The sequence below is a fragment of the Corynebacterium jamesii genome (assembly GCF_046097395.1).
GTDB lineage: Bacteria > Actinomycetota > Actinomycetes > Mycobacteriales > Mycobacteriaceae > Corynebacterium.
Window position 1 is genome coordinate 1,725,070 of record NZ_CP175789.1, and the last position, 461,373, is coordinate 2,186,442.

General features: G+C 62.0%; 380 protein-coding genes, 11 tRNA genes, 3 rRNA genes, 1 other RNA gene and 10 pseudogenes (2 of these 405 cut by a window edge). 220 read left to right on the plus strand and 185 right to left on the minus strand.

Annotated elements, in window-relative coordinates; translation table 11 throughout:
- Together budA and ACKFRT_RS07720 are read right to left on the minus strand one after the other, a co-directional pair.
- A protein-coding gene (budA, locus tag ACKFRT_RS07715; RefSeq protein WP_408924892.1) for an acetolactate decarboxylase crosses the window boundary here: on the minus strand, window positions 1-553 show its 5' portion. It extends 179 nt beyond the left edge of the window; 553 of the gene's 732 nt are visible here — the first part of the coding sequence; it begins with the start codon at window positions 551-553; its stop codon lies beyond the left edge, outside the window.
- Between the two features lie 112 nt (window positions 554-665).
- Window positions 666-2,171 carry a YeeE/YedE thiosulfate transporter family protein gene (locus ACKFRT_RS07720; RefSeq protein WP_408924893.1) on the minus strand — a complete coding sequence of 502 codons (1,506 nt, stop codon included), beginning with the start codon at window positions 2,169-2,171 and terminating at the stop codon, window positions 666-668.
- Window positions 2,172-2,557: 386 nt separating this feature from the next.
- On the opposite strand from ACKFRT_RS07720, the gene ahpC reads away from it, so the two are divergent.
- Together ahpC and ahpF are read left to right on the plus strand one after the other, a co-directional pair.
- Complete coding sequence (gene ahpC / locus ACKFRT_RS07725) at window positions 2,558-3,121, plus strand: alkyl hydroperoxide reductase subunit C (RefSeq protein WP_408924894.1); 564 nt, start codon at window positions 2,558-2,560, stop codon at window positions 3,119-3,121.
- A 185-nt stretch (window positions 3,122-3,306) separates the two neighbouring features.
- A complete protein-coding gene (gene ahpF, locus ACKFRT_RS07730; RefSeq protein ID WP_408924895.1) occupies window positions 3,307-4,887 on the plus strand; it encodes an alkyl hydroperoxide reductase subunit F in 1,581 nt (526 codons plus the stop codon).
- 270 nt (window positions 4,888-5,157) lie between these two features.
- On the opposite strand, the gene ACKFRT_RS07735 is transcribed toward ahpF, so the two are convergent.
- Entirely contained in the window at window positions 5,158-5,643 is a 486-nt protein-coding gene (locus ACKFRT_RS07735) for a hypothetical protein (protein WP_408924896.1), read from the minus strand.
- A gap of 372 nt (window positions 5,644-6,015) precedes the next feature.
- On the opposite strand from ACKFRT_RS07735, the gene ACKFRT_RS07740 reads away from it, so the two are divergent.
- Window positions 6,016-7,365: a hypothetical protein gene (locus ACKFRT_RS07740; RefSeq protein WP_408924897.1), complete on the plus strand. Its 1,350-nt coding sequence runs from the start codon at window positions 6,016-6,018 to the stop codon at window positions 7,363-7,365.
- Between the two features lie 663 nt (window positions 7,366-8,028).
- On the opposite strand, the gene ACKFRT_RS07745 is transcribed toward ACKFRT_RS07740, so the two are convergent.
- The 3 genes from ACKFRT_RS07745 to ACKFRT_RS07755 all read right to left on the minus strand — a co-directional run bounded on the left by ACKFRT_RS07745 (window position 8,029) and on the right by ACKFRT_RS07755 (window position 11,633).
- Window positions 8,029-9,849 carry a phosphoenolpyruvate carboxykinase (GTP) gene (locus ACKFRT_RS07745; RefSeq protein WP_408924898.1) on the minus strand — a complete coding sequence of 607 codons (1,821 nt, stop codon included), beginning with the start codon at window positions 9,847-9,849 and terminating at the stop codon, window positions 8,029-8,031.
- A 267-nt stretch (window positions 9,850-10,116) separates the two neighbouring features.
- Window positions 10,117-10,674 carry a DUF6802 family protein gene (locus ACKFRT_RS07750; RefSeq protein WP_408924899.1) on the minus strand — a complete coding sequence of 186 codons (558 nt, stop codon included), beginning with the start codon at window positions 10,672-10,674 and terminating at the stop codon, window positions 10,117-10,119.
- Between the two features lie 5 nt (window positions 10,675-10,679).
- Complete coding sequence (locus tag ACKFRT_RS07755) at window positions 10,680-11,633, minus strand: hypothetical protein (protein ID WP_408924900.1); 954 nt, start codon at window positions 11,631-11,633, stop codon at window positions 10,680-10,682.
- Window positions 11,634-11,695: 62 nt separating this feature from the next.
- Here ACKFRT_RS07755 and trmB point away from each other — a divergent pair, with 62 nt between their 5' ends.
- The 5 genes from trmB (at window position 11,696) to ACKFRT_RS07780 (ending at window position 18,691) form a co-directional block, all read left to right on the plus strand.
- Window positions 11,696-12,451 carry a tRNA (guanosine(46)-N7)-methyltransferase TrmB gene (gene trmB, locus ACKFRT_RS07760; RefSeq protein WP_296214858.1) on the plus strand — a complete coding sequence of 252 codons (756 nt, stop codon included), beginning with the start codon at window positions 11,696-11,698 and terminating at the stop codon, window positions 12,449-12,451.
- A 98-nt stretch (window positions 12,452-12,549) separates the two neighbouring features.
- On the plus strand, window positions 12,550-14,892 hold the full coding sequence (locus ACKFRT_RS07765) for an MMPL family transporter (protein WP_408924901.1): 2,343 nt from the start codon (window positions 12,550-12,552) through the stop codon (window positions 14,890-14,892).
- A complete protein-coding gene (locus ACKFRT_RS07770) occupies window positions 14,892-15,959 on the plus strand; it encodes a YbhN family protein (RefSeq protein ID WP_408924902.1) in 1,068 nt (355 codons plus the stop codon). Before ACKFRT_RS07765 ends, ACKFRT_RS07770 begins: the two co-directional genes overlap by 1 nt.
- A gap of 21 nt (window positions 15,960-15,980) precedes the next feature.
- Entirely contained in the window at window positions 15,981-16,463 is a 483-nt protein-coding gene (locus ACKFRT_RS07775) for a DUF3054 domain-containing protein (protein WP_408924903.1), read from the plus strand.
- A gap of 122 nt (window positions 16,464-16,585) precedes the next feature.
- On the plus strand, window positions 16,586-18,691 hold the full coding sequence (locus tag ACKFRT_RS07780) for a PhoX family protein (RefSeq protein WP_408924904.1): 2,106 nt from the start codon (window positions 16,586-16,588) through the stop codon (window positions 18,689-18,691).
- Window positions 18,692-18,700: 9 nt separating this feature from the next.
- Here the strand turns inward: ACKFRT_RS07780 and ACKFRT_RS07785 are convergent, their stop codons facing one another.
- Entirely contained in the window at window positions 18,701-19,609 is a 909-nt protein-coding gene (locus ACKFRT_RS07785) for a LysR family transcriptional regulator (RefSeq protein ID WP_296214868.1), read from the minus strand.
- 195 nt (window positions 19,610-19,804) lie between these two features.
- On the opposite strand from ACKFRT_RS07785, the gene ACKFRT_RS07790 reads away from it, so the two are divergent.
- The 4 genes from ACKFRT_RS07790 (at window position 19,805) to ACKFRT_RS07805 (ending at window position 23,088) form a co-directional block, all read left to right on the plus strand.
- Window positions 19,805-21,037: an MFS transporter gene (locus ACKFRT_RS07790; protein WP_408924905.1), complete on the plus strand. Its 1,233-nt coding sequence runs from the start codon at window positions 19,805-19,807 to the stop codon at window positions 21,035-21,037.
- 171 nt (window positions 21,038-21,208) lie between these two features.
- Entirely contained in the window at window positions 21,209-21,778 is a 570-nt protein-coding gene (locus ACKFRT_RS07795) for a DUF6230 family protein (protein WP_296214872.1), read from the plus strand.
- Window positions 21,765-22,361: a DUF6114 domain-containing protein gene (locus tag ACKFRT_RS07800; protein WP_408924906.1), complete on the plus strand. Its 597-nt coding sequence runs from the start codon at window positions 21,765-21,767 to the stop codon at window positions 22,359-22,361. The genes ACKFRT_RS07795 and ACKFRT_RS07800 overlap by 14 nt, the downstream gene beginning before the upstream one ends.
- Window positions 22,345-23,088 (plus strand): hypothetical protein, encoded by a 744-nt coding sequence (locus ACKFRT_RS07805; RefSeq protein ID WP_296214874.1) that lies wholly within the window; start codon window positions 22,345-22,347, stop codon window positions 23,086-23,088. The genes ACKFRT_RS07800 and ACKFRT_RS07805 overlap by 17 nt, the downstream gene beginning before the upstream one ends.
- A gap of 39 nt (window positions 23,089-23,127) precedes the next feature.
- On the opposite strand, the gene ACKFRT_RS07810 is transcribed toward ACKFRT_RS07805, so the two are convergent.
- The 11 genes from ACKFRT_RS07810 to ACKFRT_RS07860 all read right to left on the minus strand — a co-directional run bounded on the left by ACKFRT_RS07810 (window position 23,128) and on the right by ACKFRT_RS07860 (window position 42,485).
- A complete protein-coding gene (locus tag ACKFRT_RS07810) occupies window positions 23,128-24,651 on the minus strand; it encodes an acyl-CoA carboxylase subunit beta (protein WP_408926078.1) in 1,524 nt (507 codons plus the stop codon).
- 176 nt (window positions 24,652-24,827) lie between these two features.
- Window positions 24,828-29,903: a polyketide synthase Pks13 gene (gene pks13 / locus ACKFRT_RS07815; protein WP_408924907.1), complete on the minus strand. Its 5,076-nt coding sequence runs from the start codon at window positions 29,901-29,903 to the stop codon at window positions 24,828-24,830.
- Between the two features lie 102 nt (window positions 29,904-30,005).
- Entirely contained in the window at window positions 30,006-31,895 is a 1,890-nt protein-coding gene (locus tag ACKFRT_RS07820) for a FadD32-like long-chain-fatty-acid--AMP ligase (RefSeq protein ID WP_408924908.1), read from the minus strand.
- A gap of 214 nt (window positions 31,896-32,109) precedes the next feature.
- Window positions 32,110-33,045, minus strand: coding sequence for a cutinase family protein (locus ACKFRT_RS07825; protein ID WP_296214877.1), 936 nt, complete (start codon window positions 33,043-33,045; stop codon window positions 32,110-32,112).
- A gap of 107 nt (window positions 33,046-33,152) precedes the next feature.
- Window positions 33,153-33,755, minus strand: a complete 603-nt coding sequence (locus ACKFRT_RS07830; RefSeq protein WP_408924909.1) for a hypothetical protein — start codon at window positions 33,753-33,755, stop codon at window positions 33,153-33,155.
- A 2-nt stretch (window positions 33,756-33,757) separates the two neighbouring features.
- Window positions 33,758-35,752: an alpha/beta hydrolase-fold protein gene (locus tag ACKFRT_RS07835; protein WP_408924910.1), complete on the minus strand. Its 1,995-nt coding sequence runs from the start codon at window positions 35,750-35,752 to the stop codon at window positions 33,758-33,760.
- Window positions 35,753-36,451: 699 nt separating this feature from the next.
- The gene (locus ACKFRT_RS07840) at window positions 36,452-37,465 is read right to left on the minus strand and encodes an alpha/beta hydrolase family protein (RefSeq protein ID WP_296214883.1); all 1,014 of its coding nucleotides are present in this window, start codon (window positions 37,463-37,465) and stop codon (window positions 36,452-36,454) included.
- Window positions 37,466-37,773: 308 nt separating this feature from the next.
- Window positions 37,774-38,802, minus strand: coding sequence for a decaprenyl-phosphate phosphoribosyltransferase (locus tag ACKFRT_RS07845; RefSeq protein WP_296214885.1), 1,029 nt, complete (start codon window positions 38,800-38,802; stop codon window positions 37,774-37,776).
- Complete coding sequence (locus ACKFRT_RS07850) at window positions 38,799-39,401, minus strand: phosphatase PAP2 family protein (RefSeq protein WP_408924911.1); 603 nt, start codon at window positions 39,399-39,401, stop codon at window positions 38,799-38,801. The genes ACKFRT_RS07845 and ACKFRT_RS07850 overlap by 4 nt, the downstream gene beginning before the upstream one ends.
- Window positions 39,402-39,417: 16 nt before the next feature.
- Window positions 39,418-41,505, minus strand: coding sequence for a glycosyltransferase (locus ACKFRT_RS07855; RefSeq protein ID WP_408924912.1), 2,088 nt, complete (start codon window positions 41,503-41,505; stop codon window positions 39,418-39,420).
- Between the two features lie 398 nt (window positions 41,506-41,903).
- Window positions 41,904-42,485, minus strand: a complete 582-nt coding sequence (locus ACKFRT_RS07860) for an EamA family transporter (RefSeq protein WP_408924913.1) — start codon at window positions 42,483-42,485, stop codon at window positions 41,904-41,906.
- 166 nt (window positions 42,486-42,651) lie between these two features.
- On the opposite strand from ACKFRT_RS07860, the gene ACKFRT_RS07865 reads away from it, so the two are divergent.
- The gene (locus ACKFRT_RS07865) at window positions 42,652-43,833 is read left to right on the plus strand and encodes an AAA family ATPase (RefSeq protein WP_296214891.1); all 1,182 of its coding nucleotides are present in this window, start codon (window positions 42,652-42,654) and stop codon (window positions 43,831-43,833) included.
- Window positions 43,834-43,848: 15 nt separating this feature from the next.
- Here the strand turns inward: ACKFRT_RS07865 and glf are convergent, their stop codons facing one another.
- The 5 genes from glf to serS all read right to left on the minus strand — a co-directional run bounded on the left by glf (window position 43,849) and on the right by serS (window position 48,763).
- The gene (glf, locus tag ACKFRT_RS07870) at window positions 43,849-45,066 is read right to left on the minus strand and encodes a UDP-galactopyranose mutase (protein ID WP_408924914.1); all 1,218 of its coding nucleotides are present in this window, start codon (window positions 45,064-45,066) and stop codon (window positions 43,849-43,851) included.
- 80 nt (window positions 45,067-45,146) lie between these two features.
- Window positions 45,147-45,602 carry a TIGR02611 family protein gene (locus ACKFRT_RS07875; protein WP_408924915.1) on the minus strand — a complete coding sequence of 152 codons (456 nt, stop codon included), beginning with the start codon at window positions 45,600-45,602 and terminating at the stop codon, window positions 45,147-45,149.
- Window positions 45,603-45,606: 4 nt separating this feature from the next.
- Window positions 45,607-46,425: an HAD family hydrolase gene (locus ACKFRT_RS07880; protein WP_408924916.1), complete on the minus strand. Its 819-nt coding sequence runs from the start codon at window positions 46,423-46,425 to the stop codon at window positions 45,607-45,609.
- Window positions 46,426-46,434: 9 nt separating this feature from the next.
- Window positions 46,435-47,385, minus strand: a complete 951-nt coding sequence (locus tag ACKFRT_RS07885; protein WP_408924917.1) for a lysophospholipid acyltransferase family protein — start codon at window positions 47,383-47,385, stop codon at window positions 46,435-46,437.
- A gap of 103 nt (window positions 47,386-47,488) precedes the next feature.
- The gene (gene serS, locus ACKFRT_RS07890; RefSeq protein WP_408924918.1) at window positions 47,489-48,763 is read right to left on the minus strand and encodes a serine--tRNA ligase; all 1,275 of its coding nucleotides are present in this window, start codon (window positions 48,761-48,763) and stop codon (window positions 47,489-47,491) included.
- 147 nt (window positions 48,764-48,910) lie between these two features.
- Between serS and ACKFRT_RS07895 the strand changes: the two genes are divergently transcribed.
- Window positions 48,911-49,984 (plus strand): septum formation family protein, encoded by a 1,074-nt coding sequence (locus ACKFRT_RS07895; protein WP_408924919.1) that lies wholly within the window; start codon window positions 48,911-48,913, stop codon window positions 49,982-49,984.
- A 24-nt stretch (window positions 49,985-50,008) separates the two neighbouring features.
- Window positions 50,009-50,359 carry a metallopeptidase family protein gene (locus ACKFRT_RS07900; protein WP_296214916.1) on the plus strand — a complete coding sequence of 117 codons (351 nt, stop codon included), beginning with the start codon at window positions 50,009-50,011 and terminating at the stop codon, window positions 50,357-50,359.
- A 68-nt stretch (window positions 50,360-50,427) separates the two neighbouring features.
- Here the strand turns inward: ACKFRT_RS07900 and ACKFRT_RS07905 are convergent, their stop codons facing one another.
- A complete protein-coding gene (locus ACKFRT_RS07905) occupies window positions 50,428-51,231 on the minus strand; it encodes a histidine phosphatase family protein (RefSeq protein ID WP_408924920.1) in 804 nt (267 codons plus the stop codon).
- A 3-nt stretch (window positions 51,232-51,234) separates the two neighbouring features.
- Window positions 51,235-52,242, minus strand: a complete 1,008-nt coding sequence (gene pheA, locus ACKFRT_RS07910) for a prephenate dehydratase (protein WP_408924921.1) — start codon at window positions 52,240-52,242, stop codon at window positions 51,235-51,237.
- 99 nt (window positions 52,243-52,341) lie between these two features.
- On the opposite strand from pheA, the gene ACKFRT_RS07915 reads away from it, so the two are divergent.
- From ACKFRT_RS07915 to ACKFRT_RS07925, 3 genes are read left to right on the plus strand one after another with little or no spacing between them, the layout of a single operon-like run.
- Entirely contained in the window at window positions 52,342-53,748 is a 1,407-nt protein-coding gene (locus ACKFRT_RS07915; RefSeq protein ID WP_408924922.1) for an amidase family protein, read from the plus strand.
- The gene (locus ACKFRT_RS07920; RefSeq protein WP_408926079.1) at window positions 53,738-54,511 is read left to right on the plus strand and encodes a CPBP family intramembrane glutamic endopeptidase; all 774 of its coding nucleotides are present in this window, start codon (window positions 53,738-53,740) and stop codon (window positions 54,509-54,511) included. Before ACKFRT_RS07915 ends, ACKFRT_RS07920 begins: the two co-directional genes overlap by 11 nt.
- Window positions 54,512-54,549: 38 nt before the next feature.
- The gene (locus ACKFRT_RS07925) at window positions 54,550-56,028 is read left to right on the plus strand and encodes an LCP family protein (protein WP_408924923.1); all 1,479 of its coding nucleotides are present in this window, start codon (window positions 54,550-54,552) and stop codon (window positions 56,026-56,028) included.
- Here ACKFRT_RS07925 and ACKFRT_RS07930 read toward each other — a convergent pair whose 3' ends face one another.
- From ACKFRT_RS07930 to ACKFRT_RS07940, 3 genes are all read right to left on the minus strand, one after another.
- On the minus strand, window positions 56,029-56,901 hold the full coding sequence (locus ACKFRT_RS07930) for a DUF5926 family protein (protein ID WP_408926080.1): 873 nt from the start codon (window positions 56,899-56,901) through the stop codon (window positions 56,029-56,031).
- A 34-nt stretch (window positions 56,902-56,935) separates the two neighbouring features.
- Entirely contained in the window at window positions 56,936-57,832 is an 897-nt protein-coding gene (locus tag ACKFRT_RS07935) for a glycerophosphodiester phosphodiesterase (protein ID WP_408924924.1), read from the minus strand.
- Between the two features lie 94 nt (window positions 57,833-57,926).
- Window positions 57,927-58,856 (minus strand): L-lactate dehydrogenase, encoded by a 930-nt coding sequence (locus tag ACKFRT_RS07940; protein ID WP_408926081.1) that lies wholly within the window; start codon window positions 58,854-58,856, stop codon window positions 57,927-57,929.
- Window positions 58,857-59,169: 313 nt separating this feature from the next.
- Between ACKFRT_RS07940 and ACKFRT_RS07945 the strand changes: the two genes are divergently transcribed.
- On the plus strand, window positions 59,170-59,772 hold the full coding sequence (locus tag ACKFRT_RS07945; protein ID WP_408924925.1) for a superoxide dismutase: 603 nt from the start codon (window positions 59,170-59,172) through the stop codon (window positions 59,770-59,772).
- Between the two features lie 251 nt (window positions 59,773-60,023).
- Window positions 60,024-60,770: an LppP/LprE family lipoprotein gene (locus ACKFRT_RS07950; RefSeq protein WP_408924926.1), complete on the plus strand. Its 747-nt coding sequence runs from the start codon at window positions 60,024-60,026 to the stop codon at window positions 60,768-60,770.
- 19 nt (window positions 60,771-60,789) lie between these two features.
- On the opposite strand, the gene msrA is transcribed toward ACKFRT_RS07950, so the two are convergent.
- Together msrA and ACKFRT_RS07960 are read right to left on the minus strand one after the other, a co-directional pair.
- A complete protein-coding gene (gene msrA, locus ACKFRT_RS07955) occupies window positions 60,790-61,518 on the minus strand; it encodes a peptide-methionine (S)-S-oxide reductase MsrA (RefSeq protein WP_408924927.1) in 729 nt (242 codons plus the stop codon).
- Between the two features lie 89 nt (window positions 61,519-61,607).
- Window positions 61,608-63,077, minus strand: a complete 1,470-nt coding sequence (locus ACKFRT_RS07960; RefSeq protein ID WP_408926082.1) for a TM0106 family RecB-like putative nuclease — start codon at window positions 63,075-63,077, stop codon at window positions 61,608-61,610.
- Between the two features lie 401 nt (window positions 63,078-63,478).
- Here ACKFRT_RS07960 and ACKFRT_RS07965 point away from each other — a divergent pair, with 401 nt between their 5' ends.
- The 4 genes from ACKFRT_RS07965 (at window position 63,479) to ACKFRT_RS07980 (ending at window position 67,260) form a co-directional block, all read left to right on the plus strand.
- The gene (locus ACKFRT_RS07965; RefSeq protein WP_408924928.1) at window positions 63,479-64,105 is read left to right on the plus strand and encodes a DUF6474 family protein; all 627 of its coding nucleotides are present in this window, start codon (window positions 63,479-63,481) and stop codon (window positions 64,103-64,105) included.
- 87 nt (window positions 64,106-64,192) lie between these two features.
- Window positions 64,193-65,965, plus strand: a complete 1,773-nt coding sequence (locus tag ACKFRT_RS07970; protein WP_408924929.1) for an alkaline phosphatase D family protein — start codon at window positions 64,193-64,195, stop codon at window positions 65,963-65,965.
- Window positions 65,966-66,260: 295 nt separating this feature from the next.
- Window positions 66,261-66,608: an Lsr2 family protein gene (locus tag ACKFRT_RS07975; protein WP_296214945.1), complete on the plus strand. Its 348-nt coding sequence runs from the start codon at window positions 66,261-66,263 to the stop codon at window positions 66,606-66,608.
- Between the two features lie 40 nt (window positions 66,609-66,648).
- Entirely contained in the window at window positions 66,649-67,260 is a 612-nt protein-coding gene (locus ACKFRT_RS07980; RefSeq protein ID WP_296214947.1) for a DUF2020 domain-containing protein, read from the plus strand.
- Here ACKFRT_RS07980 and ACKFRT_RS07985 read toward each other — a convergent pair.
- Window positions 67,241-67,435 (minus strand): hypothetical protein, encoded by a 195-nt coding sequence (locus ACKFRT_RS07985; RefSeq protein WP_296214949.1) that lies wholly within the window; start codon window positions 67,433-67,435, stop codon window positions 67,241-67,243. The genes ACKFRT_RS07980 and ACKFRT_RS07985 overlap by 20 nt on opposite strands.
- Window positions 67,436-68,233, minus strand: coding sequence for a class E sortase (locus ACKFRT_RS07990; protein ID WP_296214950.1), 798 nt, complete (start codon window positions 68,231-68,233; stop codon window positions 67,436-67,438).
- Window positions 68,234-68,367: 134 nt separating this feature from the next.
- On the opposite strand from ACKFRT_RS07990, the gene yidC (ACKFRT_RS07995) reads away from it, so the two are divergent.
- Window positions 68,368-69,339 carry a membrane protein insertase YidC gene (gene yidC, locus ACKFRT_RS07995; protein ID WP_408924930.1) on the plus strand — a complete coding sequence of 324 codons (972 nt, stop codon included), beginning with the start codon at window positions 68,368-68,370 and terminating at the stop codon, window positions 69,337-69,339.
- On the opposite strand, the gene ACKFRT_RS08000 is transcribed toward yidC (ACKFRT_RS07995), so the two are convergent.
- From ACKFRT_RS08000 to ACKFRT_RS08010, 3 genes are all read right to left on the minus strand, one after another.
- Window positions 69,336-70,094 carry a TetR/AcrR family transcriptional regulator gene (locus ACKFRT_RS08000; RefSeq protein ID WP_408924931.1) on the minus strand — a complete coding sequence of 253 codons (759 nt, stop codon included), beginning with the start codon at window positions 70,092-70,094 and terminating at the stop codon, window positions 69,336-69,338. The two genes, yidC (ACKFRT_RS07995) and ACKFRT_RS08000, sit on opposite strands and share 4 nt — an antisense overlap.
- A gap of 168 nt (window positions 70,095-70,262) precedes the next feature.
- Complete coding sequence (locus ACKFRT_RS08005; protein ID WP_296214957.1) at window positions 70,263-71,174, minus strand: universal stress protein; 912 nt, start codon at window positions 71,172-71,174, stop codon at window positions 70,263-70,265.
- Window positions 71,175-71,401: 227 nt separating this feature from the next.
- A complete protein-coding gene (locus ACKFRT_RS08010; RefSeq protein WP_296214959.1) occupies window positions 71,402-71,557 on the minus strand; it encodes a hypothetical protein in 156 nt (51 codons plus the stop codon).
- Between the two features lie 96 nt (window positions 71,558-71,653).
- Between ACKFRT_RS08010 and ACKFRT_RS08015 the strand changes: the two genes are divergently transcribed.
- Window positions 71,654-72,595, plus strand: a complete 942-nt coding sequence (locus ACKFRT_RS08015) for a pseudouridine synthase (protein ID WP_408924932.1) — start codon at window positions 71,654-71,656, stop codon at window positions 72,593-72,595.
- Window positions 72,596-72,609: 14 nt separating this feature from the next.
- Here ACKFRT_RS08015 and ACKFRT_RS08020 read toward each other — a convergent pair whose 3' ends face one another.
- From ACKFRT_RS08020 to ACKFRT_RS08050, 7 genes are all read right to left on the minus strand, one after another.
- Window positions 72,610-74,121, minus strand: a complete 1,512-nt coding sequence (locus ACKFRT_RS08020; RefSeq protein ID WP_408924933.1) for an MFS transporter — start codon at window positions 74,119-74,121, stop codon at window positions 72,610-72,612.
- Window positions 74,122-74,217: 96 nt separating this feature from the next.
- Window positions 74,218-74,335 (minus strand): 5S ribosomal RNA (gene rrf / locus ACKFRT_RS08025).
- 144 nt (window positions 74,336-74,479) lie between these two features.
- Window positions 74,480-77,548: ribosomal RNA gene (locus ACKFRT_RS08030) — 23S ribosomal RNA — on the minus strand.
- Between the two features lie 402 nt (window positions 77,549-77,950).
- Window positions 77,951-79,474: ribosomal RNA gene (locus tag ACKFRT_RS08035) — 16S ribosomal RNA — on the minus strand.
- Together the 16S, 23S and 5S rRNA genes form the textbook arrangement of a ribosomal RNA operon.
- Before the next feature lie 769 nt (window positions 79,475-80,243).
- The gene (locus tag ACKFRT_RS08040) at window positions 80,244-81,320 is read right to left on the minus strand and encodes an ABC transporter permease (RefSeq protein WP_408924934.1); all 1,077 of its coding nucleotides are present in this window, start codon (window positions 81,318-81,320) and stop codon (window positions 80,244-80,246) included.
- 290 nt (window positions 81,321-81,610) lie between these two features.
- A complete protein-coding gene (locus tag ACKFRT_RS08045; RefSeq protein ID WP_408924935.1) occupies window positions 81,611-82,555 on the minus strand; it encodes an ATP-binding cassette domain-containing protein in 945 nt (314 codons plus the stop codon).
- The gene (locus ACKFRT_RS08050) at window positions 82,552-82,926 is read right to left on the minus strand and encodes a GntR family transcriptional regulator (RefSeq protein ID WP_408924936.1); all 375 of its coding nucleotides are present in this window, start codon (window positions 82,924-82,926) and stop codon (window positions 82,552-82,554) included. Before ACKFRT_RS08050 ends, ACKFRT_RS08045 begins: the two co-directional genes overlap by 4 nt.
- A gap of 209 nt (window positions 82,927-83,135) precedes the next feature.
- On the opposite strand from ACKFRT_RS08050, the gene ACKFRT_RS08055 reads away from it, so the two are divergent.
- The 3 genes from ACKFRT_RS08055 to ACKFRT_RS08065 all read left to right on the plus strand — a co-directional run bounded on the left by ACKFRT_RS08055 (window position 83,136) and on the right by ACKFRT_RS08065 (window position 90,469).
- Entirely contained in the window at window positions 83,136-84,545 is a 1,410-nt protein-coding gene (locus ACKFRT_RS08055) for an NYN domain-containing protein (protein WP_408924937.1), read from the plus strand.
- 83 nt (window positions 84,546-84,628) lie between these two features.
- The gene (locus ACKFRT_RS08060) at window positions 84,629-86,872 is read left to right on the plus strand and encodes a galactan 5-O-arabinofuranosyltransferase (RefSeq protein ID WP_408924938.1); all 2,244 of its coding nucleotides are present in this window, start codon (window positions 84,629-84,631) and stop codon (window positions 86,870-86,872) included.
- Between the two features lie 132 nt (window positions 86,873-87,004).
- Window positions 87,005-90,469 (plus strand): arabinosyltransferase domain-containing protein, encoded by a 3,465-nt coding sequence (locus ACKFRT_RS08065; RefSeq protein ID WP_408924939.1) that lies wholly within the window; start codon window positions 87,005-87,007, stop codon window positions 90,467-90,469.
- A 726-nt stretch (window positions 90,470-91,195) separates the two neighbouring features.
- On the opposite strand, the gene ACKFRT_RS08070 is transcribed toward ACKFRT_RS08065, so the two are convergent.
- The 3 genes from ACKFRT_RS08070 to ACKFRT_RS08080 form a co-directional block, all read right to left on the minus strand.
- Window positions 91,196-92,656 (minus strand): glycoside hydrolase family 25 protein, encoded by a 1,461-nt coding sequence (locus ACKFRT_RS08070; protein WP_296216103.1) that lies wholly within the window; start codon window positions 92,654-92,656, stop codon window positions 91,196-91,198.
- Between the two features lie 123 nt (window positions 92,657-92,779).
- A complete protein-coding gene (locus ACKFRT_RS08075; protein WP_408924940.1) occupies window positions 92,780-93,748 on the minus strand; it encodes a PrsW family intramembrane metalloprotease in 969 nt (322 codons plus the stop codon).
- Window positions 93,741-94,442 (minus strand): hypothetical protein, encoded by a 702-nt coding sequence (locus ACKFRT_RS08080; protein ID WP_408924941.1) that lies wholly within the window; start codon window positions 94,440-94,442, stop codon window positions 93,741-93,743. Before ACKFRT_RS08080 ends, ACKFRT_RS08075 begins: the two co-directional genes overlap by 8 nt.
- Window positions 94,443-94,522: 80 nt before the next feature.
- Here ACKFRT_RS08080 and ACKFRT_RS08085 point away from each other — a divergent pair, with 80 nt between their 5' ends.
- Together ACKFRT_RS08085 and ACKFRT_RS08090 are read left to right on the plus strand one after the other, a co-directional pair.
- Window positions 94,523-94,690 carry a hypothetical protein gene (locus ACKFRT_RS08085; protein ID WP_408924942.1) on the plus strand — a complete coding sequence of 56 codons (168 nt, stop codon included), beginning with the start codon at window positions 94,523-94,525 and terminating at the stop codon, window positions 94,688-94,690.
- A gap of 47 nt (window positions 94,691-94,737) precedes the next feature.
- The gene (locus ACKFRT_RS08090) at window positions 94,738-96,858 is read left to right on the plus strand and encodes a M13 family metallopeptidase (RefSeq protein ID WP_408924943.1); all 2,121 of its coding nucleotides are present in this window, start codon (window positions 94,738-94,740) and stop codon (window positions 96,856-96,858) included.
- 78 nt (window positions 96,859-96,936) lie between these two features.
- Here ACKFRT_RS08090 and ACKFRT_RS08095 read toward each other — a convergent pair whose 3' ends face one another.
- The 5 genes from ACKFRT_RS08095 to gltB all read right to left on the minus strand — a co-directional run bounded on the left by ACKFRT_RS08095 (window position 96,937) and on the right by gltB (window position 105,103).
- Window positions 96,937-97,752, minus strand: coding sequence for a VOC family protein (locus ACKFRT_RS08095; RefSeq protein ID WP_296216095.1), 816 nt, complete (start codon window positions 97,750-97,752; stop codon window positions 96,937-96,939).
- A 111-nt stretch (window positions 97,753-97,863) separates the two neighbouring features.
- Window positions 97,864-98,244, minus strand: a complete 381-nt coding sequence (locus ACKFRT_RS08100; RefSeq protein ID WP_408924944.1) for an RNA-binding S4 domain-containing protein — start codon at window positions 98,242-98,244, stop codon at window positions 97,864-97,866.
- A gap of 20 nt (window positions 98,245-98,264) precedes the next feature.
- Window positions 98,265-98,960, minus strand: a complete 696-nt coding sequence (locus ACKFRT_RS08105; protein WP_408924945.1) for a LysE family translocator — start codon at window positions 98,958-98,960, stop codon at window positions 98,265-98,267.
- Complete coding sequence (locus tag ACKFRT_RS08110; protein ID WP_296216089.1) at window positions 98,957-100,495, minus strand: glutamate synthase subunit beta; 1,539 nt, start codon at window positions 100,493-100,495, stop codon at window positions 98,957-98,959. The genes ACKFRT_RS08105 and ACKFRT_RS08110 overlap by 4 nt, the downstream gene beginning before the upstream one ends.
- A complete protein-coding gene (gene gltB, locus ACKFRT_RS08115) occupies window positions 100,496-105,103 on the minus strand; it encodes a glutamate synthase large subunit (protein WP_408924946.1) in 4,608 nt (1,535 codons plus the stop codon). It lies immediately after the preceding gene.
- A gap of 352 nt (window positions 105,104-105,455) precedes the next feature.
- Between gltB and ACKFRT_RS08120 the strand changes: the two genes are divergently transcribed.
- A complete protein-coding gene (locus ACKFRT_RS08120; RefSeq protein ID WP_408924947.1) occupies window positions 105,456-107,768 on the plus strand; it encodes an FAD-dependent oxidoreductase in 2,313 nt (770 codons plus the stop codon).
- 6 nt (window positions 107,769-107,774) lie between these two features.
- Here the strand turns inward: ACKFRT_RS08120 and ACKFRT_RS08125 are convergent, their stop codons facing one another.
- Window positions 107,775-108,443, minus strand: a complete 669-nt coding sequence (locus tag ACKFRT_RS08125) for a DNA-3-methyladenine glycosylase I (RefSeq protein WP_408924948.1) — start codon at window positions 108,441-108,443, stop codon at window positions 107,775-107,777.
- Between the two features lie 452 nt (window positions 108,444-108,895).
- Here ACKFRT_RS08125 and ACKFRT_RS08130 point away from each other — a divergent pair, with 452 nt between their 5' ends.
- Window positions 108,896-109,237 (plus strand): hypothetical protein, encoded by a 342-nt coding sequence (locus tag ACKFRT_RS08130; protein WP_296216082.1) that lies wholly within the window; start codon window positions 108,896-108,898, stop codon window positions 109,235-109,237.
- 33 nt (window positions 109,238-109,270) lie between these two features.
- Here ACKFRT_RS08130 and ACKFRT_RS08135 read toward each other — a convergent pair whose 3' ends face one another.
- Window positions 109,271-109,588 (minus strand): GlsB/YeaQ/YmgE family stress response membrane protein, encoded by a 318-nt coding sequence (locus ACKFRT_RS08135; protein ID WP_296216081.1) that lies wholly within the window; start codon window positions 109,586-109,588, stop codon window positions 109,271-109,273.
- 208 nt (window positions 109,589-109,796) lie between these two features.
- On the opposite strand from ACKFRT_RS08135, the gene ACKFRT_RS08140 reads away from it, so the two are divergent.
- Window positions 109,797-110,867, plus strand: coding sequence for an alpha/beta hydrolase family esterase (locus ACKFRT_RS08140; RefSeq protein WP_408924949.1), 1,071 nt, complete (start codon window positions 109,797-109,799; stop codon window positions 110,865-110,867).
- Window positions 110,868-110,886: 19 nt separating this feature from the next.
- Here ACKFRT_RS08140 and ACKFRT_RS08145 read toward each other — a convergent pair whose 3' ends face one another.
- Both ACKFRT_RS08145 and ACKFRT_RS08150 read right to left on the minus strand, forming a co-directional pair.
- The gene (locus ACKFRT_RS08145) at window positions 110,887-111,270 is read right to left on the minus strand and encodes a DUF488 domain-containing protein (protein WP_296216079.1); all 384 of its coding nucleotides are present in this window, start codon (window positions 111,268-111,270) and stop codon (window positions 110,887-110,889) included.
- A gap of 49 nt (window positions 111,271-111,319) precedes the next feature.
- The gene (locus tag ACKFRT_RS08150; protein WP_296216078.1) at window positions 111,320-112,291 is read right to left on the minus strand and encodes a nitronate monooxygenase family protein; all 972 of its coding nucleotides are present in this window, start codon (window positions 112,289-112,291) and stop codon (window positions 111,320-111,322) included.
- Between the two features lie 109 nt (window positions 112,292-112,400).
- Here ACKFRT_RS08150 and ACKFRT_RS08155 point away from each other — a divergent pair, with 109 nt between their 5' ends.
- Window positions 112,401-112,754, plus strand: coding sequence for a hypothetical protein (locus ACKFRT_RS08155; RefSeq protein ID WP_408924950.1), 354 nt, complete (start codon window positions 112,401-112,403; stop codon window positions 112,752-112,754).
- Window positions 112,755-112,760: 6 nt separating this feature from the next.
- On the opposite strand, the gene ACKFRT_RS08160 is transcribed toward ACKFRT_RS08155, so the two are convergent.
- The gene (locus tag ACKFRT_RS08160) at window positions 112,761-113,270 is read right to left on the minus strand and encodes a flavodoxin family protein (RefSeq protein WP_408924951.1); all 510 of its coding nucleotides are present in this window, start codon (window positions 113,268-113,270) and stop codon (window positions 112,761-112,763) included.
- A gap of 113 nt (window positions 113,271-113,383) precedes the next feature.
- On the opposite strand from ACKFRT_RS08160, the gene ACKFRT_RS08165 reads away from it, so the two are divergent.
- Window positions 113,384-115,780 (plus strand): acyltransferase family protein, encoded by a 2,397-nt coding sequence (locus ACKFRT_RS08165; RefSeq protein WP_408924952.1) that lies wholly within the window; start codon window positions 113,384-113,386, stop codon window positions 115,778-115,780.
- Between the two features lie 18 nt (window positions 115,781-115,798).
- Here the strand turns inward: ACKFRT_RS08165 and ACKFRT_RS08170 are convergent, their stop codons facing one another.
- On the minus strand, window positions 115,799-116,620 hold the full coding sequence (locus ACKFRT_RS08170; protein WP_408924953.1) for an NAD-dependent deacylase: 822 nt from the start codon (window positions 116,618-116,620) through the stop codon (window positions 115,799-115,801).
- A gap of 150 nt (window positions 116,621-116,770) precedes the next feature.
- Here ACKFRT_RS08170 and ACKFRT_RS08175 point away from each other — a divergent pair, with 150 nt between their 5' ends.
- Entirely contained in the window at window positions 116,771-117,088 is a 318-nt protein-coding gene (locus tag ACKFRT_RS08175) for a YbjQ family protein (RefSeq protein ID WP_296216073.1), read from the plus strand.
- A gap of 27 nt (window positions 117,089-117,115) precedes the next feature.
- On the opposite strand, the gene ACKFRT_RS08180 is transcribed toward ACKFRT_RS08175, so the two are convergent.
- Window positions 117,116-117,898 (minus strand): SDR family oxidoreductase, encoded by a 783-nt coding sequence (locus ACKFRT_RS08180; RefSeq protein ID WP_296216071.1) that lies wholly within the window; start codon window positions 117,896-117,898, stop codon window positions 117,116-117,118.
- Between the two features lie 181 nt (window positions 117,899-118,079).
- Here ACKFRT_RS08180 and ACKFRT_RS08185 point away from each other — a divergent pair, with 181 nt between their 5' ends.
- The 3 genes from ACKFRT_RS08185 to ACKFRT_RS08195 all read left to right on the plus strand — a co-directional run bounded on the left by ACKFRT_RS08185 (window position 118,080) and on the right by ACKFRT_RS08195 (window position 121,452).
- Window positions 118,080-119,123, plus strand: coding sequence for a hypothetical protein (locus tag ACKFRT_RS08185; protein WP_408924954.1), 1,044 nt, complete (start codon window positions 118,080-118,082; stop codon window positions 119,121-119,123).
- A gap of 197 nt (window positions 119,124-119,320) precedes the next feature.
- Window positions 119,321-120,367 carry a hypothetical protein gene (locus ACKFRT_RS08190; protein ID WP_408924955.1) on the plus strand — a complete coding sequence of 349 codons (1,047 nt, stop codon included), beginning with the start codon at window positions 119,321-119,323 and terminating at the stop codon, window positions 120,365-120,367.
- 410 nt (window positions 120,368-120,777) lie between these two features.
- A complete protein-coding gene (locus ACKFRT_RS08195) occupies window positions 120,778-121,452 on the plus strand; it encodes a hypothetical protein (protein WP_408924956.1) in 675 nt (224 codons plus the stop codon).
- 34 nt (window positions 121,453-121,486) lie between these two features.
- On the opposite strand, the gene ACKFRT_RS08200 is transcribed toward ACKFRT_RS08195, so the two are convergent.
- Entirely contained in the window at window positions 121,487-121,918 is a 432-nt protein-coding gene (locus ACKFRT_RS08200; protein ID WP_408924957.1) for a hypothetical protein, read from the minus strand.
- Window positions 121,919-121,930: 12 nt separating this feature from the next.
- Entirely contained in the window at window positions 121,931-123,094 is a 1,164-nt protein-coding gene (locus ACKFRT_RS08205) for a cystathionine gamma-synthase (protein WP_408924958.1), read from the minus strand.
- A gap of 184 nt (window positions 123,095-123,278) precedes the next feature.
- On the opposite strand from ACKFRT_RS08205, the gene ACKFRT_RS08210 reads away from it, so the two are divergent.
- On the plus strand, window positions 123,279-123,914 hold the full coding sequence (locus tag ACKFRT_RS08210; protein ID WP_408924959.1) for a DNA-3-methyladenine glycosylase: 636 nt from the start codon (window positions 123,279-123,281) through the stop codon (window positions 123,912-123,914).
- A 10-nt stretch (window positions 123,915-123,924) separates the two neighbouring features.
- Here the strand turns inward: ACKFRT_RS08210 and ACKFRT_RS08215 are convergent, their stop codons facing one another.
- The gene (locus tag ACKFRT_RS08215; RefSeq protein WP_408924960.1) at window positions 123,925-124,725 is read right to left on the minus strand and encodes an HNH endonuclease family protein; all 801 of its coding nucleotides are present in this window, start codon (window positions 124,723-124,725) and stop codon (window positions 123,925-123,927) included.
- A gap of 159 nt (window positions 124,726-124,884) precedes the next feature.
- Here ACKFRT_RS08215 and ACKFRT_RS08220 point away from each other — a divergent pair, with 159 nt between their 5' ends.
- Window positions 124,885-125,652, plus strand: coding sequence for a PaaI family thioesterase (locus tag ACKFRT_RS08220; RefSeq protein ID WP_408924961.1), 768 nt, complete (start codon window positions 124,885-124,887; stop codon window positions 125,650-125,652).
- A gap of 26 nt (window positions 125,653-125,678) precedes the next feature.
- Here the strand turns inward: ACKFRT_RS08220 and ACKFRT_RS08225 are convergent, their stop codons facing one another.
- Window positions 125,679-126,029 carry a transglycosylase family protein gene (locus ACKFRT_RS08225; protein ID WP_296110685.1) on the minus strand — a complete coding sequence of 117 codons (351 nt, stop codon included), beginning with the start codon at window positions 126,027-126,029 and terminating at the stop codon, window positions 125,679-125,681.
- Window positions 126,030-126,389: 360 nt separating this feature from the next.
- Between ACKFRT_RS08225 and ACKFRT_RS08230 the strand changes: the two genes are divergently transcribed.
- Both ACKFRT_RS08230 and ACKFRT_RS08235 read left to right on the plus strand, forming a co-directional pair.
- Complete coding sequence (locus ACKFRT_RS08230; protein ID WP_408924962.1) at window positions 126,390-126,629, plus strand: hypothetical protein; 240 nt, start codon at window positions 126,390-126,392, stop codon at window positions 126,627-126,629.
- Window positions 126,616-127,050: a TA system VapC family ribonuclease toxin gene (locus tag ACKFRT_RS08235; RefSeq protein WP_408924963.1), complete on the plus strand. Its 435-nt coding sequence runs from the start codon at window positions 126,616-126,618 to the stop codon at window positions 127,048-127,050. Before ACKFRT_RS08230 ends, ACKFRT_RS08235 begins: the two co-directional genes overlap by 14 nt.
- A gap of 53 nt (window positions 127,051-127,103) precedes the next feature.
- On the opposite strand, the gene ACKFRT_RS08240 is transcribed toward ACKFRT_RS08235, so the two are convergent.
- The 3 genes from ACKFRT_RS08240 to ACKFRT_RS08250 form a co-directional block, all read right to left on the minus strand.
- On the minus strand, window positions 127,104-127,685 hold the full coding sequence (locus ACKFRT_RS08240) for a hypothetical protein (RefSeq protein WP_408924964.1): 582 nt from the start codon (window positions 127,683-127,685) through the stop codon (window positions 127,104-127,106).
- Window positions 127,686-127,763: 78 nt separating this feature from the next.
- On the minus strand, window positions 127,764-128,054 hold the full coding sequence (locus tag ACKFRT_RS08245) for a hypothetical protein (protein WP_408924965.1): 291 nt from the start codon (window positions 128,052-128,054) through the stop codon (window positions 127,764-127,766).
- Between the two features lie 161 nt (window positions 128,055-128,215).
- Entirely contained in the window at window positions 128,216-128,719 is a 504-nt protein-coding gene (locus ACKFRT_RS08250) for an FBP domain-containing protein (protein ID WP_408924966.1), read from the minus strand.
- Window positions 128,720-128,815: 96 nt separating this feature from the next.
- Between ACKFRT_RS08250 and ACKFRT_RS08255 the strand changes: the two genes are divergently transcribed.
- From ACKFRT_RS08255 to ACKFRT_RS08280, 6 genes and pseudogenes are all read left to right on the plus strand, one after another.
- Window positions 128,816-129,772, plus strand: coding sequence for an NAD(P)/FAD-dependent oxidoreductase (locus ACKFRT_RS08255; protein ID WP_408924967.1), 957 nt, complete (start codon window positions 128,816-128,818; stop codon window positions 129,770-129,772).
- A complete protein-coding gene (locus ACKFRT_RS08260) occupies window positions 129,765-130,034 on the plus strand; it encodes a DJ-1/PfpI family protein (RefSeq protein WP_408924968.1) in 270 nt (89 codons plus the stop codon). The genes ACKFRT_RS08255 and ACKFRT_RS08260 overlap by 8 nt, the downstream gene beginning before the upstream one ends.
- Window positions 129,959-130,150, plus strand: a complete 192-nt coding sequence (locus ACKFRT_RS08265; RefSeq protein ID WP_408926128.1) for a hypothetical protein — start codon at window positions 129,959-129,961, stop codon at window positions 130,148-130,150. Before ACKFRT_RS08260 ends, ACKFRT_RS08265 begins: the two co-directional genes overlap by 76 nt.
- A gap of 27 nt (window positions 130,151-130,177) precedes the next feature.
- Window positions 130,178-130,376, plus strand: a pseudogene (locus tag ACKFRT_RS08270) (hypothetical protein).
- A 162-nt stretch (window positions 130,377-130,538) separates the two neighbouring features.
- Entirely contained in the window at window positions 130,539-131,027 is a 489-nt protein-coding gene (locus ACKFRT_RS08275; protein WP_408924969.1) for an IS3 family transposase, read from the plus strand.
- 2 nt (window positions 131,028-131,029) lie between these two features.
- Window positions 131,030-131,317: an integrase core domain-containing protein gene (locus ACKFRT_RS08280; protein ID WP_408926083.1), complete on the plus strand. Its 288-nt coding sequence runs from the start codon at window positions 131,030-131,032 to the stop codon at window positions 131,315-131,317.
- Here the strand turns inward: ACKFRT_RS08280 and ACKFRT_RS08285 are convergent.
- Both ACKFRT_RS08285 and ACKFRT_RS08290 read right to left on the minus strand, forming a co-directional pair.
- Window positions 131,295-132,775 (minus strand): annotated as a pseudogene (locus ACKFRT_RS08285) (multicopper oxidase domain-containing protein). The gene ACKFRT_RS08280 and the pseudogene ACKFRT_RS08285 sit on opposite strands and share 23 nt — an antisense overlap.
- Before the next feature lie 71 nt (window positions 132,776-132,846).
- Window positions 132,847-133,422, minus strand: coding sequence for a CueP family metal-binding protein (locus ACKFRT_RS08290; protein WP_408924970.1), 576 nt, complete (start codon window positions 133,420-133,422; stop codon window positions 132,847-132,849).
- A 404-nt stretch (window positions 133,423-133,826) separates the two neighbouring features.
- Here ACKFRT_RS08290 and ACKFRT_RS08295 point away from each other — a divergent pair, with 404 nt between their 5' ends.
- The 6 genes and pseudogenes from ACKFRT_RS08295 (at window position 133,827) to ACKFRT_RS08320 (ending at window position 140,068) form a co-directional block, all read left to right on the plus strand.
- A complete protein-coding gene (locus tag ACKFRT_RS08295) occupies window positions 133,827-134,549 on the plus strand; it encodes a response regulator transcription factor (RefSeq protein WP_408924971.1) in 723 nt (240 codons plus the stop codon).
- A pseudogene (locus ACKFRT_RS08300) lies at window positions 134,546-135,672 on the plus strand (sensor histidine kinase). The gene ACKFRT_RS08295 and the pseudogene ACKFRT_RS08300 overlap by 4 nt, the downstream one beginning before the upstream one ends.
- A gap of 140 nt (window positions 135,673-135,812) precedes the next feature.
- The gene (locus tag ACKFRT_RS08305; RefSeq protein ID WP_408924972.1) at window positions 135,813-136,139 is read left to right on the plus strand and encodes a heavy-metal-associated domain-containing protein; all 327 of its coding nucleotides are present in this window, start codon (window positions 135,813-135,815) and stop codon (window positions 136,137-136,139) included.
- Window positions 136,140-136,191: 52 nt separating this feature from the next.
- Window positions 136,192-138,426 carry a copper-translocating P-type ATPase gene (locus tag ACKFRT_RS08310; protein ID WP_408924973.1) on the plus strand — a complete coding sequence of 745 codons (2,235 nt, stop codon included), beginning with the start codon at window positions 136,192-136,194 and terminating at the stop codon, window positions 138,424-138,426.
- Between the two features lie 47 nt (window positions 138,427-138,473).
- Complete coding sequence (locus tag ACKFRT_RS08315; protein WP_408924974.1) at window positions 138,474-139,088, plus strand: YdhK family protein; 615 nt, start codon at window positions 138,474-138,476, stop codon at window positions 139,086-139,088.
- A gap of 267 nt (window positions 139,089-139,355) precedes the next feature.
- A pseudogene (locus ACKFRT_RS08320) lies at window positions 139,356-140,068 on the plus strand (IS6 family transposase).
- Between the two features lie 171 nt (window positions 140,069-140,239).
- On the opposite strand, the gene ACKFRT_RS08325 reads toward ACKFRT_RS08320, so the two are convergent.
- Together ACKFRT_RS08325 and ACKFRT_RS08330 are read right to left on the minus strand one after the other, a co-directional pair.
- Window positions 140,240-141,604, minus strand: a complete 1,365-nt coding sequence (locus ACKFRT_RS08325) for an MFS transporter (protein WP_408926084.1) — start codon at window positions 141,602-141,604, stop codon at window positions 140,240-140,242.
- Window positions 141,601-141,903 (minus strand): hypothetical protein, encoded by a 303-nt coding sequence (locus ACKFRT_RS08330; protein WP_408926129.1) that lies wholly within the window; start codon window positions 141,901-141,903, stop codon window positions 141,601-141,603. Before ACKFRT_RS08330 ends, ACKFRT_RS08325 begins: the two co-directional genes overlap by 4 nt.
- A 200-nt stretch (window positions 141,904-142,103) precedes the next feature.
- On the opposite strand from ACKFRT_RS08330, the pseudogene ACKFRT_RS08335 reads away from it, so the two are divergent.
- The 3 genes and pseudogenes from ACKFRT_RS08335 to ACKFRT_RS08345 all read left to right on the plus strand — a co-directional run.
- Window positions 142,104-142,163 (plus strand): annotated as a pseudogene (locus tag ACKFRT_RS08335) (hypothetical protein); the annotation flags it as partial.
- A gap of 363 nt (window positions 142,164-142,526) precedes the next feature.
- Window positions 142,527-142,742, plus strand: coding sequence for a hypothetical protein (locus ACKFRT_RS08340; RefSeq protein ID WP_408926130.1), 216 nt, complete (start codon window positions 142,527-142,529; stop codon window positions 142,740-142,742).
- A gap of 93 nt (window positions 142,743-142,835) precedes the next feature.
- Window positions 142,836-143,271 (plus strand): annotated as a pseudogene (locus ACKFRT_RS08345) (IS6 family transposase); the annotation flags it as partial.
- Window positions 143,272-143,343: 72 nt separating this feature from the next.
- Here ACKFRT_RS08345 and ACKFRT_RS08350 read toward each other — a convergent pair.
- On the minus strand, window positions 143,344-144,723 hold the full coding sequence (locus ACKFRT_RS08350) for an IS3 family transposase (RefSeq protein ID WP_408924681.1): 1,380 nt from the start codon (window positions 144,721-144,723) through the stop codon (window positions 143,344-143,346).
- 149 nt (window positions 144,724-144,872) lie between these two features.
- Window positions 144,873-144,955, minus strand: a tRNA-Leu gene (locus tag ACKFRT_RS08355).
- A gap of 403 nt (window positions 144,956-145,358) precedes the next feature.
- Between ACKFRT_RS08355 and ACKFRT_RS08360 the strand changes: the two genes are divergently transcribed.
- The 7 genes from ACKFRT_RS08360 to pknB all read left to right on the plus strand — a co-directional run bounded on the left by ACKFRT_RS08360 (window position 145,359) and on the right by pknB (window position 155,953).
- Entirely contained in the window at window positions 145,359-146,786 is a 1,428-nt protein-coding gene (locus ACKFRT_RS08360) for an FhaA domain-containing protein (protein WP_408924975.1), read from the plus strand.
- Between the two features lie 147 nt (window positions 146,787-146,933).
- Window positions 146,934-147,431 (plus strand): FHA domain-containing protein, encoded by a 498-nt coding sequence (locus tag ACKFRT_RS08365; RefSeq protein ID WP_296216157.1) that lies wholly within the window; start codon window positions 146,934-146,936, stop codon window positions 147,429-147,431.
- Window positions 147,428-149,032, plus strand: coding sequence for a PP2C family protein-serine/threonine phosphatase (locus ACKFRT_RS08370; protein WP_408924976.1), 1,605 nt, complete (start codon window positions 147,428-147,430; stop codon window positions 149,030-149,032). The genes ACKFRT_RS08365 and ACKFRT_RS08370 overlap by 4 nt, the downstream gene beginning before the upstream one ends.
- A 3-nt stretch (window positions 149,033-149,035) precedes the next feature.
- The gene (locus ACKFRT_RS08375; RefSeq protein ID WP_296216153.1) at window positions 149,036-150,343 is read left to right on the plus strand and encodes an FtsW/RodA/SpoVE family cell cycle protein; all 1,308 of its coding nucleotides are present in this window, start codon (window positions 149,036-149,038) and stop codon (window positions 150,341-150,343) included.
- Entirely contained in the window at window positions 150,340-151,788 is a 1,449-nt protein-coding gene (locus tag ACKFRT_RS08380) for a penicillin-binding transpeptidase domain-containing protein (RefSeq protein ID WP_408924977.1), read from the plus strand. The genes ACKFRT_RS08375 and ACKFRT_RS08380 overlap by 4 nt, the downstream gene beginning before the upstream one ends.
- A gap of 2 nt (window positions 151,789-151,790) precedes the next feature.
- Entirely contained in the window at window positions 151,791-153,488 is a 1,698-nt protein-coding gene (locus tag ACKFRT_RS08385; RefSeq protein ID WP_408924978.1) for a protein kinase domain-containing protein, read from the plus strand.
- Window positions 153,489-153,775: 287 nt separating this feature from the next.
- Complete coding sequence (gene pknB, locus ACKFRT_RS08390; RefSeq protein ID WP_408924979.1) at window positions 153,776-155,953, plus strand: Stk1 family PASTA domain-containing Ser/Thr kinase; 2,178 nt, start codon at window positions 153,776-153,778, stop codon at window positions 155,951-155,953.
- A 62-nt stretch (window positions 155,954-156,015) separates the two neighbouring features.
- On the opposite strand, the gene ACKFRT_RS08395 is transcribed toward pknB, so the two are convergent.
- Entirely contained in the window at window positions 156,016-156,747 is a 732-nt protein-coding gene (locus ACKFRT_RS08395; protein WP_296216145.1) for an aminodeoxychorismate/anthranilate synthase component II, read from the minus strand.
- A 139-nt stretch (window positions 156,748-156,886) separates the two neighbouring features.
- Here ACKFRT_RS08395 and crgA point away from each other — a divergent pair, with 139 nt between their 5' ends.
- Window positions 156,887-157,162: a cell division protein CrgA gene (gene crgA, locus ACKFRT_RS08400; protein WP_296216143.1), complete on the plus strand. Its 276-nt coding sequence runs from the start codon at window positions 156,887-156,889 to the stop codon at window positions 157,160-157,162.
- Window positions 157,163-157,190: 28 nt separating this feature from the next.
- Here the strand turns inward: crgA and ACKFRT_RS08405 are convergent, their stop codons facing one another.
- Both ACKFRT_RS08405 and ACKFRT_RS08410 read right to left on the minus strand, forming a co-directional pair.
- On the minus strand, window positions 157,191-157,826 hold the full coding sequence (locus ACKFRT_RS08405) for a rhomboid family intramembrane serine protease (protein ID WP_408924980.1): 636 nt from the start codon (window positions 157,824-157,826) through the stop codon (window positions 157,191-157,193).
- Window positions 157,827-157,923: 97 nt separating this feature from the next.
- Window positions 157,924-158,448, minus strand: a complete 525-nt coding sequence (locus ACKFRT_RS08410; protein WP_296216140.1) for a peptidylprolyl isomerase — start codon at window positions 158,446-158,448, stop codon at window positions 157,924-157,926.
- Between the two features lie 157 nt (window positions 158,449-158,605).
- Between ACKFRT_RS08410 and ACKFRT_RS08415 the strand changes: the two genes are divergently transcribed.
- Together ACKFRT_RS08415 and ACKFRT_RS08420 are read left to right on the plus strand one after the other, a co-directional pair.
- On the plus strand, window positions 158,606-160,048 hold the full coding sequence (locus tag ACKFRT_RS08415) for a hypothetical protein (protein WP_408924981.1): 1,443 nt from the start codon (window positions 158,606-158,608) through the stop codon (window positions 160,046-160,048).
- Between the two features lie 49 nt (window positions 160,049-160,097).
- Window positions 160,098-161,684, plus strand: a complete 1,587-nt coding sequence (locus tag ACKFRT_RS08420; RefSeq protein WP_408924982.1) for an anthranilate synthase component I family protein — start codon at window positions 160,098-160,100, stop codon at window positions 161,682-161,684.
- Window positions 161,685-161,785: 101 nt separating this feature from the next.
- On the opposite strand, the gene ACKFRT_RS08425 is transcribed toward ACKFRT_RS08420, so the two are convergent.
- Complete coding sequence (locus ACKFRT_RS08425) at window positions 161,786-163,177, minus strand: RNA-binding domain-containing protein (RefSeq protein WP_408924983.1); 1,392 nt, start codon at window positions 163,175-163,177, stop codon at window positions 161,786-161,788.
- A gap of 220 nt (window positions 163,178-163,397) precedes the next feature.
- On the opposite strand from ACKFRT_RS08425, the gene ACKFRT_RS08430 reads away from it, so the two are divergent.
- Window positions 163,398-164,081 (plus strand): TetR/AcrR family transcriptional regulator, encoded by a 684-nt coding sequence (locus tag ACKFRT_RS08430; RefSeq protein WP_296216132.1) that lies wholly within the window; start codon window positions 163,398-163,400, stop codon window positions 164,079-164,081.
- 22 nt (window positions 164,082-164,103) lie between these two features.
- On the opposite strand, the gene ACKFRT_RS08435 is transcribed toward ACKFRT_RS08430, so the two are convergent.
- The 5 genes from ACKFRT_RS08435 to ACKFRT_RS08455 all read right to left on the minus strand — a co-directional run bounded on the left by ACKFRT_RS08435 (window position 164,104) and on the right by ACKFRT_RS08455 (window position 168,385).
- Entirely contained in the window at window positions 164,104-166,023 is a 1,920-nt protein-coding gene (locus ACKFRT_RS08435) for an alpha/beta-hydrolase family protein (protein WP_408924984.1), read from the minus strand.
- Between the two features lie 39 nt (window positions 166,024-166,062).
- The gene (locus ACKFRT_RS08440) at window positions 166,063-166,323 is read right to left on the minus strand and encodes a hypothetical protein (protein ID WP_296216129.1); all 261 of its coding nucleotides are present in this window, start codon (window positions 166,321-166,323) and stop codon (window positions 166,063-166,065) included.
- A 244-nt stretch (window positions 166,324-166,567) separates the two neighbouring features.
- A complete protein-coding gene (locus tag ACKFRT_RS08445) occupies window positions 166,568-167,350 on the minus strand; it encodes an anti-sigma factor (RefSeq protein WP_296216126.1) in 783 nt (260 codons plus the stop codon).
- Entirely contained in the window at window positions 167,347-167,943 is a 597-nt protein-coding gene (locus tag ACKFRT_RS08450; protein ID WP_408924985.1) for a sigma-70 family RNA polymerase sigma factor, read from the minus strand. The genes ACKFRT_RS08445 and ACKFRT_RS08450 overlap by 4 nt, the downstream gene beginning before the upstream one ends.
- A gap of 34 nt (window positions 167,944-167,977) precedes the next feature.
- Entirely contained in the window at window positions 167,978-168,385 is a 408-nt protein-coding gene (locus ACKFRT_RS08455) for a hypothetical protein (RefSeq protein ID WP_296216122.1), read from the minus strand.
- Window positions 168,386-168,613: 228 nt separating this feature from the next.
- Here ACKFRT_RS08455 and ACKFRT_RS08460 point away from each other — a divergent pair, with 228 nt between their 5' ends.
- The 3 genes from ACKFRT_RS08460 to ACKFRT_RS08470 all read left to right on the plus strand — a co-directional run bounded on the left by ACKFRT_RS08460 (window position 168,614) and on the right by ACKFRT_RS08470 (window position 171,367).
- Window positions 168,614-170,338 (plus strand): cytochrome c biogenesis protein CcdA, encoded by a 1,725-nt coding sequence (locus tag ACKFRT_RS08460; RefSeq protein WP_408924986.1) that lies wholly within the window; start codon window positions 168,614-168,616, stop codon window positions 170,336-170,338.
- 191 nt (window positions 170,339-170,529) lie between these two features.
- Complete coding sequence (locus ACKFRT_RS08465) at window positions 170,530-170,763, plus strand: antitoxin VbhA family protein (RefSeq protein WP_408924987.1); 234 nt, start codon at window positions 170,530-170,532, stop codon at window positions 170,761-170,763.
- A 334-nt stretch (window positions 170,764-171,097) separates the two neighbouring features.
- Window positions 171,098-171,367, plus strand: coding sequence for an antitoxin VbhA family protein (locus ACKFRT_RS08470; protein ID WP_408924988.1), 270 nt, complete (start codon window positions 171,098-171,100; stop codon window positions 171,365-171,367).
- A 166-nt stretch (window positions 171,368-171,533) separates the two neighbouring features.
- On the opposite strand, the pseudogene ACKFRT_RS08475 reads toward ACKFRT_RS08470, so the two are convergent.
- The 6 genes and pseudogenes from ACKFRT_RS08475 to gyrA all read right to left on the minus strand — a co-directional run bounded on the left by ACKFRT_RS08475 (window position 171,534) and on the right by gyrA (window position 177,009).
- Window positions 171,534-172,753, minus strand: a pseudogene (locus ACKFRT_RS08475) (IS30-like element IS1513 family transposase).
- Between the two features lie 19 nt (window positions 172,754-172,772).
- Window positions 172,773-173,222, minus strand: a pseudogene (locus ACKFRT_RS08480) (helix-turn-helix domain-containing protein); the annotation flags it as partial.
- Window positions 173,223-173,491: 269 nt separating this feature from the next.
- A tRNA-Ala gene (locus tag ACKFRT_RS08485) sits at window positions 173,492-173,564 on the minus strand.
- A 67-nt stretch (window positions 173,565-173,631) separates the two neighbouring features.
- Window positions 173,632-173,708, minus strand: a tRNA-Ile gene (locus ACKFRT_RS08490).
- A 104-nt stretch (window positions 173,709-173,812) separates the two neighbouring features.
- The gene (locus tag ACKFRT_RS08495; RefSeq protein WP_408924989.1) at window positions 173,813-174,325 is read right to left on the minus strand and encodes a DUF3566 domain-containing protein; all 513 of its coding nucleotides are present in this window, start codon (window positions 174,323-174,325) and stop codon (window positions 173,813-173,815) included.
- 152 nt (window positions 174,326-174,477) lie between these two features.
- Window positions 174,478-177,009, minus strand: a complete 2,532-nt coding sequence (gene gyrA, locus ACKFRT_RS08500) for a DNA gyrase subunit A (RefSeq protein ID WP_408924990.1) — start codon at window positions 177,007-177,009, stop codon at window positions 174,478-174,480.
- 282 nt (window positions 177,010-177,291) lie between these two features.
- On the opposite strand from gyrA, the gene ACKFRT_RS08505 reads away from it, so the two are divergent.
- From ACKFRT_RS08505 to ACKFRT_RS08520, 4 genes are all read left to right on the plus strand, one after another.
- Entirely contained in the window at window positions 177,292-179,238 is a 1,947-nt protein-coding gene (locus tag ACKFRT_RS08505; RefSeq protein ID WP_408924991.1) for an alkaline phosphatase family protein, read from the plus strand.
- 40 nt (window positions 179,239-179,278) lie between these two features.
- On the plus strand, window positions 179,279-180,538 hold the full coding sequence (locus ACKFRT_RS08510) for an EfeM/EfeO family lipoprotein (protein WP_408924992.1): 1,260 nt from the start codon (window positions 179,279-179,281) through the stop codon (window positions 180,536-180,538).
- Window positions 180,538-181,836 carry an iron uptake transporter deferrochelatase/peroxidase subunit gene (gene efeB / locus ACKFRT_RS08515; protein ID WP_408924993.1) on the plus strand — a complete coding sequence of 433 codons (1,299 nt, stop codon included), beginning with the start codon at window positions 180,538-180,540 and terminating at the stop codon, window positions 181,834-181,836. The genes ACKFRT_RS08510 and efeB overlap by 1 nt, the downstream gene beginning before the upstream one ends.
- A 202-nt stretch (window positions 181,837-182,038) precedes the next feature.
- Entirely contained in the window at window positions 182,039-182,602 is a 564-nt protein-coding gene (locus ACKFRT_RS08520; RefSeq protein WP_408924994.1) for a cell surface protein, read from the plus strand.
- 140 nt (window positions 182,603-182,742) lie between these two features.
- On the opposite strand, the gene ACKFRT_RS08525 is transcribed toward ACKFRT_RS08520, so the two are convergent.
- From ACKFRT_RS08525 to dnaA, 6 genes are all read right to left on the minus strand, one after another.
- Entirely contained in the window at window positions 182,743-183,744 is a 1,002-nt protein-coding gene (locus tag ACKFRT_RS08525) for an alpha/beta fold hydrolase (protein WP_408924995.1), read from the minus strand.
- A 9-nt stretch (window positions 183,745-183,753) separates the two neighbouring features.
- Window positions 183,754-185,778, minus strand: coding sequence for a DNA topoisomerase (ATP-hydrolyzing) subunit B (gyrB, locus tag ACKFRT_RS08530; RefSeq protein WP_408924996.1), 2,025 nt, complete (start codon window positions 185,776-185,778; stop codon window positions 183,754-183,756).
- Between the two features lie 112 nt (window positions 185,779-185,890).
- Window positions 185,891-186,418 carry a DUF721 domain-containing protein gene (locus tag ACKFRT_RS08535; protein ID WP_296215915.1) on the minus strand — a complete coding sequence of 176 codons (528 nt, stop codon included), beginning with the start codon at window positions 186,416-186,418 and terminating at the stop codon, window positions 185,891-185,893.
- Window positions 186,408-187,649, minus strand: a complete 1,242-nt coding sequence (gene recF / locus ACKFRT_RS08540; protein ID WP_296215913.1) for a DNA replication/repair protein RecF — start codon at window positions 187,647-187,649, stop codon at window positions 186,408-186,410. Before recF ends, ACKFRT_RS08535 begins: the two co-directional genes overlap by 11 nt.
- A 24-nt stretch (window positions 187,650-187,673) precedes the next feature.
- The gene (gene dnaN, locus ACKFRT_RS08545) at window positions 187,674-188,858 is read right to left on the minus strand and encodes a DNA polymerase III subunit beta (RefSeq protein WP_296215911.1); all 1,185 of its coding nucleotides are present in this window, start codon (window positions 188,856-188,858) and stop codon (window positions 187,674-187,676) included.
- 593 nt (window positions 188,859-189,451) lie between these two features.
- Window positions 189,452-191,215 carry a chromosomal replication initiator protein DnaA gene (gene dnaA, locus ACKFRT_RS08550; protein ID WP_408924997.1) on the minus strand — a complete coding sequence of 588 codons (1,764 nt, stop codon included), beginning with the start codon at window positions 191,213-191,215 and terminating at the stop codon, window positions 189,452-189,454.
- 797 nt (window positions 191,216-192,012) lie between these two features.
- Here dnaA and rpmH point away from each other — a divergent pair.
- From rpmH to ACKFRT_RS08595, 9 genes are all read left to right on the plus strand, one after another.
- Entirely contained in the window at window positions 192,013-192,156 is a 144-nt protein-coding gene (gene rpmH / locus ACKFRT_RS08555; protein ID WP_005292556.1) for a 50S ribosomal protein L34, read from the plus strand.
- 85 nt (window positions 192,157-192,241) lie between these two features.
- Window positions 192,242-192,631, plus strand: coding sequence for a ribonuclease P protein component (gene rnpA, locus ACKFRT_RS08560; protein WP_408924998.1), 390 nt, complete (start codon window positions 192,242-192,244; stop codon window positions 192,629-192,631).
- Between the two features lie 43 nt (window positions 192,632-192,674).
- Window positions 192,675-192,917 (plus strand): membrane protein insertion efficiency factor YidD, encoded by a 243-nt coding sequence (gene yidD, locus ACKFRT_RS08565; RefSeq protein ID WP_296215906.1) that lies wholly within the window; start codon window positions 192,675-192,677, stop codon window positions 192,915-192,917.
- Window positions 192,918-193,002: 85 nt separating this feature from the next.
- Complete coding sequence (yidC, locus tag ACKFRT_RS08570) at window positions 193,003-193,977, plus strand: membrane protein insertase YidC (protein WP_296215904.1); 975 nt, start codon at window positions 193,003-193,005, stop codon at window positions 193,975-193,977.
- A 245-nt stretch (window positions 193,978-194,222) separates the two neighbouring features.
- Window positions 194,223-194,891: a 16S rRNA (guanine(527)-N(7))-methyltransferase RsmG gene (gene rsmG, locus ACKFRT_RS08575; protein WP_296215903.1), complete on the plus strand. Its 669-nt coding sequence runs from the start codon at window positions 194,223-194,225 to the stop codon at window positions 194,889-194,891.
- A 266-nt stretch (window positions 194,892-195,157) separates the two neighbouring features.
- Entirely contained in the window at window positions 195,158-196,099 is a 942-nt protein-coding gene (locus ACKFRT_RS08580; protein ID WP_408924999.1) for a ParA family protein, read from the plus strand.
- 227 nt (window positions 196,100-196,326) lie between these two features.
- Window positions 196,327-197,604, plus strand: a complete 1,278-nt coding sequence (locus ACKFRT_RS08585) for a ParB/RepB/Spo0J family partition protein (protein ID WP_296215931.1) — start codon at window positions 196,327-196,329, stop codon at window positions 197,602-197,604.
- Window positions 197,605-197,657: 53 nt separating this feature from the next.
- The gene (locus ACKFRT_RS08590) at window positions 197,658-198,239 is read left to right on the plus strand and encodes a nitroreductase family protein (RefSeq protein ID WP_408925000.1); all 582 of its coding nucleotides are present in this window, start codon (window positions 197,658-197,660) and stop codon (window positions 198,237-198,239) included.
- Window positions 198,240-198,441: 202 nt separating this feature from the next.
- Window positions 198,442-199,260, plus strand: a complete 819-nt coding sequence (locus ACKFRT_RS08595; protein ID WP_296215897.1) for a hypothetical protein — start codon at window positions 198,442-198,444, stop codon at window positions 199,258-199,260.
- On the opposite strand, the pseudogene ACKFRT_RS08600 reads toward ACKFRT_RS08595, so the two are convergent.
- The 7 genes and pseudogenes from ACKFRT_RS08600 to ACKFRT_RS08630 all read right to left on the minus strand — a co-directional run bounded on the left by ACKFRT_RS08600 (window position 199,234) and on the right by ACKFRT_RS08630 (window position 210,695).
- Window positions 199,234-200,422, minus strand: a pseudogene (locus tag ACKFRT_RS08600) (N-acetylmuramoyl-L-alanine amidase). The gene ACKFRT_RS08595 and the pseudogene ACKFRT_RS08600 overlap by 27 nt on opposite strands.
- Before the next feature lie 161 nt (window positions 200,423-200,583).
- Window positions 200,584-200,907, minus strand: a complete 324-nt coding sequence (gene trxA / locus ACKFRT_RS08605) for a thioredoxin (RefSeq protein ID WP_296215895.1) — start codon at window positions 200,905-200,907, stop codon at window positions 200,584-200,586.
- 121 nt (window positions 200,908-201,028) lie between these two features.
- Window positions 201,029-202,075, minus strand: a complete 1,047-nt coding sequence (gene trxB, locus ACKFRT_RS08610; RefSeq protein ID WP_408925001.1) for a thioredoxin-disulfide reductase — start codon at window positions 202,073-202,075, stop codon at window positions 201,029-201,031.
- A gap of 38 nt (window positions 202,076-202,113) precedes the next feature.
- Window positions 202,114-202,776 carry an RNA polymerase sigma factor gene (locus ACKFRT_RS08615; protein ID WP_408925002.1) on the minus strand — a complete coding sequence of 221 codons (663 nt, stop codon included), beginning with the start codon at window positions 202,774-202,776 and terminating at the stop codon, window positions 202,114-202,116.
- A 129-nt stretch (window positions 202,777-202,905) separates the two neighbouring features.
- Window positions 202,906-206,847 carry a murein biosynthesis integral membrane protein MurJ gene (locus ACKFRT_RS08620; RefSeq protein ID WP_408925003.1) on the minus strand — a complete coding sequence of 1,314 codons (3,942 nt, stop codon included), beginning with the start codon at window positions 206,845-206,847 and terminating at the stop codon, window positions 202,906-202,908.
- A gap of 84 nt (window positions 206,848-206,931) precedes the next feature.
- Complete coding sequence (locus tag ACKFRT_RS08625; protein ID WP_408925004.1) at window positions 206,932-209,766, minus strand: hypothetical protein; 2,835 nt, start codon at window positions 209,764-209,766, stop codon at window positions 206,932-206,934.
- 92 nt (window positions 209,767-209,858) lie between these two features.
- Window positions 209,859-210,695 (minus strand): NUDIX hydrolase, encoded by an 837-nt coding sequence (locus ACKFRT_RS08630; protein ID WP_408925005.1) that lies wholly within the window; start codon window positions 210,693-210,695, stop codon window positions 209,859-209,861.
- 303 nt (window positions 210,696-210,998) lie between these two features.
- Between ACKFRT_RS08630 and ACKFRT_RS08635 the strand changes: the two genes are divergently transcribed.
- From ACKFRT_RS08635 to ACKFRT_RS08655, 5 genes are read left to right on the plus strand one after another with little or no spacing between them, the layout of a single operon-like run.
- On the plus strand, window positions 210,999-212,495 hold the full coding sequence (locus tag ACKFRT_RS08635; protein WP_408926085.1) for a CCA tRNA nucleotidyltransferase: 1,497 nt from the start codon (window positions 210,999-211,001) through the stop codon (window positions 212,493-212,495).
- On the plus strand, window positions 212,492-213,304 hold the full coding sequence (locus tag ACKFRT_RS08640) for a hypothetical protein (RefSeq protein ID WP_408925006.1): 813 nt from the start codon (window positions 212,492-212,494) through the stop codon (window positions 213,302-213,304). The genes ACKFRT_RS08635 and ACKFRT_RS08640 overlap by 4 nt, the downstream gene beginning before the upstream one ends.
- Entirely contained in the window at window positions 213,305-214,060 is a 756-nt protein-coding gene (locus ACKFRT_RS08645; RefSeq protein ID WP_408925007.1) for an AzlC family ABC transporter permease, read from the plus strand. It abuts the gene before it with no gap.
- Between the two features lie 6 nt (window positions 214,061-214,066).
- The gene (locus tag ACKFRT_RS08650; protein ID WP_408926086.1) at window positions 214,067-214,429 is read left to right on the plus strand and encodes a branched-chain amino acid transporter permease; all 363 of its coding nucleotides are present in this window, start codon (window positions 214,067-214,069) and stop codon (window positions 214,427-214,429) included.
- A gap of 45 nt (window positions 214,430-214,474) precedes the next feature.
- Window positions 214,475-215,035: an NUDIX domain-containing protein gene (locus ACKFRT_RS08655; protein ID WP_296215880.1), complete on the plus strand. Its 561-nt coding sequence runs from the start codon at window positions 214,475-214,477 to the stop codon at window positions 215,033-215,035.
- A 16-nt stretch (window positions 215,036-215,051) separates the two neighbouring features.
- Here ACKFRT_RS08655 and ACKFRT_RS08660 read toward each other — a convergent pair whose 3' ends face one another.
- The gene (locus ACKFRT_RS08660) at window positions 215,052-216,077 is read right to left on the minus strand and encodes a bile acid:sodium symporter family protein (protein ID WP_408925008.1); all 1,026 of its coding nucleotides are present in this window, start codon (window positions 216,075-216,077) and stop codon (window positions 215,052-215,054) included.
- 104 nt (window positions 216,078-216,181) lie between these two features.
- On the minus strand, window positions 216,182-217,555 hold the full coding sequence (locus tag ACKFRT_RS08665) for an MFS transporter (protein ID WP_408926087.1): 1,374 nt from the start codon (window positions 217,553-217,555) through the stop codon (window positions 216,182-216,184).
- A 578-nt stretch (window positions 217,556-218,133) separates the two neighbouring features.
- Between ACKFRT_RS08665 and ACKFRT_RS08670 the strand changes: the two genes are divergently transcribed.
- The 3 genes from ACKFRT_RS08670 (at window position 218,134) to ACKFRT_RS08680 (ending at window position 220,343) form a co-directional block, all read left to right on the plus strand.
- On the plus strand, window positions 218,134-219,477 hold the full coding sequence (locus tag ACKFRT_RS08670; protein WP_296215876.1) for an inorganic phosphate transporter: 1,344 nt from the start codon (window positions 218,134-218,136) through the stop codon (window positions 219,475-219,477).
- 76 nt (window positions 219,478-219,553) lie between these two features.
- Entirely contained in the window at window positions 219,554-219,856 is a 303-nt protein-coding gene (locus ACKFRT_RS08675) for a hypothetical protein (RefSeq protein ID WP_293792064.1), read from the plus strand.
- A gap of 235 nt (window positions 219,857-220,091) precedes the next feature.
- Window positions 220,092-220,343, plus strand: a complete 252-nt coding sequence (locus tag ACKFRT_RS08680; RefSeq protein WP_296215873.1) for a hypothetical protein — start codon at window positions 220,092-220,094, stop codon at window positions 220,341-220,343.
- A gap of 113 nt (window positions 220,344-220,456) precedes the next feature.
- Here the strand turns inward: ACKFRT_RS08680 and ACKFRT_RS08685 are convergent, their stop codons facing one another.
- Genes ACKFRT_RS08685 through ACKFRT_RS08695 form a run of 3 tightly spaced genes read right to left on the minus strand, consistent with a single transcriptional unit; the run spans window position 220,457 to window position 223,187 of the window.
- Complete coding sequence (locus ACKFRT_RS08685; RefSeq protein WP_408925009.1) at window positions 220,457-221,533, minus strand: nucleoside hydrolase; 1,077 nt, start codon at window positions 221,531-221,533, stop codon at window positions 220,457-220,459.
- Entirely contained in the window at window positions 221,534-222,463 is a 930-nt protein-coding gene (locus ACKFRT_RS08690; RefSeq protein ID WP_408925010.1) for a ribokinase, read from the minus strand. It lies immediately after the preceding gene.
- 55 nt (window positions 222,464-222,518) lie between these two features.
- On the minus strand, window positions 222,519-223,187 hold the full coding sequence (locus tag ACKFRT_RS08695; protein ID WP_408925011.1) for an SdpI family protein: 669 nt from the start codon (window positions 223,185-223,187) through the stop codon (window positions 222,519-222,521).
- 84 nt (window positions 223,188-223,271) lie between these two features.
- On the opposite strand from ACKFRT_RS08695, the gene ACKFRT_RS08700 reads away from it, so the two are divergent.
- A complete protein-coding gene (locus tag ACKFRT_RS08700; RefSeq protein ID WP_408925012.1) occupies window positions 223,272-226,241 on the plus strand; it encodes a leucine--tRNA ligase in 2,970 nt (989 codons plus the stop codon).
- Window positions 226,242-226,989: 748 nt separating this feature from the next.
- Here ACKFRT_RS08700 and ACKFRT_RS08705 read toward each other — a convergent pair.
- From ACKFRT_RS08705 to ACKFRT_RS08720, 4 genes are all read right to left on the minus strand, one after another.
- Complete coding sequence (locus ACKFRT_RS08705; protein WP_408925013.1) at window positions 226,990-227,601, minus strand: hypothetical protein; 612 nt, start codon at window positions 227,599-227,601, stop codon at window positions 226,990-226,992.
- A gap of 227 nt (window positions 227,602-227,828) precedes the next feature.
- The gene (locus ACKFRT_RS08710) at window positions 227,829-228,776 is read right to left on the minus strand and encodes a universal stress protein (RefSeq protein ID WP_408925014.1); all 948 of its coding nucleotides are present in this window, start codon (window positions 228,774-228,776) and stop codon (window positions 227,829-227,831) included.
- 25 nt (window positions 228,777-228,801) lie between these two features.
- A complete protein-coding gene (locus tag ACKFRT_RS08715) occupies window positions 228,802-229,269 on the minus strand; it encodes a MarR family winged helix-turn-helix transcriptional regulator (RefSeq protein WP_296215859.1) in 468 nt (155 codons plus the stop codon).
- A 156-nt stretch (window positions 229,270-229,425) separates the two neighbouring features.
- A complete protein-coding gene (locus ACKFRT_RS08720) occupies window positions 229,426-230,517 on the minus strand; it encodes an inositol-3-phosphate synthase (RefSeq protein ID WP_296215857.1) in 1,092 nt (363 codons plus the stop codon).
- Window positions 230,518-230,707: 190 nt separating this feature from the next.
- Here ACKFRT_RS08720 and ACKFRT_RS08725 point away from each other — a divergent pair, with 190 nt between their 5' ends.
- From ACKFRT_RS08725 to rplI, 7 genes are all read left to right on the plus strand, one after another.
- Window positions 230,708-231,049 carry a DUF5318 family protein gene (locus ACKFRT_RS08725; protein ID WP_408926088.1) on the plus strand — a complete coding sequence of 114 codons (342 nt, stop codon included), beginning with the start codon at window positions 230,708-230,710 and terminating at the stop codon, window positions 231,047-231,049.
- Window positions 231,042-233,774 (plus strand): transglycosylase domain-containing protein, encoded by a 2,733-nt coding sequence (locus ACKFRT_RS08730; protein ID WP_408925015.1) that lies wholly within the window; start codon window positions 231,042-231,044, stop codon window positions 233,772-233,774. The genes ACKFRT_RS08725 and ACKFRT_RS08730 overlap by 8 nt, the downstream gene beginning before the upstream one ends.
- A complete protein-coding gene (locus ACKFRT_RS08735; RefSeq protein ID WP_408925016.1) occupies window positions 233,755-235,395 on the plus strand; it encodes a glycosyltransferase family 87 protein in 1,641 nt (546 codons plus the stop codon). Before ACKFRT_RS08730 ends, ACKFRT_RS08735 begins: the two co-directional genes overlap by 20 nt.
- Window positions 235,388-235,570, plus strand: a complete 183-nt coding sequence (locus tag ACKFRT_RS08740; RefSeq protein ID WP_296215849.1) for a hypothetical protein — start codon at window positions 235,388-235,390, stop codon at window positions 235,568-235,570. Before ACKFRT_RS08735 ends, ACKFRT_RS08740 begins: the two co-directional genes overlap by 8 nt.
- Before the next feature lie 134 nt (window positions 235,571-235,704).
- Window positions 235,705-235,992, plus strand: a complete 288-nt coding sequence (gene rpsF, locus ACKFRT_RS08745) for a 30S ribosomal protein S6 (RefSeq protein WP_011274321.1) — start codon at window positions 235,705-235,707, stop codon at window positions 235,990-235,992.
- Between the two features lie 152 nt (window positions 235,993-236,144).
- Complete coding sequence (locus tag ACKFRT_RS08750) at window positions 236,145-236,777, plus strand: single-stranded DNA-binding protein (RefSeq protein WP_408925017.1); 633 nt, start codon at window positions 236,145-236,147, stop codon at window positions 236,775-236,777.
- A gap of 82 nt (window positions 236,778-236,859) precedes the next feature.
- Window positions 236,860-237,312, plus strand: coding sequence for a 50S ribosomal protein L9 (gene rplI, locus ACKFRT_RS08755; protein ID WP_296215845.1), 453 nt, complete (start codon window positions 236,860-236,862; stop codon window positions 237,310-237,312).
- 938 nt (window positions 237,313-238,250) lie between these two features.
- Here the strand turns inward: rplI and ACKFRT_RS08760 are convergent.
- On the minus strand, window positions 238,251-239,852 hold the full coding sequence (locus ACKFRT_RS08760; protein ID WP_408925018.1) for a flavin-containing monooxygenase: 1,602 nt from the start codon (window positions 239,850-239,852) through the stop codon (window positions 238,251-238,253).
- A gap of 493 nt (window positions 239,853-240,345) precedes the next feature.
- Here ACKFRT_RS08760 and dnaB point away from each other — a divergent pair, with 493 nt between their 5' ends.
- Genes dnaB through ACKFRT_RS08775 form a run of 3 tightly spaced genes read left to right on the plus strand, consistent with a single transcriptional unit; the run spans window position 240,346 to window position 242,934 of the window.
- Complete coding sequence (gene dnaB / locus ACKFRT_RS08765) at window positions 240,346-241,923, plus strand: replicative DNA helicase (protein ID WP_408925019.1); 1,578 nt, start codon at window positions 240,346-240,348, stop codon at window positions 241,921-241,923.
- Window positions 241,924-241,975: 52 nt separating this feature from the next.
- The gene (locus ACKFRT_RS08770; protein ID WP_408925020.1) at window positions 241,976-242,503 is read left to right on the plus strand and encodes a fluoride efflux transporter FluC; all 528 of its coding nucleotides are present in this window, start codon (window positions 241,976-241,978) and stop codon (window positions 242,501-242,503) included.
- Entirely contained in the window at window positions 242,500-242,934 is a 435-nt protein-coding gene (locus tag ACKFRT_RS08775) for a CrcB family protein (RefSeq protein WP_296215839.1), read from the plus strand. The genes ACKFRT_RS08770 and ACKFRT_RS08775 overlap by 4 nt, the downstream gene beginning before the upstream one ends.
- 88 nt (window positions 242,935-243,022) lie before the next feature.
- Here ACKFRT_RS08775 and ACKFRT_RS08780 read toward each other — a convergent pair whose 3' ends face one another.
- Entirely contained in the window at window positions 243,023-243,526 is a 504-nt protein-coding gene (locus ACKFRT_RS08780) for a hotdog fold domain-containing protein (protein ID WP_296215838.1), read from the minus strand.
- Window positions 243,527-243,649: 123 nt separating this feature from the next.
- Here ACKFRT_RS08780 and trxA (ACKFRT_RS08785) point away from each other — a divergent pair, with 123 nt between their 5' ends.
- Complete coding sequence (gene trxA / locus ACKFRT_RS08785) at window positions 243,650-244,021, plus strand: thioredoxin (protein ID WP_296215836.1); 372 nt, start codon at window positions 243,650-243,652, stop codon at window positions 244,019-244,021.
- A gap of 81 nt (window positions 244,022-244,102) precedes the next feature.
- Here the strand turns inward: trxA (ACKFRT_RS08785) and ACKFRT_RS08790 are convergent, their stop codons facing one another.
- Entirely contained in the window at window positions 244,103-244,759 is a 657-nt protein-coding gene (locus tag ACKFRT_RS08790) for an NAD(P)-dependent alcohol dehydrogenase (protein ID WP_408925021.1), read from the minus strand.
- A 319-nt stretch (window positions 244,760-245,078) separates the two neighbouring features.
- Here ACKFRT_RS08790 and ACKFRT_RS08795 point away from each other — a divergent pair, with 319 nt between their 5' ends.
- From ACKFRT_RS08795 to ACKFRT_RS08810, 4 genes are all read left to right on the plus strand, one after another.
- Window positions 245,079-245,654, plus strand: coding sequence for a DUF6230 family protein (locus ACKFRT_RS08795; RefSeq protein WP_296215832.1), 576 nt, complete (start codon window positions 245,079-245,081; stop codon window positions 245,652-245,654).
- On the plus strand, window positions 245,644-246,798 hold the full coding sequence (locus ACKFRT_RS08800; RefSeq protein ID WP_408925022.1) for a DUF6114 domain-containing protein: 1,155 nt from the start codon (window positions 245,644-245,646) through the stop codon (window positions 246,796-246,798). Before ACKFRT_RS08795 ends, ACKFRT_RS08800 begins: the two co-directional genes overlap by 11 nt.
- 127 nt (window positions 246,799-246,925) lie before the next feature.
- Window positions 246,926-247,702 (plus strand): PspA/IM30 family protein, encoded by a 777-nt coding sequence (locus ACKFRT_RS08805; RefSeq protein WP_408925023.1) that lies wholly within the window; start codon window positions 246,926-246,928, stop codon window positions 247,700-247,702.
- A gap of 105 nt (window positions 247,703-247,807) precedes the next feature.
- Window positions 247,808-249,451 carry an MDR family MFS transporter gene (locus ACKFRT_RS08810; protein ID WP_408925024.1) on the plus strand — a complete coding sequence of 548 codons (1,644 nt, stop codon included), beginning with the start codon at window positions 247,808-247,810 and terminating at the stop codon, window positions 249,449-249,451.
- Window positions 249,452-249,747: 296 nt separating this feature from the next.
- Here the strand turns inward: ACKFRT_RS08810 and ACKFRT_RS08815 are convergent, their stop codons facing one another.
- The 3 genes from ACKFRT_RS08815 to ACKFRT_RS08825 all read right to left on the minus strand — a co-directional run bounded on the left by ACKFRT_RS08815 (window position 249,748) and on the right by ACKFRT_RS08825 (window position 252,429).
- Window positions 249,748-250,506 carry a decaprenylphospho-beta-D-erythro-pentofuranosid-2-ulose 2-reductase gene (locus ACKFRT_RS08815; RefSeq protein WP_296215828.1) on the minus strand — a complete coding sequence of 253 codons (759 nt, stop codon included), beginning with the start codon at window positions 250,504-250,506 and terminating at the stop codon, window positions 249,748-249,750.
- A 75-nt stretch (window positions 250,507-250,581) separates the two neighbouring features.
- Complete coding sequence (locus tag ACKFRT_RS08820) at window positions 250,582-251,994, minus strand: FAD-binding protein (RefSeq protein WP_408925025.1); 1,413 nt, start codon at window positions 251,992-251,994, stop codon at window positions 250,582-250,584.
- Window positions 251,995-252,114: 120 nt separating this feature from the next.
- Window positions 252,115-252,429 carry a hypothetical protein gene (locus ACKFRT_RS08825; RefSeq protein WP_408925026.1) on the minus strand — a complete coding sequence of 105 codons (315 nt, stop codon included), beginning with the start codon at window positions 252,427-252,429 and terminating at the stop codon, window positions 252,115-252,117.
- 36 nt (window positions 252,430-252,465) lie between these two features.
- On the opposite strand from ACKFRT_RS08825, the gene ACKFRT_RS08830 reads away from it, so the two are divergent.
- Together ACKFRT_RS08830 and ACKFRT_RS08835 are read left to right on the plus strand one after the other, a co-directional pair.
- Complete coding sequence (locus ACKFRT_RS08830) at window positions 252,466-253,308, plus strand: hypothetical protein (protein ID WP_408925027.1); 843 nt, start codon at window positions 252,466-252,468, stop codon at window positions 253,306-253,308.
- A 24-nt stretch (window positions 253,309-253,332) separates the two neighbouring features.
- A complete protein-coding gene (locus ACKFRT_RS08835; RefSeq protein ID WP_408925028.1) occupies window positions 253,333-254,820 on the plus strand; it encodes a hypothetical protein in 1,488 nt (495 codons plus the stop codon).
- 850 nt (window positions 254,821-255,670) lie between these two features.
- Here ACKFRT_RS08835 and ACKFRT_RS08840 read toward each other — a convergent pair.
- From ACKFRT_RS08840 to ACKFRT_RS08875, 8 genes are all read right to left on the minus strand, one after another.
- Complete coding sequence (locus ACKFRT_RS08840; protein ID WP_408925029.1) at window positions 255,671-256,285, minus strand: GtrA family protein; 615 nt, start codon at window positions 256,283-256,285, stop codon at window positions 255,671-255,673.
- Window positions 256,278-257,015: a GtrA family protein gene (locus tag ACKFRT_RS08845; RefSeq protein ID WP_408926089.1), complete on the minus strand. Its 738-nt coding sequence runs from the start codon at window positions 257,013-257,015 to the stop codon at window positions 256,278-256,280. Before ACKFRT_RS08845 ends, ACKFRT_RS08840 begins: the two co-directional genes overlap by 8 nt.
- Before the next feature lie 166 nt (window positions 257,016-257,181).
- A complete protein-coding gene (locus tag ACKFRT_RS08850) occupies window positions 257,182-258,090 on the minus strand; it encodes a glycosyltransferase (protein WP_408925030.1) in 909 nt (302 codons plus the stop codon).
- A gap of 4 nt (window positions 258,091-258,094) precedes the next feature.
- Window positions 258,095-259,960, minus strand: a complete 1,866-nt coding sequence (locus tag ACKFRT_RS08855) for a long-chain-fatty-acid--CoA ligase (protein WP_408925031.1) — start codon at window positions 259,958-259,960, stop codon at window positions 258,095-258,097.
- Between the two features lie 337 nt (window positions 259,961-260,297).
- Window positions 260,298-261,470, minus strand: coding sequence for a hypothetical protein (locus tag ACKFRT_RS08860; protein ID WP_408925032.1), 1,173 nt, complete (start codon window positions 261,468-261,470; stop codon window positions 260,298-260,300).
- Window positions 261,471-262,103: 633 nt separating this feature from the next.
- A protein-coding gene (locus ACKFRT_RS08865; protein ID WP_408925033.1) for an IS3 family transposase occupies window positions 262,104-263,332 on the minus strand; the annotation gives its coding sequence in 2 pieces (ribosomal slippage) (window positions 262,104-263,056 and window positions 263,056-263,332; 1,230 coding nt in all).
- 435 nt (window positions 263,333-263,767) lie between these two features.
- Window positions 263,768-264,556 (minus strand): ABC transporter ATP-binding protein, encoded by a 789-nt coding sequence (locus tag ACKFRT_RS08870; RefSeq protein WP_408925034.1) that lies wholly within the window; start codon window positions 264,554-264,556, stop codon window positions 263,768-263,770.
- A 104-nt stretch (window positions 264,557-264,660) separates the two neighbouring features.
- Window positions 264,661-265,548, minus strand: a complete 888-nt coding sequence (locus ACKFRT_RS08875) for an ABC transporter permease (RefSeq protein ID WP_408925035.1) — start codon at window positions 265,546-265,548, stop codon at window positions 264,661-264,663.
- A 341-nt stretch (window positions 265,549-265,889) separates the two neighbouring features.
- On the opposite strand from ACKFRT_RS08875, the gene ACKFRT_RS08880 reads away from it, so the two are divergent.
- Both ACKFRT_RS08880 and ACKFRT_RS08885 read left to right on the plus strand, forming a co-directional pair.
- Window positions 265,890-267,167 carry an aminotransferase class V-fold PLP-dependent enzyme gene (locus ACKFRT_RS08880; RefSeq protein ID WP_408925036.1) on the plus strand — a complete coding sequence of 426 codons (1,278 nt, stop codon included), beginning with the start codon at window positions 265,890-265,892 and terminating at the stop codon, window positions 267,165-267,167.
- Between the two features lie 83 nt (window positions 267,168-267,250).
- Window positions 267,251-268,126, plus strand: a complete 876-nt coding sequence (locus tag ACKFRT_RS08885; RefSeq protein ID WP_408925037.1) for an EamA family transporter — start codon at window positions 267,251-267,253, stop codon at window positions 268,124-268,126.
- A gap of 174 nt (window positions 268,127-268,300) precedes the next feature.
- Here ACKFRT_RS08885 and ACKFRT_RS08890 read toward each other — a convergent pair whose 3' ends face one another.
- Complete coding sequence (locus tag ACKFRT_RS08890; protein ID WP_408925038.1) at window positions 268,301-269,302, minus strand: NAD(P)H-quinone oxidoreductase; 1,002 nt, start codon at window positions 269,300-269,302, stop codon at window positions 268,301-268,303.
- Window positions 269,303-269,392: 90 nt separating this feature from the next.
- Between ACKFRT_RS08890 and ACKFRT_RS08895 the strand changes: the two genes are divergently transcribed.
- Window positions 269,393-269,477: transfer RNA gene (locus tag ACKFRT_RS08895), tRNA-Ser, on the plus strand.
- A gap of 540 nt (window positions 269,478-270,017) precedes the next feature.
- The gene (locus tag ACKFRT_RS08900) at window positions 270,018-274,259 is read left to right on the plus strand and encodes a hypothetical protein (RefSeq protein WP_408925039.1); all 4,242 of its coding nucleotides are present in this window, start codon (window positions 270,018-270,020) and stop codon (window positions 274,257-274,259) included.
- A 52-nt stretch (window positions 274,260-274,311) separates the two neighbouring features.
- On the opposite strand, the gene ACKFRT_RS08905 is transcribed toward ACKFRT_RS08900, so the two are convergent.
- Both ACKFRT_RS08905 and ACKFRT_RS08910 read right to left on the minus strand, forming a co-directional pair.
- The gene (locus ACKFRT_RS08905; protein WP_408925040.1) at window positions 274,312-275,136 is read right to left on the minus strand and encodes a hypothetical protein; all 825 of its coding nucleotides are present in this window, start codon (window positions 275,134-275,136) and stop codon (window positions 274,312-274,314) included.
- Complete coding sequence (locus ACKFRT_RS08910; RefSeq protein WP_408925041.1) at window positions 275,084-276,361, minus strand: pyridoxal phosphate-dependent aminotransferase; 1,278 nt, start codon at window positions 276,359-276,361, stop codon at window positions 275,084-275,086. The genes ACKFRT_RS08905 and ACKFRT_RS08910 overlap by 53 nt, the downstream gene beginning before the upstream one ends.
- Window positions 276,362-276,653: 292 nt before the next feature.
- On the opposite strand from ACKFRT_RS08910, the gene ACKFRT_RS08915 reads away from it, so the two are divergent.
- The 6 genes from ACKFRT_RS08915 to ACKFRT_RS08940 all read left to right on the plus strand — a co-directional run bounded on the left by ACKFRT_RS08915 (window position 276,654) and on the right by ACKFRT_RS08940 (window position 282,748).
- Window positions 276,654-276,738, plus strand: a tRNA-Ser gene (locus tag ACKFRT_RS08915).
- Between the two features lie 168 nt (window positions 276,739-276,906).
- Window positions 276,907-276,979, plus strand: a tRNA-Arg gene (locus tag ACKFRT_RS08920).
- Window positions 276,980-277,612: 633 nt separating this feature from the next.
- Window positions 277,613-277,685, plus strand: a tRNA-Arg gene (locus ACKFRT_RS08925).
- Between the two features lie 857 nt (window positions 277,686-278,542).
- On the plus strand, window positions 278,543-279,649 hold the full coding sequence (locus ACKFRT_RS08930; RefSeq protein WP_408926090.1) for a hypothetical protein: 1,107 nt from the start codon (window positions 278,543-278,545) through the stop codon (window positions 279,647-279,649).
- 56 nt (window positions 279,650-279,705) lie between these two features.
- The gene (locus tag ACKFRT_RS08935; RefSeq protein ID WP_408925042.1) at window positions 279,706-280,827 is read left to right on the plus strand and encodes a trypsin-like serine protease; all 1,122 of its coding nucleotides are present in this window, start codon (window positions 279,706-279,708) and stop codon (window positions 280,825-280,827) included.
- A gap of 790 nt (window positions 280,828-281,617) precedes the next feature.
- On the plus strand, window positions 281,618-282,748 hold the full coding sequence (locus ACKFRT_RS08940; RefSeq protein ID WP_408925043.1) for a hypothetical protein: 1,131 nt from the start codon (window positions 281,618-281,620) through the stop codon (window positions 282,746-282,748).
- Window positions 282,749-282,845: 97 nt separating this feature from the next.
- Here ACKFRT_RS08940 and ACKFRT_RS08945 read toward each other — a convergent pair whose 3' ends face one another.
- Window positions 282,846-283,970, minus strand: coding sequence for a prephenate dehydrogenase (locus ACKFRT_RS08945; RefSeq protein ID WP_408925044.1), 1,125 nt, complete (start codon window positions 283,968-283,970; stop codon window positions 282,846-282,848).
- 40 nt (window positions 283,971-284,010) lie between these two features.
- Here ACKFRT_RS08945 and ACKFRT_RS08950 point away from each other — a divergent pair, with 40 nt between their 5' ends.
- From ACKFRT_RS08950 to ACKFRT_RS08970, 5 genes are all read left to right on the plus strand, one after another.
- Window positions 284,011-284,523, plus strand: a complete 513-nt coding sequence (locus tag ACKFRT_RS08950; protein WP_408925045.1) for a tRNA adenosine deaminase-associated protein — start codon at window positions 284,011-284,013, stop codon at window positions 284,521-284,523.
- Between the two features lie 84 nt (window positions 284,524-284,607).
- Window positions 284,608-285,036 carry a nucleoside deaminase gene (locus ACKFRT_RS08955; protein WP_408926091.1) on the plus strand — a complete coding sequence of 143 codons (429 nt, stop codon included), beginning with the start codon at window positions 284,608-284,610 and terminating at the stop codon, window positions 285,034-285,036.
- A 358-nt stretch (window positions 285,037-285,394) separates the two neighbouring features.
- Complete coding sequence (locus ACKFRT_RS08960; protein ID WP_296216360.1) at window positions 285,395-285,559, plus strand: hypothetical protein; 165 nt, start codon at window positions 285,395-285,397, stop codon at window positions 285,557-285,559.
- 347 nt (window positions 285,560-285,906) lie between these two features.
- Window positions 285,907-285,995 (plus strand) — tRNA-Ser (locus ACKFRT_RS08965).
- Between the two features lie 1,102 nt (window positions 285,996-287,097).
- Window positions 287,098-289,836: an MMPL family transporter gene (locus ACKFRT_RS08970; RefSeq protein WP_408925046.1), complete on the plus strand. Its 2,739-nt coding sequence runs from the start codon at window positions 287,098-287,100 to the stop codon at window positions 289,834-289,836.
- 46 nt (window positions 289,837-289,882) lie between these two features.
- Here ACKFRT_RS08970 and tgt read toward each other — a convergent pair whose 3' ends face one another.
- Entirely contained in the window at window positions 289,883-291,421 is a 1,539-nt protein-coding gene (gene tgt, locus ACKFRT_RS08975) for a tRNA guanosine(34) transglycosylase Tgt (RefSeq protein WP_408925047.1), read from the minus strand.
- Between the two features lie 574 nt (window positions 291,422-291,995).
- Entirely contained in the window at window positions 291,996-293,072 is a 1,077-nt protein-coding gene (locus ACKFRT_RS08980; protein WP_408925048.1) for a hypothetical protein, read from the minus strand.
- 92 nt (window positions 293,073-293,164) lie between these two features.
- On the opposite strand from ACKFRT_RS08980, the gene ACKFRT_RS08985 reads away from it, so the two are divergent.
- Window positions 293,165-294,475, plus strand: coding sequence for a glutamate--tRNA ligase family protein (locus ACKFRT_RS08985; RefSeq protein WP_408925049.1), 1,311 nt, complete (start codon window positions 293,165-293,167; stop codon window positions 294,473-294,475).
- 267 nt (window positions 294,476-294,742) lie between these two features.
- Here the strand turns inward: ACKFRT_RS08985 and ACKFRT_RS08990 are convergent, their stop codons facing one another.
- The 3 genes from ACKFRT_RS08990 to ACKFRT_RS09000 all read right to left on the minus strand — a co-directional run bounded on the left by ACKFRT_RS08990 (window position 294,743) and on the right by ACKFRT_RS09000 (window position 296,831).
- Window positions 294,743-295,576, minus strand: coding sequence for a crotonase/enoyl-CoA hydratase family protein (locus tag ACKFRT_RS08990; RefSeq protein WP_408925050.1), 834 nt, complete (start codon window positions 295,574-295,576; stop codon window positions 294,743-294,745).
- Between the two features lie 92 nt (window positions 295,577-295,668).
- Window positions 295,669-296,262, minus strand: coding sequence for a GNAT family N-acetyltransferase (locus ACKFRT_RS08995; RefSeq protein WP_408925051.1), 594 nt, complete (start codon window positions 296,260-296,262; stop codon window positions 295,669-295,671).
- A 480-nt stretch (window positions 296,263-296,742) separates the two neighbouring features.
- Window positions 296,743-296,831 (minus strand) — tRNA-Ser (locus ACKFRT_RS09000).
- A 170-nt stretch (window positions 296,832-297,001) separates the two neighbouring features.
- On the opposite strand from ACKFRT_RS09000, the gene ffs reads away from it, so the two are divergent.
- Window positions 297,002-297,096: signal recognition particle sRNA small type (gene ffs / locus ACKFRT_RS09005), an RNA gene on the plus strand.
- A gap of 9 nt (window positions 297,097-297,105) precedes the next feature.
- Here the strand turns inward: ffs and ACKFRT_RS09010 are convergent.
- Complete coding sequence (locus ACKFRT_RS09010) at window positions 297,106-298,149, minus strand: magnesium and cobalt transport protein CorA (RefSeq protein ID WP_408925052.1); 1,044 nt, start codon at window positions 298,147-298,149, stop codon at window positions 297,106-297,108.
- A gap of 239 nt (window positions 298,150-298,388) precedes the next feature.
- Between ACKFRT_RS09010 and ACKFRT_RS09015 the strand changes: the two genes are divergently transcribed.
- From ACKFRT_RS09015 to ACKFRT_RS09040, 6 genes are all read left to right on the plus strand, one after another.
- On the plus strand, window positions 298,389-299,672 hold the full coding sequence (locus ACKFRT_RS09015) for an aminotransferase class I/II-fold pyridoxal phosphate-dependent enzyme (protein WP_408925053.1): 1,284 nt from the start codon (window positions 298,389-298,391) through the stop codon (window positions 299,670-299,672).
- A gap of 219 nt (window positions 299,673-299,891) precedes the next feature.
- The gene (locus tag ACKFRT_RS09020; protein ID WP_296215596.1) at window positions 299,892-300,533 is read left to right on the plus strand and encodes a suppressor of fused domain protein; all 642 of its coding nucleotides are present in this window, start codon (window positions 299,892-299,894) and stop codon (window positions 300,531-300,533) included.
- Between the two features lie 44 nt (window positions 300,534-300,577).
- Complete coding sequence (locus ACKFRT_RS09025; RefSeq protein WP_408925054.1) at window positions 300,578-303,508, plus strand: DNA polymerase III subunit gamma and tau; 2,931 nt, start codon at window positions 300,578-300,580, stop codon at window positions 303,506-303,508.
- Between the two features lie 117 nt (window positions 303,509-303,625).
- On the plus strand, window positions 303,626-303,940 hold the full coding sequence (locus ACKFRT_RS09030; protein WP_005292353.1) for a YbaB/EbfC family nucleoid-associated protein: 315 nt from the start codon (window positions 303,626-303,628) through the stop codon (window positions 303,938-303,940).
- 31 nt (window positions 303,941-303,971) lie between these two features.
- Window positions 303,972-304,736 (plus strand): recombination mediator RecR, encoded by a 765-nt coding sequence (gene recR, locus ACKFRT_RS09035; protein ID WP_296215600.1) that lies wholly within the window; start codon window positions 303,972-303,974, stop codon window positions 304,734-304,736.
- A 112-nt stretch (window positions 304,737-304,848) separates the two neighbouring features.
- Entirely contained in the window at window positions 304,849-305,280 is a 432-nt protein-coding gene (locus ACKFRT_RS09040) for a hypothetical protein (RefSeq protein WP_296215602.1), read from the plus strand.
- Here the strand turns inward: ACKFRT_RS09040 and ACKFRT_RS09045 are convergent.
- From ACKFRT_RS09045 to ACKFRT_RS09055, 3 genes and pseudogenes are all read right to left on the minus strand, one after another.
- The gene (locus ACKFRT_RS09045) at window positions 305,277-306,212 is read right to left on the minus strand and encodes a type 1 glutamine amidotransferase (RefSeq protein ID WP_408925055.1); all 936 of its coding nucleotides are present in this window, start codon (window positions 306,210-306,212) and stop codon (window positions 305,277-305,279) included. The two genes, ACKFRT_RS09040 and ACKFRT_RS09045, sit on opposite strands and share 4 nt — an antisense overlap.
- A pseudogene (locus ACKFRT_RS09050) lies at window positions 306,213-307,477 on the minus strand (MurT ligase domain-containing protein). It abuts the gene before it with no gap.
- A 237-nt stretch (window positions 307,478-307,714) separates the two neighbouring features.
- On the minus strand, window positions 307,715-308,062 hold the full coding sequence (locus tag ACKFRT_RS09055; RefSeq protein ID WP_035008787.1) for a helix-turn-helix transcriptional regulator: 348 nt from the start codon (window positions 308,060-308,062) through the stop codon (window positions 307,715-307,717).
- A gap of 106 nt (window positions 308,063-308,168) precedes the next feature.
- Here ACKFRT_RS09055 and arsB point away from each other — a divergent pair, with 106 nt between their 5' ends.
- Window positions 308,169-309,275 carry an ACR3 family arsenite efflux transporter gene (arsB, locus tag ACKFRT_RS09060; RefSeq protein WP_408925056.1) on the plus strand — a complete coding sequence of 369 codons (1,107 nt, stop codon included), beginning with the start codon at window positions 308,169-308,171 and terminating at the stop codon, window positions 309,273-309,275.
- 3 nt (window positions 309,276-309,278) lie between these two features.
- Window positions 309,279-309,698, plus strand: coding sequence for a low molecular weight phosphatase family protein (locus ACKFRT_RS09065; protein ID WP_408925057.1), 420 nt, complete (start codon window positions 309,279-309,281; stop codon window positions 309,696-309,698).
- Between the two features lie 722 nt (window positions 309,699-310,420).
- Here ACKFRT_RS09065 and ACKFRT_RS09070 read toward each other — a convergent pair.
- The 3 genes from ACKFRT_RS09070 to ACKFRT_RS09080 form a co-directional block, all read right to left on the minus strand.
- Window positions 310,421-312,628 (minus strand): DNA polymerase III subunit epsilon, encoded by a 2,208-nt coding sequence (locus tag ACKFRT_RS09070; RefSeq protein WP_408925058.1) that lies wholly within the window; start codon window positions 312,626-312,628, stop codon window positions 310,421-310,423.
- Between the two features lie 155 nt (window positions 312,629-312,783).
- Complete coding sequence (gene leuA / locus ACKFRT_RS09075; protein WP_408925059.1) at window positions 312,784-314,625, minus strand: 2-isopropylmalate synthase; 1,842 nt, start codon at window positions 314,623-314,625, stop codon at window positions 312,784-312,786.
- A 284-nt stretch (window positions 314,626-314,909) separates the two neighbouring features.
- The gene (locus ACKFRT_RS09080) at window positions 314,910-315,896 is read right to left on the minus strand and encodes a class C sortase (protein ID WP_408925060.1); all 987 of its coding nucleotides are present in this window, start codon (window positions 315,894-315,896) and stop codon (window positions 314,910-314,912) included.
- Between the two features lie 539 nt (window positions 315,897-316,435).
- On the opposite strand from ACKFRT_RS09080, the gene ACKFRT_RS09085 reads away from it, so the two are divergent.
- The 4 genes from ACKFRT_RS09085 to ACKFRT_RS09100 all read left to right on the plus strand — a co-directional run bounded on the left by ACKFRT_RS09085 (window position 316,436) and on the right by ACKFRT_RS09100 (window position 323,046).
- On the plus strand, window positions 316,436-318,061 hold the full coding sequence (locus ACKFRT_RS09085; protein WP_408925061.1) for a SpaH/EbpB family LPXTG-anchored major pilin: 1,626 nt from the start codon (window positions 316,436-316,438) through the stop codon (window positions 318,059-318,061).
- A 95-nt stretch (window positions 318,062-318,156) separates the two neighbouring features.
- Entirely contained in the window at window positions 318,157-319,095 is a 939-nt protein-coding gene (locus tag ACKFRT_RS09090) for a class C sortase (RefSeq protein ID WP_408925062.1), read from the plus strand.
- Window positions 319,088-319,942 carry an LPXTG cell wall anchor domain-containing protein gene (locus ACKFRT_RS09095; protein ID WP_408925063.1) on the plus strand — a complete coding sequence of 285 codons (855 nt, stop codon included), beginning with the start codon at window positions 319,088-319,090 and terminating at the stop codon, window positions 319,940-319,942. Before ACKFRT_RS09090 ends, ACKFRT_RS09095 begins: the two co-directional genes overlap by 8 nt.
- Before the next feature lie 5 nt (window positions 319,943-319,947).
- Window positions 319,948-323,046 carry a fimbrial assembly protein gene (locus ACKFRT_RS09100; RefSeq protein WP_408925064.1) on the plus strand — a complete coding sequence of 1,033 codons (3,099 nt, stop codon included), beginning with the start codon at window positions 319,948-319,950 and terminating at the stop codon, window positions 323,044-323,046.
- A gap of 176 nt (window positions 323,047-323,222) precedes the next feature.
- Here the strand turns inward: ACKFRT_RS09100 and ACKFRT_RS09105 are convergent, their stop codons facing one another.
- A complete protein-coding gene (locus ACKFRT_RS09105) occupies window positions 323,223-324,089 on the minus strand; it encodes a DMT family transporter (protein WP_408925065.1) in 867 nt (288 codons plus the stop codon).
- Window positions 324,090-324,383: 294 nt separating this feature from the next.
- Here ACKFRT_RS09105 and ACKFRT_RS09110 point away from each other — a divergent pair, with 294 nt between their 5' ends.
- Window positions 324,384-325,649, plus strand: coding sequence for an aspartate kinase (locus ACKFRT_RS09110; protein WP_296215631.1), 1,266 nt, complete (start codon window positions 324,384-324,386; stop codon window positions 325,647-325,649).
- A 67-nt stretch (window positions 325,650-325,716) separates the two neighbouring features.
- Entirely contained in the window at window positions 325,717-326,796 is a 1,080-nt protein-coding gene (locus ACKFRT_RS09115; RefSeq protein ID WP_408925066.1) for an aspartate-semialdehyde dehydrogenase, read from the plus strand.
- 50 nt (window positions 326,797-326,846) lie between these two features.
- Here the strand turns inward: ACKFRT_RS09115 and ACKFRT_RS09120 are convergent, their stop codons facing one another.
- Window positions 326,847-328,121 (minus strand): ferrochelatase, encoded by a 1,275-nt coding sequence (locus tag ACKFRT_RS09120; protein ID WP_408925067.1) that lies wholly within the window; start codon window positions 328,119-328,121, stop codon window positions 326,847-326,849.
- Window positions 328,122-328,188: 67 nt separating this feature from the next.
- Window positions 328,189-328,809: an RNA polymerase sigma factor gene (locus tag ACKFRT_RS09125; RefSeq protein WP_408925068.1), complete on the minus strand. Its 621-nt coding sequence runs from the start codon at window positions 328,807-328,809 to the stop codon at window positions 328,189-328,191.
- A gap of 92 nt (window positions 328,810-328,901) precedes the next feature.
- On the opposite strand from ACKFRT_RS09125, the gene ACKFRT_RS09130 reads away from it, so the two are divergent.
- Both ACKFRT_RS09130 and ACKFRT_RS09135 read left to right on the plus strand, forming a co-directional pair.
- Entirely contained in the window at window positions 328,902-330,533 is a 1,632-nt protein-coding gene (locus tag ACKFRT_RS09130) for a catalase (RefSeq protein ID WP_408925069.1), read from the plus strand.
- Window positions 330,534-330,693: 160 nt separating this feature from the next.
- Entirely contained in the window at window positions 330,694-331,119 is a 426-nt protein-coding gene (locus ACKFRT_RS09135; protein WP_408925070.1) for an organic hydroperoxide resistance protein, read from the plus strand.
- A 127-nt stretch (window positions 331,120-331,246) separates the two neighbouring features.
- Here the strand turns inward: ACKFRT_RS09135 and ACKFRT_RS09140 are convergent, their stop codons facing one another.
- The 16 genes from ACKFRT_RS09140 to ACKFRT_RS09215 form a co-directional block, all read right to left on the minus strand.
- The gene (locus ACKFRT_RS09140; protein WP_296215643.1) at window positions 331,247-331,648 is read right to left on the minus strand and encodes a Na+/H+ antiporter subunit G; all 402 of its coding nucleotides are present in this window, start codon (window positions 331,646-331,648) and stop codon (window positions 331,247-331,249) included.
- On the minus strand, window positions 331,649-331,927 hold the full coding sequence (locus tag ACKFRT_RS09145; protein ID WP_296215647.1) for a monovalent cation/H+ antiporter complex subunit F: 279 nt from the start codon (window positions 331,925-331,927) through the stop codon (window positions 331,649-331,651). It abuts the gene before it with no gap.
- Window positions 331,928-332,857 (minus strand): Na+/H+ antiporter subunit E, encoded by a 930-nt coding sequence (locus ACKFRT_RS09150; protein ID WP_408925071.1) that lies wholly within the window; start codon window positions 332,855-332,857, stop codon window positions 331,928-331,930.
- Window positions 332,858-332,860: 3 nt separating this feature from the next.
- Window positions 332,861-334,543 (minus strand): monovalent cation/H+ antiporter subunit D family protein, encoded by a 1,683-nt coding sequence (locus ACKFRT_RS09155; protein ID WP_408925072.1) that lies wholly within the window; start codon window positions 334,541-334,543, stop codon window positions 332,861-332,863.
- Window positions 334,543-335,034: a cation:proton antiporter subunit C gene (locus tag ACKFRT_RS09160; RefSeq protein ID WP_408925073.1), complete on the minus strand. Its 492-nt coding sequence runs from the start codon at window positions 335,032-335,034 to the stop codon at window positions 334,543-334,545. The genes ACKFRT_RS09155 and ACKFRT_RS09160 overlap by 1 nt, the downstream gene beginning before the upstream one ends.
- Entirely contained in the window at window positions 335,031-338,288 is a 3,258-nt protein-coding gene (locus tag ACKFRT_RS09165) for a DUF4040 family protein (RefSeq protein WP_408926092.1), read from the minus strand. The genes ACKFRT_RS09160 and ACKFRT_RS09165 overlap by 4 nt, the downstream gene beginning before the upstream one ends.
- A 223-nt stretch (window positions 338,289-338,511) precedes the next feature.
- Window positions 338,512-339,282: an ABC transporter ATP-binding protein gene (locus ACKFRT_RS09170; protein WP_297666774.1), complete on the minus strand. Its 771-nt coding sequence runs from the start codon at window positions 339,280-339,282 to the stop codon at window positions 338,512-338,514.
- A 65-nt stretch (window positions 339,283-339,347) separates the two neighbouring features.
- Window positions 339,348-340,472 carry a FecCD family ABC transporter permease gene (locus ACKFRT_RS09175; protein WP_408925074.1) on the minus strand — a complete coding sequence of 375 codons (1,125 nt, stop codon included), beginning with the start codon at window positions 340,470-340,472 and terminating at the stop codon, window positions 339,348-339,350.
- Entirely contained in the window at window positions 340,469-341,626 is a 1,158-nt protein-coding gene (locus tag ACKFRT_RS09180) for an ABC transporter substrate-binding protein (protein ID WP_408925075.1), read from the minus strand. The genes ACKFRT_RS09175 and ACKFRT_RS09180 overlap by 4 nt, the downstream gene beginning before the upstream one ends.
- Before the next feature lie 162 nt (window positions 341,627-341,788).
- Entirely contained in the window at window positions 341,789-343,150 is a 1,362-nt protein-coding gene (locus ACKFRT_RS09185) for an MATE family efflux transporter (protein WP_296215666.1), read from the minus strand.
- 14 nt (window positions 343,151-343,164) lie between these two features.
- Window positions 343,165-344,310, minus strand: coding sequence for a PLP-dependent cysteine synthase family protein (locus ACKFRT_RS09190; RefSeq protein WP_296215669.1), 1,146 nt, complete (start codon window positions 344,308-344,310; stop codon window positions 343,165-343,167).
- Between the two features lie 19 nt (window positions 344,311-344,329).
- Window positions 344,330-345,748: a Y4yA family PLP-dependent enzyme gene (locus ACKFRT_RS09195; protein WP_408925076.1), complete on the minus strand. Its 1,419-nt coding sequence runs from the start codon at window positions 345,746-345,748 to the stop codon at window positions 344,330-344,332.
- Window positions 345,739-346,818, minus strand: coding sequence for an ornithine cyclodeaminase (locus ACKFRT_RS09200; protein WP_408925077.1), 1,080 nt, complete (start codon window positions 346,816-346,818; stop codon window positions 345,739-345,741). The genes ACKFRT_RS09195 and ACKFRT_RS09200 overlap by 10 nt, the downstream gene beginning before the upstream one ends.
- A gap of 244 nt (window positions 346,819-347,062) precedes the next feature.
- A tRNA-Pro gene (locus ACKFRT_RS09205) sits at window positions 347,063-347,139 on the minus strand.
- Window positions 347,140-347,288: 149 nt separating this feature from the next.
- Window positions 347,289-348,218: a metallophosphoesterase gene (locus ACKFRT_RS09210; RefSeq protein WP_408926093.1), complete on the minus strand. Its 930-nt coding sequence runs from the start codon at window positions 348,216-348,218 to the stop codon at window positions 347,289-347,291.
- A gap of 182 nt (window positions 348,219-348,400) precedes the next feature.
- Entirely contained in the window at window positions 348,401-350,659 is a 2,259-nt protein-coding gene (locus tag ACKFRT_RS09215) for a transglycosylase domain-containing protein (RefSeq protein WP_408925078.1), read from the minus strand.
- Window positions 350,660-351,098: 439 nt separating this feature from the next.
- On the opposite strand from ACKFRT_RS09215, the gene ACKFRT_RS09220 reads away from it, so the two are divergent.
- The 4 genes from ACKFRT_RS09220 to ACKFRT_RS09235 are packed head-to-tail and all read left to right on the plus strand — an operon-like array spanning window position 351,099 to window position 353,001.
- A complete protein-coding gene (locus ACKFRT_RS09220) occupies window positions 351,099-351,473 on the plus strand; it encodes a WhiB family transcriptional regulator (RefSeq protein ID WP_296215682.1) in 375 nt (124 codons plus the stop codon).
- A 17-nt stretch (window positions 351,474-351,490) separates the two neighbouring features.
- Complete coding sequence (locus tag ACKFRT_RS09225; protein WP_011274258.1) at window positions 351,491-351,649, plus strand: DUF4177 domain-containing protein; 159 nt, start codon at window positions 351,491-351,493, stop codon at window positions 351,647-351,649.
- A gap of 25 nt (window positions 351,650-351,674) precedes the next feature.
- Window positions 351,675-352,142 carry a RidA family protein gene (locus ACKFRT_RS09230; protein ID WP_408925079.1) on the plus strand — a complete coding sequence of 156 codons (468 nt, stop codon included), beginning with the start codon at window positions 351,675-351,677 and terminating at the stop codon, window positions 352,140-352,142.
- Between the two features lie 28 nt (window positions 352,143-352,170).
- Window positions 352,171-353,001, plus strand: coding sequence for an MBL fold metallo-hydrolase (locus tag ACKFRT_RS09235; protein WP_296215687.1), 831 nt, complete (start codon window positions 352,171-352,173; stop codon window positions 352,999-353,001).
- 53 nt (window positions 353,002-353,054) lie between these two features.
- Here the strand turns inward: ACKFRT_RS09235 and glxR are convergent, their stop codons facing one another.
- Window positions 353,055-353,738, minus strand: a complete 684-nt coding sequence (gene glxR / locus ACKFRT_RS09240; protein WP_296215688.1) for a CRP-like cAMP-activated global transcriptional regulator GlxR — start codon at window positions 353,736-353,738, stop codon at window positions 353,055-353,057.
- Window positions 353,739-354,062: 324 nt separating this feature from the next.
- On the opposite strand from glxR, the gene nth reads away from it, so the two are divergent.
- From nth to ACKFRT_RS09260, 4 genes are read left to right on the plus strand one after another with little or no spacing between them, the layout of a single operon-like run.
- On the plus strand, window positions 354,063-354,893 hold the full coding sequence (nth, locus tag ACKFRT_RS09245) for an endonuclease III (RefSeq protein WP_408925080.1): 831 nt from the start codon (window positions 354,063-354,065) through the stop codon (window positions 354,891-354,893).
- Between the two features lie 9 nt (window positions 354,894-354,902).
- A complete protein-coding gene (locus ACKFRT_RS09250) occupies window positions 354,903-355,613 on the plus strand; it encodes a TlpA family protein disulfide reductase (protein WP_408925081.1) in 711 nt (236 codons plus the stop codon).
- Window positions 355,610-356,500 carry an NUDIX hydrolase gene (locus ACKFRT_RS09255; protein WP_408925082.1) on the plus strand — a complete coding sequence of 297 codons (891 nt, stop codon included), beginning with the start codon at window positions 355,610-355,612 and terminating at the stop codon, window positions 356,498-356,500. Before ACKFRT_RS09250 ends, ACKFRT_RS09255 begins: the two co-directional genes overlap by 4 nt.
- A complete protein-coding gene (locus ACKFRT_RS09260; protein ID WP_408925083.1) occupies window positions 356,497-357,714 on the plus strand; it encodes a MarP family serine protease in 1,218 nt (405 codons plus the stop codon). The genes ACKFRT_RS09255 and ACKFRT_RS09260 overlap by 4 nt, the downstream gene beginning before the upstream one ends.
- Before the next feature lie 58 nt (window positions 357,715-357,772).
- Here ACKFRT_RS09260 and ACKFRT_RS09265 read toward each other — a convergent pair whose 3' ends face one another.
- Window positions 357,773-358,702: an alpha/beta fold hydrolase gene (locus ACKFRT_RS09265; RefSeq protein ID WP_408925084.1), complete on the minus strand. Its 930-nt coding sequence runs from the start codon at window positions 358,700-358,702 to the stop codon at window positions 357,773-357,775.
- Window positions 358,703-358,720: 18 nt separating this feature from the next.
- Window positions 358,721-359,206 (minus strand): phage holin family protein, encoded by a 486-nt coding sequence (locus ACKFRT_RS09270; RefSeq protein ID WP_408926094.1) that lies wholly within the window; start codon window positions 359,204-359,206, stop codon window positions 358,721-358,723.
- 116 nt (window positions 359,207-359,322) lie between these two features.
- Between ACKFRT_RS09270 and ACKFRT_RS09275 the strand changes: the two genes are divergently transcribed.
- On the plus strand, window positions 359,323-360,120 hold the full coding sequence (locus ACKFRT_RS09275) for an oxidoreductase (RefSeq protein ID WP_408925085.1): 798 nt from the start codon (window positions 359,323-359,325) through the stop codon (window positions 360,118-360,120).
- Between the two features lies 1 nt (window position 360,121).
- On the opposite strand, the gene ACKFRT_RS09280 is transcribed toward ACKFRT_RS09275, so the two are convergent.
- Window positions 360,122-360,961 carry an HAD family hydrolase gene (locus ACKFRT_RS09280; RefSeq protein ID WP_408925086.1) on the minus strand — a complete coding sequence of 280 codons (840 nt, stop codon included), beginning with the start codon at window positions 360,959-360,961 and terminating at the stop codon, window positions 360,122-360,124.
- 154 nt (window positions 360,962-361,115) lie between these two features.
- On the opposite strand from ACKFRT_RS09280, the gene ACKFRT_RS09285 reads away from it, so the two are divergent.
- From ACKFRT_RS09285 to ACKFRT_RS09310, 6 genes are all read left to right on the plus strand, one after another.
- Window positions 361,116-362,351 carry a hypothetical protein gene (locus ACKFRT_RS09285; protein WP_408925087.1) on the plus strand — a complete coding sequence of 412 codons (1,236 nt, stop codon included), beginning with the start codon at window positions 361,116-361,118 and terminating at the stop codon, window positions 362,349-362,351.
- Window positions 362,352-362,376: 25 nt separating this feature from the next.
- Window positions 362,377-363,546: a TadA family conjugal transfer-associated ATPase gene (locus ACKFRT_RS09290; RefSeq protein WP_408925088.1), complete on the plus strand. Its 1,170-nt coding sequence runs from the start codon at window positions 362,377-362,379 to the stop codon at window positions 363,544-363,546.
- A gap of 15 nt (window positions 363,547-363,561) precedes the next feature.
- Window positions 363,562-364,674: a type II secretion system F family protein gene (locus ACKFRT_RS09295; protein WP_408925089.1), complete on the plus strand. Its 1,113-nt coding sequence runs from the start codon at window positions 363,562-363,564 to the stop codon at window positions 364,672-364,674.
- An 82-nt stretch (window positions 364,675-364,756) separates the two neighbouring features.
- A complete protein-coding gene (locus tag ACKFRT_RS09300) occupies window positions 364,757-365,092 on the plus strand; it encodes a DUF4244 domain-containing protein (RefSeq protein ID WP_408925090.1) in 336 nt (111 codons plus the stop codon).
- A gap of 137 nt (window positions 365,093-365,229) precedes the next feature.
- On the plus strand, window positions 365,230-365,538 hold the full coding sequence (locus ACKFRT_RS09305; RefSeq protein ID WP_408925091.1) for a hypothetical protein: 309 nt from the start codon (window positions 365,230-365,232) through the stop codon (window positions 365,536-365,538).
- A 3-nt stretch (window positions 365,539-365,541) separates the two neighbouring features.
- A complete protein-coding gene (locus ACKFRT_RS09310) occupies window positions 365,542-365,865 on the plus strand; it encodes an Rv3654c family TadE-like protein (protein WP_408925092.1) in 324 nt (107 codons plus the stop codon).
- An 8-nt stretch (window positions 365,866-365,873) separates the two neighbouring features.
- On the opposite strand, the gene ACKFRT_RS09315 is transcribed toward ACKFRT_RS09310, so the two are convergent.
- Window positions 365,874-367,106, minus strand: a complete 1,233-nt coding sequence (locus ACKFRT_RS09315; RefSeq protein WP_408925093.1) for a lipase family protein — start codon at window positions 367,104-367,106, stop codon at window positions 365,874-365,876.
- Window positions 367,107-367,272: 166 nt separating this feature from the next.
- Entirely contained in the window at window positions 367,273-369,672 is a 2,400-nt protein-coding gene (locus ACKFRT_RS09320; RefSeq protein ID WP_408925094.1) for a DEAD/DEAH box helicase, read from the minus strand.
- Window positions 369,673-369,938: 266 nt separating this feature from the next.
- Between ACKFRT_RS09320 and ACKFRT_RS09325 the strand changes: the two genes are divergently transcribed.
- The 3 genes from ACKFRT_RS09325 (at window position 369,939) to ACKFRT_RS09335 (ending at window position 374,328) form a co-directional block, all read left to right on the plus strand.
- Window positions 369,939-370,142, plus strand: coding sequence for a cold-shock protein (locus tag ACKFRT_RS09325; protein WP_005292238.1), 204 nt, complete (start codon window positions 369,939-369,941; stop codon window positions 370,140-370,142).
- Window positions 370,143-370,367: 225 nt separating this feature from the next.
- Window positions 370,368-373,385, plus strand: coding sequence for a type I DNA topoisomerase (topA, locus tag ACKFRT_RS09330; protein ID WP_408925095.1), 3,018 nt, complete (start codon window positions 370,368-370,370; stop codon window positions 373,383-373,385).
- 40 nt (window positions 373,386-373,425) lie between these two features.
- Complete coding sequence (locus ACKFRT_RS09335) at window positions 373,426-374,328, plus strand: CoA transferase (RefSeq protein WP_408925096.1); 903 nt, start codon at window positions 373,426-373,428, stop codon at window positions 374,326-374,328.
- Here ACKFRT_RS09335 and ACKFRT_RS09340 read toward each other — a convergent pair.
- Window positions 374,325-375,857 (minus strand): adenylate/guanylate cyclase domain-containing protein, encoded by a 1,533-nt coding sequence (locus ACKFRT_RS09340; RefSeq protein WP_408925097.1) that lies wholly within the window; start codon window positions 375,855-375,857, stop codon window positions 374,325-374,327. The genes ACKFRT_RS09335 and ACKFRT_RS09340 overlap by 4 nt on opposite strands.
- A gap of 70 nt (window positions 375,858-375,927) precedes the next feature.
- Here ACKFRT_RS09340 and ACKFRT_RS09345 point away from each other — a divergent pair, with 70 nt between their 5' ends.
- Window positions 375,928-377,154 (plus strand): DNA polymerase III subunit delta', encoded by a 1,227-nt coding sequence (locus ACKFRT_RS09345; RefSeq protein WP_408925098.1) that lies wholly within the window; start codon window positions 375,928-375,930, stop codon window positions 377,152-377,154.
- Window positions 377,155-377,237: 83 nt separating this feature from the next.
- Window positions 377,238-377,313, plus strand: a tRNA-Thr gene (locus ACKFRT_RS09350).
- 240 nt (window positions 377,314-377,553) lie between these two features.
- On the opposite strand, the gene ACKFRT_RS09355 is transcribed toward ACKFRT_RS09350, so the two are convergent.
- Complete coding sequence (locus ACKFRT_RS09355) at window positions 377,554-377,793, minus strand: hypothetical protein (RefSeq protein ID WP_408925099.1); 240 nt, start codon at window positions 377,791-377,793, stop codon at window positions 377,554-377,556.
- 142 nt (window positions 377,794-377,935) lie between these two features.
- The gene (locus ACKFRT_RS09360) at window positions 377,936-378,385 is read right to left on the minus strand and encodes a helix-turn-helix domain-containing protein (protein WP_408925100.1); all 450 of its coding nucleotides are present in this window, start codon (window positions 378,383-378,385) and stop codon (window positions 377,936-377,938) included.
- A gap of 288 nt (window positions 378,386-378,673) precedes the next feature.
- On the opposite strand from ACKFRT_RS09360, the gene ACKFRT_RS09365 reads away from it, so the two are divergent.
- Window positions 378,674-378,958 carry a hypothetical protein gene (locus ACKFRT_RS09365; protein ID WP_408925101.1) on the plus strand — a complete coding sequence of 95 codons (285 nt, stop codon included), beginning with the start codon at window positions 378,674-378,676 and terminating at the stop codon, window positions 378,956-378,958.
- Between the two features lie 56 nt (window positions 378,959-379,014).
- Here ACKFRT_RS09365 and ACKFRT_RS09370 read toward each other — a convergent pair whose 3' ends face one another.
- A complete protein-coding gene (locus ACKFRT_RS09370) occupies window positions 379,015-380,373 on the minus strand; it encodes an amino acid permease (protein ID WP_408926095.1) in 1,359 nt (452 codons plus the stop codon).
- 159 nt (window positions 380,374-380,532) lie between these two features.
- Window positions 380,533-382,110, minus strand: a complete 1,578-nt coding sequence (locus ACKFRT_RS09375) for an FAD-dependent oxidoreductase (RefSeq protein WP_408925102.1) — start codon at window positions 382,108-382,110, stop codon at window positions 380,533-380,535.
- A gap of 131 nt (window positions 382,111-382,241) precedes the next feature.
- On the opposite strand from ACKFRT_RS09375, the gene ACKFRT_RS09380 reads away from it, so the two are divergent.
- Complete coding sequence (locus tag ACKFRT_RS09380; RefSeq protein ID WP_408926096.1) at window positions 382,242-383,870, plus strand: FAD-binding oxidoreductase; 1,629 nt, start codon at window positions 382,242-382,244, stop codon at window positions 383,868-383,870.
- Window positions 383,870-384,862: a diacylglycerol kinase gene (locus tag ACKFRT_RS09385; RefSeq protein ID WP_408925103.1), complete on the plus strand. Its 993-nt coding sequence runs from the start codon at window positions 383,870-383,872 to the stop codon at window positions 384,860-384,862. Before ACKFRT_RS09380 ends, ACKFRT_RS09385 begins: the two co-directional genes overlap by 1 nt.
- Window positions 384,863-384,902: 40 nt before the next feature.
- Here the strand turns inward: ACKFRT_RS09385 and ACKFRT_RS09390 are convergent, their stop codons facing one another.
- Window positions 384,903-385,208, minus strand: a complete 306-nt coding sequence (locus tag ACKFRT_RS09390; protein WP_408925104.1) for a hypothetical protein — start codon at window positions 385,206-385,208, stop codon at window positions 384,903-384,905.
- A gap of 54 nt (window positions 385,209-385,262) precedes the next feature.
- Window positions 385,263-387,479 (minus strand): acyl-CoA dehydrogenase family protein, encoded by a 2,217-nt coding sequence (locus ACKFRT_RS09395; protein WP_408925105.1) that lies wholly within the window; start codon window positions 387,477-387,479, stop codon window positions 385,263-385,265.
- A gap of 280 nt (window positions 387,480-387,759) precedes the next feature.
- Here ACKFRT_RS09395 and ACKFRT_RS09400 point away from each other — a divergent pair, with 280 nt between their 5' ends.
- Window positions 387,760-388,953, plus strand: a complete 1,194-nt coding sequence (locus tag ACKFRT_RS09400; protein ID WP_408926097.1) for an MFS transporter — start codon at window positions 387,760-387,762, stop codon at window positions 388,951-388,953.
- Here the strand turns inward: ACKFRT_RS09400 and ACKFRT_RS09405 are convergent.
- The 3 genes from ACKFRT_RS09405 to ACKFRT_RS09415 all read right to left on the minus strand — a co-directional run bounded on the left by ACKFRT_RS09405 (window position 388,950) and on the right by ACKFRT_RS09415 (window position 393,213).
- Window positions 388,950-390,227 carry a hypothetical protein gene (locus tag ACKFRT_RS09405; RefSeq protein ID WP_408925106.1) on the minus strand — a complete coding sequence of 426 codons (1,278 nt, stop codon included), beginning with the start codon at window positions 390,225-390,227 and terminating at the stop codon, window positions 388,950-388,952. The genes ACKFRT_RS09400 and ACKFRT_RS09405 overlap by 4 nt on opposite strands.
- 21 nt (window positions 390,228-390,248) lie before the next feature.
- Entirely contained in the window at window positions 390,249-391,829 is a 1,581-nt protein-coding gene (locus ACKFRT_RS09410) for a M1 family metallopeptidase (RefSeq protein ID WP_408925107.1), read from the minus strand.
- A 151-nt stretch (window positions 391,830-391,980) separates the two neighbouring features.
- A complete protein-coding gene (locus tag ACKFRT_RS09415; RefSeq protein WP_408925108.1) occupies window positions 391,981-393,213 on the minus strand; it encodes an alpha/beta hydrolase in 1,233 nt (410 codons plus the stop codon).
- Between the two features lie 397 nt (window positions 393,214-393,610).
- On the opposite strand from ACKFRT_RS09415, the gene lpdA reads away from it, so the two are divergent.
- Both lpdA and ACKFRT_RS09425 read left to right on the plus strand, forming a co-directional pair.
- A complete protein-coding gene (gene lpdA, locus ACKFRT_RS09420) occupies window positions 393,611-395,041 on the plus strand; it encodes a dihydrolipoyl dehydrogenase (protein WP_408925109.1) in 1,431 nt (476 codons plus the stop codon).
- 91 nt (window positions 395,042-395,132) lie between these two features.
- The gene (locus ACKFRT_RS09425; protein WP_408925110.1) at window positions 395,133-396,236 is read left to right on the plus strand and encodes a hypothetical protein; all 1,104 of its coding nucleotides are present in this window, start codon (window positions 395,133-395,135) and stop codon (window positions 396,234-396,236) included.
- Between the two features lie 54 nt (window positions 396,237-396,290).
- Here the strand turns inward: ACKFRT_RS09425 and ramB are convergent, their stop codons facing one another.
- Together ramB and aceA are read right to left on the minus strand one after the other, a co-directional pair.
- Window positions 396,291-397,832: an acetate metabolism transcriptional regulator RamB gene (ramB, locus tag ACKFRT_RS09430; protein WP_408925111.1), complete on the minus strand. Its 1,542-nt coding sequence runs from the start codon at window positions 397,830-397,832 to the stop codon at window positions 396,291-396,293.
- 183 nt (window positions 397,833-398,015) lie between these two features.
- The gene (gene aceA / locus ACKFRT_RS09435; RefSeq protein WP_296215423.1) at window positions 398,016-399,311 is read right to left on the minus strand and encodes an isocitrate lyase; all 1,296 of its coding nucleotides are present in this window, start codon (window positions 399,309-399,311) and stop codon (window positions 398,016-398,018) included.
- A 498-nt stretch (window positions 399,312-399,809) separates the two neighbouring features.
- On the opposite strand from aceA, the gene ACKFRT_RS09440 reads away from it, so the two are divergent.
- The 10 genes from ACKFRT_RS09440 (at window position 399,810) to deoC (ending at window position 413,032) form a co-directional block, all read left to right on the plus strand.
- On the plus strand, window positions 399,810-402,005 hold the full coding sequence (locus ACKFRT_RS09440; RefSeq protein ID WP_408925112.1) for a malate synthase G: 2,196 nt from the start codon (window positions 399,810-399,812) through the stop codon (window positions 402,003-402,005).
- A 202-nt stretch (window positions 402,006-402,207) separates the two neighbouring features.
- Window positions 402,208-402,966, plus strand: coding sequence for an HAD family hydrolase (locus ACKFRT_RS09445; protein WP_408925113.1), 759 nt, complete (start codon window positions 402,208-402,210; stop codon window positions 402,964-402,966).
- Window positions 402,967-403,053: 87 nt separating this feature from the next.
- Window positions 403,054-405,696 (plus strand): glycoside hydrolase family 65 protein, encoded by a 2,643-nt coding sequence (locus ACKFRT_RS09450; RefSeq protein WP_408925114.1) that lies wholly within the window; start codon window positions 403,054-403,056, stop codon window positions 405,694-405,696.
- A 333-nt stretch (window positions 405,697-406,029) separates the two neighbouring features.
- A complete protein-coding gene (locus tag ACKFRT_RS09455) occupies window positions 406,030-406,815 on the plus strand; it encodes a succinate dehydrogenase cytochrome b subunit (protein ID WP_296215415.1) in 786 nt (261 codons plus the stop codon).
- Between the two features lie 33 nt (window positions 406,816-406,848).
- Window positions 406,849-408,882 (plus strand): fumarate reductase/succinate dehydrogenase flavoprotein subunit, encoded by a 2,034-nt coding sequence (locus tag ACKFRT_RS09460; protein ID WP_408925115.1) that lies wholly within the window; start codon window positions 406,849-406,851, stop codon window positions 408,880-408,882.
- On the plus strand, window positions 408,882-409,631 hold the full coding sequence (locus ACKFRT_RS09465) for a succinate dehydrogenase/fumarate reductase iron-sulfur subunit (RefSeq protein ID WP_296215411.1): 750 nt from the start codon (window positions 408,882-408,884) through the stop codon (window positions 409,629-409,631). The genes ACKFRT_RS09460 and ACKFRT_RS09465 overlap by 1 nt, the downstream gene beginning before the upstream one ends.
- 41 nt (window positions 409,632-409,672) lie before the next feature.
- A complete protein-coding gene (locus tag ACKFRT_RS09470) occupies window positions 409,673-409,993 on the plus strand; it encodes a hypothetical protein (RefSeq protein WP_296215409.1) in 321 nt (106 codons plus the stop codon).
- Between the two features lie 545 nt (window positions 409,994-410,538).
- Entirely contained in the window at window positions 410,539-411,966 is a 1,428-nt protein-coding gene (locus ACKFRT_RS09475; protein WP_408925116.1) for a DUF445 family protein, read from the plus strand.
- A gap of 5 nt (window positions 411,967-411,971) precedes the next feature.
- Window positions 411,972-412,286, plus strand: coding sequence for a DUF2516 family protein (locus ACKFRT_RS09480; RefSeq protein WP_296215406.1), 315 nt, complete (start codon window positions 411,972-411,974; stop codon window positions 412,284-412,286).
- A complete protein-coding gene (gene deoC / locus ACKFRT_RS09485; protein ID WP_408925117.1) occupies window positions 412,283-413,032 on the plus strand; it encodes a deoxyribose-phosphate aldolase in 750 nt (249 codons plus the stop codon). The genes ACKFRT_RS09480 and deoC overlap by 4 nt, the downstream gene beginning before the upstream one ends.
- Before the next feature lie 78 nt (window positions 413,033-413,110).
- Here the strand turns inward: deoC and ACKFRT_RS09490 are convergent, their stop codons facing one another.
- The 3 genes from ACKFRT_RS09490 to ACKFRT_RS09500 all read right to left on the minus strand — a co-directional run bounded on the left by ACKFRT_RS09490 (window position 413,111) and on the right by ACKFRT_RS09500 (window position 415,935).
- Window positions 413,111-414,367 carry an LmeA family phospholipid-binding protein gene (locus ACKFRT_RS09490; protein ID WP_408925118.1) on the minus strand — a complete coding sequence of 419 codons (1,257 nt, stop codon included), beginning with the start codon at window positions 414,365-414,367 and terminating at the stop codon, window positions 413,111-413,113.
- Window positions 414,368-414,449: 82 nt separating this feature from the next.
- Complete coding sequence (locus ACKFRT_RS09495; RefSeq protein ID WP_296215400.1) at window positions 414,450-415,298, minus strand: class I SAM-dependent methyltransferase; 849 nt, start codon at window positions 415,296-415,298, stop codon at window positions 414,450-414,452.
- A 139-nt stretch (window positions 415,299-415,437) separates the two neighbouring features.
- Window positions 415,438-415,935 carry a DUF2505 domain-containing protein gene (locus tag ACKFRT_RS09500; protein WP_296215398.1) on the minus strand — a complete coding sequence of 166 codons (498 nt, stop codon included), beginning with the start codon at window positions 415,933-415,935 and terminating at the stop codon, window positions 415,438-415,440.
- 23 nt (window positions 415,936-415,958) lie between these two features.
- Between ACKFRT_RS09500 and ACKFRT_RS09505 the strand changes: the two genes are divergently transcribed.
- The gene (locus ACKFRT_RS09505) at window positions 415,959-417,305 is read left to right on the plus strand and encodes a UDP-N-acetylmuramate dehydrogenase (RefSeq protein WP_408925119.1); all 1,347 of its coding nucleotides are present in this window, start codon (window positions 415,959-415,961) and stop codon (window positions 417,303-417,305) included.
- Between the two features lie 24 nt (window positions 417,306-417,329).
- Here ACKFRT_RS09505 and ACKFRT_RS09510 read toward each other — a convergent pair whose 3' ends face one another.
- The 3 genes from ACKFRT_RS09510 to ACKFRT_RS09520 are packed head-to-tail and all read right to left on the minus strand — an operon-like array spanning window position 417,330 to window position 419,093.
- Complete coding sequence (locus ACKFRT_RS09510) at window positions 417,330-417,494, minus strand: rubredoxin (RefSeq protein ID WP_296215395.1); 165 nt, start codon at window positions 417,492-417,494, stop codon at window positions 417,330-417,332.
- Window positions 417,495-417,549: 55 nt separating this feature from the next.
- Window positions 417,550-417,855 carry a hypothetical protein gene (locus tag ACKFRT_RS09515; protein ID WP_408925120.1) on the minus strand — a complete coding sequence of 102 codons (306 nt, stop codon included), beginning with the start codon at window positions 417,853-417,855 and terminating at the stop codon, window positions 417,550-417,552.
- Complete coding sequence (locus ACKFRT_RS09520; RefSeq protein ID WP_408925121.1) at window positions 417,852-419,093, minus strand: alkane 1-monooxygenase; 1,242 nt, start codon at window positions 419,091-419,093, stop codon at window positions 417,852-417,854. The genes ACKFRT_RS09515 and ACKFRT_RS09520 overlap by 4 nt, the downstream gene beginning before the upstream one ends.
- A gap of 488 nt (window positions 419,094-419,581) precedes the next feature.
- On the opposite strand from ACKFRT_RS09520, the gene ACKFRT_RS09525 reads away from it, so the two are divergent.
- Window positions 419,582-419,869 (plus strand): YdeI/OmpD-associated family protein, encoded by a 288-nt coding sequence (locus ACKFRT_RS09525; RefSeq protein ID WP_408925122.1) that lies wholly within the window; start codon window positions 419,582-419,584, stop codon window positions 419,867-419,869.
- Between the two features lie 31 nt (window positions 419,870-419,900).
- On the opposite strand, the gene ACKFRT_RS09530 is transcribed toward ACKFRT_RS09525, so the two are convergent.
- Window positions 419,901-421,634, minus strand: a complete 1,734-nt coding sequence (locus ACKFRT_RS09530) for a long-chain-fatty-acid--CoA ligase (RefSeq protein WP_408925123.1) — start codon at window positions 421,632-421,634, stop codon at window positions 419,901-419,903.
- A 160-nt stretch (window positions 421,635-421,794) separates the two neighbouring features.
- On the opposite strand from ACKFRT_RS09530, the gene mshA reads away from it, so the two are divergent.
- From mshA to ACKFRT_RS09565, 7 genes are all read left to right on the plus strand, one after another.
- Window positions 421,795-423,054 (plus strand): D-inositol-3-phosphate glycosyltransferase, encoded by a 1,260-nt coding sequence (mshA, locus tag ACKFRT_RS09535; protein ID WP_408925124.1) that lies wholly within the window; start codon window positions 421,795-421,797, stop codon window positions 423,052-423,054.
- A gap of 111 nt (window positions 423,055-423,165) precedes the next feature.
- The gene (locus ACKFRT_RS09540; RefSeq protein WP_408925125.1) at window positions 423,166-423,630 is read left to right on the plus strand and encodes a hypothetical protein; all 465 of its coding nucleotides are present in this window, start codon (window positions 423,166-423,168) and stop codon (window positions 423,628-423,630) included.
- A gap of 73 nt (window positions 423,631-423,703) precedes the next feature.
- Entirely contained in the window at window positions 423,704-423,883 is a 180-nt protein-coding gene (locus tag ACKFRT_RS09545; RefSeq protein ID WP_293790822.1) for a hypothetical protein, read from the plus strand.
- Window positions 423,884-423,945: 62 nt separating this feature from the next.
- Window positions 423,946-424,602 (plus strand): YbjN domain-containing protein, encoded by a 657-nt coding sequence (locus ACKFRT_RS09550; RefSeq protein WP_408925126.1) that lies wholly within the window; start codon window positions 423,946-423,948, stop codon window positions 424,600-424,602.
- 64 nt (window positions 424,603-424,666) lie between these two features.
- On the plus strand, window positions 424,667-425,431 hold the full coding sequence (locus tag ACKFRT_RS09555) for a phosphoglyceromutase (RefSeq protein ID WP_296215376.1): 765 nt from the start codon (window positions 424,667-424,669) through the stop codon (window positions 425,429-425,431).
- 18 nt (window positions 425,432-425,449) lie between these two features.
- On the plus strand, window positions 425,450-426,790 hold the full coding sequence (locus ACKFRT_RS09560; protein WP_408925127.1) for a sensor histidine kinase: 1,341 nt from the start codon (window positions 425,450-425,452) through the stop codon (window positions 426,788-426,790).
- 136 nt (window positions 426,791-426,926) lie between these two features.
- Window positions 426,927-427,619: a response regulator transcription factor gene (locus tag ACKFRT_RS09565; protein ID WP_296215371.1), complete on the plus strand. Its 693-nt coding sequence runs from the start codon at window positions 426,927-426,929 to the stop codon at window positions 427,617-427,619.
- On the opposite strand, the gene ACKFRT_RS09570 is transcribed toward ACKFRT_RS09565, so the two are convergent.
- Complete coding sequence (locus ACKFRT_RS09570; RefSeq protein WP_408926098.1) at window positions 427,616-428,488, minus strand: hypothetical protein; 873 nt, start codon at window positions 428,486-428,488, stop codon at window positions 427,616-427,618. The two genes, ACKFRT_RS09565 and ACKFRT_RS09570, sit on opposite strands and share 4 nt — an antisense overlap.
- A 141-nt stretch (window positions 428,489-428,629) precedes the next feature.
- Here ACKFRT_RS09570 and ACKFRT_RS09575 point away from each other — a divergent pair, with 141 nt between their 5' ends.
- From ACKFRT_RS09575 to ACKFRT_RS09595, 5 genes are all read left to right on the plus strand, one after another.
- Complete coding sequence (locus ACKFRT_RS09575; RefSeq protein WP_408925128.1) at window positions 428,630-429,565, plus strand: Ppx/GppA family phosphatase; 936 nt, start codon at window positions 428,630-428,632, stop codon at window positions 429,563-429,565.
- 176 nt (window positions 429,566-429,741) lie between these two features.
- Entirely contained in the window at window positions 429,742-430,656 is a 915-nt protein-coding gene (locus ACKFRT_RS09580) for a hypothetical protein (RefSeq protein ID WP_408925129.1), read from the plus strand.
- Between the two features lie 121 nt (window positions 430,657-430,777).
- Window positions 430,778-431,644, plus strand: a complete 867-nt coding sequence (gene proC / locus ACKFRT_RS09585; RefSeq protein WP_408925130.1) for a pyrroline-5-carboxylate reductase — start codon at window positions 430,778-430,780, stop codon at window positions 431,642-431,644.
- Between the two features lie 325 nt (window positions 431,645-431,969).
- Window positions 431,970-432,170 carry a helix-turn-helix domain-containing protein gene (locus ACKFRT_RS09590; RefSeq protein ID WP_005292138.1) on the plus strand — a complete coding sequence of 67 codons (201 nt, stop codon included), beginning with the start codon at window positions 431,970-431,972 and terminating at the stop codon, window positions 432,168-432,170.
- Between the two features lie 332 nt (window positions 432,171-432,502).
- Window positions 432,503-432,604, plus strand: coding sequence for a 30S ribosomal protein bS22 (locus ACKFRT_RS09595; RefSeq protein ID WP_003855542.1), 102 nt, complete (start codon window positions 432,503-432,505; stop codon window positions 432,602-432,604).
- A 113-nt stretch (window positions 432,605-432,717) separates the two neighbouring features.
- On the opposite strand, the gene ACKFRT_RS09600 is transcribed toward ACKFRT_RS09595, so the two are convergent.
- Window positions 432,718-433,995, minus strand: coding sequence for an HAD family hydrolase (locus ACKFRT_RS09600; RefSeq protein WP_408925131.1), 1,278 nt, complete (start codon window positions 433,993-433,995; stop codon window positions 432,718-432,720).
- A gap of 107 nt (window positions 433,996-434,102) precedes the next feature.
- Between ACKFRT_RS09600 and ACKFRT_RS09605 the strand changes: the two genes are divergently transcribed.
- The 23 genes from ACKFRT_RS09605 to ACKFRT_RS09715 all read left to right on the plus strand — a co-directional run bounded on the left by ACKFRT_RS09605 (window position 434,103) and on the right by ACKFRT_RS09715 (window position 459,208).
- On the plus strand, window positions 434,103-434,414 hold the full coding sequence (locus tag ACKFRT_RS09605) for a glutaredoxin family protein (RefSeq protein WP_408925132.1): 312 nt from the start codon (window positions 434,103-434,105) through the stop codon (window positions 434,412-434,414).
- A gap of 180 nt (window positions 434,415-434,594) precedes the next feature.
- Window positions 434,595-436,091 (plus strand): glutamyl-tRNA reductase, encoded by a 1,497-nt coding sequence (locus tag ACKFRT_RS09610; protein WP_408925133.1) that lies wholly within the window; start codon window positions 434,595-434,597, stop codon window positions 436,089-436,091.
- A gap of 8 nt (window positions 436,092-436,099) precedes the next feature.
- On the plus strand, window positions 436,100-437,191 hold the full coding sequence (hemC, locus tag ACKFRT_RS09615; protein WP_408925134.1) for a hydroxymethylbilane synthase: 1,092 nt from the start codon (window positions 436,100-436,102) through the stop codon (window positions 437,189-437,191).
- 148 nt (window positions 437,192-437,339) lie between these two features.
- A complete protein-coding gene (locus ACKFRT_RS09620) occupies window positions 437,340-439,184 on the plus strand; it encodes a uroporphyrinogen-III synthase (RefSeq protein WP_408925135.1) in 1,845 nt (614 codons plus the stop codon).
- 35 nt (window positions 439,185-439,219) lie between these two features.
- The gene (gene hemB / locus ACKFRT_RS09625) at window positions 439,220-440,224 is read left to right on the plus strand and encodes a porphobilinogen synthase (RefSeq protein ID WP_408925136.1); all 1,005 of its coding nucleotides are present in this window, start codon (window positions 439,220-439,222) and stop codon (window positions 440,222-440,224) included.
- A gap of 65 nt (window positions 440,225-440,289) precedes the next feature.
- Window positions 440,290-441,159 carry a hypothetical protein gene (locus tag ACKFRT_RS09630; protein ID WP_408925137.1) on the plus strand — a complete coding sequence of 290 codons (870 nt, stop codon included), beginning with the start codon at window positions 440,290-440,292 and terminating at the stop codon, window positions 441,157-441,159.
- A 2-nt stretch (window positions 441,160-441,161) separates the two neighbouring features.
- Entirely contained in the window at window positions 441,162-441,707 is a 546-nt protein-coding gene (locus tag ACKFRT_RS09635; RefSeq protein ID WP_408925138.1) for a hypothetical protein, read from the plus strand.
- A gap of 5 nt (window positions 441,708-441,712) precedes the next feature.
- On the plus strand, window positions 441,713-444,484 hold the full coding sequence (locus tag ACKFRT_RS09640; protein ID WP_408925139.1) for a heavy metal translocating P-type ATPase: 2,772 nt from the start codon (window positions 441,713-441,715) through the stop codon (window positions 444,482-444,484).
- A 63-nt stretch (window positions 444,485-444,547) separates the two neighbouring features.
- Window positions 444,548-445,879 carry a glutamate-1-semialdehyde 2,1-aminomutase gene (gene hemL, locus ACKFRT_RS09645; RefSeq protein ID WP_408925140.1) on the plus strand — a complete coding sequence of 444 codons (1,332 nt, stop codon included), beginning with the start codon at window positions 444,548-444,550 and terminating at the stop codon, window positions 445,877-445,879.
- A gap of 96 nt (window positions 445,880-445,975) precedes the next feature.
- Window positions 445,976-446,581 (plus strand): histidine phosphatase family protein, encoded by a 606-nt coding sequence (locus ACKFRT_RS09650; RefSeq protein ID WP_296215339.1) that lies wholly within the window; start codon window positions 445,976-445,978, stop codon window positions 446,579-446,581.
- A 1-nt stretch (window position 446,582) separates the two neighbouring features.
- The gene (locus ACKFRT_RS09655; RefSeq protein WP_296215337.1) at window positions 446,583-447,191 is read left to right on the plus strand and encodes a TlpA disulfide reductase family protein; all 609 of its coding nucleotides are present in this window, start codon (window positions 446,583-446,585) and stop codon (window positions 447,189-447,191) included.
- Window positions 447,192-447,989: a cytochrome c biogenesis CcdA family protein gene (locus ACKFRT_RS09660; RefSeq protein WP_408925141.1), complete on the plus strand. Its 798-nt coding sequence runs from the start codon at window positions 447,192-447,194 to the stop codon at window positions 447,987-447,989.
- Window positions 447,990-448,082: 93 nt separating this feature from the next.
- Window positions 448,083-449,741, plus strand: a complete 1,659-nt coding sequence (locus ACKFRT_RS09665; protein ID WP_408925142.1) for a cytochrome c biogenesis protein ResB — start codon at window positions 448,083-448,085, stop codon at window positions 449,739-449,741.
- Between the two features lie 91 nt (window positions 449,742-449,832).
- On the plus strand, window positions 449,833-450,945 hold the full coding sequence (ccsB, locus tag ACKFRT_RS09670; protein ID WP_296215331.1) for a c-type cytochrome biogenesis protein CcsB: 1,113 nt from the start codon (window positions 449,833-449,835) through the stop codon (window positions 450,943-450,945).
- 48 nt (window positions 450,946-450,993) lie between these two features.
- Complete coding sequence (locus tag ACKFRT_RS09675) at window positions 450,994-451,365, plus strand: hypothetical protein (protein ID WP_296215329.1); 372 nt, start codon at window positions 450,994-450,996, stop codon at window positions 451,363-451,365.
- Window position 451,366: 1 nt separating this feature from the next.
- On the plus strand, window positions 451,367-452,518 hold the full coding sequence (locus tag ACKFRT_RS09680) for a dTDP-glucose 4,6-dehydratase (protein ID WP_408925143.1): 1,152 nt from the start codon (window positions 451,367-451,369) through the stop codon (window positions 452,516-452,518).
- A 114-nt stretch (window positions 452,519-452,632) separates the two neighbouring features.
- Window positions 452,633-453,625: a siderophore ABC transporter substrate-binding protein gene (locus ACKFRT_RS09685; protein ID WP_296215326.1), complete on the plus strand. Its 993-nt coding sequence runs from the start codon at window positions 452,633-452,635 to the stop codon at window positions 453,623-453,625.
- Between the two features lie 67 nt (window positions 453,626-453,692).
- Window positions 453,693-454,694 (plus strand): ABC transporter permease, encoded by a 1,002-nt coding sequence (locus tag ACKFRT_RS09690; RefSeq protein ID WP_408925144.1) that lies wholly within the window; start codon window positions 453,693-453,695, stop codon window positions 454,692-454,694.
- Window positions 454,694-455,752, plus strand: coding sequence for an iron chelate uptake ABC transporter family permease subunit (locus tag ACKFRT_RS09695; protein ID WP_408925145.1), 1,059 nt, complete (start codon window positions 454,694-454,696; stop codon window positions 455,750-455,752). Before ACKFRT_RS09690 ends, ACKFRT_RS09695 begins: the two co-directional genes overlap by 1 nt.
- The gene (locus ACKFRT_RS09700; RefSeq protein ID WP_296215321.1) at window positions 455,749-456,516 is read left to right on the plus strand and encodes an ABC transporter ATP-binding protein; all 768 of its coding nucleotides are present in this window, start codon (window positions 455,749-455,751) and stop codon (window positions 456,514-456,516) included. The genes ACKFRT_RS09695 and ACKFRT_RS09700 overlap by 4 nt, the downstream gene beginning before the upstream one ends.
- A gap of 55 nt (window positions 456,517-456,571) precedes the next feature.
- A complete protein-coding gene (gene rfbC / locus ACKFRT_RS09705) occupies window positions 456,572-457,267 on the plus strand; it encodes a dTDP-4-dehydrorhamnose 3,5-epimerase (protein WP_408925146.1) in 696 nt (231 codons plus the stop codon).
- A complete protein-coding gene (rfbA, locus tag ACKFRT_RS09710; RefSeq protein WP_296215317.1) occupies window positions 457,267-458,142 on the plus strand; it encodes a glucose-1-phosphate thymidylyltransferase RfbA in 876 nt (291 codons plus the stop codon). Before rfbC ends, rfbA begins: the two co-directional genes overlap by 1 nt.
- 4 nt (window positions 458,143-458,146) lie before the next feature.
- Window positions 458,147-459,208 carry a phosphotransferase family protein gene (locus ACKFRT_RS09715; protein ID WP_408925147.1) on the plus strand — a complete coding sequence of 354 codons (1,062 nt, stop codon included), beginning with the start codon at window positions 458,147-458,149 and terminating at the stop codon, window positions 459,206-459,208.
- On the opposite strand, the gene ACKFRT_RS09720 is transcribed toward ACKFRT_RS09715, so the two are convergent.
- Entirely contained in the window at window positions 459,209-459,553 is a 345-nt protein-coding gene (locus tag ACKFRT_RS09720) for a hypothetical protein (RefSeq protein WP_408925148.1), read from the minus strand. It lies immediately after the preceding gene.
- A 201-nt stretch (window positions 459,554-459,754) separates the two neighbouring features.
- Between ACKFRT_RS09720 and ACKFRT_RS09725 the strand changes: the two genes are divergently transcribed.
- Window positions 459,755-460,048 (plus strand): DUF4229 domain-containing protein, encoded by a 294-nt coding sequence (locus ACKFRT_RS09725; RefSeq protein WP_408926099.1) that lies wholly within the window; start codon window positions 459,755-459,757, stop codon window positions 460,046-460,048.
- A gap of 19 nt (window positions 460,049-460,067) precedes the next feature.
- The gene (locus tag ACKFRT_RS09730) at window positions 460,068-460,778 is read left to right on the plus strand and encodes a hypothetical protein (protein WP_408925149.1); all 711 of its coding nucleotides are present in this window, start codon (window positions 460,068-460,070) and stop codon (window positions 460,776-460,778) included.
- 17 nt (window positions 460,779-460,795) lie between these two features.
- On the opposite strand, the gene ACKFRT_RS09735 is transcribed toward ACKFRT_RS09730, so the two are convergent.
- Window positions 460,796-461,373, minus strand: the 3' portion of a protein-coding gene (locus ACKFRT_RS09735) for a 1,4-dihydroxy-2-naphthoate polyprenyltransferase (protein ID WP_408925150.1). It continues 319 nt past the right edge of the window; 578 of the gene's 897 nt are visible here — the last part of the coding sequence; the start codon falls outside the window, past its right edge; its stop codon occupies window positions 460,796-460,798.

Genomic DNA, 461,373 nt, shown 5'->3' on the forward strand with positions numbered 1-461,373 from the left:
CGATGAAGTGCACGTGGCAGCCGGGTACGGAAATCCCCTTCTCGTAAATCGGCGTGCGGAAGCCCGCGATAATTCCCGTGACGTCGGTGAAGTGCTGCTCGGCGTCATCGTCCGTCGCCTCCACCATCGGCCGATACGGCGGCTTCTGCTTCACAACTGTGCGGGTCACCACGCTGCTGAAGTGCCCGGTAATGCGGACGGCGTACATGTAGTTCGAGGAGGGCGTCATGCCGTCGATGAACTTCGACAGATCCGCACGGCGAATGTTTTCTGGTGCGCGACGGCGGATGCGTGGCACGAAGTTGGTGGCCACGGCGTAGGGGCTGCGGGTTTCCAGATCGGCGCGGGTGGCGCTGCCGTCGTGGCGCAGCTGGTAGCAAACGCCGTCGATGATGACCATCTCGCCATCCAGCGCGTCGAATGTCCCCAGCCCGAAGTTGCCCTTGCCCAGCAGCTCGCCGACGGTCATCTCGCCGTCGTAGATGCCGTCCAGCAGGGCGGTCATCAGGGAGTTCTGGAAGATTGTGTGCCTAGTTACCGGTGAGTCGCTCATGTGCCCCATTGTTGCCGTGACCGCCGGTCGTTCGCTTTTTTGGTGACGCCCCTTACGCCCCAGCCACCCCCAAAGTGGGGACAGTATAGGCTAGTTCCCCCCGACTGGCAGCCTAGCTGCCCTTCTTCACAGTGATGGTCCAACCAGCGTCGGCGGTCTGCTCGAAGTTCGTGACTTCGTGGCCATCGGTGGCAGCCCACCGAGGGATGGCATCCGTAGCCTGGGTGCAGTCAAAGTCAATCTGCAGCGAATCTCCGACGGAGAGGTCGGCCATCGCCGCCTTGGCGTCGATCAGAGGGAACGGGCATACCGCACCGAGGGTGTCGAGCTTGTACGTCCGATCGCCGACCAGCTCGAGGTCACTGTCCCTGCCGATGTCACTCGATTCGGCACTTTCCGCAGCCGTGGCCTTGCGATCCAGCAGCAGGGTGCCCGTGGTTTGAAAGCCCAGCTGCGCCGCCATGGCCTTCTGCTCTGCAGCGGACTGTACGGACTGTGCAGGCTGTGCGGACTGTGCAGTGCGCGGGGAGGCCTGCGTCTGGCTTGGCTGGTTGGCCGTCGGGTTGGATGCCTGGGGGTTGGATGCCTGGCCCGGCACCGCATCGGTGGGCTTGAGCCACAACTTGGCGGCAACGCCAATTCCGATGGCGATGAACAGCAGCGCCACCCAGCCCTGGTAGCTGAACAGGGAGGTCTGCACCATACCGTTGCCCACGGTGCAGCCGCCGGCAGCGGAGGCGCCCACGCCCATCAGAACGCCGCCGATGACGGAGCGAACAGCCTGCTCAGCGGAGGGAACGCGCAAACGGAATTCGCCGGACGCCTTGGCAGCGAAGAATGCACCCACCAGCAGGCCGAGCACCAACATGACTCCCCAATCAATGCTGTCTTCACCACTGATGAGGAACTTAGAGAGGTTGGACGATGGGCTGGTGATACCTAGTCCGTCGTTGCGACCTGTCGCTGCCGACAGTGGCCATGCGAGCACACCTAGCGCACCGATGATGGCTGCGGTGGGATAGAAGTGCCAGGGCTTTTCCGCCAGCAGGTGCGCGAGGCCTGTCTTCTTCGGCTTCAGGGTCGCCATCTTCGGCGCCTTAGCTTCCTGAGCGAGGAAGTGGCGGGTCAGGAAGGTAACCCCTAGCGCAAATGGAATAACGAGCCACCAGACGGAGATCCCCAGAGACCCGTGGATGGTGGTGATGGGTAGCGTCCAGCTGCGCATCCCCTCGTTGAGAGCGTTAAGCGAGCCGCCCTTCATAGCTGCAGCACTGCCGGCATAAAAGATCAGCGCCAGCCACGAGCCGATAAGGCCTTCGGCGGAGCGGTACCAGGTGCCGGATGCGCAGCCGCCCGCCAGCACGATGCCCATGCCGAAAAGCAGACCACCCAGCACGACGGCGAGCGGTGCGAACTGCTTGTACTCGGGCGTAATCACCCCCGCAGTTGTAAGGGCGGCAAGGCCGACCGCGTGTACTGCGATGACGATGAGCAGGGCGGTGAAGCCTCGCCAACTTTTGTTCAAGAAAATGTCGCGGATCATGCCGGTGACGCAGAACCTGCCGCGTTGCATGACCCAGCCAAGGACAGCACCTAATGCCAATCCGGTGACAATCATGGGTTCCCCAACTCCAAACTAAAAATGAACCGATCTGTCTGTCTGTTTGAATGTGCAATATTAACCCCCCGACCAACTCTCCTTCAAGCCCTAAGAGAGGCTCATCACACGCAGAGCTACGTAGGGCAGAACCCCACAAATCGGCATTGATAGCGACCTCCGATTTAAACCCATAACCCGCTACCAATGTAAACCTATCAATCCTTGACTTTTACAAAGCCATCACTATAATGGGTGGTGGATCGCAATCAAGCAGCCCACATCGCCGCCCCCGATGATCCACTTCAGCCCCAAAACAAGACTGAAGAAAATCGGTAGGCTTTGTAGCGACAGTTGCGAATACTGCCAACTAACACCCGAAACCAAGCCCCCCAAGGAGGCACAGCATGTCCCTCATCAACACCGAGATTCTGGATTTCAAGAACCCCGCTTTCTTCAACGGCGAGTTCACCGAGGTTTCCAAGGACGACGTCCTGGGCAAGTGGTCCATCTTCTTCTTCTACCCGGGCGACTTCACCTTCGTCTGCCCCACCGAGCTGGGCGACCTGGCTGAGCACTACGAAGAGCTGAAGGGCATGGACGTAGAGGTTTACGCCGTCTCCACCGACTCCCACTTCGTGCACAAGGCATGGCACGCAGAGTCCGAGCAGGTCGGCAAGGTGAACTACTACATGCTGGGCGACTCCACCGGCCAGCTGACCAACAACTTCCAGAACATGCGCCCGGGTGCCGGCCAGGCCGACCGCGCAACCTTCCTGGTTGACCCGGAGGGCAAGATCCAGTACATCGAGCAGACCGCCGAGGGCATCGGCCGCGACGCTTCCGAGCTGGTCCGCAAGGTCAAGGCCGCTCAGTACGTTGCCGCCCACCCGGGCGAGGTTTGCCCCGCCAAGTGGGAAGAGGGCGAAGAGACCCTGACCCCGGGCATTGACCTGGTTGGCAAGATCTAACTTCCCTTTATCCTTTCCCCGCCGCATCCAGGCGGGAAACCCACGGCGGGCCGGGCTTTCCACTTGCGAATCCCGCCCGCCATTTTTAGCGCCTTTAACCCACCGATAAACCCCATCCCCCGAAGAACCCACGTGTGGCGCACCCCCGCAGGGTGGCGTCCAAAAACGAAGAAAGAGAGCACCCCATGGCTAAGCAACTTCTAGACGAAAACCTGCGCAAGCAGCTAGGCCAGCTCGTCCCCCGCATTACCGAAGACATCGAGCTGATCTACAGCCTGGACGAGCGTTCGGCCTCCGAGGATCTAGAGAAGCTGCTGCAGGACATCGCCGAGCTGTCCGACAAGATCACTGCCCGCCGCGACGACGACGCGCACGAGCGTAAGCCTTCCTTCAGCATCGCGCGCACCGGCTCCGACATCTCCGTGGCCTTCGCGGGCATCCCGATGGGCCACGAATTTAGCTCCCTGGTGCTGGCGCTTCTGCAGGTAGGCGGCAACCCGATCAAGGAAGACAAGGATCTGATCGAGCAGGTAGAAAACCTGGACGGCGACTACGAATTCGTCACCTACATGTCCCTGACCTGCCAGAACTGCCCGACCGTCGTGCAGGCACTGAACACCATGGCGGTGCTGAACCCGCGCATCAAGCACACCGCGGTGGAGGGCTCGCTGTTCCAGGACGAGGTGAAGGAAAACAACGTCCTGGCCGTGCCGACCATTTACCTAAACGGCGAGGAGTTCGGCCAGGGCCGCACCACCATCGAGGACTTCGTACGCAAGCTGGACAGCGGCTCTTCCGCGCGTGAGGCGAAGAAGCTGAACGAGAAGGAGCCCTACGAGGTGCTGGTCGTCGGCCAGGGCCCGGCGGGCGCAGCAGCCTCCATCTACGTGGCCCGCAAGGGGTTGAACGTAGGCCTGATCGGCGAGCGCTTCGGCGGCCAAGTGCTGGACACGAACGCGATCGAGAACTTCATCTCCGTCCCCCGCACTGAAGGCCCGCAGCTGGCCGCAGAATTCGAGGAGCACGTCGGCCAGTACGACATCGACGTTGTGAAGGCCCAGTCCGCCACCGGCCTGACCCCCGCTACCGAAGAAGGTGGCCTGCACACGGTGCACTTTGGTGACGACGCCACCCTGCGCGCCCGTGCCCTGATTATCGCTACGGGCGCCCAGTGGCGAACCCTGGGCGTTCCCGGCGAGGAAGAGTACCGCAACAAGGGCGTGACCTTCTGCCCACACTGCGACGGCCCGCTGTTCAAGGGGAAGTCCGTGGCCGTAATCGGCGGCGGAAACTCGGGCATCGAGGCTGCACTGGACCTGGCGGGTGTGGTTAAGCACGTGACGGTTCTGGAGTTCGGCGAGGCCTGCCGCGCGGATGACATTCTGATGCACCGCGTGGAGGAGACCGCGAACATCGACGTGATTACGTCGGCAGCTACTACGGAGATCGTGGGCGACGACAAGAACGTCACCGGCCTGACGTACACGGACCGGACCAACGACGAAGAAAAGTCGCTGGAGGTCGCGGGCGTGTTCATCCAGATCGGCCTGGTGCCGAATACTCAGTGGCTGGGCGAGTCTGGCCTGGAGCTGAACAAGATGGGCGAAATTGTGGTGGACGAGCACAACGCCACCAGCATCCCCGGCGTGTACGCCGCCGGCGACTGCACCGCCGTACCTTTCAAGCAGATTGTGATCGCCCAGGGCGCCGGTGCCAACGCTGCACTGGGCGCGTGGCAGTACACGGTGACTGCGCCGAAGGCGTAGGGATTGGGTGCGCCGCAGGCCTAGGGACTGGGTGCGCCGCAGGCCTAGCTGGTCTGGGTGCGTCGAAGGCCTAGCTGGTCTGACGGCGCGGCCTGGCTGCGCAGCCTGGCGGTAGCTACTGCGCGCCACATCAGTCCCATCAGCCCCACTGAGCTATCTGCGCCCTTCGAGCGCCCCCATAAGGTTCAGCTCTGGGCTTAAATGTCGGAAAAGTTGCAAAACGTTATTGGGCACGTTTTTCACCTACGTAAAGTGCCTGGTCAGAGAGCTTTACGCAACCAGGGGTATGCGCCGAGATTTACGTTTTGCAACTTTTCCGACATTTCTGCACCTAGAACCCTTCCACGGAGCGAGTTTTGCGCCACAGCGCCCCGCCCAGTAGCTACTTTTCCTTTCGTTTAGTCCTTCCAGACCTGCACAGCACCTTCGTGACCAGTCATTACAACTGTCACAATCACTGCAATCACTGCAATCACTGCAATCGCAGCAATGACGCGCAGCAATCACAGCAATCACAGCAATGACGCGCAGCACATTGGCCAGCCAAGTAGGCAGAGAAACGAAGCGGTCGACAAGGAAGAAACCGACAACTGCAACAAACAACACGACCACACTGGCCGTCAGGTAGTTCGCATACTCTGCATGCTTTGCGAGGCGGCCGGGATCCGCTTCGGAAAGACCCTGCATCTTCAACAGAGCTTCACCCGATGAACGCGCAAGCCAAGTGAACACTAGAGACAGAAGGTTGACGATCACGGCAGCCCGAGCAAGCACCCTGCGTTGCGGCCGAACAGCCCACCAAATAGTGGCAAACGCAGCGAGCGGAGCAAATACCACTGCCGCGTGATAAACAAAGGGTGGCCGGGAACTCCGGCAATCATTGAAAGCATGTCGCAAGCATCTAGCACCAGTTTTGTTTGCCACAAGCAATCACATGCTGTCCTAAGCAACCGAATACTGCCCTAACCAACCGAATGCTGCCCTAACTGAATTAATCCTCGCTTTAGCGAAGCAAAAGTCCACTGGGGGATCTGGCACGATCCCAGCGAAAATAGAATGAAAATATCTCGATTATGAGTAGAATCTAAGAAGCTAAAGGCAATTATCACCACAAACAAAGGACTTTCCATGCGTTTGCGTTCCATCCTCACCCGCCCCTCGTCGAAAACCGAAGGCCACTTAGGCGCCCGCGCGAAGCGGGGTCGGTGGCAGGTTGGGGCGGTGGGCGTCATGACCATAGCAGCTTTAGCAATGACCAGCTGTTCGAGCGACGAACCGCAGGACAACACGGCGGCAAGCAATACAAATAGGGGCGACACGAAGGGTGGCGAGAAGGCGGAAGCAAAGGCCGACCCGACGCAGCAGGCGATCGATGCGTACAAGGATGTTTTGGATAATCCGGAAAAATACGAACGCGATTATTCCGACCGCGACGATTATTATCCGACAGGCACCTATTCTTATGCGTTGATTGAGGCGAATAATGATGAAGTTCCGGAGCTTCTGCTGAAAAACGATTGCAAGGAATTTTCTCCGGTGACTTTTATTGCAATCGGCAAGGACGGAAAGCCTTTCGTGTCAGACACTGCACTGGTGACGGGCGCTGGATCTACCGGCTCTAGGGCTAACGTTGTTGCCTCTAGCGAGGGTGATGGCATTTTCGAGTGGGCTTATTCGTCAGGGCGCCCGGAAGTTCCTACGACTCATTATAATTTCGACGGCAAGCAGCTGACCCAGGGCGAGAGAAGCGAATGGAGCCAGGTCACGGGCACTCCGGCCGAACAGGTTGAGCTGGAATGGTACGCCGCCGACGACGCGAGCGGGCTAAACAAAAACCAGTCTGGCCCCAACTTCGGGTCCGGCGAATCTTCTGCGAAATCCGATAGCTCCAATAGCAAGGATAAAAGCAAGAAAAAGAAGGGTAAAAAGCCTAATCCCGACCTTCCTGCCGGTTATGTGAAGAAGGGTGACCGAAAGGAAGGCAACAAGCCCAATCCTGACGGCGACGCCTCAGCCTCCGCAAATAGGAACCTCCCCGAAGGGGCTTACGCGAAGGCCGGTGGGCCGATTCCTTCGGATGCCCGCCCGGTGCGGACGATTAAGCACAACAGCCTAGGGAATATCGCGGTCTTCAAAACCCCTAGCGAAAATATCGGGTGTGACATCCAAAAAGATTCGTTGAACTGCGGTGTCAGATCCTATCTGGAAAGCGAACCACACGGGAAAACTGGACAATACACCGACTGGTGGGTGAACGTCGACGCTCAGACTGTTGGGGCTAAGAGCGACCCTCCCGCCTATTTTCCCCAAGGTGCTAGTACCGATGACCACGCACCAACCGAAACCGTCCCCTACGGCACCACTGTCTACTATGGCCGCTACGTGTGCCACTCCGCCTATGAGGGGCTGACCTGCTGGAACTCCAATAATGGCAAGGGTGCATTCATCACCCGCGAGCGGACCAATTTCTTCGGCTAACTACACCGCCCTGGCGGTGTTTGTTGTGGCCTAGGTGCGGCAATCCGCGCCGCCGCATAGGTCAGCCGCCGTGCCGTCGGCCTGGTCGTAGGCCGAGGTGGCTGGGTCTTCGGCTTAAATGTCGGAAAAGTTGCAAAACGTTATTGGGAATATTTTTCACCTGTACAAACTGCCTGGTCAGAGCATTTTGCACGGTTAGGGGTGTGCGCCGAAATTTACGTTTTGCAACTTTTCCGACATTTCCCTTCCCCTCCCCCGAGACTCTCCCAAGAAGCCAATTCTCCGCCACAGCGAACCAGTTACTTTGCAGCTACTTCTTTGCGGAAGTCCGCGCCGACACTCCGCGCCCACCCCTGGCGGGAGGGCGGATAGGCGGCGGGCGGGGCTACGGTGCCGTCATCGGCTTAACAAACCTGGACTCTAAGAACCCGGCCCCCCAAGAACCCGGACCCCCAAGAAACTGGACTCCAAGAAACCTAGAGCTATAGACCTGGGTACAAAGAAAGCGCCGGGAGGGTTTTCCTCCCGGCGCTTCGCCTAGTTCAGCGCCTTGCGCCAGCACGCTCGCGGACGCGAGCTACCAGCGCTACACGCGAGCTACCAGCGCTGCACGCGCGAGCTACCCGCGCTACGCAGCGCAGCGCCATCAGGCGCAACTAACGGCTACTTCGCAGCCTGCACGCGATCCTTCAGACCCTTAAACTCGTCCCACACCTCGGACGGAACCTTCGGGCCGAGGAACTTCAGCCATTCCTCGTTGTCGGCCAGGTCGCGCTCCCAGTCGGCCGGGTTCACGGACAGTGCCTCGCGGATGTCCTCCTCGGTCTCCTTCAGACCCTCGGTGTCGATGTCCTCGTAGCGGGCGGTGTAGCCAACGACGGTTTCGTCGGCCTCCACGCGGCCTTCGATGCGGTCGATGATCCACTTCAGCACGCGGGAGTTCTCGCCGAAGCCCGGCCACAGGAAGCGGCCGTCCTCGCCACGGCGGAACCAGTTGACCAGGAAGACCTCCGGCATCTTGTCGCCACCCTTGTTGCCCATATCGATCCAGTGCTGCAGGTAGTCACCGGCGTTGTAGCCGATGAACGGCAGCATGGCCATCGGGTCGTGGCGCAGGGAGCCAACCGCAGCCTCGGCGGCAGCGGCAGTCTGGCCGGAAGCCAGGGTGGCGCCGATGAAGGTGGCGTGGTTCCAGTCGCGAGCCTGGGTAACCAGCGGCACGGTGTCTGCACGGCGGCCGCCGAACAGGATGGCGGAAACCGGCACGCCCTTCGGGTCGTTGAACTCCGGTGCGGCGACCGGGCACTGCTCGATCGGCACGCAGTAACGGGAGTTCGGGTGTGCAGCCTTGTTGCCAGACTCCGGGGTCCAGTCGTTGCCCAGCCAGTCGATGAGGTGCTCCGGCTCGCCCTCCTTAGACTCCCACCAGACGTTGTTGTCGTCAGTCAGACCCACGTTGGTGTACAGGGTGTTGCCCGGCTCCATGGACTTCATGGCCATCGGGTTGGACTTGTAGTTGGTGCCCGGTGCCACACCGAAGAAGCCGTTCTCCGGGTTCACGGCGTACAGGCGGCCATCCTCGCCGAAGTGCAGCCATGCGATGTCGTCACCGACGACCTCTGCACGCCAGCCCGGGATGGTCGGCTGAATCATGGCCAGGTTGGTCTTGCCACATGCGGACGGGAAGGCTGCACAGATGTAGTAAGCCTTGTCCTCCGGGCTGATCAGCTTCAGGATCAGCATGTGCTCTGCCATCCAGCCCTCATCGCGAGCCATGGCGGAGGCGATGCGCAGTGCGTAGCACTTCTTAGCCAGGATGGCGTTGCCGCCGTAGCCGGAGCCGAAGGACCAGATCTCGCGGTCCTCGGGGAACTGGGTGATGTACTTCGTGTCGTTGCACGGCCAGGTGGAGTCTTCCTCGCCCGGCTCCAGCGGAGCACCCACGGAGTGCAGACCCTTCACGAACTCGCCGTTGTCGCCGATCTTGTCCAGCGCTTCCTTACCCATGCGGGTCATGATGCGCATGGACATCACCACGTACGGGGAGTCAGTGATTTCAATGCCCAGCTTCGGGGAGGGGTCGGTGATCGGGCCCATGCAGAAGGGCACGATGTACATGCGGCGGCCCTTCATGGAGCCGGAGAAGTGCTCGCGCATCTCGGCGCGCATCTGCTCTGGGTCCATCCAGTTGTTGGTGGGGCCGGCGCCCTCCTCCGTCTTGGAGCAGATAAAGGTGCGGGATTCCACACGTGCAACGTCAGCCGGGTTAGAACGCGCCAGGAAGGAGTTCGGCTGAGCCTCTTCGTCCAGCTTGATCAAGGTGCCGTGGTCGACCAGCTGCTCTGCCAGCTGGTTCCACTCCTCTTCGGAGCCGTCGCAGAACACGACGGATTCCGGCTGGAAAAGCTCCACGGCCTCCTCGATCCAGTTCAGCATTTCCTGGTTCTTGGTGGGTGCCTCGCCGACAAGCCCTCGAATGGTCATCGATATTCTCCCTACGTTTCGTGTCCCGCAACCCGACCTGGCCAGACATTCACTAGCCAGCCGCATGTTTAAACGTCCAGTTCAAACCCGGTTGCATTCACCTTTTACTCTACTAAATCCTGCGCTATTTGGGCGTTCGGTATAACTGCGATCTGTAATTATCCGGGCCTGTGCCGAGACACAGATATCCCTTCCCACCCCAGACTATCGCGAAGCACTGGGCCGATGTTTTGGTTCGCTGGCCAGTGGTTGCAGGTCACACCCGCGCTAGCCCCATTCCCCCCGATCAACGCATTTCCAGGCATCTGTTTGCCAGCGACCGTGCCCCGTATCGGGGGTGTTACTGCTTTTTCTTATGTGCGCCCCCTCGGCCTCCCCCGCCTCTATCCACCGCCAGGCCGACCATTGCCCGTCATAAGAGACTGAGGAGACGTAATCCACCTTGCCGTCGCCGTCCGTATCGCTGAGGATGCTCATCCCCTGGTCGTCGGCAATGGTGACGGACTCTTCCACTCCCCCGCCGCCGAGCCAGGACGTGGCTCCACTACCAGTGCCGCTACCTGCTCCGCCGCCATAACCATTTCCCGGCGCGCGGTTCGGATCGTGCGCATTAGGGTCCGAAGAATTCAGCTCGTCCACGTAGTATTCGCGTCCGCCGTACTCAACGGTCAGGCCTGCGCCCTCGAAGGTCGGGTCGCCGCCGGGCGACGTACCGTGCAGTTCGTGCCCTCCGACGAGGTCTGCCAAGGGGTTCTGTGGCACAGCATCTGCCCCTCCCTCTGCGCCACCAGCACCGTTGAGGCCATCTCCTAGGAAATCAAACATGTCCATTAGTGCCCCTCCATTGCCAGGCTGCGGATACGGGGAGCCACCGGCGGTATGTCCAGCCGGGCAATCACTTCCGCGACCACCGCCGACCAGTGCTGTCGCAGCACCGCCCCCTCCTGGGCCGCGCGGGCTTTCCTAGCCTCAGAGCGCAGCATCGCCAACCGCGCCCCCAACACCGCTAAGGCCACCAGCACTCCGATGACCACCCCGGCGATCACCCCGAATAGCCTGCCACCCATGGTGCCCAGCCCCAGCCCGGCAGCCGCGCCCGCCGCAGCGGCCAGCACCAGGTTGGCCGGGGAGCCCATCGCTGTAGTCGGACGGCCCGGAGCTTCCACCTGCGCATCTGGGAGGGCGGGGAAGATCACGCCTTGTTCCAGCACCGCCAACCGTAGCTGTGCCATAAAGAGCGCATGCAGGCGCTCGAAATCATCCGCGTTGTTTGCACCACCACTGCCAGCACCGCCCCTCTCGCCTCTGTTTCCTTCGGCTCCCTCCAGCACGTCCTGGGCAATCCGGGTCGCGCTCAGCCGCGTGGCAATGCGCACCCGGTCGAGGCGCTCGGCATCCGCCCGGCGCGCCTGCATTTCCCATTCGTTGATATCCACTCCCAGCGCGCGGATCCACCCGCACACCTCGTCCACGTCCTCGCACCAGACCCAACCTGGAGTGCTGGCCCAGTCGGACGAGGGGGCGTCGCTACCACAGGGCCAGAGCAGCACCACACCCATGGCTTGCGCGACGGCCCGAGCGACCTCCCGATCTTCCTCGGTACCACGGCCGACCGCCGCAACAACAATGTCGGGGCGTTGCTCCGGCCCCGCCCCTTCTACGACCTCGAATCGCTCCCCCGCACTGCTCGAACTTGCCGTACGTTCCATCCGCACCCGCAGCTGCGCAGCACTCTCGGCCACCGCGCGCGCGTTCGGGCCAATGACCGAAATGGTCTTCAACATCTTTGTTAAGTCCCCCCACTTGGCTTAAGACATTCTGCAGACCATCTGCAAGAATGGTCTAGATGAATAATTCTGATAACACGCCAGGCAGCCTTCCCCAAGGCCGCCCACTACAGACAGAGTTTAACGACGGTCGCGACTATCCGCGACTGGGCAACTTCAGCTTCCGCCGCGGCACCCTGACCGATAACCAGGAGGCCCTGTGGAACGAACACTGGCCTCACCTGGGCAAAGTCCTTGCCGACGAAGTCATTGACCTACCGGAATGGTTCGGTCGCGATGCCGAAACGATTGTGGAAATTGGCTCCGGAACCGGCACCTCCACTGCCGCTATGGCGCCGCTGGAGGCCGAAAAGAACATCGTCGCGGTGGAGCTTTACCGCCCCGGACTGGCCAAGCTACTGGGCTCCGTGGTGCGTGGCGACATCCACAATGTGCGCATGATTCGCGGCGACGGCGTGGAGGTCATGCAGCGCATGTTCGCGCCACAGTCGTTATCCGGCGTGCGCATCTACTTCCCGGATCCGTGGCCGAAGGCCCGCCACCACAAGCGGCGCATCGTGCAGTCCGGCACTCTGCACCTGATCGCCTCCCGCCTCAAACCGGGCGGAATTTTGCACGTCGCCACCGACCACGCGGACTACGCGGAGTGGATCGACGAGCTAGTGGAAGTTGAGGAACAGCTGGAGTACTTGGGCTGGCCTGCAGACCAGTCGGATATTCCGCAGCTTACGGATCGCCAGGTAATTACGAAGTTCGAAGGCAAGGGGCTAGATAAGGAACACGTCATCCGCGAGTACCTGTGGCGGAAGAAATAGCTAACACGCCCCGAACGATTTGTTGTTCGCCCTGGTCGGGTTCGTAGACTAAAGAAAAATTCTGGCGCTAAAGGTTTATAGGGAAAGGACCACTCACGTTGTTTAGCTCTTGGGGCGATGTCGCCTACCGGTTCCGCCGACTGATCCCGCTGGTGATCATCGCGGCGATCCTGGTGCTGTATGTCGTCGCCGGGCTGAAACTGGCCGACCGCATGAGCCAGGAAGGGTGGGACGACCCGCACTCGCAGTCCACGAAGGCTGCCCAGATCGAGCAAGAGGTTTTTGGTAGGGACGCCAACGGGGACGTCATCCTGATGGTCACCGGCGACAAGCCAGGATCTGCGACCTCGGACGAGGTCAAGCAGAGCATCACCCAGCAGATCGAGAAGTTGCGCGCGGATCACCCCGATGAGATCGGAGGCGTGACCAGCTACTTCAACCGAGGTCCGGCCGCCATGGCCAACCCGGACGGCACCGCCGCCTTCGCCGCCATTGGGCTGCAGGGCGTGGAAGACGACGTGCTGATTAACTTCCGCAAGATCGAAGACGACCTGCGGGCCATTAGCGCCCCCGGCGTGGACGTGAAGATCGCCGGCGCCACGGCGGTCTCCGACTCGCTGGACGAGGGCATGGCTGGCGATATCCACCGTGCCGAGATCTACGCACTGCCCGCTGTGGGTCTGTTGCTACTGCTCGTCTTCGGCGGCATTATCGCCGCGTTTATGCCGCTGTTGGTGGGCGGCCTGTCGATCCTGGGTTCCATGGGTGTGCTGGCGATTTTGGCCAGCTTCACGCAGATCAACGTGTTCGCCCAGTCGGTCGTCACCCTGCTGGGCCTGGGTCTGGCCATCGACTACGGCCTATTCATGGTCTCCCGCTTCCGCGAGGAGATGGCGGAGGGGAACGACACTCGCACCGCCGTGCGCAACACGACCGCCACGGCGGGCAAGACGGTGGTCTTCTCCGCCGCCATGGTGGCTGTGGCTCTGTCAGGACTATTCATTTTCCCGCAGGCGTTCTTGAAGTCCGTGGCTTTCGGCGCGATCTCGGCGGTGAGCCTGGCCGCACTGCTGTCCGTGGCGGTGCTGCCGAGCATCTTCGCGATGCTGGGGCCGAACATCGACAAATGGTCTTTTAAAAAGAAGCGCGACCGCCGCCGCTCCGAACAGGTCAATGGCATCTGGGGGCGCATCCCCGCTTTCGCTATGCGCCACTCCAAACTGTTCACGGTGGTCATCGTCGGCGGCCTACTACTTGTGGCCGTGCCGATCGCGGGCATCAAGCTGGGTGGCATGAACGAGACCTACCTGCCGCCGTCGAATCAGACGCGCGTGAACCAGGAGGAGTTCACCGAGAAGTTCCCGCAGTTCCGCACCGACCCGATCAAGCTGGTCATCGAGGGCGATTCCAAGTCCGTAGCAGCGGTCTACCAGCAGGCCAACGCCGTGCCCGGCCTGACTGCCCCGTTCCAGGTTTCCCGCCCTACGAAGGACGACGTGACGGTGCTTTCCAGCGGCATTACGGATCGCAAGGATAACGACCGCATCGTCAACGCCCTGGAGGACATCGAGGTCGACGGCGCCAACGTGTACGTTGCCGGCACTCCGGCCCTGGAGGTCGAATCCATCGACGCGCTGTTCGAGAAACTGCCGTGGATGCTGTTGTATATCGTGCTGGTCAGCTTCGTATTAATGGCCATGATCTTCGGCTCGCTGATCATCCCCGCGAAGGCCGTGATCATGAACATCTTGGGCACCGGCGCGACCCTTGGCCTGCTGACGTTGATCTTCGTCGACGGCCACGGCGCGGACATGTTCAACTTCACCGCCGGACCGCTTACTTCACCGGTGCTGGTGCTGATTATCGCCATCGTCTTCGGCCTATCGACCGATTATGAGGTCTTCCTGGTCTCCCGCATGGTGGAGGCTCGCGCCCGCGGCGCATCGACCGACCAGGCGATTCGTTTCGGCACCGCCACCACCGGCAGCATCATCACCGCGGCCGCACTGATCATGATCGTGGTCTGCGGCGCGTTCGGGTTTTCCTCGATTGTGATGATGAAGTACATCGCTTTCGGCATGGTGATCGCGCTGATACTCGACGCAACGATTATCCGCATGCTCCTCGTACCGTCCGTCATGCATCTGCTAGGTTCCGACAACTGGTGGGCTCCGCGGTGGGTCAAGCGTCTATCGGAGAAGGTTGGGCACAACGAGCAGCTGGCTCCCTCACCGCACGAGGCGGAACCTGCTGCGCGTTCGTCGCGGGTGACGGTGGCGGAGCTTTCTGGTGTGGACGCCATTACCCCCGTGCCCGCCCAGCGCCCCGGCGAGGCGCCCGCGCGCCAGCGGGATCTGCCTTTCGCAGAACTGATGCAGCGCATGGAAAACAAGCGCAACAACTCCGAGCGCGGCGCCCCCGACGTCGAGGGCGAGAGCTAATGCGCGACCTGTTGCGCCGCGCAGATGTCAGAGCCGTACTCTCCCTGGCGCTGATTGGCCTCATCGCCTTCCTCGCCCGGGAGCACCTGCACTTCATCGGCGACGGCTGGCGAGAGCTAGAGCACGCCGATAAGCGCTGGATCGGCGTAGCCGTCCTGGCGCTGGCAGTCTCGATGATTGCGCAGGCCGAGGTGATGGTGGTGCTGCTGCGCAGCGCCGGGGTAAAGGTAAAGCGCACCAGCGTGAACTGGTTGGGGCTGGCGGCCAACGCATGGTCGTCGACGTTCCCCGGCGGCCCGGCGTTGTCGGCAGCCATGATCTTCCGCGAGCAAATGAAGTGGGGCGCCACGCCCGTGATCGCCAGCTGGTACATGCTGCTGTCCGGCGCGCTGGCCGGCGGCGGCATGGCGATCCTGGCCATCGGCGCAGTGTTCTTCCTCGGCCTCCCTGTTAAGCCGATGACCCTGGCGATGTCCCTCATAGCCCTGGTTGCGCTATCAATGCTGACCAACTGGGTGGCGAAGAATCCAGATAAGGTGGAGCGCTGGCTGGTCAACCGCTTGCGGACGTACAACACTCGCCGGGGTAAGCCCGCCGATCGCTTCACCGACAACGTACACGGATTCTCCCAGCAGTTGTCCGCCGTAGAACTGCCCCTGTCGAAGCTGGCCGCAGCGATCGTTGCCAGCCTCAGCAACTGGATTTTCGAAATCCTTTGCCTGCTGGCCTGCATCTACGCCGTGGGCGCCACCCCGCCCATCGCGGGTGCGGTTCTGGCCTTTCTCACGGCGAAGCTGGTGGGTCAGGCGCAGGTAACCCCCGGTGGCCTGGGGACTGTAGACGTAGCGCTGACCAGTGCCCTGGTCGGCTTCGGCACCCTGACCTCCGTCCAGGCATTCGGCGCGGTAATTGTCTTCCGCATGCTGAGCTTCGTCGGCCTCACCGTGGTTGGCTGGATCGTCTTCTTCGCTACCAAGATGGTGAACCCCAAGAGTGCGGCTGAGGCTGCGGCGGCGGAGAAGGGGCGTCCAGAAGAGCAGAAAGAAACAGTCGGCCCGGCACAGTAGAGCGCGGTAACATGTAGAGCCATGAGCATCGACAACACCTCTACCGGCGACGCACCGGGCACCGCCCAGCGCTCGCCGGGCATGGCGCTAGGCTTCGACGTGATCGCCATCCTGTTGTTCGCACTACTAGCTCGCATAGCGCACAACACCCCGGAAATGCCGCTGAGCTTCGGAGGCTGGGTGGATACCTCGTGGCCATTCCTGACTGGTTTGGCCATTGCGTGGGCGCTGCTGTGGATCGGGCTGGCGCGGCCGCGTGGGGCGAAGGGGGAAAGCTTCAGTGGCATTGAATTCTCTACCGGCGCGCTAGTGTGGATCGTGACCGTGATCGTTGGCTTGGGCATTTGGGGGGCGCGCCACGCGGAGGTTCCGCACTGGTCCTTCATGATCGTTGCCACCGTAATGAGCGGCCTGCTGTTATTCGGCTGGCGTGGGATGTTCCGTCTGGGTCGGCTGCGGAGGTTGTCGCGTATGAAGCGTATGGGCCGCATGTTCGGCAAGTGAAGCACCTTTCAGTTTATTTAACCTGACGTACATCTTCGCGCCACGTGGGGTTTGTCCATGGTGCTTAAAGTCTTGTAGGAAAACTGCACAAAGCTGCTGACAAACACTGAGGAGAGATCCCCATGGGCCTTAAGGGTCGCAACCTGCTGAAGAAGATGGACTTCACGTCCAGCCGTTCCCACCGCACCTGCGTGTACAAGTGTGGCGACGCTTGCTCCAAGCCGGTGAACAACAAGTCCGACAACAACTACTTCATGGACCTGATCCAGGGCACCTTCTCGCGCCGTACCGCACTGCGCACCGGTGGTGCCGCCATGGTCACCGTCGGTGGCGCTTCCTTCCTGGCAGCCTGCAGCGATGACAACGGTGAGGTCAACGACGCCAAGGGCGGCAACGGCGAGAACAAGGGCGGCGGCTCCAACGGTGACGTTGAAGCTCCGGAGGGCCTGAAGTTCGAAATGGTCGAGCCGAACACCAAGGACGAGGTCGTTGTTCCGGCCGGCTACAAGTCCGAGGTTGTTATCCGCTGGGGCGACCCGGTCGAGGAAGGCGCCGAGGAATTCGACGTAGACAACCAGACCGCGGAGCAGGCCGCTAAGCAGTACGGTTTCAACTGCGACTTCGCGGCACTGCTGCCGATCGAGGGCGAGGACAACCGCTTCCTGCTGGTCTCTAACCACGAGTACACCACCCCGCAGCAGATGATCCCGGACTACGACCTGGAGAACCCCTCCAAGGAGCACGTCGACATCGAGCTAGCTAACCACGGCATGTCCATCGTCGAGGTTGAGGGCAACGACAAGGACGGCAAGCTGAAGCCCGTCATGGGCAAGTACAACCGTCGCCTGACCGGCAACACCGAGTTCGAGCTGCGTGGCCCGATCGTTGGCCACAAGCTGGTGAAGACCTCTGACGACAAGGAAGGCAAGATCGTCAAGGGCACCTTCAACAACTGCTCCGGTGGCGTGACCCCGTGGGGCACCATCCTGTCCGGCGAGGAGAACGTTGACCAGTACTTCGCCGGTGGCGAGAACGTTAAGGACGAGAAGGTTCGCGAGCAGCTGAGCCGCTACGGCATCGAGGATGCCAAGACCGCTCGCCAGTGGGAGAAGCACTACGATCGCTTCGACGTAACCAAGGAGCCGAACGAGCCGCACCGCTTCAACTACGTGGTTGAGGTGAACCCGTGGGATCCGAAGTCCACCCCGGTCAAGCACACCGCTCTGGGTCGTTTCAAGCACGAGGGCTCCAACATCCACGTCACCAACGACGGCACCGTGGTTGCCTACTCCGGTGACGACTCCCGCTTCGAGTACATCTACAAGTTCGTCTCCTCCCGCAAGATCCGCAGCGGTAACTCCGAGAAGGACCGCGAGGAGAACATGAAGATCCTGGACGAGGGCACCCTGTACGTTGCCACCTTCGAGGGCAACGACAAGGACTTCGACCCGGAGAACCCGCCGAAGGGCGAGGAGTGCGACGGCACCGGCAAGTGGATCAAGCTGGTCACCGTCAAGGAGGACGGCTCCGCTGAGTCTCACGTTGACGGCATGTCCGCTGAAGAGGTCATCATCTTCACCCGTCAGGCTGGCGACAAGGTCGGCGCTACCAAGATGGACCGCCCGGAGGATGTCGAGCCGCACCCGACCACCGGCAAGATCTACGCTGCGCTGACCAACAACAAGTACCGCGGCGTGCAGGAAGAGGGCAAGGACTACGAAGAGGTCAAGGAGTACGCCCCGATCAAGGAGAACAAGAACGGTATGGTTCTCGAGATCGAGGACGACTTCACCGGCGAGGAACTCAAGTGGAACCTGCTGCTGGTCTGCGGTGACCCGGATGAGGCCGAGACCTACTTCGGTGGTTTCGACAAGTCCAAGGTCTCCCCGATCTCCTGCCCGGACAACGTCACCTTCGACTCCTTCGGCAACCTGTGGGTTTCCACCGACGGCAATGCCCTGGAGTCCAACGACGGCCTGTTCGCTGTAGCCCTGGAGGGCGAGACCCGCGGCCTGACCAAGCAGTTCCTGACCGTCCCGGCTGGTGCCGAGACCTGTGGCCCGCTGGTCTTCGACAAGCGCGTTATCGTCAACGTTCAGCACCCGGGTGAGGACGAGGAAGCTACCGTCAAGTCCTCTACCTCCCACTGGCCGGATGGCGGCGACTCCATCGCTCGCCCGGCTACCGTGGTCGCTTGGAAGGACGACTTCGGCACCATCGGCGCCTAGGTTGCTGCGCTAACCGAAGCGGAGCCTCCCGCCGCGCTGCACTGCCTGGTCCACGACGAACGCGCGGAACGCCTCGGCGGCGGGGGCTGACCTCGCCCGCCCACTCCAGACCATCCCCAGCTCCCTCTCGCGGTCTTCCTCAAGAGGGAGCATTTTTATGCCCGCAACCACCAGGTTCGGATCCCCCATCGGCAGTATTGCCACGCCCAAACCGGCGCTAACCAGCCCCGCCATGGTGGTCAGCTCCATCGACTCAAACACCAAGCGTGGCCGAAAGCCCGCAGCGGCCGCCAGGTCGTCCAGCAGCATTCGCGTTCCGTAGCCCGGCAGCATTGCCACGAAGGGTTCGTCTGCGGCCTCTGCGATGCTGATGCTTCTGCGCCTGGCCCAGCGGTGGTTCGTCGGAACCGCCATCGCCAGAGGCTGGGTGGCTAGCTGCTGCCAGCGCACTTCGCCGGCCTCCACCAGCGCATGGGGCTTCGGTCCTACCATCGCTACGTCGGATTCCCCGGCGATCACGCGATCCGTTAGCGGTTGCGCAGCCCCCTGCACCAGCTCGAACCTCACCTGCGGGTGCGCGTTCCTGAACTCCCGCAGCAGTTGCGGCACCATCCACGTTCCCAGTGAGTGCATGAAATCTACGCGCACGGTTCCTCGCTCCGGATCCATCAGCCGGTGCACCTCGTCGACTCCTCGCTGCCACGCTTCATCGGCTTCGCGGGCATGCTTAGCCAGCGCGGCTCCGCATTCGTTGAGGGCAAGGTGCCTGCCGTTGCGGTCGAATAGCTCCGCACCGAGCTCTCTTTCCAACGCTGATAGTCGCCGGGAGAGCGCTGACTGGCTGATCCCCAGGCGCAGCGACGTATCCACCATGTTCTGCGTTTCGGCCAGGTCCAGGAACCACGCTAGGTCTTTCACGCTCTGTTACTTCCTTCGCAGCATTCTTTGCGCTCTTCTTTTGGACGCTTATACCTCAGCATATGCACATTTCGGGACAATTAAAGCTATTTATTGCATTTAATGAATTGATACTGGTTGCGTCACACTGGATACATCGATTGCGGATATGAATCGCAAGACAACCACCCGGCCCCGCAGGAAGGAGCTTGATCGGTGACGGACACCCTCGCAGACACTGCAGACACCGCGGACACCGCAGACGTTCGCCCCCTCACCCCGGAGGATAAGGGCTACAAGATGGCCCTCATTGCCTCCTTGTGTTCGGGTCTAGCTTCGTACAATGCCCTGTACGCCACACAGGCTGTCCTCCCCGCTTTGTCGGAGGATTTCGGCATTTCCCCCTCCCTGGCTGCCCTGACCGTCTCCGCCACCACGGGCGGGCTAGCTCTCATGGTCATCCCTCTCAGCATTGTTTCGGAACGCTTCGGACGGCGCCGCGTGATCCAGGCTTCCGTTCTGGCGGCCACCCTCCTGTCCCTCGCGTTGGTTACGCTGCCGTCGATCCAGTCGATTATCGCGGTGCGCCTCCTCCAGGGCATCGCGGTCGCCGGAGTGCCCGCCGTGACCATGGCCTTCCTCTCCGAGGAGATTGATAGCCGCTACCTCCCTCGCATCATGGGCTTTTACATCGCGGGCAATTCGCTCGGCGGGCTGATAGGCAGGCTCATCCCGGGCATCGCTCTGGAGTTCACGGATTGGCGCATAGCTACACTCTTCAGCGCTATCTTCGCCTTCGCGATGGCGCTGATGACCACCTGGGTACTGCCGGAGCAGAGATTCTTTACCCCCAAGAAGATCACGCTCGCCCACGAGCTGCAGGCCTTTGCCAACCACCTGCGCAACCCGATTCTTTGGAAGCTGTTTTTACTGCCCTTTCTGCTGATGGGCAGCTTCGTCTCTCTGTACAACTACATGACCTTCCGGCTGATCAACACCTTCGGCCTACCGGAATCTCTGGCCGCCCTGGTGTTCGTGATCTACCTGTCTGGCACGTGGACCTCCACCCGCACGGGCACGATGGTGAATCGCTACGGGCAGGCCAAGGTTGTGGTCGCCTGTATCGCCCTTGCCTTGGTCGGCCTGTTCCTGGCCTTCATCCCGACCATCCCCACCACGCTAGTAGCCGTCTTACTGTTTACTGCCACGTTCTTCCCCGCCCACTCCATCGCTAGTGCGTGGGTCGGCGAGGTTGCCCACCAAGACCGTGCCGAGGCCTCCAGCGTGTACATCCTGAGCTACTACCTCGGCTCGTCAATCATCGGCTGGGTTTCGGGCTACTTCTTCGCCCACGGTTGGGCACTCTTTGTTGGGTGGTTGATCCTGCTAACTGGCATCGCTCTGGTCACCGCCGTCGCAGCCATGCGGCGCGATAAGGCCATTTCTTAAGTGACGTCCAGTCCCACCACTCCCTCCTGCTCAGTACGGCCCTAGAGCTTGAGCGGGCAGGAAGGATGGGTGCGTGAGGGGTCGGATTTGCTAGAGAAATTATTAGAACTATCAGATTTTTTTAGATGAAAAACCGTCCCCCCAGCCAAAATTGTGCTTAAGATCACTTGCATGGGACATACTCGCAAACTCCGATTCACATCGATTCTCGGCGTAGGACTACTCGCCACTGCTGGCATGGGCGTCGCAGTCGCTCAGGGCGGCGTGTCGGCTCACCTGGCACTTTCCGGCACCATCTTCAACATGCACGTCGCCGAACTGGACGGTAAGGGCTTCGACCTCTTCACCGACGTCGACAAGATGCACAACGGTGACCAGGCCATCTCCCGCCTGCGCATCAAGGATGCGAAGGTGACGGACGTCTGCATGACGGCACCAATCAAGATTCCCGGCATCGGGGATAGGAAGTTCCAAATGACCGTTCCCGGCCAGAACTTCTCCGCCGAGAACATGCTGATCGGCGCGCGCAAACTGTCAGGCGATCTGACCCTGACGAATCCGCAGATCGGCGTGGATGCAGGCAAGATCGACAAGGACGCACCGGCTGGCGGATGGGGCATCGCGGCCGATTCTCTCTCCGCGAAGGGGCAGGGCATCGAAGCGACATCTCTGTCGGCGGACAAGATGACCGCCGGCGGCAGCAAGATCGCGATTGTGGAAAACGACAATGCCGAGTGCTAACCCCGGCACGGATCCCAACACGAACCCAGAGCTCAACCAAACCACCGAGCTAGATCCGAACTACGACCCTGATCTGGATGACGACCTGCAGTCAGACCGGGAGACAGACCTGGAGGCAGATCTGGAGGCAGATCAGGGCGCCGAGGAACAGGGCGTTCCTGCAATGAAGAACACCCGTGGCTTCGGCAACTGGCGTCGCCGTCGTCCATTCGCAGCCGGCCTGTTCATGCTGCTATCGGGCATCATCATGATCGTCCCGGCATACCTGTCCTTCGAGGTATCGAACATTGTCATCCAGGTGTCCACGATCTCCGGTGTGTCCACGCTGCTGATCGGCGCCTTGTTGATCACCTCAGCGCTGATGACGTGGTTCAAACCAGATACTCGCCTGCTCACGGGCGTGGCCTCCCTGATCCTCGGCATCGTGGCCCTGCCCATGTCGAATATCGGCGGCTTCGTTCTGGGCACTTTGTGCGCCGTTATCGGCGGATCCCTGGCGCTGTCGTGGACAGATGAAGAAAGGGCGCCTAAGGGCGTCAAGAAAAAGGGCAAGAAAAGGAAGGTAGATGAGCAAGCAGCGTAAACGCGGCAGCATCGCTAAGGCCGTCGTCGCAGCGGCGTCGATGTGCGGGCTGGTGGTGGCGCTGGCAGTAGAGACATCGCCGAATGCCGAGGCTCAACTTCAGCTACCGCCACCGCCACAGCTGCCGCCACCGCCACAGCTGCCGCCACCGCCGCAGCTACCGCCTCTGCCGCCGCCTCCGGCTCCTCCCGAGGTTCCGGAGAACTTGCGGGTGGATCTCACCCCGCCGGAGCCGATCAAGGGCGAAAAGCCGGTTCAGCAGGGCACCTACATCATCAAGAGCGACAACACGCGCCTGCTTGGACACGTGAAAATGTCGCTTGTACAGCAGGCCACACCCCAGGGGCCAAAGCCAGCGCTGCGGATCGACGCCGACAAGGCGATCCTGACGAACCTTTCGGTGCAGTTCCCGACTCCGGGAGCAGGCCCTGAAGGTGGCATCTGGCAACGCACCGGGCCAGGGCAGATAACCACCCTAACTGGCCACTTCCACATCGTGGTGAGCTCGCTGAACGTCACGCCTCGCGTGGCCGGATTACCGCTGATCCCGCTGCCCATCGACGCAAACATGGCGCCGAAGGAGCTGCAGGAAGCCGCGAAGAAGATCGGATTGGGCACGCCAGACGTGCTCTCCGAGCGCCTGGAGATGACGAACGGCACCATGCACACGTACTTCGTGAAGGCCGACGAGCTGAAACTGCCCGCCGGCACCAGCATCGGAATATAACGCGGGCTTTGCTTACCGCAGGGCAACCGCGTGCCGTAGCTACATCGGCATAATGGTGTGTTTCTTCGGTGGCTCCTGCACCTGCTTGTTGCGCAGCTGGCGCATGGCCTGGCGCAGGCGGATGCGGGTCTGGTCCGGGGTGATGACGGAGTCCACGTAGCCGCGTTCCGCAGCCACGTAAGGGCTGGTCATGTTCGCGTTGTAGAAGTCCATGAACATCTTCTTTGCCGCGGGGCGCTGCTCCTCCGGCATGGCGGCCAGAGCCTTACCCTGCATCATCACCACAGCGGCCTCCGCACCCATCACGGCGATCTGCGCCGTCGGCCAGACAAGGTTAATATCCGCGCCGAGGTTCTTGGAACCCATCACGGCATAGCCACCACCGAAGGCCTTCCGTACCACCACTGTGACCTTCGGCACCGTCGCCTCCACCGTGGCGAAGCCCAGCTTCGCGCCGCGGTGAATCAGGCCAGCCTTTTCCTGCTCCACGCCCGGCATGTATCCGGGGGTGTCCACGACCCAGACGAGGGGGACATTGTAGGCGTCACAAATACGGATAAAGCGTGCGGCCTTATCCGCAGCGTCGGCGTCCAAGCAACCTGCCAGCTCCATCGGCTGGTTGGCCACCACGCCCACCGCATGGCCGTCGATGCGGGCGAAGGCGGTGACGACATTGGAGCCGTAGTCGCCCTGGACCTCCAGCACGTTGTCGTCATCGAAGATGCGGGTGAGCACGTCCATGATGTCGTAGCCCGCGTTCGGGTCGTCCGGGATAATGTCGTTGAGCTCGAAGTCGCGCTCCGTGAGCTCGTCGTTGGGGGCCCAGAATTCCGGGGTTTCGTCAAAGGTGCTGGCAGGCAGGAAGTCCAGCAGGTCCTTGACGTAGTTAAAGGCATCTTCCTCGCTGGTTGCGACGTAGGAAACGTTGCCGTTGCGGGCTTGCTGACGCGCGCCGCCGAGCTCTTCCATAGAGATCTTCTCGCCCGTCACCGATTCAATGACAGCCGGGCCCGTGACAAACATCTGCGTGCGGCCTTCGACGGCCACGACGAAGTCGGTGGTCACCGGGGCGTACACGGCACCGCCGGCAGACGGGCCGAGCAGGATGGAGATCTGTGGGGACTGGCCACTCAGTGGCAGCTGGCGGCGGGAAATCTCGGAGTACATCGCCAGGGACATCACGGCATCCTGAATGCGGGCACCGCCGGAATCGTTGATGCCGATGACCGGGCAGCCGATACGGATGGCCATGTCCATGACCTCGCAGACCTTCTTGCCGAAGGTTTCGCCCACCGAGCCGCCATACACCGTCTTATCGTGGGCGTACACCGCCACGGTGCGACCGCCAACCTGGCCGTATCCAGTGACCACGCCGTCGCCGTAAGGAGCGTCTTCTTCGCCCGGGGTACGCCCCAGGGCGCCGATCTCTACGAACGTTCCCTCATCCAGTAGGGCGGCGATGCGCTGGCGGGGCGTGGTCAACCCAGCCTCGTCACGCTTGGCCTTAGCTTTCTCGGAGCCCGGGTCCTGTGCCTGTTCCAGCCGGCGGTGCAGCTCCGCCAGCTTCTCGGCGGTCGCGCCAGTAGCTTCGGCGCCCTGGGCGCCGGTGGCCTCGGTGCCGTTAGCGGCGGTTGCTCCCTCGTCGGCAGCAGTCACAGTGAAAGTCCCTTCGTTTTTCGACTAGCCCCCTCGCGGGGGTTATCTAGTTACTCGCTAATTACTCGCCATACGTTCGTCGGCTAGTCGCCGTCCGCGATGTGCTTAGCGATTACACGTCCCACTTTAGAGATCTCTGGCTCGTCCACAATAGCCAGGTGGTCGCCGCGCAGCTGAACTATCTCCAGGTCCTCGACGATCTCGCCCCAGCCCCCGTCCGGGGCTACCTCGGCGTAGGCAGGCTCCAGCTCAATCGCGCCATCGTGCATCCGCTCCGCGCGGAATAGCGTGACCGGTGCTTTCACCTTCGCCCAGGCGCTGAAATCCAGGGATTCCAGGATGCGGTTATCCACGAAGCTGGCCCGCTGGTGCTCCAGCACACCGGCCGGCAGCCCCATTCCTTTAGCCTCCGGGGAGGCCAGGAACTGTTGGAACATCTGCATCATCACGCCCTCGCCCTGCTGATCCAGTAGCTCGTGCGGCACCTCGAGCGGCAGACCGTAGGTCTTCTGGGCGAACGCGGCGTAGCGATCCCAGCGCGCGTGCATCTCTTCCTTCGTGTCCGGCGCCGGGTTCTTCGGCTGCACGGTATCCAAAAGCACGATGCGCTCGACCTCCGCGCTCGGCTCGCTCGCGGCACTGCGCTTGCCCAGCTGGTGGGCAACCTCGTAGGCCAGGGCGCCGCCGAAGCTCCAACCGCCCAGCACGATCGGGCGGCCGTCGGCCAGCTCCACGATCTCCGCCAGGTAGGCTTCGGCGCGGTCTGCCAGCTCGCCTTCCAGGCGCTCCACGCCGTATACCGGCACGTCGTCCGGCAGGCGACGCATCAGCGGCGCGTACACCACCGACGAGCCACCGGCCGGGTGGAATAGGAATACCGCAGGCCGGGTGCTGCCCTCGGGGCGCGCCCGCAGCACCCGGATGTTGCCCTCAACCTCGCTTTCCAGGCTGCCGCGAACCTTCTCGCTCAGCGGCTCCAATGTCTCAGCGGCCAGCACATCCTCGGCGCTGACCTCAGCGCCAGAGCGCTCGGATAGACGCTCCGCAATGCCGCGCGCCTGCTCCTCGTCAATGCTCGGCAGCTCGCTGGTCACTCCCGGCGCGGCCTTGCCTGTGACCTTCGCCCAGGTTGCGAACACCAGGCGTTCGCTCGCATCGCGCGGAGCCACGCCGCCGCCGGTTGCCGTGTAATCGGTCGCTGCGTCGCCGTTGTCGCTATCGCTTTCTTGCTGGGCGACGCCACCTTCTCCCCCGGCAGCAGTGCCAGCGCCCTCGTCCGCGTGGCGCTCTGCAATCATCTGCTCCACGAGCGCAATCACGTCGTCCACCGAACCATCGCTCAGTGCCTGGACCTGCAGCGGTGGCAGGTCGAAGTCGTACTCCACGCGGTTCTTGATGCGCATGCCCATCAGGGAGTCCAGTCCCAAGTCGATCAGCGGCAACTCGCCCGGCAGATCCTCGATGTCGTAACCCATCGATTCAGACACAATCGCGCGCAAACGGTCGCCGGCGGACTCGCCAGATTTGGGATCCCAGCGGTCGGCGGTCTCATCAACCTCGGGCAGGGTGTTGCCCGCGCTCTCCTTTGCGGAGGCGTTGGTGGCGGAAACGTTCGGCACCTCGCTGGGGTTGGGGGTGGTTGGAGCCGAGGTGGCGTCTATACCAACAGCCTCCGCGGCACCGCCGAGAGTGGCGATGAAAGCCTCCGCAACCAACGGCATTGCCTGCGCACCCGGCGCGTCGGCGGCGTAGATGGATAGCGACCAACCGCCGAGGGAACCAGTGGCAATGGTCGTCAGCTGGCCTGCCGTCGGCAACGGGGCATGTTCGCGCGTGGCGGCGACAGTGGCGTTGCAGGTGGCACTACCAGTGGAGTTATCGGCCAGTACCTCCGCGGCAGACTCAGCCAACAGCGCGATGCTCGGTACATCTTCAGCCGGAATGCTAAAGACAACGCGGCCGTCCGGAAGGTTCACGCGGGTGCCCGGAAGATCCACGGCGGGACCGGAGGACGGGCGGGCGCTAGTCCAGTGGCGCTGTAGATTCCACGTGGTGCCCGGCACCTTCGGCAGCGGGGTACGGGAACCAGCCGTGGCAGTCGCAATATCCTGCGGGGTGCGGGAGCCGGCGGCCAGGGCCTTCAGATCCAGGTCCGCGCCCTGCACATACAGCTCCGCGAGGGTGGACAGCAGAGTCTGGGATACCGGCTCCTTGCGCTTGAGCAGGAACATCAGCTTCGAATCGCTGGCGTTGTGGGCGAAGGAGTTGTTCATCAGTGGCATCAGCGCCACCGGGTTCGGGGAGAACTCGATAAAAGTGCGGTAGCCGTCGTCGAACTGCTTGCCCGTAGCCTCTGAGAACCAGACTGGCTGGCGGGTGCAGCGCAGGAAATACTCTGCATCGTGGACAACCTCGCCCGGGATGTACACGCGGCCACGATCCACGGTCGAGTACAGCGGGGTGTGGATGGGCTGCGGGTTCAAGTCGCTGATCTCGTAGTGCAGCTCGCCCAGAATCGGGTCCAGCATCGAGGTGTGGCCAGCGCCCTTCACCTTCAGCAGTCGGGCAAACTTGCCCTCGCCCTCCAGATACTCCACCAGCTTCTGCACCGGCTCGGCGGGGCCGCCGACGGTGGTCATGCCCGGCGCGGCGTACACAGCGGGCTCTACCTTGGCATACTCCGGGTGTTCCGAGGTGAAGGTGGCCAGCTCCTCCACGCCGAACTCCACGACGGCCATGGCGCCCTGCTTATCCTCGGGCAGCAAACGTTCGCCCTCGCCCATCAGGCGCGCGCGGTGGCAGGCGGTGCGCACGGCCTCTTCGGCGGTGATGCCACCTACGGCATAAGCCGCCGCGATCTCGCCCATCGACTGGCCGACGACGGCCGCAGGTTTCGCCCCCAGGGTGCGCATGAGGTCGTTCAGTGCGATCTGCACGCAGGTGATGCCCACCTGGGCGCGCTCTGTGTCGTAGTTCTGCTCGTCGTCCAGCACCATCTCGGTAAAGGACCAGCCAGACTCTGCCAACACCACCTTGTCCAGCTCGTCCAGGCGGGCAGCGAAGAACTCGGAGAGTTCGTAGAGGTCCTTGGCCATCTTGCGGAATTGGGAACCGAAGCCGGAGAACACCCACACCGGGCCGTTGGCCGCGGGCGAGTCGGCAGACTTCACCGTTGCCCCCTGCTTGCCGGCGGCGATGCGCTGCAGGCCAGCAATTGCCTCGTCGATCGTGGCGGCGGAGACCACACCGCGGGAGCGGCCGTGGTTGTGGCCTGCTAGTGCCAGGGCCACGCCGCGCAACTGGTCGGCCTCGGTAGCGCCGGAGAGAGCCTGCTTGTTTTCCTCCAGGTACGTAGCCAGCGCCTCGGCAGCCTGGCGGCGGCGCGAGGGCAGCAGCCCGCTGACGGGCAGCAGCACGCGCGGGGCTTCGCCGGCGGAATCCTCACGATCCAAACCGATCGGGGTAGCGGAGTTTGCGCCGGCCGCCCCAACGCCCGCCGCCGCTTCCTCTTCCAGGTCCGGCGCGGCAATCACCACGTGCGCGTTCGTGCCACCGAAGCCGAAGCCGGACACACCTGCGATCGCGCGCCCGGAGTACTCCGGCCACTCGCGTGGATCCTCCACGACCTCTAGGTGTTCGCGGTCAAAGTCAATGTAGGGGTTCGGGCCGGTGTAATTCAGGCTCGGTGGCAGCACGCCCTCGCGCATGGCCAGCACAACCTTCATCACTCCCGCGACACCTGCGGCGGCCTCCGTGTGGCCGAAGTTCGTCTTCGCGCTTCCCAGCAGCAGCGGCTCGGCCACGTCGCGCTGGCGGCCCAGCACAGTGCCCAGCGCGGTGGCCTCAATTGGGTCTCCCAGGATGGTGCCGGTGCCGTGAGCCTCCACATAGTCCACCGACCGCGGATCAATCCACGCGTCGGCGTAAGCACTGTGCAGCACGTCCACCTGTGCGTCCGGGTTCGGGGCGGTCAGGCCATTGGAGCGGCCGTCGGAGTTCACCGCCGAGCCCTTGATCACGGCCAGCACATCGTCGCCGTCGCGGCGCGCATCCTCCAGACGCTTAAGCACGACCACACCCGCGCCGTCGGAACGCACAATTCCATCCGCGTCGTCGCTGAAGGCGCGGATGCCGCCGGTTGGGCTTAACACGCCAAGTTCGGAAAACGCCACGGTTGCAAAGGGGCTGCAAAGGAGGTTCACGCCACCCGCCACAGCGACCTCAGACTCCCCATCGCGCAGCGAACGCACTGCCTGATGAATTGCCACCAGCGACGACGAGCAGGCCGTATCCATCGCCACGGACGGGCCGCGGAAGTCGAAGGCATAAGAGACGCGGTTGGCGATGATGGAGCTGGAGTTACCCGTCAGGGCGTAAGGGTGCGCCTCCGCCGGATCAGCGGAGATCAACATGCCGTAGTCGTTATTGGTGTTACCCATGAACACGCCGACGGGCTTGCCGCGCAGCTGATTGGCGGGAATGTGCGCATCCTCCAGGGCCTCCCACGTCAGCTGCAGGATAATGCGCTGCTGAGGGTCCATGTTTGACGCTTCCAGCGGGGACAGGCCAAAAAACTCCGCGTCGAAGGAGGCGATGTCCTCGATGTAACCACCCGTCAGCTGAGCCTGCTCCATACGGCGAGTCATCTCCGCATCGCGGGAATATTCAGCCCAGCGGCCTGCGGGCAGCTCGCCCACGCCGGAGCGGTAGTTGGAGAACAGCTCCCACATCTCATCCGCACTGTCCGCCCCGGGGTAGCGCCCCGCCATGCCGACCACGGCAATATCCCGCTGGCCCAGCGGCAGCGGGCCACCTGCGCTGGCAGCCCCGTCGGCAGAAGTGGTGGCGTCACTACCAAAAACAACGCCGGAACCACGGCCCTGCATCAGGTGCTCGGCCAGGGCGGCAATGGTGTTGAACTCGTAGGCGATCGTGGCGTCGAGGGTCGTGCCAAGCAGGCGCTCCAGGTCGCCGGACAGTACAACAACGTCGCGGGAAGACAGGCCGAAGTCCTGCATCGAGCGTTCGTCGGAAATCTCCGCGGCATCCAAACCGGTGGTGTTCGCCACCCAAGTGCGTAACCACTCCCGCATCTGCTGAATCGTGGCGGGGCGAGATTGCTGGTCAGCTGTGGGGGCGCCCTGCTGGTTGTCTGCCATGGGAAAGTCGCGTTTCCTTTCAAGCCGGAAGGCCTTGAGCCAGTCGTGAGTGAGTGTCCTAACGTAGCGCTATATTCTAACGCGCCAGGAGTGCTTTATGGATTAAGCGCCCAGCGTGCCCTCCAGATACGCCTTCGCGGCCACGCGGCGGGCGATCTTGTTGGCGGAGGAACGCGGCAGGGTGCCCGGTGCAATGATGCGCACATCAGAAGGCTGCACGCCGTGGGTAGCGGTAACGGCCGCGCGCATGGCCTCGATCGCCTCCGCGTCCCCGGCCTCGCTGGCGTCCGGATCACGCTCGGCGACGATGATGAGCCCCTCGACGGACTCGCCGTCGGCGGCACCGCTTGCGGAACCACCGGCCTCCACTGCGAAGGCGGCGATGACGGCCGGGGCGGTCTGCTCGGTGACCTCGTCGGCGGTGGCCTCGATGTCCTGCGGGTAGTGGTTGCGACCTGCGACGATAATCAGGTCCTTCAGGCGACCGGTGATGAACAGGTGACCATCCACGATGACGGCCAGGTCGCCGGTGCGCATCCAGTTGTCCTCCGGAGCGTCGCCCGTGCGGCTATCGGAATCCAGGCGGTTGGCGGTCGGCAGGAAATTGCGGAACGTCTCCTGGGTCTCCTCTGGACGGTTCAGGTACCCCGCAGCCATGTTGTCGCCGTGGACCCAGATCTCGCCGACGTTGCCGTCGGTCAGCTCCTTACCAGTCTCCGGATCGACGATCGCGATGGCCTGCGGGGCGCAGACCTGGCCGAGGGAAACCAGGGAGAGGCTATCTGCGTCGTCCGCACTGCCCTCCACGGCAGTGCCGGCAGACAACTCTTCGCGCTTGAACCACTTGGTCAGCGGACGCTCGTCGGTCTGCGGAGTGGTGACGATCAGCGTGGCCTCTGCCAGGCCGTAGGACGGGCGCATGGCTCCCTTCTGGAAGCCATAGGGGCCGAATGTATCCAAGAACTTCTGTACGGAGCTGTGGTGCACCGGCTCGGAACCGTTGATCACGCCGTCGATGGCGGATAGATCAACCTCACCCAGCTCTGCGACCTGCGCCGGGTCGGCGTAGCGCACGGCCAACTCCAAGGCGAAGTTCGGTACCACGGTATAAACGTTCTCGTCCTCGCTCTGCCGATTCAACTGGCGGATCCAGCGGCCCGGATCCTGAATAAAGTCGCGCGGGTTCATCAGGTCGAATGGCAGGCCCAGGATGATTACGAATGCAGACAGGATCACGCCCATGTCGTGGTGCAGCGGCAGCCAGGTGCTCAGGCGCAGCGGAGCCTTGAGGTTCACAGCCTTGAAGATCTGCAGCACGTTGGTAACGATCGACTTGTGAGTGAGCACCACGCCCGCCGGGGTACGAGTGGAACCGGAAGTGTACTGCAGGAACGCTTCATCGCTGGCGTTCGGCGCCAACGACGGATCCGCCATGATGGCGGCCATGGGGTTCTGCCAGTCGTCGGCCAGCGCGTCCGGCAGCGCGTCCACCGTCAACACGCGCGGGCGCTCGGTGGTGGGAGTAGCGGCGAAGTGCTTGCGTACTGCCGTAGCGGAGCGCTTGTTCGTCAGCACCACGGTCGGTTCCGAGGACCCCAGCACGGCAGTCAGGTGGCCCGTGTGACCCGGCTCGTTCGGGTCGTACAGAGGCACCGGCACCATGCGGGCATACATCGCGCCGAGGAAGGCATACATGTACTCCGGGGAGTTGTTGGCCAAAATGGCCACGCGGTCGCCGGGCTGCGCGATCTGCTGCAGCCGCACGCACACGGCCTTGATACGAGTGTTCACCTGGGCGCGCGTAACTTCGTGCACCGTGCCCTCGCGGGACTCGCTGAAGTCCCAATGGCGGATCAGCACGTTATCCACCGTGCCCTCCATCTGAGCCATGGTGTACAGCATCTCGCACATGCCGGAAAGGGTCAGCTGGTCGGGCACATTGATGTTGCCCTGCTCGTCGTAAAACTGGCCCATTGCTGCAGTGATGTCCACGTGGGGTCTCCTCTACTGGTTCTACTTGTTCGCTCTGAATTACCGATCTCGGTTTAGCTGTCTAGCTCTAACGCCACAAACATTTAGTTTTACTTGTGAAACACATCGTACCGGGCAGCGCCACCGTTACCCGGGACATACCCGCTCCCGTGTCACACATGCCCCCGGCGGCTTCGTCGCGACCGCCCAACCGTGTCTCGTACACGTACTCCTGCTACTTCCCTACGCGCTCGTTAATCAGACCCCGTGCCCATCCCACGACGTGCTGCGGTACGGTCTGGCCTTCCACGACCTCCCCATTCGTTGCGTACTGCGCATGCACGGCGTTGGCGGCCACCAGATCCTTGGCTCGCATCAGCGCGTTGCCCAGATCCGCTGGGGCGTCACAAATAAGATCCGCAGGAGCACAGTAGTTATTCACCCGATCATTAAGCTCCCCGAACCCATCAGGGCGCGGCCCGCGCATCGTCGCGCCGGGCACGATCGTCTGAATCAGCCCGCTCACCGGGTTCAACGCAATCTCCGCACCAGTGCCGCGGATGCCCTTCGCGCCGACGAGTGTGCCCTTGTCCAGCTCCTGGCGCCCATCGGCAATCAGCGACACTCCCAGGACAAGGTTGGCTGGCACGGGGCCGCGACCGTTGCCGATCTCCCCAGCCATATCGCCTGCGATCACCGCACCCTGGCTAAATCCGGTCAGCACGAAGGACGTTGCCGGGCACTCCTCGTGGGTCTTGCGTAGCTCTTCCTTCATCCGCTCGAAGCCCTGGTTACGCGAGTCGTCGTAGCTCATCTCGTGCTGCGCGTTCATGTTGCGGAACTGCGCGGTATACGGCAGAGTCCACACCTTTACCTGCTCCGGGGAGAACTCGTCAGCCAGCGGGCGGGTGACGTTCAACATGAGCGACCGCGGGTTGGCATGCGGCGCCAACGGATCGTCGTCGGCGGCGGACTCCCACGTGCCCGGCGCAGCCAGCACCTCTACATCCACACACCCGGGTGGATTCTGCGCTTCCGGCGCGGGCGGAGGGGTGGGCTTGCCCGGCTCTGGGGCTTTGCCCCCGTCGTTGGTGAGCAGCCAATTCCCCACGCCCACCACGATGAGCGCAAGCAGAACCAGAACGGCCAGTACGGTCAAGACCTTCTTCATAGCTTCCTTCTTTAGAACAAAACCAGGCTGTCCTCACCACCTGCGGCGGACAGCCTGGTTACTGGGCAGCCTGATTAACGGGAAAGGTACGGTTCGACGATTAGCACCTAACAATACGCCGACTTCGCGGCCTCGCGAATAGCATCTTCGGCCTTCTTCGGATCGCCGTCGATCACACCATTGGTCTCCAGCTGACCTGCAGCCAGCGGAGTGTACACGTCGGCCTGTCCGCCACCCTCGGCAGTGCAGTGCGCGTGACCAGCCGCGATCAGCTGATCCTCTAGGCCGCCAATCTCTTCAGCGTCGTTGGCCTTCGACAGGTCGATGCCACCGTCCTTGAGGCGGTTCAGGAAGTCCTTGTCCTCGTCACTACGCTGCGTGCCGGACGGAATCTCATCCACCTCGTCCACGGTGCCGTCTTGTGCGGGTGCACCATCCCGGCCGCCGGCGGGGGCTGAAGCCTCGCTATCTTCCGCAGAACCAGACTCGCCGTCCTCGCCGTTCTTGTCCTTGCCGTCCTTGTCCTCGCCGTCCTTGTCCTTGCCGTCCTTAGACTCCTCAGACTCAGTCACCGAAGGTACCGTCGTGGACTCAGCCGAATTATCGACCGTCTCGTCGCCACCGCAGGCCGTCAGCGTGCCCAGCGACAGCAGCGCCGCACATGTGGCACCGACGATGGCGGTTACCCGTTTATTCTTTGCGACGCCCACAGTTAGCGAACCTCAACGCGTCCGTTGACCTCGCGGATCTCGCCGTGCTGGAACTTGATCTGGGTTCCGCCCGCCGGGATGTCCTCGTGGTCGCTGATCGGGTAGCCGAGCTTGCCCTGCTCCCAGCCACGCTTACCCCATTCGTCAAACACGTTTCCGTAGTAAATCACGTGCGCGCCGGTGAACGGGGACCAGTAGATGTTGCCGTGCTCGAACTCGCTGAATCGGCCGCCCTTGATGGCCAGCTCGCCGCTGGTCGGCTTACCCAGCTTAGACTTCAAACCGCCCAGCTCCTGGTACTTCTCCGCGATCTTGCCCTGGACGTAGTTCGTCTTGTTGTCCTTATCGCGGACGATCAGGCCGTTCTGGAACTTCTGGATGTAGCTGTCGCCTACCTTCTCCACTTCGGAGATCGGGAAGCCCAGCGGGCCGTTCTCCCAGTTGGTCTTGCCCCACTCGTCAACGAAGTCCTTCGGCACAGCGAAGGCGCCGGTCTCGTGGGTCCAGTAAATCGCACCGTTCTCGAAGGTGGTGAAGCGACCGCGACCACCGGCGATGACGTGCTCCTCGGAGGTTGGGTAGCCCAGCCAGGACTCCGGCCCGTTCATGGAGGCGTAGCGGGCACCGATGCGACCCCACACGAAGTGGGCGCCGGTCTTCGGGGACCAGTAGGCACGACCGCCGCGGAAGTCCTGTACCTTGCCACCATTCTTAGCGTCGTACTCGTTAGAGATGCAGGCGCCCATGTTCGGGGCGTTCTTGATGTTCTCCGCGATGGCGCCGCCTACCTTGCACTTCGCGCCGCGATCAGCTTCCGGCACGCCCAGAGCATCGGCGATGTACGGCCATGCCTGGATCATCTCGTACTGCCAGTACGGCCAGTCGTGGGTGCCGGACGGGCGGAAGGCGGTGATCGGCTGGATGCCAGCCTTCTTGGCACGCTTGACGAAGGTCTCGGTGGTCATGCGGGACATGGCCTCCAGGCCGAAGCCAGCCATGTTGGCGGGCAGGCCTGGGATGGTGCCCGGCTTGTCGTATTTGCCGGCGTTGCCGTTACCGGAGGACACGTAGACGGTCATGTCCTTCAGCGCCTCTACACCCAGCTTCGGGTCGTGGTCGATCCAGTCCTGGGAGCCGAAGTCGCCCCACATCTTCTTTGCGTCGTAGCCGTTGCCGTCGTTGGTGGCGTATGCGATGGCCTCAGGCATACCGTAAGAGGTCGTGTCCAGGTAGCCGGAGAACGAGGCAACGAACTTCCACATCTCTGGGAAGCGCTCTGCCAGGTTCATTGCGGCGGTGCCGCCCATGGAAAGGCCGGTGATGGCGCGATCTTCGTTGGCACGCCAGCCTTCGCGCAGCACGGCGGGCAGCTCCTTGGTCAGGAAGGTCTCCCACTTATAGTGCTTGCCGTTTTCCGGCTGCTGCCAGTCGGTGTAGAAGGAGGACTCGCCGCCGACGGGCAGAACCACGTTGACGTTGCGGTCTGCGTACTGGGAGGCGATGTTAGTGGACAGGGTCCAGCCGGACTCATCCTCGCGGGCGCGCAGGCCGTCGAGGGCCCACACGGTCGGGAACTTGCGGTCCGGCTGGGAGTACCAGTCGCGAGCCAGCAGGATCTGCACCTTAATCGGCTTGCCCGGCATGGCGGCGGAGTTGATGAAGACGTTTGCCCAGCGCTCGGTAATCCACTCGACACGATCAACGCTCACGCCCTCCGGCAGGCCCTGCAGGGGCTGCTCGGTGACCTCGCGCGGGGTGCGCTTCGGAATGCTGTCCGGGTCCAGGTAGCTGGTGCCGGAGCCCGGGCCCATGGAGCCACCGAGGGGGCTCTGGGAGGTAGCGGCCGGCATCAGCGGCATGGCCAGTGCAACGGAAAGCGGCAGAGCCAGGATCGCCGCGCTCTTACGGCGGAGGTTGCTGCTGTTCTTGCTACCGGTCTTGCTGCTGACGGAGCGAGTGCGACGGGAAAGGTTCGCTGCAAGGCGCATAGTCTTCATTCTTTCTGTTGCTCTGTGATTGTTTTTATTTTGTGTTTGGTCTGGTTCAGCCTTTTTAGCCGCGTGCAGGTCGTAGTGTTGCTGCCTAAGCTACGGCCGAAGCAGGTTCCCCTCCTGCTTCGGCCTCCACCAAGCGTTTCTTTAGGCCATTCTCTATTCACGTTGACGTCTATCGCGCTCTGCGGTTTTTACCGGCTTTCCTGGACTTTTCCTCTTGCAGGTGGCCACCCAGGCAACGGTCATCCGCAGGTGCGCTGCTAGCACGTGAGCAATTATGGCAAGCAAAAACGCTTTCACATGGACAACACGCGGAATATTTAAAGTTTTACTTGAGGGTTAGCCTATCATGTTGCCACTGTTACTCATGAGACTCTTGTGGCTTTTGCTTTTGACGCCACCACGCACCCACCGCACCCCAATGTCGTTAAAACGGGAATCTGTTACCGCAAAATATTTTCATTAGCACGAAACCGCAAGTCAGAGCGCTGCTCCGATCGCATGCAAGCTGTGCGGGCGTGGCACTTTCCCGTTCTAGCGACATTCCCCGTTTTACCCCGCTTAGCACCCCACCCAGACATACAAACCCAGACATACAAAAGCCACCGCCAAGGCACCTGACCTAATGGTCAGCACCTCAGACGGTGGTTTTAAGCGGTGGCTTTAGACTGCGCTTAAGTGCGCTCCAGCTAGCCGTTCAGACTACGCGCCCAGCGCACGCAGGATGTGCGGGCGAGCCTTGCTTAGCTCGGCATCCCAGTACGGCCATGCGTGCAGACCGTTAATCGGGTAGCTCACAACCGGCCTTGCCCCAGCCAGGCGAGCGGCCATCTCGAACTTCGCGGTAGATGTGCGCGCCATCCACTCCAGGCCAATGCCAGCAGCAACACCTCGTGGGTTTTCCAGGAACTTCTCGCCACGGGACGGCACGCCACCGGAGGCGGCCAGATACAGCGGCATGCCACGGAAACGGCCGGCCTGAACGGTCGGATCATTGCGGAAGCGGCGCGGGTCAACCGGGCTGCCCCACATGTCCCAGATGTTCGCACCCTGGTCAGCGTCGGACATCGCGTACTGGATTCCGGCGTACATGCCTGGCCAGGTCGGGTTCAGGTAACCAGACAGGGAGGTTGCCTGCTTGAACTGGTTGCGGTGCCATGCAGCCAAGTTCATTGCGGCAGTACCGCCCATGGAAAGACCAACAATGGAGTTGCGGGTAGGGCTCACGCCGAAGTTACGCTGCAGGTAACCCGGCAGTTCGCGAGTCAAGAAGGTCTCCCAACGCGGCTTCTTCGGGCCACCCTTACCGCCGTACGGGCCAATCCAGTCCGCATAGAACTGAGCCTGGCCACCGACCGGCATAACCAGAGTCACGTCGTCGTTGACAAACTTCTTTACGGCATTACCCGACCAAACCCACGCGTTCCAGTCCTGGCGCGCCCGCAGGCCATCCAGCATGTAGACGCCAGCGTTACCACCACGGGAAGCGGGCTTGATCTGCACCTGGATCTTCTGCCCCATTGCCGGGGAGTACACCCAGCAGTTCTGCAGGTAGTACTTGTGCTTGCTCCAGTGGCAGCCCGGGCGCAGGTGGCCACGGTTGTCAGCAGCAGCGGTGGGTGCGGTGACAACAGCCATACCCAGTGCAGTGGCGACTGCAACCAGGAACGCGGTGAGCTTGGAGCCCAGCCCCTTGGTCTTCATAGTCGTGTTCATATAGTCCTAATTTGTCTTGAAACGAAATGACGATGAGGAGAACCCTAGGGGCCACCTCAAAACACAGGATGCGTGTACGTTACCAAATCTTTACGATCCCACTCAACGTAATAATCGAATCCTTTGCCAGAAACGCTACATCCCTAATAGCTCCACATATCGTCCTGAGAATTGCCCAATCACATAGGCACCACGCACCACTCCAGGCACGCAACCGGCAGACTACCACACGATTTTACCCCCAAAAGTGAAAAGCGCCGACTGCCCCACAAAGGACAAGTCGGCGTCAAAAAAGAAGAAACAGATAGCTAGAACAGCGGCACGATGTACACCGCCATCGCCACGCAGAACAGCCATGCCAGCGCCAGCAGCTGCAAAGTGCGATCCTCCAGAGCGATCTCATCCGGCGCGCCACCCTCACCGCGGTCAACATCAGCCGCGTAGCGCAGAATCGCGATCGTAAACGGCACCATCGAAACCTGGTACCACACGGCAGCCACACCAGACTCCACCGTCTGCGCCAGGCCAAAGCCCCACAGAGCGTAGCTCAGCACCACAGCGGTCGCAGCCAAAGTCCAGACAAAGCGCAGGTAGGTCGGGGTGTAGCTCTCCAGCGACTTGCGGATCTTCGCGCCCGAGCGCAGCGACAGCTTCAGCTCCGCATAGCGCTTACCCGCAGCCATAAACAGGGAACCAAACGCCGCGACCAGCAGGAACCACTGCGACAGCAGAATCGCCGCCGCCACACCACCGGCCATCGCGCGCAGCATAAATCCGGAGCTCACCAGCGCAATATCAATCACCGGCTGGTGCTTCCAGCCAAAGCAGTAGCCCAGCTGCAGCGCGATGTACACCGCCACGACGATGGCCAGGTTCGTGCCCGACGAAGCCAGCAGCGAGCCACCAATCGCCGCGATGATCAGCACCACCGACATCGCATACGCCAACCCCACCGGCAGCACGCCCGCCGCAATCGGGCGGAAGCGCTTGGTCGGGTGCGCGCGGTCGGCCTCCACGTCGCGGGCATCGTTAATCAGGTAGATCGAGCTGGCCGCCAGGCAGAAGGCCACAAATGCGATCAGCACATCCAGCAGAACGCGGCTGTGGAAGAGCATGTCGCCACCGGCAGCCGCAGGAGCCGCGATCACCAGGACGTTCTTCACCCACTGCTTCGGGCGCAGAGCCTTAATCATCGCCTCCGGCAGGTTGCGCGGCGGGCGCAACTTCTTCGTGTCGGTGGCGGTACTGGTCGCCTGGTTCGGATCTTCCAGCCCGGACGTGTGCGGCTCCGCGCCGATCAGCGGCTCTGGTCGGCCTTCGCTACGCTGTTCGCTCACTGGCTTTTCTCCTCACTGTTCTTCTTTGTGACGCCCCCACGTCCCCCATCGACAACCCTGCGCACAGCAATGGCCGTGGCAGCGCCGATGCAACTTCCGAGAGCTACGTCAGAGGGATAGTGTACGCCCAACACCATGCGGGACAGCGCCATCGCCGGGATACCAGCCAGGGGTAGCGCCCCTGTGCGGTTGTTCACCGACAGGGTGAAGGCCACTAGGGCGGCGGTGGAGCTGGTCGCGTGCGACGAGGGGAAGCTCAACTTCGAGGGGGTTCCCACGCCGATATTAATCCGCGGGTCGTGCGGGCGCGGGCGGCGGACGATGCGCTTGAGCACCACGCTGGCGGCGTGGGCGAAGAAAGCACTAGTGCCCATGGCCAGCCAGCCGCGGCGTTCCGGACCGTCGGCGGGCTTTTTCTGGATGGTGGCCAGGCCGTAGCCCAGGGCTGCGGTGCTCATCCAACCGAGGGCATGCTCACCGAAGTGGCTCATGCCACGGGCAGTAGCCAACACTCCCGGCTTGTCGGCGAGCTGCTTTTGCAGCGCGACCAACAGGTCGGATTCGCCCAGCGGATCGCCGCTTACGCGTGTGGAGCTCATTGTCTTTGCGTTGTCCTTACTTGTTAGCGGACTGGTCGGCGGCGAACTCGGCAGCGCGCTCGGGCTCGAAGATCTGCGCCCAGCCTTCCTGGCTCGTCAGGTACGGGTGGGCCGCACGGTAAGCGGAACGCATCTCGTCGAATTGCTCGAAGATCTTCTTCTCGAGGCGGGCGTATTCCTTTGCCAGGGCCAGCATCTGGCCACGGTCGCGCTTGCGGAAGAACACACCCTTGCCATCGGCGGTGGTCACTGTGGCGCCATCCAAGCGGGAAAGGCTGAACCAACGAGCCTCGACGGGCGGGAGGTTCACCTGCGGGGCGTGGTGGTGCCGGGCGTCGGCAGGCTTGGCGTTGTTCAGCAGGCCCTTGGCGAGCGTGACGATCTTGGCCTTCTTGCTCAGCGGAATGCGTGTAAGGTCCGCCGGCCCGCCCGTCGCTGCGGGCAGGTCGGTGGCCGACGGGACTACGACTGCGTCGGAGTAGTTCTTGCGCAGCTTCGCGATGCGTGGCAGAGAGGCATCCAGGACGTCGAACAGCTGGTCCGGGCCAGCCAGGAAGTCCTTCATCGCCTCGATGTGCAGGGCGACGGTGGAGTACTCCAGGCACAGCAGGTGCTTGGCGGCAGCCTTGCCCAGCGACAGCAGCAGGCCACGCGGGGAGCCCTCCAGCTGCATAGCTGCCACGATCAGGCGGTTGCGGATGTGGAAGTAGGCCTGCCAGTCGATGGCATCGTCCTTGTTTGCCCAGGCCATGTGCCAGATGGCAATGCCCGGCCAGGAGGCCGTGGGGAAGCCAGCGTCCTTTGCACGCAGACCATATTCGGCGTCATCCCACTTGATAAACAGCGGCAGGGGCTGACCGATGCGATCGGCAACAAAGCGCGGGATCAGGCACATCCACCAGCCGTTGTAATCGACGTCGATGCGGCGGTGCAGATCCTTGGAGTTCTCCGCGTTGTTCGGGGTGCCGTAGCCCTTGTGGATCACATCCGGGGCTACCGGGGCGATGGGTTGGCCTGCCGCATTGTGGGCAGCGCCGTCGCCCAGGTCGCGTAGCGGGTGGCGATAGAAATCGTGGGTGTAGTGGGTGTGCGGTGCCCCGCCCCACATAAACACGTCGCGGTGGACGACCTCGCCCATGCTGTGCAGGTAGCTGCGCTCTTGAAGGTCCAGCATCTGGCCGCCGATCAGCATCGGGGACTTCGCGTAGCGGGCAGCCGCCAGGGCGCGCAGCACACTGTCGGGCTCGATGGCGATGTCGTCGTCCATGTACAGGATGTACGGGCTGGAAGTGCCACGTTCCGGGTGGCGAGCCTCGTACATGATGCGGGAGTAGCCGCCGGAGCCGCCGAGGTTGCCCTGGCTGACGATGCGCAGTCGGTCACCGAAGTGTTCTGCGACCTCCTCGAAGTTCGGCTCGTCGGCCGGGTGCTTGTCACCCTGGTCGGGCATGATGATGGCCTCGATGCGGCCGTCCACCTCTGCGTCAGAGGCCAGCGCGTGCAGCGCGGCCACCGCGTCGGTTGGGCGGTTAAAAGTCGGGATGCCGATGGTGACGCTCGGTTCAGCGGCAGGGAGGGTCTCTCCTTCGAAAGTCTGCTCGCCAGCCTCAATGGTGGCGTACCAGCCCGCGGAGTGAAGACGGGTTTCCTTCTCGCAGGTCAGATCGAACCAGATCCAGCCACCGTCCTCGAACGGAGCCAGGGAGATGGTGAACTCGGCGATACCGTGGCCATTCTCGTCGGTCTCGATCTTGGAGCTTTCAATACCGATGCGGGATCCGTCGTACTTGGAGCGGTACAACTCTACGTGGGCTTCGCCGGTGATCTCGATACGCAGCTTCACTTCGTCCAGCTGGGACCAGCGGCGCCAGTAGGAGGCGGGAAAGGCGTTGAAGTATGTCTCGAAGGAGATCTCGCTACCCGCGGGCAGGATCGCCTCGGTGCGGGACACGGCGTTGACACGGCCGGGGGTGGTGGCCTCGTTCTCCACGATGTACAGCGAGCGCACGTTGCGGGGCTCGCCGCGCTTGGGCAGCAGGATACGCGCCAAGCGGGTGGCGTCGAACCCATCGTTGGTATTGGCTTTCACTGGCTGAGCGTTCATATGCTGAACACAAACCTCCGCATAGGCATTAAAGACATTGGAATATATCCGATTATCCATGAAAGCCGGACGCAACGGCATGCGCGACACAGCCCCAGTTGGGCTCTTAGCCGCGGAGCGCACGCTAAGCAGCTGATAACTTCACACCTAACATAACACTGTGGGATGTTAGGTGGGAAGCTAGGTGTTATGCTCCGCTTCCCATTCAGTGCAAGAATGACAGACCCCCCGGCAGAAGCCTGCGCTGTTTCACATTGGTGAAGCTGTGAACAGATCCTGCGGAGGCAGAATGACTTTGTTTCAGTTCTGTACATAAAGGGGCGGCGTCAGACCCCGAGATTCCTGGGCTCCACGCCAGGTAATAACCGCGCCGGCTGTCGCGATCAGGACGATACCCGTCACCATGAACCGGGTGAGCTGGTCTCCAGAAAAAGCCCATCCCAGGATCGCGCCAGGTCGGGCATGCCACCGCCCTCGGTACTGCCTATCCGGGTTGAAAAGAGCGTGTAGGTACCGAAGAAAGCCGCGCCGATAGCAACGTATCCAACACCGACAACGTCCAGGTCATTGGAGGGTTGCGCGATCAGGGCAACACCGACGAATGCGGCGATGGCCCATAGGCGGGAGCGCCACATTTGTAGCCCCAGGAAGGCCACAATGCAGAGGCCAAGGAAGTCGATGGTCACGGCAACCCCCTGGGGCAAGCGGGCGATTGCTGCGTACACCATCATGTTCATCATGCCCATGGCCACGCCATAAATGACGATGTTGAGGGCGCGGGTGCGCGTCATGCCAGACAGCTTCGGGCGGAAGATGACCACCATGATGATGGCCGCGGCCGTCATACGCAGCCCCGATACGCCTGGCGCGCCGACCGTAGAGAGCACGTCTGTGACCAGTACCGCCGCGGTTTGGGTGCCAATCGACCCAATGAGAACCAGGAGGACCGGCGCCACTGGCAGGGCGAGGAATTTGCTCACTCGCCGCGGCGATAGCTCTTGCTGAGCTGTCCCGGATTGGTTCTTCTAGTGCGACACTCGTGAACTATTAGTGCAGCTTCCTTTGAATGAAGGAACCGCGATCTAGCGACGAAATAGTAAAAATAGTAAAAATAGTAAAGATAGTAAGAGATAGTAAGGAGGCACGATGCTGTCCACTTCATCCCGACCCAAGAACCCCTTCACCGCAACAGTTGGGAAGACACCACTGGTTCTCGCAGGACGCGATGAATACCTCCACGATTTCGATGCCGCTATCCAGGATGGCCCCGGAAGCCATGAACGTATCTCCATCATTACCGGCCCTAGGGGTATCGGCAAGACTGTTTTGTTAAATGAATTCGAAGCGGTCGCGAAGACGCACTCATGGCACGTCATCTCCGAAACCACGACTCGTGGTTTCAACGACCGCATTCGTGACCGTGCCTTCAACCTCCTTCAAGATCTTTCCAACGAGCCCAAGCGTCGCCTGTCCGGCATCAATCTCTCTTACCTCGGCTTCGAGACCGAAGCTATTCCCTCCTATTCACCCACACCGACGTTGAGATCGGTACTCGAAGAGCTTTTCGACCGACAGGCTGAGCTCGACACCCGACTCAACCAAGAACCAGTCGGCCTACTTATCACCCTGGACGAGCTGCACTACGCCCACATGGACGAAATCGTTGAGTTCGGGACAACCATTCAACATCTCGTCCGCGAAGACCGGGAGATTGCGATTGCGATGGCTGGCATTCCTGGTGCTGTGAAACCACTTCTTGCCGCTGACGAAGGTCGTAACCCTGTGACCTTCTTGCGTCGCGCAAACAAAATTGAAACCGGAATGGTGCCGATTGAAGAAGTACGCACAGCGCTTAAAAAGACCACCGAACAAGTCGGGGTCTCGTGGACCCTTCAAGCACTCGACAACGCAACCAAGGCGACCGGTGGCTACCCCTTCATGATTCAGCTAGTTGGGCAACACGCTTTCCGTAACTACACCGGCAACGCGATCGACGAAGAAGCAGTATCTCGCGGAGTTGGTGCCGCCCGGAGAAAGCTCGGACAGCTCGTGCACGAGCCTTCGATTGCGGATCTCTCTGAGGTCGACCGGACTTTTCTCATCGCAATGTCGACCGACGATGGCCCCTCTCGCATGTCGGACATCGCGACTCGAATGGGCGTAGATGCGCAGTACGCAGGAAACTACCGCAAACGCCTCATTGATGCAGAGATGATCCGTCCAACAGCCCACGGGTTCGTCGATTACGAGCTGCCATATATGCGCGAGTATTTGCGCTCCCACCACGCAACCGATGCAATGGAGCAGTTCTCCATCTGGCCGGAGTAACCCCCAAACCGGCCCCTAGTGCCCGCGCTCCTGCTCGATCGCCTGACCATCGTTGAAGTACGGTGCCAGCTTGTTGTCGTACATCGACAGTGCCGCGCCGATGGCCATGTGCATGTCCAGGTACTGGTAGGTGCCCAGGCGCCCACCGAACAGCACCTTGTTCTGTGCTGCTTCCTCCGCGGCCAGCTTGCGGTAGGCCTCCAGCTTTTCGCGGTCCTCCGGGGTGTTGATCGGATAGTACGGCTCATCATTGTCCTCCGCGAAGCGGGAGAACTCCTTCATGATGACCGTCTTGTCCTTCGGGTACTTGTCGCCCCGCTCCGGGTGGAAGTGACGGAACTCGTGGATGCGGGTGTACGGGAACTCGGCATCGTTGTAGTTCATCACCGGGGTGCCCTGGAAGTCGCCGGTATTTAGCACCTCGGTCTCGAAGTCGAGGGTGCGCCAGCCCAGGTGGCCTTCGGCGTAGTCGAAGTAGCGATCCAGCGGGCCGGTGTAGACAACCGGCGCATCTGGGTTGGCCGCACGAACCTCGTCGTGGATCTCGAACCAGTCAGTATCCAGGCGCACCTCGATCTTCTCATCGGCCGCCATGTTCTCCAGCCACGCGGTGTAGCCCTCCACCGGCAGTCCTTCGTAGGTGTCGTTGAAGTAGCGGTTGTTGAAGGTGTAGCGCACCGGCAGGCGGGAGATGTTAGAGGCCGGCAGCTCCTTCGGGTCGGTCTGCCACTGCTTGGCGGTGTAATCGCGCACAAAGGCTTCGTACAGCGGGCGGCCGATCAGGGAGATTCCCTTTTCCTCCAGGTTCTTCGCCTCCGCTGGATCCAGCCCGTCGGTCTGGTCCTTAATCAGCTGCCGTGCCTCGTCCGGGCTGTAGTACTTGCCGAAGAACTGGTTAATCAGACCCAGCCCCATTGGGAACTGGTAGGCCGTGCCCTTGTGCATGGCAAACACGCGGTGCTGGTAGTCGGTGAAATCGGTGAATTGATTGACGTAATCCCACACGCGCTTGTTGGAGGTGTGGAACAGGTGCGCACCGTACTTGTGGATCTCAATGCCCGTCTCCGGCTCTGCTTCGGAGTACGCGTTGCCGCCGATGTGGGCGCGCTTCTCCACCACCAGCACGTTCTTGCCGGCCTGGGTTGCCGCGCGCTCGGCCACGGTCAGGCCGAAGAAGCCGCTGCCGACAACGATGAGGTCGTAGTTTTGTCCACTGTGTGTCTGCTCTGTCATGCCTGCCAGGTTACCGCGCGGGCTCACTGTTTTTTGGGCATGACGCCACCTCGGTGTGCCGCTGAGTGAAGCGCCTCAGGCTAGCGGTCTTCAAATCCGGCCCAGTCCGGGAGCTTATCCACCCAGTCCGCCAGCCAGGCTTCCGCGAAGCCGAGCATTCCGGTGTTCCACATGACCCAAAAAATGCCGCTGAACACCACGGCGCAGCCGAGCAGAAAAAGCACGCCGATAAGGGTCTTCATTCCAGCCCCTTGGCGCTTCCAATACTCCTCGGCGCTGTCGTAGGTCCGCAGTCCATAGTCCAGCAGCCGGTTGGGCCAGGTCAGTTCGAAGGAGAGCACGCCGATGCCGAAGAAGAGCATAAACCAACCCGGCCCGGGCGTGGGGATGATAAGGATGCCGACGACGACAAACAGCCAGCCGACGAACAGGGTGAGGGGGGCTACGAGGAAGCCATAGCTTTTCTTCTTCAGCCCCTCGTGATGTACCTGCAGTTCGGAAACTTTCCGACGAACATTTTCGCTCAGCTTCGACATGGAGCTAGAACCACCGCTCAAGTACGGCGGCCACACCGTCCTCATCGTTAGTCAGGGTGACTTCGTCGGCGATGTCCTTCAAGGACTCCTCGGCATTGCCCATGGCCACCCCGTGGCCGGCCCATGAGAGCATTTCTGTGTCGTTCGGCATGTCCCCGAAAGCAATGGTCTGTGCGGCATCCACACCGACCTGCTCGGCGATCCATTCCAACGCGGAGCGCTTGGAGATCCCCGCCGCCGCGACCTCTACCAAGCCCCCTTCATAGCTGTAGGTGGCTTTCGCCTGGGTGGCGTCAATAAAAGGCCGCACCGCGGCATAGAGCTCGGCCGAGGTTCGGTTGGGGTCCCGCACCAGCAGCTTCACCACGGGCGTGGCGGCAAGCTCGTCGAGGGATTGCACGGCGTGTTCGGTGGAGTCCCAGGCGTGGTCATAGCCGGGAGAGACGGAAAAGAGCTCGTCGGCGCGATCGAAGGCGCTGGTCCCGGCGCGCTCCACGGCGAATCCCACACCGGGGACGGCCTCGGCGAGCTGATCGATAAGTGCCCTCACCAGGGCGGGCGCGAGGGTTGCGGCGTGCAAGATCCGGTCCCGGTCGGCGTCATAAATAACAGCACCGTTGGCGCAGGCGCAGACGGGGCGCACGGGCAGCTGCTCGAAGACGGGCATGAGCCAGCGCGGCGGGCGGCCGGTCGCGAGGGTAAACACAGTGCCCTGGTGCAGCATCGAGTTCACCGCGCGACGCATGCGTTGCGAAACTCGCTCCCTGCTGTTGAGCAGGGTGCCGTCGACGTCGCTGACAACCAGCAACGGGGAATCCTGCATCGCTCGGGCCTACTTTTTGCGCAAGTGGTTAAAGCGCTGGCGCAGCGGCACCAGCAGCTTGTTGATGCCGGTGGCTTCTTCGCGCTCGCGAGCCTCGGTGGCAACGCGCAGCTCGGCTTCCGCCTTGTCCTTGTCGCGCTTCTCCTTGCGCGCCGCAGCATCTGCGCGATCCTGGACGGTTGCTTCCTCCAGCGTCGGGGCAGTGCCACCTAGAGCCGCCGGCACCCAGTACTCACCCTTCGGCATAGGGCCGAAGCGCTCCTCCCAGCGCTGGCGGGTAAGATCCAGCTGCTCGACCATGGCCTGGTGCAGGCGTTCGGTGGTGGCCTCCGCATCATCGGTGACTTCGATCGGCTTGCCGACGGTAATCACCAGCTCAGTCTTCTTGGGCTTCCAGATCGGCTTGCGCCCCTTAGTCCACACGCGCTGTGAGCCCCAGATCGTCAAGGGGATCAGGGGCACGTCAGCTGCGTGGGCAATGCGGGCTGCACCCTGGCGGAACTCCTTGATCTCGAAGGAACGAGAAATTGTGGCCTCCGGGAAGATACCCACCAAATCGCCGGCGCGCAGCTGCTTAATGGCCTGGTCGACTGAGCCTTGGCCATCGGCCCGGTCTACTGGAATGTGGTGATAAGAGCTCATCAGTGCGCCCACGCCCTTGACGTCGAAGATCTCCTTCTTCGCCATGAAGCGCACCAGGCGGCCACCGCGCACGTGCGCCGGAATACCGCCGTAGGTGAAGTCCCAGTAGCCCGTGTGGTTGACGGCGATCATGGCCGGGCCGTCGGCGGGAATATTTTCCGCACCGTAGACCGCGCAGTCCAGGTTCTGCATAATGCGGAACCACAGCTTGGCAATGCCGATGGTCGGAAAGCCATAGGGGAATTCCTTGGCCTCTTTGTGGCCGGTGGTTACTGGCTGGTAGCCATCGGGAAAGCTGAAGCTATCGAGCAACGACATGGGTGGCGGTTACCTCTCCTGGGTTCTTGGAAACTGTGGCTCAACCAGCGTGCGGGGTCGCACACTGGGCCGAGTCGGCGCTTTAGGCGCCGGATTCGCTGAGCTATTTGCTGGGTTTCAGAATATCTTTACCAACGAAAGGACGCAGAGCCTTCGGCACCACCACAGAACCATCGGCCTGCTGGTGGTTCTCCAAAATAGCCACCAACCAGCGGGTTGTTGCCAGCGTGCCGTTCAGGGTGGCCGCAGTCTGCGCCTTGCCGTCGGCATCGCGGTAGCGGGTCTTTAGACGGCGAGCCTGGAAAGTAGTGCAGTTGGAGGTACTGGTCAGCTCGCGGTAGGTCTCCTGGGTGGGCACCCACGCCTCCGTGTCGTACTTGCGAGCAGCCGAGGAGCCGAGATCGCCACCGGCGACATCGATCACGCGGTACGGAACCTCGATAGCGGCCAGCATCTCACGCTCCATGGCCAGCAGCTGCTGGTGAATCTCCGTAGCCTCCTCCGGCTTGCAGTAAACGAACATTTCGACCTTGTCGAACTGGTGCACGCGGATAATGCCACGCGTGTCCTTGCCGTAGGAGCCAGCCTCACGACGGAAGCAGGAAGACCAACCGGCGTAACGCAGCGGGCCATCGGACAAGTCGATGATCTCCTCGGAGTGGTAGCCGGCCAGGGCGACCTCGGAGGTGCCGACCAGGTACATATCGTCTTCTTCCAGGCGGTAAATCTCGTCGGCGTGGGCACCCAGGAAGCCGGTGCCGGACATCACCTCGGGGCGCACCAGCACCGGCGGGATCATCAACTTAAAGCCGTGCTCCACGGCCTTCTGGGCTGCCAGCTGCAACATGCCCAGCTGCAGTAAGGCACCGTCGCCCGTGAGGAAGTAGAAGCGGGCGCCAGAGACCTTGGTGCCGCGCTTCATGTCGATCAACCCGAGGGATTCGCCCAGCTCCAGGTGGTCCTTCGGCTCGAAGTCGAACTGTGGTGGCTCACCCACCACGTCGAGGGTAACGAAGTCTTCCTCGCCGCCAGCCGGGGCGCCTTCTTCCACGATGTTAGAAATCTGCATCTGCAGGTCGTTAACGGCCTGCTCCGCGTTGGCCTGTGCCTCTTCCAGCTTCTTGACGGATTCCGCCTTCTGCTTGCCCTGCTCGCGCAGCTCCTGCTTCTCCTCGTCGGAGGCAGAGCGCATCTTCTGCCCCATCTCCTTGGAGAAAGCCTTCTGCTCCGCACGAGCCGCGTCGGCCGCACTAATGGCCTCGCGGCGCTTCGAGTCGGCTTCCAGCAGCTGGTCGATCAGCGCTGGATCCTCCCCACGAGTGCGCTGGGATTCACGGGCTACGTCGGGGTTATCGCGCAGAAGCTTCAGATCAATCATGGTGCTTAGCTTAGCCGGTTCGCCCGCGCTGTTGTCTGCCCAGTTCCCCCTATGGCGCAACCCCTACTAGACTGGCCTCACGGTTAATAGCCTCAACGTGCAGTCGAACCTCAAGCATCCCCTCAAGCAGATCTTTAAGCGAGTCCCATGACCACCAGCGAAGCGAAGACCCACCGCAGAGCGCGCAGCATCACCGTCGCGCTGTTCTCCGCCCTCTGTGGCGGTGTCAGCGCCGCCGCGTTCGCTTTCGTCGCCCCCGAGGGCAGCTCCCCGCTGGTTCCCACCACCGACGAAAAGCAGGGGCAACACGTCGAGAACACTACTTTTACCCAGGCCAATTACGGCGACTGCGTGAACTGGAAGCCTGGCGCAGACGGTGTGAACTCCAACTTCGCCACCGTGGACTGCGAGCAGCCGCACCGCTTCGAGGTCAGCTCCCGAGAAGATCTCGGCCAGTACCCCACCAGCGAGTTTGGCCCCACCGCGAAGCAGCCGGACCTGAAGCGTCAAGAAGAACTAACCAACGAGCTGTGCAACGGTCCGACGATGCAGTACCTCAAGGGCCGGCTCGACCCGGAGGGGCGCTACTCGATCTCCCCGATCCTGCCGCCGCAGTCGGCCTGGAACGACGGTGACCGCACAATGCTATGCGGCGTGATGGTGCCGGATGCAACTGGTCGCACTACCGAAACCACTGGCTTTGCGGCGAAACAGGATCAGTCGCGATTCTTCGAGAAGGATCGCTGCGTGCGTGTCGATGGCAACCTGACCAATGAGGTTCCGTGCGAGGAAAAGCACGCCTGGCAGGTGACCTCCGTGGTGAACCTCGGCGAGCAGTTCCCCGGGGAATGGCCAAACCCGGAGAAACAGAACGAGTTCCTGAACAAGGTCTGCACAAAGGCAGCACAGGACTACCTGGGAGGCGACGATGCCTTGTACAACTCCACGCTCACTCCGTTCTGGAACACCCTGAAGCGCCAATCTTGGGACGCGGGTTCGCGCATCGTGAACTGTGCGCTGACGTTCGGCCGCCCCGGTGGTGGCTTCGCCACGCTCAACGGCGACGTCCGGCATGACTTCACAATCGACGGCAATCCCCCGAAGACCCCGCCAAAGCGCAACCCGTTGCGCAGGGAGGCACGCTCGAGCGAGAACGCCAGCCCCGCCCCGGAGGCCGCCCCCGACGCAACAACAGCACCGGCCCCAGCAGCGGCACCATAAAGACCAGCAGTAGGCGATAGTTCCATGGCCATCGATGTTTCCCCCGAGCGCTTCGAAGAGCTCGTTGATCTGGGTCTTCGGCGCATCCCCCGCGAGCTGCTGGATAACGTCAGCAACGTCGCCATCGTCACCGAGGACTACAACCCGGTTAGCCCGCACATCCTGGGGCTGTACGAGGGCATCGCGCTCACCGAACGCACCTCCGAGTACACCTCGGCTCTGCCTGACAAGATCACTATCTACCGCCACGCCCTGGAGGATGTGTGCGATTCCGAGGACGAGCTCATCGAGCAGGTAGCCATCACGGTCATCCACGAGCTTGGCCACCACTTCGGCATCGACGATGACCGCCTGCACGAGCTTGGCTGGGGTTAGCACAACCCGCGGTTTCGGCCGGGGCTAAAGCGTTGCCGCTCCCCACCCGAGGATCTCGAAGGATCCCTCTAGACTGTCGAGCACACCGGACTGTGTCGCGGGATTGTCTGTTGCTGTCTTATCTTGGTGCGCCCCGGCAGGCCCGCCGCAACGTTAGCTAACTCGGCAATGTTGTCTGGCACACGGAGGGTGATGACGTTGCCATTGGCCAGGTAGTGCATGAAGGCCCACTCGGGATCCACGCCGCCCAAGAAGCGGGCGACCAGGCGAATTACGGCGCCGTGGCTGACCAGTGCAACATCGGTGGGCGCAGCCCCGCCGTCGGCTGCCGCTTGATTGGTGGCCTCGTTGTCCGCCAAGGCCACCAACAATGTAGCCAGGTATTCGCGCAGCACCTCCGCGCCGGATAAGCCGCCCGGCACCACCTTGTCCACGCGGCCGAGCATCCAGGCACCCAGGATGGAGTGGTACGCCTCGTGCGCATCCTCGTCGTTCTTCATCTCATACTGCCCGGCCGGAATCTCGGAAACCCGTGGTAGGCGCTGCAGTGCTGCGTGGATGTGGTCGGTGGCGCGGTCAGACGCAGTGGCGTCGTCCAAAGACTCCCCGCGAGAAAATCCCGCAGAAACGATCTCTCCCCCGAAGGCGCCGGCCACGCCCACGGCGGTCTGCTGCGCGCGGGCGGCGAAGGAGGAGGCGATCTTCAACCGCTGAGTGCGCTCGCTAAGCCACTGGCCGGCCTCGGCGGCCTGCTGCCAGCCCAGGTCGGTGAGGTTGGCGCCAGGCAGGGCAGTATCCAGGGCGTGGATAGCGTTGGAGGTCGTCTGGCCATGCCTGACTAGGAAAAGCCTTGTCGATTGTGCCTGCACCATTGGCTAAACGCCCTTTCCGCCACGTTTAAGTTCCTCGATCCACCTACTGGATTCAGCGTAGTTGGGCGGGGCACTGCCCGCATGGCGATGCAGCTGATGGACGGCGGAGGCCTCGGTAGCCTGCAGGGGCTCCGCAGATGGCCAGCTGCCCAAGAAGCGCACCGACTCGGCACGGCGGTAGAGTCCGGCCAGGGCTTCGGCCACGGCGGCATCTTCGATATGGCCAACGATGCCGATGTGGAAGACGTAATTGCCGTTCGCCGCACCCTCGCCCTTGTCGCCGGTGCGGCGGGGGCGGGAGCCAATGCGTGCCATGTCCACCTGGCGGGTGGACAGCTCGGCGATGGCATCCAGCAAGCTGGAGGGCACGTTCGGCAGCCAGAGGATCATGCCACTGCGGTCGTGTCCGGTGCGGTCAGTGGGTTTGCCGGGGTTTCCGACCAGGATGAACCGGGTCTGGGCGCCTGCTACATCGGCCACGCCTTCGGCCACGGCATCCAGCTCGTGGATCTCGCCCGCGCGCGCCGGGGCTGCGGCAGCATCCGCCTGCCCCGCCTTTACCGCCGCCGCAGCCGCGCCGTTGCTGGAGGCCGGCACAAAGGAAACCTCCGGCAAGTTCTCCGCCACCCAATTGCGCACCTGTGCCTCGGCGACGGGGTGGGTGGTCAGCGTCTTGATGTCCTTCAGCTGGGTGCCGGGGCGCACCAGGATGGAAAACACCACCGGCACCAGTACCTCCTGGAAGATCTGCAGTGGCTTGCCGTAAGTCAGCGCATCCTCAGTCTGCGAAACCGGGCCGTCGACAGAGCTTTCCAGTGCCACACACGCAAAATCGGCTTCTCCGTCACGCACCATGTCCAGCGCTACTCGAGGGGAGGCCACGGGGATCTCAGCGGCCTCCTCCGGTAGGGCGCCAAGCTGCTTAAACTGCTTCAGCGCCTGTTCGGTGAAGGTGCCCTCGGGCCCCAGGAAAGCTACGCGCACGGAAGAATCACTCATGTCACCACTCATGCCACGCAGTCTAATGGAGAACTCAGACAACCCCCGCCGACAGCACCTCCCCACTCCACACCAGGGATCATTTACTGCGGGGTATATCCTTGGGAGGTTATGAACCCCACGCCCACCCAGCGCAGTAACTTCGCCGCCCGCCTCTCCCGCGCCCGGCGCGATACGGGTTTAAGCGACGCGCAGCTGGGCGTGGCTCGCGTTTACGACAACCCCCACAGTTACGACTTTCTGCGCGGCCACCCAGATCTTCCCTTAAGCGGCGAGGAAGTGCTGATAAAGGACCTGCAGCAGGTAGCCGGGGAAGTCACCACCATGGGGTCGGTACACCACAGCTTCGTCGCGGACTATCACGATACGACCGCCCACCGGCTTCTAGCTGCCGGCGCCACACTGGTCGGCGCGTCTGCCTCCGCAGAGTACGGCACCACCGCTTACACCGAGCCGGTCGGCATGCCCCACCCCGTGAACCCGCTCAACTCCGCGATGATGGTAGGCGGTTCCTCCGGTGGTGCGGCCACCGCTGTCGCACGCGGTCTGGTGAACATTGCCCACGCCACGGACGGCGGCGGCTCTATACGCATCCCCGCGGCCTGCTGCGGGGTGGCCGCTCTTAAACCTGCGCACAATCACAAGTTCGGCACGTTCACGCCAGTCGCGCAGGGTTTCATCGCCGCGGATCTGCCCACGACTGCCCGCGCCTATGGCCTGCCCGCGCCGGATACGGGCACGCTGCACCTCGGCGCCGGCCGCACCTGTGGCTCCGCGTCTCACCCGTCGGCGAGCCAGCCACTGCGCATTGGCTACACGAACCAGCCTTTCCATACCCGCAGCCGCGTTTCCCCCGACATCGCTGCCGCCACCGCCGCCGCGACCGCGCTGGCCACCACGCACCCGCTTGTCGAGTCCGTCACCCAGGCACCTGCCCCCTATCCCCCAGCCACGTTCCAGCTCTTCCGCGACCTCATCGCCGCCCGCTGTGCAGATCTGCCGGGCACGCTGTCGCCCATCACCGCGTGGCTGCGCGACGAAGGCCGTCAGGTGCCGAAATGGCGGCGTCAACAATTAGAAAAACAGATAGTCGGGTTAGACCCACAACGGGCGTGGCCACATTTCGACATAATCGCAACCCCCACCCTCGCATGCGCTCCGCCGCCTCCCGGCGCATTTTCGCAGCTCAACCCCGTAGATAATTTTTGGGCGCAGACCGCCTGGACCCCGTGGGGCACGCTGTGGAACCTCACGGGCTGGGCCAGCGTCACACTGCCACTCATCGCCCCAGAGCGCGTGCCGGGCCGCTGGCCGATCGCCCTCATGCTCGGCGCGGTAGGCGATCGGGTGAGCGCGGCAACGTTACTCTCCCTTGCTGCCTTTATTATGGACGCCACCTCGCGCCTGCCCGCCGATAGCCTCAGCGTTGCGGTGCCGGGCGATATCGAGGCGCTGGATTTTCGTGCGAAGCCCGACAACAGTCACAGTCACAGTCACGAGCATGGCCATGAGCTTTAGTACCGACACAACTACGGACGGCAGAGCAAACCCCACACCGGCGCGCAACCGCGCGGCACTGTGGTGGGAGATCCTGCTTGTTTTGGCCATCACCTTCGGCACCGCTGGACTACGTGCGATCGTCCGGTTGGTCGAGGCCGCCGCCAGCCCAGAGGCTCTGAACCAGCAGACCGCTACGCTCAACCGCGCCCAGTCGCCACTGCCGTGGCTGGATCCGGTGCTGCAGCTGGTGTCTAGTGGAGTGCTGTTTGCCTGGGGTGGGCTGGCGATGTTCCTGCTGTTGCGGCATCTCCCCACCCCGGCGCTGGTACGCAGCTGGCGACTACGGAGGATCGACTGGCTACACGGTGCGGGGTTGGCCGCGATCATCGGGCTGCCTGGCCTGGCCTTCTATTTCGGGGCGGTGCACCTGGGGCTCTCGAAGCAGGTCGTGCCGACCGGGTTGGATGAAACGTGGTGGCGCGTCCCGCTGCTCATCGTGAACTCCTGGGCCAACGGATTCGCCGAGGAACTGGTGGTCGTGGCCTGGCTGAGCACCCGCCTGCGACAGCTGCGCGTCAGCTGGGCGTGGGTGTTTGCCGGCACCGCGTTGCTTCGGGGTAGTTACCACCTCTACCAGGGCTATTCCGCCGGCCTGGGCAACATCATCATGGGGCTGGTCTATCTGTGGTATTTCAAGCGAACCGGGCGTATATGGCCCCTGGTGATCGGCCACGGGCTGATCGATACGGTCGCATTTGTCGGCTACGCCGCGCTGTTTTAGCGCAAACCTACTCCCGGTAACCCGTTACTATTGTCCCCATGAATTCTCGCGATAATTTCGGTTCCGGTCGCCCCGCCGACAAATACGGCAGTGCGGACAGCTCCGGTGGCTCCGGTGGCCCTGGTGGCCCGGGTAGTGCGTCCGCCAACGGCGGGATGGAGATCGCTCGGGACCGCCACGGCAAGCCCCTGCTGGATCGCTATGGACGGCCAGTGCGCAGGGGCACGATTCCCCCAAGCACCAACCAGCCGTCGCGCCGCGAAATCCCGAACGAGCCGCCTCGCCGCGAGATCCCGAACCAGCCGGAAGGCCCGCGGTATCGCCGGGCCGAGCCACTTCCGCCACGCGATGCGGGTCAGGGTTCCCAGGGCTACCAGGGGCGCCAGAGCTACACGGGTCACACGGGCTACGAACCGACCTCGGGCCAGGCACCGCACACCAGTCAGGTGCCCCGACAGCCACAGCAACCGGTACAGAGCCAACCCTTCGGCGACCCACAATTCGGCAGCTACTCCGGTCGCTCCAGCCGCTCTGGGCAGGGAGAGCCTCCGCGCGGTACGCGGCGCCCCCGCGGCCGCACCGCCCCGCGCCCCAAGAAGCGCAAGCGTTTCGGATTCTTCAAGGCGGTAGGACTGCTGCTGGCCATCGTGCTGGCCTTCAGCATCGGCGCTGCCGTGTGGATCGATACGAAGCTGCAGCGCACCGACGCTCTGCAGGACTACGACGGCCGCCTGGGCAGCACCTCCGGTACGAACTGGCTGCTGGTGGGCTCGGATTCTCGCGCGGGTCTAAGTAAGGAAGATGCCGACCGTCTGATGGCTGGCGAGCTAGACGATTCGGTGGGGCGCACCGATACGATCATGGTCGTGCACATCCCGCGCTTCGGCGGGGATGCAACCATGCTCTCGCTGCCACGCGATAGCTGGGTGGATATCCCCGGCAACGGTATGAACAAGCTCAACCAGGCGTTTTCCATCGGTGGCCCGGCTCTGCTGCAGCAGACGGTGGAGCAGGCGACGGGCATCCACCTGGACCACTACGCAGAGATCGGCTTCGGCGGTTTCTCCAATGTCGTCGATGCCGTCGGTGGGGTGGAGATGTGCTTGGACGAGCCGCTGGACGACCCGATGGCGGGCATTAAGCTGCAGGCTGGCTGCCAGGAGCTCGACGGGCCGACCGCGTTGGGTTATGTGCGCTCCCGCTACACCTCGGCGCGCGGCGATCTGGACCGAGTGGAGCGCCAGCGCAAGTTCCTGGCAGGGCTGTCGAAGAAGATCAAGTCCCCCGGCACCCTCCTGAACCCCATTAAGGGTCTGAAGGTCGCCGATTCTTTGAGCGCAAACATGCATGTAAACGAGGGCGACCATGTGTGGCACCTCGCCTCGCTGGGGCTGGCTATGGCCGGTGGCGCAAAGCAAGAGACCGTGCCGATCGCGGGTTACGAAAACACATACGCCGGCAACGTCGCACTGTGGGACGATGCCGGCGCGGAAGAGATGTTCGCCAAGCTGCGTTAGCTAGCGGATGGTGACCTCGCGGGACTGAATGGTCTGCTTGGCCTTCTGCTCGTCGGCAGACAGCGGGGCATCCTTCGCCAGGGCTTCCTCGATCTTCGGATCCAAGGCCTCCAGGCCTTCCTTCCAGGAAGCGGACTCGCGGTTACGGTCCAGGTCCCACACCGGAACCAGAATGCCGTGGGTACGGAACACACCGGCGAACTTGGACCCCTCGCCCAGGTGCAGCTCACCAGCTGCGTGCAGGCGCGCCAGGGCGTTTAGCAGCTGCTCCTCGCCCTCCTGGCGCACCCAGCGGATGTGTGCCTTATCGGACGGGTCGATCCACCATGCAGCGCCCTTGATGTCTGCCGCCACGCGCTCGGAGGGCAGCACGGACTCGTTGGCGCGCTGTAGGGTGGCGGCGATCTGCGGGTTATTGCGGTTCTCCTCGGTCAGCCACCAGCCGAAGTCCTGCGCGACGGTGATCTCCGCCTCTGCGTCCTTGTTCAGGATGTCCGCCAGGGCGGGCTCGGTACCGTCGGATACGCCAACCTCAAGGGACTGGCCCGGCTCAGCCTGCTTAACCCAGTTCAGGGCGTACGCCAGGTCGCGGTTCGGGTTGTCACCGCGGCGCTGGGTCTGTAGGGCAACGAAGGCCTCGCCGCCGTCTTCCTCCGAGCGGCGCAGCGCTGCGACTGCACCCGGCAGGACGGTCACGATGGAGATCTTGTGCCCCGCGTCCTTCACGTCGGCAACGAAGTGCGCCGAGGGGACGAATTCCTGCAGGGCGATCAGGTCGGCCTCCATGGCGAAACCATCGAAGGGGCGCGGGTCCTTCTGCAGCTTCGCGCGTTCCGCGGCGCGGGCAGCGAGCTTCGCCTGGCGGCGGCTCATGCCCTCGGGCAGGTTCTCTTGATTCTTTTTCTTCTTAGCCACGGTTGTTAATTGTACCTGGCTGCACCAAGGAAAATGCAGCAGCACTGGGTTCGCTGGCTGTCCCCAGCTTGTCCAGTCCCAGTTCACTGTCACGCCACATCCGTGCCCGCCCGGGGTAGTTCGTCGCCAGCCAGGTCACTCCCTGGCGCGCAGCCCACCGCACCTCATCTTCCTTGTCGGCGGTCCACACGTAGGTTCCATCGCCAAAGCGGCCGATGATGTCGGGGCGAATCCGACCACGTGCGACCGACAGGCCGTGGGCGTCCACAACATGCAGTGCCTCAAGCCCCGGGTTGAGCATGCGCTGGTACTCGCGCCGCAGCAGGATGCGGTGGACTGCCGGGTTGATCATCTTGAAGCGCACCAGCGATTGCGGGCTGAAGCTGATCAGGTGCACGTGCGCGCTCTCCGCAAGGTGCGCCCGCTGCAGTTCGTAGTGCAGGGCGTGCTCGACCTTGGGGCCGTAGCGGTTCGGGTGCTTGGTCTCGATAAAGATGTCTTTCTTTAGTGACGCCCCCTCTCCAGCCGCCGCATTGTCCGGCCTCTGGCTGTGCTCCTGCCTGGCATCGATCCGCGAGGAGTTCACGTCGTTAAAGAAGGTCAGAAGCTCGCGCAGAGTAAGCACCTGCGCGGGCTCTTCAGGAGTGCCGACATTGAGCTCCCGCAGTTCGGCCAACGTCATCTCACTGACTACGCCACTGGACTTCGCCGGCTTGTTCACCGCCACGCGATCGATGGTGCGATCGTGCAGGCACACCAGCTCCCCGTCGCGAGTCAGGCGGATGTCGCATTCGAAGCCGTCCGCTCCCCTTTGCGCGGCCAGTTCATAGGCTGCCAGGGTGTGTTCTGGGCGTTCCTTGGAGGCTCCGCGGTGGGCGACAATTTTCATACCCTCTATTTTTAGTGTGCCGGCGTGCAACCGGCATCCGCTCACGCCGGGCACCCTCCAAGTTTCACTTATTGTTTACTTAAATCAGCCCCGGTTAGATCAGCCCCGCTTCGCCCATCACCTTACGCAGCACGTTCGCGGAGTGGTCGAACCTCTCCTTTTCTTCGGCATCCAGCTGCAGCTCCACGGCATGGCGCACGCCCTGGCGGTTAATCACCGCGGGAGTGCCGATGTAGATGTCCTCGAATCCGTACTCGCCCTGCAAAAGCGTAGAGATCGGAAGCACGACATCCTGGTTGCTGAACACCGCCTGGGTAATGCGCGCCAGCCCCATGCCGATGCCGAAGCTGGTGGAACCCTTGGCCTGGATAATCTCGTAGGCCGCGTCGCGGGTCTTCACGAAGATTTCGTCGACGTCCTCGTCGGCGGTTTCGCCGATCAACTCCAGTCGGTGGTGGATGGAAGTGCCTGCCACCGAACCGGCGGATAGCACCGGCAGCTCGGTATCCCCGTGCTCGCCGATCACGTAGGCGTGCACGGAAGTCGGCGCGAGGTCGAAGTAGCGGCCCAGCGCGTAGCGGAAGCGCGCGGTATCCAGGATCGTGCCGGAGCCGATCACGCGGCTGGAGTCCAAACCGGAGAACTTCCACGTCGCGTAGCTCAGGATGTCCACCGGGTTGCTGGCGACCAGGAAGATGCCGTTGAAGCCGTGCTCCATCACGTCGCCAACGATCGTCTTGAAGATTGCGGTGTTCTTGGCAACGAGGTCCAGGCGGGTTTCCCCGGGCTTCTGCGCCGCGCCTGCGCAGATGCAGACCATTGCGGCATCGCGGCAGTCCTCGTAGGTGCCGACCGTCACGCGGGTGTTGTGGTGCGACCACGGCACTGCGTGGTTGAGGTCCTGTACGTGGCCCCAGGTCTTGCGCTCGTCCAGGTCGATGATGGCCAGGTGGTCGGTCAAACCCTGATTGACCAGGGTGTATGCGTAGGCGATGCCGACGTCGCCCGCGCCGATGAGCACGATCTTGGAGCCGGGGGTCGGTGGCGTGGTGGTGCCGTTGGTGTCGCCGTTGGTGTCATTGTGCGGTTGTGGAGCAGTCACTGTGGCCTTCTTCCTTCTGGTTGCCCTGTAGGTGCCTTCGTTCTTTATTGACGCCCACGGCCAGCATAGCGCTCGGCCCAGACACGCTCACCACAAGATTTTCTGCCCGTTGAACTTTTGATACGTGGCGTCAATAACTAATAAGTTCCTAATAGAAAACCTTGCAGGAACCATATTTTCGCGCCACACTTGTTGTCATAAGCACTCCCGACGTGTGAAAGGAATTTTAGAAACTATGACTAAGTACGAACTTCCCGAGCTGGATTACGCATACGACGCTCTGGAGCCCCACATCTCCGGCGAGATCATGGAGCTGCACCACACCAAGCACCACCAGAATTACGTTAACGGCGCTAACGCTGCCCTCGAGAAGCTGGAGACTGCCCGCAAGGATGGCTCCATCGCTGGCGTAGTTACCGCACTGTCCAAGGATCTGGCTTTCAACCTGGGTGGCCACACCAACCACTCCCTGTTCTGGAAGAACCTCTCCCCGAACGGTGGCGGCGAGCCGACCGGCGAGCTGGCTGAGGCTATCAACCGCGACTTCGGTTCCTTCGAGGCTTTCAAGGATCACTTCTCCGGCGCAGCTCTGGGCCTGCAGGGCTCCGGCTGGGCGGTTCTGGGCTACGACCACATCGCTGGCAACCTGGTTGTCGAGCAGATGACCGACCAGCAGGGCAACCTGTCCATCAACCTGACCCCGCTGCTACTGCTGGACATGTGGGAGCACGCCTTCTACCTGCAGTACAAGAACGTTAAGGCAGACTACGTCAAGGCTGTCTGGAACGTCTTCAACTGGGAAGAGGTTGCCAACCGCTACGAGGCTGCCAAGAAGTAACCCAGCAGTAAAGCCGCCTCAAAGAGGCGCCTTCAAAAGCGCCTTCTAGCGCTGAAAACTAAATAGAGTTAGCCCTGTATCCGCCGGAGATTTTCCGGCTATTTGATACAGGGCTTTTTGCATACCTAGAAACGTTCCGGGCTAGGCGCACGATCCCTTAAATGAGTACTCACTCAGCTCACGCGCTCGACTGGGTTTACACGGCTGGCCCGCAAGTCATCTACACACCCACCTGAGATTGGAGAAGAACAATGAAGGCTCACGCACGAACCATCCGTTCCAACCACTCCCCCAACCCCCAGAGCACGCGCGGCACACGCCGCAGCCGCCATCTTGGCGCCGTAGTCGCCATGGCCGGCCTATTGCTGGGCACCGCCGCCTGCGGTGACGACAACAATGAGGGCGCCCCCTCGGCACCCGCAACCTCCAGCGCCCAGGCCGCGGACAGCGAGACCGCCGACAAGGGCGAAGCACCAGAGGAAGGCGGCGACCCAGCAGCGGAGGCAGACACCGAAAACGCCGCTACGCCGAAGCCCGCCGAAGGCGAGAGCGAGAATGCTGAGAGTGGCTCCGACGAAGGCGAGAAGGACTGCTCTGAGCAGCCGAATTCCCCGGAGATCACGAACAACCTCAGCAAGCTGCCGCCAAACCAGTTCGGCTGGAAGCCCACGGGCCAGTCGAACTACAACCCTTGCAACGACCTCAGCTACGCGCTGATCACCCAGGCACGGCAGGGTAACAGCCAATTCGCCACCCAGCTGATGCTCTTCCACAAGGGCAAGTACATCGGCATTGGCTCCGACACGGTTCAGCAGACGGAGATCCTCTCCGACACGGATTCCTCCGTCACCGTGCGCATGCGCGATTGGGAGGCACTGCAAGAGTCCGGCGGGGCCAACGTGGAGGCCCCCAACTACTACTCGGACGTTACTTTCCGTTGGAACGGCAGCAAGGTAGTGCCCGAAGGCCGCATTCCGAACCAAAACCTCTCCAAGTAGACCTGCAGTCGCTGGCCCGCTAGTCCCCCAGCACCCCGACGGGGCAACTCACGCCATTTGCGCCGTGGTTGCAGTACCCGTCGGGGTTCTTGTGTAGATACTGCTGGTGCTCGTCCTCGGCCAGGTAATACTGCCCGTCGCCGATGTTCGCCAGCTCGGCGGTTTCCGTGGTGATGTCCCCGAAGCCCGCGTCCGTAAAACGCTGTTGCCAGCCGGCGATGGCTCGCCGCACTCGCTCCAGCTGCTCGGCATCCTGCGTGTAGACACACGAGCGATATTGCGTGCCCACGTCGTTGCCCTGCCGATCCCCCTGCGTGGGGTCGTGGTTCTCAAAGGCGATCTGCAGCAGCTGCTCTACGCTCACCGCGGCGGCGTCAAAAACAATCCGCACGACTTCTGCGTGGCCGGTCCGCCCGGTGCAGACCTCACGGTAGGTGGGGTTTGGGGTGTAGCCGCCCGCGTATCCCACCGAGGTGCCCCACACCCCGTCCACGCCCCAGAACATGCGCTCCACACCCCAGAAGCAGCCCAGGCCCAGAACGATCTGCGCGGGTTGCTCTAGCCCGTCCGTCTCCGCCCAGTAGCTATCCTCCACACCGGTCAGCGGCGTGCCCAGCACCACGTTTGGCTGCGGATTCTCCAGCACGGGCGTCCGCCCGCCCTGCAGCGCGTCTTCGGGGCCGACGCGCTCGGCCCGGTACGGCCCCTGACTGTTGAGCGCCATGATCCGTTCGAAAAAGTTCGTCATGCTGGTACCTCTCTGTGCTCCGTAGTGCTGTGCAGTGCTGTGCAGCGCTGTGCCGTGCTGTGCCGCGCTGTGGCTCGGTGGTCTCTTAGTCAGTGTCGCAGCTCCCGCAGCCCCGGCGCGCCCCTGCGCAACCACGCGCGAACCGCCGAGGTCGCCACGCAGTCATCAGCGTTGTAGCGCTCCAGCTTACGCCGGGCGGCCTGCGCCGTACTACGGGAACCGCCAATGGCCTGTTCGAATAGTTCCACCGCGGCCTTGCCATTGATTCCCGCCTGGCTAAATTCGAACCCCGCCAGCGGCGCCACCGTCTTAAGCCCCAGCGAGTCTGTCGGCGCCAGCGCCTTTTTCACCAGCCCGAAGCAATCACACCAGTGCTCAGAGGCAATAAAAGCGTTTACTTCCTCCAGCGTGGGCATTGTCACCCGCGTAGCGCTGCCCGCAACCTCGTAGCGGCGCCCACCGTAGCGCTCGGCGGCTTGGCGCAGCCAGTAGTTCTCGCCCTGCGCCGCGTATACCCAGACCTGGAAGTTCTTCCCGGCCTCCAGTGCGTGGCGCTTCCGCGCCTGCAGCCAGTGCCAGAACTCCGCAACGTGCTGGCCCTCGTCGCCATCCCGGCTGAAGTCTCCAAAGCCGATATAGCGCAAACCGTCGAAAGTTCCCCACAGGAATGTGCCACGGTTCGGGTGGGCCTCCATGTCCACGTCGATCTCCACCCAGTCGCGCAGCTCCCCGGATTCACCCCGCGCGCTGCCACCCCAAAGTTCCGGCTGTTCAAACCACCGTTCCTGCGGCCTGCGCAACGCCGCCTGTCCGTCCATCCACGCTTGGGCCAGCTGGGGCTGCTCCCCGTTGCCGGAGGCCGCCAGCTGCGGCAGGGTCTCGATACCCTCCTCGCGCCAATTGCGGGCTTTATCGCCCGGTAGCAGCAGACTGATCTCTTGCGACTCCAGCAACTGAGCTCGGCAATGGTTATGGAATTCGCAGGTCTGGCACTCCTTTACCCGCCGTGGCCCGGTCGGAATCGGTTCTTCCAACGCGGCCTGGAGGCCGGGGAGGACGGAGGGGGCGTCGAAAAAGAAACAGCGCGGCTTACCCGGCCCAGCGCGCCCAATTAGCGCCACGCTGCTGGCGGCAAAACCCCAGTTCCGAAGTATGACGTGAGCGATGGCGACCTTCTGCGCATCCCCGGCGGCGGCGCGGTGACGAAAGTCGATGGGGGCCGGAACCGCCAACCCCAACGCGCCGATGTCCGCCACGCGGCAGTCCGCCAACTGCGTAGCCTTCGCCCGGCGCGCCACGGAATGTGAGGAAATCGCGACAGGCGTGTACTGCATAAACTCGTCCACTCCCTTGCCGAAATCCGTGCGAACCAGCAGATCCAGCTCTACCCGGAAGGGGCCTTCGGCCAGCACCGGGCGGGTGATCAGGCGCGCGCCCGAGGCCAGGGCCTCCAACGTCTGCTCGACGGTCGTCTCGCGCTCCGCCGGGTCGATATCCACCCGGCTGGGAAATACCTTGTCCCCGATCCGTGGTTTCGTCGGCAGGTGCCGTAGCACCATTTCGCGCCGGATCGACGCATTGGCCCTGTGGTGGATCGCTTCGATGTAAGTCTCGAGGTCCTGCGGAATGTGGATGCGTGCGGCAGTTGCCTGTTCCTGCCTTTTCTTATGACGCCGCAGCGCCGCACGGTGACGGCAGCCCACGAGGTCGCTAGGGCCGAGCGGCGGGAAATCTTCGAGCAAGCTCACAATAGTTTCTAAGCCTAGCGCGTCGGCCGGACGAGCAGTGCGCCTGCCTGGCGGGGCGGGGCGCGCCCTGAGCGAGCCGGGGGACGCAGACACTCATAAGGCGGTGCCCGGGGTGTCGAAGTACGGCGAAGCAAGTACAGTGAAGATGTTTGTTAAGTAATCTGGTTGAACAGTAAGACAGATCAAGACAGATCGATTCGCATCGGAGTGACATGGGACTGCTCAGCGGTATGCGCAAGCGCCGTCAGGAAAAGAAGGCCATCGAGAAGGCTGCGAAGGTTCGCGCCAAGGCACAGGTAAAGGCCGACTCTAAGCTGGAGAAGCGCAAGGAGGCCTACCTGCGCAAGACGGCCAAGCAGGTGCGCAAGATGGACGCCAAGGAGCTGAAGGCTCAGCGCAAGCACAACGAAAAGATGGCAAAGGCCTCGCTGGAGCAGATCAAGGCCGGTCGCTTCAACTCCAAGAATGTGCTGAAGGTGGCCGGCGCCGCCCGTGTGGCCGCCCCGTTTGCCCTGCCGCTGTTCTACCGGGGCGTGACCGCGCTGCAGGAGGCCTCCAACGACTCCGCAGCCCGCCGCAACGGCCTGGCCCTCAAGGCCACCGCCGAGTTCCCGGCCGATGGCAGCCTGCAGCAGGCGCGCATCAAGAAGATCCGTAAGTCCCTGGATAAGGGCGTACCAGCAGGCTTCGCCAAGGATATTTCCGAGCGTCTGGACGACCTGGATACGGCCATCGAGAACTCGCGTTCCATGAACAACGGCCAGACCAAGCGCGTACTGCGCTCCGTGTCTAACGAACTGGACTTGGTGGAGTCGCAGATCAAGGCTAAGCGTAAGTAGGCCTAGCGCAGGCAACTCAAGCGCGCGTAGCTCTAAGCGGGTGCACTTGTTCAGCGAAACCTACTTCAACGTGGTTTTATTAGGGCTATGACGAACAAGCCTCAGAATAATTCCACCCCGTCTCAGCGCGGCCAGATCACCCGTCGCCAGGTTCTACAGACCAGCGCGGCCGGTGCAGCTGCCGCCGGCATCGGCGCCGTTGCCGCCAACTCCACCGCCTCCGCAGCCCCGCTGGGATCTTCGAAGCCCGCCGACAAGCCGATCAACATGAAGATGGGCAAGGAGGCCTTCCAGCACGGTATCGCCTCTGGCGACCCGTACCCAGACAGTGTGCTGCTGTGGACCCGCGTGACCTCTAACCAGAACGACTACCCGGGTCTGGGAAAGGGCGAGACCACCACCGTGAAGTGGGAAGTCGCCGCCGACAGCAAGTTCACCCAGATCGTTACCTCCGGCACCGCGAAGGCAGAGCCCTCCCGCGACATGACCGTGAAGGTAGAGGCCCGTGGCCTGAAGCCCTACACCGGCTACTTCTACCGCTTCACCACCACCGACGGCTCCCGCAAGGGCCAGACCTCCCCTGTCGGCAAGACGCGCACCGCTCCCGCCAAGGGCGCAGACGTTTCCGAGCTGCGCTTCGCACTGTTTAGCTGCTCCAACTGGGAGGCTGGCTACTTCAGCGCCTACCGCGATATGGCCAAGCGCGGCGACATCGACTACGCCCTGCACGTCGGCGACTACATCTACGAGTACCCACGCGGTGAGTACACGGGTAAGACCGGCTCTGTCCGCCTGCACGAGCCCGCTAACGAGATCAAGTCCCTGGCCGACTACCGCCAGCGCTACGCTCTGCACCACACCGACCCCGACCTGCAGGCCGCTCACGCCGTCTGCCCGTGGATCGTCACCTGGGATGACCACGAGGTTGCCAACGATAACTGGGCTCACGGCGCCGAGAACCACCAGCCGGATAAAGAAGGCAACTTCCACGAGCGCCGCGACAACGCTTGGCAGGCTTACCTGGAGTGGCTGCCGATCCGCGCCACCCCGCTGTCCGAGAAGGGCCACATCTACCGCAATTTGTCCTTCGGCAACCTGGTCGAGCTGAACATGTTGGACCTGCGCACCTACCGTAATGAGAAGCCGGGCTTTACCTCTGCCCGCAAGACCGACGACAAGTCCCGCACCATGCTGGGCTCCGAGCAGTTTGGCTGGCTAACTAAGAAGCTGTCCACCTCCTCGGCCCGTTGGAACCTCATCGGTAACTCTGTGATGTTCAGCCCCGTTCTGATCCCGCCGTTGGATCCGGAAGCCACCAAGGCCGTCACCCAGCTGCTGGGACTGCCGGAAGAGGGCATGCCGTACAACTTTGACCAGTGGGACGGCTACGCTGCCGAGCGTCGCCGCGTGATCAAGTACCTGATGGATAACAAGATCCGCAACACCGTGTGGCTGACCGGCGACATCCACTCCTCCTGGGCCAACGACATTCCGGCCGTTCCGGGCACCTACCCGAACGGCGGCACCGCTGGTGTGGAGATCGTCTGCACCTCCGTGACCTCCTCCAACATCGACGACATCCTGAAGCTGCCGGAGGATAACGCACTGTCCCACACCGTCGAGTACGCGTTCACCAACATGAACCGCCACGTAAAGTACCTGGACTTTGATTCCCACGGCTACACCGTCGTGCGGGTGACGAAGGATGCTGTAGACGCCAACTGGATGGCTCTAGCTCCGGACGGCAAGCTGAAGCCAAACCAGCCGCTGCACTTCGCCAAGGCCGCCCGCGCTAAGTGGGGCGAGGGCATTCACACCTCCACCGTGCGCATCGATCCGGCGAAGCACTCCGCCCGCTAAATAACCTCACAGCACTTTCTCCCATACCCCCAGGCACTCCCCTGGGGGTATTTTTATATACATTTTTCTTAGCCACGCTCCCCTTTCCCGGCCTATTTGCACTCCCTTTAACATTTATCAAAAGTGCTTCATTGAAATATGTCATTAATGCGCTACACTAGGTACCGAAAAGTGTTTAACTAAGCAACGAATCTTATGTAATATTAAAGATTCATATGTAGCCATTTTGATGCCATATGGCACCAAACGGAACCATGCGCGACCATAAGCGACCATGAATGAAAGGAATATGCAGATGGCACGCCGCGAAATTACCCAGTTCTTCGACGATCTGGACAATACCCCGCTTAACGAAGACGAAGTTAATGTCGTAGATTTCAGCGTCAACGGCATCGATTACACCCTGGATTTATCCGCCAAGAACAGCAAGGCTTTTGATGAAGCCCTGGCTCCCTTTATTAAGGTTGCTCGCCGCAAGACCCGTAGTGGCTCCGCCGGTCGTCGCTCCGCACAACGTAATTCCAACCCGGAGCGTAACCGTATAATCCGCGAATGGGCTCGCGAGAACAACCTGACGGTCTCCGAGCGTGGTCGCATTTCTGCGGATGTTATTGAGAAGTTCGAGAAGGCCCAGGGCAAGTAAAGCCTAAAGCCAAATAAATGGCAGCGGAGTGATTCCGCTTATGGGAGATTCGAGGTTGTCGAAGTTGGGGCGTCATAAAGCAAAAAGGGCTTCCCTTGCACTCGTGGCAGGCGCGGCATTGATTTTTAGCGTGAGCGCCTGTGGGGGCGACCAGGAGAGCGACGAGGCAACCACGGAAACATCGACTGAGCGCACCGTGGAGCCGGTGAAGGGTACCGAACTGCCTATCGACGTGGCTCCGGAGCCGGTAGGCCAAGGCGGGCAGGAAGTTTGCCCATACCTGGACGGCGAATGGCTGCAGAACACGAACGGCCAGCGGCTGACGGGCACCGGCACGGACGAGCGCTTCGACCCGCCGGCCTGCGTTTTCTGGTCCTACGAGGACTACCCGCAGGCGACGGTGATGGTGCGCCACATGCGCACGAACTCGGACGCGATCGCGGTGGTGGATCATGCCGCGCCGGTCGATTCCACGCTGAAGGCCCTGGATCCGGAAGGGTGGAGTGGCGGGCGCCGCGGCGGCGACGGTGAATCCGGTGCCGTCTACGCAGTGTGGAAGGACGAGACGGCTGTGGTCGTTACCACGGCACAAGAACAATCCGTGAAGGCGCAGAAAATCGCCGAGGAGACGATCAAGAACCTCCAGCTCTAGCGGCGACCCGCAGCAGCCCTTCGGTGACCTCCACGTCGGTCCAGGGCATCATCGGACCGATCCAGGGGAACACGACCTCCATCAATAGGAAGAAGATGCCCACCAGCAGCACGAGGACGATCAGCAGCTTGACCCACCACGGACCCGGCAAAATTCGCCATAGCAGCGCGTACATTTAAGATCCCTCCGTCAGTTCTTGGGGCAGCTGCCCGCCCTGCTTCGGCTCAGAGCGGACGAGTACCGCGTGGACGATCATGCGCTCCTTGTTGGAAAACTGCGGGTGGCAGGTCGTCATTGTCAGCAGCGCCGCATCCTCCGGTTTCGCCTCGATGCGCTGCTGACCCGGGATCGGGTTGATCACGCTGATGTCATTCGGGGTAGTGATGTACCGGCCGTTAACACCCGCGTATTCGCCCTCCGCCATCTTCTGCGCCAGCTCCGGGGGCATGCACTTCTCGGCCTCCGCCTTGCGGCTCCCCGGGTCCACGTCGATCGGCATTACACGGTAGATGTTCCAGTTGCCGGCGGTCTCCACGACGACGGAATCGCAGGTTTTCAACAGACCCAGGTCGTTGAAGGGGGAACCACGCCCCACTCGGTGGCCCGCCATGGCAAAGTTGCCGGGTTTTCCGGGATCCTGGCTGTCCTGGTAGTGCCCAGGCCCCTTGGTCAGATCCTCGTCGGCCACGCCCTTGACCACGGAGAAATTGAAGTCCGAGCCGAAGGAGGGGATGTACAGTCGGGCGAATGCCGTGCCCTCTGCCGGCTCGGTCAGCGGGCGGGGGTTCTTTTCGTCCCACTGCTCGTCCAGCTCGTGGGCGACGGCGGCCTGCTGACGACCGGATTGGATATCGGTCCAAAAGACGTCCCAGAATCCGAACAACAGGGCAAGAACACCGAAGGTAATGAGGATCTCGCCGAGAACGCTAATCGGGTCGAGTCGCGTTGTCTCCGGCCGTCGGTGTCGTCCCATGCGTCACATCGTACTACGTTTCAAAGTTATACCCCGCCTATACACCGAGTTTGTCAGGAGGTTATTTCACGTTAAGCCCCCGCGCCACCAGCTATATCCCACAGCCGGTTTAAGCGACGGGTAAGCTCACCTGCATGAAGATCGTCGAGTACCCCGTCGCGCTATTCCTCAAGGCTTGGCATTACCTTTTCGCCGATATTTTTGGCTGGGATGGTGCGCAAACGTGGCTGCTGGCCCTTGTTCTTCTGATCGTTACCGTGCGCGGTCTGCTTTTGCCCTTCGTATATCGGCAGTCCTATTCCAGCCGCATTCTGATAAACCTCCGGCCTAAGGTTTATCGCCTGGAGCAGGAATATCGCGACAAGGAGCCAGAAAGTCGCAAGGAGCTGGCCAAGAAGCGGCGCGAACTACAGAAGGAACACGAATACCGTTTTTCCGACGGTTGCGTTCCCATGCTTATTCAGATTCCGGTTCTGCTGGGCCTGTACCGCATGCTCATTCACGTCACCAGCCCCGACCCGGAGGTTAACGCTTCAGACAATGGCTTCGGCCCGCTGAATGCCGAAGATGTTCAGTCCCTTCTTTCTGCGAAACTTTTCGACGTGCCTTTGGCGGCCTATGTGCAAATGTCGGGTTCGCAGTTTGCGGAGATTAACACCACCAAGGAGCAGGTGTTCTGGGTGGTATTTCCCATGGCGATCCTGGCTGCGATCTTCACTACGTCTAACTGGGCGTATTCCATGTACCGCAACTACCGCACGCTGGACCATAACTCCGGCATGGCTCGCGGCTTGCTGAAGCTCATGTGGCTCATCGGCCCCATCGTGTTGATCGCACCGTTCACCATTGCCTTGGGTGCAGTCGGCCCGGTGGCGCTGATGGTCTACTGGGTGGGCAACAACCTCTGGACTGCGGCCCAGACCATCTCCATCCAGCGGATCTTGGACCGCAAGATCCCCTACTCCGATGAGTTCCTAGCGCACCACAAATCCATGAAGGACCAGCACATCGAGCGGAAGAAAGAAAAGAAGCTGGCCCGCAAGGCTAAGAGAAACGGCCAGCCCACCGCTATCGCTGAGCAGAAGCAGTCCGCCGAGGAAAGCTAAATGCTGTAGCTCATCGGCGCGGTGAGCAGCAGCTGCTTCGCCAGACCCCGCGCGGTCTCCAGCGGCACTGTGTTGCGCGACATTTTGGCGCCGCTCAGCCCACCGTCCATGAAAACCATCAGCTGGTCGGCCAATGTCTGCGAGGCGTAGCCGAAGCGTTCCGTCAGCAGCTCGGCCATCGTGTCGCGGCACCAGCGGCGGTAGTCCATCGCCGCATCGCGGATGCGCTGTTCCGAGTCGGTTTCGGGCCGCGGGTATTCGCTGGCTGCGTTCTGGAAGTGCGATCCCCGGTAGTTGTTCTCCGGCTCTTGCTGGATGCACAGGTCGAAGAACGCGATGATGCGATCCTCCGGGCTTTCGCGCGGATCCGCCAACGCATGCCAGTCGTCGCGCCACTTCTGGTCGAGCTCGTGCAGGTAGGCGACCACCAGGTTGTCCTTCGACCCGAACAGCGAATACAGGCTGGCTTTCGCCACGTCCGCATCACGCAAAATGCGGTCGATACCGATGACGCGGATGCCCTGCGTGGTAAAGAGGTTCGTCGCACTGGCCAGCAGGCGTTGGCGCGGCCCGGGGCGGTTGCGGCGGCTGGATCGCGGGGCTTGCTTCGCGGCCTTTTTAGCCGCCTTCTTGGTGGACTTCTTGGCCGTTTTCTTGGTGGTCTTTTTTGGCGACGCCCCGTCGCCTGCGCCAGCCGAGGAGTCAGTAGTGGCTGCGGCATCTGCCGCGCGGGAGTTATCCTCTGCCGTTGCCATCTACCTGTCTCCTTACTATCTGTGGCTTTGCAGTATCACAGCTCTGTAGTGATACGACTGTACAGTGTTACAACTCTGCCGAGTCTACAAAATCCTGCAGAGCCTCAGAGACCCTACAGGATGTGAATTATATCGGGGAACGTCGCACCGTTCCTTAGCCGATCCCCTTTACTTGCGCTTGTTGTCCTTCGGGCGCACGACCATCATCGGGCACGGTGCATACTGCAGCAGGGTGCGGGAGGTCGATCCCAGCAGCATACCCTTGAAGCCGCCACGGCCGTGGGAGCCGACGATCAGCAGCTGTGCGTCCTTGGCAGCCTCGGTGAGGGACTGAACCGGGCGCTCGCGCTCCACGATCTCCTCAACCTGCACGCTCGGGTACTCCTTAACGAGCTCTTTCAGCTCGTCCTCCATCATGTCCTGGCGCTCAACGATCATGCGATCCATCTGGTTCTGAGCATCGACCAGGCCAACGTAGGAGGTGTGGATCTGGGTGTCGGTCCAAGAGTGGACGGCGCGCAGCAGGGCACCGCGCGCCTCGGCCTCGCGGAAGGCGATCTTCAGCGCCTGGCGGGAGATCTCGGAGCCGTCCACGCCGACCACGACGGGGCCGTACTTGTTGTCAACGGTCACGTCGTTATCCTTGCGCACAACCACGACGGGGCAATCGGCGTGGGAGACGACGGCGCTGGAGACGGAGCCCATGACCAGGCCAGACAGGCCACCCAAGCCGCGGGAGCCCATGACGATCATCTCTGCGGTCTCGGACAGGTCCAGCAGGGTGTCGATCGGGGCGCCTTCCTTAACCAGGTAGCTGACCTCAATGTCGGCGCTGAAGTCGCTGACAATCTTGCGGGCGTTCTCGATCTTGTCGCCGGCTTCGCTCTCGAGCTCGTCGTAAAGCTCCTGCGGCGGAACCATTCCGTCGGCGTACATGAATTGAGGCATGGTGTAAGCGCTAACCAGCTTCAACGGCTGTTCGCGCTTTAGGGCGGCATTCGCAGCCCACCTAACGGCTTCGTTGCTGGCATCAGAGCCATCAACTGCAACGACGATTTCCTTATCGCTCTTGGTAGCCATGGGAAACGATCCTTCCTTGCAAGGCATTATTCGATTTATCCTCTAACACTTCCCATTATCCTCAAAAGCGGTAATGAATGCAGGAAGGTGCCCAATTCGCCCCTATTTTTGGGACGAATCAGACACCTTGTGAGTGAGTAGTTGAGTGGCCGTTGTAGTTGTCGCTGTAGTTACTGAATGGGTGATTTTGTTGCGCGTTCACGCATTAGCGCATGAACGCCAACGAACTAACCCCGAGTGTCCGGCAGCGGAACGTCGTGGGCAGCGGGTGCGTTGGAGGGGGAGAAGAACTCCAGCAGCGTGCGGAAGATGTTCAGCAGTACTCCGCCCAGTGGGCTCTGGAACAGGTTAGACAGGGAACCGGTAATAGATGCAATATCCATGCCGGGTAGCATAACGGATTGATGGGACCATTACCAGTAAAGAAGGGCTTGAATCCTACACGGATTCTCGTTCCCCCAGCTACCGACACGCCGTGGGTGGCTAAAAATTTCTTATGGCACCTGATTTCTGCCCAGCGCCACCGAGCAGAAGATGATGATTTTAGCGCTGTCTTGGATCGCTTCGCCGCCGGCGAGGTCTGCCTGGATTCCGGCGCCCCACTGCGCCCGGATGATGTATTGCGCCCCGGTAGCTTCATTAACTTTTATCGGCGCCCCGCCCCAGAGCGCCCCGTCCCTGGCGAGATCACTGTTCTGCACCAGGACGCGGACATCGTGGTGATAGATAAGCCTCCCTTTCTGGCCACCCTCCCGCGCGGCCAGCACATCACCCAGACCGCGCTAGTGAAGGCGCGCGTGCACTTGGATATCCCGGAGCTCTCCCCCTCTCACCGGCTCGATCGCCTCACCCGCGGGGTGCTGTTGATGACCGCCCGCCCGGAAGTTCGTGGAGCCTATCAGACGATGTTCGAGCAGCGCATACCCCACAAGGTTTACGAGGCTTTAACTCCCCTGCCTGACGAGGCTCCCTTCGCTCCCATCGCCCCTCTGGCTGATTGGCGCTCGTGGGAGCCACCCACGCACGACCGCCCGTGGCGGCTAGAGCACAGCATGTCGAAAACCCGCGGTCACCTCAGCACTATCCTCACCGACGGACCTCCCAACGCGCTGACGTTGGTCACGGGGCTGCGCACGGAACGTCGCGACGGCCGCGAGGTGCTGGTGTGGCGCCTTGAACCCCGCACCGGCAAGACCCACCAGCTGCGCGTGGTTCTGCGCTCGCTAGGCCTGCCGATTCTGCACGACCCCCTGTACACCGAGTTGTCGGACGCGGCGCTTTTTAATATGGACGCCCCCACGCCCCGGCCGGTGTACGTGGAGGACGAGAACTTTGACGCTCCCATGGGACTGATCGCCAAAGAGCTGCGCTTTCCCGATCCGCTGACCGGCCGGCAGCGGGAGTTCATTAGCCGTTTCTAACCGAGACGTGCAGATCAGTCTTCCAGCTCTACCGTTACGCCCCGCAGGATTCGGGCGGTGTAAAGGGAACCCGCCGCCAGCACCACCACGACCAGGGCGGAGATGAGCGCCAGGGCGTGGGAGTATGCGATGTCAGCGGCCGCGAATAACGGATCAGACCAGCTGGCGCTTGTAGTCTGCGCGATGTGGACGGCATCGTGCAGGCTCTCTTTAGCTGCCTCGGGCGCATCGACGGGCAGGGATATGGTGGCCGAATAAAAGAAGGTGACCAGGCTGCCGAGGACCGCGATGGAGGTGAGGGAGCCGAACTCGTAACTGACCTCCTCCACTGACGAGGCCATTCCCGCACGATGGCTCGGCACGCCTGAGACCATCGCGATGGAGGCTACCGACATTACCGCGCCGAGCCCCATGCCCATGACAAATAGCCCGCTGAGAAGAAGGGGCGTCCATCCCCATAGACCGTAAGCACACACAACCACACCACCAAGGGTTGCGAGGCCGAGCCCGCCGGCGATCAGGCGGCGGATGCCGAACTGCGAGAGGCGCGCACCAGCGTAGATAGAGGTCGCGAGGGCTCCAAGAGCTGCAAAGGTCACGTACAGGCCGGAACGCAGCGGGGTCAGTCCGTCGGCAAGCTGCAGCTTCTGCGTGGTGACGTACTGTAGGCCCGCGAGCGCGAACATGGATAGTGCCGCCCCCAGAGCGCCGGAGCGAAACGCGGGGTAGCGGAAGATGTCGAGGGTAATAAGGGGTTGTGAAAGTTTGTTTTGACGCCGTGCGAACGCCCAGCCACCAAAGACAAGCAGTACGGCGGCAGCGCCAATGACAGGCCAGTTTTGCGGCGTATGGGTTCCCTCCTTAATCAGCAATACGGCACTGACCAGGGTGACCATGGCATAGATGGAAGACAACAGATCCCAGTGCTTGTTGGGGTTAAGCTGTTCGCGCGGAGCGACGAAGGGCAAAGCTACCAGTGCGGCCAGTACGAGCGGAACGTTGACCAAAAAGCAGGAGCCCCACCAGAACAGTTCCAACAGTAAACCACCGACGATGGGACCGAGCGCAGCGGAGATCGTGGAGAGGCTGGCCCAGATGCCGATGGCAAGATTTAGTTCCGCGGGTTTGGTGAACGTCAGGCGGATGAGGGACAGCGTGGAGGGCATCATGGTCGCAGCCCCCACTGCAAGCAGTGCGCGACCGGCGATCAGCACGCCTGCGTTGGGGGCGAATGCTGCCAGCAACGAGGCAATTCCGAAGATGATGAGGCCTGTCACGAACATGACTCGGTGGCCGATTTTGTCCCCTAGGGTGCCGGTCCCGAGCAAGAGGCCCGCGATCACGACGGGGTAGGCGTTGACGATCCAGAGTTGTTGGGTACTGGTGGCGCCGAGGTCCTCTACGAGGCTGGGCAGGGCCGTGTAGAGGATGGTGTTATCGAGCGTGATGATGGTAATGCCCACGCCGACGGTGGCGAGGAGGAGCCAGCGTTGCAGTGGTGTGGCGTTAGATGGCTGGGAGTTCATGAGTGGAACTCTACCAAGCGGTATTTAGGCATAAAAAAAGGGGGAGCATGCACAACCACACAGGCTGCACACACTCCCTCAATCATTTAGTTTTAATGCCGGCGGTGACTTACTCTCCCACACCCTCCCAGGTGCAGTACCATCAGCGCAGGTAGGCTTAGCTTCCGGGTTCGGAACGGGACCGGGCGTGACCCCACCGCTAACAACCACCGACAAACCACAATCAGAACAAAACACACACCCAACCAAACCCAAACCCAAGGGGTTTACTGGTGTGTCGTGCCGTTCCAGACACTGCATAACAGACGCGAGCACACAACAATTTGCGACAAGAAACCACAATCTCAGCAACAAACAAATTGTGTTGAACATCGGCCAATTAGTACCGGTCACCTCCATCACTCACATGACTTCCAGATCCGGCCTATCAACCCCATAATCTATAGGGAACCTCAAAAGAAACCTCATCTCAGAACAGGCTTCCCGCTTAGATGCTTTCAGCGGTTATCCCTCCCATACGTAGCCAACCAGCCATGCCACGGGCGTGACAACTGGCCCACCAGAGGTATGTCCGTCCCGGTCCTCTCGTACTAGGGACAGCCTTCTACAAGTTTCAACGCGCACGGCGGATAGAGACCGAACTGTCTCACGACGTTCTAAACCCAGCTCGCGTGCCGCTTTAATGGGCGAACAGCCCAACCCTTGGGACCTACTCCAGCCCCAGGATGCGACGAGCCGACATCGAGGTGCCAAACCATCCCGTCGATATGGACTCTTGGGGAAGATCAGCCTGTTATCCCCGGGGTACCTTTTATCCGTTGAGCGACACCGCTTCCACAAGCCGGTGCCGGATCACTAGTCCCTACTTTCGTACCTGCTCGACCTGTCAGTCTCACAGTCAAGCTCCCTTGTGCACTTACACTCAACACCTGATTGCCAACCAGGCTGAGGGAACCTTTGGGCGCCTCCGTTACACTTTGGGAGGCAACCGCCCCAGTTAAACTACCCACCAGGCACTGTCCCTAACCCGGATCACGGGCCGAGGTTCAGATGCCCAATCCGATCAGAGTGGTATTTCACCAACGACTCCACAACCACTAGCGTGGCTACTTCACAGTCTCCCACCTATCCTACACAAACCGAACCGAACACCAATACCAAGCTATAGTGAAGGTCCCGGGGTCTTTTCGTCCTGCCGCGCGTAACGAGCATCTTTACTCGTACTGCAATTTCACCGGGCCTGTGGTTGAGACAGCAGGGAAGTCGTTACGCCATTCGTGCAGGTCGGAACTTACCCGACAAGGAATTTCGCTACCTTAGGATGGTTATAGTTACCACCGCCGTTTACTGGGGCTTAAATTCTCCGCTTCGACCCCGAAGGATCTAACAGGTCCTCTTAACCTTCCAGCACCGGGCAGGCGTCAGTCCGTATACATCGACTTACAGTCTTCGCACGGACCTGTGTTTTTAGTAAACAGTCGCTTCCCTCTATTCTCTGCGACCACCACCAGCTCAACACGTCGTTCACCAGTAGTGGCACCCCTTCTCCCGAAGTTACGGGGCCATTTTGCCGAATTCCTTAACCACAGTTCACCCGAACGCCTTAGTATTCTCTACCTGACCACCTGTGTCGGTTTACGGTACGGGCCGTACATGCACTCACTAGAGGCTTTTCTCGACAGCATAGGATCACCAACATCCCCACAACGGGTACGCATCACGCCTCACCCATATGCAGGACGGATTTACCAATCCCTGCGGGCCACACGCTTACACCACAATCCAATAAGTGGCTTGGCTACCTTCCTGCGTCACCCCATCGCTTGGCTACTACCAGATCAGGTCCCACGCATCCACACACCACACACACAAAGTGCACATGACACGCTTCAGGGCGGTTAGTATCACTGATTCACCATTGGTCGCACACACACGGGTACGGGAATATCAACCCGTTAACCATCGACTACGCCTGTCGGCCTCGCCTTAGGACCCGACTCACCCTGGGAAGATTAGCTTGACCCAGGAACCCTTAGTCATCCGGCGGATACGTTTCACACGCATCATTCGCTACTCATGCCTGCATTCTCACTCGCATAACCTCCACCACACGGTCACCCGGCAGCTTCAACGACCACACGACGCTCCCCTACCAACCCAACAAAGTTGAGTTCCGCGGTTTCGGCGGTGTACTTGAGCCCCACTACATTGTCGGCGCAGAACCACTCGACCAGTGAGCTATTACGCACTCTTTCAAGGATGGCTGCTTCTAAGCCAACCTCCTGGCTGTCTTCGCGATCCCACATCCTTTTCCACTTAGCACACTCTTAGGGGCCTTAACCGGCGATCTGGGCTGTTTCCCTCTCGACTAACGAAGCTTATCCCCCGCAGTCTCACTGCCGCGCTCTGACTTACCGGCATTCGGAGTTTGGCTGACGTCGCTAAGATGATAGTCCCGCTCAACCAACCAGTAGCTCTACCTCCGGCAAGAAACACACGACGCTGCACCTAAATGCATTTCGGGGAGAACCAGCTATCACGGAGTTTGATTGGCCTTTCACCCCTACCCACAACTCATCCCCTCAGTTTTCAACCTAAGTGGGTTCGCGCCTCCACAGCCTCTTACAGCTGCTTCACACTGGCCATGGGTAGATCACCCCGCTTCGGGTCCAGGACACGCCACTCACACACCCTCATTAGGATTCGGTTTCCCTACGGCTACCCCACACAACGGGTTAACCTCGCGACATGCCGCTGACTCGCAGGCTCATTCTTCAAAAGGCACGCCATCACCCAAAGGCTCTGACGGCTTGTAGGCACACGGTTTCAGGTACTATTTCACTCCCCTCCCGGGGTACTTTTCACCATTCCCTCACGGTACTCATACACTATCGGTCACAATAAGTATTCAGGCTTACCGGGCGGTCCCGGCAGATTCACAGCAGATTCCACGAGCCCGCTGCTACTCGGGTATCACATCAACCCCAACACCACATGCTTTCACGTACCGGACTCTCACCGTCTACGGCAGGCCATTCCAAACCACTTCCGCTAACACATGGCACCAAGGCACGGCATGGCAGCACCGCACAACACAACCCCACAACCCCACACACGCAACCCCTGCCAGGTATCACACGCATGCAGTTTAGCCAACAATCCACGTTCGCTCGCCGCTACTAGCAGAATCATTATTATTTTCTTCTCCTACGGGTACTAAGATGTTTCACTTCCCCGCGTTACCACCACACAAACTATGAATTCATCCATGCAGCGACCACACACAACTGTGGCCAGGTTTCCCCATTCGGACACCCTCGGATCAACGCTCGATTGACAACTCCCCGAGGACTATCGCGGCCTTCCACGTCCTTCATCGGCTTATCATGCCCAAGGCATCCACCGTGCGCCCTTCACAGACAACACAAAACACTAAGACACCCACACACCAACAACCCACAACACAAACATTGCAAGCCATCAGCGCGTGAACATAATGATTTCAAACAAAAATCACAAAAAAGAAGATACTCGCGTCCACTATACAGTTCTCAAACAACACTGAACACCCACAACAACACACAACACACAACGCCGCATGCCATCACACGCATCCACACACAGGAACAAAAGATTGCCCCAGACACCCAACAGCCATGACAAACCAAACACACACTTCATCAACCCAACCCCACAAAAACAGTGCCAACCCCAACACACGCACACCACAAACAATGCAACAAATCCAACAACCAACAACCACAACAAAATGGCTGAACCGGTTACCTATTCACCCAGAAACAAAAACAAAAATATAAAAACTCCTTAGAAAGGAGGTGATCCAGCCGCACCTTCCGGTACGGCTACCTTGTTACGACTTCGTCCCAATCGCCAATCCCACCTTCGACAGCTCCCTAACAAGTTTGGGCCACTGGCTTCGGGTGTTACCAACTTTCATGACGTGACGGGCGGTGTGTACAAGGCCCGGGAACGTATTCACCGCAGCATTGCTGATCTGCGATTACTAGCGACTCCGACTTCATGGAGTCGAGTTGCAGACTCCAATCCGAACTGAGACCGGCTTTAAGGGATTAGCTCCACCTCACGGTATCGCAACCCACTGTACCGACCATTGTAGCATGTGTGAAGCCCTGGACATAAGGGGCATGATGATTTGACGTCATCCCCACCTTCCTCCGAGTTAACCCCGGCAGTCTCTCGCGAGTCCCCACCATAACGTGCTGGCAACACAAGACAAGGGTTGCGCTCGTTGCGGGACTTAACCCAACATCTCACGACACGAGCTGACGACAACCATGCACCACCTGTACACCAGCCACAAAGGGAAACTACATCTCTGCAGCGATCCAGTGTATGTCAAGCCCAGGTAAGGTTCTTCGCGTTGCATCGAATTAATCCACATGCTCCGCCGCTTGTGCGGGCCCCCGTCAATTCCTTTGAGTTTTAGCCTTGCGGCCGTACTCCCCAGGCGGGGCGCTTAATGCGTTAGCTACGGCACAGGAATCGTAAATAAAACCCCCACACCTAGCGCCCACCGTTTACGGCATGGACTACCAGGGTATCTAATCCTGTTCGCTACCCATGCTTTCGCTCCTCAGCGTCAGTAACTGCCCAGAGACCTGCCTTCGCCATCGGTGTTCCTCCTGATATCTGCGCATTTCACCGCTACACCAGGAATTCCAGTCTCCCCTACAGCACTCTAGTTATGCCCGTATCGCCTGCACGCCCGAAGTTAAGCCCCGGGATTTCACAGACGACGCGACAAACCACCTACGAGCTCTTTACGCCCAGTAATTCCGGACAACGCTCGCACCCTACGTATTACCGCGGCTGCTGGCACGTAGTTAGCCGGTGCTTCTTATCCAGGTACCGTCACCCAAAAGGCTTCTTCCCTAGCGAAAGGAGTTTACAACCCGAAGGCCTTCATCCCCCACGCGGCGTCGCTGCATCAGGCTTGCGCCCATTGTGCAATATTCCCCACTGCTGCCTCCCGTAGGAGTCTGGGCCGTGTCTCAGTCCCAATGTGGCCGTACACCCTCTCAGGCCGGCTACCCGTCGTCGCCTTGGTAGGCCATTACCCCACCAACAAGCTGATAGGCCGCGGGCTCATCTCGCACCGAAAAACTTTCCACCACACACACTAAAGCATGGTCCTATCCGGTATTAGACCCAGTTTCCCAGGCTTATCCCGAAGTGCAAGGCAGATCACCCACGTGTTACTCACCCGTTCGCCACTCGAGTACCTCTGCAAGCAGAGGCCTTTCCGTTCGACTTGCATGTGTTAAGCACGCCGCCAGCGTTCGTCCTGAGCCAGGATCAAACTCTCCATAAAAAATGCCATCAGACACATGGTGAGCCTGAAAACCAGGCAAACAAAAAAACAAAATTACTGACAAAAGAATTGAAAAAAGGATAAATAAATCACATCAACCAACACCAACAACCACTACAGTCGCCGGCTATCGATCAGACACAACATACATCCACAAACTTCCAAACTCTTCCATCAGCCCAACCAACACCCACAAAACAGGCATCCGCTGGGATACGCACATTCACATAACATGGGAACGTTAACCCCACGCTGGCGTAACCACCATCAACCCACAATCCATATGAGCCAACGAGAAGCTGAAAACAAGTCACAAAGCCTAAAAGACATACAATGCATCAGAATCAACACAAAGGTTGGTCAACAAAGTATCTAAACTTGGTTCATCACGCTATTGAGTTCTCAAACAACCTACGCACACAACCAGTCACACCACACAGACAGTGGCGACCACGTTGCGACGGATTACGAGTGTAAAGCAACCGTGAACAAAAAGCAAATTCCCGGTAAACAACCCGCTGCACTCGCATACAACCAGGACTGTTTTTACAGCTTTAAAATGATTGGCCAGACACGCCTTCCAAAGCAAGCAGCAAGTCTAAAACTCACCGCGCCGTGTCGCGCTGACTCGAATAAATGTACACACACCCCACACCAAACACAAACACACAGGTCAAAGCAGGTTTTAGAGAAGCTGTCATCTGCCGCGTGAATGCCCGTAGAGGGGCAGCGTATCTACGGAGTCAGCTTCCACTCCTAGGACTTAACGTTAAGCCTTTGCAGCCAGGCCCAGGTTTTCTTTCACCGACTCGTTGGTCGTATCGAAACGCTGAATGCCCCGACTCAGCGCACCAAAAGCAAGGGCTAGCACCAGGACAACCGCAACGGCTATCGCCAGCACAAACTTCAGCACACTCCCATCGGCTTCGATCACCTCTTGAACGGTGACAATGATTGCACCCAGCACAGAAGAAACCACCATGATGCTGAGGATGATGACCGCGAATTTCAGCCACCCGCTGAACCGGTTACTCACCCAGAAGCTCGTGATTCCAACCAGACCGAAAGTCGCCGCCACTGTCACTGCGACCAGCAGGGTTATTGTCACGCTCTTCGCATCGACAGGCACTTCCAGATCTCCCACGCTCCGAAAAACGGCATGCAGGAGCAGGAACTCCACGATCCCCAACAGCACTAGCAGCGCAATGCTCGGCAGCCACAGCGCTGCCCGCCCCATTGCTTTCGCAAACCACTGGCGCCGATCACCGGAGAACACCAGCCAGTTCCCCAAGCTCGAGTTAAGAGTTTCACCGGAGTAGATCGCTAGCACTGCCAGGATCATTGCTGCCGGGTAGAGCCACATCGCGCCACTGGTTGTGAGCCCTGTGGCAAACCAGCCAATTGTTCCGATGGTCACTGCGACGAGTACAGCAAGGAACGTCCATGCCATATAGCTGTCAATCCGCCAAGCGGCGAGGTAATCCACCGCCGAGGGGTTGTGGCCCTTCTTTTGTTGTTGACGCCACCTCGTCTCCGCACCCAACAACCCAGCAAAAGAACCGAAGGTACCGCCGGTGGTTTCGCCAGCGAGTTCGGCTTCTTCCTCTGCCACTGCAGCCTTGTTTTTCTTGGTGGACTTGATGACTTCACTGTTATCTTCCACCCGAGCAACTGCGCCAATAATGCTGGCCACGTGCACGATCAGAACAGCGGCGAAGACGATCCAGAATGCGGGTACTCGCCAGCTGAATGCTTGGGTCACGAGGTAACACAGCAGCAGCGCTCCACACACCATCGCCGAGGAGATTGGCATAACTATCAGGAAGTTTCGGCGGATATCCGCCACGTTAAAACCTAGAGCACGGAGCTGCGCTTTATCCCACACCATTGTAATCGGTTGCAGCCCCAGTGAGAGTGCGAAAAGAAGGTATATTCCGAGCCTGAATCCGTTAGTTCCCTCCCCAACCATCGCAAAGAAGAGGACAGGAAGTGTGAACGCGATGCTCAGGCCAAGGTTCCCGGATTTAGCCAGCAACTGGCGCAAGGCCAGCTTCCAATGCGTTTCCCAGGGCAGTGGCTGGAAAACGTTCTCCACTGTCGAGGCCGCGACTGTAGACGTTGGGGTTTGCATCAGAATTAAAACTCCCTTCCGGTCAGAGCCAACACTGCCTGCTCCAGGTCCGCACTGGCCACGCGCACGCCGCTGCCTTCTATACGGGCCGCAAGGTCTCGGGCGCTATCGACGCCCAACCCGTGAGTATCGAGGACGACGCGGCGCAGGCCGGAGGATGTGGCGTCATGAAGAACAGAACCGCTAGCCCCCACCTCGCCGAGCGTGGCCTCGACAGCGGTGGCGGAACCGGAGAGGATCGCGATGCGCTCCGTGATCGAATCGAGGGTGCCAATACCCGTGATTCGACCCTTGTCCAGCAGGACGACGGAATCGAGGATGCGCGCTGCATCGTCGACGTGGTGGGTCGAGAGGATAAAGGTGCGCGGGTTACGCTCCACATCCTGCAGCAGGTGCTTGTAAAACAGCTCTCGGTTTTGCACGTCGAGGCCCAGATAGGGCTCGTCGAGGAGAGTAACGGGGCACTGCACAGCCAGGCCAATAACGATCGACACCAGGGATTTTTGACCACGCGAGAGTTCGGACAGGGTCTTACGCCTATCAACGTCGAAATCCTCGCAGAGCTGATCCGCGTAGCGCTGATCCCAGGTCTCCCAGCGTGCAGCAGCCACGCTGAGCAACCGCTTGACCTTGATATCTGCAGGCCACGGCACATCGGGGCCAGAGAGGATCAGGCCATTAAGGACTGCGGTGTTGTCGAATACGGGCTGACCACCGATAAGCACTTCACCCTTGGCGCGCAATTGGCCGGCGATAGTACGCAGCAAAGTGGTCTTGCCCGCACCGTTCCGGCCAATCAAGCCATAGACGCGGCCGCCCGGGAGGTGGGCTGTCGCACCATCCAGGGCGTGGGTGGAACCGAGCTTGCGCCTGACATCGCGCAGCTCGATATCGGGCGCATTGTTAGGGGCGTTGTCCGAAACCAAAGCGGACGCTGGGGTGGCGTTCATTCGTACAGTCCTCTACTTTCTGCAACTTTGTCCATGAGGGTTTTGAGCTGTGTGCGATTCATGCCCAATTTGGCGGCCTCGTCGACGAGGGGAACCAGGTAAGTGGCGGCAAAGGCCTCTTTGCGCAAGGCCAAGATTCTCTCGCGGGCGCCATGTTCCACGAACATGCCCACACCTCGTTTCTTTGCCAACACCCCCCGATCCACAAGCAACGCCAAACCTTTGCGAGCCGTTGCGGGGTTGATGCTGTGAAATTCTGCGAGTTCATTCGTTGAAGGCGCACGTTCGCCCTCAGGAAGCGACCCGTCCACAATCGCGTCCGCAATAAGGTCCGCGACCTGCTGAAAAAGCGGGGTCGACGATTCATCCACGGGGGCACCTCCTTTGTGCGCTACTCAACAAGCTCCCAGTGAGCCCTGCGATCCAGTGCAGTTGCTGTACGCCTTCCGCGCAATATCTCTACACTTAGTTAGCTGGTTGGTTACTTGTGTAACTAACCATACAACATAGTTTTCAGGCATGCTAGAGGGAAAGAACATACGAGAACTGATTACTAACGAAACGAAAAGAGCAATGAACAATGTTGGAGAGAACACAAGTCTATGTCGACACGTCTTACCTGCTAGCGAGCTTTTATAACTCCTGGGACACGGGTGCCCGCGCCCAGTTAGAGATCGACCTTCCGGAGGTAGTGGCAGTCCTTGGACAGATGATCCAAGACCAACTGAAACAGCCCGTTCACCGGCAGTTTTGGTACGACGGCATCCCTGATTCCGGCCCTCACCGCTACCAGCGCTCCCTACGCAGTGAGCCGGGCGTGCAACTGCGCGCAGGCCAACTAATCGAGTGGGGCGACCGCCGCACCCAGAAGGCCGTGGATACACGCCTTGTCGCGGACATCGTGGTCGCCGCGATGAACCGCCAAGTCTCCGATATCGTCCTGGTTTCTGGAGACGCCGACATGTTGCCCGGCGTAGAAGAGGCCGTCGCTGCAGGCATCCGCGTACACCTCTACGGTTTCGGCTGGGATTCCATGTCTTCTGCGCTGCGTTTCGCCTGCGATACGACGACAATCCTGGATCCGCGCGAGGACTTTCGCGACACGATGCGCCTGCAGGTACTGGAAGGTCCGCTTCCTGCCGGTGAACAGCCCGAACAACCGGAGGATAAGCCGCTGGGAGACGCGGAGGAACCCGCGGACTCCAGCCCGTGCGTGCTCACGGCTCCGGACGCTCCCGGCGACGGCACCAGCGATAGCACCAGCGAGGGCGCCGACGATGGCACTGGCACTAGCTCGCGCGAAGGCGCAGACGATGGAACCGATGAGGACACTAAAGACAACACGGGCGAAGGCTCGGGCGAAGATAAGGAGAAAACCACCGAGAAGAAGGTCACCCCTGCCGACCTGCAGCCTGCAGCCAAGCCGCAGATCCCCGAACCTGTACGCAGCGGACCGGCCGCTACCTCCCGGGGCGCAACCCGCCCGAGCGTAAACCAGGAAGGCACGAAGGCCTCGGCGAGAGCGGCAACGTCGGCGGGAGGAACAAGCTCAACAGAACCGGCAGACACCGCGGAAACGAGCCACGCTGCTGAGGTGGCGGCCGAGCCGGAAGCGGCGGCGTCCACAAGTAAAACGGCAGAAGAAGCGCCCAAGCCGAAGCCGCGCCCGAACCCGGGCATGATGGCGCGCCACCGCAAACTGCGTAGCCGTTACGTTCCACTACCGAACGAAGTGTGGTCGACCGCGGGCGAGCAGAGCCCCTCCGACATCGGGCAACAGTACGCCGTGTGGTGGTACGACAACGTGGCGAACGAGGAACAGCGCGACAACGCTCACTTGCTGTCGGGTGGAGGACTGCCGCCGGAGATCGACCGGCCGCTGTTACAGTTTGCATGTGAGACGCTGCACGAATACACGCTCTCCGAGGCACAGCGAGTGGGCCTGCGCGACGGCTTCCATTCCGGAATTAGGGCGATTATGCTGCGCTAACGCACCGCGACTGATTCTGCGCATCCACCCACACACTGCTTCGGGCAACGGGGGTTGTCCGAGGCGTGTGTAAGAATGAAGCAATGAGCTCAAGTTCCGCCACGAAGGCCGATCGGACAGTTCCCTTTACCAAGGATGCGCTGTCCGCGCGCCAGACCCTCGTGCGCCTGGTTGTGACAGGCGTGCTCGCATTCGCCGGAACCACCGTGGGGTGGTTCGTGATTTCGCAGACGAACTTCCCCGCGTTTACCAACAGCTTTGTACTCCGCGGACTGACGACGGCGGCGATTGCGATCCTAGTGATACTCACCGGACTAGCCTGCTACTGGTGGATCTACCCGGCGCGGTGGATGCGCACTACACGGGGCACAAGCACAAGCACAGGCACGGGCACACGGAAGGATCGCTTGGGGGCACGGAGTACCCCCCGGCCCCACCTGCGAGTATGGGTTAGCATCCTACTACAGCTAGTGATGTACCTAGCGCCCGCGGTGCTAGTACTGGCAGCGCTGGGAGTGCCGTTGGCCGCGACTCAGCTTTACCTCGGCGGAATCAGCGTAGACCAGGCATTTCGCACACAGTTTCTGACGCGCATGACGGACCAGCTGGGCTGGGAGGACATGGCTTACATCGACCAGCCATCCTTCTACCCCGGCCTGTGGTTCTTCAGCGGTGGACTATTCGCCCGCACCTTCGGGCTGAGCGGCTGGGTTGCTATGCAGCCGTGGGCGCTGGTGACCATGGCTATGGCAGGCAGCATGCTGGTACCAGTGTGGCAACGGATCTGCGGATCACTCCCGGTGGCCAGCGCGCTGGCGCTGGTGACAGTGGCAGTAACCCTGACGGTCGGCGGCGACGAGCCCTATGCTGCGATCGTGGCCATGGGCATGCCGCCGGCGCTTATTGTCGCCCGACGCGCGCTGCACGGGGGGCGCTTCGCGCTGGTCGGATCCATCGTCTACCTGGGCCTATCAGCCAACCTATACACCCTGTATACCGCCGTCTCGGCACTGACGGTGGTGGTACTGGCCGTGGCTGGCTCGATGACGTCCAAGAGCATCAAGCCACTGATCAAGCTCGTGATAATCGGAGTTGGTTCGTTGGCTATCGCCGCCCTGGGCTGGGGGCCGTACCTGTGGGGTCTGATCTCTCAGCACCACGGCCCCACGGGCACCGCGCAGCACTACCTGCCAGAGGTTGCCACGCAGATTCCCACGCCGTTCTTCGAGTCGGCGGCCATCGGCATTCTTTCCATCATCGCCCTAGTGTGGGCGGTGTTCCGTCGCAAGGATGGCGACGTTCGCGCCCTGACCCTCGGCCTGATCGTCTGCTACGTGTGGGTGATACTGTCGCTGCTGATGACCGTGTTTGGCACCACGCTGCTGGGATTTCGCGTGGCGGTGCCGATTAGCATCATCCTCGCCGTGGCCGGCGTACTGGCCATCGCGGAGTGGCGCCTGGTGTACGTTCCGCAGCTCACGGCACCGGCCGCCCGCAAGGCCGGAAACAGCGTGCTGATCAGCCGTGTTGTGGCGATCGTCATGGCCGTCTGCGGCATTCACTATGCCTCGCAGATCCCCTTTGCGCACGAGGGACACATCGACACGGCCTACACAGATACTGACGGAGAGGGCAAGCGCGCCGACAGGCTTCCCGGCGACTCAGGGGTGTACTTCGCGAAGGTCGATGAAGTGCTTTCCAAGGAGCTCGGCGGCCGGGCAGGCAAGGTGCTGCTCACGGACGAGAAGAGCTTCATGGCTTACTACCCGTACCACGGTTATCAGGCTTTCACCGCCCACTACGCCAACCCGCTTGGAGACTTCGCACGCCGAAACGAAGAGATCGAGCGCTGGAGCGGGATCACCAAGCCCGAGGAACTGCTGGCGGCGATGGACCAGGCCGAAAAGGACAACGGCTGGAAAGCTCCCGATGCACTTCTGCTACGCGGGCAGCTCGACCTCGTGGATGATTCCAAGGAATCGAATGGGGATTCTGGTAGCGACGCCCAAGTCGGCCCGAGCAGCAGTTCCGCAGAAAACGCAGAAAGCGGCAGCGCAGCAGGCACTAGCGCGGAGAACAGCTCCGTCGAAGGCGGCGAGGACCCTGGGACGGAAGGCGGGGTAACTAACGCCGATCGCGCGAATCGCCCACTGCCACAGGTAAAGGGAGCCGGCAACGGAACGTTCACCTACCTGGTGGCGGACGACCTATACCCCAGCCAGCCCAACGTGCGCTTCCGCCCCATCCACTTCGAAGCCACAGCCTTCGCCAAGGGGTGGAACCTGCACCAGGTCGGACCGTTCGTAGTGGCAGTCCGACAGCGCTAGCCGGGCGACGCTAACGCGGTGGCACCGAGACTGTCCCAGGAATCTATCTGCGTAACATTAATTAACAAGAAACTCGGGAAATAGGCTATTTGAGTTCTGTCTTCGTCCTCTCGTGGCCTACAATAACCTGTTGTGTCTAAAGTTCAGCAGCCAACAGGGAAACTAAAGTTAGCGTCCATCGTCTCTGGCCTTATCGGCCTGGTGATGTTCCTTTCTTTGCCCTTCCTGCCTGTAAACCAGGTGCAATCTTCTTTCAACTGGCCCCAGGACGATGACCTCACTTCCGTCCAGGCGCCGCTGATCTCCTACGTCCCCCAGGATGTAGACATCACGGTGCCGATCAAGGAAATCCGAAACCTGGATAACGGGGCGACGAACATTTTGTCGACCCTGCCGCCGGAATCCACGGAGGCCACCCTGCGCGGCCTTTTCGTCCGCTCGACCGACGACAGCCTCGACGTGGTCGTGCGCAACGTGGTTCCCCTGTCCATCCAGAAGGATGCCCTGAAGAAACTGCCAGATGATGCGAAGCTGCGCATCACTGCAGACTACGAATCCACGCGCGCCTGGGTGCCGGACGCAGACAAGTCCCTGGACTACACGCTGGATTCCAGCATCGACGCGGATGTCCGCCCCGCCCTCACCGGCATCTACACAGACATTAAGAACACCGAGAAGAACTCCAACAGCACAATCGACGCGGGCTTCGAGGCACACGTCACCGTCGATTCCCGCTTTACCTCTTCTCCCTCGGCCATCAAATACCTGGCCATCTTCGTGGGCATGATCGCCACCGCGATCTCCCTATACTGCCTGTACCGCATCGACATCCTGGATAAGCGCAGCACCTCTCGTCGCCTGTTCCACCGCAACTGGTGGAAGCCCCGACCCCTCGACGGGGTTGTCGGCTTCATCCTGCTCGCGTGGTACTTCGTCGGCGCCAACACCTCGGACGATGGTTACCTTCTGACCATGGCCAAAGTCGCCGGCGAGTCCGGCTACATGGCCAACTACTACCGCTGGTTCGGCGTACCGGAATCTCCCTTCGGCTCGCCGTTTTACGACCTGCTGGCGCTGATGACGCACGTCTCTTCCGCATCGATCTGGATGCGCCTGCCTTCGCTCATCGCTGGCATCGTCACGTGGCTGATCCTCTCGCGCGAAGTCATGCCGCGTCTTGGCGCCAAGATCAACCAGCGCCAGGTCGCCCACTGGACCATGGCCGCAACATTCCTGTTGTTCTGGATGACCTTTAACAACGGCACGCGCCCGGAGCCGATCATTGCCGTCCTCTCCCTGCTGGCCTGGGTCTCCTTCGAACGCGCCATCGCCACCCACCGCCTGCTCCCCGCCGCGGTCGGCACGATCATCGCCACCTTGGCACTGGGCGCCGGCCCGACCGGCCTGATGGCCGTCTCTGCCCTGCTGGCCTCCCTGGGCGCACTGATCCGCATCCTCACCCGCCGCCTGCCACTGCTGGGCGCACCGAAGGGTGCTCCAAAGAAGACGGTCATCGGCGCCATCATGGCGCAGATCGCCCCGTTCCTGGCCGCCGGCACCGCCATCCTCACGGCCGTTTTCGCCGACCAGACGCTACGCACCGTCACCGAGGCCATCAAGCTGCGCGGCGCCATTGGCCCATCAATGCACTGGTACGACGAGTTCCGGCGTTACGAAGCGCTCATGGAGCAGACCGTCGACGGCAGCTTCCCGCGCCGCTTCACCATGGTCATGCTGTTCTTCTGCATCGGCATAGTCGTCGCCGCCATTCTGCGCAACGGCCGCATCACCGGCGCAGCCAAGGGGCCTTCCACACGTCTACTGCTGGTGACGGTCGGCACCCTATTCTTCATGACCTTCACGCCCACCAAGTGGACCCACCACTTCGGCGTATTCGCGGGCATTGGTGCCGCGCTGACAGCCCTGGCAGCCGTTGCCGCCTCGCGCTTCGCACTGGAGACCAGGCGCAACCAGATCCTGTTCCTGGGGTCTACACTGATGCTGTTCGCCTTCACGCTCGCGGGGCCGAACGGCTGGTGGTACCTGTCCTCCTACGGCGTACCGTGGTGGGACAAGCCGGTACAGATCTCTGGCATCACCGCTAGCAGCGTGATGCTCGGTGTTTCTGTTGTTGTTCTTATCTGGGGCGCAGTCGTTGGTTTTCTTGCCGACGCCAAACACGCCCGTGCCACTACGGAATCGGAAGTGGCCGATCTGGAGCGGGCCGAGCGCAAAAAGCTCTACCGCTTCCGCGGCCTGACGGCCGCGCCGATCGCCGTGCTGACGACCATCACGGTCCTGTTTACCCTAGCCTCCATGTCAAAGGGCATGTTCAGCCAGTGGCCTGCTTACTCCGTGGGCAAGGGCAATGTGATGGCCCTGGCAGGCCAGAGCTGCAACCAGGCCGCGGACGTTCTGGTGGAAAACAACACCAACGATTCCTTCCTAGAGCCCGCCGACGGCAGCTCGCTGAAGGACTCCCTGACCAGCGGTGGAGGCCGTGGCTTCGAGCCAAACAACATCCCCGCCAAGATCGACTCGAAGTCCAGCAGCGATTCCCAATCTGCGGTGGGCTCCACCGAGCAGTTCCGCAACGAGGATTCCGGCACCGATGATTCGGGCACGTCCTCTGACAGTGAAAAAACGCAGGCTGCGGCGTCTCAAGACAAGGCAACAAACGAGTCCGGCAGCAAGGAGGGCAGCAACGACGGCAATGACGCATCCGGTACCACCGGTGGTCTGCACGCCGACAAGGGCGTGAACGGGTCTTATGCCGTGCTGCCGTTCGGGATCGACGCCAACCGGGTGCCGGTGGTCGGCTCGTTCACCGAAGGGCTGCAGATGCCCGCGAACACCACCACCAGCTGGTACAGCCTGCCGAAGAACCGCGACGGCAAGCCGCTGCTGGTATTCAGCGTGGCTGGCCAGGTAGGCCACTTCGACATGGACGGCATCTACAAGTACGGCCAGGAGATCAAGGTGGAGTTCGGTAAGTCCGGTGGCTCCAAGAAGGCCGAGGACTTCGAGGTACTCGGCGAGCAGATTCCGCTGGACCCGGGCTACGCACCCGAGTGGCGCAACCTGCGCATTCCGATGGACCAGGTGCCGGAGGATGCGGACTCGGTGCGCATCGTCGCGAATGATCCGAACCTGACACCCGCGCAGTGGATCGCGATTACGCCGCCGCGCGTGCCGGAGATGGAAACGCTTAACGACTACGTGGGATCTGAGGCACCAACGCTGCTGGACTGGACTATCGCTTTCCAGTTCCCGTGCCAGAGGCCGTACGACCACTGGGCTGGAGTGGCGGAGACCCCCGAGTTCCGCATCTCACCGGACCACGACGTGCGGGGCAACCACACCCCGGTGATGGACTACTCCGGCGGTGGTTCTTATGGACTGGTGCAGATGACCGCGCAGGCTGAGGAGCTGCCGACCTATCTGCAGGACGACTGGCAACGAGACTGGGGCGTGCTGGACAAGCTGACGCCGTTCCCGAACGCGTTTGGCGAGGCTCCGAAGCCGGTGAAGCTGGATACGGAGACGGATAAGCGCTCCGGTCTCTGGTACAACGGCCCGATGAAGTTCTCGGACTAGGTTCCGGGGCTGGGCTCCTACAGAAGAGCGAGCCCAGAAGGCTCCAACGGGAGTGCGAGCTCGGGAGCCTCGGTGGGAGAGCGTGCCCAGGGAACTCCAGCGGAAAAGTGTGCCCAGGGAGCTCCGGCGAAAGTGCGTGCCCAGGGAGCTCCGGCAGAAGAGCGAGCTCGGGAGCCTCTCGCGGCGGGGTGGATGTTTCCACCCCGCCGCATTTGCGCACCCGGGAAGGTGCTCGGGGATACTTGAGGCAAGGTGCAGTGGCTACGGCGTGCAGGCAAGGCGCAGCGGGCACGGCGTTGCAGGCGGGGCGCAGCGGGTACGGCGCTGCAGGCGGGGCGCAGCGGGTACGGCGCAGGAATGTCCAAAATCTACGAGTTATCAGAAGTAGAGGATCTGCAGCTTAAAATGCCAGCGCCCTGACCTGCGCAAATAGAATAGTTATATTTTAAGACGTGGAATTTTGGACATTCCGCACGGACACGGGGGCGAAGCACGTCGAAAACGCTACGCCGGTTGCCGTCCGGACATTCCGCACGGATACAGGGGCGGAGCACGCAAACCACAGCTACCGTACGAAGCAGCTGACGTACGAAGCACTGGCATGGCCCCTGGCATTAGAAAAGCGCCGCCCGAAAGGGCGACGCTCTTGGAACTTGGCTGCTAGTGCGCTACGCGCTACCAGCCAGGCGCAGAGGTTAGTTAGTTGGCTGCAGGCGCAGAGGTTAGTTAGTTGGCTGCAGGTGCAGCTGCGACGGGTGCCGGCGCTGCAGGCGGAACCGGAGCGGCCGGAGCACCCTGTGCCCCCGACTGTGCCCCCGGCGCAGGTGCAGCGGCAGCGTCCGCAGCAGCGGAACTGTCCGGGTTCGCGGCCTGGGCGGCGTCCGCAAGGTCGGCAAACGCGTTCGCATCAGGCTGAACCTCACCGTTTTCCAGCTTGGCGTTCCAGTTAGAGATACCACCGAACTGCTGCAGCAGGCTCAGGATCTGGCCAATGTTCACGGTGCCACCCTGGCCAGCGCCAGCGTTGGGCGCAGCACTTTGGATCAGCTTAAGGATGGCCTCGACCGGCAGCTTCTTGTCGCCAGCGTTGAACTCCTTCAGCGCACCCGACAGGGCGGTGTAGGCGGTCAGAACCTCCTGGGCGGTCTTCATGGAACCGGATACCTGAGCGCCCTGGCCGTCGCTGATGGAGCCGGCAACCTGAGCCGGATCCTTACCCTCGATCTGCTTCTTACCCTGGGTCAGCAGAACATCGGGGGACACGCGGCCACCGATAACACCCAGCAGCTGCATCATGAAATCGGAGGCCAGCGGGACGTTCACGCCGGTGGCGTGCTCAATCTTGTTGGCGATCTCGGCCTCGCCTTCAACTGCCGGGCGCATCGCGTCCATGGCATCGGAAGCCTGGCCCGCAGCAGTGTTCGACGGCAAGCCGGAAGCCAAGGCGTTCAGAGCAGCGTCGTCGCCGTAGTACTTGTTCAGATCCACCTGGGTCTGCACGCCGTTCACACGGCCAGAGCCGGAGTACTGCCAGAAGGTGACGTGATCCCAACCGCCCGGGATGTTATCCGGGAGGGTGTCACGATAGTAGGCCAGCCACAGCGGATACTCAGAGAACTCGGTAGTGTTCGCCATCCGCTGGATCCAGAAGCTGTAGTAGGTGTAGATGATCGGATCACGGCCAGTCAGGGTCTTAATCTCGTCGATCCATTCGCGGACCCAGTTCTGCAGCTCGGTTGGGTTCAGACCCCCGTGCTCCTCCAAGTCCAGCACCGGAGGCAGAGACGGCTGCACACCAGTAGCCAGGACGCTGGCGTAGTGGCGAGCCTCGGCACGCGGGTTGCGGCTGCCCGGGCGGGCGTAGTGGTAGCTACCCGGAACCAGGCCGGCCTGCTGAGCCTTGGCGGAGTCTGTGGTGAACGCCGGGTTGGTGTAGGACGTGCCCTCGGTCGCCTTGACGAAGACAAAGGACTGGCCGGACTGCTTTACCGCTGTCCAGTCAATTGCTGCACCACCGGGGTGCTGGTGAGAGGCAACGTCAATGCCATCCAGCGCCCACGAGGGGACGGGGACAACATCGGTGGCGACGAGCGCTGCCACCGTCAGAGCGGAGCCAGCGAGTGCCGTTGCGGTGAGGCGTTTCGGTACGGACGTGCGCGTGGAGCGGCGCCATGGCAGTGAAATCATGAGTCACACCATACCCAAAAGCCACAACTTTCACATTGTTCACATCAACCACAAGGGGAACACTTTTCGCCTCACGAAACCATTAAGGCCAAAACCCCTGCTCATGTCACTATGTGATTTTCATCACACTCGCTGATATATCGTCACAGCTGGGCAAACGCCCCTCCTCTTCCACCGCAGAAACTCCACACTTGTCCACACGATCAGCCACATCACAAGCACCACCAACAGCACCCACACAAGCCCCATCCACAGCACCTGAAACAACGTCGGCGCATTGAACCACCGGACATTCCACGCAAAGTGCGTCAAGAAACCCAGGCCACCCCACAGCACGATCGCCCCCAGGCGCCAGGCTCCGCCGCGCCGCTTCCCCGCCTTCGCGCCCACAAACATCGCCAGCCCGATTCCATAGCCGACCAACGCGCTAAACATCATGTGTTTAGCGGGCCCGGCTATCACGCGCACCAAGTACGTCGAAAACGCACCCTGCAGGTCAGACACCGGATCCATCACCGCTAGCATCATCGCGTACATCATGTTCTCGTAGACCTCGAAGCCCAGCCCCACCAGCAAGCCGGCGACGATGCCGTGCCACGGACGGTTCCACCAGGCGCGCCCCATCCACAGCAGCAGCCAGATGCCCAGCCCCTTCGCTATTTCCTCCGGATACGCACCGGCAAAGCTGGCGGTCACGGAGTACCACCCCAGCTTGTCCACGACGCTGACCACCGGCGGCTGGACCACCACTGCCGCCATCACCACGGATGCCGCCCCACCCCACAGCAACGCCAACACCACCAACCGCTTCGGCGTGCCGCGATATATGGGCAACGCCCACACACACAGCACCGCCACCGCCAGATGCACCACACCGAGTATCAGCACCAGCCCCAGCGTGGGGCTCACCAGCGCAGGGTTGTTGCCGAGCAGCAAGAACACGGACATCGCGAGGCTCGGAATGAGGATCGCCCAGTACGCGAACATCCAGCCGTCGCGGAACAAGCGTAACGTCGGCCGTTGCTGCTTCGGGTACCGCAGATGCAACTCGCGCGGCACTTCAAACACGCGGTAGTTGCGTGGTTTAAACATTGCTCTTACCTGCGCTTTCTTCGCTATCTTCGCTATCTTCCACGCTGACGCCACGCACCAGCTCGCCGATCTCTTCTAACTGTGTGTCTTTGGACGCCGACTTCACCGGCATTTGGACTACCACCATGGGGGCCGTGCCGTCGGGTTCGAGGCTCTGTTCCACCTCGTTATCCGGGTCCGCACCCGCCCGGCCTTCCTGCACACCATCTTCCTGGGTGCCAGTGTTTTGGGCGCTGTCCTTCCGGCCCCCATCCTCCTCAGCCGCATCTGGATCCCGTACGAAAGCCACAGCCACGAACCGCTCCCCCTCCAGCGTGTAGCTATCACTTACGCGCAGCTGCTTGACCTGCGCGGTCTTCAACCGCGCCTGATCCTCCGCAGACAACTTGCCCAGTACATCCGTCGACTGCAGCTCTACCGCGTCGTGAAAGGTGAGCGCACGCACGGCGCGGCTCACGGCATGGGCGAGTGTCTCCTCGCCCCCCTGTACGTCCACGCCGCCAAGGCCGATCACGCCGTAATCCTCCCCGTCGCAGTCCAGTTGCATCACTCCGGGGCGCCCCAGGCCAGGCGAATCGTGGCACTCCTCCAGAGTCGCGAACCGCAGCGGCCACTCGGAATACGTGAGAATTGAGTCCGCCATTCCCTCCGCGACGGTGAGGGATTGGCGGTCGTCTTCCAGGGTGGCGTCCACAATAAAGGCACCCCCGACCAGCGACAACAACACCCCCAAGAGATACGCCGAATACGCACCGCGCCGCTTCGGGCTAGTGGGTGCGGGGCGATACGTCGTGGGCGGGGCGGGGCGGGCAGCAGGCGTGGGCACAACCGGGAACACCGGACGCTGTGGTGGACGAGCTGGCGGATAGGCTGGCGAGCCAGCGGGCGGACTGGCTGGCGCACCTGGTGGCGCGGGATGATGGAACATACGCCCTAGCGTAACTACTGCGCCGGACACCCTGTCGGCAGCGGTGTCTAAGGTAGTGGGCATGGTAGAAAACAACGCGCAAGAAAATGCCCTGGCCGCAGCAATCCCGGATGACATTTCCGAGGCTCCGGCGCAGAACCAGGCGGGTGAGGCAGCCCAGCCTTCGCCGGCGCAGGATCTGTACCGCCACGTCAACGGCGCCTGGTTGGCCACCCACAAGATCCCGAGCGACCGCCCAGTGGACGGCACTTTCCACGAGCTGCGCGACCGTGCTGAACAGGAGGTTCGCGAAATCGTAGAGGCCGCCGCCACCGACGAACCAGATGGTCGCGTGGGCGCTCTGTACTCGTCGTTCATGGACGTGCAGGGCATCGCCACCGCGGGCCTTGCCGGTCTTCGGGAGCCTGTGGGGCTTATTGAAGGCGCCACCTCGGTCAGCGACCTAGCCAAGGTCCTCGGCACGCTGGATATGGAAGGCACCGGCGGGGTTGCGGGGTATTGGATCGAAAAGGATTCCTCGCAGGACATCGAGCGTGCCTACCTGGTGCAGACGGGTCTGGGGCTGCCGGACGAGGCATACTACCGGGAGGAACAGCACGCCGAGACCCGCAAGGCTTACCGCGAGTTCGTTGAGGACATGCTGGGCTTGGTCAGCGAGCTAGAGCGGCCCGGTAAATACGCGAACGCGGATGCTGCCGCGGCGGCGGATGCAATCTGCGCCTTCGAAACCGAGCTGGCGCGCGGGCACTGGGATAACGTGGCTAGCCGCGATGCCGAGAAGACTTACAACCCGACGAAGGTGGAGGATCTGCCGACCGGCTTCCCGTTCCAAGAGTGGCTAGCCGCCACGGGTGTGGATACGCAGAGCGCCGGCGGAGCCACCATCGTGGTGTGCCAGCCCAGTTACCTGGAGCACGTCGCGGCAATGGCCACTGGTGAAGGCGATAACCCGCAGGTCAGCGGCCTGGATGAGTGGAAGCTGTGGGCCTATTGGCGAGTGATCTTGAGCAGCGCGGCATACCTGCCGACGGAGGTAAACCTGCGGAACTGGGAGTTCTACGGGCGCACCCTGTCCGGCGCGACGGAGCAGCGGGCACGCTGGAAGCGTGGCGTGGCTCTGGTCGAGGGCGCCGTGGGCGAAGAGGTCGGCAAGAAGTTCGTCGCCCAGCACTTCCCGCCGGAGCACAAGCAGAAGATGCTGGAGCTGGTGGATTACCTGATCGCCGCGTACCGCGAGCGCATCGGCGAGCTGCAGTGGATGACCCCTGCGACGCGCGAGAAGGCGCTGGCGAAGCTGGAGAAGTTCGAGGCAAAGATTGGCTACCCGGATAAGTGGCGCGACTTCAGCGGCCTGGAATTCGGCGCTACTGGCGCGGATCTGCTGGCGAACGTGCGGGCGGCCAGCCGCTTCAACCACAACTACGAGGTATCCAAGCTGGGTAAGCCCAGCGACAACGAAACGTGGTTCGCCACCCCGCAGACGGTGAACGCGTTCTACAACCCGGTGAAGAACGACATCACCTTCCCGGCTGCCATCCTGCGCCCACCATTCTTTGACCCGGCGGCCGACATGGCCGGAAACTTCGGCGCTATCGGCGCCGTCATCGGCCACGAGATCGGTCACGGCTTCGACGACCAGGGATCGAAGTACGACGGCGACGGCAACCTGAATTCCTGGTGGACCGAGGAGGACCGCGAGGCCTTCACCGCGCTGACCGACAAGTTGGTGGCGCAGTATGACGGACTGGTGCCGACGGGTCTGCGCCAGCGTGGCATCACGGAGCACACTGTCAACGGCAACTTCACGCTGGGTGAAAACATCGGCGACCTGGGCGGATTGGGCATCGCGATCGTCGCGCTGCGCCGCTACCTGGCCGACAACGGGCAGACATTCGAGACGGCAGAGAAGCTGCCTGTCGAGGGGCTGGTGGATGCCGAGGGCAACCCGGACACCACCGAGTACACAGCCCTGCAGCGCGTGTTCCTGCGCTGGGCGCGTATCTGGCAGACCGCCATCCGCCCGCAGATGGCAGCGCAGTACGCCTCTATCGACCCGCACTCGCCGGCGGAGTTCCGCTGCAACGTAGTTTCCAGCAACATCGCGGAGTTCTACGAGGCCTTCGACGTCCGCGAGGGCGACGGCATGTGGCTGGCCGAGGACGAGCGCGTCTGCATCTGGTAGCGCGCTAGCCGGGCGCACACCGGCGCTAGCCTGGCGCATACCGACGCGGCCCGGCGCAGTCCGGCGCACCCCGGCGCGCTAGAACGCCTGGAAGTTCTCCGGGGCCAGCAGATCCGGCTCGTGTGCGTCCTCGTCGGGGACGAACTCCTCGACCTCGCACAGGTTCACCAGCGCACCCGTCGGATCCTCGATGGTGGCCATACGGCCGAACTCGGACTCCCAGGCCGGGCGGATCACCGTGCCACCCAGCTCGGGGGTGTTGGCAATAGCGTCATCCACACTGGCCACGCCCAAGTAAGCGGTCCACATGCTGGGCACCTCCAGCGCGGAAGTATCCCACAAGCCCGCCACGGCCGCGCCATCGAACTCACCGGTGGCGTAGCGGAAGTCGGCTTCCGCCCCACCAGAGACCTTCACGTCCCATCCGGCGAGCTCGTGGTAGAACTCCAGTGTCGTGTCCCAACTCTGGGCCACCATCAGCTCAAACCACACCGGAGTACCGGGCTCACCCGCGGCGATCAGCGCGTGCTCGTCCGCCGGGTTACGCAGGCCAATGGTCGCGCCCGCCGGATCCACCAGGATCGCCATCTCGCCGCGCTCTCCCAGGTTCTGCGGCTCCAGTGCGGACTTCGCCCCAGCCTCCACGGCCTTATCGTGCGCCTGCTTCACATCCGGGGTGTACAGCAGCAGGCCCCATACCGACTGGTTGTCCTCCGGGATCTGCGCGATACCCGCTACCGGCATGCCCTGTTTCTTCGCCACGGAATACCCCTCGGACGGAGACTCGAACTCCCAACCCAGCAGCTCGCCGTAAAACTTCTGGGCCGCGGCCGCATCGGTGCTGGCCAGATCCAGCCACAGGGGCATTCCGGGCTGGGCGATCATTGCAGGCATAGTTCCTCCACTACTTGCTTCTTGCCTTCGTTTGTTTCTGCGTGGTGTTGGTTCGGGGCTATTTTTAAGCGCGCCACCCCGCTCGCGCCCCGGTGACGTCACCGCCCAACGCTAGATCGCGTTGTCCTCGCGGACATCCTCCAGCTTGACGTTCCGCCACTTCTCCGGATCGAAGTCATCGTCCGCGGTGGATTCGTCGAAGAACTCGCCGAGATCATCGTCGTTCTCGTCGCTCAAAGGCGAATCCGCGCTGGCTGCACTGGCGACGACCGCCCCTGCCAGCACTTCTCCGGTTTCTCCGTCGACCAAGGTAACCTCGTCACCAGGGCGAAGCGCCTTGCCACGGCGGGTATCGACTTCGCCGTTGACCTGCACAGCTCCAGCGGCGATGGCCTCCTTGGCCTCCCCGCCGGTTTCCACCAGGTTGGCCAGTTTGATGAACTGCCCCAGCTTGATCTCGGAATCGCGAATGCTGACCAAAGGAAACTCCATGGGGCTTAGTCTAGCGGCCTTTAGCCGCCCACCAGTATGCGCACGCCCTCGTAGGCCAGAAACGCGCCCAGCACTACGAACAACACTCCGGCCACCATTTCGATAAAGGGGGTGATCCGCTGGATCTTCTCTGCCCCTGCGGCCACCGCCAGAGCGAATCCGCAGAACCACGCCACGCCCACGACGGTCATCAATAGCAGCACCAGCAGCCGATCCAGCAAGGAAACGTCCACCGGGATGAACTGTGCGAACACCGATCCGAAGAACAGCAGTGCCTTCGGGTTGGAAAGGTTTGTCGCAAGCCCCAGGCGCCAGGAAGCGAAGTCCGCCAGCGGCGCACGCGCAGCAGCCTGTGCTCCATCTGCGGCCGTTGAGGTGCTGGTGGCGTCATTAATAGAAACAGCGGGCAAGACCGCCCGGGCGCGCCAATCTGCGTACCCGGAGCGGAACGCGCCTTGACCCATGTACATCAGGAAACAGCCGCCGAACAGGTATAACGCAGTGAGTATCCACGTGAAGGTCGCGATCAACGCGGCGAGACCGAGCATCGTGACCACCGGCCACAACACATTGCCCGTACAGATCCCCAGGGCGGCGAACACCGCTGAGCGGCGCGACCGGGCACCTAAACGAATGAGCTGCACGGTGTCCGGGCCTGGCACAGTAATGGCCAGAACCCAGGCACCGAGCAGCCCTAGGTAAGCGGCTAGGCTCAAGCCTGCATCGCCACGTCAGTCGGGTTGATCGGGCGCGGCAGGGCGGTCTCGCCCATCAGCACACGGTCCAGCTCCGCGGCCGCGGAACGACCCTCGGAAATGCCCCACACAATCAGAGACTGGCCACGGCCCGCGTCGCCGGCGACGAAGACCGGGATGTCCGCGAACTCGGCGGTGGTGGCCTGGGCGCGGAAGGTGTCGTCGCGCTCCAGGCGGCCGCGCTCACCGATCTTCAGACCCAAGTCTTTCACGACCGGGGTCTCTTCGACGGAGACAAAGCCCATTGCCAGTAGCACCAGGTCTGCATCCATCTCGAAGTCGGACTCCGGGATGTTCTCCAGGCCGTTCTCGCCGAAGCGGCACTCGGCGCCCTTCAGGCCGGTAACCTTCTCGCCGTCGCCGGTGATCTCCACGGTGTTGATGGAGTAGCGGCGGATGCCCAGCTCGTCGCCCGGCTGGCGCTCGGCCAGCCCCAGGGCGGCGATCTCGTCGGCGGACTCGTTGCCGGTCACGCGGTACTCGCCCTCTTCGTGAGCGGAGGCTACGCGCCAGATGCGTGGGTAGGTCGGCCACGGGGTGGACGCGCCGCGGGTCTTCGGCGGCTTCGGGGTGATGTCGAACTGGGAAACCTCGATGGCACCCTGGCGCAGCGCGGTACCGAAGCAGTCGGTGCCGGTATCGCCACCGCCGATGATGACCACGCGCTTGCCCTTGGCGCTGATGGTGGATTCCTCGCGGTCTCCCTCGCAGACCTTGTTGGCCTCGGGCAGGTACTCCATCGCCTGGTACACGCCGTTCAGGTCGCGGCCCGCCACGGGCAGGTCACGTCCGACGGTGGAGCCGATGGCGACGATCACGCCGTCGAACTCCTTCAACTGCTCGCCGGTGGGCGAGGTGTTCACGACGAACTTCGTGCCCTCGGCCTCCATCTGTTCCAGACGGCGGTCGATCCATTTCTTTTCCATCTTGTACTCGGGCACGCCGTAGCGCATCAGTCCGCCGATGCGGTCGGCGCGCTCGAAGACGGTCACGTCGTGGCCCGCGCGGGTCAGCTGCTGTGCGGCGGCCAAGCCGGCGGGGCCGGAGCCGACAACGGCGACGCGTTGGCCCGTCTTGAAGCTCGGCTTGATCGGCTGGATCCAGCCTTCCTTCCAAGCGTGCTCGACGATGGTGTATTCGACGGTTTTGATGTTCACCGGGTCGTCGCCAATACCCAGCACACAGGCGCCTTCGCAGGGTGCGGGGCACAGGCGGCCGGTGAACTCCGGGAAGTTATTGGTGGCGTGCAGGCGGTCGTAGGCCTCGCGCCAGTTGCCCTTGCGCACCAGGTCGTTCCACTCGGGGATGATGTTGCCCAGCGGGCAGCCGTCGTGGCAGAACGGGATGCCGCAGTCCATGCAGCGGCTGGCCTGGGTCTGCACCTTGTCGTCGGAGAAGTCCTCGTAGACCTCATTCCAATCCAGCAGGCGCAGCGGGACGGGTCGGTGTGCCGCCGACTCGCGGCGGTTCTTCAGAAATCCGCGTGGATCAGCCATTTACTTCACTTCCTCCATGATTGCGGCGGCGATGCCGTCCTTGTCGAGCCCTTCGGCTTCGGCCCGTGCGATCGTGTTAAGCACGCGCGCGTAGTCGCGGGGCATGACCTTGATTAGGTCCGCGGCGTTGACCTCCACGGTAGACCCAGTCAGGTCGCGGTGGGTCTGGATCGTCTGCTCCACCCATCGCAGTTCTTCGGCGTCGGTGATCTTTTCGATATCGACGAGCTCGGTGTTGATTCTGTTCGTGACGCCACTACCGTCGTCCACCAGGTAGGCAATGCCGCCGGACATGCCGGCTGCGAAGTTGTTGCCGATCTTGCCCAGGACGATGACACGGCCGCCGGTCATGTACTCACAGCCGTGGTTGCCTACGCCTTCGACGACGGCGGTGAGGCCGGAGTTACGCACGCAGAAGCGCTCGCCCACGGTGCCGCGGATAAACATTTCACCCTGCACGCCACCGAAGCCCAGCACGTTGCCAGCGATAACGTCGCTGGTAACATCCTCGGCTGCGTCCTCTGCCGTCGGGCGGATGACGATGCGGCCACCAGACAGGCCCTTGCCCACGTAGTCGTTGGCGTCGCCGTTAAGGGTCAGCGTCATGCCGTGGGTGGCGAATGCGCCGAAGGAGTTACCGGCAGAGCCCGTGAACTGCAGGTTCACCGTATCCTGCGGCAGGCCATCGCGGCCGGCCACGCGGGAGATCAGCGAGCCGGTCATGGTGCCGACCGTGCGGTTGACGTTGGTGATCGGGTAGCTGAGGTCGATCGATACGTCCTCGCCCGCAGCGGCGCGACGGATCGTATCTTCCGCGTCCTTGCGGATCTGGTTGTCTAGCGCCTTGTCCAGCGAGTGATCCTGATCCTTGGTGCGGTGCAGATCCTGGAACATAAAGGGGCTCTCCGGCTGTGCGAAGATCGGCTCTAGATCCAGCTTGCCTGCCGTCTTGTGCTCGACTTCCATCTCGCCGCCGGTCAGGCACTCGGAGTGGCCCACGGCCTCTTCCAGGGTGCGGAAGCCCAGCTCGGCGAGGTACTCGCGAACCTCCTCGGCGATGAACTTGAAGAAGTTCACCACGTGCTCCGCCTGGCCGGTGTAACGCTTGCGCAACTCCGGGTTCTGGGTTGCCACACCCACCGGGCAGGTGTCCAGGTGGCAGACGCGCATCATGATGCAGCCGGAAACCACAAGCGGAGCGGTTGCGAAGCCGAACTCCTCGGCGCCCAGGAGGGCGGCAACGACTACGTCGCGGCCGGTCTTCAGCTGGCCGTCGCACTGCACGGTGATGCGGTCGCGCAGGCCGTTCATCAGCAGGGTCTGCTGGGTCTCGGCCAGGCCGAGCTCCCACGGGCCACCTGCGTGCTTCAGGGAGGTCAACGGGGAGGCGCCGGTACCGCCATCGTGGCCCGAGATCAGCACCACGTCCGCGTGTGCCTTGGACACACCGGCGGCGACCGTACCCACGCCTTGCTCGGCGACGAGCTTAACGTGGATGCGTGCGTCCGGGTTGGCGTTCTTCAGGTCGTGGATCAGCTGTGCCAGATCCTCGATGGAGTAAATGTCGTGGTGCGGCGGCGGGGAGATCAGGCCCACGCCCGGCGTGGTTACGCGCACCTCGGCGATCCAGGGGTACACCTTGCTCGGTGGGAGCTGGCCGCCCTCACCCGGCTTGGCACCCTGCGCCATCTTGATCTGGATGTCCGTGCAGTTGTTCAGGTAGTGGCTGGTCACGCCGAAGCGACCGGAGGCCACCTGCTTGATGGCAGAGCGCTTCCAGTCTCCGTTGGGCTCCGGCTCGAAGCGAGCTGGATCTTCGCCACCCTCACCGGAGTTGGACATGCCCTTCAGGCGGTTCATCGCGATTGCCAGGGTCTCGTGCGCCTCGGCGGAGATGGAACCGTAGGACATCGCGCCGGTGGCGAAGCGCTTCACGATTTCGCTGACCGGCTCGACCTCCTCGATCGGGATCGACGGGCGGTTGGACTTGAATTTGAACAGGCCGCGCAGCGTAGCCAGGCGCTCGGACTGCTTGTTGACCTTCTCGGTGTACTCCTTGAAGATGCGGTACTGGCCGGTGCGGGTCGCGTGCTGCAGCTTGAAGACGGTCTCGGGGTTGAACAGGTGGTATTCACCCTCGCGGCGCCACTTGTACTCGCCGCCGATCTCCAGCTCGCGGTGCGCCTGCTCCTCGGGGCGGGGCAGGAATGCCGCGCGGTGGCGCTTGGCCACGTCGTCGGCGATCTCGTCCAGCCCGATGCCGGAGATGGGGCTGAACGCGCCGACGAAGTACTCGTCGAGCAGGCTCTGGTGCAGACCCACCACGTCGGCCAGCTGGGAGCCGCGGTAGCTCGCTACCGTCGCGATACCCATCTTGGACATGACCTTCTGGATGCCGGTGGTCGCGGCGCTGATGTAGTTTTCCTCAGCCTTTTCTGGGGCGACGCCCACTCGTCCGTCGTTGGCCATCTCGTGCACGGTCTCTAGCGCCATGTACGGGTTGATGGCATCCGCACCGAAGTTGATGAGCATGGCCAGGTGGTGCACCTCGCGCGCCCCGCCTGCCTCTACTACCAGGGAAGCGCGGGTGCGCGTCTTCTCCTGCACCATGTGGTGGTGCACGGCGCTGGTCAGCAGCAGGGACGGGATCGGCGCGTAGCGCTCGTCGGATTCGCGATCGGAGAGAATCAGGATGGTCGCGCCGTCCTCGATGGCCTCCGTGACCTGGCGGCGGACGCGCTTGATGGCCTCGCGCAGCCCCTTTCCACCATGGGCGACGGAGTACAGGCCCGGGATGCGCACGGCCTTGAACGCGCTGAGGTCAGCACCGGAGCCGGAGGCCTCGGCGTTCTCCGCGGCACTCGCCAGGTTGGCCAGCGTCTGGTTACCCAGAATCGGGCTGTCCAGGTGGATCCGGTGGGCGGCGTCGGGCCCAGGATTAAGAACATCCGCCTGTGCACCCAGCTGGGTGAACATGCTGGTGACCATCTTCTCGCGGTAGCTATCCAGCGGCGGGTTGGTGACCTGTGCGAAGCGCTGGGCGAAGAAGTCGAACAGCAGGCGTGGACGGTCGGAAAGCGCGGCGATGGGGGTATCGGTACCCATCGAGCCGATGCCCTCGGCACCCTTGGCGGCCATCGGTAGCAGCAGGGTCTCGAGGTCTTCCTCGGTGTAGCCGAACACGCGCTGGCGCAGGACGATGCGCTCGTGGTTCATGTCGATCGGGGCAGCGGTCGGCAGGTCGGACTCGTGAACCAGGTTCTCCTCTACCCACTGCTGGTAGGGCTGGTCGGCGAGTGTCTGCTTAATCTCCTCATCCTCGACCACGCAACCACGGGAAGTATCAACCAGGAACATTCTGCCCGGCTCCACGCGGGTGCGCTTCACGATCTCACTGTCCGGGATGTCCAGCACACCGGCCTCGGAGGCCATAACGACCAGGCCGTCCTTGGTGATCCAGATGCGTCCCGGGCGCAGACCATTGCGGTCCAGGGTGGCGCCGATCAGGGTGCCGTCGGTGAAGGTGATGGCGGCCGGACCGTCCCAGGCCTCCATGAAGCTGGAGTGGTACTCGTAGAACGCTCGCACCTGCGGGTCGATGTGCGGGTTACGTTCCCACGCCTGCGGAACCATCATCAGCACAGCGTGCGGCAGGCTACGGCCAGCCAGGTGCAGCAGCTCCAGGGCCTCGTCGAAGCGGCCGGTATCCGAGCCCTCCGGGTCACAGATCGGCAGCACGCGATCCAGGTCGCCCAGCACCTCAGAGCGCAGCTGGGATTCGCGGGCGCGCATCCAGTTCTCGTTGCCGCGAACAGTGTTGATCTCGCCGTTGTGAGCAACCAGGCGGTAGGGGTGCGCCAGCGGCCAGGACGGGAAGGTGTTGGTGGAAAAGCGCGAGTGCACGATGGCCAGCGCAGACTCCATGCGCTCGTCCTGCAGGTCCAGGTAGAACTCCCGCAGCTGCGGGGTGGTCAACATGCCCTTGTAAACGACCGTGCGGGCGGACAGGGAGGGGAAGTAAACCGTGTCTCCACCGGAGCCCTCGCCCGGACCCTTGCTGCCGAGCTCGCGCTCTGCGCGCTTGCGCACGAAGAAGGCGCGACGGTCGAGTTCCAGGCCCTCGAGAGGCGAGCCGTCGGCGTCAGTACCGGAGATGAAGAGCTGGTGGAACAGCGGTTCGGCGTCGCGCGCGATGGCGCCCAGGCTCGAGTCGTCGACCGGCACGTCGCGCCAGCCGATGAGGTTCAGACCTTCTTCTTTAACGATGGCCTCGACGGCGCGCACTGCGTCGAGCGCGGCCATGCGGGAGTTCGGGAGGAAGGCGATGCCGGTGGCGTACTGCCCGGCCGGCGGCAGGGTGATGTCCTGCTTGGCCATCTCCTCTCGGTAGAAGCGGTCGGGGATCTGGATCAGGATGCCGGCGCCGTCGCCAGTGTTCTTCTCTGCTCCCGCTGCTCCGCGGTGGTCCAGGTTCACGAGGGCCTGAATGCCCTTGTCCACAATGTCGCGTGTCGCGCGGCCGTGCATGTCAGCCACGAAGGCGACACCACACGCATCATGCTCAAACTGGGGGTCGTAAAGACCCTGGCGTGCAGGGTAGTTTTTCATGATTTACGGCCTAACTCTCGTCACAGGTACTGCATTTGCATATGCGAATAAAGTTGCAATCGGATCGCCGATCAGGTGGTGACTCGTATCTCCACCAGGAATCAGTTGTAGTTCTGATCACATCATTTCGTCATGGGTTATCTAGAGTGCACCGATAGGCGCGAACAGACAAAATTAGGATTGCCTTACTCAAACTAGGCTCCCCGTTTGGTGTGACCGGAATCACTCTGAACAGCGATGATTGAGATGCATTACTCACATTTTGATACATACTTTAACCCGCCTCGGGCGAATGCTCTCGGTTTCTCAAAAAGCCCCACAACTTTTTACTTTCTTAGGAATAATTGCCCCCATGACGAACCAGCCTTCCACCGACGCCACTGCTTCCGCGAATTCTTCCGTCCACACCCTCCTCCCTCTGTCGACCGCACCGGGTGCGGCTAGCCTTACCGCCACCCCCGCGGAGGATCCCGCCACCGACTACAAGACGCTGCTCTCCCCCATCCAGGTTGGTAAGACCACCTTCCGCAACCGCGTGATCATGGGTTCTATGCACACCGGCCTGGAGGATGCCACCGAGGACGTACCGAAGCTGGCGGCCTTCTACGCCGCCCGCGCCGAAGGCGGCGTGGCCGCGATGGTGACGGGTGGCTACCCACCGGTCATGGAGGGCAACCTGACCCCCTACGGCACCCCGTTTAACACCCCGGAGATCGCCGAAGCTCACCGTGAGGTGACCGATGCCGTCCACGCCGGCGGTGCGAAGATCCTGCTGCAGCTGCTGCACGCGGGTCGCTACGGTTACCACCCGTTGGTGCAGTCCGCCTCCGCCTCGCAGTCGCCCATCAGCCCCTTCCCCGCCCGCGAGATGACAGGCGAAGAGGTAGAAAGCCTTATCGAGGCCTACGCCACCTCCGCCGCCCTCGCCGCCGACGCAGGCTACGACGGTGTGCAGGTGATGGGTTCCGAGGGCTACCTGATTAACCAGTTCCTCGCAGAGCGCACGAACCAGCGCACCGACCAGTGGGGAGGCTCGGTGGAAAACCGCCAGCGCTTCCCCGTAGAGATTGTGAAGGCGATCCGCGCAAAGGTGCCGGAGGACTTCATCATCGACTACCGCATCTCTGTGCTGGAGCTAGTCGAAGACGGCCAGACCCAGGAGGAGATTCTGCAGCTGGCCAAGAAGATTGAGGAAGCCGGCGCCGACATGCTGAGCTCCGGCGTGGGCTGGCACGAGGCACAGATCCCAACAATCGTGACCTCCGTGCCGCGGGGCGCCTTCGCCTGGGCCACCCAGAAAGTGCGCGAGCACGTAAACATTCCGGTGGTGGCCTCCAACCGCATCAACACCCCGGAGGTTGCCGAGGCTGTACTGGACGGCACCTGGGATGGGGGCAACGGCGAACCTGCCGGCACCCCGCAGGCCGACCTTGTCTCCATGGCCCGCCCGCTGTTGGCGGACCCGGAGTTTGTAAATCGTGCCGCGCGCGGCCTGAACGCCGAGATCAACCACTGCATCGCCTGCAACCAGGCCTGCCTGGACCACACCTTCGGCAACAAGCGCGCAACTTGCCTGGTGAACCCGCGCGCTGCCTATGAAACTGAACTGGAACTGCTGCCCGCGCAGGGCACTAAGAAGGTCGGCGTGATCGGCGGCGGCGTAGCCGGACTATTTGCAGCCGAGGCGCTGGCTCTGCGCGGCCACGACGTTACCGTCTACGAGGCCGCCGACACCCTGGGTGGCCAGTTCAACCTAGCGATGCGCGTACCGGGCAAGGAGGAGTTCGTGCAGGCTCTGTACGCGGTGGTCAGCCGCCTGGAGGGGCTGAAGGTGAACATCTCCACCGGCAAGGCCGTGACCCCGGAAGAGCTCAAGGCCAAAGGCTTCGAGGAGGTCGTGGTAGCAACAGGCGTGCGCCCGCGCGTACCGGAGTTCCCGGGCGTGGCCGAGGGACTGGAGGGCACCATCGACGGCGTAACCGTCGCCACCTACGCCGAGCTGATCTCCGGCAAGAAGGCTCCGGGCGAGTACGTGGCCGTCATCGGCGCCGGCGGCATCGGCTACGACGTTGCGGAGTTCCTGCTGGAGGATCGCCAGGGCGAGCCGCAGTCCCTGACTTCCTGGAATAGCCAGTGGGGCGTGGTCGAGGATTCCGATGTGCAGGGCAACCTCTCCACCCCCAAGCCGGAACGCCCGCCGCGCCGCGTGGTCATGCTGCAACGCAAGCCCACTCGCATGGGCCGCTCGCTGGGGAAGACGACCGGTTGGGTCCACCGCGCATCGGTCGCTATGGGTGGCGCGGAGCAGATTGTGGGTGTGACATACGAAAAGATCGACTCCGACGGCCTGCACATCACCGTTCCAGTGGAGGATCCGAAGGTCACGTTGAAGAAGATCAAGGAGATCAAGTCCGGCACCTTCGAGGGTCGCACGCTGGATCGCGCCGAGAAGCAGGAGCTGTTGGAGCAGATCGAGCGGGAGACCAAGGAAAACCGCGAAGCGCGCGTGATCAACGTCGATACAGTCGTGCTGTGTACCGGCCAGGAGTCCGTGCGCCCGGAAGGCGCCTCCGACGCTCACATCATCGGTGGCGCGGACGTCGCCGCGGAACTGGACGCGAAGCGCGCCATCCGCCAGGCAGTGGAGCTAGCCGCAAAGATCTAGGGGCTACTACTCTTCGGGCTCCACCACCCGGTCATCCACCATGCCGATGCCCTGCATCAGCGCATAACAGGTGGTGGAGCCGACGAACTGGAAACCCCAGCGCTTCAGCTCCTTTGCCAAAGCCTTAGACTCCGACGACGTCGAGGGCACTTCATCTAGCGATGTGGGCCGCGTGTGTTCCGCCGGCGTGAAGGACCAGATCAACACGGGTAACCCCGGTGCCAGCCTGTTTGCCGCCCCGCCCAGTACCTCACGGGCGGGCGAATCCTCCGGCAGTTCCCGGTATTCCTCCGCACGGCGCAGCTCCATGGTCGCCTTCGCGTTTTCGTACAGCGCCTCGTGCTTCCGAGCATTCCGAATCAAACGTACGTCCTGCAGAGCAGCGCGCCGTTGGGGTTCACTCATTTCGGCGATGCGTTGGGCGTCAAAAAGAAAGAACACAGAGCGAAAATCGCGCCGCTTCCGCAGGATGGTGGCCCACGACAGACCAGATTGGAAGCCCTCGAGGACGATGCGCTCCAGCAGGCCGTGCTCCGTAATGACGGGACGGCCCCACTCGTTGTCGTAATAATCCAGCTCGATCTCGCTGCGGTACGCCCACGGCGGTCGGGCCACTCCCGCCTCGTCAATAAGCTGCCCGGTGCTGGTGGTGAGGAGTTGGCGATTGCCGTCCATCGGGATCCTTTCTACTTTCAACTACCGCCAAAAACATGTGGCGTGAAATTTGGTGTGCGCTCGGGGGCGCTGGTAGACAATCAACAGCGTAATAAAAAGGTCGGACAGGCTCCGCCCAATAAGGTCGCTCCCCCTCCCACAGGGCGAGGTTATCCACAGGCCAGCCAGGTTGTGCATAACCCTGCTTGGGGGTGGAGCCCTGCGGAGTTACCTGGTATTCCACCCCTAGAATGGGGTCGGGTCTCAACATGTAGAAATTGTGGGACTAGGCTTAAGGCAACCCAACAGATTCGACTGTTTATCTTCCTCACTCTTTACGTTTTTGTAGAGCTCCACTCAGCCCTGCGAATACTTGCAGGGGTTTCGCCGCACCCACCACACTGGCGCGAATCCCCCTCTACCACGCAACTTGAAGACCACGGGACGTTATGTCCCACAGATGGAAGGAAACGATGGAAAGCCATCCCAAGGCTGGCACCGCAGAGGTTGCGGCGAGCCAGCAACACGATACGGGTACTTTCAGGGCAGTCCCCGTCCGTCGGGGTGGCTTTATCGATGAGACGGGCTCGCCCGCCGTAAAACCGAAGAAAAAAGGCGCCCGACCGACCGTCGAGGCGCCTGTTCGGGAAGAAGCCAAGGGCGGCATCTTCCGCTCTTATATCTTCATCGGCACGCTACTGTTCATCATTTGCGCGCTGATCGTTTTACTTCTCGTGCTGTGGCTGGGCCACGGCCTAGAAAGCGAAAGCGCACGCTTCAGTGAAGGTGCGCTGTCGATGCTGGTCTTGGGTTAACGCCCCCTCGGGGCGCTAACCAGCTAAAGAATTTTACTTCTTACGCTTGCCGGTAACCAGGCCCACGATGAAGATCAGCAGGCAGGCGCCCAGCAGGCAGGTCAGGAAGCTCCAGATCCAGCCGCCGCTGCCGACACCCAGCAGGCCGAGGAGCCAGCCGCCCAGGAAGCCGCCGATGATACCGACGATGATGTTGAGGAAGAAGCCCATCTGCTCGTCGGTACCCATGATCTTGGAACCGATCCAGCCAGCCAGGCCACCGATAATTACCCAACCGACCATGCCCAGCGGGGGAACAGCGGAGCCATCTGCGAGTAGGAAGGAGTTTGCTGCAAGAAATTCAGTAGTCATACCCGTAACTGTACCGGCCTTCCCAGGGTTCCTCTACAGGTAAACAGATTTATTTTCTTCTTGCTAAGCGAATCCGTCTTTATGCGCCTCCCCGCTTTGTGCACCCCCCGCTTTGTGCGCCTACCTGCAGCGATATTCTTCTCTATTTTCCCCATCCCCCCGCTTACAAGATTGGCAGCATACTCACAGGTTCTGTATAGTCACGCCCGTGAAACAATCTCTCAGTTCCTTCTTCGCTTCCTTTAAGCGCATTGCCGTGACTCTCTCCCTCGTGCTAGCCACTGCGTTCGGCGCAGCGGGTGTGGCCACGTACAACGCCCCGGAGGCAGACGCTGCCCCGCAGGGTTCCGTACCACAGCTCCCGCCGCTGCCGAAGTTGCCGCCGCTGCCGGAGCTCCCGCCACTGCCCGCCGGTTCGGCTGACCTGCAGCGTATGTTGCAGCCGCCAGCTCCGGCTAAGCCCAAGCCGAAGGCGGGCCCGAAGCGCGTGAACAACGCTAAGCCCGCACCGCGCATCGGCAACGGCCGCCAGATCAGCGTGTACACCCGCTCCGCTGGCTATAACCGTCGCTACATCCTGGAGATGCCGACCCACTACAACCCGGCACGCCCCGCTCCGGTGATCTTCGGTTTCGACGGCTGGCGCGACACCCCGGAGAACTTCCGCCGCTACTCCCGCCTGTACGAAACTGGCGCACGTCAGCAGGCCATCAAGATTTTCCCGGAGTCCATCAAGCACGGCTGGGAAGGTGCCCCGTACGCGGTTGTGAAGGGTGGCACGGATCTGAAGTTCATCGTCCAGATCATTGATGAGATCGACCGTACTTACAACATCGACCGTGGCCGTATCTACGCCACCGGTCACTCCAACGGCGGTGGCATGACTGCCGTCGTCGCCTGCCACCTGCCGCACATCTTCGCCGGTGCTGCCGCAGTCGGTGGCGCTTTCTACGATCCAGTGAACCGTGGCTGCAAGAACCGCGCGATTCCGTTCCTGATCATGCACGGCCGTGGCGATACGATGATGAAGATCAACGGCGGCTACCGCCACAACGGCGCCCACTACATGGCTGTTCGCGATCTGGTTGGCAGCTACGCGAAGCGTAATGGCTGCGGCTACCCGCCGCGCATCACTCGCATCCGCGGTGGCGAGCGCCACGTTTACCCGTGCGCCCGCAAGGAGCTGCAGCTGATCCTGAACCCGCAGAACCACACCTGGAACCGCGTTCCGGATGCTTCCCAGGAGGTCTGGAACTTCCTATCCCGCCAGCGCCTCTAGCGTTGGGGCGACCAGCGCCCTAGCTGTCTAGCTGCGGCGCAAGCCAATCTCGGAGCACAACCGCATGGTTGTGTTCCTTTTCCTTTGCCGCAAACAACAACAGGAGTTCCGGAGCTCCCTGCTCCGCCGCCCGCTCCTGATATTCGCGCAATTCGGCCAGCGCGTCCTCCAACTCCCCCGCCTCGTGCCGCTGTTCCAGTTCCGCCTCGTAGCGCTCGCGGAATTCCGCAAAGCTCAAGCCAGCGTGAAACTCTTTGCGCAAGTCGCTGCTCGGCGTGAGCTCTTTCGGCCACCCAGTCAGATCCAGGCTTTCTTTCTTGACGCCCCTCGGCCACAACCGATCCACTAAGAATAAGCCCTCACGCTTCCGGTCGCGCCAGTTGTATACGCGGTCGATGTCCATGCTGACTCCTCTTTTGCCCTTGCGCCTCCTCGTTCTTGCGTCTTCCCGTTTAGGAGAAACGCCCGAGGCAGCGCAGCGCTTCGTCATGCATGCTCTGCACAACCTCGCCCGCGGGCACCTCGGCGCGCAACAGTTCCACGCCTTGGCCGGCGTGCAGCTTCAGCTCATCAGCGAAGTCCCCGCCCTGGGCACGGGCAGCGATCAACTCGTCGTCGGTAACCTCTCCGGCGTCCGACAACGGGCCGTACACATCCACAAAGGCATTACGCACGGTGCGGGTGGGCCACTTTTCCGTATCCCACTTCTGCGCCTCGGCACGGTCGTAGATGTCCGTCAAGACCGTGCGGCTAGCGGTGGCCTTGATAGCGGCCGCGCGCAGCTCCGGCGCCCCGGTGGCTTCGGGGGAGGCCAGCAGTGCGGTACCCACCCATGCTGCGTCCGCACCCGCGATCAGAATAGAGGCCACACCTCGACCGGTGGCAATACCGCCGGCCACGGCGATCGGCACTCCCGGCGCGTTGACCTGCATGTACTCCATGACTATCTGCAGCAGCGGCAGGGTCCCGATACGCCCGGTATGCCCGCCAGCGTCTGTACCCTGCACGCATACAGCGTCCACGCCCGCGGCCAGCGCCTGGCGGAGCTGCGCCATGGTGTTGATCGGCGCCACGACGGAGATCCCGGCCTCGTGGGCGCGGTCCACGTACGGCTTCGGGTCGCCGAAGCCCAGGCTCACTACCGTCGGCTTGGCCTCTAGCACTGCATCGAACTGGGCGGGGTTATCCTCCAGCGCCCAGACCATTAACCCTATGCCGTAGGGGCCAGCTTCGGCGGCGATGCGGGCATTCTCTAAGATCCATTCCGGCTTGGAACCGGCACCTGCACCGAACATTCCCAGACCCCCGGCGCGGCTCACCGCGGCCGCCAGGTTGCCGTCGGAGCGCCCCGCCATCGGAGCGCCGATAATAGGCTTGTCGATTCCCCACAGCTTGGTCAAGCGGGTATCTATGCGTTCAACCATGAAATTGGCCTCCTCATGGTTCTGAAAATAAATGTCTGTCTGCCACCCTAGTCGTCCTTCAGTGTCATTTCCGAAGCCCGGCCCCCAGTACCGGCGTAGGGTTGATCACATGTCTAAGAAGAACCAGCTCCATAAGCTCAAGCCCACTGCCTCGCTGAAGCCCGCGAAGGAGGTCAATACCGCGGCCGTCGTTGCCACCGGCCTGGTCGGTGGTTGGCTGACTGCCCGCGAGACTGGCATTCGTCCGCTCGGGGGCGTGATCCTGGCCGCCGCCGGTAGCTACGCTGCCCGTTCCTGGAACGCCAAGGCGGGCACGGGGGTGGCCGCCGGTCTGACGGCTGGATACATCGGCGCGTTCGGCCTCTCCCACCCCCTGGCCAAGAAGATCGGGCCGTGGCCGGCGGTTCTGTCCGTCACCGCTGCGGTCGCCGGTGCTGCGTACGCACTGTCCGACCAGCGCTAAAAGCCCTTAGGTTATAGACGCCACAGCCTGGCCCACCACAGCCTGAGCCATCGCCTCAAGCTGCGCCAGGTGGGGCTCGATGTCTCCCGTGAACTCGACAGGTTCAGCGGCCGTTTCCCACTCCAGACCCGTGAGGATGGAGCGTATGGCTTTCTCCGCACCCGTCGTGTCGTAGCCACCTCGGATCCACCAGCTGGTGGGGGTGGCTTTCTTTTCTTCCAGGACAGGCACGTACACCGTGTCGAAGTAGTGCTTCAGCGCGCCGGAGATGTAGCCGAAGTTGGCGGTGGTTCCCAGGATGACCGCGGCCGCGCCCCGCAACTCCTCTACATCCGGTTCCAGCGCCTGGCGTTCCAGCACCCGCACGGTTGGCTCCCCCAGCTCCGCATTCACCTCGTCGGCGGCGGAGCGCGCAGCCTGCAGCACCGTCTCGGCCAACTTCTGCGCCTTCTCCGTAGGGCTGTGGTGGACGACAAGGATGTTTACTGGGCTGTCGCTGGTGGCAGTCTCGCTCATGAAATCCACGCTACCGATCCTGACGAGTTGGGCGTAATTAGCACCTCGCTTTGTGCCTTATCGGGTGAGTCGTTTCGAAATTTTTCCTGCCCGTCAATAGACTGATTCGAGTTATGGCACAGGGAAAATCTTCGGCGGAAGACAACGCGGCAGAAAAGGCAGAGCAGTCTAGCGCCACTAAAGTAAAGCAGTCGGCGGAGCCAAGCGGCAAGCAAAAGGGCACCTCCGGTAAGTCCGGCGCACAATCTGCGACGATGCGCTACGACATCGAAGGCCTCCGCGGCCTGGCCATTGGCCTGGTTGTGGTCTTCCACGTCTTCGTCGGCAAGGTCAGCTCGGGCGTGGACGTGTTCCTGCTGCTCGGCGGCATTTTCTTCTTCGGCAGCCAGCTGCGCAATGCGCAGAACCCGAAGGGGCTCACCTTCGTTCAGTCGCTCATTCGCATCATTAGGCGCCTGTTCCCGTTGCTTGCGGTGGTGGTCGCCAGTGTGCTGGCGGCCTCGCTGCTGCTAATGAACCGCCTGGTGCACGTGCAGATGGCGAAGGATGCAGTGGCTGCCCTGGGCTACTACATCAACTGGCAATTGGCGTACTCCGGCCGCGAGTACACCTCTGTACGCACCACGGTCAGCCCCTTCCAGCACCTGTGGTCCATGTCGGCACAGCTGCAGATATACGTTGGATCACTGCTGGTCATCACCCTGCTTGCCCTGGTCTTCCGAAAGTACGCCCGCCAAGCACTACTGGTGGTGCTCACCGCCGCCACGGTGCTTTCCTTTGCCTACGCCACGTACTTCCACTTCGAAGACCAGACCATCAACTACTACTCCACGCTGAGCCGCTTCTGGGAGATCGGCCTGGGTGGCTTGCTGGGCATGCTGTTGCTGCGTCGTGACGCTAACGGTAACCCTGTCCTGCGCCCGCTGGGCCGGTGGACCCGCACGGTCATGGGCATTGTCGGCCTGGCCATGATCATCAGCACCGGCCTGTTCCTGGACGGCGCGGACCAGTTCCCCGGGCCGTGGACGCTGATTCCGCTGGTCGGAGCTTTGCTGGTTGTCCTGTCCGGGCACTCCGGCGAGCCGGTGGGCGTGACTCGCCTGCTGCTGACCCGCCCGTTCCAGTTCTTAGGCCGCATCAGCTACGCGCTGTACGTCTGGCACTGGCCGATTCTGGTGCTGTGCGTCTACTACTTCAACGTTCCCAAGGTCAGCCCCGCCCTCGGCGCGGCCGTGATCGCGGGCAGCGTGGTTCTGGCGTGGCTGTCCAATAGGCTGATCGAGCGTTTGCTGCGCCAGGGTAAGAAGCCTCAGCGCAACTGGGTTCTGCTGAGCCCGAAGTACTGGGCCAAGTCCCTTTCCGCGTGGCCGAAGGCTATTTACGCTGTGCTGATTCTGGTAATCGCTGGGGCCGTGGTGGCGTCGCCTACCTACCTTCAGCACCGCGAGGACGTAAACAGCGAACAGCTGTGGGACCTGGCCGACGATAGATCGATCTACCCCGGCGCGGCCAGCTTCCTGGTCAATGCTCCCGTGCCGGAGAACATGCCGCTGGTGCCGCCGCTGGAGGACTTCCGCTCGCTGCTGCCACCGACCCAGCCGGATGGTTGCCAGATCGGCTTCGACAGCGATGCGCTGATTCTGAAGAAGAACTACAACCGTTCCGACGAGGAATGCGCCTACGGCGACGTGAACTCCGATAAGACCATCTACGTGATCGGTGGCTCGCACTCCGAGCATTACATGCCGGCGCTGGACATCGTGGGCCGTAACCGCCACGTGAAGATGATCCCGATCTTGAAGATGGGCTGCCCGGTGAACGCTAAGATCACCCGCGTCAACGGCGACCCGTACCCGACCTGCATCAGCTGGTCGGAGAAGGTTGTGGAATACATCAAGGAGAATCCGCCAACAGAGGGCATCTTTATGACCGGCACCCGCCCAACCTCCATTGGCGGTGGCGGCCCGGAGCAGGTTCCGCAGGAGTACAAGGATCTGGTGCAGAGCTTCACCGACCAGGGCATCCACAGCTGGCTGATGCGCGATAACCCGTGGCAGACCAACGAGAAGGGCGCGCCGCGCGACATGCGCACCTGCGTGGCCGAGATGATGGAGGGCAAGAGCGGCGAGGCTTCCGAGAACGCGGACTTCCCCGGCCTGGCTAACCCGGGCCGCCCGAACTTCGACGAGGTGCTGGCCATCAACGCCGAGTGTGGGCAGAATGTCTGGAAGTCCCTGCTGCCCGAGGATCCGTCGATCGAGGCCTACAGGGGCATGGATGTCACCTTGATGGACCTCACCGCGGCCGTCTGCCGCGAGGACTGGTGCCCGTCGGTGATCGGCAACATGGCGGTCTACCGCGATGCGCACCACTACAACAACGTCTTCGCCGAGACCCTCGCCCCGGAAATGGAGGCGCAGATGTTCGACCCTAACCACAAGATCCCGCCGATGAACGTCGGGCTGATGCCGAAGCATAACCAGCAGGCGCCGCCTAACCCGCAGAACTAATCTGCGGTCTGCGTGGGTTTAGCTCCCTCCTGGCTCCCCTGCCTCTACTAACAGCGGCGTGCCGTTCGCCGTGGTGGTCCGCAGCGACCACGTGCACATGTCCGTCAGATCCGTCCGGGCAGGCGAGATCTCCACAATGGGTGTGCCCTTTTCCGCCGCGATTGCTGGCAGGCCCGCGGCGGGCCACACCACCCCGGACGTACCAATAATCACCACCAGATCTGCCGCCCGCATCGCGTCTTCGGCGGCCTGCCACTCCCGGTGCGGTAGTGGCTCGCCGAACCACACCACGCCCGGGCGAACCGGGTTCCCGCACAGCGAGCACGTCGGTGGCGTTGCCCGTTCTACCTGCTTTTCGGGCAGCTCCGGCATGCGCGCAGGCTTGCTACAAATGCTGCATCGATAGCGAAACAGGCTGCCATGTAAGTGCGCCACATTCTTACTGCCGCCACGCTCGTGCAGGTCGTCGATGTTCTGGGTTGTTACGTGTACGGTGACGCCCCCTCGCTGCGCCCACTGCCCTATCGCCCGGTGCCCCGCGTTTGCCTCTGCGCGGCGGCATAGCACCGCCCGCCAGAGGTACCAGGCAAGCATGGGCTCGGGATCCTGCGCCCAGGAATCCAGGCTGGCCATCGCCTGCGGGTCAACATGCGACCAGATTCCGGTTTGCGCGTCGCGGAAGGTATCTAGCCCAGAGTCGGCGGACATGCCCGCCCCGGTGAAAAACTCCACGTAGTTTGCGCCGCGTAGTGCGGCAACGAGGTCTCTCGGCAGATCTTCCAACGTCAGCGGCTGGAGCGTGTCGGCGGTGGACTGTGGGCTGGCGATCACGGTGACCATGCCCTCAGACTAGCTGGAAGGCCAAGTGACGTTTTTGAGGGCGTAACGCCACCACAGTCCTCTATAGTCGGTGGCATAGGCTCGCCCTCGGGAATGTGGGCGTCACTAGGACAGAGCCACTAAGAGAGAATCGCAGAAAGGTCAACAACCATGATCGTCACTACCACCAACACCGTCGAGGGCCACACCATTGCGCAGTACCTGCGCATCGTCTCTGGCGAGACCGTTGCCGGCATCAACATGTTCAAGGACATCGGTGCGGGCTTCCGCAACATCACCGGTGGCCGTTCCTCCGCATACGAGGGCGAGATCCTGCAGGCTCGCGAGTCCGCCCTGAAGGAGATGGTGGATCGCGCGCTGGAGATGGGCGCGCACGGCATCGTCGGCGTGGACGTAGACTACGAAACCCTGGGTCAGGGCGGCATGGTGATGGTCAGCGCAACCGGCACTGCCGTCACCTTTCAGTAAGGACGTTTAACCCGGTGCCAGCCGGGTTTACACCTGGTCGAGCGGTCGGATCATGATCGACTCGACATCCATGTGGCGAGGGCGGTTCGCAATCCAGCGAATGGTCTCGCCAATATCCTCTGCCTGTAGATTCAGCTTGTCCGCGTAGACCTCCTGCGCGCGTTCTGCGTCGCCCTTGAAGCGATTCAGGCTGAAATCCGTGGCCACACGACCCGGGTCCACCTGGCAGACGCGCACGCCCGATTCAGCGAACTCCATGCGCATCACATCCGTCAGGGCGGTCTGCCCGAACTTCGCCGCGTTGTAGCCCGCTCCCCCGCGGTAAGCACCACGACCTGCGACGGAGACAACGTTAATTACCTGCGGCGCCTCGGCCACCTGCAGCTGATCAAACAGCGCGCGGGTGACTTCGAGGGTACCCATCACGTTCGCTTCGAACATCCAACGCCAATCCTCTAGATTGGCCTCCAGCACCGGATCGAGGCCCCGCGCGCCACCCGCGTTGTTGACCAGCAGATCCACCTTGGAGCCCGTCAGCTCGGCTACGGCCGCGGTGAAATTACTTATTGACGCCCCATCCGTCACATCGAGAACAAGGGGCGTAGCCTTACCGCCCTCCTGGGCGATCTCTTGCACGACCTGCTCTAGCCTCTCCGCACGGCGGGCAGCCACCACGACGTGCCAGCCATCCGCAGCCAGCAGCTTCGCAGTAGCCTCGCCAATGCCGGCACTCGCGCCGGTGACAATGGCGACGCGGGTGTTTAACGATGGGTTGAGGCTGGTCGTAGTCTCTGAATCCTTAGAACTCATAAGCTCCAATGTAGCCGCCGGAGCGGGGCGGCGGGATCGGTTCTGCGTTGATTCCACCGTCGTTGAGGGAGGGGCGTAACCCTGGCGGGGGAACGTAACCGTGCAGAACGATGCAGCGCTCAAGTTAATGCATTAATCTTTTGTGTAATAAAAGATTATAACCCTCTCCTAAGGAATTCTTATGTCTAATAACTACGGTGGCGGCTTCCCTGGCGCCGGCGATGGCTCTCAGAATAACCCGGGGCAGGATCCGAACCAGAACCCGTTCGGCCAGCAGTACCAGGGTGGTCAGCAGTATCAGGGTGGCCAGAGCTACGGTCAGCAGGAATACAACCAGCAAGGGTACGGCCAGGGGGACCCTGGCCAGCAAAACTACGGCCAGGGTTACGGTCAGCAGGGCTACAACCAGCAAGGGTACGGCCAGAGTTACGGCCAGCCGGGCCAGCCGGGTCAGCCAGGCCAGAACCCGTTTACCGCTCAGCCTTATGGGGCTTATGGCCAACCAGGAAACGCCGGCGGCAGTGGTGGCGGAAACGGCGGCAAGATCATTGGCATTATCGTCGCCGCAATCGTGGTTATCGGCCTGATCATCGGCGGCTACTTCTTGCTGAGCAAGGATGACGACAGCAAATCCGAGCAGGCATCCTCCTCGGAATCTACTAGCTCGTCGGAAGAATCCAGCGAGAGCTCTTCCGAGTCCAGCACTGAATCTTCCACCTCGGAGTCCTCTAGCTCGGAATCCTCTAGCTCAGAGACCTCCACTTCGGAAACCACGGACGCTGGCAAGGAGCCACGCAAGCGTGGCGAAACCGGTGGCCCGGACGATTCCTTGAAAAAGAAGTACGCCAACGCGATGCCGAAGAAGTTGCAGGATCTGGTTCACAACTGCGCGTCTGGAACTTTCAAACTTAAGCGGGAAAATAACCGCGAGGTTCCCGGCATGCAGTGCCAGGGTGTGTGGGATTCTCCATGGGATTTCAACAAGATTGATCTTATGCACGACGTAAAGTACGCACCGAAAGAAATCAAATACCTCAAGGACCATAGCGCCACAGTCTGGTCTGACGACCCGAATAACTTTGCGGGCTATGTGATGGACGATATGAAACCGCTTATCTTCATCGTCAACCAGGCCGAGGGTGTCGTGCTGGAGTGCGAGATGCTCTTCGAGGAGGAATCCACACTGGAAGACGTTCTCACAGCTCTTGGTTACGAGAAGCCCTAACCGCACCGAAAACGAGTAATCCCCCCATCGTTCCCCCTATTCCACCCAGTTTGTAACGGAACGGAACAACGTAGGGGTTTCGGATCATTCGACCTACTGAGTGTGCCTGGCAAGTGCCATCCACCCACGTAAAATACTTTTACTTTCCAGGCTCCGGCTGTTAAGAAGTTTCAATAACTTTTAAGGACTTAACCACGATGACGAACAACCCATTCGACAACAACCCCAACCAGAGCGGAAATAACGGAGGTAACCCCTTCAACAACTCCAACCCCGCCGACGAGACAACTCAGTGGGACGCAGGCCAGAACCAGCCGCAGGGCCAGCCCCAGGCACAGGGTGGCCAACAGTACGGCGATGCACAACAGTACGGTGCCCAGCAGTCTGGAGCACAGCAGAACCAGGCCGGTAACTACGGTCAGCCTGGCATGGGCGGCCAGCCCGGACAGAATCCTTTCTACCAGGGTGGCTACGGCCAGCCGGGGCAACAAGGTCAGCCGGGCCAGAACCCCTTCGGCGGTGGCGATTATGCCGCCTATGGTCAAGCTCAGAACTCCGGTGGCGGCGGAGGAACCGGCAAGGTCATCGGAATTATCGCCGCCCTTGCCGTTGTGATTGCCCTTGCGGTCGGTGGCTACTTCCTGCTGGCCAAGGACGATGAAGAATCGAGCTCTGACGAGGCTTCCACTTCCGAGTCCTCCGGCAATGAAAGCACCACAGAAGAATCCAGCCCCGAGAATAGCTCCGAAGAGTCCAGCACTGAGGAAACCTCCTCGTCTGAATCCACTCCCACCGAGACCCCAGCAAAGCGCGGCGATATCGGCGGCCCGGATGATTCCCTGCCGTCCACTTACAAGGACGCAATGCCGGCGAAGGTCAACGATGTCATCAACAAGTGCGAGGAAGGTACTTTCACCCTTCGGTACGACGATCCGAGCAAGAAGAACCGTGATATGACGGGTGCTGCATGTAAGGGCGTTCGCGGTACGCCGTGGGCATATTGGAGCGTTGACTTCGTCAACGACAAGGAATACGCCGAAATGAAGACCAAGGATTACAAGAACGCTAACGCCACGATCGTCAACGACGATCCGAACGAGTACGCCGGATATGTCGAGGAGAAGTTCAAGATTCACGTCTTCCTTGTCAATAAGGACAAGAATGTTCTGATGGAATCTGAGCTCTTCGGCAGCGAGCCTGAGGACGCGAAACAGTTGCTTGAGCTGATGGGTTACTCCAGCTAGACCAGCGATGATCTCCTATTGCTCCGCTTAGCACTCCTGCACCCCGGAAAAGCCAGGTAGCTCTTACAGCTTCCCACTCTTCCGGGGCTAGGCGCATTCTACTTGTGATCTACATTCTCACCTTAAGGGCTTCTTCCTGATGACGAATAACAATCCTTATGGAAGCAACTCCAACCCAGATGTCACCGGCGCTGATTCCTCTCGCGGGCCAAAGAAGTGGGTGCAAGACCAGGGGCACTACCCCACCGAACCGCAGAATCATCCTGGCAACTTCGGGCAGCCCACTGCGCAGGGGGGGTTACAACCAGCAGAGGCAGCCTGGCGAACCAAATGAGCCAAATAGGCCAGGCACCACCTCCCGCACAGGCGGGGGTAAAGGCAAGGCAATCGGCATAATTATCGCCCTCCTCGTGGTTATCGCCCTCGCTGTCGGCGGGTTCTTCTTTCTGCAGAAGGACGATGAAGAGGCCTCCTCGAAGAACACAGAATCCTCGGAGGTTGCCGGATCTGGGGAAAACGATGGAGAAAACGCTGGGGAGAGCTTCGGAGAAAACTCCGCGGAGAATTCAGAAGACAACTCCGACCAGGGCTCCGACGAAAGCGCTGAGGAGCAACAGACCTCCGAGGGAAGCTCTGACGAGGAGCAGGCTGAAGATGGCGACGAAGAAGAACGCCCCGAGACTGGCCCCACGGAACCGTACAAGTCCGCAATGCCGGCGAAGCTCAACGAACTGGTGAGGGGCTGCTACGACACTACGTTGATGCTCCGCTACGACGACCGTTCGCGCCCTGAACGGGAAATGAAGGCCATCCGCTGCCGTGGTATTCCCGGCACAGTTCTGAACGACGCGGTCGTGGAGTTCATTGAGGACGAAGAATACGCGGACATGAAAGTCTCGTCGCTCAGCACCAGAACCGCGAAGGTCATCAGCGGTGACCCGAACAACTTCGCGGGCTACTTGGATACGGTTCTATCCACCAACATCTTCGTCATTAATCAAGAGAAGAATATTGTGATGCAGACCAAGATCCGCACGTACGGGCCCGAGGATATCGAAGAAACGTTCCGCGAGATGGGCTACTAAAAAGCCCGAAAGACCCAAACAGCCCGGACGGGCTCTACAGCGGCTGGATCCAGCCCTGCTGCACGGCGTGCTGGTAGCCGGCAACTGCCGCGGCGCCCAGGGCGACTACTCCGGCGATGCCGCCGCCCCAGGCCAAGATGCCCGCGATCGGCGGCGCATCTTCACCCAAAGAACCTGCCGGGTCGGTGCTGCCCAGCGGGAAGGTCTTCAGCAGCCATTCTGCGCCCGGGTTTGCGTGCTCCGCGCTGCTGGCCAACGAACCTTCGTTGGTCGCCTGCGGATTGTTCGGATTGTGATCCGGGTCGACCGGCTGAGCAATCGGGACAGTGCTGGAGCCCTTACCCTCGGACGGTGCAATGGCCTGCGCCGGAGCAGCGCCCACAACGCCGACGGCTAGGGCGCTCGCGGTGGTCAGCGCAGCTAGAGACTTGGAGGGCTGGAAAGACGGGAAAGAAATGGACCTCATAAGTCCATTAGTTTAAAGCTGCTCCAGAGCATGCGCGACATCTGCGAGCAGATCCTCCAGATCCTCGATACCGATGGAGAGGCGCACCAGGTCGCGTGGAACCTCCAGCTGGGAACCCGCCACGGACTGGTGAGTCATCGTCGCCGGGTGCTCCAACAGAGATTCCACACCACCCAGCGATTCCGCCAGGCAGATCAGCTTGGTGGACTGGCAGAACTTCAGCGCCGCCTCTTCGGAGTGGAAGCGCACGGAGATCATGCCGCCGAACCCCTTGCCGGTGGACTGACGCTTGGCTACCTCATGCCCCGGATGCTGTGGCAGGCCCGGGTACAGGACGGTCGCAACCTCGTCGCGGGAGTCAAAGAACTCCGCAATGGCCTGTGCGTTCGAGCAGTGGCGGTCCATGCGCACACCCAGGGTCTTCAGACCACGGGCATTCAGGTAGGCATCGAAAGGCGAGGCAATCGGACCGGCACCGCCGAGTAGGAAGTCCAGGTCCTCATCCAGCTGTGCGTCGTTGCTGACGATCGCGCCGCCGACCACATCGGAGTGGCCGCCGATGTACTTGGTGGTGGAGTGCAGCACCACGTCTGCCCCCTGGTCTAGGGGACGCTGCAGGTAGGGGCTGCAGAAGGTGTTATCCACGACGAGCTTCGGGCGCGTAAGGGCGTCACTACCAAACTCGTCGGCGAGAACCGCAGCGATGGCAGCGATGTCGGACACAGCGAGCAGCGGGTTCGTCGGGGTCTCCAACCACACCAGCTTCGTCTGCGGGGTTAGCGCCGCGCGGACGGCCTCGGGGTCGGTCGTGTCTACCACGGTGAAGTCCACATTCCAGTCCTTGAACGCCGTTGCGATCAAGCGATACGTGCCGCCGTAAGCGTCGTGCCCCATAATCAGATGGTCGCCTGGGCGCAGCAGCACACGCAGCAGGTGATCGGTAGCAGCCATTCCGGAGGAGTACACGCGACCGTGCTCTCCACCCTCAAGGGCGGCAATGGTGCGAGCCAGCGAGTCGACGGTCGGATTGGCCACGCGGCCGTATTCGTAGCCTCCGCGCAAGTCGTTCGGCGCGTTCTGGGCGAACGTAGTGGAGGCGTAGATCGGAATGTTGATGGAGCCCATAAACTCGTCGGGCTCGTAGCCTGCGTGGATGGCATCTGTGTTGTGGGCCATGGAAACTCCTCTTCGAACTAGTGCTGGTAGCGCGTCTTCGTGCTTATCTGCGCCGGGAATTCACAGCCCGGCGGGCATCGTTTCAACGATTATAGACCAAGCAGTCTAGTTGGAGACAACGATGGGGGCTAACTCTTGGTTTTTCCTCTTGGTGTTTGGAAAGAAATAGCCCCACAATGGCCACATGGATCGGACAGCACAGAGAATCGACTTCACCCAACCCGCCGACGTGGTTGCCCCGCTTCTGCTGGGAGCGGTCTTGCGCCACGGCGGGGTAGCTATAGAGCTGACTGAGGTCGAAGCATACCTAGGCACGGCCGACGCAGCCTCCCACGCCTTCAAAGGCCCGACCCCGCGCTGTGAGGTAATGTTCGGCCCTCCTCAGCACCTCTACGTATACGCCAGCTACGGCATCCATCGCGCCGGCAATCTAGTGTGTAGTCCGGATGGCGAGGCCGGCGGAGTGCTGCTCCGCGCGGGTAGAGTTATCGAGGGTCTTGACGTCGCTCGTGCCCGGCGTGGACCGAAACCTACCAGCGAGGCGCTCGCACGCGGCCCTGGGAACTTAGGCGCGGCACTGGGGCTAACCTTAGACCTTAACGGTTCGGTTGTTGATCAGGTGTTTTCTTCTATGGACGCCACGTCTTCCGCCGCCCCATTTAGCCTTACCCCGCGCGTGTCTGCCCCGCCGATAACCCGTGGCAAACGCATCGGAATCACCAGAAACGCCGATGCGCCGCTACGCTTCTGGGTCCCTGGCGACCGCAGCGTCTCCAGCCCTCGCGGGCCTGGCCAGGGAGTTCCTCTACACACCCCCTAGTCACAGTGCCCTAGCAGCGGGCCAGCTCGCGCTGGATCGCATCTTTCTCCGCTTGCGTGACCCACAGCTGGTATTCCGCCTTCACGCGCACTTGCGTGGATACATAAGTGCAGCGGAAGGCCTTATTCGCCGGTAGCCACGTCGCGGCATCGCCCGCACCCTTCTGCATATTCGACGGTCCGTCAACGGCCAGCAGATTCAGCGGATCGTTGGCAAACTGCTCGCGCCGCTCCGGGGTAAGCTGCTGCGCGCCTTTCTGCCAGGCATCGGCCAGCGCCACCACGTGGTCGATCTGCACCGCCTGGCTGGTTTTCTGCCCACGGACAAAGTGGATGTGCTGGCCAGTGTAGGGATCCTGCAGATCACCAGCGAGCACCTTGCAACCCTTTGGCGCGTCCACGTTGGTGAGGTCGCGAGCGAGTACGTCGTTGCGCTGGTCGCAACCGTTGCGGTCGATATCCTTCCACCGCTGGCCGAACTGATCGCGGCTGTAGCCCGTCTTCGGCGCGCGCCCCTTGACCGCCAGCGTTTCCAGCAGGTCCAGCATGTTCTTCTGGTGCAGTGACCGTTCCGGTACTGTGGGCCGCTCTGGCTGCGCTGGCTGCTCTGGTGGCTCTGGTGGCTCGGCTTGTTCCGACTGTTCCGGTACCGTTTCTGCGGTTGGCTCTACCGGCGCGTTCGAGCTTTGTGACGCCGAACTTCCGTCTTCTAGGAACTCCGTCCCCTCGGCACAACCACCGAGGAGCAAGCTCACGCCTACTAGCAGCGCCGCTGCACGGGCGGATACCCGCCCACTTACCCTCTTGCTCATAGCCCAATACGCTAGCAATCGCCGCGGACAGCCCCGGACGATCATCCACCTAAAGGGTCGAACATGCGTGCGACCCGGCGCTAACGTAGTGGCGTCACAAAAAGAGAATACTTTTATACCTGCCTAACGCTGGCGGTCTCGCGGTAGCATTAACGCATCATGAAACCACTTAAGAAGATTTACCAGGCACAGATGAAGGCAGTTCCGGCCTTCGTGAACAAAATGACCGAAAAGCCGGACCGCATGCGGCGCATGATGAACCTATGGCCGCCGCTGCTATTTTCCGGCATCAAGATGACCAGCGTCTCGCAAGACTGGTCGCGTTCGCGAATCGTGCTGAACCTGCGCTGGTGGAACGCAAACATGCACGGCGCTGCCTTCGGCGGCACCCTGTTTTCCATGACGGACGTGCTGTTCGGCACCCTTATTGCCCGTCGGCTCGGCACCAAGTATGAGGCCTGGACTCGCACCGGCACCTTCCAATTCCTCAAGCCGGGCCGCAGCGGGGCGTACATGGACGTGGAGCTCACGCCCGAGCTGATCGACTGGATCACCACCACCGTCGACGAGGACGGTTACTGCAACGTGCCGTACACCTCCGTTATTTACAACAAGGATGGCTCCGTCGTGGGCATCGGCCAGCAGGATCTGCACGTCCGCCCGCGTGGTGGCGGACAGCGCGCCGAGCGCCCGAAGCAGGCCCTGCAGCCGCGTGGTCTGGTGCTGGAATCGCTGGCCAACGCGGTGGTATGGCACTGCTTCAAGGATCAGCCAGAGATCCTGACTGTGTTGATGTCCGAACAGCGCCGCATCCCCGATCCCGAAGAGCAGATGCGACACGTAGTGCAGGTAGCGCTAGAAAAATCCACCAAGTCCCGGGAGGACCTGGTGGCTCTGGATATTCCCGAAAAATACCTGGACGCTTAAGTTAGTCCGATACCTAGCTCAAGCTATTAGCCGAGCACCTTGCCGCAGTTCGGCCAAGCACCTGCACCCTGCGTGGCCAGGACCTTCTCGGCGATCTCGATCTGCTGCGCCTTCGTGGCCTGATTAGCGGTCGGGGCGTACTTCGTGCCACCGAAGCCAGACCAGGTCTGAGCACTGAACTGCAGCCCGCCGTAGTAGCCGTTGCCCGTGTTGATCTTCCAGTTACCACCGGACTCACACTGCGCAACCTGATCCCAGGCGCTTACCGGTGCGGCCTGTGCGGCCGGGGCTGCCACAGCTGCGGCGGCTGCCGGGGCAGCAACCAGGCCTGCGGCCATGCCGATGCGGGCGAAAGCGGTCTTTACGGACTTATTCATGTAGACGAAAACTCCTTCTGCGAAGCCGGCCGGGTGGCTGGCCTCATATCGATTGTTTGATGTCTACGCGGCCGCGCTTTGCGACTGCACGCTGGCAGTTACGCGAAGTATCGCGCCCCGGGTGTTTGCCGGGCGGCTGCCACTAAGCACGCAAACCTACGCACTCTCCCCCGGGGTGCGTCAACCGAAAAAGCGCTAAATCCCGAAATAATCTCGGATTGATAACGAAAATTAAGGGGCTTCTTAGATCCGCTTACTGGCTGGATTCCGCCATTTAAAGACCAAGAAAATGCCCCTCACCAGGAAAATGCATCACTGCACCCATTGATTGATGCTTTGATGGCGAATATTCTTGTATACATGCGCACCACAATCAATCTTCCTTCGAAAGTCCTAGAGGCGGCTAAACAGCAAGCAAAGCTCAACGACCTCACCTTGAGTTCCTACGTGGAAGAGGTAATTCGAACGGCTCTTAAGCAAGCTGAAAACCCTCCGCAACAAACAGACGGCGCTTCTCTCCCAGTGTTCGACTGCGGCCCCATGCTCGTAGACATCGACGATAAAGATGCACTCTGGGAGGCGCTCGATGATCGTTCCTGATGTCAATGTTCTGATTAACGCATTCAGCTCCTCCGCACCCCGCCACAATGGAGCTAAGGAGTGGCTGCAGAAGGCGCTCTCTCAGCGAGAATCCGTCGGAATACTCGACGTGGTTGCGACCGGGTTTATCCGAATCATGACGAACCCTCGGATTTTTGCAGTGCCTCTCACCCCGGAGCAGGCTACAGGAGCCATCAACTCAGTTCTCGCTTCCCCCAACGCAATGCTTTTGCACCCCGCGAGCACCTCTTGGGACATCTTCGACGAGATCGTGCGGCTGCATAAACTCTGCGGTAACGATATTCCCGACGCATGGATTGCCGCCGCGGTCATTGCAGACGAGGCAACTTTAATAAGCGACGATCAAGGTTTTGCCCGCTTCTCCAACCTACGCTGGAACAGCATTAGCGAAGGAAAGTAGCAACTCTCGATTCGGATTGCTCTCCAAGCGGGAAATTCACTGGAACAGTGGATTTATCGGCGCGGGCCGTAGACCGCAGCCGATTCGATGCGGGAAGGCACCACGTACGCGATTGCGGCGGTGCAAACAATACCCGTGAGCGTGACCAACGTCCCCCAGTCGCCACTCAGAAGTCCGCCTGCGAGCACCCATGCGATCGCGGCAACTGATGCCAGCGCGATCACGGCCATGCCAAAGAGGTGCTCGTTACCGGTGCCGGAAACCGGGATGTACAGGAGTCCGGCGAGTACGCCGATGACGCCCGCAATCACTCCAGTCAGCACAGCAGGCCCCACGCCTGCGGACGCTTCACCTGGAATGAAGCTCACCAGGAGGTCCACGATGAACACCGCAGCAAAAGTGACAGCTGCGGCTAGAACGGCGAGGACGATGAGGTTCATCGCAACCTTCTTGCCGTCGTAGCGACCGGCCAGCAGGCCTTCGCGCGGGTCTTGCTGGGGCTGGTTGTAGCCAGAGTTATAACCCTGCGGGTACTGCTGCTGGTTGTTGTAGCCAGAATTGTAGCCACCATAACCGCCATTGCCCTGCGTGTTGAACATGCGAGTCTGATCGTCGTTTCCTTGCGGGTACGTCACCTAACGCTCCTTTCACCGGCGTTTCAGGTGGCCTATGTTACCGGAGTGACTATTGAGTAGTCACCCCTCTCCGCAGCTTTAGTGATCGTCCCAGTGGTCACCGTGCTTGGCGTGGCGGTGACCGTCGTGAATGTAGTCCACGTGATCGCCGTGCGGAACGGCAACGTGGCCGCAGTTCGGGCCGTGCTCGTGGTCGTGATCCTCGTGAACCTGGTGCTCGGTGGTCTCACACTCATCCCAGTGGCTTTCGTGCTCGCGGTGCAGGTGGCCGTCGTGGACGTAATCGACGTGGTCGCCGTGTGGGATGGCGGCGTGGCCGCAGTTCGGGCCGTGCTTGTGATCATGGTCGGCGTGGGTGGTACAGCTCATGATGAACTCCTTCAATACAGGGCAACCATGGAGCCACTGTCCATGGGTTAGGCGGGCCAGTAGGTTGCTTCGACACTTTCCATATTGTCCTCTCACCTGCTACGTTGTCAATACGTTTTCATTAAATATTGATGAGAAACCGTCGGCGCTGCACGCAAGTACTATTTCTTCAGCCGATTTTCCACACTGGCGATAAGGCTACGAACGTTGGCGAGTAGACGTTCTTCCTTTTCCTCCACCGTTAGCGTCTCCGTCATCTGCGTGGTTCCGTCCGGAGTCTTCGTTCCGCGCACATAATCCACACACGCCAAATCACTGCACATGTACGTACCGATGCTGCCGTAGTTATCCTGCGTGGACTTCGTGGTGACGATCGACATCAGTGAGGCGCCACTCGAAGGGTGCAGCGTGCGGCAGATCTGGCACATACGCGCCCCACCGCCCGTCGGCGCTTTACGGATCTCCATGGTGAGACCCTGCAAACCCTGCACGGTCTCCGCGACGAGGTAGGCCCTCTGAGGCGCCTTGGGGTCCACCCAACTCACAAACACCTGGCTCCCCCAGTCCGCTCCCAGAACGTGTGCCGGAATGTTGATGCGCGCAGCGGCACCCTTAGAGCAGTTGATAAAGCTCTTCCGAATTGCCTTTTCAGAGTAGGTCTGCACGATACTCCACCTTTCCGTCGCGAGAATTGCACCAAACATGCAGGTACGGTGGCCAAGTATAACAATCCTCGAAGGGAGCAGATCATGGCGCATAATTTGACTGAACCACTCGACATACTCATCATCGGCGGGGGGTTCGCGGGCACTGCGGCGGGTGTTACCCTCGCCCGAGCTCAGCGGACCGTCCGAATCATCGACAACGGCAAGCCCCGAAATCGCTACAGCACCCACTCTCACGGCATCATGGGGCGCGACGGGGCGAACCCAATGAAGCTACTCGACCAAGGGCGCAACGAATTCATGACATTCGGCGGTGAAGTAACCCAGGATGAGGTCACCTCACTCGAGCAAACAGACAACGCATGGACGGCCACTACGGCCGACGGACGACAGTTTCCGGCTCGACAAGTACTCATGGCGACGGGCATTACCGACGAACTGCCGGACGTCCCGGGACTCAGTGAGCTTTGGGGATCACGAGTTTTCCACTGCCCCTATTGCCACGGATACGAGGTCCGTGGGCGCGACCTTGCCGTCGTTGGTGGGGCGAACCCGGGGTTTACGGTGCGCATGGTGCACCTGATGCGGAAGTGGACCGATCGCGTAACGTTCTTCACTAACGGTCTTTCCCTTAGCGAAGCTGACCGCGCATTGTTCGAGAAGCGCGGTGTTGTTCTTATAGACGCCCCCATTTCCCGCGTGCAGCCCGTCCCAGAATCGGAAACGGGAGTTCTGGTGAACACCACCAATCCCAACGAAGCTGGCGGCTCCGCCTCTACTACCCGCTCCTTCGAGGCGTGCTTCACGGGCCCGGATTTCCACCCCAATGATCAACTACTGCTAGCCGCCGGCTGCGAATCCGACAATGGCTGGGTTGTACGACAGCCCAATGGCAAAACCTCCGTGGCGGGCCTATGGACTGCAGGCAACGTCACCAGCTCCCCTGACCAGGTGTCTCAGGCAATGGGCACAGGCGTGGCCACCGCCATCGCGATCGATCAATTCTTGCTGGACGAAGAGCTGCAGCAGGTTCGAGGGCGGGCTCTTGAATAACGAACGACCACAGAGCGTAGCGTTTATTCTTTTCGACGGATTTGAGCTGCTAGATGTCTTTGGCCCTGCCGAATTTTTCTCCAAGGTTCCTGGCCTTCAAGTGAAGTTTGTATCCGCGGATGGGGAACCTGTAGCCAGCTCCCAAGGTGTGAAGATTCTCCCCGACACAACCTTCGATTCCCTCGTGTGCGACACCGTTATCGTCCCCGGTGGGTACACGACCGAGATCGCTGGACGTCGTCCGGTGTGGCAGCGGGTATAGATATGGCCGTCGCCTTCGTCTCCCACTTCTTCGGCGCTCCACTTGCGGAGAAGATCGCCCATGACCTAGAGATTCAAGTTGACAGCGACCCCGAGCACGACCCGTTCGCGGTATAACGTTCAACCCAACAAACGCCGACTGAAGTGTCCCAGGTTTTGTTCCGTTTGAGTAGATGGGAAAATCTGGAACATGCCAAGGAAATTTGACCAGGATGCGAAGGACCGTGTGGTCCGTCTCGTGGAAGACCGCATCTTGGCGGAAAATATGTCGATGCAAGCCGCGTGCCAGGCAGTAGCCCCAAAGCTGGAGGTTTCATGGCACACAGCTCGTCAATGGACTTAAGCCTGCCCGGCGTGCGGGAAACGTCCCAGAACCTGTGCCTGAAGATTTGGCCGCCGAGAACGCGAGGCTACGCCGTGAAAATCAGGAACTACGCGACACTAATGAGCTGCTGAAGGCTGCCTCGGCTTTTTTCGCGTCGGAATTCGACCCAAGACGTCGGAAATGATCCGGTTCATCGATGAATACCGGAATCGTTTCTCTGTCGAGTTTATCTGTAAGGCGTTGAAAAATAAACGGGCTGGTGGGTTCATTACCTCGCGTGGGTATCGCCAGTCCAAGGCCCGTGGATTAAGTGCTCGCCGTCTTCGTGATGCTGTGCTGGTCGAACGCATGAGAACCGTTCATCGGGATAATTACGGCGTTTACGGTGTGCGGAAAATGTGGCATGCTCTTCGCCGTGCGTGCGCACGAAGAAAAGCTTTGTGTACGCCGCATTTGTCACCGACGTTTACTCTCGACGGATCGTTGGGTGGGCGTTATCGGATTCGATGCGGACTTCAAGCGCTCAACCAGGCGATCGTGTGTGCTGAGGAAACAACAGGTCTCATTCACCATTCAGATCACGGCTCACAGTATGTCAGCGTGGTGTCAACGAGCGACTTGCCCAGCACGGGAGTGCCGCTTCCACCGGAACCGTTGGGATTTTTATGACAATGCTCTTGGCAGAAAACGTTAACGGCTCCTACAAGAACGAGCTAATCCATAGTCGCAGGTGGGATGATGTTGTTGAGGTAGAAATCGCGACGTTCGAGTGGGTGTCATGGTGGAACGAGACGAGACTTCACCAAAGCTTGGGATACCGAACCCCAGTCGAAGTGGAAACCGAATTTTGGAAGCAGAACCCGCCGCAAGAAATAATAGAAATCAAGGCAAATGCCTTGGAACAAAACTCGGGGCACTTCAACCCTACTGTGGGGGTTACTCGTAGCGAAGCGAGCTGACCATCCCGGTTTCCATGTGATAGGCGTTATGGCAGTGAAATGCCCACTCACCGGGATTGTCAGCGATCAGGTCGGCGATCATGGTTTCACCGTGGCGGAGAAGGACGGTGTCCTTGCGTAGCCCGCCGCTGCCGGGCAGCGCCCACGTGTGGCCGTGGATGTGCATGGGATGGGGCATCATGGTTCTGTTGCGCATGACCATCCGCAGGCGCTGACCCTCCTGCACGGTCGCGGAGGAGGATTGGCCGTCGGTGAGAATGCTCCATTCATACGGCATCATCTGCCCGCCCAGGTCGATGCTGACTTCTCGGTCTGGTGTGCCCTCGGGCAGGAGTGCACGGTCTGCTGGCTTCAGGGAGGACAGAAGCAGTCCGGTGGACGACAACTCGGGGAAGTCGACATCGGGGTGGGGGCCTGGCCGCCGGCGGTGCGGATGACGGCGAAGGCGCGGTCGTCTTTACCCACCGCCAAAGCCGTGAGTGGGAAGATGCCGTCGCCGAGGATGACCTCGACGTCGACACGCTCGCCCATCGACAGGTAGATCGATTCGGTCTCCCGGGGCTGGACGGGGAAGCCGTCGGTGTGGGTGACGGTCATGCGGTGACCACCGAGGGCCACCTTGAAGATGGTGTCACCGCCGGAGTTGATAAACCGCAGGCGGGCCTTGTCGCCAGGGCGAGCCTCGAAGGTCCGGTGAGCACGGGGGATACGTCCGTTGATGAGGTAGTGCGGATACATCACATCGCCGGCATCCCCGCCCAGTACCCGGTCCGGGGAGCCGTGCATCATCTGGCCGTGACCTCCCATCCCCTTCTTCCCGTTATGGTCGCCTGAACCCATTCCGGTGAGCTTGTCGAGCTCATCGTCGGGAGTGCCATGAATGCCATCGACCCAGTCGTCGAGCACGATGGTCCACTCGACGTCCTGGTCCTCAGCGTCTTGCGGGTCACGGATGATCAGTGGGGCGTGGAGGCCGCGATCAAGCTGCAGGCCGGAGTGGGAATGGTAGAAGTAGGTGCCACCGTGGGGGACTTCAAAAACATAGGAGAAAGACTCGCCAGGTTCAATGGGGTCCTGGGTCATGCCGGGCACACCGTCGGCTGCGTTGTGGAGTGCGATGCCATGCCAGTGGATGGAGGTGCTCTCAGGCAGTTCATTGGTGATATCGACCTGGAGGACGTCGCCGGCGGTGGCCTCAATGGCCGCATCCCCGGTGTCAGAGACGTATCCCCACGTCTTGGCTTCGATGCCGCCGATATCCAGAGAGAGGGGCCGGGCGGTCAGTGTCCGGCGCACCGTCGGCTCACCGAGCGTAGTGGGGGTGGGAGTGGGGCGAAGGGAGGGACCCGGTGCCGAGGCAGCGGGTCCAGGGTCACTGGTGCAGGCGGCCACGGCCCCGGTGCCGGCGAGGACGAGCCCGCCGAGCAGAAACTGTCGTCGGGAAAACGCGTTCGTCATGATTTAACTTTCCTTGGTACAAGATTTCAGTGACACGGGAGACAGGCGCAGGTGAGGACCCTGCTGAGCCATCACGTCAGGCGCAGGTCTGTGACACAGGTGGCACCGTCGTCGGCGGTGGAAAACTCCGTGGTGCCGGTACGCCCCTGGTAGCTGACCTCAATCAGGCCGGTGGCATCATCGGGAAGCCAGAAGCCAATAAACCCGTTGTCGAAGGTGGTTGTCGTCTCGTCCACCAGCACCTCACCGGTCGCCTCATCGGTGATCGTGACCTGGATATCCTCATTGTCGAGTTCCCCCTGGCAGGTCGTGAGGCTGTGGTAGAAGCAGTCGTGGGTGGAGGTGAGATAGGGTGCGATCGAGACATACGTCTGATTGTCGGGAAGATCGACCACGACTTCCTGATCATCGCTCGAGAGCAGCAGTTCATCGGCACGCACTGAGGCGATCAGGTCCGTGGGACGCTCAGTGACCTTCTGCCGGTCGAGGTGATCAATGATCTCCACCGCGTCCATGTCGGCCAGGCCATGGGTAGTCAGGAATGTATCCTGGGACACCGTCCCGTCGGCGGTGGGTTCCGGGTCGGCGGCCGAACACCCCGTGAGGGCGAGGGCAAGGGTGGCGGCTGCGATCGCTGCTCGTTTCACGTCAATCTCCTTGGATCGTGGTAAGGCCGTGAGAAGACACCGCCTCAAGGTCGATGCCATACCTTTATCTAGCACTGGTGCCTGACGGACTAGAAATCAAAAACCCTGCTCACAGCCTTATAAGAGGGCGAAAAGGGGGTGAATTCGGTGGGCTGGGTCACCACCGGGTCACCACCCCACAGCCGTGGGTGATGTCCTTCTACCCGCCCCGGGTATGCGGTGCAGGCAGTGAAATCCCTGGTGGCGCCTGCTGAACCGACCAGGGGAGGCGATGCCGCCGGCCCGGGGTGGCGCACAGGGGTGACGGCGGTCGAAGGGTGATGTTTGAAGATTTGATGAAGATTTCCCCGCCGGGCACTGAGCGAGGGTGGTATTCCCCCCTGGCCGAAGCGATACTGGGGTCTATGGCTGACCGCACACCGACCACCGCCACGCCCCCGGGGCGGGTGCTGGTCGTCGATGATGAACAACCCCTGGCTCAGATGGTGACCTCCTACCTCATCCGGGCCGGCTTCGATACCCGCCAGGCGCACACCGGCACCCAGGCCGTGGACGAGGCCCGTCGCTTTTCCCCCGATGTTGTGGTGCTGGATCTGGGGCTGCCCGAACTCGACGGCCTGGAGGTGTGCCGACGGATCCGCACCTTCTCGGACTGCTACATCCTCATGCTCACCGCGCGTGGCAGCGAGGACGACAAGATCAGCGGTTTGACCCTGGGGGCGGATGACTACATCACCAAACCTTTTAGCATCCGGGAACTGGTGACCCGGGTGCATGCGGTGCTGCGCCGCCCGCGCACCAGCACCGCCCCACCGCAGGTGACCACCCCCTTGATCGTTGGTGACCTCATTCTTGACCCCGTCGCCCATCAGGTGCGGGTGGGGGAGACGACCGTGGGGCTCACCCGCACGGAGTTCGAGCTGCTGGTTGCCCTGGCCCTGCGCCCCGGCCAGGTGCTGACCCGCAACGACCTGGTCACCGAGGTCTGGGACACCACCTGGGTCGGTGATGAACGCATCGTCGATGTCCACATCGGCAACTTGCGTCGCAAGCTCGGCACCGACACCCGGGGCCGGGGGTTTATCGACACCGTGCGTGGCGTGGGCTACCGGGTGGGGCAGCCATGAATCACGGACCCGGCCTGACCTTCCGCTTCCTGGCCGCCCAAGTGTTGGTCGTGGTGATTAGCCTGCTGGTGGCCGCGGCCGTGGCCACGATGGTGGGTCCGACCCTGTTCCATGATCATATGTTGATGACCGGCCGGGAGGACCCCTCGCTGGAGCTGTTCCATGCCGAGCAGGCCTACCGGGGCGCCAACCTGATCACCCTGGCCGTCGCCCTGCCCACCGCCTTGATCAGCGCCCTGCTGGCCAGCCTGTGGTTATCGCGTCGTCTGCGCACCCCCTGCAGGATCTCACCCGCGCCGCTACCAGCCTGACGGCCGGCAACTCCCGTATCCGCGTGCCCGTCGGAGAAGCAGGCCCCGAGGTCACCACCCTGGCGCATGCCTTCAACACCATGGCCGACCGGCTGGAACACACCGAACAGGTTCGCCGCCAGATGCTCTCTGATCTGGCCCACGAAATGGGCACCCCCTTATCGGTGCTCACGGTCTACCTCGATGGTCTCCAGGACGGGGTCGTGGACTGGAATAATGCCACCCACACGATCATGGCTGACCAACTCACCCGCCTGACCCGGTTGATGGAAGACATTGACGATGTCTCCCGGGCCCAGGAACACCGGATCGATTTGGACCTGGCGGAGGAAGGGCTCGGGGATCTGCTCCATACCGCCGCTGCTGCCGCGGGGGAAGCTTATGCTGACAAGGGCGTCGATTTACAGGTCGAGACCATTACGGACACTGCCCGGGTGCTCGTGGACCGGCAACGCTTTGGCCAGGTGATGAGCAATCTCCTGTCGAACGCGCTACGGCACACCCCGGCCGGCGGGCAGGTCCGGATCAGCGTCCACCGACAGGGGGCGTCCACCGCGCTCATCCACGTCGCCGATGACGGCGAGGGCATCCCACCTGACCAGCTCGGACACATCTTCGAACGCTTCTACCGGGGGGATGCCGCCCGCAGCCGGGACAACGGCGGGGCCGGTATCGGTCTGACCATCTCCAAGGCATTGATCGAGGCCCACGGCGGCACTCTCACCGCCGCCTCCCCCGGACCCGGTCGCGGAGCGGTGTTTGCCCTCCGCCTCCCGCTGTCCCCTCCCGACAGTGAGGAGGCTGCTCGGTGACCACACCCTGCCCCGCGTGAGGGCCGTGCCCTCCACCCCTTGAAAATATACCCCCTGGGGGTATACTGAAAATATACCCCCGGGGGGTATACGCTAGAGAGCGGCATCGCCGCACCCCACCGAACCGAAGGAGCTTTCCCATGATCACCTCCCCGTCCCGCCTCTTGCCGATGGCCTCCCACGGCTGCAGCTGTTGCGGACCTGCCTCACGTGCCGACACCGCCTCCATCCCTGCCACCAGCGACTCGTCAGCAGGAGGGTCCTCCCCTAACTACCAGGTCACCGGCCTGACCTGCGGGCACTGCGCGAAAAGCGTGACCCAGGCCCTTCAGGCCCTCCCCCAGGTCGACGACGTCCAGATTGATCTCGCTGCTGGTGGTGTTTCCACCGTCACGGTCACCGGTGTCGTACCTCCGGAGATGGTTCGCCGGGCCATCGAGGAGGCCGGCTACACGGTCTTATCCTGATCAGTTTTACCCATCATCTCGACCCCGACCGGGTTGAGTGGAAAGGAACGTCATGAGCACTCCCCACCATTCGGGTGGTCACCATGGTGATCACCCCGCTCCGGAAACAGACCACACCTATCACCCGGATCATGCCGGCCACGAACACCACGCGGATGCCGACACCCACGGCCAGGCGATGCCCCACGATCACCCGCACTCCGCCCTGGACGAAGACCATCACGTTCATGGTCACGGCGAACACGCCGGACACAGCACCGCAATGTTTCGGGACCGCTTCTGGTGGTCGCTGATTTTGTCCATTCCCGTCGTTATTTTCAGCCCCATGGTCGCCCACCTGCTCGGCTACCACCTCCCGGCATTCCCCGGATCCACCTGGATCCCCCCGGTGCTGGGCACGATCATCTTCGTCTACGGCGGAACGCCTTTCCTCCAGGGCGGATGGAAAGAACTGAAATCCCGCCAACCCGGGATGATGCTCCTGATCGCCATGGCCATCACCGTGGCGTTTGTCGCCTCCTGGGTCACCACTCTGGGGCTGGGCGGTTTCAACCTGGACTTCTGGTGGGAACTGGCTCTGCTGGTGACCATCATGCTGCTGGGCCACTGGCTGGAGATGTCCGCTCTCGGGGCCGCGTCCTCCGCGCTTGACGCGCTGGCTGCCCTGCTGCCGGATGAGGCCGAGAAAGTCATCGACGGGACCACCCGCACCGTGGCCATCTCCGAGCTGGTCGTCGACGACGTCGTGCTGGTGAGGGCCGGTGCCCGGGTGCCGGCCGACGGAACCATCCTCGACGGAGCCGCCGAATTCGATGAGGCGATGATCACCGGCGAATCCCGTCCCGTCTTCCGCGACACCGGTGACAAGGTGGTCGCCGGTACCGTGGCCACCGACAACACCGTCCGCATCCGGGTGGAGGCTACCGGCGGGGACACCGCCTTGGCCGGAATCCAACGCATGGTTGCCGACGCCCAGGAGTCCTCCTCCCGGGCCCAGGCCCTGGCGGATCGGGCGGCGGCGTTGTTGTTCTGGTTCGCGCTGATCTCCGCTCTGATCACCGCGGTGGTGTGGACCATTATCGGCAGCCCGGACGATGCCGTGGTGCGCACGGTCACGGTGCTGGTCATCGCCTGCCCGCATGCCCTGGGCCTGGCGATTCCGCTGGTCATTGCGATCTCCAGCGAGCGGGCCGCGAAATCCGGGGTGCTCATCAAGGACCGGATAGCGCTCGAGCGGATGCGCACAATCGACGTGGTGCTCTTCGACAAAACCGGCACCCTGACCGAGGGTGCGCACGCGGTCACCGGTGTCGTGGCAGCTGTCGGCGTCACCGAGGGCGAGCTGCTGGCCCTGGCCGCCGCCGCGGAGGCCGACAGCGAGCACCCCGTGGCCCGCGCCATCGTGGCGGCCGCGGCCGCCCATCCCGAGGCCTCCCGTCGGCAAATCCGTGCAACTGGTTTCAGCGCCGCCTCCGGCCGGGGAGTCCGGGCCACTGTCGATGGCGCTGAGATCCTCGTGGGCGGGCCGAACATGCTGCGCGAGTTCAACCTCACCACCCCGGCCGAGCTCACCGACACCACCAGTGCCTGGACCGGGCGTGGGGCCGGTGTGCTCCATATTGTCCGCGACGGTCAGATCATCGGTGCGGTGGCCGTCGAGGACAAGATCCGCCCCGAATCCCGCGCCGCTGTGAAAGCCCTGCAGGAACGCGGGGTGAAGGTCGCGATGATCACCGGCGACGCGCAACAGGTGGCCCAGGCGGTTGGTCAGGACCTAGGCATTGATGAGGTCTTCGCCGAGGTCCTGCCCCAGGACAAAGACACCAAGGTCACGCAGCTGCAGGACCGGGGTTTGAGCGTGGCCATGGTCGGTGACGGTGTCAATGACGCCCCCGCTCTGACCCGCGCGGACGTCGGTATCGCCATTGGTGCCGGCACGGATGTGGCCATGGAATCTGCCGGGGTGGTCCTAGCCAGTGATGACCCGCGGGCAGTGCTGTCGATGATTGAGCTGTCCCAGACCAGCTACCGCAAGATGATCCAGAACCTGATCTGGGCCTCTGGCTACAACATCCTCGCCGTGCCGCTGGCCGCCGGAGTGCTCGCCTCGATCGGGTTCGTGCTGTCCCCGGCCGTGGGCGCGATCTTGATGTCTGCCTCGACCATCGTGGTGGCTCTGAACGCCCAGCTGTTGCGCCGCATTGATCTGGAGCCGGCTCACCTGGCTCCGACCGACGGGAAGGAGGAACACAGTGGGTCGATATCCCCCGTAACCGTTACTGACTGACCTTGTCTCTCGACCCCTAACTCACACCACCTTTGAAAGGAACGCTCATGAAACGCAGCATTACCCTCGCCGCCTTGGTACTGACCTCCACCCTGGCGCTGACCGCCTGCAGCGACGCCACCGACTACTCCGACGATGCCGACACCACCAGCACCACGACGGCAACCGCAGAGACCAACGAGACCCACCAGGAAGACACCACCACTGCCGACGAAGAGCACGGCGGGCACGACCACCCTGCCGACGGCGGGGCACCGCCGGCAGGCATTGAAGAGGCCGAGGATCCCACGTACCCGGTGGGCACCGAGGTCATCCTCACCGCTGACCACATGCCCGGCATGGACGGGGCCACCGCCACCATTTCCGGGGCGTTTGACACCACGACCTATTCGGTCAGCTACACCCCCGCCGAGGGTGGGGCCCCGGTTACCGACCACCGCTGGGTCGTCCATGAGGAGCTCGTCGATCCGGGTCAGCCCCCCCTGCCCGACGGGGCGAGCGTTGTCCTGGATGCCGAGCACATGTCCGGCATGAAGGGTGCTGAGGCCACCATCGATTACTCCACCGAGGAGACGGTCTACATGGTTGATCTCACCGTCGACGGGATGACGATGACCAACCACAAGTGGGTCACCGAGAGCGAGATCCAACCCGCCGAATAGTCCACCCACCCTGAACCGCGAGACCAGACAAGGCACCCGCTCCAGAGTCGGTCATCAATCGCTGCCGACCATGCCGCAGCACACCAGCCACACACGGAACCTGCACGCCCACAGGGCCCACGCTGAGGTAGACCTTCTGTGTCACTGCTTCTCTTAGTCAGGGAAATATGCCCTGGAATGACCCTGGTGACAGGAGTTCATTCCAGGGCTTTGGGTGCTGTTGCAAAGTTGGGGCAGTGGGAAGAGCGACGTGAACTAATCACAGCCATGGGTATCTTCTCCGGTCGTCATTTCCCCTCGTGACATCATTCTGTGGGCAGTGCGGTGGTACTGCCGCTACGGGGTGAGCTACCGCGCTCTGGAGGAAATGATGACTTCAGCGGGGCGTGCCAGTCGATCACACCACGATCTACCGCTGGGTCCAGAAATACGCCCGTGAGCTGGACAAGCAAACACGGTGGTACCGACAGGTACCTGACTGGCAGGCCAGTTCCTGGCGGGTGGATGAGACCTATATCCGGGTCGGCGGCGGGTGGTGCTACCTCTATCGAGCGATCACCGCCGGTGGCCAGACCCTGGACTTTTACCTCTCTCCGAAGCGGAACGTGGCCGCAGCGAAGCGTTTCCTGACCAAGGCCCTCAAATCCAATGCGTCAGCCGGGTATCCCAGAGTGATCAACACCGATAAAGCACCCTCCCTAGCCAGGGCAATCGCCGAGTTGAAGTCAGAGGGAATCTGCCCGCCAACAGTGCAACACCGGCAGGTGAAATACCTCAACAACATCCTGGAAGGCGACCATGGTCGGTTGAAACGGATCCTCGGGCCGAAAGGCGCGTTTAAGAACCGGACATCTGCATATCGGACGTTGAAAGGGATGGAGGCGATGCACTCATTGCGGAAAGGGCAAGGCGCGATGTTTGCCTACGGGCAACCGAACCCGGACGCGGTGATCGTCAACCGGGTCTTCCAGAATATCTAAGCAGGCTGGGCCATAATGCTGGCCAGGCGACGAAGAAAGGAGTGTTCGCGGTTCTCCACCCAACTTTGCAACAGCACCCTCGTATTCGCGTTTACCAGTTTCGGAGCACAGTACGCGTTCGACTGGCGGCTTCTTCGACCTCCTCCGATGGTGTTTCATCACACAATGATTCTAAACTTCAGGTGTAACTGGCTCCTGTAGGTGACTGATGATGGTGGCAGCAACTACGAGCGCTGCGGCACCGAAGACTCCACCGGCAACCGCGACGGCTGTGTGGAAGCCTGTGAGGAACGCTCCACTGGCGACCATTCCGCCGAGGACTGCGACGCCGACGACGCTGCCGGTCTGGCGGGCAGCATTGATGACTCCTCCTGCGATGCCGACATGTTCCGGCGGGGCCGAGGCCACTGCGGCCGAGGTCGCGGCCGGCATCGCGAAGGCCATCCCGAATCCAGCCGTGAAGGTCAACACCGCGACCACCACGTAAGGGGTTTCTGCGGTGAGCAGCACGAGGCTGCTGAAGCCGATCGTGCCGACTACCAGGCCGGTGAGCATGGTGGGGAACGCGCCCCACCGGGCGACGGCACGGCCGCCCAGCGGTGACGCGACCACGGCGCTGCACGCCTGTGGTGCCAGCGCGAGGCCTGCCAGCCACGGCTCGTATCCCAGGTACTGCTGGAAGAAGAGGGAGAGCACGAAGAGTTGTCCGAAGAAGCTGATGTTGAGCGCGAGCCCTACCATTGCGGCCACGGAGAACCGGGCACGAGTAAACAAGGCCATCGGCAGCATCGGGTCCGGGTGTCGTCGCTCTGCGATGATGAACAGGGCGAGGAAGACGCCCCCGGCGATCAGCACGGCTACCCGCCAGGGTGACCATCCGTGTTCGCCTGCGGTGATGACTGCATAGGTTACTGCCACCAGCGTGAGCACGGAGAGCACCTGTCCGGGTAGGTCCACCCGTCTCGCGCGACTGCCCGTGAGCGCGGGAATTGCCCACAAGGTGAGCAGACAGCCGATAGCGACGATGGGGAGGTTGACCCAGAACACCGCCCGCCACCCGATCGTCGACCCCAGCGCTCCGCCCAGGACCGGTCCGATCGCGGCGGCAGCACCTCCTGCGCCGCCCCACAGCCCGATGGCGCGTGCTCGTTCCTTCGGATCGTCGTACACAGCCGACAGCAATGCCAGAGAGCCCGGCACGATCGCTGCCGCGCCCACGCCCTGGACGGCGCGACCAGCGACGAGGAACCCGCCTGTGGGAGCGAGGGCGCACACGGCCGAGAGCACAGCAAAGACCACCAGGCCAGCGAGGTAGACCCTGCGGGCCCCGAGACGGTCGCATGCGGCCCCAGCTGTGAGAAGGAACGCGGCGAACACGAGGGTGTAAGCGTCGACGACCCACTGCAGTGAGCCCACCGTCATGTCGAGGTCAGTGCCGATCTCGGCGAGGGCGACATTGACGATGGTCGTATCGAGCATGACGATGAAGAAACCGAGGAGGGTCGCGACCAGCGCCGTGCGCCGATGCGCGGTCATACGCGAGACTCCAGCGAAGCCTCGGCGGGCGGGTGGCCGAAGTAGGTGCGCTTGCTCAGGTCTTGATCCCAGGTCCGGTAGGACCGGTCCAGCAGTGTCGGCAGCACCAGATCGAACAGGCGCCAGGACGCGGCGAAGTGCATGTCCCGGATCTCCCTGGCCGTCTCTCCCCCGGTGAGCGCGAGGAGTTGCTGGGCGACGAGGGGGCCCTCGTCGAGCCAACCCAGGTTGCGGTCAACGTGTTCCCAGTAGAAGTCCTCATCGTAGTGCCCGCGTAGCCGTTGGCGGTCCCCGTTCATCGCGATCGCTCCCTTCGTCTCCTGATGCAATGAATCTGGTGAGTTCAAACTACGCCTGCGACTGTTCGGTCGTCACCGAACAGTTCCGGGTGCACACTGGAGACATGGTTGCGCGCGTGTTTCCTGAAGCGGTCCCGGATATCTCGACAGTCGCGTCGGCTCTGGCTGACTCGTCGCGGGCGGCCATGTGTGCTGCGCTCATGGACGGGCGGGCCTGGACGGTTGGTGAACTGGGCAGGTACGCGGGCCTGGCCCGGTCGACGGCGAGCGAGCATGTTGACGTGCTCGTCACCCACGGTCTCGTCCATGACATTCGGCAGGGCCGGCACCGCTACATTCGCCTGGCCGGGGAAGACATCGCACGAGTGGTCGAGAGCCTTGGCGTGGTCGCCCGCTCGCCCCTGCCTACTCCTCACAGCCTCAGCGCGTCACGGGCGAATGCGAACCTACGTGAAGGCCGCACCTGTTATCAGCACCTCGCCGGTAAGCTCGGGGTGCGCCTGGCTGAACAACTGGAAGAGCACGAGTTCATCGACTCGCACTGTCAGGTCACTAATCAAGGTCATCGCTTGTTCATACAGTGGGGTGTGCCCCCGAAGATGCTCGACACGGGCAGGTCGTGCATGGACTCCACCGAACGCCGCTTCCACCTCGCCGGCCCTCTCGGCACGGGAATCTGCAAGACTCTGCTGGATAAGGAATGGCTTTCCCGCAGGGGTCGTACCCGGGCCGTGCGTCTCACTCCCGCCGGGCGGGCAGCGCTCAACGACGCGGGGATCTCCCTCAATTGCCCGACAGCCGTCCCTGAGGGCTTCAGTCGTTCTTTGGCACCGACGTGACCTTTCGGACGATCGAAAGCCGGTCGGAACAGGATGAGAGGTGCTGTTGCAAAGTTGGGGCAGTAGGAAGAGCGACGTGAACTAATCACAGCCATGGGTATCTTCTCCGGTCGTCATTTCCCCCGTGACATCATTCTGTGGGCAGTGCGGTGGCACTGCCGCTACGGGGTAAGCTACCGCGCTCTGGAGGAAATGATGACTTCAGCGGGGCGTGCCAGTCGATCACACCACGATCTACCGCTGGGTCCAGAAATACGCCCGTGAGCTGGACAAGCAAACACGGTGGTACCGACAGGTACCTGACTGGCAGGCCAGTTCCTGGCGGGTGGATGAGACCTATATCCGGGTCGGCGGCGGGTGGTGCTACCTCTATCGAGCGATCACCGTCGGTGGCCAGACCCTGGACTTTTACCTCTCTCCGAAGCGGAACGTGGCCGCAGCGAAGCGTTTCCTGACCAAGGCCCTCAAATCCAATGCGTCAGCCGAGTATCCCAGAGCGATCAACACCGATAAAGCAGCCTCCCTAGCCATCCCCGCACCTGCAGCCCTGAGGGTTAATGGACAAAAGGGGATGCGGACGTTTTTTTGGACAGTTTCAATCTCACGCTACATTGACTTTTCGGTATTCGGCAATGCTCAAACCATCGAGGCTGATCTTGATTCGGTAATCGTTGTAGAACTCAATGTATGTCGCGATTGCTTCTTTGAGCTCTTGGGGGTTCTGCCAGGTTCTGCCGTAGTACATTTCGTTTTTCATTCGGCCGAAGAACCCCTCGCATGCTGCATTGTCGGGGCTACAACCTTTCTTCGACATCGAGCGAAGTATTCCGAACTTCTCGGTCATACTTCGCCAGCTGCTGCCTCGATAGTGTGCTCCGCGGTCTGAGTGAATCACCAAGGAGCCATCCATTGCCGGCTTTTCGGTTGCGATTGCTGCGCACAAAGTTTCTTCTGCTAACTCCATGGTGGGATGAACACTTGTTTTTGCTGCCACGACCTTCCCGTCAAAACAGTCGATGATGGCAGACAGGTACACGCGACCTTGGTTAGTAGCGAAAACACTGATGTCAGTCAGCCACAACCGATTTGGATGCTCAGCATGAAAATTGCGGTTCACCAGGTTAGGTGGTGCGGGAGAAATTTCCCCTTGATAGCTGGAGTAACGCCACTTTCGTTTCGGGAACCAGGGACGAATTCCCTCTTCGTGCATGAGACGGCGGACGACCTTCTCACTGATAACGATCCCGCGATGGCGCAGTTCCCACCAAAGTCGGCGATAGCCGTAGGTGTTATTCGACTCAGAACTAATCTCATGAAGCAATTCGCGGATATGCGCGTGCTTATCCGGAGCAAATCGCTGTTGGAGTTGGTAGTAGAAGCTTGATACCGCAAGATCAATAGCAGCAAGCAGCATAGATAACGGAAACTCGCCGCGTAACGCGTCAACCACTTCAGCCTTGTGCTTATTGCTGAGCTGACCCGGGATGACGCTGACGTCTTTTTTTACAAGTTCCAGCTCCTTTTCCAAAACAGCCTTGTCAACGAGCAGTTGAGCCATTTGCTTTTTCAGTTCTGCAGGATCATCGGCTAATGATTTCTCGAATGCTGCTCGGGTGGGCATGCGAGTGTGCTCTTTGCGTTCTCTTTTCGACATCAAACCCCATTTTCCCTCTTCACGGTGGCGTTGTGCCCAAGAATAGACACTCATCTTTGAGCGCAGCTCGCATTCCACAGCGATGTCAGCTGGCCTCCAACCAGCGTTGAAGAGCTCAACAGCACGAAGCTTGACCTCAAACGGGTAGCGGGTCAATGTTTTTGACTGTTTGCGGGGTCGACCAGGTTTGGCGGGTTCACGCAACCATTTGTACAGCGTCCATCGCCCTGGATAACCAAGTTCACGGACGGTCTTGGTCACCGATTGAGTGCGCTTGTAAACCTGCAGAGCTCTGCGTCGCTGCTCCTTGGTGTATGAGCGGTTCATGATGGAATCCTCCAAGATTCCGTCCGCATCCCCTTTTGTCCTTTAACCCGTCCTTGACTCTTATACACCAGAAAACGAAAGAAACCGGAGGTAGCATTCCCTTTCGGGTTTTCTACCTCCGGCAGTGCAGTTTGTTCAACTGCTTGCTGTGGGCGAAGGGGGACTTGAACCCCCACGTCCCGAAGGACACTGGCACCTGAAGCCAGCGCGTCTGCCATTCCGCCACTCGCCCGAGTGACTATGTAGGACACATGGTATTCACCACAGTGTTTACACTGTCTTGCCTGCTGAAGCCGCACATTCCATTTCGAAAATGACGCTCGCTGGCAACGAAATGAAACTTTAGCACGACGCGCCCACGCTTCCAAAAAACTCATCTGACCTGCTGGAAAGTGCACACCCCTCGCCACTTCCCCTATAATGGCCAAATAATCACTCGCAATGTGACTGATTTTTCGCGCAGAACCGCCCCGCTACGAACTCGCAGCGCCGGGGCACGGCTGCCCAGCACAACCTGCCCTCAGGCGCCTGCGATACACGCAGGGCACCCCAAGCCAGGCGATGTTCGCACCCCGCGCCTTGAGGTACGCGACTGTAAAGGAAAACACGGGACGACACAGGAGGACTTACGGCCTATGGGTTTGTTCGGACGTTTCAAGAAGCTCGACAGCTCGCTTCAGCGTGGCCTGGATAACGGCTTCGCCCGCGTCTTCGGCGGCGAGGTGGTTCCGACTGAAATCGACGAGGTTCTCAAGCAATACGCCGAAGAGTCCGTCATGACGGATGCCCAGGGCCAGCGCCTGGCACCCAGTTACTTCCAGGTGCTCGTAAGCACCCGCGATTACGCCAGCCTCACCGAGTCGCGCCCGCGTTTAGCTGAAGAGATGGGCGACCGCCTGAGCCGCTTCATTCGCAACCAGGGCTGGCGTACCAACGAGCCGGTCACAGTTCACCTGTCCGCCCACGACGGGTTGCACTCCGGACAGATGCGTGCGGATGCCCGCTTCGACGTCCCGCACACCGACAATCCCAGCGCAGTAAACGTCGCCATCGGTGAGGATGCCGCCGGATCCAGCGGCGCCACACCCCACCGTAATCCGGACGGCGGCTACGAGGATTCCTATCCACGGGCGGCCGCGGAAGACGGGCACCCAGAATGGCCGTCGTCGCACCCCGGCGAGCGTTCGTTGATGTCGCAAGATTATGACGCCCCCAGTGCCAACGCCGACGCACCCAGCGAAGCTAACGCCCCGGCGCCCGGTAGATCCCTTGGAGATCTGATCTCTCCAACGGAGGCGCCAGAGACATCGCGCCACCGTGGCGGCGCTGCTGCAGGAACGAATGCAGTAGGCACAGCGGGTGCAGGCGCAGTACACCGCGCTGCTCCGGACTTCGCACGGAACCAGTGGGCAGACTCCTCTGGGTCTGGGGAGCCCGCCGAGACTTCAGTACCTTCTGAGCCTTCAGTATCTGCTGGCTCCACCGGTTCGGCCGCAGCTCAGCATCCGGAGCACCGACCTTCGTTTCCGTCTCCAGCTCCCTCTCCAGCCCCGTCACCGAAACCGGTGCCGGAGCAACCGCACGGAGATCAAGAGCGACCAGCACGAGAACAGCAAGAACAGGGAGAAAGCGCCGTGCACCACGGACAGGATCAACAAAATCAACAGCCGGGCAATGGTTTCGAGCGTCCGGTGAGCTACCCGGGTACCGAAATTATCGTGCAAACCACCCCTTCCCCCGTGCGCGGTGGCGTGGGCGCAGAAGGGGGCGAGCGCGAACTGAAGGTCACCCTCACGCTGCGCGACGGTTCCGACCGCACCTACGAGCTGCGCAAGGGCAGCAACATCATCGGTCGCGGTAACGGCGTGGATCTGCGCATTCCCGATACTGGTGTGTCTCGCCAGCACGCGGACATCACCTGGGATGGTTACGATGCCGTACTGACGGACCTGCAATCCACCAATGGCACCTCAGTAAACGGCACCCCGATCGAAAACTGGTTGCTGGCTAGTGGCGACGTAATCTCGCTGGGGCACTCCGAGATCGGTGTGGAATTCCACTAATCCACTAGCTCAAATAACGCTAAATTTCTTTTGCCATCTACTCCTTCGGGGTCATCTAAACTAGGCTATTCACATACACATGTGCCTTGGTGCCCGTGTGCATTCCGCTAGCCGACCTTTACCGACCTTGCTGAGGAGTTGAATACCGTGCAGACCACGCTGCTTTTGCTGGTCAAAATTGGCCTGCTGCTTGTGCTGTGGTTCTTCATCTGGATGACCGTTCGCTCCCTCAAAAAGGACGCGGACCGCACCTCTGGATTGGCGCCTGTCGGGCCCGGGCCGGTCGCCCCGGGCTACGGAGCCCCTATGAACGAGCCCTCCTCCTCCGGCCACGCTTTCCGCAGGCACAAGGCTCCGCACTCCCTGGAGCTGACCACCGGTCCGCTGACCGGCACCACGCTGAACCTTAAGGGCTACGACGATATTTCTATCGGCCGCTCGCAGTCATGCACTCTGGTGCTGGAGGATGACTTCGCTTCCGGCTCCCACGCTCGCCTGATCCGTCGCGGTTCCGACTGGTATGTGGAGGATCTCGATTCCCGCAACGGCACCTGGATCGGCAACGAGCGCCTGGATCAGCCCGTTAAGCTTTCCGCCGGTATGGAAATCCGCATCGGCCAGACCCACGTGAGGATGGACGCATGACCGAAGGAAAGAACGGAACCACCAGCCGCACGCTGAACTTCGCGGCGTGCTCCGACCGTGGCTTGGTGCGCGGTAATAACGAGGACTCTGCGTACGCCGGCCCGCACCTGCTGGCCTTGGCCGACGGCATGGGTGGCCACGCGGCCGGCGAGGTTGCCTCCCAATTCCTGATCAACGCGCTCGCCCCACTTGATTCCCCCCTGATCGACGACCCAAACAACCAAGACCAGCTAGAAAACCTGCTGGCCATGGCTACGGACGAGGGTAACCAAGACATTGCGGCACACGTCGACGAGCATCCAAATCTGGACGGCATGGGCTGCACCCTGACCTCCATGCTGTTCCGCGAGGACGAGGTTGCCATCTGCCACATCGGTGATTCCCGCGGCTACCGACTGCGTGATGGCGAGCTGCGGCAGGTCACGAAAGACGACACGTTCGTCCAATCCCTCGTGGACGAAGGCAAGCTCGCGCCCGAGGACGTCAGCAGCCACCCGCAACGCTCCCTGATCCTCAAAGCCCTCACTGGCCGTCCCGTCGAACCCACCCTATGGCGCGAAAAAACCCAGGTCGGCGACCGCTTTATGCTGTGTTCCGACGGGCTTTCAGACCCCGTCAGCACCGACACGATCCGCGAGGTTCTCTCCCACGGCACCCCGGAAAAGGCAGCCCGTAAGCTCGTCGAAATGGCGCTGCGTGGTGGCGGCCCCGACAACGTCACCGTTGTTGTCGCTGATGTTGTTGGGTTCGACGCCGACTCCAACACCCCGACAGATCCGGAGCTCACCCTGCCACCCCGCCCGGTGATGGCGGGAGCCATCGCGGGAGAAGCAGTGGATATGCCGCGTCCGAATTCCTCGGCGGCCCGCGCAGCGGCAATTCAGGGGCTATCGACGACCACGGCGGCGTCGCCAAAAGACGACGAAGAAGACGACGATCCCGACCCTGCGACGGCCAACCGTGGCCACGATCGCGCCGGTAGCAGCCAGGTAAGCGAGGGCGACGGCGCGGACGCAGCAACCGCGACGAAGAAAAAGGACAAGAAATCGCACCGCGGTCTATGGGTGAGCTTGGCTATCGTGCTCGTCGTGGTGCTGGCCGCTGGGGCGGTGAGCTACGTGATGTACCAGCGCATCAAAGACACGTACTACGTGGCCGAGGAGAACTCCCAGATCAAGGTGATGAACGGCACGGATTCCTCCGTGTTGGGGGTGCAGCTGAACTCCGTGCACCAAGACATTTGTCTGGGCGACGACGGCACGACGACCTTTGTGGAGCCCGGCACGGGCGACGATTGCCACCTGTTTCAAAAGTCAGACCTGACCCCGGCGGCGCAGGGCGCACTGTCGGATCTGCCGGAGGATTCCTACGACAACGTCTCCAGCCAGATCAATCGCCTAGCGGAGCAGACGCTGCCGATCTGTGTGACGCGCGTGCCATCTGACCGCGCGTCATCCGACAAGGACAGCAAGGACCGCAAGGACAGTAAGGACGAGAAGAAGAGCTTTACGAGCACAGACACGAAGGATGACGAAGAAGAGAAGGGCGATGCGCCCGAGGACCTCACGACCCCCGGAGTCTCCTGCCGCGAGGTGAAGTAACCCATGAAGCTTTTTAGCCGACGCACCGAGGCCGGGCTGTTGCTGCTGGCCGCGATCATTCTGCTGCTGGCCATCGTGGCGCTGGAAGTCTCGCAGGGCAACGAGATCAGCTCCGAGGTGTTCTACCTCGTTGGAGGCTTCTTCGTCACGTTCCTGGTGGCGCACTTGGTGGTGTGCTGGACAGCGCCAGAGGCGGACCAGATCATGCTGCCCATCGCGGCACTTCTCAACGGCCTGGGACTGGTCATGATCTACCGCCTGGACCTCGGTTCTGGCTTATCGCTGGCGAAGTCCCAGATCATGTGGACCGCCCTGGGCGTGATCCTTCTCTGCCTGGTAATCGGCCTTTTAAGGGATCACCGTTCGCTGCAGAACTACTCATACCTGCTGGGGCTGGCGGGTCTGATCCTGACGGCCCTGCCGATCGTCTGGCCGACCTCGCTGAATGCGGACGCGAACGTGTGGATCAGCATCGGTCCGTTTTCGATCCAGCCCGGCGAGTTTGCGAAGATCATGTTGCTGCTGTTCTTCGCCGCATTGCTGGTGAATAAGCGCCGGCTGTTTACCGTCGCCGGGAAGTCCTTCCTGGGCCTGCAGTTCCCGCGCCTGCGCGATCTGGGACCGCTGTTCCTGGTGTGGGGCATCGCGCTGATGATCATGGCCGCGCAGAACGACTTTGGCCCGGCCCTGCTGTTGTTCGGCACCGTGCTGGGCATGCTGTACATGGCCACCGGCCGCGCCTCATGGCTGGTGCTGGGCCTGGGTCTGGCCCTTATCGGTGCACTCGGCGTGTACCAGATCTCGGCCAAGATCCAGGACCGCGTATCTAACTTCATCGATCCACTGTCGAACTACGACGGCAACGGCTTCCAGCTTTCCCAGGCCCTGTTCGGAATGTCCTTCGGCGGTGTGACAGGCCGTGGTCTGGGTGAGGGATACCCGAACAATATTCCGGTTGCGCACTCGGACTTCATCCTGGCTGCCATCGGCGAGGAACTGGGGCTGATCGGCCTGGCCGCCGTGCTGCTGGCCTACGCGGTGTTCGCCTCCCGCGGCTTCAACACTGCGATGCGCGCCCGCGATTCCTACGGCAAACTCGTGGCCGCGGGTCTAGCGCTCACGATCGCGATCCAAGTCTTCGTCGTCACCGGCGGTATCTCCCGCCTGCTGCCCATGACCGGCCTGACCACGCCGTTCCTGTCGCACGGTGGCTCGTCGCTGTTGGCAAACTACATACTGTTGGCGATTATCCTGCGTATTTCTCACGACGCCCGCACTCCCCTCGCCATCAAGGAAGGAGAGGAAGCATGAACCGCTCCATCCGCGCGGTAGCCATATTTAGCTTCATCCTGGTGGTCGCCCTCATCGCAAACCTGACCTACATCCAGGCCTTCCAGCAGAAGTCGCTGGCGCAGAACCCGCTGAATTCGCGCCAATTCCTAGAGGCCAAAACAAAGGAGCGTGGCAGCATCATCGCCGGCGATCAGGTGCTGGCGAAGTCGGTGAAAGATTCCGACGACTTCTACGACCGCGAGTACCCGTACATGTCCGCGAAGTACGGCTCCGTGATCGGCTACCTGTCGGACCAGTACGGTGCATCTGGCATCGAGTCGTCCCAGAACTCCATCCTGACCGGCGAGGATGATTCGCTGTTTGCCACCCGCACGTGGGACATGCTGACGGGCAAGGAAAGTGGAGGAGCCAATGTGGAGCTGACGCTCAACCCGCAGGTGCAGGAAGTCGCGTACGACCAGCTGGCCAACAAGGGCTACTCGGGCTCCGTGGTGGCTTTGCGCCCCACGACGGGCGAGGTGCTGGCGATGGCCAGCACCCCATCGGCCGACCCGGCGCAGATCGTTGGCCCACCGGCAGAGCAAGCAAAGGAAAACTTCGAAAACTACGCCAGCGACGAGTCCGCCCCTCTGTTGAACCGCTCTACGCAGCAGATCCAACCCCCGGGCTCAACTTTTAAGGTGATCACTACCGCAGCCGCACTGGAAGAGGGCGACACCCCAGAGACCTCCGTGACTGCCGCGCCGCAGATCACCCTGCCGGATACAGCCACGACGTTGGAAAACTACGGTGGCGCGGCCTGCGGCGGCGGTGGCACCACCACCCTGCGCGAGGCCTTCAAGCGTTCCTGCAACACCGCCTTCGTGGATATCTCCACCCGCCACGGCGCGGACAAGTTCAAGAAAGTATCCGAGGCCTTTGGCATCGGCAGCGAAGACGACTATCTGGGTCTGCCCGTAGAGCCCTCCCGCCTGGGCGAAATCCCGGACGGCGCAGCTCTGGGCCAGTCCTCCATCGGCCAGCGCGATGTGGCGCTGACCCCGCTGCAAAACGCAGTAATCGCCGCGACCGTTGCCAACGGGGGCGTGCGCATGAAGCCGTACCTGGTCAGCAAGATCACCGGCCGCGACCTGTCCACTCTGCGGACGACCAAGCCACAGAAGGCGACCCGCGCGGTACCGCAGAAGACCGCCGATACGCTGAAGGACCTGATGGTGGAGGCAGAAAAGTGGGCCGGTGGCGATTCCTCCATCGCCTCCAAGACGGGTACCGCCGAGCACGGTGAGGATTCCCGGAACTCCAACCCACACGCCTGGTACATCGCGTTTTCCACCACCGCCGATGTGGCGGTAGCCGTTCTGGTGGAAAATGGTGGCGACCGCGGCCAGGCGGCCACCGGTGGTTCAGTGGCCGGCCCCATCGGCCGGGCTGTCATCCATGCAGCTGAAAAGGAGCAGCAGTAGCCATGAGCGATCCCAGGCAACCCGACCGCACTGAAATCGAACGCACCCAGCGGCTGCTGGGCGAGCGCTTTGAACTGCAGTGGATCATCGGCCGCGGTGGCATGTCTACCGTGTGGTTGGCCCAAGACCTCGAGCAGCAGCGCGATGTGGCCGTGAAGATCCTCAAGCCCGAGTACACGGAGAACGAGGAGTTCCGCGCGCGCTTCCGCAATGAGGCTTCCGCCGCGCAGGATCTCGCCAGCCCGAACGTGGTGAACACCTACGAATCCGGCGAAGTCGAGGATCCGGATAACGGCACGGTGTTCTGCTACATCATCATGGAGTACATCCGTGGCGAATCCCTGGCCGACGTGCTGTCGCGCGAGAACTCACTGCCGCAGAACCTGGCCCTGGACGTATTGACGCAAACCGCCGCGGGGCTCAAAGCCATCCATGAAGCCGGACTGGTCCACCGCGACATCAAGCCGGGTAACCTGCTGATCACTTCCGACGGTTTCGTGAAAATCACGGACTTCGGCATTGCCAAGGCCGCTGCCGCAGTCCCCTTGACGCGCACCGGCATGGTAGTCGGCACCGCCCAGTACGTGTCCCCCGAGCAGGCACAGGGCGAGCAGGTCGGCCCGGCCAGCGACGTTTACTCCCTGGGCGTGGTCGGCTTCGAGATGCTGGCGGGCTACCGTCCGTTCTCTGGCGAATCCACCGTGTCCGTGGCCATCAAGCACATCTCCGAAAATCCCCCGGAACTGCCGGAGAATGTCGACCCGAACCTGCGGGAACTGATCAGGGTGTGCCTGCGCAAGAACCCGCGCACCCGCTACGCCGATGGCGCAGAGCTCACCGCCGCGACAGTGATGGTGGCCGAAGGGAAGCGTCCGCCCTCCCCGCACAATGTGCCGGACGTCAGCACCGAACCGCACCCACTGACCGAACAGCTGGGCAACGTCGCCAGCGGCCCGGGTACGCGTGTACCTTCCACGCCCGAGCCGTCTGGAGCAGCCTTGAGCGCTGGCGTTCCTTCCAGCGGATACTTCGGAAACACTCCGGCCACGGGCGCTGGTACTCCCGCGATGGCGCATGGGGTGGGTGAGGCGCAGGGGGCGTCGCCAAAAAAGAACCGCTGGATCATCGCGGTGCTGGCGCTGGTGAGCATTCTGATGTTGGCGCTGGCGACGTTCCTGCTGACCAGTGGCGATGATGGCGGCGGCGATAACGCGCCGAACCCCGAGACGATGACTGTGACGAACGAGGTAACCACCGGCACTGCGGGTGAGGACGATCCAGCAGACCCGGGCGGCGGCGCGCCCGCGCCCGTGAACCCAGTTCCGACGGACACAACCGACGGCCGCGAGAACTCCCCAGAAACTACCAGCGAGCGGCCCGATTCTTCGCGCGAGAACCGGCCTTCTTTCCCAGAATTCCCGTCCCTCCCGAACAGTGGCGAACGTGGCAACGGCAACGGTAATGACGGCGCTGGCACCGGCGATAACGGGAACGGTAACGGCAGCGGCAATGGCGCTGATCGTGGCCAGGGCGGCAACTCTACAGGTGGCGCCCGTGGCAATGGGGGCGCCGAAGCACCTGGCCAGCCGAACCAGCCGGATGCCCCCAATACGAACGATAACGCGACCTCCCCGGACAGCGGTATGTCGCCGGAGCCGGGCGATATGGTGGTTGGCCCCGAAGGCCAGCCGATATTGTAAGCCACGGATGACAGCACTCTTAGAAAAAAGGAAAGAAGGCAAAAACATCGGTGTACTCGGGTGAATGACTATGTCCGCACAGCAAATTCGACTAAGATTTGTTATTTAAAGTGACTAGAGAACTACTCTGGGACCTATCTAGCGACCCGATGGACTAAGCGCAGTTACGTATACGGCGTACATAGAACAGATAAAGAGCGTATTTAGACCACATTTAGAGCACAGAAGTTCAGAAACGTAAACAAACGTAAACCGACGCAGACAAACGCAGACAAAGGAGCAACGGCGTGGACCGAAACGGCACAACCTTGGGTGGTCGATACCGCCTCGGTGCCACCATCGGAACCGGTGGCATGTCCGACGTGTACGCCGCTACCGACGAACTGCTGGGTCGCGACGTTGCGGTAAAGATGATGCGCCGCGACTTGGCGCGCGATACCACCTTCCTAGAGCGCTTCCGCCGCGAAGCGCAAAACGCCGCGAAGCTGAACCACCCCGCAATCGTGGCGGTCTATGACACTGGCCAGACCCCTGACGAAGATGGCGCTGTGCCGTACATCGTCATGGAGCGCGTGCACGGCGATACGCTGCGCGACATCATCCAGGAATCCGGCAAGATGAGCTTGACCGATGCGGCCTCGATCATGTCCCAGGTCTGCTCCGCGCTGTACTTTTCCCACGAGGCCGGCATTATTCACCGCGACATCAAACCCGCGAACGTGATGATCACGAATACCGGTGCGGTGAAGGTGATGGACTTCGGCATCGCCCGTGCCCTGAGCGACAGATCTTCGGCGATGACGCAAACCGCCGCCGTTATCGGCACCGCCCAGTACCTCTCCCCCGAGCAGGCACGCGGCCAGTCCGCCGATGCGCGCTCCGACATCTACGCCGCGGGCTGCGTGTTCTACGAGTTGGCCACCGGTCAGGCACCGTTCCACGGCGAATCGCCGCTATCCGTTGCGTTCCAACATGTGCAGGAGAACCCAGAGGCTCCATCGCAGGTGCCGGACATGCACCTGTCTAAGCGCGAGGCCTTAAGCCTGGACACTATTGCCCTGACCGCGATGGCTAAGTCGCCGTCGGATCGTTACGACGACGCGCAAGAGATGTCGACGGACCTCAAGCGCCTTTCCGAGGACCAACTGCCGCTGGTGGCACAGGCTTATACCAATGACGCCGACTCGGCCACCGCGGGTTCCCACCAGGCGAGCCCCGGGGCCGCCAGTATAGCGGGCGCAGCCGGTGCAGCCGGTCTGGCTGCGGGCGGTCTGGCTGCGGGCGCGGGTTGGGGTAACGACCCGCAGACCTCCGTGATTCCCACCAGCAAGAACAATGCCACGGGTGCGGGGGCGGCTGCCGCCGGACATGAGTTGCCGCACAACTACGATCCTGGCCTCGACGACGAGTACTACGACGACAATGACTATGCGGACGAGGAGGGCGAGTACTACGACGACTACCGCGACTACGACGAATACGACGACTATGACGAGTACGACGATGAGCCGAAACGCCGCTGGTGGGCACCCATCGCATGGGTGGCTGGCATCGCAGCCGTAGTCGCCGGTGGTTACTTTGCATACCAGGCGTTTACCGACGACGACGAAACTGGACAGAAGCCCGTTGAGGCCGAAAACGTTAAAATTCCGACCGTCGCCAACAAGGAGCGCGCCGAAGCCGAGAAGTTGCTGAAGGACGCGGGCTTCAAGGTGACTGTCGAAGAAACCACGCACGACAAGATCGCGCGCGGAAAGGCTATCGGCACCGATCCAGCTGCCAATGCCTCGGTTGAGCGTGGCAGCGAGATCAAGTTGCTCATTTCCAGCGGCCGCGAGATCACCGATGTGCCGGATCTGACCGGCAAAACCACCGAAGAAGCGGTAAAGCTGCTGAAGGGTGCCAAGCTGGCGCTGAACCAGGAAGTCAAGGAGGAAGCCAGCGATGATGTGCCGAAGGGCAAGATCATCACGCAGACCCCACCGCAGGGTTCGCAGGTTTCCGCCGGCACGAAGGTGACGATCACGGTCTCCACCGGCCCGGAGGATGTCCGCGTGCCGGTCGTCACTGGCCAGCAGGTCGAGGATGCCCGGGCGAACCTGGAATCTTCCGGCTTCAAGGTAGTCGTGAACCAGGTGGATTCCGTGGAACGGAAGGGTCAGGTGCTTTCCGCTAGCAGCGAAGGCGAAAAACTGGCTAAGGGCAGCGAAATCACGCTGGAGGTATCCCTGGGCAACCAGTTCGAGATGCCTTCCCTACAGGGCAAGAAGTTCGACGAGGTCTTCCGCGAGCTGCAGTCCGCCGGCTGGCGAGGCACCCCGGATCAGCTGCATCGAAAGAACAAGAACACCACGGATCTGGGTCGCGTAGACGAGGTTGCACAACAGTCCATCCACAGTGGTGAGGTAATCAAGCGTGACGAGGACATCACCGTGACGGTGTACGTCTTCAACCTCCTGCCGTAGTCGGCGGAATGTCGCCAGTACCATCGCCAGCACAGACGCCGGCGCCGACGCCGGCGCCGGTACTACAGCATGGACGCCTCAGCGCTGATCGCGCCGGTGACTTCCAGCTGTTCCTGCACCAGGCGATCCACCACCTCAGCAGGCACAACGTCGCCAGTGCCGGCCTGTCGCCCCGCCTCGTTGAGCCAGTTGGCCAGCATCAGGTGGCCGTACTGCGTCATAACGGACTCGGGGTGGAACTGCACGGAGTGGACGGGCAGCGTCTTGTGCCGCATCGCCATGATCATCCCAGAGTCGGAAGTGGCCGTGACCTGTAGTTCATCCGGTACCGTCGCGGGATCGACTGTCAGGGAGTGGTAACGAGTCACGCGGAACGGGCTCGGCACCCCGGACAGCACACCAGTGCCGTCGTGGGACACGGGCGAGGTCTTGCCGTGGAAAAGTTCATTAGCCCGCACGACGGACGCGCCGAAGTGCATGCCGATCGCCTGGTGCCCCAGGCACACACCCAACAGGGGAATCTGCTGTTCCACAGCGATCTTCAGCACATCCAACAATCGCCCCGCCGCGCTGGGTTCGCCGGGCCCGGGGGACAGCAAAATCGCGTCGAAGCCCCGCAGCAGCTCTGCGAGCCCATCTTCGCCGCTTCCTGCCCCGGTTTCTGGGGCGCCGGTCAGCTCGGGGGCATCGTTGCGCAACACCACGCAATTATCGCCACTAAACCCCAACTGCCCGATGTATTGCACGAGGTTGTAGACGAAGCTGTCGTAGTTGTCGATCACGAGAATGCGCATAGCAAAGAGTTTAGCGTGCAGCGTGCGTCGCTTTGCCGTGGTGTGCTGCTAAAATCAGCTGGTACGTATTTTGCCCATGGGCGCTCGGTACCTCGCATACCGTCCGCTTCGCAGTCAATCCCGTCGAGGTTTTTGAACAATGCCAAAGTCTAAGGTTAATTCCGCTGAGGAGAACTACTCCAGTTCCTCTTCTTCCACGGATCGTCGCACGCCCGTGAAGTTGAACTCCAGTGGTACCCCGCGTTGGTACATCGTGCTGATGCTTGCGCTGATGGTTCTGGGTCTGGCCTGGCTGGTTGTAAACTACATCGCCGGCCCAGAGATCCCCTTCATGCGCGACCTTAACGCATGGAACTACCTGATCGGCTTCGCCCTGCTGATCGTGGGTCTGTTGATGACCATGGGTTGGAAGTAGCTCCGGGCTACCTCCCCTTCGGCACTGTTTAGTAGTGCCACCCCAGGCCGGTCCATATTGTGAAGGCCAGAATGACCGTCGCGGCTAGTGCTGCGATGGTCTTTTTTCTTGTTGACGCCCCCACGCCCCCAGTGCCTTCCGCCCCTGCGGAACTGATAGCTAGTGCGATGACGGTACCCCCGGCAAGCCCGCCGATGTGCCCCCACAGGGAGACATTGGAGAGCAGGACGGAATATCCGAGATTTACCAGCAGCAAGACGATCGGCCCGCGCAAGTCGCGCTTCTCTGTCCGAGATAGGGCGATGAGCATGGCAAACAGCCCGTAGCCGACGGTGGAGGCGCCACCCACGGGCACCTCTGGCTGAAAGTACATGCAGGCCAGCGCGCCGCCAGCGGCGCTGGCGACGATGAGGCTGAGCATGACGATCGCCCCGTAGTAGCGTTCCACCTCGCGACCAATCAGGAAGATCAGCAGCATGTTAAAACCCAGGTGGACCAGACCTAGATGAACGAACGCGGCGGTGAGAATTCGCCACCATTCACCCAGCATGGTGACGCTGGCGGCATTGAAGATCAGCTCGAGCCCCAGGTTAGACGTCCCAAGGCCAAAAGCGGAGCTGCCTTCGAGGGGGCTGGCGATGTTTCCAGATTGAAAAACCGTCACCACGTAAACAAGGCAGCACGCTGCGATGAATACGTTGGTGACGGAATACCGACTGTATCGTCGGCGGGCTCGGGTTTCCGGCCGCGACAAGGAGCTTTTACTCCTGGATCTCGACAGACTCGATCACGACGTCATCGTTCGGACGGTCCATGCGGTCGGTGGCCACGCGGGACAGCTTGGCAACGACCTTCTGGGATTCCTTATCCGTGACCTCACCGAAGATGGTGTGGCGGTTGTTCAGGTGCGGGGTGGCCGTCACCGTGATGAAGAACTGGGAGCCGTTGGTGCCGGGGCCAGCGTTTGCCATGGCCAGCAGGAACGGGCGATCGAACTGGAGCTCCGGGTGGAACTCGTCGCCGAACTGGTAGCCCGGGCCACCCATGCCGCGACCCTCCGGGTCGCCGCCCTGGATCATGAAGCCATCGATGATCCGGTGGAAGATCGCACCGTCGTAGAACGGGCCTTCGTTGGTGCCAGAGGCGTTGGGCTTGAAGTACTCCTTGGTGCCCTTAGCCAGGCCGACGAAGTTAGCCACTGTCTCCGGCGCGTGATTGCCGAACAGGTCGATGGCGATGTCGCCGTGGTTAGTGTGCAGAATTGCGGTTGCAGTCTTGTTAGTCACGGTGATCCATTGTACTGAAAACTGGCGGCGACATCTGTCGCTTACATAACTTAAATGCGGTATTGCACATCCCGTGTGGGAATTTTTCTTTAGGATGGGTGCAAGTACAGATTTACATTGACTCATTCGAATAGATCTCCAAGGAGAATCTCGCACGATGAACCCCACCACGTTGAAGCTGGCGCTGCGCGGCGCCAAGCAGGGTCGCACCATGATGAACAATCGCAAGGAGTTTAAGCGCCGCCAAGAGTTCGATGCGCTGCAGCAGTTGCGCGATAACCTGGCCACTGACGGCGAACGCGAGGGCATTATTGCTGGATCCCCCGCTCACGTGAAGGCCGTGGCGGAGCGTATGCGTAAGGAAGAGGGCGCTGCGGCGGCTCTCGAACAGGCTCGCGCGGCAGCTGCCGCCCGTGCCCACCACCAGGTGCACCACTCCGACGAGTACACCGCGGCGGACGTTGCAGATATGACCACCACCGGGGTACAGAAGAAGGCCGACAAGGCTGAAAAGGCTCGCGAGAAGGCTGCCAAGGCTCGTGCAAAGGCCGACAAGGCACAGGCCAAGGCGGCGAAGCAGGCTGCGAAGGTTGAAGGTGGGGCTGCTGGGATGGTGGCGTCGCTAAAGAAGAAGGGTGAGGACTTGAACAACACCGACCTTGCCGACAAGCTCGGCGTGGATACCGAGAAGCTGCGCAAGAAGATCGACAAGCGCACGCAGAAGCTGCGCGATCGCTTCGACCAGGCGCAGGCGAAGGCCGAGAAGAAGGCAGGCAAGAAGGCTAAGAAGCGCGAGCAGAAGATCGCGCAGCTGACTGCAGCACTGAAGGAGAACGCGCAGGATCTGCAGGAGCGCGGCCAAGCGGCCACCAGCAAGCTGCGTGACGAGGCAGAGGCTCGCAGCAGCGAACTGGCGAAGACCACCCAGAAGAACCGCAAGCAGCTGTCCAAGAAGCTGGAGGCCACCAAGAAGCAGGCCGCCAAGCGCGCACAGAAGCAGGCTAAGGGTGCAAAGAAGGATGCCCGCAAGCGTGCCGCGAAGCTGGACAAGCAGGTCACCCGCGCCACGAACAAGGCGCAGAGCAAGGCGCTAGCGAAGGCCGAGAAGAAGGGGCTGAAGAAGCAGGAGAAGAAGGGCGGACTGTTCGGCAAGCTGCTGCTGGTGGCTGTGCTGGCTGCCGCAGTCGCAGCGGTGCTGAAGGTGCTGCGTGGCGGCGAGAACGCACCGCAGAACTCCCCGAAGGTGCAGGACTTCGCAAACAAGGCCACCGGCGCAGCCGAGAAGGCCAAGGCGAAGGCTGCCGAGGTCAAGGACAAGTCGCAGCAGAAGGTTCAGGGCAAGGCCGAGGAAGAGCAGGCAGCCACTGCACCGGCTGCACCGGTCGCTCCGGCTGCCCCCGCTGAAGCCGCACCGGCAGCTGGCGCTCCCGCACCGGGCGTGGCTGTCCCGGGCGCTCCGGCTGCTCCGCAGGCAGGTAGCACTCAGGGCGCGGCGGACGTAGAGGACGTCACCGATGCAGCCGACGCTGCCGAGGCGGACTTCCCGCTGACCGAGGGCCCGGGCGAGGATCCGGACGAGGGCGGCAAGCACCGCCTCTAACTTGTACCCCCAGATCGCGTGCCGAACCCGGCGCGCGATAATGGCGTACATGACCCCGCGCCGCCTCACATTCCGCACCATCCCGCTGCCGCCGGCAGGAACTCGGGACATCACCGGACATGTCGCGCCGCGGGTCTTTTTGTCTTTATTTGACGACGCCCCCACGGCCGCCTGGCTGGATTCCTCCGGTAACGGCGGTACCCTCAGCGTGCTGGCAAACAGCGCTGGCCCCCTCGCCCGGACCTGGCTGCCACAGGTCGACAGCTCGGCGGCGTTCTTCGCGCAGCTCAGCACTGCCCTTGCCGAGCCGGTGGAGATCCCGGCAGACTGGCCATGCGACTTCGCATTGGGTTGGGTAGGCACGCTGGGATACGGGATCGAGGACATTGCCCGTACTCGACGGGAACACCCGGACGCGGCTCTGCTTTTTGCTGACCGGGCGGTGGTGGTCGACCATACCCGCGCACGGGCTTATGCAATGGCGCTGCTGCCGGAGCCGAGCGGGGACACTCGCGACGCGCACGCCGAGCAGCTGGAATGGCTAGACACTACCGTCGCGGAAGTAAATCGGATCGCGGTAGAGATCTCCGAGAGGAATGATGCGGAACCTGAAACCATTCCGGGTGGCACCCCGATCCGCGACAAGGTGCCCGCCGAGTTCACGCCCCCTCAGCGCGTACCCGCCGAACGCGCGGCGACATTCCACTTCGACCAGCCGAAGCGGCAGTACCTGGCGAGCATCCAGCGCTGCCTGGATTACATTGCCGCGGGTGATAGCTACGAGGTGTGCCTGACAAATACCGCCCGCGGACCGGCACTGCGGGAGCTGGTCAACCCGCGGCTCACTCAGCAGCCTGGCGAGCATCCAGCACTACACCCCGGCAAGCAACCCGGCGCGAACTCGCCCCACGCACCGTCACCGGAATTACTGGCCTACCTGCGGCTCCGCGAAGTAAGTCCAGTTCCCTATGGTGCGTTTCTGCGCTTTAGCCGCCCTGATCAGGCGCCACTTCACATCCTCAGCGCCTCCCCCGAGAGGTTCCTCAAGGTTTCGCCGGAGGGAGAGGTCTCCGCCAAGCCGATCAAGGGCACTCGTCCCCGTGGGGAGGACGAGGCGGCGGATGCGAGGGGGCGTCAGGAACTAATGAGCAACCCCAAGGACCGGGCGGAGAACTTGATGATCGTTGACCTGCTGCGCAACGACCTCGGAAGAGTGTGCGTACCGGGCAGTGTGAAGGTGCCGAAAATATTTTCGGTGGAGAGTTTTTCGCACGTCCATCAGCTGGTCAGCACCATTACTGGGCAGCTGCGCGCGGGACTGGAGGCCGTCAACGTGATCGAGGCCAGCTTCCCCGGTGGTTCGATGACGGGCGCGCCGAAAATCCGCACAATGCAGATCATTGAAGAGCTTGAGCCACGGCCGCGCGGACTATACTCCGGCGCAATTGGCTGGATCTCGCCGAACGCCGCGGCGGAGCTGAACATCACGATCCGCACGCTCATCGACGATGGTTCGGAGTGCTCTTTCGGAGTCGGCGGCGCGATCGTTGCGGATTCGGATCCGCTGGCGGAGTACCAGGAAACGCTAGTAAAGGCGGTGGCACTACTCGATACGCTTGGGAGCCAAATCGTCTAGCATTCTACTCGAAATATTTTCGAGTACGTTGTTTATCGCAGGTCAGTGGCTCGAAATTTGTTTCTAGTAGGTTTCGAGTACGTTTCGAGTAACTTTTCTAGCTACCTAAGTGGCCCCTTTACGGACCACACGGCGCGCGGATCGCGCGGTCCATTTCCGCGCCAATGAACCAACCCAGCGTCACGCATAGCCTGCAATGCACGGCGCACTGGAGGAGCCGACAAGCCCAGCGCCTCTGCAACATCACCCGTGGACATTGGCCGACCACTCATTTCTAGAGCAGCAAACACATCCTCGGAATGGCGAGGGAGACCACCCAGCACTTGGGCATCTAAACGCTGTGTTGCGGTCAATGAAAGAACTACACTGCCACTAGTTTGCGTATATACCGGATCAGCAAATCCAACCCGCCGCATGCTTGCAAACATACGTCGGATTCCCTCGCCCAGTTCCTGGCCAATGCGGAGCTCAGCGGTTACTCGCGCAATCAGAGGGTTGCGCGCAAAGCGGGCAATGGACTCTGGTTTAGTCGGATCTACAAGGCCAGGGAAGCGCCCCGGGCTAGAGACCTCAATCCGGCTCGGGAAAATTTCGAAACGAATGTGATCCCCAACCATGCTGTACGAGCGATGCACCACCGCGTTGACCAACCCCTCAAGCCAAACGTCGTGGGGGATAAGGTTCTCATCCTCGAATAGACCCGCGCCGGTGAGCCGTCGAATATTTGGCAGTATTCCGCTAATTGCATCCTGAGCTGCTTGAATCTGTTGCGGTATCGGACCATCAAAACGCTGGTCATCCATCAACTGCTGCATCTGACCAGGCAATCGCTCATCCTCGCCAAAGCGTAAAACCCGGATGTGTGCGTTCGGGAAGAACTCTTGAGGATTGTGTCCGAAAAGCAATATCGCGGCAGAACGTGGCCTGCCTTCTCGGTCAACCAGGTTGCGCGCCTTCAGAGCATCTTCGGCACTCGAAGAACCAATGGTCTCGGCATAAGTCTCAACCAGACCCATGTTGAGGTCGTTCGGAGTGGCGTTTGCGGGAACCGTGGCATCGTATTGCTGCTCACCCTTGGTATAACGAAGCTCCAGAATGTCATCAGCCCTCAAGTGCTTCGTTTCATCGCCTACTCGCAAGAAGCAGTCCCCTGATTTCAGGTAATGAACCCGCTCACTGGGCAAGACGTGGAAAAGATACACCTGCGTACGGCCATCCACGTCGCACAACTCGATCCGGACGCGAACCGTCGGATCCGTGTGATCCAACGACGTCTGTCGCAAGGCATTATCTTGGGTGGCGGTCGGCTTTCCTTCGAATTGTCGGTCCGAAATGCCAACCGCAATTACTCCGCCCTCAGAATTGGCCATGCCGACAATTGTCTTAGCCAAGTCCTTCGGCTTAATGCGGAAAGATTTGCGCTCGAACCACTGGTCTTCGGGGAGCTGCAGAAGCTGGTCCGGCTCCTCGTGGAAGTTTCGCTGCACACTCACAATCTGGCATTCTACTCGAAACATTTTCGAGTACGCTGTTTGTCTCAGGTCAGGGGCTCGAAATTTGTTTCTAGTAGGTTTCGAGTAGCTCTTTTGGCCACCTTGGAAGCCGATAGGTTAGCCTGAAAGAAAGCTATGCATACCCACAATGGCAGCGATGCTGGGGCGGGTGTGGTTAAAGCGGTAAGCGTCACTAAGCAAAAGAGGGGTGAATCCGCGCGTGCGAGCAGGCGAACAACACATCGATACCGCGGCGTGGATGCAGGCTATCTTCAACCGCAGCGAACAGGCGGATACGCGCCGCGAGCGGACTAAACAGGCACTGCTGCGCGCCGGCATCGAGCTGATTGCGGAGGAGCAGACAGATCTTTCCATCCTGGCGATTACCCAAAAGGCCGGGGTATCCAACGGCAGCTTCTACAATTTCTTTAAAGACCGCACGCAGTTCTTCGACGCGGTCGCGGAGTACGCGGTAAACAACCTGGCCAGCATCTTTGACCTGGCGGCGGACCAGGATCTGGACTCAATCGATGCGGCGGCCATGAACATCCGCATCCTGGCGTACGCGCACCGCTTAGTGCCGACACTGTCGAAGTCGATTGTGCGCCGCTCCCCGGACTTCTACACCATGCCCAACGAGCTGGTACGCAAGCTGCGCGAGCGTATCAGCACAGGCCTGGAAGATGGATCGTTCCACGTCGCAAGCACCGAAACAGCAGCAGCGATCCTCTTTGGAGCTTCCGCGATGCTGGGCCAGCGCCTGCATCAGGATCCGACGTTGAATAGCAGAACAGCTGGGGATGATCTTGCGCTCGATCTGCTGCGAATGCTGGGTGTTTCAGAGGAACGTGCGCGGCAAGCCATTGCACGCCCCATCGACGATTACCTCACCCCGCCGCAGTAGCCCCCCAACCCCAGTCGGCAAGCTAGTCCTCGCGCGCTACCCCGAAACCAAAGCGATCGAGGAAGCGGTCTTCTTCCCGGCGCGTATCCCGTGAATGCTTTGTAATCCAATCGGTGATGCGTTTCTGCAACGCAGGGTCGAGAGGCACCCGCACCAGATCGGGGCCGAGGATGCGCTCCCACGTAGGCACCATGATGCCACGGTAATTATGGCCGTGACCTTCCGGAGCCTGCTTGGAGTTCAGCATGTCCATCGCTACCTGCCAGCCGGTAGTGAACGGAATCCAGCGCAGCTTATCCACCACGTCACTGTGCTGGGTGGCTGGCGCCGGGACTCCCCTGGCACCCGGTTCGCGCAGCCAATCCGGTTCCCGCCAAAACAACTCCGGACCCCACCAGACAATTGCATCGGAGGCGTGCTGCACTACCGCGACCCGTGGGTGTTGCCACTGCTCGGCGTATTCCTGTCCGCGCCAATCATGGTCTAGATGGTCGGAGTGGCTGAGGAAACGCACGTGACGTCCCCCGTCATAGAGCGGCAGTCGCTCCGGCGAACCCTCGCCACGGCCCTCCGTGATCTCGCGGATCATCTTGGTAAATCGTGGCGCTCCGGAAAGCACTGCCCCGTCCAGCTTGGCCAGCATGTCCTCCAGCCCGTCAAAAGCTGCCGCCGTGCCATACGCTCCCAGAGATTCGCCCGTCACAAACACCTTCGGCGCATTTGGCATGCCGTCCAGCAACTCAAACACGGCGTCAATAAGCAACTTCGCGGCGCGCACCGGCGTATCGCGATCCAGCGCATAAGCGACGGGCGACTGCACGTAGGAATACTGCATGGTCACATTGGCGCAGTTTCCACCCGTAAGGAACTCCACGGTATCCAATTGCCAGTCCGGCACCCAGCCCGTGCCGGTAGAGGTGTGGATGATGATGGCTGAACGGTGTAGCGCACCGGTACGCAGTAACTCCCGTTTTACGAGTTCAACAATGCTTTCCAGCGTTCGCCCGGGGGCCAGGCCGCCGTAGATGCGGATCGGTTCATGCACATCGTCCAGGCCCGTGACCTCCGTGATGTCGCGCGCCCTGGGGCCACCGCCGACGAGCACGCGACCTTGGGCGCCGAGTGAGATCCACCTTTCGTACGACCACACCGAACCCGACCGCTCGGGCTCCCATGGCTGCTGATAACCCCAGTACACGCGGCGATTTACGAGCTCGGCTTTCTCGTTAAACTTCTCCAGGAACTGCCGCAGCAAGATCTTGTCGGAGATGAGATACGCAATGACGCCCACTGCTCCCGCGGCTACAGGCACCGCCACAGGAGCGGGGACGAACCGGCGTAGCGAATGCCGGGTGAGGTCGAAACTGGATTGAAGTAGCTCGCCGAGCAGTAAGAACGCACCATAGCCGAGGGTGCTGACGGCCACTCCGACGAAGGCAGAGGGAGCACCCAGGCGTTGGCTGTGAACCAACTCGGCAGAGTCCCCCTGCCGTTTGTAAAAGCGATAGGCAGCGGCAACGGTTGCCAGGGTGAAGGCAGCGTGCATGGCACGGTAAGCCTCGCGGTAGCCGGGCTTGTTTACCAGTTCCCGCAGGTCCAGGCCAGCGGCACGAAAGGCCGGAAGCACTGCGTTGGCGATGATGGTGCCGTTTAGATGACCCACTGCCTGCGACGTGGAGGCATTGCCAGCAACCGCCCACCAGGGGTGCGGAAGTAGGGAGGGCGAAAAGGCATTCCACATGCCGATCTCCGCGCCGATGATGGCGAAGCCGCGGCGAGGATCCAAGGCATAGCGCCTGTTTAGGCGCACGCCTGGGAAGAGGTTGGCGTAGAGGTCAATAGCGCCGGCGGTGGCCCGGAAAGAGTAGGACAGCGTGGTGAGGGAAGCCCACTTTGCCCGCCGTTTCAGGGCTGGGAAGATCCGTCGCCGCAGTGTACGCATGGGATGGTTTGCCGGATAGTCGCCTAGTTAACGCAGTGCCTAGAACTGCGCCTCGCGCAAGGTGGCGTGGGTGACGTAGTACTTTTCGTAGTCCCGCAGGGTGCGGGCCTTCTCATTCAGTCGGGCCATGACGGCCTCGCGGGCGCTGTCGCGATCGTTGTAGAACTCCAGTGGATCACCGACCCGTACCTCTTCGCCACGTTCGACCAGGAGGTATGCCTTGCCCTCGGGGCCGTCGATGGTCTGCGGCGTGCCGGTGAAGGGGTCGGTGTAGCGATACGTGGTGTTCATGCTGGTCATGGGTCGTGGCGCTCCGTTGGTTGGGGGTTGTCTAGCTCGCTTCTTCAACATTACTTGCTGCCGATGGGACACCACCACGTGGAGCGTAGAGAATATATGGATTATCCGGAATCTATTCAGGTATGCGATGCCAAGTAGTCGTCTTCTAGATACACACTTTGCCTCCAATCAGCCGAAACCCCATCAATTTGAATGCGGTTCTCTTTCTCATCCCAGTAGGTGATCGACGCATTGGTCATCCCGCCTAAAGCTTCCCCTCGGCCAAGACCGTCCCGCCCGGTTCTTTACTTCCGGTCATCGGCTCCTCGGTGACGCGCACCATTATCGTGTCTGCCGGCAGTGGCATCCACACATTGTCGTGCGGATCCTGACCAATCACACCTGCGGAGCGGGCGGATCCTCTTTCGTCGATGGACCACACCTGGGCGCCCATGCCGTCCTTCAACACTGGCACGCCGTTGACCATCGCCCCGCCGGAATCCATTTCCTCCGAGACCACCACGTCCAGCGTCGAACCATCGGCTTTCAGCGAAACGCTGCGCACGTCACCCATCGCCATGATCGAGTGCATATGGTCTTCCGCTTCTTTGCCCTGCATCAGTTCGTCGCTAGGGCCCTGACCAGTACCTTCAGCGTCCGAGAACACCTCTGGGGCGTCTGCCCCACCATCTTCGACGGACTGGTTCGTGTTGTTCTCGGCTAGGTCAGCGTTCTCGCCGCCGCCCCATAGCCCGCTGGTGGTGCCTACGATTCCCACGCCTGCCACCAGGACGACTGCGGCAGCCGCGGCAAAGGCAGTGCGTGCGAACCCCCGGCGGGAACCAGCAGCCTTCGACAAAGGCACTACGTTGCTTGCTGCGTTGTCTTCTCCCGGCGCGACCTCATCACTCGGCGCGACCTGCGGATACTCGCCCGAAGCAATCGCATCCAAAATGTTCGACTTCAACTGTGTCGGAGGTGCCACAGGTTCGGCCAAATCCGCCAGGTCGGCTTCTAGCTCGCCGAAGTCCGGCTTCTCGTCGTTCATCGGGCACCCCCTTCCGCCAGTGCGTCGCGTTGTTCCTTAAGGATCTTCTCTAGCTTACGAAGCCCGTCACGCACGCGCGTCTTCGCAGTTCCCAGCGGCACGCCGGTGGCTTCCGCCAGTTCCGCGTGCGTCATGTCGCCGAAGTAGGCCAACAGAATTGCGGTCTTGTGCGGCTCGCCCATGATCTCCAGCGCAGTCCGCACGGTATGGCGTTGCACGTTCCTTAAGGCCTCGTCTTCCACGCTTTCTTTCTTTATTGACGCCACCAGGAAGGCCTCCCGGTCATCCCGTTTCAAGGTGGCGATGGCGCTTCGGACGCGATCAATGGCACGGAGCCTTGCGCGGCGGAGGATCCAGGCCTTCGCGGACCCTTTACCTGGGTCGAAGTCCCCCGCGTGCTGCCATATTTCGATGAATACTTCCTGGGTTACTTCCTCTGCCTGCGCCTGATCGTGGAGTATCTGCAGGCTGAGTCCCAGAACGTTCGGGGCGATCCGGTCGTAAAGGCGCGCGAAAGCCGCCGCATCGCCCTCTTGGGCGAGCAGCATCAAACTCTCGAGAGTTTCTCTATCGACTATGGCCACCATTTTCATCGTAGTGCCTTCAGGCCTACGACCTGCTAGCTATCTACTGGTTCTGCTTGCCCTGCAGGTCCGGCATCATGCTTTCGTCGGTCTCCATCATGTTCTCCGTCCTGTCCTCCATCTTGTCGGACATCTTCTCGTCCATCTTCTCGGACATTGCAGGCTTGTCCGGCATCATGTTCTCCTCGGTCTCCATCATGTTCTCCGTCTTGCCGGACATTTGGTCACCGCCCTTCATGTCTTCGGTCATTTTCTCCTCAGTCATCTTGCTCTCACTCGTCATTTCAGAAGAAGAGGTTCCGGTCATCTTGGAGTCCGCAGCGTCATCGTCATCGTTGCACGCAACCAGGCCCAAGCCCATCACGCCGGTCAGGGCCACGGCAATGGCGGCACGGCCCGCAGAGAATCCGGCTGCACGATTGGCTGCAGAGTTGGTCTTGAGAATCATCATTTGTACTGCTCCTTCGAGGTAGCGAACTATTCCACACGACCCAGTCGCAGGGTCGCTTCATTGGTACATACGGCGCCCTCCCCCACACCGGATTGGAAGTCTTTAAAAAAATTTTTTCCAATCCATTTCCCGCCTGTGCTCCGTAGTCATTCACATAACTCGTTTGTATGAGCGCCCCGGCCACACGCGCGGTGGGCGTCAATAAGAAAGAAGAAGGAGCACAGGAACATGGGATGGGACATCGCGCTGATTGGGTTGATCGGCGGGTTAGTGACGGGACTTTCGCCGTGCATTCTGCCTGTGTTGCCAATCGTGTTAGCGGTCAGCGCGGATAAGCGGCGTAAGCCGTGGCTGGTGGCGACGGGCATTGGACTGAGCTTTACGCTGGTCACACTGCTGGGCACACTGGCACTCAGCGCACTGGGGCTGCCGAAGGATCTGCTGCGCTGGGCGGGCGTGGTGCTGCTGGTGCTCGTGGGCGTGAGCATGCTGTGGCCCGCGCTGGGTGATCAGCTGGAACGGCCCTTCGCGCGGATCCGGATTCCGGGGTGGATTCAACGGATCACGACGGGCGGGGGCTCCGGGTTCGGCATTGGTTTGGCTCTGGGTGCGGTGTATTCGCCCTGCGCAGGGCCGGTGTTGGCGGCGGTGACCGTGGCGGGCGCGACGGGGCAGATCGGCTGGGGCAGCGTGGCGCTGGCGGTCAGCTTCGCGGTCGGGGCGTGTACGCCTTTGTTCTTCTTCGCGCTGGCGGGCAAGCAGATCGGTACGCGGGCGGATTTCGTACGTTCCCACCGCAAGGGCATCTCTTTTGGTGCGGGTGCGCTGGTGATCGTGCTGGCTGTGGCGATTGCGTTCAACGCTCCGGCGGCGCTGCAGCGGGCGCTACCGGATTGGACCGCGGGCGTGCAGGAGCAGTTCAACGCTTCGGACAGGACCCAGAATGCGATACAGCAGGCCAACGGCAGCGGTGGCAGCGTCGGCGACGGCAGCTTGGAATCTTGCCGCAATTCTGCCCCCGACGAGTTGCAGGACTGCGGCCCGGTGCCGGCGTTCGCCGGTCTGGAGGGTTGGCAGAACACCGAAGCGCCGGTGGATCCGCGCCACCCGGCGAAGGTAAACGGCAAGCAGAGCATCACCCTGGTGGATTTCTGGGCCTATGCCTGCATCAACTGCCAGCGCGCCAACGAGCACGTCACCAAGCTTTTCGACCGCTACCGGGACAGTGGCCTGCAGGTGGTGGGTGTGCACGCCCCGGAGTACGCATTCGAGCACGAGGCCTCCAACGTCACCGCCGCCATCCGCGACCAGGGCATCCACTACCCCGTCGCGCAGGACAACAACTTCACCACGTGGCGAGCCTTCAATAACCGCTACTGGCCTGCGCATTACCTGGTGGATCACACGGGCAAGGTCCGCCAGATCCACGAGGGCGAAGGCGCTTATGCGGAGACCGAACACCTGGTGCGCGAGCTACTCTCGGCGGCCAATCCGGGCATCGAGCTACCTTCGCCGGTAGAGGAAGGTGGGGATTCTTCTAATGACGCCACCAGTTCCCAAAAGCGGAACCCGGAGACGTACCTGGGCACGCGGCGTGCGGAGTATTTTTCTAATCCCGCGGGTGAGTACAAGAACGGAACCCACGAGTTTGCGAAGGTGCAGCCGGAGGCTCTGCACTACAGCTTGGAGGGCAAGTGGGAGTTGGCCGAGCAATCCATCCGTCCGGTGGATGAACCAGCGATGTTGCACCTGAACTACCAGGCCAAGCGAGTGCAGCTAGTGGTCTCCGGCCGGGGTGAGATCTCCGTGACCTACGGCAACGGCACTACCCGCCGCTTCCCCATCAAGTCGGATGGCACGGTGGATATCCTGCGCGGACCCGAGCAGCAACAGGGCGAGTTGAGCGTGGAGGCTGGCAAGGGCGTGGAGCTCTACTCACTGACGTTTGGGTAGTGCTGGCGGGATCTGCGGTATCCCACAGACCTTTCGCTACAAGAAAGTCCGGCAGATAAGTGTTCGATTATTGAATGGCATACCAACTGGGACGTCGCACCCCGCCACTAAACTGAGTTCTATACCCACCAAAGAAGCCCAAGCAATTGCCCGCCGTAGACAACTGCACAGCAGATCAGAAGGAACACGACATGACCGCCGACAATCGCACCGAAGATCAAAAAGCAGCCGCTGTTCGGGCCTCCATGACGATGGCTGGATACGAGATGACTGCTCAAGATGAAGAAGATATCCGCCGGATGTTCCGAGGGGAACTCACTGGCGACGAAGCTGTACTGCTGGCAATAGAACGAGACGGTTACGGCGATAGTGAACGTGCCCAGGAACTCCGCACACGCATCGCTGAGAGCAAGAAGTCGAAGTAAAGTACGCATACATCCACCGAAATGGAGGACTAAGACGTGGCCGTCAATTTCAACACCATTCGAGGCGTCGATCAGTGGATAGACGCCTTCCCTGAGCAGTTCCAACCACTTGACCCCACTCAGCGCGCCGACCTTGCGGAAGCCCTAGCGCTCGGAGTTCATGAGGGGTGGAAGCCTACTGCCGAAGATGTTCAAGCGCTCGCCGACCAGGCAGCTGGAAAACGATCCGAGTTAACCATGCAGGACTGCGTAGAGGCTGCGAAAAGACCTACACAAGCCGAGTGACTTCTGACTGATCTAGACGACATCACCGTCGAATTCGAAAGGCAACACCATGACCGCCGACAATCGCACCGAAGATCAAAAAGTAGCCGCTGTCCGCGCCTCCATGACCATGGCCGGATACACCATGACAACCCAAGACGAAGAGGACGTCCGACGTATCTTCCAAGGAGAAATCACCGGCGACGAAGCTGTACTGGAAGTGTTGGAACGACACGGTTACGGCGACAGCGAACGTGCCAAGTTCCTTCGTAAACGCATCGCTGAAAGCAAGAAGGAAAGCCAAACAGGCAAGAGTGATGACCTAACGGACAATGCGTAGAACTTCCCTGCCTAGCCGTCTCCTCAAGGATTCCGACTTTGCTTCAAACTGAGAATCAAAGTGTCAAACTTTGAATAAAAGTGCGACTTTCAACGAATCGTTTCATAGTTTCACTACCTGCTCATTCACAGTTTGAACCTCAAAGTGCAAATTAAAGAGGGCGGAATCAAGCGGTGGATGCGCCACGCTTGAATAGTTCGTTAAGTATTTCACGTGGGGTTGCGCCGCCGAGGATTTGTCGGGGTGTTTCGTTGAGCTCATTTTGCACCCACGCGACATGTTCGGGTGTGACGGTGGCAAAGTCGGTGCCCTTTTTGTAGAACCTGCGCCTGATCTCGCCGTTGGTGTTCTCGTTGGTTGGTCTCTGCCACGGTGAGTGCGGTTCACAGAAAAACACCTGGCAGCCGTCTTTAATCTGGACTTGTGCTGTGACAGCCATTTCTGCGCCTTGGTCCCATGTGATGGTCTTTAGCTGCTCGGTGTTGAGGTCTTTGACCATGTCCTGCAGGGTTGCGACCACGGTGTGTGAACTGTGCTCATCGGGAAGGTGTCCAAGCAGGGTGTAACGGCTGGTGCGCTCTACTAGGGTAATCAGCGCGCTTTTGCCACCTTTACCAATAACAAGGTCGCCCTCCCAGTGCCCGGGAATAGCCCTGTCATCAGCTTCCGGGCTGCGGTGGGTGATCTCAGCACCTTTGATCCAAGGGCGACCGGTTAACACGCCAGCGTTTCGGGCACGACGCTTGCGTGTTGAGCCGCCGCGGATAAGTACGTCTTTAGTCTTCATGACTTCTTCAAGCTCGGCTCGCAGGCTGCCTTTGCCTTGAATGTATAAGGCACTGTAGATCGCTTCGTGGGAAATACGCATGCTTTCATCATCGCTGAAAGCATGCTCAAGCCATGCACTAATGCGCCCAGGTGACCACCTGCGGGCAAGGCAATCGACTACTACACCCCGAAGCGTTGGGCTTTCATCGAGCTTGCGTAGTTTTGGCCGCACCATCCGACCAGCAGTAGAAACAGCAGCGTTGTGGGCGTTATACCGCAGCTGCTCTGTGCCGTCCTCATCGACGATCTTCCAACCATTACGGGTGATTTCACGAGCGACGACACTGTGGTGCCTATTTATTTTCTGCGCGATGGCTCGTGCCGAATCACCGACACGACATCCCGCTTCAATAGCAACACGGTCTTCAACAGTAAGCCTGCGACCACGCCCTACTAAGGCGTGTTTGTCGAATACGCCGCTAGGAAATCCATCAACGGCTTGAGTTTTCATCGGTGCTGGCATAACAGAATCTTTACCCAGCTTCTTGCCTGTATCTGGCAAAGACACCACCGCCTCATCAGGCGTTCGACGATGTCGCTGCCGGCGTAACTTCGCATACCGCTGCTTCCTTATCCACCCATACACGGTAGAAGGATGCACACCGATAGCATCAGCCACTGTCTGACAGCTCTCACCAGCAAGCACTCGCTCCACGGCCTGGGCACGTTTATCAGGTGACAAGTGGGCGCGTCTAGGCCGCACTTCGATTACACCAGCTTTCTTTAACCTGCTGTGAAGCAAGCCAGTCGATATTCCAACAGTCTGTGCTGCTTGACTGATCGACATACCTGCACGCACCAACCCAACAGCCTCACGGACAAACGGATCACGCAAACGACTCGCACGCCTGCCTGGAGGTTCGACACCTCTTACCCTCAACCAACCGTAAACCGATTCGGGGCCTACACCCACATCACGCGCGACCAGGCTAACTGCCTCGCCTGCCACCACGCGCTCAACAGCAGCATCCTTAACATCCTTCGGAGTCCAACGCGTCACAACTACCTCCCGGTCGAAGTGGCGCATTCACCCCTTGACAGCACGGAGTTAAACAATTAGCAGTTTCACACCTTGATTTATGAGTTTGGGACTTTAAGCACAGCTACATATTCCCCCACAAGCCCCAAGCTCAGCTGCCACTCCCAAGAGAGCGGGACAGTGTTCCGCTATTGTTCCACTATTATTGCACTTTCGGATCTACAGGAGACCATGCGGAACTTTAACCCGAAAGCGCCCTGACCGCCGCAGATACAATAAAATCCCAGGTGGCTGACCACCTGGGATTTTGTGTTTTGTGGAGCATAGGAGAATCGAACTCCTGACCTTCTGCTTGCAAAGCAGATGCTCTACCAATTGAGCTAATGCCCCTTGACTATCGAACGAAGCCTCCGAAACTATATCAGATGCTTTGACTCTCTAGCGAAAGGTGTTCGATTGGTGGGCCTAGGAGGACTTGAACCTCCGACCTCTTCGTTATCAGCGAAGCGCTCTAACCGCCTGAGCTATAGGCCCTCGAACGAGTAGAAACATTACCCACCAACCCAACCAATCACCAAATCGCCTGGTCAGATGCGGTTTTTATGGCTGGAAAGTGGGCGTCACAAAGAACCAAAGAACTAGCGATCCAGCTGGATGCGAACCCCGCCCAGGATGCTCGACGACGCGTTGTAGATCAGCGCGGCGATGGGCGCCAGAAGGGTGAAGAGCACGACCTCGAACAGGCCGATGGCGGCCACGCCACCGAAGTACATGCCGGCAGACATGCCAGAAGAGTTCGTCAGATCACCGATGAGGGAATCCAGACGATCCCACGTGCCCGCTGCGCCAAGAATGATGTAGATCAGCGCCATAGCCACGAACCACACGGCAAACAGCGCCAGGTTGAAGATGAGGGCCATCTTCAGGGCACTGATCGGCTCGATGTAAGTCACCGTGCGCTGCACGCCCCGCTTGGACGGGTTAGTGGGCGTGGTGGTTTTCGCGGGCTTGCCAGAACTGTCAGCCTGATTCTGGGCCGGGTCTACTGGCTTAGCTGGTGTCTGGATCGAAGCCTTGGCGGTTTCGTCGCTGTTGTCGTTCGGCGCCTTCCCAGCATTGTTGGCGTTCGGCGGGGGCGTTTGGTGCGTCATCGCATCTCCGTGCTTTTAGGTGCTTGTCAGTACTCTTGCCGTACTCGTCTTTGTTCGGGGCTACTCGGTCATACCCGAACGTGCCGTTACGACAGTAGCCTAGCGGTAATTCCCGCCAGGCTACGTGGAACAGGCTGGTTGGAACGGCCTATTTACTTTCCAGTGTTGCCCTTGCCAGACTCAGCCTCGGCCTTCGCAGTGGCCTCGGCAGACTCTTCAGCCTCTTCCTCTACGTTCCGATCCACGGCCACCAGCTCGTTGCCCTTCGCCAGGTCCACCAGGCGCACGCCCATGGTCGCCCGGCCACTGTTGCGGATCTGGCGAACCTCGGTGCGGATCACTCCTCCGTTGGAGGTCATGGCCAGGATTTCGTCGTCGTCGTTGACGGTCAGCGCACCGATCAGCTTGCCGCGCTTCTTGTCGTACTTGAACGCGACCACACCCAGGCCGCCGCGGCCCTTCGACGGGTACTCCTCCATCGGAGTGCGCTTACCGTAGCCGCCGGAGGTTGCCACGAACAGGGAGGAATCCTCGGCCACGACCGTCAGAGCCAGCAGCTGGTCCTCTTCGCGGAAGCGCATCCCCTTCACGCCGGCAGTCGCACGACCCATCGGGCGCAGGGTGGCATCGTCAGCGGTGAAGCGCATGGCCTGACCCTCCTCCGAGACCAGCAGCAGGTCGTCCTCGCCGGTGCACAGCTGCGCGCCCACCAGCCGGTCGCCCTCGTTCAGGTTGATGGCGATCAGGCCACCGGAACGAGCCGTATCGTAATCCGTCAGGCGAGACTTCTTCACCCGGCCGTGTGCGGTAGCCAGCACCAGATACGGGGCATCCTCGTAGGACTGGATCTGGATGACCTGGGCGATCTGCTCCCCCGGCTGGAACTCCAGCAGGTTGGCTACGTGCTGGCCACGGGCCGTCCGGGTGGCCTCCGGCAGTTCAAAGGCGCGTAGTCGGTAGACGCGGCCGAAGTTGGTGAAGAACAGGATCGTGTCGTGCGTGGAGCAGACGAAGAAGTGGCGGACCACGTCGTCCTGCTTCAGCTCGGCACCGCGCACGCCCTTGCCGCCGCGGCGCTGGCTGCGGTAGCTATCCACCTTCGTGCGCTTCGCGTAGCCGGTGGAAGTAATGGTCACCACCACGTTTTCCCGGGCAATTAGGTCTTCCTCGGACACGTCGCCAGAGGCGGCGATGATCTGCGTGCGGCGCTCGTCGCCGTACTTGTCCACGATTTCGGCCAGTTCGGCGCGAACGATGTCGCGCTGCCGCTGTGGGGAAGCCAGGATTGCCTTCAGGTCGGCGATGGTCTCTTCCAGCTCCGCCAACTCGTCGATGATCTTCTGGCGCTCCATGGCGGCAAGACGGCGCAGCTGCATGGCCAGGATGTGGTCGGCCTGAACCTCGTCAACGTCCAGCAGGTCGATCAAGCCACTGCGGGCCTCGTCCACCGTCGGGGAACGGCGGATCAGGGCGATGACCTCGTCCAGCATGTCCAGGGCCTTCACCAGGCCACGCAGGATGTGGGCGCGCTTCTCGGCCTCGTCCAGGCGGTACTGGGTGCGGCGCACGATCACGTCGATTTGGTGGTCCACGTACTGGCGCAGCATCTGGTCCAGGCGCAGGGTACGCGGCACGCCATCCACGATGGAAAGCATGTTAGAGCCGAAACTGGTCTGCAGCTGGGAGTGCTTGTACAGGTTGTTCAGCACCACGCGCGGCACAGCGTCGCGCTTCAGGGTAATGACGATGCGCATGCCCACGCGGTCGGAAGACTCATCGTCGATCTTGGAGATTCCAGCAATCTTGCCGTCGCGGATCTGCTCCGCGATCGAGGCCACCAGGTTGTCCGGGTTCACCTGATAAGGCAGCTCAGTGATGATGATGACCTGGCGGTTGCCCTCTTCCTCGATGCTGGTCACGCCACGCATGCGGATGGAGCCACGGCCGGTGCGGTAGGTGTCCTGGATACCCTTGTCGCCGACGATCAGACCGGCCGTCGGGAAGTCCGGTCCCTTCACCCGCTCCATGCAGGCCTCCAGCGCGTCGGCCTCTTCGGCCTCCGGGTTATCCAGCATCCAGTAGATGGCCTCTGCCAGCTCGTTAAGGTTATGCGGCGGGATGTTGGTAGCCATACCCACGGCGATGCCGCCAGAGCCATTCATCAGCAAGTTTGGCACGCGAGACGGCAGCACAGTCGGCTCGGTGGTTTTGCCGTCGTAGTTGGGCTGGAACTCGACGGTGTTCTCACGAATATCGCGCACCATCTCCATCGCCAGGGGCGTCATGCGGCACTCGGTGTAACGCATGGCGGCCGCGCCATCGTTACCGCGGGAGCCGAAGTTACCCTGACCGTCTACCAGCGGGTATCGCATAGACCATGGCTGTGCCAGGCGCACGAGGGTGTCGTAGATCGCGCTGTCGCCGTGCGGGTGGTAGTTACCCATCGTGTCAGCGACGGGCTTTGCGGACTTCACGTAGCTGCGCTCGGGGCGGTAGCCGTTGTCGAACATCGCGTAGAGGATGCGTCGGTGCACGGGCTTCAGACCGTCACGGACTTCGGGCAGGGCGCGTCCGACGATCACGCTCATGGCGTAATCGATGTAGCTGGACTTCATTTCCTCCTGCAGATCGATCGGTGTGACTCGATCAAAGAGGTTGTCGCTACCGTTGTTGTCGTCGCTCACTGTTTTGAGAAGCCTTTCTGTTTAGCCTTCAGACCTATCCATTCTACCCCTTTGTTGTGGGTTTCCTGCGCTTTGGAGGCTTTGTGACGCCACCTTTCCCGCCCCGTTAGGTGAATTCGAGATGTTGCACGGGTAAATAACCGCTGAACTCATGCGGATGCACCCTCTTCGCCGTGCGAGGTCACAGAACCAGGAGTTAGATCAGAAGTGTCAAACACTGACCCTGTTGCAGCCATAGCCGATTCGCAGCTATGACCGCTATCGCAAGAGGAAGCCCAAACAATGAACTCTCCTAAGCCCCTCACCGCTTTTCGCAAAGTCGCGTCGATGGCCGCCTCCAGCGCCCTGCTGGTCGCCGCAACCACCGGCGGCATGGGCGTTGCTGCCGCCGACGACGCTCAGGCCAAACCGAAGACTCCCATCGAACACGTCGTTGTCATCTATAGCGAGAACATCTCCTTCGACCACTACTTCGGCACCTACCCCAAGGCCGCGAACAAGGACGGCGAAAAGCTACAGTCCAACGACCAAGATGCCCCGAAGTTCAAGGCGAAGAAGGACACCCCAAAGGTCAATAACCTGGCTAGCGAAGATCTGCTAGGCAAGAACAACCCCAACTCCGTTAAGCCTTTCCGACTGGGGCCAGATCAGGCCGTCACCGTGGACCAGAATCACGAATACTCCGCGCTGCAGGAGGCCTTTAACAACGGCAAGATGGACAAGTTCCCGGAGACCGTCTCCACCGACGTGGATAAGGAAAACGAGGGTCTTTACGCCCGCCCGGGCATGACCATGGGTTACTACGACGGCAACACCGTGACCGGCCTCTGGAACTACGCGCAGCACTTCGCCATGAACGACAACAGCTACTCCACCATCTTCGGCCCGTCGACCCCCGGCGCGCTGAACCTGGTAGGCGCCACCGTCGCCGGCGCGACCATCCACGATCCATCAAACGGTGAGCAGGTGAAGATTAAGCCGGGTGAGTCCGACGAATTCGCCGGTGTATCCAAGGACGGCAAGACCGTTACCGTCGTAGGCGACCCGGATCCGCTGTACGACGACTGCTCCAACAGCTCTTCCTCCAAGACCGACGAGGTGGCTGCGCTGCACAACAAGAACATCGGCGACCAGCTGAACGAGAAGGACATCACCTGGGGCTGGTTCCAGGGCGGCTTCCGACCGACGGAGAAGGCCACGGACGATGCCCGCGCGCGTTGCGGTGCCACCCACAAAACCCTGACGGGCCAGGAAAAGACGGACTACAACCCGCACCACCAGCCATTCCAATACTTCGCCACCACCGCCAACCCGCACCACCTGGAGCCCAGCAGCCCAGACATGATTGGTAAGTCCGATCAGGCCAACCACCAGTACGACCTGCAGGATTTCGATACCGCTCTGGAGAACAACAACCTGCCGGCCGTGAGCTACCTGAAGGCCTCCAACTACCAGGACGGCCACGCAGGCTACTCCAACCCGCTGGACGAGCAGGCTTTCATGACCCACTACATCAACGAGATTCAGAATTCTGACCAGTGGGATTCCACCGCCATTGTCATCGCCTACGACGACTCCGATGGTTGGTATGACCACCGAGCCCCGGAAATCCTGAATGGCTCCAAGGACACGACCAAGCTGGAGGAAACCGGAAAGCCGATCGACTCCAAGATCTGCACCACCGCAGCCAAGAAGGTTGGCGTAGCCGGTGACGAGAACGGCCAGTGTGGCCCGGGTACCCGCCAGCCGATGCTGGTTATTTCCCCGTACTCCAAGGTCAACCACGTGGACAGCACCTACACCGAGCAGACCTCGGTGACGAAGTTCATCCAGGAGAACTGGGGGCTGGGTCGCCTGGGCAAGCACACCTTCGATAACCGTGCAGGCACGCTGGACAACATGTTCGACTTCGACAATGCCAGCGCGGAGAAGCTGTTCCTGAACGAGACCGACGGCACCGTCGCCAAGGACTACGACTCCATCGAGCGGGTGGATGACAGCGACCGCGCGGGCGAGAAGCTGAAGGACGTCGCCGACGGCATGAACGACCCGAAGGTCACGGAGAAGGACGTGCAGAACGCCGCAGCCTCTAACGGCAAGAACAACGCTGCGGGTGGATCCGATGACTCCAACCACCTGGGCGCCTGGCTGGGCATGGGCGCGGTGGCCGTAATCGTGTTGGGCTTCCTCACCTGGATCTCCAACCGCAAGGGCGGATCCGAGAGCTAGAACTAATAGGCGCCATTATTAGCCACCATCGGTACCAGCCATGACCTCCCCTGAACCATCGGATCGACCCCGCCCGCGGCGACAGTCCGCCCGGGTTGTCGCAGCCCTCGCCGTGGCCTCTGTCTCGGCGAGCGCATTGCTGCTATCCGGCTGCTCTAGCGAGGATAGCGACAACGGCACTGGCGGCAACGGCACAAACGCTGCCGATGGTTCCGGCGATACCGACGTTTACGCTAACGCCGACATTCACATCAAGAGCCGCCGCGCCTGCCCCTCCCCCGGCGATCTGCGCGGCGACCTCAACCACATCCGCGTGACCAACACCGCGGACGCCTCCACCACGGTCTACGTCGCCGACCAGGACGGTTTCGCCTATCAGACCCTCGAGCGAATCGGCAGTTCCGCCACTCGCTCCTGGTCCGTGAAGCTCACCAACGGCACCTACCACCTGGCCTGCGTCTTCCAGGGCAAAAAGGCGATCTCTAGCGACGAGTTTAAGGTCACCGATTCTTCTATTCGTGACGCCCCCAGGATGAAACCGATCACGGACAAAGAGGTCACGGCCGTCTCCATCGCCCACGCGCGTGCACAAAAACCCCAGGTGCGCGAGTGGGTTTTTAAAGACGACGCGCTGTTGCGCGCCGTGCGTTCCGGCAACCGCACAGCCGCCAAAGAAGCCTGGAAGACGGCTTACCTGGCCTACCGCAGGCTAGATGATTCCAACCACGAGTGGCCGGGGCCGGTGGATGACATCGCGGACTTCGGCACCAGTTCGAAGGCCAACGGCAATCAGGCCAAGGAACTTTCGGGCTATCACCGGCTGGAGTGGGGACTGTGGCACGGCGAGTCCATGGGCGATCTGCTCGACCCAGCCGAGAATCTGAACGAAAACGTCCACGAAGTGGCGGACGGCATCGAGCATTTTGCGATCTTCGCACCCAATTATGGCCTGCGAACACACGAGGTCACCGAGGAGGTCGAGCGCTTCGACCTCAAGAGCCATAACGACTTCGGCGCCCACATCACGGGCAGCGCAGTGCGGGCCGCACTCTACTCCACCCGCTCTACCCTCGATCCGCTGCGCGAACTGGTAGAAGACCGCGGGGCGGACCTGCAAGAACTAGATAGGCAGCTAGATCGGACGGACAAGGTAGCCAAGAAGATGGCCGCCAAATACGACGGAAAGAAGCCCTTCACCGCGTGGAAACAGGCCGATCAGCGGGAACTAGGAGCGGCCATTGGGGAGCTGAACGAGCTGCTTGCCCCTCTGGCGACGATGACTGTGATCAGGAGGATGTAGTGAACTGTCCTTTTCATTCCCGTGCCACCGCAGATGACCACGGCGAGCAGGAGAACCGCCCCGCAGGCGCCCGGGTTTCGAGGCGCACCATGCTCGGCGGAATCCTGGGGCTGGCTGGAGCGGGTGGCGTCACTACCCTTGCAAAAACCGGCGCCACCGCCGAAGAAAACGACGGCAACGACGAGCTACCCGACTATCCATTTGAGGGCAAACACCAGCAGGGCGTGATTACGCCACCGCAAAAAGAACTGATCATCTGCGGTTTGGACGTGCTGGTTGAAAAGCACGAGGAGCTAAAGGAGTTGCTGCAGACAATCACCGAACGGGCGCGCGTGCTGACCACCGGGGGTCCGGCGGCGCCCGATGGGATCGCGTATCCGGCAACGGATTCCGGGGAACTGGGCGAGGATGTGCCGGTGGACGGACTGACGATCACGCTAGGGGCGGGCGCAACGCTGTTCGACGATCGCTTCGGGTTGAAGGCCAAGAAGCCAAAGCACCTCAAGACCATGAAGGCCTTCGCGGATGATTCGCTGAATCCCACGCAGTGCCATGGCGACCTGGTGCTGCAGATCTGCGCGCACAACCGGGATACGGCGATGCACGCGCTGCGTGACATTCTGCGGCACACGCGCGGAGCGATGGCGGTGCGGTGGCGCCAATCCGGTTACCAGAACCCGCCCCGACCGAGCGGCACACAGCGCAACCACCTGGGATTTAAGGATGGAATCGTTAATCCCACGCCCGAGCAGCACGACGAGCTGGTGTGGGCCGGCGGCGACGAGCCGAAGTGGGCAGCGGGCGGTAGCTACATGGCCGTGCGTCTGATCGTGATGCTGACGGAGTTCTGGGATCGCATTTCCATCGCGGAACAGGAGCAGATCTTTGGCCGCGAACGCTTCAGCGGCGGGCCGCTTTCCGGCGGCGACGAGTGGGAGGAGCCGGACTATCTGGATGACCCCACAGGGGATGTGATTCCGGTGGATGCGCACATCCGCTTGGCGAACCCGCGGACCGAGGAAACGGCGAACCAATTGATGCTGCGGCGTGCCTATAACTACGACAATGGTGTGCTGGACAACGGCACCCTGGACGTGGGTTTGGTGTTTGTGTGCTTCCAGCAGGATCTGCAGCGGCAGTTTATTACCGTGCAGAAGCGGCTAGAGGGCGAACCGCTGGCTGACTACATCCGGCCGTACGGCGGTGGGTATTTTTATGTGTTCCCCGGAGTGTCTGGAAAAGATGACTTCCTGGGTAAGGGACTTTTCCTTCCCCCATACGTGGGTAAATCAAAGTGACTAGTGTGAAAAGTTGCGCATATGTGCAATACCGCGCTGACCAGTCAATTTAAAGAATCTACTTGGAGAAACCGCCGAAGCAGGGATTTTTGTAATTTCTAGCACTGAAAAATTCGCAAGTAGACATTAATTTTAATTGCGTTCGACGTTTCACCGAAAAGGCCAAACGTTTTGGCTACACACGCACACAAAGGAGAAAGACATGAAGCTGTCCAAGAAGATCACCGCTACCGCTGCTGCTACCGCCCTGGCTTCCGCAGCCCTGCTGACCCCGGTTGCTAACGCTCAGACCGCTGAGAACCCTCCGGCTGGCTCCGACAATGACAACAACCAGAACCCTCCGGCTGGCTCCGACAATGACAACAACCAGGGCGGCGCAAACGGCTCCGACAACATGAGCAAGGAAGACAAGATCGCTGCAGGCATCGGTGGCACCATCGTTGGCCTGGGTGTTCTGGGTGCAGTCCTGGGCAACGCCGGCGACAAGGCCGAGGACGAGGCTGAGGCTCCGAAGGATGGCGAGAAGGAAGAGGCTCCGGCAGCTGAGGCACCGGCAGCTGAGGCTCCGGCCAAGGAGGACATCGAGGCTCCGGCTGCCGAGGCACCTGCGGCTGAGGCTCCGGCTGTAGAGGCTGCTCCGGCAGAAGGCCGCAACGTTCAGCTGGCTAACACCGGTGTTAAGCCGGAGATCTCCATCCTGGCCGGCCTGGCTCTGATCTCCATGGTTGCTGGCGCTTGGATGATGTTCTCCCGCCGCCAGGCATAAACCACGCTTCCATAGCGTGAAGCGGAGCATGTCTTTCGCTTGAAACCGCTAACCCGCGCCTCTTCACCATTCGAAGGGGCGCGGGTTTTTGGCGTCCATTGCTGCCTGCCCAAGCTACTACATGGGCCGCACAGCTCTAGCTAATCCGCCATCTCCTGCAAGAACTGCTCCAGCCGATCAGAAACCATCTGCGGCTCCCGGGCCCAGCGGTTGTGCCCCAGCTGCGAATCGAGCTCCTCTACCTGCACCACGTCGGCGGGCAACTCCCAACCCAGATTCTCCGCGGAAGCCATCGGACAGTCCTCGTCGTTCGCACAGCGAGTCAGCAGTACCGGGATACGCACAGATCTCTTCGCCACTTCATAATCCATGTCCGCATCCGCTAACTTATGCAGGCGGTTCGTATGCCCATAGCGGAACCACTCGCGCAGGTGAGTACCCGACTGGCGCCCGTAACCCGCCATATCCAACACGCCCGCAGGCTGGTAGCCGAACAGCAGAATATTCAGCATGATCTGGTAGGTTCCGTAGCGCAAGCGACGATACTGCTTGCCCTCGAAACCCCCGTAATAAGGCGTACCGGAGCCTACGCCCATCATCCCACGAACACCCAGCTCTGCGGCTTCGGGCCGCGCAAGGAAGAGCGCGCCGATCTGCCCACCCATCGAATGGCAAAGCATTAACGTGGGGTGATTCTTATCGACGCCCAACGTCTCCTTCGCCGCCCGGATCGTTCGCGGATAATCCTCAGAGGCCAGATGATGGTAGCCCCACTGATGTTTGCGGGTGGCCACAGCCGTGGAACTACCTTGACCACGCAGCTCGCCGGTGATCACCGGGTAGCCCCGGTCAGCCAGCTCCCACGCAATCGGGTCGTAATACCGGGCACCCATTCCAAAGCCCGGCCAGACCACAATCAGGGGGCGGGCACGATCCCACGCGGCATCTGCCGGGCTGTTTGCTGGGTTCGCGGTACTGCCGGAGACGGTGGCGTCACTACCTTCCTCCCCCACCTTCGGCGTACCGGGCAGGAACAGGCGAACCTGCGACGTGGTGCCGTCGACCATGGTCACCGGCAGCAAGATCGGCTCGCGGCGTGGTTGTGTTCGAGTGGTTTTCGTTTGGTGTTTCGGATCGCTCACAACAGTCGATTAAACATCAAGGAACCGCACGTCGCGGGCGTTCTTGGTAATAAAGCTGCGGCGCGCCACAACATCATCGCCCATCAGCACGCTGAAGATCTCGTCGGCAGCAGCGGCATCCTCCAGATCCACGCGACGCAGGGTGCGCACCGTCGGATCCATAGTGGTCTCCCACAGCTCCTTAGCGTTCATCTCGCCCAGACCCTTGTAGCGCTGGATACCGTCGTCCTTGTTGATCTTGCGGCCCTGCCCCAGACCTTCCTCGAGCTGCTCATCGCGCTCACGGTCGCTGAAAGCAAAACCCGGCTCGCCCTTCGCCCACTTCAGCTTGTACAGCGGCGGCTGGGCTAGGTAGACATAGCCCTCCTCCACCAGCGGACGCATAAAGCGGAACAGTAGCGTCAGCAGCAGGGTGGCAATGTGCTGGCCGTCCACGTCAGCATCGGCCATCAACACAATCTTGTGGTAGCGCAGCTTCTTGATGTCGAACTCATCGTGAATGCCGGTACCCAGGGCGGTGATAATGGCCTGAACTTCGTTGTTCTTCAACACCTTATCCATGCGAGCCTTCTCGACATTCAGGATCTTGCCGCGCAGCGGCAGGATGGCCTGGTACATGGAATCGCGGCCGGACTTCGCAGAACCACCTGCAGAGTCACCCTCCACGATGTAGAGCTCGCTAAGCTTCGGGTCGCGCGAGCGGCAGTCTGCTAGCTTGCCCGGCAAGCCGCCGATGTCGGAAGCAGACTTGCGGCGCACCATATCGCGGGCCTTGCGAGCTGCATCGCGGGCGTGTGCGGAGGCCACTGCCTTGTCGATGATGGCCTTTGCCTCGGCCGGGTTGGCATCCAGCCAGTCGGCCAGGTGCTCATTCACGGCCTTCTGCACGAAGCCCTTGATCTCGGTGTTGCCGAGTTTCGTCTTTGTCTGGCCCTCGAACTGCGGATCGCCCACGCGCACGGAGATAACGGCCGCCAGACCCTCACGTACGTCGTCGCCACTGAGCTTCGGATCCTTAGCCTTTAACAGCTTGTGATCGCGAGCATAACGGTTCATCAGGGAGGTCAGCGCCGCGCGGAAGCCCTCCTCGTGGGTACCGCCTTCGAAGGTATTGATGGTGTTCGCGAAAGTGTGGACAGACTGGCTAAAGCCGCTGTTCCACTGCAGCGCGACCTCGACCTCGTGATCCTCGCCGACAACGTCGAAGGAAATGATGGTCGGGTGAATCGCGGTGCGCTTGCGGTTGATGTAGGCCACGTAGTCCTTCAGGCCCTCCGGGTAGTGGAAGACGCGGGTGCGCGGACCCTTCTTCTTCTCAGCCTCCGCAGCCTTCTCCTCCGCGGACTTAGGCGCCTGCGCATCCTCGGCAGCGTTTTCCAGCTCTTCCTCGTCCTCAAGGTGCTCGCGCTCGTCGACAAGCTTGATGGTGAGGCCCTTATTCAGGAAGGCCATCTCCTGCAGACGCTTCGCCACAGTGTCGAAGTTGAACTCGACGGTCTCGAAGATCTCGGGGTCCGGCCAAAAGCGCTGTTTCGTGCCGGTACCACGAGCCTTCTTTACCTTCTCTAGCTCCTCGGGCACGGCCTGGGTGAAGTTCTGGCGCCACAGGTAGCCATCGCGCTTAATCTCCGTCTCCATGCGGGTAGACAGGGCGTTGACCACCGAAATACCCACGCCGTGCAGACCACCAGAAACAGCGTAAGAGTCTGAGTCGAACTTGCCACCCGCGTGCAGCTGAGTCATAACAACCTGCACGGTCGGGGGGCCGGTTGGGTGATCCTCCACCGGAATACCACGGCCATCGTCGATGACCTCCACGCCGCCGTCTGCCAGCAACGTTACGGTGACTTCCTTGGCGTATCCCGCCATGGCCTCGTCAACCGAGTTGTCCACAACCTCCCACACCAGGTGGTGCAGGCCGCGCTCGCCTGTGGAACCGATGTACATACCGGGGCGCTTGCGAACAGCCTCCAGGCCCTCGAGGATCGTAATTGAATTCGCGCCGTAGTCGCTCTGCTTCTGTGGTTCAGCCACGGTGGGTCAAACTCCTTTTCTCGCGCGCCTAAATAACCACCCCATTCTAGCGCGTTGGAGGTCTTCAGGCGCCATTAGACAGACCGTTTCGAGCCATTCAGCCCAGCACATATCAGCCGAAGTCATCCCGCGGCCCGCGCCCCTGCACGCGCAACTTACCGTACTTCGGCCGACGTATGTTGGGCCCCTCGATCCGCAGTTGAGCCACCACGTCTTCGCCCGCACGCTTAGCAATGGCCTGCAAAATCACGGTTTGCATGTACCGCAACTGCGTGGTCCAAGGGGTCGAGTCGCATTCAATCACCAGAATCTGCGAGTCTTCCTCGTAGCGCACCGGCCGCGTGTGCTCTGCAATTTTGTCACCCACCAGCTCTGGCCACGCATTCATGATCCGCGCCACGCTCACGCGCTGCTGCCAACCTTGCCGCTTAATTTCTCGCCCAATCAACGTGCCGAAACGCTTCGGATCACGGTAACTGCGATCCAGGCGCCCATCCATGCGGGTCTTATATTTAGTGGCTCTACGAGGTGTTTTCTTTTTGTCTTTTCTTGGTGACGCCACCGTCGGCAACTCCGCCTGCGGAGTACCGCCAGCCTTTTTCATGGCCGCGAGAGCTTCGGCTACCGGATCAATCGCCATGAGTCTCGCCACCCTTCAACTCATCAATAGTGTAGATCTTCGCCGCATCCCGTAGGGCCGCGGGAATGTCTTCGTCCACCGCGGCTGTAATAAGAACTTGCTCGGCGCTGGAGATGAGGTCCACGAGGTGGTGGCGTCGAGAAGAATCGAGCTCCGCAAAGACATCGTCGAGAATCACGACGGGCTCGACCCCATCGCCGCGCTGCATAAAAAACGCGGCAAGCCGGAGCGAAAGAGCAAAAGACCAAGATTCACCGTGCGACGCATAGCCTTTCGCGGGCTGGTGGCCGAGTATCAGCTTCACGTCATCCCGGTGAGGGCCAAGCAAGGTAGTGCCACGTTCAACCTCCTGTGGGCGTTTGGTAGCAAATGCCTGCAGTAAGGTAGCCTCGGCGATCTCGGGGCTGAGCAGTGCGGTGGGCTGGTCTGGTTCGCTGATTCCGAGGTGAATGCCCAACTCCGCAAGTTCAGCGTCGATGGTAGAGGTGTAAGACATATGGGCGGGGCGCGACTGGGGGGCCAGCGCCTGGTAGGTCCGCTGCAAGTGCGGGGCGAGGTCGTGCACTATCTGCACGCGCGCCGACATAATCTGCGCCCCAAGTGCGGCCAACTGGCTATCCCACACGTCCAGGGTGGCTAGGGCAGACTCCGCATCGGCCTTGATCTCCTCGGACAGGTTGTGGCTGGCGCCCTTCGGCGCGCCGATCACTAGGCGCAGGGCAAATGCGGACTGGCGCAGAAGAGCATTGCGTTGCCGCAAGGCCTTGTCGTAATCCGCCTTTACCGCAGCTAACCGCGGGTAACGGGCAATCATGATCGTGTCCAGAAAATGCCGCCGCTGCTCGGGCTCTCCGCGAATAAGCGACAAATCTTCCGGGGAAAATAGCGTAGTGCGCACCACTCCTAGCAGGTCGCGAGGTGAATTCATGGCTGCACGGTTAATGTGCGCGCGATTCGATCCTCGTGCACGAATAGCCAGGTGTGCCGTGAGTTCGCGACCGCCATTTACGGCCGTGGCGGAGACGTTAGCGATGTCTTCACCCCGCCGAACCAGCGCTGCGTCGGTGTTCACGCGATGGGAGCTCAAGTGTGCGAGGTAACCGAGTGCTTCCACAATATTGGTTTTCCCGTGGCCATTGGGCCCGGAAAAAATCGTGATGCCAGGGCTGAGCTGCAGGTCGAGTTCCTCCCACGACCTGTAGTTGCTCAGACGAAGTTTGGAAACATACACGGTTAGCTAAGAATCGGCTCTGGCTTAGCCCGGTAGGCGCACCGGCATCAACAGGTAGGTGAAGTCCGTCTCCGGGGTAGCAAAGTTGCCCTCTGCGTCTGCCTCCGGCAGTTCGCCCGGGTCAGGCAGCAGAATTGCCGGGCGGGAGGCCATAGTGAAGCCGAAGACGACGCGCGGGGTGTGGATGGCCGCCAGGCCTTCCTTGAGGTAACTCGGGTTAAAAGCAATAACCAGTGGCTCGCCGGCAAAAGCACAGTCGAGGGTTTCCGTTGCGGAACCGACATCGCTGCCACCGGCGGACAAGGTAACGGTGTTGTCCTTGAAGTCCATCCGAATTTGGGAATTACGTTCGGCAACGATGGAAACGCGCTTGATGGCCTCCTGTAGCGGGGCGATCTCAACGCTGGCCAGAGCCGTGTGCGTCTTCGGCAGTAGCGGACGGAACTTAGGGAACTCCGCATCTAACAGGCGGGTGGTGGTGTGGCGCGACTCGGTAGAGATGCCCAGCAGGCCATCTGCACCAATGTCCTCGCCGGTGCCCACGGCAATTTCGATGGGATCGGTGTTAGCCGGATCCATAGAGCGCGCGGTGTCTGCCAAAGTGCGGGCTGGAATAAGCAGCTTTGCCTGCGCATCCGCTTGTGCGGGGTTCCACTGGAAGTTACGGACTGCCAGACGGAAGCGGTCGGTGGCAACCATAATGACATTTTCGCCGTCGATCTCAACATGCACGCCCGTGAGCATCGGCAGAGTATCGTCTCTGCCAGCTGCCACGGCCACCTGGGAAATGGATTCTGCAAAGAGGTTTGGATCGATAGTTCCGGTGACATCCGGCAACTCCGGCAGAACCGGGTAGTCCTCGATGGTCATTGCAGGAAGTTCGAACTTGGACTTGCCAGTCTTGAGAGTCACGGTAGTGCCGTCGTACTCGATGTTGATTGGCTTATTTGGCAGCGATCCGACGATATCGGAGGCTAACTTGCCAGCCACTAGAATCTTGCCGGGCTCGTTGACCTCGGCATTGATGCGTACGCGGGTGGATACCTCGCGGTCGAAACCGGAAAGTTCCAGGCCGTCGTCGTCGGCGACAATCATCACACCACGCAAGATCGGCTGGGTGGGTTTGCTGGGCAGGGAGCGAGCTACCCAAGCGAGGGCGGATGCGAAGTCATCCTTGGGAACAATGAAACTCACTGTCTGGCTATCCATGCTCAATTTAACTTCCGTGCTCTCGTTGTTCTCGAGTGCCCGACGGGCCTCGAGATGTCGTCTCGATCAAGATTAACCCACAAGCTCTATTTCTGTTTATTCCCTTTTATTTAGAGAGATAGCAGTCGTAGTAGGTGTTGTGGATCCTGTGTACAAACCCTAATCCATGCACGTCACGGCATAGGTTGAGGTGTTGATGTTCTGGTGGACAGAGTGTGAATAACGAAATCCGGTTGTGAATAACTCGAATGCGTGGCTAGTTGTACACAACTTGTCCACTGTTGTTTACCCAGCTTAGGTGCAGTTTTCCCCAGGTAGTCCCGCGGTGTGTTGTGATCCAGACGACACGTAATGCTTGTGGGGGCGTGATCCGACTAGGCGATCCACTACCCCTTGAATTACAAGTTTGGAATTACATCTGTGGAAAACATTGTGGAATTGTGGATAACTTGGTTGAATCTCGGTCTACCAAAGGTCAGCGCCTTGCAAGTTATCCCCAAGTACCCTGTGGATAACTAAGCGAAACTGGGGAAAACTGTGGGAAACTCGGCACTCAGGCCACTGCCAGGGGGTGCTCGTCCTCGAAGGCGGGGTTAATCCCGGGCATGAGACTTGATCTTCTGTGTGAGTTCCTGCACCTGATCGAACACCTTTTTGTTCTCTGACAGGGACTCACGCACTCGGCGCTCCGCATACATCACGGTGGTGTGGTCGCGCCCGCCAAACGCACTTCCTAGCTTTGGCAGCGAAAGATCTGTCAATTCGCGGCACAGGTACATGGCGATTTGTCGGGCCTGCACAAACTTCTTTGCTCTTCCCTTCCCAACTAGCTCGTCGGTGGTCAGGTTGAAGTAGTTAGCCACCACCTCAATCACGTGCTGCGGGACGATTTCCACATCCTGGTCTGCTGGAGAGATGTCACGCAGGGCGATTTCGGCAGTCTCCACAGTCAGTGGCTCGTGGCTCAGCGCGCAGTAGGCCGTCACGCGGATCAACGCACCGTCTAGTTCGCGGATCGACTTCTCGTAACGGCTCGCGATCAGCACCTTCACGTCTTCTGGCAGCTGCACATTGTCGGATTCCGCCTTCTTCGTCAGAATCGCAATGCGCGTCTCCAGGTCGGGAGTCTGCACATCCGTAATGAGGCCACCCTCGAAGCGGGTGCGCAAGCGATCTTCCAGCGTGGTCAGCTGCCGCGGCGGCCGGTCGGAGCTCAACACGATTTGCTTGTTTGCCTGGTGAAGGGCATTGAAGGTGTGGAAGAACTCCTCTTGTGTGGATTCCTTGTTCTGCAGGAACTGGATGTCATCCACAATCAGCATGTCCAGATTGCGGTAGCGGCGCTTGAAGGATTCGCGGGTGTCGTTTGCGATGGAGTTAATGAAGTCGTTTGTCAGCTCCTCCGAACTGACGTACTTCACGCGCATGTTTGGTTGCAGTTCCTTGGCGTAATGCCCGATCGCGTGCAAGAGGTGCGTTTTGCCCAGCCCAGATTCGCCCCAGATAAACAGTGGGTTGTACGCCTTGGCCGGCGCCTCTGCCACGGCACGGCACGCGGCAGCGGCGAAGTTATTGGAGGAACCGACGACGAAGGTATCGAACGTGTAGTTCTTGTTCAGCAGCGATTCCCCGTCGAGCCCATCACCGAAATTCGAAGACTGTTGCGACGGAATGTGGTGCCGCGGAGCTGGCCGATGCGCTGATTCCTTATTCGTCCAGCGGGTTGGCGTCGGAGACGGGTTCGGGTCAATACGGTTCTCGGTTGGAGCGTATTGCCCGGCGAACTCGTCGGCGTCGAGTTCCCGACGGCGCTGTGCTGCTTCCTCCTCGGTTTCGGATGCGGCAGCAACCCCGTCGCGCGCTGTGTCGTCTTTGCGCGCTGTGTCGTCCTTCTGTTCGGCCTTGTTGACTAGCGCTTCTACTTGTGAACTCGATAGATCGTCGGCGGTGGCTACGGATCGTCTTTCAAGCGCCCCCTCGTCGGAATCGCTTGGAACCCCAGCATCGGAGCCATCGCGTTCGGCCTCGCTGGAGCTTTCCTCTGCGGCTTCCCCATTGGTACTGGTAATGGCCAGGCTGACGGCGAGATCCAGACGAGTTTTGAGGACATGCTTGATGGGATCGATCAGGTCTTTTTCGATCGACTCCTTTGTCCACTTGTTAGGAGTTTCGAGCACAACGATTCGCCCCATGAGGCCTACCGGCTTAACCTTGCGCAGCAGTGATCGCTGCTTCGGGGAAATCGTCGGGAGATCCGGATCCGGGTTGGCCGACGAACTATCGGCTAGCCAGTCGTGCATGATGGCATCCCACATGTCGGGGAAGTGTTCCTCGATGGAGAAGTTCGAGTTGCTCATAGAATTCCAGGCTGGGTTGGGTGTCTCTAGAAGGGTTGTTGGTTACAAGGCTGTCTTGGGGCGGCGTGATGAGAGGCGTGCAAACATTCCTCGTGGCATTTCCCAGGAATACGGGGGTGGCCGAGAGGTTAACGATGGCTAAACCGTGGGTGGTCCACACCTCCGTGTTGTTTGGACGTTGTTCACGGCCTCGTACACAGTCCGAAACGCCGCTTATCCTGCGTATCCACACGGTTATACACACCTGTGGATAACTTCTCTTCACATGTTATCCCCAAGGTACAGGCTCCTTGTGGATAACTCTAATTGAAGCGCATAAATGCTTTCTACCTGCGGAGACGATGATTAAAGTAAAGGTTTAAAGTTTGGGGGTGAGTGAGTTTTCCACAAGTGGTTTACGTATTTGACGAACTCGATTCCAACCTTTACGGCTTCATAATCGTTTTGGGTTTCCCAGGGCGGGGAGCTGCTTCGTTCCAGCCATCGACCTCTAGTTATCCGTAAATTCCTACAGCTATGGAGGGAAAAGTCTGTCTAAAATTTGGATAACTTCCGTCACACCACGTATCCTTGAGTCGTCTATGGCAACCCACGTACGGCAGCAGTTCACCACGCTGCCTATCGGGTGCCTCTGGTACCGGCTCGAGTCTTCCTGGACATTGCCGGTGCAACTGTCCACTTAAATTTGTGGGCGCGCCGCTGGCCTAAGCGATGATCCCAGCCTTGGATACGCTGGTCTTTTGCTGTTGCCGCGTGCGGTGCGTCTGCTGCTAGCGAAAGTTAAGGAGTGAAGTACCGTGGCCAAGGGCAAGCGTACTTTCCAGCCCAACAACCGTCGTCGTGCACGCGTGCACGGTTTCCGTACCCGCATGCGCACCCGCGCCGGCCGTGCCATCGTTTCCGCACGTCGCAACAAGGGTCGCAAGTCCCTGACCGCCTAACTTAGGCGTAGACGTCCCCCTCCACCCCAATTGCTTTGGGGTGGATTGTCGTAGGGGCGTCAATAAATAAGAAAGAGCCACCACAGTGCTAGCTCCCCAGCACCGGCTTCGGTCGACTGCCTTATTTGGGCAGACGATACGGAAGGGTCGGAAGAAGGGCAGCCGCACCGTGGTGGTTCATGTTTTAGTGGGGGGCGCGCGGGCAGAGGAGCTTGCCGTGCCGCTACAGGAGGGGGCCACGGCAGGTCCACGTATGGGGCTTGTTGTTTCCAAGGCCGTGGGTAACGCAGTGGCCAGACATAATACCTCTCGGAAACTGCGGCACGCCTTCCGCGCTGTTTTGGAGGAAGGCGAGCTCGACTTTCCAGCCGGCACATGTGTGGTGATTCGTGCTTTACCGAAGAGCGCTAGTGCGAGCGTTGAGGAGTTGATCGGGGATGTGCGCAGCTGCATCCGACGAGCACTCTCCCGATGAGTCTTGCTCTCACGCACCCCGGAAACGGGGATTCGGTGCCCGGATGGCTCGCCGATTCATCCTTGGTTACCAAAGTTATGTTTCACCCCTTAAAATGGGGCCAACGTGCCGTTTTGAACCTACGTGTAGTAATTACGCCTTAATCGCTATTGGCCGTCACGGTCTGATTAAGGGGTCAGTGCTCACGCTAGGTCGTTTGGCCCGCTGTGGGCCGTGGCATCCGGGAGGTTGGGATCCAGTCCCGCCTCGTCGTCCCCTGTGCTCGTGGGGCAGGCGGCACCGTTAGTCCGTTCACATTAAAAAATGTACTTTCGGCGGCGCCGGTCGTACGAGCCATACACGTTTGATTTCAGGAGAAACCTCGAGTCGCCATGGATTTTATTTATTATCCAGTGTCCGGCGTTTTGTGGTTCTGGCATAGGCTGTTCAGCTACGTCCTCAGCCCGGATTCGGGTATCACGTGGGCGCTAGCGATCATGTTCCTCGTGTTCACCATTCGTATTCTTTTGGTGAAGCCGATGGCCAATCAGCTGCGCTCGTCCCGCAAGATGCAAGAAATGCAGCCGAAGATGCAGGAGCTGCAACGCAAGTACAAAAACGATCGCCAGACCCTGGCTGTCGAAATGCGCAAGCTGCAGAAGGAAATGGGAGTTAATCCGCTGGCTTCCTGCTTGCCGATGCTGGTTCAGATGCCGATCTTCTTGGGCCTGTTCCACGTGCTGCGTTCGTTCAACCGCACGGGTGAGGGCATTGGCCAGCTGGGCATGTCGGTCGAGGAGACCCGAAACACCCCGAACTACTTCTTCGGTGTGGACGAGGTTCAGTCCTTCCTGGACGCTCGAATCTTCGGCACTCCCCTGTCAGGCTTTATCTCCATGGATCCAAATAACTACCGCGCTTTCTCGGCGGACGGTGTTGTGGATTTCACTCGCACGAACATCATCCTGGTTGTCGTTCCGATGATGCTTGTTGCTTCTGTGCTGATGCACTTCTCTGCTCGTATGTCTATGGACCGTGCGGCTAAACGCCGCGCGGAGAACCCGATTAAGGCAAATGATGCAAAGGCTCAGCAGACCCAGATGCAGATGGACATGATGCAGAAGATGATGCTGTGGTTTATGCCTGTTTTGTATCTCTTGGGTGGTTTCGCATGGCAGGTGGGTCTTGCTCTCTACATGGTCACCAACATGACGTGGTCGTACCTACAGCAGTTCTTCCTTTACAAGAAGATGGATGCTGAAGAGGAGGCCGAAAAGGAGGCTGTGGCCGCCGCTAAGCGCACTTCTGCCCCCAAGGTGGGCGCTCGACCTGACAATCCGAAGAAGAAGGGTAAGAAGCGGAAGTAATCTGAGTTCGCTGCATCAGAACCTTTCAACCCTGAGAACCGTCACCCTCTTGGTGGCGGTTCTTTTGTCTTTGTGGCGGTTCTTTGGTTTTTGTTTTATCTCGGGGTTCCTACTCGGGTGCTGCGCCGAGTCGCGCGGCCTATAGAATGAGCTAGGTACTCGTAGTCGAATGTTTCACGTGAAACGGTTTGCAGGGTTTCACGTGAAACATTGCCCTTAACTCCGACCCTTTAAGGAGTGTCTAGATGGCTAATCAAGACGATCTTTATAGCCAAAGCCCCACACTTGGCGAACCACCAGCGGCTGCCGACAACGTCTTTGGTGATCGGCTTCCCCTCGCTCGGGAGTACGCCGAGTTTCTGGCTACCGCCGGCATTGAGAGAGGTTTGCTCGGCCCGCGCGAAGTCCCACGTATTTGGGAGCGCCACGTACTAAATTCCGCAGTACTGGGCGAGGTTATCGAGGATGGCAGTCGAGTTATCGACGTGGGTTCCGGCGCCGGCCTACCCGGTATTCCTCTGGCCATCGCCCGTCCAGATCTTCACATCCAGTTACTAGAGCCGCTGCTTCGACGGTATAACTTTCTCTCCGAGATCAGTGACCGCCTCGAGTTGGGCTGTGAGGTCGTACGCGGTCGCGCTGAGGAGGCCGATGTTGTGAAGGCGATCGGTGGGGCTGACGTGGTGACCTCTCGTGCGGTAGCTCCGCTGGGCAAGCTCGCCCGCTGGTCGCTGCCACTCGTGCGGGTGGGCGGCGCTATGAAGGCGCTAAAAGGTGGTTCTGTCGCCGAGGAGCTGGAACGCGATTCGAAGGAGATCCGCAAGGCCGGTGGAGGGCAGGGAACCATTCAGCTGGTGGGTGAGTCTAAAGTTTCTGAGCCGACCCATGTGATTACTATTCCGCGGATTAAGTAGTCAGTTGCCTCCGCTCACACTGTCTAGGTTTTTGGCGCTATGCCTTCGGCTATGTTCGGTACGCTTGAACCGTTTGGGCTGTGCCTACTTGGGAATTGCGTAGGATTCCTTCCGTTGAACGAACACCGGTGGATGTAGTTGGCGCTGTAGCAGGACGCGTACCAGTGTTGGCTCTCGTTGTGGCCTCTTGCAGGCTGCATTATTCTTTACGTACACCCCAATGTTTCACGTGAAACATCGGTCTTCGATTTTAGGATTGGATGTAGATGTCGAAATTCGACATGGATGAAACCCCCATCGCACGCGCCGCGCAACAGGCCGCGCGTTTGAAGAACCCTAATCGGAACAAACTTCCGCGGCCGGAGAAGTGCAGGAAAATAACCATCGCGAACCAGAAGGGTGGCGTGGGTAAGACCACCTCAACCGTAAATCTGGCGTGGTCGCTTTCCCTGCTGGGAATGAAGGTGCTTGTGATCGACCTAGATCCGCAAGGAAACGCCTCTACAGCGCTTAATGCTGTACACCACGCCGGTACGCCCTCTTCCTACGAAGTGCTTCTCAATGAGATGACCGTGAACGAGGTGATGCAGACCAACGACGAGAACGAAAACATATTCTGCGTACCCGCCACTATCGACCTGGCTGGTGCGGAGATCAATCTGGTGAATGAGGTTCGTCGTGAATATAGGTTGCTTAATGCGATAAGCGACGAATGGCTTGAAGAGCACGGTTTTGATTATGTGTTTATTGACTGCCCGCCGTCTCTGGGTTTGTTGACAATTAACGCTATGGTCGCCGTCGACGAGGTGCTTATCCCCATTCAGTGTGAGTATTATGCGCTCGAAGGTGTGAGCCAGTTGATTGACAACATCGCGATGATACGCGTGAACCTGAACCAAAACCTTCACATTTCAGGCGTTCTATTGACCATGTATGATGGTCGTACGCGCCTATCGCAGAATGTTAGCGACGACGTGCGTACGCACTTCGGATCTGTGGTACTGGATAACCACATTCCACGTAACGTAAAGGTGTCTGAAGCGCCGAGCTATAACATGACCGTTCTGCAGTACGACGGCGGAGCGCCCGGTGCACTTGCCTATTACGATGCGGCGAAGGAGTTTGCGCAGCGTGGCGATTATCTGCCGAGCGCCGAAACTGCCCCAATTGGGATTGCCCCTGAATTACATGATGGGGGTGTTGAATAGTGGGTAAAAACAATAAAGGCGATATCAAATCTTCTAAGAAGGCTTCCAAAGCTGAGAAGAAGGCAGAAAACGTGGAGATTCAATCTCCGGAGTCGTCAATCTCATCGAAGAAGCAGAAGCCCTCATTGCCGAGCTACAAACCTAGCCACGAGGAGAACGCAGCCAATTCGGAGGCAAGCCAGGCTCTTGGAGCGAGTCGCACGACGGGAAGTTCTCGGAAGCCACAGATGCCCTCTCCCACTGCTGTAGGGAATACTCGTCGTGGTGGTCTTGGCCGCGGGCTTGCGTCGTTGATCCCGTCTGGTCCTGCACGTCCTTCCCTGGGGGACGGCGCTGCGGATATCGTTCTGGGGAACGGATCGGGTAACGGAGCTAGCTCGCAACGGGCTGGCGCCGTAGAGGAAGCATCCACAGCAGATGCGAAGTCGAAGGCTTCATTAAGCGTCGTACGGCCTCCGCGCTCTTCGTCAGAATCAATGTCTGATGCAACGCATAAGTTCGAAGGACAAAATAGCGCGCATGGAGCCGAGACTGAGGGTACCTCGGGTATGGCCTCGAAACGTCACAGTGACGGAACGCTCTCGCATGGGATCGATGAGCACCGTGCGGACGCTGACCCTTCCATGGTTCGCTCGGTTGGCGATAATGAAGCGAATGTTTCACGTGAAACATCGTCAGGCGAATTTGGGGCTACGTACCAAGAAATTCCGCTCGACTCTATCCGCACTAACGCGAAGCAACCTCGCGAGGTATTCGACGAAGACGCTTTGCAAGAATTGGTGCACTCCCTCAAGGAATTCGGGCTTATGCAGCCGATCGTGGTTCGCATGGCTCCGGACGGGGACTCTACCTATGAGCTAATTATGGGTGAGCGCCGCCTTCGCGCGGCTGGGCGGGCCGGTTTCGAGGTTATTCCCGCCATTGTGCGAGAGACCGCCGATAACGAGATGCTGCGGGATGCCTTACTTGAGAACATTCACCGTGTTCAGCTGAACCCGCTAGAAGAGGCTGCCGCTTATCAGCAACTGATGGAAGAATTTGGGGTAACTCAAGAGCAGCTTGCAAAGAAAATCGGCCGCTCCCGCCCTCTGATTACCAATATGATTCGCTTGCTTCAATTGCCCGTGGCGGTACAGCGAAGAGTTGGCGCCGGCGTGCTTAGTGCTGGTCACGCGCGCGCCCTGCTGGGCTTGAAGTCGGGAGCCGACGAACAAGAGAAGTTGGCTAACCGCGTGGTTAGCGAAGGGTTGAGTGTGCGCGCAACGGAGGAAGCGGTGACGCTGCTTAACCGTGGTGACAAGGGCTCGTCCGATTCAAATGCGAACGCGCGCCAGCCTCAACAGCTGCCAGAGGAGGTCTCTACCTGGGTAGATAATGCGGCCGACGCATTGGATACTAAGGTTTCTGTTCAGATGGGGAAGAAAAAGGGCAAGATCGTTGTTGAGTTCGGTGGACCGGACGACTTTGACCGGATTATTGAGCTTCTGAAGTTCAAAAAACACTAGACAACTGATCGATGCCCATCGAGATCGATACCCAATGAGTAGGAAGAGTTGATATGTCCCTCAGCGTAAGTGACGCTATCGCTAGTCGCCGTGCTACCCGTAAGTATCTACCCAAGGCGGTACCTGCCGATGTTGTGGATACAATTGTCGAAAATGCATTGGAGGCACCTAGTGCCTTCAACGCACAGATGCGCGATCTGGTTGTGATCCAGGATCAAGACGTAAAGCAGGCGATTTTCGATGCTTCCGGCCAGCAGCAGTTCCTGGACGCACCGATCGTTTTCGTCGTTGTCGGCCGTTCGGCGGTTGTCCCCGAGGATGCGGAAGAGATCTTGGGTGCAGAGCTAACCGAGAAGGTCAAGGGATTCAACGGTTCGGCCTCCCCTGAAAAGTTGCGCGAGATCGGAATTCGGGATGCAATGCTGGTCGCTGGATTCCTCCTCTTGTCTGCGCAAGAGCAGGGACTGGGGACCTCTCCTACCACCGGCTGGGACGAAGATGGCGTGAAGAAGGCAATCGGCCTCGAAGGGCGCGACGATCGTTCGGTCGCGCTTGTCGTGGCGGCTGGTTACCCCGATGAGACGCCTGCCCACCCCGGCCGCGCTGCTAACCGTCGCGTAGAAAATCACTACTAAGCAATAATGTGCCGGATCGGAACCCCCGATGTTTCACGTGAAACATCGGGGGCTTTTCGTAGAAAAACTAGTCCATTTTCCAACGGTACAAGAATGAGCGCTATAGGATCTTCGTAGATGACTACGGGGCACTATCAGCGCACATAGCCTGCAAATACGGCCATGTGGGCAACCCAGGCGAAAACCGAGGAAAGGAGCGCCGATGGAAGTTAGTATCCGAGCGATCACTCCACAGCGCTCCGAGGATCTGGAGGCGAGCGCGGCGGCCTCCACTTTCTGGGCGTTCCCGCCTGGTTACAAGCCGGGAGCGGGGCAACACTGCGATCCGGTCTTCGACAAGCAAGTCTGGCTCCAGAACGTCCTGATGGAATGGGGAATCTGCGGCTACACAGCCTTCGTCGGAACGGGAGACGCGGGAACCCGTCCGGTACCAGCTGCCACAGTCTTCTTTGCTCCGTCCCGCTACATGCAGGGCATCGACAACCTGCCGACTGCTCCCCTATCTCCGGACGCGATCCTGCTGAGCACGGTGCATGTGGCGGTACCGTATATGGGGCTCTATCTGGAGCATCAGCTGATTGACACTGTACTGACGGAGGCAAATCGGCGCGGCGTGAAAGCGGTCGAAGCGTTTGCGCGGGTAGAAGATCTGGACGAAGGCGTTGACACACAGTTGGACGACAATCCGCTGGATTCCCTCAAGTACATACCTGAGTCCTATCGGGGGTGGAAGACCGCAGCGGAAAACCTAGCCGGCGATCGAAATGCTCTAGAGACCGCCCCCATGCTCTCCGAGGACATATTGGAGGCGGAAGGCTTCAAGGTGGTGAAGCACCACCGGCGCTTCCCCCGGTATCGCTTTGAGATTAACGGCCGTCAGTCCCTCTTCGGCAAGTTCGCGGAGGAAGACCACGAGCAGGTCAATGGACCGGAGAGACTAACTACAGTAATCGGCGGAAACCAGGGCACCAGCACGCCTAGCCCGGTGACCAACCTACTTGTTCGGAAGCTCCTCCTGTAGCAGCTCCACGAAGCTAAAGGTGCCGGTGGCGTGTACATCCTTGTCCAGCAAGTAGAGGCGCTTCACGGCCACAACAATCGCCTCGGCGATGGTATCGCGCATCGCAGGATCACTGAGGATCTGTACGTCCTTCGGGCTGGTCAAGTAGCCCGGAACAACCTGCACCGTCGGCATGCTAGTCAAGCGCAAGATGTCCCAGGTCTGTCCGTGGTTGAAGCAGTTTTGCAAAGGGGTACGAGCCACAATCTCGCGCTGGATAAAGCCGGACAGCTTCTCGCCCACCATGGACGAGTAACCAGTCAGCGAGCCGAAGTAGAAGGTTGCCGCCCCGTTCGCCTTCTCATTGGGGTAAATGTCGGCGCGAAGGCTGATCATGACGTCCGCCCCGAAAGCATTGGCAATGTTAGCGCGATCTTGATTTGTAGGGTTTGCCGATCGTGGGCGGGACAAAATAGTTTCCATTCCCGCGGCAATCATGCGGCCCTCTACCCTGCCGGCTGAGATCCCATAGGATCTCCTCTTCGGAAATCCGTCCGTAGGGTCCGTCCACGGTAAATCCCTTATTTGAGCCACCGAGACCCGGATCGATCACCACGCGCTTGCCATTCAGCTGTGGGCCCGCAGAACGGATCTGTTCCTTTTCGCGAATAGATTGTGGGGAACCCCCAGTAATCCTTCTGCCTAGGTAGGACAGGGCTCGCAGCGTGTCCGGGCCAACCACACCATCGTTCGTTAGCCCGTAGTTCAGCTGATAGTTCACCACGGCGGAGTGGGTACGTGGGCCGAAGTGGCCATCTACGCGACTGGTGTAGAAGCCGAGGTCGTGGAGCTGCGTTTGCAACTGCGCTACGTCGTCGCCGACGAATTGGTTGCTCTGCAGCGAGAGCACACGGGCCCCCAACGTGTAGGAAGCCTCGCGCAGTGCGCGCAGCGTGCCCGGGGTAATTGCACCATCGGCGATAATGCCGCGCTGCTGCTGGAACGCTTTGAGGGCCTCGGCCAACCCCTCGTCGAACACTTCTTCCTCGCTGGTCCAGCGCTGTGATTTACTGCCGGTCGTATCCCCCTCGTATCCTTCCAGCAACCCTAGGCGAGCCAAGGTGCCGCGGACCTCGGCGACGCGCGGGCTGCGGTCGCCGACGTGGAGAAGCAAACGATCCACTGGGTTCAACACTCCGTTTCTTTTCGCTACCGTGAAACTATAGTCACTGTGACACAGGTCACATATTTTTAAGCCCATCAACAGCGGCAATTTATAGCTGCAATTCTAGGGACAAATCTGCCGATCCGCGTTAAATGCAGGTCAGGCGTGTTTAAGGCTCCCTATAGCTGCGATTCGATGGCAGCGCGCAGCGTGTCGCCATCCTGGGCGCCGGTAAATTCCGCGACCTTCTCGCCGTCCTTGAAGACCATGAGGGCGGGAATAGACATCACTTGGAACATGGCACCCAACATCCGTTCCTCATCGACGTTCACCTTGGCGATCTTCGCCTTGCCATCGAACTCGGCAGCCAGCTCGTCGAGAATGGGTGCCATAGCTAAGCAAGGGCGGCACCATTCGGCCCAAAAGTCCACCAGAACAGGCTGGTCGGCCTCGACGACCTCGGACTTGAAAGTGGCCTGGGTAACGTTCATGATGTCGGACATAGTGGCGACGAACCTCCTGGTTGAGACGCTTTTCTTAAGTTAGAGGTTACCCTTCAACGTGTAGACAGTTTATGCCCGAACGGCGAAAGTTACCTAACGGTGACCGAACGTGTCCGATCCGTTACAGGGTGGCCAGGTAAGCCTCTGCGTCGAGGGCAGCGCGGCATCCGGAGCCAGCAGCGGTAATGGCCTGCTGATAGTGGGAATCCACCAGGTCGCCCGCGGCAAACACGCCAGGCAGGCTGGTGCGGGTGGAGGGCTCATCGACCTTCACGTAGCCGTTGTCCTGCAGCTCCACCTGGCCTTCGAACACCGTAGTGCGTGGGTCGTGGCCGATGGCGACGAACATGGCATCCATCGCGACGTCCTGGCGCTCGCCGGTCTGCGTATCTTCCACCACCAGGGTCTCCACGGCCTTCTCGCCCTGGACTTCCACGACCTTCGCGTTGGTCAGGAACTTGATCTTCGGGTTGTTGCGCGCGCGCTCCTCCATGATCTTGGAGGCGCGGAACTCGTCGCGGCGGTGGATGATAGTGACGGTCTCGCCGAACTTCGTTAGGAAGTCGGCCTCCTCCATCGCGGAGTCGCCGCCTCCAATCACGGCGATCTGCTTGTCCTTAAAGAAGAAACCATCGCAGGTTGCGCAGGCGGATACGCCGCGACCCAGCAGTTCCTGCTCGCCCGGGACGTTCAGGTAGCGCGGTGCCGCACCGGTAGCCAGGATCACTGCACGTGCTTGGTACTCCTCGCCGTAGGCCCACACCTTCTTGATCTCGCCGGAAAGGTCTACCTTCTCGACCTCCTCCTGGCGCAGGTCAGCACCGAAACGCTCGGCCTGCGCGCGCATCTCTTCCATAAGATCCGGGCCCATAATGCCCTTCTGGAAGCCGGGGAAGTTTTCCACCTCGGTGGTCTGCATCAGCAGACCGCCGTACTCCACGCCCTCGAAAACCACCGGGTTCAGCTCGGCGCGGGCGGCGTAGACCGCAGCGGTGTAGCCCGCCGGGCCGGAGCCGATAATGATGACGTCGTGAACCTTGCCCGCCGCCGCGTTGGAAGCACCATCCGCACTACTGGCGCTACCGGCGCCAAGTGCATCATCTGCGCCCGCGACACCCTTCGAATCGCTGTTGAGAATACCGCTGGCCTGCAGGAATGGCTGGTTCATGTTTGTCCTTTGAGGTCGAAGATGTTGTTCACCCCAGTCTAACCGGCCACGGCCATGCCGTATTCCTCTGCCCCGCCGAGATGCTCGTACATCATGCGCTTCGCCCGGTTCTTCCGCGACTTCACAGTTCCCACGGGAATCCCTAACTGTTCGGCCGCGGTAGCCTCGCTGAACCCTCGAATTTCTGTTAGCACTACCACGGAGCGCATTTCGGGCGAGAGTTGCCGCAGGCTGCGGTGTACGTCCAGCCGCGCGACGGTTGTCTCCTCCCGCATCCCCCGCGCCGGTAGAGCGCGCGTACGCTCGCTGAAATCTTCGCGGCCTGGCTGCGCCTCGCGGTTGTAGCGCTGCATGTAGGACAGCGCCGCGTTGCGCATGATCGTGGCCATCCAGGTGCCCACGCTCGCTGACCGTTCGCCGTTGAAGCGCGCGGCGAAGCGGTGCACGCGCAGCAAACCTTCTTGGTAAACGTCCATCTGATGCGCCTCGGGCACGTTCACGCGCCGCACCGCCCACCACAGCGTGCGCTGATGCCGATCAATCAGCTCGCGAAACGCACCGGGCTGCCCCTCGTTGTGCCCGACCAGTAACTCATGGTCGGTCTGTTGCACTGGCCGTCTGTTATCCCTTTTTCTTTGTGACGCCCCCAGCATCATCTTCCCCCTAGTGTGTCTTCGGGAGCCAAGCTGCCCCCGTGCCACACACTTTATTCTTTGAAGGGCGGGTTGTGGGTTCGAAAACTTCTGCCTGTGGATAACTACGAACGGCGCCTGCCTCATTGTGAACTTCACAGTTGAGGCAGGCGCCGTGGTGCGCTATAAGGGTGCGGGCTATTCGACGGGCTGCAGTGGCCGCGCGGGCAGGCGCCCTGGCTGGTTTTGCTGGTTTTGCTGGTTTTGTTGGTTCTGTTGGCGCGGCTGCGCGGGCTGGGAGCTCTCCGTGGTGCTCGACCCCTCGCCTTCATCCGCACCAGCCTGATCCAGCCAGTTGCCGACCGCGGACACCTCACCCACCGTGGCGGGCTTCGGCAGCGGCAGGCCAGTGATCCAGATCAGCAAGCGGTTGCCCTTAGCAGCGCTAACCTTGTCAGTGTCGTACTTACCCTTAGTCTTGTCCGCGCCCTTGCCATCGGCGTTGCTTTGGCCACCGTCCTCGGCGTTCTCGCCCGGCGCGGCGGAATCACCGTCGAGGTTGGCCCCCCAGTTGGAGTCGTCCGAGTCGGCAGAGCCACCGCCGCCGTTCTCACCGCCTCCGCCAGTACCGGCCAGGTCCACCGTCATGTCGGTAGAGTCCGCCTGCACCGTCTTCAGCAGCGTTGTCTGATCCATAGATCCCAGCTTGCCGTTGCTATCAGTCTGCGCCAGACGCAGCTCCAAGGTAGTGCCCTTGGTTAGGCCGCGAAGCTGAACCTGCGACAATGCGGTGCCCTCGGGCAGCGTCATCAAAAGACCAATGCCGGGCTTCGTGGTGCCGGGCTCGCCGCCCAGCTGTACGGTCGCGGGGTTGGACTGCCAGAACGTCTCCGGGTCCCCGTCGGTAATCAATCGCGCCAAATCCGGTCGATCCAATGGCCACTCTACGTCGGAGGGCAACCACTCCAGGGGCCTGCTCAGGGAAACCTCTGCCGGGTCTACGCCGCGTACCGCCTGTGCGCCCTGGCGCAGCGAGTTGGTGGACAGCGGTGAATCCTTGCGGTCGCCACCGACCACACTGATCACCGCCGCTACCAGGGCGGCTATAAGCAGCACCGAGACAAAGGCGATGGCTGCGGCCGCCGCCATGCCCACCGGTCGGTTGCCCCGGGCTCCGAAGCCAGAGCGGGCGCTCGGGTCTGGGGTATGGTCCTCCTGGATCGCCAGCCCGCCGGACTTCAGCTCGCGCAGGCGCTTCGCGGCCGCGCGCAGATCCTCCGGTTCCACCTTCTCGCCATCGAGCTCGTGGATCTTCTTGTAGATGCGGGTCAGTTCCTCCGGCACATCCTGGTATGGAACGTGCTCCAGCAATAGCCGCAGTGCCACGGCCACGCCGTGAGCATCCTGTGCCTTGTCGTCGCTGGGCAGCACACCCGGGAAGGCCAGCACGGCTGCGCCATCGGTGCCGATGCGCACGCGGTCGCGGTGATCCAGGCCCAGTGCGGTGCCGCTATCCTCGGCCTGTGCGGCAGCGTCCGCCAGGGAGGCTACGGCAAAGGCCGCGGCCAGCGGCTCTGGGCGCCCCTCGGCCACCTTCGTCAGCGGGGAACCTTGCACCCAACGGGAAACGATGACCACCATGTTGCCGTAGCCGATCACGCGCGTAACCTGCGCCATGCCCGGCACGTCGAATTGCTTCAGCTTCGCGGAACGGCGCAGCATCTCGTCCTTTGCCCGCGCCACGGCCACCCCGTCGACGGGGACGGAGGCACCGCGTTCGGCCTGCGAGCGGGCGTAAGCCACCGGATCCATAATCGTGAGGCCCACGATGTCTCCCGTGGCCAGCTCGCGGCCCTGCCAGAAGCGGGCGGCGGACCAACCACCGTGGTCGGCCAGCAGGCGGTAGCGCCCCTCCAACAGCGGAGCACCCGGCACCAAGCGCGGACCGCGCACCCGGCCGGCCGCCAGTGGCGGCAGCGCCACGCCCGCCATCATGTGGTCCAGAGCAATGGCCTCGCGGGCGGCCAGCTCTTGGGCCGACAGACGACGGGGCTCGGCCTCGTCGGCGGGTTGTTCGTCGCTGGGAAGTGGGCGTGGAGAAGGAAGAACCCGCGACATGCCCGGAATGCGCGACAGGGCGCCCACCAGGGTTTGGATCTCCGGCAGCGGAGCGCGCACCAGGATCAGTCCCGTGATGCTCAGGAACAGCACCCCGGCGATCAGCAGGCGCACGACGAACCACGGGTTGGCGAGGGTCTGGAAGACGTAGTGTGCCAGCACCACGTCCACGCGCCAGGCGATCAGCGCACCGATTAGCGAGGAACCGAGTGCCCACAGCACCGTCTTCGTCACCTTGCGGAACTGCAGGTCACCCAGCGAGCGCCGCAGCAGGCGATCGCCGATAATCGCACCGGCCATAAAGCCCAGGCCGTTGGCTGCACCCAGCAGCACCACAACCAGGCGCGGCTCGGTGGCGATCTGCGGGGCGATGTAGGCGAAGGTCAGCTTCGTTACGGTAATGCCGGCGATGATGAAGGTGGGGGTCCAGACTTCCTCGCGGGCGTAGAACACACGCAGGTGCAGCAGCACCAGCGCGTAGGGGATCAGGGTGAACGCGGAGAAGCTGATGGTCCAGCCCAGCACGTTCGCATCCTCCAGCGAGAACTCCTTGTAGGCGAACAGAGCCGCGGAGATCAGGGTGCCGAAGCAGGTGAAGAACACGATGATCGGCACCATCGCCAGCATCGTCAGCTTCGAGGCGACGGTCAGGTCGCGCACCACGGCTTTGTCGTCGCCCTCCGCCGCGTTGCGGGACAGGCGCGGCATCACGGCCGTCAGCAGCGTCACGCCGATCACGCCGTAGGGCATTTGCAGCAGCTGCCACGCCTGCATGTAGATCGTCGGGGCGACCTCCCATGTATCGGAGGCGATGCGGTTGTTTAGCAGCCAGCCGACCTGCGAGATGGCCACGTACACGACGATGGCAATGGCCATGCCGCCGAAGGACTTCAGGCGTTCGTCGATGCCCCACAGCGGGCGCAGGTTGATGCCCGCCTTGCGCAGGTAGGGCACCATGATCAGCGCCTGCATCACCACGCCCGCGGTAGTGCCCAGACCCAGCAGCAGCACGTGCGGGTCGGTGACGGTCACGTTGTCCGTCGGCTGTAGCTTCGTATCCCGCGGCAAGAACATGTACAGGCCCAGCACGGCGAGCGTGACCACGTTGTTCACCACAGGCGCCCACGCGCCGGGTTTGAACACTCCCTTGGTATTGAGGATCGCCATGAACACCGCGAACATCGCGTAGAACATGATTTGCGGCAACACCAGGTAGGCAAACGCCGTGGACATGCCGATGTTCACGTGGCCCTCGGAATCAAGGCTCATGCGCACCAGTAGTGGCGCGCACGCCACGGAGACCAGGGTGATGACAATGGTCAGCGAGAACGTGAGCGTCAGAAGTCTTCGTATGAAGGCCTCGCCGCGGTCCGCGTCCTCCTTCTCGGCGCGCACCAGCACGGGCACCACCAGGGAGGTCAGCACGGCGCCGAGAACCAGCTCCGTCACCAGGTTCGGCAGCGTGTTGGCCGTGTTGAACGCACTGGCCACCGCGCCACCCAGCGCAGAGGCGATGAACACCGTGCGCAGGAAGCCAGTGATGCGACTGATCAGGGTGGCAATCGCCATGGAGCCACCGGCGCGCACGATCTGCTCGTCGCTCTGCTTGCCATCGGCCTCCTCGGCAGCTCCGGCTCCCCCGGCACTGCCAGTACCGTGTGCACCGTCAGCGCCGCCGGATGCATCACTGCGCGTGGTAGTCCCGGTGGAGGCATCATTGCGCGTGACAGTCCCGGTGGACGCATCGCTGCGCGCGGCAGTCCCGGAGGAGGTCGCGGCGGCAGCAGGCCTGGCGCTAGCGGCCGTGGCCCCGGCGTGTGTGGCGCCGTCGCCCTGGTCGCTGCGGGAGGTCGGGGCTTTTTCTGTGGGGTTGTGTGACGCCCCGTCTCCGCCCGCCGGCACTCCCGCCCCAGTGCGGTCTTTCTTCGGCGCTAGCGCCGGCGGCTGGGTCGCGCGGAAACGCCCGCGCTGCCCGGCCGAGGGGCTAGCCGGTAGGTCTTCCCTCTCTTGCTCAGAAGTCACTACTCCATCTTTATGCACTAGCCGTACATTGCCTAACGGAGAACCGGGCGTGTCTAGTTTTGTTCGCCACCCTTTACGCCTGGCTTAAGGGCGGGCGACGGGCTTCAGCGGGCGCGCCGTGGGGCGCTTCGCGCCGCGCCCACTCCGACGATCCCACAGCACCTTGCCCGCCGCGCCGATGCCCAACAGCAGGAAAGCGATGATGGTCAGACCGCGCGCGGACAGCCCCGGCACGGACTGCACGCGCAGCTCCACCGGATCCGAGATGCGGGTTCCGCCCTTCAAGTCAGCCTTGCCTTCCTGGCTCACGGTAGCCAACCACAAAGAAAGATTGACCTGCTCTGATGTGTCCGCGATATCGGTGGTGAGCGACCAGGTGATGGAGCCCTTCGCCGGGATCGACGGCGAGCCCGCGGAATCCACGTGGACGGTGACATCCGTGTCGGCGTCTGAAGAATAACCAACCGTGGCGGTTACCGGCAGGGGCAGTCCGTTGCGCGCGACCACCAGCAGCGGCGAGGAATCGGACGTGCGGGTGAAGACATTGCCTGGGGGCAGCAGGCTGATCGATTGGCGCAGTTGGGAGGTGACTTGCCCCACGCGGCCCAGCGTGGTGCCAAGTTGCTCACGCAGCACGTCCAGATGGTTGTGCTCGCGCTTTCGGTAGGCGGACAGGCCGCGCAGTAGGTCGGAGAACAACGGGCTGGTGAAGCCCTCGCGGGTGAGCGCGATGGCGGGGTCGTTGTGCATAAAAAGCGTGAGTTCCCGCAGCCTGCGGGCAGTATCCTCCACTGAGCCGAGGTAGGGCGAAGAATACGCTCCGGGGTCGGTGTACGGCACTGTGGTGGTGCCGGAGGCCACGTGCGAATAGTCGATGCCGCGGGGCTGCACGGCCTCCGGCAGTGGGGCGGGCGTGGCCGATTGATCGTCCAGGTGCTGGCTGATGGTCTGCAGGAAGCTGCTGGCCTGGGCTTTGTCCACGGACCAGGCCGCCGGCGGCACGGCTAGGGTGGGGCGGCCGGAGTCTAGCTCTAGGTTCAGCACCGCCTGCGCGTCGGCCAGGCGGGCGACGGCACTGTCGTCGGCGAGGTTAAAGCGCAGGTCGGGGTTGGAATACGCGGAGACCTCCGGGTGCTCCCCGGTGGCCTTGAGTACGGTGCCGAGGTCCGCGGAGTAGGTCAGCGCGGTGGCGGTTGCCTTGCTGCCGGCGTTGGTTCCGGCGCCGTGCTGCTGCGCGCCGGGCAGGTTGACCAGGCGCTGGTTCCAGGCAACGTCACTGGCGCTGGATGCGGAGCCAGTGCTGGCGCTGGGGTCTGTGCCCTCCTCTGTGCCTTGCTCCGTGCCCTCCCCTGCGCCTGGCTCCGTGCGCGGCTCTGTGGACTGTTCCGTGCCCGGCTTTGCGGACTGTTCGGTCTGCTCCGGCATGGGGGCCGCCGCGGGCCGCTCAATGTTCACTGTATTGTCCGCCACCAGGGCGGTAACGTGCCCGGCCTGTGGAATTGTCGGCTCGCCCTGCACAGTCTGCTCGAAGCGGCGGGACTCGTCGGCCTCGATGGCCTTCGTGCCTTCCGGCACCTTGCTGATGCCTGCCGCCAGTATCTTTTGCGCCTCCGGGGAGACATAGCCGGAATCGGGGATCACTACGTTTTGCGTGGGCACCACGCCCAGGATTCGCTGGATCACTTCGGCACCCATGCCCAGCCCACGCACGCGCAGCCAATCTGAATCTACCTGTGCCAGCGCGTTAATATCCGCCCCGGCGTACGGCAGCGCCACTGAGCAGTTGCTCTGCACTACTTCCCGTAGGTCAGAGATCCACTGTTTCGCGTCTGCATTGCCTGGCATGTGCTGAGCGTTTACATCTTCACCGCCTAGAATCTCGTCCCAGGAGTCACGCAGCCTCTGCGGCTTCTCCACTGGGTCGGGCGTGCGCTCGCCCATCATGTAGCCTTCGGCCAGGCGGTTGACGGTATCCAGCAGCTCCGGGTCAATTGCAATGCACGTCGCCTGTTTGAGCCTCTTCGATTTTGCTTCGCGGTACGCATCCAGCAGCCCGCGCAGCCTGCCGCCCTTGGCGACCTCGGCTGCCAGTACGTCCTTCGTTACAAAAGCCGGCCGCCGCTTCGGCGCATCGCCCGTCAGCCCCGGTGCCATGTACGTCTGCCCGGCCAGCGGATACACGACCGTTACTGGGGTGCTGGGTTGTTCTTTCTTTCTTGTAGACGCCCCCACGCTCAGCGTTGTTCGCGCCACCGCAAGGTACTGCACGCCCCCCTGGCTCGGGTCTTCCGGGTCCGTGTCCTGGCCACTTAGGCTAAACAGCAGGGGATAAGCACCGGGTTCGGCAAAAGCATCTGGCGGAAGGGTGAGGGGTTGGGACGAAGGGGCGTCATGAGAAGAAGACGAAGTGGTGCCAGCGGGGAGGGTGACCGTGACGTCGCGCGTGTCACCGGGGTCGAGCGTGCCGTCGAGCTGCAGAGGCTGGCTCCGCAGGGAGTATTCGCCCTGGTTGGCGAGCTGCGCGACGCGAACCTCCGCGGCGGTGGCGGCGCTGCGATAGTACAGTGTCAGCGAAAGGTTATTGAGAGCATGTGGCCGATCATTGCGGATACGCAGCGTGTACGTCCGGGTGGCGGAGTTACTGGAGTTGCTGGAGTTCCCGACCGTGTCAGAGCCACCGACCGTGTCGATGCCCGTGATCTGTAGATCCACGTTCTGCTGCGGGTCTGTCGCGCGGGCCAGCGGGTTGGCCCAGTTGGAATCTTCGCGAGCCTCGGGGGCGGTCGGATCTGGGGCGGTGGGAGCCGAGGTGGAGCTATTAATAGGGTCAGCGACCGCAGGAGCGATGGGGAGAACCGACAGGCCACAGAGCGCAACAGACACGCCAAACGCCGTGCAGGCGTGGGGGAATCTAGACATTGCGCTCACCTTTGTGCACGATTACATGCTTACCTAAGCTCTTTTAGTTCTACTAGTTTTAGCAGCCCAACCTGGCGATCCGATAGTGATCCTTAGCGTGGCGTGGCACGGCCAGCGTTGGCCTCCGCCCGCGCCAGATCCGCGAGGCTATCGAAGGCCTGGCGGGCAAGACGGCGCTCGTCGGCATAGGCAAGGTGCTCGATCAGCCGGTTGGCGGGCAGCCAGCGAACCTCGGTGACTTCCGGATCCTCGTCGTTCAGATCACCGTCGACATAGCGAAGTAGGTGGTGGTGGACGGTTTTGTGAATGCGGATACCTTCCGATACGAACCAGTAATCAATGGTACCGAGGTCTGCGATGACCTCGCCGGCCACGCCCGTTTCCTCCCACACCTCGCGTTCGGCGGTGGCGTGCTGGGACTCGTTCGGTTCGATGTGCCCCTTCGGCATGGACCACAGCAACCGACCGCGGCGGTCCAGGCGGCCGATAAGGGCTACGTAGATTGCGGAAAAATCGACGTCGCCATTGGGCTGCACGGCCTCTGCCAGGCCAGATAGCACCAGGCCACCTGCGGAGGTTTCCACGGAAATCGGTAGGTTGGAGTGCTCGTCGAAGGAGCGCGGGCGGGAGTTGTGGCGGTGGCGGTTATGAGAGCCAGAGACCTTGTTGCCCCTGCCTCGGGCGCCACGGTTGCCAGCTTTGCCGCCTTTTCCATTCTTGCTATGGTTCCGGCTGTTCGGGTGGGACTGGCCGCTGCCCTTGCCGTTGCCGTTGCGTTTACCCTGGTTATCGCTGGTTTGACCGTTGCTTTGGTCGTTATTTTGCTGCTGGTTTCTGCCTTGCCGGCCGTTGCCAGGGCGGTGCCTTCTTCTGGAACGGCGGCGCCGGCGGCGGGGCGTGCCGTCTCCGGTGCTGTCGTTTCCACTCATTCTGATAACGATAGCCGGTTACGTACACAATGTGGAACTAGTGGGGCGGAAACTGCTACCACCGGCGCATTGGCAGTGGGTAGGGGGCCGTTGGCGCGGGGGCGGGGGCTAGTAGAATTTGGCAGCGTGACGAACCCCGCCCACTCCCCCGACAACCAGGAATCCGCCGAGCCGGTCGCCCCAAAAGCCCAGCAGGCTCAGTCCGCCCCGCAGAAGCAACAGGCCAAGCCGGCCAAGCAGGCCGGGCAGAACCCCCCGGCTAAGCAAGCCGTGGCGTCGGCGCAGCCGCGCACCATCGAAGGCATGTTGCAGGAGGCCTTCACTTCCCTGCGCGCACTCGACCGCGACCTGCTGCCACTTACACAGGCCTTCCACAACGCCGGGCACAGCCTTTACCTCGTTGGCGGGTCGGTGCGCGACGCTTTGCTGGGGCGCCTGTCCCACGACCTGGACTTCACTACCGACGCCCGGCCGCAGGCCATCGTCGACATCGTTACGCCCCTGGCAGAAACCGTGTGGGACACGGGCATTGAGTACGGGACCGTATCCGCTCTGGTCAAGGGTCAGATCCTGGAAATCACCACGTTCCGCGCCGACCAGTATGACGGCCAGTCTCGCAACCCTGAGGTCTCCTTCGGCGACAGCCTCGACGGAGACCTTATCCGCCGCGACTTCCGCGCCAACGCCATCGCACTGGAACTCTCCCCTGACGGAGACCACCAGCTCCGCGACCCCCTCAATGGCCTCGAGGATCTGCAGGCCGGGGTGCTGGACACCCCGGATAGCCCGGAGATTAGCTTCAACGACGACCCGCTACGCATGCTCCGCGCTTGTCGGTTTGTTTCGCAGCTGGAGTTCGGCGTCGCAAAGAGAGTAAAGGAAGCAATGACGGCGATGAGCGGGCAGATCAGCCGCATCACCGTCGAGCGCGTGGCCGTCGAGCTCAACAAGCTCATGCTTGGCGCGGCGCCCTGGGTGGGGCTGGATCTGATGGTCGAAACCGGGCTGGCCGACCACGTGCTGCCGGAGCTGCCCGCGCTGAAGCTCACGCAGGACGAGCATCGCCAGCACAAGGACGTGTACTGGCACTCGCTGAAGGTACTGCGCAACGCCGTGAACTTGGAGGCCGAACGTGGCCTGGAGCCCTCGCTGGAACTGCGCATGGCCGCGCTGCTGCACGACATCGGCAAGCCGGACACCAGGGCTTTTACCGAATCCGGCGCCGTGACTTTCCACCAGCACGAAGTTGTCGGCGCGCGCATTACCCGCCGCCGCCTGCGCAAGCTGAAGTACTCCAAGCAGCACGTCCAAGACATCGGTCAGTTGGTGTTTTTGCACATGCGCTTCCACGGCTACGCGGACACGCAGGGCAAGGGCCAGAACCAGGACGCGCGACGTGGCGCGGGCGAGAAGGACAACAACGAATCCACCTGGACCGATTCTGCGGTGCGTCGCTACGTCAACGACGCAGGCGAGCTGCTGCCGTTGCTGCACCTGCTGGTACGCGCCGACTGCACCACCCGAAACCAGCGAAAAGCCCACAGGCTGCAGCGCACCTACGATAGTTTGGAAAAGCGCATCGAACAGCTGCAGGAACAAGAGGACCTCGCCGCCGTCCGCCCAGACTTGGACGGTAACGAGATCATGCAGATCCTGAACCTCAAACCCGGACCCGATGTGGGCAAGGCGTGGGCGTACCTGAAGGAACTGCGGCTGGATCGCGGACCTATGGATCGGGACGACGCCATAGCCGCGCTAAAACAATGGTGGGGCGAGCAGAAAGGTGGGCCACAAAAATGACCGCTGACCAGCCAGACAACCATCAACATCAACACAGCCAACACGGAAACCAGCAAGACGACCAGCTGCCGTATGGCGTAGTCCCCGGCGACATCATCTTCCAGTCCCCCGCCGTGGTCGCGGACCCAGCCGGCTACCTGGAGGCCGCGGCCGTTCACCCGCTGCACATGGAAGCCTTTCAACAAGCCTTCGGAACTATGCCCGGCGAGCTGGCCACGCCGGGGCTGACTGGCGCGGATGCACTCCTCGTGCTCGAAGCGCAGGAGGGCACGGGCACCGGCAGCGGCACGGACCTTGTCTGCGTCCGCCTTGGCCTCATGAGCGGTGAAGCCGCCGCCAACCACCTGCCTGAGCTTGCCGAAAAGCTCACCAAGCCGAAGGTAATCTTCATCGGCGGAGACAACGAACCCGTCGTGCTCGCCATCGCATTGTTGGACGCTGATCGCTTGGAGCTCGGCGCCCCCGCAAACCGTCCAGCCTCCACCGCTACACGCTTCGGCTCGCGCGGACAGTTCATGCTGATCAGCACCGCTGAGGAAGCGCCGAGCGTGGATGAGCAGATCGCGGAGGTCGTGGGGCACGTGGATCCCTCTATGCTGCGCGGCCTGCGACTCTTCCACAGCTATGTCCGCCTGGACGTCGACGACATGCGCGGTTGGCTCGATGCGGGGATTGCCCGCCTCGGAGCGGCGACTGCCGAGGATGTTTTTACGGACCGACCGGCGGAAACGTGGCGGCAGGCAATGAAGAGGAGCCCCTTCCCCGAGAACCTTTTCGCTACGTGGGCGAGCCACCCGGAGCGTAACTAGATGGGAGCGGATAGCGACCGCCAGCCCTCCCCCCGCAGCGATTGGCGCGCCGGGATCGCCGACGCCTGGCCCGTGGCCTTGGGCATGGTGCCGCTGGGGTTGGCGTTTGGCCTGTTGATCACGCAGGTCGGCTTTGCGTGGTGGTGGGCGCCGATTTTCTCGTTCGTCATCTACGCGGGCTCGATGGAGTTCCTGGCCGTTTCGTTAGTGACCGGCGGCGCGGGCCCGCTGAGCGCCGCGCTTTACGGATTCCTAGTGAACTTCCGCCATGCTTTCTACGCCCTGAACTATCCCATCGCCCACGTCCGTGGTTGGCTGGCCAGGGCTTATGGCATTTATGCACTGACGGACGAGACGTATGCGATCCTCGCCGCCCGGCGCGATGCGCAGTGGTCCACTGCCCGCGTGATGGCGGTGCAGATTCTGCTGCAAGCGGGTTGGGTCGGTGGTGGCCTGGTCGGTGCTCTGTTCGGCAGCGCCCTGCCCTTTGAGATCCAGGGCATGGAGTTCGCGCTGATTGCCCTGTTCACGGTTCTGGCGATCGAGGCTTTCGTGAGCTTCAAGGATCTTTCGCTGCCGATCATGGCCGCGGTGTGCGGGGCAGTAGGCCTGCTGCTTTCACCGGATAACATGCTGATGATCGGCATGAGCCTGTATTTCGTGAGCCTCATCGTGCGCTTCCTATGCCCGCCGCTGGACCGCGCGCTACGGCTGAAGGTCGGCGCGGACAATGCTGTATCCCGGGAGGTGGAGTAAGTGGCCATGCCGATGCAGGTGCTCGCCACCGCCGGCCTGCCCGAAGGTGTGCAGCTGGGCCCCACCCTCGCGATCCTCGGCGCGGTCTTCCTGGTCACCCTCGCCCTGCGCGGCCTGCCCTTCGCCGCCCTGCGCTTCTTCCGCGAGTCCGACCTGGTCGCCTGGCTGGGGCTGGCGATGCCCGTCGGTGTGATGATCCTCCTCGTCATCTACACCGTCTCCGGCCAGGCCAGCGCGCCGGGTGGGCTGGCCGCGATTGGCATCGCCCTGGCCTTCACCGTCGCTGTGCACCTCTGGCGCCGCTCGGCCACATGGTCGATCCTTCTGGGCACCTCGCTGTATCTGGTGCTGGTTAACATTGTTTTTTGACGCCCCGCCACTGGTAGCTCCCCCCAGCGCCGTAGAATAGCGCCCATGCCGACTCCAGAATTTATCGTTGAACTGCGCAAGAAGATCGGCCACGACGAACTGTGGTTGCCGGGTGTGACGGCCATTGTCATCCGTGACGTCCCGGATGACGCACCGATCTGGGCCGTGCCGGAAGTCTTGCTGGTCAAGCGCGCCGACGACGGGCAGTGGACCCCAGTGACCGGCATTGTGGACCCGCGGGAGGAGCCACACCTGGCGGCGATCCGCGAGGTGCGGGAGGAAACCGGTTTGCACGTGCAGGTGGACGCGCTATTGGGCGTGGGGCAAGTCGGGCCAATCGAGTATCCCAACGGGGATGTGACGAGCTACGTGGATACCACCGTGCGCTGCACGGTGATCCCCGACCCCGAGACAGGCGAGTTCAACGACGAACCAGTGGTTGGCGACGACGAGTCCACCCAGGTTGGCTGGTATTCGATCTCGCAAATGCCCCCGATGCAGCCACGCTTCCGCCTGGTTGTGGCCGATGCGGTGGCGCAGATGAAGCACCCTGCCGGGTTCCGTCCGCGCATGGGGTATGTAAAGCGGCTGCAGAAGCCGGAGTAGTTGCGGCAGCCGTCGCCTACCAGGTGCGCGCGCCGGCGGTTTGCCCTCCCTCCGGGAAGCGCGTGGCATAGGAACTGGCGCGCATAGAGCAGATCACCAGCTGTACCTGGTGGAAGATCATCAGCGGCAGGATCATCATGCCCAGGCTCGCCCCACCGAACATCACCGCCGCCATCGGCAGGCCGGAGGCCAGAGATTTCTTCGTGCCTGCGAACTGGATGGCCACCTGGTCGGCGTAGTCGAAGCCCAACTTGCGCGAGGTCGCGCTGGTCACCGTCAGCATCAGGTACACCAGCGCGATGGAGCCTACCACCAGACCCAGCACCGTCACCCAGCTGACGGAACTCCACACGCCAGAGACGATGCCCTCCGAAAAGCTGACATACACCACCAGGCCGATGGAGATCTGATCCACCTTCTTCGTCGCAGGTGAGGCCGCGAACTTAAACACCCACCTGCGCAGCAGCTGGCCGATAGCAAACGGCAGCAGCAGTTGGATTCCGATGTCCAGGAACGTGGTGGCGTCAATATGAAAGCCCTCCGACGAAGACATCAGCAACAGCACCAACAGCGGCGTGAAAAGCACACCCAGCAGGCTAGAGACGCTGGCCGCCACAATCGAGGCGGCGACGTGGCCGCGCGCGATGCTGGTGAACGCGACCGACGACTGCACTGTCGACGGCACGAGGGTGCAGAAGAGAATGCCCAGGTAGAGCTCGTTGCCCACAACGGCCTTCAGCGGCATCATTGCCACACCGATCAGCGGGAAGACCACGAAGGTGAAAGCCATAATCAGCAGGTGTAGCCGCCAGTGCAGCAGGCCTTTCAGCGCCTCCTGCGGCGACAGGCGCGCACCGTAGAGGAAGAACAGGAACGCGATGGCGATTTTCGTGATGATGCTGGCGACATCCGCCGCTTCGCCGCGCACGGGCACCAGGATCGCCGCCACTACTGCGATGACGATGAGGACGATGAGGAAGTCCGGCCGGTAGTTGATGATGCGCTGCCACAGTGACTGCTGCGGGGACTGTTTTTCTGCCATGTGTCCCTATATTATTGACGCCCCATTCCCGCGAACCGCAAACGTCGAGAAACGTTGCAGGCGCCGGATAGGGGCGGAGTGTGCCAGCTAGATGGGCGTGTGGTTTAGACGATGGCGCGGTCGAGCTCCGCGACAGTCTGCTTGGGGATGAGCGATGCTACAGCCGCAGCGATGCCCAAGATGACCGCGGCGGCGATAAACGCCGTGGTGTAGCCCGCTACGGAGTCCGAGCCTTGGGGAGAGCCGGCGACCTGGAAAACCGGCAGGATGGCGAAGGACACGCCTGCGCCCAGGTTGAAGGCGGCGGAGTTCATGCCGGGCAGGAAGCCCTCGTTATCCTGTGGAGAGTTCACCACGCCCAGGTTGTTGATGACGATATTGCCTATGCCCGCATAGGTGATGCCCAGCAGGATTACGGCGATAATCAGCACCGGCAGGGAGTTCACGCCGACGAACGCCAGGCCCAGCATGAGTACGGCGCTGGCGACGTTGGCGATGATGATTAGCCGGCCGTAGCCGACCTTCGGCGCCCAGCGGCCGGCAAACGGGCCGACGGCCCAGCCGATCAGCGCGTAGGGCGTGAGCAGCCACAGGGAGGCCTTGTCGGCCTCCAGTCCGAAGCCTGCGTCTGGGTTTTGCGCCAGGGATACGGCCAGGCCGTTGACGGCGGCGAACACGCCCGTCATGGTTAGCACCGTGGTGGCCAGCAGCGCCCAGGTGTGGCGGCGGGCCAGGTACGTCGGGGCGACCAGCGGCTGGTCGTGGCGGTTTTCGTACTTCCAGAAGGCCACGAACACGGCCGGGCCGATGATGAACATTGCGATGACGTACAGCCAGTTTGCCTCCCCGGCCTTGCCGGCCTCGTTGACGCCCAGCGTGATGCACAGCACCGAAATCACTAGTAGCGCAGCGCCAGCCCAGTCCATTTTCACATTGTCCGAGGGCTTAGATTCCGGTGCACCGAACGCGACAACAACGGTGGCGATGATGCCAATAATGGCGATGAGCCAGAATACAGAGCGGAAGCCGTAGTTTTCTGCCAGCCAGCCGGCGAGGATAACGTCGATGCCCGCTACGCCACCGTTGATGGCTGCCAGCAGACCCATGAGGGTTCCCAGGCGGACCTCCTCCTTCACCTGGCTGCGCAAGATGATGAGGGTCATGGGAATTGTCGGGCCGGCGATGCCCTGCATGGCACGGGCAACCATCAGCACGCCGATATTGGGTGCCAGCGCGGCAATGAGTCCGCCGAGGGACATTACCCCGAGCATGATGATGAGGATTTTGCGGCGGCCGACGATGTCCGACAGGCGCGGTAGGAATAGGCCACACATCGCGCCGCCGGTGAAGAACGCGGTTTGGGTGAGACCGGTGGCGGCTTCATCTGTATTTAGCTCGCGGGCCATAGTCGCTAGCACCGGGGAGAGCATGGAGGCGTTGAGCTGGAAAGCGATGGCCGCGGTGATGAGCACAGTCATCAGCAGGCCGATTCCGCCAGGGCGGGAATCTATCGGGTCGGGCGAGACGGCAGTGGCAGTGCCAGTTTTGCCAGTGGTCGCGCCGGGCGCGTCTGCCGGGGCGCGGTCGGCAGAGGACGGATTGGTGGAATTCATGGGCAACCCCCGAGAGTGCATAAAGATTTCTGCAGAACGTGTAGCTAGCACGTGTAGTTAGCACTGTAATGCATAGTTAGCGCGACGATAAGGTCTGGCCATTGAAGCGCTTGCTACCTATCTAAAGGTAAACAGAGTATTAATAAAGCTCATCGCGTGAGTGAATATTGTTGGACAAATTGATAAAGGGGTAGTCGATTGAGGATGCGTTGGGGGCGAAATGAAGCCCATAGAATCATCTTGACCAGCAGTTATGGTTGATAACTGGGGGGTGGCTGGTGCTAGGAAGAGGTTAAGATCCGCAATGTTGTTGAGGCTTTAGGGGTGGAGTAGCTTAACTCACTGTCGGAAAACTACAGGAACCACACGAGTGGCCTGCGGCCAACTTATTCCGATCTCATCGCCATTAATAGCAGTAACTTAATGTTTAAGGGGTCACTGTCGTGACAACGACGCTCATCATCATGGTCATCGTAGTGCTCACCGCACTAGCTTTTGACTTCACCAATGGCTTCCACGACACCGCTAACGCGATGGCTACGTCCATCGCTACCGGTGCCTTGAAGCCCTTCACTGCAGTAGCTATTTCCGCTGTCCTAAACCTGGTCGGTGCGTTCTTGTCCGTCAACGTTGCCGCCACAGTCGCCAAGGGCATCGTCAACCTTGATTCTTATGACTTGGCGAATAGCGGGGATGGCGACGCGCTGCTCCTTGTCGTGTTCACCGGTCTGATCGGTGGCATCTTCTGGAACCTATTTACCTGGCTGCTGGGTTTGCCCTCCAGCTCGTCTCACGCTCTGTTCGGTGGACTCATTGGCGCAGCTTTCGCTGCCCTGGGCACCGGCGGCGTGGCCTGGAGCTCCATCCTGGGCAAGATCATCGTTCCTGCGGTTGCCTCCCCGTTCATCGCTGCAATGGTCTCCGCTGTCGGCACCTTCATGATCTACTGGGTGACGAACACCATTCCGAACAAGGTGAAGAACGAGCACTTCCGCCACGGACAGATCGTCACGGCCTGCCTGGTCTCCCTCGCGCACGGTGCTGGTGACGCGCAGAAGACCATGGGTGTTATCTTCCTGGCGCTGGTTGCAGCTGGCTCCGCCGACGAAGCCGCCCGCATCCCGACCTGGGTCATCCTTGCTTGTGCAGTTGCCATCGCAGCCGGCACCCTGTCCGGCGGTTGGCGTGTGATCCGCACCCTGGGTAAGGGTCTGGTCGAAATCGAGTCCCCGCAGGGCATGGCCGCAGAGTCCAGCTCCGCAGCTATCATCCTGACCTCCGCTGCAGGCGGCATGGCACTGTCCACCACTCACGTCTCCACCGGCTCCATCCTGGGTACCGGTCTGGGGCGTAAGGGTGCGGAGGTCCGCTGGGGCGTGGCAATGCGCATGGTCGCCGCATGGCTGATTACCCTGCCGTGTGCCGCGTTCGTTGGCTTCGCATCCTGGTGGGTCGCCACCGGCGTGTCCAAGATGACCAACACCATGGGCGGCGTGATCGTTGACTTCATCCTGCTGATCGCTATGGCCGCAGCAATCGTCATTCGCGCACGTATGAATCCGGTTGACGCAAACAACGTTAACGACGATTGGGATCCGAACTCCGAGTCTGTCGACTCCTCCATGAAGACCGGTACCACCGCCGCCGCTGCCAAGACCACCGATCGCCAGCCCACTACCGAGCATGATCCAGAGATGGTCGGAGCCGGTTACCCCACCCCTTCTGACACTGTCGCTGAGGTCGTTGCAGACCCCAAGCACCCTGGCGTAGGCAACGACGGTAAGTAACCACAACACACAGGCACATAAGCCCCACCTTGGCTCGTAGGAGCCAAGGCTAAAAACACAGAAAGTGTGAAGAACAATGACTGCCCCTGAAATCTTCCAGGCCATCATCCGAGTCGCTGCCCTGGCTCTTCTGTTCGGCGCTGGTATTCCTGTTCTGTTCTCCCTTGGCATGCGCTGCATGACTGGTGATCCGATCCGCGACGATAACGGTGTCATCGTTGGAGATACCGAGGCCTCGACGCAGATGAAGGTTCTCGGCTGGACCGTGTACGCGGTACTGGCAGCCGTGATCCTGCTGGGTATCGTCTGGGTGGCGAAGGATTCCCTGAACCACTACTTCGGCTGGAACCTGTTCCCAGGTATGTCTGGTCACCACTAAAGACACCGGGGTTGAGAGAGCCCGGCTTCAGACACACGACTATCGCCAAACGGCCTGCGAAGTGATCTACTTCACTTTGCAGGCCGTTTGTACTTTTTCTGTCAAGATTCCGGAAAATTGTGGACTTTTGGAAATTTGTTGGTAAATTCAACCGTTGTAACAAATGCGGTATCTCCAGAAGAGCCACCGCATTGCGAAGGCACCATTCAAATTCGAAAGTAAAGAGGTGAGCCAAATGATGACCTTCAACGAGATCTTCAGCAAGTTTTCGACAGCATTCACGAGCTCCACCGGGACCGGCCTGGACGTGCTCAATGGCGTTCAGACCGAGGAGCGTATTGCGATGGAGCTGTTCGCGAACGATACCATCCCCGCGACCACCAGCGATATCGCTAACGCCTACCGCACTGTCCTGGGGCACGACGCCGACGTAGAAGACCTCCTCGACACGGAGAACTACCTGTTGGCCTTCGGCTGGCTGCGCTAAGAAGCGCAGCACCTCCTCACATTCCGCGCCAGCATGCGCAGCGCAAGGACTTTGCGGTGTGCGGACTGCGCAGTGTGAGGACTATGCAGTGTAAGGGCTATGCAGTATAAGGACTATGCAAAGTCCGTGTTGCCGATGCGTTGCAGCGCATCGACCAGCAAATCCCAGAACCGATCCGCGTCGACGTCCACCGCAACGCGTGTGCGCAACGGAGCCGTGGTGGCGTCGGAACTAGAAACATCAGAATCATCGGCCGTGCCCAGTGCGGTCGGATCCTGACCACCTTCCTGGCTGCCCCATGTGCGCCGCAGATCCACGACAGTCGCTCCGCGCGTGAACTGGCCCTGCGTCTCTACGTCAATGGGCGCTAGCACAGTGCGTACGACCTGCGGATCCGCGACGGCTGCCACAGCCAGAGGGTCGTGCATCGGCGGGCCTGGGTAGTGCCGCTCCTTCATATAGGCCGCACCGAAAAACTCCACCAGTTCTGCGATGAAGGTCGCTACGTCCGTGCTAACTTGCGTGAGCTGTTCCATGCGCTGCGGCGTGGCCAGCACCTTGTGAGTGACGTCCAGCCCCACCATCGTCACAGGCCAACCCGCGTTGAATACGATCTTTGCGGCCTCCGGATCCGCCAGGATGTTGAACTCGGCGCTGGCAGTCATGTTGCCCGCGTGGTGCGCTCCGCCCATCAAGGTGACGCCACCCACCCGTTCAACCAGTTCCGGATACATGCCGGCGAACAGGGCAATGTTGGTCAAAGCTCCTGTCGGGACGATGGCGACAGTTCCCGGCTCGTTGTCCCGGATGATGTCCGCAATGAGGTTGACTGCGTGGCGCGGGTCTCGTTCAGCGCCAGGGGCGGGTAGCTGGGGGCCGTCCAGGCCGCTGTCTCCGTGGATCTCCTCGGGAATTATCTGCGGAGCGACCAGCGGCCGGTCCGCGCCGGCGGCGAAGGGGATGCCGGTGATGCTGCCGACTCGCGCTAGCGCCAGGGCATTCTTAGTGACCTTTTCTAGAGTCTGGTTGCCCGCCACCGTGGTGACTGCCAGCAGGTCCAGGTTTGGGCTTCCCCAGGCCAGCAGCATCGCAATGGCATCGTCGTGGCCAGGATCGCAATCGAGGATGATTTTTCGTACAGAGTTGGCTGGCATGGAGTTGGCTGGCACGGTGTTGGTATTTGCAGTCATTTAGGCATCCCCTAGGCGACGGATTTCGTTTTCGGTGGCGTAGCTTCCAGCGGCTCCGCGCTTCTGCGTGGCCAGTGCCCCGGCTGCCGCTCCCAGCGTGCAGGCATCCACGAGGGTCTCCCCTTGTGCCAGCGCGGCGGCGAGCGTGCCGCAGAAGGCATCACCTGCACCAGTGGTGTCTACGACATGTTCGACGTAGACGGCGGGGATGTGGACCGGTTCGGCGTCCTTTTCCAGGATCAGCGCACCACGCTGCCCCAAAGTAACGACGACGGAGCGGGCCGTGGCTCGCAGGTCTTCGATAAGGTCCTCGACAGGAGTGCCGGGGGCGGCATCCAGCACCGCGGCGGCCTCGCCTTCGTTCAGGACTAGTGGGTCGGCAGCGGCCAGTAGTTCGGGATCGCGCGTGGTTACCGGCGCGAGGTTCAGCACCAGCCGCGAGTCTGAGTTCGCCACCAGCTTCGGCAGTTCCGCACTGTGTTCAGGAGTGAGCTCGCCTTGCGCCAGGACGATCGGCACCGGCCTCTGGCGTCGCAGCTCGTCGACAGTTTCGCGCTGCTGGGCGGGGCTGACCAGCTCGTTTGCGCCGGAAGTGACGATGATGATGTTCTCACCGCTGGGATCGTTCATGATGAATGCGCGCCCCGTCGGCTGCCTACTCGTGACCAAGTAGTCGGTGTTCACACCATGTTCGCGCAGCTGCTGCAGGGCCAGCTCGCCCTGCGGGTCGTTGCCTACCGCAGATAGAAGGACAGTATTGACGCCCATATGTGCGCACGCTGCCGCCTGATTAGCGCCCTTTCCGCCGAGAGCCTCTATGCCGGGTTTTGCAATGGTAGTTTCCCCTGGTTGTGGGAAGTTCTGGACGGTGACAAAAGTATCGACGTTCGTGGTGCCTGATACGACGACGGTGGCGTTGCTGTCTCTCATGCCTCCCCAGGGTACTGCGTTACCGGGCTGGGGGGCCTGTGTTTAGCGCTGCTGTTTAACGCTGCGCGGAGTCTTGCGCCGAGGCGGCCCGCTGGGCGGCCTCCCAGTCCACGCCGCCCCCTTCGCAGGAGCCATTCAGCGAGCAGCTGCCGCAGGCCTGGCCGCTCGCGCACGCATCCGCGCTCACCGTGCCAGCCTTGGCGCCGGAGCCCGCAGCCTGACCAGCGCTAATGCCAGCACCCTGATCTGCGCCAACGCCAGAGCCGTCGGAACAGCAAGCGCCAGCGGAGTCGGAGCCGGCGGCTGCCTCGCTGGAATCGGAGCAGCAGGAGGCCGAGGTGGCGTCGCCACTAGAGCAACAAGAAGAATCGGCGGCCTCGGCTTGGGCGGCACGAGCATCCAGGCGCGCGACGGTGTGGGCGCCTAGCGCGGAGCCCAGGCCGATCAGGAAAACGGCGCCGACCAGCAACAACGCAAAGACGAGCCACATCCAACCGCTCACCTTCAGGGTGATCAGCGCCGCACCGAGGAACGCCACACCCGCGCCCATCCAGGCCGGGCCGACGATGCGGTGCGCGGTGTTCCAGAGCTCCTGGGACTTGCGGACCTCCGGAACTCGCAGGCCAACGACGGGGTTACCCGGCAACTTCCCCACGGCCCCCAACAGTCCCGCCACGAAAAAGACGAGCCCCACGATTACCAACACAACGGTCAATACGATCATGCGAAACAGTCTATTACCGCAGGTGGTCAACAAGCCAAACGCAATAACGTGCCCTGTCCGGGCGACCTACTAGACTGTAAAACCATGACGAACGGCAGCACTGAAGACAATTCCTACCGCTACACTCCTGACCTCGCGGCCAGGATTGAGGCCAAGTGGCAGAAGCACTGGGCCGACAACGGCACGTTTAACGCCCCGAACCCCACGGGCGACCTTGCGGAGCCGGGCGCGGAGCTGCCGGAAGACCGCAAGTTTATCCAGGACATGTTCCCCTACCCCTCGGGCGTGGGCCTGCACGTCGGCCACCCGCTGGGCTACATCGGCACGGACGTGTTCGCGCGCTTCCACCGTATGAAGGGCGCGAATGTCCTGCACACGCTGGGTTACGATGCGTTCGGCCTGCCCGCCGAGCAGTATGCCGTGCAGACGGGTACCCACCCGCGCACCACGACGATGTCCAACATCTCCAACATGGAGCGCCAGCTGGGCCGCCTGGGTCTGGGCCACGATAAGCGGCGCAGTATCGCCACCACGGACACGGACTATTACCGCTGGACGCAGTGGATCTTCCTGCAGATTTACAACTCCTGGTTCGATCCGGAGGCAAAGAACGCGAACGGCACGCTGGGCAAGGCGCGCCCGATCGCGGAGCTAGAGGAAAAGCTGGCGGCCGAGCGTGCCGACTGGGCGGATCTCAGCGCCGCCGAGAAGCAGGAGATCCTGGATAGCCACCGTCTGGTGTACCGCTCGAACTCCACGGTGAACTGGTGCCCGGGCCTGGGCACGGTGCTGGCGAACGAGGAGGTCACGGCCGAGGGCCGTTCGGAGCGCGGAAACTTCCCGGTCTTCCGCAAGAACCTGCAGCAGTGGATGATGCGCATCACCGCATACTCCGATCGCCTGATCGACGATCTGGAGTACCTGGACTGGCCGGAGAAGGTGAAGTCCATGCAACGCAACTGGATCGGCCGTTCCCGCGGTGCAGAGGTCACCTTCGACTGCCAGGGTCACGACATCGATGTGTTCACTACCCGCCCGGATACGCTCTTCGGCGCGACGTACATGGTGCTGGCCCCGGAGCACGAGCTGGTGGATACACTCGTCGCGCAGTCCGGTGGTTCTTCTGCGGGTGATGACGCCTACACGGATGTAGACCCACGGTGGACCTATGGGCAGGCGAACCCGACTGCTGCAGTGGAGGCATACCGTGCGGCAATCGCCGCCAAGTCCGACCTGGAGCGCCAGGAGAACAAGGAAAAGACGGGCGTTTTCCTGGGCGTTTACGCCACCAACCCGGTAAACGGGGCGCAGGTTCCGGTCTTCATCGCGGACTACGTGCTGACGGGCTATGGCACCGGCGCGATCATGGCCGTGCCGGCGCACGATACCCGTGACTTCGAGTTCGCCACCGAGTTCGGACTTCCGATCGTGCCGGTGGTCGCGGCGGAGGGCTCCCAGCAGGGTGCGGGTGATCAGGGTGCGGCGGCTGGCGAGCAGGGCGGCGCCGGCGTTGCGGCGGACGCTGAGCTGACCGAGGCATTCACCGAGGACGGTCTACACATCAACTCCAACAACTCCGACGGCCTGGAATTGAACGGCCTGGGCAAGGCGGAGGCCATCGACACGGCCATTGAGTGGCTGGAATCTCAGGGCAAGGGCAACGGCAAGATCCAGTACAAGCTGCGCGACTGGCTGTTCGCCCGCCAGCGCTACTGGGGCGAGCCCTTCCCCATCGTCTATGACGAGAACGGCGTGGCCCACGGCTTGCCGGAGGAGATGCTCCCCGTCGAGCTGCCAGAGGTGGAGGACTACAAGCCCGTTAGCTTCGACCCGGACGACAAGGACTCTGCACCGCAGCCCCCTCTGGCTAAGGCCAAGGAATGGGTCGAGGTCACCCTGGACCTCGGCGATGGCGAGAAGACCTACTACCGGGATACGAACGTTATGCCGCAGTGGGCGGGTTCCTCCTGGTATCAGCTGCGCTACATCGACCCGCACAACGACAACGCCCTGGTAGACATCGAAAACGAACGCTACTGGGTCGGCCCGCGCGAAGGCCGGCCCTCGGGCGGTGTGGACCTCTACGTCGGTGGCGTAGAGCACGCCGTGTTGCACCTGCTGTACGCCCGCTTCTGGCACAAGGTGCTGTTCGACCTGGGTGCAGTCTCCAGCTTCGAGCCCTACTACCGCCTCTACAACCAGGGCTACATTCAGGCCTATGCCTACACGGATTCCCGTGGCGTGTACGTCCCCGCGGACGAGGTCACCGAGCGCGACGGTAAGTTCTTCTGGGTTCGCAAGGCGGATGACGCTGAGGGCGTCACAAAGGAAGAAGAAGTATTCCAGGAATACGGCAAGATGGGCAAGTCCCTCAAGAACGCGGTCTCGCCCGACGAGATCTGCGACGATTACGGTGCGGATACCCTGCGCGTGTACGAGATGGCGATGGGGCCGCTCGACACGTCGCGCCCATGGGCCACGAAGGACGTGGTTGGCGCGCAGCGATTCCTGCAGCGCGCGTGGCGCCTCGCCGTCGACGAGGGCACGGGTGAAGGTTCTGTGAGCGATGACGCCCTCACGGATGATGACCTGAAGGCCCTGCACAGGACGATCGCGGGGGTTCACGAAAACTATGCAGAGCTGCGCGACAACACGGCCGTGGCGAAGCTCATCGAATACGTGAACTACCTGACGAAGACGTATTCCGCAGGTGCGGCTCCGCGGGCGGCCGTCGAGCCGCTGGTGCAGATGCTGGCACCGGTGGCGCCGCACATCGCCGAGGAAATGTGGGAGATCCTGGGGCACTCCGAGGGCATCACCTACGAGCCGTTCCCCGAGTGGGATGAGAAGTGGCTGGTGGATGACACCATCGAGCTGCCCGTGCAGGTGATGGGCAAGCTGCGCGGCCGTATTAACGTGGCGGCGGACGCTTCACGAGAGGAGATCGAGGCTGCCGCGCTGGAAGAGCCGAATGTGGCCTCGCACATCGAGGGTAAGACGGTGGCGAAGATTATCGTGGTGCCGGGCAAGATGGTGAACGTCGTCGCAAAATAACCGCTGCACGGCGCCGCCGGGGGCGCCGGGGGGCGCTGCCTTCCACCCACCGATGCCGCCGGGGGCGCTGCCTTCCACCTACCGATCTTTTCTGCCGTGTCTACTGCGCTGCCCGCCGCCCACCTTCTAGGGCGTGGATCGAAGTCGAGGGCATTTAAAGCGCCGTATCCAATACGAGGGGGGTTAAATGCGCTCACAACGTCACGGCGGTGCCTCCGAAGGTTTTCCGGAGGTTTGTGAGCTCGGCACCTTTCACGCGCTGACGGCACGATAGAGGTGTTGCAGAGGCGTAGGGAGGTGTAGGGCGGCGTAGGAAGGTGCAGCTGAGGTGTAAAGAGGTGCAGCCGAGGCGTAAATGTCCCAAATTCTACGTCTTAGAATATAACTATTCTATTTCCGCAGGTCAGAGAGCCGTGAATTTTTGCTTCAAAACTGCTACTTCCAATAACTCGTAGATTTTGGACATTTCTCACTGGCCGCGCACAGTCTTGGCGGAAGCGGGGTTCCGGTGCCGGGGTTGCGGTCCTGCACAGCAACGGGAGCGGGGTTGCGGTCCTGCACAGCAACGGGAGCGGGGTTGCGGTCCTGCACAGCAACGGAAGCGGGGTTGCGGTCCTGCACAGCAACGGGAACGGGAGGCCGTCGGAGGCGTGGAGCGTGTGGGCTAGAGGTTGTGAGCTCGAGACTGCGGGCTAGAGGATACGAGCCCGAGACTGTGGGCCAGAGGTTGCGGGCCGGAAACTGTGGGCTAGAGGTTGTGGTCGAGGATGAGGTACGCGCCCACCGAAGTAATCCAGGCCATGCAGAACGGCATAATGAACCAAATCACAGCAATCCACGGACGCCAGCGCTGATGGGTCTTCCACTTGCGGTAAGTGATGAAAGCCGAGCCGAACAGGCCAAAGAACGCCACCGAGGTGGGGACGATGGCGAACAGTAGCTGGAAAGTGCGGCTGCATAGCTGAGCGGAAGAGTCCGCCTCGCAGTAGGGGCCTCCGACAGCCTTGGAAGCACCCCAGATCACCAGCGCAGACAGTGTCGTTGTGACGATCACGCCGATAAAGAACCAGATGGCCTGGCGAGTGGACTTGTTGTTGCGCTCCAGGCGAAGCAGCGGATCGGCTTCGTAATCCAGCTCGGTGGGAGCGCCGGGGCTATCCAGGTCGGACGTGTCGGGCCGGGGGCCCGCAGACACAGAACCGTCGGGCTGGGAACCCACAGGCAGAGAGCCGTCGAGCCGGGAATCCGCAGACGCAGAACCGTTGGGCCGGGAACTCGCAGACACAGAACCGTCGGGCTGAGACAGAGGATCCGGGTTATCAGCAGGTGAGGGGTCGTTGTTCAAACCATCAGTGCTCATAATGACCTCAAATTTACACGTCCCCGGCGCCTATTCAGAACCCCGCGCTCACCACGTACACACTCACCACCTACTCGCGCAGCACCCAGTGTTTGTTAGACCCAGTGTTAGCCCCTTTGCTAAAGGGAACCCCGCGCGGGCGCCGGTGCATCGCTGGTCTTGGGGTGCACCCTTGCCGTGGCGTTAGGGAACCCCGCACGGGCGCCGGTGCACCCCGCACGAGGACGTTAGACAGTGCTCAGCAGCACCGGCACCGGGCTGTGGCGCAGGATCTGATTCGTCGACGGGCCGATGAACACGCGGTGGAAGCCACCCAGCGTGCTGGAACCCATCACCAGCAGGTCGCCCTTCTTCCACTTCAGGGCGTTTATTGCGCCGGACCATCCGTAGCCGCTGCCAACCTCCATCTGTACAGTCAGATCGCCGTGCCGGTTCAGCGCGCGATCCCGCCCGCGATCCAGCAGCGCCAGCGCCTGCTCGCGCCACTCAACCAGCATGTCCGAGTTGTCGATGAACTCCGTCTCCGTCGGGTACATCGTCGCCCCGCGTGGGCTAAACGCCACCAGGCGCAGCGGCACATTCCATCGGTGTGCCAGGTCGGCCGCGCGACGCAGGGCCTCGTGCGACTGGTCGGTGTCGATGTAACAGCAATTGACCCTGGTAACGCCACGTTTCGACAACTTCGGCGTCCGCGGAGCCAACAGTAGTGGCAGCGGGGCGTAGTGCAATAGTGCGTCCGCCGTCGAGCCAATGCGAAAACGAGAGTGCGGCGCGGCGGGATGGGAGCCCAAGATCATCATGTCGGCGTTGAATTCGGCGGCGGCGTCGATAAGAGCCTTCGTCTCCGAGTGATCGACAGTAACAGTGGAGGGCTCGTCTGCGTCCAGCATCGCCTCCGGCAACTTGGCCAGAGCCAGCGCTTTCTGCGCGGCGGAGGAAACGGCCTTGGATTCCTCGTCGATCCATTCGGAGTAGTTCGAGAACTCAAGCTCCGGCTGCGCTGTCCAGGAACGCGAAATCACAGTGGCGGTGCGCAGGGCGATGGTCTCCGTGCGGCCGAGCCAGGCTGCGACCTGCGCGGCCTCGTCGCCTGCGGATTCCGGGCGCCACGTGAGAAGTAGGCGGAGGGGGGTGCCGGAGGTGCGGGGGCCGTCGGAGTTAGGGGTGTTGCTCAAGGAAGATTGCTCGCTAGCTCCAGCTTTAGCGCTGGTCGTTGTTCAGCTTTGCCTCTATAGCTTCAGTGTAGCGGCGCAGTACCAGCTCGATGACAGAGGTGGCGTCTGCGACTTCCTTGAGCTCCTCGTCGCTGAGGCTTTCCAGCATGCTGGCCAGCTGTTGCGCGCGCTCTTCACCCAGGCGGCGGAGCTCCTCGCGCCCCTTGTCGGTGAGGGCGACGCTCACGCCACGGCGATCGGAAGTGTCGCGCACGCGGGTGACCAAGTCCATCGTCTCCAGCTGATTCACCGCGTTAGAGGCGGTGGGCATGCGGATCGTCTCGGTGGCCGCGATCTGGCTAATGCGCATCGGGCCGTTTTCTTCGAGGATCATGAGGATCGATAGCTGCGCCATGCTGATGTGGGAGTTCTCCGTCTGGCGGAAGTACAGCAGGTACAGCCGCGTCAACGGGAGGCGCAATTCCTTGGCGATTTCGAGAGGTGTGGAAGCCATAGGTACTAAAATACAACAGTTTTGCAAGTAAACTCTCACGAGGGGCGCTTAACGCCCGGGTTTTGCCCCCGCGTTTGGGCAGCGTATGCCGGTGACCCCCGCCATTGCAAAGCCATGCACCGGCACACGATGCTCGCTGCTCTCGCGGGCGCGTCGTTAAGCGCCGTTGATGAATTCCTCCAGCTGCGCCCGTGCGACGTCGTCCGGCAGCTGCACCGGCGGGGACTTCATCAGGTAGCTCGAGGCCGCGTCGACGGGGCCTGCCACTCCCCTGTCCAGCGCGATCTTCGCCGCACGCACTGCGTCGATGATGATGCCCGCGGAGTTCGGGGAGTCCCAGACCTCCAGCTTGTACTCCAGGTTTAGCGGCACCTCGCCGAAGGCGGAACCTTCCAGGCGAACGTAGGCCCACTTGCGGTCGTCCAGCCACTCCACGTAGTCGGACGGGCCGATGTGGACGTTACGGTCGTGCACCTTGCCCGCCAGCGGGCTGTCGTTCAGGTTGGAGGTCACGGCCTGAGTCTTGGAAATCTTCTTGGATTCCAGGCGGTCGCGATCCAGCATGTTCTTGAAGTCCATGTTGCCGCCGACGTTCAGCTGCATGGTGCGCTCCAGGCGCACGCCGCGCTCTTCGAATAGACGTGCCAGCACGCGGTGGGTGATGGTCGCGCCGACCTGAGACTTAATGTCGTCGCCGACGATCGGCAGACCCGCTGAGCGGAACTTCTCGGCCCACTCGGGGTCAGAGGCGATGAACACCGGCAGGGCGTTTACGAAGGCACAGCCTGCGTCGATGGCGCACTGCGCGTAGAAGCGGTCGGCCTCTTCGGAACCGACGGGTAGGTAGCTGACTAGTACGTCCACCTCTGCGTCGCGTAGCGCCTGCGGCACATCGACGGGCTCTGCGTCGGATTCGGTGATGCTTTCCTGGTAGTGGCGGCCTAGGCCGTCGAAGGTGTGGCCACGTTGCACGGTCACGCCGGTGTGTGGCACGTCAGCGATTTTGATGGTGCAGTTCATGCCGGCGTCGATGGCCTCGGAGACGTCCTTGCCGACCTTGTCGGCATCCACATCGAAGGCAGCGGTCACGCGCACGTCGCCGACCGAGTAGGGGCCGAACTGGGTGTGCATGAGGCCGGGGACGTTCTGGGACGCGGTGGCGTCTGAATAAAGGTGAATTCCTTGGATCAGCGAGGTCGCACAGTTGCCGAGCCCCACGATTGCGATGTTGCAAGTTTTAGTTGTCATGCGGACAACGCTAGGGGGCGAGGCTCCTACATCTGTTCTTCGTGGGCAGGTTAACCGATCAAGCCGGGCGGGTGTATCGATTAAGTTTGTGCGCGGTGGGGGTTGTCCGTGCCGTGTTTAGAATGTGGGTGTGTCGATTTCGCGAAGGGTTATTGATAGGTCGCTCGATCGCCGTCGCACTTTGTCTCAGGTGCATGGGGCCGGGCGCTTTGTTGGCGACGCCACCCCGCGGCTCCTTTCTACTGCGGAAGTTCTAGGCCGTGCAGTCGACCGCCCGTGTCCGGTGTGTGGGAGGCATGATTTAAGGGAAACGCAGTGGATTCATGGCGATCCATTAGGTGAAAAGTCAGGTACAGCGCGTAGTGTAAGAGAGATCAATGGTGTTATTGAGGCACTAGTGAAAGTACAGCAGGATGCTGAGTTTTCGATACACACCGTTGAAGTGTGCATGAAGTGTAGATGGAATCACTTGATCCGAGAAGAGCTGATCGGAATCACGATCGATAATCAGGAGACTCGTCTAGTTGAGTAGCGACAAGCCGTCCAAGAATCCCTTTTCCCGCGGTGGGTCCGGTAACTCCGGCGCTGGTCGTGGCGGACAGCGGAAGCCGGGGCAGCCGGGCAAGCCTGGCCAGACCGGCCAGCGCCGTGCCGCGCAGGGCCAGGGGCAGCCGGGCAGGCGCCGGGCTGTGAATGGCAAGCCGCCGCAGGGTCAGCCGGGTAAGAGCCGCGCCGCCCAGGGCAAGCCGGGCAAGCCTGGCCAGACCGGCCAGCGCCGTGCTGCGCAGGGTCAGGGCAAGCCTGGGCAGAGCCGTAGTGCTCAGGCTGGTATGTCTGGCCAGGCGGGCCAGCGCCGTGCCGCCAGCGGTAGGCCGGTGCCCGGAAAGTCGGGGCACGGCAGGCCGGAACAGCGCCGTTCGGCGCAGGAGCGCCCTACACAGGGGCGTCCAACTCAGGGTCGTGGCTCAAAGCCGGTGAAGTCCGGTGGCGCCCGTCGTGCTGGTGCCGCAGCGGGAGCTGGGGCTGGTGCTGCGGGGGCGGCGGCGTCACAAAAGAAGAGGCCGCAGAACAATGGACCGCAGACTCGCGTGAAAAAGAATGGAACCCGCTCTGTGGGCGATGGAAAGCTGAAGGCAAGAACTCGCAAAAAGCGCAGCTGGCGCGACAAGCGCACCCTGCGTAACTTCTTCGCGGGTCTGGCCGCCGTGATGGCAGTACTGATTATTGTGCCGCTGGTGGCCTTCTTTACGGCGTATTCGGTAACGAAGGTGCCGGAGCCGGAAGAGCTGGTGAACAACCAGATTTCCTACATTATGGCGAGCGACAGCAACACCGAGCTGGCACGCATCGTGCCGCCGGAGGGCAACCGCCAGAACATCAAGCTCGACGAGGTGCCGATGCCGGTCCGCCAGGCCGTGCTGGCCGCCGAGGACCGCGAGTTCTACAGCAACCCCGGTTTCTCGATCACCGGCTTCGGCCGTGCGGCGATTGGCCAGGTGCTTGGGCGCGAGGGTGCCGGTGGTGGTTCGACCATCACCCAGCAGTACGTGAAGAACGCACTGGTGGGCGACGAATTTAGCCTCACCCGTAAGGCCAAGGAGCTGGTGATCTCCGCGAAGATGGCGCGCGAATGGTCGAAGGACGAGATCCTGGAGGCCTACCTGAACACCATCTACTTCGGGCGCAATGCCTACGGCATCAGTGCGGCCTCGAATGCGTACTTCGGCAAGGAAGTTAAAGATCTCACGCCGGAGGAAGGCGCCGTGCTGGCCGCGACGATCCAGGCACCATCCAGCCTGGACCCATGGACGAACCGCGAGCGCGCGGAATCCCGCTGGAATTACGTGCTGGACGGCATGGTCAGCATCGACGCGATGAAGGAAGCCGACCGTAAGAAGGCTGCCTACCCGAAGGTGAAGGACCCGGCCGAGACTGCCGTGAACACGCAGGCCTCCGGCACTAATGGGCTCATCAAGACGAAGGTCATTGAAGAGCTCGAGCAAGCCGGCATCACCGAGGAACAGGTGAACACGGGTGGCCTGAAGATCACCACGACCATCGACGCGAAGATGCAGGCCGATGCGGTAGATGAGATTCATAAGAAGCTAGAAGGCCAGCAAGAGAACCTGCGCACCGCCGTGGTTTCGGTAGACCCGAAGACCGGTGGCGTGCGCTCCTGGTATGGCGGAGACGACCCGGTGGGCTTCGACTTTGCCGGGGCGGGCCTGCAGACCGGTTCTACCTTCAAGATCCTGGCGCTGGCCGCGTACCTGGATCAGGGTGGCAGCATCTACGATCAGTTCGACTCCTCCCCCGTTATGACCGGCGACGCCCAGGTGACCAACGTGGGCGGTGCCAGCTGCGGCACATGTAGCATCGCCGAGGCACTCAAACAGTCGCTGAACACCAGCTTCATTCGCCTGTCCCAATCCCTGAAGGACGGCCCGCAAGATGTTGCCGACATGGCGCACCGGCTGGGTGTGGCGGAGGAACTGCCAGGCGTGGGTAAGACCCTGCAGGAAAAGAACGGCAAGCCGGCGGAGGGCATCACCCTGGGTATGTACCAATCCAGCCCGCTAGACATGGCTACTGCCTTGGCCACCCTAACCAACGGCGGTACCTACCACCGGCCGCACTTCGTGGAAAAGGTGGAAAACTCCAACGGCGATGTGCTGCTGGATAACACCAACGACGACGGCGACCGCGTGGTTTCTGAGGAAGTCGCCAACGGAGTGATCCAGGCGATGCAGCCCATCGCGGCGTACTCCAACGGCAACGTGTTGGCCGGTGGCCGGCCGTCGGCCGCTAAGACCGGTACCGCTCAGCTGGGTGATACCGGCGAGAACAAGGATGCCTGGATGCTCGGCTCCACCCCGCAGCTGTCCACCGCAGTCTGGGTCGGCACCGGCGACGGCAAGCCCATCCACAACAGCTACGGCGGCGTGATGTACGGTGCCGGCCTGCCCGCTCAGATCTGGAAGGGCGTGCTGGACCGCCAGCTGGAAGGCAAGGAGATCGAGCAGTTCAACACCAGCGCGGCAGCATCCTCCGGCAACAGCGGCGGATACGTCGGTGGCGGCGCAGTCGAGCCGCAGCCCGAGGCAAATGTGCAGGAACAGGCCGAGCCGGAAGCCCCGGAATCGGTTCAGCCAGCGCCGGCCCCGCGCCCCGAGCCACGGCGCCCCGCCCCACAGGGCGGCAACCCTCCGCAGAATAACGATTTACAAGACCTGATTGATGGACTCCTTAACCCGTAGGAAGACCAGCGCTAGCCAGCGCGTCCAGCCCTCCCGCACCGAGCCGCTGGCACGCGGATTCGTCCGCTTCATCGGCGGCCCACCCGGCGCCCACGCCCTGATCGGCCGGGCCAAGTGGTGGACTCCCCTGCGCGTGCTGCTGGCCACCGCCGCCACCTTCCTGGTGTTCGGCTGGCTCCAGAAAGCACAGTGCATCCGCACGGGGTTCACCGCGGAGGGCGAGACCTACGTGGACTGGTCCGGGAAGCGCCAATTCACCTCAGCCTGCTACTCCGACACAATCTCGCTGTGGAGCAGCCACGGGCTTAATAACCTCGACTTCCCCTACTTCACCTCCTTCGACGCCGACGGTGTAACGCGGTACATGGAATACCCCGTGCTCACCGGCCTGTACCAATGGCTCGTGGCGGCAATCGCCCAGCCGGTGCAGGTGGTGTGGGACATGCTTCCCCTGCCACAGGCTGCGCCAGTCGCCATCTATTTCGGCGTGAACGCATTCTTCCTGGCCCTGTTTTGGCTGATCGCCACCGGCCTGATGACGAAACTCACCGGAAACCGGGTGTGGGACACGGTGCTGATGGCCGCCTCTCCCCTGGTTTTCGTCCACGCCTTCACCAACTTCGACCTGCTGGCCTGCGCCGCCGCCGTCGCCATCTTTAGCTTCTGGGCCAACCGGCGCCCCGGCTGGGCGGGCGTGGCCACCGGTGTTGGCGTGGCGCTGAAGCTGTGGCCCGCATTCGTCGGTGGCGCGCTGATCTTGCTGTGCCTGCGCCAGCGCGCCTGGGTTCCGCTGGCAAAGCTGGTCGGCTGGACGCTCGGCAGCTGGCTGATAGTGAACCTGCCGATCATGATCCTCGCCCCGCGCGGCTGGTCAGAGTTCTTTAAGCTGAACTCCGAACGCGGCTGGGAGGGCTCAACGATCTACGCCGTCGTTGCGCACATCATGGGTAATGACGCCTGGAACGGCGTCTCCCCTTCTCAGGCCGTCGACGGCGCGAGCGCCCTGAACCTGCTGACAGGCGTACTGCTGCTGGTGGCGCTTCTGGCCCTGGCCTGGCTGGTAATCTTCGCCGCGCCGCAAACCCCGCGCGTGGGTCAAGTGGCATTCCTGGCAACGCTGGCATTCATGATGACGAACAAGGTGTGGAGCCCCCAGTACTCCATCTGGCTGGTGCCGTTGCTGGTGCTGGCGCTTCCTCGCTGGCGATTGGTCTTTAGCTGGGCGGCGCTGGAGACTGTGTACTGGTACCTGCGCATGTGGCAGTTCCTGCCCGCTAACCAGGCCGCGCCGGACTGGCTGGTCGATACCGTGACCATCGTTCGGCTGGCACTGCTGGGCTTCATGGCGGTACTGGTAGTTCGCCAGATCCTGGGCCGCAGTCCGGATCCGATTCGCCAGGCGCATGGCGGCCGCGACCCGCTGGCCGGAGTGCTGCAGCCGGCAGATGCGTCGGCTGGCGGTCAGACCACGGAGTCGGCGCGCACTGAGCCGCAGCGCACGGAGCCGGCGTGTACAGAGCCGCAGCGCACGAAACCACAGTCTGCGGAACCGGTGCGCGAGAACGGGAATGGTTCTGGCGGAGAAGTGGGCGTCCAAAAGAAAGAGAGCAACGATGGATAACGCGACCGTTTTGATCACCATGGCCAGCGTGCTGGTCGGATTCCTATTCTTCGGTGGCAGCTTCGCGAGCTTTATGTACGGCAAGTCGAAGAAACAGGTGTGGACGTTGTTCTGCATCGCCATCGTGTTTCTGACGATCGTGCCGGTGAGCTTGGCGGTATTCGTCGCTGCGTAGTGGGGGTGCACGGGGGCATTTCTTAAATCGGCAAGGTACCAGGTAGGCTGGGAACGTTGCTGACGCAACGACCCTCCTGCCATGCCCAAAAGGGGTATGGCCGAAACACAAGACCATAGGAGGTGATGAGGTCCGTGCGTCAATACGAGATGATGATCATCATCGACCCTTCCCAGGATGAACGCACCGTTGCCCCGTCGCTGGACAAGTACTTGGATATTGTCCGCAAGGAAAACGGTTCCGTGGAAAAGGTTGATATCTGGGGCAAGCGTCGCCTCGAGTACCCGATCAACAAGAAGGACGAGGGCATCTACGTTGTTCTCGACCTGAAGTGTGAGTCGGCTACCGTGCTGGAAATTGACCGCCTGCTCAACATCAACGACCAGATTCTGCGCACCAAGGTGCTGCGGAAGGACCAGTAGCCCGAATCGCCAATAGACGGTGAGCTACAGGCTCCAAACGGACTGTACAGGCACGTTAAAACCACTAACCTATACACCGTAAGCACTGCAGAACCACTAGGGCCTCTTTTTATTGACGCCCACACGTCACCACACAAAGTTAGGAAAGAAACATGGCACAGGGAGATACCCAAATCACCGTGGTCGGCAACATCGTTGCAGATCCGGAACTGCGCTACACCCCCAACGGGGCAGCAGTGGCAAACTTCCGCGTAGCCTCTACGCCCCGTCGCTACGACCAGCAGGCTGGTCAGTTCGTCGACGGCGAGCCGCTGTTCCTGACCTGCAATGTGTGGCGCCAACCTGCCGAGAACGTGGCAAACAGCCTGAACAAGGGCGACCGCGTAATCGTCACCGGCCGACTGCGCCAGCGCTCCTACGAGGATCGCAACGGCGAGCGCCGTACCGTCTTCGAGATTGAGGTTGAAGAGGTCGGCCCGTCCCTGCGCTTCGCTACCGCGGATATAAACAAGGCATTCCGCGGCGGCGGCCAGGGTAATGGCGGCAATGGTGGCTTCGGCAACCAGGGCGGTCAGGGTGGCCAGGGCGGCTTCGGTGGTAATGGCGGCAATGGTGGCAATGGTGGCTTCGGCAACCAGGGCGGCCAGGGTGGAAATGGTGCTCAGGGTAACCAGGGCCAGAACAACCAGGGCTTCGGTGGCCGTAACGCTGCCATGGACGATGACCCGTGGAACTCTGCCCCTCAGTCCGGTTTTGGTGATGGCGACGACGAGCCGCCATTCTGATCGGTTAGCTTGAAAGCTGCTGGTCAGCGTTAAATTTTTTGAAGATAATTGGTCAAACCAAAGCACAACGAAAGGCTGGATCATGAAGCTGATCCTCACCGCCAACGTTGACAACCTCGGTGTCCCCGGCGACATCGTAGAGGTCAAGGCTGGCTACGGACGTAACTACCTGCTTCCGCGCGGCTACGCAATCGTTGCTACCCGCGGCGCAGAGAAGCAGATCGAAGGAATTAAGCGCGCGCAGGAAGCACGACAGATTCGCGACCTGGATCACGCACGCGAGGTTAAGGAAGAGCTGGACAACCTGAGCGGCGTGACCATCGCGGTCCGCACGGCAGAGTCCGGCAAGATCTTCGGCTCCGTCACTGCAGATCAGATTGTTGATGCAGTGAAGAAGGCCAACGGTCGTTCCCTGGACAAGCACAGTATCAAGCTGCGTAAGGGCGATGTTAAGGCAACCGGCGTTTACTCTGTGGACGTTCAGCTGCACGACGGCATCGTTGCATCCCTGAGCTTCGAGGTCGTTTCCGCGTAACTTCGCCCGGCTTGGTCGGCGTTTCGGCGCTGCCTGGCTGGCATTTCGGTTGGCTTGGCTTTGCTGCGGGCTCCTGCGCCCTGTGCTTAGACACCACAGGTCGCGTTATTCGTGCCTAGACACCACGGATCAAGTGCCTAGTGTTAGACAGCACTGGCCGCGTGCTTAGACACCACGCGGTGGCATCCATACCTGGGAGCTGCGAAAAGAGCCGCTGAGCTGCGAAGATGCGCGTGCGACTATAACGCACCAGAAGAACTTAACTAAGACAACAGCAGGTTGAGGCCCCACGCATTCGTGCGTGGGGCCTTTTCCGTTGCCTGGTCGCTTCTGGCCGTTCCCCAGTAGCGTTCCCCGGTCGCTACTGGCCGTTCCCCAATAGCGTTGCCCGGATCTTGCCTGGCTGCCCTCGCCAGCGGCGCTAAATGTCAAGGAAGCCACAGTAGGGGGCGGCCGGTGGCTGGGTAGACCGCAGTAGGGGGTGGCCGGTGGCTGGGTAAACCACAGTAGGGGGCGGCCGGTGGCTGGGTAAACCACAGTAGGGGGCGGCCGGTGGCTGGGTAAACCACAGTACGCGGCACTAACTGTCGGAAAAGTTGCACTTCGTAGGGCTAAATGTCGGAAAAGTTGCAGAAACAAAAAACCCGTTAGTCTTGCGAGTCAGGTAAAAGGCTCTGACCAGCATGTTTGCTAATGTGGAAATGACTTGCAATAAGAAACTGCAACTTTTCCGACATTTAAGCCTTTGCCACACAGGATTCAGGCTGTGCGGGGCTGTCGGAGGGTCGAAATGTCGCCAGAGCGGGTATGCGTTAGCCCCCTGGGGCGCGCTCTGTAGTGCCAGAAGGTTCTGTTCCGAACCCAATCTACGGAGCTCAGCGCACATAGGGTGGCCTCCCAAGCACATAGGGTGGCCTCCCAAGTACCAGGCGCAGCCACTAAACCCGCAGTTCAGCGGCTCCACCACCGCCGGTGCCGGAGGCCAGCGGCGCCGCTGCCTCCAGCGCCTCCGCGCCGAATGCCATGTCGTGGGTATTATCCGCTCCAGTGTAGGTACGCCGCTCCTTGATGTAATCCTGCTCCATCCGCCACGGATCGCCGGCACCTTGGCGCGGCAGAGACCCAATGCTGCGCTGGATATATCCGCTGGACATCTCCAATAACGGCCGGTCAGCGGCCTCGCCGTCGGGAAGGACCGGGCACGCCCACTGCTCGCCGCGCGTATCCATGTCCTTCCACAGTTGCACCAAATACCGCGACGTCATATCCGCCCGCAGCGTCCACGACTGGTTCAAATAGCCAATGGTGTAGGAAAAGTTCGGCAGCCGGTTTGCCATCATCGCACGATAAGCCACCAGAGATTCGGTGGGGACTGGGGTGCCGTCTACGGAGAAGTGGGCGTCGCCAAAAGCAAGAAGCTGTAGACCCGTGGCGATCACCAGTACGTCCGACTCGATGTACCCGCCAGAGCGCAAGTGCACCCCACCTGCGTCGACGTGCGAGATGTGGTCGGTGACGACCCGGGCTCCATCGCGCACAGCCTTGAAGAAATCGCCGCCGGGGGACTTGCAGACGCGCTGATCCCACGGGCCGTACGGTGGTGTGAAGTTACGGCGGATCTCGTCGGCGGGCAGGTACATGCGGTTCCAACCGCGGAAGACTAGCTTCGCGATGGCGGGGAACGTCTGGCACAGGTGGTATTGGGCCATGTCGCGCCCGATGTGCAGGCTACGTGCCAGGCGATGGCCGAACGTGCCGGGCTCGGTGCTTAAGGCCAGGCCGACGAGGGTACTGATCGTGTCCGTTTCCGGCAGCGGGGCGATGTAGGTGGGCGTGCGCTGCAGCATGGTGACCTCCGCGCCCATGCCATGCAGCGCCGGGACCAGCGTAATTGCCGTTGCCCCCGAGCCGATCACCGTGACCTTTTTGCCGCGTACGTCGAGGTCGCGGGGCCATTGCTGGGGGTGTAGTGCGGTGCCTGCGAAGGTATGGACGCCTTCGATATCCGCCGTAAACCCTTCAGAGTGGCGGTAGTATCCGGTGGCGAAGTGGAGGCGGCGCGTCCACGTGGTGATGGTCGGCTGCTCGAGGCTGGCGGGATCGGTGCCCTCGGAGTTTGCGTGGCCTGGTCGGCCGACGCGCATGGCGACCTCCCACAAGCCGCAGTCCGTGTGGAAGTCCGCGGCCTGCACCCAGGTGGATAGTTGCAGGCGGTCGAGCATGCCGATCTCTTCGGCGGCTTCGTGGCAGTAGTCGCGGATCTGCTTGCCGGAGCCGAGGGTTCCCTTGTGGGGCCACTTTTTGAAAGGCAGGGAGAACGTGGCCATGTCGGAGTCTGAGCGGATGCCGGGGTATTGGAAGGTTGCCCAGGTTCCGCCGACGTCGTAGTTGGAGTCTACAGCTGCCCAGTTCCAGTGGGGGAAGTTCTTGGCTACGTGGTGGGCAATGTCGATTCCGGAGAGACCGGCGCCGACGATGAGGAGGTCGAGCGGGTGCTCCGGGGTGGTGGCTGCGAGGGCGGGGAGGGGAGTGGTGTTCATGGGGCACACGCTACTTCACAGGTCACAGGCGGTGTGGGAAAATCAATATTTTACTTCCCCTTAGAAAAACAGTCTTGAGGCCTGTGTAGAAGTCGAGTCTGGGCGTGGAGGTGAAGGTGAATAATGTGTGAATATTTTGCTGATTTTGGTTGACCTGGGCATTTGCGTAAGCCCGGTCGCCTGGCCTGCGGGTTTGTTTATCCCCAAGTTATCCACCGATGAAAAAAGAGCCTTTCACACCAGTCACACGCCTCTGACCAGGGGTAATGTGAAAAGGTGCAGGTGAGAGCGTTGGCTATCCACAGGTTATCCACAAGGTGTCCTGGACTGTTGTGAGTTATGCACAGTTAGTGCACAAGTATATTCACAAGCCCTGTGGATAACTTGATTTGCATTGCGCCTTAACCGCCCTCAACCGCCCTCCGCCACGTCTCTCGCGCCAAGTTTTGAGGGTGCTTAGAGGTTGTCCGGTGCGGCGATTAAAGTAATCGGCATGAGCGAGAACGCAGGCATGAACTTCGACGACGGCGCCCCGCTGCCCGACGAACCCTTCGATGATTTCGGCGGCTCCAGCGACTTCGGCGCTGGCGCGGGCTTCGGCTCGGGTGGCGCGGGTGGCGCCGGTGGCTCGGGTGGCGCCGGGTTCGACTCCCGTGGCCGCAGGGAAGGCGGTCGCTGGAGCGGCTCGGGTGGCCAGGGCGGTCGGGGTAGCCGGGGGAGCGCCCAGCAGATCGTTCGCGAAATGCCGCAGAACCCGGAGGCCGAGCAGGGCGTGCTCGGCGCCATGATGCTGAACAAGGACGCGATCGCGGATGTCGTGGAGACCCTCGTCGGCGATGACTTCTACGTGCCGAAGCACAAGACTATTTTTGACGCCATACTTCAGCTCTACGGAGAGGGTAAAGAAATTGATCCGGTCATCGTTAGCGGGCGCCTGGATCGAGACGGCGTGCTGGGCTTCGTCGGCGGCTCGGGTTACCTTCACAGCGTCTATTCGAAGACCCCGACCTCGGCTAATGCCAGCTATTACGCCTCGATTGTGCGCGAGAAGGCCACGCTGCGTCGCCTAGTGCAGGCGGGCACGACCATCGTGCAGCTTGGCTACGCAGGCACCGAGGGTGCAGAGGTAGACAGCGTGGTGGATCGCGCGCAGCAGGAGATGTTCGCCATCACCAACGAGGCTGCGCACGACGATTATGAGGTCTTTGCGGAGCTGGTCGCTTCGACGGTGGGGGAGATCGAGCAGCTGGAGAGCCAGGACGGCGTGGAGATGGGCATCCCCACTGGCTTCGCTGACCTGGACGACCTGACGAATGGTCTGCGCGGCGGACAGATGGTGATCGTCGCGGCCCGCCCGGGTGTGGGTAAGTCCACGCTGGCGCTGGACTTCATGCGTTCGGCCTCTATCCAGCAGGGCAAGGCATCTGCCCTTTTCAGCTTGGAGATGAGCAAGTCGGAGGTCATGATGCGTATCTTCTCCGCAGAGGCGGAGGTGCGCCTGGCCTCTATGCGCGGCGGCAAGCTGACCGACGACGACTGGGATCGCCTGACAGTACGCATCGGCGAGATCGAGGATGCGCCGATCTACATCGACGATTCGCCCAATCTGACGATGATGGAGATCCGCTCCAAGGCTCGCCGGCTGAAACAGCAGGTGGACTTACAGCTGATCGTGGTAGACTACCTGCAGTTGATGTCTTCGGGCAAGCGCGTGGAATCCCGCCAGCAGGAGGTCTCGGAGTTCTCCCGCCAGCTGAAGCTGCTGGCCAAGGAGGTTAACGTGCCGGTTATTGCGATTTCGCAGTTGAACCGTGGCGTGGAGTCGCGCGGCGACGATGCGCTCCCGCGCGTCTCTGACCTGCGTGAGTCCGGCTCGCTGGAGCAGGATGCCGACATGGTCATGCTAATCAATCGTCCGGATTCCCAGAACCCGGATCACGAGCGCGCCGGCGAGGCGGACATCATCCTGGCGAAGCACCGTGGTGGCCCGATCGGCACCGTTACGGTGGCCAACCAGCTGCAGTTCTCCAAGTTCTCGGACATGGCTCGCGACATCAGCCCGATGCCTTAGCGCGCCGGGCTCCCGGGCGCTATAGATCGTCGAACACGTAAGGATCACTCCTATGAAACGCCTCCCGCCCATCGCCCTGGTGTTCCTCGGCGGCGCATTGGGGGCGGTTATTCGTTGGGCTCTGACCGTCTGGCTTCCCGCGCTCGGCGATCCCACGCGCGTGCCCGGCGCGGCAACCCCGCTGAACGTCACCGGTGGCATCCCCCTGGGCGACATGGCACTGCTGGTGGTCAATGTTCTAGGTGCACTGTTCCTGGGGATGCTGGTGGGCCTGATCCCGGATTCCGGTCACCCGTGCCGTGCGTTCTGGGGCACGGGAGTGCTCGGCGGTTTTACGTCGTTTAGCTCGTTTGCGGCGGCTGTTGACGCCACCACCGATTCAGCTTCTGCCATCCTCATCGGGGGAACCTACGGCGTGTTCACGCTGGCGCTTGGCCTATTTGCAGCTGCGATGGGGTTGCGCCTCGGCCGGGTTTTCAACGAGATGGCACGGCTGCGGCACGGGAGCAGTGCAGCCCAAGCAGACAGCGGCTCCGGTGCTGAGCCGGAGGCCGCGCCGGGGAATGGGGGCACGCGATGAGCACCGGAGCAACCCTCATTGAGCTGCTAGCCGTCGCCCTCGGAGGCGGGACGGGAGCGGCGGCCCGCTACGCACTGGATACTCACCTAAAGTCCCAACGCGGCTGGGCGCCTCTGTGGAGCCTGGCGGTGGTGAACCTCCTGGGCACCATCGTGCTGGGGTTGGCGCTGGGATTCGTGCTGCAACACTCCGACGGGGCGGGCCAGGTTCTGGGCAAGACCTTCGATAGCTCCCGCCCCTTGAGTATCCTATTCCCCCTGCTCGGGGTGGGTATAGCCGGTGGGTTTACCACGTTTTCCACGGTGATGGTGGAGGTCTTCACCCGCCCCCAGCCCACTCGCCGCATCGTCGGCGTGGTAGCGATGACCGCCGCCTGCTGCGCGGTGTTCTTCCCTGCGCTCTGGGGCGGCGCCGTGCTGGCTGGGGCTTAGTGTGATGCAGTGCTTGCAAGGACGCGCAGTGCTCGCGGACGCTTAACGCGGGTACTTAACGCAGTCGTGCGCGCGGGAGACCAGCCCGCTACTTTTTGGCCGTCACCCAGATGTCGATCTCCACGTACGTGGATTCCGTGCCCTCGTCGTCCGCGAAGTGCACCTTCACCGGCACGGTCTGGCCGCCAGATTCCTTGGTGATCTTCTCGAAGTCCGGCAGCTCCGCCGTCGCGGTGGCCGTCAGGCTGCCCTTCGTCTTCTTCAGGTACTGTGTGCGCATGCCCTGCGGCAGCCAGCGGTGCGTGTTGGGAATGGAAGCCTCCGCCAGCATGCCCATCGCAAACTCCGCAAGGTTGCAGGCCGCGATGGCATGGAAGGTTCCAATGTGGTTGTTCAGCAGCCACCACTTCTTCGACCGAACCTGGCAGTAGCCCGGTCGCAATTCCTGTAGTCGAGGCTGTACGGTAAGGAAGTAAGGTGCCTTAGCGCTGGCTGCCAGCGAAAATAGACCGTTACCAAACGGCTTTTTCGCGAGGTTTTTGTACATTTTGAAGGTGCTGGACGGATTCGCGTTGGCGTCATAAATAGACATAGGGAGAACTCTAACGCGGAATAAAGCCACCGTTGCGTAATGTTGGAAAAATATGCGCTTCCCCTTCAGCCGGGGCGGCGCGAAGAGCTTTGAACCAAGCACAACCAACCCGAAGGGAAAGAAATGGCGACCACCGAAATCACCGGAGCAAACTTCCAGGAAATCGTGCAGGGCGACGGCATCGTCGTACTGGACTTCTGGGCGGAGTGGTGTGGTCCGTGTAAGCGCTTCTCGCCCATCTTCGAGCAGGTTTCCGAGGAGCACCCGGAGGCCGTGTTCGGCAAGGTGGATACCGAAGAGAACCAGGAGCTTTCCGCAGCTCTGCAGATCCAGTCGATCCCGACGCTGATGCTGTTCCGCGATGGCGTGCTGCTGGCTCGCGAGTCCGGCCTGCTGCCGGCGAAGGCTCTAAACGAGCTGATCGCCAAGGCTGAGGAGCTGGACATGGACGAGGTGCGCAAGCAGATCGAAGCCGAGCAGGCCAACGAGCAGTAGCGACTCCGCTCCCGCGTGGGCGGCCGCGTTGGTGGTTCCCGCGTGGGCGGCCGCGGGAGCGCTTTCGTGCGACCGTAGGCGCTACATCGTATTGACGTCGATGACGAAACGGTAGCGCACGTCAGAATCCAACACTCGCTGGTAGGCGGTGTTGATCTCCTCCGCCGGGATGATCTCCGTCGCCGCGGTGATGCCGTGGGTGGCGCAGAAATCAATCATCTCCTGGGTCTCTCTGATACCACCGATGGCGCTGCCCGCCACAGAGCGGCGCTTACCAATCAGGGCACCGGCGCTGATCTGCATTTTCTCCGGCGGCAGGCCCAGCATCACCATCGTGCCGCCGCGTGCCAGGGTGGAGATGAATGGCGCCGGATCCAGTGGCGCGCTGACCGTATTAATAATCAGGTCGAAGCTCGCAGCGAAGGGCTCATGCCAGCCCTCCTCCTTGGTGGCCACGTAACGATTGGCACCGAAGGCTAGGCCGTCGGCCTCCTTCGACTTCGAGTGGCTTAAGACCGTCACGTCCGCGCCCATTGCCGCGGCCAGCTTCACGGCCACATGGCCCAGGCCGCCCATGCCGACGACCGCCACGCGGGAACCCTCGCCCACACCCCAGTGCTTTAACGGGGAATACGTCGTAATGCCAGCGCACAGTAGGGGAGTGGCCGCCGCAGCCACCTCCGAATCCAGGTCAGCGAAGGCTTCCGGAATGCGGATCAGAAACTCTTCGCGGCACACGATGTGAGTGGAGTAGCCACCCTGCGTGATGGTGCCGTCGATGCGGTCGGGCGCGTTATATGTGCCGGTCGCGCCGGGAAAGAGTGGATTTCGTCAGCGCCTCTCCGGCGCCGGGAGCTGAGTAACATGCAACGTCCATGATCCCCAGGCTACGCCGGATCGCAATTGTGCTGCGTGGCTGAGATGCGGGCGCAGGCGGCCTAGGGGGCGTCCACAAGAACCATCGAGGAACAAGTCAACGACCGATTCGCGGAACAGGGCAGCCGCAGGGATAATGCTGTAGGCAATATTTAGGATTATTCGCACCAGGAGGTACGCGATGGGACGCATCAACCCCCGGAAAGCTGCGGTCGCACTGACCGTCGGGCTGGTCGGCTTTGCCGGTACCGGCATGGCTGTGGCGAAGGGCGGCATCTCTGCGAACCTGGCGCTGTCTGGCACGTTCTTCACCGTCACGATGTCGCACATGTCCGGCGAAGAGTTCTCGCTCTTTATGGATAACGACTTAAAGGGCGAGGAGCACTTGCCTGTCGCGCGTGTAAAGCTGCAGGATGCGAAGGCCTCTGACATGTGCCTTTCCACCACCGTGCCGAACCTACCCGCCGTTGGCGAGGCGACCTTGGCACTGCGCGCGACCGGCCAGAACAGCGTGGATGCGAAGGATCTGGTTGTTGGGTCGACCGACATCAAGGGCAGCCTGCGGATGGCGGACCCTAACCTTGGTATCGACGCCAAACAGGTTAACCGCGAAGCGCCGGACGACGCGTGGGGTCTGCATTCGAGAAGTGTGCAGGTCGTGGCCGATAAGATCGTCGCCACGTCCGTCGGGGCGAAGCAGCTGAACGTTTCCGGAGTGGAGGCGAGCGTGCGGCGGGGGACCGAGAATGCCTGCTAGCGAAGACAGCGCGAGTTCGGGGGTAGGCACGCAGCGCGGCGGTAAGGGCAGGCTCGCGCGCTTTGCCGAGTGGCGCCGCGGTCGGCCGTTCGTGCCGGGGTTGTTGGTGCTGCTGTCGGGTGTTGTGATTATGACGCCCGCGTATCTGACCGTGCGCATCTCTGACCTGCTGGTGATGATCTCCACGTTGTCGGGCGTATCCACACTGTTCCTCGGAGCGGCGCAGATCATGTTCGGGTTGGGAATTTGGCTGAAGCCTTCCACGTCGGTGTACCTGGGCGTTTTTGCCATCTTGCTGTCTTTGGTGGCGCTGCCGGCCTCGAATATCGGCGGGTTTTTGTTGGGCTCGTTGCTGGGGATTTTTGGCGGCGCGTTTGCGCTGGCGTGGGAGCCGGGGGACGGCAAGCGGAAAAAGCCCAAGGCCGCCGCGGCTGAGCCGGCCGAGGAGCGCGGCAAGGATGGCGACGAGGAGCGCGGCGAGGAGAGCGCCGAAGATGGCGGCGAGGAAAGCGGCGAGGAGCGCGGCGAAAATGGCGCCGAGGGTGGCGATGCGTCGCAGTCCGGCGGAGGCGGATACTCCGCGACCGTCGCTGCCCTGCTGGTGGCGGTGGGTATCGCGACCGGCGTGGGCATCCTAAACGCGAACGCCCCGTACAGTGTGGCGCAGCCCGCCCGCGTAGGCGACGTCGGCCAGGTCACCGCCGACAACGTAACTTTCAAAGGGAACGTGCGTATCGGCGTGGATACCGTGGGCACGGAGCACGGCCGCCGCGACCTAATACGCATCACCGGAGACCGCCTAGAAATTAAGAACCTGCAGATCCGGCTGCCGGGCCAGTGGGGCGACGGCATGCTGCACACCGGCTCGAACGTGGAGACATACGTGATAGACGGGCCAGTCGTGGTGGAAGCGACGTCCCTACAGGCCGTTCCCGCGCTGGCCGACATCTCCACGATCCCGGTGAAGGTGGACATTTCCGGTAGTGCGGGGGACGTGCTGCACCAGCTGGGCCTGGTCCCCAGCGAGGCACCCATTCCGGATCCGGTGATGGAGGTCGTCTCGCTCAAACAAGTGAAACTCGACCTGATGCACCTGACCGGGCGGGACATGAACGCCCCGGTGATCCACCTGAAGGCGCTCTAGCCAGCCGCCAGCCCCCTTTCGCCCCGTGTGCCAAGTGTGCCGTGCTAAAAGCCAGTACGCTGGAATGCAACAGGCTGCAGTGCAGCTAACTTGAACACACCATCACGTCCGACACAGGAGCTTTCCCATGGCGAATCCATTTTCTAAGGGCTGGAAATACCTGATGCAGTCCCTCGATACCAAGATCGAGGAGAACGCGGATCCCCATGTACAGATTCAGCAGGCCACCGAGGCCGCCCGGAAGCAGCACCAGCAGATTTCCGAGAGCGCAGCCCGCGTGATCGGCAACCGCAACCAGCTGGAGATGAAGATGAACCGCCTGCAGCAGGATGCACAAAAGCTGTCGGACAACGCCCGCACTGCCATCCAGCAGGCCGACAAGGCCGCTGCCGCCGGCGATCAGACCAAGGCCAACGAGTTGAACCAGACGGCGGAACTGTTCGCTTCTCAGCTGGTCACCGTCGAGCAGGAACTGGATGAAACCAAGCAGCTGTACGCCGGCGCGGAGGAAGCCGCCCGCCAGGCACAGCAGCAACAGCAGCAGTCCGCCGCCCGTCTCGAGGAGCAGATGTCCCAGATTAACCAGCTGCGCTCCCAGGTGGACCAAGCGAAGATGCAGGAGGCCACTGCGAACTCCATGCAGCAGATGGATGGCCTGGTGCAGAACGACGACGTGCCGACCTTGGATAGCGTGCGCGACAAGATCGAGCAGCGCTATGCTCAGGCGCTCGGCAGCCAGGAGTTGGTGGAGAACTCGGTGCAGGGTCGCATGGCAGAGATCGAGTCCGCTGGTAACGACATGCGCGCCACCTCCCGCCTGGAGGAAATCCGTGCTCAGATGAACTCTGATGACGGCGCGAACGCCCTCGAGACCGGCGAGAGCCAGGGCGAGCTGGAGCGCTAGCCGACGGCGCTTATCCCCTCCAAGCGCAGCACACCTGGTGTAAAGTATCCAGGGTTCGCGGGTGCACCCATGCACCCGCCCTTTTATCGTCTTGGAGGGATACTTTTGTCCGAAAAGCCTTTTTTCGACGCCGCCGATCCCGACCGCGCCACCACCCCAGCCGACGCGGCCGAGCCAACGGAAAGCGTTTCCGAAAACCTCAGCCCCGAACGCCCGGGTCACCCGACCCCTCCAGGGGAGCCCGCGGCTGGCGCGAAACTGCTTATCGGCATGCTGGTAGCCGCAGCTTTCGTGGTGATTCTCAACGAAACCACCTTGGCCGTGGCACTCCCCGTTTTGATGGGAGAATTTGGCGTCACCGCCGATGCGGCGCAATGGCTGACCACAGCGTTCATGCTCACGATGGCCGTAGTTATCCCGATGACCGGCTACATCATGCAGCGGTTCCGGCTGCGGTCGATCTACATCGCGGCACTGACAACCTTCCTGGTCGGCACGATTCTGGCGGCAGCCGCGCCGACGTTCCCGATTCTTTTGGTCGCTCGCGTGGTGCAGGCCAGCGGCACGGCGCTGGTGATTCCGATGCTGATGACCACCATCATCCGCCTGGTGCCCATCGATCGCCGTGGCGCGGTCTTCGGCCTGGTCTCGGTGGTTATTGCAGTGGCTCCGGCGCTGGGGCCGACGTTTTCTGGCGTGGTGCTGGAGGTTCTGGGCTGGCGCTGGATCTTCATTCTGGTTGCCCCGCTGGTGCTGATTTCCCTGGTCGCGGGCTTGTTCCTAGTGAAGAACTTCGAGGAGCCGACGCGCCCTTCCCTGGACGTACTATCCGTCTTCCTGTCCGCATTCGGCTTCGCGGGCTTGGTCTACGGCCTGGCTGGCCTGTCCGAGTTGTCTGACGGGCTGCCGGTGCAGCGCCTGCTTATCTTGGCTGCGGGCGTGGTTATCCTGGTGCTTTTCTTCCTGCGCCAGCGTTCCCTGGAGCGCAGCGATAAGCCGAACGCTACCCCGCTGCTGAACCTGCAGCCGGTGCGTGTGCGCGAGTACAACCTGTCTCTGGGGTTGCTGCTGCTGACGTTCTCCATGCTCTTCGGCTTCATTATCCTGATGCCGCTGTACGCGCAGAATGTTGCGGGCTTGTCGGAGCTGAAGACCGGCATGGTCTCCCTGCCCGGTGGTCTGGTGATGGGGTTGCTCGGGCCCGCCATTGGCCGGGCTTATGACGCGCGCGGCACCCGTCCGCTGATCATTCCCGGCAGCATCCTCATCGCGATCGGCATGATGGGCTTTGCCGCCCTGGAGCAGACGGAGAGCTTGTTCGCGTGGGTTGGCTCCGGCACGTGGCCGGCGTTTGTGCAGCTCATGGTCCTTACGGTGGTCTTGAACCTGGGCATTGCTTTGATGATGACGCCCCTTATGTCCAATGCCCTGGCGGCCGTGCCGGATTCTCTGGCTTCTCACGGGCAGGCAATTTTGAACACGTTCCAGCAGGTTGCCGGTGGTGCCGGTACGGCAATCTTCGTGGCGGTGATGACGTTCGCCTCCACCCGCTATGCCTCGAGCAACGCGGCGGAGCTGGCTGGCTTGGCGGCGACGGATCCCGCTCTGGCCGAGCAGCAGGTGGTGGGCCAGGGCATCCACGTGGCGTTCTTGGTGGCGGCTTTCGTTTCGGTGGTGCTGATCGTGCTGTCGGCGTTCCTGAAGTTGGACGCCAACGAGTCCGCACATCCAGGCCACCTGAAGAAGTAGAAGGGGAACTGCGAAGCGCCGCCCAGGGGTATGGGCGGCGCTTTTGCTGTGCACGCGGCTGGGGAGGTGGCGGCGCTTTTGCTGTGTGCGCGGCTGGGGTTGGCGGGGATCCGGCGAGGCCCCGCTGAACCCACGGCGAGGCTCCCGTTGAAACGCCGGCGAGGCTCCCGCTGAAACCCCGGCGAGGACCCGTTGAAACCCCGGCGAGGACCCGCTGAAACCCCGGCGAGGACCCGCTGAAACCCCGGCGAGGACCCGCTGAAACCCCGGCGAGGACCCGCTGAAACCCCGGCGAGCTACAGCGGCAGCTTACGCAGAATCGGCAGCGGCAGGTGCTTCAGGATCAGCATGATCGGGCGGAACAGGGGGTGCACCCAGATCAGGGACTTACGGTTATCCACGGCCTTGGCGATGGCCTTGGCCACGTCTTCCTTGTCCACGGTCAGCGGGGCATCGTCCAGGTCCTTAGTCATGTTGGTGCGCACCTGGCCCGGGCGGACGGTCAGCACGCGCACGCCGGTGCCACGCAGGGCCTCGTTCAGCATGCGGTAGAAGCCATCCAGGCCGGCCTTGGTGGAGCCGTAGACAAAGTTGGAGCGGCGAACCATCTCGCCTGCAACGGTGGAGAATGCCACGATCTGTCCGTGGCCCTGCTTCTTCATGTAGTCCGCCAGCAGCACGCCGACGGAGACGGCACCGGTGAAGTTCACCTGCGCGGCCTGCACGGCCAGCTTCTGGTTGGTCCACTGCTTCTCGTTGTCGCCCAGGATTCCGAACGCAACGATGGCCAAGTCCACGTCGCCGTGGCTAAAGATTTCCTCGAAAACCTGCGGGTGGGAATCGAAGTCCACTGCGTCGAAGGGGACGGTGACGACCTCGCTGGCACCGGCGGCGTTCATGCGCGAGGTGGCGTCGTCCAAAGACTCCCCAGCCCGTGCGGCCAGGATCACGCGCGCGGATCCGCGGGAGAGGAACTCCTCGACGACGGCGAGGCCCATGTCGGACGCGCCGCCGAGCAGCAGGATGGACTGGGGTTTGCCAACAGCATCAATCATTGTGACTCTTCTTTCGGGGTGGGGGGAGGCTGCGAACTGGATTCGCAGCTGGGGGGCAACTATTACGGGTGGCGACTAAAGCTCGAGGCGGCGGGACATGTCGGAGGCGAAAACCCCCGTCGGGTCGATGTTCTTACGGGTGGCCAGCCAGCCGGGCAGGCCGGGGTACATCTTGTGGAAGTTCTCGGCAGAGGTGCGGGACTCCTTGGCCAGGTACAGACGGCCGCCGAACTCCATCACACGGCGGTCCAGGTCGTCCAGGAAGGCACCCAGGCCCGGCTTGATCGGGAAGTCCACGCAGACATTCCAACCCGGCATCGGGTAGCTCAACGGGGCCTTGTTACCCTCGCCGAACAGTTTGAACACGTTCAGTGCGGAGTAGTGGCCGGAGGCCTGGATGTCGCGGATGATCTCCTTGAACGGCTCCACGGCCTCCATCGGCACGACGAACTGGTATTGCAAGAAGCCCTTGGAGCCATAGCCACGGTTCCACTCGCCGATCAGATCCAGCGGCTGGTAGAACTGCGTGAGGTTCTGCACCTGGTTGCGGTACTCGCCGGACTTCAGCCACCACAGCTCGCCGATGGCGACCATCGACAGCTTGTTCATGGTGAAGCTCGGGAAAATATCCGGCACCGTCATCAGCTGCGGAGCGTTGAACTTCAGCGGATCCTTCGCCAGCTTCGGCGCATACTCCTTCAGCTGGTCCAGAGTGGCCAGCGAGCCACGGGAGATCGCCGCACGCCCCAGCTTCGGCTCCGGGCTGATCGCATCGAACCAGGCGGAGGAGTAGGTGAAGTTGTGCTCCGAACCGTCGGAATGGAACGCGATGGTCTCGTCCAGGGAGTGCGTCATATCGCCATCGGCGATGAAGTATGCAGTCTCCGTCTTCGTCATCTCAATGGTCGCGCGCAGAATGATGCCGGTCAGGCCCATGCCGCCGACAGTGGCCCAGAACAGCTCGCCATCCGGGTCGTCCTCGGAGCCCTCCGGGGTCAGGTGCAGCACGCGGCCGTCGGCCACCAGCAGCTCCATGGAGCGCACGTGGTCGCCGAACGAGCCCGCGGAGTGGTGATTCTTGCCGTGGATATCCGGGCCGATGGCGCCACCGATGGTCACCTGGCGGGTGCCCGGCAGCACCGGAACCCACAGGCCGTAGGGCAGCGCGGCCTTCATCAACTGATCCAAAGTCACGCCCGCATCCACGTCCACGATGGCGGTATCGGGGTTGATGCTGTGGATCGTGTTGAGCTGCTGCATGTCGATGACGAGCCCACCGGCGTTCATCGCCGGGTCGCCATAACTGCGACCCATGCCACGGGCGATCACGCCACGGCGCAGGTGGCTGGGCTTATCCGCGTTATCGTCGGCCACGCGCGCGACGGCGGCGGCAATCTGATCGACATCCTGTGTGGACAGAACTTCGGCGGTCGTGGGGGCGGTGCGGCCCCACCCGGTGAGGGTACGAGTGCTGGTGTGCAATTCCATGGTCTCTACCCTAGCGCCCGCGCACGACAACCCCTCGGCGCGGCGCCGCGTGGAGCCCAAGTTGCCAGCGTTTTGGCAGTTGCGGCGGTGAGGGCGTCGATAAAAAAGGTGTGCGAGAAGCTAGTAGAGCTCCATGATCTGGCGAATTTCCTCCGGCAGTTCCTCCGGCTCGGTGATGGTTGGGCCGTCGTAGTCGCGCAGGATATCGCGCACGCGCTGGCGGCTGGTGCTGTCGAGGATGGGTAGCTCCTGGGCCATGAGGCGCGTCATGTACTCGTTGAGTGGCAGGTTTGTCCTGGTCGAAGCCTCGTAGCTGCTTTCCTTACCGACGCCCCCAATTCGCACCGGTGCACTCCTGTGCTCCTGCTCGGCGGGGGAAGGCTTGGAGCGCTTAAAGAGCTTGGTGGCGGCGGAGAACTTATCAAAAACAGCCATGGGGATGATCCTAGTCGGTGGTAACCTCCAATAGCGATGAGCACTACTGCCCCCGAACACTCTGCCACTGGCGCTGGAGCTGCTGAAACCCGCGCTGTGCCCACGCCGGTCCGTTACGATCCGATCATGGTCGTCGCTGCCGCGGGCTCCGCCGACGATCCGACCTTCGCCATCTGGCAGGTGGAAACCGACCCCGACGTGCAGCTGGGCGATTTCTCCGGCGCGTGGTTGATCGACGGCGCAGGCATCCACGGCTTCGCCGCCAGCGCGGATTGGATTGAGGGGACCGACGACCGCGCGGCCATGCTCTCCGCGCTGCTGCGCTACCCCGTGCTGTTTGTGGGCGACGAGGCGGCGACGAAGATGTTGCCGACGGAGGTTGCGCTGGTTGATGTGGAGGCGACAGAGGTTGCTCTTAATGACGCCCTCGCTTCCGCCAAGCAGCACTTCAGCGACGAATTCCCGGGGAAGAAGCAGCCAGCGTGGGGGAGCTTCCGCGCACTGGAGGAGTTCCGAGAGGCGGGGAAGGCCGGCGCTGGCGAGGCTGAGGGCTCCGACAGTGGGGCCGGCGAGGCTGAGCGGGCGGCTGCGGGGACGGCTGAGGGTTCTGACAGTGGGGTCGGCGAGGCTGAGGGCTCTGACAGTGGGGCCGGCGAGGCTGAGCGGGCGGCTGCGGGGACGGCTGAGGGCTCTGACAGTGGGGCCGGCGAGGCTGAGCGCGCGGCCGTGGCGGCTGCGCTACAGGAGGCCGCGGTACTGCGGGGCTGGATTGCGCAGTACAACGCCTTCGACAAGCTGCGGGTCCGCCGAATTGGTGCCGTGATCAGCGATTTTGCGGCGGCTCAGCCGCTTCCGGTGGTTCTTACCCAGCGAGGTTAGCCGGGCGCGGTTACGCTTAGACGCATGAAACCCTCACCCCTTATCGGAGCCGTCGGCGGGTATGAATCCGCTGGCGGTTCCGGTGCTGCGCGGGCTACGGGAAGTGATGCTGACGGAGGCTCAGCAGTCGGCGGGAGCGTGGTCTCTCTGTCGCAGGCGCGCACTGCGCGCCGCGACGGCGCTGGGGCTGCTGGCACTGGCGCTAGCACTGGGGCCGCTGGCACGGGCGCTAGCGCTGAGGCTGCTGGCACTGGCGCTGGGGCTGCTGGCGCTGGGGCTGAAGTGCAGGAAAGCATGGGGGTCATGTCCACACCCGGGCGGGGGACGAACAGGGACTCTGGGCCTCATACAACCGTCTTCACCGTGGTGGCGGAGCACCACTTCCCGGGCGTTGGCAGGTACTCGCGCCTGCTCAGTGTCTCTGGTGCCATGAGCGTGGCGGACTTTGCCGACGCAGTCCTCACCAGTTTTCGCTGGCCAGAATCCGTGAACCGGGTCCCCGAGGCGCACCCTACTCGTTACGTTGCACGGGAGGATCGCGCCGCTGACAGCGGTGACAATGCCAGTGGAGTAGACGGCGCCGGAACTGCCGCCCCCGGGCCCGCCTGGAGCTTCCGCGCCCGCACCGCCGGGCGTGTACGCGTCTACGCCAAGGGGGCGAACTCCATCGGCACCGCCCTGGGCGACATCTTCCGCCGCGGCACCATCGGCGTGCTCAAGGTGGAAGGCTACGACTTCAGCGTCAATGTCACGGATACCACCACACGCCATGAAGACTTCGAGCTGGTCAGCACCAACGGAGCCGCCACCGGCTCCCCCTTCGACGCGCCGGGCGAGGCCGAAGCCGAAGCAGTTCTGCTGGCAGCCGACTTCCTTGCCGATGCTGAGGATGACGGCGCTGGGGCGGGTGGCGTCCAAAAGAATCAGGAAGATGAACTCGCCGCGCACCTGCACCCTGCGGGCATTCCCGCGCTGGTCGATATCACTGAGGTGAATGTGGCGCTGGCGGGAGAGGATACCGTCGAGCAGATCCTCGCCGAAATCGACCCTGAGCTGCGGGATCTGCTGCGCGAGCGAGGTCTGTACGAGTTCATTCCGCTGCTGCAGGCACTGGATTTGGAGCGGCCCGCGAACGTCACAGAGCACGCCGCCGAGCTGCTGGCGGATGCGCCGATCGAAAAGAGCAAAATCGGGCGTGCGGCTGCGTGGGCGCGGATCATTGCGCTGTCCACGCTGGTGGATTCGGAAACTGACGAGGTCAGTGAGGCCTTCATGTCGGCGCTCGGCTTTACGCGCGCGGATGCGAAGCTGCCGCCGAGCGATACGGCCCTTGGTACGGACGCCCTTAGTGCCAGCGAAATCAAATGGCTGTCGCGGCGGACCGGGCGCATCTTGGCTCAGGTGGGAGCCAGCAAGTGGGAGCCGCAGCCCGATGACCAGGCTGTTCCGTTGGTTCCGCAGTGTTCGCTGCTGGAGCGGCTGGAGATGTACCGCTTCGTCCTGCAGCACTAGTTTGGGTGCTGGCGGGGCTCCGGCCCGTCCGCAGGCCTTGACCACCTGCTGGTTTGTCTGGTTTGGCCGGGCTGCTGCGGTAGTTTGTGCAGCCGGCGTTTGTGCAAGGGGGGTTTGTGTGTCGGTGTTGGTGTATTCGGCGTGTGTGCAGTGGGTGTTTGTGCGTCGGATTTGTTGCATTGCTAGAGAGCAACCTGGGTTCGTCGGAGCTGCGTGGGTCCTTGGCTGTTAGCTGTCGGAAAAGTTGCAGTTCCGGGCGCGAAATATCGGAAGAGTTGCAGCTCCAGCCGTGAAGTGCCGGAAAGGTTGCAGTTCCGGGTGCGAAATGTCGGAAAAGTTGCATCTCCTGCCGCGAAATGTCGGAAAAGTTGCAAAACGTTTCTGGACACGGTCGGAGAGGAATCGGGAAAAGGCTCTGACCTGCAGGTTTACGAAAGTGGAAATGGGTTGCAATAACAAATTGCAACATTTCCGACACTTAAGCATCTGGGAGAGGTAGAGCTAGCAGGGCTGGGAAAGGTGGGAGTGACTGGAGTGGCTGGAGAGGCCAGAGGGGCGGAGCCGGTGGGGCAGGGGAAGGTGGGGGTGGCTGGAGAGGTGGAGCTGCGTGGGTCTTTAGCTGTCAGCTGTCGGAAAAGTTGCAGTTCCGGGCGCGAAATGTCGGAAAAGTTGCAAAACGTTTCTGGACACGGTCGGAGAGGAATCGGGAAAAGGCTCTGACCTGCAGGTTTACAAAAATGGAAATGGGTTGCAATAACAAACTGCAACATTTCCGACATTTAAGCATCTGGGAGGGGTGAAGTTGGCAGGGAGGAGCGGAGCCTGTCTAGAGCTTCCAGGTTCAGCCCAGCTAGCGCCTGAAGATAAGGAACTTCTGGATCAGGAAGTTCAGCACCGTCGCCGTGCCCTGGGCAATCACGAAACTGATCGCACGCACCCAGAATGCATTCAGGTCAAAGCCTTCCAGCCACGGGATAGACACCTTGTACAGCCCCCACTGCACCACGAAGGTCAGCCCGTAGGTAGCCATGGTGATGGCGAATCGGCGCCCGCTCGGCTCCGCCTGGAAAGTCCACCGACGGTTGATGAAGTATGCCGTCAGGGTTCCCAGCACGAATCCCAGTGCTTTGGCCACGCCATCGCTCAAGCCAAACGCAAAGGTGAACAGCGCCGTCGAGCCGAAGTCGACGATGGCGCTGAAGCCTCCGACCAGCACAAACTTCACTAGCTGCGAGCGGATCATGCGTTGCGCGCGGCTGAGGTTGCCCTGCTCCGCCGCGTCCCGGCTCAGGTCGCCTCGCTCCGCCGCGCCCCGGCTGAGGTCGCCCTGCTTCGCCGCGTCCCGGCTCAGGTCGCCTTGCTTCTCCGCGTCCCGGCTGATGCCGGCAGGTGCAGCCTGCCCGTCCACATCGGGGTCGGAGCCCGGTCGCGGCGAGGGGGCGCCATCAAAAGAGGGCCTAGACATCCGCATCACCCGCGCCAGCACTAGAACCAGCACTAGACCCAGCACTGCCAGTCCGCGGCGGAACCACCCGCACCGCCTTTCGCGACGTGCGTGGCGCCGACCGGAACGTCCACAGCTTGTTGAACAGGAAGTTCGCCGGAACCGCCACGATCACGCCAATGAAGTTGCCCCAGTACGCGCGCGTGCGCAGCCCCGTGGAGTTATCGAAAATATCGTGCGGCAGCGCGATCGGCGACTCCGGGTGCACCAGCGCCGTCGAAACCACCAGCGTGATGATTAGCCCAAACACACCCACCGCCATGAACTGCGGCAGCTGCTTCCACCAAGCGCGTTTCTGCTCGTGGCGGAACGTCCAGTAGCGGTTCAGACAGAAGTTCCAGATGTTCGCCAGCAGGAACGCGATCACCGAAAACACGTGGTACCAGCGGAAATGGTATTGGCTGCCGAGGAGGTTCAGGAAGGCATCCTGCACATCCACGCCCCAGCCGGCCTCTGCGGCCTTCTTCGACAGCACGAAAATCGCCTGGTTGACGATGAACCCGGACGCGCCAACCAGCCCGAACTGGAGGAACTGCCGCGCGACGTTGCGGCGGCGCGAGCGGGTACGCGTTGGCGCGGTGGTGGCGCCTTCGGCGTTTTTCTTATCGACGCCTACCTGGTCAGCGGCCTCGACGGGCTCAGCACTGGGGGAGGTCTGGGTTTCGGACACGGTCACTTCGGCTAACTTAATCCTCGGTTAGGTGGTGCTCTGCGGGGCTGGAGGCTTGCCCGGCTGTGCCCGGGGCTCCGCAATAGTTACCTAAGGGTACGCCTGTGACCGGTTGAAAAGGAAAATCCCGCCCGGTGTGTGTGCTTAAAAAGTTTCTTAGAACTGGGTGCGCCGAGCCTTGCCCGCGCTACCTACCCGGCCGGCGGAACTGCTCGCGCCGCCCCAGCGCATGTAGCCGCAGCCACTCTGCGAACCCCTTCGGGTCTTTCTTCTGCACCAGGAAGAACCAGCCGAAGCGGGCGTATTCCTGCGGCAGCAGCTTGCGCATGCCCGGCTGGTTCATGATGTACCCGCGGTTGCGGTACGTGAAGTAGCGTTTGAACTCATTGTCCGGGTACTGCGTGTGCATCTTCCCGCCGAGGATCGGTTTGAACTCATCCGACCCGTCGGGGTGCAAGTATGCGCAGGTCAGACAGGTTCCGAAAGGCAGTCCGCTGCGAACCAGACGGCGGTGGTATTCCACCTCATCCCCACGGATAAACAACCGATAATCGGGAACACCAATTATCTCCATCGCCCGCGCACTTATGAGCGCCCCGTTGAACAAGCTGGCGATTCCGGGCAGAAAGCTCCCCTCCAGCTCAGAGAGCGTCCGCCGCCACACCAACCCCTGGCGCAGCGGGAAGGCCAGTCGCTCCGGGGCGTCGATATTGCACACCACCGGGCTGACTTCCTCTAGCCCCTCGCGCTCCGCAACCTCCTGCAGGGTAGCCAATACGTGCGCGTCGGCGGGACGTCCGTCGTCGTCCGCGCACCAGATCGCGTCGGCCCCCAGGGACAGCGCCGTCAGGAACCCCAGCGCAAAGCCGCCCGCGCCGCCCAGGTTCGTCGCAGACCCCACGTAGTGCGCGCGCGAGCCGCACACGGATTCCACCAGCGAACGAACCGCCGGGTCGTTGCCGTTATCCACGACCACCACGTGCGCGACCTCCGCGCCTTCCTGGCCTGCAACTTGGCGCAGCGAGGCCTCCAGCAACTCCACGCGATTATGCGTGACGATCACTGCGGCAACGGTATCGTTCCTGCTCAGGGGCATTGTGTTAGGCCTGCTCCTTTTCCGTAACTAGCTCTTGCACCTCGCGGCGGCGCACCTTGCCCAACTGGTCGGCGGGCAACTCCTGGAATGCATGGAATACCTTCGGCACCTTATACGCAGTAAGCCGTTCTTTGGCGAAGGCGCGGAAATCGTCGGCGTCAATAACAGCACCATTGGCCAAAACCACAGCCGCAGCGACGGTCTCGGACCCGTCCTTGCGCTCCACACCAACGACGGAAGCCTGCTCGATGGAGGGGTGCTCGCACAGGACTTCCTCCACCTCGGCGGGGTAGACGTTGAAGCCGCCGGTGATGATCATCTCCTTGATACGCGAGACGATCTTCAGGTAGCCGTCGGATTCCATGACGGCCATGTCGCCGGTGCGGAACCAGTCCTCGTAGAAGGCCTCGGCGGTGGCGTCCGGGCGGTTCAGGTAGCCCTTGAACACCTGCGGGCCGCGGACGACCAGCTCGCCGGGTTCGCCATCGGGCATGGTCTCGGCGGGATTGTCGGGGTTGGCCACGCGGATTTCGGTGGAGGGGAACGGCACACCGATGTAGCCCTCGCGGCCCTTACCCATGGGGTTACCTGCGATGATGGGCGCAGTTTCGGTCAGGCCGTAGCCTTCCACGATGTTGCCGCCGGTGGAACTTTCCCACTCGCGCACGGTCTCTGCGGGCAGGGCGCTGGCGCCGCTGAAGGAATTGCGGATGCCGGAAAGCGGCATGTCGCGCTTCTCAGCCTCCTTCATGATGTTCTGATACAGCGCGGGCACGCCGGGCATCCAGGAAGGCATGTTCTTCTTCATCACACGCATAACCAGCGGCATCTCGGGCGCGGGCAGCAGCTGGATTTCGCCGCCGATCATCGGGGCAAGGGTGATGTTCATAGTCAGGCCGTACGCGTGGAAGATCGGCAGCGCAGCCAGCATTACCTCCGGCTTTGGCCCCTTGCCCAGACCCTTCACCCAGGCCTGGCCCTGCCGCAGATTCGCAATGAGGTTGCGGTGAGTCAGCACGGCGCCCTTCGGCTTGCCCGTAGTGCCGGAGGTGTAGAGGATCAGCGCGGGATCGGACGGGTCGGTCTTCTTCTTATGGACGCCCCCACGCAGCATCTTCACACCGTCTCCGCCCGAGCGCATGAAGCTCTTCCAGGAGACGGCGGCGGGAGCCGGGCCGGTGAGCTTGTCCTTCATAGCCTTGATCTTCGGGATCGGCAGCTTCAGGGCGTAGCGCAGCGGGGCGGGCATTTCGTCCGGCAGGGTAACGGCAATGACGGTATCCAGGGGGCTTTCCAGTCGCAGGTGCTCGGCGACGCCGGCGACCTTGTCCCAGAAGAAGGCGACCTTTGCGCCGTGGTCGTTGAAGGGGTGCTTCAGCTCGCCGGCGGTGTACAGCGGATTGTGCAGGATCGGGACGGCACCGATGTTCTGAATTGCGTAGAAGGCGATGAGGGCTTGGGGGCAGTTCGGCAGGGCGATGGCGACGTGGTCGCCACGTCGCACACCCAGCTTCTGCAGGGCCTCGGAGGCGATAGCGACTTGGTTGCCGTACTCCGCGTAGGTGGTGGTCTTGCCGAAGAAGGTGAATGCGTTCCGCTCGCCGATAGTTTCTACCGCGTGCCAGAAGACCTCCTGGAGGGTGAAGCCCGCGGGGTTTTCTGCCGGGTCTTCCAGGTCGATGGTGTGCGGTGTCCACGGGGTGTAGTGCTGGAGCCACACCTTGGAGTTGAAGGCTTCCGATGCGGTTGCGCCGTCGCTGGAGTTGGTGCCGGCGGGGGTGGCTTCCTCGTTGCTGGCGGGGGTGCCTGCGCCGTTGTCGCCGGGGGTGCCTGCGCCGTTGTCGCCTGCTGGGTTGGTCAACTGTTTCACCTGGTTCTACGTTGTTTTTGGTGGTTGTTTGGGATGTTTTATGACTGGTTGTTTGTGTTTGGTTTTGTACGTCAGCCCTGGAGGAGGCTCGTGAGGGCTGCGACATGTGCCGTAACACTGACCGAGTCTAACTGTTTGGCTGCCTCATCTGGCCGGGTTTTTTTTTAATTCTCTTTTTATCCATATTCTGTGCTGGCAATCTGAGCTGGCGATGCTGGTGCTGTGCTGGCGCGGCTACTGGTCGTGTGCTGCGCGGCGCTGCGCCGAAGGAATTCGTGCGTGGGTGGCGGAGATTGTGCTAGGGGAGGCGAGGGGCGTCAAAAATAGAGCGTTGAGGCTACGACCACGCGGGCGTGCCGCCGCTAAAGAGCGTGCTGGGCGGGCGCGTCGGGCGTGCGGCGAGGAGGCTGAAATGTTCGCTGACCTGGCGAATTGCCGTGCCAGTGTGATAGGTGTCCGCAGTCACGCGCAGGAGTGTGATGCCTCGTGCTTGGATTTCGTTCTCTCGCTGCCGCTCCTGTAGTAGTGCGCGCTGGACGGCTTCCTCGGTGGTGCCGTACTTTTCGCGCCCGTCGTATTCGACGGCGAGGCCGACGTCGAAGAACATGTCGACCCGGCCGATCGTCCAGCCATTCGCGTTAAGTATGTTGACCTGCTGCAACGGTGCGGGCAGACCGCCTTCCCAGAAGCGGATTTTCAGCTGCGATTCGCGCGGGCTTTCGGAGCATGGGGTGATAAGGCGCGCGGCGGTGCGGGCGCGCTGCGTGCCTTTGCGGTTGAGCGCGTGTGGCTTGGTTTCTGGATGGCACAGTCCCTCTTGCCACTCGAGCCATTCTCGCCACTCCCGCCACGTAAGTTTCTTGGTGTGCAGCGCGGCCTCCGTCGCAATGACGGCATCGTCCAGCGAATGTCGAAGCCCCAGTTCATGGCATGTATCCAGTAGCCCGCTCGCCCAAATTTTGCCGAATTCGGTCGCGATCGGTACGGCGCGCCGACCTTGCCCCGGTGCCGCGAGGTAGCGCTCTGACCTGCCGTTTTTGCCCATCATTGCCCTTTTTGGTGACGCCAGTTCCACCGTTTCCGGCGGCCCGAACCTTTCTAGGGGTAGGCCGTGGAGGAAGGCTGCTGTTTTGCCCGCTGCGAGGGCCGGGATTTTGTGGGTGTAGCGGAGGTATTCCGCCACGATGTAGGCCTGCGCTTTGATCGCCTCGGCGTTGGGGTCTTGGCCGATCTCGCGCCAGAGGCTGGCGGGGATGTAGACACCGCGCGCGAGCCGGACGGCTTCGCCTTTTTCCGCCCAGCGCTGCCACTTGCGGGCCTGGGATGGGCAGATCCGGCGCACATCGACCAGGTGTTTTACCGGCAAGTGGTGCTTGGCGGACCTGGTCTTGGTGGTTTGGCTCTTGGCTGGCTTGGTGGCTTGGCTGGTGGCTGGTTTGGTGGTGAGGCTCTTGGTGGTTTGGCTGGTGGCTGGTTTGCTTACGCTGGCTTTGATCCTATCCCCCGTCATGGGAGGTATCTTTACACCTTTTGTCGTGCATCTTTGTCCCGGCTTTTACTGACTTGTGGATAACTTCCGCCGGAAGTGGGACTTTTCCCCAGGCGCAAAATTTCCTGATGCCAAAACCCCTGCGATGGTGTATATAAGCCCAGGTTCAGCGCGGCTGCACACCTGCAAGTGTCGTCAGGCGGGGAGTGGGTGCCTAGATATAAGGTGCTGCCGAGGGGCTTCCAGGTACAACCGAGCCACTCAAATGTCGCTGGATCGGGAATGTGTACCGGTTGGGGCATCCTGCACGCCTCGCTGGGGTGGGAAATGTCGTTAGATCGGGAATGTGTACCGGTTGGGGCATCCTGCACGCCTCGCTGGGGTGGGAAATGTCGTTAGATCGGGAATGTGTACCGGTTGGGGCATCCTGCACGCCTCGCTGGGGTGGGAAATGTCGTTAGATCGGGAATATGTTATTGGAAGTGGTTTGCAAGATTGTAAAAGCACAGGTCAGCGGGCCGGGGAATTTTGCAAGTTGCTGCGGACGCTGGCAGATTCCCGATTCAACGACATTTGGGGCGGATGGGGGTGCTGTTTGGCCTGGTTTGGCCGACAGATTCCCGATTCAATGAAGCGTCCTGGTTTTCGTTCCGCTTATTTAACGCCCAACGTTTGAGCGCCTGATCGTTGATAGTAGGCGTCCTCCATCTCCTGTGGAGTGATATATCCCAGGGATTGATGAAGTCGCTGGTTGTTCCACCAGTGCACCCAGCGAAGGGTAGCGATCTCGATTTCACCGACCGATGTCCACGGCCGGTGGGGATAAATCAGCTCTGTTTTGTAGAGCCCGTTGACCGTTTCAGCCAACGCGTTGTCATAGGAGTCGCCAACGGTGCCGACAGATGGATCGATACCCGCCTGGGCGAGCGCTTCACCGTAACGGATCGACACATATTGCGAGCCGCGGTCACTGTGGTGGACAAGCCGTTCTGAGCGAAGATCACCAGCGTGGTACAGGGCGTGCTCAAAGGCCTCCAGCGGAAGTTCATCGGTACGCATGCTCGCCCGAGTCGCCACACCGACGATCTTCCTGGAGTACACATCGGTGATAAACGCGGTGTAGGCAAAACCAGACAAGGTGCGCACATAGGTGATGTCAGCGACCCACAACCGGTGCGGTGCGGGGGCAGTGAAGTCACGGTTGACCAGGTCAGGGCGGCCATCCGGCACGTTGGTCCGAAGCGTTGTCATCGGTGTGCGGCCACGCCTGCGGCCGTAAATGCCAGCTTGCTTCATCAAACGCGCGGTCTGATCACGACCGATGTTCCAGCCGGCGCGCTGCATAGCCTTCCACATCTTGCGGACCCCGTAGACGCTGAAGTTGTCCTCGTAGACCCTCACCAGTTCAGGAATGAGCAGCGCATCTGACAAACTCCTCGCCGATGGCGCTCGTGTTTTCGCTGCTCGGTAGCCACGAGAGGTGATGAACCCACATTCTGTCTCTTTCAATGTGCGACAGATAGCCTCGACCCCGAAGCGATCGCGATACGCATCGATGTATTCGATCATCTTCTGGTGGGACGGTCGAGTTCCGCTGCGAAAAAAGCTGACGCGGTTTTCAAGATCTCATTAGCCCTGCGTAGCTCCTTAATCTCTTTCCGGAGCCGCTTCAATTCGTCAGCCGTTGACTCGCCGGCGCCAACCTCAACATCGGACGAGGCCATATTCGGCTTCAACCAGTCGTTGAGCGTGTGCGCTGGAATGCCGAGCTTTTCACCGATCTCTACGGCTGCACCCCATTTCGAGCACCCTTCGAGCTCAACGAGGTCCTCAGCCAAACGCACTGCCTTGGCCTTGAACTCGTCACTGTACTTCCTTGGCATGATTCCAATCCTTCCCTAGAAATGATCGGAACTAAACCCAGGACACTTCACAACGACATTTGGGAGCCCGGTTGGAGGCTTTCTAGTGTTTTACGGGTGGGAAATGTCGTTAGATCGGGAATATGTTATTGGAAGTGGTTTGCAAGATTGTAAAAGCACAGGTCAGCGAGCCGGGGAATTTTGCAAGTTGCTGCGGACGCTGGCAGATTCCCGATTCAACGACATTTGGGGCGGTTAGGGGTGCTGTTTGGCCTGGTTTGGCCGGTAGATTCCCGATTCAACGACATTTGGGCTGGATGAGCGGGGCGCAGGTGGGACTGTGGGGGAGGGGGGAGGTTGTGTAGGGCAGTAGGGAAATTGGGTTTGCGTAGGGCAGTAGGGGAAGGTGGGGTGCCTGGGGCAGGGGCCCCACCAGCGGACCTCTACCAGCGGAAACTACATCCGCCCCAGATCCTTCAGCACCTGGCGCACGTGCGCGCCCGCCTCCGGCCCTTCATAGGCCTCAACCACGTCTTCCACGCGGCCGACCTGCCGGACCTCTCCGTGGTCAATCCACATCGCACTATCGCACAGCTGCGCCAGGAACTCGTTGCTGTGAGAAGCGAAGACCAAAATACCGCTCCGCTCCACCATCTCCACCAGTCGCCCGCGCGCCTTGGCCATAAACGCCGCATCCACGGCGCCGATGCCCTCGTCCAGCAGCAGAATCTCCGGATCGATGCTGGTCACCACGCCCAAAGCCAGACGGATACGCATACCCGTCGAGTATGTGCGCAGCGGCATTTCCAGGTACTCGCCCAGCTCGCTGAACTCGGCAATCTCGTCCATCTTCCGCCGCATCGCACGTCGCGTCTGCCCCAGAAAAAGCCCGCGGATCATGATGTTCTCGTACCCGGAAATCTCCGGATCCATGCCCACGCCCAGGTCAAACACCGGAGCCACGCGCCCGCGCACCACAGCCGACCCGCGCGTCGGCTCATAAATCCCACTCAGCAGCCGCAGCAGCGTGGACTTGCCGGCGCCGTTGTGCCCGACCAGGCCAATCCGGTCGCCATCATGCAGATGCAAATTGACGCCCTTAAGCGCCTCCACCATCACCGTATTCGACGAGTTCCTGCCGATCGCGCCGCCGGCAGCCCCCAGGAATGTCTGCTTCATGGAGCGGGTCTTCGCATCGAAGATGGGGAAGTCTACGCACGCGTCGTAAGTGTCAATCGAAACCATGTCATCTCACCTTGTTGTTTCAGTTGTCGCGGCTGTCGGGCGCCCGCACGCCGGGGCGCCTACTTGCCAAAGCCAAGCCATACCAAGCACACCAGCTAGCGCAGCTAAACCCAGTAGCTCACGCGGAAGCGCCAGCGGCGCATCGTCAGCAAAGCCAGCGCAAGCCCGGTTACGGTCAGCACTGCGACGATCCCCCAGTGGTACGCAGGGACGGGCTCGCCGATCATCGGCCCGCGGACAATCTCCAGGTAGTGGTATAGCGGGTTGATCTCCGCAATCTTCGCCCGCTCGGCCACTGCCCCGCCCTGGTCACGCAGGGTTTTGGTGGTCCAGACGATGGGCGTCATGTAAAAAGCCAGCTGTACCAGCGAATCCAGCAACGGGGCTACGTCGCGGAACCGGGTGGCGATGATGCCGAAGAACATGGTCACCCAGATGCCGTTGGCGATCATCAGGGCCATGGCGGGCACCACCAGCAGCACTTCCCACCCCAGCGAGGGGCGGAACACGGCCAGCAGCACCAGCCAGATCACCAGGTTGTGCAGGAGGAATAGGAACTGCCTCCACACCAGGCGGTACACGTGCACCGACAGGGCCGAGGGTAGCTGTTTAATCAGCCCCTCGTTGGCAATAAACACTTCGGAGCCGTCCTTGATGCACCCTGCGATGAATCCCCACAGGATCAGGCCGACGGCGACGTGTGGCAGGAAGCTGGCGAGGTCCTGCTGGAACAGCAGGCTGTACAACAGGCCGAGCGCCAGGGCCATCACGCCGGTGGCGATGGTGATCCATAGGGGGCCGAGGGTACTGCGCCGGTAGCGCTGCTTGATGTCCTGCCAGCCGAGGGCCAGCCAGAGCTCGCGCTGCGCCAGCCCCTGCTTGAGGTCCGTCCACGCCGCGGCGAAGGTTTGGGAGTTGCTAGCTGGGATGTCGCCGTCTGCCGCGGCGGTGATCCGCTGGAGATCCGCGGCCTCTGGCATTTTGTGTGGCATGTTTTCCTGCTTCGCGTTTGTTGTTGCTGTGTTTCTTGTTGCTGCGTTTGTTGTTGATGTTGCTTGGAGGCAGTCTATTTTACTTTGGCGCGCCCATACCTCCTATTCCCGGCGAGTCCTCGACTGCTTGAGCGGTTGTATTGGTGGCAGGGTGCGGGTGCGACCGGGGAGTGGTGTTGTCTGTCCGGATTGGGCGCTAGTATCGGGTGAAGTTAGTTCCCCGACTTTTTCGCAGCGGGCCGTCGGCGCCCGGGTCGGGGAGCTTTGGGCACCGCCATGCACAGGCGGCGCGATGTGCAGGAAGCGCAGTCCGCAGCAGTCTAAATATAAGGAGAAGTCCAGTGTTCGATGTGCCACGGGTACGGGGGTTGTATGCATCGCTATCGGATGGCTGGACGTATTTAAACGCGCAGGATTTCCCGCAGGTACCAGAGAGAGTCTCGTCGGCGGTGGCGCGGAGTTTCCGGGTGGCTTCTTTGCTGGAGCCTCCGGAGTCTGCGACGGGCTCGCATTCCCGTGCGCAGCGCCTGGGCCGCCGCATCGGCGAGTCTTTCGGGGATTCCGCGCGCATAGCCATTGCGGATCTGACGGGCGCGCGGCCGGAGAACGTGGTGCTGGGTGCCTCCCGTGCGGCGCTGTTGGATGACTTGGCGCATGCGCTTTACCGCCGCCTGCGGCTGGGCCAGCAGGTTGTGCTTTCCCGGGTCGACGATCCGGCGAATCTGGCGCCGTGGAAGCATGCGGCGGATCTGTACGGCGCGCGGGTGCGCTGGGCGGAGCCGGATCTTTCCAGTGGGGTGCTGCCGGCCTGGCAGTTTACGAATCTGGTGGAGCCGGAGACGTCCGTGGTGGCTGTGTCTGCCGCGAACCGCTACGTGGGTGCGGTGACGGACGTGCGGGCGATTGCGGACTGTGTGCGGGCGAAGTCCCGGGCGCTGCTGGTGGTGGACGTGGACTCTTTTGCTCCTTACCGCCTGGTGGATGTGGAGCAGATGGGCGCCGACGTGCTGGCTCTGGATGTGGCCAGCCTGGGCGGGCCGAATGTGGGTGCGTTGGTGTTTAAGGAGGATGCCACCCGCCGGGCTGTTTTCCGTTCCGAGCATGGTGTGGGCGTGGGTGGCGTGGCCGAGGGCCTGCTGGGTGGCGTGGCGGAGGCTGTGGATCACCTGGCCCGCCTGGACGATTCCGCCCGCGGCACCCGCCGGTCGCGACTGAAGGCCGGCCTGCCGCGTGCTGCCGAGCACCTGAACATGTTGGCCTCGCACCTGGTGGAGGGGCTGCAGAGCTTAGGTACCGTCCACGTGCTCGGTGTGGATGGTGATGGCGACGTGTTGGAGGAGTTTTCCGCTGTGGACCGCGTGCCGCGTGTGAGTTTCCTAGTGGATGGGGTGCCCGCGGGCGTGGTAGTGCAGCGCCTGCTGGCCAATGGCGTGGTTGCGGGTGTGGTCGCGCCGGGGCAGTCGCAGTTGCTGGAGCGCATGGGGGTTTTCGAGGAGCACCCTGCTGCCTCGTCGGATTCTCCGCTGGATCAAGCCGGTGCAGTCGCCGTGGGGTTCGCCCCGCACAACACAGTGCATGATGTAGAGCAGTTGGTGCGGGTGGTGGCGTCTGTAAGATAGCGCTGCACAAAGTAACGCCACGTAAGTTAGCGCCGCGCAAATTAACGCCGCGCAAAAGGGTTTCCGTGCGGTAGCGTGGCCGTGTGCTTCGACTGATTACTGCGCTTACACCGATAATTTGGGGAACGACATACATCGTTACCACCAACCTGTTGCCGCCGGGCCGTCCGCTGCTGGCGGGAGTGCTGCGCGCGCTGCCTGCGGGTTTGATGCTGCTGCTGTGGTTCCGAAGGCTGCCGCGCGGCCAGTGGTGGTGGAAGTCCGCGGTGTTGGGGGTGGTGAACATCGGTGGCTTCTTTGCTCTGCTGTTCGCTGCGGCGTATCTGTTGCCGGGCGGGGTGGCGGCGATTGTGACGAACACGGCGCCCCTGTGGGTGATTGCCCTCAGCCCGGCGCTGTTGGGCACGCGGATTCAGCCCTACCAGGTGTTGGGTGCGCTCGTCGCCGTGGTGGGTGTGGCTTGTTTGGTATTGACGCCCTCTGCGGCCTTAAATGCCGGCGGTATCCTCGCGGGCTTGGGCGCCAGTGTGTGCATGGGTTTGGGTGCGATTCTGGCGAAGAAGTGGGGCAAGCCGGACGATGTGCCGCAGTTGGCGGTGACGGGTTGGCAGCTGACGTTCGGCGGATTGTTTTTGGTTCCGTTGCTGCTGGTGGTGGAGGGGCTGCCGGACCACGTGACCGGCCAGAATGTGTTGGGGTATGCGTATCTGACGATCTTCGGTGCCCTGATTGCGTACGGCATATGGTTCCACGGTTTGGCGAAGTTGGACGTGGTGCAGGTGGCGATTCTGGGCGTGCTGAGCCCGGTGACGGCGACATTCCTGGGCGTGGTGTTCGTCGGTGAGCGGCTGAGCGTGGTGCAGTGGGTTGGCCTGCTGCTGGTGCTGGCGGCGCTGGTGTTGGTGCAGACGGGTGGGTGGCCGCGGCGGCGTGGGCACCGCGTGAAGTCGCGCGCTTAAATGCTTCGCCCGCTGCTTAGGGGGCGCGGGCGGCTAGCCAAGCCGCGCGGCTAGGTGCGAGCTTGCATGGCGCCGGGGCTCGAGCCGGGCCCGCCGCTTAGGGGGCGCGAGCCGGGCCCGCTGCTTAGGGGGCGCGAGCCGGGCCCGCCGCTTTTGACAACGCGATCGCCGTGCCTAGCTCTGCGGTAGTTCGAGCACGATCTTGCCGGTGACCTCCCCGGCCAGCAGTGCTTGGTGGGCGGCGGCGGCTTCGGCGATGGGCATGATTCGGTCGATGTGGTGGGTGATTTCCCCGTTTTCCAGCAGGGGCCATACGTTGCGCAGGGTTTCGGCGACGATGTGCGCCTTGCCATTTGCGTCGCGGTAGCGCAGGCCGGTGGCACTGATGTTTCCGCGCTTGTTGAGTAGCTTGGCGATGTTTAGTTCGCCCTTCACGCCGCCTTGCATGCCGATGATCACGATGTGCCCGTCGGGGGCTAGGGCTTTGATGTTCTGGTCGAGGTACTTGGCGCCGATGATGTCCAGGATTACGTTTGCGCCACCGTGGGCTGTGAGGACATCGGCGAAGTCCTCTTCCTTATAGTTAATGAGGATGTCTGCTCCGTACTGGCGGCATACGTGCAGCTTTTCCTCGGAGCCGGCGGTGACGGCCACGGTGGCGCCGAGGGCTTTGGCCAGTTGGATGCCGAAGATGCCGATGCCTCCGCCGCCGCCGTGGAAGAGGATGGTATCGCCGTCGCGTAAGCGGGCGGTCATCATGATGTTGGACCAGACGGTGCAGGCGACTTCTACCACGCTGGCGGCTTCGGCCAGGCTGTAGCCGGTGGGGATGGGCAGCAGTTGGCCTTCGGGCACGGTGGCGTATTCGCTGTATCCGCCGCCGGAGAGTAGAGCGGCGACTTCGTCGCCTGCGTGCCAAGGTGTGCCGTCGGCGTGGGTGGCGCCGTTGGGGTCTTCGATCACTCCAGCGGCTTCGAGGCCGATGATGTTTGTGGTGCCGCGGGGTGGGGGATAGTGGCCTTGGGCTTGGAGGGTGTCTGCTCTATTGACGCCCGCGTAGTGGATGCGTACCAGGGCTTCGCCGGGTTGGGGGTCGGCGATGCTGGTGGTTTGCCAGGTCAGGGAGCTGGGGTCTGCGCTGTCTGCCTGGACGATTGCGTTGGTGGTGATGCTCATGGTCTCCACCCTAATGAATCATTGTGTGGCTGGGAATGGGTGCGTTGTGGTGCGGGGTGTAAGATGTTTTGAGCGGTATTGAGCCGCGTTGGAAGTATGGCAGAGCGGCCGAATGCACTGGTCTTGAAAACCAGCGATGGGAAACCATCCGGGGGTTCAAATCCCTCTACTTCCGCAAAATTTTTCACGCCCCCGGGGCGGCCGAGTTGTGCCCTCCGGGGGGCGTGGTGTATTGAACCAAGAATTCAGTGAAGTCTGAATGTTGACTTAAGGGAGTGGGGGTAAAATGGGGGTATTCTTGCAAACTTCGTGGAGGGGAGTATATAGGATCAACCTATGAACGCTCGCTACTGCATGAGAATCATATTCAATTAGTTTTTCGGAAATCTTAAAATTCTATTATATAGAGCTGTAATCGTGCAGTTGCGGGTTTCAGATCCGGTTTGCGGGCGCATAAATCCGAAGTCGGAGAATAATAAATCGTTATATATACGAAATCTCCTTCAATGGAATGAATAACCTACGTCTTGAACTTCATGGCCATGCAGCTAATCTGAATCCGAAGTTCTTAATAGTTTTGCCTCAACTAGGCAATTTCGGTTGCGGAATAGCCTTTCGCATCTGACTGACTATTGGGAACCCTGACGTGTGGCCTGCCCGCTGTGGGTTGGTCGTCGAGAGATTTTTAGAGAAGTCTTCGGAAAGGACTTAACTCATGGCAAACTTGCGCGGACGTTCCATCCGTACTGGTTTCGGGGCAGTTGCCCTTGGTTTCAAGAACAACAGCATGAAGTCCATCGCGGCTGCGGGTGCTGTGCTGGCTCTGGCTACGACGGGCACTGTGGTAGTTGCTACCCAGACCGCCCCGGCGGCTGTGGCTCAGGACGCCGCAGTGGCGCCGCAGCCGGATGCGGATGGCGCGATCAACGTCGACGCCATCGCGGACGGCACCATTTCCTCCGGTACGCAGCTATCTGCTGCGCAGACTGTCGCCAAGGACGTTGTTTCTGGCCGCGTCAACCTGATGACGCCGAAGAACTCCGCGATTCTATCGACGAAGTACGACGGTTTCGAGGGCGCGCCGGATGGCACGAAGGTCTACTTCCAGTGGAAGGATGTAGATGGCGCGGAGTCCCCGATTTACTCCGCAGAAACCCACACTATTGACGGAGTCCTCGGTGCGAACGGCCCGGGTATGTACGCTTTTAAGGTGCCGACGTGGACTGATGCAAACGGTAAGGAGCGTCAGTACAAGGCTTTGACGGCTCAGAAGATGCGCGTCTGGTCTGATACACCGGACAATGAAGAGACTGGAAATGAACGTGAAATCGTTCGTGTAGCTCCGGGTTATACACCGTATGCGTACGGCAAGGGGTCCGGCGACGGGCTGGGTGAGTTCCCGGGTGCTGTTGGTACGAACGGTAACATGCAGGGCACTGGTGTCTGGCTTGCCGAATTGCCGACTAACCCGAACAACTACTGGATGGGCGACAAGAAGCCGGAGCCGGGCTTGCCGCTTCCGAATGGCCTGAAGGTGATCAAGGATGACCGGGAGGTTAGTGGTATCAAAGATTGGTACGACTACTCCGGCCGTGTATGGCTAGAGACCGGCAATGAGCGTCAGCTCTTGACCGGTTCGACTGGTACGGGAGAGCCTTCCGGTATTGGCTACAAGGTGTACGCCGCGACGCTCACGGAGGAAGGCCGTCAGGCTAACGCTGCGGTCAAGAAGCTCCCGGCTGAGGAGCGCGCGCTGGCTACCAAGCAGATGCTCGAGGAGCACCCGGAGTACGTCCAGTCGGTCCGTTACACCGAGACTGATGAGAACGGTGATTACACCATCCGCGTGCCGAAGGATGAGTACCACCCCCACGACACGTTCATGTGGGTTGAAAATAAAGATGGTGAGAAAATCGTTGGCTATGGCCAGTGGCAGCAGCCGGTTTTCCACTCCGTGAATAACTACTCGACAACGTGGGCGCCAGCAGGTAGCCCTGCAGAGAACAAGGCACTTCCGGTTCGTGGTGCCCGTTTCTACAACATCCACTTCGCTGCAGTTCCGGACCGCCGTGTGGATCTGGACATCACCAACTTCAATACCACCGACACCCCGGCCAAGCCCGGTGATGTCGCTGAGGTGAAGCTCTCTGGTGACCTGCCGCTGCTGCCGAACAAGATTGAGTGGCGCAAGAACGGCAAACCGATTGGCAAGTCCTGTGACATTGAGCTTCTCAATGACCTGAAGGACTGTGGCTCCTTCACCGTCCCGGATGATGCTGAGACTGGCGACATCTACTCTGCGGTACTTGTGTCTGGTGCCCAGGATGTTGCTTCTGACTCCTTCATGGTGAGCACCAAGACCGTTGTGGATCCGTCTGGTGTGAAGCCGGTCAACCCGACCGATGCGAAGCAAGACACTGGTATTGACGTTAAGAACAAGGACGACGACACCAAGATCTCTGCGAAGGATAAGAACGGCAAGGACGTTCCGGTTGAGATTGATGAGAACGGCAATGTCATCGTCACCCCGGGCACTGATGCAGAGGGTCCGATTTCTGTAACCATTGAGGATCCGGATCTGCCGAAGGATGAGAACGGTGAAAACAAGGTCGTCGTTGACGTTCCGGTTGAGCCTGTAAAGGATACTGATGGTGATGGCACCCCGGATTCTGAGGATCCGGATGCTGATGGCGACGGTGTGTCCAACGATGATGAGAAGGAAGCTGGCCTTGATCCGCTGAAGCCGGATACCGATGGTGATGGCACCAATGATGGTGACGAGGACACCGACGAGGACGGCAAGCCGAACAAGGACGAGTCCGAGGTTCCTGAGGGACCGGTCACTGACGAGGACGGCGACGGCCTTGGTGATACCGGTGTTACCGATAAGGATCCGGAAGATGGCAAGGCTGACATCACCGATGGCAAGCCGACCCCGAACGATCCGAACAAGGATACTGATGGTGATGGCACCCCGGATTCTGAGGATCCGGATGCTGATGGCGATGGTGTGTCCAACGATGATGAGAAGGAAGCTGGCCTTGATCCGCTGAAGCCGGATACCGATGGTGATGGCACCAATGATGGTGACGAGGACACCGACGAGGATGGCAAGCCGAACAAGGACGAGTCCGAGGTTCCTGAGGGACCGGTCACTGACGAGGACGGCGACGGCCTTGGTGATACCGGTGTTACCGATAAGGATCCGGAAGATGGCAAGGCTGACATCACCGATGGCAAGCCGACCCCGAACGATCCGAACAAGGATACTGATGGTGATGGCACCCCGGATTCTGAGGATCCGGATGCTGATGGCGATGGTGTGTCCAACGATGATGAGAAGGAAGCTGGCCTTGATCCGCTGAAGCCGGATACCGATGGTGATGGCACCAATGATGGTGACGAGGACACCGACGAGGATGGCAAGCCGAACAAGGACGAGTCCGAGGTTCCTGAGGGACCGGTCACTGACGAGGACGGCGACGGCCTTGGTGATACCGGTGTTACCGATAAGGATCCGGAAGATGGCAAGGCTGACATCACCGATGGCAAGCCGACCCCGAACGATCCGAACAAGGATACTGATGGTGATGGCACCCCGGATTCTGAGGATCCGGATGCTGATGGCGATGGTGTGTCCAACGATGATGAGAAGGAAGCTGGCCTTGATCCGCTGAAGCCGGATACCGATGGTGATGGCACCAATGATGGTGACGAGGACACCGACGAGGACGGCAAGCCGAACAAGGACGAGTCCGAGGTTCCTGAGGGACCGGTCACTGACGAGGACGGCGACGGCCTTGGTGATACCGGTGTTACCGATAAGGATCCGGAAGATGGCAAGGCTGACATCACCGATGGCAAGCCGACCCCGAACGATCCGAACAAGGATACTGATGGTGATGGCACCCCGGATTCTGAGGATCCGGATGCTGATGGCGATGGTGTGTCCAACGATGATGAGAAGGAAGCTGGCCTTGATCCGCTGAAGCCGGATACCGATGGTGATGGCACCAATGATGGTGACGAGGACACCGACGAGGATGGCAAGCCGAACAAGGACGAGTCCGAGGTTCCTGAGGGACCGGTCACTGACGAGGACGGCGACGGCCTTGGTGATACCGGTGTTACCGATAAGGATCCGGAAGATGGCAAGGCTGACATCACCGATGGCAAGCCGACCCCGAACGATCCGAACAAGGATACTGATGGTGATGGCACCCCGGATTCTGAGGATCCGGATGCTGATGGCGATGGTGTGTCCAACGATGATGAGAAGGAAGCTGGCCTTGATCCGCTGAAGCCGGATACCGATGGTGATGGCACCAATGATGGTGACGAGGACACCGACGAGGATGGCAAGCCGAACAAGGACGAGTCCGAGGTTCCTGAGGGACCGGTCACTGACGAGGACGGCGACGGCCTTGGTGATACCGGTGTTACCGATAAGGATCCGGAAGATGGCAAGGCTGACATCACCGATGGCAAGCCGACCCCGAACGATCCGAACAAGATCGCTGCAATTGTTGGTGGCACGATTGTTGGCTCCGGTCTGCTTGGTGCTCTGCTGGGTAACCACGATGGTGCTGCTGGTTCCTCCACTCCGGGTAAGCCGGGTGAGGCTAAGCCGGGTAAGCCGGGTGCTGAGAAGCCGGGTGAGGCTAAGCCGGGTAAGGCTGGCGACCAGGGTGCCAAGCCGGGTGAGGCTGGTAAGCCGGGTAAGGCTGGCGACCAGGGTGCTGCCGGTAACCAGGGTGCTGCGGGTAACGCAGGCAACGCTGGTGTGACCGGTAACGGTGGTGCTGCGGATGCTGCTTCCCAGGGTGCCGAGGCCGGTTCCCGTGGTGGCAACCTGGCTGTGACCGGTGTGTCCGGTCTGGCTATCACGCTGGGTGCGTCTGTGATTGCCCTGGCTCTGGGTGGTGCCCTGATGGCACTGCGTCGCCGCCAGAGCTAACTCCCATAAAGTTAGCCCCCAAAGCTAGCCCGCCAGGGGCTAGCTTCCCCGCCTAGCTGGCGCGGAAAACCTCCGCGATCAGCGGCAACTCCTCGAGCCCCGCTCCCGGTGTACGCACCAGGAGCGGGGCTCCTGGCATTCCAGACACACACTCCACCCACTTCAACCTCCGCGCATCCACTGCGCGACGCCCCACCTGGAACCACCACAAAGCGTGCCCCACCAACGCCCACGAATCATCCGCGAAACGCACCACAAACACTCGATCCCCCAACTCCACGCGCCGCAGCCCCTCCAGCGCCACCTCATTGTGCTCCGGAGCCACCGAGAACACCGCAGCTGTCAAACGCTCCACCACGCCCAGGCGATGCACAAACCCCTCCGCATCCTCCACCACCAATGGCGCTCCCGCCCGGCACGCCCGCACTGCCCGAAAACGCCACACCACCGGCTGCGCCCCCGCACGCCGGCCACGCACCACTACCCACCCCAGTGGCTCCTCCGGCTCCACGGAAAGCGTCACCACCGGCCCCGGATCGGCCGTCTCCACCACGACGGTGCGCGGGGCAGGGGAGGCCGAAGGGGCGTCACTAGGTGGAACAGTAGGCGCCCCCGAAAGAACCGGGGCAAAAGAATAAGGGTGCAGGCGCAGCAGCTCATCACACGCCTCCACCAGCTCCGCATCGGTGGCGTTAAAGCCCACGCCCACCGACTCCAACTGAGCCCACAACTGCGCAAACGGCACCGAAGGCTGAGCCTCCCACGCCGCGCGCAGGCGCTCGACGACGGACGGGATGCGTGTTGGATCCTCCGGATGCACGGCGCTAGTCAGCCTGCGGGGAGGCCAGGTCGGCGGACGTGGCGCGGTCAATTGCATCCACGTCGTCGTCCTGCACACCAACCCCGGCGAGCCCGGCGCCCTGCACGCCAGCCCCGGCGAGCCCAGCGGCCGGCAGCGCACGATCCAGCGCGCGGAGCAGCACATCCGTCTCCTCCGGCACCGTCACCGTCACGCGCACGCCCTCGCCCGCGAAGCACCGCGCCACCACGCCCTCGCGCTTCAGCGCCTCATCCAGCGCCTCCGCGCGCTCGCCCGCGTTCAGCCACACGAAATTCGCCTGCGAGGGGTACGTCAGCGGTTCGGCTGCCCCGTCCACATTCGTGGCCGCAAACCCGCCCGTCCCGGCCTCGTTGTCCGTGCCGTCCGCAGCTTCGCCCGCCGCGCCGGCCCTGCCAGCCCTAGCCCCAGCCGGAACAACCTCCGCCAAGTACGCCTCCACCCGCTCGCGCTCCGCTACCGTCGCATCCACGCGCGCAGCCAGCTCGGCTTGTGCGTCCACACTTGCAACCCCCGCCGCCTGGGCCAGCGCATTCACGCCGAACGGAATCGCCACCTTATTCACAGCCTCCACGAGCTCCTCCGGCCCGACCATGTAGCCCAGCCGCAGGCCCGCCAGCCCATACGCCTTCGAGAACGTCCGGCACACCGCCAGGTTTGGGTAGTGGCGCAGCTCCTCCAGCGCCACCGGCGACTCCGCATCCCGGTTGTACTCCACATAAGCCTCATCCAGCACCACCGTCACATCCTCCGGCACACGCGCCATGAACTCGCGGAACTCCTCGCGCCCCACCGTCGTGCCCGTCGGATTGTTCGGGTTGCACACAAACACCAAGCGCGTACGCTCGCCGATTGCTTCACTCATTGCCTCTAGATCATGACGCCCCCTCTTCAGCGGCACACCCACCCCCACCGCACCGGCGATCTTGCACAGGATCGGGTATGCCTCGAACGACCGCCAGGCGTACACCACCTCATCGCCGTCCTGGCACGTGGCCTGCACCAGCTGCTGGCACAAGGCGGAACTGCCGTTGCCCACGGCGACATTGGCCAGGTCCACCCCCAACCACTGTGCCAACTTCCCCCGCAAAGCGCCCGAAGCCATGTCGGGGTAGCGGTTGAGGTGCGAGGTGGCGTCAGTAATAACGGCACTCACAGAAGGCAACGGGGAAAGCGACGACTCGTTGGAAGCCAACTTCAGCGCGCCCGGCTGCGACGTGCCCGGGACATAGGCGGGGAGGGTGAAAAGATCGGGACGAATCATACTGCACAGTGTAGTTGGTGGGGTCAGATGGGCTAGCGGGCCAGGTAGCGTGCGGAGCCGGGGCGCGTGCGGAGCTGGGGAGTGTGCGGAGCTGGGGCGCGTGCGGAGCTGGGGAATGTGCGGAGCCGGGGTGCGTGCGGAGCCGGGGAATGTGCAGAGCTGGGGCGCGTGCGGAGCTGGGTAGTGTTCGAGCATGTGGGGGGCGCGGGATTTTGGGGAAGTTGGGCAGGTTGTGTAGGCTAAAGCCGGTCGAGATTGTGGTATCTGGAAACAGTGCTGCGATACGACGTTCGGAGGCGTGCCAGAGCGGCCGAATGGGGCTCCCTGCTAAGGAGTTGTCCCTTAGGGGACCGCAGGTTCAAATCCTGTCGCCTCCGCAACTTCGACAGAGCGTGCAAGCGCCTGAGCTGCCCATAAAGCTGCCCGGTTACTTGTGGTGAGGTTCCGGGGCTAACAGCTGCGGACAGTGTTGTGGGGCGTGTGGTGCGCCTGTGGTGGTCCGCTGGGATTGTGCCCGGCGTGGAGCGCTTTGTCGAAGTTTCCAAGCGCCCGTAGCTCAACGGATAGAGCATCTGACTACGGATCAGAAGGTTGGGGGTTCGAATCCCTCCGGGCGCACGATTTTCCCGTGGGGTCTTTGCCCCGTGGCTGGCGGTCTACGCCGGTCATGGGGTTTTGCTCCCGCGGCCTAGGCTCGGTGGCCTTAAATCTTGCAGTTTGCCCCGTGACCTTGCCCCTCGCAGTTTTCCCCGTGACCAGCGGTAATCCCCGCCGGTTGCGGGGTTTCGCTTTGCGCTTGAATGCTGGGCGGTTGGCAAGTTCGCCGCGCGTGCGTGAGCACGCGGGGCGCTCGCACGGCGCGCGTTGGTCGCGCCGTGCTCCCCGACTGCAGCGCGCATGCGGGAGCATGGGCGCCGCAGTCGGTTTGGGTCGACAGAGGCGGTCGCGTTAGCGATCGCCTCCGCACAGCGCACACTTTGGCCGCTGAGGCTTCCGGCGCGCTAAGCGCGCCGGGCCTGCAGATCTTCTCCGTTCCGCCCATGGTGCACTTCCTCGTTCTCATGGCGGTCACGCGAATTACCTCATTCCCGTGACGGTCCTGGGGCACTACCTATTTCCCGTGGCGGCCGTGGTTCCATTTCCGCTGGTGAAGTGGGGATTTGTTGTTTTGCGCCCCCGGTGTGTAAAGTTAATCTGCGTTGCAAGGGCAACCTTGCAGACCTAATCGATGCCCTTTGGGGCGGCGGTGATGCGCCCGTAGCTCAACGGATAGAGCATCTGACTACGGATCAGAAGGTTGGGGGTTCGAATCCCTCCGGGCGCACAAATTTCCCCGTGGCCAGCGGTAACCCGCCGGCTGCGGGGGTTTTGTGTTGATGCGCTGGACTGGTGCTTGCTGGTGTGTTGCCCGCTGGTGGGGTGACGCTAGTGTGTTGCCCGCTGGTGGGGTGACGCTAGTGTGGTGCCCGCTGGTATGGGGGACACCGGGGAGGGCGTAGCTGTTCGGAATTGAGCGCTCGAAAGGTCGAGGCCCTGTAAGCGCCATAGACGGCCGAAACGGGGGAGGGGGATACCTGAGTATGGGTGCGAAATTGCGCCCCTCATTCGGGAGGGGCCTGAAAATTGGTCTTTGTCCGCCTGGCACGAAGGGGGAATGTCCCAAATTCCACGTCTTAAAATATAACCATTCTGTTTGCGCAGGTCAGAGTGCTGCAATTTTCTGCTGTAAACCTGCTACTTTCAATAACTCGTAGATTTTGGACATTGGGCCTTAAAGGGCAAGGAAAATGGCACGGTTTCAGGCTGGTGGGGGCTGCGACGCGGGGAACCTGGAAGAAACTAACAGGGGACTCTCACAATCGGCGCAGGAGGGTTCAAGTTTCAGGGATTAAAAAAGACAATCGTTCCGCTTAAGTGCTGGCCGACCGGGCGTGTGGACAAGCTTCGACCGGAGCGTGTGGACAGGCGCCGACCGGAGCGTATGGACGAGCGCCGACCGGGCACGTGAGCCAGCGCAGGCGTGGAACCTTTGAGATTTTGAGAACTGAAAAAGGAGACAGCCGGGTGGTAAAAACACCTACCTTTAAGCGCTCCGCGACAACCCGCGGAGACCAAGCCCCCACCAGCGTAAACAGCGCTGAAACGGCGGCCGACGGGCCAGCCAACGCGAAGCGCACGGAGATGCCAGCGGGAGGCGACGGCACAAGTAAACGCCCGCGCATCCTCGGGCTCGACATCGCCCGCGGACTCGCAATCCTCGGGATGATCTACCTGCACCTTGGCCACCCGCTATGGCAAACGAAGGTGATCCTGTCGGGGCTCCCGGCTGCACTGTTCGCAGTGATCGCGGGCGTGACCATGATGCTCATCTGGACCAACGCCACCGCTCGCGCCGCCACACGCGCCTCCACACACTCCGCCGCGCAAGCACAGAAGGCAGCGCAGGCACAAGCTGACGCCGACGGGAACGCGCGCAAGGCGCAAGCAACCACGCAAGCAACCACGCAAGCGCCCACCACCTTGCAGACCATTGCGAAGCTCGCTGCCCGCGGCGCACTGATTACCCTCATCGGCCTGGCGCTTCTGCCCGCTGGAGGGGAGATCCAGGTCGTGCTGGTCGTGCTCGGCGCAACAATGCTCGCCACCGCCTGGGTGCCTCCACTGCCCACAGCTGCAAAAGTCGCCCTACTGCTGCTGGCTACAGCCGCCGCAACGTGGCGCTACGCCCCGCTGGAACTGCCACTTCCATACCCTCACTTCGCGTGGGTCGCGTACATCATCGCCGGGATGATCCTCTTCGACGTGTACGTGGGGAAGGATGGCACTGGGACTGGTGGCGTCCCAAAGATAACAACCGCAATCGCCTGCCTCGCCGCAGCAACCGGCTTCTACCTGCGATTTCAGACCGACCTTCCCGGCTGGGCGCGCGCGACCGGGCACACGGGCGTGCTGGGCGAGATCGTGCTCTCCATCGCCGTCGCCGCCATCGTTTTGCACCTGAGCCTGATCGTCGGGCGGCGTGTAAAGGCCACGAATCCGCTGGTTGCGCTGGGTTCGATGGCGCTGACGGTGTACATCCTGCACGTGCTATCGGCCTTCTGGTGGCAGACGCACGTGTCGCTGCACTCGGATCTGTGGGCGGCGGCGTTTATCGCGGCGTTCCTGGCGTTCGCGTGGGCATGGAAAAAGCTGGCCGCCGGGCCGACACGGAAAGTGTTTGCAGGGCAGGGGCCAGCGGAGCGATGCGTCGCGCAGGTGGTCCGACTGATCGCAGGAGGACGAGCATGAGGAGTGAAGCGAGCAGCACGAACGGGACGAGCATGAGAACCAGCATGAAGACCAGCATGAGGAAACTAGCATCACGAATGGCAGCCATCGCGGCTGCAGCAGCCCTGGCCGGCGGGTGCGTGGCTCCCGCCAGCGCGCTGGAATACGGCGAGCGCGCCGCGGACAATGCGGAGTCGCGGACGGTCGCATCCCTGCGTATCGGGCGCGTCGGAAAATTCGGCGATTGCACGGGCACGCTCGTCGCCCCGCAGTGGGTGCTGACGGCGCGGCACTGCCTGGAATCCGTCTCCAACGAGGGCACGCAGGCGCGCATCGCGGGTGCTGTCTACGACGCGGATTCGTGGTCGCTGTCGCCTGTTATGGACGCCGGGCTCTTGCACCTCACCAAGCCCGTCGAGGGAGTCGAGCCGGCGACGTTGGCCGATAGTTCGCCAAAGAACGGCGACGAGGGGAATCTCTACGGCTGGAGTAGCAGCTCGCTGATGGCGCGCAAGGGTGATCTGCCGGTGGCGCGGATGCGAGTGCGGGAAGTTCTCGCCGGGTCGGGCGCCGACGGCGGTGATGTCGGCGGCGGTGATGTCGGCGACGCGGGCGCACCACAGATCCTCCGCGGCGACGGCGCTATGCCAGAGCCCGGATCCCCCGAACCCGGCGCCGGCGCGGTTGAGGCCCCGCAGGCTCCGAGCGGTTCGGAATCCGTGCCCGCGCCGGAGGGCGTGGAGTCCGTCCCCGCCGAGATCGCCATGGGCGGTGGGGAGGTTTCCGCAGGTGAGGCGGGTGGCGTCATGCCGAAGATCGCAGGGGGCATCCTCGAGGCAGAGTCCCTCTCGCGTGCGGCGATGCAGGGCGGCGACTCGGGAGCGCCATTTTTTGTCGGCGGCAAACTCGCAGGCCTCGCGACTGCGGGCACGGCCAACGGAGACCCGGATCTGCCCTCGCCGACGGCGGCCATCACCACGCTTTCGGACGCCGCAGCCTGGATCGAGGACGTCACCAGCGGGCGCGACACGTCCAGCGTGCTGACAGCGGACACCACTCCCGCGCCGCCGAAAACACCGCAGACCAGCGGAGATTACGTCGGGCGGTATCTTACGGTGGCTGCGGCCGGGCTGGTGCTAACGCTCGCGCTGGGCTGGTTGCGCCCGGGACGGCGGCTGGGAGCGTCGGGGCAGGCCTAGCTGGCGGGCTGGCTTAGCTGGCGGGGCAGGCCTAGTTGGCGGGGCGGCCTAGCTGGCGGGCTGGCTTAGCTGGCGGGGCAGGCCTAGCTGGAGGGGCGGGGGCGTTCGCGCCGGGCCTGACCGGCGCCTGACGCCGCGTCGAGCCGGAACCTACGGGCGGGATGTCCAAAATTCCACGTCTTAAAACATAACTATTCTATTTGCGCAGGTCAGCGGCTTGCAATTTTGGGCTGCATGCATGCTACTTTCGATAACTCGTAGATTTTGGACATTCGGCGTTGCGAAGGCGCTCATCGGGCTGAAGTGTTCGCGGGTCAGGCCGAAGTGTTCGAAAGGTGGACTGAAATATTCGCAGGGTCAGGCCGAAGTGTTCGCGGGTCAGGCCGAAGTGTTGGCAAGGCGGACTGAAATGTTCGCAGAGGCAGGCCGGGGTGTTGGTGGGTCAGGCCGAAGTGTTCGCAGGGCGGGTGGGGTGTGGCAGAGGCGTGCGGGTAAGAGCAGTGTTGTGGAATTGCTAAGAGAATCGCGAGAGTGAAGCTCTCCAGGAGCGGGAGGGGCTGTTTCAAACTAGAATGAGTGCGATCGCGCGCTGTTGCGATGGCGGTTTTGCAGCCGGACGTGCAAGTACTGAAGTTGTGAGCGTGTAGCGCTGCGAAGACGGACGTGTGCAGCGTTCGGGCTGTGGGTGTGTGGCACTACCAACTTGGACGTACAGCGTTCAGGCTGTGGGTCCGCAATTGTCGAGCCGTGGGTGCGTGGCGGTAACGGAAAGCCTGGTCAAGGAGGAAAAATGGCGGAGCATGGGCGCTTCGAGGGCGCTTCGAGCCGTCCTCACGACCAGGGGAATCCGTATGTTGGCCGGGCTACCCAGGGGGATGGGCATGTCGGCCGGGCTAGCCAGGGGGATGGGCATGTCGGCCGGGCTAGCCAGGAAGACGGGCATGCCCGCGAGGCCGGGAAGCCCCGGCAGGGGAAATTCCGCGGCCGCGGGGGAACCGTCGCGGGCATTGTTGTCGGAGCCGCCGTCCTAGCCGTCACGGGTGGTTTGGTGATGGGGCAGATTGCTGGAAAGGGTGGCGTCGAGAAGGAAGGCAGCGCGGCAAGCCACGTCGCCACAAGCCAAGAAACAACCGCGCCCGCCGAGCCGCCCAGCGACGAGGAGCAACAGGAGCGCCTCGACGCACTGGCCGCGAAGATCGCGAAAAAGAAGAACGTAAAGGTCGGCGTGGCGATCCTCGGGCAGGATGGGCCGCTGCACGCGGGCAGCCTCAACGAGGAAGGCGCCTGGTCCACCATCAAGGTGCCGATCGCGGGTGCGGCCGAGGAGAAACTGCGCCGCGCCGAAGCTCGCGGGCGGCCCGCACCGCGCGCAGCGATGGAAGCCGACATGGACGCGGCGATTCACTATTCGGATAACGACGCCGCCTTCCGCCTCTGGATGTACGTCGGCGACGGATCCGACCGCACGGCTGCGTACAAAGTCCGGGATTACATGCACCGCGTAGGCGACCCGACAAACGCGGCGAAGCAGTTCGAGGACGGGGTTTACATCGGGTTCGGCGCGATTAAATGGAAGCTGACGGATCAGGTGCGTTTCATGGACGGATTCCGGTGCTCGAAGGGGTCCGGGCCTGTGCTGGAGCGGATGGAGCACATCATTCCGGAGCACAGTTACGGGCTAGCGAAGATCAAGGGTGCGCAGTTCAAGGGCGGCTGGGGGCCGGAGCCGGACGGGCGGTTCATATACCGCCAGCTGGGGCTTGTGCCGGGGCCGGATGGAAAAATGACGCCCGTTGCGATTATGGTTGTGCCCAACAATGGGTTCGAGCCAACTGCATGGGAGGGTATGGACGCCCTGGGTAAAGAACTGCCTGACCTGCTGCAGGACGCCCAGCCAGCGAAGGCAGAGGGAGACTGCTAGCCGGGGGTTTGAGGTAGGGGGCTTGAGGCGCGGGGGACTGGAAGTCGATGGCCGAAGGCGCGGGGGCTTGAGGCGCGGGGACTGCTAGCCGGGCGCGCTAAAAGATGCCGATCTGCGCGCCCATAGACTCCGCCGAGCGGAGCTGATCCACCCAACCCGGAGCCCCCGGGCGGACGCGGATGATGGGCCGGTTGGAGGCGTCTCCCTTATTGCGACCCGCGCGGGCCTCGAAGCGGCCGCGGGCTGCGTGCCCCTCCTCGGTGAGGGACTTCAGGGAACGCTCCGGGTTCGCAAGATCCTCCCGCGCACCCTGCAGCAGTTCGATGGTCTGGTCCAGGGCTCCCAGCACTGCGGGTCGGTTGTTTTCCACCATCGCGCGGACAAGATCCGGGTCGGTGCCCGCCACGCGGGTGCCGTCGCGGAAACTAGACGCCGCCAGGCTCAGTGCCAGCGGCCCGCCATAATCACCCGCCACGGCCAGCGCCTCCGCCAGGATGTGCGGCAGGTGGCTGACGCGCCCCACCGCGCTGTCGTGCCGACGCGCAATCGCGGGAACCACCGCCGCACCGACCTCCTCGGCCAGGCCGACCACGCGCACCCACGTGTCCAGCCAGCGCTTGCCGGACGCATTGTCGCCTGAAGCGCCCAATCCACCCGCTGCACTTTCTGCGCCCGCTGTGCCCGCTGCGCCCGCTGCACTTTCGGCGCCTGAGCCCCCCGCGAGCTCCCGCGCGTTGTCGTACGTCACGACCCACACCGCACCCTCAAATAGCCCGCGCATCGTCGCCTGCCAGCCGGAGTTCGCCGTCCCGGCCATCGGGTGCCCGCCGACGAACCGGTCGGACATTCCCTTGGCCTCCACCAGGTCATGCACCTCCTGTTTCACACTGGTCACGTCCGTAAAGCCGCAGGTTGGGGCGTGCTGAGATATGGCGTCCAGAAGAAAAGACAGCGCGGGAACCGGCACCCCAAGGATCAGCAGCGCATCGGCCTCCTCGGCGCGGCGCAGCGTGGCCTCCAAATCGCCCGAGACATCGAAGCCATCGCGGCGCGCGCGCGTGACCGTCTTCTCCGACCGATTCCACCCGAACACCGGCCAGCCAGCGGCCTGCGCGTCGCGCATCAGCGACCCGCCAATCAGGCCAAGCCCCAGGATGCACAGCGGGCGGCGATCCTCGGGCACGGTGCTCAGGCGGTAATCGGAAGAAATTTCGTGGCTCACGCTACCCAGTGTTCCACAAAGCAGACTAGCGTTGGGGAACATGAGCACCAACAGCTTCGATAACGGCGACCTAACCTTCGCCGTGTCCGCCATCCGCACCGACGGCCGTTGGCACCTGCGCGAACTGCCCACCCGCGCTACGGAAAGCCTGCCCGACCTGATCGCGGAGTTGCGGGCCACGCGTGCGGAAGGGCCGGTCGTGGGGCTGCTCTGCGTTGAAGATGACTGGTCCGTTGTGCTCCGCCCCGTGCCGAGCGGCGTGCGGATCTTACTTAGTGACGCCACCGCAGCCCTGGACTACGACATCGCCAGCGAGGCGCTAGAGACTCTCGATATTGACGCGCCTACGGAGGAAGAGGCGGACGATTCCGACGATCCCTGGCCCGAGGGCGACTTCGACCTGCTGGAGGATTTGGGGGCAAGCGAGCAGACAATGTCCCTCATTTTCTACGACGACGACCTGTATGGGGCGGAGCAAGTTTTGCGTGTGGCGGACGAGCTGGGGTTCGCTGACGAGCTGGCGGACCTGGTGGGCGTGGAGCTGGAGTTTTAGCCGGTGGGGGTGGAGGACGCGGGCGGCGCTGGCGTGGGCGAGGGCCTGCCGCGAGCGGCGGGGAGCGTGCGCGCGGAAGCTCTGATGCGCCGGGCGTTGGAGGTCGCGGCGCAGACTCCCGCGGGCGACGTGCCCGTCGGCGCTGTGATTTTCGGCCCGGACGGCCGAGAGCTCGGACGGGGCGTAAACCGTCGCGAAGCCGACAGCGACCCCACCGCCCACGCGGAGATCCTCGCCATCCGAGAGGCCGTGCGCGAACTCGGAGACGCCTGGCGGCTGGAGAATTGCACGCTGGTCGTCACCCTGGAGCCCTGCGCTATGTGCGCGGGGGCGCTGATGGGGGCGCGAATCGGCAGCATCGTCTTCGGAGCCTACGAGCCCCGGACGGGCGCATGCGGCAGTGTCTGGGACGTGCCGCGGGAATCCCCGCTGCATTGGGCGGAGGTTCAGGCAGGCGTGCTGGCTGGGGAGTGCGAAGAACTGCTACGGCGGTTCTTCGCACGTCTGCGTTGACGGTTTGCGTCTGGCCAGCGCCGTAATTGACCTCGCCTGGTTCTTCGCACGTCTGCGTTGACGGTTTGCGTCTGGCCAGCGCCGTAATTGACCTCGCCTGGTTCTTCGCACGTCTGCGTTGACGGTTTGCGTCTGGCTGGAGTGGGGGAAATGTGGGCGTCGATAAGTTTTATAGAAAATTAATTCATGGCTCCCAACTGCGGGTTTAGGGGATAACGCTGGACGTCTGAGGGTTTGTGGGTGGCGAGGGATCGGGAACGTCCTTACGTTGGGATGTGTGCTTCTGGTCGTACGAGTTGCGGCTAGGGGCACGCAAGTTAGAACAAAGTTAGTTACATCCGAAACTAAGGAGACAACAATGGACCTGAACAAGGCTAAGGACATGGCAGGCGAGCACCGCGACAAGATCCAGGACGGCGCCGACAAGCTGATCGACGGCAAGCTGGATGGCGACAAGGCTGACAAGGCCAAGGACGGCCTGAACAAGGGCATGGACAAGGTCTTCGGCGAAGGCGAGAAGTAAGCCTTCAGCTGCTGAAGCTTTGCGCGCTGGCGCGCTGACGCACTGGATTGCCGGAGTGTCGATGTGCTGAGATGCTGGCGCTGGCTCTAGCGCGGTAGTGCTGAGCTACAGGCCCGCTGCGAACGAAGTGAAGTTCGCGGCGGGCTTTTGCGCGCGTGGGGTGGGGTTGAGCGTCGCATGGTGGGGGACTGTTCACCACTGGGAGTTTTTACCTCCGCAGGGTGGGGTTGAGCGTCGCATGGTGGGGGACTGTGGTCTGTGATCGGGGGATTTGCGCGCGTGGGGTGGGGTTTTGTTGCGAAAATGTGGGGGTGTTACGCTAGTACGAGTCTGCAAATGTGGACTGAGGTGGCGTGTCCGAGCGGCCGAAGGTGCTCGCCTCGAAAGCGAGTGTTGTTAGTAGCAACCGAGGGTTCAAATCCCTCCGCCACCGCCAAATATTTTTGACCGCGTGCTATTTCTGGGAAGTTTCCCGGAGGTGGTGCGCGGTTTTTGCGTGTTGGGAAGCTTCGGGAGGGATCCTGCCTGTGGGCAGGAGTTGTTTCTTGGGGGCAGGAGTTGTTTCTTGGGGGCAGGAGTTGTTTCTACGGGCGAATGGGGTGATTTTCCACAATGCGGATAGCCGCTTCGTCGGAGCCGTTTTTTCTGCTTGCGGATGGGGCGGTTAAGCCCCGCGCGACGGGGCTTAAGGTTCGCCGAGGGGGTGCGACGGCGGAGTTGAGGTTCGCCAAGGGGTGTGGCGGCGGGGTCGAGGTTCGCCGAGGGGGTGCGACGGCGAAGTTAAGGTTCGCTGAGGGGGTGCGGCGGGGCTTGGGCGCATCGCGATTGGGGTCGTGTCTTGGCGTGACGCGCTGTGAGGCCCGCAGAGGGGCTAAACGGAGGCCGGGGATACCTGGGTAGGGGGTGCGGGATTGCGTCCGTTATTTGGGGAATGTCCAAAATTCCACGTCTTAAAATATAACTATTATGTTTGCGCTGGTCAGCGGCCTGCAGTTTTGTGCTTCATGTGTGCTACTTTCAATAACTCGTAGATTTTGGACATTGCCTTTGCGGGGGCGATCATTTGGTGCGAGTTGACGACAAAAAGAGGGCTGAAGGGGTGGCAAAAACGGCGTATTGGAGGGTTGGGCGGGGGCAAAAGTGGTGGCAGGGTAGGGGGAGTGGTGGCAAGGCAGGGGGAGCGGTGGCGAAACGGGGTTGGAGGATAGTGAAGTGGAGTCGGGGTGGTGGCAAGACAGGGTGAAGGGTGGAGAAACGGGGTTGGAGGATAGTGAAGTGGAGTCGGGGTGGCGGCAAGGCAGGGGGAGCGGTGGCGAAACGGGGTTGGAGGATGGTGAGGTGGGGCCGAAGGGGTGGTGAAGTGGAGTCGGGGTGGTTATGGAGGGGATGTCAGGGCGGATGAAAACTTCTGCAACACGCGTAACATTGGTAACATTCCACCTGCGGATTTAGCTACGGTAGGATGTATATTTCGAGAACTATTTGCGAATGCTGCGCAGTTCAACTACACACCTCACAAGCCGGCGGAAGGTCAACCAGTGGCGAAAATCCTGTTTAACCTTGGGCGATGGTCCTACCTACACAAGAAGCGGGTGATTGCCGCCTGGCTACTGCTGCTCGTTGGCATCGCCGCAGCCGCCCTCGGGTTCCAAAAGGGCTTCAACGACGTCTTCGAAATCAAAGACGTGCCCTCCACGCACGCCACCGAGATGCTGCAAGAGAAGTTCCCGGGCACGAAGAACCCGGCTGAATCCACCGACGTCAACGTAGTCTTCGCAGCCCCCGAGGGGAAGAAGCTCGAGGACCCAGAGCTGATGGCTGCGATGGATGAGACGGTGGCGTCATTAAGAAAGAACGTCCCCGACTTCAAAGAAGGGATGCAGTTCGGCAATCCCGTAGAGCTCAACGACAAGCTCGGCACAATGCTGGTCGAGCAGATGACGAAGCAGGGGCTGCCCGAGGCCACCGCGAAGGCAGACGCCGACAACCTGCGCATGTATTCCGCCGACGGGCGCTACGGCACCACGACCTTCAGCTACGACGTGCCGCTGCCCGCCGACGTGACCGACGAGGATCGGCAGGCGGTGTACGACGCGATCCAGATCTCGCGCGACGCGGGCATGGACGTAGAAGTCGGCGGCCCGGGCTTCGGCGACCCGATTGCGGTGGAGCCGGTCTCGGAGATTGCGGGCGTGGTGGTCGCGCTGATCATCCTGGCGTTTACGTTCGGTTCACTGCTGGCGGCCGGGCTGCCGCTGGCGACCGCGATCGTGGGCGTGGGCATCGGCGCGCTGGTGACGGTCGGCGCGACGGCAGTGCTGCCGTTGAACTCCATCACGCCGACGTTGGGCCTGATGATCGGCCTGGCTGTCGGCATTGACTACGCGCTGTTCATTATGTCGCGCTTCCGCGACGAGCTGCGGCAGGGGCGGTCGCGCCCGGACGCGATCGGCCTGGCCACGGGGACGGCGGGCTCGGCGGTGGTGTTCGCGGGCGTGACGGTGACCGTTGCGCTGCTGGGCCTGCGCCTGGCGAACATCCCGTTCCTGTCGTACATGGGTTACTTCGCGGCGGTCAGCGTGGTCGTCGCGGTGGTTGTGGCTCTGACGTTTTTGCCGGCGTTGCTGGGGGCTTGTGGCTCTAGGGTCTTTCGTAAGGACGCCACGTTTGGGCAGCAGTACTCTTCCGCCCTCGTGGGCGAGGATTCGGCGCACGGGTACTTCACGGGAGGCCCGGCGGGGCTGGGCAACCGAAACGGGCGTGCGGTACGCGTTGGCAGGGATGACGGGGCTGACGGGGCCGACGGGGATGACCGGGATGACAGGGCCGACGGGGCTGACGGGGATGAGGCTGGTGCTGGCGCGAGCGCTGCGCGCGCGGTAGCGCGCGGGGAACACGAGCGCGTGGAGAGCGGCGCCCACAAGCACGGTCTGGCCAGCCGCTGGATCAGGCTGGTCTACAGTTTCCCGGGAGTCTCGATCGCGGCGGTAATGCTGGCGCTGGCGGCACTGACTCTGCCTGCGCTGAACCTACAGCTTTCGCTGCCGAATGATAAGACGGCCAACGTGGACTCCACCCAGCGCAAAGCCTCCGAGATGCTGGAGGAAGGCTTCGGGCCAGGGCGTAATGCTCCGTTCCTGGTGGTAGTCAATGGCGAGAACGCCAACCCGGATGCCCCCGCGCTGGCTACCTATATCAACGGCCAGGCGGACATGCAGGCTGCGCAGGGTGGCGCGGATCAGGCGGCGCAGGGTGGCGCGGATGAGCAGGCCGCGCAGGGTGGCGCGAACGAGCAGGCTGCGCAGGGTGGCGCGGATCAGGCGAAGGCGGCTGCGCAGGCGTCATTTATGTACACGATGGAGAACCTCGGCAGCAACATTCATGTGAAGCACGCGCAGCTCGTCGGCCAGAGTGACGACGGGCTGGCCGCGCAGCTGCTGATCACCCCCGAGGGCGGGCCGACCGACGAGGGCACCGCCGCGCTGATCCACGCGCTGCGCAGCCAGCAGGACGTGATCGAGAAGGAGACTGGCGTGGACATGGGCATCACTGGCCTGATCCCTATTCAGCAGGACGTCACCACGCAGCTGTCAAACGCCATGCCCGTGTACTTGGCGCTGGTCGTCGGCTTGGCGCTGGTGCTGCTGCTGATGATTTTCCGCAGCATCACCGTGCCGATCATGGCGGCACTCGGATTTCTGCTGTCCGTCGGCGGGGCCTTCGGCCTGACCGTGCTGGTGTGGCAGGAAGGCTGGGCCGGGCTATGGGAATCGCCGGGGCCGCTGATCAGCTTCATGCCGATCTTCCTCATCGGCGTGACGTTCGGGCTGGCGATGGATTACCAAGTGTTCATCGTGTCGCGCATGCGAGAACGCTTCAAGCACGAATCCGCGGAGGCGGCGAAGACCTCGCAGTACACGCCAGTGGAAGACTCCGTGATTTTCGGCTTTGGCATGGGCGCCAAGGTCGTGACGGTAGCGGCGCTGATCATGATTGGCGTGTTCGCCAGCTTCATCTTCCAGCCGCTGCCGTTCATCCAGATCTTCGGATTCGCGCTGGGTGCGGCCGTGCTATTCGACGCGTTCCTGGTCCGCATGACGTTCATTCCCGCGATGATGGTGCTACTGGGCAAGGCCACCTGGTACATGCCGAAATGGCTGGACCGCGTACTACCGACCTTCGACATCGAAGGCTCGCAGCTGGAGACGGCATTCCGCTCCGGGGAGATCCAGCGCTTGGACAACGACGGCCGCGCGGTGGAGCGCGTGCGCGCCTAGCGGCTACTGATCAGCGCCCGCGCAGGCGCTACTGCCCGGCCAAGCGCTACTGCCCGCCCAGGCGCTCCCGCCAGGTCGGGCCGTAGTAGCGCCCCATGAACTCCTCCCGGAACTCGTAGAAACGCCCCTGCTGCATGGACTCGCGAATCCGGTCCACCAACCCCACCATGAAATGCAGATTGTGCAGCGTGCACAACGTGCCAGCCAGGTACTCCTTCGCCTTCAGCAGGTGGTGAATATAAGCGCGCGAATAATTCTCGGAGACATAGCCGCCTACTGCGGCGTCGATAGGCGAGAAATCCCTTTTAAACCGCGCACCCATAAGATTCAGGCGACCGTCCAGCGTGTACACGCCACCGCGACGGCCCAGGCGAGTCGGCGCGACGCAATCGAACGTGTCGGCGCCGGCCTCGATCGCGGTGAAGAGGTCGTCCGGCTCCGAGATGCCGAGCAGGTGGCGGGGCTTATCCTCCGGCAACTCCTCCGCGACCCAGCGGACGATCGTACCGAGGTTTTCCTTCTCCAGGGCGCCGCCGATGCCGAAGCCGCCGAAACCGCGATTGCCCTGTGCCTCGGCTTCGCGGGAAAGCTCCACCAGGCCGCGCGCGGCCTGCCGCCGCAGATCCTCGTACTGTGCGCCCTGCACCACACCCCACAGCGACTGCGGCGGGCGATGCTGGCGAATTTCCGTCAGGCGTTGGTGTTCCGCCAGGCAGCGGCGAGCCCAACGGTGCGTGCGGGCGACGGATTGCTCCTGGTAGGGGCGTGTATTCACCAGGGTGGTCAGCTCGTCGAAGGCGAACATGATGTCCGCGCCCAGCTGGTGCTGGATCTGCATCGAGACCTCGGGCGTGAAGCGGTGCTTGCTGCCGTCGATGACGCTGCGGAAGTCCACGCCGTCCTCGTCGACCACGGCCATGCGCTTTTTCTGCTGCTGGATGATGTCTGCCTCGCTGCGGCCTTTCGTATCCATGGCCAGGACTTTCTTGTAGCCCACGCCGAGGCTCATCACCTGGAAGCCGCCGGAGTCCGTGTACGTCGGCCCGTGCCAGTTCTCGAATTCCGCGAGGCCGCCACCCTCGTCTACGATGTCCGGCCCGGGCTGCAGGTACAGGTGGTACGCGTTCGAAAGCATGGCCTGCGCGCCCGTCGACCGCACCTGCTCGGGCGTGAGGGTTTTGACCGTTGCTTTCGTTGCGACCGGGATGAATGCTGGGGTGTGGATGTTCCCATGCGGAGTCTTTATGACGCCCGTACGCCCCAGCGCGCCCGCACCTGCGTCCACTCGCGCGCTTCCGCCCGCTCGCGTTCCCGGGCCCGCGGCTGCGCCTGCGCTTCCGCCCGTGCCCGCGGCTGCGCCTGCGCTTCCAGCCGCTCGCGTTCCCGTGCCTGCACCCGCGCTTCCAGCCGCGCCCGGCCCCGCGCCTGCGGCCGCGGCTGCGCCTGCGCTTCCAGCCGCTCGCGTTCCCGCAGCTTCGTTCAGGCGGGAAGTCACCTCGAAGGACAGATCCGAGGCGGCTCCTTGGAATCTCTGACCTGCGCAAATGCTTTCTTCTGCGCTGGTGTTTTCCTGATCTTCGGTCATGGCACCCCAGTTTATCGTCCGCTCCGCCGTTTCCCCTCTCCGCGCCGCCGATTTCCTGCGGTTTCCCCTCACCGCGCTGCCGATTCCCTGCCGCTTCCCAACCTCGGCGCTTTCACTTCCCGCCCTCGCACCGTTCACTCCGCCGTCTGCCGCCTCTGCTCGCGGGCGCCCCCGGAAATGATGTCACATTAGCCCCACCAGCCCCACGCTGCGCCTCCGCCCGTGGGCGCCCCCGGAATGGCGTCACATCAGCCCCACCAGCCTCACGCCGCGCCTCCGCTGACCCGGTCTAAAGTGCGGATGTCCAAAATCTACGAGTTATTGAAAGTAGCGAGTGTGCAGCACAAAAATGCAACGCTCTGACCTGCGCAAATAGATTAGTTATATTTTAAGACGTGGAATTTTGGACATTCCGCGCCGTGAGTGTCGGAAAATGTGCAAAACCTCCCCTGCTCGCCTGGCCGATCGGCGTGCCCCTGCCCCTGTCGGCGCCTCAAAAATCGCTTAAACGGGCTTAGAATCGCTTAGCTCTTACGGGAAGCTCTTACGGGAAGCCCTTACGAGGCCTTAGCCCTTACGGGGCTTCCCACGCTGGCACGCCTCCTCGGTAGTTGGTGGCGGGAAACTCAAGCCCGTTCCGGGTCATCTGCCTGTGGAGCCTGCAAATATCCGCCACGGCGGTGCCATCGCGGAAGTTGTCACGGTCCACCCGGTAAATTCGCGCACCGAGGTTCTGCAGTTTGCGCTCTCGAGCACGCTCGCTGATGATTTGCCGCGCGGCGAAGACCTCCTCGTTGACCATACCGCCGCCCGTCACACCGGAGGCGTCGCTACCCGCCTTCCTGGGTTGGTATTTGCTCCGTCCGTCGTACTCGATCACTAGCCCGCAAGGGTAGAAAAAGTCCACTCGACCTGCGAAGTACCCCTCATAGTGCAGTTCCACTTGCTGCAAAGGTGCGGGTAGTCCTGCCTCCCAGAGCTTCACCTTCAGCGCAGATTCCCGCGGGCTTTCGGACGCGCCATTGATTAACCGAAGTGATTCCCGTGTCTTTGAGATCCCTCGGAGTTTCCGCAGTCTGTTTGCGTCGGCGCGCAATTCCGCTATGAACTCCGGAGTTCCCAGTCCGCTCATTGCGGCTCGGGCTGCGAACTCTGCGGCCACGACTGCGTCCGCCACACTGTGCCACCGGGCGAGGTCGATGATCGTATCGTTAACGCTGGTGAGCCGCACTTCCCGCAATCCGTTTGCGGTTTCTATTTGCAGCGTTTCAGCACGGTTGGCGGCGGTCGCGTGCAATGGCCGTGGGGTCCGGAGGTGCAGTTTCGCGGTTGTCCCTTCCGGCGGATGGAACCCGATCTCCGCGTTGGGGTTAGCCCGCCCCGCGAGCGGCAGCCCCCACATCAACGCTGCGGACTGTCCGCAGAGTATCCCGTTTGTGCAGCTCAGCACATGTGCAACCCCGTGTAGTCGCAGTTTATCGTCGCGCGCCAGCGCTTCCCATCGCGCGCGCTCGGTGTAGATCCCCGGCGCAATTTTGTAGTACCGCTGCCCGCGCGCAAGTCCACGCCGCGCGCCGGGCGGAAGCTTTTTGCTCTCGATGAGCAGCGTTGTTGTCTTTTCTTTATGACGCCCCCACGTCTCCACACTCACATTCCCCCCACAGGTTGAGCTGTCCCTTGGCTTAAAAGTATTGCAGACCCGCGGGTAGCCTTGCCAGGGAAAGCGGAAAAGGAGGCGTTGGCATGGTGCGAACACGCAAGCAGTCGGGGGCGAGGGTGCAAGGTCGTGAGGCGGTGCAGGCCGTGGGGGATTCAGCGTCGGCGAGGGTCGAAGGTGCGGCGAGGGTGGAAGGTGCGGGGAGGTATGCGCCCAGTCCCTCCGGGGATCTGCACCTGGGGAACTTTCGTACAGCGGTGCTGGCGTGGTTGTTTGCAAAGCATGAGGGGCGCGAGTTTCGGATGCGAATTGACGATATTGATGCTCAGCGTTCCTCGGAGGAAAGCGCGCAGCAGCAATTGCGGGACTTGGCGGCTATGGGGATTACCTACGATGGGAATGTAGGCTCCCAGCAAAAAACCTGGTCAGAGTACGAAAAAGCGCTTAAGACGCTGCGCGATAAGGGGTTAGTTTACGAGTGTTACTGCTCACGGAAAGATATCGCCGAGGCGGTTCGCGCGCCGCATGCCGCACCGGGAGCGTACCCGGGCACGTGCCGCAACCTGGGGGAATCGGAGCGGGCCGAAAAGCGTGCGGAGTTGGCGGCGCGGGGGCGAGTGCCGGCACTACGCCTGCGGGCGGGCGTGGATGAGTGGGAGGTGCGCGAGCGGTTCGCCGTGGACGCGGCGGGCAGTAAAGCCTCTGACGATGAGGTTTTGGGTAGCGAAGGCTTAGGCCTGGAAGGCTCGGGTAGTGAAAGCGCGGGCGGGGTGTATCGAGGGGTGGTGGATGACATGGTGCTGCGGCGTGGCGGGAACGCACCGAAGGGCGCTGGTGGCGCGAGCGGTGCGGCTGGCGTAAGCGGTGCGGCTGGCGCAAGCGGTGCGGGTGGCGTAAGCGGAGCGGGCGACTTGGGTGGCGCGGGCGACGCGAGCGACGCGGGCGACTTGGGCGGCCCGGGTGGCGCGGGTGGCGCGGGCGACGCAAGTGGCGCGGGAAATGCGGAGGTGGTGAACCGGGACTACGCCTACAACCTGGCGGTGGTCGTCGACGACGCGCTGGCTGGAGTGGGGCAGGTTGTGCGAGGGGATGATCTGCTGAGTTCGGCTCCTCGTCAGGCGTATTTGGCCCATCTATTGGGGTTGCCGACTGTGGAGTATGTTCACGTTCCGCTGGTGTTGGGGCCGGATGGGAAGCGCCTAGCGAAGCGGGACGGAGCCGTTACGTTGCGGGATTTCCCCGGCGGGACAGAGGGGATGCTGCGGTGGATCGCGGAATCGCTAGGACAGGCGGTGAACGTCGAGCTGGCGGGAGGAAATTCGCCCGCCGAGCTGCTGCGAACCTTCCGGCCCGAACTGCTGCCCCGCGGGCCCGTCACCTGGACGCCTGCCGACTAGCTGACCGCGTGGGGTGCGTGCGTGAAACGTGGGGGCGGTGGCAGGCGCCGACTAGCTGACCGCGTGGGGCGCGTGCGTGAAACGTGGGGGCGGTGGCAGGCGCCGACTAGCTGACCGCGTGGGGTGCGTGCGTGAAACGTGGGGGCGGTGGCAGGCGCCGACTAGCTGACCGCGTGGGGTGCGTGCGTGAAACGTGGGGGCGGTGGCAGGCGCGGGCTAGCGCACCGCGCGGAGCGCGCGTGTGAAACGTGGGCCAGCAGGCGCGGGCTAGCGCACCGCGCGGGGGCGAAACTTCGGCGGGATCTTCTTCTGGGCGGCCTCGCGCGCGACCGCAGCGTTCTTGCTTATCAGCAGCCGCGCCTGGCGCAGACGCTCGTGGGCGAAGGTGCGGCGTGCGCCAAGCTCCCACGTCTCGTCTACCAGCTTCTTCGTCAGCGCCACCGAATCGGGCGAGCGCTCACTGATCTGCCGCGCCAGCTCCTCCGCCGCAGCCATTGGATCCTCTACAGCCTTGGCCAGGCCTAGCTCTGCGGCGCGCTCGCCGGAGAAGATCTCCCCGGTCATGGCCAGTTTCTTCACCTCGTCAATCGGCAGCAACTGCTTCAGAGACATGATCCCCGACATGTCCGGCACCAGGCCCCATTTTGCTTCCAATACGGACCAGTGGGCGTCAGCACTAGTAAACCTAAAGTCCGCACCCAGAGCGATCTGCACGCCACCGCCGAAGCAATAGCCCTCTACCGCGGCGATCACCGGGAAGGGGAGGCGACGCCACGTCCACGGCGCCTCCTGGAACGTGTTTGTGCCGCGCAGGAGGCACGGGATGAAATGCGAAAGCATGCGCGGCGGGCTTTTCAGGGTATCGGCGAAGTCGAGGCCCGCGGAGAAATTGCCCTCCGCGCCGGAGAGGATGACGACGCGGACGGAGCGATCGCGGCGCAGCGTGTGGGCGGTATCGATGAGCTGCTGTAGCAGGTCGATCGTCAGCGAATTCAGCTTGTGGGGGCGATTCAGGCGGACGTGAACGAGGCCAGGGATGGACTCGGAAAAGTCCGTAGTGACGAGCGGGGCGCTAGTGGGCGAGCTGGTGTGGTCGGTCATGTCTTTCAAACTAAGGCACGGGGCGCGGGGTGTGGGCGGGTTTCGTGAATCGCGGGCGTAGGGAAGAGCCGGGGCCGGGACGTGGGGCGGGGTCAGGGCTGGAGCTTGGAGGGGGTGGGGCCCATCATTTTGAACTTGCCTAGGTCGGCCTTATCGTCGCGTTGGTAGCTCCAGCCGAGTTTTTCCCAGAAGTACTGGAATTCGTCCTCTGGCAGGGCGACTAGCTGCTTGTGCGGATACATGGCCTCCAGCTGGCGGACGACCCAGCGGGCAAGGCCCCGGCCGCGCTGGGGTTCGCAAACGTCGATGAGTCCGATCTCTAGTTCCTTGCCGCGGGGTTCGAGGCAGACGCGGGCGACTTCCTCGGAGCCCTCCAGGGCAGAGTAGACGGCGACGTTATTGGCGATACCGTCCGGGTCGGACCAGTACTCGTCGAATTGGTAGTGGGGGTTGGATTCGAAAACGGGGCGACGGTCGGTGTGGCGCACTTTGAACAGGCGGAGTTCGAGCAGGTCGAGTTCGTTGCCTGCAGGGGAGTGCGTGCTGCTGCCTGCTCGGGAGTGCGTGCTGCTGCCTGCACGGGAGTGCGTACTGTTGCCTGCACGGGAGTGCGCACTCCCGCCGGGGTTGCTCTGGGGCTGGGGTGCCGGCCGATGATCGTTACGTGAAGGGGGAGTGGTGTTCATGTAAGAGAGCCTGATCCTCGCTAGTTTCCGGGAGGTGGGGGACATATGAAGGCGGGGGTCTGGGCGGTTTCTGAGGGTTGCTCAGGTTTGCTTAATGAGTATTCTACCCGAGGCCGTCTTGAATATGAACCCCATTTAAACACCTCTTGGGGGCGGCGCCGAGTCACCTTTCGGGGCGAAAAGGGGGCTGGCAGAAATGGAGCCCGGTGTGAAAGGGGCGTGGCAGAAATGGAGCCCGGTGCGGAAGGAGCCCGGCACGAAAGGAGCCTGATGCGCAAGGAGCTCGGCACGAAAGGAGCGTGGCAGAAATAGAGCCCGCATTACGGCGCAAGCGGACACAAGCAAGCGCAAGCAAGCGGGTTCAATCGGGCCCAAGCCGGCCAAGCCGGCGCAAGCGGGCGCAGGCCAGCGAACGCAAAACCGGCGCCGGGGAACCGTCTCGCGGTCGCCCCAACGCCGGGAATCTCAACAGAAAAAATTTGGCGGAGGATGTGGGATTTGAACCCACGAGGGATGTGACTCCCGCACGCGTTCCAGGCGTGTGACATAGGCCGCTAGTCGAATCCTCCATGTCGAACGGCAGAAACGGCAGCCGCGGGCTGCCTCTGACGTACTCATGACAGGCTACACAACGCTGCCTTTAGATTCCAAATCCGGTGCTCGGGGTTGGAAAGTGGGCGTCGATAAATAAGAAAGAACGAGCCTTTGGAACAACGAGGGCGCGTGGGCTAGTATGGGCAGCGGATTCCGCGCGGCGTGTATCTTGTGAACTCCCCCAGGGCAGGAATGCAGCAAGGGTCAACGAGCTCTGACGGGTGCGCGGGGTCCCCTTTTTATGCCCTCTTACAGCCAGTTGTTGTGCTTGAACCACCACCACATCAGCACGACCACGGCAAACATCGCCGCCAGGCAAATGTAATAAGCGTAGTGCCACTGCAGCTCCGGCATGTTTTCGAAGTTCATGCCGTAAACACCCGCGATCATCGTCGGCGCCGCGGCCATGCCAACCACCGCCGAAATGGTGCGCATGTCCTGGTTCTGGCGCAAGGAGATAATTGCCGAGCCCGCGTGGATCAGGGAGGTCAGGCGCTCGTCGAAAGAGTCGATTTTGTCCTTGACCAGCATCGCATGGTCCAGCACATCGCGGAAGAAGGCGCGGATCTGCTTCGATGTGATGTCCTTGTGGTTCTGGATCAGCGCGCGCAGGGCCGGGATCAGCGGGTCGATGGCGTGGCGCATCTCCAGGATCTCGCGCTTGAGGGTGTAGATGTTCTCGATGTCGAACTCGGCGCGGAGGGTGAAGACCTCTTCCTCGAGCGAATCGACCCGATCCTCGAGCGCCTCCGCGATGCGCGTGTACTCGTCCACCAGATAATCCGAGATCGCCCACGCGATAGAAAGCGGCCCCTTGCTGCGCAGCTCCGGGGCCTGGTGGAGTCGCATCTCGGGGTTGGGCAGCTCGGTGCCGTGGCTCACGACGATGATGAACTTACGGCCTACGACCATCTGCACCTCGCCGGTTTGGATCAAGTCGCGCCGGTCGGCGAGGTCCTGGTTGCCCGCGTACTGCACAGAGCGAATAACGGAAAACAACTGGTCTTCGTAGCGCTCCACCTTCGCGCGCTGGTGGGCGTTGACGGCATCTTCGACGATCAGTTCGTCCACGCCGTAGTGCTGGGCGACTCGCAGCATCTGTTCTTCGGAGGGCTCTTCCAGGCTGACGAGCACGAAGTTGTTACCGGTGCCATCCGATAGCTCGTCTAGGTCCTTCAGCGCCGACGCGTAGTTCGCCTGCCCCGGGTACTGCTTGCCCTGCACGTAGAGGCGGCATTCGCGGATGGCGCGTTCGACGGGTACGCGGATTCGGTTGGTCTCGTTCGATGCCATGGTGCTTCCTCTCCAACTGAATCCGGTGGCGGCGGTGCGGTGTGGCGTTTTTTCTTATGGACGCCCACGTGTGTGCGGCCGGCACGGCCCCTTTAACCTGTCGATATCCTATCGCCCGCGCCGACGGGTTGCAGGCGCCAGTGCGCTGCCCGGGGCCTGTCCGAGGCTTCGGTTAGACTTGCAGGCAGAAGCCACACCGATGGCTAGAGCCAGTACGCCACAAGCGGGAGAGACATTACATGAACATCGACAACGTCAATACCGAGCTCCTCCTCAGCATGAAAGAGGATGTGCGCCAGGCTTACGAAGAACTGCACTCCCAGGGCCTGAGCCTGGATCTGACGCGCGGTAAGCCGTCGGCGGAGCAGCTGGATTTCTCGATGGATTTGTTGAGCCTGCCGGGAGATAACTACACCTCGCCGTCGGGGGTCGATGTGCGAAACTACGGCGGCGGAGTGGGGCTGACGGAGGTGCGCGAGCTGTGGGCGGATCTGCTGGGCCTGCCCGTGGATAACGTGATCGCGGGCGATGCCTCCAGCCTGAATATCATGTTCGACCTGATTAGCTGGTCCTATACCTTCGGCAACAACGATTCCGAGCGCCCGTGGTCGGCGGAGGAGAAGCGGAAGTGGATCTGCCCCGTGCCGGGCTATGACCGCCACCACTCCATCACCGAACTGTTCGGTTTTGAGATGGTGACTGTGGACATGACCGACGAGGGGCCGGACATGGATCAGGTGCGCGAGCTGGTGAAGGATCCGGCCGTGAAGGGCATGTGGACTGTGCCGATGTTCGCCAATCCGACGGGTATCACCTTCTCGCAGCAGACCGCCGAGGCACTGGCGGCGATGGAGACCGGCGCGCCGGACTTCCGCATCGTATGGGACAACGCCTACGCGGTACACACCTTGACCGGTGAGTTCCCGGAGGTCATTAACATCCTGGACGTTGCTGAGAAGGCCGGTAACCCGAACCGCTTCTGGGCCATGTCGTCTACCTCCAAGATCACCTTCGCGGGCGCGGGTCTGGCCTTCTTTGCCTCCTCCACGGAGAACCTGGAGTGGTACAAGAAAATCGCCAACGTGCGCGGTATCGGCCCGAACAAGGTGAACCAGCTGGCTCACCTGCAGTACTTGAAGGATGCCGAGGGCGTGCGCGAGCTCATGCGCAAGCACGCGGGCTCCCTGAGCCCGAAGTTCACCCGCGTGGTGGAGATCTTGCAGCGCCGCCTGGGCGAGGCGAACGTTGCCGAGTGGACTGTCCCGGAGGGCGGCTACTTTATCTCTGTGAACCTGCTCGACGGCACCGCCTCCCGCGTGGTGGAGCTGGCGAAGAAGGCAGGCGTGGCCTTGACCGCCGCCGGTTCGACCTACCCGCTGAAGCAGGACCCGAACGACCGCAACCTGCGCCTGGCGCCTTCTATGCCGACGATCGAGCAGCTGGAGATCGCCATGGAAGGCTTCGCCACCTGCGTGCTTTACGCTGCGATCGAGCGGGTCGAGCACGCCGCGGGCCAGCGCTAAACACCCACCGAGCAGGGCAATCCACGCAAGGAGGAGGTCGCCATCAATACCGACGAAACACTGGTCTGGGTTCAGGGGCTGCTGCCCGGCGAGCCGACCATCGCGCGCCGCCAGATCGGGGAATCCTTCCCGGAGTTCGACATCGCAGAGGTGTTTCTAGGGGGCGGCCCCGCGAGCTCTGCACGTCCCGCGTACCCCACGGATCAGAATGAGGGGCTCTTGGAGGGCTTCGGCGGGGATGCGGGCGAGGCCTCCGCAGAAGGTGTCGGTGAGGTTGACGGGGATGCGGGCGAGGCCTCTGCAGAAGGTGTCGGTGAGGTTGACGGGGATGCGGGCGAGGAGTTCGTGCTGGCCGAGACGGTTGCCATGACCATCGACGCGGGACGCATGGAATCCGGCTTGCAGACCGAGGATGGCTCCGACCTGCGCGTTGAGCTGCTGACGGTGGTCAGCGGCCACGACGATACTGCCGCCGACCTGCTGGCGCACGCTGCGACGATGATTTCCCAGAACCCCGGCCACTGGCCGCCGCAGCCCGGCACGATGTTGCCGAACGTGGTGCAGCAGATGGATGCGGATTCCGAGCGGAAGATCACCGCCCGCAACGGCCTGCTGGTGGTGCCCTACGTCTGGGACGATGGTGTGCCGCACGTCCACGAGGTGACCTCCGGCGGGGCGAGCCGCCACTCCAAGGAAGACGAAGCGGAGGTGGAGTTTACCCACCCTGGCAGGCTGACGATCGTTGCGCAGCTGGTGATGCTGACCGACGAGGAGCTTGCGATTGCGCAGACGGACGGTGTGGCTGCGGTGCAGGAGCGGTTGGTGCGTGAGGGCGTCGATATCAACAACATCTGGCGCTAAGCCAACCGCAACTGGTGGTCGTAAGCGGAATGTAGGGTAGGTTCGTGGCACTTTATAGGAAATACCGGCCGGCGACGTTTGCCGAGGTCGTGGGGCAATCGCACGTGACGGAGCCGTTGTCGGTGGCGCTGGATAGTGGGCGGATCAATCACGCGTACCTGTTCTCCGGGCCGCGCGGCTGCGGTAAGACGTCGTCGGCGCGCATTCTGGCGCGCTCGCTGAACTGTGTGGAGGGGCCGACCTCTACGCCGTGTGGCGTATGCGAATCCTGCGTATCGCTGGCGCCGGGCGGGCCGGGCAACCTGGACGTCACAGAGCTAGACGCAGCCACACACAACGGTGTGGACGACATGCGCGAGCTGCGGGAACGAGCCTTCTACGCGCCCGCGGAATCACGCTACCGGGTGTTCATTATCGACGAGGCGCACATGATCTCCACGGCGGGTTTCAATGCCCTGCTGAAGATCGTGGAGGAGCCGCCGGAGCACCTGATCTTCATCTTCGCGACCACGGAGCCGGAGAAGCTGCTGCAAACCATCCGTTCCCGAACCCACAATTACCCTTTCCGGCTGTTGGCGCCGCCAGATATGCGCGGGCTGCTGGAATCGGTGGTGTCTGGCGAGGGCGTGCCGGTGGAGGATGCGGTGTATCCGCTGGTCATCCGCGCGGGTGGCGGTTCGCCGCGTGACTCGCTGTCGATCATGGACCAGCTGTTGGCCGGAGCCGGGCCAGAGGGCGTGACGTACAACCGTGCGCTGGCGCTACTGGGCGTGACGGATTCCAGCCTGATCGACCGGGCTGTGGATGCGCTGGCGGAGCACGATTCCGCGGCGCTGTTCGCTGTGGTCGATGAGGTGATTGATGCGGGATACGACCCGCGCCGCTTCGGTGAGGATCTGCTGGATCGCTTCCGCGACCTGCTGGTGGTTCAGGCCGTGCCGGATGCCTTTGACCGGGGGCTGGTGAATGCCCCGGAGGAATCGCGCGACGTGCTTCGCGAGCAGGCAGAGAAGATGGGACAGGCAACGCTGACCCGGTGCGCGTCCCTGGTGAATGAGGGGTTGGCGCAGATGCGCGGGGCGACGGCGCCGCGGCTGCTGCTGGAGATTCTGTGCGCCCGCATGGCGCTGCCCGCCGCGGGAATGACGGTGGAGGCGCTGGCGCAGCGTGTGGAGGCCCTGGAAAAGGGGCATGGAGCAGCTGGTACGGGCACGGGAGTGGGGCCGAGTTCAGGCACGGGCGTGCGCGGCAGCCGCGCGGAGATGTTCGCGCGCCGTCGGAAGACCGCGACTCAGCAGAGCCAACCGGAGCAGCAAAGCGAGCCGGGGCAGCAGAGCCAGCCGGAGCAGCAGAGCGAGCCGGGGACCCTGGCGCCGCAAGAAACTGTACGGGAACCTCAGCGCGGGGTTACTGAGCCGACCCCGAATCCGGAGCGAGGGCAGACCCCTGCTCAGGCCGAGGCTCAAACACAGGCGCCAACACCGGCGCAAACCCCGGCCCAGGCCGAGGCTCATGCTCAGGCTGAGGCGCCAACACCGGCCCAAACACAGGCGCAAGCTCAAGGAACAGCGCCCTCCCAGCCGGACGAGGCGAGTGCCCCGGAGCCGGAGAACTCTGCCGAGCAAGAGCACCCAGCTATCGCTGAGGCGCGCCGGGCACGCGACATCATGCAGCGCCACCGCCAAGCCAGCGCTGCAGAAGCCACCGCCACAAACGCAGCCTCGGTGGAGTCTGCAGCCCAGGAGGCAGCCAAGGAGGCTGCTAAGCAGACTTCCACGAAGTCTGCCGCCCAGGAGTCTGCCGCCCACGAGGCTGCTGCCCAGGAGTCTGCCACCCAGGCTCCGGAGACCCCGAATCAGACCGAACCCGCCGGGATCGACAGCGATTCCTGGGGGCGGATCATGGATGCCGTCTATGAGCAGGACCTCAGCGCCTGGATCGCGCTGCGGGGAGCCACGCCGCGTAAGACCCAGCCCGCCCCGGGCGAGCTGCACGTCGACCACCACACCGGTTCGCTGGCGCGGCTCGTTAGCGGGCAGAAGAACGCGGAGATTTACTCGCAGGCCATCGAAGCCACCACGGGGAGCCCCGCCCACATCGTGGTGTACGTCGGCGGAGAAGCGGTGGGAGGCGAAGCGCCGGGAAAAGCTGAACCGGCGGCGGCTCAGCCCTCCGCCGGTGAGGGACAAACGCCAGCTTCCACACCCACGAATCCCGTGCCGGCGGAAACTCCCGTCGATCCGGCAGAAACGCGCAGCGCCGCCAGCAGTGCACTTGAACGTGCTCGGGCGATGGAGGAGGCGATGCGCAAAGCATCACACTCTCACCGAGGCGCTGGCGCAGCCGCGAACTCCGCCCCAGCAGCTGCGGACTCGCAGGAAGACCCGAACTCCGGCTGGCGCGCCCGCGCCGAGCGGGCGAAGGCTCGCAAAAAATACAACATGGACAACGGCTTCAACGGCGTGCCTCTGCCCGACGAGCCGCCAGCCGACCCCTACGGCGACGGGCCAGTGGATAACTGGGACGGCGGAATGCCCTCGCAGACCGCAGCAAACACTGCAGCAGCAGACACCGCAGCAAACTCCGCAGCAGCAAACACTGCTGCCGCCGACCCCGCGGCCGGCACGGCTGCTGACGTGCCACTGCCTCCCGAGCCAGCCAACGACTTCGCTGATGAACCTATGGGCGGATCAGCGAACGGACCGGCGCCAGGGCAGCCGCCAGGACAGTCGCCTGGTGGCCCACCCGCTGGCGGCCCACCCCCCACAGCCCCCGGCCAGGGTGGGAACCGTCAGCCCCGAGGTGGAATGGGAGCTGGTGGGGACGAGGGGGCGTCCATAAGAAAGGAACAGCGAGAACGCGACGAGCTACTCGCAGACCTCGAGCGCGCACCCGGGCAGCGCGACCACCGCACGCCGTTGGAAATCGCAGGTGAACTGATCGAAAAGAGCCTCGGGGCAGAGCGAGTTCGCTAAGCGTGAACGCCACGGCGCGTACACGCGATGGTGCCTCGCACACCTGTCCGAGCCGACCGGTACAGTTGTGGAAGAACAAAACCTAGTACTGAAAACACTGACGAAAGGTAACGAACAATGAGCCAGCCAGACATGAACCAGCTGATGCAGCAGGCCCAGCAGATGCAGGCACAGTTGCAGGAGGCACAGCGCGAGATCGCCGCCTCCACCGTCAAGGGCGAGGCAGGCAACGGCCTGGTCACCATTTCCGTCGCAGGCTCCGGCGAGGTCACCGACATGGAGATCGACCCGAAGATCGTTGACCCCGAGGACATCGACACCCTCAAGGACCTGCTGCTGGGCGCATTCAAGGATGCCAACCAGAAGCTGCAGACCCTCGCCGAGGAGAAGATGGGCCCGCTGTCCCAGGGCATGAGCGGCCTGGGCTTCTAACATCTATCTGGTACTTCAAAGAGAGACCTAGTTGTTCGAAGGACCACTACAGGACGTCATCGACGAATTCTCCCGGCTGCCCGGCATCGGGCCGAAAAGCGCACAACGCATCGCGCTACACCTGCTGAATGAGGAGCCGGAGGATATCGAACGCTTCCAGGGCGCACTCGGTCGCCTGCAACGCGGCGTGACGTTCTGCCGAATCTGCCACAACATTTCCCAAGAGGATGTGTGCCGGATCTGCGCGGACTCCAACCGTGACAAGAGCATCATCTGCGTTGTCGAGGAGTCCAAGGACATTCAGGTAATCGAGCGCACCGCGGAGTATCGCGGGCGCTACCACGTGCTCGGCGGGGCACTCGACCCACTCAACGGGATTGGGCCGAAGGAACTGAACGTCACGCCGCTGGTGCAGCGTATCGGCGGGGCACTGCCGGACGTTGCGCTCGGCGCGAAGGATGGCGGGGCTTTTCTTGGTGACGCCGACACACCCGCCGGTGGCGAATCCAGCAGCGCGGACGCAGCTGAAACGGGCAACGCCGAAACGGCTGCCGTCGAGACCGACGTCAAGCCCGACGTGGAGTACGACGCGGCCCCCGAAATCACCGAGGTCATCATCGCAACCGACCCCAACACGGAGGGCGAGGCGACGGCCTCCTATCTAGCTCGCCTGCTGCGCGACTTCCCCGGGCTGACGGTCACGCGCCTGGCCTCGGGGATCCCGATGGGTGGGGACCTGGAATTCGTCGACGAGCTCACGCTATCCCGCGCGTTTGCGGGGCGCACCGCGCTGTAGTTTCTTTAGTCGTGGTAGCAACGGTGCGGGGCGCACCAGTCTGTCCGCGCACCCCCCTTTGTCCCGCGGCACGGAGCCCCGCTGTCGCACGGCGGGGATTACAGTGGCGCCCATGAGTAAAAACCCTTTGCACAACGCCCTCCGTCCGCACCGCCTGTCCCGCGCGGCCGGCATTCGCTCCGCCGTATGGGGAACCGTCTTCGGCACCGCAGGCGTGCTGCACTTTGTTAAGCCGGAGGGCTTCGACAGAATCGTTCCGGAGGAACTCCCCGGCACCCCGCACGCCTGGACGCTCGGCTCCGGAGCCATGGAAATCGCCCTGGCCACCAGCATCGCGGCGTGCAGCCTGAAGCCCGAATGGCGCGGCGCGCTGCGCAGTACAATCGCGCCCGCCGCCGCGCTCTTCCTAGTCGGCGTGCTCCCCGGCAACATCAAGATGGCCTGGGACTGGCGCGCCAAACCGCAGCCTTCGCGCGCCATCGCCTTCGCGCGGGTCCCCCTTCAGCTGCCGATGATCCTTAGCGTGGCCAAGCTCGGTGCTTAGAGGCGCTCCTTTCTTAGCCACGCCACCTCGCGGTTCAACTGCTCCGCCAGCTCACCTTGGAACTCGGGCAGCTCGTTGAGTGCAACCCCCATCGCGCGGGCTAACAACCAGTCCGCCAACTGCGGATTCCTGGCCAGCACGGGGCCATGCATGTACGTGGCCACAACCGAACCCTGCACCGCGCCTTCGGCGCGAGTCTGCCGGTGAGCATCCTCGCCGGACAGCCCAGCGGCCTTTGCGCCGTGGTTATCGGTGTTGCCCGTGCCCCGGGTAAGGCGCCCCAGCGGCTCGGCATCCGCGCCCAGGATGGTGGCACCCATGTGGTTGGCAAACCCGGTTAGCGGCTCGGTCAGGCCAGCTGCGCCGCCTGCCGTGCCTGTGCCAGCCGCGCCGGTGCCCACCGCGCCGCCTGCGTTGCCCGCGCCGCCTGCCGCGCTTGCGCCGCCTGCGTTGCTGCTGCCCCTACTGTCAGCTTGAGCTGCCGCAGCTCCGCCCGTCACGGCGGAGGCTGCCGGGGTGGAGGCGATCTCGCCGATCATGCGTTCGGCGAGTTGGGACGTGGTGGCGTCTATAAGCCCCAAACCCTCAACCGTGCGACCGTGGCTGGTGAAGGATCGGCCGAACACCTGCAGCCCCGCGCATATGGCAAGTACCGGCCGGCCGGCGGCGACCGCGCGGGAGATGCCGCCATCGCTGAGGAGGTGTTCCGCGGCCAAAACCTGCGCGGTATCCTCGCCGCCGCCAACGGTGTACACGTCGAGGGTCTCCGGCACGGCTTCGCCCAGGTGGATCGGGTGAATCTCCGCCGACAGGCCGCGCATGCGGGCGCGCTGGCGCAGCACTAGGGCGTTGCCGTCGTCGCCGTACGTGCCCAGCACGTCGGGCAGGATCAGGCCGATGTTGAGGTCTGCAGGTTTGTTGGCGCTGCTCATTTACGCTTCCCCTTCCTTGTCCAGCACCCGCTTCAAGTCGCGGAACGCCGTGTAGTTCGCCAGGACCTCCACGCGGCCCGGCGGGCAGGAGCGGATCGCCTCGACCGTGTCCTTAACCAAATTGTGCTCGACGGCGGCGTAGCCCAAGCGCACCGCCAGATCCGTGCCACGTTCGCCCGCGGCCACGACGTGCACACCCTCGAAGTTCTCGAAGCGCACGTCCCACAGCCACGAGAGGTCCTGGCCGTCGGCGACCTGCCCATTGACGCTAATTACGAGGCTATCGGCAGTGCGGTCCACCATCGACAGGGCTTCCTGCCAGCCGGCGGGTTCTTCGCCAGCATCAGGCGCACCTCGTGCTCGCCGAACTGGATCACGGAGTAGCGGCCTGCGACATTATCCACCTTCTCTGCGGCGGCGATGGCCTGCTCGGTGGAGATACGCTGTGGCAGTAGCTCGCTGAGGGTCACAGCGGCCGCGACGGCCTGGGTGGCGTTGCCGCGGTTTGCGTTGCCCGGCAGGGTCAGGTTCATCGGGTGCAGGTTGCCCTCGCGGTCGATCAGGCCGTCGTCCGTGATGCGCCAATCGGGAGTTGGCCTGCGGAATTCCCGGCCATCGGGGAGTTTCTTTGCGGCGTACCAGTCCACCACGCCGTCTTCGCCAGTGCGGTGAATGATCGCGCCTTCGGTGCGCGGGCAGCTGGTGGAATCGCCCGCCCAGCCGAAGCCGGCGCTGACCCACTGGACGTTCGGGGAGTCCCAGGCGGCGGAGGTTACGGAGACATCGTCGCAGTTCGCGATGATCTGCATGTCGGGGCGGGCCTCTACGCACGCGCGGAGGGTGCGCTCGATCTTGTTGATCTCGCCCACGCGGTCTAGCTGGTCGCGCGAGAGATTCAGCAGTACCAGCACGTCCGCGTCGAGCTTCTCGGCGATGTTGGGGACGTGCAGTTCGTCGACCTCGAGAACCACGGCCTCTGCGTCGCGCCCGGCCAGCAGCGCGCTGATCACGCCCGCGTCCATGTTGTCGCCACCCTCGTTGGTGCAGACCGTGGCCGCCGTGCGGACCGCGCCTGCTAGCATGCGGGTGGTCGTAGACTTGCCGTTTGTGCCTGTGACCAGCACCGTTGGGCGCTTTGTGCCGTCCTTTCCGGCGCCGAGGCTAGCCATTAGTTGCGGGTCGATGGCCCCGCCGACCAGGCCGCCGATCATGCCGCCGGCCCCTCGCCCTGCCTTTCTTGACGCCCACGTGGCCAACTGCGCCATGCGAATCGCAACGGAGCTGCGGATCCGCTGCAGCCTAGAGCGCTGCACGGCGGGGTGCCGTTCTCCGTGCTGCGTGGCCGTGCGCTGTGTGGCCGTGCGCTGTGTGGAGCGCTGCGTGGCCGTGCGCTGTTCAGTGCCGGGCTGAGCGCCGCTTCGATCTGATTTACCCATGGGGACTAAGTGTACCCGCAGGGGCGTGCTGGAATTTGGAGGCTGGCGCGCCGGAGATGGCGAGCGTTAGTCCATTTGGAGAACAGCGCGAAGTTCAGCGAAGAGTTCGGGCTTTACTAGGTGTGTGACAGTGCGACCTGTTCGGGCTTTGCGGAGCAGACCTGCATCGGTAAGCCGCTTTAGGTGGTGTGAGACCGTGGGCTGGCTTAGTCCCGTGATGTCTGTTAGCTGGTTTACGCTGATTGGTTCGCAGCCTTTGGCTGCCAGGTGGGAGAGTATTTGCAAGCGGGCGGGGTCGGATAGGACCTTGAACAAGGTGGCATAACGGGCGGCCTCAGGATCCGATAGCGGTCCTTTACTCAAGGAGCAGCATGTAGAGATGTCTGCGAGCGGAACAATCTGCGGGGTGGCCATACGGAGCATCTTATATTGACAGATATCAATATGCCATTTATATTGACGGACATCAATATGTCATTTGGTTTTATATCGACGTGTGTCAATGTCTAAGGAAGGTTGCATGACAGATTCGTTGCGTCCACGGATGTCCTTTTTGGATAGGTTCCTGCCCGTGTGGATTATCCTCGCGATGGTTGCTGGGCTGCTCGTTAATCAGGTGATGCCGGAAATCGGAACGAAGCTCGGGGAAATGGAGGTGGGAGGGATCTCGCTTCCGATCGCACTCGGCCTGCTGGTCATGATGTATCCGCCGCTAGCGAAGGTGCGCTACGACAAAACCCGGCAGATTGCGGCGGATAAGCGCCTGATGGCGGTTTCCCTCGCCCTCAACTGGGTCGTGGGGCCCGCGTTGATGTTCACCCTGGCCTGGGTATGTTTGCCCGACGAGCCTGAGCTGCGCACCGGGCTGATTATCGTCGGCCTGGCCCGGTGCATCGCGATGGTTCTGGTGTGGTCGGAACTGTCCTGCGGGGATAGAGAGGTGACCGCCGTCCTTGTGGCGATCAACTCTGTGTTCCAAGTGCTCATGTTTGGAGTGCTGGGCTGGTTCTATCTGCAGATTCTCCCTGGCTGGCTGGGGCTTCCTACAACCTCGGCAGACTTTTCCTTCTGGTCGATCGTGGTATCCGTCCTGGTTTTCCTGGGTATCCCGTTGACGGCTGGCTTGGCTTCCCGCGTGGTCGGGGAGAGGCTGAAGGGGCAGCAGTGGTACGAGGCAAAGTTCTTGCCCGCGGTTTCTCCCCTCGCGCTGATTGGCCTGCTTTATACGATCGTGCTTCTGTTTGCGCTGCAGGGAGAGCAGATTACGGACCACCCGTGGACGGTGGCTCGCACGGCGGTCCCGCTGGTGGCCTACTTCGCTGGAATGTTTGCCCTGGCGCTGGCTGTGTCCAAGGCTGCGGGGTTGAACTACGCCCAGTCGGCCTCTGTGTCTTTTACCGCTGCGGGCAACAACTTCGAGCTTGCCATCGCCGTGTCTATCGGTACGTTTGGTGCGACCTCTGCGCAGGCACTGGCTGGAACGGTCGGCCCGCTGATCGAGATTCCGGTGCTAGTCGGTCTGGTCTACGTCATGCTGTGGGTGGGTCCTAAGCTCTTCAACGGCGATCCGACACTGCCCGTGCGGCACGGCAGTCCAGCACGTTCCGTCTCGATGGGGGAGGATTAAACCATGAGCAATAAACCCAAGGTACTTTTCGTCTGCGTAGGCAACGGCGGCAAGTCGCAAATGGCGGCCGCCTTGGCGGACAAGCATGCTGGCGAGGCCATTGAGATTCATTCCGCTGGCACCAAACCGGCAACGAAGCTCAACACGGAGTCGGTGGAAGCCATCAGCGAGGTCGGCGCGGACATGTCTGGCGGCCGCCCAAAGGCTGTAGATCCGCAGTTGCTGCGAGAGGCTGACCGGGTGGTCATCCTCGGCAAGGACGCCCAGCTGGAGCTACCCGCCGACGCGCAGGGGACCCTCGAGCGGTGGGTTACCGACGAGCCCTCCGAGCGCGGTATTGAGGGCATGGAGCGCATGCGACTGGTGCGTGATGACATTGACGCCCGCGTGCGCGCACTTATCACCGAGCTGAAGGGCGCCTAACCGGCACCGAGTTGGGGGCTTGACCGGCACCGAGCTGCCAGCTGGCTAGTAAACGCCGAGCTGGGTCTGACCGGCGCCGAGCTGAAAAGCGCCTAACCGGCGCCGAGTTGGGTCTGACCGGCGCCGAGCTGCCAGCTGGCTAGTAAACGCCGAGTTGTCAGCTGGCTTTTGGGGGCAATGTCCAAAATTCCACGTCTTAAAATATAACTAATCTATTTACGCAGGTCAGAGGGTTGCGTTTTTGGGCTGCAAATAAACTACTTTTGATAACTCGTAGATTTTGGACATTGACGTTCTAGCCGCCCTCTGCTCCGGCGCCTTCGAAGGGGAGGGCGGTGCACACCGGGCTAGCTTCCGCCGTTGGCGGAACCCCCGGAACCCCCGTATCCTCCAGATCCCCGGGAACCACTAGAACTTCCGGAACCACTAGAATTTCCGGAACCCCGGCGCCGAGCTGAAGGGCGACTAACCGGCACCGAGCTGGGGGCCTGACCGGCGTCGAGCTGCCAGCTGGCTAGTAAACGCCGAGTTGTCAGCTGGCTTTTGGGGGCAATGTCCAAAAATCCACGTCTTAAAATATAACTAATCTATTTACGCAGGTCAGAGGGTTGCGTTTTTGGGCTGCAAATGAGCTACTTTTAATAACTCGTAGATTTTGGACATTGACGTTCTAGCCGCCCTCTGCTCCGGCGCCTTCGAAGGGGAGGGCGGTGCACACCGGGCTAGTTTCCGCCGTTGGCGGAACCCCCGGATCCTCCAGATCCCCCGGAACCTCTAGAACTCCCTGAACCCCCTGGGGTCCCGGAACTCTTGCGGCGCCGACGCCTCCGACGATTTCGCTTACCGCTGGGCCCCGGGATTTGCCCCTGGCGGCCGCCAGAGTTGGCGTTGCCCTTGTGGCCGGAGTTGTTGGAGCGACCGGAGCTGCCGGAGTTGGCGTTGCTCTTGTGGCCGGAGTTGTTGGAGTTGTTGGAGCGACCGTTCTTGTTCGACTTCTTAGACTTGCCGGATTTCCCCGAACCCGACCCGCCAGAGCCGCGCCCACTGGAACCCGACCCACCCGAGCCAGAGCCGCGCCCACTGGAACCCGACCCACCCGAGCCAGAGCCGCGCCCGCTGGAACCCGACCCACCCGAGCCCGACCCACCCGAGCCCGAGCCGCCACGCGGCCCCGCCAGCCCGCTGGTCCGTGGGCGCACATCCGCACCCGGCTTCGTCGGCGTAGCCGCCCTCTCGCCGGGTTGCACGTCGTCCAGCAGAGCCAGGAAGTCCTCGTCCCGGATTAGCGGAATGCTCTTCCGGTCCGCGTGCATCGCCTTGCCACGCAACTCGTAGTTCTCGTTGCACACCACCAGCGAGCTGCGACGATTCAGCTTTTCGCTATACGCCAGCCCTGCCGCGACACCCTGGCCGATCAGCACGTCCGGGTCAATCGCCACGTCTGGGCTAACCACAAATTCCATCCCCTCGACCAGCGGTTCACCGCTCTTCCACACGCCGGGGTTCACGTAGGGGCGGGGGGAATCTGCGGCGTCGATACGAAGGGCACTGCGGCGCAGCCCGAACTGATCGGCCGCGAGGTCCTCGGGGTCCAGCACAGTCAGCTCGCCGCTGCGTTGCTGCGCGAGCGCGAGCGCGGCGGTCAGGCGTGCGTTGGCCTCCAGCAGCTCGTCGGGGTCTATCTCTTTCTTGCTTAGCGACGCCACCGCGCCCACCTCTGGCAGTGCAGCCGCCGGAGCCTGCACGGCGGACCGCCCGGCGTTCGCGGAAGCGTCTGCGCCGGTGGCAGAGTCGTCGGCAGTCGTGTTGGCGGTCGTGTCGGCAGTCGTGTCGGCGGCGCGGTTGTAGCCCGCGACGATGGCTCGCAGGCGAGGATCGGTGGAGTTGATGGCCTGGCGACGGGCGGTGGCTAGCGTGTCGATGATAGACATCGGGGCGGGCAGCGGCACACGCCGACCACCGCGGCTGCGGCCGCGACTGCGGCGGCCACGGTTAGCGGAGCGCTGCGAAAGTTTGAACTCGTGGGTGAGGAAGCCCCAGACGTAGTCGGCCTCGTGCATGATCAGCGTGCGCCCGTCCAGCGCCCGGTGGATCAGCTGCGCGCTGGTATTAAAGCCCAGAGCCTGGGAAAGTTCGTTGACCTGGTAGCCGTGGAGGTGCCAGGGGCCGGCGTCCTCACCCGGGTTGAGGTGACGGGTGAGAGCGCCGACTTCCGCGCCGATGTTGATGGTCGGCAGGTCGCCAACCTCGGCGGCACTGGCCGGGGTGTTCTCGCCGGCCTCGTCGGCGCTGGCCGGGGTACCCTCGCCGGCCTCGGCGGCGGACGGCGCCGTGCCGGGGCCAAAGAAGACCACGGAGAGCGCCACCAGGCGGGAGGTCTTCGGGTGAATGCCGGAGGTGGAGACGCTGACGGCTGCGAAGGGAGCCTCCTCCTTGGAGGGGAGGTCGTGCAGCGCGGACTCTAGTTCCTCCCGGGGGCTCGACTGGTCGGGATCTCCACTGTTGTCGTTCGCGGCGGACTCGGCGGTAGCGTTGCGCCCGGTAGCTGCGGCGGATTCGGCGGTAGCGTTACGCCCGGTAGCTGCGGCGGACTCGGCGGTTGCGTTGCGCCCGGTACCTGCGGCGGGCCTGGAGGCTCCCTCAGCCCCAGCAGGCTGAAACTCGGGAGCCGCTACCGGCGTCTCACTGGCCTCAGCCGCCGGCTCGGTGTGCCCCTCAGCTCCCGTGGTGGAGTGGCGAGGCTCCGGGCGCCCCTCGGCTCCCGCGGGGGAGTGGCTTGGGGCGGAGGTGGTGGCGTCCGAAAAAGTACCGTCCGAGAAAGAAACAGCGAGAGAACCTGCAGGGCGGTTTACCCTGCGGCGCGGGCGCCTGCGACGGCGCGCGCCGGTGTGCTCGGAGCCGGAGCCGGCCGAGTGATCGTTCTCGTTCATGGATTACATAATACCCAGCAGGCAAGCGCGCCCCGCTGGCAGCCCGCAGCCTGCAGGCGAGAGGCAGACAGCCTGCCAGGCGAGAAGCGGACAACCTGCCGGGCGAGAGGCGGACAACCTGCCGGGCGAGCGCCGGGGCGGCTAAGGCCAGGCCCCTAGGCACCCTGGGAAACGCCTGCGGCGGAATCCTGCGACCGGTTCACCGCAGAGGTCACGGCCTTCAGCGAGGCGTAGGTGATGGAGCTGGCGATGCCCACGCCCCAGTACTTCGCCCCGTTGACCTCGGCCAGCACGTACGCGGCGGCTTCGGCATCGTCGCCCGAGGTGCGGGCGTGCTGGCTGTACTCCTGAACCTCCACGTCGTATCCCAGCTCTTCCAGTGCGTTGCAGTACGCGCTGATCGGGCCGTTTCCGCGCCCCTGCACCGTCTGTGCCTCGCCGTTGAACTCGATCTGGCCGGTGACCTTGGCCTCTTCGCCTTCGTTCTGGCCGCCGTCGACGGTCAGGGAGATCGTTTCGATCGGAGCGATGCGGTCCAGGTACTCGCCGGAGAAAATGTCCCACATGGCCTTCGGGTTTACCTCGCCGCCCTCGGCATCGGTGACGGCCTGCACGACGGAGGAGAACTCGACCTGCATCGGGCGTGGCAGCTGCAGGTTGTGGTCGGTCTTCATGATGTAGGCCACGCCGCCCTTGCCGGACTGGGAGTTCACGCGGATGACGGCTTCGTAGGAACGGCCGACGTCCTTCGGGTCGATTGGCAGGTAGGGAACCTCCCAGGTCTTTTCGACCATAGCTTCTTGCGAGACTTCCCCGGCGGTGGCTTCCGGGTCGATGGTCTCCGCGATAGCGTCCAGGCCCTTGTTAATCGCATCCTGGTGGGAGCCGGAGAAGGCGGTGAACACCAGGTCGCCGCCGTAGGGGTGGCGCTCCGGCACGCGCAGCTGGTTGCAGTACTCCACGGTGCGGCGCACCTGGTCGATGTCGGAGAAGTCGATCTGCGGATCCACGCCTTGGGTCAGCATGTTGAGCCCCAAGGTGACCAGGCAGACGTTGCCGGTGCGCTCGCCGTTACCGAACAGGCACCCCTCGATGCGGTCTGCGCCGGCCATGTAGCCCAGCTCGGCGGCGGCCACACCGGTGCCGCGGTCGTTGTGCGGGTGCAGCGACAGGATGATGGAATCGCGGCGGTTCAGGTTTCGGTGCATCCACTCGATGGAGTCCGCGTACACGTTCGGGGTGATCATCTCTACCGTGGAGGGAAGGTTCAGGATGATCGGGTTCTCCGGGGTGGGGTCCATGACCTCGACGACCGCGTCGCAGACTTCCTTGGCGTAGGCGACCTCGGTTCCGGTGTAGGACTCGGGGGAGTATTCCCAGCGCCAGTTGGTATCCGGGTAGTCGGCGGCGATGGTCTTAATCAGTTGGGCTGCGTCGGTGGCCAGCTTCTTGATGGCCTCTTTGTCCTTGCGGAAAACGACCTTGCGCTGCAGCTTCGAGGTGGAGTTGTAGAAGTGGACGATGACGTTTTTTGCGCCTTCGCAGGCTTCGAAGGTGCGGCGGATCAGGTGTTCGCGTGCCTGGACCAGTACTTGGATGGTGACGTCGTCGGGGATCATGTTCTTCTCGATGATCTCGCGGACGAAGTTGAAGTCGGTCTGGGAGGCGGACGGGAAGCCGACCTCGATTTCCTTGTAGCCCATGTTGACCAGCAGTTCGAACATGCGGCGCTTGCGCTCGGGGCTCATCGGGTCGATCAGTGCCTGGTTGCCGTCGCGCAGGTCCACTGCGCACCACTGCGGCGCGCGGTCGATGACCTTGTTCGGCCAGGTGCGATCCGGCAGGGTGATCTCTTCTACCTCTTCAAAGAAGGGTTGGTAGCGCGCGTGCGGCATGGAGGAGTTGCGCTGCTTGTTCCATGCGGGTTGGTCTGCGGGGATGTCGCCGTCCGGGGTGTTGATGCGGGCGGGTGCGGAGATGAAAGTGTCGTTAGACATGGGTGGGGGCTCCTGAAAAGATTGAAAAGAATTGGTTGTTCTTGGTTGTGATTCCCGACCGGCAATGCCAAACTCCGCGACGGGGTGCCGGTCGGTGGTTGAGTTGTGAACTCAATTCTCTTAAAACCTTTGAGCCCCGCCGCGTCGCAGAAGCAGGTTGCGCGCTGGCGTAGTCATGCTTTCGACTATAGCCCGGGTATTACCTGAGTCACAGGAAAATGGCGCCTTTTCTCACCCTTTGGGAAATCTGTCCCTCATTGTGGGGTGACCGTTGCGGTGTTGCTTTAGGACGCCGCCGTCTCCGCACCATCAGTCGTCCTGTCGTTCCGCGGCGTGGGGTTACGGAAGTTCTTCCACCACCAGCGAATGAGTAGCGCCACGACGACCGCGGCGGCTGCCAGTATGGCCCACATCCACCACTGCCAGGTAGTCCCCTGGCCATCGAAAACAGACTCTTCCTGCGGATCCATCGGCACGCGCTCGGCGGTGAGGATGAGTCGATGTGTGTTCACGCCGTAGGGGGTACAGGTGATGAGCGTGAGTAGATCCTTGTGCGGGGTTCGGCGCAGCAGGCTGGTTTTATCGGGGGTCACAACCTCGATGTTGCGAACTTCGTATTTCAACTTCTTACCTGCGGCGGCGATGTACACGGGATCGCCTTTCTTCATTTGATCGAGGTTGTCCCACAGGGTGGCGTTCTGGATGCCGGTGTGAGCGGATAGCGCAGACATGCGGCCTTCCGGTGGAGCGGGCGGGATAGATCCATCTTCGCCGGGTTCGCCAGGGGCGCCAACGGGCAGATCCGTGCCATAGAGGTGCCCCACTCCGCGGGAGAGGCTGCTGTCTGAGGTTCCGTGAAAAATGGGCAGGTCGGACTTGATTGACGGCAGCACGATGCGCCCCATCGCGTCGGTTTCGTCCAGTATTGAGAGGTACTTGAGGTAGCGCTGGTAGGCGGGTGAATTTTCGTCATCTGAGCTGGTCCAGGCATCGGTGGGGTCGATGTCTTTAAGCGTGGCGTTATAGCGCTGGGCTTCCCTCCACGTCTCGTCAAGCACCTCGGGTGGTACGCCCTTTTCCAGTTCTGAATAGGCCTCGGCTGCCCTGGTTTGTTGGAAGTTATTCCACTGGGTTGCGAGCACTGGGTAGAGCAGCACGCCCAAGCCGGCGAGGACGAGGATAACCGCGATGATCGCGTTGGCGTTGAGCTTCTTTCCGCGTCTGGGAGAGGCGGTTGCGGCTTTGGTGGGGGAAGGTTTCTGATCTTTCATGGGCCTTAATTTTTGCTCTGTAGTGGTTGAGCGGGCGCCTCGGCGGTGAGCGGGCAAACCGGGATTCATTCTTCGCTGTGGAGTGTAAGAGCTGCAGAATATTCTTGGATACTTCTTAACTCGAACGCCCCTAAATGGGGGTAGGTATAGAACTCGAACGCAAACTCAAGACAATTGTTGAACAGTGCAGGTCAGGTCTAGTTTTTTGGATGTATCCTGAATCAATTTTTGCTCATAAGTGACCCCTAGCCCGAATTCAAAATCATTTCCGAGTAGCTTCAGATGTGCGGATCGTTCTAAGATTCGAGTCGCGATTCACGGTTAGAAGAAGCGCCAACCTGAGGGTTGTTTTGTATTGACCTAAGGGAATGCAGGGAACATGCCAGTTTCCTCATCGGTGCATGCTAGTAAGAGCTAGCTTTGAGGCGATAGGAGTAGCGGCTCCGAAGCCCCTGAAGCGACGCTAAACGGAGTGAATCGCTGGACGTCGAGAGGCGAAAAACGCCTTAGCCACAACTGATGTAAAGGATTTCACTCCAGTGAATAAGAACTCTATGACCCTTCGTTCGGTCACTTTCGCGGCCATCGCTGGCCTGTCCATGAGCATTGCCACCCCGGTGGCCATCGCTCAGGATGGCCAGGAAAACCCGGTGAGCGTTAACGAGACCGCCGGCAACTCCCCGCTGGTGAACAAAGAAGCCAAGGGCGCGCTGACGATCCACAAGTTCGGCAACCCGACCGATGAAGGAACCCCATCGGGCACCGCGGCGGACGCTGCTGCCGTTGAGCAGAACGGCGGCCAGCCGCTCGAGGGCGTTGGCTTCACCGTCTACAAGATCAACAAAACCGCCGACGCCGCTACGAACATTGACGTCACCACGAACAAAGGTCTGGTAGCAGCATCCAAGCTGAAGGCTGCGGACTTCTCCCAGGGCGCTGCTCTGAAGGAGGGGCTGGCAGAGGGTGTGCTGACCGAGGTCGCCACCGGCACCACCAATGCAAATGGTGAGTGGGTTGTCTCCAAGGACTTGGCTCTCGGTGCTTACCTGGTCGTAGAGACCAGCCCGAAGAAGGGCTACGACCCGGCTGTCCCGTTCATCGCGTTCGTCCCGATGACGGCCGACAACGCTGGCGACAACCAGGGCACCACCTGGAACTACGATGTTCACGCCTTCCCGAAGAACTACAAGGATGAAGCGCCGACCAAGACGGTTGTAGATAAGGACCAGAACGCTGGCGACAAGCAGCTGATCTACACCGTGACTGGCACCGCCCGTCAGCTGAAGCCTAACGCAGAGCGCACCCAGTTCCAGGTCACCGATACGATCGACCCGAAGTTGACCGTCACCGATGTGAAGGTTACCGCCGGTGGCCGCGAGATCCAGCCTACTGACGATGTCGATGGCAAGTTCTTTGAGGGCAACCAGGTTGACGTTGACCTGACCCCGGAGGTTGCCAAGACCCTGAAGGCCGGTGAGAAGGTCGAGGTCACCATCACGACCACCCTGAAGCCGGAGTTCAAGAAGGCTACCGACATCGCGCCTAACAAGGCGCTGGTGTTCCAGAACAACCCGGACGGCTCTGAGAACCAGACTCCGAAGGAGACCCCGACCGTTAAGACCTACTGGGGTGGAGTGGAGTTCAAGAAGGTCGATTCCGATCGCAAGGGTCTGGAAGGTGCAGAGTTCCAGATCGCCCGCCAGGCTGCCGGCCAGAAGTGCAGCGACATCGACACCTCTGAGGCAAACACCTGGGCTCCCGTCAACGGGCAGCAGGGCGACGAGGTTAAGCAGACCTTCGTTTCCGGCCAGGACGGCATGGTTCGTGTCACCGGCCTGCACGTCAATGACTTCGAAGACAACAAGCCGGTAGCTGAGGGCGACCGTTCCCACTACTGCCTGATCGAGGTTAAGGCTCCGAAGGGCAAGGAGCTGCTGCCGGAGGCAATCGAGTTCCAGCTGGTCGCAAAGTCCACCGACCCTGAGCGTGTTTACGACCTGGCATCTGTACAGGTCGGCCCGAAAGCGGGCGAGGTTGTTAACAACGACGACACCACCCCGAACCTGCCGATGACCGGTGGCATGGGTGTTGGCATCCTCGCCGCACTCGGCGCTGCCATCCTCGCAGCCGGCGCATGGTTCGCACGCCGCGGCGCTAAGAACTAGTAGCGCAGTACCGCCGCTAGAGCCTGGCCGTTGGAAACTCCAGCGCGCTGGGCTCTACCAGCGAACTAAATAATTTGAAGCCTCAGGAGAACCCCGTGGATCACATCGCCAGTACCGTCGTGGAGCCAAAAAAGGAGCCACGTCGTGTCAGCAGCACCAAATCCAGCCCTGTGCTGGTCATCGTGCTCGTGGTCCTCGGGGTACTTGTGATGCTGTACCCTGTGGCGTCCACATTATGGAACAACTATTCCACGACGAAAGCCGCGCAAGAGTACGCGAAGCTCGAAAAGAGCATTCCGCAGGAAGTCAAGAACAAGCAGTGGGATAGCGCCCACGAATACAACGCCAACCGCAACACCGGCCCGATCCTCGACCCCTGGCTAGCCCGCTTCGACAAGAACAACCCGGACTACCTGGAGTACCTCGATCAGCTCGATGCTAACGATGCAATGGCGCGCCTTATTTTCCCGAAGATCAAGGCAGACCTGCCGGTCTTCCACGGAACAGATGAAGAAACTTTGCAGCGAGGGCTGGGCCACCTCTTCGGCTCCGATCTACCGGTCGGCGGAGAAGGCACGCATGCGGTGATCACTGGGCACACCGGGTTGTCGAACGTTACTATGTTCGATCACCTTAATGAGGCTAAGGAAGGCGACGCCTTCTACGTCCAGGTGTCTGGCGAAAAACTTAAGTACGAGGTCGACCAGATTAAAACTGTGCTGCCCACCGAAACCGAAGACCTCCGCCCGGTGCCGAATGCGGACTACGTCACCTTGATCACCTGTACTCCATACGGAATTAATTCCCACCGGCTGCTGGTACGCGGTCACCGGGTTCCCCTGGACCCAGCGGACAACGACGTTTTTGAAAATAGTCACGGCGCCGGATGGCAGTGGTGGATGTACGCCCTGGCTGCAGTCGCTGTAGGAGCGCTGCTTGCACTGCTGTGGTGGCTGAGGAAGCTCAAGCGGGATAGCGAATCCCTGGAAGATACCGAGATTATGAATGACGAAGGGGCTGGCGAAAATGACTAGCCAAAAAGCTGCGGTGCGGACTCGCCGCAAAATCGTAGCGGCTGTGGCCCTCAGTGCCGGTGTGCTTTGCGGCACGCAGGTCGCAGTCGGCGTGGCCGATGCTGCCAGGGTTGTAGGCGCGGGCGACCAGCCCGGGGTATCCCGTGAAAGTGGGGCAGACACCCTAAGCATCACTCTGTCCCCGGGCAACCCGGAGGCTTTCCGGCCAGCAACGGGCAAGGTCGTTGGCGTGACCATCAAGCTTGAGCGGTTGAAGGGCATCAATCCGGAAAAGGCTGCGGATATGGAGAAGGTGCGGAACACCAGCCCCGAGAAGATTGCCGGCTGGCCCACCGACCGTACCGTCACGGCTGTGACTGACGGCGACGGGAACGTGCGCTTCCAAAACCTTGAAAAGGGCATCTACCTGGTGACCTCCCAGGAACCGTCCGGCGCTGCGGCCGGAGAGTACCGCAAGGTTAGCCCTTTCCTGGTAGCGGTTCCTTTTCACTCGGTGGCTATGAACCCGAACCCGGTGGAAGGGGTGATTGTGGCGAAGACCAACGAAACGACTCCGCCGACGACCCCTCCGGGCACTCCGCCCGGTACGCCGCCTACCGAGCCACCGACGACTCCGCCGACGACCCCTCCGGGCACCCCGCCGACCACGCCAACCCCGCCGCCGGGGGAGGCACCACCAGCGGAGCCAGCCCCCGAGCCTGGCCCGGGGGATGAGGGCAAACGAGGACCGGGCAATCTGCCGATGACCGGTGTGCAGATCATCGGGATTGTGCTTGCGGCAGCGGCGCTGATGGGCGCTGGACTGCTGATGCTGTTGATCTCTAAGAAACGAAAGCAAGAAGGGTAGCGATAATGAGAACGAAATTGATGGGTGCAGTGGCCGCGTTGGCTGCGGCGCTTACGCTTGTCCTCGGCGTCGCTTTCCCTGGCGCGTTGCCAGTGCTGCAGATGCCGACAGCTCAGGCACAGGCCGCGACGATTCCGGTGAGCCCGCAGACAAAGAAATACGTCGCCAGCAGCGGCTCTGGCCAGGAGCCCACCTTCACCGTCGGTGCCGACGCGACAATGACCAGCCTGGACTACACCTTTGCGGGTCCCAACTTCCCTACTACGTACGAGTTCAAGGTCAACGGAAGAACCCTAAAGACGCAGAGGAATCCACCGCACTCAGGCACGATCAACGGACTCAATGTTGCCCTCAAGAAGGGCGATGTTATTTCGATGAAGCTGTCTCTCAGCCAGTACCCGGAAGGTTCGGTCTCCATTACGCCGCGGGGAACCCTGGCCAATAGCACGCCTCCGGAGCCGACTGACCCGGAGCCGACTGACCCGGAGACCCCGACCGACCCGGGTTCCGAAACCCCGTCGGTCACGGCAGTCACTCCGGCTGCGCCGACTGCAGTTGACCCGGCTAAAGCACCCCAGTGTGTGGAAAAGGGATACATCAACATCCCAAGTACAAAGGGCGTTGATTACTTCATCAAGGGAAATAAATCTCCCGAGGGTAAGCACGTCTACGAAGGTACTGGGCCCGGGAAAGTTACCGTTACCGCCAAGGCCCAGTCCGGCTATAAGATTGCCTCGGGCGCCCAGACGAGCTGGTCCTTCGATTTCAGCGGAAAGGTAAAGAACTGCTCGGATGGTCAGCCGACCCTTCCCAATGATGCGCGCCAGTTCGATGCCGAGGGCCACAACTTCTCGCTGAAGGGCGACCCGGTGGATCCGTCGAGCCCCGATTCCTTCACCGCGAAGGTCGAAAAGGACTCGAAGCTCAAGTACCTCAACGTGCGGATTGATACGGACGCCACCTTCTTGGATTGGCAGCATTATCAGCTAAAAGTTGACCAGATCGAGGATGGCGTGACCTTGGAAAGGCGCAACGTCAACTTCGGCAATGGTTACATCACGATGCAGGCTGTGCCGGTTAAGGACGGCAAGCAGGTAGATCTGGCAACCGTACCTGCTGGCGCGGTGTTTACTTTCACCAACAATTTGTCCGAGAATAAACACCTCAAGGTGAAGCTGGACGTGTATGGCGAGGAAGAGTCAACGTCAACCGAGGGAGATATCTCTTCTCCCGATGGTGCCGATTGGGTACACAAACGTGTTGCCAACCCCACGCTGGCTAAGCGCTGTGGCCTGAAGATTGCGGTCGTGGCGGACCTCTCGAGGTCGCTGCAGTACGCAGACGGTGTTGACGGATTTGAAAAGTCCAAGGAGGCCGGCAACGCCTTTATTGACGCATTGGCTGGAACTTCCGCAGAGCTCGGTATCTACAACTTTGCCGGATTCGCACCCGCGAACAAGAACGGGACGACCGGCGGTTCGGTTTCAATGTTGTCCCAGGACGGCGTGAATAAGGCCAAGGAAGCCGTGAAAAATTGGAGTTTCGTCCCTGGCAACGAAGCAACCGACTGGCAGGCCGGTCTGAACCAGGTCAAGGATCAGGGTTACGATGTTGTGTATTTCATCACCGACGGCATGCCGACTATCTCTTCGGGGACAAGGGCCAAGGGAATTGGCGGTGAGTTTGTTCAAGCTACTGCCCTCAACGACGCTATCGACGCCGCTAACGCGCTGAAAAACCAGGGCACCCGCGTTGTTCCGATCATGGTCGACCTGACTGTGGGTGGTAAGACGAGTGAGCGCCCGGTTGTTACTTCCGAATTGGTGCTGAAAGACGTAAAACTCCTTGGTATCGGCGATGATGTTCCCTGGGGTGGTCAGCTCTACTACAAGATCGTTTCTAATATCCCAGAGGCCATCGCGGCTAACTACATCGATACGGATACCATGGTCAACCTGGAAATGGCCTACAACAGGGCAGCCGGTAGAGCAGTCCAGGTGTTTACGCGTCCGGGTGAGAATTTCCGCGCGAAAACAAAGGACATCACCCGAGATATGGGCCAGTGGACTTACGGCTCGCGTGCGGTAAAAACTATGGGTGAGGATATCTCCGGCACGGGCAACACAGTTCGCGTCAACAACTACGGAGCACTGTCTGGCGAGATGCAGAAGATCGCCCAGGAACTTTCTTCCCTCTGTAAGGGCGAGGTCACTGTTAAGAAGCGGATTGTTGATGAGAACGGCAAGGTGCTCGAGGACAACGTACCCGGCTGGGAGTTCACCCTGTCGGCTGGCGGCAACGACGTCATCGACCTGGGCAACGGCGAGGTAGTTCGCAAGTCCCTTAAGGCGACCTCTTGGGCCGATGGCGACCGAGGAATCGCATCCTGGGACATTAAGAGTGAGCAAGAGCAGGAATTGACTCTTACCGAAACCCAGAAGGAAGGCTACTCGCTGTATCAGCGGAACAACTTTAACGCCGTCTGCACGGAAACGCGCGATGGAAAAAACCAGCCCCTGGAGGTGGTAAACGACGGCGCTTTTGGCTTCAAGGTGAAGATGAGTGCAGTGGATAGCAAACTGGCCTCGGTATCTTGCGTAGTAGACAACTACAAGGCGCCGGATACGAAGCCAGGCAAGCTGACCTTCAAGAAGGCCCAGTACGTTGGCGACAAGATTGAGGAAATGCCCGGCCTTGGCGGCGCTACCTTCGAGATTTACCCCTCGAAGGAGGGCAAGCCCGATCTTAGTGGCGATCCGCTGCACGTCATCAAACCCAACCAGGAATCCATCGAAGTGAAGAAGACCGGTACGTTCTTCCTGGTGGAGACCAAGGCCCCGCAGGGGCTCAACCTGCTGGCCCAGCCGGTACCGTTCGAGATTGCGCTTGATCAGGAGACGAAGGAATACAAGATCTCTACCGTGGGCGAAAGCGGCGGACAGATTCAAGTGGGCGGTTCGGGTCAGGAGATGTTCCTGCTCGTGGCAGATACCACGTCCGGAAAGCTGCCGAAGACCGGTGGCCCCGGGGTGGGCCTGGTGGCCCTTGTCGGTATCGCACTCGCCGGGGCGGGTCTGATGATCGGCCGTCGCAAGACCGCCTAGTCAGCGCGCCCGGTGCGCACGGAATGTCCAGCACCTCGGACGCACCAGGCGCGCCAGGCGCGCCCGGCTGGACGCATCCGGAGATGAAGAAAAGGGCGGGCTCAGTACTTCGTGCTGAGTTCGCCCTTTCTCCTTATATATATCCCTCACGATATATCCCTTACGTCGTAGCGCCTTCACGTCGTTACATGTTCGTCGTCCTCAATCGACTTGCGGCTCAGGATCACCGTAGAGACCACCATCACCGCGACGGCCGCCGCCATGTAGGCGTACTCCCAGCCCGTGATCCGAAACTTCTCGCCCAGCACGATGTATCCCAGTACGAAGGCCACCAGCGGTTCTACCACCGTCATCGCGGGCAGCGAGTTCTTTAGCGCGCCCGCGTTGAACGAGGCCTGCTGCACTGCCGTGCCCACACCCGCGAAGGCGATCAGCCCCCACAGCTCCCACGAGGCCAGCAAAGTGGGCACCCCGGCATCGCGGAAAATGTCCACCACTGCCTTCGACAGCACCGCGACGTACCCCATGATCGCGCCCGTGATCGACCCCAGTACCAGCGCGCGCAGCGCGGCGGTTTGTTCCAGCGCGTAGACGAAAAAAGCCAGCAGGATCAACGCGCCGATACCGAGGCACACCAGCCACACCGCTAGGTCAGGTTCGCGGTGGCCGGGGGCGGGGTTGCCGCGGATCACCAGCACCGCCACCGCCACTGTCAGAAGCCCGGCCCATGCTGTTTCGGAGGCCGATATACGCCGCCCGTCGTACTTCGCCGACAGCGGCAGGGTGAACATGAGGGAGAGTACGAGGATTGGCTGCACGACCAGCAGCGTGCCGAAGGCTAGGGCAATGACCTGCAAGAGGTAGCCGAATAGCGCGCTGGCCACACCGACCCACCACATGGGTTGCTTGATGGCGTCTACGATGGCGCCGCTACGGTTCTCGCCGGATTCAATGGCGATGCGGTGGCGCACCACCGTTCCCCAGGCGATGGTGAGTGCGGAGCCCAGCGCGAAAACAACTGCGAGCAGGTTGTTTTCGAGCATCGTGGCCCTCTCACCTCTTCGTTGCCTTCTTGGTCGGTTGTGCCGTACTGCGCCGGGTGGGCGCGCTTACGCTGATGCACCGAATTCGCGTGCTTTGTACCCTGGGTACTTTATCGGACGTCAGGGGTTGTGTCGGATATTGGCCTGCGACGCGCGTGTTACGTATGTGGCGCATGTGGCAGGTGGGGATGTGGGCGTCATAAGAAAAAGAGTTAGCCGAACCCTAGCCCCAGGCAAACAGACAAAGTAGTCTAAAGTTTGATTAAGACTAGATCCGGAAGGTGGCAACAACCAGTGGCGCTCATCGTTCAGAAATACGGCGGCTCCTCGCTGGAAAGCGCGGAGAGGATCCGGCGCGTAGCCGAGCGAATCGTGGAAACCAAAAAGCAGGGCAACGACGTGGTTGTCGTCTGCTCCGCCATGGGAGACACCACCGACGACCTGCTGGAACTCGCCGAGCAGGTGAACCCCGTGCCGCCCGCGCGCGAGATGGACATGCTGCTGACCGCCGGCGAACGAATCTCCAACGCGCTAGTCGCCATGGCTATCGCCTCCTTCGGCGCCGAAGCGCAGTCCTTTACCGGCTCCCAGGCAGGCGTGCTCACCACCGAGCGGCACGGCAACGCGCGCATTGTCGACGTGACGCCGGGCCGCGTGCAGGAAGCCCTGGATGAGGGCAAGATCTGCCTGGTAGCAGGCTTCCAGGGTGTGAACCGCGAGACGCGCGACGTGACCACCCTGGGCCGCGGTGGTTCGGATGCCACCGCCGTTGCCCTGGCTGCAGCGCTCAACGCCGATGTGTGCGAGATCTACTCCGACGTCGACGGCGTGTACACCGCGGACCCGCGCATCGTGCCCAACGCGCAGAAGCTCGACACGATCTCTTTCGAAGAAATGCTGGAAATGGCGGCCGTCGGTGCGAAAGTACTGATGCTGCGCAGCGTGGAGTACGCCCGCGCGTTCGACGTTCCCCTGCGCGTCCGCTCCTCGTATAGCACCGACATCGGCACCCTCGTCTCTGGATCAATGGAGGATATTCCCATGGAAGAAGCAGTACTCACCGGCGTGGCCCACGACCGCTCCGAGGCCAAGATCGCCGTTCTCGGCATCCCCGACTCCCCGGGGGAGGCCGCGAAGGTCTTCCGCGCCGTCGCCGATGCCGAGATCAACATTGACATGGTTGTGCAGAACATCAGCAAGATCGACAACAACCGCACCGACATCACCTTCACCTGCCCGCGCAGCGACGCAACCCGCGCCATGCAGCTGCTGAAGGGCATTAAGGATCAGAACGACTGGCAGGAGATCATCTTCGACGACCACGTGGGTAAGGTCTCCCTGGTCGGCGCCGGTATGAAGTCCCACCCCGGCGTGACCGCCGACTTCTGTGAAGCACTGCGCGATGCGGGCGTGAACATCGAACTAATCAGCACCTCGGAAATCCGCATCTCCGTGCTGATCCGCGATACCGACGTGGACAAGGCCGTGCGCGCCATCCACGACCGTTTCCAGCTCGGCGGCGAGGAAGAAGCCACCGTGTACGCTGGTACGGGACGCTAAAAGCGGCTAAAACAGCAGCTCACCAGCGTAAGTAACACCCACCAAGATAGAAGAGGTAGATCCCCGCATGACCACCATCGCCGTCGTCGGAGCAACCGGCCAAGTCGGTCGCGTAATGCGCGACATTCTCGTCGAGCGGAACTTCCCGGCGGACAAGGTGCGATTCTTCGCCTCCTCCCGCTCCGCGGGCAAGCAGCTGGAGTTCCGCGGCGAGCAGATCGTCATCGAGGACGTTGCCACCACCGCCACCGAGGATCTGCGCGGCATCGACATCGCGCTGTTCTCCGCAGGAGGCGGCACCTCCCGCGAGCACTCCCCACGCTTCGCAGAGGCTGGTGCCATCGTCGTGGACAACTCCTCGGCCTTCCGTAAGGACCCGGAAGTCCCGCTGGTCGTCTCCGAGGTGAACCCGCAGGACGTGAAGAACACGCCCAAGGGCATTATCGCCAACCCGAACTGCACCACCATGGCCGCCATGCCAGTGATGGGTGCGCTGCACAAGGCCGCTGGCTTGAACCGCCTGCACGTTAGCTCCTACCAGGCCGTGTCGGGCTCCGGTCTGGCCGGCGTGGAAGCGCTGGTGCGCCAGGTGCTGGACAACCTGGGCAGTGGCGTAAACGGCGGCGCCGACAGCGAGGGCGACGGTGCCGCCGAGGGCTTGCGCGCACTCGTGCACGATGGCTCCGCGCTGCAGGCAGACGACCTGGGCCCCTACGTTGCACCCATCGCCTTCAATGCTCTGCCGCTGGCGGGCAATCTCGTCGACGATGGTTCCGAGGAGACCGACGAGGAGCAGAAGCTGCGCAACGAATCCCGCAAGATCCTGGGAATCCCGGAGCTGCGCGTGGCTGGCACCTGCGTGCGCGTGCCCGTCTTCACCGGCCACACCATGACGATCCATGCGGAATTCGACCGCGAGATCACCCCGGAAACCGCCCGCGAGCTGCTTTCCGACACCCCGGGCGTGCAGGTTGTGGACGTACCCACCCCGCTGGCCGCCACGGGCATCGACGAGAGCCTGGTCGGCCGCATTCGCCAAGACCAAACAGTGGACGGTAACCGCGGCCTGGTGCTGGTCGTCGCCGGGGATAACCTGCGCAAGGGTGCGGCGCTGAACACCATCCAGATCGCGGAGCTACTGGTCTAGCGCTGCGCCCGCGCAGCCGAGCGCCGTGTCGCTGCGCCCGCGCCCAGCCGCTAGACCTCGCTTCCACAGCACCCCGGCGCACACGGCTTGCCGTTGAACGTGCGGCCGAAGTCGGGGACCGTCGCCAGCTCGCCGGTAACCTTCGCCGCTAGATCGCGCGCGGCCTGCTGATCTTCGGAGAGGTTGGCGCTGGGGGCGTCACTACCAACAACAAGATCAACCACCATCTCGGCGAACCCGGCGGTCAGGCCCGGGGTGGCAACGCGTACGAAGGGGATGCCCGCCGCCGCGGCAGCGTCGCGCGCTTCGGTATCCAAGTCCCACTGCACCTCCACGTGATCGGTGATGAAGCCCACTGGGCACAGCACTATAGCGCGCTTATTGTTGGCCTCCGCGCGCGCTTCGATGTGGTCGCATACGTCCGGCTCCAGCCACGGCACATGCGGGGAGCCGGAACGCGACTGCCACACAAGCTCGACGTCGAGGTTAGTGCCAACGCCGACATCAACCCCCACAGTTTCACCCGTGTGAGCAGGGCCATCCCCGCGGCCGCCAACGTTCGCGTGACGGGCCAGCTGGCCGGTCCAGCCATAATCTGCGCCGCTGCCGGGGGAGTTAGCGAAACTGCTGGCCTGCTGGATCAGGCGGGAGGAATCCAGGACCTGCTGGGAATACAGATTCCCGCCGAACTTATGCGGACCGGCGGCCTTATCCGCCACCGTCGGCACGGAGTGTGCGGTGAAGATCAGATCTGCCTGCGTGGCGGCCTCCTCGCCGTGTTCGGCGCGCAGCTGCTCGCGGGCGGCATCTACAGCCTGGGCGAATTCCGCGATGAAGGTCGGGTGAGCGTGGAATTGCGGCAGGCGCTCTACGGTCGGGGCTTGCAGGCCAGCTTGCTCACACGCGGCGATGGCACGGCGCAGGTCCTCCTGGTACTGAGAGCAACCAGAGTAGCCACCCCAGGCGCTGGTGGCGAAGACGTAGGCGTGGCGGATGCCGTCGCGGGCCATTTGCTGTAGGGCACCCTCCACATAAGGCTCCCAGTTGCGATTGCCGAAGTACACTGGCAAGCCGATGCCACGGCGGGAAAGCTCGGCCTCGATATTGCTAATCAGCTGCTTATTCTGGTCGTTGATGGGGGAGCGGCCACCAAGCGCAAAGTAGTGCTCGCCCACCTTTTCCAGCCGCTCGCGGGGGATGCCGCGGCCGCGCGTGACGTTTTCCAGAAACGGAACCACGTCTTCGGATTTCTCCGGGCCGCCGAAAGACAGCAGCAGGAGAGCGGAGTCGGGGGCGATAGCGGGGGGTTTAGCGCTCGTGCTCATGAAAACCAGCCTAGCCCGTCGCCCCCGTTGTTCCTTAAACGCGCCGTCGCGCGTGGTGGTACCCGGGTTAGGCTACGCCGAAGCGGCGCTTGTTCTTTTCTTTCTTGGTGACGCCACTTTGTCCCTCGCCTGCCATCTCAACCAGGTCGGCACGTGCGCGGGCTACACGGGAGCGGATAGTGCCCACGCGGACGTTCGCGATTTTCGCCGCCTCGGCATAGGTGTAGCCCAGCACTTGCGTGAGGATCAGGGCCTCGCGGCGGTCGGCCTCCAATTGGTCGATAAGGGCGCGGGTATCCACCCACTCGGCCCAGCTTTGCCCGCCGGTAGTTTCGACGGCGGGGGTGGCACTGGTGGCGTCCTCGATCTCCGTGGCGGAGCTGCGGGGGCGAGCCATGTCGTGGCGAACACTATCCACCCACACCCGGCGCGCCAGGGACAGGATCCAGGTGCGTGCGGTGGAACGGGCAGCGAAGCGGGGGAGGGCGCTTAAAACCCGCAGGTAGGTCTCTTGCGTTAGGTCGTCCGCGCGGTCCGTATCGGCCAGGTGTGCCAGCAGGCGCCACACGTCGTCGTGGGTGGCAGAAATGAACTCCGTGAGCGCCTGGCGGTCGCCACTAGCGGCGCGCAGGGCGAGGTCGGTCACAGCGGCATCGCGTGCCTGGCTGCTGGAGGCCTGGCTGGTCATGGGGAAATCCTAACACGAGGTTTTCGGAATTCTGGCAAGGTGGATTGCAGAGCCTCTCGCAGGCGACACGGATTAGGTATCAGGAGGTACCCATGACTGCTACAAACGACAAACACAACAGCACAGAGGCCATCACATCCGCGAAGGACGTAGCCTCCCGCGGCGTGTGCCCATACTCCGGGGTTTCAACGAACGTGAACGGTTCCCCGGTCAGCACCGAAGAGCACTCTGCCACGGTGGGCGAGCAAGGCCCGCTGCTGCTGTCCGACGTACACCTCGTGGAAAAGCATGCGCACTTTAACCGCGAGCGCATCCCAGAGCGCAATGTGCACGCCAAGGGTTCCGGCGCCTTCGGCGAGCTGACGATCACAGAGGATGTATCCAAGTACACCAAGGCCGATCTATTCCAGCCGGGTCGCGTGACCCCGATGCTGGCCCGCTTCTCCACCGTTGCAGGCGAGCAGGGCTTCCCCGATGCGGTACGCGACGTGCGCGGATTCTCGCTGAAGTTTTACACCCAGGAAGGCAATTACGACATCGTGGGCAACAACACCCCGGTGTTCTTCCTGCGCGATGGCATTAAGTTCCCCGACTTCATCCGTTCCCAGAAGCGCCTGGCGGATTCCGGTCTGCGCTCGGCGGATATGCAGTGGGATTTCTGGACCCGTTCCCCGGAGAGCGCACACCAAGTGACCTATCTGATGGGTGATCGTGGTATCCCGACCGATTTCCGTCACATGGACGGCTTCGGCTCCCACACCTACCAGTGGATTAACTCTGCCGGCGAGCGTTTCTGGGTGAAGTACCACTTCAAGACCCGCCAGGGTTGGGATTTCTACAGCGACGACGAGGCCGCGAAGGTCATTGCTTCCGGTAACTTCGATTCTTCACGCCAGGATCTTTATGACGCCATCGAGCGTGGTGACTTTCCGACGTGGGATGTAAAGGTACAGATCATGCCTGTTGCCGAGGCCGAGGGCTACCGTTGGAACCCCTTCGACCTGACCAAGACGTGGTCGCAGAAGGATTACCCGTTGATCCCGGTCGGCCACTTTACGCTCAACGAGAACCCGCAGAACTTCTTCGCGCAGATCGAGCAGGCTGCTTTTGCGCCCTCGAACCTCGTGCCGGGCATCGGCCTATCCCCGGACAAGATGCTGCTGGCGCGAGCCTTCGCCTACGCCGATACGCAGCGCTACCGCCTGGGCGTGAACTTCCACCAGCTGCCTTCTAACCGCTCCGTGGTGGCAGAGAAGAACTACTACACCGCCAAGGACGGTGCGGGTAACCAGGAGTTCCCGCCGGCAGGTACGCCCGTGTACTCCCCGAACCGCTTCGAGCGTGCCGAGGGCACGCAGGACGTCAACGATGGCTCCGGTGCTGTCGAGCAGGGTGTTGCCGCTGGTGAGTCGCAGTACGGCTTCGGTCGCGGCCAGGAATCTGCTGTGACTGCGGCGGAGGAGCTGGGCCTGTTTGACGACCTGCACGGCACCGACCTGACCCGCGGTGCGTACGTCCGCCACCCGGAGGATGATGACTTTATCCAGGCCGGTCAGCTGGTACGCGAGGTTTTGGATGACGCCGCCCGCGAGCGCCTGGCTAACAACATCGCAGGCGCTATGGACGGGGTCTCTGACCAGGTGGCGGAGCAGTGCTGGACCTACTGGGGCAAGGTGGACGAAAACCTGCGCGACCGGGTGAAGGAGCTCTTCACCGGCAAGTAGGTGCCATGCGCCCTTCGAAGCCATGCGGGCGCGAGGCAAGCGAGTTCACGTAGGCTGGGCGCCGAGCGGTGGCGACACGATCACCCCGCCCAGAGCGAGCTTTAGAAATAACGCTAGAGATCACTTCAACAATCAGTTTGAAGAAAGGACTGTTCTTCACATGAGCGACGCACTGTACACAGCAAAGGCAATTTCTACCGGCGGTGGCCGCGACGGCCACGTCGCTACCGACGACCGTCAGATCGACCTGGATGTTCGCCCGCCAAAGGCTATGGGCGGCTCCGGCGAGGGCACCAACCCAGAGCAGCTGGTTTCCGCCGGTTGGGCAGCGTGCTTCAACGGTGCACTGCAGAAGACCATCAAGGAAGCTGGCGTGGAGATGGAGCAGTCTCCGGAGGTCACCGTTGAGACCTCCCTGAACAAGGTGCCGGAGGGCTTCCGCCTGTCCGCTACGATCACCGCCACCGTCTTCGGCGTGGATCAGGCTAAGGCTGATGAGCTGGTCGCTGACGCACACGCGTTCTGCCCTTACTCCAAGGCCATGCGCGGCGAAATCGACGTTGAGGCTGTCGCCGTCGTCGGCTAAGAGTTCTTAGCATTCGCGGGGGACCCGCACAGCGAATCCAAAAGAAGGGAGCCAGCCCCCCACCTTTGCGTGGGCGCTGGCTCCCTTGATGTTTGCGAAACTGGGAATCTCACTCTGCCTGGAAGGTCTACTTCGGCTCCTTCGCCTTTTGACCGCCAGACAGCGGCACCGTGTGATCCCAGTGTGTCGCGTGCAGCGCGCGACCCATCACATACGAGCCGACAGCACCCACCACCAGCAACGCGGTGATGGCTACGATGGCGCGGATCAGTTCGCCCAGAATGAACCCTTCCGTGGACCAGGAATAAACAAGATTGGCGCTGATCAGTAGGGGAAGGCCCACGCCGATAGCTGGGCCTACCATGTTGACCTGGCTGAGGGCGTCTGGAGCAAGGTACATCGCACGGGCCGAAACGAAGATGAAGATCGCCCCGAGAATGGCCAGCACACCTGCGGTGATGGCGCCCAGCCAGCCAGGCTCGCTGAATTCGACCATATCGCCGGCGGCGGCAAGAACAGTGGTGGACATTTAGCGCCTCCCTCGGGAAATAATGCGGGCATAAGCGATCGTCGACAGCGCACCGAAAAGCCCGGCGAATAGCGCGACTTCGTAGGTGATGGCCGTGCGGTGGAAGATCGAGTAACACAGGAACAGCCCTGCCATCGCCATGAACACCATGTCGGAAAGGACTGCGCGGCGGGCGTCATTATGCGTAGAAATCGCGCGCCACAGCACCGTAAACAGTGCGATGACGACGATGGCGGCGGCGATGCCCACCAGGATGTTGAGCAGATCCTTGGGCTCCATCTACTTGCCTTTCTTCTTCTGGTTCGCTTGCTTCTGCTGGTTCTTTTGCTTCTTCTGGTTCTTCGCGCGCTTGCGTCGCTGCTTGTTCGGATGTTCCTTCGGATACAACGGGTCGTACAACGTCTCTCCAGGTTTGGTGCGACCCTCCTGGTCGGGTTTGGACGCCCCCAGGTTATCCCCGCGGAACGTATCAATATCGGGGGTGGCGTTCGAGATCCGCGCCTTGGCACGTTCCGCATTTCGGCGGGCGATTTCGTAGCGCTCCTTGCGATCCATATCCCGCACGTCGGAGGGGTTCTTCTCTTCCTCATCGGACTGCAGGATCGCGGCGACGAACGCGGCGGCGTGCGGGGTGGAATCCACCTTCTCTACATCGAACACCGTCTCGTCGGAGGCGCGGCCGCCACGCGAGCCGCGGAACCCGCGGGGGCCGGGGCGACCCTTCTCCACCAGGTACTTCACGTCGAAGTCTAGCTGTTTTTCCTTCACCGACGGGGCGAGGTGCTCCTCCATGTCCGCCAGGCTGGCCAACAGCTCCTCCGGATCCGCACCGTACATGGCGTGTACCGCCAGGAAGCGCTGCACGTGCTCTAGACCGTGAGTGTTGAACTCCGAACGCGCCACGGCGAAGGCATCCTTTGAATTGCGTTCGCCCGCCGCCGCGTCGTAGTCAACCTCTTTCGGGCCGGTCACGCCCAAAGAGAGCGTGCCGGGGGTCATGGTAATCGAGGCGATAAGGGCCGCAATGTCCCGCTCGCTGGTCACGCGCAGCGGGTAGTAGATCACCACCGGCGCGATGTTGCGACCGGTGCCCAGGGTATCGATCGCCATCACCACGGATTCCTTGATGATTTGCCCGGTCAGCCACACGGCGTATCCCAACGCGTGGCCGGTGGACTTCACTGCGTGGACAATACTGAACTTTGCCATGGCTTAGTGATCCTCCCCGTGCTGAGCCGGCTGCTCCTGGTTTTCGCGTTCGGCACGCTCCGTGTGGGCGTCATCGTCCGTAGAACTCCGAGCACCCGCAGGAACGTTATCCAATCCGCTCGGCCCGGGCGGTAGGACCGCGCCGACGGCCTCGTCCCGATCGCCAAGGACGGCTTCCACATAGGCCGTCGTATCGGTCAGGTTGTCCGCGGCCTTATTAGTCTGCTGGAAGACGGGGCCGGCGCCGATGAACATGCCGACGGAGAGCAGCATCATCACGGCGGACGGCCAGACGTAGCGGTGCGGTACGCGCAGGTCTGGGTCGGTCTCGTTGGCGTTCATTTGCCGCCCCCAGAACACCTCGCGCCACACGTAAATCATGGAGACCAAGGCACCGATCGACGAAACGATGATCGCCCCGATGGCCAACCAGGTCTTCCACGTGCCGTCCTGGGCCACGCCGAAGACCAGCGCCAGCTTGCCCCACAGGCCGGAAAACGGCGGCAGGCCAACGATAGACAGCGCGCCGGCGGCGAAGACGATGGCAACGAAGCGGTCGCGGCGCATCAAGCCCGATAGCTTGCGCACGCGGCCCGAACCGTAGGTCTCTTCGATCGCGCCGGAGGCCATGATCAGTGCCCCGGCGACGATCATATGGTGCACCATGTAGAACAATCCGGCGCTAAGCATCAGCTGCGCGTTGTTGCTCAAAAAGGCTAGGCCGATCAGCATGAACGGAATGCCATTGACCATCTGGTAGGCGATCACGCTACGCATCGTGGTTTCGCCCAAACCGGCAAAGCCACCGATCAGCATGCCCGCCACCATGATCGCGAGGATGCCCCAAGACCAGTTGGAATCGCCCTCGAACACGGTGAGGTACACGCGGAGGATTGCGTAAACGCCGACCTTGGTGTGCAGGCCGGAGAACAGAGCCATCACTGCCGGGGAGGTGGAGGGGTAGGCGCGCGGCAGCCACGTGTGAACCGGCGCCAGACCCGCCTTGACGGCGAGTGCCAGCAGCACCACGCCCAGCGGGACCACCAGCTGCCACTGGTTGCCGAACACGCCCTCGGCGAACTCGGTGCCGCGCGGGCCGGCAGAGCCCGCCAGGGCGGCGAGGTTGGTTGTGCCCACGACCGCGTAGACCAGCACCACGCCGCTGAGCAGCACCAGGGAGGTCACCAGGTTTACCACGATGAACATCCGGCCAGCCGCCAGGCGAGCCCACGTGCCCGTCATGGCCAGCAGGCCGAAGGAGGGCATAAGCATGACCTCGATGAAGACGAACAAGTTAAACAGGTCCGCGGTCAGCAGCGCGCCCCACACGCCGCCGATCAGCATGAGCGTGAGGGCGGGGTAGAAGCGGGCGCGGGTCTCGCCAACCACATCGCCAAACCAGTTGGCAATGAAGGCGACCACGGAGGTCGTCAGGATCAAGACGCCCGACAGGTTATCGGCTGCCAGCGGGATGGAAATGCCGCCGATGAAGCCGCCGACGTTATCCACCATCACCGTGTGCGGCTCGCTGACCTGCGCCAGTATCCAGATGCCTCCGGCGATGCCGAGGGCGGGGATCAGCAGGCCGAGCGCGCGGCGAACACTGCCCCACGGCGCCATCGCGGCGATGGCGGAGGCCAGCAGCGGGACTGCGATGAACAGACTGAGTAGGGAACTTCCGGCCATTACTTTTGCGCCCCCTTCGCGGTGGCGCCCTCGTCGGTGCACGAGTGGGTCTCGGTGTAGTCATTCGCACCGAGCTTCTTAGCCTGGTGCTCCTCGACCACGCCACCCTGGGTCTTTGCCTCTTCGTAGTTCTTCCAGCCCATCGTCTGCAGGGTGCGCAGGCGGCGGGAGGCCGTCTCTACGTCATCGCTGCCGAACGTGTCGTCGTCGCGGCCGAGTGCGGCCATGGCCAGCATCACGGCGGTGGAGGCCATAGAGATCACGATGGCCGTCAGCACGAACGCCTGCGGCAGCGGGTCCGCCGCCTGCTCCGGGGTTGCCCGATCCATCAGCGGATCCATGCGCCACGCGCCGATGCCCGCGGCGAGGATCAGCAGGTTCACGGCGTGGCTCATCAGCGCAATGCCCATGATGATGCGCAGCATTCCGCGCTGCATCACCAGGTACACGCCGCCGCCCATCAGGATGGCGATGATAGCTGCGATGATCACTGGGGCTCTCCCTTCTGCTCGTTGTGCGGTTGGTGGGTCTTTTCGGGGTTCTTCTTCGGGACGCCATCAGGCTCCGCAGCCTTAGCCTCCGAACCATCCTTCGCGCTCTTGACCGGCGCGCGAGCCGCCTCGCGCTCGGCCCGGTGGGCCTCTTCCTCTGCCTTCGCAGCAGCGGAGACCTGGGAGGGGTTCAGCGGAATGTTGCTGCCGCCGACAGTGACGGCCACCGGCGAGGGCTTATTGGCCGGGTCGGCCTTGCCCTCGATGGGGGAGGGGCGCTTGCCCTTGGACTTCAGCCCCATCTTCTGTGTGGCAGTCTGGGCGCGGAACTTCGACTTCAACGTTGCCGGGTCCGTGCCCGGGCGGTCGCGGCCACCCATCTGGTTGATCACAATGACCACCAGGCCGAGCACTGCCAGGTAAACGCCACCGTCGAAGATCAGCGAGGTCGACACGTGCTGGCCCAGAATGTCCGCGTGGATCGGGGCCAGGAATCCGCCGTGGAAGTAGCCGATCAGGCCGGTGATCAGAGCCATCGCCATGCCAGCGCCGACGAAGGTGTAGGCCACCTGGTCGCTGAACAGCTTCTTGGCCCGCGCCTGCGCCAGGTAGTACATGAAGATGCCGCAGGCCGCGATCAGAGCCGCGACGAAGCCGCCGCCCGGGGCTTGGTGCCCGCGCCAGAATGTGGCGGCGGACAGCAGCGCCAGGATCGGAATCAGCGGATACATCGTCATCCGCGAGTTAATGGAGTTCAGGTGCGTGGAACGCAGGTACTTGGAGTAGAACGGTGCCAGCTCCGGAACCTTGTGCACGTCCGGGAAGCGGGTGGAGCCGGGCGCGCGGAACAACTCCGCGGTGGAACCCGGGCCGTAGCCCGGAACCGGGGAGCGGGGGATGGATTTGATCAGCGCGGCGATGACGATGCCCGCCATGCCCAGTACCGACAGCTCGCCCAAAGTATCGAACGCACGGAACTCCACCAGGATCACGGCGACCACGTTGTTGCCGCCGGAGATCTCCGGAGTGTTCTCCAGGTACCACTGCGCGATCGCGGGCTTGTCGTGGCGGCCGATGAGCAGCCACACGCCCAGGAAGGTGATGAGGCCGACTACTACCGCCAGCACCGTGGCGAAGCGGGTGCGGTTTGCACCCTCGCGCAGGTACAGGCGTGGCTGGTGGCGGATGACCAGCATCATGATGACGACCACGCAGAACTCGACCAGCAGCTGGGTGGTAGCTACGTCCGGCGCGCCCAACGTCAGCATGACCCAGGAGACACCCACGCCAACCACGCCGACCAGCACCACGGAGGCCAGGCGCGAGCGGGTGCTGACCATGCTGATCACACCCAAGCCCACGATCACTAGTCCCACCAGGTCCACGATGCTGTCGATGCCCTCGACGCGCGGGGACAGGTCCGCGATGCCTTCCAACCGGCCCGGCCCCAAGAGCGCGAAGCCCGCCAGCACGATCAGCATGGTGAAGATCCACACAATGTGCCGGTTCGGATTCACAGAGTTCGCCATACGGCCAAACGCGCGGCCGAGTTTGGTCGAGCGTTCGATAAACGCGGAGATCATCTCCGCGCCCGTTGCCACCCCGAGTCGCTTGCCCTCGAGGGGCTGAAGCAGAGGGCGTCGATAAATAACAACAACTACGCCCGCAACCAGCACGGCAAGAGAGATCCACAGCGGCACTGTCAGGCCGTGCCAGAGTGCCAAGTGCGTGTGCGCGTGGCCCAGATCCGTGGCATCGACCACGTGGTCGAGCGCTTCATCGAAGATGCCCATGAAAGCCACGACCGGCAGCGACAGCACACCCGGCAGCACGGCGGGGATCCACAGCTGCGCCGGAGCCTCCTTGACGTGCGAAACGTCCTTCGGGCCGTCGATGAACGCGCCCAGGACGTAGCGGGCGGAGTACACGAACGTGGCCAGCGCGCCGACACCTGCAGCGACTAGCAGGACGATCACGCCGGTATTGCTAAACGGTGCTTCTTCGAAGGCGGTGAGCATGCCTTCTTTCGACACAAAGCCGAAGGTCGGGGGAATCGCAGCCATAGACGCCGCCGCGATCACAGCGGACACAAAAGTAAAGGGCATCTGGCGCCACAGCGGGCCCAGGCGGCGAATGTCGCGCGACCCGGCCTGGTGATCCACCACGCCGGCAATCATGAACAAGGAGGACTTGAACAGCGCGTGGGCGGCGGTGTGAACCAGCGCGGCACTGATGGCGAAGGGAGTGCCCACGCCGATAGTGGCGACGATCCAGCCCAGTTGGGAGACGGTGGAGTAAGCCGTGAGTTTCTTCAGGTCGGTCTTCTGCATGGCGAATACGGCGCCCATGATGGCGGTGGTCATGCCGATGACGATGAGCAGGGTGTGCCAGGCCATCACGCCCTCAAACAGGCCGGAGAAACGGAGCAGCAGGTACACGCCGGCCTTGACTACGGCGGCGGCGTGGAGGAAGGCGGAGACTGGGGTGTCTGCGGCCATGGCCTCTGGCAGCCAGAAGTGGAAAGGGATCTGCGCGGCCTTGGAGAATGCCGCGAGGGCAATGAGGACTGCGACGATGGCTAGGCGCACGTCCTGCCCCTCCCAGGCGGGGGAGTGCAGCATGGCTGTGAGGTTCGTGGTGCCCGTGGTGATCACGCTGATGGCCAGGGCGGCCAGCAGGAACAAGCCGCCGACGAAGGTGAGCAGCAGGGTGCGGATGGCGCCGGCTTCGCCGCCGGATCCGGAGCGAGCGATGAGGAAGAACGAGGCTAGGGAGACCAGCTCCCAGCCGATGAAGAGTAGTGCAACGTCATCGGCCAGAACTAACAGCAGGACGGCCAGCATGAAGGAGGTCATGAGCACGTAGAAGCTCATGATCTTATCGCCCTTGTGCAGGTAGGCGGCGGAGTAGATGAAAACCACCGCGCCGATGAGGAGCGCTAGGAGGGTGAAGAACAGACCCAGGGCGTCCATCTTTAAGGCCAGCTCTAGGCCGGTGCTGGCCGCTGCGTCTGCTGTGCCTCCTGCACTGGCTGCACCCGCTCCACCGCCCGCGCCTGTGAGGATACCTTGGATCCATGTCACGGACCACGTGGCGGTCTTGCCGTTGAGTATCGGATCCGCATGCTTGATCACGTACCCTGCGAGTGCCAGGAAAGTCAGGCCTAAAGGCCAACCGGCTTTACGATCAAGTGTTTTGACCAGCAAGGGGACGAGGATGAGCGCCACCGCTATGGTGACGGGGATGGCCAGCACTGCCACGTGTCTAAAACACCCTAACCAATGAGTTCGACGACGATATCTTAGGCAAACGCACAATCGCCTTCAACGTCCCGAACTGCGGAGCCGATCGATCGCTCCTAGTGTCTCCAAGATGCGCGGGAGGGTGACCTCGGAGGGCTAGAAAAAATTGGGCGGTCCGTCACGTCGGAACATGAACGGAAATATTTTATGCGACTCGCCAAAGTTTAGCAGACCCTCATATTGCCCTTGACGTGGTGATCGCTACATTTCCATCGCCGGTGGGCGTAATCGTTCCGTCGACTCGGTAGACCTCGCGCAGCATTTCTTCGGTGAGCACATCCTCCACGGCTCCATGTGCGTAAACGGTGCCGTTGTGGAGCACTGCGATGCGATCGGCGAAGCGTGCCGCGTGCGAGAGGTCGTGCATCGTGACCACCACTGCCGCGGGTGCTTCAACGGCGTAGGTGCAAATGTGCTCCATGAGGGTCAGCTGATTGCGTAGGTCGAGGGCACTGGTTGGCTCGTCCAACAGAAGAGCTCGGGGACGGCGCACGATCGCCTGTGCGAAGCTCACCAGCTGGCGCTGGCCGCCGGAGAGCTGGGACATCGTGCGAGACTCGAATTCTTTCAGACCCAGTCGTGTGAGTACCGCGCTGACTCTATCCTGGGTGGATGTGGCCACGCGCAGCCCACTGAATCCCGTGTGGGAGTGCTGGAGCGCCAGTAGCACCGATTCAAACACTGTAAGGGTGCTTTCCGGCGGGGGATCCTGTGGCAAATAAACCGCGTCAGGTCCGGTGACGCTGCCACTGAATCGGCACAGCTGAGCCATGCAGCGCAGCAGGGTGGATTTACCAGCGCCATTGGGGCCTACAAGGGCGGTGACGGTTCCGGCGTCGATCCCCGGAAGAGACACGCCATTCAGGATCTGCGCTGCTCCGTGGGAAAAACTGAGGTCGGTGACCTGCAGCGCGGTGGCTGACGGAACCGTGGCGGGCTGTTCCACGAGGTTGTCCTTTCTGGGGTGAGGGAGGGGCTGGAGCGAGAAGAGGTGGGTGCGGCGAGGGGGTATTAGGTGGGAGAGGAGACGGTTCGGGGGCGGCGCAGAACGATGAGGACGACGAACGCTGGCACGCCCACAATCGCCGTGATGATGCCGACGGGCAGGATCGCGCCGGGCTGGATCAGCTTGGAGACCACGGAGGCTGAGGTAAGCAATAGCGCCCCGGAGAAGATGGATGTAGTGAGGAAAAAGCGCTGATCCTCGCCGACAAGCATCCTGGCGATGTGCGGGCCGACGAGGCCGATAAAGCCAATCGTCCCGGCCATCGAAACGGCAGTCGCAGCCATGAGGGAGACGCCCACCAGTGTGAGCGTGCGCAGCCTGTTGACGTTGATTCCCATGGACCTGGCGCGGTCGTCTCCCATTCGAAACGCCGTCAGTGTCCACGCGTTGCGGTAGAAGAATGCGATGACGATCAGCGAGACGAGTGCCAGGAGGCCGATCTGGGGCCACTTGGCGCGCGTGAGGCTGCCCATTGTCCAGAACACCACCTGCTCCAGCTGCGTCTGCGAGGCGAGGTATTGCATCAGTGCCAGGAGAGCGTCGAAAAGGAACACGATTGCAATGCCTAGCAAGATCATTCCCTCCGTGCCGGCGCTCTTTGACCGGGAGAAGAGGACAATCACCGCGCAGGCTGCGATGCCGAACACCCACGCGCTGCCGGCCATCCCCAGCGTTGCACCAATTCCTGCGGCAGTGAATCCGGAGACGGTGGCGAAGGCGGCGCCGAAGCTGGAGGCGGCGGAAATACCCAGTGTGTAGGGCTCTGCGAGGGGGTTGCCCAGGATGGTTTGCATCTCTGCACCGGCGGCAGCGAGGGCAGCGCCGATGAGGACCGCCGTGATGGTCATTGGCAGGCGAATATCAAAGATGATCTGTCGGTCAACAGGGCGGGAATCGCTGGGGTGAAATAGCACATATATCGCCTCATTAGCAGGCATGCTGCTGCCGATGAGGAAATCTGTGGCGGTGACTGCACATAGCAGAGCCGCGAGCCCGGCGATGATTGCCACCTTGCGCCTGCTGGCTGCTCGGTACCAGCTCACGCCGGGACGTTGACGTTGCGGGATGCTGTCTTTGTGATCCTTCCCGTTTACGGCAGGGATTGACCGTGTCGGGGCGACGTGGCTCATGGCAAACCAGTCCAGAAGGTGCCGCTCGCCTCCACGGGGAGGAATTTTTCGTGCAGTTCCTTCATGTCAGCCTGTGGGTCAATGTCGGCAAACAGGTCGGGGTGCATGGCCTTGGCGAACCACTCGATGGCCAGGTAGTTGTACGGAGAGTCGTAGAAGTGATGCCACGCGGCGTAGGCTCTCTTGTCCTTGACGGCTCGCATTTCCTTGAGGACAGGTTGCCCGTTAACGACGCGCTGAAAATCCTTGACGGCCTGATCGGCGGACTCGTCGTAACCGAGGGGGATAAAGCCAGTCTTTTTTGGCTGCTGCTTGGCATCAGTCCAGTCAGCGCCGGTGGCGATGATGACGTCCGGGTCTTTTCCAGCCAGCGCTTCGGGGGAGACTTGGCCTTGCTTACCTTCAATCATGTCGTCTCCCAGGTTCTTACCACCTGCTGCGGTGACTAATTGAGCCAGGTTGGACTTGGCGAAAGTGGAGCAGCAGTCGAAGTAGCCGGGAGCTCGCCAGAGGAAGGTTGGGGTGGGAGTGGCCTTGGCTTTTTCCAACCGGTCGTGAACCATGTCCACCTTGGATTCGTAGAACCGGGCGTACTTCTCCGCCTCCTTTTCGTGCCCGAGTACTTTGCCGAGCAAGCGCACACTTGGTGCGGTGTTTTTTACTGGGTCAGTGAAGTAGTCGACGGCGACGGTGGGGATTCCGGCCTTGTTAAGACCGTCGACGATGCCGGCGTCTTGGGCGGCGTCGAAACTGTTCGCGGAAACAATGAAGACATCTGGGCGAGATTCCAGGGCCTGCTCGACGGACATCGAGCCATCGTAAACCTCACCGGTCTGCTTAATATCCCCGATCTCGGAGAATCTCTGTTGGTACTTCTTGTAAGTGCCGGGGTCGTTCTGCTGCAAGTCATCGGGCCAAGCGACGATCCCCTGGAGCGGGTTTTCCTTGTTGAGGATAGCGGTGGTGTAGAGCATTCTCTGTCCGCCCATGAGAACCCGCTCAACCTTCTTCGGAACCTCGACATTGCGCCCGAGGATGTCGGTGATCTGCTGTTTTTCTACGTTGGTTGCGGAGTGCGCTCCATCACTGGCGCTACAGGCGGCAGCCATAAAAAGGCCGGTGGCAGCGACGGCTGAGACGACTGCGCGAGCCATGCGAAGATGAGGGTGCATGGGGGATCGGGGGCTGCGAGCCCTAAGTGACGTGAGGGTCAACTGTGTTCCTTTCTTTGGGTCGACTTACTTAGGTTAGCCAGACCTTATGTAGATGGCAATGCTTGGCAGAGAATGTCGTCATTTCGCTGCCCCACACCCCCGTTAGCTAAGTGAAGCGAGGCGTCGAAAAAAGGCTCGTAGTAGCAGCACCGCAGTGGTGGCGAAGCCGACAATCAACCCCCACCACACGCCGTAGCCCTCCCATTTCAGGAGCTTGCCCATCACCAGAATCCCGGGTACGCCGACCAGCCAGTATCCAATGAGAGTGCAGCGCAGCCCGGAAGTAGTGTCCTTGAGCCCTCTCAGTAATCCCACCGCCACATTCTGAATTCCCTTAGAGAACTGCTGTAACACCGCGAGGCACAGAAGCAGGACAGCGATATGGAAGGTGGTGGCGTCTGCACTTCCCAGGAACGGGCGCAGTATCCAGCGACCCAGCAGAAGCCACAGTGCGCCCATAACCCCCAGGTACACGACCACGACGAGCAGCACGCGCCGGGTTACCGCGCGCACCGCGTTGGCGCCTTCGGCTCGTGCCCTCGTGATGAGCACCGACCCGCCATGGGAGAAGCCGATGCAAACCTGGTAGACGATGTACGCCAGCTGGTTGACCACGTTGTGTGCTGCCAGCATCTGCGGGCTGAGGGTTCCCATCACCAACCCGGCGATTGTCGTAATCGCAGCCTCCGAGCCATAGGTCAGGCTCACTGGTACTCCGAGGCGCACGAGGTGGCGTATAGCCTCCCCGTCGCCGGCGCGGGGCAGAACCTGAAAGTAAGGTTGCAGCTCGGGTATACGCAGCACGACCACGCGGAAGGCTAGCAACGTGAAAAGTTGGACGGTGGTCGTGGATAGCCCGATGCCCGCCACCTTCCATGTGTCCGACGTTGCCCAAGCCATAAACGACCAGTTCAGGGCGATGTTGACGAAGATTGATACCAGCGTGATGGCAAGCAGGGAGCCAGGCTTGCGCATGCCCACCGCGAACTGGCGCAAGACGTTGAGCCACAACATGGGGATGAGTCCCGGCGCCATTGCGAGGGTCATGGCGAAGGTGAGACGGGCGACCTGCTCGTCGATAGGCAGGGCAAGAACCAGTGCCCCGAAGGTGATGACCAGTAGCGCGCCGAGGATCGCAGTGCCTGTGCCTACGGCGAAGGAGGATCGCACGGCTCGCCGGATCCGCTCCGCGCCTTCCTCCGAGAGCTGACCAGAGGCTTCCTCCCGTTCCATCTCTGCCGCAGCCTCGGCCACGAGATTTGAGCTGGCCGTCACCATGCCCACGCACATCGTGCGGATCTGGTTGTATAGCTGCATGGCCAGGCCACCACCAGCGATCGCCAGTACTCCCACGGATTGCAGCATCAGAACGTCCGTGGTGGTCAGCGCCACCCCGGCGAGCTGCACCCCGGCGATGGGAAGAGAAATTCCAAGGACTTCGCGGTACTTCTGAATGGAGTTCAACCTCGCAGCCACCCTCATCTCCGCACCGCGCTGTATCGTGGCGCCTGGCAGCCGGCGCACAAGGAACGCGAATCGCGGTAGGCGCGCAGCATGTTCTCCACGTGCCGCTCGGCGATCTCGGAGCGCAGCCCGTGGCTATCCAACCATGCGTCGTTAAACACTGTGTCCAGGTATTTCTCCCCAGCGTCGCAAACAAGCACTACAACAGTGCTGTTCGCGGCGCAGGTCTGCAAGGTCTGAAGCCCCTCATGGATTGCTGCCCCGGCAGTTCCTCCAACCATTAGTCCGTGTCGCCGGGCGAGTACGCGCGAGGTGGCGAACGCCTTGACGTCGCCTACCTTGATCTGCTGATCGATTAGGGCATAATCCACGTTCTGCCCGATAGTGAAGCCGCCGGGAGCACCCGCGCCGGACTGTTTGTAGGAGCCAGCCGGTCCTCCGAAAATGATGGATCCTTCTGGCTCGACGCCCACCGTTTTTGCCTCATGGCCCATCCTTCGAAGTTCACGTGTGGTTCCGCAGAGGGTGCCGCCCGTGCCTACGGCGGCGACGAGCACGTCCACGCCGTCCGAACATTGGGCGGAAAGCTCGTGCGCGAGCTGTGCATATCCGCCCGGGTTGTCCGGGTTGTTGTGTTGGTCGGGCCACCAGGCGTTCGGGTCGGATTCGACGATGTGCTTCGCCATGCTCCGCCGGGCTACGGTGGATGGCTTGCTCGTGTCCGGTGAGCCGACGAAAATCAGCTCGGCACCGAGGGCACGCATGGCATCGAGTTTGTCTTTGGCTGCATGATGATCCACCACTGCGGTGAATCTGTACCCGCGCTGGGAGGCCGCGATAGCCAGGCCAAGTCCTGTGTTTCCCGAGGTGGGTTCAACGATCCGGCTACCCGGGCGCAAGAGCCCGGCACGCTCGGCGCCTAGCACCATTTCCATCGCCATGCGGATTTTGACGCTCCCGGTGGGATTGAAGCAGTCCAATTTGAGGATGAGTCGGCTTCCGGTGCCTGTGCGGCAAAGCTCCAGTGCAGGTGTGTTGCCGATCAGGTCGCAGATTTTGGTGCTGACGCGCGGCGGGGCAACCGTGCACACGGCAGGGTGCGCCGACTCGCCGCCCGCGCCGCTCATTGCTGAGTGGGTAGTGCGAGTTGAGATTTTCATGGAACGTGCCAATAGCCTTTCAGAGTTCCACATGCAGGGGGTGATCATGACGAATGGTGCGGACTGAGCTATCCCAGACGAAGCGGCTGGGGAGCGGTAGCTGGTGGAAGGAGCTTTCGTTCTTGTCCATCTGGTATCCAGCCGTGTTGTGGTAGATCAGCAGGTCGCCACGCTTGGGTGCGCGGGGAAAGCCGATGGTTCTCCAGGTGAGCATGTCGTATTCCATGCAGCTTGATCCGCCGACACACGCGCGCGTAGGGATGCCTTCGCGCTGTGGCCAAAGGGTGGGATCGGGCAAGAATTCGCTGGATTTCCATTGCTCGGACAGACTCATGCTGAGCCCTGCAGCGGTGAGTATCTTGTACCTGTAGTGCGAATTCTCTTGCGGATTGAGATCTGGGGATTTGCGTTCAGCCTCTGCGCTTTTGACTCCTTGTACCGGGAACACGGTGAGTCCGCAGCCAGTTAGGAGCGCTCTTCCAGGTTCGAGTGCCAGCTTTACGCCCTCGGTGCGCAATCGCTCTGCGAGGGTATGCCCGTCGACTTTTTTGGTAGGGGTGTTCAGAATGGCGCGCAGCATCTCCGGTCCGGTTGCCTTCTCCCCGCCATAGGGATAGGAGGCGCTGGGGGTGCGGCCTGCGTGGAAAGCGCTCGCGTCCGTCAACGTGGGTTGGAATGCTTCCCAGTCTGCGTCGGCGCTGTAGCGAACTGAAAATCCCCCACCGATGTCCAGAGTGTCCGCTCGCCAGCCTTTGCGGCGCAGCTCACGCATAAAGTCCAGGCTGCGGTGCGCTTCTTTGCCCCTGTGCTCGGAGCTGTATCCGTTGAGGTGAAAGCAGGAGCCGACGATATCGACGTGTTTCCGGAGTTCAGGCAGACCCGAAATGCACGCTGACCACTCTTGAGGTGTACAGCCGAAGCGGCTCTCAGTCTGCTCGGCGGGCAGAATGCGCAGCAGCACGCGTGTGTGGCCGTCGGTGTGGTGTGCAGACGTTTCCCTTCGGGTGATGTCTAGTATTCTTTGCAGTTCGCCGGGCGAATCCGCTGCGATTGTGCACCCGTGACGGATACCCAGCCACAGCAGATTGTCTGCTTTTTCCGCGCCGGTGATCACTAGTTTTGTCCCGCGAATTCCTCCGGCCAGAGCGCCGACGAGCTCCGGTCCGCTGGCTACATCTACGCCTTGATCTGCCGCGGCGATTTCCTGCATCCAACACTCGGCCTTGTTCGCCTTGCGTGCGAAGAACACAGTGCAGTCCACGTTCATATCCTGTGCCGTGGTGGCAAAGTCCCTCAGATTGGTGCGCAGTTGCGTTGGATACAGCACATGGAAGGGACCCGACGCCAACTTCCGCATCTGTGGCAGAGCCCAGGGGTGGTTGAACAGTTCCTCCTCCCACGCCTGTACGAGCGGTGGCAGGCTGGGCGCTAGCTCCACAGTGTGACCTCGCTTCCCCTTCCTGCGGAAAACGCCCGTACGGCGAGTTCGTGGGCGATGGGAATGTCCGTAACGATCATTCCGCTGCAGAAGGCGAAGATGCGTTCAGAGTCGCTGATACGACCCGGAACCTGGCCGGCGAGGATGTCTGGGAGTGTGGCGTCGAGCTGCACATTGCGCCCCTGGAGGAGCCTCTGACCGACGAGGTCGAACTGTCCTTTGCTGGTTGCGATGACACGGTCGGCTTCCGCGACGGCGCCATCGGCTACACCCTTCGAGGCTACGGAGATTAACAGTCCACCCTCGGGAATCCAGCTGGTATGAATCTTTGGGTGCCACGCGCGACCTGACGCCACCACGGTGATGTCGCTGGTCGAGACTGCTTCGCGCACGGCGTCGGCGTCCGTGGCGATGATTTCGCGAGCTGAGGTCACCGCGTGAGAAATGCTATCTGAACTCGTGTTATTCAGTGATTTGGCAGTTCCGATGAGTTCGACGGAGCGGTCCGGGAACCAGCGTTGCAGAACGCCAAGTGTGTCCTTGATGCCCTCGGGGTGGGTGCCGTGTAAGCGGAGATGCTGGAGATTCGGCAGGACGGTGAGCAGATATGCCAGCGTGTTCATACTCTGCAGCCCGGTTCCGAGCATCGTTGCGGAGGTGGCGCCGGAGCGCGCGCATTCGCGGGCGATGAGCGCGGTGGTTGCCGGAGTGCGGGAGGCGCCGATTTTCTGGCAGTCCATGAGGGCGTAAGGCAGACCGGTTTCGTCGTCGTACAGGGTAATTGTGGTGTAGTACTGGTCGCGGTTGTCGCTGCCTTTGCGGTATGAGGCCTTGTAACCAACGAGGTCTCGCGCGGCGTCGAAACCGAGCATGGAAAAGGCGATTGAGTCGCGACTCTCTACGGGGAGGTCGATCATCATCTTTGTAGGGCAGCGGGAGGCGCCGGACTCCAGTGCAAGGTAGCCATCTTCGACTGCTCGGATGACTTGTTCGGGAGGGAGTTCTATATCTGCGAGATCACTACGGGTGAGGACGCGTAGCGATGGGCCGGAATTGGCTAGGTGTTCCATGGTTGCGCTTGTTGAACCTTGTCTCGTGAGGGGAAGTTTCTAATTGTCTCCGGGCTGCCTGCGATGCAATCCCGGTGGCCACAGTGGTAGTCAGCCTTGCGGAAACAAACCTTTGGAAAGGTTAGGTAAGGCTAGGCTACTAACGCGGGGGCTATTAATTTCTTACACGGTGGGCGATAGGGAGCGCAAGGATATGAAAAGCCCCAGCCTGTGACCCGTGTGGGCCACTGACTGGGGCTAAATCTGGTCGGGATAACAGGATTTGAACCTGCGACCCCCTCGTCCCGAACGAGGTGCGCTACCAAGCTGCGCCATATCCCGGTCTGGAGCGGCACGCTAGTCCTGCCTTCTGCGAAAAAATTCACAACGCAACCCTGTGAAAGGGAGCTAAGCAAAGCCAACGGCTGCAACTCGAACAACTATAGCCCCCGAGGGGGGCAATTTTCAAAATGGCTGCATAACGGGCACTTTTAGCCCGCCGGCCTCTCCACAATGTGGATCAACGTCGCCGACGGGCGGCAGAAAATGCGGAAAGGCACGTACTTCGAGCTGCCCAGCCCGTTGGTCACATGCAGCCACATCCGCTCGGTCCAGCGGGACAGCCCACGCACCCGGCTCCTGTCGATGCCGCAGTTCGTCACGATGGCACGCCCGCCCGGCAGGCACAGCTGCCCGCCGTGAGTATGGCCGCTCAGCACCAGCTGGTATCCGTCGGCGGCGAAGCGGTCCAACACGTGCGGCTCGGGGGAGTGGCTGAGCCCAATGGCCAGGTCGGCGTCGTTGTTAGGTCGCCCCGCGATCCGCGAGTAATCGTCCAGCTCATGGTGAGGGTCATCCACGCCCGCGATAGCTAACTTGATTTTCGTCGGGCTGGTCAGCGAGCCCGTCGCGGCGGGGTCGATGGCGAACTCGACGGTGGCGTTCGAGGCGTCGTGCCACCCGCGCTCGACGAAGGCCGCCCGCATGCCTTTCCAGGGCAGTTCCTCCGTGGAGGGTTTGCGCTTCTTGCCGAGCAAGTAGATGAAGGGGTTCACCGGGCGCGGCGCGAAGTAATCGTTGCTGCCGAACACGAACACGCCGGGGCGCTCCAGCAGCGGTCCGAGCGCGCGGAGCACTCCCGGTACGCCCTCCTTCTCGCCGAGGTTATCGCCTGTATTAACCACCAGATCCGGGTCTAGCCGATCCAGCGCTGCGACCCATTCCTGCTTCTGCTGTTGGCTATCCAGCATGTGTAGGTCGCTGACGTGCAGCAGCCGGAAACTGTCCCAATCATCGGGCAGTGTGCCGGGGGCAAGCAGCGGCACTGTTACCTCGTGTAGCTGGAACTTTAGGGTTTCTCTGTATGACGCCGCAGCTACCGCCGCACCCGCCACCCCAAGCCCGAGCGCGCATGTCAGCACGTTGGCGGGGGTGAGCAGGCGTGTGCGGGGCTGGGCTGGGGAGTTCGCTGAGGAGTTCCGACGATTGTTCTTCACGTTCCCCAGGGTATCGCTTTGCTCGGGAGAGCTGCGTTCGTGGTCAACGGAACCCCTGCGGAGCGGGTGGTTGGGAGGCGTGCAGTGGAGCGGAGTAGCGAACCGGGTCAGCGGAACTGGTTGAGGAACTCGTCGAGGTCATTGAGACCACGGCGGACTTCCGGCGGGATCTCGACGTCCTCTGGGCGTGGCATGTTCTGTGGCGAGGGTGCCGGGTTCGCCGGGTTGGCTGGGGTGCCCCCGGCACCGCCGGAGGCGGGAGCCCCAGGCGCGCTCCACTTTCCGGGGTCCGTGCCATTGTCGTACTTCTTGTCGTAGCTCGGCAGCTTGGCGCCGTACTTCTTGACCATCGGCTTGGAGGCCTCGAAGAAAATCTGTGCGGGCTCGTTACCGCCGTAGAGGTTGCCGTTGCTGCATTGGCGCACTGGCGCGGTGCACAGGTTCTTCGCGGTGCCACCGTCGTTGAAGATGTAGGAGGAGCCGGCCCAACCCGAGGTGAAGCCCAAGAATGCAGCAGAGTAGCTGGTTTCCGTCGTACCGGTCTTGGCGGCCAGCGGGCCACTCCAGCCCACCGCGCGGGCAGAGCCAGCAGCCGTACCGCTTTGCGCGTCGCTGCCCAGGCCGTTTGCCAGTGCGTCGGCCACCTTCTTGTCGATGGCCTGTTCGCAGTTAGCTTCTTCGAACTCCACCTTCTTGCCGTTGCGGTCCTTCACAGACAGTACCGGCAGTGGCTCGCACCAGCGGCCGTGGTGGGCCAGGGTAGCGGCCACGTTGGACAGCTCCAGCGGGTTGACGGCCGTGGGACCCAGCACAAACGACCCCAAGTTGTTGTCCTTGACGTACTTCTCCACGGAGTGTTCGCCGTCGAAGCTGCCCTCGTCCTTGTAGGAGCGCAGCCCCAGTTTGATGGCAATGTCCACGATGCGCTCCATTCCGATCTTCTCTGCCATCTCGATGAAGGGCGTGTTCGGACTGGTTGCCAGTGCTTCCTTCAAGGTCATGTTTGGCTTGTAGGAGCCTGCGTTTTCCACGCAGTACTTGTTCGGCGGGCAGCCCTCGGCGCCGCCGGCACCCATGCCCTCGACCTCTGCGCGGGCAGGGACGGCCAGGTTGGTGTTCAGGCCCATGCCGTCTTCAATGGCCGCGGCGGCCGCGAAGATCTTAAACACGGAGCCCGCGCCGTGGCCCTGCAGGGTGTGTGTCAGCGGCAGCACGGATTCCCGCTCTTTCTGGCTCAGCCCGTAATTGCGGGAGGAGGCCATGGCCAGCACTTGGTGCTTGCCGTCCTTCGGAGTGATGTAGTTGGTGGCGGCCGCAACGCCCTCCTGGCCGGGCGATACCTTGCTGCGTGCAGCCTTTTGCGCGTTTTTCTGGGCTTTTCGATCCAGCGTGGTGCGGATCGTATAGCCGCCCTTGGCGATCTCGTCTTTAGAGATGCCCTTCTTATCCAGGTACTCCATTACGTAGTCGCAGAAGAAGCCAGAGCCACCTGCGCCGATGCATCCGTTTTCCGGCACCCGCGGTTTCTTCAGCACGCCTAGTGGCTGGTTGGCAAGCTCATCCGCCTTGGTCTGCGAAAGCGTCTTCGCCGTCACGCGCGCCTGTAGCACGGCATTGCGGCGCTGCTTTGCCCCCTCCGGGTTCGTGTACGGGTTCAGTGCGCTGGTGGACTGCACGATGCCGGCCAGGAACGCCGCCTGGTTGTCGTTTAGCTTCTCCGCACTCACGCCGAAGTAGGTCTGCGCCGCCGCCTGTACGCCGAAGGCGCTGTTTCCGAAGGAGACCAGGTTGAGGTAGCGGGTGAGGATCTCGTCCTTCGTCAGCTTTTCGTCTAGGTCACCCGCCATCTTCATCTCGCGCAGCTTGCGGGGCAGTGAGGTTTCGATGGCCTGTGCGGCCTCTTCCTCGTTTTCCGCCTCGATCAACCATAGGTAGTTCTTCACGTACTGCTGGTTAATTGTCGACGCGCCCTCCGAGACTCCGCCGCTAGATACGTTCGCCGCCGCGGCGCGCAGCGTGCCACGGATGTCCACGCCATTGTGATCGTAAAAGCGCCGATCCTCGATGGCGACGATGCTGTCTTTCATCGCCTGCGAGATCTTGTCCGACGGCACCTCCGTGCGGTTCTGGTTGTACACCCAGGCAATCGTTTTGCCGTCCCGGTCGGTGATTCGCGAGCGCAGTGGCACCGAATTGTTCTCGGAAATGTCCTGCACGTTGGAGTTCATCGTGTCTGTACTGGCGTTTACCACCCAGCCACCCGCACCTGCGAAGGGCAGGATGGCGGCGGCAAGTAGCACGCCACCGGCCAGGATGGCGAGGAAAAGTTTCAAAAATGCCTTCGGTGCTTCCACGCGTATCACCATAACCCACGCCCCGGACAACCCTTTGTTCTTTCTTGAGCACACCCACGCGCCCACCGCCGGGGGTGATCTCTTTCTTTACAGATATGTGCACCTGAGGCGGGGTGCGCTACACCGATGGCGCACTTAAGAAACTCTAGGATTGTGATGCGTGTCACGTTATGCGGATAGGCTGACCAGCGGGATCTTAAGGGTGCTCCAAAAAAGACAAGAAGTAAACCCTGGCGAGCGGACGGTTTCCGCAGGTCAATTGAATCCATACTTGGGAAATGTCGCGTGAATATCAATTACCCCCAAAATGTGACCTATTCGACACTTCTAAAAACGTGTGAATAAAATTACTACTACAGCAAGCCTCTACGGCAGTTGGCGGCAATAGACGACAACCGACGCACAAGGCGCGACGGCCGCCCCTGCTGGAGGCACGTTTCGGAGGAAGAAAATGACTGCATCGCTTGCCCGCACGAAGGTCAATAGCGGCTCCAAGCCGACCTGCCAGCCTGCTGAACAGATCACCACCCGCGAGTCCTTTAACAACCGCGGCGAGTGGATCACGCAGGCGCACTGCCGCAACGTGGATCCGGACGAGCTATTCGTCAAGGGCGCAGCTCAGCGCAAGGCTGTGGCCATCTGCCGCCACTGCCCGGTGGTGCTGCAGTGCCGAGCCGACGCACTGGATAACAAGGTAGAGTTCGGCGTATGGGGCGGCATGACCGAGCGCCAGCGCCGCGCGCTGCTGCGTAAGCACCCCGAGATCACCAGCTGGGCGGACTTTTTCGCAGGCCAGCTCGAGGCTGCCAACGCGGCTAAGATGTAACCACTAGAGTGGTGCCCATGACTAACTGGGAATACGTAACTGTACCGCTGCTTACTCACGCTACTAAGCAGATCCTGGATAACTGGGGTCAGGATGGCTGGGAGCTTGTCTCTGTGCTGCCCGGTCCGACCGGCGAGCAGCACGTTGCCTACATGAAGCGCCCGCTGGAGCAGTAGGTCCACGGGGTAAGCGGTAGAAAACATGGCTGAACAGAACTTTCGTAAGAAACTAGAAGAGCTGGGCTTGGAGCTGCCGCCGGTGGCTGCGCCCGTTGCCGCTTACGTGCCCGCCGTGCGAAGCGGCAACACTGTCTACACCTCCGGACAGTTGCCCTTTGTAGATGGCAAGCTGCCTGTGACCGGACTGGTCGGCGCAGACGTGACGGAGGAGCAGGCTTATGATGCCGCCCGCACCGCCGCGCTGAACGCCATTGCCGCGATCGACGACGTGGCGGGTATCGACAACATCGAGCGGATCGTGAAGGTGAACGGATTCGTTGCTTCCACCGCTGATTTCGGCGGACAGCCAGGCGTGATCAACGGCGCGTCCGAACTATTGGGGGAGATCTTCGGTGAGGCGGGCGTGCACGCCCGCGCCGCAGTTGGCGTGGCCGCACTGCCGCTAAATGCCCCCGTAGAGGTTGAAATCGTCGCGCAGATCAACGCATAATTTGGCGCTTCGATCTACACTGGGAGGCATGGAGCACCCCGCTTATAGCCAACTACGCCCAGTAACCCCGAACGTCGGTGTCGTACTCGCGCCGAACCCCAGCTACGCTGCCCTGGAGGGCACGAACTCCTGGGTGATTAAGGGAGAGAACGACACAGTATCTGTTGTGGTGGATCCGGGTCCGCAGGACGAAGGCCACCTGAACGTACTGAACAGCAAGGCCACCGACGGTGGCGCGGAGATCGGCGTGGTGCTGCTGACGCACCGCCACGCGGATCACGCCAATGGCGCCCAGCGCTTCCGCCAGATTTCCGGTGCGCCGGTGCGTGCCTTCGATAAGCAGTACTGCATTGCAGCCGACGAGCTGCAGGATGGGCAGATCATCTCCTTCGAGGGGTTGACCCCCACCATCGAGGTTGTTCACTGCCCAGGCCACACGTCCGACTGCGTGTCGTTCTTCATTCACTCTAACGGCGGTACCGACGATTCTGACGTGGAGGGCATCATTACCGGTGACACTCTGGCCGGCCGTCACACCACCATGATTTCGGAGACCGACGGCGACCTGGGCGCTTACCTGGAGACCCTCGCTAAGCTGCGTGAGCGTGGCCAGAACAAGCCACTGCTGCCGGGCCACGGCCCGGATCAGCCGAACCTGGCGGAAGTTGCACAGAAGTACATCGACCGCCGCGAGCAGCGCCTGGAGCAAGTGAAGGGCGCCCTGCAGAAGCTGGGCGACGATGCTTCGGTGAACGACATTGTGGACGAGATTTACACCGACGTGGATCCGGTGCTGCGCAACGCCGCTGCGCAGTCCACTCGCGTGACGCTGCGCTTCCTGCGCGGCGACGAGAACTAAAGCGCTCGCCCGTAGGGCGCTACTAGGTCGCTATTAGGGCGCCGCTAGAGCGTTTAGCGAGCGCGCTTCGCCAGGCGCTCGGTGTCGGAGATCAGCACCGACTTTCCTTCCAGACGGATCCAACCGCGGTGGGCGAACTCTGCCAGGGCTTTGTTCACGGTCTCGCGGGAAGCGCCAACCAACTGGGCGATCTCTTCCTGAGTCAGGTCGTGGTGCACGCGCAGCGCTGTGCCCTCCTGGGTGCCGAAGCGGTTCGCCAGCTGCAGTAGGGCCTTGGCCACGCGACCGGGGACGTCGGTGAAGATCAGGTCCGCCAGGGAGTTGTTGGTGCGGCGCAGGCGCCGAGCCAACACGCGCAGCAGCTGCTCGGCGATCTCCGGGTGCTCATTGATCCAGTTGTGCAGCATGATGGAATCCATCGTCGCCGCGTGCAGTTCGGTCACGCAGACGGCGGACGAGGTGCGCGGACCCGGGTCGAAGATGGACAGCTCGCCGAACATGTCGGACGGACCCATGACGGTCAGCAGATTTTCGCGCCCGTCCACCGAATGCCGAGCGAGCTTCACCTTGCCGCTGATGATGATGTACAGTCGGTCGCCCGGCTCGCCCTCATCGAAGATGGTGGTGCCACGAGGAAACTTGACAGTATCCAGTTGTTCGATCAGGGTACGCACTGCGGTGGGTTCAACACCCTGGAAGATGCCTGCCCTCGATAGTATTTCGGATACTTCTGCCATCCCTAGTTTCACTTCCGTTTCTGGCATCGCGGTGGCGCGGGTGACCACCTCACACGTGTAACGTGTGTCACGCCTAAATGTGTATGATACGTCTCTTTTGCTAAATCATACCCAACTATGTCACAGCATGATTCTGGGTGAAGGTACATTTGAAAATATTATTATCTGCCGCTGTCGGCTGCAGTATCTAAAGCCCGCCGATCCCGGAGGTTATTTGTGCCCCGTCAATCTGCTCACTCCGCTCAGTCTGCTCACTCTCCTCAACCGGCTCAACTAGCTCAACCAGCCCAGTCCAGTCACGCGGCGTCTGCCACGCACACCACCGTGGCCGCACCGACTGCCGCACCGACTGCCGCGCCGAATGTCGAGCCGACCCTGCCCCGTATCGGCTCCCACATCGCTGCGAAGGGTAAGGAGACCCCGCTGGGCCGCAAGCGCCGCGCCCGGAAGATCAACCGAACCCTCGCTACGGCCTATCCACATGCGTACTGCGAGCTGGATTTCAGCAATCCCCTCGAGCTGCTCGTGGCCACCGTCCTGTCTGCCCAGTGCACGGATAAACGCGTCAACGCTGTCACCCCGGCGCTGTTCCGCGCCTATCCCACCGCCGCCGACTATGCCGAGGCGAATCTCGAAGACGTCGAACAGCTCATCAAGTCCACGGGTTTCTACCGCTCCAAGGCGAAGAACATCGTGGGGCTCGGTCGCGCGATCGAGGAGAACCACGGCGGTGAGGTCCCCAACAAACTAGAGCAACTAGTCAAGCTCCCCGGCGTGGGGCGCAAGACCGCCAACGTGGTGCTGGGCAATGCCTTCGGAATCCCGGGCATCACCGTGGATACGCACCTGGGGCGCCTGGCTCGCCGCTGGAAACTCACGGAGCACGAGGACCCAGTGCAGGTCGAGCGCGACCTCATGGAGTTGATCGAGCGTAAGGAATGGACCCTCTTTTCCCACCGGGCGATTTTCCACGGCCGCCGTATCTGCCACTCGCGCCGGGCCGCCTGCGGAGCCTGCTTCCTCGCGCACCAGTGCCCTAGCTTTGGGCTGGCGGGGCCCGCTGACCCCGAGGTGGCGTCCACAATGATTAAATCGGACGACCGCGACCACCTGTTGGATATGGCGGGGTTTGGGGCGGGCGGCCAGGTAGACTGATTTTCTGTTATGTCTGCACCTGTCGAACACTCCGCTCGCACGCGCGCGATCATCATCGCCGTCACGTTGGTCGTCGGCGTCGCGATTGCTTGCGTGCCGCTCGTCGCAGCACTGCGCGATGATTCCGCGGACGATGTAGGTGGGGCTAGCTCTTCTGTGGGAAGCGACGCCACCTCGGCCCCCACGCCCGCAAGTCCTATCGAGGTAGCCAACGAGGTTTACTGCCCGGAGAGTACCGGGGAGGCAACCGTGAGCCCACAGGCTGAGCTGAAGGACGTGCGCTTGCCGTGCCTCACGGAGGGGAACGGACACAGAGGGAATGGCGAGACCGGTGGAAACAGCGAGGACGGCGCCGACTCCCTGGCCGAACGGCTGGCGGGCAAACCCGCGGTGGTGAATGTGTGGGCGTGGTGGTGCGCACCGTGCCGCGAGGAACTACCGGTGATACAGCAGCTCGCCGCCGATCACCCCGAGTGGAACGTTGTGGGCGTGCACCTGGACGCGAAGGGTCAGGCCGGGGCTGACATGCTGCGCGATCTGGGTGTGGATTCCCTGCCGAGCTTTCAGGATTCCAACCATACTTTCGATTCCGCGGCGAACTTGCCGAAGGTGGTGCCCCTGACCGTGGTCTACAACCCGGACGGCACCCGCGCGAAGCTGTACGCGCAGACTTTCCACAGTGTTGAAGAGATGGAAAAGGCGGTGCAAGAAGCCCTATGACGGATTTCATCCAGCACTCGAATCGCCACATTGAACAGTGGCTCGCCCACGCGCAAACGCAGCCGGAATTGCCTGCTGACCTGCCTGCATGGCTGCACGGATTCGCCAGCGACTGCCGCGAGGTGGACATTCACCAGTACCTCAACGACTCCGCCCGGATTGTGCCGGAGGCCGACGAACACGGCCGTCCGCCGCGCTACTCGGCGGTACTGATTCTTCTTTCTGGCGACCCCACATTTTCCAGCCCCGCCGGGGCCTCGGGCAGGCAGGCCATCCCCGCCGACGCAACCATGCTGCTGACCCACCGCGCGCCGACCATGCGCAACCACAGCGGACAGGTTGCCTTCCCCGGCGGGCGGGTGGAGGAGGCAGACGCTGGACCGGTGGAGACCGCACTGCGAGAAGCCGCGGAGGAAACGGGGCTGGACCCGGCCACGGTGGAACCCTTTGCAGTGCTGCAGCCGATTTACATCGACCGATCCAACTTTGCGGTGGTGCCGGTGGTGGCGTGGTGGCGTACACCCCATGCGGTAAGCTGCCCCACAACCGAAAACGATTGGGTAGAGCCTTACCCGCTGGGCGAGCTTGTGAACCCGCAACGGCGCTTTGAGGTTGGCTTTGGCGGTTGGCGCGGACCGGCCTGGAACTTGCACATCGGGGAAGAGAACCCGCTAGTGCTGTGGGGTTTCACCGGGGGTGTGATTAACGCACTGCTGCGCCGCGCGGGCTGGGAAGAGCCCTGGTGCAGCGGCGGCGATGGTAGCGCCGAGGGGCCGTGGAACCTCTTCGAGACCCTGGCGGGCTCCGCCAACGGCGAGGCGCTGGGCGAGATGCGGGAAGGGTTCGACAAAGCCAACAAGATGGGCAGAAACGGAGGTGCACCATGAGCGGGGCGACGGGATCGACAGTCCTCGACATTGTGCTGGTATTCGTATGTATCGGCGCGATGGCGTCTGGGTACCGGCAGGGCGGTTTCAGCGCAGCGCTGAGTTTTGTGGGCGTGATTCTGGGCGGATACCTCGGCGTGAAGCTGGTGCCGGTCGCCGTGCACCTGGCGGAGGAGAAGGCCCCAGATAGTTACAGTGCCCGCTTCTTCGCCGCGCTGATCACCGTGACGGTCGTCGTGGTGGTGGGCTACGCCATCGGCTCGAGTATTGGTGCGCGACTGCGAGATAACATCCGTACCCGCGAGGCGCTGCGGGCGGAATCCATCGTCGGCGCGATCGTGCAGGTGTTTACGACCCTGCTGATCGTATGGTTGATACTGGTGCCCATCGCCGCCGGAAACATCGGTGGCTTCGGCAAAGCCATCAAGGGCAGCAAGGTTCTGGGCGCCGTAGGCAACGCTGCGCCGGCCTGGTTTAAGCAGCTCCCTGCGCTGACCTCCCAGTTAATCAACGACTCGGGCTTCCCGATGATCGCCGATCCGATGGAAAACCTGCCCACCGCGGAGGTCGACCCGCCGGATAACGCACTGATGCGTTCCCCGGCGGTGAAGAACACCCGCGACAGCGTGTTGCGTGTGGTCGGCCAGGCGGATCAGTGCAGCCGCCTGTTGCAGGGCACCGGTTGGGTGATTGCCGAGGATACGGTGATGACGAACGCCCACGTGGTAGCCGGCACTAACGAAGTCACGTTGGCAACCAAGGACGGCCCGCGTAAGGCCGAAGTTGCCTACTACAACCCGCAGGTGGACATCGCCCTGCTGCACAGCGACGACTTGCCGTATGTGCCGATGAAGTGGGCCGATGGCGTGGGGAAGCAGGGGCAGGATGCGATTGTGATGGGCTACCCGAACGGCGGCCCGTTCCAGGCAACGCCCGCACGCATCCGAGACAAGTTCGTGGTCAGCGGGCCGAACATTTATGCGGATGCCCGCGTGGAGCGCGAGGCATACTCTCTGCGCGGTTCGGTGGTTCAGGGCAACTCCGGCGGTCCGCTGATCGATACCGATGGCCACGTGTTGGGCCTGGTATTCGGCGCGGATATGAACGAAAAAGATACGGGCTACGCCCTGACGCGCGAGGAAGTTATGAAGCACGTCGGCGATGTGACCTCGCACCACGGCCGTCCGGCGACGGGCGCCTGTGTGGCGGAGTAACAGCGCGGGGCTGGCGAGTGGCGCTCGCGCCGGGCTAGCGAGTGGCGCCCGCGCCGGGCTAGCGCTGCTCGGCGCCGATGTGTGCGCGGAGGATCTCCGCGACGCACGGTGGATCTTCTACATGGGGGTAGTGCCCCACGCCGTACAGCACCTTGAGCTCGGCGGTATCTGCACGCCGGGCGGATTTCTCCGCCAGGGACTCGTCGTAGGTGGGATCCATGTTGCCGTCCACCGCCAGCAGTGGCACTGGCGTGGTTGCCGGGAAAGTGCGTTCGAAGCGCACACCTTCGGGGCGGAAACGGCTGCGGAAGGGCCAGCGTAGGTATTCGCAGGAAAGATGCGCCACCTTATCCACTTGCATCGCTTCGCGGCGCAGTGTGGCGTTCTGAAAGTAGGCGTCCGTATCCCTAAAACCTGGAGCCACACCCGCCCTAAAGATCTTTTCGGCGGCCGCGGCATTATCTGCCAACAGCTTGCGCTCCGGAAGGCGCGGCAGCTGGGCGGATAGCACGCGGCGGGCAAAGTTTGGTTGCGAGAACGGCTGGGCCAGGATGCCGCGGAAGCGCATCAGGGGGTTGACCGAAGACAGGGTGACGAAGCTGCGCACTCGCTCCGGGTTGTGCGCTACTAACGTCCAGGCGACCATGCCGCCGTAGCCGTGGCCGACGACAGTGGCCGTGGTGTGGCCCAGGCCGCGGATTACGCCGGCCATGTCGCTGGCGGCGGTCGTGAGGTCGTAGCCGCGGGGGGTCTTATCCGAGCGTCCATAACCGCGCAGGTCTACGGCGGCCAGGCGCAGATCCTCGCCAGCTAGCTGCTGCATCAGCGGATGCCAGTCGAAGGCGCCGCCACCGAAGCCGTGGATCAACAGCACCAACGGTGCGTGGCGCGGGCCTTGTACGTCTACGCGAAGACGCACACCCCGCGAATGCACGAAAGTGGCATGCGGGGTGTGCGGATCTGAAGCGTGAGAATCTTCGGATGTCATCTCAGGCGCGCGGGGGATTTAGGTGTACATTCCCGGACGGCGCGCGGAGGAGGCGTTCTTGCCCTTCTGCGGGACGACGGTCTTTAGCTCGCCGACGGACTCGATGGTCTTCTCCGGCTTCTTTACACCCTTGACCTGCTTCAGGCCGATCAGCGCCAGGATGGCTACCAGAACCAGCATGAATAGGAAGACGACCAGGAAAGCCGCCCAGCGCCACATGACGGTATCCAGTGCCTCGGCGATGGTGAAGAAGAGGAAGAAGGAGCTGTATGCCAGAATCACACCGGCTGCGCCGAACAGGCCTGCGCCGATGCCGGCCTTCTTCGCAGAGGTAGCGATCTCGGTCTTTGCCAGCTCGACCTCAGAACGGACGAGGGAAGAGACCTGCGCGGACGCGTCCTTCACCAGATCGCTGATGCTGGCCTGACCCTTGGCATGAGTATCCACATCGGACAGTGGAATAGCGTTGACCTGCGGGTTGAAGCTATCGCGGTCGGTGAACATGCCATCGCGATCGTTGTTGCTCACTGTAAAACTCCTGGGGTTACACCTAATTGACTTCCCCTAGTTTGCCAGACCACGGCAAAGAATGCGCGCGCGGGTGCATTATTGTCTTAAATATGTCTGACAATTCTGCGCAAGCCCCGCTGCACGACCCGCTCGCTGGACTGGCCGAGCTGCCCGGAGTGCCGGAGGCCGTGGCCCAAGCCAACGATCACCTGGCGCGCCTGCACCGCCACCCCGCGAACCTACGTGGGTGGGATGTCACGGGCGCAGAATCGGTGCTGCGCGGGGCGCGTGCCTCGGCGCAGCTTGATGGTGGCTCCCCGCGTCTGCCGGAGGATGGCCAGGTGGAGGACCCAATCTTGGCCGGCGCCCTGCGTGCCGCGGAACTGTTGGCTCCGGATGGCATCACGGAGACGGTCACTACGTGGCGCCGTGCCCCGCTGCAGATCATCGCCCGTATCAATGCGGTGGCAAGCCCGCAGATGTCTGATCCCGCCTTCCGTCAGAAGGCTGCGGGCGATGCGGAGTTCCTGGTGCCGGGCCGCCCGCGTCGTTCGACGGACGCGCGCCTGCAGCTGCTGGGCAAGTTCATTACGGGTGGAACCAAGGTGAATGCGACGGTGCTGTCTGCGGTGATCCACGGCGAGTTGCTGGCGTTGCGTCCTTTCGCGGACGCCACTGGCGTGACCGCGCGTGCATGTTCTCGCCTGGCGACCATCGCCACTGGCCTGGATCCGCGTGGCCTGGGTGTGCCGGAGGTGTGGTGGAACCGTAAGCGCGAGGACTACCTGGCAAAGGCCGAGGGATTCGCCAGCGGTACCCCGGAGGGAGTGGCCGAGTGGATCGTGTTCCACGCTACGGGCCTGTCCGAGGGTTCGCTGGAGGGCAAGTCGATCGCAGACGCTAAATAAGCTAGCCGCTGCCGTCGGCGCCTTCCTCACGCCCGCGCCACCACAATGCCAGGCCGGTTGCGGCGATTCCGAGGAGTGCCAGGGTGGCTCCGGCGCCGGCGATCACTGCCGCCTGCGGGAACAGGGGTTCCGGGCGGTTGAACTGCTTGATAGGCCAATCGGATTCCGTCGCCCGCTTCTTGAGGGGGCGGTCCGGGTTCACGGCAACCGGGTTGCCCACCAGCTCCAGCATGGGGATGTCTGTGGCGGCGTCAGAATAGGCGAAGCTTTTCTCCAGGTCGTAGCCGTGCTCGTGGGCGAGCTGCTGGATGCGCTCGACCTTCGCGTGACCCTTGTTGAAGTGTGTGACAGCGCCGGTGAAGCGCCCGTCTTTTTCTTCCAGCTCGGTGGCGAAGAGGTGATCCACGCCGAGTTCCTCGGCAATCGGCTGCACCATGATAGAGGCGGAGGCCGTCACGATGGCGATGCGGTGGCCCATGTTGCGGTGCCATTCAATGAGTTCGCGCGCTTCGGCGTAGATGAATGGGGTGATCACTTCCTGCAGCGCGTCGTGGGCAACTTGCCGCAGGGGTTCGGATTCGCGATCCTTGATGATGCTGGTCAGTGCATCTTTTGTGGATTCCAGGCTGTCCTCGGAGTGTGCCGAGATCATGTAATTGCCCAGCATCGCCATCATTTTCAGCACCTCGCCGGTGTTGAGTAGGCCGCGTTCGGCCATCGGGCGGCGGTAGGCCAGGGATGCTGACGTATCGATGATCGTTTTATCGAGGTCGAAAATGGCCAAAACTCGCTCTGCGCCCGGGGCACGGTGTGGGTCCTGGTGCTGAGTCACATTCGTCATTCTAATAACATTGCGCCACTTATGTCACTCTAATCTTTTTCGGTTTCGGGTTATTCACAGGGTCTAGGCCCTTTTTTATGACGCCAACCCGACTTTTCCACAGCTAAAAAATCAGGGGTACTTTTGCCAGCGCGCAGCTGGGAGCCTTTGGTTCATGGGCGCAGGGAAGTCAGCAAGGCAGACAAAAACAACAAAAAAGAAGGCAATCGCGAAGAAGGCAACCAGAAGGAAGTCAGGCGCAACCACTGCACACGTGGCCGCGAATGCAGCGGGGAGCCTGCGACCGGTGATTATCGACATCAGCGATCCGCTGTGGAACAACGAGGCCCGCATGGTCGTGGCGGTGACTCGCCGGCCGATGATCGTCCACGACGGAACTGAGGAAGCCACGGCGGATCTGCTCCGCGAGCTGGATCGGAAGGACGGCTTCACCTGCCAGAACTCCGCGATTGTGCTGAGCGATAAGGAAAGCGATCTGACCCGACACCGCCTGGTGCGGGCGATCCGCGTGGATCAGCTGGAGCCCTCTTTAGACGCAGGTGGGGCGATGGTACTGGCGGAGATGATCGGCTCGAACGACGCGGTACGCATCGCGGTGAGCTCCGCGGTGGGCGGCGCCGGGTCCAGCTTGTTCGCAGCGCAGCTGGCCTACTACATGTCCTGCGAAGGGAGGCCAGCGGTTCTTATAGACGCCGACCCGCACTCTTGTGGCCTAGACCTGGTGCTGGGTAAGGAACGGCGGCCGGGCCTAACCCGAAACCAGATCCCCGCCGACTGCGATTTCGACCAGTTGCGCAGCCATCTGTTGATGCTGGGCTTTGATAGCGCTGGTGGCAAGAAGATCGATGCCGAAGGAGGTGCGGTTCCCGTGATCTACGCTGACCGCTACCCGACATTCGGTGCGCACAGCGGAGGCAGGGGGGTAGACGTTGGCCAGTTGGCCAAACTGATGCATGCGGACGACCTGGTGGTGGACTGCGGGCGCAGTATACCCGTGGCGGATAGCGCCAGCGCTGGATGGGAGGAGCAGTGGGGCGAGGCAGAACCCGACGTGCATGTTCTGGTCGCCCCGTTGACGATCCAGGGGGCAACGGCCGCCAGTACGCTGCGCAATCGGATGTTGGAAAACGACCGGGCTAAGCCATTGATCGTGTTGCGTGAGGTTCCCGGGGCCTCTACTTCCGTGGCTGTCGCCGCAATGATGATGGACGAGGTTCCCGTGGCGGTGATTCGCCACGATGCGCAGTGCACGCCGGCCCTGGATCGAGGCGAGGCCGAGTACTGGATCGAAAGTTCGTTGAAGCACGACCGCGCCCGGGCGCCGGTGCGTGAGGTGTGGGAGAAGATCCAGGAAATCGTTGGCAGTTGCTCACTGCCGCTGGCTAGCTAGGGGATGAAAGGAGGGGGAGGCCGAGGTGGCGTCACGAAAAAAGCACACAGAGAACCACCAGCCGGAGCGTGAATTGCTGGCTATTGTGCGCGATGACCTGGCCGAACAGGGGATTAGTAGGCCGGATGAGCGAGATCTATCGCGCAGCCTGCACCAGATTGGCAAGGCGAGCGTGGAGAACGTGCGCACGCTGCAGCGCGAGTTCAGCGGGCTGGGGCCGCTGGCCGGTCCCCTGCAGGATCCGCAGGTGACGGATGTGTTGCTCAACGGCGACGGCCGCGTATGGGCAGACCGAGGCGAAGGCATGCAGCGCATTGACGGGCTCAGTTTCGACGCGGAACAGGCCCGCGACCTGGCGGTGCGGCTGGCGACAATGTGCGGGGAGCGGCTGGACGAGGCGCGGCCCTTTGCGGACGGAGTGCTGCGGGATCTGCCGCCGGACGTGGCGGCACAGGCGATCCGAGTTCATACGTTGCTGGCGCCTCCCGCGGCGGGAGGCAGTTGTATCAGTCTGCGGGCGATCACGGGACAAAGAAATTCCCTGGACGCGCTGGTGGCGGGCGGCTTGGCCAGCGAAGAGACGGCAGACGTGTTGCGTAGGATCGTGCGGGCGCGGCGCAATATTTTGATTAGCGGTGGAACGGGCGCGGGCAAGACCACACTGTTGGCGGCCTTGCTGGCGGAAGTGGCGCATGATCAGCGGTTGATCGTGGTGGAAGACACTCCGGAGCTGCTGATCGACCACCCCCACGTGGTGGCGCTGGCTACTCGGGAGGGGAATGCAGAGGGCGCGGGCGCGATCTCGATGACAGCGCTGGTGAAACAGAGTTTGCGCATGCGCCCCGACCGCATCGTCGTAGGCGAGATCCGTGGCGCGGAGGTTGCGGACCTGTTGGTGGCTTTAAACACCGGGCACGCGGGCAGTGCGGGCACCATCCACGCAAATGTCCCGGCGAGCGTGCCGGGAAGGCTGGAGGCACTGGGCGCGATGGCGGGGCTGGATCGGATCGCGCTGACCCGCCAGGTGATCGATGGGATCGACGTGGTGCTGCATGTCTCGCGCACGGAGCAGGGGCGACGGCTGACGCACATTGGGCGGCTGGTCGGCGACGAGCGGGCGCAGATCGAGGTGCTGTGGCAGTGGTGTGGCGGCGCCCGCGAGGGATTTAAGGAGTTCTGCGGTGAGCTGGGCTGAAATCGGAGGCGAAGAATGATCCCGGTACTCGCCGTGGTGGCGGCCGCGTTGATGGTGGCCTTCACACTCAAGATTGTGGTCGGGCGGATGGTAGAGACCCGGCGACAGATGAAAACCCTGGCCGAAGTGCGCGATGTTGTGGACGGCATCGCCCGTGAAGTGGCCGCAGGTGCCCGCCCACTGGAGGCCGTCGAGCACGCGGCCGAGGGGTTGAAATCTGAGGCTCTGCGCCACGAGTTGGGCGTGGCCTGCGTGAAGGTCCGCCTGGGTGCAACACCGGGTGCGGGGGCTGCGGGTGCCGCGCCGGGTAGTGAAGCCCCTAGCCTGCTTGCCCACCTATTCCACATTTGGGGAATTTCCCATCGCCACGGCGTGGGGCTGGCAAGGCTGGCTAGGGCACACGTGACGGACATCGACGCGCAGCTGGCGCACATCTCCAAGTCGACCTCCGCGACCGCGGGTGCGCGGCTGACTGTGACGGTTCTGTTGGCGTTGCCGATCGGTGCGGTGGCGCTGGGGCAGACCAGTGGCCTGGGAACCTTGAACTTCCTACTGACGAACGTGCTGGGAGTGCTGTTATTCCTCGTCGGCGTGGGGCTGGTGTGTGCCGGCACGTTGTGGACGGAACACCTGAGTGAATCGCTAACCGCATCTCCGCTGGGAGGGGTGGGCGTGCGGGCCGGCCCGACCGGTTCCACGCCCGTGGGTCCGCTGGACGCAGCCCGTGCCCTCGATGTCTCTGCCGCTGCGCTGCGCGCCGGAAAGGCGTTGCTGCCAGCGTGGGATGTGGGGGTGGGGCAGCTAGTCCAGAACGACGAGGGGGAGCTTGGCCGCACCATGGCGCTGCTGCACCTCGGCGGGGGACAGGAGGCCTGGCTCGTTCTAGCCGATCATCCCCTATTTGGACCCATTGCCCGCCAGGCGGCGCAGCAAACTCGCGCTGGAACATCGCTTGCCGATGGTATGCATCAACAGGCCGAACACCTCCGCCGAGTTGCCGCGGACAAGGCAACCGCCGGGGCCGAGAAGGTTCTGATTGCACTGGCGGCACCGCTGACCCTCTGCTTCCTCCCGGCCTTCGTCTTCGTTGGCTTGCTACCGCTGGCTATTGGAATGGCCTCGCTGTAGGGGAGCAGATGTACACGACATCTATCCATCACTCACGCAATACGGTGGCGCGTCACCCGCGCCCCGGGAAGGACTTTTGACCATGAACACCTCAACCATCGCGCGCAATGGCTACGAGCCATGCGCCCAGACCATTGCACGCATGCAGCTCCAGGCTGCGCCGGTCGAAACGGACCCGGTCTCTGGAACTGCGGTGGAAAACTATTCTGACCTGCACCCACTTACTCGTTGGTGGAACACGATTATCGGTGGAATCTACAATCGCTACGCAGATGATCGTGGAATGAGCACAATAGAGTACGCCCTAGGCTGCGTCGCAGCCGCAGCTCTTGGTGCGTTGCTGTACACCGTCGTCACCTCGGACACCGTAGAGCAGGCCCTCAGCGGAATTTTTGAGAGAGCTCTGAATACTCAGTAACTGGGAGGCTCTTGGTCGGCCTTCGGCCTCCCACCAAGCCCCCGTGTGCCTGAACTCTTCAAGAGGTCGGGCGCGCGAGGGCGTCACCAAAAACCACACAACACGAACTACACGACAATCTTTAATCAGGAACGAACATGAACACAGTCGAAGGTGCCATCGTTTTGTCCGCCCTGACCCTCGTGGCCGGTGGGGCGGCCGCGGGGCTGACCACCATGTCGCAGGCCGCTGCGGCGCAATCGCTCGCGCGAACCGTCGCTCGGGCCGAAGCGCGCGGCGGCGATGGGGTTGCTCTCGCCAGGCAGATTGATGCCAACGCGGCCGTGTCTACCTCCCGCGAAGGTAGTGCGGAATCGCCGCTGGTGCGGGTGAAGGTTACCAAGGACGGGGCGCTGTTCGACGTCCACGGTGAGGCCGTAACGATGGTCGAGCCGGGTGGGGAATAACTAATGAGCACCGTTTATGGGGTGATGATCACGCTCGGCATCGTGTCGATGGTGTCTCTGTTGGCGCTCGGCGGCGCAATGCTGGGGCACAAGGAGCAGGCCAGCACGGCAGCGGACCTAGCTGCGCTAGCGGCGGCGATGGTGGTGCAGACCGGCGAGGGTGAACCCTGCGATACGGCCCGAAGCATCGCCGATGCCAATGGCGCCGACGTGGAAAGTTGCGAGGTCAAAGGAGAATTCGTGACGGTGAATGTTGTCACCCGCATGGGCTCGAATTCACGCATCCTCCCGCAGAAGGCGCAGGCCACGGCCGGGCCAGTGGAATAGGGGGCGGCCTAGGCCTTGCGGAAAAGATCGGCCAGGAACGGGGTGGAGTGCTGCTGCGATATGGGCACCGTCCCGCCATGGTCGGTGGGGTACCAGTGAACCTCGACACGCTTATTCCGGCTGCGCATGTCGCCGATAAACTGGTGGATCCACATGTCCGAGTTCAGCATGATGCCGATGGGAGTGGGAACGTCCTTATCCATGAGGCCGTGGCCTAAGAACACAGGCTTGTCGTAGCCAGTGGCAGGAGTCTGCATGAACGCTCTTAGAGCAGGCTCCAAACCTGGCACCTCGCGCAGCGGCTTCGAGAATGCGCGAGCCACATTTGTGCCCTTCAAGGCGGATGAGAGCTCGTGGTAACAGGATCCCTCGGCGGCCTTCACCATCCGCTTGCCCTCCGGGGTGAGCGCCGAATCGACATCGATGTTTGGGTTTGCCTCGCGGAAAGCAGCGAGAATATACATCGCATACGTGTTCAAACCAGCGGGTAGAGGAACGGGTGGGAAAGTTGGACTACCTGCCAACATAATCTCCTCGACATAGGCCGGGGCGCCTGTCGCCACTGTGCCTATGAAGTTTAGATTCGCCTCCTTGCTCCGGCTCGTCGCGCGCAACGCAACGTGGAGAGCCGCGCCGCCGCCCTGAGACTGGCCAATAACTGCCCAGTTGCGCGAAAGCGTCTGGCCACCCTGCCTCACTGCAGGAAGATCCTGTGCAGCGATCACGGAATCCACAACGTTAGCTGCAGTGGACTTACCGTTGAGGTAGCTCATGAGACCATCGGTGCTCATCCCGGCATAGTCGCTGGCTACGATGGCATAGCCCTGGTTCAGCCAGTGGTTCAAATAGTCCGTATCCCGCGCAGACCGCGGATTCATGGATGGGGTGCACTGATCTGCCAACCCCACGGTCCCGTGCGCCCACGCCAGCACGGGCCAGCCGCCTGCCGGAGGCTTGCCCTTAGGGAAGAACATCGCACCTGTGGAAGGGGCTACCGCGCCGTGCTGATTGGTTGTGGAATAGCTAAACCGGAATTGCTGCCCCGCCGCCGACAGCCCAACCTTCGGGTCGAGGCGAACAGTGTTCATAAGTATTCCCGGTTCGGCGGGTACCTTGCCGATCTTCAGACCGCTATCGAAAGTAGCGCCCGCATAGGGGGCGGGTGTTCGCATGGCTTCCCCGCGGTTGACCAACGTAGCGGCGCTGGAATGCACCCCAGACGGTGCTAATGGCTGTGCCATAGCAAGGCTCGTTGAACCGAAAGATACCGCTAGAGCCGTCACTCCCGCGATGGTTGCTGCGGCCCCTTTACGCAAGCCAGAATGGTTTTTCTTAAAAAATGACTTCATGAGGGAAAGTATATGGTTAAAGCAACCCTCCCGTGCGGCGTCATAAAAAACCGGCGAATTAGCCCGCGGCATCGGCCAGTGCCCGCAACAACAACACCGCACCCGCCTTAAACAGCGGATCGTTGCCATTACCGCACTTCGGCGACTGCACACAGGAAGGGCAGCCGGACTCGCACTCGCAGGTCTCCACGGTCTCGGCGGTGGCGGCCATCCACTCGGCAAAGCGCGCAAAGCCCTGCTCTGCAAAGCCCGCACCACCTGCGTAACCGTCGTACACAAACACCGTTGGCAGACCCGTATCGGTGTGCAAAGCAGTCGACACCCCACCGATATCCCACCGGTCGCACGTCGCAATCAGCGGCAACAGGCCAATCGCCGCATGCTCCGCAGCGTGCAGCGTGCCCGGCCATGTCGGCTCCGGCAAGCCCAGGTCCAACAACAAATCTGGATCCACGGTGTAAGCCACTGCGCGGGTGCGCAGAGACTCCGGCGGCACTTCCAACGGCACGGTCTCCAGGATCTCGCCGCCCGGCAGGCGCTTTCGATAACCACTGACGGTGTGGGAAACCTCCACATCCACATCTGCCAGCCACACCCCATCGCATATCTTGTGCGTTCCCCGAGTACGGCGCACCGCAATGTCCGTATCGCGGATCACCTGCGTGGTGTACTCCGGGAACTCGGGCCGCACCCACGCCACAGATTCCTCCAGGTCCAGCAGCTGCACCACAAAAGTCTCGCCTTGGTGCATGTACACCGCCCCGGTGTGCACATCCGACGTCGCACGCGATTCGTCCACCGTGCCCAACAGTCGGCCGGAGTCGGCCTCCACGATCGCCACCTGGTTCGCCGCCCCACCACGGATAGAGACCTGCGCATGCACCTGCTCGGCCGCCTGCAAGTCCGCAAAAATGCCCCGTGGCCTGCGCTTCAATACACCCCGGCCCAAGAGGTGCTCCACCACGCGCTCGGCACCCCAGCGGGTAACCTCCGCCTCGGTCAGCGGCTTTTCCGCCGCTGCGCACACTACATGGTCGGCCAGCACGTAGGGGTTCGTCGGGTCGAACACCGTGTTCTCCACCGGCCGGTCCAACAGGGCCTCCGGATGGTGCAACAGATACGTATCCATCGGGTCATCCGCACCCACCAGCACCACCAGTGCGCCCTGGCCGCGCCTGCCCGCGCGCCCCGCCTGCTGCCGGAAGCTCGCGATGGTTCCAGGGAAGCCACTGGTCACCACCACATCCAGTCCGCCGACATCGATCCCCAGCTCGAGTGCATTCGTCGAGGCGATTCCCAACAGCTCACCATTATCAAAGCGCCGCTCCAGCTCGCGGCGATCCTCCGGGGTGTAGCCCGCCCTGTACGCCGCCACCCGAACGGCATCGGCGCTGCGGCCTAGCGCCCCCAGCTTCTCGGCAGCGGCGACAGATACCACCTCCGCACCGCGGCGGGAACGCACGAACGTCAGCGTGCGCGCGCCCTGGGCGATCGCCAGCCCCATCACGTCCGCCGCCTCGGAGTTCGCCGCCCGTCGCACCGGTGCGCCGTTTTCGCCTTCCGCCTCGGGGAGGAACCCCGGCTCCCACAGTGCGACGGTTCGTTCACCTGCAGGCGCGCCATCCCGGGTCACCGCCGCTACTTCCGCGCGCCCGGTCAGCCTGCGTGCGTGCGCCGCCGGGTCCACACTGGTTGCAGAGGCTAGAACGATCGTCGGTGCCGCCGCGCACAGCCGCAGCAGGCGTCGCAGCACCATCGCCACGTGTGCGCCGAATACCCCGCGGTAGACGTGGCACTCGTCGATCACCACGTAGCGCAGTGTGCGCAGCAACCGGCTCCACGACTGTGGATTCCCCAGGATCGAGGCGTGCAGCATATCCGGGTTCGTCACGATCACCCGCGCCTGATCGCGGATCACTCGCCGCGTTTCCGGCGGGGTATCGCCATCGTAGGTGGCCACCATGATGTCGTTTAAGTTCACCGCGCCCGCGCACATCTTGGACAGCGCCGCCCGCTGATCCTGCGCCAGCGCCTTCGTCGGCGCAATATAAAGGACCGTCGCGGTGCTCGCCGTAGCCAGGTGGCTCAAGGTCGCTAGCTGGTAGCCGAGGCTTTTTCCAGACGCCGTGCCGGTCGAGACCACCACATCCCGCCCCGCATACGCGTGGTTCGCGGTTTCCACCTGGTGCGACCACGGGGCGCTAATTCCCTGCTCGTGCAGATACTTCACCAGCGTCTCGTCGGCCCATTCCGGCCAATCGGCAGTCTGCGACGGGCGCGCGGGGATGGTGCGTGTGTGGGTGACCGTGGATCGTGGAAACTCCGGCGTCAGGTCGGCTAGTAACTCCTCACCGAACGACGGCGCAGAGCTGGGCACAGTGCCAGGCGCAGAGCTCTGCGCCGTGCCGGATGTGGAATCGGCGGCGGAATCAGGGGTAGGGGGAGTGGGGGCGGGCATTACCGTCTGTTTTAGACCCATTAGGGGGTGGATACAAGTTACTGACCGGTGAGAATCCCCCCTCGTCCGATTGTTTTCCCCGGAACGTGGCAGACTGTCGAGTGGTTATTAAAATCCTCGGCACTTTTCCGCTCGCCTCGGCGTGAGGTGGGGTCTCGCTGGGTTTTGGGCCGATTGGGTTGGAAACGAAGTATCTTCCGACCTCGGCGTTTGGTGGTCGCAGCAGACTTGCGCCGGACAGATTCAACAAGATAGGTAGAAAATTCATGGCACAGGGAACCGTCAAGTGGTTCAACGCGGAGAAGGGCTTTGGCTTCATCGCCCCGGACGACGGATCTTCCGACGTCTTCGTCCACTACTCTGAGATCCAGGGCAGCGGCTTCCGCACCCTCGAAGAGAACCAGAAGGTCGAGTTCGAGATCGGCGAGGGCGCCAAGGGCCCGCAGGCTCAGAACGTCACGGCGCTTTAAACCCACAGGGTTTTAGCAAGCCCCCGCCCGCGGTGCATATCGCGCCCAGGCGGGGGCTTCGCCGGTTAAGGCCGCGCCTACCCCGGTTGCAAATAAATTGCGTAAACCGCGTAGTGTCGCTTAGAAATGCGTAAGTGGCCCCCGGAAAGAACCATTGCGATAAACCTGTATAAACAATGGCACCCGGCAAACCTTAGATTCTTGAAGGATGTGTGAATTCAACCGATGGCAAACGATGACGTCAAGCGTCTAGTGATCGTTGAGTCGGCGACGAAGGCGAAGAAGATCGCTCCGATCCTGGGGCCGAATTACATCGTCGAGGCTTCCGTCGGGCACATCCGTGACCTCCCCCGGGGCGCGGCAGACGTACCGGCCAAGTATAAGAAGGAGCCGTGGGCGCGTCTGGGCGTCAACGTCGATAAAGATTTCGAGGCGCTCTACGTCGTCAGCCCGGATAAGAAAAAGAAGGTCTCCGACCTGAAGGCCAAGCTCAAGCAGGTCGATGAGCTGTATCTGGCGACTGACCCCGACCGTGAGGGCGAGGCGATCGCGTGGCACCTGCTTGAGGTGCTGAAGCCGAAGGTGCCGGTGCGCCGCATGGTTTTCCACGAAATCACGAAGAACGCCATCCTCGAGGCCGCGCAGAACACCCGCGAGCTTGATTACGACCTGGTTGATGCGCAGGAATCCCGCCGCGTACTGGATCGCCTGTACGGCTATGAGGTCTCGCCGGTGCTGTGGAAGAAGGTCATGCCGCGCCTATCCGCCGGTCGCGTGCAGTCCGTTGCCACCCGTGTGATCGTCGAGCGCGAGCGCGAGCGTATGAAGTTCATCGCCGCCGAGTACTGGGATCTCAGCGCCACCTTCGGGGTAGTCGATGCTGTTTCTTCTTCTCTCGACGCCGCCGCACCGGATTCCTTCGAAGCACGTCTCGCAACGGTGGCCGGCAAACGCGTGGCCCAGGGGCGTGACTTCGGCGACGACGGCAAGCTGAAGGCCAGCGCGAAGGAAACATTCGTGTTGGATGGGACAAAGGCAAAATCCCTGGCCGAGAGCCTGCAAGGCCAGGATTTCGCCGTCACCGCGGTGGAGGAAAAGCCCTACACCCGCCGCCCGTACCCGCCGTTTATGACCTCCACTCTGCAGCAGGAGGCCGGCCGGAAGCTCCGCTTCACCTCGGAGCGCACGATGCGCATTGCGCAGCGACTGTACGAAAACGGCCACATCACCTACATGCGTACCGACTCGACCACACTGTCGACTGCCGGTATCGAGGCCGCCCGCAAGCAGGCCAAGGAGCTTTACGGTGCGAAGTTTGTGGCAGACGGCCCGCGCCAGTACTCCCGCAAGGTGAAGAACTCGCAGGAGGCTCACGAGGCTATCCGCCCGGCGGGCGAAACCTTCCAGACCCCCGGCCAGCTGAGCAACCAGCTGGATGCCGAGGAGTTCAAGCTCTACGAGCTGATCTGGCAGCGCACCGTGGCCTCCCAAATGGCCGATGCGAAGGGCCAGTCGATGAAGGTCACCGTTGCCGGCGATGCGACGTCGGGCGAGACCTGCGAGTTCAGTGCCACTGGCCGTACCCTGACCTTCCCCGGCTTTTTGAAGGCCTACGTGGAGGTCAGCCGCACCGCCGACGGCCGCGACGTGGCCGATAACGCGGAGAAGCGCCTGCCGCAGCTGACCACGGGCGATGAGCTGAACGCCCGCGACGTGGAAGCCGACGGCCACTCGACGAACCCGCCGGCCCGTTACACCGAGGCCTCGTTGGTGAAGAAGATGGAGGAGATGGGCATTGGCCGCCCGTCTACCTACGCTTCCATCATCCGCACCATCCAGGATCGTGGCTATGTGCTGCCGCGCGGCAACGCGCTGGTTCCTTCCTGGGTGGCTTTCGCCGTGGTCGGCCTGCTAGAGCAGAACTTCGGCGCACTGGTGGATTACGATTTCACCTCCGCAATGGAGGACGAGCTGGATGCTATCGCCGCGGGCGACGAGGATCGCGTGAATTGGCTGAAGGGCTTTTACTTCGGCGATGATTCCCGCCCGGAGGCCCCGGGCGCGGTCGTTCCGCGCCTGGGTGGGCTGAAGCACATCGTGGGCGACAACCTGGAGCAGATCGACGCGCGTAGGGTGAACTCCCTGCACATCTTCGATGACGACAACGGTGTGCCGATTGTCGTGCGCGTGGGTCGCTACGGCCCCTACCTGGAGCGCATCAAGCCGCTGCCGGAGGGCGCTGCTGAGGGCGCTGAGCCGGAGGTGCAGCGCGCGAACCTGCCTGAATCTATGACTCCCGATGGGCTGACTCTGGAGGCGGCCGAGAAGCTCTTCGCCACCCCGCAGGGCGGTCGCGAGCTGGGCACCAACCCGGCCAACGGGCGCACCATCGTCGCCCGCGAGGGGCGCTACGGCCCCTACGTCACCGAGGTGCTCGGCGAGGACGAGGAAACCCGCGTGGCCGAGGAGGCTGTGAAGACGTGGGAGGCCGAGCGCGACGAGCAGGACCGCGAGCGCGAGGCCGAGGGAAAGAAGCCACTGAGTCGCGAGACGAAGACTGCCCAGGCGCAGAAGGAAAAGCGCGTCAAGCAGATCGTCGAGGAGACGCTGAAGCCTAAGACCGCCAGCTTGTTCAGCGACATGGAGCCGGCAAGCGTGACGCTGGAAGAGGCTCTGAAGCTGATGAGCCTGCCGCGCGAGGTGGGCGTCGACCCGAGTGACAACGAGCTGATCACCGCCCAGAACGGGCGCTACGGGCCTTACCTCAAGAAGGGCAAGGATTCCCGCTCGTTGGCCAACGAGGAGCAGATCTTTACCATCACCCTCGACGAGGCTCGCCGCATCTACGCCGAGCCGAAGCGCCGTGGCCGTGCTGCCGCGCAGCCGCCGCTGAAGCAGTTGGGCGATAATGACGTGTCCGGTAAGCCAATGACGGTCAAGGACGGCCGCTTCGGCGCCTATGTCACGGACGGTACCACCAATGCCTCGTTGCGCAAGGGCGATACTCCGGAGACCATGACGGATGCCCGCGCGAACGAGCTGCTGTCTGAGCGCCGCGCCAAGCAGGCCGCCGAGGGATCAGCCCCTGCGAAGTCCAGCCGCAAGGCTGCGAAGAAGTCGGCTAAAAAGTCCGCCAAGAAGACTTCCAAGAAAGCCACCAAAAAGGCTGCAAAGAAGTCCGCCAAGAAGACGGCTAAGAAGCCGCCGACGCTGACGAAGCGCACGGTGAAGAAGTCCCGCTAAAACCCGCATACTTTTGCAGAGGAACTGATACGTTCGGGGCATGAACCAGCTTCCGAACTTCACCGTTGTCACCCTCGCCCCGAACCTGCCCGGCCCCGTCGCCGCGAAACGCCTGCACGAGCTCGGCGGCACCGTCATTAAGGTCGAAGGCCCCGGCAAGGCCGCTGACCCCATGCGTCTGTACTGCGAGCCGTACTACCAGCACCTGGTGGAGGGGCAAGAGGTGCGCAGCATCGACCTGAAGCAGGAGTCCGGCCTGCAGGAACTGCATGAACTGTTGGCCAAGGCGGACCTGCTGCTGACGAGTTCCCGACCGGCTTCCCTGCAGCGCCTAGGCCTGGGCTGGGAGGAGCTGCACGAGCGCTTCCCGACTCTGGCGCAGGTGGCAATCGTCGGCCACTCCGGAGAGCACGTGGATGTGGCGGGCCACGACCTGACTTACGAGGCACACGCGGGCACGCTGTCCTTCCACGGCGATACCCCCGCCATGCCCGTGGTGCCTATCGCGGACCTGGCGGGCGCGGAACGCGCCGTCTCCCAAGCACTGGCCGCCCTGTGGCAGGCCGCTGCAACCGGCCAGGGTAGCTACCACGAGGTCGCTCTTGCAGACATGGCTGCGGAGTTCGCCACGCCCGCGCGTTTCCGCCTCACTGGCCCCGATACCCTGTTGGGTGGGTTGCTGCCGGGCTATGGCCTCTACCAGGCTGAATGTGGTAACTGGGTGGCTATCGCCGCGCTGGAACCGCACTTCTTCGTCGGCCTTATCGAAGCGCTGGGCGCAGAAGGCCTCCTGCCGGAAGGCACCACGCCCACACAGCTGCAGTCCGAGGGGATGACCGCCGAGCAGCTAGCAGCCGCAGTGGGGCAGAAGACGGCGGTGTGGTGGGACGAGGTGGCGTCCGCAAGAAACCTCCCCATCGCCTCGGTGCGGCGCGGGGCCTAGGCTTCCGAGCGATCGGCCAGGGTGGCGCGTATGGGGCGAGCGATCTGGGTCATCTCGCGACGGCCGCGCAGTTCCACGGACTTCATCATTGTCCAGCGGGCCTGCTCGGCCTCGTTGGCCGCGCGCAGCGTCGCAGCACTTGTCAGCACTTGGCCGGGGGTCTTTTTCGCCAGGTCCGTCAGGCGGGCGGCCTGGTTTACAGCATCGCCGATGACGGTGTACTCAAAGCGATCCTTCGCGCCGATGTGGCCCGCCACGACGGAGCCGGCAGCCACGCCGATTCCCGCGACGAATTCCAGACCCTGCAGCTTCGCCTTCAACTCGCGGGCGGCGGCCAGGGCGTGCCCGGCCACATCGTCCAGGGGCAGGGGAGCACCAAACACGGCCAGCGCGGCATCGCCCTCGAACTTGTTGATAATTCCCTTGTTGGAGTGGACGACCTCCACCACGCGGTCGAAGAACTCGTTGAGGGCCTTCACCACGTGCTGCGGCTCCTTCTCGGTGGCGAAGCCGGTAGAGCCGATCACATCCACGAAGAGCACGGCTACGCGCCGGGTCTCGCCTCCGAGCTCTGGCTTTTCTTCCAGCGCGCGGCGGGCGACCTCTGTGCCGACGTAGCGGCCGAAGAGGTCCGATACCCGCTGGCGCTCCTGCAGGCCGCGCATCATCTCGTTAAAACCGGCCTGCAGCACACCGATTTCGGAGGAATCGTAGATCCGCACGTCCGTGTTCACCTGGCCGCGGCGCACGCGGTTGATGGCGTACTGCAGCTCGCGGATAGGGTCGGCCACAGCCATAGAGAACAAGGTGGTGCCCATGAAGCCGGTCAGCAGGGTAGTCAGTGCCAGGGCCAGCATTGCAGGGATGATGCCGCGAGAGTTCTCGGGGTAGAAGTCGGTAGCCGCTGCGAATAGCAGCAGAACCATACCCAGCACCGGCACGGCGGAGGTCAGCGCCCAGGTCGTCATCAGACGGTGCGATAGCGGGGAGAGACGCGAATGATCCGGGGCGCCCTTGGCCAGAGCTTTCGCGGCGACGGGGCGCACGAGGCGTTCGGCCTCCATATACGTCATCAAGCTCACCATCATGCCGCCTAGCGTGGCCGTTACAGCGACGGTGATGCCCCATTCCGTACTGTGCCGACAGGCCACGACAGTAAACAGCACCACACCTATTGCCCACAGCACGATGCCCGTGATGGTCTGCAACAGGGGGATGCGCAGCACCAGGTCGCGCACCATGTTTGGGTCGTAGGCCTTCGGCGTGCGCTGCCAGCGCAGCACGGGCGCAAAGAAGTACAACGTCATCGCAATGCCCGCGACCACGGCCACGCCGAAATAAATGATGTACAGCGTGGCGATGGTGGTATCCGGGCTCGTCAGCTCGCGCGCGGCGGGCAGGGGAATCAAAAAACGCAGGAACGTCGCCACTGCGGTCGCGCCGATGACGTTCGTGGCCAGAACGGTTGCTGCGTACAGGGGCCAGGAGGTTCCCCAGGCCCACGAAAGGTAGCGCAGCAATTGTTTCATGCCCTTCAGACTATCGCACCGTGCCCCACGCTGGGTGCGCCCGTCCGCACCCCGGCTACACTGAGTAACCATGACGGAAACCACAACGGCTGGCGCCCCAGACGTCGTAGCGGGAGTTTTCGGGCGCATTACTGCGGAGTCTGTCCGCCGCCCGTTGCAGCGGGCCGTGGAGGATCCGCAGGCGATGACTCACTCGTGGTTGTTCACCGGCCCGCCCGGGTCGGGTCGATCGATCGCGGCGAAGGTTTTTGCCACCGCCTTGGTCTGCCCGCACGGCGGTTGTGGGGAATGCGACCAGTGCCGTAGCGCCGCCGCAGGCACCCACCCGGATATCCTCTGGGTTTCGACCAACGGTGTGGTGCTGACCGTCGACGAGATCCGCGAGGCCATCCACGAGGCCGCGAACATGCCCACCGTCGCCCGCTGGCGCGTCGTGGTTGTGGAGGATGCCGACCGCCTGAACGATGCCGCTGCCAACGCTCTGCTCAAGTCTGTCGAGGAGCCCCCCGCCCGCACCGTCTTCCTGCTGTGCGCACCCTCGACCGACCCCTCGGACATTGCGATCACGCTGCGGTCGCGCTGCCGGCACGTGTACGTGCCCACTCCGTCGCCGGCGGCGGTCAAAGGGGTTTTGCTTAGTGACGCCACCCTGGGGCTCAACGAAACCCAAGCCCAATGGGCCGCCGACGTCTCTGCCGGACACATTGGAAGAGCCCGCCACCTGGCCAGGGACGAGGCCGCTCGGACCAAGCGCGCCACTGCGCTAAAGCTGCCTCAGTTGGTGTACGAGCCCAACGCGCTCTACCGTTTCACCGCTGAACTGGTGAAGAAGGCCGAGGAAGAGGCCGCCAGCGAGCTGGAAAAGCTAGATCAGCGGGAGCGCGAGGATCTGGAGAGCAGTCTTGGCGTAGGCGCGAAAGGTAAGGGTGCGGCGAAGGCCCAGCGGGGGGCGTCCGGAAGAATGAAAGAGTTAGAGAAAGAACAGAAGAACAGGCGCACAAGAAGGACCCGTGACTCGTTAGACCTGGCGTTGATCGACATCGCTGGGCTGTACCGCGACGCGATGCTGCAGGCCGCGGGTGCAGTGGACGACGAAGGTGTGCCGGTAGGCGGCCACCAGCATCCAGACATGGCAGCGACGTCGAAGGAACTGGCGCGCCGGAACAGTGCGTCGGCGTTGGTGAGCTGCATCGATGCCGTGATGGAATGCCGTGAGGTGCTGGGGTACAACGTGCGGCCGGAGGTGGCGCTGGACGCGATGGCGGGGCGCCTGCAGCAGTGCTGCGGGGTGGCCTAGCGGCGTGCGGAGTCGGCGTAGGGTGGCGTTTTGGAGCTGGGTGGGCTCGTCGGCTAGGATAACGCTTCGTACTTAATGTACGCGCCGCTTTAGCTCAGTCGGCAGAGCGTTTCACTCGTAATGAAAAGGTCGCGAGTTCGATTCTCGCAAGCGGCTCCATTGTCATGAGTCGCGACATGGTTGACACTTCAGTCGCGACATCATGGACAAACTGGCGCCTCGGTTTTTCTTTTTCCGAGGCGCCGTTTTCACTTTTAGGTCAGGGGTGGCTGGCCTTTCTTCCAATAAGGTTTTTTGGGGGTTAAAGGACAAAAGTGCGTCTTGACCCCATCGCTGGTCCCTGGCGATCTTGACCGGATCGTCAGGGACTTCAATCGAATGAACCTTCTCATCGCGTCACTAACGGCGAAGCAATTCTGCAGCTTCCGGCGCCCCAGCCTTTGCTAGTGAGTCAAGTACGTCATCAACGGTTCTTGGAGGGTGCTTAAAAGCAGCAGTTGCGTAGGTGATTGCTTGATGAACTAGCGGGCCGCAGAGATCGATTTGGTCACAAAGGAACTCGTCTGCGGATTGAATCTCGATGTCGTACTTTTTCAGTTCGGACTCTGGGAAATCGCGCCTATTTTCCGTGACGATCACCTGTGCACTGCATCGGATGGCTGCAGCGAGGACGTGTCTGTCCACCGTGCCTGAAAAATCCCGGTGTTCGCTAACCGGATCAGAACATCGCGCAGCATGCTGGGGTAGAGCACATTCGCGTCGTAGACCACAGTGAAGCCGCTCATTCATACAGTCCTAATTCATCGGAGAGAACTGCGAGCTTATCGGCAGCGGCACGCTGTTCAAGGGCTCTCTGGTGCTTAAAATCCTGCACGTCAGAGGCGTACAGGCGCCGGTGAGTGCCTACCTTATGCCCTTTGAGTATGCCCTGGTCTAGAAGCTTGACGACATGCGGCCGGGACACGTTCAGCAGATCTGCCGCCTGCTGCGTGGTCAGCTCTGCGCTTGTGGGAATAATACCGACAGTGCGCCCGGCGGCAGTGTTAGCCAAGATCTCGCGGAGTAGCTCGGCAACATCACGGGGCAGACGGATTGGTTCGTTTGTCCCCTCAGTGATGACATCGACGTCGCCGAGGTCTGTGTCCCCTGCAAGGGCGCGGTTAAGTTTTCGAAGGGCTTTCTGGGCCGTTGCCTTGGTATGGGCTGTGTCGTTGTCTTGTGCGTGCGTCATGGTCCTATGCTAACCGTTAAACGAAATAAACGAAACGCTCGACACTGCGAGGGGGCAGTAGGGGTGTGTCAAGTTGTTTGTGTGTGGGGCTAGGTTTATAGGTATTTGTCGAAGCGGTCGGGGTAGGCCACGGCCATGTGGTTGATGGCTTGTTTCCAGCCGGAAACTCGGGCTCCTTCCATGAGTCTGCGTCCAATCATTCGTCCAATCATTCATGGAACCGCACCCGGGGCAAAGAAGGCTTTTGCGCATCTCTACCCGAACCCCTTCAGAAAGGATTGTTCCCCAATGAAGATTCGCAAGTCGCTCATCGCTGGCGTTACCGCCGCAACCGTCGCCGCGTGTCTCGCCGCACCTGCCCAGGCCGAAACCCACACCCCCACAACCCAAGTACAGGCTGCAGAAACTCCGAACACTAAGTCCCCGCTCGGCTCACTGGATACCATCTGGGAAAACACCCCGGCTTGGCTGCGCGTCCCCCTCTTTGCACCGCTGGGAATCATCTTCGGCATTATTTATGGCCTAGTTGGCGCTCAGAACTCTACAGCGCCATCCGGCAGTCTTCATCTCTAAGGCGACAGCACGGCTCTTCTGAAGCTGGGGGCAGGAGGCTGGCGGAGAGACCGGGGTTAGCGGGACTGTGGGGAAACTTCCGGCAGGGGCAGCTTCTCGAAGGGGCTCAGCCCACGGATGGCGGAGTTGGCGAAGCTGGCCACCACCAGGATCGCGAACATCGTCGCCGCAGAGAACAGCTGCACCCGGGAACCCGGATCCGTCAACATCAGCAAAGCCAGCCCCGCCAGGACAACCAGCGTGGCGATGGTCAGCCAGGGGAAACCCCACATGCGGATCGGCAACGCGTCGCCCGCGTGCTGCTCCAGACGGCGGCGCAGGCGCAGCTGGGAGACGGCGATGAACGTCCAGACGATCAGCAGCGAAGCTCCCGCGGAGTTCAGCATGAATGTCAGTAACCAACCCGTATCCAGGTAGTTCAGAACCACCATCACGATGGACAAACACACCGAGAGAACAATCGCAGCGACAGGCACGCCTCGACCGTCGACGCGGGTGAAAATCTGGGGTGCCTCGTGGCGCTTGGCAAGGGAAAACATCATGCGACTGGAGGCATAGATCTGCGCATTGAAGGCAGAAAGTAGCGCCAGAACGATGATGGCTTCCATAAAACCGACGACGCCCGGAATACCCGCCAGGTTCAGCACTCGGGTGAAGGGACTATCGGCCGCGCTTTCTGCCTGCCCCAGCGAAGAGTGGGGGAGCAGGAAGGTAATCACCAGCACCGAACCCAGGTAGAACAGCGAGATGCGGGTTATGGTGGAGCGCACCGCGTTGATTAGCGAGCGCTGGGGATTCTCGGATTCTGCAGAAGCGATGGCTACCACCTCAATGCCTCCGAAGGCGAATGCCACGGCCAGAATCGCCGTGGCCACACCGCCCACGTCGTTGGGCATAAAGCCATCGGCGGTGAAGACCTCCGTGCCGATGAAAGTGTGCCCCGGCAGAAGACCGAATACCAACAGGAATCCGATGACCAGGAAGGCCACCAGCACGGCCACCTTGATGAACGCGAACCAGAACTCGAACTCGCCGAAAGCGCGGATTTGCAGCAGGTTCACGATTCCGAAGAAAAGCACGCATACGGCGGCGGGGATCCAGGCGTCGATACCGAACCATGCCCCTATAAAGCTAGCCGCACCGGTAATTTCGGCGCCGAGCACCGCCACCGTGGCCAGCCAGTAAATCCAACCCTGTGTGAAGCCAGCCCAGCGCCCGATGCCGTGTTCAGCGTATTCGGAGAAGGAACCGGAGGCGGGGATGACGGTGCCCATCTCGCCCAGCATCTGCATCACGAGTATGGCGATGAGGCCCGCGACGATGTAAGCCAAAAGTACGGCAGGACCGGCGGCCTCGATACCCACGCCAGTGCCCAGGAATAGCCCGGCGCCGATGGTGGAGCCCAGGCCCATCATTGTGAGGTGGCGAACCTTCAGTCCACTTCCCAGCTTGGCATCGCCAGCGTTCGAGTCGACGTGCGAACTGGGGTTATCTGAGGAAGCGGAAGGGGTTGAACTCATTCTCTAAGAATACGATGTGTGGTTTGACGAGGAGCACCCAGGGCGCGGTAGTGCCTAGCCCAACCCGGCGGCGACCAGAACCTCCCTGGCGGCCGGCTCTGCAGCCGAGCGATCCGTCGGTACTAAGCCGATGCGGGTTCGGCGGTCGAGGATATCGGCCACCGTGCGAGCTCCCTCATGGGTAACGGCGAAGCTCAGGCGGCCGCGAGTGACGCCAAGGCCTGGAGCAACTGGTTCGTCGGCGCGTTCGACCAGGTCGGATGTCTGGTCTGTGTGGCCGGGCTGTTCGGGTAGTTCCGGTGCACCGATCAGGGGAGTGGACTTTGTGACGCAGGGGCCGGTGGGGATGCCCTGCAGCAGCCCTTCACTGAGAACCCGATCCACTGTCTGCTCTGCCATGAGTCGATACTCGGTGAGCTTGCCGCCGGTGACCGTGACCAGGCGATCGTGCACCAAGATGGCGTGCTCTCGGGACAGATCTGCGGTGGCTTTGCTTCCGGAGTCTGCCAGCTGCACCAAGGGGCGCAGACCCGCAAACTTACCGATGACGTCCTCACTGGTCAGCTTCACCTTGAGTGCCTGGTTAACGACGTTGAGGATCCATTCGACATCCTCTTCGGGTGCGGAGGGTTCCTCTTCTAACGGAGCTGGTTCATCCGTGAGTCCGATATAGCAACGGCCTAGCTGGGTGGGCAGAATAAAGCAGAAGCGGTTCGTGGCCCCGGGTACAGGGACGGTCAGGGCGCCCTCCGGGTTGCCAACCTTGTTCGCATCGATAACCAGGTGAGTGCCACGGGACGGAGTGACAGTGACGGACTTATCCAGATCTCCCGCCCACACACCGGTGGCGTTAACGATGGCCGATGCCGTGACCGTGATCTTTTCTGCAGAGCCATCCAGATCCAGTTCGATGGTGGTCCCCTGGATCGCCGTGGCCTTGCAATGTGTCAGCACGTCCGCCCCGTAACCCCCGGCTGTACGCGCAAGAGCTGTGACTAGGGCGGCGTCATCAAAAAGCTGTCCGTCGTAGTTCAGATACCCGAACTTTGTCTTTTCCCGATCCACGGCAGGGCACAGCTCGGCCACGCGATCGGCGGAGATGGTGCGGGAGCGTGGGAGCGTCTTGCCGGACGTCTTAGCCGCGATGCGCAGAGCATCACCGGCGATAAATCCCAGGCGGGGCAGCACCCTATTTGCGGCGGAGAACTCGTCCATGACGGGAACGATCTGGCCGAGGGCGCGTGTGAGGTGGGGCGCGGTGGTCTCCATCAAAATGCCACGCTCGACGGCGCTGCGACGGGCAATACCAATGTTGCCGGACGCGAGATAACGCAAACCGCCGTGCGCCAACTTGGACGACCAGCGAGACGTGCCGAAGGCTAGATCTTCCTTGTCCAGCAGCAGCACCTTTAGGCCGCGCGTTGCTGCATCCAAAGCCACCCCAGAGCCAGTAACGCCTGCGCCTACAACTACCAGGTCATAGCGCGCGCCATCTTGTAGTTTCTGCACCAACTGCGCACGGCGCTCGGGGGATAGAGCAGCGCCATCGTAGTTGAAATCCGGCTTGGCGGAAGGACGGAGGTCCTTCGCGGTTCGGTTGGCGAAAGTCGTAGCTTCGAGAATCCGATTCATACTTTCAAATTACTATTCGCCGATAAAATTAGGGCATGGATAGCACTCAAAAAGACAACCAGGTTCCGAACAAGGAACAGCACACTCCCGCTACTGGCTTGAACGGCGGGGAAAGTATGCAGTTGCCTCCTATGGAGTTCAACCTGTGGGGCACAAAAGACGAGGCCAAGCCCCTGTCGGAATCGATCCGCAAGATGCTGGGCAAGCTGCTGGGCGTTAACGGCACACTGCCGCAGCGCCCGGCTGCAGACATTCGCCTAAGCCCTTCGCAGTTGACCTCCCAGGATGAAAGGGCGCTGGCGAACATTGTGGGATCCCAGTACGTGTCTGTGGACGATGCGCACCGCATGCTGCGCTCCCGAGGAAAGAGCTACTTGGACCTGCTGGATTGGCGCCTAGACAAGGAAGTTTCCGCCCCCGACGCGGTAGTCACCCCAGGAACCGAGGAAGAAGTCCTGGAGATCCTGCAGTACTGTACGGAGAACAACGTGGCGGTTGTTCCTTTCGGCGGTGGCACCTCTGTGGTCGGCGGGTTGAACCCCGTCCGCGGTGAACACCGGGCCATCATCAGCCTGGACCTGGCGCGCTTCAACCAGCTGGAGGATGTAGATTCGGTGTCCGGGCTGGCCACCCTGGGCGCAGGGCTTTCCGGTCCGCACGCCGAGATGCTGCTTGGCGAACACGGCCTGCAACTGGGGCACTTCCCGCAATCCTTCCCGTACGCCACCATCGGCGGATTCGCAGCCACCCGTAGCTCGGGGCAGAACTCCGCTGGCTATGGGCGGTTTGATGAGATGGTGCGGTCGATGACCGTCGTCACCCCGAAGGGCATTCTGTACCCGGGGCAGGCCTCACCGGCCACCGCAGCCGGACCGGCTTTGAAGCAGCTGTTTCTCGGCTCGGAGGGAACGCTGGGAATCATCACCAGGGTGCGCGTCCGCGTACACCCGATTCCGGATACGAAGCTGTACGAGGCGTTTAGCTTCCCCACCTTCGTCGACGGCGTGAACGCCCTGCGGGAGGTAGAACAGACGGGCGCCGGCCCGACGGTTCTGCGCCTGTCGGACGAAATCGAATCCAGCGTGAACCTGACCAGCACCGATAACATCGGCGAGCAGGATGAATCCGCACACACCGGCTGCCTGGCGCTGAGCGTCTACGAGGGAACCACGCAGCACGCACAATCCCGCCACGCGGAGACCCGTGCGATCCTTCTGGCCCACGGTGGTGAATCCTTGGGCGAAGGCCCGGCGCGGAAGTGGGAACAGGGCCGGTTCGGGGCGCCAGTGCTGCGCGATTCCCTGATCGACGCAGGTGCGCTGTGCGAAACCCTGGAGACTGCCACCGATTGGTCGAATGTGCCCAGGCTAAAGAAGGCGGTTGCATCGGCGCTGTCTAAGTCTCTCGTCGCAGATGGGTCGCCCGCGCTGATCATGTGCCACGTGTCGCATGTCTATGCTGAGGGATGCTCGCTGTACTTTACGGTGATCGCCGACGCAGGGGAGGACCCGGAGGCACGCTGGCGCAAGGCCAAAACCGCAGCGTCGGAGGCCATGGCAACCCACAACGCCACCGTTACTCACCATCACGCAGTGGGCACGGACCACCTGCCGTGGATGGGACTAGAGGTCGGGGAGCTCGGCATCGCCGCCCTGCAGGCTGTGAAGCGGGAGCTCGATCCAGCGGGAATCCTTAACCCGGGGAAGACCTTTGCCCTGTCCGCAGAACAAGCAGCACCTTCTGCGAAGCGGAGCCTCTAGTGGCAACCAACGATCACAACGGTTTCGAAGTCGGAACCGCGAATGTGCGCCGCGTTGCGCTTCTCACCAACCCCGCTGCTGGCAAGGGAAGCGCCACGACGGCGGCGACGAAGGCGAAGGAACGCCTTAACCAACTGGGCGTGGATGTCGTGGCCATTCAGGGATCCAGCCCGGATTCTTCCCGCCAGCTGGCGGCGGCCATGGTGGCTGATGAACGGATCGATGCTCTGGTTGTCGCAGGCGGGGATGGCCTCATTGCGCTGGCCCTGCAGGAACGGGCTAATTCCGGGAAGCCTCTGGGGATTATTCCCGCTGGCACCGGAAACGACCACGCCCGGGAATACGGCATTCCAATCGACCCGGTGAAAGCTGCAGAGGTGATTGCCGAAGGGTTCTGGACCTCCGCCGACCTGGGGATCATGCGTTCCTTCCCTGAGGGGACGGACATCACCCAGCGAGACATCGGCGATCCGGTGGATGACTACTGGTTTGGAACCATCGCGTGTGCCGGCTTCGATTCTTTGGTTTCGGACCGGACGAACCGAATCGTATGGCCCAGGGGACGCAATCGCTACAACCTTGCTATCGCCTTGGAGTTCCTGAACTTCCATTCCATCCCGACGACGGTCGTGCTGGATGCGGGGCTCGAATCGCAACAGGTCCTGCAGCAGCAGATCACGCTGTGCGCAATAGGAAACACCCGCTCTTATGGCGGTGGCATGTACATCTGCCCAGATGCAAACCACCATGATGGACTTTTGGACGTCACGATGATGGGGCAGATGTCCCGCATCCGGGCTGCGCTGAAGTTTAGGAAGATCTTCCAGGGCACCCTCGGGGAAGAAGAAAGTATCCAGCAATTCCGGACGAAGCGCGTGCGGATAAACATGCCAGACATCAATGGTTACGCGGATGGCGATAAGTTCGCGCCTCTTCCCCTGGAAGTAGAGGCCATTCCGGGCGCGGGGAAGTTTATCGTTCCGCGCCCCTAGAGTGCCCTTAACTTGCCTCTAGAATGCCCCAAGCCGCGTCCTAGCTGGCTAGTTCTTTGACGTTTCTATCCAGCTGGGTGGCGGGCACGGGCTGTGCTGCGGCCCTTTGGGCGGCCCTAATACCGCTGGTGCGACCATCATTCGGCAGTTCCGGGGTGTAGCGTTCCCCCGGATCGCCGATTTTTAAAGCGGGCGAACGGTGAACGCTTTTCTTGTGCGCTGCAGCGGACTGCGCGCTGTCCTTACCACCCGTGAGGTAGCGAATAACTGCGCCTGCAAGACCAGGCGTAAAAACTTGGGGGAAAGTCAGGGCGGAGTTCTTCGCCTTCGCGATAAGAGGATGCATGGAAACACTATATGCATGCGGGGCTGGCCGATTTCTAGGATTACAGAGACTGCATTACCCCGCCTGCCCGGCTGCCGGATCCGACTCGTACTTCGGAACCATCGCGTCGTAGTCCTCCATCAGCTTCAGGTCCGTGATGTGATCCGGGATGCCGAAGGCATCCACCAGAGTCTGCGACCAGGGACCCAGCGAGTCCACCAGGTCGTTCAGCGCGGCGCGGGCAGCCTTGGTGCGGGTACCCGTCAGCAGGTTCTGCTCCAAATACCAGCTTGCGTTGTCCACAATGCAGCTGAGGAAGTACACGTCGCGCACCTGCTCCAGCACGCGTTGCGCGTCTTCCGAATCCAGCTTGGACTCGGCCTCCACGAAGGCTTCGAAAATAATGCGATCCACGTGAGCCCAGCCGACGGCCAACAGGTGATCTTGTGCGCGATCCACAAGCTGGGCTGCTTCCTCCACTTCCATCTTGCGGGCCGGGCGAAGGCGCCGGGCGAGCGAGCGCATTAGACGATCCTCCCGCTCGGTGAGCAGGTTAATCTGGTAGGCCGGGTCGAATAGCGAGGTCTCCTCGGAGTCGCTGAACGTATCCACCAGGTTCTGGATCAGCGCATCCGTGGCGGTGCGGCGGCGCAGCAGGTTGCCGAAGCTATCCAGGCCGAAGCGCACCATTTCCATCGGGTTTAAGCCGCCGAGCTCTTTGGCGAAGCCCGTCATCAGCTCCTTCGCTGCCAGCTGCATCATCACCACGTTGTCGCCCTCGAAAGTGGTGAACACATCCGAGTCCGCCTTGAGCGTGGTCAGCAGGTTTTCCGCCATGTAGCCCGCGCCTCCACAGGCTTCGCGGACTTCCTGGATTGTGTCGGTTGCGTGGGCGGTGTTGGCGGCCTTCAGTGCTGCAGCGTGCGCCTCAACCTCGCGCTGGTCGGCCTGCTGTTCCTTGGTGAGCTGGGTCGGATCTAGGCCTAGCTGGTCCAGCTCGTGCACGCGCGCAATTAGCTTGTTTGTGGCGAACTGCAGTCCGTAGGCGCGCGCTACGCGCGGGATGAGGCGCAGGCGGTGCCACCGGTGCTCGATCAGGCGGTTCTCTGGTAGCGAATCGTCGGGAGCGAATTGACGCCGCAGGTTCGCGTACGTCACGCCGATGTCTAGCGCGGTGCGGGCGGCCGCGCCGGCGGCGGCTCCCACGGTTACGCGTCCGCGCACCAGGGCTCCGAGCATTGTGAAGAAGCGTCGGTTTGGGTTTTCGATGGAGGAGCTGTAGTTACCTTCCTCATCAACGTCGGCAAAACGGTTTAGCAGCGCTTCGCGGGGCACGCGGTAGTTGTCGAAGCTGATAGTGCCGTTGTCCACGCCCTTCAGTCCGCCCTTGTGGCCGTGGTCGCCGATGCGCACGCCGTCGACGGCGGAGCCGTCGTCCTCGCGGATGCGCACCAGCAGGCAGTGCACGCCCTGCGATTCAGCCTGTGCGCTGCTGCTAGCTTCGGTCGTGCCGGACCCGGCCGCCGGGTCGTCGCCAGCCTCGGTCGCGTTCTTAGCGTCGGGGACAATGAGCTGCGCGAACACGGCCGCCCAGCGACCGTCGCGGGCGGCGTTGCCGATAAACCACTTCTCGGCGGAGGCGGTGGGGGAGTTGATGATGAACTCCTGTGTGTCTGCGTCGTAGGTCGCTGTGGTCTCCAGCTGCTGCACATCGGAGCCGTGGCCGCGCTCGGTCATGGCAAAGCAGCCGAGAGCCTCGAGGTTCATCAGTTTCCCCACCATCTCCTGGTGGCGCTCGGTTCCTAAGTTGCCGACAGCGCCGCCGAACAGTCCCCACTGAACTCCGGACTTCACCATCAGCGACAGATCCGCATGACCCAGCATCTCGATGGAGGTCAGGCAGCGGCCAGTTTCGCCCGTGCCGCCCTGGTCGGTGCGGAAGGCATCGTTCGGCATGCCAGATTCCAGCACGCGTTGGAGCTGCTCGGTGGTGCGGGTGCGGGACTGCTCGAGGTCTAGGTCAGTGCGCGGCAGGATGTCGGGGTCCGCCAGTAGACGGCGGGATTCCTCGCGTGCTTCGGGGAAGTCGCCGTCGAGCACGGTCTGCAGGGTCTTTGCTATGTACGCCCGCTTTTCCGCACTGGGAGCCGTGGACAAGGTCTGCGGCGCCGAGGTGGAACGGTGGATTTCGTTACCGGACTTGTCAGCAATTCCATCGGCCGAGCCCGGTGTGACCGAGCTATCAGTCGTTGCGGTGGTTTTGGTCGTGTTTAAGGAATTGTTTTGTGACATAAACCCAAGGATACGCAAAATTGTGATCCACAACGCAAGATTTTAGTAATAATTCCATGTTTATTTTGGGGTGCGAGAGGCCTCTGACCTCTTAGTTACGTTGGTGGTCCCTAATGGGAGGGCTAGGATCGGGCTTATGGCCGAAGACAGAGTTGAAGAATCGAATCAGGAAGTGAAGAACCCCACGCCGGGGCAGAGCGTGCAGGATAAACCCCTGCAAAGCCGCCGCGTAGCACCCTCTACCCGTGGTGCGGCGAGCCGTGCCCAAAAGAAGTACTGGATGTTGGTCGCGGGTGCCGTGTTGGCGGTCGCTTACGCGGGAAACGAATTCACGCCAATGATGGTGTTCTACCGTGGCGAGAACGTCTTCGGCTCCGTCTTCGTCGATGCCCTGCTGGCTTGTTATGCCGCCGGCATTGCCGCGGGCCTGCTACTGTGCGGCCCACTGTCGGACCGTTACGGCCGCCGCATCGTCATGTTGCCTGCGCCGGTCATTAGTTTGGTTGGCAGCATCCTCATCGCGGTGGGAGAGATGAACGAGCCGCTGATTTTCACTGGCCGCCTCTTGAGCGGTTTCGCCGTTGGCATGGTGATGACCGCCGGTGGTGCCTGGATCAAGGAGCTTTCCACCCCGGCCTTCGACCCCAGTGCCAACGCGGGTTCGGGAGCTCGCCGCGCCACGATGTCCCTGACCTTGGGCTTTGCCGTGGGGGCAGCGTTCGCGGGCGTGCTGGCCGAGTGGGGGCCGGCACCGGGCCAAACCCCCTACATCATCAGCATCGTGCTGTGCGCTCTGTCGATGGTCGGCATTATGGGCGTGCCGGAGACCCGCCAGAACGCGCACCTCAAGGTCAAGGGCTCTTTTTGGTCGGATCTCAACGTCCCATCCCTGCGCCACCCGCGCTTCCTCACGGCCGTGGTTCCTATCGCCCCGTGGGTCTTCGGCTGCGCGGGCGTGGCCTACGCGATCATGCCGAGCCTGGCCCAGGATCAGGTCCCGTACCCCATCGCCTTCTCCGCCGGCATTACCGCTGTTGCCCTGGCCTTTGGCTTTGGAATCCAGCAGGTTTCCAGTAAATACATCAACCCGAACAACTCCCAGGCCCAGCAGCTCGGCCTGGTGCTAGTGATCGTCGGCATGATCGTTGCCGCGTGGACTGCCCACGTGGGTTCGCTGGTTGGAACGATCGCCGTCGGCTTGATTTTGGGTACCGGCTACGGCGTGTGCCTGATCGCGGGGCTGACCGAGGTGCAGCGCATCGCCAGCGCCGACGATCTCGGTGGCCTGACCGCGTTCTTTTACACGATCACCTATATCGGCTTCTTCTTCCCGATGATTCTGTCGCGTCTGAAGGATGTGTTCACCTACACCCAGATGTTGGGCTTTGGTGCGGTGGTTGCTCTTATCGGCCTTATCGTGGTGACGCTGACTTCCAAGAAGTTCATTCCCACCCCAGAGCAGCAGCGGAACTAGGTTTCGGTTTTCCTTGTTTGGGCGGAGGCTTGGGCGGTGCTTTGGACGGCAAGCGCAAGCACGCCCAGTTGTACCGCCGCGCCTACGCTGGGGCCAACGGCCAGCGCCCAGATAGCGCGCGTGTCGGGGGAGAAGTCCAGCATCAGCACCGCTGTGGATAGGAAAATGGCGATCAGCCATCCGGCGGTATAGAGGTTGTGACGGTCCGCCGCGAGCGCGGCCGACCCACTGATCATCAGGATGGCCGTTGCCCCGGAGACAAGTGTGAGCCATCCGAGAGTGGTGGGGGAGGAGATCACAGCGGCGTCAAAAAATAGCCCCATAAGCGGTGCTGCCAGGAAGTAGGCGGCAATGCCACCGATGGCTGCGACGACCCCCACCGCAGCGGTGGGGAGGGCGGCGGCGCGCAGGACGCGCTCGCGGTGCTTCGTAAAATGTACGATCAACGCGGGCTGGAATCGCTGGAGGGGTACCAGGATCGGCGCGCGGGTGAGGGTTATGGCGGTGATGGTGGCGGCCAGCGCCCCGGGACCCACGTCCGCGCCAGAAGTGTAGCGCAGCAGTACGCTAAAGCCTGTAATCATCACGGCGTTTGCTCCCGAGGCCACCATGGCCTTGACTGTGCGGGAGACGAACGGGCGGGTGGTCACATCCGCGCGGTCATTCAACGCGGCGCGCGCAGCGGGGGAAAAGGCGAGGATCAGCAGCCACGTGGCGGCGCCGATTACCGTGACGAACAGGTAGGCCAACAGCTGCCATCCGACGGCCCACGCAACGGCGGCCAGCGCCAGGCGCACTCCGGAATCAATGGCCATTAGCCAGGCAAAACTTGGCCACGAGTGATTGGCAGAGAGCAGCCCGCAAAGTGTTGCCTGGAAGGCATAGCAGGCTAGACCTGCGGCGATCAGCGCCAGACCCCATCCGGTCTGGCTGGGCACAAGTTCACCGATCCAGAGTGGCCCGGTAACTAGCGTGAGAGCGCCAATGGCCAGTGCGAGGTAGCCTGTCAGCGCGAACGGGCGCGGGGTGCCCGCCCGCGCAGTGTTCGCCAGCGCAGTGCCAGTCTGTGGGTCGTCCATCACTGTGCGCCGGGTGGAGACGGCCCGGGCGGTTTCCTGCATCAGCCCGTCCAGCACGCCCGTCATCGCGAAGAACAGCGACCAGTAGACCATGAAGTCCTCGTACCCGGCCGTGGTCAGCCCTTTGTTGGCAACCCAAATCACCAGGTAACCGGCGAGGGCCACGAATACTGTGGCGAGCGAGATGGCGCGCATCGGTAAACCCGTTCGACGGCTCTATTTATCTTGAATTTTCTCGCCGAGCTCGCCCAGCTTCTCCCCGACGCGCTTCAGGGCATCCACCGCACGTGCCGGACCCGAGGCATCGACCATCTCTGCGGCGGGGCCTGCTGGCAGGTCGCGCAGTTGCTCAACGCTGAGGGTCACGGTCTCGCCGGGGAAGTCGGGCAGTTCTGGGTAGCGTAGCCAGCGGTCGAACAGCCCCTGCACCTCGCCCCGGGCCACACCGTTTTCCTCGGCGACGGTGCCCGCTAGGTTCTCCAGGTCGCGGGTTTCCACCAAGCCCATGCGGTGCTGCGTGGTCCAGCGCTTAACCATGTCGAAGAAGGCGGTATCGCCCAGCAGTACGCGTAGGGCATGCACGGTGACGGCTCCGCGCTTGTACAGCCGGTCGTCGAACATGTCGTCCGCTCCGGGGTCGATAAGCAGGATGTCCTGCGGTTTCTTAGCTAGCGCCTGGTGGTGTGCCCAGGCGTGGTGCGCGGCGGGAATGTCTTGCGATTTTTCAAACCACAGCCACTCCGCGTAGCAGGCAAAGCCTTCGTTGAGCCAGATATCCCGCCACTCGACGAGCCCGACGGAGTTGCCGAACCATTGGTGCGAAAGCTCGTGGGCGATGAGCCGTTCCCAGGTGTGCTTTCCGTCGGCGTGGTTGCAGCCGAACATGCTCATGCCCTGAGCCTCGAGCGGGATCTCCATCTCCTCGTCCGTGACCACCACTGAGTACTCCGGGAAGGGGTAGGTGCCAAAGAGCTCCGAGTAGACCTCTACCATCTCCGTCTGCTGGCCGAAATCCTCGTTGACCAGCTCGCGGACACGCTTGGCGTGCTCCGTGCCTTCGGGGAGCCAGCCGAATACAGGTACGGTCTTGCGGCCGAGCTCCGCGCTGCGGAAGTCCACCCGCTGGTAGGAGCCGACGTAGACCGCAGCCAGGTAGGTGGCCATCGGGTAGTTGGTTTCGAACACGCGAGTGGTGTTGTTGCCCTTGTTGAACTGCTCTACCAGGGTGCCGTGGGCAACGGCGGTGACGTCTCGGTGGGCGGTGATGGCCACGCGGAACATTGCCTTCTCGTCCGGCGTATCGTCGCACGGGAACCAGCTGGGCGCCCCATTGGGCTGTCCTGCCACCAGGGAGCCGTTGTCGGTTTCCTCCCAGCCGACCTCGCCCCACTTAGAGCGCAGTGGGCGTGGATAGCCGCTGTATTTGATGGTCAGGTCGAAGGACTGATCCTCCGTGACCTCCTCCACGAAAGTGATCGTCAGCTTGTTTCCGTTGTGCCGGAAGCGGCGGATCTTCATCGTCCCGTTGTTGGCAGCCGCCCCGTGGCCGGTGACCTCCACGCGGCTGACGGCTAGGTTGTTGGCCAGATCCAACGTCATGGTTTTCAGTGGACGGTAGTTCTCCACGGCCAAGCTGGCCACACCGCGCAGGTGATTGGGCTCTACGTCGTAGTTCAGCTGCAAATCATAGCTCAGTACGTGGAACCCAAGGTTAAAGTCCACGCCCGTGTAGGCATCCCGAGCTCCGGCGATGGGGGAGCTGCGGAAAGGACGAGGCTGCTGTTGGGATTGCTTCATGTAAGGCACACTACTATCTGCATAGGACAACCCCCGCCACGGAGATGGTCTGTGGCGGGGGAAGTGGTGGTAACAGCTGATTGAGCTGTTAGTCGGCGCTTCTCTAGCCCTCTAGTTCTCTAGCTCTCTTGGGGGCTAGTGGACTAGGGGACTAGCGAGAGCCCGAGGTGGAACCCTCCCAGTACTGCTCCGGGGAGATCGGCTTGGTCGGCTGCAGCGGTGGGCGCTTGGCACCGGTGCCCAGGCCGTTGACCAAGTCGCCCCAGTAGCCGCGCAGGTCATCCTGCCAGTAGCCCCACTGGTGGGTGCCGGTCGGGCGGAAGTTGTAGTTCACCGGGATGTTCAGCGAATTGGTCTTACGTGCCAGGTCGCGGGTGCAGGCGTTGGTCGCGCCCTCGATGACGGAGCCTTCGAAGATGACTCGGGCGGCCGAAGACAGCTGACCGTTCACACGCTGGGACCACGGCATGTCGTGCTCACCCGGGAAGCCGGAGCTGGTGGAAACGTAGATGTTCTTCTGGCCACGCAGCTTCTCTGCGTTGATTAGGGCATCGTTGTCGCGGGCGACCTTACCGTTGATCGGACCCCACATCTTGGTAAAGTCCGTGCCACCGCGGTTGAGAACCAGGTTGATGAACTTCGGGGTCAGGCCGGTGGTGGTCGCAGCGCAACCGGAGAACGAGCCGACCGAATCGTAGAAGCCCGGGTGGTGCTGTGCGTACAGCAGGGAGGTGGTGCCGGTCATGGACATGCCCGCGATCGCGCGCTTGTCGTTAGCCTTCAGAGCTGGCTCGATAGCCTGCGGCAGCTCGCGAGTCAGGAAGGTCTCCCACTTCTGCGGCCCCTTGATGTACGGGGTGTTCGGCTCGGTGATCCAGTCGGTGTAGTAGGAGTAAGCGCCGCTCATCGGAATCACAATGTTAGCGCCGATGCCTGGGCTAACAGTGCCCTTGTTCGCATCGTCGTTGCCGCCGTAGTAGCTGACGATGTCGGTCTGACGGATCCAGTTGGCGATGCCCTCGCCGCCGTCGGCACCGTTCAGCATGTACAGAGTCGGAGCATTGTCGCGCTTTGCCTTGTCCTTCGGCTGGATGACGACCAGCGGGATGTGGCGCTTCATCGACGGGGAGTAAGCGGAGACCTCTTGCACGTTGTCGAAGCCCTTGGCGCGCAGAGAGCTAATGATGCTGCGCCACGCGGTAGCCTGCTCCGGCTGATCCGGGGTCTCAGCGCCCATCTCCAGCTTTGCTGGCGCCTGGCCGTCTGCCTTTTGAACAGCGGAAACGCTAGCAGCCTGAGTGGCCGGTGCGGTGACCGCGACGGTTGCGAACGGGGCGATCGCAGCGGTGACAGCGGCGAGAGTGCGGACAATGCTTCGCTTCATAAAATTGATCTTTCTGTGGGGGCACGCTGGGGAAACGTCAAAAATTCTCGCCCGGAGCGTGGGTGATCAGTCGAACGTGGGGCAGGAGAGGTTTCTGGAAGATTCCGGAAACATTCAAGGAATCCACAGTAAATCTCTAAGGACAAAGGGGATACTACCCAACATGCGGGGACAATGGGAACCCAAGGAGGGAAAAACTTTTCCGTGGGAACCCAAAAACGGGGGGTGTTACTCATGGGTCTGGTGTGACTGGAGTTAAAGATGGGTTGGTGGTTGTGCTAAGGCGGGAGGATGGGGGCGTCGATAAGAGTGCCCAAGAAAGAGACCGGGGAGGGAGTAAAGAGTAAAGAGAAGCCCACTAAACACGAGCGACAAACATTAAGTACCCTTGGGGCTTGTGGCTAAAGAACATTTTGACGTAGTAGTACTCGGAGCAGGCCCTGGCGGATACGTGGCGGCGATTCGTGCTGCCCAGTTGGGTCTGAAGACCGCCGTTATCGAAAAGCAGTACTGGGGTGGCGTATGCCTCAACGTGGGTTGCATCCCCTCGAAGGCGCTGATCCGCAACGCTGAACTTGCGCACACCATCACCAAGGAAGCCAAGACCTACGGCATTACCGGCGACAACATCTCGATGGACTTCAAGGTGGCGCACCAGCGCTCCCGCAAGGTCTCGGGCAACATCGTCAAGGGCGTGCACTTCCTGATGAAGAAGAACAAGATTCAGGAGATCAACGGCCGCGGCAACTTTGTTGATGACAACACCATCGAGGTCTCCGACGGCGACGACGCAGGCAAGACCATCACCTTCGACAACTGCATCATCGCTACCGGCTCTGTTGTGAAGTCCCTGCCGGGCGTAGAGCTGGGCGGCAACATCGTCTCCTTCGAAGAGCAGATCCTGGACGAGAACAAGCCGGACTCCATGGTTGTCATCGGCGCCGGAGCTATCGGCATGGAGTTCGCCTACGTGCTGTCCAACTTCGGTGTGGACATCACCGTGGTCGAGTTCATGAACCGCGTCCTGCCGAACGAAGATAAGGACGTCTCCAAGGAGATCGCCAAGCAGTACAAGAAGCTGGGCGTAACGCTGAAGACCGGGCACAAGACCACCGCCGTTCGCGATCTGGGCGAAGGCAATGGCGTTGAGGTGGACATTGAATCCGCCGATGGCTCCAAGTCCGAGACCCTGAAGGCCGACCGCGTGATGGTTTCTATCGGCTTTGCACCGCGTGTGGAGGGTTACGGCCTGGAGAACACTGGCGTGAAGCTGACTGAGCGCGGTGCTATCGACATCGACGACGAAATGCGCACCAGCGTTCCGCACATCTACGCCATCGGTGACGTCACCGCCAAGCTGCAGCTGGCTCACGTCGCAGAGGCGCAGGGTGTGGTTGCGGCTGAGGTTATCGCCGGCGAAGAGACCGAGCTGCTGGGCGACTACATGATGATGCCGCGCGCCACCTTCTGCTTCCCGCAGGTTGCTTCCTTCGGTTACACCGAGGAAGCTGCCAAGAAGCAGGCAGAGGAGGAAGGCCGTGAGGTGAAGGTCGCTACCTTCCCTTACACCGCAAACGGCAAGGCACAGGGCCTGGGCCACGGCGTGGGCTTCGTGAAGCTGGTGGCAGACGCTGAGTACGGCGAATTGCTGGGTGCTCACATGGTCGGCCCGGATGTCTCTGAGCTGCTGCCGGAGCTGACTCTGGCACAGCGCTTCGACCTGACGGCTGAGGAGATTTCCCGCAACGTTCACACGCACCCGACCCTGTCGGAGGCAATGAAGGAAGCCGCCCACGGCATCGCCGGCGGGCACATGATCAACCTCTAAGAAGGTTCGATCGGCCAGTATTTCCCTGGTTAGGTGCAGGTGGAGTAGGATTTCGGGCAAATCCTTCCCCTGCCATGATTGGTGCCCAGACTTGCCAGAGAAGATTGGCTTGCTGGCAGACCGAGGACTGCCAGCGGTGCGCGTGCGCGCCATGCTCCAACAGCTCGCTAAGGCCTCGGAAAACCACATTTCCGGGGATAAGCCCATCCTCGAATTCCGAACCGGGACCCTGCCCATGGATGAGTTCGGAAATGTTCGTCTTGCAGATACCGCCCCTGGCATTTTGCGCGATTACGGCTGGGACCGGCTGGTGTACGTCACAGACCTGCCGCTGACCACCCGCAGGCCGGTAATCAGCCAGACCGTCGAGCAGGGCAAGGCCACCATGTTGTGCCTGCCTGCCTTTGGCCTGCTGCGAGCCAAAGAAGGACTGTGGCAGGAGCTGTCGCGCCTGGTCTGCGGCAAGCACGCCGGAGCTGGCCAGCGCGAAAAGGGTGTGGACGAGATCCAGGGCGGCGACGTGGAGGCAGACACTACCCGCGTGCTCGAAGGCCGTGGGCGCACCCTGCGCCTGCTGTTGGGAATGATCCGCGGCAACCGTCCCGGCCAGTTGCTCAAGGTGCTCTCCAGCTGCCTGGCCACGGGCGTGGCCACAGGCGGCTTCGGCATCTTCTATGGTTCTGTGTGGGAGATGTCCTACCTGATCAGCCCGTGGCGGCAGATCATGATCACCATCCTTTCCATTACCCTCCTGACCTTCTGGTTGATCTACAAAAACGGCCTGTGGAATGGGGGATATAGCCGTAAGGCGGAACCGTCCGTGTTGAGCGTCGGCGCCGATGCAACCTTCACACAGGCTTCCTCCGACAGTGTCGAGTGGTGGCGCGCCCGGATGGATAACCTGGCCACCATCGGCACGGTGCTGATCTCCGCTACCGGCGTCTATGCCCTGATCTACCTGACGATGCTGCTGGTCAGCGCCGCAGTTGTGCCGGTGCCCTTTTTTGAAAACAAGGTGAACTCCACTATCACGCCGCTGGATTATTTGACGCTGGCATGGTTTGCGGCGTCACTAGGTACCCTCGGCGGAGCACTCGGCTCGAGCTTCGATACCGACGAGTCGGTGCGCGAGGCCACATATAACCGCCGCGAACTGCAGCGCAGGCAAATCGTCGGCCTCTTCGACGAAAGTTAGCGCTGCTTTAACCGGCGCTGCGCCAGCCATCTAGTGCTGCCCAGTGCCGGCTAGCTAGTAGGGCGACACGCTCGAACGGTGCGGGTAGATCTCCAACGAGCGGTGGATCGGCGGGAAGGCACGCTGCGGGCAGTTCTCGCGCGGGCACAACCGACAGCCAGAGCCGATGGGCACTGCCGCGGACGTATCCTTCAGATCCAGCCCGTCCGAATACACCGTGCGGCCGGCGTGCCGCAGCTCGCAGCCCAAACCGATGGCGAACATTTTGCCTGGCTGTCCCCACGCCGCGCGGTGATGGTTCACGGTGCGGGCGATCCACAGATAGGTCCGCCCGTCGGGCATTTGCGCGATCTGCCGCATGATCTTGCCTGGGTAGCTAAACGTCTCGTATACATTCCACAGCGGGCACGTGCCGCCGGAGTTGGAAAGGTGCAGGCCCGTCGCCGACTGGCGCTTGGACATGTTGCCCGCGCGGTCCACGCGCACGAACGTCCAGGGCACGCCGCGCAGGCTGGGGCGCTGCAGGGTGGAAAGGCGGTGGCAGACGGTCTCGTACCCCACGCCGTATTCGCGCATGAGGAACTCCAGGTCGTAGCGCGATTCCTCCGCAGAGCTATGGAACTGCCGGTAGGGCAGCAGCAGTGCTGCGGCATAGTAGCTAGCCAGGCCGCGCCGGGCGAGCGCTCGGGTTTCCTCGGATTGAAAGTGCCCCAGCTCGACCAGCGAGTCGATGGTCGTGCCGGCCTCTAGGAATGCCAGTTCGGTGGCCAGCCGGAACGCAATCTGCCCGGGGCGCATCTTCGCCGACACGTGCAGTGTCTTCCCCTTCGGATCGAACTTGTGCTGCGTATCGCCCAGATCGCGCGAGTAAATCACCTGCACTTGGTGTACCTGTTGTAGGCGCTCGGCGAGGATCTGTTCTGTGTGGTGTATCTGGTTCGCCCCGATGTTTATTTTGGACGCCAACTTCTCCGCCGCTACATCGAGAACATCGATGTAGTTCTGCCGGGCGTAGAAGAAGTCACGGACTTCCTCGTGTGGCATAGAGAACGCTTCCGGCCCGGAGGCTCGGCCGAAGAGTTCACCCTTGGGTGTGATGGAAAGAATGGCGGAGCCCTGCACGCGCTCCTCGGTGAGTAGCGAGAGGGTATCCGAGACATTCCGGTAGCGGGAGTGGAGGTCTACGAAGGCGCGGGCCAGGTCCGGGTGGTTCTTCACCAGTGCTGCGAGCTCTGTGACGTCCGCCGGGGTGGGGCTGATTTCCGGGTCTAGGGTGACGTCTTGGATTTCCGCCAGCAGGCGAGTGGAATCTTGATCGGCGAAGAAGGTTGGGTCGATGCCGAAGGCAGCGGTGATGCGCTCCAACACGGCGGTAGTCAGCGGGCGCCCGTCGTGCTCGATCTGGTTGACGTAGCTGGCGGAGAGATCCAAGATTTCGGCCAGGCGGGCTTGGGAGATGCCGCGTTCCTTGCGTAGTTGGCGAAGGCGGGAGCCGACGAAGGGGCGCTCGGTGTTGCGCTCGGTGTTGCGCTCTGGGGCGCGTTCGGGTCTGCGTTCAGATCTGGGTTCAGATGTGCGTTCAGTCGGTTTTCCCATGGTGCTCACCAGTATATTCGGAGGCTTTGGAGCATGGGCGAAGCTTCCATTGGCTTCATCCGTAGTAACTGCTAGTCAGGAAAGAGAAAGAACCCGGCCAGCACTTTCGTGCTGACCGGGTTCTAGCAGTGTGCAGGCTATAAAGCCCGCGCAGCTAGTTCCTAGCGCTTAGAAACAAGCGGCTTAGTGGAACTGGCCCTCCTCGGTGGAGCCCTTCAGGGCGGTGGTGGAGGAGTTCGGGTCGACGGTGGTGGCGATCTTGTCGAAGTAGCCTGCACCGACCTCGCGCTGGTGCTTCACAGCGGTGAAGCCGCGCTCCTTGGCGGAAGCGAACTCGCGGTTCTGCAGCTCCACGAAAGCGGACATCTGGTTGCGGGCGTAGCCGTAAGCCAGGTCGAACATGGAGTGGTTCAGAGCGTGGAAGCCAGCCAGGGTGATGAACTGGAACTTGAAGCCCATTGCGCCCAGCTCGTTCTGGAACTTGGCGATGGTGTCGTCGTCCAGGTGTGCAGACCAGTTGAAGGACGGGGAGCAGTTGTAAGCCAGCAGCTGGTCCGGGAACTCGGAGCGAACAGCTTCGGCGAACTTCTTAGCCAGCTCCAGGTCCGGGGTGCCGGTCTCCATCCAGATCAGGTCGGCGTACGGAGCGTATGCCTTCGCACGAGCGATGCAAGGCTCGATGCCGTTCTGGACGTTGTAGAAGCCCTCAGCGGTGCGGCCGCCGGTCAGGAACGGCTTGTCGCGGTCGTCAACGTCGGAGGTCAGCAGGGTAGCGGCCTCAGCGTCGGTACGAGCAACAACCAGGGTCGGGGTGTTGGCAACGTCAGCTGCCAGACGTGCGGAGTTCAGGGTACGGATGTGCTGCTGGGTCGGGATCAGAACCTTGCCGCCCAGGTGGCCACACTTCTTCTCGGAGGCCAGCTGGTCCTCCCAGTGGGTACCTGCAGCGCCGGCCTTGATCATGGCCTTCTGCAGCTCGTAAACGTTCAGTGCGCCACCGAAGCCAGCCTCACCGTCGGCAACGATCGGAACCAGCCAGTTCTCAACGGAGTCGTCGCCCTCAACGCGAGCGATCTCGTCTGCACGGGACAGCGCGTTGTTGATGCGCTGGACGACGGACGGAACGGAGTTCGCCGGGTACAGGGACTGGTCGGGGTAGGTGTGGCCGGACAGGTTAGCGTCACCAGCGACCTGCCAACCGGACAGGTAAACAGCCTTCAGGCCTGCGCGGACCTGCTGAACGGCCTGGTTACCGGTCAGGGCGCCCAGAGCGTTGATGTAGGAGTCGTCGTCCTTGTTGACTGCTTCCCACAGGATCTCAGCGCCGCGGCGTGCCAGGGTGTGCTCTTCAACAACGGTGCCCTGCAGCTCAGCGACCTGCTCTGCGGTGTAATCGCGCTCGACGTTAGCCCAACGGGGGTTCTCGTCCCAGTCCTTCTGGATTTCTTCAGCGGTACGTGCCTTGCCGACGTTCGACATGTAGGGGTCACTTCCTTACTAATTAAGGGGAGAGTTATGTCATGGTCCCTGCCCGGGGGGTTCCTGGCGGGGGGACAGCGATTCGCACACTCGAAGCCTCAGCATCACTGTTAGGTGAAGTCTGCGTTTCGTGCCTCTGCCTACGACACTACCAACCCGAATGCCCTCGTCAATGCCGGTCAGGCGGATATTTATGTGTGGGGGTGGTCACTCTTTTTGTAAATCTTGTGAAGTTTTTCTTGCGGTGCTTTCTTATGTACGCCCCCTCGTTTCAACGTGATCTGGCTCTCTTACTGCGTTTATAGGTGTGGTGCGCCACGGGTTGAGACGTGGCGTCGAAAAGAAAAAGAGAAACGGTCGTGCCCGATGTACCCCGGTGGTGGGGGTGGGAAAAGTGCGATCTATATCCAACTTCGTACCGATCGTGAGTCAACTCACCTAATCTTTGAAGGTGGAGACCTTTGAATAGGTAGATCGAGCAATGAGTGAGGAGTCACCATGACCCAGACCGAGCGCGTAACCGCTGGCGGCCTTCAGGTTGCCAAGACCCTTTATGACTTCGTTAACACCGAGGTACTTCCCGCCATCGGCAAGGATTCCGCCGAGGAGCAGGAGAAGTTCTGGGATGGCTTCGGCAAGATCGTCGAAGAGTACACCCCGCGCAACCGCGAGCTGCTGAACACTCGTGATGAGCTGCAGAAGAAGATGGATGCCTGGTACGAAGACCACAAGGGTGCCCAGGATCCGGAGGAGTACACCGCGTTCCTGAAGGAGATCGGCTACCTGGTCGACGAGCCGGGCGACTTCGAGATCACCACCCAGAACATCGACCCGGAGGTTGGCACGACCGGCGGCCCGCAGCTGGTGGTTCCGATCCTGAACGCCCGCTTCGCACTGAACGCAGCGAACGCTCGTTGGGGTTCCCTGTACGACGCGCTGTACGGCACCGACGCCATCTCCGAGGACAACGGCCAGGAGAAGGGCACCGGCTACAACAAGGTCCGCGGCGACAAGGTCATCGAGTGGGGTCGTGAGTTCCTGGACCGCGTTGTACCGCTGGAGTCTGGCTCTCACAAGGACGTCACCACGTACGCTGTTGAGTCCGGCCAGCTGACCGCCACCATCGACGGCAATGACGTTCACCTGCGCAACCCCGAGGTCTACGCAGGCTTCGGCGGCGACAAGGCCAACCCGACCGACATTCTGCTGTACAACAACGGCCTGCACATCGACATCCAGATCGACCCGGAGTCCCCGATCGGCAAGACCGACAAGGCCGGCGTGAAGGACCTGAACCTCGAGTCCGCGGTATCCACCATCATGGACTTCGAGGATTCCGTCGCCGCTGTCGACGCAACCGACAAGACCCTGGGTTACCGCAACTGGTTGGGCTTGAACACGGGCAAGCTTACCGAAGAGGTGAAGAAGGGCGACAAGACCTTCACCCGTAAGCTGAACGAGGATCGTGTGTTTACCTCCCGTGATGGTGAGGAGCTGCGTCTGCACGGCCGTTCCCTGCTGTTCGTGCGTAACGTTGGCCACCTGATGCAGAATCCGGCGATCCTGGACCAAAACGGCGAGGAGATCTTCGAGGGCATCATGGATGCCGTTATTACTTCGGCTGCTGCGATCCCGGGTCTGGATGAGAACAACCCGCTGCGTAACTCCCGTAATGGTTCGATCTACATTGTGAAGCCGAAGCAGCACGGCCCGGAGGAGGTTGCGTTCACCAACGACCTGTTCGGTGCGGTGGAGGATCTGCTGGGTCTGGAGAGGTTCACCTTGAAGGTTGGTGTGATGGACGAGGAGCGTCGTACCACTGCCAACCTGGATGCCTGCATTGCGCAGGTTAAGGAGCGCCTGGCGTTTATTAACACCGGCTTCCTGGATCGCACTGGTGACGAGATCCACACCTCTATGCTGGCTGGTCCGATGGTGCGTAAGGCGGAGCTGCAGACCGCGCCGTGGAAGCTGGCTTACGAGGACAACAACGTGGATGCTGGCCTGGCGCACGGTCTGCCGGGTAAGGCACAGATCGGTAAGGGCATGTGGGCCAAGACTGAGCTGATGGCGGACATGCTGGCGCAGAAGATTGGCCAGCCGAAGGAAGGCGCGTCTACCGCGTGGGTTCCGTCCCCGACGGGTGCGACGCTGCACGCAACCCACTACCACGAGGTGGATGTCTTCGAGGTGCAGGACAAGCTGCGCACCGAGGGCCGCCGTGAGACTCTGGGTGACATTCTGACCATTCCGGTGGCGGAGTCTGCTGACTGGTCTGCTGAGGAGATCGCCGAGGAAATTGATAATAACTCCCAGTCCATCCTGGGTTATGTGGTTCGTTGGGTGGAGCAGGGTGTGGGTTGTTCTAAGATCCCGGATATCCACGACATCGATCTGATGGAGGATCGCGCTACCTGCCGTATTAACTCCCAGCACCTGGCTAACTGGTTGAAGCACGGTGTGGTGACCGAGGAGCAGGTTCTGGAGTCTTTGCAGCGTATGGCTGCGAAGGTGGATGAGCAGAACGCTGGTGATGCTGCCTACCGCAACATGGCGCCGAACTTTGATGAGTCGGTGGCTTTCCAGGCTGCGAAGGATTTGGTGTTTAAGGGTCTGGAGCAGCCGGCTGGTTACACTGAGCCGATTCTGCACGCCCGTCGTTTGGAGTTCAAGGCTAAAAACGGCATCGCCTAAAGCCTCGCGCGAAGCTAACGCTGTCTAAAGCGTTGCGGATCTAACCGCCGGTGTGGGCCCGCCTCACCCGGCGGTTTTCCTCTGTGCACTTCCGCGATTCTTCCTTATACGGACAGGTGTCCGACCCCCTGGTTAGACTGGTGGACGCACATGTATATGCACTAAGGCTATATGCACCTAGGCGCCCCGGAAGGAGCCCGATTTGTCCGTCACCACCTTTGGCAACCCGCCCGCTCGCTCTCTTTTTGATTTTGACGCCGTACTGTTCGACCTCGACGGCGTGATTACTCCCACCGCAGAGCTCCACCGCCAAGCGTGGGCACGGATGTTTTCCGAGTTCCTAGAGGTGCAGGGTGCCGAAGCCTACACCGAACAGGATTACTTCGACTACCTGGACGGCCGCCGCCGTGACGAGGGCGTGGCCGCCCTGCTGGCTAGCCGCGATATTGAGATCCCGGAGGGCAACGCGGACGATGGTGCGGATCAGGACACGATCCACGGCCTGGGGGCTCGCAAAAACGAAGACTTCCTAAAGCTGGTGGAAGAAGGCGTGCAGGCCTACGAGGGCTCCGTGCAGCTGCTGGATGCCATCCGGGATCGCGTCGCGGCGGGGGAGAAGGCCCCGCAGATCGCGATCGTCTCCTCCTCGAAGAACGCCCGCCCGGTGCTCAAGGCGGCGGGGCTGCTCGACCGGTTTGAGGTTGTCGTGGATGGGAAGGTGGCGTCCGAAAAGAACCTGCCGGGTAAACCCGCACCAGATACGTACCTGTATGGCGCGCAGCAGCTCGGCGCCAGTGCGGAGAACGCAGTGGTGGTGGAGGATGCCACCAGCGGTGTGGCCAGTGGCAAGGCCGGAAAGTTCGGGCTGGTCATAGGCGTGGATCGCGGGGCAGGTGCAGAGGCGTTGCGCGAGCATGGCGCGGACCTCGTGGTCGACGACTTGGCGGACTTGCTGGGTTAGTGCGCGCAGAAAATTTTTAGACCAGCGGCAATTTACTTATAACCAACGCAGACCTACACAGAACAACTCGGAGAAACCGGAAATACTATGGGGATCAACGCCCAACGACAGACTAAGCGCAGCCCGGCCGACCAGCGGCTGAAGGACTTCCTCGCCGCCCGGCGCGAGGGTGCGGACCAGGGCTTTAAGCGCCCCATCGACGGTGGCGATCTGCGGGCGGAGGGCTTCCGCGCCGACCGGAAACACAGCGCCGTCGATCCGCTGAAGGCTGTGAATCGTGATAACAACCCGGTCGATGAGTGGGCGCTGATTGAGACCCGCCCGAACTACATGGATCTGGGCGTGTCCGAAACCCTCTTCGCGCTGTCCAATGGCTACCTGGGTCTGCGCGGCAACCCGGAAGAGGGGCGTGATTCCAAGACGCACGGAACGTTTATCAATGGTGTACACGAGACCTGGGACATCGAGCACGCGGAGGATGCCTATGGTCTGGCGCGGACTGGCCAAAGTATCGTCTCGGTACCGGATGCCAAGGCCATGCGCCTGTACATCGACGATGAACCGCTGCGTCTGGGTAACGCGGAGGTTATGGAATACAACCGCAGCCTGGACTTCCGCGAGGGCGTGCTGCGCCGCACCCTCGTGTGGCGCACCCCGGGTGGCAAGCACGTACGCGTGACCTCTGAGCGCATGGTGAGCTTCCAGGAGCGCCACCTGGCACTGCAGTCGCTGGAGGTCGAGCTGCTGGATGCACCAGCCGCAGTGGTGGTTTCCTCTCAGCTGCTGAACCGTGAGGATGGGCAGGGGGAGTTCCCGGATAACAATGCACTTGTGGCGGGTGAGGAAGGCTTTGACCCGCGCAAGGGCGAGCAGTTCCAGGATCGCGTGTTCATCCCGAAATACCAGTCCAGCTCTGAGCCGGAGCGTGCGACGCTGGGCTACCAGATCAATCACTCGGGAATGACCGTGACGGTCTCCATGGACCACATCCTGGACATTGATAACCCCTCGGACGAGACCGATACGGGCGTGGATACCGGCGTGGAGGTTTCCACGGAGGTGGAAGAGGACGTCGCGCGCGTGACGTACCACCTGAACGGCAAGAAGGGGATGAAGATGCGCCTGGAGAAGTTCACGGCGTACCACTCCTCGCGCCACGTGGCTCCGCAGGAACTGGCATTCCGCTGTGCGCGCACTATCAACCGCGCCAAGCAGGTGGGCTTTCGAAACCTGATGGACAACCAGGCCGAATGGCTGGCGCGCTTCTGGGAGCGCTCCGACGTGCGCATCGCCGGCCAGCCCGCGCTGCAGCAGGCAGTGCGCTGGAACATCTTCCAGCTGATCCAGGCTTCTGCCCGTGCGGAGACCAACGGCATTCCGGCGAAGGGCATGACCGGCTCTGGCTACGGCGGCCACTATTTCTGGGATACGGAGATCTACGTGATGCCGTTCCTGTGCTACACCAACCCCAACTTGGCCAGGAACGCCCTGCGGTTCCGCTACGACATGTTGCCGGCGGCCAAGCAGCGTGCGCTGGAATTGTCTCACGATGGCGCCCTGTTCCCGTGGCGCACCATCAACGGTCAGGAGTCTTCTGCCTACTACGCCGCGGGTACGGCGCAGTATCACATCGATGCAGATATCGCGTTTTCGCTGATGAAGTACGTCTATGCCACCGGAGACACGGAGTTTTTGCTGCAGCAGGGCATTAGCCTGCTGGTGGAGACCGCCCGGTTCTGGATGTCCATCGGCTTCTTCAACAGCGAGCAGGATAAGTTCGAGATCCACTCTGTGACCGGCCCGGACGAGTACACGACCGTGGTGAACAACAACCTCTATACCAACGTGATGGCCCAGTACAACCTGGAGGTCGCGGCGGCGGTGGTACGCCAGATGGAGGAAGAGCGCCCGGAGGAATACCGCAATCTACAGCACCTCAAGAACGTCACGGCTGCGGAGGTGGATCTGTGGCGCAAGGCTGCAGATTGCATGTACATCCCCTACGACGAGGAGCTGCAGGTCAATCCTCAGGACGATCAGTTTTTGCACCGCCGGGTGTGGGACCTGGACGATCCGGAGGTCGGCCCGAAGCGCCCGCTACTGCTGCACTACCACCCGCTGACGATCTACCGCTACCAGATTCTGAAGCAGGCCGACGTGGTGCTAGCGCTATTCCTGCAGGGGCAGCGATTCTCTACCGAGGTCAAGCGTGCGGACTACGACTACTACGACATTCTGACCACGGGTGATTCCACCCTCTCGGCCGTCGTGCAGTCCATCATCGCAGCCGAACTGGGTTATAAGGAGAAGGCGGAGGAGTTTTTCTACCGTGGTCTGTTTGTGGACATGGGCGACCTGCACCACAACGCCTCGGACGGCGTGCATATCGCCTCGTGTGGTGGCGCGTGGACGGCGTTGACCAACGGTTTCGGCGGCTTCCGCGATTTTTACGGCCAGTACACGATTGATCCGCGTTTGCCGGACGAGTGGGAATCCCTGACCTACCACATCACCCTCTACGGCGAGCGCCTGCGGGTGGAGGTTCGCCCCGGCGAGGTGGAGCTGGTGCTGGAGGAGGGCGACCGCAAGGTCGGCCCGATCTGGGTCATGGGTGAGGAGGTTGTCGTCGGCCACGAGCCCGTCATTGTGAAGGGGCGGACGCTGCTGAGCGAGCACCGAGCCGATCGCGAGTTCCCGACGGGCACGCCGGACCACCGGGTAAACCTATAAATCTATATATTTATTGACGCCCACCGTGTCCGCTCGCCCATGCCGGCGCGCCACGCGCAGCCTGGGTGGCGGGCTTGAGGGGTGGGGGAGGTGGCGTCGTAAATAAAACAGTGAGAGAAACCACGAAAGCCGTGTGACCAGTGTGACGCGACACTGTAATGGCCTCTCATGCCGCACTTAACAGTATGGATGTACCGTTAGCTGGAATTTTGCAAGGTTGGTATTGCGAAAATGTTGTACCCCATAACGGGGTGTGCAACTGCGAATCTGCTGGTACATGAGTAGTCCGAGGGGGGTAACAACACATACAGTGTCTATGACACTGGAGGTGCCATGACTGTTAAATATGACGACCGTGAGGCAATCGCTCACGGAAAACTGAGAACTTCGAGCCTGCGCGAGAAGCCAGGCTTCCCTTCGTGGGCGATGAAGCTGACGATGGCCATCACGGGCATCATCTTTGCGCTGTTCGTCCTGGTTCACATGGTTGGAAACCTGAAGGTTTACATGGGGGCCGAATCCTTCAACACCTACGCCGACTTCCTGCGTGAGTTCGGCTACCCGCTGCTGCCGCACGAGTCCTTCCTGTGGGTTGCTCGTATCGTGCTGCTGGTTTCCCTGATCCTGCACGTCTGGTGTGCATTTGCTCTGACCAGCCGCGCCCACCAGTCCCGCGGCCGTTACCGCCGCAAGGGTATGGTCGGCAGCTGGAACACGTTCACCGCACGCAGCATGATCGTCACCGGCATCGTGCTGCTGCTATTCATCATCTTCCACATCCTGGACCTGACGATGGGCGTGAAGCCGGTTGCATCTGAAGACTTCCAGGGGCCGACTGACGGCGCACACGCCGCCTACCAGAACCTGATTGCATCCTTCGACCGCCCGGCCGTAGCCATCTTCTACATCCTGGCGATGGTCATCCTGTTCATGCACCTGTCCCACGGCATCTGGACTGCCACCTCGGACCTGGGCATCACCGGCCACCGCACCCGCAAGGTCATGCTGTGGATCGCTTACCTGCTGCCCGCGATCGTGATGATCGGCAACATCTCCATCCCGCTGGCTGTGATGTTTGGGTTGGTTGATCAGGTCCCGTTCGTCCCGGCTGGGCACTAACGGCGAGTCTGGTTACAAGGAGAAGAGAGTTAAATGAGCGAAGTAACTAACCACCCGCACAATCAGACCGCGGACTTCGACTACGACAAGGCCGTCGCCGCATTCACGGCGCCGGAATCCGTCGTCGAGGGCGTGACCGTCGGCAAGGTCCTGAAGGACAACGCGCCGCACGCCGTTGGCCAGGACAAGCAGTGGCAGTACGCCAAGGAGCACTTCGGAATGGTGTCTCCGCTAAACCGCAACAAGTTCCGCATCCTGATCGTCGGCACCGGCCTGGCCGGTGGCGCCGCAGCCGCCGCCCTGGGCGAGCTGGGCTACGACGTGAAGGTGTTCACCTACCACGACTCCCCGCGCCGCGCGCACTCCATTGCGGCGCAGGGTGGTGTGAACTCCTCCCGCGGCAAGAAGCTGGATAACGACTCCACCTACCTGCACGCCAAGGACACGGTCAAGGGCGGCGACTACCGCTGCCGCGAGAATGACTGCTGGCGCCTGGCTATGGAGTCCCCGAAGGTCATCGACCACATGAACGCCGTGGGCGCACCGTTCTCCCGCGAGTACGGCGGCACCCTGGCCACCCGTTCATTCGGTGGCGTTCAGGTCTCCCGCACCTACTACACCCGTGGTCAAACGGGCCAGCAGCTGCAGCTGGCTACCACCTCTGCGCTGTACCGCCAGATCGGCGCCGGCCACGTGGAGATCTTCACCCACAACGACCTCGTTGACCTGATCGTCAAGGATGGCCGCTGCGAGGGCGTGATCATGCGCAACCTGCTGACCGGCGAGCTGAAGGCTCACACCGGCCACGCAACCGTGCTGGCTACCGGCGGTTACGGCAATGTGTACCACATGTCCACGCTGGCCAAGAACTCCAACGCCTCGGCTATCATGCGCGCCTACGAGCTGGGTGCCTACATGGCGTCCCCATCCTTCGTGCAGTTCCACCCGACGGGCCTGCCGGTGAACTCCACCTGGCAGTCCAAGACGATCCTGATGTCCGAGTCGCTGCGTAACGACGGCCGCATCTGGACCCCGAAGAAGAAGGGTGACGACCGCAAGCCGAACGACATCCCGGAGGACGAGCGCGACTACTTCCTGGAGCGCCGCTACCCGGCCTTCGGCAACCTGGTTCCGCGTGACATCGCTTCCCGTGCCAACGCCCAGCAGATCAACGCTGGCTACGGCGTGGGACCGATGAAGAACTCCGTGTACCTGGATCTGGGCGACGCTATCGAGCGCCTGGGTAAGGACACGATCCGCGAGCGCTACTCCAACCTGATCCAGATGTACGAAGAGGCTATCGGTGAGTCCGCCTACGAGACCCCGATGCGCATCGCCCCGACCTGCCACTACACCATGGGTGGCCTGTGGACCGACTTCAACGAGATGACGTCCATCGACGGTCTGTTCTGCTCCGGTGAGTCCTCCTGGATGTACCACGGTGCGAACCGTCTGGGTGCTAACTCCCTGCTGTCCTCCTCCGTGGAAGGCTGGTTCACCCTGCCGTTCACCATTCCGAACTACCTGGCCCCGCACCTGGGCGAGGAGATCCCGGATGCGAACTCCGCGCACGCGCAGGAGGCACTGCAGCGCGCCAAGCAGCGCATCGAGCGTCTGACCACCATCCAGGGCGACAACCCGCACGGCCCGGAGTACTACCACCGCCAGCTGGGCGAGATCCTGTACTTCTCCTGCGGTGTGTCCCGCAATGTGAAGGACATGAAGGACGGTATCGAGAAGATCCGTGCGCTGCGCAAGGACTTCTGGGCCAACGTCCACATCCCGGGTGGTACCGAGGAAATGAACCAGACCCTGGAGTACGCAACCCGCGTTGCCGACTACCTGGATCTGGGCGAGTTGATGTGCGTGGACGCGCTGGACCGCGACGAGTCCTGTGGTGCCCACTACCGCGATGACCACCTGTCCGAAGACGGCGAGGCAGAGCGTGACGATGACAACTGGTGCTTCGTCTCCGCTTGGGAGCCGAATGGCGAGAACAAGTTCATCCGCCACTCCGAGCCCCTGTACTTCGACCGTATCCCGCTGATGACAAGGAATTACAAGTAATGAAACTGCATCTTGAAATCTGGCGTCAGGCGGGCCCGAATGCCGAAGGCCACTTCGAGTCTGTTGACGTTGACGACGCTGCCGAGCAGATGTCCATCCTGGAGCTGCTTGACCACGTAAACAACAAGTACGTTGAGGAAGGCAAGGAGCCCTTCGCCTTCGCCTCGGACTGCCGCGAGGGCATCTGTGGTACCTGTGGCCTGATGGTCAACGACCGTCCGCACGGTCCGGACAAGAACAAGCCGGCCTGCCAGCAGCGCCTGGTTTCCTTCAACGATGGCGACAAGATCAAGCTGGAGCCGCTGCGCTCCGCTGCGTACCCGGTGATCAAGGACATGGTCGTGGACCGTTCCGCACTGGACCGTGTGATGGAAAAGGGTGGCTTCGTCTCCGTCATGGCCGGCACCGCTCCGGATGCCGACTCCCTGATGGTGAACCACTCCGACGCCGAGAAGGCACTGGATCACGCAGCCTGCATCGGCTGTGGCGCCTGCGTTGCTGCTTGCCCGAACGGTGCGGCTCACCTGTTCACCGGTGCGAAGCTGGTGCACCTCACGCTGTCCCCGCTGGGGCGCGAGGAGCGTGGCCGCCGTGCACGCAACATGGTTGATGAGGTCGAGGGAACCTTCGGTCCTTGCTCGCTGTACGGCGAGTGTGCTGACGTCTGCCCGGCGGGTATCCCACTGACGGCTGTGGCAGCCATCACAAAGGAACGCACCCGTGCCGCTTTCCGCGGCAAGGATGACTAAGATCAGTCCCAAGTCAATTATCAGGAAAGTAGGAGAGAACCATGGCACTCAGTGAGAACCTGCACATGGAGCGTTACTACGTTGATGGCTACCAGCCGTCCAGCTTCGATGCGCCGCACTCTTCCCTGCAGCGCTCCCTCACTTGGATCGGCATGGGCTTCTGGCTGCTGCTGATGCCGGGTCTGGGCTCCATCGTTTTCGGTCTGGCGACCAACATGTCCGGAACGCAGGAAGACGGCATGATGTACCTCATCATTGGTGTGGTTATGTCCGTCGTCGCTGTTGCTGCGGGCTCCGCGTGTATCCACGCGGGTCGCAAGAACTACCGCGCGTACAAGAAGCGCTCTGGCCGCATCATCTAGTTAGTGGCTAGCTAAGCCGAGCTTAGAGCTAGAGCCAAACGCTTGAGCCGAACTTAGAGCTAGAGCCGAACGCTTGAGCCAAACTTAGGGCTAGAGCCAAACGCTTGAGCCAAAGCTAGGGCTAGAGCCAAACGCTTGGGCCAAAGCTAAGGCGCCTCCATTTGCGCAGACCGCGCCACCATCTCTGGGTGGCGCGGTCTTGCTTTGTCTGCACAGTAATGCGCCGATGTTTCCTTTTGGAGGGTGGGGGATGAGGGGCAAAATGTCGGAAAAGTTGCATTTCGTTTTTCCTGGCTGCCTGTTAGTGAAGTCAGAAAGCGCCTGACCTGCACTTTTGTGATAAGGAAAATAATTGCCAATAACGTTTTGCAACTTTTCCGACATATCGCTTGTTGTCCCCGTGTTCTGTAGCTGTTCTGGAATCGCCCCACAAGTAACTCACTTGCCCCACTGGCCACACTGGCTACCCTGCAGAACTGCAATGGAACCCCGCAGGTGCTTGATCGAAACTCTCTTGGCGCCCCCACCGGTGCCATAATTGAACAATGACTGCTTCTGAGAACTCCGCTGCATCAGGCCGCCCATCGCCGGTGCACCAGCAGCAACCAGCGGCCCAGCCAACATCGCCCCAGACCCCCAGGCCGTCATCGCCACAGGCCGCCCAGGCATCACCACACTTGGACTCACCACTATCCCAAGTGCCGGGGCCAGATCCGGCCACCGAAGCGGCCCGTCGGGCCGAACTGCGCAAGCACAAGACCATCGCAACCGGCCTGCTGGTTCTCGCCACCCTGATTTACGTGACCATGCGGTGGCTCGAATACCAGGGCAACCCCGGCGCCTGGATCGGCTACGTGCGCGCGGCCAGCGAAGCCGGCATGGTCGGTGCCCTCGCCGACTGGTTCGCCGTCACCGCCCTCTTCCGCCACCCGTTGCACATCCCTATCCCGCACACGGCCATCATCAAGCGGAAGAAGGATCAGGTCGGCCACGCGCTCAGCGAGTTCGTGGGGGAGAACTTCCTCAACGCAGCCCTCATCAGCGACAAACTCCGCAAGGCCCGCATCCCGCAGCGCGCCAGCGACTGGGTTGTCGACGGCGGCGGAGCCGAGCGCGTCTCCCAGGAAGTCGGCAAGATCATCGACCTCACGGTCAACGGCATCAACCCCGAGGAAGCCGAGCAGGTGCTTCGTGCACTGGTCATCGACAAGCTCAGCGAACCCACCTGGGGTCCGCCCCTGGGCCGCGGTCTGGAGCAACTCATCCAAGAAGGTCGCACCGAACCCGCTGTGGACGCAATTGTGGTCTGGATGGACGATAAAGCCCGCACCTCTGAGGACTTCGTCGTCCGACTCATCGACGAACGCACCCCTTCCTGGGCACCACGCTTCGTCCGCGAACTCGTCGGCTCCCGCGTGTACCGCGAGCTGGTGGAATTCACCGGCGATGTCCGCCGCGACCCGAACCACGATGCCCGCCGCCAGTTGCGCTCGTTCATTTACCAACTCTCCCAAGACCTGCAACACGACGAAAAGATGATTGCCCGGGTCGAAGGCTTCAAAAACGATGTGATGACCTCCGGGCCCGTCACCGCGATGCCCGGCCGCTTGTGGGAGTCCGCCCGCGCGACACTCACCACGTGGTCTCGCGACCCAGATTCTTTGCTGCGCCGCAGGATCGCGCAATGGGTGGAGGACTATGGGCGTCGAGTCCAAGAAGAACCAAAGCTCCGCGAGGAGCTAGAACGGCGCATCGTCGGCGCGGCCAGCTACCTGGCCGATAACTACGCGGGCGAGGTCACCGGCATCATCGGCGAGACAGTCGAGCGGTGGGATGCCCAGGAGGCCTCGGACAAGATTGAGCTGATGGTGGGGAAAGACCTGCAGTTTATCCGCGTGAACGGAACGATCGTGGGTGCATTGGCTGGCCTGGCGATTTACTCCCTGACCGAACTGATCTTTGCGTTAGGCTGAGTGGCATGGACATGGTCTTTACGTCGTTGTACTACGCCTACACGGGCATTAATCTGGCGCTGGCCGTCGCGATTTTCGTGCTGGCGGCGATCGGGCTGGCGCAGCTGCTTAGCACCCGCGACGATGCCTTTACGGTGATCGATCGCGAGAAGCAGAATTGGTCGATGCTGATGGGCGCTGCGGTGGCGCTGTCCATCCTTAGCTTCTTCATTTCCATCGAGCTGCTGTGGATTATCGCAGCCGTCATCGTCGGCATTTACTGGCAGGACGTGCGCCCTGCAATCCGCGATGTACTGGGGAACGCGGGTGGTTCCTGGTGAGCCAGTTCGACCGTTCTAGTATCTCGCGCGCATCCGTCGCCGCGATTCTGGATGCCACGCTGCTGAAGCCCGAAGCCTCGCGCGACGACGTAGCTGCCCTAGTCCGCGAGGCCACCGAGTTGGGGTGTGGCGCGGTGTGCGTCTCGCCCTCGATGCTGCCTTTGGGGGCTGTGGTGCCTTCGGGTTCTTCGGGGAATGACGCCACGCTGCGCGTTGCCACCGTTGCCGGGTTCCCTAGCGGCAAGCACGCCTCCCTGGTGAAGGCCACCGAGGCGCGCTATGCCGCGCAGATGGGGGCAGACGAGGTCGATGTGGTGATCGACGTGGCGGCGGCGCTGGCGAAAGATCAGAATGCGTTGCTCGCGGAATTGATCACTGTGCGGGAGGCCGTACCCCACCCGCTGGTGCTGAAGGCGATCGTGGAGTCCGCACTGCTGGACGAAGAACAGCTCCGCACCGCCGTGCGTGCGTGTGTACAGGCGGGGGCGGATTACGTAAAAACCTCCACGGGCTTCCACCCGGCGGGTGGGGCAAGCGTGGAGGCTGTGAGCATCATGGCCGACGAGCTGCGCAAGCTGGGGAAACTGGCGCCGTTCGGCATGGGGGAGGAAGAGCGCATCGCCGCGGGCTTGGTGGGGATTAAGGCTTCGGGCGGTATCCGGGATTGGGATGCGGCTCTGGCGATGATAGAGGCGGGCGCTACCCGCCTGGGGGTTTCCGCCGCAGCGAAGGTGCTGGGCGCCTAGGAACCGGTGTGCCTGGGCGCCTGGGAGCCGGTGTGCCTGGGCACCTAGGATCTGCTGTGCCCGGGCAGCCAGGGCAACTTAGGCGGCCAGAGCGGAGGAGCCGACCGGGCCGTCATCCTTCCAGGGGCGGGTGACGTCCGAGTTGCTGCCGCCCGAGCCACCGGAACCGCCGGAACCGCCGGCGCCCTGGTTGCCGTCAGCGTTCGCGCTTCCGGAGTCGGTGGTTCCCGTTTCCAGTTCGCTAAGGTCAACGTCCGTACCGTGAAGGGATACGTCTAGCCCCTGGTCGGTGACGTTCACGGAATCGAATTCCAGGCCACCGCCGATGTCCGCAGGGACGGTGTCTTCCATCTGAGTCTCCATCTGCTGGGAGAATGAATCCGGCAGGTTGATACCCAATACGGAGGCGCTATCCATGTCCATCTTCATCTTCCCGTCCTCAACCACGGGTTTCATCTCGAACGTCGCCAGGCCGCCGGTGAGTTCGAAAGTCAGCGTCTGCTTGTCCGGGTTGGGGGCCACGTCAGTGAGCTGGATGAAGCCGGATAGCGGATTATCGCTCTCGTCGCTGCCCTCGCGGGCACCTTTGGCGGCCTGAGCCAGAAGCATTTCCTTGGGGATAGTCGTTCGCAAGCTCAGGTCGCCCACCACTGCACTGTCGGGGTTGTCGCCATCCATCTTCATATCCCGCATTTCCATGTGGATAGCGGGATCGCCGGAGACCTTGGGCTTGGACTTATCCTGACCCTCGTAGGTGATATCCAGCGTAGAAGGAAGGTCGATCTCCATCTGCGGAATCTTCCCTTGCAACATTCCCAGTAACACCGGGGAGGCACCCAAAGAGACCTCGGGATCCACGGCTTTCGAAATGCCCGATTCCTGCTGCTGCTCCTTAAAGGAAGTCTTGATCTGATCCTTCAGGAACCAGCGAACGCCGAACTCTGCCAGGACCACAAGAAGTACGATGACGAGCAGTAAGCCAAAAAGAACCTTCAGCCACAGCTTGCTCTTTTTCTGCGGCTGCTGCTGGTACATATTCTGACCCGGCTGTCCGAACTGGCCCTGCGGTCCGCCGTAGTTAGCTGCACCGTAGCCCGCGGGGTTGCCGTAGGCGCCCGCACGGTTACCACCAGCGCTACCGCCGCCCACATTGCTACCACCAGCGCTACTACCGCCGTTGTAGCTGCCAGCGTTGGTGTTCCAGACGGCCGTCTGGTTTGCGTCGCCCCCGGCGCTGGGCGGTGTGTCGTTTCCAGGCTTGCCGGTGCCGTTGCTTCCAGCACCGCTGCTGGAGTTCGAATACGGATTTCGTGAAGGGTTTTGTGGGTTAGTCACCCGTATCAGTGTTCCTTATCATCGGAGTTGTGCCAACCCGTAGTGTAGCGTTCGCGCGGAGTTGGCAGGGAACCTACAACTGCTACACAGGCTCGCACACCACGGACCACGGCAGAGTTATTGAGTTGTCCGCCAGGCGGCGGCGCGGGTTGAGCCGCGCCGCGGGAACGTGGGCGTCTATAAGAGAGCCCAAGAACTCCTGCTTCGCCGAACGCCACCGTACCCGCGGGCCAAAGACGGCCAGGGGTGCCGCGCGGCTCCAGCAACGGTCGAGTTCGTTGAGGACATCGTGGATGCGATGGCCGGGGGTATTCCGGTGGATCAATATCTTCGGCAGTCGTTCGGCCAGTTCGGAAGGGGTTTCTATGTCCTTCGGATCCCAGGCGAGGGTCAGTGATTGCGGGCCGGATTCATCGAGCAGAACCCAACAGGAGCGACGACCGATCTCGTCGCACGTGCCCTCGATAATCACCCCGCCGGGGCGCAGGTTCGCGCGCATGATGTCCCACGCGGACTGCACCTGATCCACGTCGTACTGACGCAAGACGTTAAAGGCGCGCACCACGTCGGCCTGCATCCCCGCCAGCTCGAAGCCACCCAGGGCAAAGTGCACGCCCTCGCGGTCGGGGAGTACCCGGGAGGGTTCGATCTCAAGACCCGTGACCTCCACGGTCGGGGCGATGGTGCGCAGCCAGCGTGCCCATTCGCAGGTGGTGGTGTGGGAGGCGCCGTAGCCGACGTCGATGGCCACCGGGTTGCGGTGTTCGTGGAGCACCGCGCCCCGCAGCTGAGCCTGCACCCGCGGCTGTGCGACAAGCCAGTGGTCGGACTTGCGCAGGCGGTTGTAGCCGGTGGTTCCGCGGGTTGGTACGCCAACAGGCCCGTCCGTGTTCCACGAACGGGCCTTGAGGTTGTGGGCGTGGTCAGCCACGCGGGTTAGCCGAGCCTTTCAGTTGAGTGAGTTGATTGAGCGAGTGTGCTGGGCCGGTTTGCCGAGGAACCCAGCGGTTGCTTGGCCGGTGGGGCGGGGAACCCCAAGCGGCTGCCTAGCCAGTGGGGCGAGCGGTGCCTTAGGCGTTGTCGCTGATCCACTTCTGGATGAGGGCGGCCTCGCGGGTCAGGAACTCCTCGACCCACTCGGCGACCTTCGGCTCCAGGACGGCGCCCATCATCGGGATTTTCACGTCCACGGCGCAGTCTGCCTTCAGTTCGGTTGCGTCGCCCGTGCCGTTCAGGGTGACGTCTGCGGAGAAGGAAACCGGGGCGCCCTTGACCTCTGCGTTGACCTTGCCGGTGGTGGTGCCGTCAGCCAGCGGGCCGAACTCGACGACGCGCTTCAGCTTCAAGTCCTGAGACACCATGCCGCGCACAGCCTCCGGCAGTGCGGACTTCGGCAGCAGCTCGTAGAGGACGACCTCGATCGGATCCGGGGTGAAGGAGTTCACCTCGCCCGGCTCGTCGCCAATGTTCTCGGCCTCGTAGGCCCAGTAGTTCGCAGAGGAGAGTGCCTCGTAAACCTTTTCAATAGGGAAGTTAATCGTTGCAGTGTTCTCGCTGTGAGTAGTCATGCCAACAGACTACCTTTAGTGGTGTGACTGATTCGACAAACTTCGCACAAAACATGCCTGAAGAACGCGCGCAGCACCTTTTGGAGCGTCTGCGCGGCAATGGAAACGACTCCGTAGCCATCCCCGGCGTGCATGTCACCAGCCGTTCTTTCGCCGACATGACTACGTTGCGCATCGGCGCCGCGCCCGCTGGAGTTGTTGTGTGTTCGTCGGCCGAGGCTGTTGCTCAGGTTGTTTCTCTTCTTGACGCCCACAAGCAACCACTTTTGGTCGTCGGCGGAGGATCCAACCTCGTGGTCGGCGAAGGGGATGAGGTATCTCAGTTAATCGTGGTGCTGATGAGTGCCGGCGACGGGGGAGCGGGCGTCGAAAAACAGGGCGCCGGTGCTGAGGTTGATGCAGACGCTGATGCCGAGGTCGAGGTTGTGATTGACCACGAAACCGGTGTGGTGCGCGCGTTTGCGGGCGTCGAGTGGGATCGGCTGGTGGCCGCGACGGTTGAGGCCGGGCTCGGCGGGCTGGAATGCCTGAGCGGGATTCCCGGATCTGTCGGGGCCACTCCGGTGCAGAATGTGGGAGCTTATGGCGCAGAGGTGGCTCAGGTGCTGCGGCGCGTGCAGTTGTTCAATCGGGCTAGCGGGAAGCTGGAATGGGTCGAGCCGTCTGCGTTGGAGCTGGGATATAGGTACTCGAACTTGAAGTTCACATCCCGGGCGGTGGTAACTGCGGTGGAGTTCCAGCTGACTGCCGACGGGCTGAGCGTGCCACTGCGCTTTGGCGAGCTGGCCCGGCGCCTGGGCGTGGATGCAGATGAGGCCGCTGCCGGGGAGATCCGCAGGCCTGCAGCGGACGTGCGACAGGCTGTGCTGGAGTTGCGCGCCGGGAAAGGCATGGTTCTGGATGCGTCGGACCACGATACGTGGTCGGCCGGTTCATTCTTTACGAACCCGATTGTCACTGGTGAGGCTGCACGTGATGCGGTGGTGGCCGCGGTGCGGGAGAAGTGTGGCGAGGCAGAGGCGGAGTCGATGCCGCTGTATCCGGTGAAGGGTGGCAGTGCGAGTGCTAGTGGTGGTGCCGGTGGGGCTGCTGGTGCTGGCGCTGGAGGCGGCGCGGGTGCAGGCGAGCCGCAGTTCAAGTTCTCTGCAGCGTGGCTGATCGAACGTGCGGGCTTTGCCAAGGGCTGGCATGTTCCGGGTAATGACCGTGCTTCGCTGTCCACCAAGCACACTCTCGCCCTGACGAACCGCGGCTCTGCGACTAGTGAAGATGTGGTGGAGCTGGCGCGTGCTGTGCGCGCCGGGGTGCACGAGGCCTTCGGAGTAGTGCTGGAGCCGGAGCCAATCTGGGTCGGCGTGAGCATCGACTAGCTGGGGCTAGCTCACCAGCTGGGGTTAGCCGACAGTCTCGAAATCTACCTTGTCGCGAACTCCGCAATCTGGGCAGAACCAGTCGTCCGGCACCTCGGACCAGGGCGTACCTGGAGCGAAGCCTTCTGCCGAATCACCTTGCGCTTCGTCGAAGCGATAATCACAAACGGGGCATTGGAAAACGGACATTGGGAAACTCCCTTGCTTAGGTTAGGGGCTGTTGGTGCGGGAACTAAGGGCGTCACTAGGAAGAAGCAGAGTTCGCCGCACGGTTTTTGTCGGTGAACTTGCGCTGCTTCGGGCGGGGGATTTCGTAGGTCGACGGCTGGCCGGGGCCTCGCCACAGACCAGCAATCCCTGGGATAAGGAAGAACAGGCTGATTAACAGCGGCCACGGCACAACGTTGGCCAAGCCCGGCACACCAAGCACCCCTAGTGAGGCGAGCAGCAGGAAGAATATGCCAATGGCAGTGCCGATACCGCTGAGCGTGTAGTGCACGGTCGGATTGGGCGGAGTGATGTGCGTGCTGGGTGAAGTGACCGTACTCATCGCTGCCACCTCGCAGCCAGCTGCTCTTCCTTGCCGGGGAAGACATTCGCCTTAGAAACGTCGTAGTTATAGTGCTTCATCAGCCTGCTATCCATGACCTTGAACCACAGCGGCGGAATCGAGGCGAGGGCGATCATCGTTGCGTAACCAGCAGGCAACTCAGGGGCCTTCACGTCCGACCGCAGTGACTGATACCTGCGGGTTGGGTTCGCATGGTGATCCGAGTGACGCTGCAACTGGTAGAGGAAAATATTGGTCGTCAGGTTGTCGGAGTTCCAGGAGTGCTCCGGGGTGCAGCGCTCATAGCGGCCGTCGGGCTGCATTTGGCGGAGAAGTCCATAATGTTCGAGGTAGTTAACGAATTCCAGCAACGCAATTCCTAGTACTGCCTGGACAAGCATCCACGGCAGGATATAGATGCCGAAGGCAAAGAAGAGCCCGCCCCACACAACGAGTGTGACCAGCCAGGCGTTCAACACCTCATTTCCTAGGCTGAACTGGGACTTTCCCTTACGCGCTAGGCGCTTTTTCTCGATGTTCCAAGCGCGCGGAATCTGGTGGGGAATGGATCGGAGGAGGTAGGTGTAGACGTTCTCGCCCATGCGGGAGCTAACAGGATCTTCAGGGGTGGCCACCTTCACGTGGTGCCCCTTGTTGTGCTCGATGTAGAAGTGACCATAAGCGGGGATTGCGAGGGTGATCTTGCCCATCCAGCGTTCGAAGCTGCCTTTCTTGTGGCCTAGTTCGTGCGCGGCAACAATGCCGATACCGGAGCTCATGCCCATCGACCACGCAAGACCTAGTCGATCCACCATCGAAAGATCTCCGCTGGTCCATAGGTGGCAGCAGGCGATCAAGCTGGCCAGCATGATGGGGAAGTACAGGTAAGTAACGACGCGGTAGTACTTCGTTTCTTCCAACCAGGGAACGAACTCCTCGGGAACGTTCTCCCCGTCACGGCCGAGGATTACATCGGCTAGCGGGATCAGGATAAATACCGCGATGGGGCCGGCCCACCAGGTGATGTGTACAAGTAGCTCGGGGCCGTTAATTGCCTTGAGCCACGACGCCACGCCCCAGACGATGAGCGGAATGGCTGCTGGAACCAGGCTGAACGTCCAGGCGTATTTCTTGGAGTCTTTCCATCCTGGCGGTCGGCCTTCGACTTGGCTATGTGGGTGGGTGGAACCTTTGCCAACTTTGTTGGATGTGCGCGTTGAGTGTTGTGTAGTTGTCATCGTCGGCTCACCTGCATTTCTGTGCCTAGTAGACGGTGCTTCTGCGGAAGGGGAAGGTGGCACCCTGCTGCAGATATGTGACCCACCTTACAGTATTGTTTTGCGAACAATAGTTGAATGGAGGTATTGCTGCCGCTAGGGGGCGGCGGGCACGCTGGGAAGGTGTGGTTATTTGTGGTGCTGAGTGTGGAAATGTCGCTAGAACGGGAATGTGCCGCCGAGTCTGCAGGCGCCCCATTTTTCGCAACGCTCTGACCTGGGCTTTTGCTCAAGTGGTGATGGTTTTCTTTAGCACATTCCCGAAATAGCGACATTGTGTCGTTTGGCGCCCCGCTAGAAGGGCAGTAGCTTCCTTTCGCAGTGCTCTAAAACGACAGCGCTCCAAACCGACAGCGCTCTAAAACGACAGAGCTCTAAAACGACAGCGCTCCAAAACGACAGCGCTCCAACAGGAAAGCGCTCCAACACGACAGCGAAAGGGGGCAACCATGGTCGCATCTGCCCAGCTCAACTGGGAAGGTATCACCGGCGGGGTAGTGCACGCGCTGCCTGAAGATCTCGGCACCGCCATTCGCGCCGATGCTCGCACCCTCGAGCTGTGGGAAAGTCTCACCCCGCTCGGTCGTAACGAGTTTATCTGTTGGGTCACGGACGCCAAGAAAGCCGAAACCCGAGCCCGGCGTATTCGCCGAACCCGGGAAGAACTGGAAGAGGGAAAGTGTCGCCCGTGCTGTTGGCCCGGGTGCAAGCACCGCGAGCGCACCGGCCACGCCTAGGACGCTTTGTGCGGGCGCCCTCACGCCTCCGCTACAGCATTTTCTGCACTAGCTCCTTTACCTCTCGGCGCCGGATCTTGCCGATCAGGTCCGTCGGCATCTCGTCGATGATGAAGTAGCGGCGCGGCACCTTGTAGCGGGTTAGGCCCTCGCGAGCCCACTCGCGCACAGCCTCCTTGTCGAAGTCGGCCTCGCTCACACCGTCCGCCAAGACCACTGCTGCGACGACCTCCTCGGAGCCGTCTTCCTGCGGCAGGCCGATCACGCCGGCATCCTGAATCTGCTCGTGCTCCTCCAGGAACTCCTCCACCTCTGCCGGGTAGACGTTAAACCCGCCGGTGATGATCATTTCCTTAATACGCGAGACAATCTTGATGAAGCCGTCCGGCTCCATCACTGCCATGTCGCCGGTGCAGAACCAGTCCTCGTGGAAAGGCTGATCCTCGTCCGGGATGTTGATGTACCCGTTGAACACCTGGCGGCCGCGGGCCAGCAGCTCACCGGCCTCGCCGTCCGGCATGGTCTTGCTGAAGTCCTCTGGATCAGCCACGCGCAGCTCCGTATCGGGGAAGGGAACTCCAATGTAGCCTGCGCGACGCTCCGGGGTGACGGGGTTTGCTACAAGGATCGGCCCGGACTCGGTCAGGCCGTATCCCTCGACGATTTTGCCTCCAGTCTTTTTCTCCCATTCCAGGGTGGTGTGTACCGGCAGGGGAGCGGCGCCGGATAGCGCGTTGGCGATGCCCCTTAGGTCCAGGTTGTGCTCCTCGGCTGCCGCCAGGATCTTGTCGTACAAAGTCGGCACGCCCGGCATATAGGTGGGAACCTCGCGCTTTAGCTGGTCCACGATCAGCGGGATTTCTGGCTTCGGCAACAGTAGTAGCTTGCCGCCGGTGGATACGGCCAGCGCTGCGGTCAGCGTCAGCCCGTAAATGTGGAACAGTGGCAGCGCCGCCAGGAACCGCTCCTGGCCGCGCTCGCCAATGCCGCTGATCCACGACTGGCCCTGGACGACGTTGGACATAATGTTGCCGTGCGTAAGCTGTGCGCCCTTCGGCTTGCCGGTGGTGCCGGAGGTGAACAGGATGAACGCGGGGGAGTTCTGGTTCGTCGCGGGATCATTCTGGATGTCGGAGCCGTCGCCGCCGAACTTGGGGCTCTGTAGCTGGGAGAACGGAATTGTGCCCGGAGCATCGCCATGCAACTGCTCGCGCTTTTCCTTCAGCGATTTGATCGGCAGCTTCAGTGCCAGACGCTTCACCAGTGGCATGGCCTCGATCATGTTCACGCTTACGACCTTCTCGATCGGCGTGGTGCGCGACAGCTTCTGGAATAGCGGGGCGATCTTGTCCCACACCACCACGACCTTCGCGCCGTGATCCTTGCACGGTCCTTCCAGCTCGCGGGCGGTGTACAGCGGGTTGTGCTCGGCCACTACGGCGCCTAGCTTGTGGGCTGCGAAGATGGTCATCAAGTGCTGCGGACAGTTCGGCATTGCTGCCGCCACGCAGTCGCCGGAACGCACGCCCAGTTCGCGCAGACCAGCGGCGATGCTATTGACCTGCTTGAGGAATTCTGCGTAGGTCATGGTCTGGCCGAAGAAATCCAGAATGTCGTCGGTGGCGTGGGCGGCGACGGTACGGTCGAGAAGTTTAGCCATGGTGTCGTCCGTGTACTCCAGGCTGTGCGGGGTCCACTCCGCGTAGTACTTCAGGTAGGGCTTGTCCTTCCAGGCCGTTCCTTCTGGGCGCTCGGTATCAGTCATGTACATCCCTTTGGTCTGTAGAAGCGGTCTTTAAAAAACGTGATCCACGTTACTTTGGCACCCTAGCTAACTTTCTTGTTTTCTTTGGGGGATTTAAGCAAAATTTATTGACGCCACTACCACCCCCAGCTCCGCCCTAATCTGTCTAAGCTGGGGCGGTATGCGCGTCGCTATGATCTCCATGCACACCTCACCCCTCGAGCAGCCTGGTACGGGGGATGCGGGCGGGATGAACGTGTACGTCAAAAATACCGCTGAGCAGCTGGAACGTATGGGCGTCACCGTCGATGTATTTACTCGTGCAACGCGTCCACTGCAGGGCGAAGTGGTCAATGTTCGGCCGGGGTTGCGGGTGATTAACTGCGTGGCTGGCCCCTACGAGGGGTTATCAAAGGAAGAACTGCCCACGCAGCTGGCAGCGTTTACTGGGTCGATCCTGGCTTTTTGCCGCGAGGAAGGGGTGACCTACGACCTGATCCACTCGCACTATTGGCTCTCCGGGCAGGTCGGATGGCTGCTGCGCGATTTGTGGCAAATCCCTTGGGTGCATACCGCGCACACGCTAGCGGCAGTGAAGAACAACTCCTTGGCCGATGGTGATTCGCGCGAGCCGGAATCGCGCCGCATCTGCGAGCAGCAGATTGTGGACAATGCGGACTTGTTGATCGTCAACACGGACCAGGAGGTGCAGGATCTTATTGAGGGGTACGACGCCACAACGTGCGCTATTAAAGTCGTCCCGCCTGGCGCAGATGTCAACCGGTTTACGCCTGGATCGGATCGCGCGACTGAGCGTTCCCGCCGCGAGCTGGGCATTCCCTTCCGCGCGAAGGTCATTGGGTTCGTCGGCCGGCTGCAGCGGTTGAAGGGCCCGCAGGTGCTACTGCGGGCAGTGGCGGAGTTGCTGCGCCGGCACCCCCAGCAGCAGGTGGCCGTGGTGATCTGCGGTGGATCTTCCGGGGCTGGCGGCAACGAGTTGGAGCGGCTGCAGTTGTTGGCCGAGGAGCTGGGGATCAGCCGTTGGGTACGCTTCCTGTCTCCGCGCCCGCCCGAGGAACTGGTGGGTGTGTATCAGGCGGCCGACATTGTGGCGGTGCCCAGCTACAACGAATCTTTCGGACTGGTGGCGCTGGAGGCGCAGGCGTGCGGCACACCGGTCGTGGCCACTCGGACGGGTGGTTTGCCGATCGCAGTGGACGATGAGAAATCGGGCCTTTTGGTGGAAGGGCACGATACGGAGGCCTGGGCGGATGCTTTGGGCAGGCTTGTGATGGATGATGACTTGCGGATCGCTATGGGGGAGTATGCCCCTAGCCATGCTGCGAAATTCTCCTGGCAGGCAACTGCGGAAGCTCTGTACGGCTTGTACGTAGAGCTGCCGCCGGCGGGGCACCGTGGGGAGCGCCAGCCTGCTGGGTAGAAGCCAAGCATCCAGACAAACCTCATCTCTGGACAACTGCTAATCTCCATAAAAGGATTGGAAGAATAGTTTCATTACACTTTCTCAAAGCTATCTAGGAGATAAATAAGAATGCCTGGAAATGTTTACGGGGAAAATGAGGAATCGCTCGACTTGGCACGCATCGGACTGTGGTTCGTATCGATCCTATTATCACTGTCGACTATTGCGTTGTTATGTAGTTGGCTATTCTTTCACCGCTATGCAGATGCTTTTGTTGCGTCTCACTCCTCCTCATTTGAAGGGGTGGATGATCCAGAGATTCGAAGCGGCGTGATCCTTGGAGCACTCATCCTCCGTACTGTGGTCGCTCTTACCTGGGGTTTCTCTGCCGTATACCTGTATAGGGAGTTGCGGAACCGGCGCGAGCAGGCTGGGTTGATTTTGATGCTCTATGCGGGCGTGTGTCTTGTAAGTTTTTCGTACCTGGCGTTCCATGCGGATTTACCTGTGATTACCGCGGTGCGTATCGTTCAGTTAATGGTTTCAGTAACGTTATTGCTTTACCTTTTATTAAGGAAAATTCGCAGTTTTTAGTCTTGCTGAGATAATAGTTTCGTTGTTACCGTGGAGAGGTAGTTGGAAACCTTGAATCAGGAGTTTTTCGGTAATGGATCGCCTGAAAATTGAACGACTCAAAGCGGTGGTCATGTCGATCATCGCATTGCTTACATTGGTCGTTGCTGCCATGACACATGACTATGCAATGACCTGGGTGCCCGTTCTGCTAAGTGCTTTTGCTGCTTGGTTCTGGTGGAAGTGGAGCGCGCTTTCCCAGCGCGGGGAATAACTTCCTTGGATAAAGACTGAAGCTACCTGCGCCGGGGCAAGGGGAAATGTAGTTTGGTGCGTATGGATCGCACAAGGATTTGTGAACTTCTGGACGAAGCGGCAGTTGAATACACCGTCCCCGAAGGGCCGGCTGGTAATGATGGCAATGTCGTAGTTGTACTGCCGGGGGAAAAGCGCCTGAAGACGAATTGCATCTTCATCCCGCAGGATGGCATGTTCCGCGTGGAGGCCTTTGTCTGCCGTGCCGTGGAGGAAGGCCAGGAAGAGGTATACAAGCTTCTGCTGCACGCCAACCGTCGCTGCTATGGAGTGCACTACACGCTGGATCGAAACAACGACATTTATCTGGTCGGCCAGTTTTCGGACAATGCAAGTAGTGAGGAAATTCAACAGATCCTCGGCCAAGTGCTGGAGAGGGCGGATGCGGACTTCAACCGTATTTTGGAACGCGGTTTTGCGTCCTCCATCCGCCACGAGTGGGCATGGCGCCTGTCGCGCGGCGAACCCACGATGAACCTCGCTGCATTTGCACACCTCAAGCCCTCGGAACAGGAGGTTCAGTTGTTGGCTCCGCCACCGGGATCCAAGTTGGCGTCCGAAGCAAAGAGCCCCAGCACCCCCGACCTAGACGGCGCCAGCGACGGTACGGAGCGCGGTGGAGCTGACGGCAGTGACCAAGGCGAAGCGGAAGAAACAAAAGCAGACTCGGAAGAATAAACAGAATGGGCGGTGCTGCCTAAACCAGGGGCGCATGGGCGGACAACATGGCAGAATTGGAAGTATGAGCGAGCAAAATAATTCCCACGGAAATCTGATTCTGCTGCGTCACGGTCAGAGTGAATGGAACGCCTCCAACCAGTTCACCGGCTGGGTGGACGTACGACTGACTGACAAGGGCCGCGAAGAGGCAGTTCGCGGCGGCGAGATGATTAAGGAAGCCGGCCTGGAGCCGACCATCCTGTACACCTCCCTGCTGCGCCGCGCCATCACCACCGCAAACATCGCCCTCGACGCGGCGGATCGCCACTGGATCCCCGTTGTGCGCGATTGGCGCCTGAACGAGCGCCACTACGGCGCGCTGCAGGGTCTGAACAAGGCAGAGACTAAGGACAAGTACGGCGAAGAGCAGTTCATGGCATGGCGCCGCTCCTACGACACTCCGCCGCCGGCCATCGACGCTGACAACGAGTACGCACAGACCAACGACCCGCGCTACGCAGACCTGCCCGAGGTCCCGGCCACCGAGTGCCTGCTGGATGTTGTCAAGCGCTTCATTCCGTACTATGAGGAAGAAATCGAGCCGCGCGTCAAGAACGGCGAGACCGTGCTGGTGGCCGCCCACGGCAACTCCCTGCGTGCGCTGGTTAAGCACCTGGACAACATTTCCGACGAGGACATCGCGGGTCTGAACATCCCGACGGGTATTCCGCTGGTTTACCGTATCGATGCGAACGGAAAGGTCCTGAACCAGGGCGGTGACTACCTGGACCCCGAGGCCGCAGCAGCTGGCGCTGCCGCAGTCGCCGCACAGGGTCAGGCTAAGTAAACCGGACTCAGTCAAGTTTTGGGATTCTTAACCTCTGGGGTTGCCCTCGGGCTACTCATTGGGCTGATCGTCGGCGTGTGCCTAGGGGCACTCGGGATGTGGGTGTACCGCAAACGAGTGCAGGCGCAGCGCAACGCACGCACCCAACGGGAGCTCGAGGGTAACCGCGTTTCTACGGTCGCGCAGGTTCTGCACTTTGCCATCCAGTCTTCACCCGATGCGGTGGCGGTGGTGGACCGCAAGCGCAATGTGGTGCTGTCTAACCCCCGTGCCCACGAGCTCGGGTTGGTGCACGAACGGAACCTCAACGTTGAGGCGTGGAGGATGGTTGAGCGGGTCTTTGCCGACCAAGAACCTCGCGAGCTGAACTTCCTGCCGCCGCCACGGCGCAGCAACCGGCCCGTTATTGCTGTGGCCGGACAGGTGCAGCTGCTGTCCTTGGCGGATGACCGCTTCGCCGTGGTGTACGCCACCGACAATTCCGAGACCGTGCGCATGGAATCGGCTCGCCGCGACTTCGTGGCCAACGTCTCCCACGAGCTCAAGACCCCGGTGGGGGCGATCTCTTTGCTAGTGGAAACCCTCATGTCGGTGCGCGACGACGAGGAAGCAGTGGAGTACTTCGGCTCGAAGCTGATCATTGAGGTGCGTCGCATGAACCAGATGATTACCGAGCTGATTAGTTTGTCGAAGCTGCAGGGGGCAGAATCGCTGCCCGACCTGGACGTGCTGAGTATCGACAAGGTTATCGAGGAGGCGATTGACCGCTGTCGACTGGCTGCCGAGGCGCGGAACATCGAGTTGGTGAAAGACTCTCGCTCGTCGGCGATGGTGAAAGGCGATAAGGGGTTGTTGGTCACCAGTGTGTCCAACCTGTTGACCAACGCGATCAACTACTCGCCGGAAGGGTCGTCCGTGTCCATCTCCCGCGAGGTGCACAGCGATACGGTGATTATCCGTGTGACCGACCGGGGCATTGGCATTTCCCAAGACGACCAGAAGCGCGTGTTCGAGCGGTTCTTCCGTGTGGACAAAGCCCGCTCTCGCGATACGGGCGGCACGGGTCTGGGGCTGGCGATCGTGAAACACGTGATGGCCAACCACGGTGGCAGCGTTTCGTTGTGGTCCCGGCTGGGCACCGGCTCGACCTTCACCCTGGAACTACCGCGCTTCCAGGAAGGGAAGGCAAAGGAGCTGCCGAGCGGTGAGATCCCAGTGATCCCGGACGCGCAACGCCTGGATAACGCGGGGAAGGCGTACGCCGCAGGTAAGGACGGCACGCATGGCGCCACCCCGCTGGATGCCACTGCTCCGGATACCGCAGCGCCGCGTACCACCCCGCCCCACGCCGCAGAATGACCGGCGGGTTAGCGTTTGGTGATCCCCCGATGAACAGGGTGTATTGAGGGTTGCTACGCCCTTAATCCCTTGGGGCGTTACGATGGTTTCTGTAGCTGTAAAGCTTTAAGAATTTTTTGAAAGGTATTGGGCAGCTGTGACGAGCGTTTTGATTGTCGAAGACGAGCAGTCTTTGGCAGAACCTCTTGCGTTTCTGCTGAAGAAGGAAGGCTTCGAGGTCTTTATGGCCCCGGACGGTCCAACTGCGCTGGATACCCTCGCCGCGGAGGATATCGATATTGTCCTGCTGGATCTGATGTTGCCCGGCATGTCCGGCACGGAGGTGTGCCGCCAGCTGCGACAGACCTCCAGCGTGCCGGTGATTATGGTCACCGCCCGTGACAGCGAAATCGACAAGGTCGTCGGCCTCGAGCTCGGCGCCGATGACTATGTGACCAAGCCCTACTTTGCCCGCGAGCTGATTGCTCGCATCCGCGCGGTTCTGCGCCGGGGCGGCGAGGTAGAGGTCGAAACTCCAGCCGAGGACGGCATGGTGCTGCAGGAAGACCGTGTGATGATGGATGTCGAGCGCCACATCGTCACCGTCGATGGCCAGAAGGTTCCGATGCCGCTTAAGGAGTTCGACCTGCTCGAATACCTGATGCGCAACAGCGGCCGCGTGCTCACCCGTGGCCAGCTGATCGACCGCGTATGGGGTGCCGATTACGTCGGTGATACCAAGACCCTGGATGTGCATATCAAGCGCCTGCGCTCCAAGATCGAGCGGAACCCTTCCCGCCCAGAGATCCTGGTTACCGTCCGCGGCTTGGGTTACAAGTTCGAGGCTTAGATCCCGCGCCGCCGTGCTTCGACCGTCGCCGGGTGGATCGACAGTAGGGGGAACCCGCTCGGGGATACCTTCGCCATCTGCTCCCGCTGTGCACAGTGCGCCGCCAGTACCTCGTAGGCCTCTTCGCCGATCAGCTCCGTCAGCTCTTCGCGCCCGGTGCGCCACAGTGCCTCGCTACCAGCGTGACAGTTCGGATCCGAGGAGCAGTACCAGTCGAAGTCCTCGCCACCGTCGCCCCACCCGCGCCGGTTGTATTCGGTAACGGTCGTGCGCAGCATCTCCACCCCATCGGGGCGCGTTTCCCAGTCCTCGAGGCGCCGCAGCGGCACCTGCCAGCACACTTCGGGCTTCGCGGACGTCAGCTCCACGTCGTTGCGCAGTGCCCAAGCATGCAGCGCGCAGCCGCGACCAGCTGGAAAGCCTTCGCGGTTGGCGAAGATGCAGGCTCCGTTTGTCGTTACGGTTTTTAGCGCGGGCTCCATATCGCCCTCGTCGTTTTCAAGCTCGTCCCATTCGAGCCATGGCTCGATTTCGTCTGTGTTCTCGTCGTCGCTGCTGTAGTCGCTGTGTTTTTTATGACGCCCCGTCGCCTCCCATTCTTCCATTTCAGCGGGACGGTTCTGCCAGTCTTCCGCTGTGAGCTTCTCCGCGACGTTCCGCAGGGTCGCGCGGTCGTCGTCATCGGTGAGAAATGCACCGTGGGTGCAACAGCCGACGTCCGGATTTTCGGCGTCGATACCCAAACACGCTTCGGTGCCAAACCGGCAACGGTACGTGGACAGCAACCACGTGAGGTCCACCTGGATGATGTGCTCGGAATCAGCCGGGTCGATGAACTCCAACCATTCGCGAGCATGATCGGCAGGCATTTCGCGGCCCGCACGGATGGATAAATCGGCGGGCGTGCCCTCCGGATAGCCGGTGGCCAGACCGCCGTTCGACGCTCCTGATTCGATCTCCGCAGACGTTTCATTCACGCGTTCCACCGTAGACGCATTAGGCTGGAAGGCGTGCGATTAGGTGTGCTTGACGTAGGAAGCAATACTGTTCATCTGGTGGTCGTCGATGCACAGCGCGGCGGACCGCCGACCCCAATGAGCAATTGGAAAACCCCCATGCGTTTGGTGGAGTACCTGGACAAGAAGGGAGCCATCAACGACAAGGGGCAGGAAAAGCTGCTCAACGGAGTTGCCTTGGCGAAGGAGATGTCCGAGCAGTTCCGCTGCGAGGCCATGCTGTCTTTTGCTACCTCCGCGATTCGCTCGGCGGAGAATTCTGAGAAGGTGCTGGATAAGGTCGAGAAAGAAACCGGTGTGCGCCTGCGCATCCTCTCGGGGGACGACGAGGCGCGGCTGACGTTCCTGGCCGTGCGCCGCTGGTACGGCTGGTCCGCCGGACGCATCTGCGACCTAGATATCGGTGGCGGTTCGCTGGAGATGTCCATCGGTATGAACGAGGATCCGGATGTCGCCTGCAGCGTGAACCTGGGCGCGGGCCGCCTGACCCGTGAGTGGTTCGATACCGATCCACCGTCGAAGAAGAAGATCGCCGAGCTGCGGGAATTTATTGACGAGGAGCTGCAGGATCCGGTGGAAAAGCTGCTGGATTCCGGCGATATTGACCTGGCCGTGGGAACCTCCAAGACCTTTAGGATGCTGGCGCGCCTGACGGGCGCGGCGCCGTCGTCGGCCGGTCCGCGGGTGAAACGCACCCTGACCCAGGCCGGCCTGCGACAGTTGATTGCCTTTATTTCCCGCATGACCGCTGCCGACCGCGCGGAGCTGGAAGGCGTGAGCGCGGAGCGATCTCACCAGGTGGTGGCCGGTGCGCTGGTCGCCGAGGCGACGATGCGCAAGCTGGACATTGAGGTTCTGCATATGTGCCCGTGGGCGCTGCGCGAGGGCGTGATCTTTCGCCAGCTCGACCACAGTTCGGAGCTGAATTAGGGAGTTGTGGGGTGGAAGTGCCAGTTGCTTCCACCCAGGCGCGGGGGAGTAAAGTACGCTATTTGAAGACATATGTTTAAAGTGACACTCGAGGGCAGGACGGCTACGGGGATCGCTGACAGTGCGTGAATCTGCGCCGGAATGCACCGCGAGTGATCAAGTGATGGGATCAATGGATGAGTGAGAAGCTGACAGTCGCCGAACTTCTCGCCCGTAATGGGCGCGAAACCAGTTCTGCCGACACTGGCCGGCGTCGACGTCGTCACCGCAACTTGGAAAAGGGCGGCGTGTCCGTTGCCGAGCTGACGGGTTCCATCCCAGTCGTCCAGACCAATGACGATGCCGATACCCCGACTAAGAGTACGGCCGAGAGCGCGTCTGAGGGTAAGCCGACCGCTCCGAAGCCGGAGCAGGAACAGCGTTCCGTCAGCCGCACCCCAGAGCGCCCGGAAGAGAAGACTGGCCAGCTTGCCGCCACCAAGGACGCCGAGGCTAAGCCCGCTGAGGTTAAGACCCCTGAGGCGACCGAACCTGCCGCAACCAAGCCTGAGCCGGCCCAGCCCGTCAAGGCAGAACAGACCGCACCCGCCGACAAGGCTGCAAAGTCGACCTTTGGCGATGTCGCTCGCGGGAAGGTGGCCGAGAAGCCCGAGGCGGAGCCACAGGGTGGAGCCACCAAGGTGGCTGAGGTGGATGCCGCTGAAAAGGCTGACGCTCAGCCAGAGGTCACGGCAGACACCGCGGACGATTCGCCCGTCACCAGCGACGAGCACGCACAGTTCGCGGAGCTGGAGGAATCCCTCGAGGATGGCGAGGTTGTCGAGTACGAGGACGACACGATCTCCTGGCCCATGATGATCCTTCAGGCGATCCTGGCGATCGCCGTGGGTGTGGGCGTGTTCTTCGGCTTTAGCCTGGTGTGGGCAAAGGCCCCGGCGGTTCTGGCGCTGGTGCTGGCGATTGCCGTGACGCTGCTGCTGGTAGGCCTGGTGCACGCGCTGCTGCGCCATCGCGACAAGCTGCTGATGATTCTCGCCGCCATCGTTGGCCTGGTGCTAACGATCGGGCCGCGTTTGGTGCAGGGGCTGTAAAAGCCGTTTAATGCCCGGTCTTCGAAACCGGGGAGCGGTAGGGGAGGCGCGCGCCGGTGGGGGCGGCGCGAAACGAGGGATGGGGTAGCAGGAAGTCGCCAACCCTGGCACGCTGGGTTGTATGACTCAAATTGGAATTATTGGCGGAGGAAACATCGGCGAGGCTCTGCTCGCCGGAATAATTGCGGACACAAAGGATGCCGCAGACGCGAAAAAGATTATTGTGGCGGACCCGTCGCAGGAGCGACTGGATGAGCTGAAGGATAAGTACGGCATGGTCACCGCCCAGGAGGGGCGTGAGGCCGCTGAGGGCACCGATATCCTGTTCATCTGCGTGAAGCCAAACATCGTCCCGATCGTGCTGGACGAAGTGGCGGAGGTGCTAGACGGCAACTCGCAGGACACGATCGTGGTTTCGCTGGCCGCCGGCGTGACCATCAACACCATGGAATCCGCGCTGCCCGCAGGAACCACCGTTGTGCGCACCATGCCGAACACCCCCATGCTGGTCGGCCAGGGCGCAATCGGCATCGCCGGTGGTCGCTTTGCCGAGGCGGACCAGCTGAACACGGTTCAGGACATCATGTCCAAGGTCGGCGAGGCCGTCATTGTTAAGGAAAAGGAGCTGGACGCAGTCACCGCCGTCTCCGGTTCTGGCCCGGCATACATCTTCCTGGTTGTGGAAGCCATGATTGAGTCCGCCGTACAGCTGGGACTAGCCCGTCCGCTGGCCGAGAAACTGGCTATCGCCAACGTCCAGGGCGCGGCCACCATGATGTCCCAGAACCTCGCAGAAGGCGGAGATACGCCGTCTGTTCTGCGTACTAAGGTCACCAGCCCCGGCGGCACCACCGCCGCCGCTCTCCGTGAGCTGGAAGAGTCTGGCATCCGTGGAGCGTTCTTCCGTGCTATGGAGGCATGTAAGGAGCGTTCGGAGGAACTGGGCGCACCGAAGCCAGGCGCGACGGCGGCCAATAACGACGATTAGGTTGTGCGGGGGGCGCTCGCACGGCAGCGTGCCCCGCCCAAATGGGGCTAATCCCACCCCCTCGCCGATCGATCCCAGTGATCTTTTTAGGCATATCTGTTTAACACAGGTCACGCCTGTTTAACCCGGCCACGGCTGGTAACAAGTGTGAGTTTGTGGCACCCCGAGTCGTGTAAACCACTCGGGGCAATCCTCCCTCAACAGTCCCCCTTGTTGCACATTATTCACATGTTTCACGTTATGATGGTTCGCGAGCGATCACGTGTGACGTCCTGCAGGAGGGGAAGCCTGCAGCGCATGAGAGCGCAAAAGAAAGTGATGATCTATGGCTAACACCGAAAATGGAACATTTCTGACCGTCGCAGAGGTCGCTGATCTCATGCGCGTGTCGAAGATGACTGTTTACCGTCTGATCCACTCCGAGGAGCTGCCCGCCGTACAGGTCGGCCGCAACTTCCGCGTACGTGGATCCGCTGTCGAGGCGTACCTCGGAGCTTCCGAGTACAACCCCGGTCAGACCGGCTAGTCGGTTAAATTCCGCTGTCCCGCGTGCCCCGCGCCGCGGAAAGCGAGGGTTTAGCCGGTACAGGCAAGACACAAATAGTCCCCCATTTTCGGTGCCAGGCGGCTGCGGCCGTCTGCCCGGTGATGGGGGATTTTTGTTTCTCTAGGGCAGTGGGCGCTAAACTGTGGGGCATTCGTGTCTACGGATGTGAACAACTCTTGCGCAGCAGCCCATTGCGGCAGGCCGCGTACATCCGAGGGCACATATCCTCTACTGCCGTAAAAGGTCCGGCAGTGGGGGAGCAGACCTTTAATTTTAAGAGATAGCTAACCGAGAGAAACGAGGCTTACCCCATGGGTTCTGTCATCAAGAAGCGCCGCAAGCGCATGTCCAAGAAGAAGCACCGTAAGATGCTGCGCCGGACCCGCGTTCAGCGTAGGAAGCTCGGTAAGTAGCCCGCTGCCGCATATAAAAGAAACCCACCGCAGGAGCCCCCTCGAAAGGGCGTGGCCTCGGTGGGTTTTTGCGTGCACTGCCGGGGGTTCAGCAGGTTCCCCGGCGAGTGACTCTAACGCCGCTTCCGCGCCCACACTCCCGCACTACCGGCAAGCCCCAGCAAACTAACCCCTGCGGCCATTCGCACCCCGCCCCAACGCCGCAGTACGCGGCGCATCCGGCGGTAGTCGCGCACTTCCCAGCCGCGCTCCGTCGCCGCCTTGCGCAGCTTGGAATCCGGGTTGATCGCCACAGCCGTGCCGACGGTGGACAACATCGGCAGGTCGTTGACGGAATCCGAGTACGCGGTGCAGCGCTCTAGATCCAGCCGCTCGTAATTCGCCAGGGCGATTACCGCGTGTTTCTTTTCATTCCCGTGTAGCAGATCGCCGACCATGCGCCCGGTGAACCGCCCGTCCTTCACTTCGGCCACCGTGCCCAGCGCGCCGGTGAAACCCAGCTCCTTCGCGATGATCTGCGCCAGCTGCACCGGCGAGGCCGTCACCAGCCACACCTGCTGACCAGCCTGGATGTGCATGTCCGCCAGTTCCTTAGTATCCGGGAAAATCCGCTCCGAGATCGTCGCCGCCCAGATCTCCCGAGCCATCTCGATAACCTCGGATTCTTTGCGCCCCTTCACCAGGGCGAGTGCCTGCTCGCGGCCACTGGAAATGTCGTCGGCGCTTTCTTTGCCCAGCATGCGGAACTTCATCTGTACCCATATAAAGCCCACCAGCTGCTGTACCGTAAAGAAGCGCCGCTTCGCCAGCCCCCGGGCGAACAACAGGATAGAGGCACCCTTTATCAGCGTGTTATCCACATCGAAAAACGCGCCCGCACCCGCATCCTGCGGAATTGAGGGGTCGTGGTGGTCCAGGTGCCGGGGACGCTGCGCGGCGATACCGGCGCCCTCTAGGTTCGCCAAACCAGTACGCAGCTGGTCGCCTTCGATCTCGTAGCTCTCTGCCAGCTGATCCAGCTGCACCTCCGATAGCTCCCACAGTGCTTGTGGGGCGCCGATGCCGTAGCCGATCTGCAGGTTGTGTGCCGAGTCGTTCGGATGTTCCCGGCGGGGCAGGGGCGCATCCGATTCTTCGGCTGCCGTCCCCGCCTCCTGCTCCGCCGCTGGCTCTGCAGAATCGACAACGGGTTTTTCCTGGTGGCCCCTCGCCAGACGTTCGTCACGGAGTTCCCGCAGGAAGGCTTGCGTAGTCAGCGTGAGTGCGCGCAGGTATCCACGCCACTCGCTGCTGAAATCGCGCCAGCCCGTATGCCAGCCCGAATTCCGGCGCGGAGCCGGATCGGGGTGGTCGGTCGGTTCTAGAGATTCTAGATCAGGCGCTTCGTTCACATAGATAAAGTTACCCTGAAAGCGCACCGCAGGTCCCCTCAAATAGCTGCCGCACAGCTTTAGTTGTGCTTTAGTGCTGCCCCTGCTGGCGAGTAGCATGGGTGCTCGTGAGCTCCGACAGTTTTCCCGCAGATCAAGAACCACACCAGCCCGCGCGAGTGCAGCTAATCAGCCGCTCGACATGTGGCTCCTGCGCGCGGGTGCTTCAGCAAATCTTGCCCATCGCGCAGCGTTTCGGCACAACGGTGGAAGTGATTGAGCTGGACCGTGGTGGCGTCGCCAAAGAAAAAGAAGAATTGGCACTAGAGTTCGGCGATCGCGTCCCCGTGGTGCTCGTCGACGACGAGGAAGTCGCGTGTTGGGAAATCGACGACGAGGAGCTGATCGCGGCGCTCGAGCAGAACGGCCAGAGCAGCTAGAGAGACTAGAGCGGCTAGAGCAACACTGTGAGTGGGGGGAGTGGAGCCCATATATCAGCTGTGCGAACTCGTTTTGGCAACGGGGTGGGTTAAGGGCTACCGTAGACACTCGTAACAACTTGGGAGTGAGCCCCGCGCGCCCGCCACCCCAAGTGATCCCCGCAGGAGGCATGAAGACGTATGAGTAGTAACACCCGGACTGGTTCCGCTTCGGTGTTGCTGGTTGGACTGTCTTTCCACTCGGCTCCGGTGGCCATGCTGGAGCAGGCGACGGTGGCTGATGCGGATCTGCCCAAGCTGCAGCTGTCACTGGTTGATAACGACGTGATCTCTGAGTCGCTAGTGTTATCTACCTGCAACCGCATGGAGTTTTATACCGTCGCCAATGCTTTTCACTCCGGGCTGGATCACATTGTGGATACGGTCGCGCAGTTCTCCGGCCTGCAGGCGGCGGACCTCGAGCCGCACCTTTATGTGCACTACGCGGACTCTGCTGCGGAGCACATGCTGAAGGTTGCCTCTGGCCTGGATTCGATGGTCATTGGCGAACAGCAGATCATCGGCCAGCTGCGCAGTGCCTACCAGTCGGCGAACGAGACGGGCACGGTCGGGCGCACGTTGCACGACCTCACTCAACGCGCCCTGCGGACGGGCAAGCGCGTGCACTCCGAGACTGCTATCGATTCGGCGGGGGCCTCCATGGTGTCGTTCGCGGTGGGCCAGGCGCTGCGCTACATAGAGCCCGGCCGTGCTCTTTCTGCTGTGGTTGATGACGCCCCTTCGTCCCACCCCCTCGCCGGCCACCGGGCACTGATCATTGGTGCGGGGGCGATGGCATCCCTGGCTTCCACCCACCTGGGCAAGCTGGGCATCGACCACGTGACCGTGGCGAACCGCACGCTGTCGCGGGCGGAGAACCTGGTGAGCCACGCGCGCGAGGCGGGAGTGGATGCCTCCGCCGTGCCGCTGGATGGGGTGGCAGACTGCTTGGCGGCGGTGGACATTGTGGTCTCTGCAACCGGCGCGGTGGGCACCGTGGTCGGCGAGCAGGCCGTGCGCGATGCTGTGAGCGGCAGCGCCGGTAGGGGTACAAAGGTGCTGATTGACCTGTCGATGCCCGCAGACATCGAGCGCTCCGCGGCGGACATCGACGGCGTGAAGTTGCTGAACATAGAGGAACTCACCACGATGGCCGGCGATAGGTCGCCGGATGAGGAACCGGCGCGCGTGATTGTGGCCGATGAGCTGCAGAGCTTCTTGGAACAGCAGCGGGCGCAGTCTGTGGTGCCCACCGTCAAGGCCTTGCGCAAGAAGGCCGGCGAGGTGATGGCCGAAGAACTGATGGCACTGGAACGCCTGACCCCCGACATGTCGGAGGCCGACCGCGCGGCAGTGGCTAAGTCGATGAAGCGTGTGGTGGACAAGCTGTTGCACACCCCGACGGTGCAGGCGAAGAAGCTTTCCGCTGATGGCCAACACGTCAGCTACCCGGATGCGCTGGCGGCACTGTTCAACCTTCCCAACGGGATGGTGGAATCGGTAACACAGCCGGGGCAGGCTAATGCAGGACCGGCCCAGACCGCGGGTATTGCTGGAGGCAATGCTGGGGGCACTTCTGCCCGCGCCGATCAAATTCCAAGCACGGCTCGCATTAGTCAGGTAGCGAAGGAGGCATAAGACTTTCCATGTCTAATACGTCCAACAAGAACACCTCAGCTGCAGAGGACGCTCGTACGTTTCTGATCGGTACGCGCCGGTCCGCCCTGGCTACGACGCAGACCAGCCACGTCCGTGCGGGTATGCTCACCGCCGGATTTGAAGCGGAGCTGCACATCGTTCAGACGCCGGGCGATGCCTCGCAGGCGGCGCAGACCCCGGTGGCGCAGATCGGCGTGGGGGTATTCACAGAGACGCTGCGCAAGGCGCTCGAGTCTGGTGAGTGCGACGTGGCCGTGCACTCCTTCAAGGACTTGCCGACCGCCCCGGACCCGCGTTTCTGCACTGTCGTCCCACGTCGCGTGGACCCGCGCGAAGTGCTGGTCAGCCGCAACAGCGAGACCCTACTGGAGCTGCCGCAGGGCGCTAAGGTCGGTACGTCCGCCCCGCGCCGCGTCTCCCAGATTCGTGCAGTGCGCCCAGACCTGGAGCTGCTGCCTCTGCGCGGCAACATTGATACCCGCATGGGGCGCACGGAAAAGGATCTGGACGCGGTCGTTTTGGCCCGCGCCGGGCTGGAGCGCGTGGGCCAGCTGGACCGCGCCGCCGAGTCGATCGACCCGTCCACGATCATGCCCGCACCCGCGCAGGGCGCGCTCAGCGTGGAGGTTCGTGCCGACGACGAGGCCGCCTGGCGAGCAGTTCGCCACCTGGACCACCTGCCCAGCCACATGGCCGCTGTCGCAGAACGCGCTGTGCTTTCCACCCTGGAGGCTGGTTGTACCGCCCCGGTTGCCGCGTACTCGCTGTGGGTAGAGCCGGAAGGCTCTTTAGGCGCGACAGACAGCGCGGAGGCAAGTGTGTCAACCGGTGCGCCACAAGCCACACAGCATGTTCTGCGCGTGTTCGGCGGCGTGTTTGCCATGGACGGCTCCCGCAAACTGGTGCAGGTCAGCGAGGCCACTTTCGGTATTTCGGACCCGACGTCGGACGAGGGTTTCCCCGCCGCCGAGGAGCCGCAATGGCGCGAGTACATAGATGCCGCCAGAGCTCTAGGCGCCGGCATAGGCAGAGCGTTGCTCGCGGACGGTGCCGCCGAGTTAGTGGCTGAGGCCGATTAGCTGTTTTCTTCGGGGCTCCTCTACGGCGCCCCCCGCCCTCACACAACACCGGCACACTGCCGTAGCTCCCTTAAGCTGCAGGCGCACGGCCAGTGAAAAAAATTTTTAAAGACTTACGCACAGACCCAACAAGTTAGAAAGTTCCACTATGACCGATTCCGGAATTGCCCAGGTAGGAGGCATTGATTCCGCCACGGTGGCGGCAGTTACCGACCTGGCTCCCACTGGACACGGCCGGATCCTCTTCGTCGGCGCGGGCCCCGGAAACCCGGAGCTGCTGACCATCCGCGCGCGCGACATCCTGGAGACCACCGCCCATGCGTGGGTGGATCCGTCCGTGCTGGAATCCGTGCGGAACATCATCGCCACCCGCCTGCCGGTGCCGCAGTATAAGCTGGACGCCGCCGAGGCAGAGTGGGAAGCGAAGGTTAAAGCTGCGAAAGAGGCCGGTGCGCGTCGCCGTCCGCCGCGGCCCGCCCCGCCCACCGCAGCTGAGATCGTGCTGGCCGCCCCCGCGGCAGCAGATGGCGCGTCGCAGGCCAATAGCGAGAGCGCAGAGGTCGACAGCGGAAAAGCAGAGCTGAGTACGGTAGCTCCGGACGTGCTGGCCGAGCAGATGATCGCTTGCGCCAAGGCGGGTAACGACGTGGTGCGCCTCGTCGCCGGTAATCCGCTGAGCAACCCTGCCGTGATGGATGAGCTACAGCACGTGGCCGCCAGTTCCGTGGATTTCCAGGTCATCCCGGGCATGACGGGTTCCGTGGCCGTCCCCGCGTTCACCGGAATTGGTGTGGGACCGGATGTGACGGAAGCTGACGTGCGCGGCGGCACGGACTGGGATCAGCTGGCTGCCGCAGGTCTGCCGCTGATTCTGACCGCCGCCCCGGGCGACCTGGCGACCATCGCCCAGGAGCTGAAGTTGCGCGGCATCCCCGGTTCCACCCCCGCGACCGTCACTTTGCACGGCACTACCCGCCGTCAGCGCAGCTACGATGCCAGCTTGGATACGTTGAAGTCCATCGTCACGCAGTCCGGCCCGGCCTCCAAGGATGGCGAGCTGCCCGGAGAGCTGATCGTCACCCTGGGCTCTCAGGTGGGCAACCGCTCGAAGTACTCCTGGTGGGAGAATCGCGCGCTGTACGGCTGGACTGTACTGGTGCCGCGTGCCAAGAACCAGGCCGGCCCCATGAGCGCCCGGCTAGCCTCGCACGGAGCCATTCCGGTGGAGGTGCCCACCATCTCCGTCGAGCCGCCCCGTAGCCCAGTCCAGATGGAGCGTGCCATCAAGGGGCTGGTCGATGGCCGCTACCACTGGATTGTCTTCACCAGCGTGAACGCAGTGAAAGCCGTGTGGGAGAAGCTGCGCGAGTTTGGCCTGGATGCCCGCGCCCTGGCGGGCGTGCGCGTGGCCGCTGTCGGCCCGAAGACCTCCCAGGCGGTGAAGGAACTGGGCATCACACCCGAACTCCTGCCGAAGAAGGACGCGCGCAACGCGGCGGGCCTCGTAGATGTCTTCCCACCGCACGACCCGGACCTGGACCTGGTGGACCGCGTGTTGCTACCGCGTGCCGATATCGCTACCGACGTGTTGGTCGATGGTCTGATCGAGCTGGGCTGGGACGTGGAGGACGTCGTGGCCTACCGCACTGTGCGGGCCGCACCTCCGAGCCCGGAGATCCGCGACATGATTAAGACCGGTGGCTTCGACGCGGTCTGCTTCACTAGTTCTTCGACCGTGAAGAACCTGGTGGGCATCGCAGGCAAGCCACATACCCGCACCATCATCGCCTGCATCGGGCCGATGGCTGCGCAGACCGCCCGTGAGCACGGCTTGCGCGTCGACGTTATGCCCGAGGCCGCTGGCGTACCGGAGTTGGTGGACGCCCTCGCTGCCCATGTGGCCGAACTTCGCGCAACTGGGCAGCTTCCGCCGCCGCGGAAGCGGAGGCGGCGTCGTAAAAAGGCGAACGAGAAAAAGGACACCGGGGCCTAACAAGCCCGTCCGGGCGCGGGAGTAGCATCGTGGGCATGACTTCGAACTACACCCCATTTCGCCGTCCCCGCCGACTCCGCACCACCCCGCAGATGCGCAACTTCACTGCGGAGACGGACCTGAACCCCAACCGGCTGGTGCTGCCGATGTTCCTCGCGGATGGGCTGGATGCTCCCCGCGACATCACCAGCCTGCCGGGCGTGCAGCAGCACACCGAGGATTCGCTGCTGCGGGCAGTGGAAGAAGCTGCAGAGGCGGGCGTGGGCTCCATCGACCTGTTCGGTGTGCCCCGGGACGAAGACAAGGATGCAACCGGTAGCCAGGCAGTTGCCGACAATGGGATTTTGAACCGCGGCCTGCGCGCCATCCGCGAGCGCTTCGGCGACGACATCCTGGTGATGGCAGATACCTGCCTGGATGAGTTCACGGATCACGGCCACTGCGGCGTGCTGTCCACCGATCGCTACGGCCGCCAGATCGTGGACAATGATGCAACCCTGCCACAGTACGCGAAGATGGCAGTTGCCCAAGCGGAAGCCGGAGCGCACATCGTGAGCCCCTCCGGAATGATGGATGGGCAGATCCGCCACATTCGCGAAGCTCTGGACGAGGCGGGCCACCAGGACGTCTCGATCATGGCCTACTCTGCGAAGTACGCCTCCGCCTTCTTTGGCCCCTTCCGCGAAGCTGTTGGATCGTCCCTGCAGGGCGACCGCCGCACCTACCAGCAAGACCCGCGGAACCTGCGGGAATCCATCCTGGAAACCCAGCTGGATATTGACGAAGGCGCGGACATGGTGATGGTCAAGCCCGCCATGCCTTACCTGGACGTGCTGCGCGAAGTGGCGGACATGTCGCCGGTGCCGGTGGCCGCTTACCAGGTCTCCGGCGAGTACGCCATGATCTCCGCAGCTGCTCAGAACGGGTGGATCGACGAGGAAGCGGCAATTATGGAATCCATCTACGGCATCCGCCGCGCCGGGGCGGACATCATCCTGACCTACTGGGCAACCCGCGTGGCGCAGATGCTGCGGGGATAATCAGTGGAACTCAAAGTGCCCAAAGATGCTTAATCGCCAGTAATCACAGTAGGCTAGATGGCTGTATGAACAGCACCGACAGCAGCGCACAGATGAGCACACAGCAACACGATCCCCGCCTACAGGGAGGCCCTCAGCAGGGGCAGCCAGGCCAGCCAGGGTCGCAGAACCCGCACGGTCAGCCGGGTTCACATGGCCCAATGGGATCCCACGGTCCGCAGGGGCAATGGGGGCCGCACGGCCAGCCACACACCCCGAGGCCACCGAAGCCGCCGAAGGTAGGCCGCAAGGACGGCCTGGCTCCGAACCTGAAGGAGGCGCCGGAGGACGTCCGCTACGGCGTATGGGCCTGGTTGAGTGTCGCCGTTTTTCAGCTGCTGGCTAGCGTGGTGCAGTTCGTTGCCAATATCGTTGACCCGCGTGCGCTGACCCAGAGCAGTCAGGGAATCCTCGACAGCCAAAGCGGCATGTTCGCCAGTGTGTTGGCGGATCAGGATGCTTCTACTATCGCCACGCAAGTGAACATCAGCTCGCTGGTGTGGGGCATCATCATTTCGGCCGCGTGTGCGTACCTGACCTGGCGTGCGGGCCGTGGAGCCCCGTATTCCCGCCTGTTTTTGAACGTCGCCTCCGTTTTCATGATCTTCAATGCGGTGCTCATCGTTTTCTCCAGCGGACCGGAATTCATGCCCGTGGGCTTCGTCCTCATCATCGGCATTCTGACCATCCTTTCTGGTGTGGCTGCCGCGCTGGGTCTGTGGTTCATGTCCCGCCCCGACAATCACGACTGGTTGGGCGTGCCCAGCGAAAAGGAGATGGAGAAGTACTCCAAGGAGATGGACGAGTACCAGGCGGAAATGCGGCGTCAAAAAGAAGAAAAGAAACAGAATAAAAACAACAAGCAGAACAACGACCACACCTGGGGAGGGCGCTAGACATGCCCGCCATGTTCCCCTCGATGGTCCCGAGCAGCGACGACCCGAACCGCAAGGTTAGTTATTGGAAGCCAGGCGACCCCACGCCGCGCATCGTGATCGTCAGCTTCGCAATGCTGATTGTGCTGGGGCTGCTGATGGTTTTCTTTGGCTTCCTGTCCCTGACGGCCTCGTGGGATCGCGAGCCACTCGACGCTGAGGAAGCCGAGCGCATGGACTTCGTGCGCAACAACGTGCGTATCCTCGGCGGCATCAACATTGTGGTCGGTGCAGCGCTTATGTTCTTCTCCCCCGGCGTGCGCGACGGTTACCGCGGCAAGCGCCGCCTGGTGCTGTGGATCGGCGCGGTGGGCATCCTGTTCATGCTGGCAGGATGGGTCTTCGGTTTCACTGGCCCGGGCCAGGCCGTCTTGGCCTTGCTGCTGGCCGTCGCGTTGCTGATGGCCTACCGGCCAGCGGTTAATCCATATTTCGACGCCGGGCATCGGCTCGACGAAGCCCCCATCGAAGGCGACGGCACCCTGCCGGGCGACAGCCTGCGGAAGTAATGGCAATGGCTGACAACGACTCGAGCATCGTCCCAACCAGTAGCCGCGTGGCCAGCCAGGCCTCCGTCGGAGTGGACGATGTGGACGAGGCCATCCTGCAGGCCCGCGAGGCTGCCGCGAAGGCCGGCTTTGACATGGATCGATCTCCGCAGACGGAGGAGGAGATCGACCGTGCGGCGCGGGAGCGTTGGGGGCTCGCCAGCTTCGCATACCGCTTGGAGGGGCTGGAATCCGCGGTGGATGCGACCACAGTGGAAGAAGAACTCAACGACATCCCCGGTGTGCAAGCCGCGGTGGTGTACTCCACCGGCATGGCGTGGATCTCCGCCGAGGATCAGGTACGCCCCGCGCAAATCCAGGAAGTGCTGGAAAAGCACGAGCTGGATAGTTGGCTGACGGATTCTTCGCTACGCCGACGCGCGTCGCGGCTGGAGATCGAGGAGACCCGTCGGCGCATGCGGCGCCACGCCAGCGCACACAGACGATCGTGGGCCGCGGCGGAAAGCCGCAAGCGGCGGGACAAAAACAAGGTGGAAATCGACCGCTTCCGTCGCCAGAACCCTTTTGACTCCACCGAGGGGCTGCACACAGCCCGACAGCTGATTACCCGCATGCGGCTGATCGTCGCCGTGGTGCTGGGCCTGCCGGTGGTGGTTTTGCAGCTGGTCTCTGGCTGGCAGTTCGACTACTGGCAGTGGGTCTGTTTGTTGCTGGCCACCCCGGTGGTCACCTGGTGCGCGTGGCCCTTCCACCGCGCATTCTTCGGCGGGCTAAGGCGCAGACAATCCGCCCTGGACGGCGCCAGCTCCGTGGCGATTTTGCTGGCCTACCTGTATTCGGCATGCATACTGATCTTCACTTCCGCCGGCGATGTCGGCTGGGAAAGCCACCAGGTGCTGATCGCGGGAGTGTGGTCGGCGCAGAACATTCAGGGTGCGGTGTTCTTCGATGTGGCCTGCGGCGGCACGATCCTGCTGCTGTTCGGACGGCTACTTTCCCGGCGCACGGCGCTGCGTTCGAAGTCGATCCTTTCCGTGTTGACGGTGCCTGCCGCGAAGGAAGTCACGGTGGTGCGCAAGACGCGTAAGTCGAAGACGGAAAAGAAGAACATCCCACTAGCGGAGATTCGTACGGGCGACGACATCATCATCCCCACCGGCGTGATGGTGCCCAGCGATGGAGAGATCATCAGCGGCAAGTCTCTGGTGGATATGGGCCCGGTCGGTGGCTTGCACCGCACCTTCGAGGTTTCCGTCGGTGACCGCATCTACGCGGGTGCCCGCAACTACGGCGGGCAATTGAAAATGCGCGTGCACGCCACGGGTTCCTCTACCCGCCTGGCCGCAATGCACCGTTGGGTGCGTGGCTCGGCGCTGGACGAAACGCGCCTGACCCAGCTGACGAACCGCACCGCCAGCTTGTTGGTGCCATGGGCTTTCGTACTGGCGGTGGTGAACTTCATCGCCTGGTTGGCCATCACCAAGTCCGTGGATGCGGCGATGGCTACCACGCTGTCGCTGCTGGCGGTGGTTGCGCCAGTCGCCCTGGCGCTATCTGCCCCGCTGGCGCTGCGGCTGGGGCTGTGGCGCGCCGCCACCTCGGGCGCATTGCTGCGCGATACCAGCACCATTCACAAACTTGCAGAGGTTGAGGCCATGATCTTCAACCGTGTGGGCACCCTGACCGACGGACCAATGCACGTCATCGACGTAGTCCCCACCAAGGGCGAGAACCCGGACCTGATTCTGCGCGTGGCCGGTGCGTTGTCGTTGGAATCTAACCACGCCGTCTCGCGGGCTCTGGTGCGTGCCGACCGCGAGGCACGCGACACCGGTGCCGGCGGGGAGGGGATTCCCCACTGGCTGGATGTCGGCGAGGTAAAGATCACCAAGGACGGCACCTTCGAAGGCATGGTGGAACTGCCCATCGACGGCGAAATGCGCAACGTGAAGGCACGCCTGTGGCGCCCACACGATCTGGGCGAGATCCGCGATCCACGCCTGGCTGCCGCCGTGTTGAACGGTGGGTCGCCGGTGATCGTCAGCTGGAAGGGCAAAGACCGCGGGGTTATCAGCCTGGCGGATAGCTTCAAGGACGATGCCCCCGCGGCGATCGACCGCCTGGAAGACATGCAGCTAGAGACCTACATGCTCTCCCGCGACATCTACCCGGTAGCCCGCCGTACAGCGAACTCTATCGGTATCTCCACCGTGCTGGCTGGTATCGCGCCGAACCGTAAGGAAGCTACCGTCCGCGGCGTGCATGCCATGGGCGTGCGTGTGGCAATGGTGGGCGATAGCGACGTACTGGGCGCTCTGCGGGTGGCGGATGTGGGAATTCTCATGGCTTCTTCCAACCGCATCGATCCCACCGCCTCCGACGTGGCGGATGTGGTGATGCAGCGCGAGGACGTCTCTGCCCTGCCGGAGCTGGTGAATCTGGTTCGCCACGTGCGCAACACCACCGACTGGAACGTGTGGCTGTCGTGGACATACAACGTCGTGGGTGCCACGCTGGCCATCGCCGGTGTGCTTAACCCGCTGCTGGCCACCGTGTTTATGCTGCTGAGCTCCACGCTGATCGAAAGCCGCAGCGCGCGTATTCTGCACCGCAACTACGCCCGTGGCACGCTGCGCCAGACCCACTCGTGGCAGGGGTGGGTAGAGCGCCGACGGGAGATCCGCGAGCTACGCAAGCAGGAAAAGCAGCGCGCGGAGGCCATTGCCCTGGCCCGTGCCGAGGCGGCGGATGAGGAGTTCGAACAGTCCCAGCGCTAGGCGCGCTAGGCTGGTGGGGATTGCAAGCTAACCACTAGTGAAGTGGCAGGAAGGATCCCTTTCGTGTCTGTCAACGCTGACTCCCAGCCCTCGAACAACGCTTCTCATCAGGCCAGCGAGGAGGCCTTTGAGCGGGCCCGCGCCCTGATCCCGGGTGGAGTGAACTCCCCGGTTCGTGCCTTCGGCTCGGTGGGCGGCACCCCGCCGTTTATCACCTCCGCGAAGGGCTCCACGCTGAACGACATCGACGGCAACTCTTACGTGGATCTGTTCTGCTCCTGGGGGCCGATGATCCACGGCCACGCCCACCCGCAGATTGTGGAGGCCGTGCGCGAGGCGGCGGGCCACGGCCTGTCCTTCGGCGCCCCGACCACCATGGAGGTGGACTTGGTGGAAGAGATCGTCCGCCGCACCTCCGTGGAAAAGGTTCGACTGGTGAACTCCGGCACCGAAGCCACCATGTCTGCCATCCGCCTGGCACGCGGCTACACCGGTCGCGACAAGATCTTGAAGTTTGAGGGCTGCTACCACGGGCACGTGGATTCTCTGCTGGTCGCAGCGGGTTCCGGCGTGGCTACTTTCGGCCTGCCGGATTCCCCGGGCATCACCAAGGCGGCCGCGGGCGATACTGTCGTGGTGCCTTACCGCGATGTGCAGGCCGTGGAAGATGCCTTCGCTACTCACGCAGGGGAGATCGCCGCGATTATTGTCGAGGGCGCGCCGGGCAACATGGGTACGGTAAACCCACAGGGCTTCAATGCAGAGCTGCAGCGCATCGCCCACAACAACGGCGCTTTGTTGATCGTCGACGAGGTCATGACCGGCTTCCGCGTCACCGAGTCTGGCTGGTTCGGCAAGGACAGTGTGGCGGGTGACCTCACCACCTTCGGCAAGGTTGTTTCCGGTGGCCTGCCCGCCGCCGCGTTCGGCGGTAAGGCGGAGATCATGGACTACCTCGCGCCGGTCGGCCCGGTGTACCAGGCAGGCACGTTGTCGGGCAATCCCGTCGCCGTTGCGTCGGGTCTGGCATCTTTGAAGTTGGCCGACGCCGCCGCGTACCAGCAACTCGACGCGAATGCCGACGCGCTGGCAGGCATCCTGTCCGACGCACTGACTAAGGCCTCCGTGGCCCACCACATTCAGCGCGCAGGCAGCATGCTGAGCGTGCGCTTTGCCGAGGGAGAAGGTGCGAACTTCGCAGATATGAAGGCTGCGGATACCTTCCGCTACCCGGCGTTCTTCCACGCCTTCTTGGATGGAGGGGTGTTCGCCCCGCCGAGTGTGTTCGAGACCTGGTTCGTTTCCACGGCACTCACCGACGCGGACTTCGAGAAGATCGCCGCGGCCGCCACGTCGGCCGCCGAGGCCGCTGCAGCAGCCACCCCGACGGCTTAGGACTCATACGGAAAATCTAAAACCCCAGTAAGAACCCCTTAAAGCAGGGATCGCCTTACTTGGGTTGGGGTGGCTGGCACGCTAAGCTAGGTGACCATGGCAACGATCGTTCACCTTGTACGGCACGGAGAAGTGCACAATCCGGATCGCATTCTCTATGGCCGTTTGCCCGGGTACCACCTCTCCGAGCGGGGGCGGAACATGGCACACGCCACCGCAGCCGACCTCGCTGATCACGACGTGGTGTACCTGGCAGCTTCCCCGTTGCAGCGGGCACAAGAGACCGCCAAGCCGTTCTCCGAGAAACTGAGCCTGGAGGTCCAGACGGACGAGCGCATCATCGAGGCCGGTAACGATCTGCAGGGCTTGCACATTAAGGGCGTGCGCAGCGCGCTGTGGAACCCGAAGCGTTGGCCCATGTTAAAGAATCCCACCATTCCCAGCTGGGGCGAGCCTTACCAGGAGATTGCCGACCGGATGTGGGAGGCCGTAGACGCCGCGCGAGAGAAGGCCCGCGGGCACGAGGCAGTGCTAGTCACCCACCAGCTGCCAATCGTGATGATCCAGCGCGACGTCCAGGGGCTGCCCCTGGCGCACAACCCGGCCGTCCGCCAGTGCGAGCTGGCCTCCGTGACCTCCCTGGTGTACGACGGTGGACACCTAACGGACATTTTTTACTCCGAGCCAGCGCAGGAGATTTAAGGTGCATAAAAAGCTAACGGCAGTACTAGCAGCAACTCTGCTCGCCAGCGGGGCGGCGCTTACCGCCTGTGGTGAGGAAAGCACCGCGGGTAAGGACGCAGTGGCCAGTGGTGGAACGTTTGAATTCGTCGCCCCCGGTGGGCAGACCAGCATCCACTACGAACCAGAGGAGCGCAAGGAGGTCGCTGACTTCACCGGCACCAACCTGGACGGCGGCGACGACATCAACCTGTCCGACTTCAAAGGCCAGGTCGTAGTTCTGAATGCCTGGGGCCAGTGGTGTGGACCGTGCCGCAGCGAATCCGATGACCTGCAGCGGGTTCAGGAGAAGCTGGAAAAGCACGGCGGCGGCACCATCCTGGGCATCAACGTACGCGACAACGTTAAGGAAAAGCCGCAGGACTTCGTCAAGGACAACGGAATCACCTACCCGTCGATCTACGACCCGCCGTTCAAGACCGCCCTGGCGCTGGGTGGCGTGCCGGCCTCCGTTATTCCCACCACCATCGTGCTGGATAAACAGCACCGCCCGGCGCACATCTTCTTAAAGGAAATCACGGACAAGGAACTGTGGGAACAGGTCGAGCCGCTACTGAACGAGGACGAGTAAATGATCCTCGCGGCATCCATCGGAGAGACTTTTGCAGACACGGCCGCTGCCGGCCCGTTGCTGCTGGCACTGCTCGTTTCCGCCGCTGCAGGGCTGGTTTCCTTCGCCTCGCCCTGCGTGATTCCGCTGGTGCCTGGGTACATTTCTTACCTCGCCGGAGTTGTGGGCGCGGAAACCGAGTTCACCGAAGACGGCGCGCTGGTAAAGGCCAAGCGGGGCCGGGTGGCCACTGCCGCCCTGTTGTTTGTGTTGGGCTTTACCGTCGTATTTGTGCTGGCCACGGCCACGGTATTCGGGGTGATCAGCGCGCTGACGCTGAACCAGCAGGTGCTGATGCGCATCGGCGGCGTGATTACCATCGCCATGGGCGTGGTGTTCATGGGGTTTATCTCCCCACTGCAGCGCGACACGCGCCTATCCCCGAAGCGCTGGACAACCATCGCCGGTGCGCCTCTGCTGGGCGGAGTGTTCGCCCTGGGCTGGACCCCGTGCCTGGGCCCCACACTGGCCTCCATCATTTCGGTATCCGCCGGAACCGAAGGGATGACGGCCGCCCGCGGTGTGGTCCTGATCGTCGCCTACTGCCTGGGCCTCGGGTTACCATTCATTGTCGTGGCGCTGGGATCTTCCACGGCGCTGACGGGCATCGGTTGGCTGCGCAAGCACTCCCGCACGATCCAGATGATCGGCGGCGCGTTGCTGGTCGTCGTCGGGCTGTTGCTGGTCACCGGGCAGTGGGCGGTGTTCGTGGACTACATCCGAGAGGTATTCATCTCGGATAAGACCCTGCCGATCTAAAGCCGATCTCCTGCCGTTGGCTTAAGGGAAAAGGCCGCGGCTGAGAAGTGGGCGTCAATAAAAACGAGAGAGCGAAAGTACGAAAGAGCAACCATGCTGAAGACCATCCTGAGCTTGCCGAAGAAGGGCTGGCTGTGGCTCACGAAGATGAAGACAGCCCTGGTGCTGCTTTTCCTTCTGGCGCTGGCGGCGATCCCGGGCGCGCTGTTGCCGCAGCGGTCGCTCAACGAGGGCAAGGTTGCCGAATATATTGACGCCAACGGCAAGACCGCCGAGGTCTTCGACAAGCTGCAGCTGTTCGATGTCTTTAGTTCTACCTGGTTCGTGGCGATCTACGTACTGCTGTTTATTTCCCTGGTGGGCTGCATCCTGCCGCGCAGCATCGACCACTACAAGGCACTGCGTTCCTCCCCGCCGCCGGCGCCGAAGCGCCTGGACCGCATGCCGTACCACTACACCGGCACCGTCGATGAGTCGGTGGAGGATGTGCAGAAATCCCTGCGCGAGGAGTTCAAAGGCTGGAACATCAACGAAGTTGATAAGGATCGCGACCGCGCCGGGGCATGGTCCATGTCGGCAGAGAAAGGCTACCTGCGCGAGGCAGCGAACCTGGTGTTCCACCTGTCGCTGGTGGGCATCCTCATCGCCGTGGCCGCCGGCAAGATGGTCTACTACGAGGGGCAGGTCATCGTGGTGGCCGGGACGGATAATGAACAGTCCCAGTTCTGCAACTCCGCCGTGTCGAACTTCGACTCTTTCCGCAACGGTCCGGTGTTCGACGGCACGGGGTTGACCCCCTTCTGTGTGAACGTCAAGGACTTCAAGGCCGACTACCTGCAAAACGGCCAGGCAGTGGGCTTCGAGTCCAACATCGATTTCGCCAACAAGGACGATGCCTTCAAGCCCACGGAGGAGTGGCAGCACGAGACGCTGAAGGTGAATCACCCGCTGCGTTTCGAGGGTAACCGCGTGTACTTGCAGGGCCACGGCTATGCCCCGACGTTTACCATTAAGTGGCCGAACGGGGAGGAGCGCACCGAGACCGTGCAGTTCCGTCCTGATGACATGACGTACTTCCTGTCCTCCGGTGCGGTGCGTTGGGATCCGCCGGCCGGCATGTACCCGGACCTGCAGGAGCGCCGCCAGCACCAGATCTCTCTGCAAGGCCTGTTTGCGCCATCGGCGGAGTGGACTGGACCGAACGGCAAGATCCTCTCCTCCAACTTCCCGGCGATGCGCGACCCGGCGGTGGCCATCGACATCTACCGCGGCGATACCGGGCTGGACGGTGGCCGTAGCCAGAACATCTTCGCCCTGGACTCGGAGGCTCTGCACTCCGGCCAGATGCAGATGCTGGATCGCGTGAACCTGGAGAAGGGCGAATCCGTCACCCTGGACGATGGCACCGAGATCACCTTCGATGGGGCCAAGGAGTTCGTGAACCTGCAGATCTCCAAGGATCCGACGACCACCTGGTTGCTGGTGTTTGCTGTGCTGATGCTGGCCTCGCTCGTTGCCTCCCTGGCCGTGAAACGTCGCCGCTTCTGGGTGCGCATTACTCCGGAAGGTGAAGGCACGCGGATCCAGATCGCCGGGCTTTCTCGCACGGACTCCGCCGGCTGGGGTCGCGAGTTCAACCGCCGTGCCGAGCGCGTGCTGGGGCTGGAGGAAGAGGCTCTGGACGAGGAATACGATGTGGATTCCGACGACTGGGAGGACCACGTCGACGATCACCTGGCGCCACGGGATTGAGTTACCCCGATTGGGTGATTGTGGAAGCGCGTGAACAGGCGCTAAGCTGATAATTTGTAGCGATTTAAGACTTTCTTTAGAAGGATTCTCGATGCAGATCGATCCGCAGCTATCCGAATTCTCCGACTTGGCTTTCCGCTCCGCGGAGTCCCTTTACCTGCTGGCGCTCGCCATTTCCCTGGTCTTCTACGGAATGGTTCGCGTGGGCGCAGACCGCCGCCGCCAGCGCGCCGAGGAGCTGGAGAAGCTGCAGGCGGAGCACTCCGCGCGTGCTACCTCCACCGCCAAGGTGACCGTAGGCGCAGGTGCTGCGAGCGATGCGGCTGACTCGGATGTTGCCGATGCCGGGGAGATCACGGGTGACGACATTGAGCCCGACTTTGCCTCCTTCGAGGCGCAGCTGCCGGAGCGTCTGCGCTCCGAGAGCGTTTCTAAGACCCTGGATCGCGCCGACAAGCTCGGCGGCATCACCCAGTCCCTGGTGTGGCTGGCCATCGCAATCCACGCAGTGTTCGTGATTCTGCGTGGCCTGGCCACCAACCGCTTCCCGTGGGGCAACCTCTTCGAATACGTCGGCGTGGTCACCCTGTTTGCCATGGTCGTCGCCGCGCTCATGATCCGCCGCAAGGCAATGCGCGTCATGTGGCCGTGGGTCCTGACTCCGGTTGTCGGTCTGCTGTTCTACGCGGGCACCAAGTTGTACGCGGAGACCGCCCCGGTTGTGCCGGCGCTGCAGTCCTACTGGCTGGTCATCCACGTCTCTACCGTCGCAATCGGCGCGGGCATTGGCCTGATGTCCGGCGTGGCTTCCCTGATGTACCTGCTGCGCCGCAAGTACCCGAAGGGTGAGGAACAGGGCTGGTTGGGCACCATCGCCGCCCCGCTCCCGGATGCCACCAAGCTGGATGCGCTGGCCTACCGCACCGCCGTATGGGCACTGCCGATCTTCGGCCTGGGCATCATCTTCGGCGCCATCTGGGCGAATGCCGCTTGGGGCCGCCCCTGGGGTTGGGACCCGAAGGAGACCGTTTCCTTCATCACCTGGATCCTTTACGCCGCCTACCTGCACGCCCGCGCCACCCCGGGTTGGCGCGGGCGTAAGTCCGCGTGGATCAACGTCTTCGCCTTCGCCACGATGGTCTTCAACCTCTTCTTCATCAACATGGTGGTCTCCGGCCTGCACTCTTACGCTGGCCTGAACTAGCCCGGCACTAGATTCGCCGTTTTGCCTTAATCCAGGAAGGAGCTTCCCGTGACCGAGCACAATGCCGCCCAGCACACCTTCATCCCCGCCCTCACAGCACCGAACGATGTGGAGGGCGGTCGCGCTATCCCGCAGGTCAAGGTAGCGGCGAACGTGGAGGGCGCCCGCGTGGTGCGCATCGCCTTCCGGCCCGGCGACGTGTTCGCCGACCACAAGGCGCCGAAGCCGATTCTGGTGATGGGGCAGCAGGGGCGCATCGAGTTCACCGTCTGGCCCGGCCCGGACTCCGAGGGAACTCCGGAGATCATTGAGCTGGCTCCCGGCACTGCCATCCACGTGCCCGCCCAGCAGCTGCACGCCCTGCGAGCCCTCGACGACGCTCCGGCTATCGCCACCCTGATTTTGCTAACGGGGGAGTAGGGTGAGCGCATTTTCCACCGTCCTCATTACCGGCGGGGCAGGCTTCATCGGCGCGAATTTCGTCCACCGAACCCTGGAGACCAGGCCGGACGTTAAGGTTCTTATTTTTGACGCCCTCACGTACGCAGCGAACCCACTGAATCTGCAGACCGAGGACGGCATTCCGCTGGAGGTTGCCTATCCGGGGCGGGTGGAGTTCATTGAAGGCGACGTGGCGGATGCCTCGGCGTTTCGGGCTGCCCTGGAGCGGGCAATCACGGTTACCGAAGCCGCAGGGGGCGCGGGAAACAAAAGCGCTGCCGAGTCCCAGCAGTCCGCTGCCGACCGGGTGGCGATCGTGCACTTCGCGGCGGAGAGCCACAACGATAACTCGCTGGCCACGCCGGCGATCTTCGCCCGCAGCAACGTGGAAGGAACCCTGAACGTCGCCCAGGCGGCCGCGGACCTGGGGGTGCGCCTGCATCACATTTCCACCGATGAGGTCTTCGGCGACCTCGCCCTGGACGATCCACATCGCTTCACGGTGGATACCCCGTACAACCCTTCCTCGCCCTACTCTGCATCCAAGGCGGCGGCGGATCACTTCGTCCGCGCCTTCGTGCGTTCGCGGGGGTTGAAGGCCACTATCTCCAACTGTTCGAACAACTACGGCCCGCGCCAGCACCCGGAGAAGTTCATTCCCCGGCAGATCACCGGCCTCATCGAGGGCCATCGTCCTCGCCTGTATGGCACGGGCGAAAATATCCGCGATTGGATTCACGTGGATGATCACAACGATGCGGTGTGGCAGATTCTGGATTTTGGCAAGCTGGGGGAGACCTACCTCATCGGCGCGGAGGGGGAGCGCTCTAACCTGCAGGTTGTGCAGGACCTACTGGAGCTTTTCGGTCGCCCGGCGGATGACTTTGTGCACGTCACCGACCGTCCGGGTCACGATCGCCGCTATGCGATCGACCCCAGCAGCATTGCCGAGTTGGGGTGGCAGCCGCGCTTCACGAATTTCGCTTCCGGGCTGGCCGAGACGGTGGAGTGGTATCGCCGCAATGAGAAGTGGTGGGTTGAGTCCAGGGCGGCGTCCGAAAAGAAATACCGCGCCACCGAAAAAGAGATGGCTGCAGAAGCGATAGCTACAGAAGAGATTGATCCCACGTAGCGTCTCCCGCGCGGGGGTGCCCGCAATTCTAAGCAAGGCTTGACTAAGTAAGTGGGGGCTAAGTAAGGTTCGGCTAACCGTATGTTGAGTTAGTTTGAATCTTGTAAGGGAAAAATGGCAAAGAATCGCGTCAAGCTGCTGGCTGCACTGGTGGCAGCAGGTATGTCCCTGGCCGCCTGTGGCTCCGCCGACGAGGGTACCTCGAGCAACCAGTCCAGCGAGGGCACGATCTCCATCGAGGACAACAGCGGTGAGGTGCAGGTGCCGAAGAACCCGAAGTCCGTGGTTGCACTAGATAACCGCAGCTTCGAAATCCTCAACGAGTGGGGTGTGGAGCTGGCTGCAGCGCCGAAGAAGCTGATTCCGGCGAGCGTCACCGACTACAAGGATGACGAAGAGATCAAGGATATCGGCAACCACAAGGAGCCCGACCTCGAGGCCCTGGTGGCAGCCCAGCCGGATCTGGTGATCAGCGGCCAGCGCTTCTTGGACCGCGACAACGAGATCAAGGAATTGGTCCCGGACGCAGCGGTAGTGGAGCTGGAGCCTCGTGAGGATAAGTCGATGGATGAGGAGCTGGTTCGCCAGATCACCACTCTGGGCGAAATCTTCGACAAGAAGGACGAAGCCGAGAAGATGGTGCAGGACTTCAACGATGCGAAGGATCGCGCGAAGAAGGCCTACGACAAGCTGGACGGAGACAAGAAGGTCATGGCCGTCAACGTCTCCGGCGGCGAAATCGGCTACGTTGCGCCGCACATCGGCCGCGTGTGGGGTCCAGTGTTCGACTGGCTGGGAATGGAGCCGGCACTGGAGGTCGACAACGCCTCCAGCAACCACGAGGGCGATGACATCTCCGTCGAAGCAATCGCAGATGCAAAGCCGGACTGGATGCTGGTGCTGGACCGCGACGGTGCCATCAACGCGGACCAGCCGGATTACTCCCCGGCGGCAGACGTGATCAAGCGCTCCGATGCGCTGCAGGGCGTGCCAGCGCTGAAGGAAGATCGCGTGATCGTGGCACCGCAGGATACGTACACCAACGAGTCCATTACGACCTACACCGAGATCCTGAACTCCCTGGCAGACGCATTCGAGGGGAAGTAAAACGCGAACGCCGCGCGCCGCCGTGCAGTACTGAACATTGCTACAGAAAGTGAATTGACCAGCTCGAATGACTGCTCAGAGCACTACGTCACCCGAGGTTCGCAACGAACCTCGGGTTGCGCGTACCCGGGGAAAGCTTGTTGATTGGAAGTTCCTCGTCGCCGCATCGATTGTGGCGGCACTTCTCGTTGCCAGCCTGTTGGTTGGCGAATACGACGTTTTCAACGCGAAAGATGGCATCGACATGTTCTCCATCACCCGCGTCCCGCGCACCATCGCATTGGTGTTGGCGGGTGCGGCGATGGCCATGTGTGGGCTGGTGATGCAGATGCTCACGCAGAACCGCTTCGTTTCACCGACCACCACCGGCACTACCGAGTGGGCGGGCCTGGGTCTGCTCTTCGTGATGGTCGTCTTCCCCGGGGCGACGGTGATGGGGCGGATGGTCGGTGCCGTCGTATTTTCCTTCGTCGGCGCGATGGTGTTCTTCTTTTTCCTGCAGCGGGTATCGTTGCGCTCTTCACTGATCGTGCCGATTGTGGGCATTATGCTGGGTGCGGTTGTTTCCGCGGTCTCGACTTTCGTCGCCCTGCAGACCGACATGCTGCAGCAGCTGGGCGTGTGGTTCGCCGGCAGCTTCACCTCGGTCTATAAGGGCCAATACGAGGTGTTGTGGGTGGTGTTGCTGGTCGTGGTGGGAGTGTTCCTGCTGGCGGACCGGCTAACCCTGGCGGGCTTGGGCGAAGACTTCGCCACCGCCGTGGGCATGAACTACCGGCGGATCGTACTGGTCGGCACTGTGATGGTTGCCATTGCCGTGGGGGTGGTGACGGTCGTGGTCGGTAATCTGCCTTTCCTGGGGCTGATTGTGCCGAACATCGTCTCGATGATCCGCGGTGACGACCTGCGTAGCAACCTGCCGTGGGTGTGCCTGGTGGGTATCGCTACCGTAGCGGCTTGTGACCTGCTGGCTCGCACAGTGATCTCGCCTTTTGAGATCCCTGTTTCCGTGGTGCTGGGTATCGTCGGCGCGGTGGTCTTTGTTGTGCTGATTGTGAGGAACCGTTGATGACGAACCTAACCCTTGAGCGGCTGGTCCCGCAACGGTTGCTCCCGAGCACATCCAACCGTTCCTCCGGCGCGTTCCCCACGCGGCCGAAGGCGGCGCGCTACTGGTTAGCCCTGGGCATCATCGTTATTTTGGGCGTGGCCTCTGCAGTGGGGCTGCTGGCCTATGGCAATCCGATGCCTTTCGGAACGCGGGGTTTCTGGCTGTTGGCGGAGCGCCGCATGAACGCGGTGATCGCTATCGCCATCGTCGCGGTCGCTCAGGCGGTAGCCACGGTGGCTTTCCAGACGGTAACGAATAACCGCATCATTACCCCGTCGATTATGGGGTTCGAGTCGCTGTACGTGGCCATCCACACCTCCACCGTGTTTTTCCTGGGCGGCAGCGGTTTGGTTGAAGCCCGCACCATGTCGACCTACATCATCCAACTGGTTCTCATGGTCGGCTTCGCGTTGCTGTTGTACTCTTGGCTGCTTACCGGCAAGAACGCGAACATGCATGCGATGTTGCTGGTCGGCATCGTTATCGGGGCCGGGTTGGGGTCTGTGTCTACCTTTATGCAGCGCCTATTGACGCCCAGCGATTTCGACTTGCTGACCGCCCGCCTGTTCGGGTCAGTGAATAACGCGGAGCCAGAGTACTTTCCGATCTCGATCGTGCTGGTTGCCGTGGCCGCGGGCGCGCTACTGCTAATGTCCCGCACTCTCAACGTGCTGGCCTTGGGGCCGGATGCGACGACGAACCTTGGCATCAACCACCGGGGCAAGGCGATCGTGGTGCTCATCCTGGTTGCAATCCTCATGGCCGTTTCCACCGCGCTAGTCGGCCCGATGGCCTTCCTGGGATTCTTGGTGGCCACGCTGGCCTACCAGTTCGCGGGCACCTCCGACCACCGCTATGTCTTCCCTATGGCCATCGCCACTGCCTTCCTAGTGCTGGCGGGTGCGTACTTCGTGATGAACCACATCTTCTACGCGCAAGGCGTGGTTTCGATCATTATTGAGCTGGTCGGCGGTACAGTGTTCCTCTACGTCATTCTTAGAAAGGGTCGACTGTGATCAAGCTGTCCGAAGTCGCTAAGAAATATAGTGACGCCTCCGGCTCCGGAGCCAGCATCGGTCCGGCGAACCTGGAAATCCCCGCCGGGGGAGTGACCTCCCTGGTCGGCCCCAACGGCGCGGGCAAATCCACCCTGCTCACCATGATGGGGCGGTTGCTGGATCTGGACGAGGGCACCATCGAGGTCGCCGGCTTTGATGTGAGCACCACGAAGTCCAAGGATCTGGCGAAGGTGCTGTCCATCCTGCGGCAGGAGAACCACTTCGTCACCCGCCTGACGGTCCGCCAGCTGGTGGGCTTCGGCCGTTTCCCATATTCCAAGGGGCGGCTGACGCGGAAGGACGAAGAGATAATCTCCACTTACATCGACTTCTTAAACCTCCGCGAGCTGGAGAATCGCTACCTGGACCAGCTGTCCGGCGGGCAGCGGCAGCGCGCCTACGTGGCAATGGTGCTGTGCCAGGAAACCGACTACGTGTTACTGGATGAACCGCTGAACAACCTGGATATCGCCCACGCGGTGCAGATGATGAAGCACCTGCGCCGGGCGGCTTCGGAGTTCGGTCGCACCATCATTGTGGTGCTGCACGACATCAACTTCGCGGCGAAATACTCGGACCACATCTGCGCCGTCAAGGACGGGCAGATCGTGCGCTTCGGCTCCCCGGAAGAACTCATGACCGATGAGATCCTGACCGACATCTTCGACACCCCGGTGACCGTCGTCGATGGCCCCGATGGGCCACTGGCCTGCTACTTCTAAGCCCGCCGCATAACCTTGCCGTTGGTTGTCCGGCAGCGCCGCTAAAGTAGAAACCATGAGTGAAACTACCCCGCGTATCGACGGGCTACTGGCAACCGCCGAACCCGGCAGCATTGTGGATCTACCCCTCCCCGGCGCCTGGGTTTATGTGCCCAAGGTCCATGGCGACGAGCGCGGCAGTTTCCACGAAAGCTTCAAGGCAGAGGCTTTCGGTGAGAAGCTGGGATATCCCTTCGAGGTAGCTCAGGGGAACCTCTCGCGCTCCTCCCGCGATGTCGTGCGAGGCATCCACCTGGCGGACGTGCCGCCGGGGCAGGCGAAGTTCGTCAGCTGCCTATCCGGCGCGATCACGGATGTGTTGGTGGACGTGCGCGTGGGCTCGCCAACATTCGGGCAACACATCACCGTGGAGCTGTCCGCGAAGAACAACTTGAGCGTCTACGTACCCCTGGGCGTGGGCCACGGATTCCGTGCACACACTGATCAGACGACCGTGAACTACCTTGTCACCGAGGCATATAACCCACAGAGGGAATACGGTATCGACCCGTTTGATGCGGAACTGGCTGTAGCCTGGGGCGTCACTAAAGAACAAGCCGTACTATCCAACAAGGATGATTCGGCACCGAGCTTGAGTGAGGTGCGCGACCGCCTGCCCGAATACCGCGAGGTGCGGGCATGGGAGGCACAACTGCGCGCCGACTGGGCCGAAGCGCTGCAGGCCGCCGACGAGTGGGAGCAAGCCGACTGATGAAGGGCATCATCCTGGCCGGGGGAACCGGCTCGCGGCTGTGGCCGATCACGCAAGGCATTTCCAAGCAACTGGTGCCGGTGTACGACAAGCCGATGATCTACTACCCGCTAACGACCCTGATGCTGGCGGGCATCCGCGACATCCTGGTGATCACCACGGGAGCGGATGCACAGCAGTTCCGCGGACTGCTAGGCGATGGCTCGCAGTTCGGCGTGCAAATCAGCTACGCGGTGCAGGGCCAGCCGAACGGCCTGGCGGAAGCCTTCATTGTGGGTGAGGACTTCATCGGTGACGACGCGGTGGCTCTCGTACTGGGCGACAACATCTTCTACGGCACCGGCCTGGGCACTCAGCTGCGGCGCTTCCATAACCCCGATGGCGGGGCGATCTTTGCCTATTGGGTGGCCACACCCGAGGCATACGGAGTGGTGGAGTTCGACCGCGAAGGCACGGCCCTGAGCTTGGCGGAAAAGCCCGCGGAGCCGAAGTCCAACTATGCGGTTCCCGGCCTGTACTTTTACTCCAATGATGTGGTGCGGATCGCCAAATCTTTAGAGCCCAGCGAGCGCGGAGAGCTGGAAATTACGGACATCAACCGCCGCTACCTGGCGGAGGGGCGCCTGCACGTGGAGGTGCTGCCGCGAGGTACTGCCTGGTTGGACACGGGAACGGTCGATGACCTTGCCGCAGCCGGTGACTTCGTCCGCGCTGTGGAGCAACGACAGGGGCTAAAGATCAGCTGCCCGGAGGAGGTCGCGTGGCGCCTGGGTTACATTGATGATGCGGAGCTGAGGGCATCTGCATCAAAGCTGGGCAAAAGCGCGTACGGGCAGTACCTTGGCGCGCTGTTGAAGCGTGGGAAAGAGCGGTAGACAAGTGGCTATTTCGATCGAGACCATCCCTGAGATGGTGGCGCGCACTTGGCGCGACGTGGAATGGACGAGCCAGCGCGTGCCGAAGCAGGGCATCGACCACGCAGTGGTGATTCTGGACGGGCTGCGCTCAAAGGAATTCGAGCTCAACGACATGCTCCCCGAGTCCGTTGTGGTGCGTGTGCCCTTCGAGAAGCAATACCGGGAACAGGCGATGCTGGAATCCTCGCTGATCGCGCAGCTGTTCCGCCGCACCAAGGTGCGGGTGCCGGGGACAGTGCGGCAGGCTTACGCTCGGGGGACTTTCAACACTGCCGAGCCTGTGATGCTGACCATGCAAACCGAGCTGCTGGGCGAACCGCTGACCGCCGAGCTCTGGCAGACGCTGTCGACTAGCCAGCGGGCCTGGGTGGCCGAGCAGTTAGGTAGCTTGTTGGCCACGATGCACGCCTTTGACCCGGACGTGCTGCCCATGAGTCGTGTGGATTCCTGGTGGACCGACGGCAAGGCCACCAGCGAACTCAACCGCGCGCCACGCACCCTCCCGGGCAAGCTGGAGTTGATGAAGGAACGTGTGGGATCGATCCTGGCCCCGCACCTTTCCGCCGCGGAGGCAACTTTCGTCGAGCGTGTGTTTGCCGAGGTGGACGAGCTGATTGCCCGTGCCGGCCAGCAACGCGCCCTGACCCACGGAGAGTTGCACGAGGACCACATGCTGTGGAACGCGGACGGCGGCGTGGGCGTGATCGACTTCTCCGACATGACTATCGGCGACCCGGCTCTGGATTACGCGCACTTCGCGGGCATCTCGCCGGTGCTACCGGGAATGGTTTACGAGCAGGCGATCATTCAGCACGAGAAGCGCCGACAAGCCCCAGCAGTGCCGGGAGTGCCGCCGCCGATGCCGGGGCCGCTGTACCGTGCACCGGGTGAGGGGCGTACACCGGATAGCGTTGAGGATACGGACGTGTTGCGCCGCGCCGAGGTGTACAAGAACTGGGACAACATCTTCCTGCTGATCGACCACTACCGAACTGGCCGTTCGCCGCGCGTGGAGCTGCTTTAGTTACTCTCCGTTTTTCGGGGAGTCCGGTCCTTCGGAGCCGTGCTCGCCGCGCTCATCACCGCGCGCCTCTCGTCGCTGCTGCTCGCGGCGCTCCTGTCGGCGCTTCCGCTCGGCTTCTTCGGCCTCCTTGGCCTCTTGCGCGCGTCGCTGCTTGAAGCGCTCTTTTTCGATGTTCCACAGGAAGTCGGGGTCGTCGTCCGGCCCCTTGTGGCTTAGTCCCTCTTTTTTATTAGGGACGCCCCTACGCCTCAACGGCGACCTATTTCCCCAGGTCTGTGGACCGAATGCCTTCCACAGCAGCACGACAGTGACGATGACCATGAGGAGCAAAACTAATCGACCCATGGCAATGATCTTAGAGTATCTGTGCGACATAGCTCGCAGCCTGCGATTACCGCATAACCAAGGGGTGAACGTAGTGTTGTGGGCGTGACTAACGATGATGTGAAGCCGAAGAATCAGGTAGACGAGGCTGTTCACCCTAGGCAGCCCGTACAGGCTGCGCAGGCGACAAACGCTGAGAATGCAGGCTCGGCTCCGCAAGCGGTGAACAAGGGCAAGGCCGTCCGCGACATCGCGCTGTACGGCTTCCTGCGCCTGCTGCTATTCCTAGTGCTGACGTTCGTCATCCACTCGATCGTGATCCTGCTGGGGATGGCGAACTACTTCCCGCTGCTGGTGAGTATGACGCTGGCTTTGATCCTGGCTCTGCCGCTGTCGATGTTCATGTTTAAGGGGCTGCGTCTGCGAGTAACAGAGCAGGTGGCGGCGTGGGATGCCGACCGCCAGGCTCATAAGCAGGAGCTGCGTAACCAATTGCGCGAGCGCCTGGACGACTAAGGCGATTAAACTCACTGCCATGTATGGCAGACCCCAGGACGTCGTGGTGTGGGTAAACCCGCGAACCCAACGTGGCAAGCAGCTCGGCGGGCTGGCTATTGGCCTAGTATTCGCCGCCCTCGCTGCGGGATGCGTGGCCATGATGGTGGTCGAGAAGACTCTGATTCCGCTGGTGGCCCTCGCCTTGGTGGGGCTTGCGATGTTTGGCTGGTACACCAGCCAGCGACAGGCCAATGCGCGGGCCACATCCAGTACGACGATCAACCCGGCGCTTGTCGTGGACGATTCGGGAGTGGGGGATGCGGCTGTACGAATTCCGTGGAGCGACATTGCGCGGGTGGACGTGATCAGCACTCGTTACCGAGGTGTGGGGCCGGAGTCGGTGGGGCTTGGCCCCGAGCTTGCCGATAAGTGGACGGGCAGCGCCGGGGTTCTGGATGGGGAGTTTGCGCTTCAGGTGGTGTTTCGCCCCGGTAGCCCTGGTAATCCTGATAGCCCCGGTAGTTCTAGCGTACCGACGCAGTCTGCGTTGGATGTGTACCGCATCCAATCGGTGCAGGGGGTGGCAGCTGTGCCGAGCCTGCCGCGAGGAATCTACGAGGTCGATGCGATCGGGGTGACCTTCAGGTTGGGGTCCGCTGTTCCCATGGCTTGGCGGGATGGCCTGACCCAGCAGATCGCGGACAATGTCCGCTTCCGCGGGGTGGCTTTCGGCCCGGCTCCCGCGTAACCCAAAACCGGCTCTGTTTAGGCCAGCAGGGCGGCGGCAAACTCCAGCACCGACCACAGCAGCATTCCGCGGCCGAGCATGCCCAGCACGGGGATCAGGGCCCTGCCCTGCGCGCCGCCGGTCACGGGGCGCGAGGCAATCACGAACAGTGGTACGGCCGCCAGGGCTAAGAGCCCCCACCAGTGGCCGATGCTGATGATGACGGTGACGACGACCGCCAGGGTGACAAGCCCCACCCACAAGCGGCGCGTGTTCGCGTCGCCCAAGCGCACGGCCAGGGTGATCTTGCCCGTGACGGAGTCGGTGGGAATGTCGCGTAGGTTGTTAGCCAGGTTTACTGCGCTGGACAGGCTGCCGACGGCGATGGCCAGCAGCACTCCCCGCCAGGTCACGCTGCCCGTCTGGGTGAACTCGGTGCCCAGTACTGCGACTAGGCCGAAGAACACGAACACTGCGACTTCGCCCAGACCCCGGTAACCGTAAGGGTTCTTGCCGCCGGTGTAGAACCAGGCACCTGCGATACAGGCCGCGCCGACGAGGATCAACCACCAGGCGCTCAGCAGGCTCAGCACTATGCCGGCGATCGCTCCCACGC

Coding starts and splice junctions, on each gene's coding strand:
- ACKFRT_RS07720 (WP_408924893.1), bottom strand. CDS start 2,171: ATGATTGTCACCGGATTGGCATTAGGTGCTGTCCTTGGCTGGGTCATG.
- ahpC (WP_408924894.1), top strand. CDS start 2,558: ATGTCCCTCATCAACACCGAGATTCTGGATTTCAAGAACCCCGCTTTC.
- ahpF (WP_408924895.1), top strand. CDS start 3,307: ATGGCTAAGCAACTTCTAGACGAAAACCTGCGCAAGCAGCTAGGCCAG.
- ACKFRT_RS07740 (WP_408924897.1), top strand. CDS start 6,016: ATGCGTTTGCGTTCCATCCTCACCCGCCCCTCGTCGAAAACCGAAGGC.
- ACKFRT_RS07745 (WP_408924898.1), bottom strand. CDS start 9,849: ATGACCATTCGAGGGCTTGTCGGCGAGGCACCCACCAAGAACCAGGAA.
- ACKFRT_RS07750 (WP_408924899.1), bottom strand. CDS start 10,674: ATGTTTGATTTCCTAGGAGATGGCCTCAACGGTGCTGGTGGCGCAGAG.
- ACKFRT_RS07755 (WP_408924900.1), bottom strand. CDS start 11,633: ATGTTGAAGACCATTTCGGTCATTGGCCCGAACGCGCGCGCGGTGGCC.
- trmB (WP_296214858.1), top strand. CDS start 11,696: ATGAATAATTCTGATAACACGCCAGGCAGCCTTCCCCAAGGCCGCCCA.
- ACKFRT_RS07770 (WP_408924902.1), top strand. CDS start 14,892: ATGCGCGACCTGTTGCGCCGCGCAGATGTCAGAGCCGTACTCTCCCTG.
- ACKFRT_RS07775 (WP_408924903.1), top strand. CDS start 15,981: ATGAGCATCGACAACACCTCTACCGGCGACGCACCGGGCACCGCCCAG.
- ACKFRT_RS07780 (WP_408924904.1), top strand. CDS start 16,586: ATGGGCCTTAAGGGTCGCAACCTGCTGAAGAAGATGGACTTCACGTCC.
- ACKFRT_RS07795 (WP_296214872.1), top strand. CDS start 21,209: ATGGGACATACTCGCAAACTCCGATTCACATCGATTCTCGGCGTAGGA.
- ACKFRT_RS07800 (WP_408924906.1), top strand. CDS start 21,765: ATGCCGAGTGCTAACCCCGGCACGGATCCCAACACGAACCCAGAGCTC.
- ACKFRT_RS07805 (WP_296214874.1), top strand. CDS start 22,345: ATGAGCAAGCAGCGTAAACGCGGCAGCATCGCTAAGGCCGTCGTCGCA.
- pks13 (WP_408924907.1), bottom strand. CDS start 29,903: ATGGCAGACAACCAGCAGGGCGCCCCCACAGCTGACCAGCAATCTCGC.
- ACKFRT_RS07825 (WP_296214877.1), bottom strand. CDS start 33,045: ATGAAGAAGGTCTTGACCGTACTGGCCGTTCTGGTTCTGCTTGCGCTC.
- ACKFRT_RS07835 (WP_408924910.1), bottom strand. CDS start 35,752: ATGAAGACTATGCGCCTTGCAGCGAACCTTTCCCGTCGCACTCGCTCC.
- ACKFRT_RS07840 (WP_296214883.1), bottom strand. CDS start 37,465: ATGAACACGACTATGAAGACCAAGGGGCTGGGCTCCAAGCTCACCGCG.
- ACKFRT_RS07850 (WP_408924911.1), bottom strand. CDS start 39,401: ATGAGCTCCACACGCGTAAGCGGCGATCCGCTGGGCGAATCCGACCTG.
- ACKFRT_RS07855 (WP_408924912.1), bottom strand. CDS start 41,505: ATGAACGCTCAGCCAGTGAAAGCCAATACCAACGATGGGTTCGACGCC.
- ACKFRT_RS07865 (WP_296214891.1), top strand. CDS start 42,652: ATGCTGTCCACTTCATCCCGACCCAAGAACCCCTTCACCGCAACAGTT.
- glf (WP_408924914.1), bottom strand. CDS start 45,066: ATGACAGAGCAGACACACAGTGGACAAAACTACGACCTCATCGTTGTC.
- ACKFRT_RS07875 (WP_408924915.1), bottom strand. CDS start 45,602: ATGTCGAAGCTGAGCGAAAATGTTCGTCGGAAAGTTTCCGAACTGCAG.
- ACKFRT_RS07880 (WP_408924916.1), bottom strand. CDS start 46,425: ATGCAGGATTCCCCGTTGCTGGTTGTCAGCGACGTCGACGGCACCCTG.
- ACKFRT_RS07885 (WP_408924917.1), bottom strand. CDS start 47,385: ATGTCGTTGCTCGATAGCTTCAGCTTTCCCGATGGCTACCAGCCAGTA.
- serS (WP_408924918.1), bottom strand. CDS start 48,763: ATGATTGATCTGAAGCTTCTGCGCGATAACCCCGACGTAGCCCGTGAA.
- ACKFRT_RS07895 (WP_408924919.1), top strand. CDS start 48,911: ATGACCACCAGCGAAGCGAAGACCCACCGCAGAGCGCGCAGCATCACC.
- ACKFRT_RS07900 (WP_296214916.1), top strand. CDS start 50,009: ATGGCCATCGATGTTTCCCCCGAGCGCTTCGAAGAGCTCGTTGATCTG.
- ACKFRT_RS07905 (WP_408924920.1), bottom strand. CDS start 51,231: ATGGTGCAGGCACAATCGACAAGGCTTTTCCTAGTCAGGCATGGCCAG.
- pheA (WP_408924921.1), bottom strand. CDS start 52,242: ATGAGTGGTGACATGAGTGATTCTTCCGTGCGCGTAGCTTTCCTGGGG.
- ACKFRT_RS07915 (WP_408924922.1), top strand. CDS start 52,342: ATGAACCCCACGCCCACCCAGCGCAGTAACTTCGCCGCCCGCCTCTCC.
- ACKFRT_RS07920 (WP_408926079.1), top strand. CDS start 53,738: ATGAGCTTTAGTACCGACACAACTACGGACGGCAGAGCAAACCCCACA.
- ACKFRT_RS07925 (WP_408924923.1), top strand. CDS start 54,550: ATGAATTCTCGCGATAATTTCGGTTCCGGTCGCCCCGCCGACAAATAC.
- ACKFRT_RS07930 (WP_408926080.1), bottom strand. CDS start 56,901: ATGAGCCGCCGCCAGGCGAAGCTCGCTGCCCGCGCCGCGGAACGCGCG.
- ACKFRT_RS07935 (WP_408924924.1), bottom strand. CDS start 57,832: ATGAAAATTGTCGCCCACCGCGGAGCCTCCAAGGAACGCCCAGAACAC.
- ACKFRT_RS07945 (WP_408924925.1), top strand. CDS start 59,170: ATGACTAAGTACGAACTTCCCGAGCTGGATTACGCATACGACGCTCTG.
- ACKFRT_RS07950 (WP_408924926.1), top strand. CDS start 60,024: ATGAAGGCTCACGCACGAACCATCCGTTCCAACCACTCCCCCAACCCC.
- msrA (WP_408924927.1), bottom strand. CDS start 61,518: ATGACGAACTTTTTCGAACGGATCATGGCGCTCAACAGTCAGGGGCCG.
- ACKFRT_RS07960 (WP_408926082.1), bottom strand. CDS start 63,077: ATGGTGCTACGGCACCTGCCGACGAAACCACGGATCGGGGACAAGGTA.
- ACKFRT_RS07965 (WP_408924928.1), top strand. CDS start 63,479: ATGGGACTGCTCAGCGGTATGCGCAAGCGCCGTCAGGAAAAGAAGGCC.
- ACKFRT_RS07970 (WP_408924929.1), top strand. CDS start 64,193: ATGACGAACAAGCCTCAGAATAATTCCACCCCGTCTCAGCGCGGCCAG.
- ACKFRT_RS07975 (WP_296214945.1), top strand. CDS start 66,261: ATGGCACGCCGCGAAATTACCCAGTTCTTCGACGATCTGGACAATACC.
- ACKFRT_RS07980 (WP_296214947.1), top strand. CDS start 66,649: ATGGGAGATTCGAGGTTGTCGAAGTTGGGGCGTCATAAAGCAAAAAGG.
- ACKFRT_RS07985 (WP_296214949.1), bottom strand. CDS start 67,435: ATGTACGCGCTGCTATGGCGAATTTTGCCGGGTCCGTGGTGGGTCAAG.
- ACKFRT_RS07990 (WP_296214950.1), bottom strand. CDS start 68,233: ATGGGACGACACCGACGGCCGGAGACAACGCGACTCGACCCGATTAGC.
- yidC (WP_408924930.1), top strand. CDS start 68,368: ATGAAGATCGTCGAGTACCCCGTCGCGCTATTCCTCAAGGCTTGGCAT.
- ACKFRT_RS08000 (WP_408924931.1), bottom strand. CDS start 70,094: ATGGCAACGGCAGAGGATAACTCCCGCGCGGCAGATGCCGCAGCCACT.
- ACKFRT_RS08005 (WP_296214957.1), bottom strand. CDS start 71,174: ATGGCTACCAAGAGCGATAAGGAAATCGTCGTTGCAGTTGATGGCTCT.
- ACKFRT_RS08010 (WP_296214959.1), bottom strand. CDS start 71,557: ATGGATATTGCATCTATTACCGGTTCCCTGTCTAACCTGTTCCAGAGC.
- ACKFRT_RS08020 (WP_408924933.1), bottom strand. CDS start 74,121: ATGAACTCCCAGCCATCTAACGCCACACCACTGCAACGCTGGCTCCTC.
- ACKFRT_RS08045 (WP_408924935.1), bottom strand. CDS start 82,555: ATGAACGCCACCCCAGCGTCCGCTTTGGTTTCGGACAACGCCCCTAAC.
- ACKFRT_RS08055 (WP_408924937.1), top strand. CDS start 83,136: ATGTTGGAGAGAACACAAGTCTATGTCGACACGTCTTACCTGCTAGCG.
- ACKFRT_RS08060 (WP_408924938.1), top strand. CDS start 84,629: ATGAGCTCAAGTTCCGCCACGAAGGCCGATCGGACAGTTCCCTTTACC.
- ACKFRT_RS08070 (WP_296216103.1), bottom strand. CDS start 92,656: ATGATTTCACTGCCATGGCGCCGCTCCACGCGCACGTCCGTACCGAAA.
- ACKFRT_RS08075 (WP_408924940.1), bottom strand. CDS start 93,748: ATGTTTAAACCACGCAACTACCGCGTGTTTGAAGTGCCGCGCGAGTTG.
- ACKFRT_RS08090 (WP_408924943.1), top strand. CDS start 94,738: ATGGTAGAAAACAACGCGCAAGAAAATGCCCTGGCCGCAGCAATCCCG.
- ACKFRT_RS08095 (WP_296216095.1), bottom strand. CDS start 97,752: ATGCCTGCAATGATCGCCCAGCCCGGAATGCCCCTGTGGCTGGATCTG.
- ACKFRT_RS08100 (WP_408924944.1), bottom strand. CDS start 98,244: ATGGAGTTTCCTTTGGTCAGCATTCGCGATTCCGAGATCAAGCTGGGG.
- ACKFRT_RS08110 (WP_296216089.1), bottom strand. CDS start 100,495: ATGGCTGATCCACGCGGATTTCTGAAGAACCGCCGCGAGTCGGCGGCA.
- gltB (WP_408924946.1), bottom strand. CDS start 105,103: ATGAAAAACTACCCTGCACGCCAGGGTCTTTACGACCCCCAGTTTGAG.
- ACKFRT_RS08120 (WP_408924947.1), top strand. CDS start 105,456: ATGACGAACCAGCCTTCCACCGACGCCACTGCTTCCGCGAATTCTTCC.
- ACKFRT_RS08125 (WP_408924948.1), bottom strand. CDS start 108,443: ATGGACGGCAATCGCCAACTCCTCACCACCAGCACCGGGCAGCTTATT.
- ACKFRT_RS08130 (WP_296216082.1), top strand. CDS start 108,896: ATGGAAAGCCATCCCAAGGCTGGCACCGCAGAGGTTGCGGCGAGCCAG.
- ACKFRT_RS08135 (WP_296216081.1), bottom strand. CDS start 109,588: ATGACTACTGAATTTCTTGCAGCAAACTCCTTCCTACTCGCAGATGGC.
- ACKFRT_RS08145 (WP_296216079.1), bottom strand. CDS start 111,270: ATGGACATCGACCGCGTATACAACTGGCGCGACCGGAAGCGTGAGGGC.
- ACKFRT_RS08150 (WP_296216078.1), bottom strand. CDS start 112,291: ATGGTTGAACGCATAGATACCCGCTTGACCAAGCTGTGGGGAATCGAC.
- ACKFRT_RS08155 (WP_408924950.1), top strand. CDS start 112,401: ATGTCTAAGAAGAACCAGCTCCATAAGCTCAAGCCCACTGCCTCGCTG.
- ACKFRT_RS08160 (WP_408924951.1), bottom strand. CDS start 113,270: ATGAGCGAGACTGCCACCAGCGACAGCCCAGTAAACATCCTTGTCGTC.
- ACKFRT_RS08165 (WP_408924952.1), top strand. CDS start 113,384: ATGGCACAGGGAAAATCTTCGGCGGAAGACAACGCGGCAGAAAAGGCA.
- ACKFRT_RS08170 (WP_408924953.1), bottom strand. CDS start 116,620: ATGGTCACCGTGATCGCCAGCCCACAGTCCACCGCCGACACGCTCCAG.
- ACKFRT_RS08175 (WP_296216073.1), top strand. CDS start 116,771: ATGATCGTCACTACCACCAACACCGTCGAGGGCCACACCATTGCGCAG.
- ACKFRT_RS08180 (WP_296216071.1), bottom strand. CDS start 117,898: ATGAGTTCTAAGGATTCAGAGACTACGACCAGCCTCAACCCATCGTTA.
- ACKFRT_RS08185 (WP_408924954.1), top strand. CDS start 118,080: ATGTCTAATAACTACGGTGGCGGCTTCCCTGGCGCCGGCGATGGCTCT.
- ACKFRT_RS08190 (WP_408924955.1), top strand. CDS start 119,321: ATGACGAACAACCCATTCGACAACAACCCCAACCAGAGCGGAAATAAC.
- ACKFRT_RS08200 (WP_408924957.1), bottom strand. CDS start 121,918: ATGAGGTCCATTTCTTTCCCGTCTTTCCAGCCCTCCAAGTCTCTAGCT.
- ACKFRT_RS08205 (WP_408924958.1), bottom strand. CDS start 123,094: ATGGCCCACAACACAGATGCCATCCACGCAGGCTACGAGCCCGACGAG.
- ACKFRT_RS08210 (WP_408924959.1), top strand. CDS start 123,279: ATGGATCGGACAGCACAGAGAATCGACTTCACCCAACCCGCCGACGTG.
- ACKFRT_RS08215 (WP_408924960.1), bottom strand. CDS start 124,725: ATGAGCAAGAGGGTAAGTGGGCGGGTATCCGCCCGTGCAGCGGCGCTG.
- ACKFRT_RS08220 (WP_408924961.1), top strand. CDS start 124,885: ATGAAACCACTTAAGAAGATTTACCAGGCACAGATGAAGGCAGTTCCG.
- ACKFRT_RS08225 (WP_296110685.1), bottom strand. CDS start 126,029: ATGAATAAGTCCGTAAAGACCGCTTTCGCCCGCATCGGCATGGCCGCA.
- ACKFRT_RS08230 (WP_408924962.1), top strand. CDS start 126,390: ATGCGCACCACAATCAATCTTCCTTCGAAAGTCCTAGAGGCGGCTAAA.
- ACKFRT_RS08235 (WP_408924963.1), top strand. CDS start 126,616: ATGATCGTTCCTGATGTCAATGTTCTGATTAACGCATTCAGCTCCTCC.
- ACKFRT_RS08245 (WP_408924965.1), bottom strand. CDS start 128,054: ATGAGCTGTACCACCCACGCCGACCATGATCACAAGCACGGCCCGAAC.
- ACKFRT_RS08275 (WP_408924969.1), top strand. CDS start 130,539: ATGATCCGGTTCATCGATGAATACCGGAATCGTTTCTCTGTCGAGTTT.
- ACKFRT_RS08280 (WP_408926083.1), top strand. CDS start 131,030: ATGCTCTTGGCAGAAAACGTTAACGGCTCCTACAAGAACGAGCTAATC.
- ACKFRT_RS08295 (WP_408924971.1), top strand. CDS start 133,827: ATGGCTGACCGCACACCGACCACCGCCACGCCCCCGGGGCGGGTGCTG.
- ACKFRT_RS08305 (WP_408924972.1), top strand. CDS start 135,813: ATGATCACCTCCCCGTCCCGCCTCTTGCCGATGGCCTCCCACGGCTGC.
- ACKFRT_RS08310 (WP_408924973.1), top strand. CDS start 136,192: ATGAGCACTCCCCACCATTCGGGTGGTCACCATGGTGATCACCCCGCT.
- ACKFRT_RS08315 (WP_408924974.1), top strand. CDS start 138,474: ATGAAACGCAGCATTACCCTCGCCGCCTTGGTACTGACCTCCACCCTG.
- ACKFRT_RS08325 (WP_408926084.1), bottom strand. CDS start 141,604: ATGACCGCGCATCGGCGCACGGCGCTGGTCGCGACCCTCCTCGGTTTC.
- ACKFRT_RS08330 (WP_408926129.1), bottom strand. CDS start 141,903: ATGAACGGGGACCGCCAACGGCTACGCGGGCACTACGATGAGGACTTC.
- ACKFRT_RS08340 (WP_408926130.1), top strand. CDS start 142,527: ATGGACTCCACCGAACGCCGCTTCCACCTCGCCGGCCCTCTCGGCACG.
- ACKFRT_RS08350 (WP_408924681.1), bottom strand. CDS start 144,723: ATGAACCGCTCATACACCAAGGAGCAGCGACGCAGAGCTCTGCAGGTT.
- ACKFRT_RS08360 (WP_408924975.1), top strand. CDS start 145,359: ATGGGTTTGTTCGGACGTTTCAAGAAGCTCGACAGCTCGCTTCAGCGT.
- ACKFRT_RS08370 (WP_408924976.1), top strand. CDS start 147,428: ATGACCGAAGGAAAGAACGGAACCACCAGCCGCACGCTGAACTTCGCG.
- ACKFRT_RS08375 (WP_296216153.1), top strand. CDS start 149,036: ATGAAGCTTTTTAGCCGACGCACCGAGGCCGGGCTGTTGCTGCTGGCC.
- ACKFRT_RS08380 (WP_408924977.1), top strand. CDS start 150,340: ATGAACCGCTCCATCCGCGCGGTAGCCATATTTAGCTTCATCCTGGTG.
- ACKFRT_RS08385 (WP_408924978.1), top strand. CDS start 151,791: ATGAGCGATCCCAGGCAACCCGACCGCACTGAAATCGAACGCACCCAG.
- ACKFRT_RS08395 (WP_296216145.1), bottom strand. CDS start 156,747: ATGCGCATTCTCGTGATCGACAACTACGACAGCTTCGTCTACAACCTC.
- crgA (WP_296216143.1), top strand. CDS start 156,887: ATGCCAAAGTCTAAGGTTAATTCCGCTGAGGAGAACTACTCCAGTTCC.
- ACKFRT_RS08415 (WP_408924981.1), top strand. CDS start 158,606: ATGAACCCCACCACGTTGAAGCTGGCGCTGCGCGGCGCCAAGCAGGGT.
- ACKFRT_RS08420 (WP_408924982.1), top strand. CDS start 160,098: ATGACCCCGCGCCGCCTCACATTCCGCACCATCCCGCTGCCGCCGGCA.
- ACKFRT_RS08435 (WP_408924984.1), bottom strand. CDS start 166,023: ATGCGTACACTGCGGCGACGGATCTTCCCAGCCCTGAAACGGCGGGCA.
- ACKFRT_RS08440 (WP_296216129.1), bottom strand. CDS start 166,323: ATGACCAGCATGAACACCACGTATCGCTACACCGACCCCTTCACCGGC.
- ACKFRT_RS08445 (WP_296216126.1), bottom strand. CDS start 167,350: ATGAACGACGAGAAGCCGGACTTCGGCGAGCTAGAAGCCGACCTGGCG.
- ACKFRT_RS08450 (WP_408924985.1), bottom strand. CDS start 167,943: ATGAAAATGGTGGCCATAGTCGATAGAGAAACTCTCGAGAGTTTGATG.
- ACKFRT_RS08455 (WP_296216122.1), bottom strand. CDS start 168,385: ATGATGATTCTCAAGACCAACTCTGCAGCCAATCGTGCAGCCGGATTC.
- ACKFRT_RS08460 (WP_408924986.1), top strand. CDS start 168,614: ATGGGATGGGACATCGCGCTGATTGGGTTGATCGGCGGGTTAGTGACG.
- ACKFRT_RS08465 (WP_408924987.1), top strand. CDS start 170,530: ATGACCGCCGACAATCGCACCGAAGATCAAAAAGCAGCCGCTGTTCGG.
- ACKFRT_RS08470 (WP_408924988.1), top strand. CDS start 171,098: ATGACCGCCGACAATCGCACCGAAGATCAAAAAGTAGCCGCTGTCCGC.
- ACKFRT_RS08495 (WP_408924989.1), bottom strand. CDS start 174,325: ATGACGCACCAAACGCCCCCGCCGAACGCCAACAATGCTGGGAAGGCG.
- ACKFRT_RS08505 (WP_408924991.1), top strand. CDS start 177,292: ATGAACTCTCCTAAGCCCCTCACCGCTTTTCGCAAAGTCGCGTCGATG.
- ACKFRT_RS08510 (WP_408924992.1), top strand. CDS start 179,279: ATGACCTCCCCTGAACCATCGGATCGACCCCGCCCGCGGCGACAGTCC.
- ACKFRT_RS08520 (WP_408924994.1), top strand. CDS start 182,039: ATGAAGCTGTCCAAGAAGATCACCGCTACCGCTGCTGCTACCGCCCTG.
- ACKFRT_RS08535 (WP_296215915.1), bottom strand. CDS start 186,418: ATGGCGATTGATCCGGTAGCCGAAGCTCTCGCGGCCATGAAAAAGGCT.
- dnaN (WP_296215911.1), bottom strand. CDS start 188,858: ATGGATAGCCAGACAGTGAGTTTCATTGTTCCCAAGGATGACTTCGCA.
- dnaA (WP_408924997.1), bottom strand. CDS start 191,215: ATGAGCAACTCGAACTTCTCCATCGAGGAACACTTCCCCGACATGTGG.
- yidD (WP_296215906.1), top strand. CDS start 192,675: ATGGCTCGCCGATTCATCCTTGGTTACCAAAGTTATGTTTCACCCCTT.
- yidC (WP_296215904.1), top strand. CDS start 193,003: ATGGATTTTATTTATTATCCAGTGTCCGGCGTTTTGTGGTTCTGGCAT.
- rsmG (WP_296215903.1), top strand. CDS start 194,223: ATGGCTAATCAAGACGATCTTTATAGCCAAAGCCCCACACTTGGCGAA.
- ACKFRT_RS08580 (WP_408924999.1), top strand. CDS start 195,158: ATGTCGAAATTCGACATGGATGAAACCCCCATCGCACGCGCCGCGCAA.
- ACKFRT_RS08585 (WP_296215931.1), top strand. CDS start 196,327: ATGCCCTCTCCCACTGCTGTAGGGAATACTCGTCGTGGTGGTCTTGGC.
- ACKFRT_RS08590 (WP_408925000.1), top strand. CDS start 197,658: ATGTCCCTCAGCGTAAGTGACGCTATCGCTAGTCGCCGTGCTACCCGT.
- ACKFRT_RS08595 (WP_296215897.1), top strand. CDS start 198,442: ATGGAAGTTAGTATCCGAGCGATCACTCCACAGCGCTCCGAGGATCTG.
- trxA (WP_296215895.1), bottom strand. CDS start 200,907: ATGTCCGACATCATGAACGTTACCCAGGCCACTTTCAAGTCCGAGGTC.
- trxB (WP_408925001.1), bottom strand. CDS start 202,075: ATGAACCAGCCATTCCTGCAGGCCAGCGGTATTCTCAACAGCGATTCG.
- ACKFRT_RS08625 (WP_408925004.1), bottom strand. CDS start 209,766: ATGTCTAGATTCCCCCACGCCTGCACGGCGTTTGGCGTGTCTGTTGCG.
- ACKFRT_RS08630 (WP_408925005.1), bottom strand. CDS start 210,695: ATGAGTGGAAACGACAGCACCGGAGACGGCACGCCCCGCCGCCGGCGC.
- ACKFRT_RS08635 (WP_408926085.1), top strand. CDS start 210,999: ATGTTGCAGGAGGCCTTCACTTCCCTGCGCGCACTCGACCGCGACCTG.
- ACKFRT_RS08640 (WP_408925006.1), top strand. CDS start 212,492: ATGACCGCTGACCAGCCAGACAACCATCAACATCAACACAGCCAACAC.
- ACKFRT_RS08645 (WP_408925007.1), top strand. CDS start 213,305: ATGGGAGCGGATAGCGACCGCCAGCCCTCCCCCCGCAGCGATTGGCGC.
- ACKFRT_RS08650 (WP_408926086.1), top strand. CDS start 214,067: ATGCCGATGCAGGTGCTCGCCACCGCCGGCCTGCCCGAAGGTGTGCAG.
- ACKFRT_RS08655 (WP_296215880.1), top strand. CDS start 214,475: ATGCCGACTCCAGAATTTATCGTTGAACTGCGCAAGAAGATCGGCCAC.
- ACKFRT_RS08660 (WP_408925008.1), bottom strand. CDS start 216,077: ATGGCAGAAAAACAGTCCCCGCAGCAGTCACTGTGGCAGCGCATCATC.
- ACKFRT_RS08665 (WP_408926087.1), bottom strand. CDS start 217,555: ATGACTGTGCTCATCACCGCGGCCATCGCTTTCCAGCTCAACGCCTCC.
- ACKFRT_RS08675 (WP_293792064.1), top strand. CDS start 219,554: ATGACTGCCCCTGAAATCTTCCAGGCCATCATCCGAGTCGCTGCCCTG.
- ACKFRT_RS08680 (WP_296215873.1), top strand. CDS start 220,092: ATGATGACCTTCAACGAGATCTTCAGCAAGTTTTCGACAGCATTCACG.
- ACKFRT_RS08685 (WP_408925009.1), bottom strand. CDS start 221,533: ATGACTGCAAATACCAACACCGTGCCAGCCAACTCCATGCCAGCCAAC.
- ACKFRT_RS08690 (WP_408925010.1), bottom strand. CDS start 222,463: ATGAGAGACAGCAACGCCACCGTCGTCGTATCAGGCACCACGAACGTC.
- ACKFRT_RS08695 (WP_408925011.1), bottom strand. CDS start 223,187: ATGATCGTATTGACCGTTGTGTTGGTAATCGTGGGGCTCGTCTTTTTC.
- ACKFRT_RS08700 (WP_408925012.1), top strand. CDS start 223,272: ATGACGAACGGCAGCACTGAAGACAATTCCTACCGCTACACTCCTGAC.
- ACKFRT_RS08705 (WP_408925013.1), bottom strand. CDS start 227,601: ATGAGCACTGATGGTTTGAACAACGACCCCTCACCTGCTGATAACCCG.
- ACKFRT_RS08715 (WP_296215859.1), bottom strand. CDS start 229,269: ATGGCTTCCACACCTCTCGAAATCGCCAAGGAATTGCGCCTCCCGTTG.
- ACKFRT_RS08720 (WP_296215857.1), bottom strand. CDS start 230,517: ATGACAACTAAAACTTGCAACATCGCAATCGTGGGGCTCGGCAACTGT.
- ACKFRT_RS08735 (WP_408925016.1), top strand. CDS start 233,755: ATGGACTCCTTAACCCGTAGGAAGACCAGCGCTAGCCAGCGCGTCCAG.
- ACKFRT_RS08740 (WP_296215849.1), top strand. CDS start 235,388: ATGGATAACGCGACCGTTTTGATCACCATGGCCAGCGTGCTGGTCGGA.
- ACKFRT_RS08750 (WP_408925017.1), top strand. CDS start 236,145: ATGGCACAGGGAGATACCCAAATCACCGTGGTCGGCAACATCGTTGCA.
- rplI (WP_296215845.1), top strand. CDS start 236,860: ATGAAGCTGATCCTCACCGCCAACGTTGACAACCTCGGTGTCCCCGGC.
- ACKFRT_RS08760 (WP_408925018.1), bottom strand. CDS start 239,852: ATGAACACCACTCCCCTCCCCGCCCTCGCAGCCACCACCCCGGAGCAC.
- dnaB (WP_408925019.1), top strand. CDS start 240,346: ATGAGCGAGAACGCAGGCATGAACTTCGACGACGGCGCCCCGCTGCCC.
- ACKFRT_RS08770 (WP_408925020.1), top strand. CDS start 241,976: ATGAAACGCCTCCCGCCCATCGCCCTGGTGTTCCTCGGCGGCGCATTG.
- ACKFRT_RS08775 (WP_296215839.1), top strand. CDS start 242,500: ATGAGCACCGGAGCAACCCTCATTGAGCTGCTAGCCGTCGCCCTCGGA.
- ACKFRT_RS08780 (WP_296215838.1), bottom strand. CDS start 243,526: ATGTCTATTTATGACGCCAACGCGAATCCGTCCAGCACCTTCAAAATG.
- trxA (WP_296215836.1), top strand. CDS start 243,650: ATGGCGACCACCGAAATCACCGGAGCAAACTTCCAGGAAATCGTGCAG.
- ACKFRT_RS08795 (WP_296215832.1), top strand. CDS start 245,079: ATGGGACGCATCAACCCCCGGAAAGCTGCGGTCGCACTGACCGTCGGG.
- ACKFRT_RS08800 (WP_408925022.1), top strand. CDS start 245,644: ATGCCTGCTAGCGAAGACAGCGCGAGTTCGGGGGTAGGCACGCAGCGC.
- ACKFRT_RS08805 (WP_408925023.1), top strand. CDS start 246,926: ATGGCGAATCCATTTTCTAAGGGCTGGAAATACCTGATGCAGTCCCTC.
- ACKFRT_RS08815 (WP_296215828.1), bottom strand. CDS start 250,506: ATGATTGATGCTGTTGGCAAACCCCAGTCCATCCTGCTGCTCGGCGGC.
- ACKFRT_RS08820 (WP_408925025.1), bottom strand. CDS start 251,994: ATGGAATTGCACACCAGCACTCGTACCCTCACCGGGTGGGGCCGCACC.
- ACKFRT_RS08825 (WP_408925026.1), bottom strand. CDS start 252,429: ATGGCTGTTTTTGATAAGTTCTCCGCCGCCACCAAGCTCTTTAAGCGC.
- ACKFRT_RS08830 (WP_408925027.1), top strand. CDS start 252,466: ATGAGCACTACTGCCCCCGAACACTCTGCCACTGGCGCTGGAGCTGCT.
- ACKFRT_RS08835 (WP_408925028.1), top strand. CDS start 253,333: ATGAAACCCTCACCCCTTATCGGAGCCGTCGGCGGGTATGAATCCGCT.
- ACKFRT_RS08840 (WP_408925029.1), bottom strand. CDS start 256,285: ATGTCTAGGCCCTCTTTTGATGGCGCCCCCTCGCCGCGACCGGGCTCC.
- ACKFRT_RS08850 (WP_408925030.1), bottom strand. CDS start 258,090: ATGCCCCTGAGCAGGAACGATACCGTTGCCGCAGTGATCGTCACGCAT.
- ACKFRT_RS08860 (WP_408925032.1), bottom strand. CDS start 261,470: ATGACGGGGGATAGGATCAAAGCCAGCGTAAGCAAACCAGCCACCAGC.
- ACKFRT_RS08870 (WP_408925034.1), bottom strand. CDS start 264,556: ATGGTTTCGATTGACACTTACGACGCGTGCGTAGACTTCCCCATCTTC.
- ACKFRT_RS08875 (WP_408925035.1), bottom strand. CDS start 265,548: ATGCCACACAAAATGCCAGAGGCCGCGGATCTCCAGCGGATCACCGCC.
- ACKFRT_RS08890 (WP_408925038.1), bottom strand. CDS start 269,302: ATGAGCATCACCACCAACGCAATCGTCCAGGCAGACAGCGCAGACCCC.
- ACKFRT_RS08900 (WP_408925039.1), top strand. CDS start 270,018: ATGGCAAACTTGCGCGGACGTTCCATCCGTACTGGTTTCGGGGCAGTT.
- ACKFRT_RS08905 (WP_408925040.1), bottom strand. CDS start 275,136: ATGCAATTGACCGCGCCACGTCCGCCGACCTGGCCTCCCCGCAGGCTG.
- ACKFRT_RS08910 (WP_408925041.1), bottom strand. CDS start 276,361: ATGATTCGTCCCGATCTTTTCACCCTCCCCGCCTATGTCCCGGGCACG.
- ACKFRT_RS08930 (WP_408926090.1), top strand. CDS start 278,543: ATGCCAGCGGGAGGCGACGGCACAAGTAAACGCCCGCGCATCCTCGGG.
- ACKFRT_RS08935 (WP_408925042.1), top strand. CDS start 279,706: ATGAGGAAACTAGCATCACGAATGGCAGCCATCGCGGCTGCAGCAGCC.
- ACKFRT_RS08940 (WP_408925043.1), top strand. CDS start 281,618: ATGGCGGAGCATGGGCGCTTCGAGGGCGCTTCGAGCCGTCCTCACGAC.
- ACKFRT_RS08950 (WP_408925045.1), top strand. CDS start 284,011: ATGAGCACCAACAGCTTCGATAACGGCGACCTAACCTTCGCCGTGTCC.
- ACKFRT_RS08955 (WP_408926091.1), top strand. CDS start 284,608: ATGCGCCGGGCGTTGGAGGTCGCGGCGCAGACTCCCGCGGGCGACGTG.
- ACKFRT_RS08960 (WP_296216360.1), top strand. CDS start 285,395: ATGGACCTGAACAAGGCTAAGGACATGGCAGGCGAGCACCGCGACAAG.
- tgt (WP_408925047.1), bottom strand. CDS start 291,421: ATGACCGAAGATCAGGAAAACACCAGCGCAGAAGAAAGCATTTGCGCA.
- ACKFRT_RS08985 (WP_408925049.1), top strand. CDS start 293,165: ATGGTGCGAACACGCAAGCAGTCGGGGGCGAGGGTGCAAGGTCGTGAG.
- ACKFRT_RS08990 (WP_408925050.1), bottom strand. CDS start 295,576: ATGACCGACCACACCAGCTCGCCCACTAGCGCCCCGCTCGTCACTACG.
- ACKFRT_RS08995 (WP_408925051.1), bottom strand. CDS start 296,262: ATGAACACCACTCCCCCTTCACGTAACGATCATCGGCCGGCACCCCAG.
- ACKFRT_RS09010 (WP_408925052.1), bottom strand. CDS start 298,149: ATGGCATCGAACGAGACCAACCGAATCCGCGTACCCGTCGAACGCGCC.
- ACKFRT_RS09015 (WP_408925053.1), top strand. CDS start 298,389: ATGAACATCGACAACGTCAATACCGAGCTCCTCCTCAGCATGAAAGAG.
- ACKFRT_RS09030 (WP_005292353.1), top strand. CDS start 303,626: ATGAGCCAGCCAGACATGAACCAGCTGATGCAGCAGGCCCAGCAGATG.
- ACKFRT_RS09040 (WP_296215602.1), top strand. CDS start 304,849: ATGAGTAAAAACCCTTTGCACAACGCCCTCCGTCCGCACCGCCTGTCC.
- ACKFRT_RS09045 (WP_408925055.1), bottom strand. CDS start 306,212: ATGAGCAGCGCCAACAAACCTGCAGACCTCAACATCGGCCTGATCCTG.
- ACKFRT_RS09055 (WP_035008787.1), bottom strand. CDS start 308,062: ATGGCCACCCCGCAGATTGTTCCGCTCGCAGACATCTCTACATGCTGC.
- arsB (WP_408925056.1), top strand. CDS start 308,169: ATGACAGATTCGTTGCGTCCACGGATGTCCTTTTTGGATAGGTTCCTG.
- ACKFRT_RS09065 (WP_408925057.1), top strand. CDS start 309,279: ATGAGCAATAAACCCAAGGTACTTTTCGTCTGCGTAGGCAACGGCGGC.
- ACKFRT_RS09070 (WP_408925058.1), bottom strand. CDS start 312,628: ATGAACGAGAACGATCACTCGGCCGGCTCCGGCTCCGAGCACACCGGC.
- leuA (WP_408925059.1), bottom strand. CDS start 314,625: ATGTCTAACGACACTTTCATCTCCGCACCCGCCCGCATCAACACCCCG.
- ACKFRT_RS09080 (WP_408925060.1), bottom strand. CDS start 315,896: ATGAAAGATCAGAAACCTTCCCCCACCAAAGCCGCAACCGCCTCTCCC.
- ACKFRT_RS09095 (WP_408925063.1), top strand. CDS start 319,088: ATGACTAGCCAAAAAGCTGCGGTGCGGACTCGCCGCAAAATCGTAGCG.
- ACKFRT_RS09100 (WP_408925064.1), top strand. CDS start 319,948: ATGAGAACGAAATTGATGGGTGCAGTGGCCGCGTTGGCTGCGGCGCTT.
- ACKFRT_RS09105 (WP_408925065.1), bottom strand. CDS start 324,089: ATGCTCGAAAACAACCTGCTCGCAGTTGTTTTCGCGCTGGGCTCCGCA.
- ACKFRT_RS09115 (WP_408925066.1), top strand. CDS start 325,717: ATGACCACCATCGCCGTCGTCGGAGCAACCGGCCAAGTCGGTCGCGTA.
- ACKFRT_RS09120 (WP_408925067.1), bottom strand. CDS start 328,121: ATGAGCACGAGCGCTAAACCCCCCGCTATCGCCCCCGACTCCGCTCTC.
- ACKFRT_RS09125 (WP_408925068.1), bottom strand. CDS start 328,809: ATGACCAGCCAGGCCTCCAGCAGCCAGGCACGCGATGCCGCTGTGACC.
- ACKFRT_RS09130 (WP_408925069.1), top strand. CDS start 328,902: ATGACTGCTACAAACGACAAACACAACAGCACAGAGGCCATCACATCC.
- ACKFRT_RS09135 (WP_408925070.1), top strand. CDS start 330,694: ATGAGCGACGCACTGTACACAGCAAAGGCAATTTCTACCGGCGGTGGC.
- ACKFRT_RS09140 (WP_296215643.1), bottom strand. CDS start 331,648: ATGTCCACCACTGTTCTTGCCGCCGCCGGCGATATGGTCGAATTCAGC.
- ACKFRT_RS09145 (WP_296215647.1), bottom strand. CDS start 331,927: ATGGAGCCCAAGGATCTGCTCAACATCCTGGTGGGCATCGCCGCCGCC.
- ACKFRT_RS09150 (WP_408925071.1), bottom strand. CDS start 332,857: ATGGCAAAGTTCAGTATTGTCCACGCAGTGAAGTCCACCGGCCACGCG.
- ACKFRT_RS09155 (WP_408925072.1), bottom strand. CDS start 334,543: ATGGCCGGAAGTTCCCTACTCAGTCTGTTCATCGCAGTCCCGCTGCTG.
- ACKFRT_RS09175 (WP_408925074.1), bottom strand. CDS start 340,472: ATGAGCCACGTCGCCCCGACACGGTCAATCCCTGCCGTAAACGGGAAG.
- ACKFRT_RS09180 (WP_408925075.1), bottom strand. CDS start 341,626: ATGGCTCGCGCAGTCGTCTCAGCCGTCGCTGCCACCGGCCTTTTTATG.
- ACKFRT_RS09190 (WP_296215669.1), bottom strand. CDS start 344,310: ATGAAAATCTCAACTCGCACTACCCACTCAGCAATGAGCGGCGCGGGC.
- ACKFRT_RS09200 (WP_408925077.1), bottom strand. CDS start 346,818: ATGGAACACCTAGCCAATTCCGGCCCATCGCTACGCGTCCTCACCCGT.
- ACKFRT_RS09215 (WP_408925078.1), bottom strand. CDS start 350,659: ATGGTGATACGCGTGGAAGCACCGAAGGCATTTTTGAAACTTTTCCTC.
- ACKFRT_RS09220 (WP_296215682.1), top strand. CDS start 351,099: ATGACTGCATCGCTTGCCCGCACGAAGGTCAATAGCGGCTCCAAGCCG.
- ACKFRT_RS09225 (WP_011274258.1), top strand. CDS start 351,491: ATGACTAACTGGGAATACGTAACTGTACCGCTGCTTACTCACGCTACT.
- ACKFRT_RS09230 (WP_408925079.1), top strand. CDS start 351,675: ATGGCTGAACAGAACTTTCGTAAGAAACTAGAAGAGCTGGGCTTGGAG.
- ACKFRT_RS09235 (WP_296215687.1), top strand. CDS start 352,171: ATGGAGCACCCCGCTTATAGCCAACTACGCCCAGTAACCCCGAACGTC.
- glxR (WP_296215688.1), bottom strand. CDS start 353,738: ATGGCAGAAGTATCCGAAATACTATCGAGGGCAGGCATCTTCCAGGGT.
- ACKFRT_RS09250 (WP_408925081.1), top strand. CDS start 354,903: ATGTCTGCACCTGTCGAACACTCCGCTCGCACGCGCGCGATCATCATC.
- ACKFRT_RS09255 (WP_408925082.1), top strand. CDS start 355,610: ATGACGGATTTCATCCAGCACTCGAATCGCCACATTGAACAGTGGCTC.
- ACKFRT_RS09260 (WP_408925083.1), top strand. CDS start 356,497: ATGAGCGGGGCGACGGGATCGACAGTCCTCGACATTGTGCTGGTATTC.
- ACKFRT_RS09265 (WP_408925084.1), bottom strand. CDS start 358,702: ATGACATCCGAAGATTCTCACGCTTCAGATCCGCACACCCCGCATGCC.
- ACKFRT_RS09270 (WP_408926094.1), bottom strand. CDS start 359,206: ATGTTCACCGACCGCGATAGCTTCAACCCGCAGGTCAACGCTATTCCA.
- ACKFRT_RS09275 (WP_408925085.1), top strand. CDS start 359,323: ATGTCTGACAATTCTGCGCAAGCCCCGCTGCACGACCCGCTCGCTGGA.
- ACKFRT_RS09280 (WP_408925086.1), bottom strand. CDS start 360,961: ATGACGAATGTGACTCAGCACCAGGACCCACACCGTGCCCCGGGCGCA.
- ACKFRT_RS09285 (WP_408925087.1), top strand. CDS start 361,116: ATGGGCGCAGGGAAGTCAGCAAGGCAGACAAAAACAACAAAAAAGAAG.
- ACKFRT_RS09295 (WP_408925089.1), top strand. CDS start 363,562: ATGATCCCGGTACTCGCCGTGGTGGCGGCCGCGTTGATGGTGGCCTTC.
- ACKFRT_RS09300 (WP_408925090.1), top strand. CDS start 364,757: ATGAACACCTCAACCATCGCGCGCAATGGCTACGAGCCATGCGCCCAG.
- ACKFRT_RS09305 (WP_408925091.1), top strand. CDS start 365,230: ATGAACACAGTCGAAGGTGCCATCGTTTTGTCCGCCCTGACCCTCGTG.
- ACKFRT_RS09310 (WP_408925092.1), top strand. CDS start 365,542: ATGAGCACCGTTTATGGGGTGATGATCACGCTCGGCATCGTGTCGATG.
- ACKFRT_RS09315 (WP_408925093.1), bottom strand. CDS start 367,106: ATGGCACAGCCATTAGCACCGTCTGGGGTGCATTCCAGCGCCGCTACG.
- ACKFRT_RS09320 (WP_408925094.1), bottom strand. CDS start 369,672: ATGCCCGCCCCCACTCCCCCTACCCCTGATTCCGCCGCCGATTCCACA.
- ACKFRT_RS09325 (WP_005292238.1), top strand. CDS start 369,939: ATGGCACAGGGAACCGTCAAGTGGTTCAACGCGGAGAAGGGCTTTGGC.
- topA (WP_408925095.1), top strand. CDS start 370,368: ATGGCAAACGATGACGTCAAGCGTCTAGTGATCGTTGAGTCGGCGACG.
- ACKFRT_RS09335 (WP_408925096.1), top strand. CDS start 373,426: ATGAACCAGCTTCCGAACTTCACCGTTGTCACCCTCGCCCCGAACCTG.
- ACKFRT_RS09340 (WP_408925097.1), bottom strand. CDS start 375,857: ATGAAACAATTGCTGCGCTACCTTTCGTGGGCCTGGGGAACCTCCTGG.
- ACKFRT_RS09345 (WP_408925098.1), top strand. CDS start 375,928: ATGACGGAAACCACAACGGCTGGCGCCCCAGACGTCGTAGCGGGAGTT.
- ACKFRT_RS09360 (WP_408925100.1), bottom strand. CDS start 378,385: ATGACGCACGCACAAGACAACGACACAGCCCATACCAAGGCAACGGCC.
- ACKFRT_RS09365 (WP_408925101.1), top strand. CDS start 378,674: ATGAAGATTCGCAAGTCGCTCATCGCTGGCGTTACCGCCGCAACCGTC.
- ACKFRT_RS09370 (WP_408926095.1), bottom strand. CDS start 380,373: ATGATGGGCCTGGGCTCCACCATCGGCGCCGGGCTATTCCTGGGCACT.
- ACKFRT_RS09375 (WP_408925102.1), bottom strand. CDS start 382,110: ATGAATCGGATTCTCGAAGCTACGACTTTCGCCAACCGAACCGCGAAG.
- ACKFRT_RS09380 (WP_408926096.1), top strand. CDS start 382,242: ATGGAGTTCAACCTGTGGGGCACAAAAGACGAGGCCAAGCCCCTGTCG.
- ACKFRT_RS09390 (WP_408925104.1), bottom strand. CDS start 385,208: ATGCATCCTCTTATCGCGAAGGCGAAGAACTCCGCCCTGACTTTCCCC.
- ACKFRT_RS09395 (WP_408925105.1), bottom strand. CDS start 387,479: ATGTCACAAAACAATTCCTTAAACACGACCAAAACCACCGCAACGACT.
- ACKFRT_RS09400 (WP_408926097.1), top strand. CDS start 387,760: ATGTTGGTCGCGGGTGCCGTGTTGGCGGTCGCTTACGCGGGAAACGAA.
- ACKFRT_RS09405 (WP_408925106.1), bottom strand. CDS start 390,227: ATGCGCGCCATCTCGCTCGCCACAGTATTCGTGGCCCTCGCCGGTTAC.
- ACKFRT_RS09410 (WP_408925107.1), bottom strand. CDS start 391,829: ATGAAGCAATCCCAACAGCAGCCTCGTCCTTTCCGCAGCTCCCCCATC.
- ACKFRT_RS09415 (WP_408925108.1), bottom strand. CDS start 393,213: ATGAAGCGAAGCATTGTCCGCACTCTCGCCGCTGTCACCGCTGCGATC.
- ramB (WP_408925111.1), bottom strand. CDS start 397,832: ATGGGAAAACCGACTGAACGCACATCTGAACCCAGATCTGAACGCAGA.
- aceA (WP_296215423.1), bottom strand. CDS start 399,311: ATGTCGAACGTCGGCAAGGCACGTACCGCTGAAGAAATCCAGAAGGAC.
- ACKFRT_RS09440 (WP_408925112.1), top strand. CDS start 399,810: ATGACCCAGACCGAGCGCGTAACCGCTGGCGGCCTTCAGGTTGCCAAG.
- ACKFRT_RS09450 (WP_408925114.1), top strand. CDS start 403,054: ATGGGGATCAACGCCCAACGACAGACTAAGCGCAGCCCGGCCGACCAG.
- ACKFRT_RS09455 (WP_296215415.1), top strand. CDS start 406,030: ATGACTGTTAAATATGACGACCGTGAGGCAATCGCTCACGGAAAACTG.
- ACKFRT_RS09460 (WP_408925115.1), top strand. CDS start 406,849: ATGAGCGAAGTAACTAACCACCCGCACAATCAGACCGCGGACTTCGAC.
- ACKFRT_RS09465 (WP_296215411.1), top strand. CDS start 408,882: ATGAAACTGCATCTTGAAATCTGGCGTCAGGCGGGCCCGAATGCCGAA.
- ACKFRT_RS09470 (WP_296215409.1), top strand. CDS start 409,673: ATGGCACTCAGTGAGAACCTGCACATGGAGCGTTACTACGTTGATGGC.
- ACKFRT_RS09475 (WP_408925116.1), top strand. CDS start 410,539: ATGACTGCTTCTGAGAACTCCGCTGCATCAGGCCGCCCATCGCCGGTG.
- ACKFRT_RS09480 (WP_296215406.1), top strand. CDS start 411,972: ATGGACATGGTCTTTACGTCGTTGTACTACGCCTACACGGGCATTAAT.
- ACKFRT_RS09500 (WP_296215398.1), bottom strand. CDS start 415,935: ATGACTACTCACAGCGAGAACACTGCAACGATTAACTTCCCTATTGAA.
- ACKFRT_RS09510 (WP_296215395.1), bottom strand. CDS start 417,494: ATGTCCGTTTTCCAATGCCCCGTTTGTGATTATCGCTTCGACGAAGCG.
- ACKFRT_RS09515 (WP_408925120.1), bottom strand. CDS start 417,855: ATGAGTACGGTCACTTCACCCAGCACGCACATCACTCCGCCCAATCCG.
- ACKFRT_RS09520 (WP_408925121.1), bottom strand. CDS start 419,093: ATGACAACTACACAACACTCAACGCGCACATCCAACAAAGTTGGCAAA.
- ACKFRT_RS09525 (WP_408925122.1), top strand. CDS start 419,582: ATGGTCGCATCTGCCCAGCTCAACTGGGAAGGTATCACCGGCGGGGTA.
- ACKFRT_RS09530 (WP_408925123.1), bottom strand. CDS start 421,634: ATGACTGATACCGAGCGCCCAGAAGGAACGGCCTGGAAGGACAAGCCC.
- mshA (WP_408925124.1), top strand. CDS start 421,795: ATGCGCGTCGCTATGATCTCCATGCACACCTCACCCCTCGAGCAGCCT.
- ACKFRT_RS09540 (WP_408925125.1), top strand. CDS start 423,166: ATGCCTGGAAATGTTTACGGGGAAAATGAGGAATCGCTCGACTTGGCA.
- ACKFRT_RS09545 (WP_293790822.1), top strand. CDS start 423,704: ATGGATCGCCTGAAAATTGAACGACTCAAAGCGGTGGTCATGTCGATC.
- ACKFRT_RS09550 (WP_408925126.1), top strand. CDS start 423,946: ATGGATCGCACAAGGATTTGTGAACTTCTGGACGAAGCGGCAGTTGAA.
- ACKFRT_RS09555 (WP_296215376.1), top strand. CDS start 424,667: ATGAGCGAGCAAAATAATTCCCACGGAAATCTGATTCTGCTGCGTCAC.
- ACKFRT_RS09570 (WP_408926098.1), bottom strand. CDS start 428,488: ATGCCTGCCGATCATGCTCGCGAATGGTTGGAGTTCATCGACCCGGCT.
- ACKFRT_RS09580 (WP_408925129.1), top strand. CDS start 429,742: ATGAGTGAGAAGCTGACAGTCGCCGAACTTCTCGCCCGTAATGGGCGC.
- proC (WP_408925130.1), top strand. CDS start 430,778: ATGACTCAAATTGGAATTATTGGCGGAGGAAACATCGGCGAGGCTCTG.
- ACKFRT_RS09590 (WP_005292138.1), top strand. CDS start 431,970: ATGGCTAACACCGAAAATGGAACATTTCTGACCGTCGCAGAGGTCGCT.
- ACKFRT_RS09595 (WP_003855542.1), top strand. CDS start 432,503: ATGGGTTCTGTCATCAAGAAGCGCCGCAAGCGCATGTCCAAGAAGAAG.
- ACKFRT_RS09610 (WP_408925133.1), top strand. CDS start 434,595: ATGAGTAGTAACACCCGGACTGGTTCCGCTTCGGTGTTGCTGGTTGGA.
- hemC (WP_408925134.1), top strand. CDS start 436,100: ATGTCTAATACGTCCAACAAGAACACCTCAGCTGCAGAGGACGCTCGT.
- ACKFRT_RS09620 (WP_408925135.1), top strand. CDS start 437,340: ATGACCGATTCCGGAATTGCCCAGGTAGGAGGCATTGATTCCGCCACG.
- hemB (WP_408925136.1), top strand. CDS start 439,220: ATGACTTCGAACTACACCCCATTTCGCCGTCCCCGCCGACTCCGCACC.
- ACKFRT_RS09630 (WP_408925137.1), top strand. CDS start 440,290: ATGAACAGCACCGACAGCAGCGCACAGATGAGCACACAGCAACACGAT.
- ACKFRT_RS09635 (WP_408925138.1), top strand. CDS start 441,162: ATGCCCGCCATGTTCCCCTCGATGGTCCCGAGCAGCGACGACCCGAAC.
- ACKFRT_RS09640 (WP_408925139.1), top strand. CDS start 441,713: ATGGCTGACAACGACTCGAGCATCGTCCCAACCAGTAGCCGCGTGGCC.
- ACKFRT_RS09650 (WP_296215339.1), top strand. CDS start 445,976: ATGGCAACGATCGTTCACCTTGTACGGCACGGAGAAGTGCACAATCCG.
- ACKFRT_RS09660 (WP_408925141.1), top strand. CDS start 447,192: ATGATCCTCGCGGCATCCATCGGAGAGACTTTTGCAGACACGGCCGCT.
- ACKFRT_RS09665 (WP_408925142.1), top strand. CDS start 448,083: ATGCTGAAGACCATCCTGAGCTTGCCGAAGAAGGGCTGGCTGTGGCTC.
- ccsB (WP_296215331.1), top strand. CDS start 449,833: ATGCAGATCGATCCGCAGCTATCCGAATTCTCCGACTTGGCTTTCCGC.
- ACKFRT_RS09685 (WP_296215326.1), top strand. CDS start 452,633: ATGGCAAAGAATCGCGTCAAGCTGCTGGCTGCACTGGTGGCAGCAGGT.
- ACKFRT_RS09690 (WP_408925144.1), top strand. CDS start 453,693: ATGACTGCTCAGAGCACTACGTCACCCGAGGTTCGCAACGAACCTCGG.
- ACKFRT_RS09695 (WP_408925145.1), top strand. CDS start 454,694: ATGACGAACCTAACCCTTGAGCGGCTGGTCCCGCAACGGTTGCTCCCG.
- rfbC (WP_408925146.1), top strand. CDS start 456,572: ATGAGTGAAACTACCCCGCGTATCGACGGGCTACTGGCAACCGCCGAA.
- rfbA (WP_296215317.1), top strand. CDS start 457,267: ATGAAGGGCATCATCCTGGCCGGGGGAACCGGCTCGCGGCTGTGGCCG.
- ACKFRT_RS09720 (WP_408925148.1), bottom strand. CDS start 459,553: ATGGGTCGATTAGTTTTGCTCCTCATGGTCATCGTCACTGTCGTGCTG.
- ACKFRT_RS09730 (WP_408925149.1), top strand. CDS start 460,068: ATGTATGGCAGACCCCAGGACGTCGTGGTGTGGGTAAACCCGCGAACC.